The sequence below is a fragment of the Halomonas piscis genome, assembly GCF_031886125.1.
Lineage (GTDB): Bacteria > Pseudomonadota > Gammaproteobacteria > Pseudomonadales > Halomonadaceae > Vreelandella > Vreelandella piscis.
On sequence record NZ_CP119391.1, the window covers coordinates 287,457 to 740,368 of the forward strand.

The 452,912-nt window shown below is 63.6% G+C and carries 408 protein-coding genes, 10 tRNA genes, 3 rRNA genes, 9 pseudogenes, 1 CRISPR repeat array and 1 riboswitch (2 of these 432 cut by a window edge); of the genes and pseudogenes, 282 read left to right on the forward strand and 148 right to left on the reverse strand.

All coding sequences use genetic code 11. The features are described 5' to 3' along the window. On the forward strand, window positions 1-30 hold the end of the coding sequence (locus P1P91_RS01355) for an IS110 family RNA-guided transposase (RefSeq protein WP_311882018.1). 1,005 nt of this gene lie to the left of the window's left edge; 30 of the gene's 1,035 nt are visible here — the last part of the coding sequence; its start codon lies beyond the left edge, outside the window; it ends in the stop codon at window positions 28-30. A gap of 459 nt (window positions 31-489) precedes the next feature. Here the strand turns inward: P1P91_RS01355 and P1P91_RS01360 are convergent, their stop codons facing one another. From P1P91_RS01360 to P1P91_RS01370, 3 genes are all read right to left on the reverse strand, one after another. After that, window positions 490-846, reverse strand: coding sequence for a hypothetical protein (locus P1P91_RS01360; protein ID WP_311883992.1), 357 nt, complete (start codon window positions 844-846; stop codon window positions 490-492). Further along, on the reverse strand, window positions 846-1,118 hold the full coding sequence (locus P1P91_RS01365) for an HU family DNA-binding protein (RefSeq protein ID WP_311883993.1): 273 nt from the start codon (window positions 1,116-1,118) through the stop codon (window positions 846-848). The genes P1P91_RS01360 and P1P91_RS01365 overlap by 1 nt, the downstream gene beginning before the upstream one ends. Window positions 1,119-1,236: 118 nt before the next feature. After that, window positions 1,237-2,436: an NAD(P)/FAD-dependent oxidoreductase gene (locus P1P91_RS01370; protein WP_311883995.1), complete on the reverse strand. Its 1,200-nt coding sequence runs from the start codon at window positions 2,434-2,436 to the stop codon at window positions 1,237-1,239. Window positions 2,437-2,561: 125 nt separating this feature from the next. On the opposite strand from P1P91_RS01370, the gene P1P91_RS01375 reads away from it, so the two are divergent. The 5 genes and pseudogenes from P1P91_RS01375 to P1P91_RS01390 all read left to right on the forward strand — a co-directional run. Next, a complete protein-coding gene (locus tag P1P91_RS01375) occupies window positions 2,562-3,119 on the forward strand; it encodes a chorismate--pyruvate lyase family protein (RefSeq protein WP_311883997.1) in 558 nt (185 codons plus the stop codon). 67 nt (window positions 3,120-3,186) lie between these two features. After that, window positions 3,187-4,077 (forward strand): 4-hydroxybenzoate octaprenyltransferase, encoded by an 891-nt coding sequence (ubiA, locus tag P1P91_RS01380; protein WP_311883999.1) that lies wholly within the window; start codon window positions 3,187-3,189, stop codon window positions 4,075-4,077. A 32-nt stretch (window positions 4,078-4,109) separates the two neighbouring features. Further along, window positions 4,110-4,799 (forward strand): phosphate regulon transcriptional regulator PhoB, encoded by a 690-nt coding sequence (phoB, locus tag P1P91_RS01385; RefSeq protein WP_311884001.1) that lies wholly within the window; start codon window positions 4,110-4,112, stop codon window positions 4,797-4,799. 6 nt (window positions 4,800-4,805) lie between these two features. Further along, window positions 4,806-4,994, forward strand: a pseudogene (locus P1P91_RS15160) (phosphate regulon sensor protein PhoR); the annotation flags it as partial. Between the two features lie 48 nt (window positions 4,995-5,042). Beyond that, window positions 5,043-5,759 (forward strand): annotated as a pseudogene (locus P1P91_RS01390) (ATP-binding protein); the annotation flags it as partial. Here the strand turns inward: P1P91_RS01390 and cysZ are convergent. Next, complete coding sequence (gene cysZ / locus P1P91_RS01395) at window positions 5,745-6,470, reverse strand: sulfate transporter CysZ (protein WP_311884004.1); 726 nt, start codon at window positions 6,468-6,470, stop codon at window positions 5,745-5,747. The pseudogene P1P91_RS01390 and the gene cysZ overlap by 15 nt on opposite strands. Before the next feature lie 182 nt (window positions 6,471-6,652). Here cysZ and P1P91_RS01400 point away from each other — a divergent pair, with 182 nt between their 5' ends. Beyond that, complete coding sequence (locus P1P91_RS01400; RefSeq protein ID WP_311884006.1) at window positions 6,653-7,087, forward strand: acyl-CoA thioesterase; 435 nt, start codon at window positions 6,653-6,655, stop codon at window positions 7,085-7,087. Between the two features lie 15 nt (window positions 7,088-7,102). On the opposite strand, the gene P1P91_RS01405 is transcribed toward P1P91_RS01400, so the two are convergent. The 3 genes from P1P91_RS01405 to P1P91_RS01415 all read right to left on the reverse strand — a co-directional run bounded on the left by P1P91_RS01405 (window position 7,103) and on the right by P1P91_RS01415 (window position 11,850). Then, window positions 7,103-8,206 (reverse strand): TRAP transporter substrate-binding protein, encoded by a 1,104-nt coding sequence (locus P1P91_RS01405; protein WP_311885838.1) that lies wholly within the window; start codon window positions 8,204-8,206, stop codon window positions 7,103-7,105. Between the two features lie 174 nt (window positions 8,207-8,380). After that, complete coding sequence (uvrD, locus tag P1P91_RS01410) at window positions 8,381-10,591, reverse strand: DNA helicase II (protein ID WP_311884007.1); 2,211 nt, start codon at window positions 10,589-10,591, stop codon at window positions 8,381-8,383. Between the two features lie 371 nt (window positions 10,592-10,962). Continuing rightward, a complete protein-coding gene (locus P1P91_RS01415) occupies window positions 10,963-11,850 on the reverse strand; it encodes a LysR substrate-binding domain-containing protein (protein WP_311884009.1) in 888 nt (295 codons plus the stop codon). 110 nt (window positions 11,851-11,960) lie between these two features. Between P1P91_RS01415 and P1P91_RS01420 the strand changes: the two genes are divergently transcribed. Together P1P91_RS01420 and P1P91_RS01425 are read left to right on the forward strand one after the other, a co-directional pair. Then, on the forward strand, window positions 11,961-13,064 hold the full coding sequence (locus tag P1P91_RS01420) for a DMT family transporter (RefSeq protein WP_311884010.1): 1,104 nt from the start codon (window positions 11,961-11,963) through the stop codon (window positions 13,062-13,064). 180 nt (window positions 13,065-13,244) lie between these two features. Continuing rightward, entirely contained in the window at window positions 13,245-14,195 is a 951-nt protein-coding gene (locus P1P91_RS01425; RefSeq protein ID WP_311884011.1) for an IS481 family transposase, read from the forward strand. 25 nt (window positions 14,196-14,220) lie between these two features. Here the strand turns inward: P1P91_RS01425 and P1P91_RS01430 are convergent, their stop codons facing one another. The 3 genes from P1P91_RS01430 to hexR all read right to left on the reverse strand — a co-directional run bounded on the left by P1P91_RS01430 (window position 14,221) and on the right by hexR (window position 17,017). Continuing rightward, window positions 14,221-14,970 carry an IS5 family transposase gene (locus P1P91_RS01430; RefSeq protein WP_311881892.1) on the reverse strand — a complete coding sequence of 250 codons (750 nt, stop codon included), beginning with the start codon at window positions 14,968-14,970 and terminating at the stop codon, window positions 14,221-14,223. Window positions 14,971-15,061: 91 nt separating this feature from the next. Then, the gene (locus tag P1P91_RS01435; protein WP_311884012.1) at window positions 15,062-16,138 is read right to left on the reverse strand and encodes an NAD(P)H-dependent flavin oxidoreductase; all 1,077 of its coding nucleotides are present in this window, start codon (window positions 16,136-16,138) and stop codon (window positions 15,062-15,064) included. 15 nt (window positions 16,139-16,153) lie between these two features. Continuing rightward, window positions 16,154-17,017, reverse strand: coding sequence for a transcriptional regulator HexR (hexR, locus tag P1P91_RS01440; RefSeq protein WP_311884014.1), 864 nt, complete (start codon window positions 17,015-17,017; stop codon window positions 16,154-16,156). A gap of 244 nt (window positions 17,018-17,261) precedes the next feature. On the opposite strand from hexR, the gene P1P91_RS01445 reads away from it, so the two are divergent. Beyond that, window positions 17,262-17,483 carry a PA3496 family putative envelope integrity protein gene (locus P1P91_RS01445; RefSeq protein WP_311884015.1) on the forward strand — a complete coding sequence of 74 codons (222 nt, stop codon included), beginning with the start codon at window positions 17,262-17,264 and terminating at the stop codon, window positions 17,481-17,483. A 68-nt stretch (window positions 17,484-17,551) separates the two neighbouring features. Here the strand turns inward: P1P91_RS01445 and P1P91_RS01450 are convergent, their stop codons facing one another. Next, window positions 17,552-18,388 carry an AI-2E family transporter gene (locus tag P1P91_RS01450; RefSeq protein WP_311884016.1) on the reverse strand — a complete coding sequence of 279 codons (837 nt, stop codon included), beginning with the start codon at window positions 18,386-18,388 and terminating at the stop codon, window positions 17,552-17,554. Between P1P91_RS01450 and P1P91_RS01455 the strand changes: the two genes are divergently transcribed. From P1P91_RS01455 to P1P91_RS01500, 10 genes are all read left to right on the forward strand, one after another. Beyond that, entirely contained in the window at window positions 18,387-19,583 is a 1,197-nt protein-coding gene (locus P1P91_RS01455) for an IS4 family transposase (protein ID WP_311882096.1), read from the forward strand. The two genes, P1P91_RS01450 and P1P91_RS01455, sit on opposite strands and share 2 nt — an antisense overlap. Before the next feature lie 759 nt (window positions 19,584-20,342). Next, the gene (locus P1P91_RS01460; protein ID WP_311881913.1) at window positions 20,343-21,092 is read left to right on the forward strand and encodes an IS5 family transposase; all 750 of its coding nucleotides are present in this window, start codon (window positions 20,343-20,345) and stop codon (window positions 21,090-21,092) included. Next, the gene (locus P1P91_RS01465; protein ID WP_311884018.1) at window positions 21,065-21,838 is read left to right on the forward strand and encodes a hypothetical protein; all 774 of its coding nucleotides are present in this window, start codon (window positions 21,065-21,067) and stop codon (window positions 21,836-21,838) included. Before P1P91_RS01460 ends, P1P91_RS01465 begins: the two co-directional genes overlap by 28 nt. A gap of 83 nt (window positions 21,839-21,921) precedes the next feature. Then, window positions 21,922-23,670, forward strand: a complete 1,749-nt coding sequence (locus P1P91_RS01470; RefSeq protein ID WP_311884020.1) for a hypothetical protein — start codon at window positions 21,922-21,924, stop codon at window positions 23,668-23,670. A 148-nt stretch (window positions 23,671-23,818) separates the two neighbouring features. Continuing rightward, on the forward strand, window positions 23,819-25,078 hold the full coding sequence (locus P1P91_RS01475) for a tyrosine-type recombinase/integrase (RefSeq protein WP_311884021.1): 1,260 nt from the start codon (window positions 23,819-23,821) through the stop codon (window positions 25,076-25,078). Window positions 25,079-25,433: 355 nt separating this feature from the next. Further along, window positions 25,434-26,150: a hypothetical protein gene (locus tag P1P91_RS01480; RefSeq protein ID WP_311884023.1), complete on the forward strand. Its 717-nt coding sequence runs from the start codon at window positions 25,434-25,436 to the stop codon at window positions 26,148-26,150. Between the two features lie 234 nt (window positions 26,151-26,384). Beyond that, window positions 26,385-27,023: a hypothetical protein gene (locus tag P1P91_RS01485; RefSeq protein ID WP_311884024.1), complete on the forward strand. Its 639-nt coding sequence runs from the start codon at window positions 26,385-26,387 to the stop codon at window positions 27,021-27,023. A 236-nt stretch (window positions 27,024-27,259) separates the two neighbouring features. Further along, window positions 27,260-27,415: a hypothetical protein gene (locus P1P91_RS01490; RefSeq protein WP_232913374.1), complete on the forward strand. Its 156-nt coding sequence runs from the start codon at window positions 27,260-27,262 to the stop codon at window positions 27,413-27,415. Between the two features lie 591 nt (window positions 27,416-28,006). Next, window positions 28,007-28,195: a hypothetical protein gene (locus P1P91_RS01495; protein WP_311884025.1), complete on the forward strand. Its 189-nt coding sequence runs from the start codon at window positions 28,007-28,009 to the stop codon at window positions 28,193-28,195. An 81-nt stretch (window positions 28,196-28,276) separates the two neighbouring features. Then, window positions 28,277-29,026: an IS5 family transposase gene (locus P1P91_RS01500; protein ID WP_311882126.1), complete on the forward strand. Its 750-nt coding sequence runs from the start codon at window positions 28,277-28,279 to the stop codon at window positions 29,024-29,026. A gap of 553 nt (window positions 29,027-29,579) precedes the next feature. On the opposite strand, the gene cysI is transcribed toward P1P91_RS01500, so the two are convergent. Then, the gene (gene cysI, locus P1P91_RS01505) at window positions 29,580-31,286 is read right to left on the reverse strand and encodes an assimilatory sulfite reductase (NADPH) hemoprotein subunit (RefSeq protein ID WP_311884026.1); all 1,707 of its coding nucleotides are present in this window, start codon (window positions 31,284-31,286) and stop codon (window positions 29,580-29,582) included. Then, window positions 31,286-33,091 carry an assimilatory sulfite reductase (NADPH) flavoprotein subunit gene (locus P1P91_RS01510; protein ID WP_311884028.1) on the reverse strand — a complete coding sequence of 602 codons (1,806 nt, stop codon included), beginning with the start codon at window positions 33,089-33,091 and terminating at the stop codon, window positions 31,286-31,288. The genes cysI and P1P91_RS01510 overlap by 1 nt, the downstream gene beginning before the upstream one ends. A 326-nt stretch (window positions 33,092-33,417) precedes the next feature. On the opposite strand from P1P91_RS01510, the gene P1P91_RS01515 reads away from it, so the two are divergent. Next, window positions 33,418-34,662 (forward strand): NAD(P)/FAD-dependent oxidoreductase, encoded by a 1,245-nt coding sequence (locus P1P91_RS01515; protein ID WP_311884029.1) that lies wholly within the window; start codon window positions 33,418-33,420, stop codon window positions 34,660-34,662. Between the two features lie 110 nt (window positions 34,663-34,772). Here the strand turns inward: P1P91_RS01515 and P1P91_RS01520 are convergent, their stop codons facing one another. Next, on the reverse strand, window positions 34,773-36,116 hold the full coding sequence (locus tag P1P91_RS01520; RefSeq protein WP_311884030.1) for a sodium-dependent transporter: 1,344 nt from the start codon (window positions 36,114-36,116) through the stop codon (window positions 34,773-34,775). A gap of 60 nt (window positions 36,117-36,176) precedes the next feature. Between P1P91_RS01520 and P1P91_RS01525 the strand changes: the two genes are divergently transcribed. The 4 genes from P1P91_RS01525 (at window position 36,177) to aroQ (ending at window position 37,998) form a co-directional block, all read left to right on the forward strand. Next, a complete protein-coding gene (locus P1P91_RS01525) occupies window positions 36,177-36,653 on the forward strand; it encodes a hypothetical protein (protein ID WP_311884031.1) in 477 nt (158 codons plus the stop codon). A gap of 72 nt (window positions 36,654-36,725) precedes the next feature. Beyond that, window positions 36,726-37,115, forward strand: coding sequence for a fluoride efflux transporter FluC (locus P1P91_RS01530; protein ID WP_311884032.1), 390 nt, complete (start codon window positions 36,726-36,728; stop codon window positions 37,113-37,115). Then, a complete protein-coding gene (locus tag P1P91_RS01535) occupies window positions 37,112-37,507 on the forward strand; it encodes a fluoride efflux transporter FluC (protein ID WP_311884033.1) in 396 nt (131 codons plus the stop codon). Before P1P91_RS01530 ends, P1P91_RS01535 begins: the two co-directional genes overlap by 4 nt. Before the next feature lie 29 nt (window positions 37,508-37,536). Further along, window positions 37,537-37,998, forward strand: coding sequence for a type II 3-dehydroquinate dehydratase (gene aroQ, locus P1P91_RS01540; protein ID WP_311884034.1), 462 nt, complete (start codon window positions 37,537-37,539; stop codon window positions 37,996-37,998). Here the strand turns inward: aroQ and P1P91_RS01545 are convergent. The 5 genes from P1P91_RS01545 to hemC all read right to left on the reverse strand — a co-directional run bounded on the left by P1P91_RS01545 (window position 37,995) and on the right by hemC (window position 44,330). Next, window positions 37,995-39,893, reverse strand: coding sequence for an FUSC family protein (locus P1P91_RS01545; protein WP_311884036.1), 1,899 nt, complete (start codon window positions 39,891-39,893; stop codon window positions 37,995-37,997). The two genes, aroQ and P1P91_RS01545, sit on opposite strands and share 4 nt — an antisense overlap. A 115-nt stretch (window positions 39,894-40,008) precedes the next feature. Further along, window positions 40,009-41,286, reverse strand: a complete 1,278-nt coding sequence (locus P1P91_RS01550) for a heme biosynthesis HemY N-terminal domain-containing protein (RefSeq protein ID WP_311884038.1) — start codon at window positions 41,284-41,286, stop codon at window positions 40,009-40,011. Continuing rightward, on the reverse strand, window positions 41,283-42,596 hold the full coding sequence (locus P1P91_RS01555; protein ID WP_311884039.1) for a uroporphyrinogen-III C-methyltransferase: 1,314 nt from the start codon (window positions 42,594-42,596) through the stop codon (window positions 41,283-41,285). The genes P1P91_RS01550 and P1P91_RS01555 overlap by 4 nt, the downstream gene beginning before the upstream one ends. A 16-nt stretch (window positions 42,597-42,612) precedes the next feature. Further along, a complete protein-coding gene (locus P1P91_RS01560; RefSeq protein ID WP_311884040.1) occupies window positions 42,613-43,386 on the reverse strand; it encodes a uroporphyrinogen-III synthase in 774 nt (257 codons plus the stop codon). Window positions 43,387-43,388: 2 nt separating this feature from the next. Continuing rightward, window positions 43,389-44,330 carry a hydroxymethylbilane synthase gene (hemC, locus tag P1P91_RS01565; RefSeq protein WP_311884041.1) on the reverse strand — a complete coding sequence of 314 codons (942 nt, stop codon included), beginning with the start codon at window positions 44,328-44,330 and terminating at the stop codon, window positions 43,389-43,391. A gap of 261 nt (window positions 44,331-44,591) precedes the next feature. On the opposite strand from hemC, the gene argH reads away from it, so the two are divergent. The 7 genes from argH to P1P91_RS01600 all read left to right on the forward strand — a co-directional run bounded on the left by argH (window position 44,592) and on the right by P1P91_RS01600 (window position 50,747). After that, window positions 44,592-45,995: an argininosuccinate lyase gene (gene argH / locus P1P91_RS01570; RefSeq protein WP_311884043.1), complete on the forward strand. Its 1,404-nt coding sequence runs from the start codon at window positions 44,592-44,594 to the stop codon at window positions 45,993-45,995. Further along, entirely contained in the window at window positions 45,995-46,150 is a 156-nt protein-coding gene (lptM, locus tag P1P91_RS01575) for an LPS translocon maturation chaperone LptM (protein ID WP_311884044.1), read from the forward strand. Before argH ends, lptM begins: the two co-directional genes overlap by 1 nt. 37 nt (window positions 46,151-46,187) lie before the next feature. Continuing rightward, the gene (lysA, locus tag P1P91_RS01580) at window positions 46,188-47,465 is read left to right on the forward strand and encodes a diaminopimelate decarboxylase (RefSeq protein WP_311884046.1); all 1,278 of its coding nucleotides are present in this window, start codon (window positions 46,188-46,190) and stop codon (window positions 47,463-47,465) included. After that, window positions 47,465-48,310 carry a diaminopimelate epimerase gene (gene dapF, locus P1P91_RS01585; protein ID WP_311884048.1) on the forward strand — a complete coding sequence of 282 codons (846 nt, stop codon included), beginning with the start codon at window positions 47,465-47,467 and terminating at the stop codon, window positions 48,308-48,310. Before lysA ends, dapF begins: the two co-directional genes overlap by 1 nt. Window positions 48,311-48,388: 78 nt before the next feature. Beyond that, the gene (locus tag P1P91_RS01590; protein WP_311884050.1) at window positions 48,389-49,099 is read left to right on the forward strand and encodes a DUF484 family protein; all 711 of its coding nucleotides are present in this window, start codon (window positions 48,389-48,391) and stop codon (window positions 49,097-49,099) included. Next, window positions 49,092-49,994, forward strand: coding sequence for a tyrosine recombinase XerC (locus P1P91_RS01595; protein ID WP_311884052.1), 903 nt, complete (start codon window positions 49,092-49,094; stop codon window positions 49,992-49,994). The genes P1P91_RS01590 and P1P91_RS01595 overlap by 8 nt, the downstream gene beginning before the upstream one ends. Before the next feature lie 12 nt (window positions 49,995-50,006). Next, complete coding sequence (locus P1P91_RS01600) at window positions 50,007-50,747, forward strand: HAD family hydrolase (protein WP_311884054.1); 741 nt, start codon at window positions 50,007-50,009, stop codon at window positions 50,745-50,747. Window positions 50,748-50,812: 65 nt separating this feature from the next. Here P1P91_RS01600 and P1P91_RS01605 read toward each other — a convergent pair whose 3' ends face one another. After that, window positions 50,813-51,829 carry an IS30 family transposase gene (locus P1P91_RS01605; protein ID WP_311884056.1) on the reverse strand — a complete coding sequence of 339 codons (1,017 nt, stop codon included), beginning with the start codon at window positions 51,827-51,829 and terminating at the stop codon, window positions 50,813-50,815. Window positions 51,830-52,099: 270 nt separating this feature from the next. Here P1P91_RS01605 and P1P91_RS01610 point away from each other — a divergent pair, with 270 nt between their 5' ends. The 3 genes from P1P91_RS01610 to P1P91_RS01620 all read left to right on the forward strand — a co-directional run bounded on the left by P1P91_RS01610 (window position 52,100) and on the right by P1P91_RS01620 (window position 55,161). Next, window positions 52,100-52,843 (forward strand): response regulator transcription factor, encoded by a 744-nt coding sequence (locus P1P91_RS01610; protein WP_311884057.1) that lies wholly within the window; start codon window positions 52,100-52,102, stop codon window positions 52,841-52,843. Window positions 52,844-52,957: 114 nt separating this feature from the next. Beyond that, window positions 52,958-54,082 (forward strand): RNA-guided endonuclease InsQ/TnpB family protein, encoded by a 1,125-nt coding sequence (locus P1P91_RS01615; RefSeq protein ID WP_311884058.1) that lies wholly within the window; start codon window positions 52,958-52,960, stop codon window positions 54,080-54,082. Window positions 54,083-54,177: 95 nt separating this feature from the next. Continuing rightward, window positions 54,178-55,161, forward strand: coding sequence for an IS481 family transposase (locus P1P91_RS01620; protein ID WP_311885840.1), 984 nt, complete (start codon window positions 54,178-54,180; stop codon window positions 55,159-55,161). On the opposite strand, the pseudogene P1P91_RS15195 reads toward P1P91_RS01620, so the two are convergent. The 3 genes and pseudogenes from P1P91_RS15195 to P1P91_RS01630 all read right to left on the reverse strand — a co-directional run. After that, window positions 55,125-55,241: pseudogene (locus tag P1P91_RS15195) on the reverse strand (IS30 family transposase); the annotation flags it as partial. The gene P1P91_RS01620 and the pseudogene P1P91_RS15195 overlap by 37 nt on opposite strands. 9 nt (window positions 55,242-55,250) lie before the next feature. Further along, window positions 55,251-56,053, reverse strand: a protein-coding gene (locus P1P91_RS01625) for an IS5 family transposase (protein WP_311884060.1) whose coding sequence is annotated in 2 segments (ribosomal slippage) — window positions 55,251-55,723 and window positions 55,723-56,053 — 804 coding nt in all. Because the reading frame shifts where the segments join, the coding sequence is not laid out codon by codon here. Window positions 56,054-56,105: 52 nt separating this feature from the next. After that, a pseudogene (locus tag P1P91_RS01630) lies at window positions 56,106-56,447 on the reverse strand (transposase); the annotation flags it as partial. 411 nt (window positions 56,448-56,858) lie between these two features. On the opposite strand from P1P91_RS01630, the gene P1P91_RS01635 reads away from it, so the two are divergent. The 5 genes and pseudogenes from P1P91_RS01635 (at window position 56,859) to P1P91_RS01655 (ending at window position 71,829) form a co-directional block, all read left to right on the forward strand. Next, entirely contained in the window at window positions 56,859-59,372 is a 2,514-nt protein-coding gene (locus tag P1P91_RS01635) for an ATP-binding protein (RefSeq protein ID WP_311884064.1), read from the forward strand. Window positions 59,373-59,413: 41 nt separating this feature from the next. Further along, the gene (locus tag P1P91_RS01640; protein WP_311884065.1) at window positions 59,414-59,614 is read left to right on the forward strand and encodes a transposase; all 201 of its coding nucleotides are present in this window, start codon (window positions 59,414-59,416) and stop codon (window positions 59,612-59,614) included. Window positions 59,615-59,698: 84 nt separating this feature from the next. Continuing rightward, a pseudogene (locus P1P91_RS01645) lies at window positions 59,699-60,649 on the forward strand (IS481 family transposase). Between the two features lie 219 nt (window positions 60,650-60,868). Continuing rightward, on the forward strand, window positions 60,869-71,005 hold the full coding sequence (locus P1P91_RS01650; RefSeq protein ID WP_311884066.1) for a YadA-like family protein: 10,137 nt from the start codon (window positions 60,869-60,871) through the stop codon (window positions 71,003-71,005). Window positions 71,006-71,022: 17 nt separating this feature from the next. Next, complete coding sequence (locus P1P91_RS01655) at window positions 71,023-71,829, forward strand: OmpA family protein (RefSeq protein WP_311884067.1); 807 nt, start codon at window positions 71,023-71,025, stop codon at window positions 71,827-71,829. Window positions 71,830-71,937: 108 nt separating this feature from the next. Here P1P91_RS01655 and P1P91_RS01660 read toward each other — a convergent pair whose 3' ends face one another. Continuing rightward, window positions 71,938-72,345 carry an IS5 family transposase gene (locus tag P1P91_RS01660; RefSeq protein ID WP_311884069.1) on the reverse strand — a complete coding sequence of 136 codons (408 nt, stop codon included), beginning with the start codon at window positions 72,343-72,345 and terminating at the stop codon, window positions 71,938-71,940. Continuing rightward, window positions 72,321-72,500: a hypothetical protein gene (locus tag P1P91_RS01665; protein WP_311884071.1), complete on the reverse strand. Its 180-nt coding sequence runs from the start codon at window positions 72,498-72,500 to the stop codon at window positions 72,321-72,323. Before P1P91_RS01665 ends, P1P91_RS01660 begins: the two co-directional genes overlap by 25 nt. A 106-nt stretch (window positions 72,501-72,606) precedes the next feature. Here P1P91_RS01665 and P1P91_RS01670 point away from each other — a divergent pair, with 106 nt between their 5' ends. After that, entirely contained in the window at window positions 72,607-73,863 is a 1,257-nt protein-coding gene (locus P1P91_RS01670) for an ISL3 family transposase (protein ID WP_311881765.1), read from the forward strand. Between the two features lie 12 nt (window positions 73,864-73,875). On the opposite strand, the pseudogene P1P91_RS01675 reads toward P1P91_RS01670, so the two are convergent. The 4 genes and pseudogenes from P1P91_RS01675 to yihA form a co-directional block, all read right to left on the reverse strand. Beyond that, window positions 73,876-74,046 (reverse strand): annotated as a pseudogene (locus tag P1P91_RS01675) (transposase); the annotation flags it as partial. Window positions 74,047-74,134: 88 nt separating this feature from the next. Beyond that, a complete protein-coding gene (locus P1P91_RS01680; protein WP_311884073.1) occupies window positions 74,135-75,037 on the reverse strand; it encodes an SH3 domain-containing protein in 903 nt (300 codons plus the stop codon). Window positions 75,038-75,277: 240 nt separating this feature from the next. Then, on the reverse strand, window positions 75,278-76,696 hold the full coding sequence (nhaC, locus tag P1P91_RS01685; protein WP_311884075.1) for a Na+/H+ antiporter NhaC: 1,419 nt from the start codon (window positions 76,694-76,696) through the stop codon (window positions 75,278-75,280). A gap of 212 nt (window positions 76,697-76,908) precedes the next feature. Further along, complete coding sequence (gene yihA / locus P1P91_RS01690) at window positions 76,909-77,523, reverse strand: ribosome biogenesis GTP-binding protein YihA/YsxC (protein WP_311884077.1); 615 nt, start codon at window positions 77,521-77,523, stop codon at window positions 76,909-76,911. 313 nt (window positions 77,524-77,836) lie between these two features. Between yihA and P1P91_RS01695 the strand changes: the two genes are divergently transcribed. The 5 genes from P1P91_RS01695 (at window position 77,837) to P1P91_RS01715 (ending at window position 82,085) form a co-directional block, all read left to right on the forward strand. After that, window positions 77,837-78,469: a c-type cytochrome gene (locus P1P91_RS01695; protein WP_311885843.1), complete on the forward strand. Its 633-nt coding sequence runs from the start codon at window positions 77,837-77,839 to the stop codon at window positions 78,467-78,469. A 111-nt stretch (window positions 78,470-78,580) separates the two neighbouring features. Continuing rightward, window positions 78,581-79,213 (forward strand): thiol:disulfide interchange protein DsbA/DsbL, encoded by a 633-nt coding sequence (locus P1P91_RS01700; RefSeq protein ID WP_311884078.1) that lies wholly within the window; start codon window positions 78,581-78,583, stop codon window positions 79,211-79,213. 69 nt (window positions 79,214-79,282) lie between these two features. After that, complete coding sequence (locus P1P91_RS01705; protein ID WP_311884080.1) at window positions 79,283-80,095, forward strand: endonuclease/exonuclease/phosphatase family protein; 813 nt, start codon at window positions 79,283-79,285, stop codon at window positions 80,093-80,095. A 27-nt stretch (window positions 80,096-80,122) separates the two neighbouring features. Beyond that, window positions 80,123-80,686, forward strand: a complete 564-nt coding sequence (locus P1P91_RS01710; protein ID WP_376717175.1) for a TRAP transporter small permease subunit — start codon at window positions 80,123-80,125, stop codon at window positions 80,684-80,686. Next, window positions 80,679-82,085: a TRAP transporter large permease gene (locus P1P91_RS01715; RefSeq protein ID WP_311884083.1), complete on the forward strand. Its 1,407-nt coding sequence runs from the start codon at window positions 80,679-80,681 to the stop codon at window positions 82,083-82,085. Before P1P91_RS01710 ends, P1P91_RS01715 begins: the two co-directional genes overlap by 8 nt. A gap of 394 nt (window positions 82,086-82,479) precedes the next feature. On the opposite strand, the gene P1P91_RS01720 is transcribed toward P1P91_RS01715, so the two are convergent. Beyond that, window positions 82,480-83,514 carry an IS110 family RNA-guided transposase gene (locus P1P91_RS01720; RefSeq protein ID WP_311882018.1) on the reverse strand — a complete coding sequence of 345 codons (1,035 nt, stop codon included), beginning with the start codon at window positions 83,512-83,514 and terminating at the stop codon, window positions 82,480-82,482. 169 nt (window positions 83,515-83,683) lie between these two features. Between P1P91_RS01720 and thiD the strand changes: the two genes are divergently transcribed. Together thiD and dtd are read left to right on the forward strand one after the other, a co-directional pair. Continuing rightward, the gene (thiD, locus tag P1P91_RS01725; protein ID WP_311884085.1) at window positions 83,684-84,514 is read left to right on the forward strand and encodes a bifunctional hydroxymethylpyrimidine kinase/phosphomethylpyrimidine kinase; all 831 of its coding nucleotides are present in this window, start codon (window positions 83,684-83,686) and stop codon (window positions 84,512-84,514) included. Window positions 84,515-84,535: 21 nt separating this feature from the next. Then, a complete protein-coding gene (gene dtd / locus P1P91_RS01730; protein WP_311884088.1) occupies window positions 84,536-84,985 on the forward strand; it encodes a D-aminoacyl-tRNA deacylase in 450 nt (149 codons plus the stop codon). Between the two features lie 10 nt (window positions 84,986-84,995). Here the strand turns inward: dtd and P1P91_RS01735 are convergent, their stop codons facing one another. Then, the gene (locus tag P1P91_RS01735; protein ID WP_311884090.1) at window positions 84,996-86,960 is read right to left on the reverse strand and encodes an ABC-F family ATP-binding cassette domain-containing protein; all 1,965 of its coding nucleotides are present in this window, start codon (window positions 86,958-86,960) and stop codon (window positions 84,996-84,998) included. Between the two features lie 47 nt (window positions 86,961-87,007). Here P1P91_RS01735 and P1P91_RS01740 point away from each other — a divergent pair, with 47 nt between their 5' ends. The 3 genes from P1P91_RS01740 (at window position 87,008) to P1P91_RS01750 (ending at window position 89,682) form a co-directional block, all read left to right on the forward strand. Then, entirely contained in the window at window positions 87,008-87,517 is a 510-nt protein-coding gene (locus P1P91_RS01740; protein ID WP_311884092.1) for a TIGR02444 family protein, read from the forward strand. A gap of 228 nt (window positions 87,518-87,745) precedes the next feature. Further along, on the forward strand, window positions 87,746-88,327 hold the full coding sequence (locus P1P91_RS01745; protein ID WP_311884094.1) for a TRAP transporter small permease: 582 nt from the start codon (window positions 87,746-87,748) through the stop codon (window positions 88,325-88,327). A gap of 74 nt (window positions 88,328-88,401) precedes the next feature. Next, window positions 88,402-89,682, forward strand: a complete 1,281-nt coding sequence (locus P1P91_RS01750) for a TRAP transporter large permease (RefSeq protein ID WP_311884096.1) — start codon at window positions 88,402-88,404, stop codon at window positions 89,680-89,682. Window positions 89,683-89,795: 113 nt separating this feature from the next. Here the strand turns inward: P1P91_RS01750 and dctP are convergent, their stop codons facing one another. After that, window positions 89,796-90,866 carry a TRAP transporter substrate-binding protein DctP gene (dctP, locus tag P1P91_RS01755; RefSeq protein WP_311884098.1) on the reverse strand — a complete coding sequence of 357 codons (1,071 nt, stop codon included), beginning with the start codon at window positions 90,864-90,866 and terminating at the stop codon, window positions 89,796-89,798. A 189-nt stretch (window positions 90,867-91,055) separates the two neighbouring features. Here dctP and P1P91_RS01760 point away from each other — a divergent pair, with 189 nt between their 5' ends. Then, complete coding sequence (locus P1P91_RS01760) at window positions 91,056-91,733, forward strand: FKBP-type peptidyl-prolyl cis-trans isomerase (protein WP_311884099.1); 678 nt, start codon at window positions 91,056-91,058, stop codon at window positions 91,731-91,733. Window positions 91,734-91,736: 3 nt separating this feature from the next. Then, complete coding sequence (locus tag P1P91_RS01765; protein WP_311884101.1) at window positions 91,737-92,789, forward strand: PHB depolymerase family esterase; 1,053 nt, start codon at window positions 91,737-91,739, stop codon at window positions 92,787-92,789. Between the two features lie 4 nt (window positions 92,790-92,793). On the opposite strand, the gene P1P91_RS01770 is transcribed toward P1P91_RS01765, so the two are convergent. Then, window positions 92,794-93,321, reverse strand: a complete 528-nt coding sequence (locus P1P91_RS01770; RefSeq protein WP_311884102.1) for a hypothetical protein — start codon at window positions 93,319-93,321, stop codon at window positions 92,794-92,796. Window positions 93,322-93,487: 166 nt separating this feature from the next. On the opposite strand from P1P91_RS01770, the gene P1P91_RS01775 reads away from it, so the two are divergent. Further along, the gene (locus tag P1P91_RS01775) at window positions 93,488-94,402 is read left to right on the forward strand and encodes an AEC family transporter (protein ID WP_311884104.1); all 915 of its coding nucleotides are present in this window, start codon (window positions 93,488-93,490) and stop codon (window positions 94,400-94,402) included. Between the two features lie 230 nt (window positions 94,403-94,632). Here the strand turns inward: P1P91_RS01775 and trmB are convergent, their stop codons facing one another. Genes trmB through thiS form a run of 3 tightly spaced genes read right to left on the reverse strand, consistent with a single transcriptional unit; the run spans window position 94,633 to window position 96,424 of the window. Further along, window positions 94,633-95,382 carry a tRNA (guanosine(46)-N7)-methyltransferase TrmB gene (trmB, locus tag P1P91_RS01780; protein ID WP_311884106.1) on the reverse strand — a complete coding sequence of 250 codons (750 nt, stop codon included), beginning with the start codon at window positions 95,380-95,382 and terminating at the stop codon, window positions 94,633-94,635. A 17-nt stretch (window positions 95,383-95,399) separates the two neighbouring features. Next, a complete protein-coding gene (locus tag P1P91_RS01785; protein ID WP_311884108.1) occupies window positions 95,400-96,194 on the reverse strand; it encodes a thiazole synthase in 795 nt (264 codons plus the stop codon). A gap of 20 nt (window positions 96,195-96,214) precedes the next feature. Beyond that, the gene (gene thiS, locus P1P91_RS01790; protein ID WP_311884110.1) at window positions 96,215-96,424 is read right to left on the reverse strand and encodes a sulfur carrier protein ThiS; all 210 of its coding nucleotides are present in this window, start codon (window positions 96,422-96,424) and stop codon (window positions 96,215-96,217) included. Between the two features lie 163 nt (window positions 96,425-96,587). On the opposite strand from thiS, the gene P1P91_RS01795 reads away from it, so the two are divergent. Further along, window positions 96,588-97,013, forward strand: coding sequence for a DUF423 domain-containing protein (locus P1P91_RS01795; RefSeq protein WP_311884112.1), 426 nt, complete (start codon window positions 96,588-96,590; stop codon window positions 97,011-97,013). A gap of 61 nt (window positions 97,014-97,074) precedes the next feature. On the opposite strand, the gene P1P91_RS01800 is transcribed toward P1P91_RS01795, so the two are convergent. Beyond that, the gene (locus tag P1P91_RS01800) at window positions 97,075-99,270 is read right to left on the reverse strand and encodes a malate synthase G (protein WP_311884113.1); all 2,196 of its coding nucleotides are present in this window, start codon (window positions 99,268-99,270) and stop codon (window positions 97,075-97,077) included. 286 nt (window positions 99,271-99,556) lie between these two features. Between P1P91_RS01800 and P1P91_RS01805 the strand changes: the two genes are divergently transcribed. Beyond that, window positions 99,557-100,561, forward strand: coding sequence for an alpha/beta hydrolase (locus P1P91_RS01805; RefSeq protein ID WP_311884115.1), 1,005 nt, complete (start codon window positions 99,557-99,559; stop codon window positions 100,559-100,561). On the opposite strand, the gene guaD is transcribed toward P1P91_RS01805, so the two are convergent. Continuing rightward, complete coding sequence (guaD, locus tag P1P91_RS01810; protein ID WP_311884117.1) at window positions 100,558-101,880, reverse strand: guanine deaminase; 1,323 nt, start codon at window positions 101,878-101,880, stop codon at window positions 100,558-100,560. The two genes, P1P91_RS01805 and guaD, sit on opposite strands and share 4 nt — an antisense overlap. 455 nt (window positions 101,881-102,335) lie before the next feature. After that, a complete protein-coding gene (locus tag P1P91_RS01815; RefSeq protein WP_311882018.1) occupies window positions 102,336-103,370 on the reverse strand; it encodes an IS110 family RNA-guided transposase in 1,035 nt (344 codons plus the stop codon). Window positions 103,371-103,606: 236 nt separating this feature from the next. Here P1P91_RS01815 and P1P91_RS01820 point away from each other — a divergent pair, with 236 nt between their 5' ends. Continuing rightward, window positions 103,607-104,356 carry an IS5 family transposase gene (locus tag P1P91_RS01820; protein WP_311884118.1) on the forward strand — a complete coding sequence of 250 codons (750 nt, stop codon included), beginning with the start codon at window positions 103,607-103,609 and terminating at the stop codon, window positions 104,354-104,356. Here P1P91_RS01820 and xdhC read toward each other — a convergent pair. Genes xdhC through xdhA form a run of 3 tightly spaced genes read right to left on the reverse strand, consistent with a single transcriptional unit; the run spans window position 104,345 to window position 109,239 of the window. After that, a complete protein-coding gene (gene xdhC, locus P1P91_RS01825; RefSeq protein ID WP_311884120.1) occupies window positions 104,345-105,265 on the reverse strand; it encodes a xanthine dehydrogenase accessory protein XdhC in 921 nt (306 codons plus the stop codon). The two genes, P1P91_RS01820 and xdhC, sit on opposite strands and share 12 nt — an antisense overlap. After that, window positions 105,252-107,714, reverse strand: coding sequence for a xanthine dehydrogenase molybdopterin binding subunit (gene xdhB, locus P1P91_RS01830; protein ID WP_311884121.1), 2,463 nt, complete (start codon window positions 107,712-107,714; stop codon window positions 105,252-105,254). The genes xdhC and xdhB overlap by 14 nt, the downstream gene beginning before the upstream one ends. Continuing rightward, complete coding sequence (gene xdhA, locus P1P91_RS01835; protein WP_311884123.1) at window positions 107,698-109,239, reverse strand: xanthine dehydrogenase small subunit; 1,542 nt, start codon at window positions 109,237-109,239, stop codon at window positions 107,698-107,700. The genes xdhB and xdhA overlap by 17 nt, the downstream gene beginning before the upstream one ends. A 272-nt stretch (window positions 109,240-109,511) precedes the next feature. Here xdhA and P1P91_RS01840 point away from each other — a divergent pair, with 272 nt between their 5' ends. Beyond that, on the forward strand, window positions 109,512-110,201 hold the full coding sequence (locus tag P1P91_RS01840; protein ID WP_311884124.1) for a TetR/AcrR family transcriptional regulator: 690 nt from the start codon (window positions 109,512-109,514) through the stop codon (window positions 110,199-110,201). Window positions 110,202-110,213: 12 nt separating this feature from the next. Here P1P91_RS01840 and P1P91_RS01845 read toward each other — a convergent pair whose 3' ends face one another. From P1P91_RS01845 to P1P91_RS01855, 3 genes are all read right to left on the reverse strand, one after another. Continuing rightward, a complete protein-coding gene (locus tag P1P91_RS01845; RefSeq protein WP_311884125.1) occupies window positions 110,214-111,581 on the reverse strand; it encodes an NCS2 family permease in 1,368 nt (455 codons plus the stop codon). A gap of 213 nt (window positions 111,582-111,794) precedes the next feature. Next, the gene (locus tag P1P91_RS01850) at window positions 111,795-113,306 is read right to left on the reverse strand and encodes a YifB family Mg chelatase-like AAA ATPase (protein ID WP_311884126.1); all 1,512 of its coding nucleotides are present in this window, start codon (window positions 113,304-113,306) and stop codon (window positions 111,795-111,797) included. Between the two features lie 74 nt (window positions 113,307-113,380). Further along, window positions 113,381-113,722 carry an accessory factor UbiK family protein gene (locus tag P1P91_RS01855; protein ID WP_311884128.1) on the reverse strand — a complete coding sequence of 114 codons (342 nt, stop codon included), beginning with the start codon at window positions 113,720-113,722 and terminating at the stop codon, window positions 113,381-113,383. A 209-nt stretch (window positions 113,723-113,931) separates the two neighbouring features. On the opposite strand from P1P91_RS01855, the gene glnK reads away from it, so the two are divergent. The 3 genes from glnK (at window position 113,932) to P1P91_RS01870 (ending at window position 115,841) form a co-directional block, all read left to right on the forward strand. Then, entirely contained in the window at window positions 113,932-114,270 is a 339-nt protein-coding gene (glnK, locus tag P1P91_RS01860) for a P-II family nitrogen regulator (protein WP_311884130.1), read from the forward strand. Between the two features lie 107 nt (window positions 114,271-114,377). Next, the gene (locus P1P91_RS01865; protein ID WP_311884132.1) at window positions 114,378-114,806 is read left to right on the forward strand and encodes a host attachment protein; all 429 of its coding nucleotides are present in this window, start codon (window positions 114,378-114,380) and stop codon (window positions 114,804-114,806) included. Between the two features lie 258 nt (window positions 114,807-115,064). Continuing rightward, window positions 115,065-115,841 (forward strand): ferredoxin--NADP reductase, encoded by a 777-nt coding sequence (locus P1P91_RS01870; protein WP_311884134.1) that lies wholly within the window; start codon window positions 115,065-115,067, stop codon window positions 115,839-115,841. A 127-nt stretch (window positions 115,842-115,968) separates the two neighbouring features. Here the strand turns inward: P1P91_RS01870 and hemE are convergent, their stop codons facing one another. After that, window positions 115,969-117,081, reverse strand: a complete 1,113-nt coding sequence (hemE, locus tag P1P91_RS01875) for a uroporphyrinogen decarboxylase (protein WP_311884136.1) — start codon at window positions 117,079-117,081, stop codon at window positions 115,969-115,971. Window positions 117,082-117,347: 266 nt separating this feature from the next. Here hemE and ribA point away from each other — a divergent pair, with 266 nt between their 5' ends. Continuing rightward, window positions 117,348-117,983, forward strand: a complete 636-nt coding sequence (gene ribA, locus P1P91_RS01880) for a GTP cyclohydrolase II (protein WP_311884138.1) — start codon at window positions 117,348-117,350, stop codon at window positions 117,981-117,983. Between the two features lie 24 nt (window positions 117,984-118,007). Here ribA and djlA read toward each other — a convergent pair whose 3' ends face one another. From djlA to P1P91_RS01900, 4 genes are read right to left on the reverse strand one after another with little or no spacing between them, the layout of a single operon-like run. Then, window positions 118,008-118,769, reverse strand: a complete 762-nt coding sequence (gene djlA / locus P1P91_RS01885; protein ID WP_311884139.1) for a co-chaperone DjlA — start codon at window positions 118,767-118,769, stop codon at window positions 118,008-118,010. A 58-nt stretch (window positions 118,770-118,827) separates the two neighbouring features. After that, window positions 118,828-120,756: a 1-deoxy-D-xylulose-5-phosphate synthase gene (dxs, locus tag P1P91_RS01890; protein WP_311884140.1), complete on the reverse strand. Its 1,929-nt coding sequence runs from the start codon at window positions 120,754-120,756 to the stop codon at window positions 118,828-118,830. A gap of 3 nt (window positions 120,757-120,759) precedes the next feature. Next, on the reverse strand, window positions 120,760-121,653 hold the full coding sequence (locus tag P1P91_RS01895; RefSeq protein WP_311884141.1) for a farnesyl diphosphate synthase: 894 nt from the start codon (window positions 121,651-121,653) through the stop codon (window positions 120,760-120,762). Further along, the gene (locus tag P1P91_RS01900; RefSeq protein WP_311884142.1) at window positions 121,647-121,952 is read right to left on the reverse strand and encodes an exodeoxyribonuclease VII small subunit; all 306 of its coding nucleotides are present in this window, start codon (window positions 121,950-121,952) and stop codon (window positions 121,647-121,649) included. Before P1P91_RS01900 ends, P1P91_RS01895 begins: the two co-directional genes overlap by 7 nt. Before the next feature lie 264 nt (window positions 121,953-122,216). On the opposite strand from P1P91_RS01900, the gene serA reads away from it, so the two are divergent. From serA to P1P91_RS01915, 3 genes are all read left to right on the forward strand, one after another. Continuing rightward, window positions 122,217-123,452 (forward strand): phosphoglycerate dehydrogenase, encoded by a 1,236-nt coding sequence (gene serA, locus P1P91_RS01905; protein ID WP_311884143.1) that lies wholly within the window; start codon window positions 122,217-122,219, stop codon window positions 123,450-123,452. Window positions 123,453-123,559: 107 nt separating this feature from the next. After that, the gene (gene trhO, locus P1P91_RS01910; RefSeq protein WP_311884144.1) at window positions 123,560-124,603 is read left to right on the forward strand and encodes an oxygen-dependent tRNA uridine(34) hydroxylase TrhO; all 1,044 of its coding nucleotides are present in this window, start codon (window positions 123,560-123,562) and stop codon (window positions 124,601-124,603) included. A 166-nt stretch (window positions 124,604-124,769) separates the two neighbouring features. Then, complete coding sequence (locus P1P91_RS01915; protein WP_311884145.1) at window positions 124,770-125,591, forward strand: IclR family transcriptional regulator; 822 nt, start codon at window positions 124,770-124,772, stop codon at window positions 125,589-125,591. Window positions 125,592-125,625: 34 nt separating this feature from the next. On the opposite strand, the gene P1P91_RS01920 is transcribed toward P1P91_RS01915, so the two are convergent. Further along, window positions 125,626-126,999 (reverse strand): sigma-54 interaction domain-containing protein, encoded by a 1,374-nt coding sequence (locus tag P1P91_RS01920; RefSeq protein WP_311884146.1) that lies wholly within the window; start codon window positions 126,997-126,999, stop codon window positions 125,626-125,628. A 522-nt stretch (window positions 127,000-127,521) separates the two neighbouring features. Between P1P91_RS01920 and P1P91_RS01925 the strand changes: the two genes are divergently transcribed. The 8 genes from P1P91_RS01925 (at window position 127,522) to P1P91_RS01960 (ending at window position 135,855) form a co-directional block, all read left to right on the forward strand. Beyond that, complete coding sequence (locus P1P91_RS01925) at window positions 127,522-127,998, forward strand: hypothetical protein (protein WP_311884147.1); 477 nt, start codon at window positions 127,522-127,524, stop codon at window positions 127,996-127,998. 2 nt (window positions 127,999-128,000) lie between these two features. After that, the gene (locus tag P1P91_RS01930; RefSeq protein ID WP_311884148.1) at window positions 128,001-128,522 is read left to right on the forward strand and encodes a hypothetical protein; all 522 of its coding nucleotides are present in this window, start codon (window positions 128,001-128,003) and stop codon (window positions 128,520-128,522) included. A gap of 2 nt (window positions 128,523-128,524) precedes the next feature. Then, window positions 128,525-129,154, forward strand: a complete 630-nt coding sequence (locus P1P91_RS01935) for a hypothetical protein (protein ID WP_311884149.1) — start codon at window positions 128,525-128,527, stop codon at window positions 129,152-129,154. 53 nt (window positions 129,155-129,207) lie between these two features. Then, window positions 129,208-130,362 carry a hypothetical protein gene (locus tag P1P91_RS01940; protein WP_311884150.1) on the forward strand — a complete coding sequence of 385 codons (1,155 nt, stop codon included), beginning with the start codon at window positions 129,208-129,210 and terminating at the stop codon, window positions 130,360-130,362. A gap of 104 nt (window positions 130,363-130,466) precedes the next feature. Next, window positions 130,467-131,192 (forward strand): C39 family peptidase, encoded by a 726-nt coding sequence (locus P1P91_RS01945; RefSeq protein ID WP_311884151.1) that lies wholly within the window; start codon window positions 130,467-130,469, stop codon window positions 131,190-131,192. Between the two features lie 54 nt (window positions 131,193-131,246). Further along, complete coding sequence (locus tag P1P91_RS01950; RefSeq protein ID WP_311884153.1) at window positions 131,247-132,056, forward strand: hypothetical protein; 810 nt, start codon at window positions 131,247-131,249, stop codon at window positions 132,054-132,056. Between the two features lie 130 nt (window positions 132,057-132,186). Then, on the forward strand, window positions 132,187-133,263 hold the full coding sequence (locus tag P1P91_RS01955; protein WP_311884154.1) for a transporter: 1,077 nt from the start codon (window positions 132,187-132,189) through the stop codon (window positions 133,261-133,263). A 225-nt stretch (window positions 133,264-133,488) separates the two neighbouring features. After that, complete coding sequence (locus tag P1P91_RS01960) at window positions 133,489-135,855, forward strand: mechanosensitive ion channel domain-containing protein (protein ID WP_311884156.1); 2,367 nt, start codon at window positions 133,489-133,491, stop codon at window positions 135,853-135,855. A gap of 107 nt (window positions 135,856-135,962) precedes the next feature. Here P1P91_RS01960 and P1P91_RS01965 read toward each other — a convergent pair whose 3' ends face one another. Continuing rightward, entirely contained in the window at window positions 135,963-137,555 is a 1,593-nt protein-coding gene (locus P1P91_RS01965; protein WP_311884158.1) for a BCCT family transporter, read from the reverse strand. A 205-nt stretch (window positions 137,556-137,760) separates the two neighbouring features. Then, complete coding sequence (locus P1P91_RS01970) at window positions 137,761-139,425, reverse strand: BCCT family transporter (protein ID WP_311884159.1); 1,665 nt, start codon at window positions 139,423-139,425, stop codon at window positions 137,761-137,763. 203 nt (window positions 139,426-139,628) lie between these two features. On the opposite strand from P1P91_RS01970, the gene P1P91_RS01975 reads away from it, so the two are divergent. After that, on the forward strand, window positions 139,629-140,621 hold the full coding sequence (locus P1P91_RS01975) for an LLM class flavin-dependent oxidoreductase (RefSeq protein WP_311884161.1): 993 nt from the start codon (window positions 139,629-139,631) through the stop codon (window positions 140,619-140,621). 180 nt (window positions 140,622-140,801) lie between these two features. Next, on the forward strand, window positions 140,802-141,161 hold the full coding sequence (locus P1P91_RS01980; RefSeq protein WP_311884162.1) for a hypothetical protein: 360 nt from the start codon (window positions 140,802-140,804) through the stop codon (window positions 141,159-141,161). Window positions 141,162-141,257: 96 nt separating this feature from the next. Here the strand turns inward: P1P91_RS01980 and P1P91_RS01985 are convergent, their stop codons facing one another. Beyond that, window positions 141,258-142,349, reverse strand: a complete 1,092-nt coding sequence (locus P1P91_RS01985; protein ID WP_311882247.1) for an ISAs1 family transposase — start codon at window positions 142,347-142,349, stop codon at window positions 141,258-141,260. Between the two features lie 171 nt (window positions 142,350-142,520). On the opposite strand from P1P91_RS01985, the gene P1P91_RS01990 reads away from it, so the two are divergent. From P1P91_RS01990 to P1P91_RS02005, 4 genes are all read left to right on the forward strand, one after another. Then, window positions 142,521-142,853, forward strand: a complete 333-nt coding sequence (locus P1P91_RS01990; RefSeq protein ID WP_311884164.1) for a hypothetical protein — start codon at window positions 142,521-142,523, stop codon at window positions 142,851-142,853. A gap of 96 nt (window positions 142,854-142,949) precedes the next feature. Next, a complete protein-coding gene (locus P1P91_RS01995) occupies window positions 142,950-143,186 on the forward strand; it encodes a glycine zipper 2TM domain-containing protein (RefSeq protein WP_311884165.1) in 237 nt (78 codons plus the stop codon). A 40-nt stretch (window positions 143,187-143,226) separates the two neighbouring features. Continuing rightward, window positions 143,227-143,802 carry an undecaprenyl-diphosphatase gene (locus P1P91_RS02000; protein ID WP_311884167.1) on the forward strand — a complete coding sequence of 192 codons (576 nt, stop codon included), beginning with the start codon at window positions 143,227-143,229 and terminating at the stop codon, window positions 143,800-143,802. Between the two features lie 62 nt (window positions 143,803-143,864). Continuing rightward, window positions 143,865-144,616 (forward strand): IS5 family transposase gene (locus P1P91_RS02005; RefSeq protein ID WP_407650536.1). Its coding sequence is split into 2 segments (ribosomal slippage): window positions 143,865-144,180 and window positions 144,180-144,616, totalling 753 coding nucleotides; the frame shifts between segments, so codons are not numbered across the junction. A 79-nt stretch (window positions 144,617-144,695) separates the two neighbouring features. Here the strand turns inward: P1P91_RS02005 and P1P91_RS02010 are convergent. The 3 genes and pseudogenes from P1P91_RS02010 to P1P91_RS02020 form a co-directional block, all read right to left on the reverse strand. Further along, on the reverse strand, window positions 144,696-145,445 hold the full coding sequence (locus P1P91_RS02010) for an IS5 family transposase (protein ID WP_311881913.1): 750 nt from the start codon (window positions 145,443-145,445) through the stop codon (window positions 144,696-144,698). A gap of 159 nt (window positions 145,446-145,604) precedes the next feature. Then, a complete protein-coding gene (locus P1P91_RS02015) occupies window positions 145,605-146,108 on the reverse strand; it encodes a porin family protein (RefSeq protein ID WP_311884168.1) in 504 nt (167 codons plus the stop codon). 227 nt (window positions 146,109-146,335) lie between these two features. Further along, a pseudogene (locus P1P91_RS02020) lies at window positions 146,336-147,235 on the reverse strand (aldo/keto reductase). A 190-nt stretch (window positions 147,236-147,425) separates the two neighbouring features. Between P1P91_RS02020 and P1P91_RS02025 the strand changes: the two are divergent. The 5 genes from P1P91_RS02025 (at window position 147,426) to P1P91_RS02045 (ending at window position 152,451) form a co-directional block, all read left to right on the forward strand. Beyond that, window positions 147,426-147,767, forward strand: a complete 342-nt coding sequence (locus P1P91_RS02025; protein ID WP_311884169.1) for a zinc ribbon domain-containing protein YjdM — start codon at window positions 147,426-147,428, stop codon at window positions 147,765-147,767. Window positions 147,768-147,947: 180 nt separating this feature from the next. Beyond that, on the forward strand, window positions 147,948-149,009 hold the full coding sequence (locus tag P1P91_RS02030; protein ID WP_311884171.1) for an HlyD family secretion protein: 1,062 nt from the start codon (window positions 147,948-147,950) through the stop codon (window positions 149,007-149,009). After that, window positions 148,999-150,048, forward strand: a complete 1,050-nt coding sequence (locus P1P91_RS02035; protein ID WP_311884172.1) for a DUF2955 domain-containing protein — start codon at window positions 148,999-149,001, stop codon at window positions 150,046-150,048. The genes P1P91_RS02030 and P1P91_RS02035 overlap by 11 nt, the downstream gene beginning before the upstream one ends. A 524-nt stretch (window positions 150,049-150,572) precedes the next feature. Then, entirely contained in the window at window positions 150,573-152,285 is a 1,713-nt protein-coding gene (locus P1P91_RS02040; RefSeq protein WP_311884173.1) for a sodium:solute symporter family protein, read from the forward strand. A 37-nt stretch (window positions 152,286-152,322) separates the two neighbouring features. Continuing rightward, complete coding sequence (locus tag P1P91_RS02045; protein WP_311884174.1) at window positions 152,323-152,451, forward strand: putative transporter small subunit; 129 nt, start codon at window positions 152,323-152,325, stop codon at window positions 152,449-152,451. Between the two features lie 145 nt (window positions 152,452-152,596). Here the strand turns inward: P1P91_RS02045 and P1P91_RS02050 are convergent, their stop codons facing one another. Further along, complete coding sequence (locus P1P91_RS02050) at window positions 152,597-153,001, reverse strand: DUF488 domain-containing protein (protein WP_311884176.1); 405 nt, start codon at window positions 152,999-153,001, stop codon at window positions 152,597-152,599. Window positions 153,002-153,169: 168 nt separating this feature from the next. Here P1P91_RS02050 and P1P91_RS02055 point away from each other — a divergent pair, with 168 nt between their 5' ends. The 3 genes from P1P91_RS02055 (at window position 153,170) to P1P91_RS02065 (ending at window position 155,685) form a co-directional block, all read left to right on the forward strand. Continuing rightward, complete coding sequence (locus P1P91_RS02055; protein ID WP_311884177.1) at window positions 153,170-154,060, forward strand: sugar nucleotide-binding protein; 891 nt, start codon at window positions 153,170-153,172, stop codon at window positions 154,058-154,060. Next, window positions 154,057-154,791 carry a lysophospholipid acyltransferase family protein gene (locus tag P1P91_RS02060; protein ID WP_311884179.1) on the forward strand — a complete coding sequence of 245 codons (735 nt, stop codon included), beginning with the start codon at window positions 154,057-154,059 and terminating at the stop codon, window positions 154,789-154,791. Before P1P91_RS02055 ends, P1P91_RS02060 begins: the two co-directional genes overlap by 4 nt. 142 nt (window positions 154,792-154,933) lie before the next feature. Beyond that, a protein-coding gene (locus P1P91_RS02065) for an IS5 family transposase (RefSeq protein ID WP_407650536.1) occupies window positions 154,934-155,685 on the forward strand; the annotation gives its coding sequence in 2 pieces (ribosomal slippage) (window positions 154,934-155,249 and window positions 155,249-155,685; 753 coding nt in all). Between the two features lie 13 nt (window positions 155,686-155,698). Here the strand turns inward: P1P91_RS02065 and fabB are convergent. The 10 genes from fabB to P1P91_RS02115 form a co-directional block, all read right to left on the reverse strand. Continuing rightward, entirely contained in the window at window positions 155,699-156,916 is a 1,218-nt protein-coding gene (gene fabB / locus P1P91_RS02070) for a beta-ketoacyl-ACP synthase I (RefSeq protein ID WP_311884181.1), read from the reverse strand. 12 nt (window positions 156,917-156,928) lie between these two features. Beyond that, window positions 156,929-157,444 (reverse strand): 3-hydroxyacyl-[acyl-carrier-protein] dehydratase FabA, encoded by a 516-nt coding sequence (gene fabA, locus P1P91_RS02075; RefSeq protein WP_311884182.1) that lies wholly within the window; start codon window positions 157,442-157,444, stop codon window positions 156,929-156,931. Between the two features lie 158 nt (window positions 157,445-157,602). After that, complete coding sequence (locus P1P91_RS02080) at window positions 157,603-158,124, reverse strand: DUF2878 domain-containing protein (RefSeq protein WP_311884183.1); 522 nt, start codon at window positions 158,122-158,124, stop codon at window positions 157,603-157,605. After that, the gene (locus P1P91_RS02085; protein WP_311884184.1) at window positions 158,121-159,389 is read right to left on the reverse strand and encodes a cyclopropane-fatty-acyl-phospholipid synthase family protein; all 1,269 of its coding nucleotides are present in this window, start codon (window positions 159,387-159,389) and stop codon (window positions 158,121-158,123) included. The genes P1P91_RS02080 and P1P91_RS02085 overlap by 4 nt, the downstream gene beginning before the upstream one ends. Next, the gene (locus P1P91_RS02090) at window positions 159,386-160,210 is read right to left on the reverse strand and encodes a DUF1365 domain-containing protein (protein WP_311884186.1); all 825 of its coding nucleotides are present in this window, start codon (window positions 160,208-160,210) and stop codon (window positions 159,386-159,388) included. The genes P1P91_RS02085 and P1P91_RS02090 overlap by 4 nt, the downstream gene beginning before the upstream one ends. Then, complete coding sequence (locus P1P91_RS02095) at window positions 160,207-161,568, reverse strand: NAD(P)/FAD-dependent oxidoreductase (protein ID WP_311884187.1); 1,362 nt, start codon at window positions 161,566-161,568, stop codon at window positions 160,207-160,209. The genes P1P91_RS02090 and P1P91_RS02095 overlap by 4 nt, the downstream gene beginning before the upstream one ends. Then, window positions 161,565-162,356: an SDR family NAD(P)-dependent oxidoreductase gene (locus P1P91_RS02100; RefSeq protein ID WP_311884188.1), complete on the reverse strand. Its 792-nt coding sequence runs from the start codon at window positions 162,354-162,356 to the stop codon at window positions 161,565-161,567. The genes P1P91_RS02095 and P1P91_RS02100 overlap by 4 nt, the downstream gene beginning before the upstream one ends. Before the next feature lie 25 nt (window positions 162,357-162,381). Further along, window positions 162,382-162,816 (reverse strand): nuclear transport factor 2 family protein, encoded by a 435-nt coding sequence (locus P1P91_RS02105; RefSeq protein WP_311884190.1) that lies wholly within the window; start codon window positions 162,814-162,816, stop codon window positions 162,382-162,384. A gap of 164 nt (window positions 162,817-162,980) precedes the next feature. Further along, window positions 162,981-164,390, reverse strand: a complete 1,410-nt coding sequence (gene phrB, locus P1P91_RS02110; protein ID WP_311884192.1) for a deoxyribodipyrimidine photo-lyase — start codon at window positions 164,388-164,390, stop codon at window positions 162,981-162,983. Window positions 164,391-164,431: 41 nt separating this feature from the next. After that, on the reverse strand, window positions 164,432-165,328 hold the full coding sequence (locus P1P91_RS02115; protein ID WP_311884193.1) for a MerR family transcriptional regulator: 897 nt from the start codon (window positions 165,326-165,328) through the stop codon (window positions 164,432-164,434). Between the two features lie 408 nt (window positions 165,329-165,736). Between P1P91_RS02115 and P1P91_RS02120 the strand changes: the two genes are divergently transcribed. Continuing rightward, window positions 165,737-166,666: a TIGR01777 family oxidoreductase gene (locus tag P1P91_RS02120; protein WP_311884195.1), complete on the forward strand. Its 930-nt coding sequence runs from the start codon at window positions 165,737-165,739 to the stop codon at window positions 166,664-166,666. Here P1P91_RS02120 and rapA read toward each other — a convergent pair. The 3 genes from rapA to P1P91_RS02135 all read right to left on the reverse strand — a co-directional run bounded on the left by rapA (window position 166,663) and on the right by P1P91_RS02135 (window position 171,561). Continuing rightward, entirely contained in the window at window positions 166,663-169,620 is a 2,958-nt protein-coding gene (gene rapA, locus P1P91_RS02125) for an RNA polymerase-associated protein RapA (protein WP_311884196.1), read from the reverse strand. The two genes, P1P91_RS02120 and rapA, sit on opposite strands and share 4 nt — an antisense overlap. Window positions 169,621-169,757: 137 nt before the next feature. After that, complete coding sequence (locus P1P91_RS02130; RefSeq protein ID WP_311884197.1) at window positions 169,758-170,411, reverse strand: TlpA family protein disulfide reductase; 654 nt, start codon at window positions 170,409-170,411, stop codon at window positions 169,758-169,760. Between the two features lie 70 nt (window positions 170,412-170,481). Beyond that, window positions 170,482-171,561: an RRXRR domain-containing protein gene (locus P1P91_RS02135; protein ID WP_311884198.1), complete on the reverse strand. Its 1,080-nt coding sequence runs from the start codon at window positions 171,559-171,561 to the stop codon at window positions 170,482-170,484. A 71-nt stretch (window positions 171,562-171,632) separates the two neighbouring features. Here P1P91_RS02135 and P1P91_RS02140 point away from each other — a divergent pair, with 71 nt between their 5' ends. Beyond that, window positions 171,633-171,773 carry a hypothetical protein gene (locus tag P1P91_RS02140; RefSeq protein WP_311884200.1) on the forward strand — a complete coding sequence of 47 codons (141 nt, stop codon included), beginning with the start codon at window positions 171,633-171,635 and terminating at the stop codon, window positions 171,771-171,773. 153 nt (window positions 171,774-171,926) lie between these two features. Beyond that, window positions 171,927-172,169, forward strand: coding sequence for a hypothetical protein (locus tag P1P91_RS02145; protein WP_311884201.1), 243 nt, complete (start codon window positions 171,927-171,929; stop codon window positions 172,167-172,169). Window positions 172,170-172,258: 89 nt separating this feature from the next. Here P1P91_RS02145 and typA read toward each other — a convergent pair whose 3' ends face one another. After that, window positions 172,259-174,088 (reverse strand): translational GTPase TypA, encoded by a 1,830-nt coding sequence (typA, locus tag P1P91_RS02150; RefSeq protein ID WP_311884202.1) that lies wholly within the window; start codon window positions 174,086-174,088, stop codon window positions 172,259-172,261. 176 nt (window positions 174,089-174,264) lie between these two features. On the opposite strand from typA, the gene P1P91_RS02155 reads away from it, so the two are divergent. From P1P91_RS02155 to P1P91_RS02390, 48 genes are all read left to right on the forward strand, one after another. Beyond that, the gene (locus P1P91_RS02155; RefSeq protein ID WP_311884203.1) at window positions 174,265-175,248 is read left to right on the forward strand and encodes a biotin--[acetyl-CoA-carboxylase] ligase; all 984 of its coding nucleotides are present in this window, start codon (window positions 174,265-174,267) and stop codon (window positions 175,246-175,248) included. Next, a complete protein-coding gene (locus P1P91_RS02160; RefSeq protein ID WP_311884205.1) occupies window positions 175,245-176,084 on the forward strand; it encodes a type III pantothenate kinase in 840 nt (279 codons plus the stop codon). The genes P1P91_RS02155 and P1P91_RS02160 overlap by 4 nt, the downstream gene beginning before the upstream one ends. A gap of 110 nt (window positions 176,085-176,194) precedes the next feature. Further along, window positions 176,195-176,278, forward strand: a tRNA-Tyr gene (locus tag P1P91_RS02165). 118 nt (window positions 176,279-176,396) lie between these two features. After that, a tRNA-Gly gene (locus P1P91_RS02170) sits at window positions 176,397-176,470 on the forward strand. 15 nt (window positions 176,471-176,485) lie between these two features. Next, window positions 176,486-176,560 (forward strand) — tRNA-Thr (locus P1P91_RS02175). 158 nt (window positions 176,561-176,718) lie between these two features. Next, a tRNA-Trp gene (locus tag P1P91_RS02180) sits at window positions 176,719-176,794 on the forward strand. A 72-nt stretch (window positions 176,795-176,866) separates the two neighbouring features. Further along, entirely contained in the window at window positions 176,867-177,250 is a 384-nt protein-coding gene (secE, locus tag P1P91_RS02185; RefSeq protein WP_311884207.1) for a preprotein translocase subunit SecE, read from the forward strand. 8 nt (window positions 177,251-177,258) lie between these two features. Next, window positions 177,259-177,792 carry a transcription termination/antitermination protein NusG gene (gene nusG / locus P1P91_RS02190; RefSeq protein WP_311884208.1) on the forward strand — a complete coding sequence of 178 codons (534 nt, stop codon included), beginning with the start codon at window positions 177,259-177,261 and terminating at the stop codon, window positions 177,790-177,792. 149 nt (window positions 177,793-177,941) lie between these two features. Next, on the forward strand, window positions 177,942-178,373 hold the full coding sequence (rplK, locus tag P1P91_RS02195; protein WP_311884209.1) for a 50S ribosomal protein L11: 432 nt from the start codon (window positions 177,942-177,944) through the stop codon (window positions 178,371-178,373). Between the two features lie 2 nt (window positions 178,374-178,375). Further along, entirely contained in the window at window positions 178,376-179,068 is a 693-nt protein-coding gene (gene rplA, locus P1P91_RS02200; protein WP_311884210.1) for a 50S ribosomal protein L1, read from the forward strand. A 341-nt stretch (window positions 179,069-179,409) separates the two neighbouring features. Further along, entirely contained in the window at window positions 179,410-179,910 is a 501-nt protein-coding gene (rplJ, locus tag P1P91_RS02205; RefSeq protein WP_311884212.1) for a 50S ribosomal protein L10, read from the forward strand. A gap of 105 nt (window positions 179,911-180,015) precedes the next feature. After that, a complete protein-coding gene (rplL, locus tag P1P91_RS02210; RefSeq protein ID WP_311884214.1) occupies window positions 180,016-180,387 on the forward strand; it encodes a 50S ribosomal protein L7/L12 in 372 nt (123 codons plus the stop codon). A 333-nt stretch (window positions 180,388-180,720) separates the two neighbouring features. Continuing rightward, window positions 180,721-184,800, forward strand: coding sequence for a DNA-directed RNA polymerase subunit beta (rpoB, locus tag P1P91_RS02215; RefSeq protein WP_311884215.1), 4,080 nt, complete (start codon window positions 180,721-180,723; stop codon window positions 184,798-184,800). Between the two features lie 9 nt (window positions 184,801-184,809). Further along, window positions 184,810-189,024, forward strand: a complete 4,215-nt coding sequence (gene rpoC, locus P1P91_RS02220) for a DNA-directed RNA polymerase subunit beta' (RefSeq protein ID WP_311884216.1) — start codon at window positions 184,810-184,812, stop codon at window positions 189,022-189,024. Between the two features lie 157 nt (window positions 189,025-189,181). Beyond that, window positions 189,182-189,556 carry a 30S ribosomal protein S12 gene (gene rpsL, locus P1P91_RS02225; RefSeq protein WP_311884217.1) on the forward strand — a complete coding sequence of 125 codons (375 nt, stop codon included), beginning with the start codon at window positions 189,182-189,184 and terminating at the stop codon, window positions 189,554-189,556. Between the two features lie 161 nt (window positions 189,557-189,717). Continuing rightward, a complete protein-coding gene (gene rpsG / locus P1P91_RS02230) occupies window positions 189,718-190,188 on the forward strand; it encodes a 30S ribosomal protein S7 (RefSeq protein WP_311884218.1) in 471 nt (156 codons plus the stop codon). Window positions 190,189-190,324: 136 nt separating this feature from the next. After that, window positions 190,325-192,448: an elongation factor G gene (gene fusA / locus P1P91_RS02235; protein WP_311884219.1), complete on the forward strand. Its 2,124-nt coding sequence runs from the start codon at window positions 190,325-190,327 to the stop codon at window positions 192,446-192,448. Window positions 192,449-192,477: 29 nt separating this feature from the next. Continuing rightward, complete coding sequence (gene tuf, locus P1P91_RS02240; RefSeq protein ID WP_311884220.1) at window positions 192,478-193,671, forward strand: elongation factor Tu; 1,194 nt, start codon at window positions 192,478-192,480, stop codon at window positions 193,669-193,671. Between the two features lie 158 nt (window positions 193,672-193,829). Continuing rightward, complete coding sequence (rpsJ, locus tag P1P91_RS02245; protein WP_311884221.1) at window positions 193,830-194,141, forward strand: 30S ribosomal protein S10; 312 nt, start codon at window positions 193,830-193,832, stop codon at window positions 194,139-194,141. Between the two features lie 159 nt (window positions 194,142-194,300). Continuing rightward, window positions 194,301-194,939, forward strand: coding sequence for a 50S ribosomal protein L3 (gene rplC / locus P1P91_RS02250; protein WP_311884223.1), 639 nt, complete (start codon window positions 194,301-194,303; stop codon window positions 194,937-194,939). Window positions 194,940-194,953: 14 nt separating this feature from the next. Continuing rightward, window positions 194,954-195,559, forward strand: a complete 606-nt coding sequence (rplD, locus tag P1P91_RS02255) for a 50S ribosomal protein L4 (protein ID WP_311884225.1) — start codon at window positions 194,954-194,956, stop codon at window positions 195,557-195,559. Next, window positions 195,556-195,852, forward strand: a complete 297-nt coding sequence (gene rplW / locus P1P91_RS02260; RefSeq protein WP_311884226.1) for a 50S ribosomal protein L23 — start codon at window positions 195,556-195,558, stop codon at window positions 195,850-195,852. The genes rplD and rplW overlap by 4 nt, the downstream gene beginning before the upstream one ends. A gap of 17 nt (window positions 195,853-195,869) precedes the next feature. Next, the gene (gene rplB / locus P1P91_RS02265) at window positions 195,870-196,697 is read left to right on the forward strand and encodes a 50S ribosomal protein L2 (protein ID WP_311884227.1); all 828 of its coding nucleotides are present in this window, start codon (window positions 195,870-195,872) and stop codon (window positions 196,695-196,697) included. Window positions 196,698-196,719: 22 nt separating this feature from the next. After that, entirely contained in the window at window positions 196,720-196,995 is a 276-nt protein-coding gene (gene rpsS, locus P1P91_RS02270) for a 30S ribosomal protein S19 (RefSeq protein WP_311884229.1), read from the forward strand. 17 nt (window positions 196,996-197,012) lie between these two features. Continuing rightward, the gene (rplV, locus tag P1P91_RS02275; protein ID WP_311884231.1) at window positions 197,013-197,345 is read left to right on the forward strand and encodes a 50S ribosomal protein L22; all 333 of its coding nucleotides are present in this window, start codon (window positions 197,013-197,015) and stop codon (window positions 197,343-197,345) included. Window positions 197,346-197,356: 11 nt separating this feature from the next. Then, the gene (rpsC, locus tag P1P91_RS02280) at window positions 197,357-198,055 is read left to right on the forward strand and encodes a 30S ribosomal protein S3 (protein ID WP_311884233.1); all 699 of its coding nucleotides are present in this window, start codon (window positions 197,357-197,359) and stop codon (window positions 198,053-198,055) included. 15 nt (window positions 198,056-198,070) lie between these two features. Then, window positions 198,071-198,484, forward strand: a complete 414-nt coding sequence (gene rplP / locus P1P91_RS02285) for a 50S ribosomal protein L16 (RefSeq protein ID WP_311884235.1) — start codon at window positions 198,071-198,073, stop codon at window positions 198,482-198,484. Beyond that, window positions 198,484-198,675, forward strand: a complete 192-nt coding sequence (gene rpmC / locus P1P91_RS02290) for a 50S ribosomal protein L29 (protein ID WP_311884236.1) — start codon at window positions 198,484-198,486, stop codon at window positions 198,673-198,675. Before rplP ends, rpmC begins: the two co-directional genes overlap by 1 nt. A gap of 1 nt (window position 198,676) precedes the next feature. Then, complete coding sequence (rpsQ, locus tag P1P91_RS02295) at window positions 198,677-198,937, forward strand: 30S ribosomal protein S17 (protein ID WP_311884238.1); 261 nt, start codon at window positions 198,677-198,679, stop codon at window positions 198,935-198,937. A gap of 50 nt (window positions 198,938-198,987) precedes the next feature. Then, window positions 198,988-199,359: a 50S ribosomal protein L14 gene (rplN, locus tag P1P91_RS02300; protein ID WP_311884239.1), complete on the forward strand. Its 372-nt coding sequence runs from the start codon at window positions 198,988-198,990 to the stop codon at window positions 199,357-199,359. Between the two features lie 14 nt (window positions 199,360-199,373). Then, complete coding sequence (rplX, locus tag P1P91_RS02305; RefSeq protein WP_311884241.1) at window positions 199,374-199,688, forward strand: 50S ribosomal protein L24; 315 nt, start codon at window positions 199,374-199,376, stop codon at window positions 199,686-199,688. Window positions 199,689-199,703: 15 nt separating this feature from the next. Beyond that, window positions 199,704-200,243 (forward strand): 50S ribosomal protein L5, encoded by a 540-nt coding sequence (gene rplE / locus P1P91_RS02310; RefSeq protein WP_311884243.1) that lies wholly within the window; start codon window positions 199,704-199,706, stop codon window positions 200,241-200,243. Between the two features lie 10 nt (window positions 200,244-200,253). Further along, window positions 200,254-200,559 (forward strand): 30S ribosomal protein S14, encoded by a 306-nt coding sequence (rpsN, locus tag P1P91_RS02315; RefSeq protein WP_311884245.1) that lies wholly within the window; start codon window positions 200,254-200,256, stop codon window positions 200,557-200,559. A gap of 33 nt (window positions 200,560-200,592) precedes the next feature. Further along, the gene (rpsH, locus tag P1P91_RS02320; RefSeq protein WP_311884247.1) at window positions 200,593-200,985 is read left to right on the forward strand and encodes a 30S ribosomal protein S8; all 393 of its coding nucleotides are present in this window, start codon (window positions 200,593-200,595) and stop codon (window positions 200,983-200,985) included. Window positions 200,986-200,994: 9 nt separating this feature from the next. Then, entirely contained in the window at window positions 200,995-201,525 is a 531-nt protein-coding gene (gene rplF, locus P1P91_RS02325) for a 50S ribosomal protein L6 (protein WP_311884249.1), read from the forward strand. Window positions 201,526-201,534: 9 nt separating this feature from the next. Then, the gene (gene rplR / locus P1P91_RS02330; protein WP_311884251.1) at window positions 201,535-201,885 is read left to right on the forward strand and encodes a 50S ribosomal protein L18; all 351 of its coding nucleotides are present in this window, start codon (window positions 201,535-201,537) and stop codon (window positions 201,883-201,885) included. 11 nt (window positions 201,886-201,896) lie between these two features. After that, window positions 201,897-202,397 (forward strand): 30S ribosomal protein S5, encoded by a 501-nt coding sequence (gene rpsE / locus P1P91_RS02335; protein WP_311884252.1) that lies wholly within the window; start codon window positions 201,897-201,899, stop codon window positions 202,395-202,397. A 6-nt stretch (window positions 202,398-202,403) separates the two neighbouring features. Further along, window positions 202,404-202,586 carry a 50S ribosomal protein L30 gene (rpmD, locus tag P1P91_RS02340; protein ID WP_311884254.1) on the forward strand — a complete coding sequence of 61 codons (183 nt, stop codon included), beginning with the start codon at window positions 202,404-202,406 and terminating at the stop codon, window positions 202,584-202,586. A 3-nt stretch (window positions 202,587-202,589) separates the two neighbouring features. Continuing rightward, window positions 202,590-203,024, forward strand: coding sequence for a 50S ribosomal protein L15 (gene rplO / locus P1P91_RS02345; protein ID WP_311884255.1), 435 nt, complete (start codon window positions 202,590-202,592; stop codon window positions 203,022-203,024). Further along, window positions 203,025-204,356 (forward strand): preprotein translocase subunit SecY, encoded by a 1,332-nt coding sequence (secY, locus tag P1P91_RS02350; protein WP_311884256.1) that lies wholly within the window; start codon window positions 203,025-203,027, stop codon window positions 204,354-204,356. A 46-nt stretch (window positions 204,357-204,402) separates the two neighbouring features. Further along, the gene (gene rpmJ / locus P1P91_RS02355) at window positions 204,403-204,516 is read left to right on the forward strand and encodes a 50S ribosomal protein L36 (protein ID WP_008959154.1); all 114 of its coding nucleotides are present in this window, start codon (window positions 204,403-204,405) and stop codon (window positions 204,514-204,516) included. A 135-nt stretch (window positions 204,517-204,651) separates the two neighbouring features. Further along, window positions 204,652-205,008 carry a 30S ribosomal protein S13 gene (gene rpsM, locus P1P91_RS02360; RefSeq protein WP_311884261.1) on the forward strand — a complete coding sequence of 119 codons (357 nt, stop codon included), beginning with the start codon at window positions 204,652-204,654 and terminating at the stop codon, window positions 205,006-205,008. Window positions 205,009-205,047: 39 nt separating this feature from the next. Beyond that, entirely contained in the window at window positions 205,048-205,434 is a 387-nt protein-coding gene (gene rpsK, locus P1P91_RS02365) for a 30S ribosomal protein S11 (RefSeq protein WP_311884263.1), read from the forward strand. Window positions 205,435-205,446: 12 nt separating this feature from the next. Beyond that, window positions 205,447-206,067 carry a 30S ribosomal protein S4 gene (rpsD, locus tag P1P91_RS02370; protein ID WP_311884265.1) on the forward strand — a complete coding sequence of 207 codons (621 nt, stop codon included), beginning with the start codon at window positions 205,447-205,449 and terminating at the stop codon, window positions 206,065-206,067. A 106-nt stretch (window positions 206,068-206,173) separates the two neighbouring features. Beyond that, window positions 206,174-207,169 carry a DNA-directed RNA polymerase subunit alpha gene (locus P1P91_RS02375; RefSeq protein ID WP_311884267.1) on the forward strand — a complete coding sequence of 332 codons (996 nt, stop codon included), beginning with the start codon at window positions 206,174-206,176 and terminating at the stop codon, window positions 207,167-207,169. 39 nt (window positions 207,170-207,208) lie between these two features. Then, complete coding sequence (gene rplQ / locus P1P91_RS02380) at window positions 207,209-207,592, forward strand: 50S ribosomal protein L17 (RefSeq protein WP_311884269.1); 384 nt, start codon at window positions 207,209-207,211, stop codon at window positions 207,590-207,592. A 275-nt stretch (window positions 207,593-207,867) separates the two neighbouring features. After that, window positions 207,868-209,184, forward strand: a complete 1,317-nt coding sequence (locus P1P91_RS02385) for a D-alanyl-D-alanine carboxypeptidase (RefSeq protein WP_311884271.1) — start codon at window positions 207,868-207,870, stop codon at window positions 209,182-209,184. A 102-nt stretch (window positions 209,185-209,286) separates the two neighbouring features. Then, window positions 209,287-210,159, forward strand: coding sequence for a DMT family transporter (locus tag P1P91_RS02390; protein WP_311884273.1), 873 nt, complete (start codon window positions 209,287-209,289; stop codon window positions 210,157-210,159). Here the strand turns inward: P1P91_RS02390 and thiE are convergent. The 4 genes from thiE to P1P91_RS02410 all read right to left on the reverse strand — a co-directional run bounded on the left by thiE (window position 210,156) and on the right by P1P91_RS02410 (window position 212,381). Further along, window positions 210,156-210,812: a thiamine phosphate synthase gene (gene thiE, locus P1P91_RS02395; protein WP_311884275.1), complete on the reverse strand. Its 657-nt coding sequence runs from the start codon at window positions 210,810-210,812 to the stop codon at window positions 210,156-210,158. The two genes, P1P91_RS02390 and thiE, sit on opposite strands and share 4 nt — an antisense overlap. Continuing rightward, window positions 210,802-211,620, reverse strand: coding sequence for a hydroxyethylthiazole kinase (thiM, locus tag P1P91_RS02400; protein WP_311884276.1), 819 nt, complete (start codon window positions 211,618-211,620; stop codon window positions 210,802-210,804). The genes thiE and thiM overlap by 11 nt, the downstream gene beginning before the upstream one ends. A gap of 170 nt (window positions 211,621-211,790) precedes the next feature. Then, window positions 211,791-212,066: a hypothetical protein gene (locus P1P91_RS02405; RefSeq protein WP_311884278.1), complete on the reverse strand. Its 276-nt coding sequence runs from the start codon at window positions 212,064-212,066 to the stop codon at window positions 211,791-211,793. Window positions 212,067-212,123: 57 nt separating this feature from the next. After that, the gene (locus P1P91_RS02410; protein WP_311884279.1) at window positions 212,124-212,381 is read right to left on the reverse strand and encodes a hypothetical protein; all 258 of its coding nucleotides are present in this window, start codon (window positions 212,379-212,381) and stop codon (window positions 212,124-212,126) included. Between the two features lie 186 nt (window positions 212,382-212,567). Here P1P91_RS02410 and P1P91_RS02415 point away from each other — a divergent pair, with 186 nt between their 5' ends. Both P1P91_RS02415 and gloA read left to right on the forward strand, forming a co-directional pair. Then, on the forward strand, window positions 212,568-213,092 hold the full coding sequence (locus tag P1P91_RS02415; RefSeq protein ID WP_311884281.1) for a hypothetical protein: 525 nt from the start codon (window positions 212,568-212,570) through the stop codon (window positions 213,090-213,092). Window positions 213,093-213,144: 52 nt separating this feature from the next. Then, window positions 213,145-213,678: a lactoylglutathione lyase gene (gloA, locus tag P1P91_RS02420; protein WP_311884282.1), complete on the forward strand. Its 534-nt coding sequence runs from the start codon at window positions 213,145-213,147 to the stop codon at window positions 213,676-213,678. 23 nt (window positions 213,679-213,701) lie between these two features. Here the strand turns inward: gloA and P1P91_RS02425 are convergent, their stop codons facing one another. Genes P1P91_RS02425 through P1P91_RS02440 form a run of 4 tightly spaced genes read right to left on the reverse strand, consistent with a single transcriptional unit; the run spans window position 213,702 to window position 216,377 of the window. Continuing rightward, on the reverse strand, window positions 213,702-214,610 hold the full coding sequence (locus P1P91_RS02425; protein WP_311884283.1) for a metal ABC transporter solute-binding protein, Zn/Mn family: 909 nt from the start codon (window positions 214,608-214,610) through the stop codon (window positions 213,702-213,704). A 15-nt stretch (window positions 214,611-214,625) separates the two neighbouring features. Continuing rightward, complete coding sequence (locus P1P91_RS02430; RefSeq protein WP_311884285.1) at window positions 214,626-215,507, reverse strand: metal ABC transporter permease; 882 nt, start codon at window positions 215,505-215,507, stop codon at window positions 214,626-214,628. Next, window positions 215,500-216,210: a metal ABC transporter ATP-binding protein gene (locus tag P1P91_RS02435; RefSeq protein ID WP_311884287.1), complete on the reverse strand. Its 711-nt coding sequence runs from the start codon at window positions 216,208-216,210 to the stop codon at window positions 215,500-215,502. The genes P1P91_RS02430 and P1P91_RS02435 overlap by 8 nt, the downstream gene beginning before the upstream one ends. Beyond that, window positions 216,210-216,377, reverse strand: a complete 168-nt coding sequence (locus tag P1P91_RS02440; RefSeq protein ID WP_311884288.1) for a hypothetical protein — start codon at window positions 216,375-216,377, stop codon at window positions 216,210-216,212. Before P1P91_RS02440 ends, P1P91_RS02435 begins: the two co-directional genes overlap by 1 nt. 262 nt (window positions 216,378-216,639) lie before the next feature. On the opposite strand from P1P91_RS02440, the gene cas3 reads away from it, so the two are divergent. The 10 genes from cas3 (at window position 216,640) to P1P91_RS02490 (ending at window position 230,787) form a co-directional block, all read left to right on the forward strand. Further along, a complete protein-coding gene (gene cas3 / locus P1P91_RS02445; RefSeq protein ID WP_311884289.1) occupies window positions 216,640-219,240 on the forward strand; it encodes a CRISPR-associated helicase Cas3' in 2,601 nt (866 codons plus the stop codon). A 193-nt stretch (window positions 219,241-219,433) separates the two neighbouring features. Next, entirely contained in the window at window positions 219,434-221,128 is a 1,695-nt protein-coding gene (gene casA, locus P1P91_RS02450) for a type I-E CRISPR-associated protein Cse1/CasA (protein ID WP_311884290.1), read from the forward strand. After that, window positions 221,125-221,787 (forward strand): type I-E CRISPR-associated protein Cse2/CasB, encoded by a 663-nt coding sequence (gene casB / locus P1P91_RS02455; protein ID WP_311884291.1) that lies wholly within the window; start codon window positions 221,125-221,127, stop codon window positions 221,785-221,787. The genes casA and casB overlap by 4 nt, the downstream gene beginning before the upstream one ends. A gap of 57 nt (window positions 221,788-221,844) precedes the next feature. Continuing rightward, the gene (gene cas7e / locus P1P91_RS02460; protein WP_311884292.1) at window positions 221,845-222,933 is read left to right on the forward strand and encodes a type I-E CRISPR-associated protein Cas7/Cse4/CasC; all 1,089 of its coding nucleotides are present in this window, start codon (window positions 221,845-221,847) and stop codon (window positions 222,931-222,933) included. Between the two features lie 12 nt (window positions 222,934-222,945). After that, window positions 222,946-223,698: a type I-E CRISPR-associated protein Cas5/CasD gene (gene cas5e / locus P1P91_RS02465; RefSeq protein WP_311884293.1), complete on the forward strand. Its 753-nt coding sequence runs from the start codon at window positions 222,946-222,948 to the stop codon at window positions 223,696-223,698. Next, window positions 223,698-224,387, forward strand: coding sequence for a type I-E CRISPR-associated protein Cas6/Cse3/CasE (cas6e, locus tag P1P91_RS02470; protein ID WP_311884295.1), 690 nt, complete (start codon window positions 223,698-223,700; stop codon window positions 224,385-224,387). Before cas5e ends, cas6e begins: the two co-directional genes overlap by 1 nt. A gap of 15 nt (window positions 224,388-224,402) precedes the next feature. Further along, window positions 224,403-225,320, forward strand: a complete 918-nt coding sequence (gene cas1e / locus P1P91_RS02475) for a type I-E CRISPR-associated endonuclease Cas1e (RefSeq protein WP_311884296.1) — start codon at window positions 224,403-224,405, stop codon at window positions 225,318-225,320. A gap of 4 nt (window positions 225,321-225,324) precedes the next feature. Next, complete coding sequence (cas2e, locus tag P1P91_RS02480; RefSeq protein WP_311884297.1) at window positions 225,325-225,618, forward strand: type I-E CRISPR-associated endoribonuclease Cas2e; 294 nt, start codon at window positions 225,325-225,327, stop codon at window positions 225,616-225,618. A 110-nt stretch (window positions 225,619-225,728) separates the two neighbouring features. Then, window positions 225,729-228,381: direct repeats of the CRISPR family, unit length 29 nt; unit sequence CCGGTCCCCGCACCCGCGGGGCTGATCCG. Between the two features lie 377 nt (window positions 228,382-228,758). Continuing rightward, window positions 228,759-230,165 carry a glutamate--ammonia ligase gene (gene glnA / locus P1P91_RS02485; protein ID WP_311884298.1) on the forward strand — a complete coding sequence of 469 codons (1,407 nt, stop codon included), beginning with the start codon at window positions 228,759-228,761 and terminating at the stop codon, window positions 230,163-230,165. 109 nt (window positions 230,166-230,274) lie between these two features. Beyond that, window positions 230,275-230,787: a DUF4124 domain-containing protein gene (locus P1P91_RS02490; RefSeq protein ID WP_311884300.1), complete on the forward strand. Its 513-nt coding sequence runs from the start codon at window positions 230,275-230,277 to the stop codon at window positions 230,785-230,787. Here P1P91_RS02490 and P1P91_RS02495 read toward each other — a convergent pair. The 3 genes from P1P91_RS02495 to ugpB form a co-directional block, all read right to left on the reverse strand. Next, window positions 230,784-231,668 (reverse strand): ChaN family lipoprotein, encoded by an 885-nt coding sequence (locus P1P91_RS02495; protein ID WP_311884301.1) that lies wholly within the window; start codon window positions 231,666-231,668, stop codon window positions 230,784-230,786. The two genes, P1P91_RS02490 and P1P91_RS02495, sit on opposite strands and share 4 nt — an antisense overlap. A 32-nt stretch (window positions 231,669-231,700) precedes the next feature. Further along, on the reverse strand, window positions 231,701-232,228 hold the full coding sequence (locus tag P1P91_RS02500; RefSeq protein ID WP_311884302.1) for a YqiA/YcfP family alpha/beta fold hydrolase: 528 nt from the start codon (window positions 232,226-232,228) through the stop codon (window positions 231,701-231,703). Window positions 232,229-232,357: 129 nt separating this feature from the next. Further along, on the reverse strand, window positions 232,358-233,701 hold the full coding sequence (gene ugpB / locus P1P91_RS02505) for a sn-glycerol-3-phosphate ABC transporter substrate-binding protein UgpB (RefSeq protein WP_311884303.1): 1,344 nt from the start codon (window positions 233,699-233,701) through the stop codon (window positions 232,358-232,360). Window positions 233,702-233,886: 185 nt separating this feature from the next. Between ugpB and argE the strand changes: the two genes are divergently transcribed. The 5 genes from argE to P1P91_RS02530 all read left to right on the forward strand — a co-directional run bounded on the left by argE (window position 233,887) and on the right by P1P91_RS02530 (window position 238,166). Continuing rightward, window positions 233,887-235,074, forward strand: coding sequence for an acetylornithine deacetylase (gene argE / locus P1P91_RS02510; RefSeq protein ID WP_311884304.1), 1,188 nt, complete (start codon window positions 233,887-233,889; stop codon window positions 235,072-235,074). Continuing rightward, window positions 235,071-235,391, forward strand: coding sequence for a GIY-YIG nuclease family protein (locus P1P91_RS02515; protein ID WP_311884305.1), 321 nt, complete (start codon window positions 235,071-235,073; stop codon window positions 235,389-235,391). The genes argE and P1P91_RS02515 overlap by 4 nt, the downstream gene beginning before the upstream one ends. Window positions 235,392-235,461: 70 nt before the next feature. Then, complete coding sequence (locus P1P91_RS02520) at window positions 235,462-235,794, forward strand: hypothetical protein (protein WP_311884306.1); 333 nt, start codon at window positions 235,462-235,464, stop codon at window positions 235,792-235,794. A 63-nt stretch (window positions 235,795-235,857) separates the two neighbouring features. Then, window positions 235,858-237,138 carry a nicotinate phosphoribosyltransferase gene (gene pncB / locus P1P91_RS02525; protein ID WP_407650573.1) on the forward strand — a complete coding sequence of 427 codons (1,281 nt, stop codon included), beginning with the start codon at window positions 235,858-235,860 and terminating at the stop codon, window positions 237,136-237,138. A 41-nt stretch (window positions 237,139-237,179) separates the two neighbouring features. After that, window positions 237,180-238,166 (forward strand): diaminopimelate dehydrogenase, encoded by a 987-nt coding sequence (locus P1P91_RS02530; protein WP_311884308.1) that lies wholly within the window; start codon window positions 237,180-237,182, stop codon window positions 238,164-238,166. A 134-nt stretch (window positions 238,167-238,300) separates the two neighbouring features. On the opposite strand, the gene P1P91_RS02535 is transcribed toward P1P91_RS02530, so the two are convergent. Beyond that, a tRNA-Pro gene (locus tag P1P91_RS02535) sits at window positions 238,301-238,377 on the reverse strand. A gap of 93 nt (window positions 238,378-238,470) precedes the next feature. Next, window positions 238,471-239,469 carry an octaprenyl diphosphate synthase gene (gene ispB, locus P1P91_RS02540; protein ID WP_311884309.1) on the reverse strand — a complete coding sequence of 333 codons (999 nt, stop codon included), beginning with the start codon at window positions 239,467-239,469 and terminating at the stop codon, window positions 238,471-238,473. Between the two features lie 352 nt (window positions 239,470-239,821). Here ispB and rplU point away from each other — a divergent pair, with 352 nt between their 5' ends. The 4 genes from rplU to proB all read left to right on the forward strand — a co-directional run bounded on the left by rplU (window position 239,822) and on the right by proB (window position 242,995). Continuing rightward, the gene (gene rplU, locus P1P91_RS02545; protein WP_311884310.1) at window positions 239,822-240,133 is read left to right on the forward strand and encodes a 50S ribosomal protein L21; all 312 of its coding nucleotides are present in this window, start codon (window positions 239,822-239,824) and stop codon (window positions 240,131-240,133) included. A gap of 31 nt (window positions 240,134-240,164) precedes the next feature. Beyond that, window positions 240,165-240,422: a 50S ribosomal protein L27 gene (gene rpmA, locus P1P91_RS02550; protein WP_311884311.1), complete on the forward strand. Its 258-nt coding sequence runs from the start codon at window positions 240,165-240,167 to the stop codon at window positions 240,420-240,422. A gap of 188 nt (window positions 240,423-240,610) precedes the next feature. Beyond that, window positions 240,611-241,804, forward strand: coding sequence for an Obg family GTPase CgtA (gene cgtA, locus P1P91_RS02555; protein ID WP_311884312.1), 1,194 nt, complete (start codon window positions 240,611-240,613; stop codon window positions 241,802-241,804). Window positions 241,805-241,846: 42 nt separating this feature from the next. After that, a complete protein-coding gene (proB, locus tag P1P91_RS02560; RefSeq protein ID WP_311884313.1) occupies window positions 241,847-242,995 on the forward strand; it encodes a glutamate 5-kinase in 1,149 nt (382 codons plus the stop codon). A gap of 9 nt (window positions 242,996-243,004) precedes the next feature. Here the strand turns inward: proB and P1P91_RS02565 are convergent, their stop codons facing one another. Further along, a complete protein-coding gene (locus P1P91_RS02565; protein ID WP_311884314.1) occupies window positions 243,005-244,018 on the reverse strand; it encodes a DUF1853 family protein in 1,014 nt (337 codons plus the stop codon). A 75-nt stretch (window positions 244,019-244,093) separates the two neighbouring features. Between P1P91_RS02565 and P1P91_RS02570 the strand changes: the two genes are divergently transcribed. Further along, the gene (locus P1P91_RS02570; RefSeq protein WP_311884316.1) at window positions 244,094-246,061 is read left to right on the forward strand and encodes a metallophosphoesterase family protein; all 1,968 of its coding nucleotides are present in this window, start codon (window positions 244,094-244,096) and stop codon (window positions 246,059-246,061) included. A gap of 162 nt (window positions 246,062-246,223) precedes the next feature. Here the strand turns inward: P1P91_RS02570 and P1P91_RS02575 are convergent, their stop codons facing one another. Next, window positions 246,224-246,364 carry a hypothetical protein gene (locus tag P1P91_RS02575; RefSeq protein WP_311884200.1) on the reverse strand — a complete coding sequence of 47 codons (141 nt, stop codon included), beginning with the start codon at window positions 246,362-246,364 and terminating at the stop codon, window positions 246,224-246,226. Between the two features lie 71 nt (window positions 246,365-246,435). On the opposite strand from P1P91_RS02575, the gene iscB reads away from it, so the two are divergent. Both iscB and P1P91_RS02585 read left to right on the forward strand, forming a co-directional pair. Then, window positions 246,436-247,803 carry an RNA-guided endonuclease IscB gene (gene iscB / locus P1P91_RS02580; RefSeq protein WP_311884318.1) on the forward strand — a complete coding sequence of 456 codons (1,368 nt, stop codon included), beginning with the start codon at window positions 246,436-246,438 and terminating at the stop codon, window positions 247,801-247,803. Window positions 247,804-247,873: 70 nt separating this feature from the next. Continuing rightward, window positions 247,874-248,539 carry a glutathione S-transferase gene (locus P1P91_RS02585; RefSeq protein WP_311884319.1) on the forward strand — a complete coding sequence of 222 codons (666 nt, stop codon included), beginning with the start codon at window positions 247,874-247,876 and terminating at the stop codon, window positions 248,537-248,539. Between the two features lie 42 nt (window positions 248,540-248,581). On the opposite strand, the pseudogene P1P91_RS02590 reads toward P1P91_RS02585, so the two are convergent. Both P1P91_RS02590 and nhaD read right to left on the reverse strand, forming a co-directional pair. After that, window positions 248,582-248,767 (reverse strand): annotated as a pseudogene (locus P1P91_RS02590) (sodium:proton antiporter NhaD); the annotation flags it as partial. A 13-nt stretch (window positions 248,768-248,780) separates the two neighbouring features. Then, on the reverse strand, window positions 248,781-250,253 hold the full coding sequence (nhaD, locus tag P1P91_RS02595; RefSeq protein ID WP_311884320.1) for a sodium:proton antiporter NhaD: 1,473 nt from the start codon (window positions 250,251-250,253) through the stop codon (window positions 248,781-248,783). Between the two features lie 456 nt (window positions 250,254-250,709). On the opposite strand from nhaD, the gene rpsT reads away from it, so the two are divergent. The 15 genes from rpsT to P1P91_RS02670 all read left to right on the forward strand — a co-directional run bounded on the left by rpsT (window position 250,710) and on the right by P1P91_RS02670 (window position 266,593). Beyond that, the gene (gene rpsT / locus P1P91_RS02600; protein WP_311884321.1) at window positions 250,710-250,976 is read left to right on the forward strand and encodes a 30S ribosomal protein S20; all 267 of its coding nucleotides are present in this window, start codon (window positions 250,710-250,712) and stop codon (window positions 250,974-250,976) included. 103 nt (window positions 250,977-251,079) lie between these two features. Beyond that, window positions 251,080-252,660, forward strand: a complete 1,581-nt coding sequence (gene murJ / locus P1P91_RS02605) for a murein biosynthesis integral membrane protein MurJ (RefSeq protein WP_311884322.1) — start codon at window positions 251,080-251,082, stop codon at window positions 252,658-252,660. Between the two features lie 92 nt (window positions 252,661-252,752). Continuing rightward, on the forward strand, window positions 252,753-253,805 hold the full coding sequence (ribF, locus tag P1P91_RS02610; RefSeq protein WP_311884323.1) for a bifunctional riboflavin kinase/FAD synthetase: 1,053 nt from the start codon (window positions 252,753-252,755) through the stop codon (window positions 253,803-253,805). Window positions 253,806-253,812: 7 nt separating this feature from the next. Next, window positions 253,813-256,644: an isoleucine--tRNA ligase gene (gene ileS / locus P1P91_RS02615; RefSeq protein WP_311884324.1), complete on the forward strand. Its 2,832-nt coding sequence runs from the start codon at window positions 253,813-253,815 to the stop codon at window positions 256,642-256,644. Then, a complete protein-coding gene (gene lspA, locus P1P91_RS02620) occupies window positions 256,637-257,182 on the forward strand; it encodes a signal peptidase II (RefSeq protein ID WP_376717185.1) in 546 nt (181 codons plus the stop codon). Before ileS ends, lspA begins: the two co-directional genes overlap by 8 nt. After that, window positions 257,183-257,668 (forward strand): FKBP-type peptidyl-prolyl cis-trans isomerase, encoded by a 486-nt coding sequence (gene fkpB, locus P1P91_RS02625; RefSeq protein WP_311884325.1) that lies wholly within the window; start codon window positions 257,183-257,185, stop codon window positions 257,666-257,668. 104 nt (window positions 257,669-257,772) lie between these two features. Next, a complete protein-coding gene (gene ispH / locus P1P91_RS02630) occupies window positions 257,773-258,786 on the forward strand; it encodes a 4-hydroxy-3-methylbut-2-enyl diphosphate reductase (protein WP_311884326.1) in 1,014 nt (337 codons plus the stop codon). A gap of 74 nt (window positions 258,787-258,860) precedes the next feature. Next, window positions 258,861-259,295 carry a type IV pilin protein gene (locus P1P91_RS02635; RefSeq protein WP_311884328.1) on the forward strand — a complete coding sequence of 145 codons (435 nt, stop codon included), beginning with the start codon at window positions 258,861-258,863 and terminating at the stop codon, window positions 259,293-259,295. Further along, the gene (locus P1P91_RS02640; protein WP_311884330.1) at window positions 259,295-259,762 is read left to right on the forward strand and encodes a GspH/FimT family pseudopilin; all 468 of its coding nucleotides are present in this window, start codon (window positions 259,295-259,297) and stop codon (window positions 259,760-259,762) included. Before P1P91_RS02635 ends, P1P91_RS02640 begins: the two co-directional genes overlap by 1 nt. After that, complete coding sequence (locus P1P91_RS02645) at window positions 259,755-260,165, forward strand: prepilin-type N-terminal cleavage/methylation domain-containing protein (protein ID WP_311884332.1); 411 nt, start codon at window positions 259,755-259,757, stop codon at window positions 260,163-260,165. The genes P1P91_RS02640 and P1P91_RS02645 overlap by 8 nt, the downstream gene beginning before the upstream one ends. Window positions 260,166-260,173: 8 nt before the next feature. Further along, entirely contained in the window at window positions 260,174-260,698 is a 525-nt protein-coding gene (locus P1P91_RS02650; protein ID WP_311884334.1) for a PilW family protein, read from the forward strand. Window positions 260,699-260,744: 46 nt separating this feature from the next. After that, complete coding sequence (locus tag P1P91_RS02655) at window positions 260,745-262,280, forward strand: DUF7305 domain-containing protein (RefSeq protein WP_311884336.1); 1,536 nt, start codon at window positions 260,745-260,747, stop codon at window positions 262,278-262,280. 97 nt (window positions 262,281-262,377) lie between these two features. Next, on the forward strand, window positions 262,378-263,400 hold the full coding sequence (locus tag P1P91_RS02660; protein ID WP_311884338.1) for a tryptophan--tRNA ligase: 1,023 nt from the start codon (window positions 262,378-262,380) through the stop codon (window positions 263,398-263,400). Window positions 263,401-263,476: 76 nt separating this feature from the next. Then, complete coding sequence (locus P1P91_RS02665) at window positions 263,477-264,700, forward strand: YeeE/YedE family protein (RefSeq protein ID WP_311884340.1); 1,224 nt, start codon at window positions 263,477-263,479, stop codon at window positions 264,698-264,700. A gap of 216 nt (window positions 264,701-264,916) precedes the next feature. Beyond that, window positions 264,917-266,593 (forward strand): NAD-dependent malic enzyme, encoded by a 1,677-nt coding sequence (locus tag P1P91_RS02670; RefSeq protein ID WP_311884342.1) that lies wholly within the window; start codon window positions 264,917-264,919, stop codon window positions 266,591-266,593. 75 nt (window positions 266,594-266,668) lie between these two features. On the opposite strand, the gene acnA is transcribed toward P1P91_RS02670, so the two are convergent. Then, on the reverse strand, window positions 266,669-269,434 hold the full coding sequence (gene acnA, locus P1P91_RS02675; RefSeq protein WP_311884344.1) for an aconitate hydratase AcnA: 2,766 nt from the start codon (window positions 269,432-269,434) through the stop codon (window positions 266,669-266,671). A gap of 294 nt (window positions 269,435-269,728) precedes the next feature. On the opposite strand from acnA, the gene trxB reads away from it, so the two are divergent. Beyond that, on the forward strand, window positions 269,729-270,679 hold the full coding sequence (gene trxB, locus P1P91_RS02680; RefSeq protein ID WP_311884346.1) for a thioredoxin-disulfide reductase: 951 nt from the start codon (window positions 269,729-269,731) through the stop codon (window positions 270,677-270,679). 16 nt (window positions 270,680-270,695) lie between these two features. Here trxB and P1P91_RS02685 read toward each other — a convergent pair whose 3' ends face one another. Both P1P91_RS02685 and P1P91_RS02690 read right to left on the reverse strand, forming a co-directional pair. Then, window positions 270,696-271,217, reverse strand: coding sequence for a GspH/FimT family protein (locus tag P1P91_RS02685; RefSeq protein WP_311884348.1), 522 nt, complete (start codon window positions 271,215-271,217; stop codon window positions 270,696-270,698). Between the two features lie 241 nt (window positions 271,218-271,458). Then, entirely contained in the window at window positions 271,459-271,722 is a 264-nt protein-coding gene (locus P1P91_RS02690) for a PP0621 family protein (protein ID WP_311884350.1), read from the reverse strand. Between the two features lie 183 nt (window positions 271,723-271,905). Between P1P91_RS02690 and P1P91_RS02695 the strand changes: the two genes are divergently transcribed. Further along, window positions 271,906-273,540 (forward strand): NAD+ synthase, encoded by a 1,635-nt coding sequence (locus P1P91_RS02695; RefSeq protein WP_311884352.1) that lies wholly within the window; start codon window positions 271,906-271,908, stop codon window positions 273,538-273,540. Between the two features lie 96 nt (window positions 273,541-273,636). Here P1P91_RS02695 and P1P91_RS02700 read toward each other — a convergent pair whose 3' ends face one another. After that, window positions 273,637-274,440 (reverse strand): outer membrane protein assembly factor BamD, encoded by an 804-nt coding sequence (locus tag P1P91_RS02700; protein ID WP_311884353.1) that lies wholly within the window; start codon window positions 274,438-274,440, stop codon window positions 273,637-273,639. A 137-nt stretch (window positions 274,441-274,577) separates the two neighbouring features. On the opposite strand from P1P91_RS02700, the gene rluD reads away from it, so the two are divergent. From rluD to P1P91_RS02745, 9 genes are all read left to right on the forward strand, one after another. Then, window positions 274,578-275,537 carry a 23S rRNA pseudouridine(1911/1915/1917) synthase RluD gene (gene rluD, locus P1P91_RS02705; protein ID WP_311884355.1) on the forward strand — a complete coding sequence of 320 codons (960 nt, stop codon included), beginning with the start codon at window positions 274,578-274,580 and terminating at the stop codon, window positions 275,535-275,537. 16 nt (window positions 275,538-275,553) lie between these two features. Next, on the forward strand, window positions 275,554-276,327 hold the full coding sequence (gene pgeF / locus P1P91_RS02710) for a peptidoglycan editing factor PgeF (RefSeq protein ID WP_311884356.1): 774 nt from the start codon (window positions 275,554-275,556) through the stop codon (window positions 276,325-276,327). Between the two features lie 178 nt (window positions 276,328-276,505). Beyond that, window positions 276,506-279,103, forward strand: a complete 2,598-nt coding sequence (gene clpB, locus P1P91_RS02715; RefSeq protein WP_311884357.1) for an ATP-dependent chaperone ClpB — start codon at window positions 276,506-276,508, stop codon at window positions 279,101-279,103. Window positions 279,104-279,264: 161 nt separating this feature from the next. Beyond that, on the forward strand, window positions 279,265-280,308 hold the full coding sequence (locus tag P1P91_RS02720) for an IS110 family RNA-guided transposase (protein ID WP_311882070.1): 1,044 nt from the start codon (window positions 279,265-279,267) through the stop codon (window positions 280,306-280,308). Window positions 280,309-281,006: 698 nt separating this feature from the next. Next, the gene (locus P1P91_RS02725) at window positions 281,007-282,731 is read left to right on the forward strand and encodes an acetolactate synthase 3 large subunit (RefSeq protein WP_311884358.1); all 1,725 of its coding nucleotides are present in this window, start codon (window positions 281,007-281,009) and stop codon (window positions 282,729-282,731) included. Then, window positions 282,731-283,222, forward strand: coding sequence for an acetolactate synthase small subunit (ilvN, locus tag P1P91_RS02730; RefSeq protein ID WP_311884359.1), 492 nt, complete (start codon window positions 282,731-282,733; stop codon window positions 283,220-283,222). Before P1P91_RS02725 ends, ilvN begins: the two co-directional genes overlap by 1 nt. Window positions 283,223-283,547: 325 nt before the next feature. Beyond that, the gene (locus P1P91_RS02735; RefSeq protein ID WP_311885667.1) at window positions 283,548-284,270 is read left to right on the forward strand and encodes a metal ABC transporter ATP-binding protein; all 723 of its coding nucleotides are present in this window, start codon (window positions 283,548-283,550) and stop codon (window positions 284,268-284,270) included. Window positions 284,271-284,285: 15 nt separating this feature from the next. Beyond that, the gene (locus tag P1P91_RS02740) at window positions 284,286-285,206 is read left to right on the forward strand and encodes a metal ABC transporter permease (RefSeq protein ID WP_311884360.1); all 921 of its coding nucleotides are present in this window, start codon (window positions 284,286-284,288) and stop codon (window positions 285,204-285,206) included. Then, window positions 285,203-286,156, forward strand: a complete 954-nt coding sequence (locus P1P91_RS02745) for a metal ABC transporter solute-binding protein, Zn/Mn family (RefSeq protein ID WP_311884361.1) — start codon at window positions 285,203-285,205, stop codon at window positions 286,154-286,156. Before P1P91_RS02740 ends, P1P91_RS02745 begins: the two co-directional genes overlap by 4 nt. A gap of 190 nt (window positions 286,157-286,346) precedes the next feature. Here P1P91_RS02745 and recN read toward each other — a convergent pair whose 3' ends face one another. Then, the gene (recN, locus tag P1P91_RS02750) at window positions 286,347-288,020 is read right to left on the reverse strand and encodes a DNA repair protein RecN (RefSeq protein WP_311884362.1); all 1,674 of its coding nucleotides are present in this window, start codon (window positions 288,018-288,020) and stop codon (window positions 286,347-286,349) included. Window positions 288,021-288,230: 210 nt separating this feature from the next. Between recN and grpE the strand changes: the two genes are divergently transcribed. From grpE to P1P91_RS02770, 4 genes are all read left to right on the forward strand, one after another. Next, window positions 288,231-288,899 carry a nucleotide exchange factor GrpE gene (gene grpE / locus P1P91_RS02755; protein ID WP_311884363.1) on the forward strand — a complete coding sequence of 223 codons (669 nt, stop codon included), beginning with the start codon at window positions 288,231-288,233 and terminating at the stop codon, window positions 288,897-288,899. Between the two features lie 152 nt (window positions 288,900-289,051). Continuing rightward, window positions 289,052-290,983 (forward strand): molecular chaperone DnaK, encoded by a 1,932-nt coding sequence (gene dnaK / locus P1P91_RS02760; RefSeq protein ID WP_311884365.1) that lies wholly within the window; start codon window positions 289,052-289,054, stop codon window positions 290,981-290,983. Window positions 290,984-291,094: 111 nt separating this feature from the next. Continuing rightward, window positions 291,095-292,243, forward strand: a complete 1,149-nt coding sequence (dnaJ, locus tag P1P91_RS02765) for a molecular chaperone DnaJ (RefSeq protein ID WP_311884366.1) — start codon at window positions 291,095-291,097, stop codon at window positions 292,241-292,243. A gap of 58 nt (window positions 292,244-292,301) precedes the next feature. Further along, window positions 292,302-293,210, forward strand: a complete 909-nt coding sequence (locus tag P1P91_RS02770; protein WP_311884368.1) for a DMT family transporter — start codon at window positions 292,302-292,304, stop codon at window positions 293,208-293,210. Between the two features lie 472 nt (window positions 293,211-293,682). Here the strand turns inward: P1P91_RS02770 and P1P91_RS02775 are convergent, their stop codons facing one another. Beyond that, a complete protein-coding gene (locus tag P1P91_RS02775; RefSeq protein WP_311882018.1) occupies window positions 293,683-294,717 on the reverse strand; it encodes an IS110 family RNA-guided transposase in 1,035 nt (344 codons plus the stop codon). Window positions 294,718-294,905: 188 nt separating this feature from the next. On the opposite strand from P1P91_RS02775, the gene dapB reads away from it, so the two are divergent. After that, window positions 294,906-295,715, forward strand: a complete 810-nt coding sequence (gene dapB, locus P1P91_RS02780; RefSeq protein ID WP_311884370.1) for a 4-hydroxy-tetrahydrodipicolinate reductase — start codon at window positions 294,906-294,908, stop codon at window positions 295,713-295,715. Between the two features lie 149 nt (window positions 295,716-295,864). Here dapB and P1P91_RS02785 read toward each other — a convergent pair whose 3' ends face one another. After that, window positions 295,865-298,258 (reverse strand): DUF2357 domain-containing protein, encoded by a 2,394-nt coding sequence (locus P1P91_RS02785; RefSeq protein WP_311884371.1) that lies wholly within the window; start codon window positions 298,256-298,258, stop codon window positions 295,865-295,867. A 16-nt stretch (window positions 298,259-298,274) separates the two neighbouring features. Beyond that, entirely contained in the window at window positions 298,275-300,128 is a 1,854-nt protein-coding gene (locus P1P91_RS02790) for an MrcB family domain-containing protein (RefSeq protein ID WP_311884372.1), read from the reverse strand. 459 nt (window positions 300,129-300,587) lie between these two features. Here P1P91_RS02790 and carA point away from each other — a divergent pair, with 459 nt between their 5' ends. The 3 genes from carA to greA all read left to right on the forward strand — a co-directional run bounded on the left by carA (window position 300,588) and on the right by greA (window position 305,521). Next, on the forward strand, window positions 300,588-301,736 hold the full coding sequence (gene carA / locus P1P91_RS02795; protein WP_311885669.1) for a glutamine-hydrolyzing carbamoyl-phosphate synthase small subunit: 1,149 nt from the start codon (window positions 300,588-300,590) through the stop codon (window positions 301,734-301,736). Between the two features lie 81 nt (window positions 301,737-301,817). Next, window positions 301,818-305,048: a carbamoyl-phosphate synthase large subunit gene (gene carB, locus P1P91_RS02800; protein WP_311884373.1), complete on the forward strand. Its 3,231-nt coding sequence runs from the start codon at window positions 301,818-301,820 to the stop codon at window positions 305,046-305,048. Next, window positions 305,045-305,521 carry a transcription elongation factor GreA gene (gene greA, locus P1P91_RS02805; protein WP_311884375.1) on the forward strand — a complete coding sequence of 159 codons (477 nt, stop codon included), beginning with the start codon at window positions 305,045-305,047 and terminating at the stop codon, window positions 305,519-305,521. Before carB ends, greA begins: the two co-directional genes overlap by 4 nt. A 222-nt stretch (window positions 305,522-305,743) precedes the next feature. Here greA and yhbY read toward each other — a convergent pair whose 3' ends face one another. Continuing rightward, window positions 305,744-306,070 (reverse strand): ribosome assembly RNA-binding protein YhbY, encoded by a 327-nt coding sequence (gene yhbY / locus P1P91_RS02810; RefSeq protein ID WP_311884377.1) that lies wholly within the window; start codon window positions 306,068-306,070, stop codon window positions 305,744-305,746. 111 nt (window positions 306,071-306,181) lie between these two features. Between yhbY and rlmE the strand changes: the two genes are divergently transcribed. From rlmE to P1P91_RS02890, 16 genes are all read left to right on the forward strand, one after another. Further along, the gene (rlmE, locus tag P1P91_RS02815; protein WP_311884379.1) at window positions 306,182-306,829 is read left to right on the forward strand and encodes a 23S rRNA (uridine(2552)-2'-O)-methyltransferase RlmE; all 648 of its coding nucleotides are present in this window, start codon (window positions 306,182-306,184) and stop codon (window positions 306,827-306,829) included. Window positions 306,830-307,060: 231 nt separating this feature from the next. Beyond that, on the forward strand, window positions 307,061-309,055 hold the full coding sequence (gene ftsH, locus P1P91_RS02820) for an ATP-dependent zinc metalloprotease FtsH (protein ID WP_311884381.1): 1,995 nt from the start codon (window positions 307,061-307,063) through the stop codon (window positions 309,053-309,055). Window positions 309,056-309,169: 114 nt separating this feature from the next. Next, window positions 309,170-310,069: a dihydropteroate synthase gene (gene folP / locus P1P91_RS02825; RefSeq protein ID WP_311884383.1), complete on the forward strand. Its 900-nt coding sequence runs from the start codon at window positions 309,170-309,172 to the stop codon at window positions 310,067-310,069. After that, window positions 310,066-311,415, forward strand: a complete 1,350-nt coding sequence (gene glmM / locus P1P91_RS02830) for a phosphoglucosamine mutase (protein ID WP_311884386.1) — start codon at window positions 310,066-310,068, stop codon at window positions 311,413-311,415. The genes folP and glmM overlap by 4 nt, the downstream gene beginning before the upstream one ends. A 74-nt stretch (window positions 311,416-311,489) precedes the next feature. Then, the gene (gene tpiA, locus P1P91_RS02835; RefSeq protein WP_311884388.1) at window positions 311,490-312,239 is read left to right on the forward strand and encodes a triose-phosphate isomerase; all 750 of its coding nucleotides are present in this window, start codon (window positions 311,490-311,492) and stop codon (window positions 312,237-312,239) included. A 4-nt stretch (window positions 312,240-312,243) separates the two neighbouring features. Beyond that, a complete protein-coding gene (secG, locus tag P1P91_RS02840; protein ID WP_311884390.1) occupies window positions 312,244-312,618 on the forward strand; it encodes a preprotein translocase subunit SecG in 375 nt (124 codons plus the stop codon). A gap of 45 nt (window positions 312,619-312,663) precedes the next feature. Next, a tRNA-Leu gene (locus P1P91_RS02845) sits at window positions 312,664-312,750 on the forward strand. 148 nt (window positions 312,751-312,898) lie between these two features. Continuing rightward, window positions 312,899-312,975, forward strand: a tRNA-Met gene (locus tag P1P91_RS02850). A 276-nt stretch (window positions 312,976-313,251) separates the two neighbouring features. Then, the gene (gene rimP / locus P1P91_RS02855) at window positions 313,252-313,713 is read left to right on the forward strand and encodes a ribosome maturation factor RimP (RefSeq protein ID WP_311884392.1); all 462 of its coding nucleotides are present in this window, start codon (window positions 313,252-313,254) and stop codon (window positions 313,711-313,713) included. A 66-nt stretch (window positions 313,714-313,779) separates the two neighbouring features. Beyond that, complete coding sequence (nusA, locus tag P1P91_RS02860; RefSeq protein WP_311884393.1) at window positions 313,780-315,297, forward strand: transcription termination factor NusA; 1,518 nt, start codon at window positions 313,780-313,782, stop codon at window positions 315,295-315,297. A gap of 27 nt (window positions 315,298-315,324) precedes the next feature. Further along, entirely contained in the window at window positions 315,325-317,847 is a 2,523-nt protein-coding gene (infB, locus tag P1P91_RS02865) for a translation initiation factor IF-2 (protein WP_311884394.1), read from the forward strand. A gap of 18 nt (window positions 317,848-317,865) precedes the next feature. Then, on the forward strand, window positions 317,866-318,285 hold the full coding sequence (gene rbfA, locus P1P91_RS02870) for a 30S ribosome-binding factor RbfA (protein WP_311884396.1): 420 nt from the start codon (window positions 317,866-317,868) through the stop codon (window positions 318,283-318,285). Next, window positions 318,285-319,253 carry a tRNA pseudouridine(55) synthase TruB gene (gene truB, locus P1P91_RS02875; RefSeq protein ID WP_311884397.1) on the forward strand — a complete coding sequence of 323 codons (969 nt, stop codon included), beginning with the start codon at window positions 318,285-318,287 and terminating at the stop codon, window positions 319,251-319,253. Before rbfA ends, truB begins: the two co-directional genes overlap by 1 nt. 68 nt (window positions 319,254-319,321) lie before the next feature. Continuing rightward, the gene (rpsO, locus tag P1P91_RS02880; protein WP_311884398.1) at window positions 319,322-319,591 is read left to right on the forward strand and encodes a 30S ribosomal protein S15; all 270 of its coding nucleotides are present in this window, start codon (window positions 319,322-319,324) and stop codon (window positions 319,589-319,591) included. 231 nt (window positions 319,592-319,822) lie between these two features. Continuing rightward, entirely contained in the window at window positions 319,823-321,973 is a 2,151-nt protein-coding gene (gene pnp, locus P1P91_RS02885; protein WP_311884399.1) for a polyribonucleotide nucleotidyltransferase, read from the forward strand. A 135-nt stretch (window positions 321,974-322,108) separates the two neighbouring features. Further along, window positions 322,109-323,305, forward strand: a complete 1,197-nt coding sequence (locus P1P91_RS02890) for an MFS transporter (RefSeq protein ID WP_311884401.1) — start codon at window positions 322,109-322,111, stop codon at window positions 323,303-323,305. 6 nt (window positions 323,306-323,311) lie between these two features. On the opposite strand, the gene P1P91_RS02895 is transcribed toward P1P91_RS02890, so the two are convergent. From P1P91_RS02895 to P1P91_RS02915, 5 genes are all read right to left on the reverse strand, one after another. Continuing rightward, on the reverse strand, window positions 323,312-324,490 hold the full coding sequence (locus P1P91_RS02895; protein ID WP_311884402.1) for an acetyl-CoA C-acetyltransferase: 1,179 nt from the start codon (window positions 324,488-324,490) through the stop codon (window positions 323,312-323,314). Between the two features lie 176 nt (window positions 324,491-324,666). Continuing rightward, the gene (locus P1P91_RS02900) at window positions 324,667-325,974 is read right to left on the reverse strand and encodes a short-chain fatty acid transporter (protein WP_311884403.1); all 1,308 of its coding nucleotides are present in this window, start codon (window positions 325,972-325,974) and stop codon (window positions 324,667-324,669) included. A 147-nt stretch (window positions 325,975-326,121) separates the two neighbouring features. Further along, window positions 326,122-326,784 carry a CoA transferase subunit B gene (locus P1P91_RS02905; RefSeq protein WP_311884404.1) on the reverse strand — a complete coding sequence of 221 codons (663 nt, stop codon included), beginning with the start codon at window positions 326,782-326,784 and terminating at the stop codon, window positions 326,122-326,124. 40 nt (window positions 326,785-326,824) lie between these two features. Continuing rightward, window positions 326,825-327,576 (reverse strand): IS5 family transposase gene (locus P1P91_RS02910; RefSeq protein WP_407650535.1). Its coding sequence is split into 2 segments (ribosomal slippage): window positions 326,825-327,241 and window positions 327,244-327,576, totalling 750 coding nucleotides; the frame shifts between segments, so codons are not numbered across the junction. A gap of 86 nt (window positions 327,577-327,662) precedes the next feature. Next, a complete protein-coding gene (locus P1P91_RS02915) occupies window positions 327,663-328,361 on the reverse strand; it encodes a CoA transferase subunit A (protein ID WP_311884405.1) in 699 nt (232 codons plus the stop codon). Window positions 328,362-328,500: 139 nt separating this feature from the next. Here P1P91_RS02915 and P1P91_RS02920 point away from each other — a divergent pair, with 139 nt between their 5' ends. Next, window positions 328,501-329,385, forward strand: a complete 885-nt coding sequence (locus P1P91_RS02920) for a LysR family transcriptional regulator (RefSeq protein WP_311884407.1) — start codon at window positions 328,501-328,503, stop codon at window positions 329,383-329,385. Window positions 329,386-329,455: 70 nt separating this feature from the next. Here the strand turns inward: P1P91_RS02920 and panD are convergent, their stop codons facing one another. The 10 genes from panD to dksA form a co-directional block, all read right to left on the reverse strand. Continuing rightward, the gene (panD, locus tag P1P91_RS02925) at window positions 329,456-329,836 is read right to left on the reverse strand and encodes an aspartate 1-decarboxylase (protein ID WP_311884408.1); all 381 of its coding nucleotides are present in this window, start codon (window positions 329,834-329,836) and stop codon (window positions 329,456-329,458) included. A gap of 127 nt (window positions 329,837-329,963) precedes the next feature. Beyond that, window positions 329,964-330,815: a pantoate--beta-alanine ligase gene (gene panC, locus P1P91_RS02930; protein ID WP_311884409.1), complete on the reverse strand. Its 852-nt coding sequence runs from the start codon at window positions 330,813-330,815 to the stop codon at window positions 329,964-329,966. Between the two features lie 40 nt (window positions 330,816-330,855). After that, window positions 330,856-331,647 carry a 3-methyl-2-oxobutanoate hydroxymethyltransferase gene (gene panB / locus P1P91_RS02935; RefSeq protein WP_311884410.1) on the reverse strand — a complete coding sequence of 264 codons (792 nt, stop codon included), beginning with the start codon at window positions 331,645-331,647 and terminating at the stop codon, window positions 330,856-330,858. A gap of 168 nt (window positions 331,648-331,815) precedes the next feature. After that, the gene (gene folK, locus P1P91_RS02940; protein WP_376717195.1) at window positions 331,816-332,304 is read right to left on the reverse strand and encodes a 2-amino-4-hydroxy-6-hydroxymethyldihydropteridine diphosphokinase; all 489 of its coding nucleotides are present in this window, start codon (window positions 332,302-332,304) and stop codon (window positions 331,816-331,818) included. A gap of 6 nt (window positions 332,305-332,310) precedes the next feature. Continuing rightward, window positions 332,311-333,645: a polynucleotide adenylyltransferase PcnB gene (gene pcnB, locus P1P91_RS02945; protein WP_311884411.1), complete on the reverse strand. Its 1,335-nt coding sequence runs from the start codon at window positions 333,643-333,645 to the stop codon at window positions 332,311-332,313. Window positions 333,646-334,741: 1,096 nt separating this feature from the next. Continuing rightward, on the reverse strand, window positions 334,742-336,139 hold the full coding sequence (locus P1P91_RS02950; RefSeq protein WP_311884412.1) for a sigma-54-dependent transcriptional regulator: 1,398 nt from the start codon (window positions 336,137-336,139) through the stop codon (window positions 334,742-334,744). Continuing rightward, complete coding sequence (locus tag P1P91_RS02955) at window positions 336,117-339,053, reverse strand: ATP-binding protein (protein ID WP_311884413.1); 2,937 nt, start codon at window positions 339,051-339,053, stop codon at window positions 336,117-336,119. Before P1P91_RS02955 ends, P1P91_RS02950 begins: the two co-directional genes overlap by 23 nt. Beyond that, complete coding sequence (locus P1P91_RS02960; protein WP_311884414.1) at window positions 339,043-339,219, reverse strand: hypothetical protein; 177 nt, start codon at window positions 339,217-339,219, stop codon at window positions 339,043-339,045. Before P1P91_RS02960 ends, P1P91_RS02955 begins: the two co-directional genes overlap by 11 nt. Before the next feature lie 2 nt (window positions 339,220-339,221). Further along, window positions 339,222-340,154, reverse strand: coding sequence for a tRNA glutamyl-Q(34) synthetase GluQRS (gene gluQRS / locus P1P91_RS02965; protein WP_311884415.1), 933 nt, complete (start codon window positions 340,152-340,154; stop codon window positions 339,222-339,224). Between the two features lie 87 nt (window positions 340,155-340,241). Then, window positions 340,242-340,679 carry an RNA polymerase-binding protein DksA gene (gene dksA, locus P1P91_RS02970; protein WP_311884416.1) on the reverse strand — a complete coding sequence of 146 codons (438 nt, stop codon included), beginning with the start codon at window positions 340,677-340,679 and terminating at the stop codon, window positions 340,242-340,244. Between the two features lie 175 nt (window positions 340,680-340,854). On the opposite strand from dksA, the gene sfsA reads away from it, so the two are divergent. Next, a complete protein-coding gene (sfsA, locus tag P1P91_RS02975) occupies window positions 340,855-341,613 on the forward strand; it encodes a DNA/RNA nuclease SfsA (protein ID WP_311884417.1) in 759 nt (252 codons plus the stop codon). On the opposite strand, the gene P1P91_RS02980 is transcribed toward sfsA, so the two are convergent. From P1P91_RS02980 to P1P91_RS03005, 6 genes are read right to left on the reverse strand one after another with little or no spacing between them, the layout of a single operon-like run. Then, a complete protein-coding gene (locus P1P91_RS02980) occupies window positions 341,610-342,059 on the reverse strand; it encodes a DUF4426 domain-containing protein (protein WP_311884418.1) in 450 nt (149 codons plus the stop codon). The genes sfsA and P1P91_RS02980 overlap by 4 nt on opposite strands. A gap of 57 nt (window positions 342,060-342,116) precedes the next feature. Then, the gene (gene metW, locus P1P91_RS02985; RefSeq protein WP_311885671.1) at window positions 342,117-342,713 is read right to left on the reverse strand and encodes a methionine biosynthesis protein MetW; all 597 of its coding nucleotides are present in this window, start codon (window positions 342,711-342,713) and stop codon (window positions 342,117-342,119) included. Beyond that, window positions 342,713-343,912: a homoserine O-succinyltransferase MetX gene (gene metX / locus P1P91_RS02990; RefSeq protein WP_311884419.1), complete on the reverse strand. Its 1,200-nt coding sequence runs from the start codon at window positions 343,910-343,912 to the stop codon at window positions 342,713-342,715. The genes metW and metX overlap by 1 nt, the downstream gene beginning before the upstream one ends. Before the next feature lie 42 nt (window positions 343,913-343,954). After that, window positions 343,955-344,548: a YggT family protein gene (locus tag P1P91_RS02995; RefSeq protein ID WP_311884420.1), complete on the reverse strand. Its 594-nt coding sequence runs from the start codon at window positions 344,546-344,548 to the stop codon at window positions 343,955-343,957. A 60-nt stretch (window positions 344,549-344,608) separates the two neighbouring features. After that, on the reverse strand, window positions 344,609-345,436 hold the full coding sequence (gene proC / locus P1P91_RS03000; RefSeq protein WP_311884421.1) for a pyrroline-5-carboxylate reductase: 828 nt from the start codon (window positions 345,434-345,436) through the stop codon (window positions 344,609-344,611). 30 nt (window positions 345,437-345,466) lie between these two features. Next, the gene (locus P1P91_RS03005; protein WP_311884423.1) at window positions 345,467-346,159 is read right to left on the reverse strand and encodes a YggS family pyridoxal phosphate-dependent enzyme; all 693 of its coding nucleotides are present in this window, start codon (window positions 346,157-346,159) and stop codon (window positions 345,467-345,469) included. 30 nt (window positions 346,160-346,189) lie between these two features. Here P1P91_RS03005 and P1P91_RS03010 point away from each other — a divergent pair, with 30 nt between their 5' ends. Together P1P91_RS03010 and P1P91_RS03015 are read left to right on the forward strand one after the other, a co-directional pair. Then, on the forward strand, window positions 346,190-347,224 hold the full coding sequence (locus tag P1P91_RS03010) for a type IV pilus twitching motility protein PilT (protein ID WP_311884424.1): 1,035 nt from the start codon (window positions 346,190-346,192) through the stop codon (window positions 347,222-347,224). Window positions 347,225-347,295: 71 nt separating this feature from the next. Beyond that, a pseudogene (locus P1P91_RS03015) lies at window positions 347,296-348,466 on the forward strand (PilT/PilU family type 4a pilus ATPase). An 11-nt stretch (window positions 348,467-348,477) separates the two neighbouring features. On the opposite strand, the gene P1P91_RS03020 reads toward P1P91_RS03015, so the two are convergent. Continuing rightward, complete coding sequence (locus P1P91_RS03020; RefSeq protein ID WP_311884426.1) at window positions 348,478-349,602, reverse strand: anhydro-N-acetylmuramic acid kinase; 1,125 nt, start codon at window positions 349,600-349,602, stop codon at window positions 348,478-348,480. A gap of 135 nt (window positions 349,603-349,737) precedes the next feature. On the opposite strand from P1P91_RS03020, the gene tyrS reads away from it, so the two are divergent. The 4 genes from tyrS (at window position 349,738) to rrf (ending at window position 356,221) form a co-directional block, all read left to right on the forward strand. Continuing rightward, on the forward strand, window positions 349,738-350,937 hold the full coding sequence (gene tyrS, locus P1P91_RS03025; protein WP_311884428.1) for a tyrosine--tRNA ligase: 1,200 nt from the start codon (window positions 349,738-349,740) through the stop codon (window positions 350,935-350,937). 401 nt (window positions 350,938-351,338) lie between these two features. Continuing rightward, window positions 351,339-352,870, forward strand: a 16S ribosomal RNA gene (locus tag P1P91_RS03030). Between the two features lie 231 nt (window positions 352,871-353,101). Then, window positions 353,102-355,991 (forward strand): 23S ribosomal RNA (locus tag P1P91_RS03035). Window positions 355,992-356,105: 114 nt separating this feature from the next. Continuing rightward, a 5S ribosomal RNA gene (rrf, locus tag P1P91_RS03040) occupies window positions 356,106-356,221 on the forward strand. The 16S, 23S and 5S rRNA genes sit together here, the layout of an rRNA operon. Window positions 356,222-356,467: 246 nt before the next feature. Here the strand turns inward: rrf and hisC are convergent. Then, window positions 356,468-357,529, reverse strand: coding sequence for a histidinol-phosphate transaminase (hisC, locus tag P1P91_RS03045; protein ID WP_311884429.1), 1,062 nt, complete (start codon window positions 357,527-357,529; stop codon window positions 356,468-356,470). A gap of 154 nt (window positions 357,530-357,683) precedes the next feature. Here hisC and P1P91_RS03050 point away from each other — a divergent pair, with 154 nt between their 5' ends. The 4 genes from P1P91_RS03050 to mnmH all read left to right on the forward strand — a co-directional run bounded on the left by P1P91_RS03050 (window position 357,684) and on the right by mnmH (window position 361,875). After that, on the forward strand, window positions 357,684-358,133 hold the full coding sequence (locus tag P1P91_RS03050; RefSeq protein ID WP_311884431.1) for a copper resistance protein NlpE N-terminal domain-containing protein: 450 nt from the start codon (window positions 357,684-357,686) through the stop codon (window positions 358,131-358,133). 117 nt (window positions 358,134-358,250) lie between these two features. After that, window positions 358,251-359,630: a DNA repair protein RadA gene (gene radA, locus P1P91_RS03055; protein WP_311884433.1), complete on the forward strand. Its 1,380-nt coding sequence runs from the start codon at window positions 358,251-358,253 to the stop codon at window positions 359,628-359,630. A gap of 101 nt (window positions 359,631-359,731) precedes the next feature. Beyond that, complete coding sequence (gene selD / locus P1P91_RS03060; RefSeq protein ID WP_311884435.1) at window positions 359,732-360,769, forward strand: selenide, water dikinase SelD; 1,038 nt, start codon at window positions 359,732-359,734, stop codon at window positions 360,767-360,769. After that, window positions 360,766-361,875 (forward strand): tRNA 2-selenouridine(34) synthase MnmH, encoded by a 1,110-nt coding sequence (gene mnmH / locus P1P91_RS03065; protein ID WP_311884436.1) that lies wholly within the window; start codon window positions 360,766-360,768, stop codon window positions 361,873-361,875. The genes selD and mnmH overlap by 4 nt, the downstream gene beginning before the upstream one ends. On the opposite strand, the gene P1P91_RS03070 is transcribed toward mnmH, so the two are convergent. After that, the gene (locus tag P1P91_RS03070; protein WP_311884438.1) at window positions 361,872-362,561 is read right to left on the reverse strand and encodes a type 1 glutamine amidotransferase; all 690 of its coding nucleotides are present in this window, start codon (window positions 362,559-362,561) and stop codon (window positions 361,872-361,874) included. The two genes, mnmH and P1P91_RS03070, sit on opposite strands and share 4 nt — an antisense overlap. Before the next feature lie 138 nt (window positions 362,562-362,699). Here P1P91_RS03070 and P1P91_RS03075 point away from each other — a divergent pair, with 138 nt between their 5' ends. Continuing rightward, a complete protein-coding gene (locus P1P91_RS03075) occupies window positions 362,700-363,296 on the forward strand; it encodes a YjaG family protein (RefSeq protein WP_311884440.1) in 597 nt (198 codons plus the stop codon). Window positions 363,297-363,326: 30 nt separating this feature from the next. Here P1P91_RS03075 and P1P91_RS03080 read toward each other — a convergent pair whose 3' ends face one another. Genes P1P91_RS03080 through hisB form a run of 5 tightly spaced genes read right to left on the reverse strand, consistent with a single transcriptional unit; the run spans window position 363,327 to window position 366,675 of the window. After that, window positions 363,327-363,854: a hypothetical protein gene (locus P1P91_RS03080; protein ID WP_311884442.1), complete on the reverse strand. Its 528-nt coding sequence runs from the start codon at window positions 363,852-363,854 to the stop codon at window positions 363,327-363,329. A gap of 1 nt (window position 363,855) precedes the next feature. Beyond that, a complete protein-coding gene (hisF, locus tag P1P91_RS03085; RefSeq protein ID WP_311884443.1) occupies window positions 363,856-364,629 on the reverse strand; it encodes an imidazole glycerol phosphate synthase subunit HisF in 774 nt (257 codons plus the stop codon). Then, a complete protein-coding gene (hisA, locus tag P1P91_RS03090) occupies window positions 364,626-365,372 on the reverse strand; it encodes a 1-(5-phosphoribosyl)-5-[(5-phosphoribosylamino)methylideneamino]imidazole-4-carboxamide isomerase (protein WP_311884445.1) in 747 nt (248 codons plus the stop codon). The genes hisF and hisA overlap by 4 nt, the downstream gene beginning before the upstream one ends. A gap of 57 nt (window positions 365,373-365,429) precedes the next feature. Beyond that, window positions 365,430-366,071 carry an imidazole glycerol phosphate synthase subunit HisH gene (gene hisH, locus P1P91_RS03095; protein WP_311884446.1) on the reverse strand — a complete coding sequence of 214 codons (642 nt, stop codon included), beginning with the start codon at window positions 366,069-366,071 and terminating at the stop codon, window positions 365,430-365,432. 10 nt (window positions 366,072-366,081) lie between these two features. Beyond that, complete coding sequence (gene hisB / locus P1P91_RS03100) at window positions 366,082-366,675, reverse strand: imidazoleglycerol-phosphate dehydratase HisB (protein WP_311884448.1); 594 nt, start codon at window positions 366,673-366,675, stop codon at window positions 366,082-366,084. A gap of 206 nt (window positions 366,676-366,881) precedes the next feature. Here hisB and P1P91_RS03105 point away from each other — a divergent pair, with 206 nt between their 5' ends. From P1P91_RS03105 to P1P91_RS03160, 12 genes are all read left to right on the forward strand, one after another. Beyond that, complete coding sequence (locus P1P91_RS03105; protein ID WP_311884450.1) at window positions 366,882-367,328, forward strand: acetyl-CoA sensor PanZ family protein; 447 nt, start codon at window positions 366,882-366,884, stop codon at window positions 367,326-367,328. Further along, entirely contained in the window at window positions 367,325-369,631 is a 2,307-nt protein-coding gene (locus P1P91_RS03110) for an AsmA family protein (RefSeq protein WP_311884452.1), read from the forward strand. Before P1P91_RS03105 ends, P1P91_RS03110 begins: the two co-directional genes overlap by 4 nt. Before the next feature lie 6 nt (window positions 369,632-369,637). Beyond that, on the forward strand, window positions 369,638-370,771 hold the full coding sequence (gene mutY, locus P1P91_RS03115) for an A/G-specific adenine glycosylase (protein ID WP_376717192.1): 1,134 nt from the start codon (window positions 369,638-369,640) through the stop codon (window positions 370,769-370,771). A gap of 42 nt (window positions 370,772-370,813) precedes the next feature. After that, window positions 370,814-371,086, forward strand: a complete 273-nt coding sequence (locus P1P91_RS03120) for an oxidative damage protection protein (RefSeq protein ID WP_311884453.1) — start codon at window positions 370,814-370,816, stop codon at window positions 371,084-371,086. A gap of 128 nt (window positions 371,087-371,214) precedes the next feature. Further along, window positions 371,215-371,290, forward strand: a tRNA-Phe gene (locus tag P1P91_RS03125). 4 nt (window positions 371,291-371,294) lie between these two features. Then, window positions 371,295-371,369, forward strand: a tRNA-Gln gene (locus tag P1P91_RS03130). A 77-nt stretch (window positions 371,370-371,446) separates the two neighbouring features. Then, window positions 371,447-371,522: transfer RNA gene (locus tag P1P91_RS03135), tRNA-Thr, on the forward strand. A gap of 109 nt (window positions 371,523-371,631) precedes the next feature. Next, window positions 371,632-372,231 carry a DUF2726 domain-containing protein gene (locus tag P1P91_RS03140; protein ID WP_311884455.1) on the forward strand — a complete coding sequence of 200 codons (600 nt, stop codon included), beginning with the start codon at window positions 371,632-371,634 and terminating at the stop codon, window positions 372,229-372,231. A 145-nt stretch (window positions 372,232-372,376) separates the two neighbouring features. Then, window positions 372,377-373,885, forward strand: a complete 1,509-nt coding sequence (locus P1P91_RS03145) for a Na+/H+ antiporter NhaC family protein (RefSeq protein ID WP_311884457.1) — start codon at window positions 372,377-372,379, stop codon at window positions 373,883-373,885. Continuing rightward, the gene (locus P1P91_RS03150) at window positions 373,882-375,075 is read left to right on the forward strand and encodes a glycine C-acetyltransferase (RefSeq protein WP_311884458.1); all 1,194 of its coding nucleotides are present in this window, start codon (window positions 373,882-373,884) and stop codon (window positions 375,073-375,075) included. The genes P1P91_RS03145 and P1P91_RS03150 overlap by 4 nt, the downstream gene beginning before the upstream one ends. Then, window positions 375,072-376,097, forward strand: coding sequence for an L-threonine 3-dehydrogenase (gene tdh, locus P1P91_RS03155; protein ID WP_311884459.1), 1,026 nt, complete (start codon window positions 375,072-375,074; stop codon window positions 376,095-376,097). The genes P1P91_RS03150 and tdh overlap by 4 nt, the downstream gene beginning before the upstream one ends. Window positions 376,098-376,217: 120 nt before the next feature. Beyond that, window positions 376,218-377,282: an endonuclease/exonuclease/phosphatase family protein gene (locus tag P1P91_RS03160; RefSeq protein ID WP_311884460.1), complete on the forward strand. Its 1,065-nt coding sequence runs from the start codon at window positions 376,218-376,220 to the stop codon at window positions 377,280-377,282. Here the strand turns inward: P1P91_RS03160 and P1P91_RS03165 are convergent. Next, on the reverse strand, window positions 377,279-378,268 hold the full coding sequence (locus tag P1P91_RS03165) for a homoserine kinase (RefSeq protein WP_311884461.1): 990 nt from the start codon (window positions 378,266-378,268) through the stop codon (window positions 377,279-377,281). The two genes, P1P91_RS03160 and P1P91_RS03165, sit on opposite strands and share 4 nt — an antisense overlap. A gap of 212 nt (window positions 378,269-378,480) precedes the next feature. Here P1P91_RS03165 and polA point away from each other — a divergent pair, with 212 nt between their 5' ends. The 3 genes from polA (at window position 378,481) to P1P91_RS03180 (ending at window position 383,313) form a co-directional block, all read left to right on the forward strand. Then, window positions 378,481-381,258, forward strand: a complete 2,778-nt coding sequence (polA, locus tag P1P91_RS03170) for a DNA polymerase I (RefSeq protein WP_311884462.1) — start codon at window positions 378,481-378,483, stop codon at window positions 381,256-381,258. 129 nt (window positions 381,259-381,387) lie between these two features. Next, a complete protein-coding gene (locus P1P91_RS03175) occupies window positions 381,388-382,431 on the forward strand; it encodes an IS110 family RNA-guided transposase (protein ID WP_311884464.1) in 1,044 nt (347 codons plus the stop codon). Window positions 382,432-382,563: 132 nt separating this feature from the next. After that, the gene (locus P1P91_RS03180; RefSeq protein WP_311881913.1) at window positions 382,564-383,313 is read left to right on the forward strand and encodes an IS5 family transposase; all 750 of its coding nucleotides are present in this window, start codon (window positions 382,564-382,566) and stop codon (window positions 383,311-383,313) included. 294 nt (window positions 383,314-383,607) lie between these two features. On the opposite strand, the gene P1P91_RS03185 is transcribed toward P1P91_RS03180, so the two are convergent. Both P1P91_RS03185 and P1P91_RS03190 read right to left on the reverse strand, forming a co-directional pair. Then, window positions 383,608-384,105: a TspO/MBR family protein gene (locus P1P91_RS03185; RefSeq protein WP_311884466.1), complete on the reverse strand. Its 498-nt coding sequence runs from the start codon at window positions 384,103-384,105 to the stop codon at window positions 383,608-383,610. A 77-nt stretch (window positions 384,106-384,182) separates the two neighbouring features. Beyond that, a complete protein-coding gene (locus tag P1P91_RS03190; protein ID WP_311884467.1) occupies window positions 384,183-385,229 on the reverse strand; it encodes a DUF2235 domain-containing protein in 1,047 nt (348 codons plus the stop codon). A gap of 162 nt (window positions 385,230-385,391) precedes the next feature. On the opposite strand from P1P91_RS03190, the gene ggt reads away from it, so the two are divergent. The 3 genes from ggt to P1P91_RS03205 all read left to right on the forward strand — a co-directional run bounded on the left by ggt (window position 385,392) and on the right by P1P91_RS03205 (window position 390,360). Continuing rightward, window positions 385,392-387,083, forward strand: a complete 1,692-nt coding sequence (gene ggt / locus P1P91_RS03195) for a gamma-glutamyltransferase (RefSeq protein WP_311885675.1) — start codon at window positions 385,392-385,394, stop codon at window positions 387,081-387,083. A 277-nt stretch (window positions 387,084-387,360) separates the two neighbouring features. Further along, window positions 387,361-389,574, forward strand: a complete 2,214-nt coding sequence (locus P1P91_RS03200) for a TonB-dependent receptor (protein ID WP_311884469.1) — start codon at window positions 387,361-387,363, stop codon at window positions 389,572-389,574. 105 nt (window positions 389,575-389,679) lie between these two features. Then, complete coding sequence (locus P1P91_RS03205) at window positions 389,680-390,360, forward strand: Fe2+-dependent dioxygenase (protein WP_311884470.1); 681 nt, start codon at window positions 389,680-389,682, stop codon at window positions 390,358-390,360. A 62-nt stretch (window positions 390,361-390,422) separates the two neighbouring features. Here the strand turns inward: P1P91_RS03205 and tenA are convergent, their stop codons facing one another. The 3 genes from tenA to P1P91_RS03220 form a co-directional block, all read right to left on the reverse strand. Beyond that, window positions 390,423-391,091 (reverse strand): thiaminase II, encoded by a 669-nt coding sequence (tenA, locus tag P1P91_RS03210; RefSeq protein WP_311884472.1) that lies wholly within the window; start codon window positions 391,089-391,091, stop codon window positions 390,423-390,425. Between the two features lie 124 nt (window positions 391,092-391,215). Then, window positions 391,216-391,376, reverse strand: a riboswitch (TPP riboswitch). Window positions 391,377-391,623: 247 nt separating this feature from the next. Next, complete coding sequence (locus P1P91_RS03215) at window positions 391,624-392,616, reverse strand: glycine betaine ABC transporter substrate-binding protein (protein WP_311884473.1); 993 nt, start codon at window positions 392,614-392,616, stop codon at window positions 391,624-391,626. A 143-nt stretch (window positions 392,617-392,759) separates the two neighbouring features. Further along, window positions 392,760-393,785: a Fe(3+) ABC transporter substrate-binding protein gene (locus P1P91_RS03220; RefSeq protein WP_311884475.1), complete on the reverse strand. Its 1,026-nt coding sequence runs from the start codon at window positions 393,783-393,785 to the stop codon at window positions 392,760-392,762. A gap of 243 nt (window positions 393,786-394,028) precedes the next feature. Here P1P91_RS03220 and P1P91_RS03225 point away from each other — a divergent pair, with 243 nt between their 5' ends. Then, the gene (locus P1P91_RS03225) at window positions 394,029-395,165 is read left to right on the forward strand and encodes an ABC transporter ATP-binding protein (RefSeq protein WP_376717174.1); all 1,137 of its coding nucleotides are present in this window, start codon (window positions 394,029-394,031) and stop codon (window positions 395,163-395,165) included. On the opposite strand, the gene P1P91_RS03230 is transcribed toward P1P91_RS03225, so the two are convergent. Then, on the reverse strand, window positions 395,115-396,806 hold the full coding sequence (locus P1P91_RS03230; protein ID WP_311885678.1) for an ABC transporter permease: 1,692 nt from the start codon (window positions 396,804-396,806) through the stop codon (window positions 395,115-395,117). The two genes, P1P91_RS03225 and P1P91_RS03230, sit on opposite strands and share 51 nt — an antisense overlap. A 183-nt stretch (window positions 396,807-396,989) precedes the next feature. Here P1P91_RS03230 and P1P91_RS03235 point away from each other — a divergent pair, with 183 nt between their 5' ends. Further along, the gene (locus P1P91_RS03235; protein WP_311884477.1) at window positions 396,990-399,164 is read left to right on the forward strand and encodes a GNAT family N-acetyltransferase; all 2,175 of its coding nucleotides are present in this window, start codon (window positions 396,990-396,992) and stop codon (window positions 399,162-399,164) included. Between the two features lie 180 nt (window positions 399,165-399,344). Here P1P91_RS03235 and P1P91_RS03240 read toward each other — a convergent pair whose 3' ends face one another. Beyond that, window positions 399,345-402,203, reverse strand: coding sequence for an insulinase family protein (locus tag P1P91_RS03240; protein WP_311884481.1), 2,859 nt, complete (start codon window positions 402,201-402,203; stop codon window positions 399,345-399,347). A 14-nt stretch (window positions 402,204-402,217) separates the two neighbouring features. Next, entirely contained in the window at window positions 402,218-402,892 is a 675-nt protein-coding gene (locus tag P1P91_RS03245; RefSeq protein WP_311884483.1) for an SOS response-associated peptidase, read from the reverse strand. Between the two features lie 200 nt (window positions 402,893-403,092). On the opposite strand from P1P91_RS03245, the gene P1P91_RS03250 reads away from it, so the two are divergent. Both P1P91_RS03250 and P1P91_RS03255 read left to right on the forward strand, forming a co-directional pair. Further along, window positions 403,093-403,707: a TetR/AcrR family transcriptional regulator gene (locus P1P91_RS03250; protein ID WP_311884485.1), complete on the forward strand. Its 615-nt coding sequence runs from the start codon at window positions 403,093-403,095 to the stop codon at window positions 403,705-403,707. 26 nt (window positions 403,708-403,733) lie between these two features. Further along, window positions 403,734-404,387: a 1-acyl-sn-glycerol-3-phosphate acyltransferase gene (locus P1P91_RS03255; protein ID WP_376717475.1), complete on the forward strand. Its 654-nt coding sequence runs from the start codon at window positions 403,734-403,736 to the stop codon at window positions 404,385-404,387. Here the strand turns inward: P1P91_RS03255 and P1P91_RS03260 are convergent. Next, on the reverse strand, window positions 404,384-405,649 hold the full coding sequence (locus P1P91_RS03260; RefSeq protein ID WP_311884489.1) for an HlyC/CorC family transporter: 1,266 nt from the start codon (window positions 405,647-405,649) through the stop codon (window positions 404,384-404,386). The two genes, P1P91_RS03255 and P1P91_RS03260, sit on opposite strands and share 4 nt — an antisense overlap. 126 nt (window positions 405,650-405,775) lie before the next feature. After that, window positions 405,776-406,573, reverse strand: a complete 798-nt coding sequence (locus tag P1P91_RS03265) for a cytochrome C assembly family protein (RefSeq protein ID WP_311884490.1) — start codon at window positions 406,571-406,573, stop codon at window positions 405,776-405,778. 232 nt (window positions 406,574-406,805) lie between these two features. Between P1P91_RS03265 and ffh the strand changes: the two genes are divergently transcribed. From ffh to P1P91_RS03320, 11 genes are all read left to right on the forward strand, one after another. Further along, entirely contained in the window at window positions 406,806-408,272 is a 1,467-nt protein-coding gene (ffh, locus tag P1P91_RS03270; RefSeq protein WP_311884492.1) for a signal recognition particle protein, read from the forward strand. Between the two features lie 204 nt (window positions 408,273-408,476). After that, complete coding sequence (rpsP, locus tag P1P91_RS03275; RefSeq protein WP_311884493.1) at window positions 408,477-408,725, forward strand: 30S ribosomal protein S16; 249 nt, start codon at window positions 408,477-408,479, stop codon at window positions 408,723-408,725. Between the two features lie 30 nt (window positions 408,726-408,755). Further along, a complete protein-coding gene (gene rimM / locus P1P91_RS03280; protein WP_311884495.1) occupies window positions 408,756-409,325 on the forward strand; it encodes a ribosome maturation factor RimM in 570 nt (189 codons plus the stop codon). A gap of 26 nt (window positions 409,326-409,351) precedes the next feature. Continuing rightward, window positions 409,352-410,113 (forward strand): tRNA (guanosine(37)-N1)-methyltransferase TrmD, encoded by a 762-nt coding sequence (trmD, locus tag P1P91_RS03285; protein WP_311885679.1) that lies wholly within the window; start codon window positions 409,352-409,354, stop codon window positions 410,111-410,113. A 177-nt stretch (window positions 410,114-410,290) separates the two neighbouring features. After that, a complete protein-coding gene (gene rplS, locus P1P91_RS03290) occupies window positions 410,291-410,644 on the forward strand; it encodes a 50S ribosomal protein L19 (RefSeq protein WP_311884497.1) in 354 nt (117 codons plus the stop codon). Between the two features lie 115 nt (window positions 410,645-410,759). Further along, on the forward strand, window positions 410,760-411,641 hold the full coding sequence (xerD, locus tag P1P91_RS03295) for a site-specific tyrosine recombinase XerD (protein ID WP_311884499.1): 882 nt from the start codon (window positions 410,760-410,762) through the stop codon (window positions 411,639-411,641). A 6-nt stretch (window positions 411,642-411,647) separates the two neighbouring features. Then, window positions 411,648-412,406 carry a DsbC family protein gene (locus tag P1P91_RS03300; protein WP_311884501.1) on the forward strand — a complete coding sequence of 253 codons (759 nt, stop codon included), beginning with the start codon at window positions 411,648-411,650 and terminating at the stop codon, window positions 412,404-412,406. A gap of 82 nt (window positions 412,407-412,488) precedes the next feature. After that, window positions 412,489-413,805 (forward strand): homoserine dehydrogenase, encoded by a 1,317-nt coding sequence (locus P1P91_RS03305; protein WP_311884502.1) that lies wholly within the window; start codon window positions 412,489-412,491, stop codon window positions 413,803-413,805. Between the two features lie 4 nt (window positions 413,806-413,809). Beyond that, entirely contained in the window at window positions 413,810-415,198 is a 1,389-nt protein-coding gene (gene thrC, locus P1P91_RS03310; RefSeq protein WP_311884503.1) for a threonine synthase, read from the forward strand. Beyond that, a complete protein-coding gene (locus P1P91_RS03315; protein WP_311884505.1) occupies window positions 415,198-416,994 on the forward strand; it encodes a single-stranded-DNA-specific exonuclease RecJ in 1,797 nt (598 codons plus the stop codon). Before thrC ends, P1P91_RS03315 begins: the two co-directional genes overlap by 1 nt. Before the next feature lie 44 nt (window positions 416,995-417,038). Continuing rightward, entirely contained in the window at window positions 417,039-418,235 is a 1,197-nt protein-coding gene (locus P1P91_RS03320; RefSeq protein ID WP_311884507.1) for an MFS transporter, read from the forward strand. A 171-nt stretch (window positions 418,236-418,406) separates the two neighbouring features. Here the strand turns inward: P1P91_RS03320 and P1P91_RS03325 are convergent, their stop codons facing one another. Further along, on the reverse strand, window positions 418,407-419,156 hold the full coding sequence (locus P1P91_RS03325) for an IS5 family transposase (RefSeq protein WP_311881913.1): 750 nt from the start codon (window positions 419,154-419,156) through the stop codon (window positions 418,407-418,409). Between the two features lie 188 nt (window positions 419,157-419,344). Between P1P91_RS03325 and P1P91_RS03330 the strand changes: the two genes are divergently transcribed. Genes P1P91_RS03330 through torD form a run of 4 tightly spaced genes read left to right on the forward strand, consistent with a single transcriptional unit; the run spans window position 419,345 to window position 423,979 of the window. Further along, on the forward strand, window positions 419,345-419,524 hold the full coding sequence (locus P1P91_RS03330; protein ID WP_311884509.1) for a periplasmic nitrate reductase, NapE protein: 180 nt from the start codon (window positions 419,345-419,347) through the stop codon (window positions 419,522-419,524). A 28-nt stretch (window positions 419,525-419,552) separates the two neighbouring features. Then, the gene (gene torC / locus P1P91_RS03335) at window positions 419,553-420,785 is read left to right on the forward strand and encodes a pentaheme c-type cytochrome TorC (RefSeq protein WP_311884511.1); all 1,233 of its coding nucleotides are present in this window, start codon (window positions 419,553-419,555) and stop codon (window positions 420,783-420,785) included. A gap of 9 nt (window positions 420,786-420,794) precedes the next feature. Then, a complete protein-coding gene (gene torA / locus P1P91_RS03340) occupies window positions 420,795-423,305 on the forward strand; it encodes a trimethylamine-N-oxide reductase TorA (RefSeq protein ID WP_311884513.1) in 2,511 nt (836 codons plus the stop codon). Continuing rightward, the gene (torD, locus tag P1P91_RS03345) at window positions 423,302-423,979 is read left to right on the forward strand and encodes a molecular chaperone TorD (RefSeq protein ID WP_311884514.1); all 678 of its coding nucleotides are present in this window, start codon (window positions 423,302-423,304) and stop codon (window positions 423,977-423,979) included. Before torA ends, torD begins: the two co-directional genes overlap by 4 nt. 46 nt (window positions 423,980-424,025) lie before the next feature. Here the strand turns inward: torD and P1P91_RS03350 are convergent, their stop codons facing one another. Both P1P91_RS03350 and P1P91_RS03355 read right to left on the reverse strand, forming a co-directional pair. Continuing rightward, on the reverse strand, window positions 424,026-426,611 hold the full coding sequence (locus P1P91_RS03350) for a heavy metal translocating P-type ATPase (protein ID WP_311884515.1): 2,586 nt from the start codon (window positions 426,609-426,611) through the stop codon (window positions 424,026-424,028). Next, window positions 426,608-427,021 carry a MerR family transcriptional regulator gene (locus tag P1P91_RS03355; protein WP_311884517.1) on the reverse strand — a complete coding sequence of 138 codons (414 nt, stop codon included), beginning with the start codon at window positions 427,019-427,021 and terminating at the stop codon, window positions 426,608-426,610. The genes P1P91_RS03350 and P1P91_RS03355 overlap by 4 nt, the downstream gene beginning before the upstream one ends. Window positions 427,022-427,363: 342 nt before the next feature. Between P1P91_RS03355 and P1P91_RS03360 the strand changes: the two genes are divergently transcribed. From P1P91_RS03360 to P1P91_RS03405, 10 genes are all read left to right on the forward strand, one after another. Continuing rightward, entirely contained in the window at window positions 427,364-429,115 is a 1,752-nt protein-coding gene (locus P1P91_RS03360) for an NAD(P)-binding protein (RefSeq protein ID WP_311884519.1), read from the forward strand. Next, entirely contained in the window at window positions 429,116-430,318 is a 1,203-nt protein-coding gene (locus P1P91_RS03365) for a cytochrome c (RefSeq protein WP_311884521.1), read from the forward strand. It begins immediately after the preceding gene. Window positions 430,319-430,722: 404 nt separating this feature from the next. After that, window positions 430,723-432,033, forward strand: coding sequence for an OmpP1/FadL family transporter (locus P1P91_RS03370; RefSeq protein ID WP_311884523.1), 1,311 nt, complete (start codon window positions 430,723-430,725; stop codon window positions 432,031-432,033). A gap of 158 nt (window positions 432,034-432,191) precedes the next feature. Further along, a protein-coding gene (gene prfB / locus P1P91_RS03375; protein WP_376717159.1) for a peptide chain release factor 2 occupies window positions 432,192-433,290 on the forward strand; the annotation gives its coding sequence in 2 pieces (ribosomal slippage) (window positions 432,192-432,266 and window positions 432,268-433,290; 1,098 coding nt in all). Between the two features lie 63 nt (window positions 433,291-433,353). After that, the gene (gene lysS, locus P1P91_RS03380; protein ID WP_311884524.1) at window positions 433,354-434,865 is read left to right on the forward strand and encodes a lysine--tRNA ligase; all 1,512 of its coding nucleotides are present in this window, start codon (window positions 433,354-433,356) and stop codon (window positions 434,863-434,865) included. A 112-nt stretch (window positions 434,866-434,977) separates the two neighbouring features. Further along, entirely contained in the window at window positions 434,978-435,364 is a 387-nt protein-coding gene (locus P1P91_RS03385) for a hypothetical protein (protein ID WP_311884526.1), read from the forward strand. Window positions 435,365-435,458: 94 nt separating this feature from the next. Further along, complete coding sequence (locus tag P1P91_RS03390) at window positions 435,459-436,859, forward strand: MFS transporter (protein ID WP_311884528.1); 1,401 nt, start codon at window positions 435,459-435,461, stop codon at window positions 436,857-436,859. 76 nt (window positions 436,860-436,935) lie between these two features. Next, window positions 436,936-437,244, forward strand: coding sequence for a BolA family protein (locus tag P1P91_RS03395; protein ID WP_311884530.1), 309 nt, complete (start codon window positions 436,936-436,938; stop codon window positions 437,242-437,244). Next, the gene (locus tag P1P91_RS03400; RefSeq protein WP_311884532.1) at window positions 437,241-438,044 is read left to right on the forward strand and encodes a hypothetical protein; all 804 of its coding nucleotides are present in this window, start codon (window positions 437,241-437,243) and stop codon (window positions 438,042-438,044) included. The genes P1P91_RS03395 and P1P91_RS03400 overlap by 4 nt, the downstream gene beginning before the upstream one ends. Beyond that, the gene (locus tag P1P91_RS03405) at window positions 438,037-438,525 is read left to right on the forward strand and encodes a GNAT family N-acetyltransferase (RefSeq protein WP_311884534.1); all 489 of its coding nucleotides are present in this window, start codon (window positions 438,037-438,039) and stop codon (window positions 438,523-438,525) included. The genes P1P91_RS03400 and P1P91_RS03405 overlap by 8 nt, the downstream gene beginning before the upstream one ends. Before the next feature lie 11 nt (window positions 438,526-438,536). On the opposite strand, the gene zapB is transcribed toward P1P91_RS03405, so the two are convergent. Beyond that, a complete protein-coding gene (gene zapB / locus P1P91_RS03410) occupies window positions 438,537-438,722 on the reverse strand; it encodes a cell division protein ZapB (RefSeq protein ID WP_311884536.1) in 186 nt (61 codons plus the stop codon). Between the two features lie 266 nt (window positions 438,723-438,988). Here zapB and P1P91_RS03415 point away from each other — a divergent pair, with 266 nt between their 5' ends. After that, on the forward strand, window positions 438,989-440,185 hold the full coding sequence (locus P1P91_RS03415; protein WP_311882096.1) for an IS4 family transposase: 1,197 nt from the start codon (window positions 438,989-438,991) through the stop codon (window positions 440,183-440,185). 99 nt (window positions 440,186-440,284) lie between these two features. Here P1P91_RS03415 and rsmD read toward each other — a convergent pair whose 3' ends face one another. Then, window positions 440,285-440,917 (reverse strand): 16S rRNA (guanine(966)-N(2))-methyltransferase RsmD, encoded by a 633-nt coding sequence (gene rsmD / locus P1P91_RS03420; RefSeq protein ID WP_311884538.1) that lies wholly within the window; start codon window positions 440,915-440,917, stop codon window positions 440,285-440,287. A 137-nt stretch (window positions 440,918-441,054) separates the two neighbouring features. Between rsmD and ftsY the strand changes: the two genes are divergently transcribed. The 4 genes from ftsY to rpoH all read left to right on the forward strand — a co-directional run bounded on the left by ftsY (window position 441,055) and on the right by rpoH (window position 445,235). After that, window positions 441,055-442,404 carry a signal recognition particle-docking protein FtsY gene (gene ftsY, locus P1P91_RS03425; protein ID WP_311884539.1) on the forward strand — a complete coding sequence of 450 codons (1,350 nt, stop codon included), beginning with the start codon at window positions 441,055-441,057 and terminating at the stop codon, window positions 442,402-442,404. Beyond that, window positions 442,401-443,069, forward strand: coding sequence for a cell division ATP-binding protein FtsE (gene ftsE, locus P1P91_RS03430; protein ID WP_311884540.1), 669 nt, complete (start codon window positions 442,401-442,403; stop codon window positions 443,067-443,069). The genes ftsY and ftsE overlap by 4 nt, the downstream gene beginning before the upstream one ends. After that, window positions 443,066-444,115, forward strand: coding sequence for a permease-like cell division protein FtsX (gene ftsX, locus P1P91_RS03435; RefSeq protein WP_311884541.1), 1,050 nt, complete (start codon window positions 443,066-443,068; stop codon window positions 444,113-444,115). The genes ftsE and ftsX overlap by 4 nt, the downstream gene beginning before the upstream one ends. Window positions 444,116-444,362: 247 nt before the next feature. Continuing rightward, window positions 444,363-445,235: an RNA polymerase sigma factor RpoH gene (gene rpoH, locus P1P91_RS03440; RefSeq protein ID WP_311884542.1), complete on the forward strand. Its 873-nt coding sequence runs from the start codon at window positions 444,363-444,365 to the stop codon at window positions 445,233-445,235. Between the two features lie 154 nt (window positions 445,236-445,389). On the opposite strand, the gene slmA is transcribed toward rpoH, so the two are convergent. From slmA to coaBC, 5 genes are all read right to left on the reverse strand, one after another. Next, a complete protein-coding gene (slmA, locus tag P1P91_RS03445; RefSeq protein ID WP_311884544.1) occupies window positions 445,390-445,998 on the reverse strand; it encodes a nucleoid occlusion factor SlmA in 609 nt (202 codons plus the stop codon). A 20-nt stretch (window positions 445,999-446,018) separates the two neighbouring features. Next, window positions 446,019-446,918 (reverse strand): acetylglutamate kinase, encoded by a 900-nt coding sequence (gene argB / locus P1P91_RS03450; protein ID WP_311884545.1) that lies wholly within the window; start codon window positions 446,916-446,918, stop codon window positions 446,019-446,021. Window positions 446,919-446,946: 28 nt separating this feature from the next. After that, window positions 446,947-448,338, reverse strand: a complete 1,392-nt coding sequence (locus P1P91_RS03455) for a phosphomannomutase/phosphoglucomutase (protein WP_311884546.1) — start codon at window positions 448,336-448,338, stop codon at window positions 446,947-446,949. A 67-nt stretch (window positions 448,339-448,405) separates the two neighbouring features. Continuing rightward, window positions 448,406-448,870: a dUTP diphosphatase gene (gene dut / locus P1P91_RS03460; protein ID WP_311884547.1), complete on the reverse strand. Its 465-nt coding sequence runs from the start codon at window positions 448,868-448,870 to the stop codon at window positions 448,406-448,408. Then, window positions 448,867-450,147, reverse strand: a complete 1,281-nt coding sequence (coaBC, locus tag P1P91_RS03465; protein ID WP_311884548.1) for a bifunctional phosphopantothenoylcysteine decarboxylase/phosphopantothenate--cysteine ligase CoaBC — start codon at window positions 450,145-450,147, stop codon at window positions 448,867-448,869. Before coaBC ends, dut begins: the two co-directional genes overlap by 4 nt. 131 nt (window positions 450,148-450,278) lie before the next feature. Between coaBC and radC the strand changes: the two genes are divergently transcribed. The 5 genes from radC to P1P91_RS03490 all read left to right on the forward strand — a co-directional run. Further along, window positions 450,279-450,953 carry a RadC family protein gene (gene radC / locus P1P91_RS03470; protein ID WP_311884549.1) on the forward strand — a complete coding sequence of 225 codons (675 nt, stop codon included), beginning with the start codon at window positions 450,279-450,281 and terminating at the stop codon, window positions 450,951-450,953. 253 nt (window positions 450,954-451,206) lie between these two features. Beyond that, on the forward strand, window positions 451,207-451,443 hold the full coding sequence (rpmB, locus tag P1P91_RS03475) for a 50S ribosomal protein L28 (protein WP_311884550.1): 237 nt from the start codon (window positions 451,207-451,209) through the stop codon (window positions 451,441-451,443). A 67-nt stretch (window positions 451,444-451,510) separates the two neighbouring features. Continuing rightward, a complete protein-coding gene (rpmG, locus tag P1P91_RS03480) occupies window positions 451,511-451,666 on the forward strand; it encodes a 50S ribosomal protein L33 (RefSeq protein WP_189518268.1) in 156 nt (51 codons plus the stop codon). Between the two features lie 115 nt (window positions 451,667-451,781). Further along, window positions 451,782-452,603, forward strand: coding sequence for a bifunctional DNA-formamidopyrimidine glycosylase/DNA-(apurinic or apyrimidinic site) lyase (gene mutM, locus P1P91_RS03485; RefSeq protein ID WP_311884552.1), 822 nt, complete (start codon window positions 451,782-451,784; stop codon window positions 452,601-452,603). A 29-nt stretch (window positions 452,604-452,632) separates the two neighbouring features. Further along, a protein-coding gene (locus P1P91_RS03490) for a class I SAM-dependent rRNA methyltransferase (RefSeq protein WP_311884553.1) crosses the window boundary here: on the forward strand, window positions 452,633-452,912 show its beginning. The gene runs 911 nt beyond the window's last position; only the first 280 of its 1,191 coding nucleotides appear in the window; its start codon is at window positions 452,633-452,635; the stop codon falls past the right edge of the window.

A 452,912-nucleotide genomic window follows, 5' to 3' on the forward strand; every position in this document is an offset into this window, starting at 1 on the left:
CGGCGCTATCAGCCACAGGAGGCCGCTTGATGATACCGAACAAACAGGGAATATAGCTTAGCATGCGATAAGTTACCCAACCCCGAGGTTGCGCAGGCGAGATGCTTCGATGGCATAACGGGTCAGACCGGCTTTCTGTCACTCTGTAAAGTGCGCAGGCCCATCACGAGGCCGAGTGGGAGATCAGAGCAGAGAGCGCGTATTCCATCAGGGCCAGGCACGGCAAGTGCCATCAATAGGCCGGATATAAGCGTGCAGTCCTCACTCTTATGCGTTGTTGCTTCTGGCTTGCACAACAGGACGGGTCCATATAAGCGCAATTTATTGCGCGAATGCGGTGTCGTGGCAGTATCTTCGCGCAATAAATTGTGTTCCTCCCACCCCGCAAGGGGACTTCAGCGCCATCATTTTCACGTCAGCCCGCGAAAAAACGCGGCGCACCGGAGAACCGATGCGCCGCGTTTTTGTGCCCTGCCGGCCGGAAGGCGACTATAGGTGTTTGAGCAGCTTTTGCAGTCGCGTCATGTCGGCGGAGTCGCCCACCAGACGCACCTTGTTGTGCCGCATGCCGTCGAAAAACGCTCGGGACGTGGGCTTTCGCAGCACCTTGAGGGCGGTGTCGGCGTCGGCAAAGCGTAGTTCGAGGTCCAGATTGGTGGGCAGCCCCTTGCCGCTGTGGATCGCGGTCGGCGTCATGCGGTAGTGGCGGGCGATGGAAAGATCCTCGGTGGCAATGCCGAAATCCAGGCCGCGCATCTTTTCCAGCTGTTCGGCAAAGCGCGGCTTGCGATGCAGCGCGCGCTTGAGCAGCCAGCCCAGCAGCCACAGCGCAAGCCGGAGTTTCATCAGGAAACCGCGTCCTTGAGCGCTTTACCCGGCTTGAACGCCACGTTCTTGCTGGCCGGGATCTGAAGCGGCTCGCCGGTCTGCGGGTTCTTCCCCGTGCGCGCGGCACGCTCGCGAACGGTAAAGGTACCAAAGCCGATCAGCGCCACATCGTCGCCCTGGGCCACGCTGTGGGTGATCTCATCCAGAATCACGTTGAGTACCTGGCCGGCCTTGTCCTTGGACAGGTCGGCGCTTTCAGCGATGGCCGCAGCCAGTTCGGGTTTGCGCATACGATATCTCCCTTGTGGTGGATCAAGCGCGTTGTTTGTGATTATAACCGGAGCGTGGTGAGGGCTTGCCGCTAAGACAGGCAACGTCCCCAGAGCCGGCGCCCGCAGGCAGCAAACGTCAGCCTAGCAGCGCCGGTGCCGCTCTGGAAAGCTTCACTTTCCTTTTCACGCAGTCCCCTGTCAACGCAAACCCCAGCAAATGCCCGTTTTCATCCTCGGCCAGGGCGCTGATGTTGTGGCCGTCGGCCTCGATCTGCCAGTGTGCCGGCGGCGTCAGCGGCGGGTAGGCGACCACCGGCAGCAGCGGGGTCTTGACGACCACCGGCCAGGCGCCAAAGCGCACCGGGGTGGGCGTACCGGCGAGGGTTTTCGCCAGCGCCTTGGCGCTTGCCTGCAAAGGCTGTACGTACATGGCGCTGACGCCGTCGATGCAGGCTACGTCGCCCAGGGCGTAAACGCGCGGATGGGACGTCGCCAGGGTGCGATCCACGACAATGCCGTCCGCTACCACTTCGAGTCCGGCCGCCTCGGCAAGGGCCGTGCGCGGCGCCAGGCCGGTGGCAAGCAGGGCAACGTCGGCGCGCAGCGTCTCGCCGTCATCGAGTTTGATCGCCAGGTTATCTTCGGCGTCGAGGCCAAGATGCTCGGGCGTGCGCCCCAGGTGCAGCGCCATGCCCGCTGCGTCAAAGGCCTCGCCCAGGGCCCGGCCCGGGGCCTCGGGCAAGAGCCGGGGAAGCGGCGTGGCCTCCGGGGCCACCAGGCTGACCTGGTGGCCGCCGGCGTGGAGGTCGTTGGCAAACTCGCAGCCGACAAGCCCGGCGCCGATGATGGCCACCCGGGCGGGGGCGTCGCCGAGAGCCGCATGAAAGCGGCGGTAGTCGTCAAGGTCGTTGACGCTGAAACAGCGCGACGCGGCCTCGGCGGGCACCGAGAAAGGCAGGCGCGGCTCCGCCCCGGTGGCCAGAACCAGGGTCGTGAAGGTAAGCGTATGGGCACGCTTAGCGGTTTCACTGTCCGTGTCTTGCGGCCTTAGGGTAAGCGCGCCTGCGTCCGGATCGATGTCGGTAACGACGGTGTGCGTCCACAGCGTGGCGTCAAGCTCATCGGCAAGGGCGGCGGCTTTTTGCTGGGCCAGGCGATCCGGCGGCAGGCGTTTGGCAAAGCCGGTGGACAGCAGCGGCTTGCTGTAGGCGTCGCCGCTGTCCTGGCTGATCAGCGCCAGCGAGCGATGGTCGCCTGCCTGACGCAGCGCTCGGGCCAGGCCAACGCCGGCCATGCCGGTACCGATGATCACCAGCTCGGCGTGTTGAACAGGCATGGTTATCCCCTGAATCCGGAAAGTAAGTGGCACGCTCAAAACCGCCTGCACGGTAAAGGCGCTATCAGCGCACGGAAAAGCCCATGTTACACTAGCCGCCTTTGACTCTGGCGGGGAGCGGTGCGGTGATAGATAACGCCCGACGAGACAACCCGGCGTCCGGCCTGCCCGTGCGCTGGCGTCCGGTGGCGGCGGCGCGCCCGCGGATGTCGCCGCGCTGGTGGCGCTGGGTGGCCTCCACGGACTCGCTGACCGCGCGGCTGATCGCCGCCGGCGGCAAGCGGCAGTTCAGCGTGCGCCTGTTGCGCCAGGGCACCGGGTACCCGTTTGCCGACGAGGCCCGGGCGCTGGGCATGGCGCCGGGGCGGCTTGCCTGGCGGCGCGAAGTGGCGTTGTGCCTCGACGGCGTGCCCTGGGTGGTGGCGCGCTCCGTGGCGCCGCTTACCGCCCTTCGCGGCCAGCGGCTGTATGCGCTGGGCGAGCGCTCCCTGGGGAGCTGGCTGTTTGCCCAGCCGGGGCTGGTGCGCCGCCCGCTGGAAGTGACCCGGGCGCCGCCGCGGTTTTTTGCGGCGCCCAGCCTCTGGGGGCGGCGCTCGGTCTTTCGCCACCGCCGGCTGGCGCTTCTGGTGCAGGAGTATTTTTTGCCGGCCATGGCCGAGGCGCTGGCGCTGCCACCGACTTGACCCCCGGCTCACGTTTACCTGTAGCCGGCCTTGCTTGGGGTCGGCCCTGATCACGACGAGGTAGGGCATGAACCGTTCATTGCTGCGGCCCGCCGGCCTGGTGCGGATAGCGGATTTTCTTCACCTGACCCGGCTGGACCGCCCCATCGGCACCTGGCTTTTGATGTGGCCGACGCTGTGGGCGCTGTGGCTGGCCGCCGACGGCGTGCCCGGCCGCGGCGTGGTGCTTATTTTTGTCGCCGGAGTCTACGTGATGCGCGCCGCGGGCTGCGTGATCAACGATTACGCCGACCGCCACGTGGACGGCCACGTCAAGCGCACGACCCAGCGCCCGCTGGCCACCGGACGCATCAGCGAGGCCGAAGCCAAGGGCGTATTTGCCGGACTGGTATTCATCGCCTTCATCCTGGTGCTGATGACCAATCTGTTCACCGTTCTGCTCTCGCTTGGCGGGGTGGTGCTGGCGTTCATCTACCCGTTCATGAAGCGCTATACCCATCTGCCCCAGCTGTTCCTCGGCGCGGCCTTCTCCTGGGCGATTCCCATGGCCTACGGCGCGGTGCTGGGGCAGGTGCCGGTGGAAGCCTGGCTGCTGTTCATCGCCAACGTGGCCTGGACCATTGCCTACGATACCCAGTATGCCATGGTGGACCGCGACGACGATCTCAAGATCGGGGTGAAGTCCACCGCGGTGCTGTTTGGCCGCGCCGATCGGCTGATGATCGGGATTTTCCAGCTGGTGGCGCTGGGATTTCTGGGCTGGACCGGCTGGCGGCTGGCGGCGGGCGGTTTTTTCTGGCTGGGGCTTGCAGGTATGGCCGCCACCTTTGTCTACCAGCAGTGGCTGATTCGCGAGCGCGTTCGCGAACGCTGCTTTCAGGGCTTTCTCAATAACTTCTGGTCGGGGCTCATCGTGTTTGCCGGCATCGCCCTGGGCCTGTGGCCGGCGGCGGGATAACCGCTTTGGCACCGGCAGCTTGAGGGGGATGCATGACCGCCAAAACCGTGTTGCTGGTTGAAGACGAAGTCTCCATTCGCGAGATGCTCGCCGTGGCGCTGGAAATGGCCGACTACCGGGTGCTGGAAACCGGCAATGCCCAGGATGCCCACGCCATGATCCTCGACCAGCGCCCGGATCTGGTGCTGCTTGACTGGATGCTGCCCGGGGTCAGCGGTATCGAGCTGGCCCGGCGGCTGAAGCGCGATGCCGCTACGGCGGGGCTGCCGATCATCATGCTCACCGCCAACAGCGAAGAGGACAACAAGATCCAGGGGCTGGAGGCCGGCGCCGACGACTACATCACCAAGCCGTTTTCGCCTCGGGAGCTTCTGGCCCGGCTGCGGGCGGTGCTGCGCCGGGCCGCGCCGCCGGACAGAGAAAGCGTCATCGAAGTGGCGGGCCTGCGGCTTGATCCGGTGAGCCACCGGGTCAGCCTCCATGGCCAGCCGCTGGAGCTTGGTCCCACCGAGTATCGCCTGCTGCAGTTTTTCATGACCCACCAGGAACGCGTTCATACCCGCCGCCAGCTGCTGGGCGAAGTCTGGGGCGACAACGTTTACGTTGAGGAGCGTACCGTGGACGTTCATATTCGTCGGCTACGCAAGTCTCTGGGCCAGTCGCACAAGGCGCTGATCCAGACGGTGCGCGGCACCGGCTATCGCTTCTCTGCCCGGGAGTAGCTTTCCATGCGGCCGTGGCTTTACGAGTGCGTTTATCTCGCCGGAGTGGCCGCGCTGGGGGCAGGGCTTGGCAGCTGTTTCAGCCAGGCGACAGCGGGGCTGGCGCTGGGGCTGGGTGTCGTGCTGGGTACACACCTTTATTGGCTGGGCTATCTTTACCACTGGCTGACCCGCCGCGCCGACAGCCCCCGGGCGCCGGGGCTTTGGGGAGAGGTCTTTGCCCGGCTGCCGATCACCCGGGAGGAGAACCGGCTCAATCGTCTGGAGCAGATGCGCCGAGACTTTGTCGCCAACGTTTCCCACGAGCTGCGCACGCCGCTCACCGTGCTGGCAGGCTACCTGGAAACCTATGGCGACCTGGCCGAGGCGCTGCCGCCCAGGCTCGGGCGCGGCATCGAGCAGATGCAGGCCCAGACTTCGCGGATGCAGAACCTGGTCAACGACCTTTTGCTGCTCTCGCGGCTGGAAATTGATCAGGGCGGCGACGATCACGCCTGGCTGTGCCCGGCCAGGCTCCTGGAGCGCATCGCCGGGGAAACCCGAGCGCTTTCCGATGACCGCCAGACGATCACGGTAGAGGGGGCGGCGCCGGGCACGGAGCTTTGGGGCAGCGACGAGGAGCTGCACAGCGCGATTTCCAACCTGGCGTTCAACGCCGTGCGCTATACCCCCGCGGGTAGCCGTATTGTGCTGCGCTGGCGCCGCGAGGCCGGCGGCGGCATGATCGAGGTCGAGGACGACGGCGAAGGCATCGAACCGGTGCATGTTCCCCGCCTGACCGAGCGCTTCTATCGCGTGGATAAAAGCCGCAGCACGCAAAGCGGCGGCACCGGGCTCGGGCTTGCCATTGTCAAGCACGTGCTGCTGCGCCACGAAGCCCGCCTGGAGATCGAGTCCCGCCCGGGGGAGGGCGCGCTGTTTCGCTGCGCATTTCCCCCGGCTCGGCTAGGCGGCGGGTAGCGCCTGGCGATAGTGGGCGTCCCACATCAGCACCGCGCCGGCCACGGCGCCGGGGATCAAGAACAGGTTGGCCAGCGGTATCCAGGTGAGCAGCGTCACCGCGCCGCCGTAGCTCAGGCTTTGCCAGGGGCGCCGGGCGAGCCGGCGGCGCATGTCGGCAAAGCTGACCTTGTTGTTGTCCATGGGGTAGTCCAGATAGGCAATGGCCATCATCCAGGCGGAGAACAGGGCCCACAGGAACGGCGCCAGCAGGTTGACGGCGGGTATCCAGCTGATGACGAACAGTACCGCCGCCCGGGGCAGCATATAGCTCAGCTTGACAAGCTCGCGGCCCAGAGCATCCACGGCGGTTTTGGCCAGGCCGCGGTTGTCCAGCGGCTCGCGGCCGGTGGCGACGATTTCCACCTTTTCGGCCAGAAAGCCGTACAGCGGCGCGGCGATCAGCTGAGTCACCAGGGTAAAGGTGAAAAATACCACCACCAAAAGGCACAGCACGAACAGCGGCCAGATCAGCCACGACAGCCAGTCGAGCCAGCCCGGCACCAGGCTCATCCAGTAGTCGAGCCAGCCGCCGAAGCGCTGGATGACGATGCCCAGCAGGGTGACGTACACCGCCAGGTTGATGACAATGGGGGCGAAGACATAGCGTCGCAGCCCCGGGCGATAGACCCAGCGCGTTCCCCGGGCGATGGCTTCAACGGCGTTTAGCATGGCATGCCCCTGTATGGTGATGAACCTGGGAGGATGGAAAGCGCGTATTGCAGAGCCAATTCGGCCCGGGGTCAAGGGTTTCTGCTGCTCGTCTGGTTCAAACTGCCAGGCTGCTGTGGTTAACTGCAGCGCCCGGCCAGCGCGCCGGGCGGACAACAATAAGCGGTAGAAGTGACGGATACATGATACTGGACAGCAACGATGCGCCGCCCCCCGGTAGCGCAGATGACATTCCTGCCCCCGATGGCCAGCTGACGCTGAAGCTGCCGGCCACGCGCCAGGAAGCCAACCTTTACGGTGACATTCCCGGCGGCTGGCTGGTCAGCCGGATGGATCAGGCCGCGGAGCTAGCCGCCGGGCGCGAGGCCGGCGGGCGTACCGCTACGGTGGCCATCGAGGCCATGGACTTTTTGAGCCCGGTGCGGGCAGGCTCGGTGGTGAGCCTTTTCACCCGGGTGTGCGAGGTGGGCCACAGCTCGATCAAGATCGACGTCGAAGTCTGGGTGCGCGCGCCCCACGAAGGCTGCCACGAACGGCTCAAGGTCACCGAGGCGCGCTTTATCATGGTGGCGCTGGATGACAACGGCCGCATCCGTGCGGCGCATCGTCCGGGGTGACCCGGGCTTTCGAGGTTAGTCCTGGGTGACCGCGTCCCGGGTCTTCAAGTAGGCATACTCGCCGGTATCGGTCACCGGGCGTACGGTCTGCTGGAAGGCGCGGTAGGAGTCGTGGATCCTCTTCGACGCCGGATCGTCGGCCACCTGCTCTTCGATGACCGCGTTAGAGGCTTCGTAAAGCGCCTGGGTGACATCCTTGGGGAAGGTGCGCAGCTTGATGCCGTGCTCGTCCACCAGCGCCTTCAGCGCCTGGGCGTTGCGGAAGGTGAACTCGCTGATCATCGCCAGGTTGGCGGCCCGGGCGGCCTCTTCCACCACGGCTTTCAGGTCGTCGGGCAGGGCGTTCCAGGCGTCCAGATTGATGGTGCCCTCAAGCGCCGCGCTGGGCTCGTTCCAGGCGTTGGTGTAGTAGTAGTCGGCGACTTCGTGCAGGCCGAAGGCCAGGTCGTTGTAGGGGCTGACCCAGTCGGCGGCGTCCAGCGCGCCGGTCTGCATGGAGGTAAAAATCTCGCTGCCGGGCATGTTCACCGTGGTCACGCCGATGCGGTTCATGGCCTCGCCGGCAAGGCCCGGCAGGCGCAGCTTGAGGCCCTGCAGATCCTCCAGCGAGTTGATTTCCTTCTTGAACCAGCCGGCGGGCTGGGTGGTGGTGTTGCCCACGGCGAAGGGCTTGAGGTTGTGCTCGGCGTAAAGCTCGTCCCAGAGCGTCTGGCCGTCGCCGTAGTAGAGCCAGGCGTTGGTTTCCTGAGTGGTCATGCCGAAGGGCACGGCGGTGAAAAACTGCGCCGCCGGCACCTTGCCGCGCCAGTAGTACGACGCCGAGTGGCCCATTTGCGCCGTCCCCGAAGACACCGCGTCAAACACCTCCATGGCCGGCACCAGCTCGCCGGCGCCGTGGACGCGGATGCGCATGCGCCCCTGGGATAGCGTTTCCACGCGCCGGGCGAAGTCGTTGGCCCCGGTGCCCAGGGCGGGAAAGTTCTTCGGCCAAGAGGTCACCATGTCCCAGGAGACGGTCTCGTCGGCGCTGGCAGTGACGACAAAGGGCGCGGCGGTCGCGCCGGCGGCGCCCAGCCCGGCGGTGGTCAGGGTGTGCTTGAGAAAATGGCGGCGTGGCAGGGTCATGGTGAGGCTCCGGCGTTTATTAATGGAAATAGTAGCTTTGGGCTGCATAACACGCCGGCGGTAGGGTGACGAGGGGTTCTACGCCAGGGATGGCGTAGGTAGCGTCCAGGGATGGATTTACAGCGCCCCTCGTCACCCTACCTTCGGCTGTGTTTACGAAACGTCTGACTACGATAGCGGAATCAGCTTGGCAAAGCCCAGCACCAGCCATTTGGCGCCTTCATTTTCGAAGCTGACCTGCACCCGGGCCCGGGCGCCTTCGCCCTCGGCGTTGAGGATCACGCCCTCGCCGAATACCGGGTGCTCCACCGCCTGGCCAACGTGCAGGCTGGGCAGGTCGTCGTCGCCTTCCACGCTTTGCTGGGAAAGGCTGGACGACGCGCTGCCCCGGGCGGTAACCGGCCGCGAGACCTGGCCGCGCAGGCGCACTTCTTCCAGCAGCTCGGCGGGCAGCTCGCGCAGAAACCGCGACGGCCGGGGGAAGATTTCCTTGCCGTGGAGGCGCCGGGTTTCGGCGTGGGTCAGGTACAGCTTGTGCATCGCCCGGGTGACGCCGACGTAGGCCAGCCGGCGCTCTTCCTCAAGGCGGCCGGGCTCCTCCAGCGACATCTTGTGGGGGAACAGCCCTTCCTCGACGCCGGCGATGAATACCAGCGGAAACTCCAGCCCCTTGGCCGAGTGCAGGGTCATCAGCTGGACGCTGTCCTCGAACTCCTCGGCCTCGTGTTCGCCGGCGTTGAGCGCGGCCTCGGACAAAAACGCCTCCAGCGCCGTGAGGCCCTCGCCGGCTTCCGGGGCGTCGAAGACGTCGCCCTGGGTGAAGGCCCGGGCGGCGTTGACCAGCTCTTCGAGGTTTTCCACTCGGCCCTGGCCTTTCTCGCCGGGCTCGGCCCGGTGGTGCTCGATCAGGCCGGTGCGGGCGGTAACGTGCTCGATGATCTCGTGCAGGGCCAGGCCCGCGGCGTCGTTGTCCAGCTGCTCGATCAGATCGGCGAAGGCGCGCACGGCGTTGGCCGCGCGGCCCTTGAGGGTGCCGTCGCTTACGCTGTCGTGGAGCGCCTGCCACATGGTGACGCCCTGATCCCGAGCGCGAAAGCGCAAAACCTCCACCGTGCGCGTGCCGATGCCCCGGGTGGGCACGTTGATCACCCGCTCCATGGAGGCGTCATCGTCGCGGTTGAGCAGCAGACGCAGATAGGCCAGGGCGTTCTTGATTTCCAGGCGTTCGTAAAAGCGGTGGCCGCCGTAGATGCGGTAGGGGATGCCCTGGCGGATCAGCGTTTCTTCCAGCAGCCGGGACTGGGCGTTGGAGCGGTAGAGAATCGCCACGTCCCGGCGGTTGAGCCCGGCGGCGGTGCGCTCCTTGAGGGTATCGACGATAAACCGCGCCTCTTCCAGGTCGTTGAAGCCGGCATACACCGAGATCGGCTCGCCTTCGGCGCCGTCGGTCCACAGCTTTTTGCCCATGCGCTCGGCGTTGTGGCTGATCAGCGCGTTGGCGGCGTCGAGGATCGCGCTGGTGGAGCGGTAGTTCTGCTCCAGGCGCACGGTGTGCACCTGGGGGAACTCGTTCGCGAAGCGGCTGATGTTTTCCACCCTGGCGCCGCGCCAGCCGTAGATCGACTGGTCGTCGTCGCCCACCACGGTGGTGGGCGTTTGCTGGCCGGTGAGCAGTTTGAGCCAGGCGTACTGCAGGGTGTTGGTGTCCTGAAACTCGTCCACCAGCACATGGCCGAAGCGCTCCTGATAGTGGGCCAGCAGTGCGGGGTTGTCGCGCAGAAGCTCGAGGCTACGCAGCAGAAGCTCGCCGAAGTCCACCAGCCCCCCGCGCTCGCAGGTCAGCTGATAGAAGTGGTAGAGCTCGACCATCTGGCTCAGGTAGGCGTCGCCGGCGGTATTCACCTGGGACGGGCGCAGCCCTTCTTCCTTGCAGCCGCTGATAAAGCTCTGCACCTGGCGCGGCGGGTAGCGCTCGGCGTCGATGCTGTAGTCCTTGAGCAGGCGCTTGACCAGGCGCAGCTGATCGTCGGCGTCGATGATCTGGAAGTGCTGGGGCAGGCGCGCATCCTGCCAGTGGGTGCGCAACAGCCGGTGGGCGATGGAGTGAAAGGTGCCCACCCAGACGTGGCGCATGGAAATGTTCAGCAGCGCCTCCAGCCGGGTGCGCATCTCCCGGGCGGCCTTGTTGGTAAAGGTCACCGCCAGCAGCGCGTAGGGCGAAAGCCCTTCGGCCTGCATCAGCCAGGCAATGCGGTGCACCAGCACCCGGGTTTTGCCCGAGCCGGCACCGGCCAGCACCAGAAGGTTGCCCTGGGGCGCGCTCACCGCCTCGCGCTGGGCGGAGTTGAGCGAATCGAGAATCGCCGTCACGTCGTCCATAAAAGCCGCTGCCGGGGATTGGAAAGTGGGCGGCCAGTCTAGCACAGGGGGCGGGATGATGGCCGCGTAGCGGGCTTTTCAGGCCATCCCAATAACGGCCTCGAGGCAGTTGCTGGCGGTCCTGCGCCGTACCATCGTTCGAGCGCATACGCACTGCCCGGCTTTGGCCGCAGGTGGGGATGATACGAGGTGGCGTCAGTCTTGGACTTGGGCCACCTGGGTGGCAGCGACTGTCCTGATTCTGGTTAAAACATGGACAGTAACAACCATTCTGGGGCACGTCATTTCCGCTAGGGCTATTTTTCCGAAGTTCTTCTTATCGGTGCCTCCCGCGTTGTAGCAAACCGAGTCAACGTCAGCGCGAGACAGCGTCACTTTGTTCCCCCTTGCTTCTCCCGGATGTGAGCCTGCAGTTGGAGGGCCAGCTGCTGCGTTGCCTCGGTGGGTCGCCCAGGGCTGTGATGAAGGGAAATTTCCGCGAACGGAAGCTCCGGCAATCCCTCTTCGCGGCCCAGCCGACGTAGCCCTGTTCCCAGCATGGAGGGGGTGAGCACCGTCACGGCAAGCCCCGCCCGAACGGCGGCAGAGAGCCCCGACAGGCTGGGGCTAGCGTAGGCAATCCGCCAGGGCATCCCGGCCGCGTCCAGCGCGGCAATGGCACGATCACGAAAGATGCACACCCCCTGCCGGGAAACGGCGAGCGGCAAGGGGGAGCGGTAGTGTGTGTCGTGGCCGGTGGCTCCCGCCCACACCATGGGCTCGCGACACAGAACTTCGCCGCCCGGACTGTTGGGTTGGCGGGTGGTGATCGCCAGGTCGAGTGCCCCCGTCCTGACCTCCTGCACTAGTTCGACGCTCAGGTCGCAGTGGACTTCCAGCTCAACGCCGGGGAAGCGCGCCTCGAATGCCGACAGTGCCTCGGGCAGGTAGATGACGTAGTCGTCGGGAATGCCAAGGCGAACCACGCCGGCAAGCCGCTGCTCCTGCACATCCTGCCAAGCCAGGGCATTCTGGCGCAGCATCTGCCGCGCATGGATCAGCAGACGTTCGCCGGCCGGCGTGGGGACGGCCGCCTTTTGCCCTCGCTGTAGCAGCTGGCAGCCAAGGCCCGTTTCCAGACGACTCAAGTGAGCGCTGACGGTGGACTGCGCTAGATGAAGCTGCTCAGCCGCTACGGTAAAGCCACTCTTGTCCACCACGCTGACGAATGTCTTGAGCAGAACAAGATCCAGGGGCCTGTGGTCGCTGGGATTTGTCATCACGTTTTATGATGGCCTTATTATAAGACTTCGTTTCCATGATACCGATGGCGTTATGAAAATAAACGCCACAAAGGCATTCATGGACCATCGAAGAGGAGAAGGGAAACATGCGAAATTCACCGTCTATGGGGTTTTTCGCCGGGCTCGTGACGGTGGCACTCTGGGCGAGCCTGCCACTATTGCGCGGGCTGGTGCAGCTGCCACCTATGCTGACGGCCGCTGTTGCCATGCTGTCGGCCGCCGGCATGGCCCAGGGCCTGGAACGTTGGCGTGGGCCAGGGCCAGGGCAGAAGCCAGCACCGGTCGGCAGCGGGAAATTCTGGTTGATGGGCGTTGGCGGGCTCACTGGTGCGCTCTATTTCTATTTCCTGGCGCTGGGCGAGGGCGACCCCGCCAAGGTAACCCTGGTGACTTATACTTGGCCGGTGGGATTCATGATCGTTGCCGACCGGCTGGCGGGGCGCGGCTTGCGCATCGAGACGCTGCTGGGCGCGCTGGTGGCGTTTTCGGGGTTGGCGCCCCTGATCCTAATGGCCAGTGAAAGCGTCCCCACGCCGCCGCTCGCCTATGCGGCGGGGCTGGCGGCCGGGCTGTCGTGGATTGTCTTCTCCCTCTACCTGAAGGCGAATAATCAGTCACACTCGACCGACTACAAGCGCCTGTTCGGCGGTGTCGCCGTCATCGCGTTGTGCCTGCACCTGCTTTTTGAACCCACTGCCGGGAAGAGCACCGTCGGGGATTGGTTGACGGCCTCAGTGATCGGTGTGGGGCCGTATGGTGTGGCTTTCATGACGTGGGGCTTCGCGTTGAAACGCTGCTCGACGACCGTACTGGGTCTTATGACCTACCTGGTGCCAGTGCTCTCCTCGCTGTTCGTCGTCGTGCTGGGCTGGGCTCCGTTGAGCGCCCCGCTGATGGTGGCGGTGGTGGCCATCTTCATTAGCGGGGCGATTACCCAGACCTCTTTGCCACATCCGTTCTTCGCCCCTGAAAGGCGTAGGGTGGTAGGCTGCGCACCTTACGCTAATCGGGCGCGTGACGCTTTCCCGGCGATCCCCATGCCCGCCATGCCACCACTGGGCTTGTTAACGTGGTCTCGTCACCTTATAGCTGGCCGATCATGGGCGGCGGCCCGGAAGCGCTCACGCACCCGCGGGGGCGCAAGCACCCGGCACGCGTATGCTCGCCCTGGCCGAACGAGCAGCATGTAGCTACCTCTGACACTCCCCGCCCGCCGCGCCTGGCGCTTTGAGCGAGGGTTCTTGGGTCGCCCCGAGAACCTTCCTGCTTCGACACGCCTTCACTAGATGTGATCTCTCGGTAGGTTGTTCATCCGGAGCCAACCCGGAAGACTGGAGATGCAAACCAACCAATCTCTCCAAGAGGCCCGGATGAACACCCATAAGAATGCCCGACTCACTCCGCACGGTCGATCCCTGCTGGTCGCTCGCGTCATCGATGAAGGGTTGCGGCCCAGAGAGGTCGCGCAAGCCCAAGGCGTCAGTGTGAGAACGGTCTACAAATGGGTGCGTCGTTTCCGTGAGGAGGGACTCGAGGGTCTCCAGGACCGTCGGTCACGCCCTGCCCGAAGTCCCTTGGCGACCGACGCAACGACGGTGGAGCAGATCGTCGAGCGTCGTCAGCGACGCCAGACCTATTGCCAGATTGCCCAGGCGCTGGGGGTTGGCCAGAGCACGGTAGCGCGCATTCTCAAGCGCAAGGGGCTGAATCGCTTGGCGGCTCTGACACCGCCAAGGCCCAGCAATCGCTATGAGCACGACGCACCCGGGGATCTCCTGCATCTGGATATCAAGAAGCTCGGCTGCTTCGCGCGCCCGGGGCATCGGGTCACCGGCGATCGCCAACAGACCACGCGTGGCGCAGGGTGGGAGTATGTCCACATCGCCATCGACGATCACTCACGGGTGGCCTTCGGCACCCGCTACCCTGATGAAACCGGCTGGAGCGCCTGTTATGCGCTATTGGAGGCCATACGATATTATCGAGACTTGGGGACTCGCTTCACGCGGGTGCTCACCGACAATGGCGCCTGCTACCGGTCCCGGGCGTTTCACCGCCTGTGCCGGCGGATGGGGCTGAAGCACAAGCGCACTCGCCCCTATACGCCCCGCACCAATGGCAAGGCAGAACGGTTCATTCAAACCGCTCTGCGCGAGTGGGCCTATGCCCAGTCTTATGAGAGCTCGGAGGAGCGAGGCAAACACCTTTCCGCCTGGCTTCACCAGTACAACTGGCACCGGCCACATGCCAGCCTGAACTATCACCCTCCGGTTAGTCGGTTGGGGCTTTCCGTGAACAACCTGGTGAGTTTACACAACTAGATCACAGCTAGGGCGTGTTGACGTTTCACATGGGCAGCCATAAAAAGCCGCAGGCCAAGGCCACCATGCTTTCGTAGTTTCGCTTGAGCTTGTCGTAACGCGTTGCGATGGCGCGATACGGCTTCAATCGAGCAAAGGCATTCTCAACCAGATGCCGATAGCGATATAAGCCTCTGTCCAGATTGGCATTTCCTTTCTTTGAGTTGCGTTTGCGTGGAATGACGGCAGCCATGCCCTTGGCTTCGATCTGTTCACGGATACGCTCGCTGTCATAGCCCTTGTCAGCCACCAATGCATCACCCGCTGGCAAATCGTCAATCAATGCCCGGGCTTCCGTGCTGTCGTGCACCTCACCCCCGGTTATTCTGAAGGTTATCGGTAGCCCATAGGCATCTACGGTCAAGTGGATCTTGCTGGTATTGCCTGCACGACTTTTGCCAATGGCTTCTGCGTCTTCCGTGGCAGCTCCGGTGCTGTCCTGGTGGGCCTTGACGTAGGAGCCATCAATGAACAGCCACTCAACATCAGGCTCCTCCACCAGAGAGCTGAAAAGCCTCATCAGCTTTCCACTCGCTGACCAGGCGTTAAAACGCTTGTAGACCGTGTTCCAGGGGCCAAACGTCTCCGGTAGGTCCCGCCACGGGCAGCCGGTGCGCATCCGATAAAGGATGCCTTCTATCGTGGTACGCAAGTCGGCCTTGTCATAAATACCTTGTTGAAGCAGGATAGGTTTCAGCTTCGACCAGTGTTCATCCGTGAGCATTTGTCGGGGCATGGCAGGCTTGCAGTTTGTTGGTGTGGGAACCTTTATTCTGCGAGCTTGCCCCTATCCTGCCAATACCCCTGCCATGAAACGTCAACAGGCCCTAGCGCGCCAGAGACAAAAACCGGCAGCTCTGCACCAGGTTTTCGATTAGTTCCCCCGCCGGCATTTCGCGCGCCAGCGGGGCACCTTCTCCGGCCCAGTGGGCGGCGAATTCCGCGCTGTTGCCGGCCGTTGCGGCGGCGGCCAGCGCTTTTCCCGCCGCGTAGGCAATGGGGTAGTCGGGCAGTGCCGGGGCACCAAGCCGGTCAACGTCGGTGTGCATGCGGTTCACTATCCCCCGGGCGGGGCGGCCGGAGATGACGCTGGTGATTTGCGTATGGTGGCTGCGCTCGCTTTTCAGCGCCCGGCGGTGGGCCGTACCGGCGGCGGATTCCGGGCACAGAATAAAGGCTGTGCCCAGCTGAGCGCCGGCGGCGCCCAGATCGAATACCGCTTCGATGCCTCGGCCATCCATGATGCCGCCGGCCGCAATCACCGGCAGGCGGCTCGCGGCGCCGATCAGGCGGGTAAGCGCCAGGCTGCCCATTTGCCGATCGCCCTTTTCGGGCGCGAAGACGCCCCGGTGCCCTCCGGCTTCGGCTCCTTGGGCAACGATGGCATCCACGCCCGCGGCTTCCACGGTGAGCGCCTCTTCCGGCGTCGTGGCACAGCCAAAAGTCACGATACCCGCTTTCTGAAGCGCGCGAATCCACTCCGCAGGCGGCAAGCCGAAGTGGAAGCTGACGACCGCCGGCTTCTCTTCCAAAAGCATTTCCAGCGCCGGGCGGTTGTCGTTGAAGCTTGGGTAGGCGGCGGCCAGCCGGGGCGGGGCCTCGGCGTCGAACTCTTCGAAAAAGGGCGCCAGGTAGCGTAGCCAGCGCGCCTCACAGGCCGCATCGGCAGCCGCTTCGCGGTGGCAGAACACGTTGACGTTGAACGGCTTTTCCGTGAGCGCCCGGGTGGCGGCAATCATCTCCCGAGCTCGTTCAGCCGAGCTTGCCCCAATGCCGATGGAGCCCAGCGCCCCGGCGTTGGAGACGGCCGCGGCAAGCTCAGGCGTCGACACGCCGACCATCGGCGCCTGGACAATGGGGTAGCGGACGTGGGCGAGTCTCGTCAGCGAATTGGAAAAGCTCATGGTGCGTCCTCTGCTTTACGAGGGGGTGTCCTCTTCGGGGAAGCGCAGCGGCCCCAGGCTCTTTTTGACTTCCCTGAGCTGTTCGGCGAGCTTGGGGCCGCGGGTCTTGGCCACGCCTACGGCGAGCACGTCGACGAGCACCAGGTGCGCGATCCGCGAGCTCATGGGGGTGTAGATTTCGGTGTCTTCGAACACGTCGACGTAAAGCGCCAGGGTCACCTCCGCCGCCAGCGGCGAGCCGCTGGGGCACAGGCCGATGACGGTAGCGCCGGCTTCCCGGGCTAGGCGTACGCTTGCCACCAGCGCTCGGGTGCGCCCGGTCTGGGAGATGGCGACCACTACGTCGCCTTCCTTGAGCGTCACCGCCGACATGTTCTGCATGTGCGGGTCGGAGTAGGCGGAGGTGGAAATCTGCAGGCGGAAGAACTTGTGCTGGGCGTCCACGGCCACCGCGCCGGAGGCGCCAAAGCCGTAAAACTCCACCCGGTTGGCGCTGGCCAGGGCGTTGACTGCCTGCCCCAGCGCCTGGTTATCGATGCGGTCGCGTACCGAGAGCAGCGTGCCCACGGTGGAGTCGAAGATGCTGTGGGAAAACTCGGCCACGGAGTCGCTGTCGTTCATCGAAAACTGGGCGAACTGGCTGCCTGTGGCCAGCATCTGCGCCAGCCTGAGCTTGAAGTCCTGAAAGCCGGCGCAGCCCAGCGCCCGGCAGAAGCGCACCACGGTGGGCTCGCTGACCTTGGCTTCGGTAGCCAGGTCGACGATGCGCATGTGAATGACTTCCTCGGAGTTTCTCAGCACGAAGCGGGCCACTTTCTGCTCGGAGCGGCGCAGGTGCTCCATGCGGTGTCTCATTTCATCGAACAGGGCACGGCTCACAGCGGGCTCCCGGGTTGTGGCAGCGGCGAAGGCTGCGGTGGCACATAAGGCAGCGGTAAAGACCGCCGCCTGCGAGTGGCAGGTGCGTTCCGCGGCATTATCGCACGTTTGGCGCAGCCGGCGGGAAGGCGCTGCGGCTGGCGGTTCGCCACGAGCTTTATCATTTTGCCCGCTGGGCTATAGTAATAACGGACGCTGTGATAAAGGAAGCCGTCATAAAGGAAGTTTCGGGAGGAACGTCGCTATGCGTAACGTCGAACGTGTGACTTCGGTCAGGGCTCAGCTTCTCGATATTTTCATGGACATGGAGGTGGACGCCCACGAAACCCGTCGCCGCAACTCCGCCCGGCGCCACCTACGCGCTCGGCGCGGCATCGAGATGCACCAGGAGGTCCGCACCCTTGCCCGACAGATTGCCGATCTTGCCGACCCGCTGGGAGACAAGGCTGACACCGGCCTCCATTGAGCCCGTCACCCATTGCTCAACACGCAAAAACGCTTCGCCGGCTATTGGCCGGCGGGGCCCGGATTCGGTCAATCGGATGCCTGTTCCTCGGAATAGCTTTCTCGTTCTGCATGACGTTCGGCAAGAAAATTGCCGAGCGGCTCCATGGCGCTGATATGGTCGCAGAACGTCTTGACCGCGACGAGCAAGGGCACCGCGACGATCATGCCGACTGCCGACCATAGCCATGCCCAGAAAGAGATAGCCAAAAACACCACCACGGAATTCAGCCGCAGGCTGCGGCCAATGAAATACGGCGTCACGAACTGGCCTTCAAGCGTGGTCAGTGCTAGATAAGCTCCGCCCACGACCAACGGCATACCAAGCCAGGTAAACGAAACCAGCGCCACCGTCGCGGCGATGGCAACGCCTATGATGGCGCCAAGATACGGCACAAAATTGAACAAAAAAGCGATGATGCCAAAGATCAGCGGGCTGGGCATGCCGAGTGCCCACATGGCGAGGCCGACGGCAGTGCCAAGACCTGCATTAATAACCGTGATGGTGAGCAGGTAGCGTGACAGCTGCCGCTCGATCGCCTGAGCGATCTGCTTGGCACGGCGCTTGTCGCGCAGGTTGGGCAATGTATGCACAATTTTTTCGTAAAACATATCTCCCGAAGCAAGAAGAAAGATCAATAGCACCAGGGTGAAGATAACTTGCCCGAGATACACCGGGCCCAGGCTGACGAGGCGCTCGGTGATGCTAACGCCCTGGGTTTCGACTTTCTGGACGCCATCAGCGCTTGAATCCTGAGGAATCCCCATGAAATGGGTAATAAAATCAGCATGATAGGATTGAAAAAGCCTGCATGAGTCATGCATGTTGTGAGTTACGACACACAACAACATGCGAAGGAGACCCATGCAGGCCCCTCGATTCTTGCATAACTTGCTGACGTCTTCACTCTCCGTGATCCATGCCAAGCGGCTACAGACCGTCCTCGATACCGTTGGCGCTCTGCTGGGCGAGCGACGTCTGGGATTAACGGCCATTGGCCGTGCGTTGCCGAGCTCGACGGATGCCAAGCACGCCATCAAACGAGTCGATCGACTATTAGGCAACCCTCACCTTCATCAGGAACGACCGCTGTTCTATTGGCTCATGGCCTCGCTGCTGATCGGCCATACAACGCGCCCACTGATTCTGGTGGACTGGTCGCCGATTGATGACCGCGGCAGGCATTTCCTGCTGCGTGCGGCGGTGCCCTTCGCCGGGCGATCGCTGCCCATCTTCGAGAAGGTTCATCACAAGGAAGGATGCCCATACTGTGAAGCCTATCTGCTGGATGCGCTGGCAAGGATCCTGCCCGACAAGGCCACGCCGATCCTGGTGACCGATGCCGGCTTTCGTAACCCGTGGTTTCGGGCCGTTGAAGCGCGCGGCTGGTATATCGTTGGACGGGTCCGTCAGCCCGCCCGTTACCAGGCGTCAGGCGAAGCATGGCAACCCGTGAAGACCCTGTTTCAACACGCGACATCGGAACCGCAGGCGTGGGGCTCCGTCCGGATCGCCGAAAACCATCCGTTCCGCGCTCAGATGGTGCTCTATTATCGACCGCCACGGGGACGTAAGCATCGCAATAAACAAGGCCGGATCTCTCGGGACGGCGGCAGCCGGACGATCGCCCGGCGTCAGCAGGAGCCCTGGGTGCTGGTCAGCAATCTGCCGGACCGCTCAACGCTGGCGAATAAAGTGGTAACGATCTACCGACAGCGCATGCAGATTGAGGAAGGGTTCCGCGATGTCAAAAGTCCCTTGTTCGGGCTGGGCTTCGGCATGCATCAGTCTCGCCAGGGCAAGCGCATCGAGGTCCTGCTGCTGATCGCCATGTTGGCGAACGTGGCCATGATGGTGGCCGGCCTGGATGTCCGAGCCCGGGGGCAACAGCGGCGCTATCAGAGCAACAGTATCCGGCACCGGAGCGTGCTTTCCGTGTGGCGCCTGGGCTTGGAATGTCTTCGTCGTCATCAACCCGACGCCGTGCCTTGGCCTGCTTGGACAACCCTCCGAGCACGACTTCGCGAGGAAGTCAGGGAGCAGAGCCTATGCGGCGAGTAGCAACATATTCGTGGGGATTCGTCAGGATTTAACGGGGTGGAGAAATAAAATCCTTTTATTCCAATGTTTTTGTGGGAGTTACATTCAGGCAGAGGTGCATTGACTAGACTAGAGCAGGTAGGAAAACAGCCGCTTGCGCCATGCAGGTGAAGCATCTATTGTCCACAAGCTCAGGCCGGCGACGCCGGTGCCAGAAACGAACGCAACGAAGACAGAGAGCCCTAGCTCAGCGACGACTGCCGCCTATTGACTGAATATTCCTGGCCCTTGTTTGTGGCCCAATGAAGGCGAACTACCCTGATACTTTTACCGTCCAAGAGCACATTACTTAGGAGGCTTAATACTATGAAATTGACTACGAAACCATCAGTGACTCTGGCCCGTATCGCTTGGCCTGTGGGAGCCCTGAAAGGGGCATTACGTACCACAGTTCAAGGAGTTATTGCTCATGAATGCTTCACACCTATCTCACCACATGGCGGATCACGCTGAACCATCGCTAATCACCATCACTCGCACTAGTGATGGCCTACCCTTGGAGCAAGTGTATGGCGTTGAAGACCGTCATTCTTGCTGTCAGGACAACCCTACCCCTCAGGACCTCGGTGCTGAAGGTGCAGGTCATGAATCTGAACTGCCTTCGGATACTTTCTCCGGCAGTGACCTAGGGTCTGTTGACGTTTCATGGCAGGGGTATTGGCAGGATAGGGGCAAGCTCACAGAATAAAGGTTCCTAAGCCAACAAACTGCAAGCCTGCCATGCCCCGACAAATGCTCACGGATGAACACTGGCCGAAGCTGAAATCTATCCTGCTTCAACAAGGTATTTATGACAAGACCGATCTGCGTACCACGGTGGAAGGCATCCTTTATCGGATGCGAACCGGCTGCCCGTGGCGGGACCTACCGGAGGCGTTTGGCCCCTGGAACACGGTCTACAAGCGCTTCAACGCCTGGTCAGCGAGTGGAAAGCTGATGAGGATTTTCATCTCTCTGGTGGAAGATCCTGATGTCGAGTGGCTATTTATTGATGGTTCCTACGTCAAGGCTCACCAAGATAGCACTGGGGCTGCCACGGAAGATGCAGAAGCCATTGGCAAAAGTCGTGCAGGCAATACCAGCAAGATCCACTTGGCCGTGGATGCTTATGGGTTGCCGATCGCCTTCAGAATAACCGGGGGTGAAGTGCACGACAGCACGGAAGCCCAGGCATTGATTGACGGTTTGCCGGCAGGTGACGCGCTGGTGGCTGACAAAGGCTATGACAGTGAACGTATCCGTGAGCAGGTCGAAGCCAAAGGAATGGCTGCCGTCATTCCACGCAGGCGTAACTCGAAAAAAGGAAATGCCAATCTGGACAGAGGGTTATATCGCTACCGGCATCTGGTTGAGAATGCCTTTGCTCGATTGAAACCGTATCGCGCCATTGCGACGCGCTACGATAAGCTCAAACGAAATTACGAAAGCATGGTGGCCTTGGCATGCGGCTTTTTATGGCTACCAATGTGAAACGTCAACAGGCCCTAGAAAACCGTCTCGATGCAGTCCTGTCCCACAGCGGTCATGGACCAGACAACGTCGCCATCAAGACGGTGTTCAAGGCTGCCATCACGCAGATGATGGCGTTGAGCCACCGTGGTCAGCCAACCAAAGCACCCCTGCTGGGCCCACAGGGCTACCCGGTAGCAGCGCTATGCCGTGAGCTGGTGGAACCGGGGAACGAGACCCCCTTTCCGCTGCCTATCACGGGCCTGGAGAGCGTCAATGGCCTGGATAGCTTTCGGGACCTACACGCCTCTATTCGCAACGAAGACCTTGTTGTTGTTACCACGCCGCGCCAGGGAAGCATCGCCAAGGAGCTTGCCAGCATCCGCGCCAAGTTTGGGTGCTATGCGCCAATCATGGTCGTCAAACATCATGGTAGCAAGGTTGAACCAGCGCTTCAGTATGCTCCCGATGGCGCGAAAGGCATCAACGTCGTGTACCCCGATCTACCCCGCCTCATGGAAGAGGCCCGGGACCTCGCCAGCATGCTTCGTCCCGAGCTGATGTCGCTCATGCACCGTGTCAGCGAACGTTGGACAACGGAGCGGGTGAGCACTCGCAACGTTGACGCCCATGACGGGATTCGCTGGCTGTGGCTGGTCGCGGATGAGCTGGGCCTATCGTCGTCCCAGATGGATGACCTCAGCTGGACGATGCACATCAACTCCCGGTATTGCCGCCAATCCAGGGATCTTCTGGTCCGCATTTAACTTACAAGAACAACCTGTGAAGCAGGGGGCTGTCTGGCCCCCTGGTAGCCAACTACGTCTAGAAAAAAGAAACCGGTGGACAAATGGAAAGTAAAGATCGCACTCAAGACAACATTCAGACCAATAATTCCGCCCAGAAGCCGCTGAAGAAGGTTGGAAAGAAGAAAGTGAGTCAGGAGGACCAGCAACGCCTGGACAACATGCGTCGTCCCAGTAAGGCCAGCAAAGTATGCTCACCCAGGGCAGCGGATAAGAAGGCCGGGGAAGGTTACGTTGCACCTAAGCCAGCCCAGCAGCCCAGAAGGAAGGGTAGCTCTTCCGGTAAGAAGAAGGAGGAGGAGCTGACGAGTAGCGCCAAGGTGAAGATTCTCGTAGAAGAGTTTTATGATCTGGTGTACGACAACCGAACGGACCAGGCTCTGGTGCTTGAGAAGCAAGGTAACCGCATCGCCAGGCCTCTAGAAAGCAAGGAAGTCATTAGCCTTATGTTTATCGAGCTAATGGAGCAAGGGGAGGACATTCCATGGGATGTCGTCGAAAAATTTTGCAAGGTTATCGGTCAAAAAGTCAAGTACCTAGGAGAAGAGGTAAGATCGTATACGAATGTGGCCTATGGGGAAAATAATCGCAAGCGGATCATCGATCTTAGGCAAAGAAGTGGTGTGCTTGCGGTGCTAGAAGATGGCGAGGTAAAGATGGTAGAGGAAGGTGAGCCTACCATCATGCTTCGACTGCCTGCCATGGCGCCTTATCCTCTTCCGGCTACTACACCTGATCCCGATCTTGATGGGCTCAACCATCTCATCGAAATCATCAATACACCGGAAGAAGAGCAGTACCTCATCCTGTGCTGGATGGCGTATGTACTATCACACCCATTGGACCCTATGGTGTCTCAAGTATTTCTTGTCTTGCTTGGTGGTCAAGGTGCAGGCAAGAGCTCCTTCTCAAAATGGATCCTCCGACGCTTTGTCGACCCGAGCAAGATCAGTGTGTCTGAGCTGCCGAAGAATATGGATGATCTGGCGGTAGCTAGCAATTTCACGTATATGGTAATCCTCGATAACCTCCGGGATTTGCCTGTAAACAGCAGTGATCGACTTTGTCGGATGTCTACCGGGGGAGAGTCGCTAAAGCGACAGCTTTACTCCGATGGAAACGCTTTTGTGTCAAGTCTTCAGGCACCACTGGTGATTAACGGAATTGTCAATCCGGTGACGGAACCTGACCTCAGTAGTCGATGCCTGTTCGTGCACTTCCAAGCCTTAGGCGAGGGGGAGCGCATCACTGAGAAAGAGATGGTCAACCATCTTGAAGCCCATGAAGGTGAAATTTTTCGTGCGCTGCTGGAACTGGCTGCCCAGGCCCTGAATATCGTGGATGATGTAGTACCCAAACGGCCTCAAAGGATGCTGGATTTTTCCCGTTGGCTCGCCGCTTGCGAGCAGGTCATGGGCCTAGAAGTTGGCTACTTGGAAGATGCCTACGCCATTAATCAGGCACACGCCTACGAGTCGTCGATCGGTGAGAAGCCGCTGGCCAATGCCCTCTACAACTTCGCGTTGCTGTACTGTCTCGATGAGCCTTGGATGGGGACCTGTGGGGATCTGCTGCCGCTGCTGGAAGAGCTGGTTTCCGATCGGGACATCCGCGCGCACTTCAATGAGTTCCCGCATAACGCGGCATCTCTGGGACGTCGCTTCACCCAGCATGCCGCCTCACTGGATGCCCTTGGGGTCAAGCTGGAGCGTCTGCCCCGTAGCCGCAATCGCCAGGTCAAGATCTCGCTCAAGGCTGATTGCCCGCGTCTTGCCGAGCTAACGCAAGACTAACCCGCCTGGAGGGGCTGTGGATCATCCGCAGCCCCTTTTATCCCGTTGTCACCCTACCGATCGGCCTGGCCACTGCGTCGGGTCGTCGGGTGTCGACGGGTACCGCCGAGACTTTCTTTTATCGTGTCACCACCGGTCAGGAGGAGATATGCCTGTCGTTGACCTCACCGCCCATCTCGTCAAGCGCCTGCACTGTCCCGAAGACAAGCGTCGTATTGAATATTGCGACCGCCAGCACCCCGGGTTCTATGTGGAGGTCAGGCGCACCACCCCTGGCAAGGGGACCTACTATCTGCGTCACACCACCGACCAGAAGAAGAACCAGCACTTCAAACTGGGCACTACGACCGAGATTTCCCTGTCTCAAGCCCGGAAGAAGGCAAAGACCTTGCGTGCCGAGCTGGTCATGGAAAAAACGCCTCAGACGGTCCAAAAGTCGGCCAAGGCCGTGCCGACCCTCAAGGCCTTCGTCGAGGAGCAGTATCTGGACTACATCAAGACCCGCAAGCGGTCCTGGAAGACCGATTACACCCATCTACGCAGCAAGGTGATTCCCACCTTCGGTGGCAAGCGCCTGGATGAGGTTACCCATGCCGACGTGGCGCAGTTCCACAACCGGATGCGTAACGAGGGCAGGGCACCGGCTACCTGTGATCGTCAGTTGATGATCGTTCGGGCTCTATTCGCGGTAGCCATGGAATGGGAGCTGGTCGATAGCAATCCAGCCAAGTCAGTCAAGCTGTTCAAGGAGAACAACAACCGGGAACGCTATCTGGATGAGGCCGAGAGCAAGCGGCTACTGGACGTACTGCTGCACGATAGGAATCGTCCCGTCTGTTGTATCGTGATGTTCCTGCTCAGTACCGGGGCTCGGGTAGGGGAAGCCCTCAAGGCGAAGTGGTCAGATATCGACCTTACCAAGCAGACCTGGCGGATACCGGTCAGCAACGCCAAGAGCAAGAAGGAGCGGGTCGTGCCGCTGAATACCTCGGCGCTACAGGTCCTGGAGGAAGCCAAGCGGGAATGTGGTGGTCAGGAGTGGATCTTCGTCAGTCCCAAGACCCAGGCACCCTTCAAGTCGATTACGCTGGTCTGGCACCGGCTACGCGACAAGGCTGGGCTACCTGACTTCCGCCTGCATGATTGCCGGCATACCTACGCCTCCAAGTTGGTCGGGGCAGGGCGCTCCCTGTACGAGGTGCAGCAGATCCTTGGCCATAGCAATCCCAAGGTTACGGAACGCTACGCTCACCTGTCCCAGGACTCCCTACTGAGTGCGGCGTCGAGTGCCAACTGGACCTATGACAGCGATGATGACCACCATGAAAAGGAGGGCGACGACGACCGTGCCGACGTCACCGGGGAAGACAGCGCACCGATCACGACTCCCGTACGCCACACCAGCTGACCGAGCGAAGCTCAGAGGAGCTTTCAATGATGAGAAAATAGTGCATTTGGTTATAGATACTATTTTTGAGTCGTTGGAAATCCTATGACTGAGGGTAGGGAAGCGGAGTGGCGTCTCTGCCCCCTTTATGAAGAGGCGACCAGCCGGATGTATCAGGGCCCCGCTGTGTGCCCTATTTTGGGGCTCTTGTGGCCCTTTTTTTGATGTTGGGGCATGGCGCTGTCATCACTTAGTTGATATTTGGCGGGAGTCGATCAATATGGTATTGATGATCTTTGTTAAATATGATAATTAGTTTAACGTGTTGTAAATTTTTCTTTGTGAGTAGAGTGTTGTTTGCAAATTAAGGTGAGGTATGGATCAGGCTGATCAGTTTAAAAAATGGGCTCTGTCATTCTCAGGGTGTGATGGTGGCGATATTGGTAGTCAAGATAGTCCGTCTACTTGGGTGTCTGGAATTGAATGGGGAGGAGGGCATTCGTCTGAGTCATTGATAGGGCATATGTCAGATGTGGAGGCGGAGCCGCCCACTGGCTATGAAGGTTGGGAGCATAATCTGGCCTATATTTTCAATTGGCAAGTTATGAAGCTCCTTTCAGCAATTTCAGGGAGGAAGGTGGAAGAGTATAAAGATTATGCCGAGGAGGTCCAGCCATTTACGGAGGGTGGCTCAGGCTTTTTCAAAATGAACCTTTATCCAATAGCGTTTAAGGATACGAGTGAGCAGCGCTGGGAGCGCGATTTTTCTACTATCACTGGGTTTGATTCTAAGCAGGCTTATGTTGAGTGGTGTAGAAAGTATAGGCTGCCTATGATTCGCTCTTGGTCAGAAGCATACAAGCCAAAGCTCATCATTTGCCTGGGTAAGTCATATATTGAAGACTATGCTAAAGCATTTGCATGTGATGTTGATGCTTTCGATAAGTTGACAATTGATGATAGAGACCTGTCCTGGCAGATAAATAAATTTGGTTCGTTAGTGGCTGTGGTTCCGTTTATGGTAAATAGTAACGGCTTGGTGAAGAATGCGTCTATTCAGAAGTTTGGTGAAAAGATATCTGAGCTGACGTGAGCTGGCGGGGTATTGTTTTTCATTCCGTCTTTGGTGATGTCCTTGATCTCTTGTTTGCACCGGCAAGAGATCTTGGAGGAGGTGATGCATTTGTCATAGCCGGATATTTTATGACCCTGCCGCGGACTCTGTATTCCTAGATTTTTTTTGCGTTACATTTATACGGATTGGTATCAACTTTCAATGCTTTAGGTGTTATGTTATTGGTTTGCACTGGCTAAGCTTGAGGATATTATGAGTAATGTGGGTTCTGGATATTGTGTCAAGGAAGAGTTGATGCACTGGCAGCCACTCTGTGAAGAGTGGGTTCTGCTCAATGAAAGGTTTTCGAGGGTGCAGGAAGGAAAAGAAAAAGCTTACTCTTATCGAGAGGTGCCGAACGTCAGTATGTTGGCCTCAGCAGCTTGGCGATGTGGCAACGTAGCACTTCAAGAGTTTTTGATAAATAAAGAGGGTACGGATACAGGGAGAGGGCGTTGTGATCTGTGGATTAAATATCCGAGTGATGATCACGAAGAGTATATCGAGGCTAAGTTTCAGTGGCAGTCTATTAACCCTAATGCGCCTCTTTCTCGTTGTATGGCGACCATGAAAAAGGCGGTAGCTGATACGAAGAAGAGTGATGTATGCCCTTCTGAGGGAGGGTCTATAGCCTTGACTTTTCTATGCGTTTATACTGCGCGAAAATTTACTGAGAGAAGTGAAAAAGATATAGCGTATCTGGTTGATAGCTTTGTAGATGGGCAGGAGGATATCGGCTGGCATGCCCTTGCATGGACTTTCCCGAATGAGGATGTTGAATATTGGAAAAACTATGCTGAGGATGAAATTGATCTAGCGGTGGGTATTGTCATGATGGCTAGACGAGTGTGATGCGCTGCACTTCTTCCGCATATTCGACGCTTTAACGCTGGGGCTCACTGTCTTTGACCGTTAGTGGTGTTGGTTGGTTAAACGTCGCCGGATAATCCATGGGCCCCGCTGCGGCCCTATTTTTGGGGGCCTTGTGGTTTTTTTCGATCTTGGTGTACGGGCATACCGCTTTCAGGTTGATCCCCATCTGTTGGTACGGATATATTGAGCGTTCACTAATGTCAGGAGTGCTCATCATGGTCCGTAAGACTCGCAGCGACTGTCGTGTGGGAACCTTCGAGAAGACCCGGGGCCTGCCCGCTGGCACCGTGCGTAACCCGGATGGTCGTGATGCTCGGTCTGACAAGAAGATCGGTACCCTGCGTGATGACTACGCCAAGAAGAGGAAGTGAAGGGTCCCCGGGATACCTGACGACACCCGACGACCTGACGCTGGGGCTCTCGGTCCTCGACTGTCTCCCGAGGGTAGAGGGGAGGTAACGACGCTGTATCGGCTGATGGATTGGCGGTAGGGGGTCATGCCGGTCACCCAGAGTGAGCACTCGCTTCGGTCCTGCTTCGGTCAGTAAGCGGTCGATGGGATTGGCTCCCTTCTCCAGATTCCAGAGGGTAAGTCGGTGTGTGGCCGTTCACTTCGGTCATGCGTCGGTCAGCCCTCTCTGGTCCATTGGTGGTCGATTAAATCCTTTTAAATCATCCAGGTAATGAAGTTTTCTGAGGCTCTGCGAGGCTCATATACTGTCGGTTTTTTTCACGGCTTCCGGCGGTGTCGCAATGTGCGTTTTGTTGATTGTCGATCATGCGGCGCCCTTTGGATGGGTTTGTCATAAGCTTGCGTCTACTAGTTGTTGTACAGGATCAAGATCTGATAAAAACTTGGTGATTGCTGCTGTCCAGGTATTGGGTGCCGGCAGGCTGGCCTTGCTTTTTCGCTCCGGTGCAGCCACCTTGATGTGAAGTTCTCCCGCTTCCGGATGGCTCCCGTGATCGAATGGATCAGCGCCCAAAGCAGCTTTCTTCAGTTTCTCACCAGCCTTTTGACGCTTGCGGTCTGGGTATTTTACGCCCAGCTGTTGCTGGGGGGTTATCTACGGCAGCGTCGGCCCAAGGTCGTTCTTAATCAGGTGATGGAGCTATCAACCAAAGGGCGTTTTTTGATTAGGGCCTGTTGACGTTTCATGGCAGGGGTATTGGCAGGATAGGGGCAAGCTCGCAGAATAAAGGTTCCCACACCAACAAACTGCAAGCCTGCCATGCCCCGACAAATGCTCACGGATGAACACTGGTCGAAGCTGAAACCTATCCTGCTTCAACAAGGTATTTATGACAAGGCCGACTTGCGTACCACGATAGAAGGCATCCTTTATCGGATGCGCACCGGCTGCCCGTGGCGGGACCTACCGGAGACGTTTGGCCCCTGGAACACGGTCTACAAGCGTTTTAACGCCTGGTCAGCGAGTGGAAAGCTGATGAGGCTTTTCAGCTCTCTGGTGGAGGAGCCTGATGTTGAGTGGCTGTTCATTGATGGCTCCTACGTCAAGGCCCACCAGGACAGCACCGGAGCTGCCACGGAAGACGCAGAAGCCATTGGCAAAAGTCGTGCAGGCAATACCAGCAAGATCCACTTGACCGTAGATGCCTATGGGCTACCGATCACCTTCAGAATAACCGGGGGTGAGGTGCACGACAGCACGGAAGCCCGGGCATTGATTGACGATTTGCCAGCGGGTGATGCATTGGTGGCTGACAAGGGCTATGACAGCGAGCGTATCCGTGGACAGATCGAAGCCAAGGGCATGGCTGCCGTCATTCCACGCAAACGCAACTCAAAGAAAGGAAATGCCAATCTGGACAGAGGCTTATATCGCTATCGGCATCTGGTTGAGAATGCCTTTGCTCGATTGAAGCCGTATCGCGCCATCGCAACGCGTTACGACAAGCTCAAGCGAAACTACGAAAGCATGGTGGCCTTGGCCTGCGGCTTTTTATGGCTGCCCATGTGAAACGTCAACACGCCCTAGCAACATGAGCGCCGAGGGGATTCATATTGAATCGCTTTAGGTATGGCTGCATAGCCATGAGGGAGTCCGGCGATGCACGGTAACGGAAACAGAGCCTGACAGTGAAGGGCAGCTGTGCGATTCCATTCAGCGGGGGACTCTCCAGGGGCCTTTACCGCCGGATGGCTATATCGATGCGGGCGAAATCTCGACGCTGGTACGCCGAGCGCGTTCTTCTCCGTTTGACGATAACGTGGCGTCGCTCTGTGCCGCGGAAAATTGTGACTATACTGTCGAGCTGCTGGTACTGTATGTTTATAGCTCGGCGCCCAGCATCATGGGCGCCAAGCGGACCTTTACCTTTGATGACGATGGTAATGCCAGACCCTATCATGTCGAGACCGAGCAGCTGACGAGTAGGCGAGAGCGCAAAAAAATGGCCGATATTTATCGTAAATACTTATCTATTTAATGATATAACGTATCTAATGGCATACAAAAACGCCCCGTCGGCACCAAACCGGCGGGGCGTTTGCGTGGACGGGCAGGGGCGGCGCTACACCGCGTAGGCCCGGTGAAACACCTCGGGGCTGCGCTCGGCGTCGACGAGGCCCGAGCGAATCAAAAAGTCGCCGAAGCCCTCGCCGTTATTACGCTCGGCGGCGAAGCGTTCGAACAGGGGGTCGAGCAGTGAGAGGATAGTGGCCTCGTCGATGTTCTCGCGGTAGAGGCGGTTCATGCGCTCGCCGCGCTGGTCGCCGCCGAGGAAGAGATTGTACTTGCCCAGCGTTTTGCCGGTCAGGCCGATCTCGGCCAGGTACGGCCGGGCGCAGCCGTTGGGGCAGCCGGTGACGCGCACGTTGATCGGGGTGTTGGCAAGCCCGTGCCCGGCCATCAGCGTATCCAGCCTGTCGGTAAGCGACGGCAGGTAGCGCTCTGACTCGGCCATGGCCAGCGCGCAGGTGGGGAAGGCCACGCACGACATGGCGTTGCGCGCAAGCGGCGTGCTCCGGCTGCCGTCGTCGAGCCCGTAGTGGTCCACCAGCGTCTGGATCTCGGCCTTTTTCTCCGGAGAGACGTTGGCGATGATCAGGTTCTGGTTGCAGGTGACGCGGAACTCGCCGGTGTGCACCCGGGCAATCTCGCGCAGGGCGGTGCGCAGCCTTAGCGCGTCGGTATCCTGAACGCGGCCGCTGCGGATCGACAGCGTTAGGTGCTGGTTGCCGTTATCGCCCTCTACCCAGCCGAAGCGGTCGCCGTTGTGGGTGAACACGTAGTCGCGTACCGGCGCCATGGGCGCGCCGTGGTACTCGGCGAAGCGCTCGAGAAACCACTCCACGCCGTGGTCGGCGATGGTGTACTTGAAGCGCGCGTGGGTGCGCTCGGTGCGGCAGCCGTGGTCGCGCTGGATAGCGGCGATGGCCTCGCAGGCGTCCACCACCTGGTCGGCGGGCACAAAGCCTGCGACGTCGGCAAGCCTTGGGTGGGTCGCTTCGTTGCCGTAGGTCATGCCCATGCCGCCGCCCACGCCGACGTTGAAGCCAACCAGCTCGTCGTCTTCCACAATCGCAATCAGGGCGATGTCGTTGGACAGCACGTCGGCGTCGTTTTCCGGCGGCACCGCCAGCGCGATCTTGAACTTGCGCGGCAGGTAAAAGTGGCCGTAGAACGGCTCTTCTTCCTCGTCTTCGCCCCGAGCTTCCACGCGCTCGTCGCCCAGCCAGATCTCGGCGTAGGCGTTGGAGCGCCACTTCAGCCGCTTGCTGATGGCCACCGAGTAGCGGTGGATATCGGCGTGCACCCGGGACCGGTGGGGGTTGACGTTGGAGACCACGTTGCGATTGACGTCGCCGCAGGCGCCGCGGGTATCCAGCCCCAGGGCGTTGAGCGCCCGCATCAGCGGGCGCATCCGGTGCTTGTAGACGCCGTGAAACTGAAACGTCTGGCGCGTGGTCAGGCGCAGGGTGTGATTGGCGCAGTCGTCGGCGATCTGATCAAGCCCCAGCCACTGTTCGGGCGTCAGCACGCCGCCGGGCAGGCGCAGGCGCACCATGAACATGTGCAAGGGCTCCAGGCGCTGGCGGCGGCGCTCGTCGCGCCGGTCGCGGTCGTCCTGCTGGTAGGCGCCGTGGAACTTGGTCAGCTTGTTGTCGCTGTCGGCGATGGCGCCGGTGGCCTTGTCGTCGAGTCCCTTGGCAATGGTGCCGCGCAGGTAGTTGCTCTCGCGCTTGATGATTTCGGCTTCGGGTAACGTATGGCTCATTAGTAGATATCCCGCTGGTAGCGTTTCTGGCGGGTCAGCTCCCGCAGATAGTCGGTGGCGTCTTCGAGGTTCTTGCCGCTTTCCTGCATGACCACGTCAAGCAGCGCCTGGTGAACGTCCGGGGCCATGCGCTCGGCGTCGCCGCAGACGTAGAGGTAGGCGCCGCGCTCGAGCCAGCGCCAGACATCGTCGGCGTTTTCCCGCAGGCGCTGCTGTACGTAGACCTTCTCGCCCTGATCTCTCGAGAAGGCCACGTCGATGCGATCGACCAGGCCCTGGCGGCGCCAGGCCAGCCACTCGCTCTGGTAGAGAAAGTCGGTGTGGAAGTGGCGATCGCCGAACAAAAGCCAGTTGTTGCCTTCGGCCTCGCGCTCTTCGCGCTCCTGCATGAAGGCGCGAAACGGCGCGATGCCGGTGCCCGGGCCGATCATGATCACCGGCGCGGCGTCGTCCTCGGGCAGGCGGAAGTGCTTGTTGGCCTCGATATAGACCGGCACCGCGGTATCGTCGGTGAGGCGGTCGGCTAGCCAGGTGGAGGCCACGCCGCCGCGATCGCGGCCTTCGTTTTCGTAGCGCACGGCGGCCACGGTGAGATGAACCTCGTCATCCACGGCGGACTGGCTCGAGGCGATGGAATAAAGCCGCGGCGGCAGCTTGCGCAGGGTGTCCACCAGCGTCTGGGCGTCGACGCTATTCACCGGCGAGCCCTGAACAAGATCGAGCACGTCGCGGCCGTAGAGCCACTCGGTGAGCGCCTTGTTGTCGCCGAGTCGCTCGGCCAGAGTCTCGTCGCCGGAGAGCGCCGCCCACTTTTCCACCACCGGGCGGGTGAGAAGCGTCAGCTCGCGGTGGTGCTTGAGCGCCACGGCCAGAGTGGTGTCGACGTCGCCGGCGGTCACCGGCGCGTCCGGGTTGAGCGCCAGCGCCTCGATGATGGCGGCGACCAGCGCGGGGTCGTTCTGGGGGTAAATCCCCAGCGAATCCCCGGGCTGGTAGGCAAGCCCGGAATCTTCTAGCGCCAGCTCGATATGGCGGGTTTCCTTGCTCGAGCCGCGGCCGTTGAGGCCCTGGCTGTCGAGCACCTCGGCCATGAACGGGTAGCGACGGCTGTAGGTGGCGGTCTCCGCGGCCGGAGCGTTTTCTACGCGGCTGGTGGTGGGTATGCCCGAGGCGCCGGCTTCGTTTTGCAGCTGCTCCAGCAGCGCGGTAAACCAGGCGTCGGCATCGTCGTCGTAGTCCACGTCGCAGTCGGCGCGATCGACAACCGCGGTGGCGCCCAGCCGGGCAAAGGCGGCGTCAAAGTCCTTGCCGGTCTGGCAGAAGTGTTCGTAGCTGGTGTCGCCCAGCGAGAGCACGGCGTACTTTAGGTGCTTGAGCGACGGCGCCTTGCGGCCGTGAATGAACTCGTAGAGGTCCAGGGCGTTGTCGGGCGGGTCGCCCTCGCCGTGGGTCGAGGCGATAACGGCGACGAAGGACTCGCTTTTCAGCTGGCGCGGCTTGAAGTCGGCCATGTCCAGCACCCGGGCGTTGATGCCCAGGGCGTTGGCCTTCTCACCCAGGGTTTCGGCCAGGCCTTCGCCGTTGCCGGTCTGGGAGCCGTAGAGCACGGTCAGGGAAGGAAGCGACGCGTCAGCCTCGCCGGCGCCTGGGGACGCCGACGGCTGAGCGCCAGCGGTGGCTGCCTGATGGCCGGCAATAAAGCCCGCCAGCCAGTCGAACTGGTGCGGTGCCAGCGTCTCGATCAGACGGTTCAGGCCGTTGGCCTGTTCGGCTGACAGCGGGGAATTACTCGGGTCGATGTTCATAGGGCGTTTTCATGACATAGGGTCAGCAGGGGTAACGTTTTTTCTAAGCTACCACTGGCAGACGGCCAGGTTGGGAAAACATTGATATTGTTTTGTGATATTAATCGACACATTTTTTATATGATATTGTTATAAGATGTCAAGAAAATGCCCCGGAAAAGAAATAAACCCATGTTAAACAATGGACTACGACGCCATCAGGCGTCAGGTCAGGCCGCTTGTCGGGAAGGCATGTTATTGATGGGTATGCATATTCTTAATGGTTATTAATTTCCCCTGGCTTAGTGCTTTATCGTTTCCTTAGCGTTTTTGCCAAGGAGAGAGCCATGCCCACGGAATCCGAAACTCATCGTCATCAGGTCGTCATCATCGGCGGCGGCACCGCCGGCATCACCGTGGCGGCGTCGCTCAAGCGCCGCCGCCCGGGGCTGGACATCGCCATCGTCGAGCCGTCCGAGCGCCACTACTATCAGCCGGCATTTACCCTGGTGGGCGGCGGTGCCTACGCGCTGGACAAGACCCGCCGAGCCACCCGGGACGTGCTGCCCCGGGGTGTCACGCTGATCAAGGCGGCGGTCACGGCGTTCGACCCGGACAACAACCGGGTCGAGCTGGACAGCGGCGAGTCGCTGGGCTATGCCTCGCTGGTGGTGGCTCCCGGGATCAAGCTGGACTGGGGTCGAGTCGAGGGCCTGGAAGCGACGCTCGGAAAAAACGGCGTATGCAGCAACTACAGCCCCGAGACCGTGGAATACACCGCCCGGTGCCTGAACGAATTCACCGGCGGCAACGCCATCTTCACCCAGCCGGCACCGCCGCTGAAGTGCGCCGGCGCGCCGCAGAAGATCGCCTACCTCGCCGCCGACCACGTCAGGCGCAACGGGCTGGCCGACAAGACCACGCTCAAGTTCTACAGCGGCGGCGGGGCGCTGTTCAGCGTGCCGGACTTCGTGCCGCCCCTTGAGCGGGTAGCCCAGCGCCACGGCGTCGAGGTGATTCTCTCCCACGATCTGGTCGCCGTGGACGGCGAGAACAAGCTGGCCACCTTCGAGGCCAAGAGCGCCGAGGGCGAGGTCGTGCGCATCGAGCAGCCGTTTGATCTGCTCCACGTGACCCCGTACCAGTGCGCGCCGGACGTCGTGGCGCAGAGCCCGCTGGCGGACGCCGGCGGCTGGGTCGAGGTGGACAAGGCCACCACCCAGCACCTGCGCTACCCCAACGTGTTCTCGCTGGGGGACGCCAGCTCCCTGCCCACGTCCAAGACCGCCGCCGCCGTGCGCAAGCAGGCCCCGGTCACGGTGCAGAACCTGCTCGCCCAGCTGGACGACAAGGCGCCGACCGCCGAGTACGACGGCTACACTTCCTGCCCGCTGGTGACCGACTACGGCCGGGTGATGATCGCCGAGTTCATCTATGGCGGCGTGGTCGCGCCGACGCTGCCGCTCGACCCGTTCAAGGAGTCGCGCTTTTACTGGTGGGTGAAGAAGTCGTTCCTGCCGGCCTTCTACTGGCGCCGGATGCTCAAGGGCTGCGAGCGTGACATCGCCCACAAGCCGCGCAAGACGTCCTGAGGCGGCGGCCCGGCGCGCCGCCTGAACACGCCGCCATGAAAAAGCCCCGGCCAGCGCGCTGCGCTGACCGGGGCTTTGCCGTGATGTCACACGGGGCTTTGCCGGATGGCCTACATCAGTTCGGTGACAAACACCGTAATCACGCCCAGCGGCGCCACATACTTGACCAGAATGTTCCAGGCGCTGAAGTCATAGATATCGAATCCCAGCTCCTGGCGCACGGATTCCTTGTCCAGGCACCAGGCGGCAAACACGATCGACCCGAGGCCGGTGAGCGGCAGCAGGAGCTTCGCCGTTACCGTGTCGAGGAAGTAGAAGATATTGAGCCCCAAAAGGCTGACCTCTGACCAGACGTTGAACGACAGCAGGGCAGCAACGCCCAGCAGCCAGACGGCAACGCCGCCGATCAGCGTGGCCGTTACCCGGTTAAGCGGGGTGCGCTCTTCGAGCATCTCCACCGTGGGTTCGAGAAGCGAAATGGCCGAGGTCAGCGCGGCAAAGGTGAGCAGCAAAAAGAAGATCAGGCCGAGGATGGTGCCGCCGGCCATGTTGCCGAACGCCAGCGGCAGGGTGACAAAAATCAGCCCCGGCCCTTCGCCCGGGCTAAGCCCGTTGGCAAAGACAATGGGGAAGATCGCCAGGCCCGCGAGCAGCGCAATCACGGTATCGAGGATAATAACGGTGCGCGCGGTGCTGATCAGGTTGACGTCTTTGCCCAGGTAGGAGCCGTAGGCCATCATGATGCCCATGCCCAGCGACAGAGTGAAAAATGCCTGTCCCATGGCGGCAAGGACGACGCTGCCGCTAAGCGCGCCCCATTCAGGGCGAAACATGAACGCCACGGCTTCGCCGAAGTGGCCGGTGGTCATGCCGTAGCCGGCAAGGATCAGCATGAGAATCACCAGCGCCGGCATCATCGAGCGTACCGCGCTTTCAAGCCCTCGGGTCACGCCCCGGGCAACGATGACGACGACCAGCGCCATGAAGGCGGTGTGCCACAGCAGTAGCGTACCGGGGCTCGCCAGCATGCCGTTGAACAGCTCGCCGATGCTGTCCGAGTCGCCGCCGCTGAAGGTGCCGATAATCGAGCTCAGGGTATAGTTGAGCGACCAGCCGCCGATGACGCTATAAAACGACAGGATCAAAAAGGCGGCGAGCACGCCGCTGATGCCGATGCCCAGCCAGGCTTTGGGCTTGCCGTTCTGGCGCGCCTGATCGGCCATGGTGTCGATGGGGTTTTTCTGCCCGCGGCGGCCGATCAGCCATTCCGCGACCAGAATCGGCAGGCCGACCAGCGCCACGCAGGCCAGGTACACCAGCACGAAGGCCGCGCCGCCGTTTTCCCCGACCATGTAAGAGAAGCGCCAGATGTTCCCGAGGCCCACGGCCGATCCCGCAGCCGCAAGCACAAAGGTCATCCGCGATGACCACTGTGCGTGAGCAAGTTTTGCCATACATCACCTGTTATTCAGTGCGTTATAGTAATTGAGTGGGTGCCATGAAATGATGTCACTATGCATGCCGTCGCTTGCTGCCATGATGGCCGGATGAGCGTGCTCGGCGCATCGTTGTGGAATGCCGGGCACGCCAAGCGCGCCGGATATCCGGCGGTGCCACCATGCCAGCGTTTTTTTACCGAACGTCCGTGCAATTTATCCGATCAGCGCGGCTGGTGCCAGCCGAGCGCCGTAAAACGCGCGTTGAAACGTCGCCATGGCGGCTATGCACAAAGCGGGCAGAGGTTTTCCACGGAGTTATCCACAGGTTGCCTGACTTCGACAGCGCGCTCGATAACCGCTGAAAAGCCCGCTGTCAAGAAGGCAGTACGCCGCGCCCGGCAGGTGCACCTGCGTGGAAAGCCCGTGACATCGGCTTTTCCGCCGGGTTGTACAAACCCGATCGAGCGCTTTGCCGTCCTGGCAGAAAAGCCGCCACTCCGGCACCATCACGGGGCCTGGAAGCTTGTACACGAAGTTATCAACAAAAAATAATGGCTGTTTTTGTCTGTGGATAACCTGTCGGTCAAAGGCATTTCGAGGCCTTGAACGTCCCGAGGAGACGCTATGTCAAGCATCACGACGCTGACCGCGGTCATGGCCGGGGGCGCCCTTGGCGGCATGCTGCGGGCACTGGCCACCAGGGCCGGCGCCAGACTCTGGGGAAACGCTCTGCCCTGGGGGACGCTGGCCGCCAACTACGCCGCGGCGCTGGCGCTGGGCGCCTTTGCCGGCGCCGTGGCCAGGGGCGGGGAGTTGGGTCTTGCCTGGGCGTTTGCCGCCACCGGGGTGCTGGGCGGGCTGTCCACGGTATCGTCGTTGGCCCTGCAGACGCTCGGGCTGTGGCAGCAGCCGCGGCGGGGGGCGGCCATCGCGTACCTGGCGCTGAGCGTTATCGGCGGCGTGGCGCTGGCCGCGGTCGGCCATGCGCTGACGGCGGTGGGAGGTAGCGGATGACGGCACTGCGGTTTTATCTGGCCGTTGCCTGGGGCAGCGCCCTGGGTGCCGGGCTGCGCTACCTGTTGGCACTTGCGGCCGCCGCGCTGATGGGGCCGGCCTTTTGGGCAGGCACGCTGGGGGCTAACCTGGCGGGCTCCGGGCTGATTGCCTGGTACTCGACGCGGGCGGCACGCCACCCCTGCGGTCGCCTTGCCCGCTGGCACGGCTTCTGGACGGTGGGCGTGTGCGGCGGCTTTACCACCTTCTCTCTGTTCGGCGTGGAGGCGGTGATGCTCTGGCAGCGTCAGCAGCCGGCCCTGGCCGCGGGCTACGTGGCGGCGAGCCTCGTCGGCTGGCTGGCCGCCGCGCGCGTCGGACAGCGGCTTGCCGAGCGCCAGGACGGCGAATGACTTCATCGAACAACAGAGGAAACGAGCCTATGCCAAGCGCGGCGCAACCTTTGAAAGTGCTGGTGCTGCACGGCCCCAACCTGAATCTGCTGGGCACCCGGCAGCCGGAGATTTACGGCAGCGAGACCCTGAGTGATGTGAATCGAGCGCTCGAGCGACGGGCCGAGGCGGCCGGCGTGGCGCTTGTCTGCCGGCAGAGCAACCACGAAGGTGAGCTGATCGACGCTATCCAGGCGGCCCGCACCGACGGCACTGCCGCCATCATCATCAACCCGGCGGCCTATACCCATACGTCGGTGGCGATACTCGACGCGCTCAACGCCTTTGACGGCCGAGTGATCGAGGTGCATCTCTCCAACGTGCACCAGCGGGAGGCGTTCCGTCAGCATTCCTACGTCTCGCTGCGCGCCGACGGCGTGATTGCGGGGCTCGGTAGCCAGGGCTATCACGCCGCGCTTGAGGCCGTGGTAGCACAGCACGGCAGCGCCTAGCCCTGCGGGGCGACTGCCCGGCGGCGCAGGGTGGCGGTGTCGTCGAGGGCGTGGCGCAGCTGGGCCCCAAGGCCGGCCAGCGCGGAGCCCTCCTCGTGCGGCGGCAGCTGGGCAAGCGCCCGGGCCACGCCGTCCGGCGCTCGGCGAAGGTGGCGCAGTGCTTCCAGCAGCTGCCGGGCGGCGCGGTGCTCGGCCTCGGTTAGCGTCGCGGCTTGCAACAGCGTGCGCAGCCGGATCACGCCGTCGGCCAGGTTCAGGATACCCAGGGTGCCGGCATGGTCGGCGCTGTCGCTTTCCTGTGCTCGCCCCACGTGGATCATCAAACGTAGCAGGCGGCGATACATGCGCCCGTACCAGGCGTCGTCCGGCGGCGGACTGTCGTGTCGCCCGCACAGACGCTCGATATCGCGAAGCATCTGCCACGCAAGGTGGTCGGCACGGCGCCCGGGGTCCCGGGGCAGCAGCCGGTAGGCCAGCGCCACCAGGGCAATGCTGGCAATCAGCGAGCCGGCGTCCATAAGCACGTTTCCCCAGGCGGTGGGCGCCTGGAGAAACGGCTGGCTGGCGAGCATAAAGCACATGTTGCCGTCCAGCGCCGGCACTTGGGTGAGGCGGCTGGCTCTGGCCAGGCCGCCGAACAGCATGAAGGGGGCCAGCATCAGCAGAATATCCCCAAGCCCTTCGGCGTGGGGCATCAGCCACAGCCGGAACGCTGCCGCCAGGCTGACGCCGACGATGATGCCCTGGAGCATGCGCGGCGCGAGCACCTGGGGCATGTCCATGCTCGACAGCACCATGGTGAAGGTGCAAAGCCCCATGGCCGGCAGCCAGGCATTGCCCCACCCGGAATAGGCCACCAGCAGCCCGGCGAGCAGCGTGACCACGCCGCCGGCGGCGCCGGCAATCAGCGCCGAGGGCGTGTCCCGGCGCGTGGGCAGGGTAATGCGGGGCGAGCGGCGCGAAGCGTGCTTCTCGAGCCAGGCCGTGGCAGCGTTTTCGGCATCGGCCAGCTGAGCGAGAAGCCGCGCCAGCCGCGGCGAGAACGCCCGGGCCTGGTCGGCGGCATGTTCGAGCGCCGCGCTGGCGCCTTGATGCGGGGCGGGCCTGTCGAGGGCGTCGGCGGCGTTTTCCAGCGCGCCCTTGAGCGGCGCCGGCAGCGGCCGCCGGCCGGTGATCCTAGCCATGGCCAGCAGGCTTAGCGTAGCGGCAACGAAGGCGCCGCTGACCAGCGCCCCGGAGGACCCCCGCAGCGGCCCGGCGTGGCTGGGGGCCAGCTGCTGCTCCAGCCGGGTCAGGGAGAGCAGCAGCTCGTCATCGGCGGGCCGGGGGACGTCCCGGGCCAGCTGTCTGAGCGCCTCGCCGCCCAGGCTGCGGACCCGGTCGAGCAGCTCGCGCCGGGGCGGCGCAGGGAGCAGGACCATACCCATGGCCATCACGCAGATAACGCCGATCAGGGTGCAGACCACCCGCGCCATGGCAATGGCCGCGCTGCCGCTGCCGGCGGCCAGGCTTGGCAACAGCACCACGCTCGCCGTCAGCCCGGCCATCAGCGCGGCGTAGCCGAACGAGGCTCGGGTGAGGTGGGTGAAGGCCGCGCAGCCGCCGGCCCAGCCGGCGAGCAGAGCAAGTGCCAAGGGAACGGGCAGAGGGGCTGCCAGCAGCAAAAAGCCTACCGCGGCGCCGGCAAGCGTGCCCAGCAGGCGGTAAACGCCGCGCTCGAGCAGCAGCCCGCGGGAGGGCTGCGCCACGATCCACACCGCCATGGGCGCCCAGAAGGCGTTGGGCAGGTGAAAAAGCGAGGCAATGGCAAAGGAGGCCAGCGCCATGGCGGCGGTGCTGGCGCCGAAAACGGCGGCTTGGCGGGTCAGGCCGAGGGCCTGGGCGATACGAGTCATGGTGAGCACGGCGGTTGTCTGGCGTTGCAAGCGGTGAGCGGCGGGGCGGGCCGAACGTAAAAGGGCGCCCGCAGGCGCCCGTCAGAATAGGTCAAGGAAAGCCGGCGGGGCGGCATCAGGCGCTTTTCTTGCCGTTGTCCTTGCTCTTGGCCTTGTCGGCAAGGCTGTCGGTGCCCTGGGCGTCGCTCGGCTGGGGCAGCGACGGCAGCGACTTGGCCAGCATTTCCACGCTGTGGCGGTAGTAGAGCTGGCTTTTCTGGTGCTCGCCAAGGCTTGAGTAGAGCCGAGCAAGCTCGGCGCAGACCACGCCGCTGGGGCGCTGTCGCTGGCTGGCCTCGAAGTACTCCTGAGCCTTGCTCCAGGCGCCGGTGCGCAGCGACAGCCGCCCGCAGGCCAGCAGCAGCTCGGGGTCGTTGGGGCGCTCCTGGAGCCAGCCTTCGGCCTTGGCCAGCTGGCGGCGGGCGTCGACGTTCAAAAGCCCGTAGCGCTTCACCAGCCGCGCGTCCCAGTGGTGATCCAGGGAGTGGCTGAGCAGGCGCTCGGCGATGGTCTCCTCGCCGGCCTGGACCAGCGCCTCGGTGTAGAGCACCACCAGCTCGGTATTGGCGCGCAGATAGTCGGGCATGTCGGCCCAGAGGCTGCGCACGCGCTCGATGTCGCCGGGGTTTTTGGCCTCGAAGATGATCAGTTCGCGGTAGGCGCGGCTTTCCAGCTGCTCGCGCTCGGCGGCGGATATCAGCTTCTGCCGGGCCAGCCGCGGAATCAGTCGGCGCAGCCCTTCCCAGTCGTTGACGCTCAGGTGGACCTGCTTGAGCATCTTGAGCACCTGGGGGTGGTTAGTCAGCTTTTTATCCAGGCGGTTGAGGATCGCCAGCGCCTCTTCGGGCTGCTGGCGGTCGATCATTAGCTGGGCCTGCATCAGACCGATGGCGGCATCGGCGCCTTCGGTGGAAAGCTGGGCCTGGTTGAGGTGCTCCTGGGATTTCTCGTAGTGCCCCTGGTAGTGCGCGGCGAGCGCCGCCGACAGATAGTTGACCAGCGGCGTGCTGGAATCAGTCGCGGCGTGGGAGAGGGTCTTCTCGGCCTTTTTCCAGCGCCCTTCGGTGAGCGCCACCAGGCCGCGCACGGTGTGCTTCATGGCCCGGCGGTTGCGCGTCCGGCCGCTCCAGCGGCGAAAGCGGCCCACCGGGCGTAGCAGGCCGCCGACCAGGCGCAGCAGAAAGTGCAGCGCGACGAAGGCGGCAAACAGCAGCACCAGGCCGAACCAGAACGAGGTCTGCACCGAGGTGTCGCCGACGCGGATCAGCCAGTAGCCGGGCACCGACATCATCAGATGGCCGAACAGCGCGCCGACGGCAAGCCCGGCGACGATCAGCAGGATGAGCTTTCTCATTCTCCACCTCCACTGCTACGGCGCGTTTCAAAGCGTTTGTCGATGAACTCGGCAAGCGCCTGCTGAGAGCCGCTGATGTCGGGCAGGTCGGGCTTGATCTGCGCCTGCTTGAGCTCCTCCAGGCGGCTGATCACGCTTTGGGTATCGGCACGGTCGGTGTCGAAATAGGCGTTGAGCAGCTCCAGGGCATCGTCGATGCTGGTCTCATAGAGCGTCTTATCCTGCTTGAGCTGCGCCAGCTGGGCCTGCTCGAGAATCATCTGCAGGCTCTGGCGCAGGTAGGATTCCTGCTGGGGCGTGATCAGGGTTTCCAGCGCTTCGTCGTGGTTGCGGATGACCACCAGGTCCTTGAGCTCTTCGCCGAAGCGGGCGAGCTGGCGCTGGAAGGTGCCGGTAGGCGCCTCTTCCATGCCGGACTCGACTTTCTGCGCCTCGACGTCCTGATTCAGGTGCAGGGACTTGATGCGCTCCTGCTGGGCGTCAAGCGCCAGGTACAGCCCGGTGAGGTCGACTTCGGGCACGGCGTCAAGCGCGGCGAGGTCGCTGGCAATCTCGCGGCGAACCGACGTCAGCGCCGGGTTGTCGGCTTCTTTCAGGCGCTGATCGGCCGAGCGCAGCAGCGCGGCCGCGCCCTGGACATCGCCTTCCAGCTGCAGGCGCTGGTTGGCCAGGCGCAGCAGGTAGGCGGCCTCGGCGTGGAGCCAGTCGCGCTCGTCGGTGTCCTGCTCCTGGGAGAGCTGGGTGAGCACCTTGTCGAGGGTCTCGTCGACGCTCTGGCGGTAGTCGGAAAACTCGCTGCGCAGCGAGTCGAGCGTATCGTCGAGCGCCTGGTCGCGGTCCTCTTCGCCGCGCTCAAGGCGCGACTCCAGCTTGTCAACGCGCTGCTGCGAGGCGCTGTCGCCGGCCTGGCTCGCCAGCGTCTCCAGCCGCTGCTGCTGTTGTTCCAGCCGCTGCCAGCCCTGCCAGGCGAGCAGGACCAGCGCCAGGGCAACGATGACGGCCAGGGCAATGGCAAGCGTGGCCTTGCCGCCCCCGCCGCCGCCGGTCGGCGTTTTGCTCTGTGGCGCAGCCTTGCCCCCGCCTTCCGGTGGCTTGCCGCCGCTTGGGGAGGAAGGGTTTTTGCTGCCCGTGGTCTTGCTGCTGCCGGGGGACGGCTTGCTGCCGCCCTTGTTCTTGCCCTTGCCGGCGGACTTGGCGGCATCGCTGGATGCCTGGTTGGCGGAAGCGGCTTTCTGGGTAGCGGTGTCGTCGCGCCTGGCGTCCGTGGCTGCCTTGGGCGCGTCGCTTGACTCGTTGTCGTGTTGGTTCATGTGTGGCTAGCCCTATTTAGGATCCTTGATCGACATCGGCGCCCGGTCGGGAAACGCGCGCAAGCGCGGCGGTCAGTGCGGGCGGTGTGGCCCCCGAGGCCACCGTGGTGGCGGTAAAGCCCAGCGTCTCAGCCAGTGTAGCCAAACGCCGGCTGGAGACGATTAGCGGTTGGTGCAAGGCGCCCTGTGGGCACCATGTTGCCAGATGTTGGAGCATTTCGCCGCTGGTGACGATCAGTGCCCGGTAGTCGCCGGCTGCAAGCCGCTTTCGCGAGGCGGCCGGCGGCAGCACATAGTCGCGGCGGTAGATCTCGCTGCGAGTGACGCGAGCGCCACGCTCCATCAGCGTGTGGGTCATGAACAGGCGCCCGCCTTCGCCGGCCACCAGCAAAACCTTTTGCTCGTCAAGCCGGCGCAGCGAGGGCAGCGTCAACAGCGCCTCGCTGGTGTCTTCGCAGGCGTCCGGGGGCGGGGTGCGCACGCGCACGCCGAGCCGGGCATGGAGCGCCTCGGCGGTGGCCGTGCCCACGCTGTAGTAGTCGATGCCCACGGGCAGCTGAGGCCAGTAGCGATCCAGCGCGTCGGCCAGACAGTGGGCGGCGAAAGGGCTTACCACGATGATTTTGGCGTACTGGTCGATATCCAGCCAGATGCTGCGCTGGCTCGGCGTTTCGATAAGCGGCTCAAGCGCCATGATCGGCAGCATTTCCACCGCATGGCCGCTTTGACGCAGCGCCTCGGCAAGCGCTTCGCCGCGCTCGCCGGGACGAGTGACCAGTACCGGCTGCATGGTTACTGGCGGCCGTAGACGTCGGCGAGGATCTCGCCGGCGCCCTGCTCGAGCAGGTCTTCGGCGACGCGAATGCCCAGCGCCTCGGGTTCGTGCATGGAACCGCGGCTTTCGGCGCGCAGCACCTCGGTGCCTTCGGGATTGCCCACCAGGCCGCGCAGCCACAAGGTTTCGGCGTCCTTGTCGAGAATCGCATGGCCGCCGATGGGCACCTGGCAGCCGCCGTCCAGGCGGGTGTTCATGGCGCGCTCGGCGCGCACCCGAGTAGCGGTGTCGGCGTCGTCGAGCGGCGTCAGCAGGCTGATCATCTCCGGGTCGTGCAGGCGGCATTCAATGCCCAGCGCCCCCTGGCCGCAGGCGGGCAGGCAGATCTCCGGCGGCAGCGCCTGGGCAATGCGCGCCTCGAGCCCCAGCCGGATCAGGCCCGAAGTGGCCAGGATAATGGCGTCGAACTCGCCGTCGTCCAGCTTGCCCAGACGGGTCTGGACGTTGCCGCGCAGGTTGAGGATCTCCAGATCCGGGCGCGCTTCGCGCAGCTGCAGGCCGCGGCGCAGGCTGGCCGTGCCCACTTTGGCGCCTTCGGGCAGCTCGTCAACGCTTTGGTAGTGGTTGGAGACAAAGGCGTCGGTGGGATCGGAGCCGTCCAGGATCACCGAGAGCCCCAGGCCCTCGGGAAAGCTCATGGGCACGTCTTTCATCGAATGCACGGCGATGTCCGCACGGCCGTCGAGCATGGCTTCTTCCAGCTCCTTGACAAAAAGCCCCTTGCCGCCAATCTTGGCCAGCGGCGTATCGATGACCTTGTCGCCCTTGGTGGAGATGGCCACCAGCTCGACCTCCAGCTCCGGATACGTGGCGATCAGACGCTCGCGCACATGCTCGGCCTGCCACATGGCCAGTTGGCTTTTGCGCGTCGCGATACGCAGCTTGGTAATAGGTTGCACGTGATTCTCCCTTTGGCCGGCGAGCGGCCGCATAAACGATGATGAGGCGTATCATAAAGCACCTGAGCAGTTAGGAAAAATCGCGCCCTCGGGGCGTGCGCGAGGCCGCAATGACTCTGGTACACTTTCGGGCCATTGGTACACGCAAGTTTCAGACCGGCGCCCGTTACGCTTTCGACCGTGGGCCATGCCGACGGCCTCCTGAAGCGCTATCGGCGTTCGTTCGAGCGATTTCACCTGCCTAGCTAAGGGTCTTCTGTCATGAGTCAAGCCACCAACCAGTCCTGGGGCGGCCGCTTCAGCGAGCCCACTGACGCCTTTGTCGAACGCTTTACCGCCTCGGTCAGCTTTGACCAGCGCCTGGCCCGTCAGGACATCCAGGGCTCCATCGCCCACGCCACCATGCTGGCCCGGGTGGGCGTGCTCAGCGGTGACGAGCGCGACGCCATCATCACCGGGCTTGACGAGATCCGCGACGAAATCGAGCGCGGCGAGTTTGCGTGGTCGGTGCCCCTGGAAGACGTGCACATGAACATCGAGGCGCGGCTGACCGAAAAAATCGGCGTCACCGGCAAAAAGCTGCACACCGGGCGCTCGCGCAATGACCAGGTGGCCACCGACATCCGCCTTTTTCTGCGCGACGCCGCTGACGAGATAGCCGCCGAGCTGGTTCGCCTGCGCCAGGGCCTGGTCGAGCTTGCCGACCGCGAGGCCGACACCGTCATGCCGGGGTTTACTCACCTGCAGACCGCCCAGCCGGTCACGTTCGGCCACCATTTGCTGGCCTGGCAGGAAATGCTCGCTCGGGACCACGAGCGTCTGCTCGACTGCCGCCGGCGCATTAACGTGCTGCCGCTGGGCGCGGCGGCGCTTGCCGGTACCACCTATCCCGTCGATCGTCACCTGACCGCCGAGCTTTTGGGCTTTGATCGCCCGGCGGAAAACTCTTTGGATGCGGTGAGCGACCGCGACTTCGCCATCGAGTTCATCGGCTTTGCCAGCATGCTGCTGATGCACATGTCGCGCATGAGCGAGGAGCTGGTGCTGTGGAGCAGCGCGCAGTTCGACTTCATCGATCTGCCCGACCGCTTCTGCACCGGCTCGTCGATCATGCCGCAGAAGAAAAATCCCGACGTCCCCGAGCTGGTGCGCGGCAAGTCCGGCCGGGTCTACGGCCACCTGATGAGCCTGTTGACGCTGATGAAGTCCCAGCCGCTGGCCTACAACAAGGACAATCAGGAAGACAAGGAGCCGCTTTTCGACACCGTGACTACGGTGCTCGACTGCGTGAAAGCCTTCGCCGACATGGTGCCGGCCATCGAGCCGAAAAAGGCCCACATGTTCGAGGCCGCGCGCCAGGGCTTCTCTACCGCCACGGATCTCGCCGACTATCTGGTGCGCAAGGGCGTGGCCTTCCGCGACGCCCACGATATCGTCGGCCAGTCGGTGGCCTACGGGCTGCAGCAGGAAAAGGATCTGTCGGAAATGACGCTGGAGGAGCTCCGGCGCTTCTCCGGCGCCATCGGCGAAGACGTTTTCGAGGTGCTCACCCTGGAGGGCTCGGTGGCCGCGCGCAACCACATCGGCGGTACCGCGCCGGACCAGGTGCGCGCCGCCGCCAGCCGCGCCCGCGCGGCTCTGGCCGAGCTCGAGGACACCCCGTGATGGGCGGCTATAGAGGTGTTGCGGCCGCGCTGCTGGCCGCGCTGCTGCTGGCCGGCTGCGGCCAGAAAGGACCGCTTTACCCGCCGGAAGCGGAAAGCGCTGCCGGGTCGGCGGCAGCCGACGAACAGGCAGGCAGTCCCGAGCCGGACGAATAAAAGCCGGCCGGGCGCTGCCGGCAAGCAAGAGGAACCCATGGATTTTTTCAATTACAGAGACGGCGAGCTGTTGGCCGAAGACGTGCCGCTTGAGCGGATTGCCGCCGAGTACGGCACGCCCTGCTACGTCTACTCCCGGGCAACGCTTGAGCGCCACTACCGCGCCTATACCGAGGCCCTGGGCGAGCATCCGCACCTGATCTGCTATGCGGTCAAGGCCAACGCCAACCTGGCCGTGCTTAACGTGCTGGCCCGGCTCGGCGCGGGGTTCGATATCGTGTCGGTGGGCGAGCTCGAGCGCGTGCTCGCCGCCGGCGGTGATCCGCACAAGGTGGTGTTCTCCGGCGTGGCCAAGCAGGCTGAAGAGCTTAGGCGGGCGCTGGAAGTGGGCATCAAGTGCTTCAATGTCGAGTCGCGCCCGGAGCTTGAGCGGCTCAACGCCGTGGCCGGGGAGCTCGGGGTGACGGCGCCGGTCTCGCTCAGGGTCAACCCCGACGTGGACGCCGGCACCCATCCGTATATCTCCACCGGGCTCAAGGACAACAAGTTCGGCATCCCCGTGGACGAGGCGCTGGAGGTTTACACCCTGGCTTCGGGCCTGCCGCACCTCAATGTGGTGGGGCTTGACTGCCACATCGGCTCTCAGCTCACCGACACCGCGCCGTTCCTCGACGCGCTGGACCGGCTGCTGGTGCTGATGGGGCGGCTGCGCGAGCGCGGTATCGAGCTTGAGCATCTGGATCTCGGCGGCGGGCTGGGGGTGACCTACCGCGACGAAACGCCGCCGCACCCGTCCGACTATGTCCGGGCGCTGCTCGAGCGGCTGGCGGAGTGGCCGGGCGGGGAAGATCTCCCGCTGCTGTTTGAGCCGGGCCGCTCCATCGCCGCCAACGCCGGCGTGCTGCTCACCCGGGTGGCGTTTTTAAAGCCCGGCGAAAGCAAGAACTTCGCTATCGTCGACGCCGCCATGAACGACCTGATCCGCCCGGCGCTGTACGACGCCTGGCAGGCCATTGTGCCGGTGGATACCCGGCAAGAGCGTGAGGCGGCAGTGTACGACGTGGTCGGCCCGGTGTGCGAAACCGGCGACTTCCTCGGCAAGGACCGCGAGCTCGCCGTGGCCGCCGGCGACCTGCTGGCGGTGCGCTCCGCCGGGGCTTACGGCTTCGTCATGGCGTCGAACTACAACAGCCGGCCGCGCCCGGCCGAAGTCATGGCCGACGGCGAGCGCGCTCACCTGGTGCGCCGCCGGGAGCGGCTCGAGGATCTCTGGGCCGGCGAGACGCTTTTACCCGGTGACGAGGCGCCGCGCTGATGCTTTTGCATTTCACCAAGATGCACGGGCTGGGCAACGACTTCATGATGGTGGATCTGGTCACCCAGCGCGCCCGCCTTCAGGCCGGCCAGATACGCGCCCTGGCCGAGCGGCGCTTCGGCATCGGCTTTGACCAGCTGTTGACGGTCGAGCCGCCCCGTAATCCGGACATGGATTTCCGCTACCGCATCTACAACGCCGACGGTAGCGAAGTGGAAAGCTGCGGCAACGGCGCGCGCTGCTTTGCCCGCTTTGTGCGCGATCAGCGGCTGACCCACAAGCGCGAGATTCGCGTAGAAACCGCCGGCGGGCCGCTGACGCTGGTCGTCCAGCACGACGGCCAGGTGCGGGTGGACATGGGGCGGCCGCGCTTCACCCCCGCGGCGCTGCCTTTCGACGCCGAGGGCGACCGGCCGCTCCACGCTCTCAAGGTCGGCCCCGAGGGCAGCAGCGAAACGCTTGAGCTGGGCGTGGTGTCCGTGGGCAACCCCCACGCGGTGCTGCAGGTGGCAAAGGCGAAAAGCGCGCCGGTGGCAAGGCTTGGGCCGCTGATCGCCAACCATCCGCGCTTTGCCCGTCGGACCAACGTCGGGTTCATGGAGGTGGTGGCGCCCGAGAGGATTTGCCTGCGGGTGTTCGAGCGCGGCGTCGGCGAAACCCTGGCCTGCGGTACCGGCGCCTGCGCGGCGGTGGCCACGGGTATCCGCCAGGGGCTTTTGAAAAGCCCGGTCAGAGTCGCGCTGCCCGGCGGCGAGCTGACGGTGGAATGGCCCGACCCCGAGGCGCCGCTGACCATGGTGGGCCCGGCCGAGCGCGTGTTCGACGGTCGCGTGGCGCTGAGCTGACGGCCCTGAGGCCCGCGACAGCGCTTTCACGTTTCAGAAAAGGCCCCTTTAGGCAGGGGCTTTAAGGAGAGTATGGCGATGTCCGATGCCCCCGAACCCCGCAAAACGCTCGACCCCGATCAGGTGGCGTTCTGGCTGGCACGACATCCTGACTTTTTTGTCGGTCGCGAAGGGCTTTTGCAGCAGCTCAAGGTGCCGCATCCGCATATCGACGGCGCGGTCTCGCTGCTTGAGCGGCTGGTGCTGGACCTGCGCACCCGGGCCGAAAGCGCCGAAAGCCGGCTGGATCACCTGCTGGTCACGGCTCGCCATACCGACGCCCAGTATCGCCGGCTGCGGGACACCCTGCTGGCGCTGGTGGAAGCGCCGGACCGCGACGCGCTGGCCCAGGCGCTGGCGACGCAGATGAGCGAACGCTTTGCCACCCCGGCGGTGGCGCTGTGGTGCGCCCCCGAGCTCAGCCATCAGGAGGCCGCGCCGCCCCAGCCGCCGCGCCAGGTGCTCACCCACCACGCCGGCGCACGGCTGGCGGCGCTGCTGGACGGCCGCACCAGCCGCTGCGCCAAACTGGGCCTGAGCGACTGGAAGTGTCTTTTGCCCCACGCGCCGGTGCCCCAAAAGCCCGGCTCCTGCGCGGTGACGCGGCTCGCCGCCGGGGAGGCGCTGGGCTACATGGTGCTGGCCAGCCCCGATCCCGAGCAGTACCGGGCGAGCATGGATACCCAGTTCACCGAATACCTGGGCGACGTTGTCGCGCGCCTGCTGGTACGGCTGGCGCCCCATGAGTGACGTTGCTCTCGACCGGCAGATTAAGGCGTTTCTCGGCGCCATGGAGACGCACTCAAGCCCTGCCACCGTGGACGCCTACCGGCGCGACCTGGCCGCTTTTGCGGCTTTCGCCGCCCGCCGCGGCGTGGACGACGTCTGCCGCCTGGACACGCCGCTCGTCCGCGGATTTCTCGGGGCCGAGCGCAGCCGCGGCCTGGCACCGCGCAGCCTCGCCCGTCGCCGGGCGGCGCTGTCGCGGTTTGGCGAATACGCCGTTGCCGAAGGCCTGTTGCGCGATAACCCGGTAGCGCTTTTGCGCACGCCCAAACAGCCCGACCACCTGCCGCGGCCGGTGGACGTCGACGTGCTGTCCCGCTTTCTCGACACGCCCCACGACGGCACGTCCCTTGGGCGGCGCGACCAGGCCATGCTGGAGCTTTTTTATACCGCCGGCCTGCGCCTGGCCGAGCTTGCCGCGCTGAACCTAGCCGACCTGGCCGCTGGCCGGGTGCGGGTCACGGGCAAGGGCGGCAAACCTCGGCAGATGCCGGTAGGCCGGCGCGCCGCCGAGGCGCTGGCAAACTGGTACCCGGCGCGCGATGAGCTCGCCGGCGCAGGCGAACCGGCGCTGTTCGTCGGTCAGCGCGGCGCCCGCCTGGGTCACCGGGCGATTCAAAAACGCCTGGCGAAGCTGGCGCTGGCGCGCGGGCTGCCCGAGCACCTTCATCCGCACCGGCTGCGCCACTCCTTTGCCAGCCATTTGTTAGAATCCAGCCAGGATCTGCGCGCGGTGCAGGAGCTTCTGGGCCATGCCAATCTGTCCACCACCCAGGTCTATACCCGGCTGGACTGGCAGCATCTGGCGGAAAGCTACGACGCCGCCCACCCGCGCGCCAGGCGCCGCCACTCGGAGTAAGAGGCTGTTGCCATGCTGCACGCTATTACCTTTGATCTGGACGATACCCTCTGGGATAACGCCGGCGTGATGGAGCGCACCGAGCACGGCCATTACCGCTGGCTTCGCGAGGCCCTTGCCGCCTGGCGCGAAGCCCGTGGCGAGCCGCCGCTGGCGCCGGGCCTGCCCGGCTACGAAGACAGTCTGGCCGACTACGTCGCGCGCCGCCGGCGCCTGGCTCGGGAGGTGCCCGAGCGCCGGGGCGACTTTACCTGGCTGCGCCTGCGCGCGCTGGAAGAGCAGCTGGAAGCCGGTGGCCTGAACCGCAGCGCGGCGCTGATGTGGGCGGCGGCGGCGATGAACGAATTTCACCGTTTGCGCCTGAAAGTCACCCCGCACCCCGAAGCCGACGCCCTGCTGGAAACCCTGGGCCGGCGCTACCGGCTGGCGGCCATCACCAACGGCAATATTCGTCTGGCCCGCCAGCCGCTGGCGCACCACTTTCCCGTAGCCATCGCCGCCGGCGAGCTGTTCACGCCAAAACCCCACCCCCAGGCATTTCTCACCGCGCTTTCGCGCCTTGATGCCGCGCCCGAGCGCGCCCTGCACGTGGGCGACTCCTGGGAAGAGGACATCCTTCCCGCCCGGGAACTGGGCATGCACGCGGCCTGGGTCGCCGAACGTCACGATCGCCCGCTTCCTGCCGGGGTGGCGCGCATCGCCCATGTTAAGGAACTTCCCGAGCTGCTCCAGTGGCTGGAGAACAGGAGCTAAATTAAACGTCAGATCGCTGCTAGCGCAGTTACTGAGGGCGGATGCAGACTCTGAACGCAACACCTTCATTGGATGGTTGATGGACGCTCATGATGCTTCGCCATGAGCTCACTCATCACTTCAATCGGGCATTTGAAATCAAAACGTTTTCGCGGACGCATGTTCAGCTCGAAGGCAATGGCATCAAGCTCTTCCTGGCTGTATACCGACAGATCCGCTCCCTTCGGTAGGTACTGCCGGATCAAGCCATTGATATTTTCATTGGCTCCTCTCTGCCAGGGGCTATGCGGGTCGCAGAAGTAAATCGCGACGCCGGAGCGCTGCGTAATCTCGGCATGACGCACCATTTCACGGCCCTGGTCGTATGTCATCGTCTTGCGGGCCGCCAAAGGCATCTGGTTGAGTGCCGCACTGAAGCCTTCAACCGCCGACGTAGCCGATGCGTCACGCATTTTCGCCAGCAGTAGATAGCCGCTGCTCAGTTCAACCAACGTGCCAACGGCGGAGCCGTTGTTTTTGCCCTTGATCAGGTCACCTTCCCAGTGGCCGGGCATTTCACGCGTACCAACCTCGGGAGGACGCAGGTGAATACTGACCATGTCAGGGATCTGGCCCCGCCGATCCACTTCGCCACGGCGAGGCTTGCGCATGGATTTACCCTGCCGCAGGCAGTGGATCAGCTCTTTGCGAAGCTGGCCAACGGGCAAGGCATAGATGGCGTTGTAGATCGTTTCTCGGCAGACGTAAGCGTCGCGCAGGTCGGGGATGTCCATGGCCCTGAGCTTGCCGCTAATCTGTTCGGGTGACAACCGCCGACGTAACATATGGACGATCAGCTCAAAGCGCTCGGTACCGAGCACCAGCTTGCGCCCGGGACGACATGGCGCACGCCGCTTATGTCGCTGCTGCTGGGCACGCCGAGCGCAGTAAATATGGGACTCCGCTCGATTCCGGCGTACTTCACGAGAGATGGTAGAAGGAGCACGCTTCAGAATTCGGGCAATATGCCTCAGGCTCATGCCTTGGGCTCGACTCACCTGGATGATGGCGCGTTCTTCAATGCTGAGTTCGATGTATGACATGGGGCAACACCATAGCGGAATGGGCAGGTGTTGCACTCAGTTTCTGCGGCCAAGGTTGACGATAGTCAAACATTCACTATTTATGTTTTTTTGAGCAGCATCTTTTTCTTTTCTGAAAGGCAATTTTTTATTTTCTAAGGAAGTAAAACTTTTGCTTTGTGGAAAAATTGTGTAGAACAAGCTTGTCAGCATTAACTGACCCGAGATATGTATCGTAATTTGCTTAAGTAAATAGTAGCGGTGTGTCCTATGGCAGACAGGAAAAGCCTCTTGGTCGTTGAAGACAATGAAGCCGAGCGCATGCTCATCTCGACGTACCTGCGCCAGCAGGGATACCGACTTTACCAGGCCCTCGATGGATTGGACGGTATTAACAAGGCACGTTTGCTGGTGCCCGATTTGATCCTCATGGATACTGACATGCCAACCTGTAACGGTTATGAGGCATGCAAGGTCCTTACCCAGGATGCCGCGACCCGAGAAGTGCCCATCATTTTTCTGTCTGCGTATGCCGCACCGACTGATCGTGTGGAAGGTCTTCTGGCTGGCGCCGTAGATTACATTGCCAAGCCGTTTGATTTTGACGAGGTGCGGTTGCGTTTGTCGGTGCATCTAGGGCGCAGCTCCGAGGCTGTAGCATCTGCTGAGACGGCAGTAAATAAGTGTGGCGATAATCCTCAGGCCCCAACTTCAACGCAGAATCTCGATAGCGTACTGTTCTACAGTGCGCGTGTACATCTGCTCAGGATGTTAAATGGTGCGCCGGGCATCGATGAGCTGGCGCGTCGGGTGGGCACCAACAGCAAACGGCTGAACCTGGCTTTTCGCAACTACGCGGGTATGACGGTGTTCGAATACCTGCGCGAAGAGCGTATGCAAGAAGCGCAGCGGCTGTTGCGCCATACCGGTCAATCAGTCAGTGACATCGCGGCGCACGTTGGTTTCAGCAGCTGTGCCAACTTTTCCACAGCGTTTCGCCTGCGCTTTGGCTCCTCGCCTTCTGCATGCCGTTAAGTGGTCTTTACCAACCTGCGCGTAAAGCATCGCCCAATGCGGGCGGTGATATCAGCGCGCACCGCTATGCGGTGCCCGGTTGAAATCCTGAATATAGCCTGATATTTATACAGCATGACAAAACGCGCCTACAAAGAACGATTGTATCCCACGCCCAAGCAGGCGGTATTGCTGGCGCAATCGTTTGGCTGCGTGCGTTTTGTCTGGAACAACACCCTGGCATATCGCACCGAGGCCTACCAGGAGCGCGAAGAAACCCTCTCGCACTCGGCAGCGGAAAAGCGGCTGGTGGCCCTCAAGGCGGAATACCCATGGCTGAAGGACGTGTCCAGCGTCATCCTGCAACAGGCCCTGCGCGATCAAAAATCCGCCTTCGACAACTTCTTCAACCCAAAGCTGAAAGCGCGGTATCCGCGTTTCAAGGCCAAGGGCGGTCGGCAATCCATCCGGCTGACCAGGGCGGCCTTCCGCTATCGGGACGGCGAGATCACTATCGCCAAGACGAAGACGCCCTTGCCGATCCGCTGGAGCCGGCCTCTGCCCAGCGCCCCATCCAGCGTGACGATTTCGCGCGACCGGGCCGGACGCTATTTCATCAGTTGCCTGTGCGAATTCACGCCCGAGCCATTGCCGACCTCTCCCCGTGCCGTCGGCATCGATCTGGGGCTGACCGACCTGTTCATCACCAGCAACGGGCAGAAGGCCGGCAATCCGCGCCACCTCAAGCGGTATGCCGCCAGGCTGGCGTATCGGCAACGCCGGCTGGCGAAAAAGCAGAAAGGCTCGAACAACCGCCACAAAATGCGCCGGAAAGTGGCGCGTCTGCATGCCAAAATCGCGGACTGCCGCCGCGATGCGATCCACAAGGCCACCCGCACGCTGATCAACGAAAACCAAGTGATCTGTGTCGAGTCGCTGAACATCACCGGCATGGTCAAGAACCGTGCCCTGGCCAGAGCCATCAGCGATGCCGGGTGGGGCGAGTTCGTGCGCCAGCTTGCCTACAAAGCCGAATGGGCCGGCTGTCAACTGGTTCAGGTGAGCCAGTGGCTTCCCAGCAGCAAAATATGCCACGGCTGCGGCCATCGGGTCGAAAAGCTGTCGCTGTCGCAGCGCCACTGGCACTGTGACGGCTGTGGCCGGGCCATCGACCGCGACATCAACGCGGCGAACAATATCCGAACCGCCGGACTGGCGGGGTTAGCCTGTGGAGCGACCGGAGCGGGGGCCGTGGCCTAGCCACGGTCTAGTTGTGATCTCTCGGTAGGTTGTTCATCCGGAGCCAACCCGGAAGACTGGAGATGCAAACCAACCAATCTCTCCAGGAGGCCCGGATGAACACCCATAAGAATGCCCGACTCACTCCGCACGGTCGAGCCCTGCTGGTCGCTCGCGTCATCGATGAAGGGTTGCGGCCCAGAGAGGTCGCGCAAGCCCAGGGCGTCAGTGTGAGAACGGCCTACAAATGGGTGCGTCGTTTCCGTGAGGAGGGACTCGAGGGCCTCCAGGACCGTCGGTCACGCCCTGCCCGAAGTCCCTGGGCGACCGACGCAACGACGGTGGAGCAGATCGTCGAGCGTCGTCAGCGACGCCAGACCTATTGCCAGATTGCCCAGGCGCTGGGGGTTGGCCAGAGCACGGTAGCGCGCATTCTCAAGCGCAAGGGGCTGAATCGCTTGGCGGCTCTGACACCGCCAAGGCCCAGCAATCGCTATGAGCACGACGCACCCGGGGATCTCCTGCATCTGGATATCAAGAAGCTCGGCTGCTTCGCGCGCCCGGGGCATCGGGTCACCGGCGATCGCCAACAGACCACGCGTGGCGCAGGGTGGGAGTATGTCCACATCGCCATCGACGATCACTCACGGGTGGCCTTCGGCACCCGCTACCCTGATGAAACCGGCTGGAGCGCCTGTTATGCGCTATTGGAGGCCATACGATACTATCGAGACTTGGGGACTCGCTTCACGCGGGTGCTCACCGACAATGGCGCCTGCTACCGGTCCCGGGCGTTTCACCGCCTGTGCCGGCGGGTAGGGCTGAAGCACAAGCGCACTCGCCCCTATACGCCCCGCACCAATGGCAAGGCAGAACGGTTCATTCAAACCGCTCTGCGCGAGTGGGCCTATGCCCAGTCTTATGAGAGCTCGGAGGAGCGAGGCAAACACCTTTCCTCCTGGCTTCACCAGTACAACTGGCACCGGCCACATGCCAGCCTGAACTATCACCCTCCGGTTAGCCGGTTGGGGCTTTCCGTGAACAACCTGGTGGGTTTACACAGGTTGGGAATCTTGCCGAGTCCTGCGCTCTTGGCTTGATCCTGATGCTTGCTGCACCGTTTGGGCTGGCGGAGGTGCTTCCAGAGATCGCCACCGCAGGCCTTGTCATCCCAGATTAAGAGCTTATTTCAAAACGCTCTCATGAGCCGTTTGAAGCAGATCATCGAGCAGCCCAGCAGGGTAAACGCTTCATGGATATCGGCTCGGCGCTCGTAACGCGTGGCCAGACGCCTCATCTGCTCCACCCAGGCGAAGGTACGTTCCACCACCCAGCGGTGGCGTCCGAGCCTCTGGCCATCTTCGATGCCTCGGCGAGCTATTCGGGGCCGAATGTGTCGGGTGCGACAGGCTCGGCGGCAACGTCGAGCATCGTAGGCCTTGTCCGCATGCAGCTTGCGGGGACGTTGCCGTGGCCGGCCACGTCGTCCTGCCACGGGATGGACGGCATCCAGCAGATCTTCCAGGAGCACGCTATCGTGCGTATTCGCCCCCGTCAGTCGTACCGCCAGCGGTGTCCCGAACCGGTCGGTCAACAGGTGACGCTTGGTGCCCGGTCGGCCTCGGTCCGTCGGGTTCGGCCCCGTGGCAGCCCCCCTTTTTTGGCCTTTATGGAAGCACTGTCCATACAGGCTCGATCCCAATCCAGGCGGTCGGCGCCGCGCAGGTGCTCTAACAGCACCTGATGCAGCCTTTGCCAGACACCGGCCTCATGCCAGTCTCGGAGGCGACGCCAGCAGGTGACGCCGGAGCCGCACCCCATTTCCTGAGGCAGCATGTCCCATGAGATCCCGGCCTTCAGAACGAAGAGGATCCCGGTCAAGGCGGCACGGTTGGAGATGGGAGGTCGGCCACCACGCGGCTTTGGCTTCTCCGGTGGTAACAGCGGCTCCACGATCTCCCAAAGCTCGTCGGATACGATCTTCTTAGCCATACCAACAGGCTGGGGTTGTCACTGGCGTGAATCAAGGTTTTGAAAAGCGCTCTAAGGAATAGATCCACTGGTGACTGACGCCGCCGCCAGACAAGGGCCCCATGAAACCGCTGATCTGCTCTGGGCTCCACTCCTCTCGCAGCCGGTCGACGACAGCGGCAATCATGCTGGGCAAGCGCTTTGTCCTCTTCCAGGCAGTGCGTCGCCGATGATCACTGCAGGCCTGCGCCTGCTCAGGCTCGTAACCGCTGTCGGTAGCGTTGCGGCGCAGCTCCCGGCTGACCGTGCTGTTGTGGATGCCAAGCTCTCTGGCGATCTGACGTCGGCTCATGCCCAAGTCATGACGGGCATAGATCTGGTATCGTTGGGTCTGGGTCAGCTGTCGGTATCCCATGCTCTGCTTCACTTTGGTAGGTGAGCCGAGAAGGGTACCGGCGCTGCCCCTCCCGCCTCTACCTCGTGGTCCAAAGTGCTGCGGTTATTCTATGAATCCAGGACATCTAGTGAAGGCGTGTCGAAGCAGGAAGGTTCTCGGGGCGACCCAAGAACCCTCGCCCAAAGCGCCTGGGGCAGCGGACGGGGAGTGTCAGCTGAAGTGCTGCTTTTCACATGCTACTCAGGAGCTGCCTTGTTTTTCCGCGGCCGAGCCATAATGCGCTATTGCCTACTGGCACTAGCCGGATGCCTGCTGCTGGGGGCGGCTACACAGACGTTAGCGTCGCCGATTGATTTAACGGTGGTAGCCCACAATGAGGACTTGGTCGGGGAGATGGAAGTTCGCGGGGGTAGCTGGCAGGGTGATCTGATGCCTTGGCAGGTGCTGGCCGCGTCAGACTGGCAACAGGGAGAAGATGCCCAAAAGCTGCTGGTCAAGCCGCGCGAACGTTCTACTATTTGGCTGCGCGGAACGGTTACCAATACCAGCATTGAGCCGATAAGGCGTTGGCTGCAGCTATCGCCCTGGCGATTGGAGCAGGTCAACGCCTGGCTCCTGGCTCCTGATACCGGGCGCGTACTGGCCCAGGCGAAAACGGGGCTGAATGTTCCCGTGTCCGAACGCACGGTGGAGAGTAGTCGAACGCTGGTGCCGATCACACTGCCAGCCGGTGAGACTCGTCAGCTACTTATCAGGATAAGCAGCAATAGCCGGCCCTTTCTCACCGTGAAAAGCTGGAAACCAGTCGCTTTTACCAATACTCAGGCGAGTCGCTACCAGAGCCACTCGATTATACTCGCATCACTGCTGACGCTGTTCGTCGTCTTATTATTGCAGTGGGACTATCGCTACGCTTTGATCGGTGCCTGGATGCTGGCGACGTTTGTGCTGGAGGCAGAAAAAGAAGGCTATATCAGCTTTGTTCTTTTCAGCGGGCTTGCTGACTATGCCGGCAATATTCGCTTTACCGCATGGATTTTACATAAGGCACTTTTTTTAGTCGTCAGCGTTTATTTATTAAAGTTGCATCAGTGCCGTGTTTGGCGCTGGCTGCCTGCAGTCGTTCTGGTAACTGCCGGCGTGTTTTCCCTACTCACCTTTGTGCTCAACAGTGTAGATATACGCAATCTTGGTGTCGCGATTGATTTTGGTTTTTCGGCTATCTGGCTAATGCTGTTACCAGGCGCGCTTCAGAAAAGGAACCGATGGCAATGGGCGCTATTGGGGCTTGTGTCGTGTTATTGGCTAACCACAACGTATATGTTGCTGAGTTATACCTTCGCATTTCAATACACTGCAGCTTTCGCCTCGTCCAGGGTAATGATAGAAATTGCCGTGGTGCTTGGGCTGTTGGGTGTCTATGCTCGGCAAAAGCGCGATCGCAAACGCTATCTTGAGCTTCAGTTGCGCGAACAGGAAAAAGCGCAAAGGGTACGGCTGGAAGCAATGGTAGCGACTCGAACGCAGGAGCTGCGGCAGGCCGTGGAAGAGGCCGACCGTGCCAACGCGGCCAAGTCGAACTTTTTAGCGCGCATTACCCACGACCTGCGTTCGCCACTAACATCTATCCTCGGCTACAACCAGCTGCTGGCGGCCGAGGGTGGCCGCATCGGCGAGATCAGCCGCGTTGTTTACGCCAGCGCCGAGCACATGCTCAACCTGGTCAACCGTCTGATTGATTACGCCCGAGGAGGCAGTGAAGGGGTGGTGGAACTGGCCGATTTTTATCTGCCGGCGTTTCTCGAGAGCATTGGCCGAGAAGCGAGTATAAAGGCGCGAGAGAACGGCAATGCCTTTCAACTGATCAAGGCCACGGACCTGCCCACCATCGTGCGTAGCGACGCCACCTACCTGCGCCAGATACTTCTCAACCTGCTGGACAACGCCGCCAAGCACACCGAGCATGGCAATGTCGAGCTGAAGGTGGCTTGCCGACCCCGTAATGGGCAAGACGGCACGACTCTGGTGTTCGACGTCAGCGACGACGGCTACGGAATACCTCTAGAGCAGCAGAACCGGCTGTGGGAGCCGTTTTATCAGGGGTCGGGCCGGTGCGGCGGGTTGGGTCTGGGCCTTTCAATTGTCAAGCAGTTGACACAACAGCTGGGCGCCGAGCTGACGCTCGATAGCGAACCCGGGCGTGGCACGCGGATAGGCTTCGAGCTACCGGTGTCCGTGGATGGCACCGAACAGGCCGATGTCGCAATCATTCAGGAGTCGCAGCACGTACTGCCGTACTTTGACGCCACCGGATATACCGCTTGGGTGGTGGAAGATGCTGCTGCTATCCGCGACTTTCTGCACGCCGAGCTTGACGGGTTGGGTTTCACAGTGCGGCTGTTTGCCAACGCTGAAGCCTTTTTCGGCGCTGCGGATGCGGCCCTGGCAGCGCCGGACCTGGTGATTACCGACTACTACCTGACTGGTGCGAGTGGCGATGCTGTGCTGGCCGCCAGTCGACGCTGCTGGCCCGAGGTTGCAGTTATCCTGCTATCGGCAACCCAAAGAATGCACAAGCCGGCTTTGCAGCAAGGGGGGCAGGACTACACGGAACGCCTGACCAAGCCGGTGCATCTGGCATATCTGCGTCGCGCGATAGCGTCTGCTTGCGGGTGTGAGCTGAGCATGCCGGAGGCCCTCTCGCAGGAGGTAAGCCAGCCTGTGTCACCCGAGTCGGCCATTGCTGTACTCGATACCAAAGAGAAACAGCAGCTGGCGCACTTTCTGGCGCTGGGCGCCGTCACCGACATGGTCGAATGGACCCAGGAGCTGGCAACGCAGGATTCCGAACGGCGCGGCGCTGCCGCCACGCTGTCGTCGCTTGCGGAACAGGGCCGCTTCGATACGCTCGCCCGGCTGCTTGCCGACACCCAGGCCGGCTGAACCGACATCTCACTGTTAAGCGCCGTCGTTACCTGGTTCAGGTGAGCCAGTGGCTGCCCAGCAGCAAAACATGCCATGGCTGCGGCCATCGGGTCGAAAGGCTGCCGCTGTCGCAGCGCCACTGGCACTGTAAAGGCTGTGGCCAGGCCATCGACCGCGACATCAACGCGGCGAACAATATCCGAACCGCCGGACTGGCGGGGCTAGCCTGTGGAGCGACCGGAGCGGGGACCGTGGCCTAGCTGTGATCTCTCGGTAGGTTGTTCATCCGGAGCCAACCCGGAAGACTGGAGATGCAAACCAACCAATCTCTCCAGGAGGCCCGGATGAACACCCATAAGAATGCCCGACTCACTCCGCACGGTCGAGCCCTGCTGGTCGATCGCGTCATCGATGAAGGGTTGCGGCCCAGAGAGGTCGCGCAAGCCCAGGGAGTCAGTGTGAGAACGGCCTACAAATGGGTGCGTCGTTTCCGTGAGGAGGGACTCGAGGGTCTCCAGGACCGTCGGTCACGCCCTGTCCGAAGTCCCTGGGCGACCGACGCAACGACGGTGGAGCAGATCGTCGAGCGTCGTCAGCGACGCCAGACCTATTGCCAGATTGCCCAGGCGCTGGGGGTTGGCCAGAGCACGGTAGCGCGCATTCTCAAGCGCAAGGGGCTGAATCGCTTGGCGGCTCTGACACCGCCAAGGCCCAGCAATCGCTATGAGCACGACGCACCCGGCGATCTCCTGCATCTGGATATCAAGAAGCTCGGCTGCTTCGCGCGCCCGGGGCATCGGGTCACCGGCGATCGCCAACAGACTACGCGTGGCGCAGGGTGGGAGTATGTCCACATCGCCATCGACGATCACTCACGGGTGGGCTTTGGCACCCGCTACCCTGATGAAACCGGCTGGAGCGCCTGTTATGCGCTATTGGAGGCCATACGATATTATCGAGACTTGGGGACTCGCTTCACGCGGGTGCTCACCGACAATGGCGCCTGCTACCGGTCCCGGGCGTTTCACCGCCTGTGCCGGCGGGTGGGGCTGAAGCACAAGCGCACTCGCCCCTATACGCCCCGCACCAATGGCAAGGCAGAACGGTTCATTCAAACCGCCCTGCGCGAGTGGGCCTAGGCCCAGTCTTATGAAAGCTCGGAGGAGCGAGGCAAACACCTTTCCGCCTGGCTTCACCAGTACAACTGGCACCGGCCACATGCCAGCCTGAACTATCATCCTCCGGTTAGCCGGTTGGGGCTTTTCGTGAACAACCTGGTGGGTTTACACATCTAGTGAAGGCGTGTTGAAGCAGGAAGGTTCTCGGGGCGACCCAAGAATCCTCGCCCAAAGCGTCTGGCGCGGCGGGCGGGGAGTGTCAGCTGGTGGCGTTATCTTGCCTTCCTGCAATGTCTGACGCCCTTGTGCACAAAAGCTGCAATTTTTTCTTTGTTAGTTTCACTAGCAAATTATTAAAGCTTGTCTGGCTTGTCGTTTGCCACGAGGGAGCAGTTTATGAATCGTATTTTCCGCAAGGTCTGGAACCATAGTCTGGGACGTCTGGTTGTAGCTTCCGAGGCCGCACGTTCACGCGGGAAGGCCGGCGTGTCCAAGAAAGTCATGGGCACTCTGGCAGGCGGCGTCATTGCCCTGCCGCTGTCCACGCTGGCCGTTGGTGCGCTAACCCTGGAAGATGGGGCCTTGCTGGAAAATACTGACGGCAACCTGGACATCAGTGAAGAGCCGGCTTCCGGAAACGATCCCAAGAAAATCACGCTGGATCTGGCCCAAGCCATCGAGGTTGCCAATAAAATCACAGTCGACGGCAGCAACGACGTTAGGCTAGATAATAGCGGTCTGGCGCTGGCGGGTGGGCCCAGCGTCAAAAGCGGCGGCATCGACGCCGGCGGTGAAAAGATCACTAACGTCTCGGCGGGGACAAGCGATAGCGATGCGGTTAACGTTGGCCAGCTAAACGCGGTAAAAAGCACGGCCAACCAGGGCTGGAACGTCACCGATGGTACTAGCAGCAGCAACATCGGCCCGGATGGCAAGGTCACCTTTACCGGTGATAGCAACGTCACGGTCACCGAATCCGGCAGCGACGACGACGGTCAAATCTCGGTCGCGCTGAACGACGACCTGACGGCAGCCAGCCTTACGGCCGGCGATACCACAGTAGATAATAACGGCCTGTCGATTGACGGCGGGCCCAGCATCACCAGTGGCGGCATCGACGCCGGCGGTAGCAAGATCACCAACGTTGCCGACGGCACAAGTGCAGGTGATGCGATCAACAAGGGCCAGCTGGATGCGGTAAGCAGCACCGCCAACGCTGGTTTTAAGCTACAGGCCAACGGCAGCGACGAGTCCACGGTTAAACCAGACGATACCGTTAATCTCAAGAACAGCGACGGTAATATCGACGTTTCCAAGAGCTCGTCGGGAAACGACGTAACCTTCGATCTAGCGGATACGGTCTCCGTGGATAAGGTCGAGGCGGGCGCTAGTACGCTCGATACCGATGGACTGTCTATAATCGGCGGTCCGACGTTTACCAGCAGCGGCATCGATGCCGGCGGCCAGAAGATTACCGGCGTGTCTGATGGCGGTGTCAGCGCTGGCAGCCAGGATGCCATTACGGGCGGACAGCTTTTCGATCTCGAAGAGGAGCTGTTCACCGACGGCGATGGCATCAAGTACTTCCACGCCAATTCCACCAAGGATGATTCTCAAGCCAACGGCGGCGATTCGGTCGCCATCGGCCCGGAGTCCGTCGCAGAGGGTGATAGCAGCTTTGCTGCCGGGCTTGGTGCCGCGACTAGCAGTGCGGCAGACAACGGCATTGCCTTGGGTAACCAGGCCAGTGCCGAGGCGGGCAATAGCCTGGCAATGGGCAACCAGGCCAATGCGGTCCTGGCGTCGGGGACGGCCATAGGTAACCAGGCCCAGGCACGCGCGGACAGCTCGATCGCCATCGGCAAACAAACCCTGGCCCAGGGTGATAATGCCACCTCGATCGGCGCCACCGGCGATCCCATCACGTCTCTGGACCTGGCCGACGACGATACCAATCTGACGTCAATCAACGGCATACCGGTGACGGCAACAGGCTATCCGCTCAACGAAGACGGAACCTACAATCCGACCGGCTCCGCCGAGATTACCTCAATCGCCGGGGTGGCGGTCGATGAAGCCGGCGTCAATCAGTTTATTAGTGCGCTTATGTCTGGCGCTAACTTCGCCTCGGGGAAGAATAGCCTGTCGCTGGGCGTCGGCACCATCGCGACCGGCGACTCCGGCGTTGCCATCGGCGACAGAACCAGTGCCGCAGACGATGCGGTCGGCATCGGCCACGGCACGACCGCCGCCGGCAGCGCCGTGGGCATCGGCCCCGGCGCCACGGCGAGTGGCGCCAACAGCTTCGCCGGCGGCAAGAATGCCAAGGTAGTCGGCAAAGGCAGCAACGCCGTGGCCATCGGCAATAACAGCCAGGCGGGGCATGGGGGCAAAGACCACCCGAACACCAGCCAGACACTTGATCCTAGTGGCAAAAGTGCGGTTGCCGTCGGCGACGGTGCTCAGGCGCAGATGAATCACGACGTGGCCATGGGTGAGGGCGCCGGCTCGGGGTCATTCGGGCTTCCCTCTGCCGACATCAGCAACGTCTATATCGGGCGCAATGCCGGCGCCGGCGTGTTCGCCGGTGGTCGTAACGTGGCCATCGGTGCCGACGCGGGTAAGGACCGTGCCGATGACAGTGATGAAAACGTCGCCATCGGCAATAAGGCCGGTCTCGAGCGGGGCGGCAACTACAATATCGCCCTTGGCAAACAGGCGGGCGGCAGCAACGCGAAGGATGCAACTGGCTCTCTGACAACCGACGACACGATTTCCATCGGTCGAAAGGCCAATGCGTCCGATAGCGGGGCTCTGGCGCTGGGCGCGAGTGCGGTAGCGTCCGGTGAGAACAGCCTGGCACTGGGGCAAGAGAGCTCTACCAACGGTGCAAACTTCATTGCCCTCGGAAGTGGTTCGGTAGCCGACAAGAATGTCAACACGCCTTCAGCCGGCGCCTACCTGACCGGCGAAACGGCGAGCTCGATTCTGTCGATTGGCAGTGAAAATACCGGTACAACCCGCCGAGTCGTCAATGTGGCCGGCGGTGTGAAGGACACCGATGCCGTCAACGTGGGGCAGTTAAGCCAGCTGGGCGATGAGGTCCAGGGTGTTTTCGGCGACGACGTCACCGTTGACGCCGACGGCAGCCTGTCATTTAAACGGGGCGGCGAGACAACGCTGTCATCCTACCTCAATGAGAACGGCGCCCCGGGCGGTGGCAACCCTGGATCACCGGGTGCCAATGTCGTCAAGTATGACGGCAGCACCCAGGACGATATTACCCTAGCCGATACGCAGATCCACAAGGTGGCAGATGGCACCAGCCCCAAGGATGCCGTCAATGTCAGCCAGCTCGAGGAGGCCGGGACGCACTTCGTCAGCGTCAACACCCCAAAAGACGATACAAACTATGACAATGACGGCGCCAGCGGTGACGACGCGATCGCCATCGGCCCGACGGACGGGGCCAGCGGCGATTCGAGTTTGGTGATTGGACGCAATGCCAAAGCAGAGGGGCAGTATGGTCTGGCGCTTGGTGAGGGGGCCGATAGCAAGGGCGAAAGTGCGACTGCCATTGGCTTGAATGCATATGCTGATGCCGACCGGTCTATTGCCATTGGTGAAGACTCGAGAGTCGAGAATCAGGCGGGTAAGGCCGATGCGAATAGCGGCATCGGCGTTGGCTACAAGGCTCGGGTAACTCGCGAGCATGGCACGGCCATTGGCGAATCTGCGCTAAGCGAATCGGCTCAGGGACAGGCGTATGGCTATCAGGCTCACGTGCACCAGGAGTCAGAGAATAGCAACGCCATCGGCAACATCGCGGTGGTCAATGAAAACGCCGATGGCGCCAACGCCTTTGGTGATCATGCCACCGTAGAAGAGAGCGCGCATAACTCCACCGCGATCGGGAGCCGGGCCAACACCAATGCGACCAATGCCTATGCTTTGGGCACCCAGGCCCAATCCAGCGGCAATAGCGCCTACGCCCAGGGCAACGAGGCGCGCGCGTCCGCGATCAATGCCTTTGCGCTGGGCAGCAAGAAAGACTCAAATAGAACAGAAGCCTCTGCCAAACATGCCTACGCCGTCGGCAGCGGCGCGCAGTCCGAAGCCAGCAGAGCCTACGCCATTGGTGCCGATGCTCGGGCCAGCCAGGCGACAGCCGTCAGCGGCAAGGACGCCTTCGCTATCGGCACCGAAGCCCTCGTTAATGAGGACAGCGCCTACGCCTTGGGTAACAAGGCCAGCTCCATCGCCGAAAGCGGCTATGCCGTAGGTACCCAGGCCGAGTCTACCGCGGAGAGCGGCTATGCCATGGGCACGCAGGCGTCTTCCGAAAAGGCGGATTCCTTTGCCATTGGCTCCAATGCCAATACCGACGGCCTTAACGCCTACGCGCTGGGTAATACGGCCAAGGCAAGCGGTGACAACGCCTTCGCGGCCGGTACCGACAGCGTCTCCGGCGGCGAAAATGCCATCGCGTTTGGCAAGAACGCCGCAACCGATACAACCGGCAAGAACGCCATCGCCATCGGTACCGGGAGCACGGCCAGCAGCGAGAACGGCGTGGCGCTGGGTACTAACGCAACGGTTAGCGGCAAGGATTCGCTCAGTCTGGGCACCGGTAGTCTCGTCACAGGCGACAGTTCCGGCGCTTTCGGCGATCCCAACACGGTTAACGCAACCGGCGCCTACGCCTTCGGCAACGACAACACCATCGATACCGGTGCGAACAATAGCTTCGTACTGGGCAGCAATGTGACGCTGAATCAGGCCTATCAGGCCAACAGCGTGGTGCTCGGCAATAATTCCGATACGCATGAAGTTCACACGGGCACCAAGGCGACGGAATCGACCCTCAATGATGAGACCCGTGTTTACACAGGCCCGGCCTCAAAAGGCAACGGCTTCGTCAGCGTCGGCAGCGAAGGCGGCGAGCGCCAGATTCATAATGTGGCCGCCGGCGAAGTGAGCGAGACCAGCACCGACGCCATCAACGGCAGCCAGCTTTTTGCCACCAATCAGGCCGTGCAGCAGCCCATCACCTTCGAAGGCGACAATGGCGCCGGCAATGCCGTCGAGCGCACCCTGAATACCACGCTGAACATCCAGGGCGGTGCCAGTGGCAACCTGACCGACGACAATATCGGCGTCGAAGGCGACGGGACCGACACCCTAGAGCTCAAGCTGGCCGAAAACGTCGATCTGGGCACTAACGGCAGTGTTACCACTGGCAACAGCGAGCTGGATAACGGCGGGTTGAGCGTCGATGACGGCACCAACAGCACTGATTATGGCGCCGATGAAATCGCCATGAACGACGGTGCCGGTGCGACCACCAGGGTAAGCCCCGGCAAGGTCGAAGTCGCAGGTTCAGGCAATACGGTCACGCTGGATGGTGACGCCGGTACTATTGACGGCTTGACCAACAAGACGTTCGATGCGGGAAACATCACTTCCGGGCAAGCGGCTACCGAAGACCAGCTCAGCCAGGTCAATAGCGACTTGACCACGAGCGGCCTGGACTTCAAGGGCAACAGCAATCCCAACGGAGCGGTTCACAGGGACTTGGGCGAGACGCTGAACATCGAGGGCGGAGCCGCAACCGCCGGCGCGTACAGCGACGACAACGTCAAGACAGTCGCCGACAATGGCAGCGTCTCGATTCAGCTGGCCGAGAACCCCGAGTTCACTAGCGTCACCACCGGCAACAGCACGCTGGACAACGACGGCATGACCATCGCCGGCGGGCCGAGCGTGACCACCGGCGGTATCGATGCGGATGGCAAGAAGATCACCAACGTCGCCGACGGCGAGGTGAGCAGCACCAGCAGCGATGCGGTGAACGGCAGCCAGCTCAACGCCACCAACAACGTCGTTGCCAAGACCGGCAACAGTGCGGCCGATGTGATCGGCGGCAACGCCAGCTACGACGATGCGACCGGCGACCTGACCACCACCGACATTGGCGGCACCGGTCAAGATACCGTCCACGACGCGATTGCCGTCGCCGGTACCGGTTGGGAGCTGGAAGCAGCCGGTACCAACGGTACCGAGACCATCAACCCGGGCGATACTGCTACGTTCGATGCCGGCACCAATCTGGATGTCGAGCGCAACGGCAGCACCATCACCTACGCCACGCACTCCGAGGTCGAGTTCGACAAGGTGACCGCCGACGACGGCAGCGGCAACGTCACCGAGGTGACCGCGACCGGCACCAGCGTCACCGACGGCACCGACCGCACCGACTACGGTGCCGGCGGCATGGAGATTGCCGGCGGACCCAGCGTGACCACCGGCGGCATCGATGCGGGTGACAACAAGATCACCAACGTCGAGGCTGGCACGGATGACACCGACGCGGTCAACGTCAGCCAGCTGGAGCGTCAGGACAGCGACCTGACCACCAAGGGCCTGGACTTCGCCGGCAACGAAGGCGGCGATGTGCATCGCGACCTGGGCGAGACGCTGTCGATTACCGGCGGTGCCAACGCCACCGGCGGTTACAGCAGCGATAATCTCAAGACGGTCACCGACCCGACGTCCGGGGCCATCGAGCTGCAGCTGGCCGAGTCGCCGAAGTTCGGCGACGTGACCATCAACGAGAGCGACAGCGGTCGCATCGGCGGCGTCGCCGACGGCGAGAATGCCGACGATGCGGTCAATCTGGGTCAGCTGGAGGACGTGGACGCCACGGCCAACGAAGGCTGGAGCCTGACAGCTCAAGAAGCGAATGAGAGCAATGTCGGGCCAGGCGACAGCGTCGACCTGAGCAACACCGACGACAACATCGAGATCGCCAAGGCCGATACGGATAACGACGTCACCTTCGATCTGGCCGACGACCTCACAGCCGACAGCCTGAAGACCGGCGATACCACGGTTGATGGCAGCGGCGTAACGATTGCTGGTGGGCCGAGCATTACTGACAGCGGCATCGATGCCGGTGATCAGACCATCACCAATGTGGCTCCGGGGGTAGACGGGACCGACGCGGTCAACGTCAATCAGCTGGACGATGTCAGCGATGCGGCCAACGCCGGCTGGACCGTGGCCGATGCCGACGGCAACAGCCACAACATTGGGCCGAACGGCAAGGTGACCTTCGAGGGCGACAGCAACATCGGCGTGACCGAATCCGGCAGCGACGACGATGCCAAAATCCAGGTAGCGCTGAACGACGACATTGCCGTCGACAGCGTGACCACCGGCGACAGCGTGCTCGACACCAACGGGCTGACGGTGACCGATGGCACCACGACCACCACGGTCGGGGCGGACAACGTCACCAGCGGCAACGTCGTGGTGGATGGCAGCCAAGACGTGGTCAGTGGCCTGTCGAACACCACCTATGATCCCAATGTGGATTACAGCGCGAGCGATCAGGCGGCGAGCGAAGCGCAGCTGGGCGGTCTCGGTGATAGCCTGACCAGCGACGGCATGAACTTCGCCGGCGACAGCGGCACCGACGTGCACCGCGACCTGGGCGAGACTGTCAATATTCAGGGCGGCGAGACCGATGGCAGCCAGTTCACCGACGGCAACATCGGCGTGGTCGCCGACGGCAGCGATACCCTGAACCTGAAGCTGGCCCAGAACGTCGATCTCGGCGGCACCGGTAGCGTCACCACCGGTGACAGCACGCTGGACACCGACGGCCTGAGCGTCGACGACGGCAGCGGCAACGCCACCGAGGTGACCGCGGCCGGCACCAGCGTCACCGACGGCACCGACAGCACCGACTACGGCGCCGGCGGCATGGAGATTGCCGGCGGACCTAGCGTGAGCACCGGCGGCATCGATGCGGGTGATAACAAGATCACCAACGTCGAGGCCGGCACGGATGACACCGACGCGGTCAACGTCAGCCAGCTGGAGAGCCAGGACAGCGACCTGACCACCAAGGGGCTGGACTTCGCCGGCGACAGCGGCGCCGACGTGCATCGCGATCTGGGTGAAACCGTCAATATCCAGGGCGGCGAGACCGATGGCAGCCAGCTCACCGACGGCAACATCGGCGTGGTCGCCGACGGCAGCGATACCCTGAACCTGAAGCTGGCCCAGAACGTCGATCTCGGCGGCACCGGTAGCGTCACCACCGGTGACAGCACGCTGGACACCGACGGCCTGAGCGTCGACGACGGCAGCGGCAACGCCACCGAGGTGACCGCGGCCGGTACCAGCGTCACCGACGGCACCGACAGCACCGACTACGGCGCCGGCGGCATGGAGATTGCTGGCGGACCTAGCGTGAGCACCGGCGGCATCGATGCGGGTGATAACAAGATCACCAACGTCGAGGCCGGCACGGATGACACCGACGCGGTCAACGTCAGCCAGCTGGAGAGCCAGGACAGTGACCTGACCACCAAGGGGCTGGACTTCGCCGGCGACAGCGGCGCCGACGTGCATCGCGATCTGGGTGAAACCGTCAATATCCAGGGCGGCGAGACCGATGGCAGCCAGCTCACCGACGGCAACATCGGCGTGGTCGCCGACGGCAGCGATACCCTGAACCTGAAGCTGGCCCAGAACGTCGATCTCGGCGGTACCGGCAGCGTGACCACCGGCGACAGCACGCTGGACACCGATGGCCTGACGATTACCGGCGGTCCGAGCATAACCGCCAGCAGCGGTATCGACGCCAACAACCAGAAGATCGTTAACGTTGCCCCGGGCGAGATCGCGGGTAGCAGCACAGACGCCGTCAACGGCGGTCAGATCCAGGCCGCAGGCGACAGCCTAGCCGATAACGTGCTGGGCGGTGATGCCGACTACACCGGCAACGACTTCACCATAAGTGACGTGGGCGGTACCGGCGAGAGCACCATCGATGACGCCATCGAGTCGGCCAACACCGCGGCCAACGCCGGCTGGGACATCAGCGCCCAGGGCAACAACCCGACCAAAGTGGGCCCGGGCGACAGCGTCGACCTGAGCAATACCGACGGCAACATCGAGGTCAGCAAGACGACCAGTGACAACGACGTGACCTTCGATCTGGCCGACAACCTTACAGCTGACAGCGTGACCACCGGTGATAGCACGCTGAACAACGACGGCCTGACGATTATCGGCGGACCCAGCGTGACCACCGGCGGCATCGATGGCGGTGACAACAAGATTACCGGCGTTGCTGACGGCGATGTGAGCAGCGACAGCACTGACGCGGTGAACGGCAGTCAGCTGCATAAGATTGATCAGGTGGCTAACGCCGGTTGGGACGTGGCCGACACCAGTGGCAACAGCCACAATATCGGCCCGGGCGGCAAGGTGACCTTCGAGGGTGACAGCAACATCGGTGTCACCGAGTCCGGCAGCAACGATAATGCCAACGTCGAGATAGCGCTGAATGACTCCATCACCCTGGGTGAGGATGAGAATGCGGTTACCGTCGATGGTAAAAATGGAAAAGTCAGTGTGGGGGATACCACCATGGACGGCGATGGTCTGACAATTGCTGGCGGTCCGAGCGTAACGACCGGCGGTATTGATGCCGGCGGCATGCAGGTGACCAATGTGAGCAGTGGCCTGGGCGGCCAGTCGCTCGATCAGATCAGCGGTGATGACCTGATGAATGCCGCGAACGTGGGTGACCTTCAGAAAGTGGCCGGTGACATCGGCGACGATGTGGCGGCGGCCAAGACCGAGGTCACAGAGGGTAAGAATATCTCCATCACGAAGACAACTGGTGATGACGGCAACGACAGTTACGAGGTGGCTACGTCGGATGAAGTTGACTTCGACAAGATGGAGGTAGGCTCTGTCACTATCGACAAGGACAATGTCGATGGCGATGGCAACACTATTATTGCCGGTGTTGGCAAGGGTGAAGTCAGCGAAGACAGCACCGATGCGGTCAACGGTAGCCAGCTGCACGGCGTCAAGGAAGATATCGGAGATATCAATAGTTCACTGGATACCGGCATGGACTTCGCCGCTGACGAAGGCGACGCGGTCAACCGTAAGATGGGCGATACCGTGGCTATTACCGGTGATGACAACATCACTACGCGCACCAATGACGACGGTGTGGAAGTGGGGCTGAACCGAGATCTGGATGTCGACAGCGTCACCACGGGAAGAACAACCGTCAGTAACGAGGGCGTGACGATCGAGGACGGTCCGAGCATGACCGTTGACGGTATCGACGCCGGAGGCAAGCGCGTCACCAATGTTGCTTCCGGTGAAGCACCGACCGATGCAGTCAACGTCGGGCAGATGCAGGAGCTCAACAAACGCTTCCAGCAGCAGCTTGGCGGCCTCAGCCGGCGCGTGGAGGACGTTCATGACGAAGCCAATGCGGGTACTGCAAGTGCTCTGGCAGCGGCTTCTGTTCCGCAGGCCACGATACCCGGTAAAAGCATGGTTTCCGCCGGGGCAGGTACCTACAGCGGTGAATCGGCTGTTTCCGTCGGCGTGTCGCGCCAGTCGGATAACGGACGTTGGACAGTCAAGCTGAATGCCACCGGGGATACCCAGGATAACTTTGGTGCCGGTATTGGCGCCGGTTTCCACTGGTAACTACGAGGATGTTGATCATGAAGTATGGCCTTGGCCGTAGAGCAATGTGGACCCTGGGGATCGCTGGTTTTGTGATACTGAGTCTCCAGGGGTGCACGACGACAGCCGGGCAAGGCCCGGCTGTTGATAGCTATGAGGTGGCATTTCCCGATATTGACGACGCATGGCAAGAAAAGGGAACGTTCGTCAATATTGAAAACCTCAGCCAGATGCACGCGGGGCTTTCCAAGGAACAGGTCTATGACTTGCTGGGCCGGCCCCATTTCCAGGAGGGGTTATTTGGGGTGCATCAATGGGACTATATCTTCCATTTCCGCACCGGTGAGGCTGCGGACTATGTTACGTGCCAGTACCAGGTGCACTTTGACAGCAACATGCAAACGGAGAGCCTGCACTGGCGTAATAAGCAGTGTGCCGACTTCCTTACGGAAGAAGAGCCGGAAGAGCCGCAGCAGGTGACGCTGTCTGCCGATACGCTGTTCGATTTTGACAGTGCTGAACTGTCAGCCAATGGACAGCGGGTGGTTACCGATGCCGGACATCGCATTCAGCAAGAGACTGCCGCGGCAAACATCGTGGTCACTGGTTACACTGACCGCATTGGTCGTACCGACTATAACCAGCGTCTTTCCAGGCGGCGTGCCGACAGCGTGCGTGATGCGCTGGTTCGTACCGGTATCGACCCAAGGGCGATTCGTAGCCGTGGAGCGGGGGAGCGTAACCCGGTCGAGCGCTGCGAGGGCGAGCGCGTCACGCCGCAGCTGAAAGCTTGCCTGCGGCCCAATCGCCGTGTCGAAATCGAAGTGACGGGCATTAACGGCTAGGCTGATGCTTGGCGTTTTGCCTTGCTAGATGTACCGCTGTGCCCGGCAGAGCTACCGGACACAGCGTTTTTTTATCAAACATCGCGACGAACCTAGGGGCGTTAACAATTAGGCCAGCCATATGGCGGCTGACACGAGGCAGAGGAGTGACTGGTAGTTTCTTGCCAGTCGCTCATAGCGTGTAGATAACCGCCGGAACTTCTTGATTTTCTGAAAGAACCTCTCCACCAGATTGCGATCTTGGTAACAGTGCCAGTCTACTTCAATGCGCGCCAAACGATTCTTTTTCGGAGGAATCACCGGCTCGGCACCTGCGGCCTGAATCATGTCCCGCAGAGCAGTGGAGTCATACCCCTTGTCGCCCAGCACTGCTTGCGGGGAAAAACCTTCCAGTAGAGCGGGAGCAGCACCATACTCCGACGCCTGGCCCGGTGTGAGAACCAATCGTACTGGGTTACCTAACGCATCGACTGCGGCATGAATTTTGGTGCTCAATCCGCCTCGAGATTTGCCCATGGCTTCGACGTCTTGCGTGTTTTTTTTGACGCTCCATGCTGGTGCACCCTGACGATGCTACCGTCGATCATCAGCTGCTCTAGATCGGGATCGTCGGCTACTGTGTCAAAAATACGCTGCCAAACGCCCTTTCGTGACCAACGGTTATACCGCATGTAGACGGTGTGCCAGCGCCCAAAAGATGGCTCTTCGTCGTTGGGTGTGGAATTCGCCCCCTGAGCTGGGCCAGAATATGACCTCCACGACGACAGGAGGTATGACATGGACGGCACCCAGATTCTGACCCTCGGCCTGGGCTTGGAAGCGCCCTGGATTCTCAAGGACCAGCACCTGGACACCTCCGTATCGCCCCACCGTCTGGACCTCTACGTCGAGGCCGAGCGTGGCAGCCTCTACCCCTGCCCTGAGTGCGGCGAGGCCTGTCCGGCTCATGACTTCGCTGACAAGACGTGGCGGCACCTGAACTTCTTCCAGCATCACTGCTACTTGCATGCTCGCGTGCCGCGTACCAAGTGCCCGGAGCATGGCGTCAAGCGTATCGAGGTCCCTTGGGCGAGGCCGGGCAGCGACTTCACCCTGCTGTTCGAGCAGGCGGCCATGTCACTGGTCAAGGAGATGCCGGTGTTGGCCGTCTCCCGACAGCTGGAGATCTCCGACAAGCGGCTGTGGCGCATCGTGCATCACTACGTCGGTCGGATGCTGGGGCAGCTGGATCTGAGCAACGTGGCCACCGTTGGCGTGGACGAAACCGCGTCCCGGCGTGGCCAGCGCTATGTGACGGTGTTCCTTGATATGCAACGCAAGCAGGAACCGGTGATCTTCGCCGTCCCCGGCCACGGCAAGGACGCCATCAAGGCCTTTAGCGCCTTCCTGGCGGCCCATGGCGGCGATCCGGACAACGTGGTCGAGGTCGTCTGCGACATGTCACAAGCCTTCCTCAGCGGCGTGGCTGAGTACCTTCCCAAGGCCGAGGTCACGGTCGACTGGTTCCATATCGTGCAGACCTTCACCAAGCGGCTAGACGAGGTGCGCAAGAAGGAGCGCCGCGAGCAGGAACACCCCAAGTCGCTGCGCTGGGCCCTGCTGAAGAGCCTGGACAACGAGAACCTGACGCCCAAGCAGCTGGCGGCTCTCCAGGAGCTGGTGGCTGACCAGAGCGCCACGTCCGATGCCTGGGTGATCAAGGAGAAGCTGCGCTGGATCCAGAAGGCGCCGACGCCACGAGCGGCTCGATGGCGCATCACGCACTACCTCAGGGTCATGAAGGCGGCGGTCTCGGAGAAGCCATTGCTGAAGCCGATGGGAAAGGCCCTGGCGACGTTGGAGCGCCACGCCGATGCGGTGGTTAGGCGTTGGATTTCGGGACTGACGAACGCACGACTGGAAGGCATGAACGGTCTGTTTCAGGCGGCTCGGTCACGCGCACGGGGTTACCGGAACGAAGCCAACTTCATCGCCATGATCTACCTGATTGGCAGCCCGGTGGGGCGCCTGTTCGATCAGGCCAAATCCACATGAAACGACGAAGAACCCAAAAGATTCGGGAAGATCACGCCACGGGGCGCCGGTCCGAGCGATCCAGAGCACGGCTTCCACGAACAGGCGATTGTCCTTGGCAGTTACCCCACAGTCTGAGGCTTTGCCGGGGAGCAGGTGCTCGATTCGCTCCCACTGATCATCGCGTAACTTCAACCGACTCATGGCCCACCAAAATCTATGAATACTAAATCAGTTTAAACGAAACTAATGATTGTTAACACACCCTAGCACTTCTGCAGCGTCAGCGCAGCTATTCGAGCAGGCGAGAGGCAACCCAGCCGAGCTGCTGTAGTCCGGGAAGGTAGACTTGGCTCCAACCACTATTGCTGCCCAGGATGCGCAGCGTGTCGCCGCGGTGAGCTTTGGTGACAATGTCGTAGTCGGTGGAACTACCGGCGCGAATGTTGGCTGTCCCGACGCTAATCGTGGCAGTTTGCAAATGCTTTTGGCTTGAGGCGATATTCTTTGCCGCAACTTCGTTGCCTTGTGCGGCAGCCAGGGCGAACCAGAACGTGGCCCAAGCATGGTTTTGGTCAACGCCTTTACCCTGAGCGTACATCGCACCTAAGCTGTTCTGGGCATAAGCATCGCCACCTTCGGCAGCTTGGCGATACCATTTTACAGCCATAGCATTGTCCTGCTCGACGCCACGGCCGTCTTCGTAAAGTGAGCCAAGGTTGTTCTGTGCCGCCGTTATCCCCTGCTCGGCGGCCTTGCCGAGCCACTTGGCTGCCTGGGCATCGTCCTGCTCTACGCCGCGCCCTTCGAGGTACATCAGCCCCAGGCGAAACTGCGCCGCGGTTTCGCCCTGATTAGCGGCGCGCTTATACCAGCGTGCGGCGTCGTCGTCATCGTCATCTTGCAGATACTGGTTGGCCAGTTGCACTTGGGCTGCTGGATGTCCTGAATCAGCTGCTAAACGGTACCACTTGGTGGCTTTGTCGGCTTTTTGCGGTGTGCCGATGCCCTGCTGGTACATTGTTGCTAGTCGATACTGGGCATCGGGATTGCCGGTTTCAGCAGACTGACGAAACTCATATAGCGCGGAGGCGTAGTTCTTGGACTGAAGCTCTTGGGTACCCTGCTCATAGTTCGCAAGGGCAAATGATGCATGAAGACTCAAAAGGCCAAATGCGGCTAATTTCCAGTGCATGGCAAACTCTTGTTATCTGCGATAAAGCCCGGCCTGCTCAACAGGCCACCGAAGGGCCACTTGCCGCTGGCAGGCTGTCTGCTTAGCGGATTAGTAATCTTGCGCTATTATACGATAAAGTTTGCATTTCTAGGTCGTCGTGATGTTTTATGTACCGGAGAATATTGTGATGGCTCACGGCCGCCGCCTAAGCGGCGGGTAGGAAAGGATATGCACAAAGCAAGCCAGTATAGCGTCGGGCTACTCAGCATTTGGCTGCGGTGTTGTTGCTTCGGTGCGCCAGATAAAGGTGTTGGTATAACCGTAGAGAATCACGAGCCCGATGGCGGCGAAGTTGAGCCATAGGAACGGCAGATACTGCAGTACCGGTACCCCGAACATCGAAGCCATGAAGATGCCGTTATCCGACCAGGGCACCATGCCCGAGGTGAGCGTGCCGCCCACTTCGGTGTTGCGCGAGAGGATGCGCCGGTCGACCTTCAGGCGGTCGTAGTTCTTCTCCATGATCTTGGGCGTCAGGATGAGCGAGACATACATGGCGCAGCCGAAGACGTTGGAGAAAAAGCCGGTCAGCAGCGTGGCAACGGACAGCTGGCCGACGTTGTTGATAAAGCGGGTGAAGGAGTCGACCAGCACCTGCAGCACGCCGATGTGGTTGAGCAGCCCGCCAAAGCCCAGGCCCAGGATGATCACCATGACCGAGCCTGTCATGCTGGTAATGCCGCCCCGGTTGAGCAGGTCGTCCATGAACGCATTGCCCGAGTCGAGGTTGAACCCGCCGTAGGCGGTGCCCAGCGCCGTGATGAAGTCGGTTCCCTGGAAGAAGAAGGCCCAGATAATGCCCAGCAGCGAGCCGAAGGCGATCGTGGGCACCGGCGGCTTTTTCATCGCCAGCAGGCCGATCACGATGGCCGCCGGCAGCAGCATGACCCAGCTGACGCTGAAGGTATCACTGATGGCCGCCATGATGGATTCCACTCGGCTGAGATCGATGCTCTCCGAGGTGTAGTTGAGACCGACCAGGGTAAAGGCTGTGCCGCTGATCACCAGCGCCGGAACGCTGACGTACAGCAGCGACTTGATGTGCTCGACGATGTTGACCCGGGACATGGAGGCGGTGAGCACGGTGCTGTCGGAAAGCGGCGACAGCTTGTCGCCGAAGTAGGCCCCCGACAGAACGGCCCCCACCACCAGCGGCAGAGGAATGCCCAGGCCCTCGCCCACGCCGACCATGGCCATGCCGGCCGTGCCCGCAGTGCCCCAGGAGGTGCCCGTGGCAAGCGAGGTGATGGCGCAGAGGATGACCGTCGCCAGCAAGAATATGCTGGGGTGAATAAACTCGAGGCCGTAGTAGATAATGCTGGGAACCACGCCGCCGGCGATCCAGGTGCCGATCAGCGCGCCCACGGAAATCAGAATGAGCACGGCCTCAAGGCCGTTGAAAATGCCCTCTTTCAGCGCCTCCTGGAGATTGTCGTAGGTGTAGCCGAGCCTCAGGCCGAGCAGAATGGCCATGAACAGGGCTATGAAAAGCGCCAGCTGAATGCTCAGGCCGAAGATGCCGGTAAAGGAAAAGGCAATGGCCAGAAAGCAGACGAGCAGGACGCCCACTTCCAGAATATGGGGTTTGCGTACCGCGCTTTCTTGTTGTGTCGTCATACGGTGCTCCTTGGCCCCGCAGGGGGGAGGGTCCAGGGTGGATAGGCCGGGAGAAATCGGCCGCTGATAACAAGCGCTCTCGCCCGACGTTTACTTAGCTTGTCAGAATTGAACAGGTGCCCGGGTTCGTCAATACGGCGGAAGGGGTAGCCAGGGCAGTCGCCGCCGGATTATGGCCGGAGGCGCCGGGGCCGGCCGAAGAGGGGGGCGAGTTAAGCCAGCCAGCGGTCCAACCGCTCGGAGAGCGTGCCCAAACCGTCCTTTTTCAGCGCCGAAAACAGCTGCACCGTCACCAGGTCTTCCCATTCGACCAGCTGATGGCGGACTTTCTGCAGCGACGCGTTGGCGGGGCCCTTTTTCAGCTTGTCGGCCTTGGTCAAGAGGATGTGCACCGGCAGGTCGCGCTCGTCGGCAAAGCCCAGCAGCAGCTGATCGAATTCGGTCAGCGGGTGGCGGACGTCCATCATCAGCACCAGGCCGCGCAGGCTCTGGCGCTGATAGAGATAGTCGGACAGGTGCGCCTGCCATTCGCGCTTGACCGCGTCGGGCACTTTGGCATAGCCGTAGCCGGGCAGGTCAATTAGCCGCAGGGCCTCGTTGCCCATGAGGCTGAAGCTGTTGATCAGCTGGGTACGCCCCGGCGTGCGCGAGGTGCGCGCCAGCGCTTTTTGCCGGGTCAGGGCGTTGATGGCGCTGGATTTGCCGGCGTTGGAGCGTCCGGCAAAAGCCACCTCGGCGCCGCTGTCCGGCGGGCACTGGGCGAGGGTCGGGGCGCTCTTCATAAAGCGTGCGGTGGCGTAGTTCAGTGCCTGGGGGGATGCGGGCATGGCTTGGATCCTGGGTGCGGTGCCTGACAGGCGATTGGGACAAATGGCGGATTGATCGCCGCGGGCCTGACGGAGAGCGCATGATCTCCGGCAAGTTCCGGGGAAATAGCTGCCAAGACAGCGCGAACGTGCATTCCCGCAGCCTGGGGGATTCGTTATACTCGGTCGGGTTTATACCGGCGAACCGGGGCGCTAGTCTAGCATTGTGCGTTGACCCTCGGCGACAGGCTTCACGCCCGCTGACCCCGAAGCGCCCAGGGGCACATATTCGCTACCGATCAACGGGACTACTCAACGAGATAATGGAATGGCAATGAGAAAGTTACTGGCAAGCCTGGCAATTATCATGGGTGCCGCGGGCACCGCACACGCACAGTCGGAGGAGCTTTCCGCCAATGCCGACGCCGCGGCGGGTGAGGAAATGGCGCAGCCCTGCGCGGCCTGCCACGGGGATGAGGGCATCAGCCAGATGGGCACCTTCCCCAACCTCGCCGGCCAGCAGGCATCCTACACGGCCAAGCAGATCATGGAGATCCGCGACGGAACCCGTCCGGTGCCGCAAATGGCCGGCCAGGTCGACGACTTTTCTGACCAGGATGCCTGGGACGTTGCCGCCTATTATGCCGAGCTGGAGGCCAACAAGGGCCAGGCCGACGATGCCGACGAAGAAATGCTGGAGCGCGGTGAAACGCTTTACCGTGCCGGCGACCTGAGCCAGGGGATTCCGGCCTGCGCAGCCTGCCACACGCCCACCGGCGAGGGCATCGGCAGCGCCAAGTACCCGGCCCTTTCCGGCCAGCACCCGGAGTACGTGGTGTCGACCCTTGGTGACTTTGCCGCCGGCGAGCGTTCCAACGACCCCGGCGCGATCATGCGCGATATCGCCGACAATCTGCGCGAAAGCGACATGGAAGCCGTGGCCAACTATATCCTGGGACTGCATTAAGCCATCCCGGAAGTGGCGTCCCGGGGATTATCCGGGCCTGCCCGGGCGCGCCCCGAGAAGAGGAAGGGGCGCCGGGCAGGCCTTGAACGCTTTTTTATGGAGAATCGGCCCATGCTGAAAACTGCCATCGTGGCGCTTGCCGGGCTTGGCCTGTCGGCGGCCGTCAGCGCTCAGACCCTGACCGCAGGGGAAGACTACGAAACCTTGGAAACGCCGGTGGAAACCCGGGTGGACGACGGCCAGATAGAAGTGACCGAGGTATTCTGGTTCGGCTGCCCCCACTGCTACCGCCTGCAGCCCGCCGTCACCGAGTGGTATGACACTCTGCCCGACGACGTGGGCGTGGTGCACCAGCCGGCCACCATGGGCGGCGCCTGGAACGTCCACGCCAGGGCCTTTTACGCCGCCCAGGAGCTGGGCATCGAGGAAGACCTGCACAAGGACTTCTTCGACGCCATCCACAAGGATGGCCGCGAGCTCACCGACACCGACGAGCTGGCGGCGTTTTTCGCCGACTACGGCGTCAGCAAAGACGAGGCCCGCGAAGCGCTGGGTTCCTTCGGCGTGAAATCCCAGGTCAACAAGGCCCACGCGCGGCTGCGCAACATGCGCCTGAAGGGCGTGCCGGCGCTGATGGTCGACGGTCGCTACCTGGTGACGCCGCAAAGCGCGGGTAGCCTGGACAACATGCCCAAGATCGCCGATGCCCTGGTCGAGCGCGTGCGCGAAGACCGGACGGAGTAGGTTGGCCATGGGGTATAGCGCCGGCCGCCGGCGGGGCTTGTTCAGTGCCCCCGGCAGGGAGACGGATTCATGAGCCTGGCAGAGACAGATACCTCGTCGCTGCTGAGCAGCGGCCATCTGCGCATTCTGACGTTCAACCTTCAGGTGGGTATCCAGACCTCGGCGTATCACCACTATTTCACGCGCGGCTGGCAGCATCTTCTGCCGCACCCGCACCGCATCCGCCGGCTGGCATTGATGAGCCGGGTGCTGAGCCGCTACGACGTGGTGGGGCTGCAGGAGGTCGACGGCGGCAGCTTTCGCTCCAACAGCGTCAACCAGGTGGAATACCTCGCTGCTCAGGCGGGGTTTCCCCACCACTATCAGCAGCTCAACCGCAACCTGGGGCGCGTGGCGCAGCACAGCAACGGCCTGCTCTCGCGGCTGGCGCCGGACGCCGTGGACGAGCACCGCCTGCCGGGCATGCTGCCCGGGCGCGGGGCGATACACGCGCGCTTCGGCTCGGGGCCCGAGGCGCTGCATATCTTTGTCGCCCACCTGGCGCTCAGCCAGCGCGGGCGCCGCCGCCAGCTCGACTACCTGAGCGAGATCATCAGGCCGCTGCGCCACGTGGTGGTGATGGGGGACTTGAACACCACCCCCGACCGGATCCACGCCCACGAGCGCTTTCGCACCTCCCTGGACCTGCATCCGGTCAGGCCGCTTTTGAGCTACCCGGCCTGGCAGCCGCGCCGGGCGCTGGATCATATCCTGGTCTCCCGGAGCATGGGCGCGGCCGAGGTGCAGGTGCTGGACCACCTGTTTTCCGACCACCTGCCCATTGCCGTGGATTTGCCGCTGCCGCTTGGGTGCCTGGACACGATACGCAACGCCCAGGCCTAGGCTCCAACGACGACACAACGAGACGCCATCATGTCGACACCGACCCTGCCCCGCTGGCTTGGCACGCTGGATCGCGCCTCCCAGCGTCTGGGCCACGCGCTTTCCTGGCTGATGCTGGCCATGCTGCTGATCGAGTTCGCCGTGGTGGTACTGCGCTACGCGATGGGCATCAACAGCACCTTCATGCAGGAAATGGTGATGTACATGCACGCCACCCTGTTCATGCTCGCCGCCGGCTATACCCTGCGCGAGAACGGCCACGTGCGGGTCGATATTATCTATCGCCGGCTGTCGCCCCGGCGCCAGGCGCTGATCAACATGCTGGGCATCGTCTTTCTGCTGGCCCCGGTGATGCTCTTCATCATCGCCGCCAGCGCGGGCTACGTGGCCTCGTCGTGGAAGATTCTTGAAGGCTCGTCCAACTACGGCGGCATCCCCGGAGTGTTCGTGCTGAAAACGCTGATCCCGGTGTTTGCCGGGCTGATGCTGTTGCAGGGGGCCGTCGAGTTCGCGCGCAGCGCCTATATCGTGGCCGGGCCCATCGGCGCGGCGATGCCGGACAACACCCGGCGGGAGCCGCCCGATGCTTGAGTTCATGCCGCTGGTGCTGTTCGTGGCCGTCTGCGCGGTGCTGATGCTGGGCTTCCCCGTGGCGCTGTCGCTTGCCGGTACGGCCCTGGCCTTTGCCGGGCTGGGGCTGGGGCTTGAGTCGCTGGGCATCGATGCCCACTTCAACCCGGGGTATCTGTCGGCTTACCCCAACCGCCTCTACGGCATCATGACCAACACCACTTTGCTCGCGGTGCCGCTTTTTGTGCTGATGGGCGTGCTGCTGGAAAAGTCCCGGGTGGCGGAGACCCTGCTCGACGCCATGGCGCTTTTGTTCGGTACGCGCAGCGGAGGTTTAGGCATTGCGGTGACGCTGGTGGGCATGCTGATGGCGGCGTCCACCGGCATCGTCGGGGCGACCGTGGTGACCATGGGGCTGATGTCGCTGCCGACCATGCTCAAGCGCGGCTATTCGCCGTCCCTGGCCACTGGCACCATCTGCGCCACCGGCACCCTGGGCCAGATCATTCCGCCGTCCATCGCTCTGGTGCTGCTGGGCGACGTGCTGTCGTCGGCCTACCAGCAGGCGCAGCTGTCCATGGGGGTATTCAGCCCCAAGACGGTCTCGGTCGGCGATTTGTTCATGGGCGCACTGGTGCCGGGGCTGTTGCTGGTGGGGCTTTACATGCTCTACGTGGCGGTGACCGCCTGGCGCCGGCCGGACGCTGCGCCGCCGGTGCCCCGGGAAGCGCTGACCGAGGAACTTGGTCATCGCGGCGGGCTTGCCACGCTGCTGCTCAAGGGGCTGGTGCCGCCGATTGCGCTGATCGTGGTGGTGCTGGGCTCGATTCTCGCCGGCATCGCCACGCCCACCGAGGCCTCGGCGGTGGGCGCGTTCGGCGCGCTGGTGCTGGCGCTGGTCTACCGTCGACTGAGCCTGGTTACGCTGCGCGAGGTGCTGCGCGCCACTACCCGGGTGACCAGCATGGTGTTTCTCATCCTGATCGGAGCGGCGCTGTTTTCGCTGGTATTTCGCGCCTACGGCGGTGAGGAAATGGTCACCGGCCTGTTCGAACGGATGCCCGGCGGCGTGGTGGGTGCGACGCTGATCGTGATGCTGGTGATCTTTCTGCTGGGCTTTATTCTCGACTTTATCGAGATCACTTTCGTGGTGGTGCCCATTGTCGGGCCGATCCTTCTGGCCATGGGGCTCGATCCGGTGTGGCTGGGCATTATGATCGCGATCAATCTGCAGACGTCGTTTCTCACCCCGCCGTTCGGCTTTGCGCTGTTCTACCTGCGCGGGGTGGCGCCGGCCTCGGTGACCACCGCCTCGATCTACCGCGGGGTAGTGCCGTTTATCGCCATCCAGCTGGTGATGCTTTTGCTGCTGGCGCAGTTTCCGGCGCTGGCTACCTGGCTGCCGGCGCAGTTTGGTTAAGCCGCCCAACGGTGCTTTATGCCTTGGCATTGACGTCACTGACTGGGTGGGAGCGGACTTTAGTCCGCGAAGACGCTGCCTCCATACAGCATTCGCGCAATAAATTGCGCTTATATGGACCCGTCCTGTTGTGCAAGCCAGAAGCAACAACGCATAAGAGTGAGGACTGCACGCTTATATCCGGCCTATTGATGGCACTTGCCGTGCCTGGCCCTGATGGAATACGCGCTCTCTGCTCTGATCTCCCACTCGGCCTCGTGATGGGCCTGCGCACTTTACAGAGTGACAGAAAGCCGGTCTGACCCGTTATGCCATCGAAGCATCTCGCCTGCGCAACCTCGGGGTTGGGTAACTTATCGCATGCTAAGCTATATTCCCTGTTTGTTCGGTATCATCAAGCGGCCTCCTGTGGCTGATAGCGCCGTTCATGGGCCAATAGCGACCAGCAAATCCGCGCCATCTTGTTCGCCAGGGCCACAATGGCCTTGCGTTGCCCAAGACGCGCCGCTAACGAGCAGGCCCAACGGGACAGCCGGTCGGGATGTTCCTGACGTTGGAACTGGCGTAATGCCGCGCGGGCACCGTGCACCAACTGCTTTCGAACCTCGCCATTGCCGCGTTTGGTGATCCCCATCAACTGGTTGCGACCCCCGCTGGAATGCTGGCGTGGCACTAGCCCCAACGAGGCGCTGAACTGACGTCCGTTGGGGAATCGCGCCGGATCGCCCAGATGGCTGAACAACAGCGTCGCATTGATCGGGCCGATGCCGGGCAGACTCATCAGCCGCTGCATGTCATCTGATGCCCTGGCCAGACGCTGCAGACGCTTGTCATAGCGCGCGATCCGGGCATCGTTCTCGAGCCATTGATCGAGCAGGTCGTTCAGCAGGGTGTAGAGTTCTTCCCCCAGCCGCGCCCGTTGCTCGTCCAGCCGCTCACGAATAACGCCCTGGCGTATCACCGCGTGCCCCTGCGACACGATTAGACCAAACTCGCCCAGCAGGCCGCGCAGCTCGTTGCCGACGGCGGTGCGTTCGCGCACTAACCGACTGCGTACTCGGTGCACTGCTTGCAGGGACTGTTGTGCTTCCGTCTTGATCGTCACTCGAGGCGTGGCCGGGCGCGCCGCAGCCTCGGCGATAGCCGCGGCATCGCGCGCATCGTTCTTGTGGCCCAGCACGAAGGGCTTGACCGCCTGCGGTGGCAGTAGCTCGGCCTCATGGCCCAGCGTGCCAATGTCTCTCGCCCAGTAATGAGCGGAGCCGCACGCTTCCATGGCGACGTGGCAAGGCGGAATTTGGGCCAGCGTCAAGCGTAACTTCTCTCGCCGGACTTGCTTGCTGAATACTTTGTGACCGTGCGCATCCACGGCATGCAGTTGAAAAACGTGTTTCGCCAGGTCAATGCCTATAATGCTAATCTGTTTCATGGATGGATCCTCCTTCACCGATGCCGTCAGTGTTCTGTGCACTGCTGGCTAGATGTTATATCCAGCTTGGCACAGAAGGACGGGTCCATCCCATTTCCCACCTGCCGTTCTTGGTAAAAAGTGCGATACATCCTATTTCCCCTATTGCTGCTTGCTGACAGGGAGCGTTATGTCTACCGAATCTTCCATTCCTCGCGTATTGACCGTCGCTGGGTCCGACCCGTCCGGCGGCGCCGGCATCCAGGCCGACCTGAAGGCGTTTTCGGCGCTGGGCGGCTATGGCGCCAGCGTGATTACCGCTCTGACCGCGCAAAACACCCAGGGCGTGCGCGGCGTTGAGCCGGTATCGGCCGCCTTTATTGCCGAACAGCTGGACGCCGTGCTTGACGATATCGAGATCGACGCGGTGAAAATCGGCATGGTGGCAAGCCTTGAGGTGGCCGAGGTGATCGCCCGGGCGCTGGAAAAACGCCGCCCGCGCTGGATCGTGCTCGATCCGGTGATGGTGGCTAAAAGCGGCGACGTGCTGGTGGACGACGTCGGCATCCGTGCGGTACGCGACGTGCTGGTGCCGCTGGCCGACGTGATTACCCCCAATCTGCCCGAGGCCGCGGTGCTGCTGGACGCGCCAACGCCTGCCACCATGGCGGAAATGGAGGCGCTGGTGCCCGGGCTGACCCGGCTGGGGGCGCCCTACGCGCTGCTCAAGGGCGGGCATCTGGAGGGGGCGGAGTGCCCGGACCTGCTGGCGACCCCCGAGCGCCACGAGTGGCTTACCGCGCCGCGGATTGCCACGCACAACCTTCACGGCACCGGCTGCTCGCTGTCGTCGGCCATTGCCGCTTCCCTGGCCCAGCTGGGTGCCACAAGCGTTGATGCCGACGCCGTCAACGCTATCGCCGAGGCCAAGCGCTGGCTGCACACGGCGCTTGAGGCGAGCGACCGGCTGGACGTGGGCCAGGGCTGCGGCCCGGTGCATCATTTCCATGCCTGGTGGTAGATCGCGGCGAGGAGAGACGTCATGAAAGCACTGATTCAGCGCGTGCGCCGCGCAAGCGTCGAGATTGACGATAATGACGGCCGCCGCACGGCCGGGTCGATTGACTCGGGCCTTTTGGCGCTGATCGGCGTAGAGAAGGACGACGACGAAAAAAGCGCCGATCGCCTGCTGCACAAGCTTGTGCACTATCGCGTATTCGGCGACGCCGAGGGCAAAATGAACCTCAACGTCCAGCAGGCCGGTGGCGGTCTCTTGCTGGTGTCGCAGTTCACCCTGGCGGCGGATACCCGCAAGGGCCTGCGCCCGAGCTTCTCCAGCGCCGCGCCCCCCGCCGACGGCGAGCGGCTGTTTCACTATCTGGTAGAGCAGGCCCGCACCCATTCGCTGCCGGTGGCGACCGGCGAGTTCGGTGCCGACATGCAGGTGGCGCTGGTCAACGACGGGCCGGTGACGTTTTTGCTGGAAAGCTGAGCCGGCAGGCTCAGGCCTCGCCGGCTTCCAGCGCCTCTTCGGCGTCGAGCCAGTCCTGCTCGGCTGCGTTGAGCCGGGCCTGGGTCTCGGCCTGGGCGGCGAGGGTGCGGTCAAGCTCGGCCTTGCGCTCGGGGTCGGTGTAAAGCTCGGGATCGGCCAGGGTCGCTTCCAGCGCCGCGAGCGCCTGCTGCTCTTTTTCCATGGCTTTCTCTGCGCGATCGCGCTGCTTTTTCAGCGGGCGCAGCTTTTCCCGAGCCTCGGCGGCGGCCTTGCGCGCGGCCTTGCCGCCCTGGCCTTTGCCGCTGGCGGAGGAAGACGCGGGCGATGACGCTGCCGGGGCCTGGGGGGCGTTGTTGCCCGGGCTTTTGCGCTTGCTTTCCCGGCGCTGGGCGTCCAGGCGCTGCTTCAGCCAGGCGTGGTAGTCGTCAAGATCGCCGTCGAAGGGGTCGACCCGATGGTCGGCCACCACCCAGAACTCGTCCACGCTCGAGCGCAGCAGGTGGCGGTCGTGGGAGACGATGATCACCGTGCCGTCAAAACCGGCGATGGCCTGGGTCAGCGCCTCGCGCATTTCCAGATCCAGGTGGTTGGTGGGCTCGTCGAGCAGCAGCAGGTTGGGCTTTTGCCAGGCGATCAGCGCCAGCGCCAGCCGCGCCTTTTCGCCGCCGGAGAAGTTACCCACCGTGGCAAAGGCGTCGTCGCCCTGAAAGCCAAAGCCGCCGATGAAGTTGCGAATCGCCTGATCGCTTGCCGTGGGCGAGAGCCTTTGTACATGGGCAAAGGGCGTGGCACCGGTATCCAGGCCTTCCAGCTGATGCTGGGCAAAGTAGCCGATGGACAGGTGTTCGCCGGGAACGCGCTCGCCGCCGAGCAGGTCGAGTTCGCCGGTGAGCGATTTGATCAGGGTGGACTTGCCCGCGCCGTTGGGGCCCAGAAGGCCAATGCGGCTGCCGGGCAAGAGCGTCAGGTTGACGTTATCTAGCTGGGTGCGCTCGCCGTTCTCGGTGGCGTAGCCAAGCCTTGCCTGATCCAGCACCAAAAGCGGGTGGGAAGTCTTGTCGGCGGCGGGCAGCGAAAAGTGGAACGGCGAATCCACGTGGGCCACGGCGATTTCTTCCATGCGCTCGAGCATCTTCACCCGGCTCTGAGCCTGGCGGGCCTTGGTCGCCTTGGCCTTGAAGCGGGTGATGAAGCGCTCGATCTCTTCCCGTCGGGCCTGCTGCTTTTTCGCTTCGGCCTGCTGCAGGGCAAGCTTTTCCGCCCGGGTGTGCTCGAAGCGCGAGTAGTTGCCCCGGTAAAGCTCCAGGGTCTGATGGTGCATGTGGACGATGTGATCGCAGACGGCGTCGAGGAAGTCGCGGTCGTGGGAGATCAGCAGCAGGGTGCCGGGGTAGCGCTTGAGCCACTGCTCGAGCCACAAAAGGGCGTCCAGGTCCAGGTGGTTGGTGGGTTCGTCGAGCAGCAACAGGTCGGACGGCATGAAGAGCGTGCGGGCGAGACTGACGCGCATGCGCCAGCCGCCGGAAAAATCCGCCAGCGGGCGGTCCAGATCGGCCTGGACAAAGCCCAGCCCGACCAGCAGCTGGGCGGCACGGGCTTTTGCGGTATAGCCGTCCAGGGTGTCGATCAGCCCGTGGAGCTCGGCCTCGCGGTGGGCATCCCCGGCCCGCTGTGCGGCTTCAAGCTCGGCCTCGGCCTGGCGCAGGGCGTGATCACCGTCGAGGACGTAATCGTGAATCGAACGCTGGAGCGCCTGGATTTCCTGATCCATGTGGGCGATGCGCTGACCGCCGCTCATTTCGACGCTGCCCTGGTCGGCGCCGATCTCACCGAGCAGCAGTTTGAAAAGGCTTGTCTTGCCCGTGCCGTTGGCGCCGATGATGCCGGCCTTGACGCCGTCGTGCAGGGTCAGGTCGGCGTTTTGCAAGAGCGTTTGCGTGCCGCGTTGCAGGGCGACTTCGCGCAGTGCGATCATGCGTTCTCCCGAAAAAAATGGGCCTCGTCGATAAAGGAAACAGGCTGGTGCGCGATTCTACCCGATTGGCCGCCGTTGAGCAGAATCCGCTATGGGATTTTGCCCTGGATTTTTATGCCCGCCCCGGCGTCGCCGATAAGCTGTTGCGGCTGCAGGACGAAGCCGGTTTCGACGTCTGCGTGCTGCTGTGGCGCCTGTGGCTGGGTCATCTTGGTCTGGCGCCAACGCCCGGCGCCGAACAGGCGCTGGAGGACATATACGCCTGGCAGCGCGACTACACCCGGCCGCTTCGCCAAAGGCGGCGCTGGCTCAAGCCGGCGGCGGCCTGCGACTCCGCGCTGGCCCAGCTGCGCCAGACGATCAAGGACGCCGAGCTGCAGGCGGAAAAGGCTGCCCTGACGCAGCTGGAGGCGCTCTCCCGGCAGGCAGGCCGGGTGGTGGCGCTGCCTGCCGGGGAAAGGGTTTCTCTGGTCGGCGCGGCCGGCTTTCGGCCCACAGCGGAGCAGGAATCGGCGCTGGCCGCGCTGCGCGCCGAGCTTGTCGCCGGGTCGCGTTGAAGCGCCTTAGCGGGTACGCTAACGTTAAAAGTGCAGTATGATGAATTATCTGCGCCTGCTGCGTGCTCGGCAGTGCCGGCCTGGAGGCCCGGTAGCCGTAGACCGGCGAGAACTCACCATAAGGCAAGCGTCAAGCGCGCCTTCCCGTTGCCCGAGGGCAGCTGTATTCCGGGCACCGGCTTGATATCGCCGCCGCGCCCTGGCGGCTCGGCACAAGGAAGCACTCCTATGACTGACAAGCCTTTAACCAAGCAGCCGCAGAAAAACGGCCTGCTGCGTGCGCTCAGCGCCTTTGATACGGCCCTTGGCGCCATCGAGAAATGGATTCTCATCATCTGTATCCTCGGTATGGCACTGCTCATGAGCACTCACGTGGTCAGCAGCCTGCTGTTTAACCGGGGCATTCCCGGGACCTACGAGGTCACCGAAATGCTGATCGTGGTCATTACCTTTGTGGGGGTAAGCTATGCGGCGCGCCATGCCCGACACATCAGCATGTCCGCTATTTACGAACAGCTCGGCGGCCGGCTGCGCAAGGGGATGCTGATTACTCTGTGCGTGGGCAGCGCGGCGCTGATGTTCTATTTTGCTTACCTCTCCTTTGACTATGTCCAGACAATCTATAGCCGGGGTCGCACCAGCTCGTCGCTGCACATCCCGCTGTGGATGGTATACACGGCGCTACCGATCGGTTTTACCCTGGCCGGCGTGCAGTACGTGCTGACGGCCGTACGCAATATGATAAGCCGGGAGCTTTACCGCAACTTCCGGGAAAAAGAGGAGTTTTCCGACGTGCCTACGGAGGAGTGACGATGTCAACGCTTGCCGGGGTAACGTCTCCGGCCGTTTGATATCGAGCCAATAACAACACTGAGGATAAGCGCATGCTAGCCGGACTGGGTATTTTAATGCTGGTGCTGCTGCTGATGGGGCTCCCCATGATGGTGCCGCTGGCAGTAGGCACGTTTTACATGATGTTTGCCGACATGACCTTTTTCGGTCCGGATCAGGCGGTGAGCTGGATGATCAGCGGCGTAGGCAGCTGGGTGCTGGCCGCAGTCCCCATGTTCATCTTCGCCGCGGATATTCTGACCAAGGGGCATACGGCCAACCGCCTGCTTGACGTGGTGGATGCCTTCACCCGGCACATCCGCGGCGGCCTGCCGATTACCACGGCGGCCTCCTGTGCGCTGTTCGGGGCGGTGTCGGGCTCAACTCAGGCAACGGTAGTGGCCATGGGCGGGCCCATGCGCCCGCGGCTGCTGGCCAAGGGCTATGCCGACCACTTCGCCCTGGCGTTGATCATCAACGCCAGCGATATCGCGCTGCTCATCCCGCCGAGCATCGGCTTCATCATCTACGGCGTGGTGATGAAAGAATCCATTGGCGATCTGTTTCTCGCCGGTGTCCTCCCCGGGGTGATGATCCTGGTGATGTTTGCCATCTACTGCTATATCGATGCGCGCATCAAGGGCATTGAGCCCGAGCCGCGCGCTACCTGGCGTGAGCGTGCCGGGGCCGTGCGCAAGGTGATTTTGCCGATGGGGTTTCCGGTGCTGGTGGTTGGCGGTATCTACGGCGGCTTTTTCAGCGCGGTGGAGGCCTCGGCGGTGGCCGTGGCCTATGCGCTGATTCTGGAAGTGGTGATTTACCGCCAGGTTTCGATCCGCGACCTGGGGGGGCTGGCGCTGTCCACCGGCATGATTACCGCGGTGGTGTTCATTCTGGTGGCTATTGGCGCGGCGTTTTCGCAGACGCTGGGCACGGCCGGCGTGCCCGAGCAGGTGCTGGGGCCGCTGATCGACAGCATCGGCGACAGCCAGATACTGGCGCTGATGCTGATTGCCGCGGCGTTTTTTGTGGGCTGCATGTTCGTCGACCCGATCGTGGTCATCCTCATCCTGGTGCCGATCTTCAAGCCCTTGATCATGTCCACCGGGCTCGATCCGGTCCACGTCGGCGTCATCGTTACCCTGCAGGCGGCCATCGGCTCGGCCACGCCGCCTTTCGGCTGCGATATCTTTACCGCCATTGCCGTTTTCCGCCGGCCCTATATGGACGTGATCCGCGGCACGCCGCCGTTCATTGCCATCATGCTGCTGGCAACGGTGTTGCTTATCCTCTTTCCGCAGGTTTCGCTGCTGTTGCCTTCGCTTGGCAACTAGCAAGAGGCTTGCAACCCCTGGCGGGCTAAAAAAAGCCGGGTGGCCAATGCCACCCGGCTTTTTCATGGCCGGGAAATGCCCCCGGCGTTTACGGCCTCGGCCGTGCTATCGATTTACTGCTTGTCGGTGTCTTTCTGGCTGTCCTGGCTTTGATCGCTATCGCTGTCGTTTCCCTCAGCGGCCTTGACCTGGTCCAGCAGCGTGTTCAGGGCTTTTTCCCCGTTCTCGCCCACGTCATCGATGAAGGTCTGACGCACCGGCTTGGCCAGCTCGCGGAACTTGTCGCGCTCCTCGTCATCTAGCTCGATGATTTCGATATCGCTGTTTTCCTTGATGGTTTCCAGACGGCTTTCGTTGAGCTCGCTCTGGATATCGTGGCCCTTCTGCACCAGTTCATCGGTGGTTTCATCAATCATCTGGCGCTGCTCATCGCTGAGGTCGTCGTACCAGTCCGCGTTGGCAATCACGTTACCCACGAACTGGGACTGCTTGGCAAAGATCAGGTAGTCCTGAACTTCGTAGAAGCCCATTTCCTCGTGGGCAAAGACCGGCTGGATGTTGGCATCGGCCTGGCCCTGCTGCAGGGCACTGTAAAGTTCGCCGTAGGCAATGGTCAGCGGCGAGGCGCCGTATGCCCGGTAGGTTTCACGCAGCAGGCTGTTGTCCATGACGCGGATTTTTACCCCGTCCATGTCGGCCGGCGTGCGGATTTCCTGGTTGGCTGTCCACACCTGGTAGCCTTCCGGCAGAGCGGCAATGGGCACCAGGCCGCGATCGCGGTAGGCCTGCTGCCAGGCGTCGCTTTTCATGAACTCGTCAGAGTTGACGATCTTTGCCGTTTCCAGCTGGTCGGCCGGCATAATGAAGTTGAGGCTCATCAGCTGGCTTTCGGGGACGGTGCCGCCAAGAAAGCCGGAGCCAAAGGCAATGGGAATGGAACCACCCTGAATGGCGTCGTAAAGCGCAGAGTAGTTAGAGCCCCATTGGCCGTAGGGCAGAAGCTGAACGGTAATGTCACCGTCGGACTTTTCTTCGATGAGCTCTTTGAACGCTTCGGCGTAGCCGTGCTGCACGCTGCCTTCGATCTCCTCGAGGCCGAACCGCCAGGTTTCTGCGTTGGCCGTTGCGGCGGCGCTGAGAAGGCCGCATGCGGTAATGCCGACAACCAGTTTGTGCAGTTTCATTATGCTCTCCTTTTTTATAGTGTCCCCCTTAGAGAAGAGGAAACCTCGCGCTATGTCAAGGCTGAGGCCCCGGGCTTTCTTCGCTAAGTCGGGGACTTGGGTGCGCCGGGGCGTCGGCCCTGTTATGGTAGCGCGATGCGCGTATTTCCGCGTTGTCGATCACAGCGTTGCGATGAAAAGGAACCCTTGATGAAAACACTGCTGACCGCACTCCCGCTGGCTGCGCTGGTGGCAGCACCGCTGGCCCTTGCCGCGCCGGATACCGACGATGAGCGCCTGGCGTACAGCCTGGGTGTCACCCTGGGCGAAAGCATGCACGCCGATATCGAAAAGCTGGATATCGACACCTTTACCCGCGGCATGCGCGACGTGTTCGAGGAAAGCGAGCTGGCCATGAGCGAAGAGGATATGGCCGAAGCGCTGGCGACCTTCCAGCAAGACGCCATGGCAGAGCGCGAAGCGGAAGTCGCCGAGCTCGCCGAGGAAAATCTCAGGCAGGGCGAGACGTTTCTGGCAGACAACGCCGAGCGCGAGGCGGTGACCGTCACCGAGTCGGGCCTGCAGTACGAGGTGCTTGAGTCCGGCGACGGCGAGACGCCGGACGCCGACGATACCGTCAGGGTCGATTACGAAGGCAAGCTGCGCGACGGCACGGTATTCGACAGCTCCATCGAGCGCGGCGAGCCGGTCAGTTTCAAGGTCAACCAGGTGATCGAAGGCTGGCAGGAAGCGCTGCAGCTGATGAGCGAAGGCGACGTGTGGAAACTCTACATTCCCGCAGACCTTGCCTACGGCGAGCGCGGCCAGGGGCCCATCGGTCCCAATGAAGTGCTCACCTTCCGCGTAAATCTGCTGGACGTCGAGTAAGCCATGCTGACCCGGCTGCTGCTGGCGGCAGGCCTTGCCGTGCCGCTGGCCGGCGTGGCGGATGACGCCGAAGTGCCGCCTGATTCGCTTCCGGCGCTGGGCGTGGCGGCCGACCGGACGAGCGTGGTGGGGGTGTCGTCCGGGGGCTATATGGCGACCCAGCTGGCGGTTGCCTGGCCCGAGCGCTTTCACGGCCTGGGCGTGCTCGCCGCCGGCCCCTGGGGCTGCGCCCGGGGAAAGCTGAGCCGGGCGCTCAACCAGTGCATGATGACCCGGCGCGGCGAGCCTTCTCTGGCCGCGCTGGAAACCCGCCGCGCGGACTATCAGTCCCGCGGGCAGGTTGGCAAGGACGCCAATCTGGGCCGGCTGCGCGCCTTTGTCTGGCACGGCGAGCAGGATGGTGTGATCGACCCGGTGCTGGGTGATCTGCTCGGCGAGCAGCTGGCCGCCTGGCTTGACGACGAGCAGCAGCTCAAAATGGCCCGCGACGAGACAGCCGGCCACGGCTGGCCGGTGGCGGCCGATAGCGCCGATCAGGCCTCGGCCCTTGCTCCGTGCCGCAACGAGGGCGAAGAGGCGAATCTGCTCGCCTGCGGCGAGGACGTGGCCGGCGCCATGATGGACTGGCTGTACCCGGAGCGGGCTGCGCGCTCTGAGTTCTCGGCGGGCGAGCTGCGCCAGTTCGATCAAAGCGATTTCGACGCCCGGGGCCTGGCCGATAGCGGCTATGTCTACGTCCCCGACGCCTGCACCGGCGGCGGCTGCGGGGCAACGCTTGCCCTGCACGGCTGCCGCATGGGCGCCGAGGCGCTGGGCGACGCCTTTGCCCGAAAGAGCGGACTTAACGCCTGGGCCGATGCTCACGACGAGGTGGTGCTCTACCCCCAGGCCGAAAGCACGCTGGCCAACCCCCAGGGCTGCTGGGACTGGTGGGGCTTTGCCGAAAGCTCCTGGCAGCTACATCCGCTCCACGACACCCGGGACGGTACCCAGGCCGGCGCGCTGCTCGAGATGCTCGATCGTCTGCAGGGGACGTCCGACGCTGGCCAACCCTGACGTCTTAGCTGCGCGCTACGTCAAAGTCGAACCAGCTGCCGATGCGCCCGCTGGGCGTTTCCAGAATGATCCGGGCGCGCCAGGGCATGACGTCCTGGGTGCAGACGCCGAGCTGGCCCAGGCCGCTGAAGCGGTTCGGGCCGTCGGCCTCCAGCGAAAAGCGATTAAGCCCCATGTCCATATCTCGGCCGACAAAATCCACCGTGGCGCTGCGAGCGTTGATGCCCTGCACGGCGACTTCCAGGGGCAGCGGCTCGAGCGCTTCGATGCGCCCCTCGGTATCCACCTTGAGCGCGACGTTGCCCCGATCGCCAAGCGTCGCGGTACAGCCCTCCTGATGAAGGTTGCACTCCTGCTCCGGCGGATACCAGGTGACGTCGTCGCTCCCGCGTATCCAGTGGGAGAAGGCATACCAGCCAAACGCCGCCAGCGCGATGCCGGTTACCAGAATCAGCGTCGTCAGCACGGGAAAAGGGGGAGTGGCGGCGGAACCTGGCGTCTTTTTCGTGGCCGGGTCGGTGACAGAACTCATGAGGGTTTCAACATTGGCGGCTACCCCAATCTCGGGAAAGTAAAGTGGCGCCTGGGAGGCAGCATTCATTGCCACATAGTAGCAGCTATTATGCCGGTGCCCCTGTGCTGGGATGTCGCAGGGCGGCTGCCGTCGACAGGAGAGGTAAAGTGAGCGAGAGGTGCGGATGACGGGCATCATGGAGGCGCTGCTGCCGCTGTTTGCGCTGATCGGCCTGGGGGTAGTGCTGGGCAGGAGCCGTTTTCTGCCGGCCGACTTTTGGCCGCAGCTGGAGCGGCTGGTGTATTTCGTGTTGTTTCCCGCGATGCTGGTGGCAACGCTTGCCACGGCCGAGATCAGCCGGGTTCCCGTTGCCCGCCTGGCCGCCGTATTGCTGGGGACGATGGCGCTATTCGCCTGGGGGCTCTGGCGTCTGCGACACCGGCTGGGGCTCGATCCGGCGGCGTTTACCTCGGTGTTTCAAGGCGCGCTGCGCTTCAACAGCTACGTGGGCGTCGCCGGCGCGGCGGCGCTGCACGCGGGCCCGGGGGCGACAGTGGCGGCGGTAGCGCTGGCGCTGATGGTGCCGACGGTCAACGTGATCTGCGTGACGGGGTTTGTGGCGGCAGGCACGCTGGGGCCCGGCGGGGTCAAAAAAAGCGCGCTGGCGCTGCTGAAAAACCCGCTGATTATTGCCTGCCTGCTGGGCGTGGGGCTGAACCTTGCCGGGGTGGGGCTGCCCGGCTGGACCGCAGAGGCGGTGTCGCTCACGGGGCGCGCGGCGCTGCCCCTGGGCTTGCTGGCAGTGGGCGTAGCCTTGCGCCTGCCGGCGCTGCTGCGGCTGAACCTGGGCGTTCTGGCGGCGCTGGTCATCAAGCTGGTATTGATGCCGGGGCTCGCGCTGGCGCTTGCCTGGACGCTGCGGCTGGACCCTGTCAGCCGCGACGTGGCGCTGCTGTTTGCCGCGCTGCCCACGGCGACCTCGGCGTATATTCTGGCGCGCCAGCTGGGCGGCGATGCCGAGCTGATGGCGGCGATCATCACCGGGCAGACGCTGCTGGCGATGCTGACCCTGCCGCTATGGCTGCGGCTGGTGGCCTGACAGGCAGCAAACAAAAAATATTCGCATTTGTGTTGACGGGTCAGATGAGAATGATTATATTAAAGGCGTGGCGCTGGATGAGGCGCCGCAGCCACGGCAGCAACCGCCAGTTAACTGCCATGGTTTCTCCCTCTCATTGCTATTCAAGATTGCTAGTCACGGTCTTGCTGCCGCTCTTCGGAGCGGCTTTTTTTGTTGGCTGTGCTAAAGGTAGAACCCTTGACAGGGCGTTAGTCGACGCGGCGATAGATCAGATCCCAGACGCCGTGGCCGAGCTTTTCTCCGCGAGCCTCGAACTTGGTCAGCGGGCGAAAGGCCGGGCGCGGCACATAGGGCGCGGTAGACGCATCGGCGGTATTGGCAAAGCCCGGGGTTTGCCCCACGGTTTCCGCCATCCACTCGGCGTAGGGCTCCCAGTCCGTCGCCAGGTGGAAGTGCCCGCCAATCGCCAGCCGCGAGCGTATCAGCTCGACAAACGCCGGCTGCACGATACGCCTCTTATGGTGTTTCTTTTTCGGCCAGGGGTCGGGGAAGAATAGCTGCAGGGTATCGATGCTGCCGGGCGGCAGGCACTGCTCCAGCACGGCCAGGGCGTCTTCGCGGTACACCCGCAGGTTGGTCAGGCCGCGCTTGTCGGCTTCGTCGAGCAGCTTGCCCACGCCCGGGGCGTGCACCTCGATGCCGATGAAGTCGGTTTCGGGGTGGGTTTCGGCCTGTTCGATCAGCGAGCCGCCCATGCCGAAGCCGATTTCCACTACCCGGTGAGCGCGGCGGCCGAACAGGGTATCGAGATCCTGCAGGCCGTCGGCCACGTTGAGCCCCAGCCGCGGCCAGATATTCATCAGCCCCCGGGTCTGGGCCTGGGTGGTACGCCCGGCGCGGATCACGTAGCTCTTGATGCCGGGGCGGTGCAGCGGCGCCCCGGCGTTTTCCGTTCCGGCCGATTCGGGAGACTGGTGGGGGGAGCGTGCGTCTGTCATGGGGCGGCGGGTATCCATCAGCCGTTGATACGGCCGGCAAAGGGGGTGGAGGGATCGGCGCTTTGGCGGCGCGGCATGCGGCCGGAGAGAAAAGCGTTGCGGCCGGCCTGCACCGCCAGCTGCATGGCGTGTGCCATGCGCACCGGATCGTTGGCGTGGGCAATGGCGGAGTTGAGCAACACGCCGTCGCAGCCAAGCTCCATGGCCATGGTGGCGTCCGAGGCGGTGCCGATGCCGGCGTCCACCAGGACAGGGACGCGGCTGCGCTCGACGATCAGGCGCAGGTTGTGCGGATTCTGGATGCCGTGGCCGGAGCCGATCAGCGAGCCCAGCGGCATGATCGCCGCGCAGCCCATGGCCTCAAGCTCCTGGGCAACGATGGGATCGTCGCTGGTGTAGACCATGACGTCAAAGCCTTCGTCAAGCAGCGTCTGCGCTGCCTTGAGCGTTTCGGTGACGTTGGGATAGAGCGTGTCGTCGTCGCCCAGCACCTCGAGCTTGACAAGGCTGTGGCCGTCCAGCAGCTCCCGGGCGAGCCGGCAGGTACGCACGGCGTCTTTGGCGTTGTAGCAGCCGGCGGTATTGGGCAGCAGGGTGAAGCGCTCGGGGGGAATGACGTCGAGCAGACCGGTTTCGCTGGTATCTTGGCCCAGGTTGGTGCGGCGCACGGCAAAGGTGACGACCTCCGTGCCGCTCTGGGTAATGGCGGCGCGGGCTTCATCGTAGTCCTTGTAGCGGCCCGTTCCCACCAGCAGGCGAGAATGGAATTCGCGGCCGGCAACGGTCAGCGGGGCGTCGTGGAACGGTGTCATAGGCTTCCTTGGATAGCGTCCTAGCCGCCGCCAATCGCATGGACGATCTCGACCTTGTCGCCATCGGCCAGGGGCGTCTCGGCCAGCTGGCTGCGGGGGACGATTTCTTCGTTGATTTCAACGGCAATGCGTTGACCGCCAAGCCCCAGCTGCTCGATCAGCTCGGCAGCGCTGGTTCGGGAGGTCAGGGAATGGGATTCGCCGTTGAGCTGAATGGCATACTCTGTCATAGCCGTCATTTTCCTACCGCTTGGGTGGATGTCGCAAGCGCAGCGCGCGAAAATCGTGGATTCCTGCGCACGCTGCCTTCAGGTGGCGCTATTATAGCGTTTTCCCCCTCTTTCTTCAGCCGGCGCTACGCGGGTGGCCGGCCAGCCAGGGAGCGATTCGTTGATGAGGAAACAGCCGTCGACAGAGCCTTTTTATTCGGGGTCCGGGCGGGGCAACTATCGAGTGCTTGGCGTTGCGCTTGCGCTGTCCGGGGCCGTGGCGGTAGCGCTGGGCGCCTACGCCGCTCACGGCATGGCCGCTAGGGCCGACGAAGCAGCGATAGACGCGGTCAACGTCGGGGTGCGCTACCAGATGTGGCACACGCTGGCGCTGTTGGCGCTGCTGATCTGGCAGCGGCGCGAGCCGGCGGTCAAGCTGCGTCCGGTAATGGCGCTGTGGGTCCTGGGCATCGCGGCGTTTTCCGGCTCGCTTTACGCCATGGCGCTGGGCGGGTTCAATGTCGGGCTGGTGACGCCGCTGGGCGGCCTTTTGCTGATCGCCGGCTGGCTGACGCTGGGCGTTGTGGTTTTGCGTGCCGGGCACGGCTAGCGCGGCATAAAAAACCCCCTCGGGGCGGGCCCTGAGGGGGTTGGCGGCTGGCGTACGCAAGTTACTGCGTCTTGGCCTTTTCCGCTTTTTCCTTTTCTACCCGGCGCCACTCGTGGAGCAGCGGTTCGGTGTAGCCGGAGGGCTGGTTGAGCCCCTTGAAGATCAGATCGGACGCGGCCTTGAAGGCGGTGGAGTCGTCCAGGTGCGAGGTCATCGGCGTATAGTTGGGGTCGCCGGCGTTCTGCTCGTCGACCACTTTCGTCATGCGCTCGAGTGTCTCCCGGACCTGGGCTTCATTGGTGATGCCGTGGTGCAGCCAGTTGGCAATGTGCTGGCTGGAGATGCGCAGGGTGGCGCGGTCTTCCATCAGGCCGACGTTGTGGATGTCCGGCACCTTGGAAACGCCGACGCCGTGCTCGACCCAGCGCACCACATAGCCGAGGATGCCCTGGCAGTTGTTATCCAGCTCCTGCTGGATCTCGTCGGCGCCCCAGCTCGGGTCGGCTTCCACCGGCACGCTGAGCAGTTCGTCCAGCAGATCGGTTTCGCCCTGGGCTTCCAGCTCGCGCTGGATGGCTTCGACGGCTACCTGATGATAGTGCAGGGCGTGCAGCGTCGCGGCGGTGGGCGAGGGTACCCAGGCGGTGTTGGCGCCGGCCTTGGGGTGGCCGATTTTCTGCTCCAGCATGTCGTGCATCAGCTCGGGCATGGCCCACATGCCCTTGCCGATCTGGGCGCGGCCGCGCATGCCGCAGGCAAGGCCGGTCTGGACGTTGTTCTTCTCGTAGGCGTCGAGCCAGGCGGTGCCCTTCATTTCGCCCTTGCGCACCATCGGGCCGGCTTCCATGACGCTGTGCATTTCGTCGCCGGTGCGGTCGAGAAAGCCGGTGTTGATGAAAACCACCCGGGAGCTGGCGGCGCTGATGCAGGCCTTGAGATTGACGCTGGTACGGCGCTCTTCGTCCATGACCCCCATTTTCAGAGTGTCGCGCTCCAGGCCGAGGATATCCTCGACGCGGCCGAAGAGCTCGTCGGCAAAGGCGACTTCTTTCGGGCCGTGCATCTTGGGCTTGACGATGTACACCGAGCCGGTGCGCGAGTTGCGCGGCTGGCCGGCGGGCTTCTTCAGATCGTGGATGGCGATCAGCGAAGTCACCACGGCGTCGAGGATGCCTTCGGGCAGCTCGTTGCCGCTGTCGTCGAGAACGGCCGGCGTGGTCATCAAATGGCCGACGTTGCGGATGAACATCAGCGCGCGGCCCTGCAGCGTGACGCTATCGCCGTTGCTGCCTTGCCAGGTACGATCGCCGCGCAGCTCGCGAACGAAGTGCTTGCCGTCTTTCTCGATGTCCTCCTTGAGGTCACCCTTCATCAGGCCGAGCCAGTTGGCGTAGACGCCCACCTTGTCTTCGGCGTCGACCGCGGCGATGGAGTCCTCGCAGTCCATGATGGTGGAGGTGGCGGCTTCCACGACCACGTCCTTGATGCGCGCCGGGTCGGTCTTGCCGATGAAGTTGTCGCCGTCGATCTGCAGTTCGATGTGCAGACCGTGGTTGACCAGCAGGATCGAGGACGGGTCGGCGGCGTCGCCGTCGAAGCCGGCCAGCTTGTCGGCGTCCTTGAGCCCGGTTTCGCGGCCGCCGTCGAGAGTAACGACCAGCTTGCCGTCGTGGACGGCGTAGTTGACGGCATCCTTGTGCGAGCCGTCGGCCAGCGGGGTGGCCTGATCGAGTACGCCGCGGGCGTAGTCGATGACCTTGTCGGCGCGTTTGAAGTTGAACTCGCGGGTGATTTCGGCGCCGCCGTCTTCGGTGATGACGTCGGTGCCGTAGAGCGCGTCGTAGAGGCTGCCCCAGCGGGCGTTGGCGGCGTTCAGCGCGTAGCGGCCGTTGTTGACCGGTACCACCAGCTGCGGGCCGGCCTGGGAGGCAAGCTCGGGGTCGACGTTGGCGGTGGTGGTTTCGACGCGCTCGGGGATTTCGCTCAGATAGCCGATGTCGGTGAGAAAGCGGCGATAGGCCGGCATATCGGTGATCGGCCCGGGGTTGTCGCGGTGCCAGGCGTTGAGCTGTTCCTGCAGCGAGGTGCGCTCCTCAAGCAGCTGGCGGTTTTTCGGCGCCAGGTCGTGAAACAGCGCGTCGACGCCTTTCCAGAAGGCATCCTGGTCGACGCCTGTGCCCGGCAGCGCCTGCTCGTTGATAAAGCGATCAAGGTCAGCTGACACCTGTAGACGGTGACGCGTGATACGCTCGCTCATGGAAACTCTCCCTTAAGAGGGCCCGTGGCCAATCGTGGTACTCAGATGTTGGCCACGGCCATAGTGAATACAACTGCTACCTCATGCCGGTGACGTGCGTAGAAACGAACGCACGATTGCAGATGCCGACAGCTCAATTTGCGGAAAATAGTTCCATAAATGTGCAAGTCTGTAAATAGGACCAAAATGGCAGTGCCGCGATGTCCGACTAAATGATACCAAATTAGCGTATCTGTCGGCCGCTGAGACATTGGCACGGATTACCGGGTTGAACAGGAGGGGCTGGATGGACGAGTTTGGCCCGCTGCGGGAGGCGTTTTCCGCCACCGCCGGCAAAGGACTGGTACTGCTGCGCCCGGAGAGTGCCGAGGCAGAGGCCGTGGTGCCCTACCTCGAGCATTACGGCCTTGCGCCCTGCCGGCAAAAGGTGCGCCGGGTGCATGCAGGCATGGTCCCGGCGGGGGCGTTTTTACTGTGGTGCCAGGTGTGGGCGCCGCCGGCGCCGGTGGGCACGGTCTTTGTGGTACACGGCTATTTCGACCACCTGGGCCTTTACCGCCATCTGCTTTGGATGCTGCTGGCCCGGGGCTGGCAGGTGGTGCTGTGGGATCTCCCGGGGCACGGGCTGTCCAGCGGCGAGCGGGTGGCAATCGACGACTTTGCCACCTACGGCGAATGCCTGCACGCCGTGCAGAGCGCCGTGGCGGCTCAGGGCCTTGCCCCGGGCCCCTGGGTGGGTGTGGGGCAGAGTACCGGCGCGGCGATACTGGCTACCGACGCGCTGAGCCGCCAGGACGCCGCGCCCTGGGCGGGGCTTGCCATGCTGGCGCCGCTGGTGCGCCCCTGGGGCTGGCATCGGGCCAGCACGTTACACCGGCTGGCGGCCCCCTTTGTCAGCACCGTCTCCCGACGTTACTGGCCCAACTCCACAGATACCGCCTTTGTGGATTTCCTGCGCCAAAAGGACCCGCTCCAGCACTGGGAGCTGAGCCTTGTGTGGGTGAGCGCCATGCGCCGCTGGATGGCGCGGCTCCCGGCGTATCCGCCGTCAACGCTGCCGGTGCTGATGCTGCAGGGAGAGGAAGACCAGACCGTGGACTGGCGCTACAACCTGGCCGTGCTGGGGGAAAAGTTTCCCAGGGCCGAGGTCTATCAGCAGCCGGAGGCGCGCCATCATCTGGTCAATGAGGCGCCGCCGATCCGCGAGGCGCTGTTTGCCGAGCTGGGACGCTTTCTCGACCGCCTGGCGGCCCCGGCCGATGCGGCCGCCGGAGCCGCATGCGCTGACTAGTCCCGGGCGTGAACCCGTTTCCCGCCGGCCCAGGTGGCGTAGACGCTGCGGTCGTCGCCCAGCATCATCATCGCAAACAGGGTTTCGGCAAGCGTGTTGCAGCGGGCGGTGCGTCGGGCCAGCAGCGGCGTGGCCGCCGGGTCGAGCACCACGATATCGGCCTCGCCACCCTCGCGGATCTGGCCGATGTGGGAGTCCAGGTGCAGCGCCCGGGCGTTGCCCAGAGTCAAACGATAAAAGCCCTGCCAGGCGGTGAGCGGCTGGCCCAGGAGCTGTCCGACCTGGTAGGCGCCCTTGAGCGTGGCAAGGCCGGAAAGGTCGGTGCCGCCGCCCACGTCGCTGGCGAGGCTCGTGGCCATGCCAACCTCCTGGCAGGCCTGGCGGTCGAACAGGCCGCTGCCCAGAAACAGGTTCGACGTGGGGCAAAAGGCGATGTTCGCGCCGGCGTCGGCCAGTCGCTTTCGCATGCCCTGATCCAGATGAATGCCGTGGGCAAAGGTGCTGCGCGGCCCCACCAGCCCGTAGCGCTCGTAGACGCCGAGATAGTCGCGGTTGTCCGGGAACAGTTCGGACACCCAGGCGATTTCGCCTTCGTTTTCCGACAGGTGCGTCTGCAGGTGAATATCCGGAGCGTTGCGCAACACGGCACCGGTGGCCTCGAGCTGCTCGGGGGTGGACGTGGGGGCAAAGCGCGGCGTCAGGCTATAGCCCAGCCGGCCCTTGCCATGCCAGTCGGCGATCAGCCGCTCGCTGTCGGCAAGTCCGCCCCGGGTATCGTCGATGAGATCATCCGGGCCGTTGCGGTCCATCAGCACCTTGCCCGCGAGCATGCGCAGCCCCCGGCGGTTGGCGGCGGTGAAAAACGCCTCCACCGAGCCCGGGTGCGAGGTGCAAAACACCTGGGCGGTGGTGGTGCCCACTCGCAGGGTTTCATCGAGAAACGCCTCGGCCACGGCGTCGGCGTGGGCGCGGTCGGCAAAGCGGCACTCTTCGGGGAAGGTGTAGTCGTTGAGCCAGTCGAGCAGCTGGCGGCCGTAGGAGGCCATGATGTCGAGCTGGGAGTAGTGCACGTGGCTGTCGATGAAGCCCGGCATCATCAGCTTGCCCGAGTAGTCCACGGTCTCGATGCCGGCGGGCAGGTGCGGCGCCAGCTCGGCGTAGTCGCCCACGGCGTGGATATGGCCGTCGACGATCCACACGGCGCCGTCTTCCAGGTGACGCACGCTGCCCGGAGCGGGGGTGTCGCCGTCGCCGGGGTCGTCGGCAAAGCTCAAAAGCGGGCCGCGCAGTACCCGGGTGTCGGTGGTCAGATCGGTCATGTCAGGGTCTCCGTTGATGCCTGCGGTGGGGCATGCGCGTCTCAGGCGCGCTTCTTTTGCCGGGCACCATTGTCGTGAAAACTGGCACTATTTTTCGATAACCTGTGGCGGGAGCGGACTTTGGTCCGCGAAGGCGCTGCCTCAATACAGCATTCGCGCAATAAATTGCGCTTATATGGACCCGTCCTGTTGTGCAAGCCAGAAGCAACAACGCATAAGAGTGAGGACTGCACGCTTATATCCGGCCTATTGATGGCACTTGCCGTGCCTGGCCCTGATGGAATACGCGCTCTCTGCTCTGATCTCCCACTCGGCCTCGTGATGGGCCTGCGCACTTTACAGAGTGACAGAAAGCCGGTCTGACCCGTTATGCCATCGAAGCATCTCGCCTGCGCAACCTCGGGGTTGGGTAACTTATCGCATGCTAAGCTATATTCCCTGTTTGTTCGGTATCATCAAGCGGCCTCCTGTGGCTGATAGCGCCGTTCATGGGCCAATAGCGACCAGCAAATCCGCGCCATCTTGTTCGCCAGGGCCACAATGGCCTTGCGTTGCCCAAGACGCGCCGCTAACGAGCAGGCCCAACGGGACAGCCGGTCGGGATGTTCCTGACGTTGGAACTGGCGTAATGCCGCGCGGGCACCGTGCACCAACTGCTTTCGAACCTCGCCATTGCCGCGTTTGGTGATCCCCATCAACTGGTTGCGACCCCCGCTGGAATGCTGGCGTGGCACTAGCCCCAACGAGGCGCTGAACTGACGTCCGTTGGGGAATCGCGCCGGATCGCCCAGATGGCTGAACAACAGCGTCGCATTGATCGGGCCGATGCCGGGCAGACTCATCAGCCGCTGCATGTCATCTGATGCCCTGGCCAGACGCTGCAGACGCTTGTCATAGCGCGCGATCCGGGCATCGTTCTCGAGCCATTGATCGAGCAGGTCGTTCAGCAGGGTGTAGAGTTCTTCCCCCAGCCGCGCCCGTTGCTCGTCCAGCCGCTCACGAATAACGCCCTGGCGTATCACCGCGTGCCCCTGCGACACGATTAGACCAAACTCGCCCAGCAGGCCGCGCAGCTCGTTGCCGACGGCGGTGCGTTCGCGCACTAACCGACTGCGTACTCGGTGCACTGCTTGCAGGGACTGTTGTGCTTCCGTCTTGATCGTCACTCGAGGCGTGGCCGGGCGCGCCGCAGCCTCGGCGATAGCCGCGGCATCGCGCGCATCGTTCTTGTGGCCCAGCACGAAGGGCTTGACCGCCTGCGGTGGCAGTAGCTCGGCCTCATGGCCCAGCGTGCCAATGTCTCTCGCCCAGTAATGAGCGGAGCCGCACGCTTCCATGGCGACGTGGCAAGGCGGAATTTGGGCCAGCGTCAAGCGTAACTTCTCTCGCCGGACTTGCTTGCTGAATACTTTGTGACCGTGCGCATCCACGGCATGCAGTTGAAAAACGTGTTTCGCCAGGTCAATGCCTATAATGCTAATCTGTTTCATGGATGGATCCTCCTTCACCGATGCCGTCAGTGTTCTGTGCACTGCTGGCTAGATGTTATATCCAGCTTGGCACAGAAGGACGGGTCCATCCCATTTCCCACTCAAGCAGGTGTTTCAGCGCCCAGGTGATGTGTTGTCATGCTAGGGTCTGTTGACGTTTCATGGCAGGGGTATTGGCAGGATAGGGGCAAGCTCACAGAATAAAGGTTCCTAAGCCAACAAACTGCAAGCCTGCCATGCCCCGACAAATGCTCACGGATGAACACTGGCCGAAGCTGAAATCTATCCTGCTTCAACAAGGTATTTATGACAAGACCGATCTGCGTACCACGGTGGAAGGCATCCTTTATCGGATGCGAACCGGCTGCCCGTGGCGGGACCTACCGGAGGCGTTTGGCCCCTGGAACACGGTCTACAAGCGCTTCAACGCCTGGTCAGCGAGTGGAAAGCTGATGAGGCTTTTCAGCTCTCTGGTGGAAGATCCTGATGTCGAGTGGCTATTTATTGATGGTTCCTACGTCAAGGCTCACCAAGATAGCACTGGGGCTGCCACGGAAGATGCAGAAGCCATTGGCAAAAGTCGTGCAGGCAATACCAGCAAGATCCACTTGGCCGTGGATGCTTATGGGTTGCCGATCGCCTTCAGAATAACCGGGGGTGAAGTGCACGACAGCACGGAAGCCCAGGCATTGATTGACGGTTTGCCGGCAGGTGACGCGCTGGTGGCTGACAAAGGCTATGACAGTGAACGTATCCGTGAGCAGGTCGAAGCCAAAGGAATGGCTGCCGTCATTCCACGCAGGCGTAACTCGAAAAAAGGAAATGCCAATCTGGACAGAGGGTTATATCGCTACCGGCATCTGGTTGAGAATGCCTTTGCTCGATTGAAACCGTATCGCGCCATTGCGACGCGCTACGATAAGCTCAAACGAAATTACGAAAGCATGGTGGCCTTGGCATGCGGCTTTTTATGGCTACCAATGTGAAACGTCAACAGGCCCTAGCCTTTGCTGCGACTTTTTCTGGGGGCTTTTGGCTACCGGGTGAAACGCCGCGCGCAGGGTTTCCGGGGCCACGCCGCGCCGGTCTGCCGGCGTCTCGGCGGGCTTGAAGGTCAGAAGCTCGGCCATGACCGCAAGCGCAATTTCATACGGCCGCTTGCCGTGGGCGCCGGCCACGCCGATGGGGCAGCGCACGCCGGCAAGGGCCTCGTCGCCGTGGCCGGCATCGGCCAGCCGGCGGCGAAAGCTTGCCCACTTGGAGCGCGAGCCGATCAGTCCTATAGAGGCGCAGTCGCCCCGGCGCAGCAGGGCATCGACAATGGCGCGGTCTTCGCCGTGGTCCTGAGTCATCACCAGCGCGTGGCAGCCCGGCGGCAGCCCGGCAACGGCCTCGGCCACGTCGGGCTTGCCGTCGCTGCCGGGGACGATATGACGGCGCCGCTGGCGTTCATTGCCCGGGGTGTCGGGGAAGATGTCGGCCCGGCTGTCATGCCACAGCAGCTGCCAGGGCAGCGGTGCTATCAGGTCGGCCAGCTCGCGGCCGACGTTGCCCGCACCGAACAGCGCCACCTGCATCTCGGCGCCGGCAAAAAGCTCGAGCATGACGTGGACGTAGCCGCCGCAGCACTGGCCGCTGCGCCCGCCCAGCGGAAAGGCTTCCAGCCGGGTGCCGCTTTCGCCCGCGGCCAACGCTTCCCGGGCGGTTTCCATCACCTGCCACTCGAAGTGGCCGCCGCCCAGGGTATCGTGGACGGTGTCCGGCGTAATCACCATCTTGGTGCCCGGCTCCCGGGGGGTGGAGCCCGCCACCCCCACCACGCTTGCCAGCGCATGGGGGCGGGCTTCGCGCTGGAGGCGATCAAGGGCGCCGTGCCAGACGTCATGCGGGCTCATGGTTGGGCCTCGCGTTTTTGCTGTCGGCCTGCTGGCGCAGGGTTTCGGCCGCCATCAGCACGCGCTCGGGGGTGGCCGGGGTGTCCAGCACCGGGCAGAAGCGATAGTCCACCAGGCTTGCCAGGGCGTCGCGCAGCGCCGACCACACCGAGATACCCAGCACGAAGGGCGGCTCGCCCACGGCCTTGGAGCGATAGATGCTGGCCTGGGAGTTGGGGTGGCCTTCCATGAGCTTGACGTTGAACGTCTCCGGCGTGTCGCCAAAGGTCGGGATGTTGTAGGTGGAAGGCCCGACGGTGGTCAGCTGGCCCTTGTCGTTCCACTTGAGCTCTTCGCTGGTCATCCAGCCCATGGCCTGGATGAAGCCGCCCTCGACCTGGCCGATGTCGATGGCCGGGTTCAGCGAGTCGCCGACGTCGTGGAGGATGTCCACGCGGCTGACGCGGTATTCGCCGGAGAGCATGTCCACTTCCACCTCGGACACCGCGGCGCCGTGGGCGTAGTAGTAGAAGGGGCGACCCCGGCCGGTGGCGCGGTCGTAGTGGATCAGCGGCGTGGCGTAGAAACCTTTTTCCGACAGCGAAATGCGCCCGAAGTAGGCGGCCTGTACCAGCTCGCCCCAGCTGATGCGATGCTCGTCGGCGCCGATGCCGGCGATCAGTTCGCCGTGCTCCAGGCGCATGGTTTCGCGGTCGAGCCCGCCGGCGGCGTGGTCAAAGTGGGCGGAGGCAAAGTCGAACAGCCGCTCGCGCAGCTTGCTGGCAGCATCCCTGGCAGCCATGCCGTTCAGATCGGCGCCGCTCGAGGCCGCGGTGGGCGAGGTGTTGGGCACCTTGTCGGTGCGGGTAGCGGTAATGCGTACCTTGTCCAGGTCGAGCCCCAGCTCGCGCGCCACCACCTGGCAGATCTTGGTGTGCAGCCCCTGGCCCATCTCGGTGCCGCCGTGGTTGATCATCACGCTGCCGTCGGTGTAGACGTGCAGCAGCGCGCCCGCCTGGTTGAGGTGCTGGGCGGTGAACGAGATGCCGAACTTCACCGGCGTCAGCGCCAGGCCGCGCTTGACGATCGGACTTTGGGCGTTGAAGCGAGTGATCTCCCGGCGCCGATTCCAGTAGTCGCTGCTTTCCTCCAGCTGGCTGATGACGTCGTGCAAGAGCGGAATCTGCTCCACCCGCTGGCCGTAGTGGGTGACGTTGCGCGGGGTGCCGTCGGGGTCGGCGTCGCGGTAGAGGTTGCGCTTGCGCACGGTGAGCGGGTCTTCGCCGACGTAGCGGGCAATGTCGTCCATGGCGCGCTCGATGATCATCACGCCCTGGGGGCCGCCAAAACCGCGAAACGCGGTGTTGGAAGCGGTGTGGGTTTTGGCGCGCTTGCCGGTGACCCGGGCGTCGCCCAGCGAGTAGGCGTTGTCGGCGTGGAACATGGCGCGGTCCACTACGGCCTCGGACAGGTCCGGCGAGTAGCCGCAGTCGCCGACGATGTCGATATCGCCGCCGGTGAGGACGCCGCGCTCGTCAAAGCCGAGCCTGTAGGCGTTGTGGAAGGGATGGCGCTTGCCGGTGCCGCGGGTGTCGTCGGCTCGGGGCAGGCGCACCTTGGCCGCCCGTCCGGTGCGCCGGGCGATGATCGCGGCGATGCACGCCCAGGGCGAGGCCTGGGTTTCCTTGCCGCCGAAGCCGCCGCCCATGCGCCGGTTGGACACCGTCACCGCGTGGAAGGGAATGCCCAGCACCTCGGCCACGAGCTTTTGCGTCTCGCTGGGGTGCTGATTGGACGTATGCACGAGCACGCCTTCGTCTTCGGTGGGCTCGACCAGGCAGGCCTGGCCTTCCAGGTAGAAGTGCTCCTGGCCGCCGACGAACTGGGTGCCTTCGAGGACGTGGGGTGAGCCGTCGAGGGCAGCCTGCCAGTCGCCGCGCTCGTGAACGTGGGTGGGGCGCACCAGCTCTTCGCGCTCGGCGGCGGCCACCGGGTCCAGGTTTGCCGGCTGCTCGTCGATTTCCACGACCGCGGCCTTGACCGCCTGGCGGGCGATCTTGTAGCTCTCCGCGGCCACGGCAAAGAGGCTCTGACCGGCGTAGCTGATTTCGTCATGGGCAAAGATGGGGTCGCCGGGAAACACCGGGCCGATGTCGGTATGCCCGGGCACGTCGTCAAGGCTGATCACGTCCACGACGCCGGGAAATGCTCTCACCTTGTCAAGTTCCAGCCGCGTGAGGCGGCCGTGGGCCGCCGGCGACTGGCCGACCATGACGTGCAGAGTGCGCACCGGCGTGGTCAGGTCGTCGATGTAGGCAGCCCGGCCGGTAACGTGCTTCACCGCGCTTTCGTGGGGGCGGGCGCTGCCGGCGCCGCCCTGGCTGACCACGGCGTCGCGGGCGACGGGGGCATCGCCCTGGTTGCGATGCCGGGTATCGCGGGGAAGGTCGATATCAGTGAGCGTACGCATCGAGGGTCACCTTGGTCGCTGTGTTGTTGTTATGGCTGCTGTTAAGGCCATGGCTATCGTTGCTGGCGCTGCGGGATTCGGCGTCGATCATCAGGCGCAGCCGTTCCAGCAGGTTGCCGGCGGCAAGGGTGCGGTAGTCGGCGCTGCCGCGCATGTCCGACATGGGCGTCAGCTCCTTGGCCAGCGCCGCCCGGGCGTGGGCAAAGGCGGCGGCGTCCGGGCGGCTGCCTTCAAGGGCCGCCTCGGCGGTGGGCGCCCGGCGGGGAATGGCCGCCATGCCGCCAAAGGCGAGGCGGACATCGCGCATCGCGCCGTCTTCCAGGCGCCAGGAAAAGGCGCCCAGCACCGCGGAAATATCGTCTTCCCGGCGCTTGGACAGCTTCCACACCTTGAGCTGTTGCCCGGCCGCGGGGCGCGGGAGAAATACCGCGGCGATGAACTCGTCGGCGTCCATGGCGATTTTCTTGTAGTCGAGGAAGAAGTCCTCGAGCGGAAGCTCCCGGCTGCCCCGGGGGCCGTCCAGCCGCAGGCGGGCGTCCAGCGCCAGTAGCGTCGGCGGGGTATCGCCGATGGGCGAGGCGTTGGCAATGTTGCCGCCCAGGGTGGCGCGGTTGCGGATCTGGGAGCCTGCAAAGCGGTGCATCATGTGCTCGAATGCCGGATAGGGCTCTGCCAAAAGCGGCATTAGCCGCGTCAGCGTTACCGAAGCGCCGATCCACCAGCCGGTGTCAACTTCCTCGATCGCGGTGAGTTCGGCGACCCGGCGCACGTCGATGATGTCCGTGAAGTCCTTTACCTGCTGGGTAGTTTCCAGCCACAGGTCGGTGCCGCCGGCTACCAGGCGTGCCTCTGGGCGTTTAGCCTTGAGCTCGCGCAGAGAGGCGATATCACGAGGCATGGCGTAGCCCGGGGCCTTGCCGATGTCGGCATGACGGTTGTCGGTATGGCCTTCGTTGCTGCCCACGTCCTTGGCCAGCGCTGCCACGTTGGTGCCAAGCGAGGCGTCCGCCGCCCAGGCGGGCGTGGCTTTGGGGTGATCCTGCATGGTGAGGGCGGCATCGCGGATCGGGCGGTAGCCGGTGCAGCGGCAGAGGTTGCCGCCAAGCACCCCTTCCAGGCGCTGCTGGGTCAGCGGGGCCGGGTGCTTTTGCTGGTCTTCATACAGAGTGAAAAGCGACATGACAATGCCCGGGGTGCAAAAGCCGCACTGGCTGCCGTGGCACTCGACCATCGCCGCCTGGGCCGGATGCAGGCGCTCGTCGTCGGCCAGTCCTTCTACCGTGACCAGATGGCAGCCGCTTAGCTGGTGCGCCGGCGTGACGCAGGCGTTGGCGCTGTGGTAGCGGATCTCGCCGCCGGCGTCGGCTTCGCCGATGGCGACGGTGCAGGCGCCGCAGTCGCCGGTGGCGCAGCCTTCCTTGGTGCCGGTCTGGCCAAGCTGTTCGCGCAATAGCTCCAGAATGCTGGTGTCGGCGCTGACGCCTTCCAGGCGCTGGCGCTTGCCGTTGAGGTAAAAGTCAATCATGGTCGGCTCCGGTTGTCATTGTCGTGGCCCGGCTGTCGTTGTCGTGATGAAGTGGGCGGCTGGCCGCGCGTCGGGATGACTTTGATTCTTGACCACATGGTCAGCTTTATCAAGTCGTTTTGTTCTGCCACTTTTGTCTAATCGCCAACGGCTCAGCGCCGGCGGCGGCCCCGCCTCCGCCGCGGGGGAATTGCCTTGGCGGCGGCATTTCAGGCAAGATTCAGCTTTGCCTACGCGTGCCGCTGTGTGCGCTGACGAGAAAGCGAGGGCCCATGGCCAAGGCTGATTTCCCCCCTGAACAGGAGGCCGGCGCCATCCGCCGGCGCAACGAGCAGGCGATTTTGCAGGCCGCCGAGGGCGTTTTTTCACGCCACGGCTACCGCGGCGCCAGCCTGCAGGAAATCGCCCGGCAGGCCGGGCTGCCCAAGTCCAACGTGCTTTACTACATGGGCAGCAAGCGCAAGCTTTATGTGCGCCTGCTGGAGCGTATGATGACGCGCTGGAACGCGATTCTGGACAGCATCTCCCCGGAGGACGACCCGGTCGAGGTCATCTCGGCCTTCATCCGCGCCAAGATCCGGCTGTCCCAGAGCCATCCCGCAGGCTCGCGGCTGTTTGCCAGCGAAATCCTCGGCGGTGCGCCGTTCTTGCAGGACTATCTCCAGGGCGAGCTGCGCGAATGGGTGGAAAACCGCGCGGCGGTGCTTCGCCAGTGGGCCGATCGGGGCCTGATGGACCCGGTGGATCCGGTGTGGCTGATTTTCCTCATCTGGTCGTCAACCCAGCACTACGCCGACTTTGAGGCCCAGGTGCTGGGCATTACCGGCCGCGCGACGCTTGACGACGAGGATCTGGAAGACATCACGCAGTTTCTGATCCGGGTGGTCATCAAGGGATGTGGCATCAAGCGCCCGGCCGCCGTGGAGACGCCGCCCGAAGCTCTCCAGGCGGCAGATCGCTGACTTGCGCCTGGCTTACTGGGCGGTGAGCAGCATGACCAGGGACAGCGCCGCGGTAACCCACATGGCCGGCTTGATTTCTTCCAGGCGCCCGGTGAGCACCTTGATCAGCACAAAGCTGATGAAGCCGAAGGCGATCCCCAGCGTGATCGAATAGGTCAGCGGCATCAGGATGATGGCGAGAAACGCCGGGAAGGCCTGATCAAAGCGCTCCCATTCCACCTTGCTGATCGGCGCCATCATGAAAAGCCCCACCATGACCAGCGCCGGCGCGGTGGCGATGCCCGGCACCAGCGACAGCAGCGGTGAGAGAAACAGAAACGGCAGGAACAGAAACGCGATCACCAGCGCTACCAGCCCGGTACGGCCGCCCTGGGCCACCCCGGCGCCGGATTCCACGAACGTCTGGGCGGCGCTGGTGCCCAGCGGCGCGGCGATCATCGAGGAAAAGGCGTCCACCGTCATGGAGCGCTTGAGGTTGCGCGGGTTGCCGTCTTCGTCCTTGAGCTCGGGAGCGGCTTCCGACAGCGCCATGAAGCACGACATGGCGTCGAAGAAGTTGGTGAACAGCATGACAAAGATGAACGGCAGGTAGGCGACTTTCAGCGCCCCCAGAATATCCACTTTCATCACCGCGCTGAAGTCCGGCCAGGCGGCAAGACCCGTCCAGGCGACCAGCACCTCGTCGCCCCACAGCCGGCCCATGGGCGCGGCAACCAGGGTGGTCAGGGCAATGCCCATGACGAGCGCGCCGTTGAAGCGCAGGATGACGAAGACCGCGGTGGCAATCAGCCCCAGAAAAAACGTCGCCAGGTGGGCATCCATGTTGCCAAGCGTGACGATGGTAGCGTCGCTGCCGACGATAAAGCCGGCGTTTTGCAGCCCGACAAAGGTGATAAAAAGCCCGATGCCGCAGGTGATCGCATAGCGCAGCGACGACGGAATTGCTTCGATCACGGCCTTGCGCACGTTGAATAGCGCCAGCACCGCAAAGATCACCCCGGACCAGAACACGCAGCCAAGCGCCACCTCCCAGCTAAGACCCGCGCCCAGCACCAGAGTGTAGGTAAACAGCGCGTTCATGCCCATCCCGGGAGCGACCAGAATGGGGTTACGGGCGTAAAACGCCATCGCCAGGCTGCCCATGAAGCTGATGATTACCGTAGCCGACAAAGCGGCAGAAAAGGGAATACCCGCATCGTTGAGCACCGCGGGGTTGACCACGATGATGTACATCCCGGCCAGAAAGGTGGCCAGACCGGCAAGGATTTCGGTTTTGACGCTGGAGCCGCGTTTGGACACGTTGAAGAAACGGTCCAGGAATGACAGACGGTCGGGACTCGTGTTGAGCGCCTCGTTGGCGCGAGCGGTTGTCTCGTTCATACCCCTACCTGTTTGTTGTTGTGGCTTGAGCCGTTGTGGCTTGAGTCGTTGCAATGAGCGTTATTGCTGCCTGGGCCGAGATGGCTGGAGGTATCGTTATCGGATAGCGGCGAGGCTTTCGCCATTTCCTGACCTATTGGTCAAATAACGAGTCAAGCCTAGCCACCCGGGGTAAGCCGGTCAAGGCAGGGAAAAGCCGGACTGCTTACGACTTTAGCCACCCTTCAGCAGGCGATCGAGCTGGCGATAGCCGATGGCTTCAATGAAGTGCGCCTTAACGGGTTTGGGCGCGCCTTCCAGATCGGCAAGCGTCAATGCCACGCGCAGCACCCGGTGGTAGGCACGCGCCGAAAGGCGCAGTTTCTCCAGCACGCCGGCCAGCCAGGCGCGCTCCTCGGCGTCCAGCGCGCAGGCGAGTTCCAGCGCCTCGCCGGAAAGCCGACTATTGAGCGCCCCGCGCGCCTGCTGGCGTTGACGGGCGGCGAGCACGCGCTGGCGGACCTCGAAGGACGACTCGCCCCGGGTCTGGGCGGTGAGCTGTTCCGGCGGCAGCGCGGGCACTTCCACCTGCAGGTCGATGCGGTCCAAAAGCGGGCCGGAAAGCCGGGCCTGATAGCGCTGTATCTGGCTTTGGCTGCACTGGCAGCGGGTGCGCGGGTCGCCCAGGTGCCCGCAGGGGCAGGGATTCATGGCGGCGACCAGCTGGAAGCTGGCCGGATAGCGGCGCTCGTGGCTGGCCCGGGCCAGGTGGATTTCTCCGGTTTCCAGCGGCTGGCGAAGCACCTCCAGCACGTGGCGGGAGAACTCCGGCAGCTCGTCGAGAAAGAGGACGCCGTGGTGGGCAAGCGAAATTTCGCCGGGCCTGGGTTTGGAGCCGCCGCCCACCAGCGCGGCGGCGCTGGCGCTGTGATGGGGCTGGCGAAACGGCCGCTGGCCCCAGTGCTTTTCCAGCGGTAATCCGCAGACCGAGCGCACCGCGGCCACGGCCAGGGCGTCATCATCGGAAAGCGGCGGCAGAATACCCGGCAGGCGGCTGGCCAGCATTGTCTTGCCGGTACCGGGCGGGCCGGCAAACAATAAATTATGGCCGCCGGCCGCGGCGACTTCCAGCGCCCGCCGGGCCTGCTGCTGGCCGCGCACCTCGGCAAGGTCGGCCAGGGGCTCGGTGGCGACGGGCGGCGCCGATAGCCGGTGTGGAGCGATGCGCGCCTGGTCAAGCAGATGGGCGACGACTTCCCACAGCGAGTCCGCCGGCAGCACGGTCAAGTCCTGCCCGGCAAGGGCCGCTTCATCGGCGCATTCACGAGGAATGATCAGCCGCTTCCCGGCGGCCCGGGTGGCAAGGGCCAGGGGCAGCACGCCGGGCACGGCGCGCAGCGTGCCGTCCAGCGCCAGTTCGCCGGCGCACTCGATGCCTTCAAGGGACTCCACCGGCAGCTGCCCCGAGGCGGCAAGAATGCCCAGCGCAATGGGCAGATCAAAACGCCCGCCTTCCTTGGGCAAGTCCGCCGGGGCGAGGTTCAGGGTAATACGCCGGGTATTGGGAAAGTCAAAGCCGGCGTTGACCAGCGCGCTGCGCACCCGTTCGCGGCTTTCCTTGACCGCCGCCTCGGGCAGGCCCACCAGGGTAAGCCCCGGCAGGCCGTTGGCCAGGTGGACCTCCACCTGAACCGGCGGTGCTTCAAGCCCCAACCCCGCCCGGGTGGCAACAATCGCAAGCGTCATGGCGTTCCCTCGCTGGTGGCGGGTGTTGGCTAAAAGTGTTTTTCTGCGCTTGCCGCGACGCCAAGTAGCATGGGCTACGCCTGGCGATCGCTGCCTGCCGCCGGGCCGTCATCGGCTCGGGGAAAGGTGTCGGCTGGTTCCTGGCCTTGCCCGGAGCTCTCGGTCTGGGCGTCGGGATCGACGGCGGCTTCCAGCGCGGCGACCTGGCTTTCCAGCGCTTCTACCCGGGCGCGAGTGCGCTGAAGCACGTCCATCAGGATGTCGAAGTCCTCACGGGAGACCAGCTCCAGGCGATCGAACGCGCCGCGCACTGCCTGCTGTACGCCCTTGTGAATGTCCTCAGGCGCCTGGGAGGCGTTCTGCAGGCGGTCGCCGATTTGCTGGGCAAGCTGGCTGATGCGATCTTGAGCGGCCATGGCATTCTCCTTGTGTTCCAAAATAACGGTGCCCCTCCCCGCAGGATACGCAACCTGCCGCCAATACGCATGCAGAAAACCTCGGATACCTGCGGTAGCCACATTTTTTCTTCGCGGCCGATGGCAGTGTATGCTTAAACGTAATTTGCCGCCGGGGTAGCCCTGCCTCGTGCTTCCATATATCCAACGTTGCGTTGAAGGATACTGCCATGAAACTGATTTCTGCGATTATCAAGCCGTTCAAGCTTGATGACGTCCGCGAGTCGCTCTCCGACATCGGCGTGCAAGGCATTACCGTCACCGAGGTCAAGGGCTTCGGGCGTCAGAAAGGCCATACCGAGCTCTATCGCGGCGCGGAGTACGTGGTGGACTTTCTGCCCAAGGTGAAAGTGGAGGTGGCAGTGGATGACGATCTCACCGAGCAGGTCATCGAAGCCATTACCCAGGTGGCCAATACCGGCAAGATTGGCGACGGCAAGATTTTTGTCATGCCGCTGGAGCAGGTGATTCGTATCCGTACCGGTGAGACCGGCAAGGACGCAGTATAAGTGTCTTTGGCAAATATTGACCTGCTTCGGAGCGCTTGCCATGGTAAAGAAGTCGTACAAGCAGGTTCCGGGTCGAAGCCCGCCGTTGAACAGGAGGAAGTGCAACGATGACAACCTATATTGTGGTAGCCGACGCCGCGCGTGCGCGCATCTTCACCCGCGATGCGCTGAAGCTCGTTGAGCAGGAAAACCTGGTGAATGCCGAAGGACGGCTGCACGAGGGCGACTTGGTTACCGATAGTCCCGGCGCCTCGGTGCACGAGTCGTCGTCAAGCGCGGCGCGCTCGTCGGATGAAGGCTCGGCGCTGGAGAACGCCAGGGAAGTGTTTGCCAAGCAGGTTGCCGACCGCCTGTACTCGGCGCGTATCGATAACAGCATGGAAAAACTGGTGATCGTTGCCCCGGCCAAATTCCTGGGGCTGCTGCGCGAAAAGCTCGATGCCGCGACGCAAAAGCTGGTTATCCACACCTTGACCAAAAACTTCAGCAAGGCCGCCGTGGAAGATATTCAGGAGGCCGTGAGCGAGCTTCGTTAAATGCTTTTGTAAGATGGCACACTGGCCTTCAGTGATGGCTTAATCCTGTTGAGAGCAAGCAAGCTCAAGCGCCGCGCAGGTCCGACCGCGCGGCGCTTTTTCTTTGCTGCGGTTAGGCCGAGCAGCGCGCCTTTCAGCCTGCGCCTGCCTGTCGCATTCCGGCGGACGCGAAACGTTGCGCTCAGTGGTAAAGTAGGCCGCCAGAATGGCCGGCCTGGCGGTCGGCATCGTCATCGCTATTGTCAAAGAGGAGCCGCCATGAGCAAGTTCGCCAAGGCTGAAGTGCTGAGCGTTCATCACTGGAACGACACGCTGTTCAGCTTTCGCACCACCCGGGAGCCAAGCCTGCGTTTCAAGTCCGGTCAGTTTGTCATGATCGGGCTGGAGGTGGATGGCAAGCCGCTGGTGCGGGCCTATTCCATCGCCAGCCCGCACTATGAAGAGCACCTCGAATTTTTCAGCATCAAGGTGCAAAACGGTCCGCTGACCTCGCGCCTGCAGCACCTGGAAGTCGGCGACGAGATTCTGGTTGGCCGCAAGCCCACCGGCACCCTGGTCACCGACGACCTGCTGCCCGGGCGTAATCTCTACCTGCTCTCTACCGGTACCGGCCTGGCGCCTTACATGAGCCTGATTCAGGACCCGGACGTCTACGATCTGTACGACAAGATCGTGCTGGTGCACGGCGTGCGCTACGTTTCCGAGCTGGCCTACGCCGACTTCATCACCCAGGAGCTGCCCGAACACGAATACCTGGGGGAGGAAATCAGCGAAAAGCTGGTCTATTACCCCACCGTGACCCGGGAAGCCTTCCACACCCAGGGGCGGCTGACTGACCATATCAGAAGCGGCAAGCTCACCGCCGATGCCGGCCTGCCGCCACTCGATCCCAGCCAGGACCGCGCGATGATCTGCGGCAGCCCCGCCATGCTCGACGATACCAGCGCGTTGCTCGACGAGCTTGGCTTCAAGATTTCACCGCGCATGGGAGAACCCGGGGATTACGTCATCGAGCGGGCATTCGTGGAAAAGTAACGGCGCGGCAAAGTCGAGGCCGGAAAGAAAGTAGAGGGCGGAAAGCAAGCGGGAAAGAAAACGCCCCGCAGCCCCGCTAACGCGGAGCCTGCAGGGCGCTTGAGCAAAGCGGCGGAAAGCCTGCCGATCAGGCGTTCTGGTGGGCGGGAATGTCGCGATGATACTGCGGGCTCAGCTCGTGCAGCGAGTCGATGAACGCCGTGACGTGGTCCGGATCGGTGAACTGGCTGATGCCGTGGCCCAGGTTGAACACGTGGCCCGGTCCGTGGCCGTAGCTTTCCAGAATCCGCGCGACCTCGGCGCGAATGGCGCTGGGGCGGGCAAACAGCACGTTAGGGTCGAGGTTGCCCTGGAGCGCCACCCGGTGGCCCACGCGCTTGCGGGCGTCGGACAGCTCGGTGGACCAGTCCAGCCCCACGCCGTCGGCGCCGGCGGCGGAGATGTGCTCCAGCCACTGGCCGCCGTTCTTGGTGAACATGATCACCGGCACTCGGCGGCCGTCGTGCTCGCGGATCAGCCCGGAGATGATCTGCTCCATATAGCGTAGCGAGAACTCCAGGTAGGCCGGCGTGGAGAGCGCCCCGCCCCAGGTATCGAAAATCTGCACTGCCTGGGCCCCGGCGCGGATCTGGGCGTTGAGGTAGTCGGTCACCGCGTGGGCGAGCTTGTCGAGCAGCTGGTGCATGGCGTCCGGGGTGTCGTAGAGCATCGCCTTGACGTGGCGGAAGTCCTTGCTCGAGCTGCCTTCCACCATGTAGGTGGCCAGCGTCCAGGGGCTACCGGAAAAGCCGATCAGCGGCACCCGGCCGTTGAGCTCGCCGCGGATGGTGGACACCGCGCGCATGACGTAGTCCAGATCGCGCTCGGCGTCGGGAACCTTCAGCGCCTCGACCTCTTCGGGGGTGCGCACGGTCTTTTTGAACTTCGGCCCCTCGCCGGTCACGAAGTAAAGCCCCAGATCCATGGCATCGGGAATGGTGAGGATGTCCGAGAACAGGATCGCGGCATCCATCGGATAGCGTTCAAGAGGCTGCAGCGTTACTTCGCAGGCCAGGTCCTGATTGCGGCACAGGTCCATGAAGCTGCCCGCCTCGGCGCGCTTGGCGCGATACTCGGGCAGATAGCGGCCGGCCTGGCGCATCATCCATACCGGCGTGCGATCCACCGGCTGGCGCGCCAGCGCACGCAATAAACGATCGTTATGGAGCGGTGAAGCCTGAACGGCGGAAGCAGAAGTCATAGAATACAAGCTCTTGAAAAAATAGCCTGCCTGAGTGGCATGCCAAGGGTGTAAGATGGATTGTATGGCATGGAAGGTGTTTTGCTAAACTGGGGTGCCACCATCCGGCGCTCGTGTGGCCATGCGCCCTGTCGATGCCGTCCTGATTATACCCGTCCTGCGGCGCCGTTGCTGCCGCGGCAAGCGGCGGTGAAATACGCTGTCAAACCCGGCAAAGCTCACCTCGGCGCGCTTTCCGCCGGGATGTTCGACCATCGAGGTAACCTGTGACAATTCGCTTCATTGCCGCATCCCGGCTGCCCACCCCCTGGGCGACATTCACCATGCACGGTTTCGAGGATGAGGCCACGGGCAAAGATCACGTCGCGCTGACCCTGGGCGATGTGAGCAGCGACACGCCGGTACTCGGGCGGGTGCATTCGGAATGCCTGACCGGCGACGCGCTGTTTTCCATGCGCTGTGACTGCGGCTATCAGCTGCAGGAGGCGCTGAAGCGTATAGCCGGGGAAGGCCGCGGAGTGCTTCTCTACCTGCGCCAGGAAGGGCGCGGCATTGGCCTTCTGAACAAGATCCGTGCCTACCACCTTCAGGACGAAGGCGCCGATACCGTCGAGGCCAACGAGCGGCTGGGGTTCGGCGCCGACATGCGCCGTTACGACCTCTGCGTGCCGATGTTGGATCACCTGGGCGTGCAGGCGCTCAGGCTGATGACCAACAACCCGCGCAAGGTCGACGCGCTGACCCGGGACGGCGTCAACGTGACCGAGCGGGTGGCGCTGACCACGGGGCTCAATCCCCACAACGAAGGCTATCTCTCCACCAAGGCGGGCAAGCTTGGCCACATGATGGCGCTGGATGACTTCACGCCCGCCAGCGGCGTGGATATCGAGCGCAAGGGCTGATCCCGCGGCGCGCCGGGGTGCGGCTTAGCCGTTGCCTCGGGCTTTCTGTATCTGCTCGTAGGCGCTGCCGATCTCCGCGGTGCGCTCCTTGGCGACTTCGCGCATGCTCTCGGGCAGCCCCTTGGAGGCAAGCTTGTCGGGATGGTTTTCGCTCATCAGCTTGCGGTAGGCCTTTTTCACCTCGGCGTCGCTGGCGTCCTTGGAAACGCCAAGTACCTGGTAGGCATCCTCGAGCGAAGGTCCCTGGGGCGCCGCCGACTGGGCACCGCCGCGCAGCATGGCCTCTATCTGGGCAATTTCGGCCTCGGAACAGCCAAGCCCGCGCACCACGCGCATGATGACCTCGCGCTCGGCCGGGTGCAGCTCGCCGTCGGCGGCCACGGCGGTCAGCTGTACCTGCAAAAACAGCTGGCGCAGAGCCGGCTGACTGCCGGCCATCAGGCGCACCTTGGCCACTTCGGCGTCGAGGTCAAACGCTTCGCTCTTGCCCCGGTTGAAGTCGGCCCGGGCCTGGGCCCGCTGTTCTTCGCTCAGGCGCAGCTTGTCCCACAGCTGGCGCGAAGCCTCCAGTTCGTCTTCGGACACGCGGCCGTCGGCCTTGCACACGCAGCCCATTACCGCAAAGGTGGACGACAGGAACTGCTGCTGGGCTCCCAGCAGCTTGCCCACCATTTTTCGGCGCAGATACTTGACCAGCCAGTAGCCCAGCCCGCCGCCGATTAAAAGACCGAGCGGGCCGCCCAGCTGGTAGCCGATGAAGGCGCCGATCAGGGTAATTATCAACATGGCGTCTCTCTTGGGGTTGCGAAGTTAACGGATAGAGGAAAGCCGGGCCCCCGGGCGCTCATGCCCGCGCCGCCAGGCGCTGGCGAATAGCGTGTTCGATACCGGCGGCGTCGAGCCCGCAGTCGGCCAGAAGCTCCGCCGGCGTGCCGTGTTCCACAAAGGCGTCGGGCAGCCCCAGGTGCAATACCTCGGCGTCGATACGCTCGGCAGCCAGCAGCTCGCCGACCGCACTGCCCGCGCCGCCGGCCACCACGTTTTCCTCCAGCGTCACCAGCAGATCATGCTCGGCGGCGGCGTCAAGTACCGCGTGGCGGTCAAGGGGCTTCACCGAGCGCATGTTGACGTGGGTAGCGTCCAGCGTTTCGGCTACGTCGGCGGCCGCGCCGTTCATGCTGCCGAACGCCAGCAGGGCGATGCGCGGCCGCGCGTCGTCGCCGGCTTTACGGCGAACCTCTGCCTGACCGATGGCCATGGGCTCAAGATCTTCTGCCACGGCCACGCCGGGGCCGGTGCCGCGCGGGTAGCGCACCGCGGCCGGGCCGGGGTGATGATAGGCCGCGCTGAGCATGGCTCGGCATTCGGCTTCGTCCGCCGGGGCAAGGACAACCATCCCCGGCACGCAGCGCAAGAAGGACAGATCCATGCTGCCGTGATGAGTCGGGCCGTCTTCGCCCACCAGCCCGGCGCGGTCGATGGCGAAGGTCACGTCCAGCGCCTGTACCGACACGTCGTGAATCAGCTGGTCGTAGCCGCGCTGGAGAAAGGTGGAGTAGATGGCCACTACCGGTTTGGCCGCCTCGCAGGCCATGCCCGCGGCAAGCGTTATCGCATGCTGCTCGGCAATGGCCACGTCGAAATAGCGCTCGGGGTATTCCTTTGAAAAGCGCACCAGGTCCGAGCCTTCGCGCATGGCCGGTGTAATGCCGAGCAGGCGCGGATCGGCGGCCGCCATGTCGCACAGCCATTCGCCGAACACCGCGCAGTACTTGCGCTTGGCCGGTGCCGGCGGTGCAGGGCTGGCCTCGGCCCTGGCGGTGCTGCCGGGCTTTTCCAGCTTGGTGATGGCGTGATAGCCGATGGGGTCGGCCTCGGCGGGTAGAAAACCCTTGCCCTTGCAGGTCTTGATATGCAGGAACTGCGGGCCCTCAGCGCGGCTCAGGGTGTCAAGGGTCTGGATCAGGCCGTCCAGATCGTGGCCGTCCACCGGTCCTGTGTAGTTGAAGCCCATTTCTTCGAACAGCGTGGCCGGGCTGACCATGCCTTTCATGTGCTCTTCGGTGCGCCGGGCAATGTCCAGCGCGCCGGGCAGGTGCGAGAGTACCTTTTTGCTCTCTTCGCGCATCTTCAGAAAGGGCGCGCTGGAAAAGATCCGCGACAGGTACGTGGCCATCCCGCCGACGTTTTCCGAAATCGACATTGCGTTATCGTTGAGAATCACCAGCAGGTTGGCGTTGACGTGGCTGGCGTGGGCCAGCGCCTCGAACGCCATGCCCGCAGTCAGCGCGCCGTCGCCGATGATGGCGCAGACCCGGCGCGTATCGCCCCTGGCCCGGGCGGCCAGCGCCATGCCCAGCGCCGCGGAGATCGAGGTGCTGGAGTGGCCCACGCCGAAGGTGTCGTACTCGGACTCGGCTCGGCGGGGGAACGCGGCCAGGCCGCCGTGCTGGCGGATGCTCAGCATGGCCTCGCGTCGGCCGGTAAGCACCTTGTGCGGGTAGGCCTGGTGGCCGACGTCCCACACCAGCCGGTCGTGGGGCGTATGGTAAATGTGGTGTAGCGCCACGCTGAGCTCGACCACGCCCAGCCCCGCGCCGAAGTGGCCGCCGGAGACGCCTACGCTGTACAGCAGGTAGGCGCGCAGTTCATCAGCCAGCTGCGCAAGCTGATCGGCCGACATCGCGCGCAGGGCGGCGGGATGATCAAAGGTATCGAGCAACGGCGTAGCCGGGCGCTCACGGGGTATCTCGTCGAACAGCTTCATGGACATAGCTTAATGGTCGCGCTCGATGATGTAGTGGGCAAGGTCAGCGAGAGGCGCTGCAGGCTTGCCAAGGGGCGTCAGGGCAGCCACGGCGTCGTCGATCAGCGCCCGTGCCTTGTGTTGGGCGCCATCGAGTCCCAGCAGGCCGGGATAGGTGGGCTTGGCCCGGGCGGCATCGGCCCCGGCAGTCTTGCCCAGAACGGCGCTGTTACCGGTGACGTCGAGCACGTCGTCGTGTACCTGAAAGGCCAGACCGATGGCCCGAGCGTAGCGTCCAAGCGCTTCAAGGCGCGGGTCATCCTCGCAAACGGCCGTCAGTCCGCCCAGGCGCACCGAGGCTTCGATCAGCGCGCCGGTCTTGTGCGCGTGCATGGTTTCCAGCACGGCGGTATCAATGGACTGCCCCATGGCAGCCATATCCAGCGCCTGACCTGCCACCATGCCGTCGCGTCCGGCTGCGCTTGCCAGGATATGGATCAGCGCGCCCAGGCGCGGGTGGCCGTCAGCGGCGATGACCTCAAAGGCCAACGCCTGCAGCGCATCCCCGGCGAGAATGGCCGTGGCGTCGTCAAAGGCTCTGTGCACCGTGGGCTGGCCGCGGCGCAGATCGTCGTCGTCCATGGCCGGCAGATCGTCGTGAATCAGCGAATAGGCATGGATCAGCTCCACCGCAGCGGCCGGCGCATCCAGCGCCTGAGCGTCGGCGCCCAGCGCCTGACCGGCCAGGTAGACCAGCATTGGGCGCAGGCGTTTGCCGCCCATCAGCAGGCCGTGGCGCATCGCTGCCTCAAGCCGCGGCGAAGCGGCCGGGCGATTGTCAAACAGCGCGGTGAGCGTCGCATCCACGCGGGCGCTGCTGATATGACGATGCGCGTCGAGCGTCGTGGCGTGTACGGCTACCATGGCGGCGTCTCCTCACTGGGGGGTTCGTTATCCGCGTCGGCATCCGTTTCGGCGCCAGCATCCGACGGCTGGAACGGCGTAACGGAAAGTCCGCCGGCGTCGTTTTCGCTCAGCGCGCGCACCTTGAGCTCGGCGTCATCCAGACGCGTCTGGGCCCGACGCGCCAGGCCCACGCCCTGTTCAAACGCCGTGAGGGAGTCTTCGAGCGATAGCGTGCCGGACTCCAACCGTTCGACCAGCGCCTCGAGCTGCTCGATCGTAGTGGCAAAATCCTGCGTTGGCGATGGTGTATCACTCATGGGTGAAAGCCTGCTGAATCAACATGGAACAAAAACCGGAACCCGACGGCCAGGCCGGGAGTATACACCGACCACCCGGGGGCGCGTCTGCCCGCCCCGAATAATATGCGCGGGCTTCATGGGTCGGCCCCGGACTTTTCATCGGCCCGGGCCCCGCCCCTTCGGTGTGGCTGTGGTAATATGACGGCCCTTCACCCTGCACTGTCCCGTGCTTGTTCACGTATCGATACGCGGCGCGCGCCGTTCATAGAGGTTGATTCAGCCATGGCTAAAACATCCCTGGACAAGAGCAAAATCAAGATTCTGCTGCTTGAGGGAGTCCACCAGAGCGCGGTGGATAACTTCCATCACGCCGGTTATACCAATATCGAGCACCTGCCGACGTCCCTTGACGAAGAGACGCTGATCGAAAAGATCCGCGACGTGCATTTTATCGGTCTGCGGTCGCGCACGCAGCTCAACGAGCGAGTCTTTGCCGCGGCGAAAAAGCTCGTCGGCGTGGGCTGTTTTTGCATCGGCACCAACCAGGTGGATTTGGACGCCGCGCTCAAGCGCGGGATCGTGGTCTTCAACGCGCCGTATTCCAATACTCGTTCGGTGGCCGAGCTGGTGCTGGCCGAGGCGATCATGCTGCTGCGCGGCATCCCCGAAAAAACCGCCCGGGCTCACCAGGGCGGCTGGCTCAAGTCGGCGAAAAACTCTCACGAAGCCCGGGGCAAGACGCTGGGTATCGTCGGCTACGGCAGCATTGGCGCCCAGCTTTCCGTGCTCGCCGAGTCGCTGGGCTTGCACGTGCTGTATTACGACGTCATCGCCAAGCTGGGGATGGGCAATGCCACTCAGGTCGCAAGCCTTGAGGAGCTGCTCGGCCGCTCCGACGTGGTCAGCCTGCACGTGCCCGACGTTCCCTCCACCCGCTGGATGATCGGCAAGCGTGAAATTGACGCTCTCAAGCCCGGCGCCATTTTCATCAACGCCTCCCGGGGCAGCGTGGTCGAAATCGAGCCGCTGGCCGAAGCGCTCAAGGAGGGCCGCGTACACGGCGCCGCGGTGGACGTCTTTCCGGTGGAGCCCAAGAGCAACGACGACGAGTTCCAGAGCCCGCTGCGCGGCCTGGAAAACGTCATCCTCACCCCGCATATCGGCGGCTCTACCCTGGAAGCCCAGGAGAACATCGGCGTCGAGGTGTCCGAAAAGCTGATTACTTATTCGGATAACGGCACCACCGTGACCTCGGTCAACTTCCCCGAGGTGGCGCTGCCCGCCCACCCGGAAAAGCATCGCCTGCTGCATATTCACCACAACGTGCCCGGGGTGATGTCCGAGATCAACCGCGTGCTGTCGGAAAACGACATCAACATCTCCAGCCAGTACCTGCAGACCAACGAAGCCGTAGGCTACGTGGTCATGGACGTGGACAAGGCCTACAGCCAGCAGGCGCTGGAAGCGCTGCGCCAGGTCGAAAACACGCTGAAGGTTCGCGTGCTGTACTCGCCCTGACGCCGCGAGCGGTGGCGGCCACCATGGCCGCCTTGGCTTGACTCGGGTAAAATATGCGGGTTTTTCATCCAGGCCGCCCTTTACGCGGGCGAACTCCAGGAGATCCCATGAGCAATTCCCCCCAGGCCGCCGCGCCGGAGGCACAGGCCCCAATGGCGCAGACGGTCGTCGCCGCGCTATATAAGTTTGTTACTCTCGAGGACTATCAGGCCCTGCGCGAGCCCCTGCGCCAGACTATGCTGGACAACGCCGTGAAAGGCACGCTGCTGCTGGCGCGTGAAGGCATCAACGGCACCGTGGCCGGCCGCCGCGAGGGCATCGATGCGCTGCTTGCCTGGCTCACCGCCGACCCGCGCCTGGCGGATATCGACCACAAGGAATCGTACTGCGACGAGCCGCCGTTCTACCGCACCAAGGTTAAGCTCAAGAAAGAAATCGTCACCATGGGCGTTGGCGGCATCGACCCTAACGACACCGTGGGCACCTACGTCGAGCCCGAAGACTGGAACGACGTCATCAGCGACCCGGAAGTGCTGGTGATCGACACCCGCAACGACTACGAAGTGGAAATCGGCTCGTTCAAGGGCGCGGTAGACCCCAAAACCACCACCTTCCGCGAATTTCCCGACTACGTGCGCGAGCACTACGACCCCACCCGGCACAGGAAAGTCGCCATGTTTTGCACCGGCGGCATTCGCTGCGAAAAGGCGTCGAGCTTCATGCTCAAGGAGGGCTTTGACGAAGTGTTTCACCTCAAGGGCGGGGTGCTCAACTATCTGGAAAGGGTCCCCGAGGACGAGTCCCTGTGGCAGGGCGAGTGTTTCGTTTTCGATAACCGGGTGACCGTGCGACACGACCTGGCCGAGGGCGAGTTCGAGCAGTGCCATGCCTGCCGCCGGCCGGTTTCCGCCGAGGACATGCGCGATCCCGCCTATGAGCCGGGTATCAGCTGCCCGCACTGTATCGATTCGCTGCCGGAGAAAACCCGCGCCAGCGCTCGAGAGCGCCAGCGCCAGATCGAACTGGCCAAGTCCCGCGGCGAGCCTCATCCCATGGGGCGCAACCCGCGACAGAACCCGCGACAGAACAAGGGGCACAACGCAGCGCACCGCCGGGCGGACGAGGGCGACCCCGAGGCGAGCTCGGCCTGATAGCCTTGACGTACGGCGTCGACTTTTGTGGAAACTGTTTTCATGAAGGCGACAACGGCAGGCAAATCAGGTTACTCTGATGCTTTTGTCCCGCACCACTTTGATGCGGGGGCCTAGCCGCGCGTACGTTACGCCGGCTGTTGCGAGAGATTCAGGAGGAAGACGGGTGAGTGAGGTAAAGCGTCGATCTGCCGGCCGGCCGGCCGGCACGGGCAAGGCCAGCGGCGGCCATAGCCAGTCGCTGGTGCGCGGTCTCAAGCTGTTGGAGCATATTGCGTCCGTTCCCCAGGGGGTATCGCTGTCCGAGCTTGCCGATATGGCGGGGCTTGCGCCATCCACGACGCATCGTCTGCTGCAGGCGCTGCAAAGCCAGGGGTTTGTTTCCCCGGAAAACGAGCAGGGCCTGTGGCGCATCGACGTCAAGACGTTCCGCATCGGCAACAGCTTTCTGGAAGCGCGCGACTTTGTCGCTACCAGCCGCCCCTACCTGCGTCGCCTGACCAGTATCACCGGCGAGACGGCCAACCTGGGCATTCGCGACGGTGCGACAGCGGTATTTCTGGCCCAGCACGAGTCGCCTCAGATGATGCGCATGATCACCCGGCTGGGCTCGCGCGCGCCGCTGCACGCCTCGGGCGTGGGCAAGGCGCTGCTTGCCTGGACACCCGACGATGAACGTGGGCGGCTGCTCGAAGACCGCGAGCTTACCCGGGTGACCGACAACACCCTTTACACCACCGAGGCGCTGGAAGCGGAAATGGCGCGTATCCGCGCCCAGGGGTTTGCCTGCGACCGCGAAGAGCACGCTGTCGGACTGCACTGCGTGGCCGCCTGCGTACACGACGAGCGCGGCACGCCGCTGGCAGCAATTTCCGTGTCCGGGCCCATGGCGCGCATCCCCGAAGCCCGCCTGATGGAGCTTGGCGGGCTGGTTCAGGAAACGGCCGCCGACATTACCGCCCAGCTGGGTGGGGAGATACCCGGCTAGCCCGGAAAAGTGTCGGAAAAGATACTCTGGAGGCTCATGTTGCCGTTTCGTTTGTTGGTCGGTGCAGGCCATGTTTTTCTATCAGACGGTAGATCGTAACGCGCGAGACGCTAAGCTCCCGAGCTGTCGGATGGATCTTATAACGGTTGCGCTGCAGTGCCGAGATCAGCGCCTCACGCTCTGCCTGATTTCTGGCCTGACAAAGGGAATGGCTAATGGCTGGACGCTCACTGCATTTGAGCCCTAGATCTGCAGGTTGGATTAAACAGCTATCGGACATGACCATGGCTCGGCGAATACGGTTGAGCAGCTCTCTGATGTTACCCGGCCAGCGGTAGTCACGCATGGCTTGAAAGGCTTCACGGGAGAACCCCTTCAGCCGGCCGGGTTTTTCGCTGGAGAAACGCTCGAAGAAATAGCTTGCCAGGATTTCGATATCTTCCGGGTGTTCGCGCAAAGCCGGCACCGTGACCTGTAACACGTTTAGTCGATGGTAGAGATCTTCGCGGAATCGGCCTTCTTTAACGGCTTTCTCGAGATCAACATTAGTGGCAGCAAGAATGCGCACATCGACCGCTATTTCTTTCAACCCTCCTACCCGCTGGATTCGCTGAGTCTCTAGAAAACGTAGCAGATTAACTTGCTGATCCAGGGGCAGGTCTCCTATTTCGTCGAGAAACAGTGTGCCGCCATCAGCAGCTTCTATGCGGCCCACCTTGCGTTGAACTGCACCGGTAAAAGCGCCTTTTTCGTGGCCAAAGAGCTCCGACTGAATAAGCTGTTCCGGAAGCGCTCCGCAGTTAATAGCGTGAAATGTACGTGATGCACGCGATGACCTCTCATGGATGGCCAAAGCAGTCAGCTCTTTGCCTGTGCCCGACTCCCCGCTAATGAAAACCGGTGCATCTACCACAGCCACCTTGCGGATAGTTTGAAACAGTGTCCGCATGATCGGTGTGGTCCCCACCATCTCATACTCTCCGGTATCAGTGGACATAGCAGGCTCGCAGCGACGAGGCTGCTGTTTTTGCTGTTGCAGCTGCGCTAAGGCTGCCGAGCGCTGCATTAACCAGTCAAGCTGGTGACCCTCAACTGATGATTCCACAAAGCCGTGGCAGAGGGTGGTGATAAAACTGAGGTGGCGAGCGTCTTCAAGAGCATCATTAGGTAACACGGCAAGCCAAAGGCAATGATGTTGCAGCATCACGGCCTCTAGCTGGTCCAGCCGGGATGGCGTCATACCCTCGAGGAAAATCACTCCGACAGAGCACTTGCTAACCACCCGATAGCCATTATCAGCTAGCTGAAGTTGATTCATCTCCCACCCACGCAATTCGAGATCGGATATTAACCCTCTGTTTTTATTCACTGTTCCGGTAACGAACCAACAGCATCGGCTAATGCTCATATAATCTAACCTCGCTCTTGTTGTAGTCGTTATTCGTGTGGCGATTATTTTGTTTTTCCTATATTAGACAGGCTTTTGTAAGGATTGATGAGAATTTGCAAAGTATTAGATGAAGATGATCGTTAAGGCAAGCATTGCTATCCAATGAATATCCATGGGGAGGATTATGGTTGATTTTTTGCATCCATGAAACATATTTCGTTCAGTTTTATTTCGATATGTTGCTGTGCGTTCGAAGGTTTTATATAATTTTAATTTAGAGGTTGTTTTAAAAGTAGTTTCCTATAAATATGTGTAATTTAAATGGTACTTGCTTTGTTTTTATTTAAGCCCATGATTTTTTATATGTTTTTATTTTTTGAGTGATCCGGTACGTACACGATCGAGATTCTTGTCACTTTTATGTAGCAGTATATGGTTTTAGTCTTATGGCGGTGATAACAAAATCAAGGAGTTATGTAGTTGGCACGGTAGTTGCATTGTATTGGGTAAGAGCATGAATACGTTTGCGGAGACGCTGCCATGTACCCAACTCACAATACAGATCGCCATCAGGCAGCCTGCAATGCCGTGGAAGTGGCGGAGGTGGCAGGCAAGCGGCAGCAGCGGCTCTCCTGCTTCTCGGGAGGCACTCTGGCCGGGGCCTTTTTGGCGGCTTTTATGGGCGCGCTGGCGTTGACCGTGACATCCCCTGTAGCACAGGCAGACGAGACTGAAAGCTATCGAGCGGAAAATGCAGCCGGGCTGTTTGCCGAGCCGCTCTCTTCCAGGCAGGAAGACGTTGCTTCACAGCGCCTGAGCGATGCCATGCTCGAGCGGATCCGCGGTCGCTATGTTCAGGTCCGGACGCCGGACCATGACGCAGGCACTGAGATTAACAGCGTCATTCTCTGGGACGAGCGTCCGACGGGCGGTGGCGGTGCCGATACTCAGTCCTCTCTTAATAGCGGGACGGGTAACTGGCAAAGCAGCAGCGTAACCACAGGGCGGGAGCAATAGTCATGAAGTGTCTGAATATTAATCAAGTAGCAAGAGTGACTTTGTTGGCAGCCGCCATCGGTGGCCCGGGTGCCGTCGCTGCCGACTCCGCGTTGGAACATAAGCTCAAGCCCCGCGTGCGGCCTGGCGATATCGTTATCCAGCGTCAAGTGGAGGCAGCACCCATCAATCGTGTCGAGCGGCATGGAGGACCTATCACTTCTCGGGTCAACGTGAAGGAGACGGTTCAGCAGAAAATGAAAAGCAACGGTGTTAATGCCGTTTTGCTAACTGACGAGCGGGCTGCCGGTATTCGAGGAAGCGTGCAGAGCTCGCTGGGTTCTCTCAACCACACTTTGGATACGGATAACCAACGGGTGCACGGCAGAGCTATAGGCGGAGAGAGCCATCGCGCCGCCAGCAGTCTGGGGGGTGGCAGCGGTGGTAGTGGAGGCAGCGGTATTTCGGGTCAGGTGACGTCGGCCACGTCCAGAATGTCCGGAGCCATTGACCGGGCCCTCTCACCTTTTACAGGGAGGGACTGATCATGGCGAATACAAACACAGACGCCCTTAAGAAAAGCGTTACGGCAACAGCAGGCATTTTGTTGATAGCTGGCTTTATACAGACAGCTGCGGCGCAGGACCCGGCTATGCGCAATAGTACGGTGCTCAGCAGCCAGGCCCTGAGCGGGGTCAGCGGCGTCAGCACCACTAACATGGCGGCCGGCGACGGCAACCTGCAGAGCAACGCTGGCACGCTGGTAATCAGTAACATCGCCAGCTCGGCAAACAAGTTACAACAGCAGTCGAGGATCGAAGAGCGACTTATCGATCAACAAAACATAACGGAAATCAAGGGTGCCGCCTTTCAACAGTCAGAGGGTTGGCTGTCGATTAATCAGGCGGCTGGACAGGGCAATGCCCAGAGCAACTCTTTCGGGGTGGCGATGGGCATCTCGGCCAGCAATCTCAGCGATACCACGCTGCAGGGAGTGCAGGCCGACAGGCAAGGGCTGGCTGGTACCGATGAGCGTTCGCGACAGTCTTCAAGTCGGGTCGAAGTTGATTCGACAGCATTCGAAGGTGCCCGCGGCGTGATCCAGGTCAACCAGTCAGCCGGCACGGGGAACGCTACGAGCAACAGCTTTCGCATGAATATGGCGCTGAAGCCGTAGCGATATTCGCAAGGCAGTAAGAAGAACGATTCGGTTCATTCAGGAGAAAGATCATGAAAACTTTCCAAAAAGCTCCACTCGCACTGGCCGTTAGCGCACTGATGATGGCCCCCGTGGCCTTCGCAGAAGAAGGCGGTGATGGCTTCAGCGCTTCAAGCGACATCACATCCAACTTTATTAACAACATCGAGGTGGATCTGCGTCATAAGTCGCATACTCGAAAAGACTTCGATATCGACGTAAGCGTTAGCGATGAGGCCGAGCACTACTCTGGTGCCACCGTCGACAGCAAGCAGTTTATTGGCGGTAACGAGGTGGACAATACAGCCTCTGATAACGACGCTACGGTAGGCAGTAGTACTGGCCAAGGTGCTACGGGTAACGTGGGTATCAACGTGGCGGCCGGCGATAACAATGCGCAGGCTAATGACGCTGCACTGGCAACTTCCGACGCCATGGACGTGTTCGGGCAGTCAGCGGCTTACTCAGCGCAGCACGCTGCAGGCAATATCGCTAACAGTGCCGGTAGTCCTAACAATGCGACATTGGGCGGCGATTCGCTGAAAAATGCCAGCGGTAATATTGGAGTGAACGTAGCGGCTGGTTCCAGCAACGCCCAGCAGAACTCGCTGGCAGCTTCCAGTAATAATAATGCTGGCCATACCCGTGCCACCACTGGTGGCGTCCAGCAGACAACTGGCAACAGCACAACCAGCGGGCCTGTAACCGAGCTGGGCGAATCGGTCGCCGTAACCCTGGAAGGTTCGATGAATGGTGGTTACATCGGCGGGGGAGCTGGCGATTATGGCGGTACTTGGGAACAAACTAACGACGTTTACCCCGAGGTTTGGGGAACAGGCCAGGGCGTAGATACCAATCACAAGGAAGGTGGTGGTGCGGAATACCTGGGGCATATCGACTTCGATAATAAGAGCGATTCGGGTCAGGATGGACGCTTCAAAGGTGACCAGAGTGGCGATCTGGACTTCACGGAAGTCGGTACTATCGGCATGGCTGGCACTCTATCCGGCAGCGTGGCCACCACTACAATCGTCAGCATGGATAATTCGAACAACGCCACTATTGGCAGCAATGCCCTGCAGGGAGCCAGCGGTAACGTTGGCGTCAACGTGGCAGCGGGTACGAATAATCTGCAGCGCAACTCGCTGTCGATTGCCTCTTCCATGGGTGGTGGCAATGGCGAGTGATAGCTATTACCAACCAAGCATCTAATTGATGCAGCAATCACTCCCCGGCCTGCTTTTGCAGGCCGGGGCTTTGAACCTGATGTTTTCACTCCTGGAGGTTAGCCATGGAATCAGCAATCACTATAGCCCTTGGGCGTCGTATGCCATTGCTGATTCTCGGGCTTATCTTGACCGTTCTCTCCATTCCTTTTTCCCAGGCGGCCAGCGTGCGTCTGGGCAATGTGATGGCAGGAACGGTCATCAGCAAGGACGTACAGTCGATCCGCGAGCGTCGTTTTGAAAATCTGGTGGAGCAGCACACCGATTTTTCCTGCGGCGCAGCGTCGCTGGCTACCATTCTCAAATATGCCTACCAGCAGCCCGAAACCACTGAGCAGAATGTGCTTGCAGGTATGCTAGAGGTGTCGGACCCGGAAGTCGTGTTGGCAAAAGGTTTTTCATTGCTGGATCTGAAGAACTATGTACAGTCCCTGGGATATCGCGGTCGGGGATACGAGGTGGCGCCCGATACTTTGGACGCCGTGTCGATTCCGGTGATCGTGCTGCTTGATCTCGAGGGCTATAAGCACTTTGTGGTAGTAAAAAAAGCCAGCGGGGATCGAGTTTATATCGGTGACCCGGCACTGGGTAATCGGATTATGGAGCGTGATAAGTTCTTGGCTTCATGGAATGGCATTATCTTCGCTATCGTCGGCGAGGGGTTCGATCGGCAGACACCACTTCTTGATCCCCGTCAGCCGCTTACGGCGCACCGCATGCAGGATATTTTTGCGCCGGTACCCAAGCAGAAATTGCTTGATTTCGGTTTTCGACACGCGGATGTCTTTTAGCCTGGCCGGGGAGCTGGGGCTAAAAGGGTTCGCCAGTGCTCAGGGGACATCAATATGTTAAGGCTCAAGCGGAAACAAAACGGTAAGCAAAAGCACCGGAAGGCTCGTGGTGCAATGGCGCTAATGGTTGTTGCCACTGCTGGTTTGATGGCGGGCTCCGTTCAGGCAGAGGTGTCAGACTTCGCGAATTTCTCCGGGGAGCGCCAGCTCAGCGATGCCGAACTTGCACAGCTGCGCGGGCGTTTCGTCGACAAGGGGCAAGTCATGTTTTTCGGCGTGCAGATGTCCAGCGAATGGCATACCTCGGCGGGTGAGCGACTGCGCGCGGGAGGAACGTTGCGCGGCGATCTGAGCGGGGCGTCGCCGACGGTTAGCTTCGAGCCTCACCTGACCGTGGGTAATTCAACGAGCCTGCCGGGAACGTCTTCAGGCAACGGTGCCGTGGTGCGCGACGCCGGCACCGCTAACGCGCGCGGCGTGGTACAAAGCATTCAAGCTGGAGGTAGCTTCAACGCCGCGGCCAACGACCTGCAGATTGATATTCTCGAAGCCGCCGGGCGTGATGTGCCAGCAGATGGTACCGGCGCCAACAATATGCAGCGACGTTTACCGTCGGGGACACGTATGGCTGTCCGTAGCGGCGCCCGGGGAGTCGGCATCAACCTGCAGGTGCCGGGAATGGGCAGCGTGAGCCAGGCCATTGTGCCCAGCCGCGGGCTCAGGCAGTCGATCCAGCTCACCAGCGACGCTCAGCAGGTGCGCAATCTGACGCGGCTTCAGCTCTACATGGGCGATCGCGGCGCCAACGCCGGCATGCCGGGGCTGCGCAGCGCCGTTGAATCGGCGCGAGGCTTGCGCCGATGAAGGGATGTTAGTCCGTGCAAGACTGGTCTACACTGCGCGTAATCCGCCGTTACTTTCCTGCTACTGCCGCTAAAGTCAGGGCAATGGATAACTACGGCAACGACTAATAAAAAATACCGAGGAGAACCGTGTGGGTGATATAACAACGTTGACACGCAAGCGGGCATCAATTGCTTCTGTATTTTTTGTGCCGGTTGCGCTGGGAGCGGCAACGTTGGCGCAGGGACAGGTAAGCAGCGACGACGAGGTCGTCCGCGAAGCCAAGCCCAGCCGCAGTGTAGAGAACGTGCTGCGTGAGGAGCATGCGCTTTTCTCCGATCGCCTGACTCTTGAGCCTGGCATTAACTATTCCTATTCTGACCGTTCTCAGCTGGCGCTGCGGGGCTTTCTGGCGCTGGACGCCATCTTTCTCGGCGAGATTAACGTTGACAACGTCAAAAGCCACATCACTACCCTTGACCTCAGCACTCGCTATGGCCTGACTGACCGGCTGGAGTTGGGGCTTAATATACCAGTCGTTTACAGAAGCAGCACGTACCGCTCTACCGGGGTGGAGAGCGGGCCGGAGCTCAGTGAGCTAACCACCGATGATGGCGGACTGGGCGATATCAGCGCCTCGCTGTCCTACCGTCTGCTGCCTGAAACCCAGTCCCGCCCCGACGTGGTGATCAATCTGGGCGTTCGAGCGCCCACCGGTACTGATCCCTATGGTATAGCGACCAGGGAGGATCCTACCAACACCAACCTGGTCGTGCCCACTGAGCTGCCTACCGGCAACGGCGTTTGGGCGGTTACCACCGGTGCCTCATTGCTCAAGACTCTGGACCCGGCCATCGTCTTCACCAACCTGGGGTATACCTATAATATTGAGGAAAGTTTCGACGATATTTCGGCCTCGGAAGGCAAGCAGTCAGGCAAGGTCGATTTGGGCGATTCCATCCGCGCAGGTTTCGGCACTGCTTTCGCCCTTAACGAACGGCTGAGTCTGTCACTTTCTTATTCCCACGAATATATAAAGAAATCCAAGACTACCCGAGGCGGCGAGACCAACAAGGTGATCGGCAGTGACGCCAATGTGGGTGTGTTCAGCCTCGGCGGCACCTACGCGATGAGCGACAAAACTTCGATAGTCACCAGCCTGGGTATGGGGCTTACCGACGACGCCTCGGATATTAGCCTGACTTTCCGTATGCCATTCCAACCCTAGTTCCCTGCCTTTGTCTGCCCTGGGAGCCTGAAGGCGCAGTGAGCTGAAAGCTCGTGCGCCTCGGGCGTAATGCATATTGACCCGACAAAAGCTTGATTCTCCTTCAAAGACCAAAGATTATCGGCGCCAAGCTCGCCGCTATCAGCATTGAGCGATAGCGGCGACAGCGTATATTGGCTATGGCCAATAGCCAGAGTTTTTGATGCTAACCGAGGAGACAACGGTGTGACGCCATTACGACTGTTACCCAAGCTGGGGGCCTGGTTCAGCCTTTGGCTGCTGGCGATACTGCTGCTTGCCGCGCCGCTGACGGCCCAGGCACAGACAGCGCCGGACGCGGCCGCTGACGGCGGCGAGGCGAGCTATGCCACGCTTGCCAATCTGCTGGAGGACGATCAGTCGCGGGAGGAGCTGATCGAACTTTTGCGCCGGCAGGCCGGCGAGCTTTCCCAGAGCGAGCTGCAGCGCGAGCTTCCAAAGGACCTGCCGGAGAAGGCCGCCCAGGGCAGCGATATCGCCCCTGAAGAGGTGTCACTCCCGCGCCAGGTTGCGGAAGTCACCAGCCGCATCGTCAGCGATGTGGGAGAGCACTTCCAGCAGCTGGCCGTGCTCGGTCGTGGCCTGTTTAGCGGCGAAGGAACGGGGAGTTTCGATACCGCTGCCTTTGTCAGCGCGGCGATCAACCTGGGGCTGGTGATTGTTGCCACCTTTCTGCTGTTCATCGCCTGCCGCCGGCTGGCCAAGCCGCTTTTCACCCGCATCAGTAGCTGGTCGCGCCGGGGCGAGTATACGCCGGTGCTGCGGCTGGTGACTTGCGTGATCATTGCCGCGCTGATCGATGTGCTTATCGTGGCGCTGGCCTATGTCGGCGGCAACCTGATTGCGACTTTTGCGGTAGGCCAGACCGGCGATCTCTCTACCCGGGCGTCGCTGTTTTTGAACGCCTTTCTGGTGATCGAGCTGATCAAGGCCGGGGTGCGCATGCTGTTCTCGTCGCGCTATGAAGGTCTGCGCCTGCTGCCCATTGCGGCTTTTGAAGCCTCCTACTGGAACCGCTGGATCGCCCGGCTGGTGGGCATGGTGGGCTACGGGCTGATGGTGGCCGTACCTCTGGTCAACTATTACCTGGCCGCCACGCTGGGCGAGGCGCTGGGCACCCTGATCATGGTGGCGGCGTTTATCTATGCCGTGGCTGTGGTGCTGAAAAACCGCCTGCGCCTGCGTCAGAGCATCAGCGCCAGCGCGTCGCGGGCGACCCTGGCGCCCAGCCGCGTGGCGCTTCACCTGCTGGCGCGCACCTGGCACCTGCTGGCGCTGATTTATTTCACCGGCGTGTTTGTGATTACCCTGCTGCGTCCGGCCGAAGCGCTGCCGTTTGTGCTCTTTGCCACGCTGCAGACGCTGGGTGCCGTGGTGGCGGGACTTTTGCTTTCCTCGCTGTTGACCCAGACCATTGGCCGGCGCATTCATCTGTCGGCCGAGGTGAACCGCAAGCTGCCGATGCTGGAAAAGCGCCTCAACAGCTACGTGCCCACTGCGCTCAAGGTGCTGCGCGGCATCATTCTGGTGGTGGTCGTCATGGTGGTGCTGGATGCCTGGTACCTGTTTGACCTGGCCGCCTGGTATGCCTCCGAGCAGGGCATCGCTCTGGTGGGCAAGCTGATCCACGTGGCGATCATACTGGTGGTGGCGCTGGCGATATGGCTGGGGCTTGCCAGCTTCATCGAGCACAAGCTCAACCCCGATACCGGCAAAGGTGAGCCGACGGCTCGAGCCAGAACGCTTTTGAGCCTGTTTCGCAACGCGCTGATCATTACCATGATCACCATGACCGGCATGATCATTCTGGCCGAGATCGGTATCAACATCGGGCCGCTGATCGCCGGCGCCGGGGTGCTGGGGCTCGCCATCGGTTTTGGCGCGCAAAAGCTCGTCCAGGACGTGATCACCGGGGTGTTCATCCAGATTGAAAACGCCATGAACACCGGCGATGTGGTGGGCGCCGGCGGCGTTGTCGGCACGGCGGAGCGTTTCAGTATTCGTTCGGTGGGTATCCGCGATCTGTCAGGTACTTACCACATCGTGCCGTTTTCCAGCATCGATACGGTCTCCAACTACATGCGCGACTTCGCCTACCACGTCGAGGAGTACCGCATCGCCTACAAGGAGAGCATCGATCACGCCGTGGAGAAGCTTCAGCTGGCCTTCAGCGACCTGCAGGCAAGCGAGGAGCACGGGCCCAAGCTGCTTGAGGAGCTGACCGTGGCCGGCGTCACTTCGCTTGCCGACAGCTCGGTCAATATCCGCGTGATGATCATGACCACGCCGGGCGATCAGTGGGCCGTAGGGCGGGCTTACAACCGCCTGGTCAAGCTGCGCTTTGATGAAGCCGGTATCGAGATTCCGCAGCCGCACACCACGCTGTACTTCGGCGAACGCAAGGATGGCACCGCGCCGGCGGCCAATCTCCGCGTGGTCGAGTCCACCGCCGTGGAGCGCACCGGCCCCGAGCGCCGCGACGACCCGAGCCGCGGTATTCAGTCCGGCAAGGGCGCCGACTATCAGCGCCCTTCGGATGACGACGTGGAGTAGGCCGAGCGCCCCTCCCTGATCACAAGACAGGCAGAAACGCCAACGGGCCGCTAAAAAGCGGCCCGTTGGCGTTTATATCGACGCTATGATGCAGCGAGCGTTCGGGGTTAGTCGATGATGCCCTGCTCGCGCGCCATGGCGTAGGCCGACTTGGGGCCGTTCCACAGCGTCGGCAGCAGGATGAACGACACCGGCACGGCGGTGAGCACGATGAACTGCTGCAGCGCGTTGATCTGCCCGGCGCCCATTTCCAGCAGGATGCCTGCCATCAGCGCCATGGCAATACCCCAGAAGGCACGTACCTTGGGGCTCGGCTCGTCATGGCCGGCGCCGACCACGGCGATGGAGTAGCTCATGGAGTCACCGGTTGTCGCCACAAAGATGGTGGTCAGCACGAGAATCGCCAGCGCCATCCAGGTGCCGCCGGGCAGCGCCTGGGCCACGGTCAGCGTCGCTACGTCAAACTGATAGTTGCTCAGCGCTTCGGTCATGTCGATGACGCCGGTCAGCTGGTAGAACACGCCCGAGCCGCCCAGCAGGGTAAACCACACGGTGGTGGCAATGGGCGCGATCACCGCCACGGCGATGATCATCTCGCGGATGCTGCGGCCGCGGGAAATCCGCGCGACGAAAATCGCCATCAGCGGCGCGTAGCCGATGAACCAGGCGAAGAAGAACACCGTCCATCCCTGCATCCAGGCAGGCGACGCCGTCTCGGCGGTGACCGTGGCCATGGAGAAGAAATTGGTGATGTAGGAGCCTACGCCCGAGAGGTAAGAGTTGAAAAAGTAAAGCGTGGGGCCGAATAGCAGGATGACAGCGCCAATCGCCAGCGCCAGAAAAACGTTAAACCGGCTCAGAAACTGAATGCCGCGGTGAATCCCGGTCATTGCCGAGATCACGTAGATTAAGCCCAGCGCCACCAGCACGGCTACCTGTGTGGCGTAGCCGTCCGGCGCGCCGAACAGCTCGTGCAGGCCAAAGCTCACCTGAGTGGACAGAAAGCCGATGGGGCCTACCGTACCGGCCACCATGGAGATAACGCACAGGGCATCGATGACGCCGCCCAGCGGGCCACTCAGAAGGCGCTTGCCGAGTACCGGGTAGAGCAGCGTACGCGGCTGCAGCGGCTGGCCTTTCACATAGTGGGAGTGCGCCAGCACGATGGATGCCAGAGTGCCGAGCACCGCCCAGGCGAGAAAGCCCCAGTGGGTGAACGACTGCGCCAGCGCCCCGGCCACCGCATTCGGCGTACCCGGTTCGCTGTCCAGTACCGGCGGCGTGGTCAAAAAGTGAAACGCCGGCTCGCCCGCGGCAAAAAACACCCCGCCGCCGGCCAGCAGCGTACACAGGATGATCGATAGCCACTTGAAGGTGCTCATTTGCGGCGTGTCAAGGTTGCCGATTTTGGCCTTGGCGGCCGGGGTGACCGCCAGGCCAATGGCAATGAAGAAGGTCGCCAGCAGCAGGAACTGGAAGTATGAACCCAGCGTGATCGCCGTCCAGGCAAAGCCGGCGCTGACGCCGTTGGCGACCATGTCGAGATCGTAAAAAGACAGCAGCACGAAGGCGACGATAAAGCCGATGCTGAGAGTCAGCACCACCGGATCGCCCAGGGAGCGCACCCCCTTGGCAGGTTTCGTGGGGCGCGACGTGTGGGCAGACGTACTGTCCGCCGTGCTAGCAGCAGGATTAGGCATGCAGGTTACCACCGTTGAAGTTGGGAAGTGTGCGAATCGGGATGGGTTAGGGTAAAAGTGGAGTCAAACGAGAAAAAATGCCGGCTGATCAGGAAAATGGTTAAAAAAAAACGCCATTCAACGAATGGCGCAGATAAAAAGTGGAGCGAATGCTAGCACAGCTTCCGTAGCGGGTCGAATAAAGATGAAGTTGGCTTGCATGGGCCTAGTCGCGCCGCTGCCTGCCTCGAGGCTCGCTCATTAGCCCTTTGACCACGGCATAGCAGCAGGCCAGTAGCACCAGGGCAAACGGCAGCCCGGTGGAAATCACCATGGCCTGCAGCGCAGTCAGGCCGCCGCCGAGCAGTAGGGCAATGGCGATAGCGCCTTCAATGATGACCCAGAATACCCGCTGGGGCCGGGGTGCATCGACCTTGCCGCCGGCGGTGATGGCGTCGATCACCAGCGAGCCGGAGTCGGAGGTAGTGGTAAAAAAGACAATCACCAGCACGATGCCCAGAAGCGACGTAATCGAGGCCAGCGGCAGCTCGCTGAGCATGATAAATAGCTGAAGCTCTACTGCCGCCTCGCTCAGAGCATCAAACTGCTGGGTTACCAGTTGGTCGAGCGCGGTGTTGCCGAACGCGGTCATCCAGATGGCGGAGATGATCGAGGGCACCAGCAGCACTGCTATCAGGAACTCGCGTACGCTGCGTCCGCGACTGATACGCGCGACGAACATGCCCACCAGCGGCGCTACGCTGATCCACCAGGCCCAGTAGAATGCTGTCCAGCCCTGGCTGTAGTTAGCATCCGCGCGGCCGAACGGGGTGGAAAGCGCGGGCAGGTGGCGCGCATAAGTGCCGATATTGTCGAAAAAACCGGTGACGATGCCAAGCGTCGGCCCCACAATGACAACAAACAGCAGCAGCAGGAAAGCCAGCAGCATGTTGAACTGGGAGAGCCGCTGCACGCCCTTGTCCACCCCGGCGAGCACGGATAGCAGCGCCACCAGGGTAATACCCGAAATCAGCAGCACCATAGTGACGTTGCTATCGGGAATATCAAAAAGATAGCCGAGCCCGGCAGTAGCCTGGGAGGCCCCGATACCGAGCGACGTGGCCAGCCCGAAGAGGGTGGCGAACACGGCAAGGATATCCACTACGTGGCCTGGCCACCCCCATACGCGTTCGCCCATCAGCGGATAGAGCACCGAGCGCATGGTCAGCGGCAGCCCCTTGTTAAACGAGAAAAGTGCCAGTGCCAGGGCGCTGACCGCATAGATCGCCCAGGGGTGCAGCCCCCAGTGATAAATGGTGGCCGCCATGGCCAGCGAGGTGGCGGCGGTGGGATCGCCCTCGGCCCCGCCGAGCGGTGCCCAGTCGGTGCGCAGGCCGCTTTCGGCTACGCTGACGCCGCCAATGGAGGACGTAAAGTGGGTAACCGGCTCGGCCACGCCGTAAAAGATCAGCCCTATGCCCATGCCGGCAGCAAACAGCATCGAGGTCCAGCCGATAAAGCTGAAATCCGGACGAGCCTCGGGCCCGCCCAGTCGCACCCGGCCCAGCGGTGAGACAATCAGCCCCAGGCAGAGAATGACGAACACGTCGGCGCTGACCATGAAAAACCACGACAGGTTGCCGGTCAGCCAGCTGCGTAGCAGGGTAAAAAGCGGCTCGACTTCGTCCTGCAGGGCAAGGGTCAGGATGACGAAAAACAGCACGACCAGTGCCGAGATCGAAAACACCTTGCCATGCAGATCCACGTCTACCCCGAAGCGAGTGGTTTTGATGTTGTCCTGGCCGATTTGATAGTCGGTATCGATCAGCCGGGTCGGACCCTCGGGGGCGGGAACCCCCGCGGAGGAAGAAGCGTTATCCTGATGCGCCATAGATGCGTCCTGTTGCGAATATACAGCTAGCGTAGCCTATTCACGCCCTTGTGTTCTTTTATTGTGGGCTGGCGCTGGCGGAAAGCGCGTGACGGATGTTATACCGCCATTCCCTTATACTCCATCGATACAGGTCGAACCTCGGTCGAGGCGTGACTTTGACGAGATTGTCCTGAGCTAACTTCCTGAACAGTGAGGCCGATATGTCGTTACTTCGTGAGACGCCGCTGTCGATACTGGATCTGGCGCCCATCCGCCATGACGGCAGCGCCGGTGAAGCTTTTGACGACAGCGTGGCGCTGGCCCGAAAGGCCGATGCGCTGGGCTATAACCGCTACTGGCTGGCAGAGCACCACAACATCGACGGTATCGCCAGCGCGGCAACGTCGGTATTGATTGGCCACGTGGCCGGCCAGACGCAGCGTATTCGCGTGGGCAGCGGCGGCATCATGCTGCCCAACCACGCGCCGCTGGTGATTGCCGAACAGTTCGGCACCCTCGAAACCCTCTACCCCGGGCGGATCGACCTGGGCCTGGGGCGGGCTCCGGGCTCCGACGGCGCGACCATGCGTGCGCTGCGTCGGGACCCCTTCGCCGGGGTGGAGGATTTCCCCGAACGTCTCGAAGAGCTGCGCCGCTACCTGGGCACGCCGGGGCCGGAGCAGCGCATTCGTGCCGTGCCCGGCCAGGATACCCACGTGCCCCTCTGGCTGCTGGGTTCCAGCGGCTACAGCGCCCGGCTCGCCGGGCGATTGGGGCTGCCGTTTGCCTTTGCCGCGCAGTTTGCTCCCGGCTATCTGCTGGAAGCGCTGGCGCTATATCGTCGGGAGTTTCGCCCGTCGGAGGTGCTCGATGAGCCCTACGCCATGGTGGGCATGCCGGTCATCGTGGCCGAAAGCGACGCTTACGCCCACTACCTGAACACTACCGCCCAGCAGAAGTTTCTCAACCTGCACCGGGGGCGGAGTACCCGGACGCTGCCGCCGACGGAGTCGCTTGACTGGTCGCCCCGGGAGCAGGCCGCGGTAGCGCAGAATCTGGGCGCGGCGGTGGTCGGCGCTCCTGACGGCGTGCGCCAGGGGCTGGAGGAATTTCTTGAACAGACCGGCGCCAACGAGCTGATGGTGGTCACCGACGTTTATGCCCGAGAAGACCGCCTGCGCTCCGTCGAGCTTTTGGACGCGCTGCGGCGGTAACGACTCCTCACAGCGGATGATTTACACATTGTTTGGCCCTTTTGGCGCCGCCGGCGCGGAAACTCTGCGGCGCCGGCGCTGACTGATAGTTAACAGGTAACGAGAAGCGATGCGCTTCGCACCTGTAGCAGCAGTTGTTTTTTACTGGTGTGTCAGGCAAAGAGTAGAGGAGTAACACCCATGCGTTTATTTCCTTATGCCAAGAAGCAAAGCGTCCTTGCCATCCTGGCGGCGGGCGCGTTGAGCCTCGGTGGTATCGGGCTTGCCGGTGCAGATGAGCAAGCGGGATTTGATAGCGCCGACGATCAGGGCGCCATGGAGCAGCCGTCCGGCCAGGACGATCAGATCAGCAATTCCCGGCCCGAGCCGCCTGCCGATGCCGGGCAGGGCGCTCCGCCGGCCATGTCCGATGATGATGCCGGCGACCCCCAGGGCGATCAGGACGGCTTGCCGGGCAGCTACGACGAGCCGGATAGCGAGGCGGAAAGCGGCCAGCCCGGTGGCGCCGAACAAGGTGAAGGCGAAGAGGCAGCGTGGTAATGCGCAGCGCTTGATGGCTATCGACCATGGCTTGAAAAACGAGGGAGGCGGCACGCGGGCAGCGTGCCGCACTTTTTTTGGCTTCTCCGCCCAGGGCTATCGCAGTTGAGCGAACTGCCGGATAAGCGCCAATAGGTAGTCGTCGTTCCAGCCTGCTTGTTTCCGCTTGCCTTTCATTGAGCCCTTGGAAGGCTCCAGTTTGGCGACGTTAAGCGCCAGTCGACGTAGCAACGCCAGGTTTTCGGCACTGTGCCCACGCCGGCTCCGGTTCTGATCTTCCTGCATCGTGACGTCGAGCACCCAGTGAAGGTGATTCTCGATGCCCCAGTGCTGGCGTGTTACCTCAATGAGCTGATCTGGTGACAGCGCATCGCTCAGCAGGTAGTCGGCGGTCTCCTCTGTGGCCTGCTCAGCCAGCTCACGGCGGCGAGTGATGCGCCCCACGGCCTTCAGGCCTGGCCACTGATGGGCGCTCTGCAGCCAGTCAATATCGGTGATCACCGTCGCCTGGCGTGACTCGACACGGCCATGACCGCTGTCAACGTGGGGCTCACCGGCGCTTGCTGTCTCCATCATGAATTGAACGTCGTCGAGCAAAGCCCTCTGGTTGTCTTTGACCGCCAGGGCATAGTGCCCGCCTTCCTCCGTAATCTGCTGGGAAAGGGCCCGCTGGCAATGCATGGCGTCGGCCGTCACCGTCACGCCAGAGAGAGACAGAAGCTTGAGCAGCTCCGGTACCGCCGTGATCTCGTTGGATTTTTCATCGACGGCGCGCTGGCCCAACACCAGGCGCTGATCGGCGGCCCAGACGCTGACAAGGTGGAGCGGCGACTTCGCTGCCGCTCGATCGTAGGAGCGCCGGAGTGTCTTGCCATCCACCGCGACGACTCCTTCTACCTGTTCCGCGAAGCGTGACATGAAGGAGAGAAAATGGTCGTGAAAGGCCGCCGGATCCAGGTGGCGAAAGACCCGGCTGAACGTGTCATGGCTGGGGATACCATGGGGCAGCGACAGGAAACGGCGCAGGAACGCTTCCTTTGACTGCCCGAACAACGCCATATCTGAACAGTCCTCCGCCCCGCAGAGGACCGCACACAAGGCAATGAACAGGATCTCATCAAGCTCGTGACGGGCGTTGGTGCCCCTGGGATCGGGCAGATCAGAAAAGCAGCTGGTGACAGATGCCATATCACTCCTTGATGCCGGCACAGAAGGGATACTGGTCAGAGTGCCTATGACGTGGGCTGCGTGTCTATGGATGACTGCTTATCTAACTGCGATAGCCCTGCTTCTCCGCCGTAACGCGCAGATGAGATTCGCCAGGCGTGGTATCTTAAGCGCTTTTGCAAGGAGGTAGGCGTGCGTTTGATGGTGACGCTGCTGGCGCTGGCAGGGGTTGGCTACGCCGGGCTCTATATGTATTACGATGCCGGCCTGGCCCGGGCCACCGAGGCGCGGCTGAGCGAGCTGGGCCTTGACGCGGCGAGGGTAGAAAGCCTTGAGTTCAGCCCGCTCGCCCCGCTGCTGACCGAGGCCGAGGTCAGCGCCACCGTGACTTACAGCAGCTTCAAGGCCGACGTTACCTTGCACGTGGACGGCCATCCGCTGTTTACCGACGAGCTTTCGCTGGGGCTTGACGGCCTGAAGGGGCTGTCGCTGGAAATCGGCCCCGCCGGGGAAGGTCAGCGCTAGTAGCGGCGTATCTTCGTATTTTCTTCACAACTGCTTCCCGTGCCGGGGCAATGAGCGTGCTAAGATGAGGGTGAATTCACAAGAACGAGGTGTGCTATGCGCGCAACATCGGTTAATACGCTGAAAAAGACCGGCATGGTCACCGCTACGCTGGCGCTGACGCTGGGTCTTGCCGCCTGCTCCAACATGTCGGATCAGGACAGGAATACCGCCGTCGGTGCCGGCGCCGGTGCCGTGGGCGGTTCGGTACTGACCGGCGGCAGCACCGCGGGTACCGTGGGCGGTGCCGCGGTGGGCGGGGTTATCGGTCACGAAGTGGACGATGACGATTAAGGCATAAACGTCGGGCAAACGCTGAGCGCTGAACATATCGATGGAAAGTTTTAACGTATCAGCGTTTTTGCTGATCAACCGGTATGCCGGCCAACACGACCTGCTGGATATGTTTGCCATTGCCGCTGCCGAGGTAATGCCATACGTCTTCATGCTGGTACTGGCCACTCTGTGGTTCAGCCCCGAGCCGGCGCGTAAAAAAGCCAGCTTGAAAGCGGGCGGTGCCGTACTGCTGGGGCTTGGCGCCAGCTATGCGGTATCGCATTTTTATTTTCACCCGCGTCCTTTTGTCGGAAATCTGGGGCTGGGCCTGTTATCCCATGCTCCGGATGCCTCCTTCCCCTCGGATCATACGACGTTTCTGTTTGCGATTGCCTTTGTGCTGGCAATCGAGGTTCGCACCCGCACGATTGGCGCTGTGCTGCTCGGGCTTTCCGCCGTGGGGGGACTGGCCCGGGTGTTCGTCGGCGTACATTTTCCGCTGGATATTGCCGGTGCGGCGCTGTTCGGACTGGCGGCAGCAGCGTTAGTGCAGCTGTGTAACGATGGCTCAAGCCGGCCGGGCAGGATGCTGGATAGGCTGGCAAAAATTCGGCTTCCCGGCATGGAGCCCTAGGGTGTGTTAACAATCATTAGTTTCGTTTAAACTGATTTAGTATTCATAGATTTTGGTGGGCCATGAGTCGGTTGAAGTTACGCGATGATCAGTGGGAGCGAATCGAGCACCTGCTCCCCGGCAAAGCCTCAGACTGTGGGGTAACTGCCAAGGACAATCGCCTGTTCGTGGAAGCCGTGCTCTGGATCGCTCGGACCGGCGCCCCGTGGCGTGATCTTCCCGAATCTTTTGGGCGCTGGCACACCGTCTACATGCGGTATAACCGTTGGTCACGAAAGGGCGTTTGGCAGCGTATTTTTGACACAGTAGCCGACGATCCCGATCTAGAGCAGCTGATGATCGACGGTAGCATCGTCAGGGTGCACCAGCATGGAGCGTCAAAAAAAACACGCAAGACGTCGAAGCCATGGGCAAATCTCGAGGCGGATTGAGCACCAAAATTCATGCCGCAGTCGATGCGTTAGGTAACCCAGTACGATTGGTTCTCACACCGGGCCAGGCGTCGGAGTATGGTGCTGCTCCCGCTCTACTGGAAGGTTTTTCCCCGCAAGCGGTGCTGGGCGACAAGGGGTATGACTCCACTGCTCTGCGGGACATGATTCAGGCCGCAGGTGCCGAGCCGGTGATTCCTCCGAAAAAGAATCGTTTGGCGCGCATTGAAGTAGACTGGCACTGTTACCAAGATCGCAATCTGGTGGAGAGGTTCTTTCAGAAAATCAAGAAGTTCCGGCGGTTATCTACACGCTATGAGCGACTGGCAAGAAACTACCAGTCACTCCTCTGCCTCGTGTCAGCCGCCATATGGCTGGCCTAATTGTTAACGCCCCCTAGTTTCTCAGCCAGCCGTGAATCAGGTAGGGCTGAGCGCATCAGTTGTAGGGCCTGTTGACGTTTCACATTGGTAGCCATAAAAAGCCGCATGCCAAGGCCACCATGCTTTCGTAATTTCGTTTGAGCTTATCGTAGCGCGTCGCAATGGCGCGATACGGTTTCAATCGAGCAAAGGCATTCTCAACCAGATGCCGGTAGCGATATAACCCTCTGTCCAGATTGGCATTTCCTTTTTTCGAGTTACGCCTGCGTGGAATGACGGCAGCCATTCCTTTGGCTTCGACCTGCTCACGGATACGTTCACTGTCATAGCCTTTGTCAGCCACCAGCGCGTCACCTGCCGGCAAACCGTCAATCAATGCCTGGGCTTCCGTGCTGTCGTGCACTTCACCCCCGGTTATTCTGAAGGCGATCGGCAACCCATAAGCATCCACGGCCAAGTGGATCTTGCTGGTATTGCCTGCACGACTTTTGCCAATGGCTTCTGCATCTTCCGTGGCAGCCCCAGTGCTATCTTGGTGAGCCTTGACGTAGGAACCATCAATAAATAGCCACTCGACATCAGGATCTTCCACCAGAGAGATGAAAATCCTCATCAGCTTTCCACTCGCTGACCAGGCGTTGAAGCGCTTGTAGACCGTGTTCCAGGGGCCAAACGCCTCCGGTAGGTCCCGCCACGGGCAGCCGGTTCGCATCCGATAAAGGATGCCTTCCACCGTGGTACGCAGATCGGTCTTGTCATAAATACCTTGTTGAAGCAGGATAGATTTCAGCTTCGGCCAGTGTTCATCCGTGAGCATTTGTCGGGGCATGGCAGGCTTGCAGTTTGTTGGCTTAGGAACCTTTATTCTGTGAGCTTGCCCCTATCCTGCCAATACCCCTGCCATGAAACGTCAACAGACCCTAGAACATGAAAACGCCCCGCAAAAGCGGGGCGTTTTTGCAACGAGCGTGCCGGCGAGGCCGGGGCATTAAAAGCGGTAGCTGAGACCCACGCTGGCGGCATCAAAGGTGTAGTCGGACTTGTCCAGGTAGCGCATGTAGTCGGCACCCAGCGCCAGATTGGGCGCAATGTCCATCTCGGCGCCGGCGCCGTAGGAAACGTCGGAATCGCTGCCGCCGTAGTCAGCGTTTACCCGGCTGCCGCCTACCATGCCGTACAGGCGGGCCTGCGGCGTTACCGGCAGAATGCCCTTGGCGTAAATGCCTGCCAGGTAGTCAAGGTCGGCGTAGCCGTCGGAGCCGCCGGTGCCCAGCTGGCCTTCCAGAGCGAAGAATTCGTTGAATTTCATGCCGCCGTTGACCCGCAGGCCAACGTCGTTGCGGCTGCTGTGGTGATCCGGGTTGAGTTTCCAGAACATGGCATCGGCGCCAACGTAGGGCGTGGCCTGAGCCCGCTGCTGAGCCTGGGCGGTAGTGGCGAGGCCGGCAGCAAGGACGGCGGCGGTCAGGGTAGCAAGCGTCAGCTTTTTCATGGTGTCCTCCTTTCAGGAACACGGCGTTCGCAAAACGCGAAGCACAAAAGCAATGGCAGTGCAACTGGTTTGCGAACAGCGTTTTTTAACGTTCCTCAATTATCCGCCCGGCCAGCACAGAGTTCAAGCCGATAATGTGCAAAGTCGTGACAAGCCGGCATGCTGATGCCGGCGAAAAGGAGGCTGCGCTGCGTGAGGTCAGGCAGGAAGGCGACCGTATGCGCAGATTACACGATATCCAGCGGCTCCTTTTGCCCGGGCGGCGGAAACGCCGCGTCCAGACGGCGGCAGATATCGTTATCCAGCTCAACGCCAAGCGTCGCGGCGTTTTGCGCTACGTGTTTGGTCTGCGACGCCTTGGGAATGGCGATGATGTCGCGCCGGTCAGTATCGCCGGCGAAGTCCCGCGGGCGGATGGCCTAGGCCAGCAGCAGCTGAGCGGGGGTAATGTTCAGGTCAGCGGCGATGCTTTCCACCTCGGGGTTATCCAGCAGCCTGCGCCGCAGGCCACCGCCCTGAGCCAGGGGGCAGTAGCCCATGGCGGGCATGCCGTGATCGCGCATCCAGGGCAGCAGCGAGTGCTCGATGCCCCGGGAGCCCAGGTGGTAAAGCACCTGGTTGACCGCCCAGGCGTCGCCGCCGCTCAGGCTGTACAGGGTGGCGAGCTCATCCACGTCGAAGTTGGAAACGCCAAAGCGACGGATCTTGCCGTCGGCGCGCAGACGCTCGAAGGCCTCCAGGGTCTCGTCCAGCGGTATGCCGCCGGGCCAGTGCAGCAGGTAGAGGTCCAGATAGTCGGTATGCATTCGCTCGAGGCTGGCCTCGCAGGCGGCAATGGCGCTGTCGCGCCCGGCATTCCAGGGAAACGCCTTGGACACCAGAAAGGCGTCGTCGCGGCGGCCGGCAAGGGCTTCGCCAACGACTTCTTCGGCGCCGCCGTTGCCGTACATTTCGGCGGTATCGACAAGCGTCAGGCCCTGGTCCAGGCCGTACTGCAGGGCGCGGACCTCATCTTCGCGGGGGCTCAGGTTTTCGCCCATGAACCAGGTGCCCTGGCCGATAGCGGGCAGTGTCACGGCAGGTTCATGCCGGGTGGCGGCCAGCTGAACGTGCGGCAGTGATGACATAGCGACTCTCCTTTAGCTTGTGCGTCCAGGCCGGTACCCGCGTTGCCGCAGGCATGCCGGATAATGAAAAAGCTTTCCATATTACCCACCGGCGGTGCAAGGACCCGACCGCGCTCGCCTGACAGCGGTTTTTGCTAGACTGGCGGGCGTTGTATTCGCTCTTGTTTTATTGACCCTTTGAGGATACCCCATGAGTCAGCTACCTCCTTGCCCCCTGTGCGGCTCAGAGTACACCTATGAAGACCAGCAGCTGCTGATCTGCCCCGAGTGCGCCCACGAATGGGTGGTCGATGGCGCGGTGGAAGACGAGCCCGACGCCCCGCTAAAAAGTGACGCCTACGGCAATATGCTCCAGGACGGCGACAGCGTCACCGTGATCAAGGACTTGAAGATCAAGGGCTCGTCAACGGTGGTCAAGGTCGGCACCAAGGCCAAGAACATCCGCCTGGTGGAAGGCGACCACGACATCGATTGCAAGATCGACGGCATCGGGCCGATGAAGCTCAAGTCCGAGTTTGTGAAAAAGGTCTGACGGCACGCGCTTTGTTAGCGCGCTAATTCATGGTATGTTTAGCCGACTAAGCAGATTGTCCCCTATCTGTTGCCTGCCAGGGCAGCAGAGGTAATTGAGTAGCGGCCTTCGCTACATCGGCGAATCGAGTTGATTCGCCGATTTTTTTCGCTTTCCTTTCCGCCCGTCAGAGAGAGTTCCATGACCCCGGAGCAGCGTTTTGCCCGCTGGGTGCGCGCGGCGATCGCGCTGTTTATCGTGATGTTTGTGTATTTTGTGCTGGCCGATAGCTGGATGCCGGCGACGCCCCAGGCCCGAGCCCTGCGCGACGTGGTGCGCGTGGCGCCCCGGGTCAGCGGCCAGGTGGTCGAGGTGAACGTGAGCAACAACGCTCGGGTGCATCGCGGCGCGGTGCTGTTTCGCGTTGACCCGGCGCCTTACCGGCTGGCGGTGGAGAAGGCTCGGCTGGCGCTGGCCCAGACGCGGCGCGATAACGCCCGGCTGGAGGCCGACCTGGCCGAGGCCAGAGCCAGCCTGACTCGGCAGCTGACCCTTGCCGACGAGCTCGAGCAGGAGCGCGCCCGGGCCGCCAAGCTGGTCAAGCGCGGCAGCATGTCGCGCCAGCGGTTCGATACCGCAAGCGCCGATGCCCGGGCGGGCAGGGCCGCGGCCCAGGCTGCCGAGGCCAGGGTGAATGCGCTTAAGGTGCAGCGCGGCCAAAGCGGCGAGGACAACTTGCAGCGGCGCAAGGCGCGCAATGCCCTGGCCGCCGCTCGGCTTGATTTGCGGCGCACAGCGGTACGCGCCGAGCAGGACGGCCATGTCAGCAACCTGCAGTTGGACGTGGGCGACAGCGTCAGCGCCGGCAAGCCGGTGATGGCAAGCGTGGGCGACCGGCTGGATATCGTCGCCGACTTTCGCGAGAAAAGTCTGCGTCACGTGGCTGCCGGCGACCGCGCCTGGGTGGCCTTTGATGCCCGCCCGGGCAAGGCCTACGCAGCCCGGATCACGTCGCTGGACGCCGGCGTGCGCGACGGCCAGATACCGCCCGACGGTAACCTGGCGCATATCCCCACCACCGACCGCTGGGTGCGCGATGCTCAGCGTCTGCGCACCCACTTGCGCCTGGAGACTCCGCCCGAGACGCTGCCGCCCACCGGTGCCCGGGCCACGGTGCAGCTGGCGCCGTCGGAACACCCTGTGGCCCACGCGCTCGCCCGGGCCCAGGTGTGGCTGTTGAGCTTTTCGCACCATGTCTACTAAGGCGGCTGGCGCCGGGGATGACCCGGGCCAGGCGACGCTGGATGAAAACGATCTGCGCCAGTGCCTGCGCGTGGCTTGCGGGGCGGCGCTGGGTTTTGTGATAAGCCAGCTGATGGACTGGAACTACGGCGTCTTCTTTACCGTATTTCCCATGTTTCTGCTGGGCATACTGCCGGTGCTCAACGGCCACGTGGTACGCCAGTTTCTGGGCAACGCGGTGGTCAACTGCGTGGAGGTCAGCCTGGTGGTGGGGCTCACCCAGCATCTGCCGCCGGTGATGCTGGGCTTTGCCTTCGGGCTGTTTTATACGCGCTTTCGGCTCATGGCCCGGGGGCCGTTTTTCCTCTTCGGCGCCAACGGGGTGCTGACGCTGAGCATCCTTTTGCACTTTGCCAGCTATCCTGAAGTAGACCTTGCCGATCTTTTCACCAGCAACGTGGTGGCAAGCGTGCTGGCCGTGGCCATCGCCGGGCTGATGCACGTGCTCTTCCCCGACGTGGCGCCGCGCCGGCCGCCGCCCAAAAGCGCGAAAACGCCTGCGCGCATTCGTCACGAGACCCTGATCGGGACGGTGACCGTGACGCTTTCCTTTGTGGTGTTCCAGGTCTTTGATCTGCGCGACTCGCTGTCGGCACAGATGTCCACGGTGCTGATTCTGTTTGCGCTGGGCTACCCCGGCGCGAAACTCTCCGCGCGCAAGCGGGTGGTGGGCACGCTTCTGGGCTGCAATCTGGCAGTGTTTGTTCAGCTGCTGCTGTATACCCAGAGCCAGCACTTTTTGCTGGTGGTGCTGGTGTACTGGGCGGGGCTGATGCTGTTTGCCCGGGCGCACATTCTCGAACGCGCAGGGTCCGGCGTGGGCTTTGGCGGGCTGACCACGCTTGGCATTCTGTTTGGCCAGTATTTGTCGCCCCATCAGGATCTGGTTTATAGCGCGGCTTACCGCTTCACTTCGATGTGCGTCGCCATGGCGCTGACGGTGCTGGTCATGGCGCTGCTGGATCGCTTGCTCAACGCCTGGGCACCCACCCGGGCATAGCCGACCTGAAGCGCCCTGTGAGGTCCGCAAGCGAGGAGGCGCTAACCCCCTACGCACCGCCGGTTGGACTTTGCCCCCGGGGGGCTGTAGGGTAGCAACATCCTCGGCACCTGCTTTTCCACCGCCGAGGCCTTTCCTCGAACGCCGTGACGGCGCTGCCCACGCGCAGTATCGCCTTCGGCCGTTTCGATTTTATGTCGGCTAACGTCATCGATAATAGGAGAGGGCAGCCATGCCATCCCACTATTCCGACGCCGGCCGTTGCATGCCGCGCCGCCCGCCGCCCCCTCCCCTTTTGGGGTAGCGTCTGAACGGCCGTCACCTGCACGCCGTGCGCTCTTTGCTGCCAACGCCGCGCTTCCTGGCAAGCCGGTAACGCCCCGTGCGCTGCGCGCATGATCGGGGCCCTGGCCCACGCACGCCCCATGCCGACATCGTTCCTTTGCTGTACCGATATCTATCCGCTGTACCCGCAAGAAGATAGTGCCTGTGGGTACGTGTGTGCCACCAACGGGGAGTTGCCCTTGAATAGCGAATCGTTATATCAGTTTTCCATCTGGACCGTGATGTTGCTGCTGCTGGCGTTTTACGGCGGCACCTATCTGTTGACGTTAGGCATCCGCAAGAAAAACGAGGATGCCGACGCCTTCATGGTATCCAACCACCGCATCGGCTTTGGTATCGGTGCGGCCAGCATGACCGCCACCTGGATATGGGCGGCTTCGTTTTACGCCGCGGCCACCTCGGGCTATCAGTACGGCGTTTCCGGCCCCATTCACTACGGACTCTGGGGCGCACTGATGATCTTGTTCATTTATCCGTTCGGCAAGCGTTTTCGCCGGCTCGCCCCTAACGCGGCGACACTGGGCGAGCTCATTCACGCTCGCCACGGCAGCTCCAGCCAGCTGATTCTGGCGATTTCCAACATCATGGGCAGCATCATCAGCCTGATGGTCAACTTTACCGCCGCCGGTGCGCTGGTGTCGGTGCTGTCGCCGCTGTCGTTTCAGGCCGGGGTGATCATTGCCGGCGTCGGCGTGCTCTTGTATACCCTGTGGTCGGGCTTTCGCGCCTCGGTGATTACCGACTTTTCCCAGCTGGTGGCGCTGATGGCCATCGCCGTGGTGATCATCCCCGCGGTATTCTTTGCCATGGGCGGCCCCACCGAGCTGGTCGCCGGGCTTGACAACCTCACGCCCGAGCAGGCCAATTTCTTCTCCGGCGAGGCGGTTCTCGAGCAGGGCGCGCCGTTCTTCGTCGCCGTGCTGGCCTACGCCATCGGTAACCAGACCATTTCCCAGCGCCTGTTTGCGGTCAACGAAGACCACATCAAGCCGACTTTTCTCACCGCTACCGTGGGCTACGGCGCGATTGTCATCGGCCTTGGCATGATTGGCCTGATGGCGCTGACCATCGGCATCGAGCCGATGAATGGCGACATGAACAACCTCATTCCGCAGATGGTCTCGGGCTACCTGCCGCCGGTGTTCATCGCCCTGTTCTTCATCCTGGTGATCGGTTCGCTTTCGTCCACCGCGGACTCTGATCTCTCGGCGCTTTCCGCGATCATGATGGCCGACGTCTACGGCAAGAATATCGCCAAGGGCAATGCCGACCCCGACCGCATGCTGCTGGTGGGCCGCTTGACCATGATCGTAGCGACCGTCGCAGCGATTATCTTTGCCAGCTTCTCGCTGGATATTCTGGTGATGCTGGTATTCGTTGGCGCGCTCTGGGGGGCGATCGTCTTCCCGGTGATTGCCAGCTGCTTCTGGGACCGCGTGACCAACAAGGCGTTTACCACCTCGGTGATCGTCGCCATGGTCATGTTCTCGCTGGCACGCTTTGAAGTGCTGCCTCTGGCCAGTGGTTTCGGCCTGATGTTCGAGCTGCTGGCAAGCATCGGCGGCGGCATCATCATCGGCCTGATGGCCTTCGGCTTTCTCGGGCGCATCGCCGGCGCGATTGCCGGCGTGCTGGCGCTGATTGGCATGCTGGTATTTGCCACCGGCTTTTTGCGCGAATACACCGTGCTGCTGGCTTCGCTCACGGCCTACGGAACCAGCACGCTGGTATGCGTGGTCATGAGTCTCGCCAGCAAGGAAGCGCCTTTCGATTTTGACCTTATTCGCCGGCGCGTGGGCGACTACGACGACGCTGCCGAGACGGAGAGCCTGGATACCGGCAGGCCGGTCGAGCCGCCGAAAACCGCCGGCCAGCCCGTGGCTCAGTCCTGAGCCGCGCCGTACCGTAGACATGAAAGGAGACGTATTGATGACCGCATTAATGGGCTTTTACGTACTGATCTGGCCGGCGCTCACCCTTGGCGTGCTGATTCTGATCTGCCGCGCGGTGATCCGCGATCGCCGCCAGGCGCAGAAGGAACGCCGCGACATGGTGTAGCAACGGCGTTTGCTGCAAGAAACGGCGCATGAAAAAAAGCCCGGCCCGCCGCTCGCGCGGCGGCCGGGCTTTTGCGTTGCCGGTCAGCTTCATAGTAGAGCAGACCGACTTCATGCAGCCGGCCGTACGTGCAGCTCGGGTATCGTCAGGCGGTGTGGTGCTCGATGAACTGTTTCAGCGCCACGGCGTTGTTGTGCGATTCGTCCTTGGCCGCATAGACCAGCGTCAGGGTTTTTCCTTGGCAGGCATCGAGCAGATCCGTCAGCGCCTGGCAAGCCTCGTCGCTGTGCTCCAGCTCGTGAAAAAACTTCTGGTAGAATCCCGCCCACAGCGAAGGGTCGTGGCCGAACCACTGGCGCAGTTCCCTGGAGGGCGCCAGCGCCTTTTGCCAGTCGTCGAGCTTGAGCGCCTGCTTGCTGACGCCGCGCGGCCACATGCCGTCCACAAGGACGCGATAGCCGTCGTCGTCGGCGGGCGCCTCATAGGCGCGCTTGCAGCGAATTGCCCGGGGTGCCTGGGATGCGTCAAGGGATAATGCGGGTGTTGGCATGGCCGTCTCCTTCAGTTCAGAAGCCTTGACAGCATAACACCGCCGCGGGCGGTGTATATCGCTTTTGCCATCGATAGGGTTCCGGTAAAGTGGCACGCCTTGGGCGCCTGCTTTAGGGGACGGCGGGCGCCGGCCGGTAGCCCGAACGGAGAAACGGAGAGGCGTTCTGTGAAGCTTTTGATTGTGGATGCCGGGCACTGCTTGAGCCTGGCGCTGGCGCGCGAAGCGGGGCGGCGCTCCGACACCTGGCTGGTGATCGAAGCCGCCACTCGGATTACGCCCGAGCGGCTTGACGAGGTCGCGCCGGATGCGGTGATCGTGCCGCCGCTGTCAAGTCCGCTGAGCCTGGCGCCGGCAGAGGTAACGGCCCACGCCAACGCCGTGGAGGCCTGCCTGGACGCCTGCCTCTCCCGGGACGTGGCGCTGGTCTGGTGCGTATCCGACCAGCTTTACGAAGACGGCCATAACGAACCCATCGATGAGCACCTGGTCCCCGAGCCCCGGGATACCAGCCTGCGCCGGCTGGTGCAGACCGGCGACCGTATCCGTGCGGAGTACCATCGCCATCTGATTGTCCGGTTGGGACCGCTCTTTGCTCTGGAAGGCAGCCACGCCTGGCTGGGAGAGACCATCGACAGCCTGGTGGCCGGCGACAACGTGCGCGCCGCCGAGGACGTGATTTTCTGCCCTACCTCGGCGGACGCCGTCGCCCTGGCGCTGATCGGCATGCTGCAGCAGCTGGGCTGCGGGGTCAGTGCCTGGGGCGCCTACCATCTGGCCGGCATCGAGCCGGTGAGTGCATTCGGCTTTACCTCGGTGGTGCGTACCCAGCTGGCAACGCACCTGGACGGGCGCGGCGAAACGCTGACGCTGGGCGAGGTTCAGGCGCTTAACCACCATCACGACGCCAAGCTCTATCGCGTGCTCAACTGTCGCCGGGTGCTGAAGGTGTTCGGCGTACATCAGAAGCCCTGGCGGCTGGAAGTTGAGCGCATGCTGGAGGCCTGGTGCCTGACACGGGATAACCCCGCAGAAGGCGGCGAGGAGGGCGCTTCGTGATCAAGGTGCTGCGCAGCGGCATTTTCTATGTCGGCTACTTTTCCGCGATGCTGGTGTGCGGCGTGCTGCTGCTGCCGATAGCGCCGTTTCTGCCGCTGTCCGGGCGCTACCGGCTGCTCAACCTCTACAATCATTTCCTGATCCGCTGGTTTCGCCTGGCCTGCGGGGTGCGCTACGACATTCGCGGCCGCGAACACCTGCCCGAGGGCGCCTGCGTGATCCAGGCGAACCACCAGTCCGAGTGGGAAACGGTATTTCTCCAGGTGATGATGCCGCCGGTGTGCACCGTGCTCAAGCGCGAGCTTTTGAATATCCCCATCTTTGGCTGGGGGCTGCGGCTGCTGCACCCCATCAGCCTCGACCGCTCGAAGCCGTCCCGGGCGCTGAAGCAGGTGCTCACCCAGGGCGTGACGCGGCTGCAAAGTGGGCTGTCGGTGCTGATTTTTCCCGAGGGAACCCGGGTAGATCCCGGATCGCGACGGCGCTACAACAAAAGCGGCAGCGTGATCGCCTGTCGCGCCGGGGTGCCGGTGCTGCCGGTGGCGCACAACGCCGGCGAGCGCTGGCCCGGGCGCCACTGGGTCAAGCAGCCGGGGGTGCTGCGGGTGCGCATCGGCGCGCCCATCGAGACGGCGGGGAAGACCCCGGACGCGGTAATGGCCGAGGTGGAAGCCTGGATCGAAGGCCAGCTCGACGAGATTTCCGACGTGGCTCGCCCGGCGCGTGCGTAGCCGGCGCCGCTCAGGCATGAAAAAACGGCACCTCGAAAGGTGCCGTTTTTGTGGGTGGCGCGGTGTGCCGGGGGAGCTAGGGTGTGTTAACAATCATTAGTTTCGTTTAAACTGATTTAGTATTCATAGATTTTGGTGGGCCATGAGTCGGTTGAAGTTACGCGATGATCAGTGGGAGCGAATCGAGCACCTGCTCCCCGGCAAAGCCTCAGACTGTGGGGTAACTGCCAAGGACAATCGCCTGTTCGTGGAAGCCGTGCTCTGGATCGCTCGGACCGGCGCCCCGTGGCGTGATCTTCCCGAATCTTTTGGGCGCTGGCACACCGTCTACATGCGGTATAACCGTTGGTCACGAAAAGGCGTTTGGCAGCGTATTTTTGACACAGTAGCCGACGATCCCGATCTAGAGCAGCTGATGATCGACGGTAGCATCGTCAGGGTGCACCAGCATGGAGCGTCAAAAAAAACACGCAAGACGTCGAAGCCATGGGCAAATCTCGAGGCGGATTGAGCACCAAAATTCATGCCGCAGTCGATGCGTTAGGTAACCCAGTACGATTGGTTCTCACACCGGGCCAGGCGTCGGAGTATGGTGCTGCTCCCGCTCTACTGGAAGGTTTTTCCCCGCAAGCGGTGCTGGGCGACAAGGGGTATGACTCCACTGCTCTGCGGGACATGATTCAGGCCGCAGGTGCCGAGCCGGTGATTCCTCCGAAAAAGAATCGTTTGGCGCGCATTGAAGTAGACTGGCACTGTTACCAAGATCGCAATCTGGTGGAGAGGTTCTTTCAGAAAATCAAGAAGTTCCGGCGGTTATCTACACGCTATGAGCGACTGGCAAGAAACTACCAGTCACTCCTCTGCCTCGTGTCAGCCGCCATATGGCTGGCCTAATTGTTAACGCCCCCTAGTCCTGCATGCGCTCAAACACCAGGCAGGCGTTGGTGCCGCCAAAGCCGAAGCTGTTGGTGAGCACGCGCTCAAGCTTCACGCCGTCCCGGCGCTCGGTGACGATGTCGAAGCCCTCGGCCTGCTCGTCAAGGTCGTCGATGTTGGCCGAGGCAGCGACGAATTCGTGCTCCATCATCAGCAGCGAGTAGATAGCTTCCTGCACGCCGGTGGCGCCCAGGGAATGGCCGGTCAGCGACTTGGTCGAGCTCATCGCCGGGGTGGTGTCGCCAAACACCTCGCGCACGGCCTTCAGCTCGGACACGTCGCCCACCGGCGTGGAAGTACCGTGGGTGTTGATGTAGTCGATACCGCCGTTGACCGTGGCCAGCGCCTGGCGCATGCAGCGCGTGGCGCCCTCGCCGGAAGGGGCGACCATGTCGACGCCGTCCGAGGTGGCGCCGTAGCCCACCAGTTCGCCGTAGATTTTGGCGCCCCGGGCGTGGGCGTGCTCCAGCTCTTCGAGCACCAGCATGCCGCCGCCGCCGGCGATGACGAAGCCGTCCCGGGCCTTGTCGTAGGCGCGCGAGGCTTTTTCCGGGGCGTCGTTGTAGCGGGTGGAAAGCGCGCCCATGGCGTCGAACAGGCAGGATAGCGTCCAGTGCTCTTCCTCGCCGCCGCCGGCAAAGACCACGTCCTGTTTGCCCAGCTGGATCTGCTCCATGGCGTTGCCGATGCAGTGCGCCGAGGTCGCGCAGGCCGACGAAATCGAGTAGTTGACGCCCTTGATTTCAAACGGCGTCGCCAGACAGGCCGACACCGTGCTGCCCATGGTGCGAGTGACGCGGTAAGGGCCTACGCGCCGCAGGCCGCGCTCGCGCAGCACGTCGGCGGCTTCCACCTGGTTGGAGCTCGACGCTCCGCCGGAACCGGCGATCAGCCCGGTGCGCTCGCTGGATACCTGTTCGGGAGCGAGGCCCGAGTCCTCGATGGCCTGGGCCATGGAGACGTAGGCGTAGGCCGCCGCGTCGCCCATGAAGCGGCGCAGCTTGCGGTCAATAAGCGCTTCCAGGTCGATATCGACGCTGCCGGCGACATGGCTGCGGAAGCCCAGATCGGCGTAGTCCTGCTTGAAGTTGATGCCGCTGCGTCCGCTTTTCAGCGCGTCCAACACCTGTTGCTGATCGTTGCCCAGGCACGACACGATGCCCAGGCCGGTGACTACCACTCGTCGCATGGGAGCCTCCTGTTAAAAGTTCGCGGTGGAGGTGAATAGGCCAACGCGCAAGTCATTAGCCTGGTAAATATCGCGTCCGTCGACGGCCACGGTGCCGTCGGCCATGCCCAGAATCAGGCGCCGCGTAATCACACGCTTGATGTTGATGCGATAGGTGACCTTTTGCGCGTCGGGCAAAATCTGACCGGAGAATTTGACTTCGCCGCAGCCCAGTGCCCGCCCGCGACCGGGGTGGCCAAGCCAGCCAAGATAAAAGCCGACCAGCTGCCACATGGCGTCCAGCCCCAGGCAGCCGGGCATCACCGGGTCGCCGGGGAAGTGGCAGTCAAAAAACCACAGGTCGGGACTGATATCCAGCTCGGCAATCAGCTCGCCCTTGTCGTGTTCGCCGCCGATCTCGCTGATGTGCGTAATGCGGTTGAGCATGAGCATATTGGGCGCCGGGAGTTGGGCGTTGCCCGGGCCGAACAGCTCGCCGCGCGAGCAGGCAAGCAGTTCGTCGCGATCAAAAGAGTGTTGCTTGGTCACTGAATTGTTCCGAGTGTCGAAATGATCAAGGGCCGCGTGCGGCTACCCGTGCCGAGGCGAGGTACCGGGGAGCGACCCGCAAGGCCCGCCTAGTTTACTTCCCGAAACCGCTGAATGCACGCGCGTTGCTGTTCAAAGGCGTACACGAGGGGGCGGCTTCAGGGCCGCTGCCGCGCCAGCAGAGCGCAGACAAGCCCCCAGGCCAGCGCCTCGGCGGGCACAAGCCAGGGGGCCAGCGTTACCCGGGCCAGCACGCTGCCGCCGTAGTAGGAAAGGGCGGCGCCCGCGGCGCCGCAGCACGTGGCCAGCCATGGATATGGCCATAGCCAGCTCAGTGAATGGCGCACCAGGGTGGCAAACAGCGGCCACAGCATCCATAGCCACAGCGGCAGCGGCCAGGCGTCGGGCATCGTGCCGTGGGCTCCGGGGCGGTGAAAGGTAAAGCCGCCGGCAAGCGTCAGGCCGCCGTCAATGAAAAGTCCCGCCAGGGCAAAGCCGACCACCAGCCGCCACTCCCCGGGGCCGGCCGTTCGCCACAGGTGCCAGCCAATCAGCGCCGGGCCTGCCACCAGGGCGACGCTAGAGCCGCCCAGCACGCAGACCAGCCAGCCGGCCTCGAAAGCCATGGCGTTGACGATCAGCCGGCGCGCCCGGGGCGTGAACGGCAAGGGTAGCGTCACGGCGCGCCGACGAGCGGCGCCGGTCGCGCCCCGGGCCTTGTCAGCAGCAGCTGGCAGGTGCCGATGGTGCGCTCGAGAAAGCCACCCTCGCAGTAGCAGAGATAGTAGCGCCACATGCGAATAAAGCGCTCGTCGTAGCCCAGCCGGCGCACCTGATCGAGGCTCGCCTCGAAGCGGTGGCGCCATTCGCGCAGGGTGCGCGCGTAGTGCGGGCCGATTTCGTCGAGATCGAGCACGTTGAGCGAGGTTTTCCGCGCCAGACTCGACACGATCGCCTGGTGGGAGGGTAGAAACCCGCCGGGAAAAATATAGCGCTTGATGAAATCCATTTCGCGCTTGGCGGCGTCAAAGCGCTGATCGCGGATGGTAATCGCCTGCAGCATGGCCTGGCCGTCGGCGGCGAGCAGGGCGTCGACTTTGGCTAGGTAGGTATCCAGATACTGATGGCCCACGGCCTCGATCATCTCCACCGAGACGATCCGGTCGTAGGTGCCGGTGAGGTCCCGATAGTCTTCCTTGAGCAGCGTGATGCGCTCGCCCAGGCCCTCTTCCTCGATGCGCTTGGCAGTGTGGGCGTACTGCTCTCCGGAAATCGTGGTGGTTGTCACCCGGCAACCCCGGGTTTGGGCGGCGTGAATGGCAAGCCCGCCCCAGCCGGTGCCGATTTCCAACAGGTGATGCTCGGGCCCCACGCCGAGCTTGTCGAGCATCCGGTCGAGCTTGTGGGTCGAGGCCTCTTCCAGGCTGGCCGCCGGATGCGGAAACACCGCGCTTGAGTACATTCGGTGGCGGCGGTCGAGAAACAGCGCAAACAGGTCGTTGCCGATATCGTAGTGGGCGGCCGCGTTGCGCCGGGAGCCCCGGGCCGAGTTGCGCTGCAGCCCGTAGGCGGCGGTGAGCAGCCAGCGGGCGAGCCGGGCGCTGCCGTTTTCCACGCGCGCGTTGACCGCATCGAGGTTCAGCGCGAAAAGCCGCACCAGCGCCACCAGGTCGTCGGTGTCCCAGTCGCCGTCCATGTAGGCTTCGCCCGCGCCCACGGTGCCGCCCAGCGCCATGCGCTGCCAGGCGCGGGGGTGGCGGATGACCACCGTGGCCGCCAGCGAGCCGCCCTGGCCCAGCTGCCGGCGGTCGCCGCTCTCCACAAGCGTGATGGTGCCGCCGGTAAAACGATCAAGCTGGGCGAGCAGGCGCGGCCTGAGCCAGCGTGCAAGGCGTGGGCGCGGGGAAGCCTGGCAGGGGGCAGGACAGGAGTTGGCACTCGTCATGGCGGTGTCTCCCGGTGGCTGTCTGGATGGTCATAAACGGGCATTTTCTTGCGCCACAGCTTGAACGCCTGAAGGAAAATACCGGCGAGCGTCTTCAGGCTCATCCCCGGCTGGCGGGCCAGCGTAGCGACAAGCGCGTCCCGGGTGGCCGGCGTGCCGTCAAGCGTCAGGGTGGCGTCGAAGTGGCAGCGCTCGCCGCCGTTCTCGCCGTCGGCGGCGCGGTTTTCCATGTGCATCAGCAAACGCTCGCCCGGGGTGTTGAAGCGCCAGCGGTAGGTCATGGCCATGGGGTTGAACGGCGAGACGTGCATGGCCTTGGCAAAGTGCGCGGCGTGGCTGTGGCGGCTGCCGTCCACCTCGGCGACGTAGCAGACGCGCTCTCGCCAGGGCATGTTGGTCACCTCGCCAAGAATCGCTGCCGGCCGATCGTCGCGGTCGAAGGCGTAGTAGAAGGTAACGGGGTTGAACACCGTGCCCAGCACACGCAGCTGGGTCAGCATGCAGATGCGCCCGTCCGGGGCGTGGCCCAGCGTTGCGGTCAGGCGCCTTCGCACGGCGTCGGCAAGCGGCATATCCACAGGCCCCAGATAGTCTTCGCGGCGGAAGCGTGCCGGCGCCGGGCGCCGAGCGCTGAAGCCCGGCACGCCGTCGAAAAGTCCCGGGAGTTCGTCAAGGTCCAGCCACAGCATCCACACCCGGTAGCTGAACTCGTGCGCTTTGGGCACAAAGCGCCGGTGGCGCAGCGTGCCCCGATACACCCGCGAACGTACGGGCAAAGCCGACGGCGCAGCGATGTGGCTGCTTTCAGGGTGCCGGCTCATCCCATATCTCCCGGCCCGGCGTCGGGCAGCAAGTGATGGGCGGGTATCGCCGTGGGCGGCGCCGGCGGCGCGGCAGGCTCGTCGCAGCCGAGCTTTCGCGCCACGCGCAGCGCGCTCCACACGCCGTCCTCGTGAAAGCCGTTGCGCCAGTAGGCGCCGCAAAAATGGGTACGGCCGTGGCTGGTCCGGGCGCCACAGATCTCGTCGTGGCGGGCCTGGGCAGCCTGGCCGTCCAGGGTGAAGCGCGGATGGGCGTAGGTGAAGCGGCCAAGGACTGTGGTCGGGTCGATGCTTTGGCTGTCGTTGAGCGTGACGCAGAAGGTGGTGTCGGCGTGAAGGCGCTGGAGGATGTTCATGTTGTAGGTCACCGATACCGCATCGCCGGCGTCGCGCCGGTCCAGCCGATAGTTCCAGCTGGCCCAGGCCCGGCGGCGGCGGGGCAAAAGCCGGGTGTCGGTGTGCAGCACCACCTCGTTGTCCTGATAGGGCATGGCCCCGAGCACCTCGCGCTCGGCGGCGGTGGCATCGGCGCCGAGAATAGCGAGCGTCTGGTCGGCGTGGCACCCAAATACCACCCGGTCAAAACGCTCGCGCCCGCCGTGAGTCTCAAGCTCCACGCCGGTGGCGTCCCGGGTGACGGCGGCCACCGGTGCGTTAAGGCGGATGCGCTCGGCGTAGGGCGCGGTGAGCGCGGGAATATACGCCCGGGAGCCCCCCGCCACGGTGTACCACTGGGGCCGGTTGACGAGGTTCAACAGCCCGTGGTTGCGGAAAAAACGTACGAAAAACGCCAGCGGAAAGCCGCGCAGATCGTCAAGGCTTGCCGACCAGATGGCCGCGCCCATGGGCAGCAGGTAGCGGCGCTGAAACGCCTCGCCGTAGCCCTGGCGGTCCAGGTAGTCACCCAGCGTCATGCCATCCGCCAGCCGGCCGGCCTGAAGGTCCCGCGTCGCCCGGCGGTTGAAGCGCACGATGTCGGCCAAGAGCCGGTAGAAGCCCGGCGAGACCAGGTTGCGCCGCTGGGCAAACAGCGAGCCCGGGGTATGGCCGTTGTACTCGAAGTCGCGCTCGGTTTCGTGCACCGAAAAGCTCATCTCGGTGGGCTGGGTGGCCACGCCCAGCGTCTCCAGCAGACGGGTGAAGTGCGGGTAGGTCCAGTCGTTGAAGACGATAAAGCCGGTGTCCACGGCGTGGCGCTCGCCACCGGCGGTGACGTCTACCGTGGCGGTATGCCCGCCAAGGCGCGGGGCGGCTTCGAACAGCGTGACCTCGTGGCGGGCGGACAGGTAAAAGGCCTCCGCCATGCCGCTGATGCCGCCGCCGATCACGGCGATGCGCTGGCTGCCGGGAACGCTCATGCGGCGTCCTCTTGCTGGGGGTCGCGCACCAGGCGCCGGCCCACGGCAAAGCGCAGCGCCGGGGGCAGAATGCCCAGCAGCTTGACGATCAAGGTAAAGCGCTTGGGGAAGTGGATGTCCTTGCGGCCGTGATAAAGCCCCTTGAGGATGGCGTCCGCCGCCTGGTCGACGCTGACCTGCATGGGCATGGGGAAGTCGTTTTGCGCGGTGAGCGGAGTGTCGACAAAGCCCGGATGGATAACGCTGACGCCGATCGTCTCCGGGGAAAGGTCCAGCCGCAGGGCTTCCATGAAGTAGCTTACCGCCGCCTTGGATGCGCCGTAGGCCTCGGCCCGGGGCAGCGCCATATAGGCCGAGGCGCTCGAAGTCACCGCCAGCCGTGCGGGTCGGCCTTCGCGGCGCGCAGCGCGCAACAGCGGCAGTGCAGCCTCCACGCAGTACAGGGTGCCGTTAAGATTGGGGGTAAGCACCCGCTCGACCAGCGCCACGTCGAACGCCCGGACGTCAAGATACTCGCAGGTGCCGGCGTTGAACAGCGCCAGGTCGAGTCCGCCCAGTTCGGCTTCGATACGTTTCCCGGCGGCCTGGACGGCGTCGCGGTCGCTGATGTCCAGCGGCAGAACAGCAGCGTTGTCAAAGCCCTTGCACAGGGCAGCCAGTTTGTCCTGGCGGCGGGCGCTGAGCACCACGCGATGGCCTTCCGCCATCAGCCGCTGGGCCAGCGCCTTGCCGATGCCCGACGTCGCGCCGGTCAGCCAGATGCGTTGGGGAGTGTTCCAGGTGCCCATGTGTCGCTCCTTTGCTGTTTGTCGGCTAGCGGCTCGCCCGACGCTTGAGCCAGCGAACGGCGCGGCCCAGTAGCGGTACGTGCTCGTACAGCATGGCGCCGGCGTCGAAGTAGTCACGGTGGCGCCTGACCCGGCCGTCCTCGGCAAACTCGAGCCGGGTACAGCCCTCGACGCTGATTCTGTGTCCGCCGTTAAGCCGCGGGTGGGCAAAGTGCATGGTCCAGGTCACAAAGGCCGTGTCGCCGTCCTGCTGGGTATCGTGATAGTCAAAGCGGCAGTCGCGAACGTTTTCGTACATGCCGGCAAAGTAGGCCTCAAGCGCCTGGATGCCCTCGATGCGATGCAGCGGATCGGTGAACACCACGTCTTGAGTATATACATCGTACAGGCTTTTTGTACAATCTTTGTCAAGATTATTGAAGAAGGCGCAGAACGCCTCCAGCGTCGCGTCGTGGGGCATGGATGTCTCCGTATGGACAAGGCAGGCGTGTTGAGATAAGGCGTCATCGCGCGGAGCGAAGCGACGCGGCGATCTCCTTGTGTGCCGCATGCATAGCGCTGAGATTGCTTCGCTGCGCTCGCAATGATCCGGATACCCACAGGCCGCAGGCCTGCCCGCGTGGGTCAGCCCAGCGCCTTGAAGGCGGCAAGCGCTCGCTGGCGGGCGGCTTTGTGCTCGACGATGGGCCTGGGATAGCCGAGCCTGCCGCGCTCGGCAGCGGGCGGGTTGTGGCGCGCCCGGGGGGGAAGCGGGGCTAGCTCGGGGACCCAGTGGGCGATGAACTCGGCGTCCGGGTCGAAGCGGGTGGACTGGGTGGTGGGGTTGAAGAGGCGAAAGTAGGGCACGGCGTCGGTGCCGGTGGAGGCCGCCCACTGCCAGCCGCCGTTGTTGGCGGCGAACTCGCCGTCGACCAGGTGGCGCAGAAAGAACGCCTCGCCGCGTCGCCAGTCGATGAGCAGATGCTTGGCCAGAAACATCGCCGTGACCATGCGCAGGCGGTTGTGCATCCAGCCGGTAGCAACCAGCTGGCGCATGCCGGCGTCCACCAGCGGGTAGCCGGTACGGCCTTCGCACCAGGCGGCGAAGCCTTCATCGTCGTCGCGCCACTCAAGGGCCAGAGTGCCTTGTTTGAACGGCTGATAGCGGCACACCCGGGGAAAGCCCGCCGCCACGTGCTGATAGAACTCGCGCCAGACCAGCTCGTTGACCCAGGCGGCAAGCCCGGCGTCGCCTTCGTTGAGCTGGCCGTCGTTTTCCGCCATGACGGCGTTCAGGCACTGGCGGTACGAGATCATCCCCAGCGCCAGATAGGGCGAGAGTTCGCTGGTGCCGTGCACGCCGGGAAAATCCCGCTGCTCAAGGTAGTGCCGGCTGCGATAGCGCAGAAAGTGGCCCAGGCGGTCGGCGGCGGCTTCCCCGGCGGGCCACTGGTGGCCGACAATGGCCTCGTCGGCCAGCGCGGCGTCCAGCGCCGGCAGCGGCTCGCTGGGGATGCCGGGCAGCGTCTGGGCGGGCGGTGCGTCGGCAAGTGCCAGGCGCTCGGCGGTGATATGGCGGTGCCATGCCTTGGCAAAGGGGGTGAAGACGCCGTAGTAGTCGCCCTTGCCGGTAAGCAGCTCACCCGGGGCAAAGGCCACGGCGTCGTGGTGGCCGTGGGAGCCAAGCCCCGCGGCGCTGAAGGCGGCCTGGACGGCGGCATCCCGGCGACGCTCGTTGAGCGGGTACTCGCGGTTGAAATGCAGCGTCTCGGCGTGGTGCTCACGGGCAAGCGCAAGCAGCGTCCGCGGGGCAGCGTCAAAATCGGCTATGCCGCGCTGGAGCAGAGGGATATTCAGTTCGCCGAGCGCCTCGGCGAGTGCGGCCACGCCGCGTCGCCAGAAATCGATCTTGTTGGCGCCGTGGCCGTGGGCCTGCCACTGGGCCGGGCTGTGCAGAAACACGGCAAGCACCGGCCCTCTGGCCGCCGCGGCGGCCAGGGCGCGGTTGTCGTTGAGGCGTAAATCGCTGCGGAACCAAACCAGCTGCAGAGCCATGTCAACCTCCGGGGGATTATGTGAGCGCAGAGCTGACGGGTTTATAACACCCCGGATTCGCGCAGCAGCGGGCGCAGCTTTGCCACGGCTCGGGGCAGGTCGTCCCCCAGCTGGTGGATACGCTCGTCATGGGGTTCCTCGGGAGCCGGCCCGCACAGGCCCACCGGCACGTTCGGCGAGGCGCTATCCGGCAGCGTCAGGGCAGCGGCGGGGAGGCGGCCGCCGGCAAACAGCACCATGGAGGCGTGCAGCCGCGATACCGCGCGGGGCAGGGCGTCCAGCGGCAGCCCCTGGTCGAACAGCTGCACGCGATAGCCCTGTTCGCTGGCCAGCAGCGCGGCCAGCAGCACCCACAGCGGCCCGGGCTCACCCGGGCGCGGCGTGAGCAGCACCAGCGGCCCCCGGGTGGCCTGGTTGGCGTAGTGCAGGCGGATGCCGACCTGGCTGCGCAGCAGGGCTTCGAACGCGCGGCGGGCGGCGGCGTCCGGCGCCTCCTGCCAGCGCGCCTCGAGCGCGTTGATCACCGGCTGCCAGAGCTCGCTGATCGCGGTGCCCAGCGGGTAGAGCGCCAGGCTCTGGTGGTAGAGGATCTCCAGCCGCTGGGTGTTCAGCGCCTCGACCAGAGTGATCAGCTGCCGGCGCTGGCTGTCCCAGTCGTCGCTGGTGGGGGCGGGCGTTTCCACGGCTTCCGGCTGGTTGATCAGATCGGCCACTTGGCTGACCGGCACGCCGCGATTGAGCCACTGCAGAATGCGCTCGATGCGGGTGATATCGTCCTGGGCGTAGAGGCGGTGACCCTTGGGCGTGCGCTGGGGCCGGATCAGGCCGTAGCGGCGCTCCCAGGCGCGCAGGGTGACCGAGTTCACCCCCGTCAGCCGAGAGACCTCCCGGATGGGGTACAGCGGAGTATCGGGTGGATGGGTCGCCTGATTGCTCATGGCCGCCTGTGCCTCTTGGATGCCTGGGTGATGGTGCTGCCGGCGTCTGCCGCGGCACGCGCCGTTTCTTCGGCGTGTCTTATACACGCTGTCGTTGTACAACTTTTGGGCCCCGAGCACAACCCGCAGGGGGTTGCCTGAGCGCGGCCGAGGCCGGCGTTGTTCGGACATTGTACCTCTAGCAGCCGAGCTTTGCTGTCCCGCCGTGTATAACTTCTCGGCGCCTGGCGGCGCGCGTTCTCATCCGCGCCGTGCGCGGCGGAAAAGAATAAAAAGCATGGACAGGTTAGCTATACTGTACATATTTAGTACAGTTGAAGGGGAGGCAAGCCAGGGCTATCGCAGCTGGAGAAACGGGCCCTTGGCGACGGTATCGAGCGATTTGTCGACTATAAAAAGGAGCCTGTCATGCGTGTATTGATAACGGGCGGTAGCGGTTTTGTCGGTCGGCGGCTGTGCGAAAGCCTGGCGCGCCAGGGATACGAGCTGCAGGTGGTATCGCGCTCGCCGGAAAAGGCCCGAGCGGTGCTTCCCGAGGGCTGCGACGTGCGCGAGAAGGCAACGGCCTTTGCCGACGCACCGCCGGAGGCGCTGGTCAACCTGGCGGGGGAATCCATTGCCGCCAAGCGCTGGAGCGAGGCGCAGAAGCGCGAGATGGTCGATTCGCGCCTGCGCGCCACCGGCGATCTTCTGGCGCTGTGCGAGGCCCTGCGTGAGGCCGGCGAGGCGCTGCCCCGGGTGCTGGTGTCGGGCTCGGCCATGGGCTATTACGGTGCCCAGAAACAAAGCGGCGAGGGCGATACCGCGGTGACCGAAGAAACGCCGCCCAACGACGAGTTTGCCCACCGGCTGTGCGCACGCTGGGAGGCCGCCGCCGGCGATATCGAGGCGCTCGGGGTGCGCACGGCGATCGTGCGTATCGGGCTGGTGCTGGGTGAAGGCGGCGGCACCCTGGAGAAAATGCTGCCGCCGTTCAAGTTCGGGCTGGGCGGGCGCTTCGGCAGCGGCCGGCAGTTCATGCCCTGGATCCACCGCGACGATCTGGTCGAGGCCATTATCTTTCTGCTCGAGCATGACTCGGCCAGCGGCGCGTATAACGCCAGCGCTCCGCATCCGGTGACCAACGCCGAGTTTGCCCGGACGCTGGCGGGCACTCTCAACCGCCCGGCGGTGCTGCCGGTGCCGGCCTTTGTCCTCAAGGCAGGGCTTGGCGAGATGTCGCGGCTTTTGCTCACCGGGGCGGACATGCGCCCGGAGCGTCTGCAGCAGGCGGGCTTTACCTTCCGCTATAAAACGCTGGATCGGGCGCTGGAGGCGATTCTCGCTCCCGAGCGTTAGCCCTCGGCATCCACGGTGATGATCACCCGCACGGCGTCCAGGCGCAGGCGGGTGGCTTCGATGGCCTCGCTCAGCGCGGCGCGCTCGGCGGCCAGGGCGTCAAGCTCGGCGTCGCGCACGGCGGGGTTGTGCTCCGCGAGCGCCCGGAGGCGAGCGAGTTCGCCGCCCAGCTGTTCGCGCATGCGGGTCTCGGCGGCCTCCACAATGGTGGGAAGCTCGCGTTCGGCTTCGCTTTCGCCCTGTGTCAGCAGGCCGCGCAGCTTGTCGTGGTGGTTCTTGATCAAATCCCGGGCCAGCGCCTTGTTGACCTTCTGCAGGTTTTTACCCAGGCCGGTAAAGGAGATCTTGTCGGTAAGATTGGCGCCGGATTCGTCGAGCAGCACTCGCACCGCCGTGGGCGGCAGAAAACGATTCAGATGGAGGTGCCCGGGCGCCGGGCAGTGGGTGCGAAACACCAGCTCGGCCATCAGCCGCCCGCCGGGGATGGCGGCGTGGCCGAGCAGCGCCAGGGCGGTGTTGCCCATGGTGCCGTCGACGATGCGGCCCATCATCTCGCGCAGCAGCGGGTGCTCCCAGGAAAGCTGCTGGACGTCGTCCCGGGCAAGCGCCAGGTCGCGCCGGTAGGTGGCGGTAAAGCCGTCCTCGCCCTTGGCCAGCCCCGGCAGACCGTCGAGCATCTGGGGGCCGGGCTTGAGGTGCATCAGGCCGCTGCCCAGGTCCTTGCTGTCGACGCCGAAGATATCCAGCGCGCGGTCCACGTAGCGCGGCAGGGCGCGGTCGTCGTCGAGCTCGCGTACGGCCTCGATGATGCGCTCGGCGCGCTCCGGGCGGCAGGCGTTGAGCTCCAGCAGGCGGTTGCGCCCGGCGTCGCGCTCGGCCAGTTTGGCGGTGAACATGGCCCGGGTGTCACCGATGATGTCGTCGAGGGCCTCGTCGTCCAGCAGGGCATCGGCCAGCGTATCGCCGAAGGTCTCGAACAGCTCGCTGCCCACGCCGTGAGGGGCGCTGAAGGCGTCCATGCCCTCGTCGTACCAGCGCATCAGCCGCGCGCCGGGGCTGTCCTCGAACAGCGGCACGTGAAGCTCGATGGCGTGGCGCTGGCCGATACGGTCGAGCCGGCCGATGCGCTGCTCCAGCTGATCCGGGTGCTGGGGCATGTCGAACATCACCAGGTGGCGGCAGAACTGGAAGTTGCGCCCTTCGGAGCCGATTTCCGAGCACACCAGCACCTGGCAGCCGTCTTCCTCGTCGGCGAAGGCCGCCGCGGCGCGGTCGCGTTCGAGCAGCGAAAGGTCCTCGTGAAATACCGGGGCGTGGTAGCCGCCCAGCACGCGCAGCGCTTCGGCCAGGCCCTCGGCGGTTTCCCGGTGATGGGCGATGACCAGCACTTTCTCGCCGGCAAAGCCGTCTTCGCCGTCGTCGCTCAGACGCTCCAAAAGCCAGCTGACCCGCGGGTCGATGTGCCACCAGTCCTCGGCGTTGAGCGGGTCGCTTTCGAGCGCCCGATACATGGCGTCGGGGTAGATCAGCACGTCCGGGTGATCAAGCCCGGTTTCGATCAGCAGCTCGTCGAGGTAGTCCTCGTCCCGGGCGAGGCGGCGCAGCACCCGGCGGTAGGCCGACGGCAGCGCCAGGGTGGCGGTGTGCAGGCGGCGCTCGGGAAAGCCGCCGACGTGGCGCCGGCTGTTGCGAAACATCACCCGGCCGGTGCCGTGGCGGTCCAACAGCGCCTCGCGCAGCCGCGCCCGGGCGCTGTCCTGCTGCTCGGCGCCGGCTTCGGGGTTGGCAAGCACGGCCAGCAGCGCACGGCTTTCGTGATCGTCGATCACCACTTCGACTCGCGCTTTGGCGTCGTCGCTTTCGGCGACGCTGTCCAGCGCGTCGATGGCGGCGGCCACCTCGGCGTAGTGGCGTTCCTCTTCCCGGAAGCGCTCCAGGTCGTGATAGCGCTCGGGGTCGAGCAGACGCAGCCGGGCAAAGTGGCTGGCAACCCCCATCTGCTCCGGCGTGGCGGTGAGCAGCAAAAGCGCGTCGATGTCGGCAGCGAGCGACTCCACGCACTGATAGCCCGGGCCGCTGGCCTCCTCGCTCCAGTCCAGGTGGTGGGCCTCGTCGACGATCAGCAGATCAAAACGCGCGGCAAGCGCCTGGCGCTGGCGCGCCGGGTTGGCGAACAGCCAGTCCTGGCTGGCGAGAATGAGCTGGCCGCTGTCGAAAGGGTTGCCCTCGCCCATGCCTTCTTCCAGGGCGCTGCTCTGGCTTTCGTCGAGCAGGGTGACGTCGAGGGCAAAGCGGCGCAGAAGCTCCACCAGCCACTGGTGGGTCAGGCTGTCGGGCACCAGGATCAGCGCGCGTTCGGCGCGGCCGGTGAGCAGCAGGCGGTGCAGGATCAGCCCCGCTTCGATGGTCTTGCCCAGCCCCACCTCGTCGGCCAGCAGCACCCGCGGGGCGTGGCGGCGGGCGACTTCGTCGGCGATGTAAAGCTGGTGGGGGATGAGATCGATGCGCGGGCCGGCAAAGCCCAGCGCCGGGTGCTTTTCGGTGCGCTGATAGTGGTGCAGGGTGCGAAAGCGCAGGTCGAACCAGTCGTTGCGGTCCACTTGGCCGGTGAGCACCCGGTCCCGGGCCTGATCGAACCGCATGGCATCGGCGAGCTTGGTTTCGGGCAGTTCGCAGGGCTCGCCGTTGGCGTCTGTGCCCTGATAGATGATCAGCCCCTGGCGTTCGCGGCTGGCGTCCACGGTCATCTGCCAGCCGTCGGCGGCGGTGATGCGATCGCCGGCGCCGAAGGCAACCCGGGTCAGCGGTGCCTGGCGGGTATTGTAGGTGCGGGTTTCCTGGCTTTCGCTGAACAGGATGGTCACGCTTCGGGCGTCGCAGTTGAGTACGGTGCCAAGCCCGAGCTCGGCTTCGCCGTCGCTGATCCAGCGCTGGCCGGGGGAGAAATCGCTCATGGTGCCTCGGAGGATGCGGTCAATCGGGACAAACGCCGTCGGTGGGGAAGGCGCCGGCGTCTCAAGGGCGAGGGATTCTAACGCAAAGCGCAGACGGGATTAAGATGCCGTGCGGCTTGCGCCCTGGGGCGTATCGGTCAGCGGCCGAGCCAGGCGGCCAGAGTGGCCCGGTCGAGCTCGCCGAGGTGGCGTTTGACCACCTCGCCGCGGGCGTCGAGCAGCAGAGTCAGCGGCAGCCGCGTGGCGCCAACGGCGGCCATCAGCCGCTGCTGGGGGTCGCGCAGGGCGATAGCGAAGGCAAGCGCCGGAGAGCCAGGTTCCGGGTTGTCCAGATAGCGCACGGCGGGAAGCAGGTCTTCTCCCTGGTTGACGCTGGCTACGCGCACGTCGCCATGCCCGCTGAGCTCGGCCAGCCGCGCCATGTCCCGGCGGCAGGGCGGACAGTCAGTGGCCCAGAGGTGGACGAGGATCGGCGTGTTGCGCTTGTGGCCGGCGATCCGAGGCAGTTCGGCAAGCGCTACGGCGTTGCCGTCGAGGTCTTCCAGGGTGATATCGGGTAGCCTCGCCGGGCCGGAAAGGGTGGCGGGCAGCAGCAGGGGGGCAAGCGTCAGGCCCAGCCCGCCGGCGCTCAGTATCAGCAGTGCCGCGCGCAAAGGCCCCTGCCACCGACCGTTACTCGTCGCGTGTCTCAGCGCATAGCCCAGCCCGCCTGCCAGCAGCGCCAGGGCGGCAGCAAGCGCGTAGAGGCGCGGCAACGGCATCAGCAGTGGTCCCAGGGCAGCGGCGTTCATCAGATTTTGCGCGGGATACCCGGTACTTTCAGTGCCGGGAGGGATAGCGCGTCGCCCACAGGGCGACCTGTTACGCCACCGTCTGCCCCGCTCCTCCCTTTGGTTGAATGGATGAGGTGAGGCGGTAGCCGTAGCCATCACCGCGTTGGATCAGCAAGCAGTGCTTGTGCGAGATGCCTTGCACCGCCCCCTGCTCGGTCTGAATGTTGAAGCGGCCGGTTTTACGCACAGCGACACGGCCCGTATGGATGCCGGCCTTCTTGCCGGTGGGCACGATGGCTTTCACCATGTCGCCGGTCTGAAAACCGTGTACCTGCTTCTGCCGCATCAGATAGCCACGCGGGAAACCGTGCCGGGTCAATCGGGTGCGTTGATAGCTGCCGCGTCCGGTGGCCTTGATCGTCAGCGTCGGCACCTGCCAATGGTGCAGGGCGTCCATTGGGCCGACGCAGGCGGCGTCGAGGGCATGGGTCTTGGGAATGCCGAGGCGCTGGCGGTTGTACTTGGTGCGCCCGCCGCTACCTGCTGTCACCGGCAGACCGGTGGCCTTGAGAGCACCGAACAGCACCCAACGGGTCGCGTTGACGGCGCTGGCATCCCGCAACGGGCGCTTGAGCTCACGTTGCACGCGCTCCTGTCGAGCATCCGCCGACAGGTTGTTAGCCTTGAGTCGCTTCTTGAGCCCCTTGTCGGTGGTGAAGAAAGTGTCCAGCGTGCCGTTGCCCTTGCCCTGGTTGCAGGCGTGGCAGGCCAGCGTCAGGTTACTGACGCGGTGCGAGCCACCGTGAGCACGAGGTACCACATTGTTGAAGCGTGGCGCCCGGTAGCGCAGGTTCTGACGGCGACGAAAGGCTCGGCGCTGCTCCAGCGCCTTGCGAATCTGAAAGCCACGATGGACAAGCTCGATCAGGCACAGCAGGTGACGATCCTCGGCATCCTCGCGCACTAACGCCAGCCCGGTGGTCTTGCTGCCGGGGTCGATGCCGAGTCGCAGCGGCTGGGTGTCACCCTCCACCCGATCCTTGAGCCGGATCGTGAACGGATAGCGCTTATGCACCACAGCGCGACCGCGTTCCCGCAACAACCGGGCGCGCTTCTCGCTGCACGGCATCAGGGGCCGTTTCTGTTTGTCCAATACGAAAACCGCCATGCGATTTTCTCCTGTGTTAATGCCCTTACGGGCCTGGTGTCGCGGATCGTTCGATCCGTCTCCCCTCGGGCATGTCGATAACCGGCTCCTGCCTGACGGCAGCGATCAAGACCTTCGGCGTTTTACCTTGCGCCAGCATGATCCTGACCTTCCAGAGCCCGCCGCTGAGGAAGCACGGCGGGGTGGGTCTTGGCGACCTGTTACCAACGTAGCGGGTTGACTACCGCTTTCCCTGGTCAGCCGGGCTTGCTTTCACAAGCCTCTCCCTTCGGGGAGAGGTAGCTGACGCGTACTGTCCGTAAAGCGCCCGGCAAGCGGTACAATGGACCGACCATACCATGGGATAGCGACAATCGGAGGCGCTAATGGCTCGGCCAACCTACGACCCCTTGCGGGCGCTGGCGATCGGCACCCAGGCGGCGGGGCTCATCGCCATCATCATGCTGGAGACCGTGCTGGGCGACGGTGCCCGGCCGTGGCAGGGAGTGACGCTTTTGCTGATGCTGGCCGCCGCGCTGAGTATTGCCGCGGTGCGGCTTTACCGGCACAAGCGCGCGCTGCGCGAGCGGGACCGTCGCCGGGCGCTTATGGAGGAGGAAGAGCCCTAGCCGCTCGGTGCCGGTGCCCGGGTAAAAAAAAGCCCGCCGAAAAGGCGGGCCGGTTCATGCACAGCGGGCGGCTCGCGCAGCGCGGTGCCCTACTTGCCCTTGTTGGCGCGCTTGCGCTCGTTCTCGGTGAGGTGTTTCTTGCGCAGACGCAGGTGGTTGGGGGTGATCTCCACCAGCTCGTCGTCGTCGAGGAACTCGATGGCCTGCTCCAGGGTGAAGCGCACCGGCGGCACCAGATCAAGGCTTTCGTCGGCGCCGGAGGAGCGCATGTTGTCGAGCTTCTTGGCCTTGGTGGGGTTGACGGTCATGTCGTCGGCGCGGTTGTTGATGCCGACCAGCATGCCTTCGTAAACCTCGGTGCCGTGCTCGACGATGAGCTTGCCGCGGTCCTGCAGGGCATAGAGCGCGTAGGCCAGCGCCTTGCCGGTGGTCATGGAGACCAGCACGCCGTTGCGCCGCTCGATGGCGGCGTCGGGGCGCAGCGGGCCATAGTGGTCAAAGCGGCTGGTGAGGATGCCGGTGCCCGACGTCAGCGTCATGAACTGGCCACGAAAGCCGATGAGCCCACGGGCGGGGATAATGAAATCCACCCGCACGCGGCCCTTGCCGTCGGGGTGCATGTTGGTCATCTCGCCCTTGCGATAGCCAAGCTCCTCCATGATGGCGCCCTGGTGCTGCTCTTCGCAGTCGATGATGACTTCCTCGTAGGGCTCCTGCTGCTCGCCGTCGATCTCGCGGATGATGACTTCGGGGCGGCCCACGGCGATCTCGAAGCCTTCCCGACGCATGGCTTCGAGCAGCACCGAGAGGTGCAGTTCGCCGCGGCCGGAGACAGTGAACTTCTCCGGGGTCTCGCCTTCTTCCACGCGCAGCGCCACGTTGTGGATCAGCTCCTGCTCCAGGCGGTCCTTGATGTTGCGGCTGGTGATGTACTTGCCGTCCTTGCCGGCAAACGGCGAATCGTTGACCTGAAAGGTCATCGACACCGTGGGTTCGTCAACGGTCAGCGCGGGCAGCGCCTCGGCGGAGGCCGGGTCGCACAGGGTATCGGAGATGGCGAGGTTGTCGATGCCGGTGATGCAGATGATGTCGCCGGCGGTGGCCTCGTCGGTCTGCACCCGCTCAAGGCCCATGTGGGTCATGACCTGGCCGATCTTGCCCCGGCGCTCCTGGCCTTCCTTGCTGATCACGGTGATCTGCTGGTTGGGCTTGACGCTGCCGCGCACGATGCGGCCAAGGCCGATGACGCCGACGTAGCTCGAGTAGTCCAGCGCCGAGATCTGCATCTGGAAGGGGCCGTCAACTTCCACCTTGGGCGGCTCGACGATATCCACGATGGCATGGAACATCGGCGTCATGTCGTCGGTCAGCTCTTCCGGCTCCGGGCCGGCGACGCCGTCTAGCGCCGAGCAGTAGATAATGGGGAAGTCGAGCTGCTCTTCGCTGGCGCCGAGGTTGTCGAACAGATCGAATATCTGGTCGATGACCCAGTCCGGGCGCGCCCCGGGGCGGTCGATCTTGTTGACGACCACAATGGGCTTGAGCCCCTGGTCAAACGCCTTCTGGGTGACAAAGCGGGTCTGCGGCATGGGGCCGTCCACGGCGTCCACCAGCAGCAGTACCGAATCCACCATGGACATGACGCGCTCGACCTCGCCGCCGAAGTCGGCGTGGCCGGGAGTGTCGACGATGTTGATGTGGTAGTCGGTGCCGTCTTCACTCTGCCACTGGATGGCGGTGTTCTTGGCCAGAATGGTGATGCCGCGCTCTTTTTCCTGGTCGCTGGAGTCCATCACCCGATCCTGGCCTGCGGCCTTGCGGTCCAGCGTGCCGGACTGGCTCAGGAGCTTGTCGACCAGGGTAGTCTTGCCGTGGTCGACATGGGCGATGATGGCGATGTTGCGAAGATTCTCGATCACGAAGCGATCCTGCTTGAAAATATAGGCCCGGCATTATAGGGGCTGGGGGCGCACGGCGGCCAGCGTTGTATTTGCCGGTGCCGGTGCCGGTGGCACGCGCACGGGGCCGGCGCTAAGCTTTTCGCCGCTGCGCGGCATCCGGTAAGATAGCCGTTTTCCCGGGGCAGGGCAGGGTCATGACCATCGGCAATCTGATGCGTTTGTTGAGCGACGGCGAGATACATTCCGGCGAGCAGCTGGGTGAGGCGCTGGGGATTTCCCGGGCGGCCGTGTGGAAACAGCTGAAAAAGCTTGAGACTGCCGGCGTCGAGGTGAGCGCGGTCAAGGGGCGCGGGTATCAGCTGGCGCAGCCGCTGACGCCGCTGGACGGCGCGCGGATCGTTTCGCACCTGCCGGCCGAGGCCCGGCGCCGGCTGGCTCGGCTGCTGGTGGAGGACACGCTGCCGTCGAGCAACGACTATCTCCGTCAGCGCTTTTCCCAAGGGGCCGGCCACGGTGAGGTCTGCCTGGTGGAGCAGCAGTCCGCCGGCCGCGGCCGGCGCGGACGCGCCTGGCTGACCCCCTGGGGGCAGAGCCTGATGCTATCGATAGGCTGGCGCTTTGACAGCGGCGTGGCGGCGCTGGAGGGGCTCAGCCTGGCAATCGGCGTCGTCGTCTCCCGAGTGCTCGAGCGTTACGGCGCCCGGCCTCAGCTCAAGTGGCCCAACGATATCTTGCTGGCGACGCCCGAGGGCGCCCTGGCCAAGCTGGCCGGCATCCTGGTGGAGGTGACCGGCGACGCTGCCGGCCCCTGCGAGGTGGTGCTCGGCGTCGGCATGAACCTTTTCCTGCCCGAGTCCGCGCGTGACGCCATCGGCCAGCCGGTGGCGGTGCTTGCCGACGCCTGCCCCGGGGTCGATCGCAACGCTTTGGCCGCTGAGGTGGTGGCGGGGCTGCTGGAGATGCTGGATACCTTCGAGACAGAAGGCTTTGCCGCCTGGCAGGCGGAATGGAACCGGCGCCATGCCTATGCCGGCCACTCCGTCGACGTGCTGGTGGGCAACGACCAAAGCATCGCGGTGGCCGGCGAGGTCGACAGCAACGGCAACCTCTGGGTAAGCGAGAACGGCACGGAGCGACCTCTGGCCGGCGGGGAAATCAGCGTGCGCGGGCGGCCATGATTCTCGATCTGGATATCGGCAACACGCTGTCCAAGTGGCGGCTGAAGGATACCGAAAGTAGCGAGATCCGCTCTCGCGGGGCGGTGTGGACCCGGGAAGAGTGGCGCCCGGGGGCGGACATCCCTGATCTCGACGTGGTGGAAGCGGTCCGCATCTCAAGCGTCGCCCGACGGGAGGTGCTGAACGACACCGTGGCGCTGCTGCGTACCCGGGTGCCCCGCGTTTATGTCGGGTGCTCCACTCGGGAGGCGCTGGGGGTAACCAACGGCTACGACGAGCCCTGGCGGCTGGGCGTGGATCGCTGGCTCGGCGCGCTTGCCGGCTACCAGCTGGCCGGCGGCTGCTGCGCGGTGGACTGCGGCAGCGCCATTACCGTGGACTTTGTGCTGCCCGGCGGCGCCCACGCCGGCGGCTATATCGTGCCCGGGCTGCGGCTGATGAAGGAGAGCCTGAGGCTTGGTACCCGCAACGTCGCCATTGACCCCGAGGGTGAAGAGGACACCCTGCTGACCCCGGGGCGCACCACCGTGGATGCGGTCAATCACGGTATTTATGTGGCGGCCATCAGCGCCGTGCAGCGTATTTACAGCGAAGTGTGCGACCAGCACGGCGTGGCGCTGCCGATGCTTCTCACCGGCGGCGATGCCCGGGTGGTGTCGCGCGGGGTGGCCGTGCCCCATGCGGTATGGCCGGACATGGTCTACGGCGGACTCGAGGCCTGCTTTCCGCTGACGCTGGCCGAGCGTGCCGGGCGGATGTCCGGGGCGCCTGACGTGCCGGCAAGTCCGGCGCTGGAAAAAATCCGCGCGGGCCTTGCATTCTCGATGCTGCTTTGACAGAATGCAGCGCGTTCCGGGGCAGAAGGGTGTCGCCGAGCGGTGCTGCCGACGAGCAGCAATCCGGCTTGACACGGCTCTGGAAGGCGGTAGAATGCGCCGCCAGTGATGGAGGGATACCCAAGTGGCCAAAGGGAGCAGACTGTAAATCTGCCGCGAAAGCTTCGAAGGTTCGAATCCTTCTCCCTCCACCAGCTTTACAGGACTGGCAGCCACAAGTTGCCAAGCGGGCAGCGGCAAGGCGCCGTGAAGGACAGCGGCGAAGCGACACGCAGCTCGGTGCGGGCCAAGGTTGATGCAGGCCCGGTTGATGCGGGCATAGTTCAATGGTAGAACCTCAGCCTTCCAAGCTGATGATGCGGGTTCGATCCCCGCTGCCCGCTCCAGTTCATGTAACGTTTGCTCATGTAGCTCAGGGGTAGAGCACACCCTTGGTAAGGGTGAGGTCGACGGTTCAATTCCGTCCATGAGCTCCACATTGCGAGAAGGCGAGCCAGGCTCGCTTTTTTTGTCTCCATCGTCGAGAAGTGCTTGGCGATGCGAGGGTGCAAAGGTTGTCAGGCGGAAAATTATTCGCTAACATGACGGCCGCTGTTGCATGGCATCGCAATGATCGCCGCAGCAGTGACGATACAGGCCAGTGGCTCAATTGGCAGAGCAGCGGTCTCCAAAACCGCAGGTTGGGGGTTCGAGTCCCTCCTGGCCTGCCAGCTTTCCCCAAGTTGGCGTGCCTTTCCCGAATTCCTTTATCGTTTGCCGCACTCCCGAGGAGTCTCGTTTTTATGAAGCCTAATTCTGTAAAACATGGCGCCGAGGCGAAGTCATCGCGTCATGACGGGCTCAAATGGGCGGCGGTAGTCGCGCTGTTGGCAGTGGCGGTAGTGGCCAACACCTATTTTGCCGGTATCGGTCTTTTGTATCGCGTGCTGGGCGTCGTGGCCCTGTGCCTGCTTGCCGGCGCCGTTGCGCTGACCACGACCAAGGGGCGTAGCCTTGTCACTCTGGCGCGCGAGTCCAAGAAAGAAATACAGCGCGTTGTCTGGCCCACCCGGCCGGAAACCGTGCAGACAACCGCAATCGTGCTGGTCGCCGTCATGGTGGTTGGCCTGTTGCTGTGGTTAATTGACACGCTTCTCAGCTGGGCGATGTCCGGCGTGATCGGTTAGGAGTCTTCATGTCCAAGCGTTGGTACGTCGTTCACGCATATTCCGGTTTTGAAAAGCATGTCCTGCGCTCGCTTGCCGAGCGCGTGAAGCTGTATCAGGTCGAGGATCTTTTTGGCGAGATCCTCGTGCCCACCGAAGAAGTCGTCGAAATGCGTGACGGCAAGCGCCGCAAGAGCGAGCGCAAGTTCTATCCCGGCTACGTGCTGGTCGAGATGGAAATGACCGACGAGACCTGGCATCTGGTCAACGAAACGCCCCGGGTCATGGGCTTTATCGGCGGCACCAAGGAGAAGCCCGCGCCGATCACCAACGCCGAGGCGGAAGCTATTCTGCGCCGGGTGAAAGACGGCACCGACAAGCCGCGGCCCAAGACCATGTTCGAGCCGGGCCAGTCCGTGCGCGTGATCGACGGTCCCTTCGCCGACTTCAACGGCGTGGTCGAAGAGGTCAACTACGAAAAGAGCCGCCTGCAGGTGAGCGTGCTGATATTTGGCCGGGCGACGCCCGTCGAGCTGGAGTTTGCCCAGGTCGAAAAAGAGTAGTCGCAGCGTCCTGTTTTGCAGGAAACTGTTTTTAAAGCGCTGCATGTTTAGCGCTGCATGTTTAGACAGTTTTGTTGTGCAGGTCGCGGTGTTCGCGGCCTGTTGTCACCGGGGAGCCGCAAGGCGCTATCACCCATCTGGAGTAAAGCATGGCCAAGAAAGTACAGGCTTATATCAAACTGCAGGTCGCTGCAGGCAAAGCCAACCCGAGTCCGCCGGTTGGCCCCGCGCTGGGTCAGCACGGCGTCAATATCATGGAGTTCTGCAAGGCGTTCAACGCCGAGACCCAGGATATCGAGCCCGGTCTGCCCACGCCCGTGGTCATTACCGTGTACTCCGACCGCAGCTTCACGTTCGTCACCAAGACGCCGCCGGCTGCCGTGCTGCTGAAGAAAGCGGCAGGCGTGCAGACAGGCTCCGGCGAGCCGAACAAGGCCAAGGTCGGCAGCGTGACCCGCGAACAGCTCGAAGAGATTGCCCAGAGCAAGGAGCCGGATCTGACGGCTGCCGATCTCGACGCCGCCGTGCGTACCATCGCCGGTAGTGCCCGCAGCATGGGCCTCAACGTGGAGGGTCTGTAACCATGGCGAAGCTAAGCAAGCGCGCGCAGCAGATTCGCGAAAAAGTCGATTCCAGCAAGGCCTATTCCGTTGACGAGGCAGTGGCGCTGCTCGCCGAGCTGTCCACCGTCAATTTCAAGGAGTCCGTGGACGTTGCCGTGAACCTCGGCGTTGACCCGCGCAAATCCGATCAGGTCGTGCGCGGCGCCACCGTCATGCCCAACGGCACCGGCAAGGACGTGCGCGTTGCCGTCTTTACCCAGGGCGCCAACGAGCAGGCGGCGAAGGACGCCGGTGCCGACATCGTCGGCATGGACGACCTGGCAGCCCAGGTCAAGGACGGCCAGCTCGACTTTGACGTGGTGATCGCCTCGCCGGACGCCATGCGCGTTGTCGGCCAGCTGGGTCAGATTCTTGGCCCGCGCGGCCTGATGCCCAACCCCAAGGTCGGCACGGTTACCCCGGACGTGGCCACGGCGGTCAAGAACGCCAAGGCCGGCCAGGTACGCTTTCGTACCGACAAGAACGGCATCATTCACACCACCCTTGGCAAGGTCGACTTTGACGCCGACGCGATCAGGGGCAACCTTGATGCCCTGATCTCGGATCTGAAAAAGCTCAAGCCGAGCACGTCCAAGGGTATCTATTTCAAGAAGATGACGCTGTCCACGACCATGGGCCCGGGTCTGACCGTCGACCACACGGCGCTGGTCTAAGCGCCCGCCAGGCGCTGCCGTGAAGGCAGCGCTGTCGCGGACATCGTTGTAGCAGTCAAAGCCGTCACAGGCTTCAAGCAAGACTTTGCGGTCTCCGTGCCAGGCGCGGTGCACCGTCAAAGACCGCAGGTGCCGCTGCCTGCTCAGGCAGGGGAGCGGCTTAATGGACAAAGCCTGCGTAGATGGTGTTGCCGCCAGTCAGTAAGACGTCAAGCGATTGTGGGAAAGCCCCGGCATCGCGTTGCGCTTTCTGGTGAGCACCATCCCAAGGCTCTCCGCCCGCGGGCGGGGAGAGATGGTAACTCGGAAGCGGAAGCTTCCGGCACGAAGGAGTGATCACTGTGCCACTAGCACTTGAAGGCAAGAAAGCGATTGTTGCCGAAGTCAGTGAAGCGGCCAAGGACGCACTCTCCGTCGTTGTTGCCGATTCTCGCGGCGTGTCGGTCGACAAGATGACCGACCTGCGCAAGCAGGCTCGCGAGAATGGCGTGCAGATCCGTGTTGTGCGCAACACCCTGGCACGCCGCGCCCTGACAGGCACTCAGTGGGAGTGTCTGAACGAGACTTTTGTCGGCCCGACCCTGCTGGCGTTTTCCAACGAACACCCCGGCGCCGCCGCGCGTCTGTTCAAGGAATTCACCAAGACGGCCCCGAGCTTCGAAGTCAAGGCGCTGGCCTACGAAGGCGAGTTCATCCCGGCCGCCGACATTGACCGTCTGGCAAGTCTACCGACCCACGACGAGGCTATTGCCAAGCTGATGTCGGTGATGAAGGAAGCCTCCGCCGGCAAACTGGTTCGTACTCTGGATGCCCTGCGCACCCAGAAAGAAGAGGCGGCGTAAGCTCTCTTCTGCCGCGCTACCGGGGTATGTTCCGGGCGGCACGAACCCGGCAAAACTTTTGGGTTTCGCCCTTGCGAGACTCCCGCAACGTTTAGGAATGAAACAATGGCACTGAGCAAAGACGATATCATCAACGCCGTCGCCGACATGTCCGTCATGGAAGTCGCCGAGCTGATCGAAGCAATGGAAGAGAAGTTTGGCGTAACGGCGGCGGCTGCCGTCGTCGCCGGACCTGGCGGCGGTGAAGCCGAAGCCGAGGAAGAGCAGACCGAGTTCGACCTGGTGCTGACCGGCGCCGGCGACAAGAAGGTCAACGTGATCAAGGCCGTTCGCGAGATCACAGGCCTCGGCCTGAAGGAAGCCAAGGGTGCCGTTGACGGCGCACCGGCGACCCTCAAGGAAGGCATGTCCAAGGAAGACGCAGAAGAAGCGAAGACCAAGCTGGAAGACGCTGGCGCCTCCGTCGAGCTCAAGTGATCTTGATGCCGGCGGCTTTGCGCGCTGCGTAAGCTTCCGCGGCTGGCGGCGGGATACTCCCGCTGCCGGCCTTTTTCTGTTGCTGAGATGCTGCCATAATAGGACGTTTCGCCGCTGATTGGCCTGTAGCCGGCACTGAGCTCGGGTCTGTGCCTGCAGCATGGAACGTCATCCACGGCAGGAAAACAGCAGCAGATGCGTTGAGAAACGCAACGACATAGAGATTTTTGACGGCGAGCTACCCGTAAAGGAGCTTGCTGTCTGCGTCTGAAACGCCCGCGGGGCAGATGACCACGCATCGGCCACCCATGGTGAACAAGCTGGGGAATACAGATGGCTTACTCATACACTGAGAAAAAACGCATCCGCAAGGATTTCGGCAAACTGCCCCAAGTGATGGATGTGCCCTACTTGCTGGCCATCCAGCTGGATTCCTACTACGACTTTCTCCAGCAGGATCGTTCGCCCGACGAGCGTTTCGAAGTCGGACTGCACGCGGCCTTCAAGTCCGTGTTTCCGATCGAGAGCCTCTCCGGTAACGCGGCGCTTGAGTACGTCAGCTACCGTTTCGGCACGCCGGCGTTCGATGTCAAGGAGTGTCAGCTGCGCGGCGTGACCTATTCCGCCCCGCTGCGCGTGAAGGTTCGCTTGATCATCTATGATCGCGACTCTTCGAACAAGGCAATCAAGGATATCAAGGAGCAGGAAGTCTACATGGGGGAAATCCCCCTGATGACCGAGAACGGTACCTTCGTGATCAACGGTACCGAGCGCGTCATCGTCTCCCAGCTCCACCGCTCCCCGGGCGTGTTCTTCGACCATGACAAGGGCAAGAGCCACTCCTCGGGCAAGCTTTTGTATTCCGCTCGGGTGATTCCGTACCGCGGCTCCTGGCTCGACTTCGAGTTCGACCCCAAGGACAACGTCTTTGTGCGCATTGATCGTCGCCGCAAGCTGCCGGCGTCGGTACTGCTGCGTGCGCTGGGGATGAGCACCGAGGAAATTCTCGACGAGTTCTTTGACACCAGCGTGTTCCATGTCGAGAAACACGGCTTCTCCGTGGAGCTGGTGCCCGCTCGCCTGCGCGGCGAGACCGCCACCTTCGATATCAAGGACGGCGAGGGCAACGTCATCGTCGAAGAAGGGCGCCGGGTGACTCAGAAGCACATCCGCCAGCTGGAAAAGGCAGGGATGGAGCGTCTGGAAGTGCCCATGGAGTACCTGTTCGGCAAGGTGCTGGCCAAGGATCAGATCGACGCCAACACCGGCGAGCTGATCTGCCCGTGCAACACCGAAATCACCCCGGAGCTGCTTGAGCAGATCGGCCAGGGCGGCATTACCCGGATCGAGACGCTTTACACCAACGATCTCGACTGCGGCTCGTTCATCTCCGACACCCTGAAGCTGGACACTACCGGCTCGCGCCTCGAGGCGCTGGTGGAAATCTATCGCATGATGCGTCCCGGCGAGCCGCCCACCAAGGAAGCCGCCGAGACGCTGTTCCACAACCTGTTCTTTTCCGAGGACCGCTACGACCTCTCGGGCGTCGGCCGCATGAAGTTCAACCGTCGCCTGCGCCGGGAGTCCGATACCGGCTCCGGCGTGCTCGACCGCGACGACATTCTGGGCGTACTGCGCGAGCTGATCAGCATCCGTAACGGCTTCGGCGACGTTGACGACATCGATCACCTGGGCAACCGCCGCATCCGCTGCGTCGGCGAAATGGCCGAAAACCAGTTCCGCGTGGGCCTGGTGCGCGTCGAGCGCGCGGTGCGCGAGCGCCTGTCCATGGCCGAAAGCGAAGGCCTGATGCCCCAGGATCTGATCAACGCCAAGCCGGTAGCGGCGGCGGTGAAGGAGTTCTTCGGCTCCAGCCAGCTGTCCCAGTTCATGGACCAGAACAACCCGCTGTCCGAGGTGACCCACAAGCGCCGGGTCTCGGCGCTTGGGCCGGGCGGTCTGACCCGGGAGCGCGCGGGCTTCGAGGTGCGCGACGTCCACGCCACGCACTACGGTCGCCTGTGCCCGATCGAGACGCCGGAAGGCCCCAACATCGGGCTGATCAACTCGCTGGCCACCTACAGCCACACCAACAACTACGGTTTCCTCGAGACGCCGTACCGCAAGGTCGTGGACTGCCAGGTCACCGACGAGGTGGTGCATCTCTCCGCCATCGAGGAAGGCGACTACGTGATCGCCCAGGCATCGGCCGCAGTGGACGAAAAAGGTCGGCTGAATGACGATCTGGTCCAGGCGCGCCACAAGGGCGAGACCACCTTCATGCGCCCCGAGCAGATCACGCTGATGGACGTCTCGCCGCGCCAGGTGGTGTCGGTAGCCGCCGCGCTGATCCCGTTCCTCGAGCACGACGACGCCAACCGCGCCCTGATGGGGGCCAACATGCAGCGCCAGGCGGTGCCGACCCTGCGCGCCGACAAGCCGCTGGTGGGCACCGGCATGGAGCGCTTCGTCGCCCGTGACTCCGGCGTCTGCGAAGTGGCGCGCCGCGGCGGCATCATCGACTCCGTCGACGCCCGCCGGGTGGTGGTACGGGTCAACGAGGACGAGATCATCGGCGGCGAAGCCGGCGTGGATATCTACAACCTGACCAAGTACGTGCGCTCGAACCAGAATACCTGCATGAACCAGCGCCCCATCGTGCAAACCGGCGACCGCGTCGCCGTGGGCGATATTCTGGCCGACGGCCCCTCCGTGGACATGGGCGATCTGGCGCTGGGCCAGAACATGCGCATGGCGTTCATGCCGTGGAACGGCTACAACTTCGAGGACTCCATCCTCATTTCCGAGCGGGTGGCCCAGGAAGATCGCTTTACCACCATCCACATCCAGGAGCTGACCTGCGTGTCGCGGGACACCAAGCTGGGGCCGGAGGAGATTACCGCGGATATCCCCAACGTCGGCGAGTCGGCGCTGTCCAAGCTGGACGAGGCCGGGGTGGTCTACATCGGTGCCGAAGTCGATCCGGGCGATATCCTCGTGGGCAAGGTCACGCCCAAGGGCGAGACCCAGCTGACGCCGGAAGAAAAGCTGCTGCGCGCCATCTTCGGCGAGAAAGCGTCCGATGTGAAAGATACCTCGCTGCGCGCGCCCACGGGCATGAACGGTACGGTCATCGACGTTCAGGTTTTCACGCGGGACGGCGTGGAGAAGGACTCCCGGGCGCTCTCCATCGAGGAAACGCAGCTGGACGAAGTCCGCCGCGATCTCCAGGAAACCTACCGCATCGCCGAGGAGGCCACTTACGAGCGCCTCAAGCGCACGCTGAGCGGACAAACCGTCAACGGCGGTCCGAAGCTCAAGAAGGGCGACGTGCTGGATGACGCCTACCTGGACGCGCTGCCGCGTCAGGACTGGTTCAAGCTGCGCATGCAGGACGAGGCCCACAACGAGCTTCTGGCCCAGGCCGACGAGCAGCTCGAGAATCGGCGCAAGGAAATGGACGAGCGCTTTGAAGACAAGAAGCGCAAGCTCACCCAGGGCGACGACCTGGCGCCGGGCGTGCTCAAGATCGTCAAGATCTACATGGCGGTGAAGCGTCGCATTCAGCCGGGCGACAAGATGGCCGGCCGTCACGGCAACAAGGGCGTGATTTCCGAAATCATGCCGGTGGAAGACATGCCGTTCGACGAGCAGGGCGAGCCGGTGGACGTGGTGTTGAACCCGCTGGGCGTGCCGTCGCGGATGAACGTGGGGCAGATCCTGGAAACCCACCTGGGCATGGCCGCGCGCGGACTCGGGATCAAGGTCGACCACATGCTGCGCGACGCCCGAGAGACCCAGGTGGCGGAAATCCGCGACTTTCTGGGTCAGGTGTACAACACCGAGTCCACCCTGAAGGTTGAGGATCTGTCCCAGCTGACCGACGATGAGGTCATTGCGCTGGCGAAAAACCTCAAGGACGGCGTCCCCATGGCCACGGCGGTATTCGACGGCGCCGAGGAGCCCGAGATCAAGCACCTGCTGCGTCTGGCGGACGTGCCGGACTCCGGCCAGCTGACGCTTTACGACGGGCGGACCGGCGAGGCCTTCGATCGCCCGGTGACCGTAGGCTACATGTACGTGCTGAAGCTCAACCACCTGGTTGATGACAAGATGCACGCGCGCTCCACCGGTTCCTATTCGCTGGTGACCCAGCAGCCGCTGGGCGGCAAGGCGCAGTTCGGTGGCCAGCGCTTCGGCGAGATGGAAGTGTGGGCGCTTGAGGCCTACGGCGCGGCCTACACGCTGCAGGAGATGCTCACCGTCAAGTCGGATGACGTCGAAGGGCGCACCAAGATGTACAAGAATATCGTTGACGGCGACCACACCATGCAGGCAGGCATGCCGGAATCCTTCAACGTGCTGGTGAAGGAAATCCGCTCGCTGGGCATCGATATCGAGTTAGAGAGCTAGGAGCCCCCAATGAAAGATTTGGTGAAAGTCCTCAAATCGCAATTACAGTCCGAAGAGTTCGACGCGATCAAGATTACCCTGGCGTCGCCGGACATGATTCGCTCCTGGTCCTTCGGTGAGGTGAAAAAGCCCGAGACCATCAACTACCGCACCTTCAAGCCGGAGCGGGATGGTCTGTTCTGCGCCAAGATTTTTGGCCCGGTGAAGGATTACGAGTGCCTGTGCGGCAAGTACAAGCGCATGAAGCACCGCGGTATCATCTGCGAAAAGTGCGGCGTGGAAGTGACCAAGGCCGCCGTGCGCCGGGAGCGCATGGGCCACATCGAGCTGGCCTCGCCGGTGGCGCACATCTGGTTTCTGAAATCGCTGCCGTCGCGCATCGGCATGTTCCTCGACATGACCCTGCGCGACATCGAGCGGGTGCTGTACTTCGAGTCGTTCGTGGTCATCGATCCGGGCATGACCACGCTGGAGCGCGGCCAGCTGCTCAACGACGAGCAGTACTTCGAGGCGCTCGAGGAGTTCGGTGACGACTTCGATGCCCGCATGGGCGCCGAGGCCGTCCAGGAGCTGCTCAAGGACATCGACCTGGAAGAGGAGATCAACCAGCTGCGCGAAGAGATTCCGCAGACCAACTCCGAAACCAAGATCAAGAAGCTGTCCAAGCGCCTGAAGCTGCTGGAGGCTTTCCACCATTCCGGCAATGCGCCGGAATGGATGGTCATGGGGGCGCTGCCGGTGCTGCCGCCGGACCTGCGTCCGCTGGTACCGCTGGACGGCGGCCGCTTTGCCACCTCGGATCTCAACGATCTGTATCGCCGGGTGATCAACCGCAACAACCGCCTCAAGCGCCTGCTGGATCTCAGCGCGCCGGACATCATCGTGCGCAACGAGAAGCGCATGCTCCAGGAAGCGGTAGATGCGCTCTTGGACAACGGCCGTCGCGGCCGGGCGATCACCGGCTCCAACAAGCGTCCGCTGAAGTCGCTCGCCGACATGATCAAGGGCAAGCAGGGCCGCTTCCGGCAGAACCTGCTGGGCAAGCGCGTGGACTATTCCGGCCGCTCGGTCATCACCGTGGGCCCGACCCTGCGCCTGCACCAGTGCGGCCTGCCCAAGAAGATGGCGCTGGAGCTGTTCAAGCCGTTCATCTATTCCAAGCTGCAGTCGCTGGGCTACGCCTCCACGATCAAGGCGGCCAAGAAGATGGTCGAGCGCGAGACCGCCGAGGTGTGGGACATCCTCGCCGACGTCATCCGCGAGCATCCGGTGCTGCTCAACCGCGCACCGACGCTGCACCGCCTGGGCATCCAGGGGTTCGAGCCGCTGCTCATCGAAGGCAAGGCCATCCAGCTACACCCGCTGGTGTGCGCCGCCTACAACGCCGACTTTGACGGCGACCAGATGGCCGTGCACGTGCCGCTGACGCTGGAAGCCCAGCTTGAGGCCCGGGCCATGATGATGGCCACCAACAACGTGCTCTCGCCGGCCAACGGCGAGCCGATCATTGTGCCGTCCCAGGACGTGGTGCTGGGGCTTTACTACATGACCCGCGAGAAGATCAACGCCAAGGGCGAAGGCATGATCTTCACCGACCTCAACGAGGTGGAGCGGGCCTTCGGCACTCAGTCGGTATCGCTTCACGCGCGCATCAAGGTGCGCCTGGACGAGGTCGACGTCGACGAAGAGACCGGCGAGAAAACCACCCACCGGCGGATCGAGGACACCACCGTGGGCCGGGCGCTGCTGTTCCGCATCCTGCCCGAAGGCGTGCCCTTCGAGCTGATCGATCAGCCGATGAAGAAAAAGGCCATCTCGACACTGATCAACGAAGTGTACCGCCGTGCGGGCCTCAAGCCCACGGTGATCTTTGCCGACCAGCTAATGTACACCGGCTTTCGCATGGCGACCTGGTCCGGCGCCTCGATTGGGGTCAACGACTTCGTAATCCCCGCGGCCAAGGCGGAAATCGTTGCCGACGCCGAAGGCGAGGTCAAGGAGATCGAGGATCAGTTCTCCTCGGGCCTGGTCACCGCCGGCGAGAAGTACAACAAGGTCATCGATATCTGGGCCCGGGCCAACGACCAGGTGGCCAAGGCGATGATGACCGGTATCTCGAAAGAGAACGTTATTGACCGTGAGGGTAACGAGGTCGAGCAGGACTCGTTCAACAGCGTGTTCATCATGGCCGACTCCGGCGCCCGGGGCAGCGCGGCCCAGATCCGCCAGCTGGCGGGCATGCGCGGCCTCATGGCCAAGCCCGACGGCTCGATCATCGAAACGCCGATCATCGCCAACTTCCGTGAAGGCCTGAACGTACTGCAGTACTTCATTTCCACCCACGGCGCGCGGAAAGGGCTTGCCGACACTGCGCTCAAGACCGCCAACTCGGGCTATCTGACCCGTCGTCTGGTGGACGTGGCTCAGGATCTGGTGGTTACCGAAGCCGACTGCGACACCGAAAACGGCATGACCCTGCACCCCATCATCGAAGGGGGCGATATCATCGTGCCGCTGTCCCAGCGCGTGCTGGGCCGCGTGGTCGCGCAAGACGTGATCGATCCGCGCACCGAGGAAGTGCTGATCCCGCGCAACACCCTGCTGGACGAAGCCTGGTGCGCGGCGCTGGAGACCATGGGCGTGGACGAGATCATCGTCCGCTCGACCATCACCTGCGACACTAACCACGGCGTGTGCTCGGCGTGCTACGGCCGCGACCTTGCCCGGGGCCATCAGGTCAACGTCGGCGAATCGGTGGGCGTCATCGCTGCCCAGTCCATCGGCGAGCCGGGTACCCAGCTGACCATGCGGACCTTCCACATCGGCGGCGCGGCCTCGAGGGCCTCGGCCATCGATAGCGTCCAGGTCAAGCACGGCGGCAGCGTGCGGCTGCACAACATCAAGCACGTGGAGCGCGCCGACGGCAAGCTGGTGGTGGTCTCGCGCTCCAGCGCCCTGGCCGTCGCCGACGATCACGGCCGCGAGCGCGAGTACTACAAGCTGCCTTACGGCGCCGTACTCGACGTGCGCGACGGCGACGAAGTCGACGCCGGCGCCACCGTGGCCAAGTGGGATCCGCACACCCACCCCATCGTCGCCGAAATGGAAGGCCAGGCGCAGTTCGTCGACCTCGACGAAGGCGTCACCATGCACCGCACGGTGGACGAGATGACCGGGCTGTCTTCCATCGAGGTGATCGAGTCGGCGTCGCGGCCCCTGTCCGGCCGCGACAAGCGGCCGATGATCATGCTCAAGGACGAAGCCGGCGAGTACGTGGCAATTTCCGGCTCGAACACGCCGGTACAGTATCCGCTGCCGGGCAAGTCGGTGATCTCCGTGGACGACGGCGCGCACATCGGCGTGGGCGAAGTCGTTGCCCGCATTCCGGTCGAGGCGTCGGGCAACAAGGACATCACCGGCGGTCTGCCCCGGGTGGCCGATCTGTTCGAGGCGCGCAAACCCAAGGAATCGGCGATTCTCGCCGAGATCACCGGCATGGTCAGCTTCGGCCGGGAAACCAAGGGCAAGCGCCGCCTGACCATCACTCCGGAAGACGGCGATCCGTTCGAGATGCTGATTCCCAAGTGGCGCCAGATCGCGGTGTTCGAGGGCGAAACCGTGCAGAAGGGCGAGGTGATTTCCGACGGCCCCAGCAACCCCCACGACATTCTGCGGCTGCTGGGCGTGGCGGCGCTGGCCAAGTACATCACCGCCGAGGTGCAGGACGTCTACCGCCTGCAGGGCGTGGGCATCAACGACAAGCACATCGAGGTGATCGTGCGCCAGATGCTGCGCAAGGTGGAAATCACCGACGCCGGCGATTCGGACTTTATCACCGGCGACCAGGCCGAGCTGGTGCGCGTGCTCGAACAGAACGCACGCCTTGAGCAGGATGGCAAGTTCCCGGCCAAGTACCAGCGTCTGCTGCTGGGTATCACCAAGGCCAGCCTTGCCACCGAGTCGTTCATCTCGGCGGCGTCGTTCCAGGAAACGACCCGCGTGCTGACCGAAGCGGCGGTGACCGGCAAGCGCGACTACCTGCGCGGCCTGAAGGAAAACGTGGTGGTGGGTCGCTTGATTCCGGCCGGTACCGGGCTGACGCACCACGCCGAGCGCCGTCGCCAGCGCGACAGCGACGAGCGGCTGCTCAAGCCGTCGGCAACGGATGTCGAGCAGGAGCTCGGCGCCCAGCTGACCGCGCTGGATGACGACGAGGACCTCTAAGCAAGACGCCGTGCCGGCGCGGCGCCGTGGGGCAAAGCCCCGCAGCGCTTGACGCCGTGCCGGCCCGGCCATTAGAATGCGCCACCTTTAACAGTGGGGCGGGTATGCCCGAATCCGCTGTTGAAAACCAGGCAACCATTGGAGTCAGCTACTTACTATGGCAACGATCAATCAGCTAGTGCGCAAGCCGCGCAAGCGCCCCGTCACCAAGAATGACGTGCCGGCGCTGCAAGGCTGCCCGCAAAAGCGGGGCGTATGCACCCGCGTTTACACCACCACCCCGAAAAAGCCCAACTCGGCCCTGCGCAAGGTGTGCCGTGTGCGCCTGACCAACGGCTATGAAGTGGCTTCCTACATCGGCGGTGAGGGACACAACCTCCAGGAACACTCCGTGGTTCTGATCCGCGGCGGTCGTGTCAAGGACTTGCCGGGTGTGCGCTATCACACCGTACGCGGCGCGCTTGATACCTCCGGCGTGCAGAACCGCCGTCAGGGCCGTTCCAAGTACGGCACCAAGCGCCCGAAGGCCTAAGCGCTTCGCGTTTGAACGCCGGGCAGCGGCTTGACGCTGCCGCACAGAGATATTGAAGAACCTATGTTCAAAAACGGTCTGATAAGAGTAAGGTCGGGCGGTGCCGGCAGTCAGGTGCGAGTCCCGAGTTTACCTGAAGGATCCTTGATAGAGGGCTTATCATGCCTAGAAGGAAGATTGTAGCGAAGCGCGAGATCCTGCCGGATCCGAAGTTCAAGAGCGAACGTCTGGCAAAGTTCATGAACCACCTGATGATCAGCGGCAAGAAGTCCGTAGCTGAGCGTATCGTCTATGGTGCGTTGGACAAGGTTGCCGATCGTAACAAGGAAGAGCCGCTGGAGACCTTCGAAAAGGCGCTGGAAGCCATCCAGCCCATGGTCGAGGTCAAGTCGCGCCGCGTTGGCGGTGCGACCTATCAGGTGCCGGTAGAGGTTCGCCCTTCACGCCGTAGCGCGCTGGCCATGCGCTGGCTGGCCGACGCGGCGCGTCGTCGCGGTGAGAAAACCATGGTTCAGCGTCTCGCCGGCGAGATTCTGGACGCCTCCGAAGGCAAGGGCTCCGCTGTGAAGAAGCGGGAGGACGTACATCGCATGGCAGAAGCCAACAAGGCTTTCTCTCACTTCCGCTTCTGATAGCGGCGCTAAGCGACCCCTGCCGGTTTCGCGTTTTGAGGGCCTGCGCCGCTGCTGTTTTCGGCAGCGGCGACAAGTGCCCCTAGGCGTCGCTAGCTGGACCCATGAGCACTGCCAACAAACGGGAGTTACCACCGTGGCACGCAAGACTCCACTAAATCGCTACCGCAACCTGGGTATCGTCGCCCACGTCGATGCCGGTAAAACCACCACCACCGAACGCGTGCTGTTTTACACCGGCATCAACCACAAGCTGGGTGAAACGCACGAAGGCGCATCGACCACCGACTGGATGTCCCAGGAGCAGGAGCGGGGTATCACCATCACCTCCGCTGCCGTGACGACATTCTGGCGCGGCATGAGCCACCAGTTCGATGAGCACCGCATCAACATCATCGACACTCCGGGGCACGTGGACTTCACCATCGAAGTCGAGCGTTCTCTGCGCGTGCTGGACTGCGCGGTCGTCGTCCTGTGCGGCAGCTCCGGCGTTCAGCCCCAGACCGAAACCGTCTGGCGCCAAGCCGACAAGTACGAAGTGCCGCGCCTGGTGTTCGTCAACAAGATGGACCGCACCGGCGCCGACTTCTTCAACGTGGTCGACCAGCTGGGCGACCGCCTGGGCGCCCACGCCGTGCCGATCCAGATCAACTGGGGCATCGAAGAGAACTTCAAGGGCGTCATCGACCTGATCGAGATGAAGGCCATTCTCTGGAGCCAGGACAATTTCGGCGCCTCCTACGAGCTGCTGGACATTCCCGCCGAGCTCCAGGAGACCGCCGAAAAGTACCGCGAGCAGATGGTCGAAGCCGCTGCCGAAGCCTCTGAAGAGCTGATGGACAAGTACCTTGAAGAGGGCGAGCTGTCCAACGCCGAAATCAAGGCCGGTCTGCGTCGTCGTACCCTCGACAACGAGATTGTGCTGGTGACCTGCGGCTCGGCGTTCAAGAACAAGGGCGTTCAGGCCGTGCTCGACGCGGTTGTCGACTACCTGCCGTCGCCCACCGAGGTCAAGGCCATCGAAGGCGAGCTCGACGACAAGGACGGCACCATCGAAACGCGCGAAGCCGACGACAAGGCTCCGTTCTCGGCGCTGGCGTTCAAGATTGCCACCGACCCCTTCGTGGGAACGCTGACGTTCATTCGTGTCTACTCCGGCGTGCTCAACTCCGGCGACAGCGTGTTCAACTCCGTGCGCGACAAGAAGGAGCGCATCGGTCGTCTGGTGCAGATGCACGCCAACTCCCGCGAGGAGATCAAGGAGATCCGCGCCGGTGACATCGCCGCCTGTATCGGCCTGAAGGACGTTACCACCGGTGACACGCTGTGCGATGCCAACCACAAGATCATCCTTGAGCGCATGGAGTTCCCCGACCCGGTGATTTCGGTCGCCGTGGAGCCCAAGTCCAAGGCCGACCAGGAAAAAATGAGCACGGCGCTGGGCAAGCTGGCTCAGGAAGACCCGTCCTTCCAGGTCAAGACCGACGAAGAGACCGCTCAGACCATCATTTCAGGGATGGGCGAGCTGCACCTGGATATCATCGTTGACCGCCTGCGTCGCGAGTTCAAGGTCGATGCCAATATCGGCAAGCCCCAGGTGGCCTACCGCGAAACCATTCGCGGCAGCGTTGAACAGGAAGGCAAGTTCATCCGCCAGTCCGGCGGCCGCGGCCAGTACGGCCACGTGCTCATGCGCATCGAGCCTCTCACCAGCGAAGAGAAGGGCGAGGGCGACGATGAAATCTTCTTCAAGTTCAACTCCGAAATCGTTGGCGGCGTGGTTCCCAAGGAATACGTGCCTGCCGTCGAGAAAGGGGCCTATGAGCAGCTGCAGAACGGCGTTATCGCGGGCTACCCGATGATTGACGTCAAGGTCACGCTGTTTGATGGTTCCTACCATGACGTGGACTCCAACGAGACCGCGTTCAAGATTGCCTCTTCCATGGCAATCAAAGAAGGTGCCAGAAAGGCCAAGGCCGTGCTGCTGGAACCGGTGATGAAGGTCGAGGTCGTGACCCCCGAGGAATTCATGGGTGACGTCATGGGCGACCTGAACCGTCGTCGCGGTCTGGTGCAGGGCATGGATGACACATCCGCTGGTAAAGTCATCCGCGCCACGGTGCCGCTGGGCGAGATGTTCGGTTACGCAACCGACCTGCGCTCTCAAACCCAGGGCCGTGCAAGCTACTCCATGGAGTTTGCGCAGTACGACGAGGCGCCCTCCAGCATCGTAGAAGCCGTCATCAACCAAAACGGTTAACCGTTAGCTAACGTAAAGAGGTTATAGCAGTGGCTAAGGAAAAATTCGAACGTTCCAAAGCGCACATCAACGTCGGTACCATCGGTCACGTCGACCACGGTAAAACCACGCTGACAGCCGCTCTGACTCGCGTTTCCGCCGAAGTGTTCGGCGGCGACTGGAGCGAGTTCGCGGCCATCGACAACGCGCCCGAAGAGCGCGAGCGCGGCATCACCATCGCCACGTCTCACGTCGAGTATCAGTCGGAAGAAAAGCACTACGCGCACGTTGACTGCCCGGGGCACGCCGACTACGTCAAGAACATGATCACCGGTGCGGCCCAGATGGACGGCGCGATCCTGGTCTGCTCCGCCGCTGACGGTCCGATGCCGCAGACCCGCGAGCACATCCTGCTGTCTCGCCAGGTCGGCGTTCCGTACATCGTCGTGTTTCTCAACAAGGCCGACATGGTCGACGACGAAGAGCTCCTCGAGCTTGTCGAAATGGAAGTGCGCGAGCTGCTCAACGAGTACGACTTCCCGGGCGACGACACGCCGATCATTACCGGCTCTGCGCTGATGGCGCTGGAAGGCAAGGACGACAACGGCATGGGTACCACCGCCGTTGCCAACCTGATCAAGGCCATGGACGAGTACATTCCGGAGCCGGAGCGTGCCATCGACCAGCCGTTCCTGATGCCGATCGAGGACGTGTTCTCCATCTCCGGCCGCGGTACCGTGGTAACAGGCCGCGTCGAGCGTGGCGTCGTCAAGGCCGGCGAAGACGTGGAAATCGTGGGTATCCGCGAGACCGCCAAGACCACCGTTACCGGCGTGGAAATGTTCCGCAAGCTGCTCGACGAAGGGCGTGCCGGCGAGAACATCGGTGCGCTGCTGCGCGGCACCAAGCGTGACGACGTCGAGCGTGGCCAGGTACTGGCCAAGACCGGCACCATCACGCCGCACACCGAGTTCGAAGCCGAGGTCTACGTGCTGTCCAAGGAAGAAGGCGGTCGCCATACCCCGTTCTTCAAGGGCTATCGTCCGCAGTTCTACTTCCGTACCACCGACATCACCGGTACCTGTGAACTGCCGGAAGGCGTGGAAATGGTCATGCCGGGCGACAACGTCAAGATGACGGTCAGCCTGATCGCACCGGTTGCCATGGACGACGGTCTGCGCTTTGCGATCCGCGAAGGCGGCCGCACCGTCGGTGCCGGCGTCGTCGCCAAGATCCTCAAGTAAGCACCCCTGTTATCGGGGTCAAGGGGGCTCGTCGAGCCCCCTTTCTTCGCACTGGCGAGAAGTGTTTGACACCTCCCGTCTGCGTGCCTATAATGCGCATCCTTTGAATGCGTGGGTAGACGGCTCGCGCCGTCGACATCCATTGGAGTTTAGGGCAAATGCAGAACCAGAAGATTCGCATTCGGTTGAAAGCGTTCGACCATCGCCTGATTGACCAGTCCACCGCGGAAATCGTTGATACCGCCAAGCGTACTGGTGCCCAGGTTCGCGGGCCTATCCCGCTGCCGACCAATCGCGAGCGCTATACCGTGCTGACCTCGCCGCACGTCAACAAGGACGCGCGCGACCAGCTCGAGATCCGTACGCACAAGCGCGTGCTCGACATTGTCGAGCCGACTGAAAAAACAGTTGATGCGTTGATGAAGCTCGACCTCGCCGCCGGCGTCGACGTGCAGATCAAGCTCGACTAATCACACTAGACACTTGCGGCCCAGCGTTCGCCCGGTACTTTTTTTGTGGGGTGATCAGCAGCCGCCGCGCCGTGAGGCGCCATACAATGTGCTAGTGGAATGCTCTGGAAAGGGCAGCCATAGCGGGTGATAGCCCCGTACACTATAGGAGAACTGAGAATGACTATCGGTTTGGTCGGTAAGAAGGCCGGGATGACCCGTGTCTTCACCGAAGACGGCGCCTCAGTGCCCGTAACCGTTATTGAGGTTGAGCCTAATCGCGTCACGCGCGTCAAGTCCGTCGAGTCCGACGGCTACGCCGCGATTCAGGTTACAACCGGCTCCCGCAAAGCCAAGCACCTCAGCCGCGCGCAAGCTGGTCAGTTTGCCAAGGCAGGTGTCGAGGCTGGCCGTTCGCTGATGGAGTTTCGCCTGGCAGAAGGCGAGGAAGCTCCGGAAGTCGGCGGCGAACTCACCGTATCCCTCTTCGAAGCTGGTCAGATGATCGACGTGACCGGCACCTCCAAGGGTAAAGGATTCCAGGGCGGCGTTAAGCGCTGGAACTTCAACACCCAGGACTCTACCCACGGCAACTCGCTGGCTCACCGCGCGCCGGGTTCCATCGGCATGTGCCAGACGCCGGGTCGCGTATTCAAGGGCAAAAAGATGGCCGGTCAGATGGGTAACGCCCGCTGCACCGTGCAGAGCCTTGAGCTTGTCCGTGTCGATGCCGAGCGCAATCTGCTGCTAATCAAGGGCGCCGTTCCGGGAGCAACCGGCAGCGACGTGATCGTACGCAGTGCCGTGAAAGCTGGCTGAAGAGGATAATACCCATGAATCTGAATCTTGCTGCAGGCGCGGGTACTGTCGAAGTCGCCGACGCCACCTTTGGCAAAGAATTCAACGAGGCGCTGGTTCATCAGGTTGTCACGGCGTATCTCGCCAGCGGCCGCCAGGGAACCCGTGCGCAGAAGAACCGCTCTGACGTGCGCGGCGGCGGCAAGAAGCCGTGGCGTCAGAAGGGCACCGGCCGTGCTCGTGCGGGCACCATTCGCTCGCCGATCTGGCGCAGCGGCGGCGTGACCTTTGCAGCGCGTCCCCAGGACCACTCGCAGAAGGTCAACCGCAAGATGTACCGCGCGGCGATGCGTTCGATTCTGTCCGAGCTTGTGCGCCAGGAGCGCCTGGTCGTCGTGGAAGAGTTCGCCGTGGATGCGCCGAAGACCAAACAGGTCGCTGCCAAGCTCAAGGAGCTTGAGCTCGACAAGACGCTGATCGTCACCGAAGAGGTGGATGAGAAGCTCTATCTGGCCGCGCGCAACCTGCCTCACGTTGACGTGGTGGACGTTACCGCCGCTGACCCGGTGAGCCTGGTTGCCTTCGACAAGGTGCTGGTCACCGTCTCCGCCCTGCGTAAATTCGAGGAGAAGCTGGCATGAACCAGGAACGCGTATTCAAGGTTCTGCTCGGGCCGCACGTGACCGAAAAGGCCGCGATGGCAGCAGAGCGCAATCAGTACGTTTTCAAGGTGGCAAACGACGCCACCAAGCCTGAAATCAAGAAGGCCGTCGAGGCGCTGTTCGAAAAGAAGGTGGACGGTGTTCAGGTGCTGAACGTCAAGGGCAAGACCAAGCGTACGGCACACGGCATGGGTCTGCGTAAAGGGTACCGCAAGGCGTATGTAACCCTGGCCGCGGGCGAAACGCTCGAAGACTTCGCTGGCGCCGAATAAGGGCAGGAGTACGGACAATGGCAATCGTCAAGACCAAACCCACATCCTCCGGTCGTCGCCACGTCATCAAGGTCGTGAGCGCCGAGCTTTACAAGGGCCGCGCCTATGCGCCGCTTTTGGAAAAGCAGTCCAAGACCGGCGGTCGTAACAACAACGGGCGTATCACCAGTCGTCATATCGGCGGTGGTCACCGTCATCACTATCGGCTGATCGACTTCAAGCGCACCAAGGATGGCGTTCCCGCCACCGTCGAGCGCATCGAGTACGATCCGAACCGTAGTGCCCACATTGCGCTGTTGAAGTATGCCGACGGTGAGCGTCGCTACATCCTGGCACCCCGCGGCGTCAAGGTCGGCGACGTGCTGGAATCCGGTGTCAACGCGCCCATTCGCAAGGGCAACGCCCTGCCGCTGCGCAACATCCCGCTGGGCTCCGCCGTTCACGGCGTCGAGCTCAAGCCGGGCAAGGGCGCGCAGATGGTGCGCAGCGCCGGCACCAGCGCCCAGCTGGTCGCCCGCGAAGGCAACTACGTCACCCTGCGCCTGCGCTCCGGCGAAACGCGCAAGGTGCTGGCCGAGTGCCGGGCCACCCTGGGTCAGGTGGGCAACTCCGAGCACAGCCTGCGTCAACTTGGCAAGGCCGGTGCGAAGCGCTGGAGAGGCAAGCGTTCGGCTGTTCGCGGTGTCGCCATGAACCCGATCGACCACCCGCACGGCGGTGGTGAGGGTCGCTCAAGCGGCGGTCGTCACCCGGTCACTCCGTGGGGCGTGCCGACCAAGGGCTACAAGACCCGCAAGAACAAGCGCACCGACGCACTCATCGTTCGTCGCCGCAAGGCCAAGTAACAGACATTAAGGGGTAACGGCTGTGCCACGTTCACTGAAGAAAGGTCCCTTCGTTGACCTTCATCTTTTGAAGAAGGTCGAGACTGCAGCGGAAAAGAACGACCGTAAACCGATCAAGACCTGGTCGCGTCGTTCCATGGTTCTGCCCAACATGGTAGGCCTGACCATTGCAGTTCATAACGGTCGCCAACACGTCCCGGTGCACGTTTCCGAGGAAATGGTCGGCCATAAACTGGGCGAATTTGCTGCCACCCGTCTTTATCGCGGGCACGTGGCGGACAAGAAAGCCAAACGGTAAGCCAGAGAGGATTAGAGATGGAAGTCACAGCTAAGCTGCGTGGCGCTCGGTTATCCGCCCAGAAGGCCCGTTTGGTGGCTGACCAGGTGCGGAACAAGCCGGTCGACGAGGCGCTCGACCTGCTGGCCTTCTCGCCGAAGAAGGCAGCCACGCTGGTCCAGAAGGTGCTGCAGTCCGCCATTGCAAACGCGGAAGAAAACAACGGCATGGATATCGACGAGCTGCGTGTCTCGACCATCTGCGTCGATGAGGGCATGACGCTCAAGCGTATCAAGCCGCGTGCCAAGGGCCGCGCGGACCGTATCTTGAAGCGCACCTGCCACATCACCGTCAAGGTAGCCGAGAAGTAGGAGTCGACCAGATGGGTCAGAAAGTCAATCCAATAGGTATGCGGCTGGGCATCGTCAAGGACCATGCGTCCGTCTGGTATGCCGAGCGCGGCGCCTATGCCGACAAGCTCAACAACGATCTCGAAGTGCGTCGTTTCCTGGACGAGCGTTTGAAAAACGCCTCCGTGAGCAACGTGACTATCGAGCGTCCGGCAAACAACGCCCGCATCACCATTCATACTGCCCGCCCGGGCATCGTGATCGGCAAGAAGGGCGAGGACGTTGATCGTCTGCGCCGGGAGCTTGCCGAGATGATGGGCGTGCCGGTTCATGTGAACATCGAAGAGGTTCGCAAGCCGGAGCTGGACGCCAAGCTGGTCGCGGCCAACGTCGCCGGTCAGCTCGAGCGCCGGGTCATGTTCCGTCGCGCCATGAAGCGCGCGGTGCAAAACTCCATGCGCCTGGGCGCCGGCGGCATCCGCATCCAGCTGTCGGGTCGTCTGGGCGGTGCCGAAATCGCCCGGACCGAATGGTACCGCGAAGGTCGCGTACCGCTGCACACGCTGCGCGCGGACATCGACTTCGCCACTTACGAAGCTCATACCACCTACGGCATCATCGGTGTCAAAGTGTGGATCTTCAAGGGCGAGATCCTCGGCGGTATCGAGGAAGTGCGTGCCAAGGCCAAGCAGTCGGCCGGCAATGCGCCCAAGAAGAAAGGTTCCAGGTAAGGGGAGAGCGAATCGATGTTACAACCCAAGCGTTTAAAATTCCGCAAGGTGCAGAAAGGCCGTAACCGTGGTCTCGCGCATCGCGGAAGCCGGATCAGCTTCGGGGAATACGGTTTGAAGTCCACCGGTCGTGGCCGCGTCACCGCGCGCCAGATCGAGGCCGGCCGTCGTGCGATCACGCGCCACGTCAAGCGTGGCGGCAAGATCTGGATCCGCGTCTTCCCCGACAAGCCGATTTCCAAAAAGCCGCTCGAAGTTCGTATGGGCAAGGGTAAGGGCTCTGTCGAGTACTGGGTTGCCCAGATCCAGCCGGGTCGGGTGCTCTACGAGATTGAAGGCGTGTCCGAAGAGCTTGCGCGCGAAGCGTTTGAGCTTGCCGCCCAGAAAATGCCCGTATCCACCACCTTTGCGAAACGGACGGTGATGTGATGAAAGTCCAGGAAATCCGTGAAAAATCCGTCGGAGAACTCAAGGACCAGCTTCTTGAGCTCCTCCGCGAGCAGTTCAACCTGCGCATGCAGAAGGCCACCGGCCAGCTGAGCCAGACTCATCTGCTCAAGCAGGTCCGTCGGGACATTGCCCGCGTGAAGACTGTGCTCAACGAGAAGGCAGGTGACTGAGATGGCCGAAGAAAAGAAAACCCGCACGCTCACCGGCACGGTCGTGAGCGACAAGATGGACAAGTCCATCGTGGTGATGATCGAGCGCCGTGAGCGTCACCCGATCTACGAAAAATACGTCAAGCGCTCCACTAAACTGCACGCCCACGACGAAACCAACCAGGCCAGGGCCGGTGATACGGTATCCATCAGGGAATGCCGTCCGCTGTCCAGGAAAAAGTCCTGGGCGCTGATCGAAGTGGTCGAGCAGGCCAAGGGCTAGTTCCTGCGGCTGTTCAATCAGTGCAGTCAGATTAGGTTTGGAGAAAACCGATGATTCAGACTCAGACAATGCTGAATGTCGCTGACAACAGCGGAGCGCGCCGGGTGCAGTGCATCAAGGTGCTGGGCGGTTCGCATCGCCGCTACGCCCGCGTCGGTGACATTATCAAGATCTCAGTACGAGAAGCGATTCCGCGCGGCAAGGTCAAGAAAGGCCAAGTCATGAAGGCAGTCGTTGTGCGTACCAAAAGCGGCATCCGTCGTCCCGACGGTTCGCTGATCCGTTTCGATGGAAATGCGGCGGTTCTGTTGCAAAACACCAACGAACAGCCGGTCGGCACGCGTATTTTCGGGCCGGTCACTCGTGAGCTGCGTAATGAAAAGTTCATGAAGATCATTTCCTTGGCGCCTGAAGTGCTGTAAGGAGCGAGGCGGATATGCAAAAGATCAAACGTGACGATGAAGTCATCGTCCTCGCCGGAAAGGACAAGGGCAAGCGCGGCACCGTCAAGCGGGTAATGGAAAACCGTTTCGTGGTGTCCGGTGTGAACATGATCAAGCGTCACACCAGGCCAAATCCCATGGCGGGCAATCAGGGCGGTATCGTCGAGCGCGAGGCTCCGATTCACGCGTCCAACGTAGCCATCTTCAATTCGGAGACCGGTAAGGCGGATCGTGTCGGCTTCCAAGTAAAGGAAGACGGTACCAAGGTACGTATCTACAAGTCGACGCAAGCGCAGATCGACGCCTAACGTGTCGGGGTAAAAATGGCGAACTTGAAAGAACGTTATCAAAACGAGGTGGTGGGCCAGCTCCAGGAGGAGTTCAGCTACGCCAACGTAATGCAGGTGCCCCAGATCACAAAGGTGACTCTGAACATGGGCATCGGCGACGCGGTCAGCGACAAGAAACTGATCGACAATGCCATCAGCGATCTGGAAAAGCTTTCCGGACAAAAGCCGCTGATCACCAAGGCGCGCAAGTCCGTTGCAGGCTTCAAGGTGCGCGAAGGCTGGCCGATCGGTATCAAGGTCACGCTGCGTGCCGAGCGCATGTGGGACTTTCTGGACCGTCTGGTGAACATCGCGATCCCGCGTGTGCGTGACTTCCGTGGTCTCAACCCGAAGTCGTTCGACGGTCGTGGCAACTACTCCATGGGGGTGAGTGAACAGATCATCTTCCCGGAAATCGAGTATGATAAAATCGATCGCATCCGGGGGATGGACGTCACCATCACCACTACTGCCAATACCGACGAGGAAGGCCGGGCGCTGCTGCGCGCGATGCGCTTCCCGTTCAAGAGATAAGGTTGAGAACATGGCAAAGAAAAGCATGGTAGAGCGTGAGAAGAAGCGCGCCAGGCTGGTCGAGAAGTACGCGGCCAGGCGTGCCGAGCTCAAGGCAATTACCGTTGATGTAAACGCTTCTGACGAAGAGCGCTTCGAGGCGCAGCTCAAGCTGCAGCAGCTGCCGCGGGACTCGAGCCCGGTACGCCAGCGCAACCGCTGCCGCGTCACCGGACGTCCGCACGGGGTTTACAACAAGTTCGGCCTCGGCCGCAACAAGCTGCGTGAAGCCGCCATGAGTGGCTACGTCCCGGGACTCAAGAAGTCCAGCTGGTAAGGGCCACGTAGAATCATCAGGAGCGCACATTAAATGAGCATGCAAGACACTCTGGCGGATATGTTCACCCGTATCCGCAATGCGCAGATGGCCACCCTGGAGACGGTAAAGCTGCCGTCCTCCAGGCTCAAAGTGGAAGTGGCCCGCGTGCTGAAAGAAGAGGGCTACATCGCCGATTACGCGGTGGCTGGCGACAGCAAGCCCGAGCTGACCCTTTCCCTCAAGTACTTTGAGGGCAAGCCGGTTATCGACCACATCCAGCGGGCTTCCAAGCCGTCCCTGCGTAGCTACAAGGGCAAGGACAACATGCCCAAGGTGGCCGACGGTCTGGGTATCGCGATCGTCACTACCTCAAGCGGGGTGATGACCGATCGCGCCGCGCGCCAGGCGGGTGTCGGTGGTGAAGTCATCTGCACCGTATTCTAGGAGGCTGGAATGTCCCGCATAGCGAAATATCCGGTTACACTGCCCGCCGGCGTCGAGGTCAACATTGACGCCGACCAGCTGACCGCCAAGGGCGGCCAGGGCACGCTGTCCATGGTGGTTCATCCCGACGTGGTGATCCATCAGGAAGAGGGCAAGCTGACTTTCGCCCCGAGCGAGTCGGCCAAGAGCTGGGCGATGGCCGGCACCACCCGTGCACTGGTACAGAACCTGGTCACGGGCGTAACCGAGGGCTTTACCAAGACCCTCGAAATTGTTGGCGTCGGTTACCGTGCGCAAGTCAAGGGCCAGACGCTCAATCTTTCACTGGGCTTCTCGCACCCGGTCGACTACGAACTGCCTGAGGGTGTGACGGCGGAAACGCCCAAGAACACCGTGATCGTGCTGAAAAGCGCGGACAAGCAGAAGCTCGGCCATGCCGCTGCGGAGATCCGCGCCTTCCGTCCGCCGGAGCCGTACAAGGGCAAGGGTGTCCGGTACGCCGACGAGCAGGTGCGTCGCAAAGAAGCCAAGAAGAAGTAAGGCAGGGTTATGAACGCGAAGAAAGAATCCCGTCTCCGTCGTGCCCGCCGCGCTCGTGCCAAGATCCGCGAGCTAGGCGCGTTCCGCCTGTGCGTCAACCGTACGCCTCGCCACATCTACGCGCAGGTTATCTCGCCGGACGGTGGCAAGGTGCTGGCCAGCGCATCGACGCTGGACAAGGCGCTGCGCGAGGGGGCGACCGGCAACGTCGAGGCCGCCACGAAAGTCGGCGCCCTGATTGCCGAGCGCTCAAAGGAAGCAGGCATCACCCAGGTAGCCTTCGATCGTGCCGGTTTCAAGTTTCACGGCCGCGTCAAGGCTTTGGCCGACGCCGCTCGTGAAGGCGGCCTGGAATTCTAAAGGGTTTTACGATGGCGAAGAACGAACAGCAAAACGGTGATCTGCAGGAAAAGCTCGTGCAGGTCAACCGTGTCGCCAAGGTGGTCAAGGGGGGCCGTGTGTTCGGCTTTACCGCCCTGACCGTCGTCGGCGACGGCAACGGCCGTATCGGTTTTGGTCGCGGCAAGGCGCGCGAAGTGCCGGTGGCGATTCAGAAAGCGATGGACCAGGCGCGTCGCAACATGGTCAGGGTCCGGCTCGCTGGCCAGACGCTGCAGTATCCGGTGAAAGCCCGTCACGGCGCTTCCAAGGTATACATGCAGCCGGCCACCGAAGGTACCGGCATCATCGCCGGCGGCGCGATGCGCTCCGTGCTTGAGCTTGCCGGCGTCCACGACGTCCTGGCCAAGTGCTACGGCTCCACCAATCCGATCAACGTAGTGCGGGCAACGGTCAACGGCCTGGCGTCCATGCACTCGCCGGAAGACGTGGCGGCCAAGCGCGGCCTGCCAGTCGAAGCGATCACGGGGTAATTCAACATGGCAGCTTTGATCAAGGTTACCCAGGTCCGTAGCACCATCGGCGTTTTGACCAAGCACAAGGCCACGATCAACGGCCTGGGTTTGCGCCGCATCGGTCATACGGTTGAGCTGGAAGACACCCCCGCCGTTCGCGGCATGATCCGCAAGGTCAACTACCTTGTGCGTGTAGAGGGAGAGTAATCCATGAAACTTAACAGCCTGAGCCCCGCAGCGGGCTCCAAGCACGCCGACAAGCGCGTGGGGCGTGGTATCGGCTCCGGTCTGGGTAAAACCGGCGGCCGCGGCCACAAGGGCCTCAAGTCGCGCAGCGGCGGCAGCGTAATGCCGGGCTTCGAGGGCGGTCAGATGCCCTTGCAGCGCCGCCTGCCGAAATTCGGCTTTACCTCGGCCAAGTCGCTCTCCTTTGAAGAAGTGCGCCTGACCGAGCTTGCCCGGGTCGCCGGTGACGAGGTCACCCTGGAGACCCTGAAGCAGGCCAACGTGCTGAAGAATGCCACGCGCTACGCGAAAATCATTCTTTCCGGCGAACTGAACAAGGCGGTTACCGTCCGCGGGATCAAGGTCACCAAGGGTGCCCGGGCCGCGATCGAAGCCGCCGGCGGCAAGGTAGAGGACTAAATGGCCAAGTCAGGAAACATGCCGGCGATGGGTAGCGGACTGAGTGAACTCTGGGCGCGCTTGCGCTTCGTGCTTCTCGCCATCGTGGTGTACCGTATCGGTGCCCATATCCCCATCCCCGGTATCAATCCTGACCAGCTTGCTGCCTTGTTCAAGGAGCAGCAGGGCACCATTCTCGGCATGTTCAACATGTTTTCGGGGGGTGCGCTGGAGCGCATGAGTGTTCTCGCCCTGGGCATCATGCCCTATATTTCGGCGTCGATCATCATGCAGCTGATGACAGCGGTTTCGCCTCACCTCGAGCAGCTCAAGAAGGAAGGTGAAGCCGGCCGCCGCAAGATCAGCCAGTACACCCGTTACGGTACGGTGATACTGGCCTTTATTCAGGCCATCGGCATGTCGGTGGGCCTGGCGAGCCAAGGCATTGCCTATAGCGCTGATATCAGCTTCTATTTCACTGCGGTTATCACCTTTGTGGCCGGCGCGACGTTCATGATGTGGCTGGGCGAGCAGATCACCGAAAAGGGTATCGGCAACGGCATTTCGCTGCTGATTTTCTCGGGGATCGTCGCCGGGCTGCCAAGCGCCGTGGGACAGGCGTTCGAGCTTGCCCGCAACGAGGGGGCATGGAACGTGCTGCCGCTGTTGGCGCTGTCGGCGCTGGGCGTTGCCACCGTGGCGTTTGTGGTCTTCATCGAGCGCGGCCAGCGCCGCCTCAAGGTGAACTATCCGCGTCGCCAGGTCGGCAACAAGATGTATGCAGGCCAGAGCAGCTATCTGCCGCTGAAGGTGAACATGGCCGGCGTTATCCCGGCGATCTTTGCCTCCAGCATCCTGCTTTTCCCCGCGTCCATCGGCCAGTGGGTGGGTGCCGGCGAGGGCATGGAATGGCTGCAGCGCGCGTCCCAGGCCCTGGGGCCGGGCCAGCCGCTTTACATCTTGCTTTTTGGCCTCGCGGTGGTATTCTTCTGCTTCTTTTACACAGCGCTGGTCTTCAACCCGAAGGATGTGGCTGACAACCTCAAAAAGTCAGGCGCTTTCCTGCCGGGCATTCGCCCCGGCGAGCAGACGGCTCGCTATATCGACAAGGTCATGACGCGTCTGACCCTGTTCGGTGCTTTATATATTACCGCAGTTTCCCTGATGCCCCAGTTCCTCATCGTGGCGTGGAACGTGCCGTTCTTCTTTGGCGGTACCTCGCTTCTGATCGTGGTCGTGGTGATCATGGACTTCATGGCCCAGGTGCAGTCGCATCTCATGTCGCATCAATATGACTCGGTGATGAAGAAGTCCAACCTGAAAGGCTACGGCAGCGGCGGCATCATGCGCTAAGGCGCGTCGCAGCCGTTTTGGACGCAGCCGCATTGGAGAAAGAACGATGAAAGTTCGAGCTTCCGTAAAAAAGATGTGCCGTAATTGCAAGATCATTCGTCGCAACGGCGCCGTGCGCGTCATTTGCAGCGAACCGCGGCACAAGCAGCGCCAGGGGTAACCCCCAAGCTGCATTCAAGCGGGTGCCGGCATACCCCTATACGCGAGCCATTGCATGGCCGCGTTCAAAGGGGTATGCTGTTGCGCCTTTTAACGATGAACAACGAGCAAGCCGCTCACATTTCGGAGTAAGCTGATGGCCCGTATTGCAGGCGTCAATATCCCGGACAACAAGCATGCGGCGATCTCGCTGACCTATATCTTCGGGATCGGCCGGACTCGCGCGCAGGACATCTGTACCGCCGCGGGTATCGCGCCGACTGCCAAGATCCAGGAGCTGTCTTCTGAAGAAGTCGACACCCTGCGGTCCGAAGTTGGCAAGTACACCGTAGAAGGCGACCTTCGCCGTGACGTTACGCTTAACATCAAGCGTCTCATGGATCTGGGTTGCTACCGTGGTCTGCGTCATCGTCGCAGTCTTCCGCTGCGTGGTCAGCGGACCAAGACTAACGCGCGTACCCGCAAGGGCCCGCGTAAGCCGATCCGCAAATAACACGCACGTTCTGGCGTAAAGACAGGAAGAAACATCAACATGGCTAACCCGCGTACTAACCGCAAGAAGGTTAAAAAGCAGGTAGTGGACGCCGTTGCGCATATCCACGCCTCTTTTAACAACACGATCGTGACGATCACAGACCGCCAGGGCAACGCCCTTTCCTGGGCGACCGCCGGTGGTTCGGGTTTTCGTGGTTCTCGCAAGAGCACCCCGTTCGCTGCTCAAGTAGCAAGTGAACGTGCAGCAAACGCTGCAGCCGAGTATGGTGTGAAAAACGTCGACGTGCTGGTCAAGGGCCCAGGACCCGGCCGTGAATCCGCCGTGCGCGCACTGAACGCCGCTGGTTTCCGTGTGCAAAGCATCACCGACGCGACGCCCATCCCCCACAATGGCTGCCGTCCGCCGAAGAAACGCCGCGTTTAAGGAGACAGATTCATGGCTCGTTATACTGGACCCAAATGTAAACTGTCTCGTCGTGAGGGTACCGACCTCTTCCTCAAGAGTGGCGTCACCCCCTTCGAGAAGAAGTGTAAATCCGAGCAAATTCCGGGTATGCACGGCCAGCGCCGTCAGCGTCTTTCCGACTACGGCTTGCAGCTTCGCGAGAAGCAGAAAGTACGTCGCATGTACGGCGTACTCGAAAATCAGTTCCGCAACTACTACAAGCACGCGGCTCGCCTCAAGGGCGCGACCGGCGAGGTGCTGTTGCAGCTGCTGGAAACCCGACTGGACAACGTCGTCTACCGCATGGGCTTTGGCGCCACGCGCGCGGAAGCGCGCCAGCTGGTGAGCCACAAGGCGATCGCCGTGAACGGCAAGACCGTCAACATTGCCTCCTATCAGGTGAAGGCCGGCGACGTGGTTTCCGTTCGCGAAAAGGCGAAGAACCAGGCTCGCATCCAGAACGCGCTGGCCATTTCGGCCAACCGCGGCGATGTGGAGTGGATCGAAACCGACGCCAAGAAGATGGAAGGCACTTTCAAGGCTCTGCCTGAACGCGGTGACCTGTCTGCCGACATCAACGAAAACCTGATCGTCGAGCTGTACTCGAAGTAAGCGCGGTGCCCCATTGCACGCGCTCGTTGCCCGGGCCGGCGCCTTGCGCGCGCTGCTCGGGCGGTCGAGTACCACCTAACCGTTTGGCAGCCTGAAAGGTGTTCTTATGCAGCGTTCAGTGACAGAGTTTCTCCGTCCCCGCGATATCAAGGTCGAAGAAATCAACGCACATCACGCCAAGATCGTGCTCGAGCCGTTTGAGCGCGGGTTTGGCCACACCCTGGGGAACGCGCTGCGCCGCATTCTGCTCTCGTCCATGCCCGGCGCCGCCGTGGTAGAGGCCGAGATCAAGGGCGTCGAGCACGAGTACAGCGCGCTGGAAGGGGTGCAGGAAGATGTCATCGAGATCCTCCTGAATCTGAAAGATGTCGCGATCAAGATGCACAGCCGGGAAGAGGCGGTGCTCTCGCTGAACAAGCAGGGCCCGGCCGTCGTCACCGCTGGCGACATTGCGCTTGATCACAGCGTCGACATCGTCAACCCGGATCACGTCATCGCCCACGTCAACGAAGGGGCGGAGCTGGACATTCAGCTCAAGGTGGCGCTGGGACGTGGCTACGAGCCGGCCGACGTGCGCGACTCCGACGAAGAGACCCGCGCCATTGGCCGCCTGCAGCTGGATGCCACTTTCAGCCCGGTGCGCCGGGTTTCCTACGCGGTCGAGGCAGCCCGTGTCGAGCAGCGTACCGACCTCGACAAGCTGATCATCGACCTGGAAACCGACGGCACCCTGGATCCGGAAGAGGCTATCCGCCGCAGCGCGACCATCCTGCAGGAGCAGCTGGCCGCCTTCGTCGATCTGGAAGCCGACAAAGAGCAGGAAGTCGAGGAAGAAGAGGATCAGGTGGATCCGACTCTTCTGCGCCCCGTAGACGATCTTGAGCTGACCGTCCGCAGCGCCAACTGCTTGAAAGCCGAAAACATCTACTACATCGGTGACCTGATTCAGCGCACCGAAGTGGAGCTGTTGAAAACACCCAACCTCGGCAAAAAGTCCTTGAACGAAATCAAGGATGTTCTAGCAGCGCGCGGCTTGTCGCTGGGCATGCGGCTGGAAAACTGGCCGCCCGCTAGCCTGAAGGACGACAAGACCTCCGCGTGAGCGTCGCCTCAAGTCCCAGTTTGGTAAGGAATCACAACCATGCGTCATCGTAAGAGTGGTCGTCATTTGAACCGCACCAGCTCGCACCGCAAGGCCATGTTCAAGAACATGTCGGCCTCGCTGGTCGAGCACGAAATCATCAAGACAACCCTGCCCAAGGCCAAGGAGCTGCGTCGCGTCATCGAGCCGCTGATCACTCTGGCCAAGCAGGACAGCGTCGCCAACCGCCGTCTGGCGTTTGCCCGCACTCGGTCGAAAGACACCGTGGGCAAACTGTTTGGCGAGCTGGGCCCGCGCTACGCCGAGCGTCCGGGCGGCTATGTCCGTATCCTCAAGTGCGGCTACCGCCCCGGCGACAACGCGCCCATGGCGTACGTCGAGCTGGTCGATCGCCCCGCCGTAGAGGCCGCCGCAGACGAATAACGTGCGGCGCTTGCCCTGCCGCAAGCGCAAACCGGCCGGACTTTCCCCTGTCAATTGCGCAGGGTGGATTGTCCGGCCGGTTTTTTTGCGTTTAGATACAGTAATTGCCCGGTTATTGCACCGTTGATACGGCGGCTTGTCATTGACGCCGGCCTGCTTTTGTATCAACACCGTCTGCGCCAACGTTGGAGGGAACTTCCATGCCATACGCGCCGCTTTTTGCTTCGTCTGCCCGCTGCTGCCGACCCGGACGCAGGGCTTTGGCTTTCGTGGTGATGTTCGCGGCGCTGCTTGCCGCCACGCTGGTGACCGAGGCAAGGGCGGAGAACCCGCGCTATGCCGGCATCGTGGTCGATATGGACAACGGCGAGGTGCTGTATGCGGAAAACGCCGACGCCCGCCGCTATCCCGCTTCGCTGGCCAAGATGATGACCCTTTATTTGACGTTCGAAGCGCTGGTGAACAACGACCTGGCCCTGGATCAGCCGCTGCCGGTGTCCGGGACAGCCGCCGCCATGCCGGCGTCCAAACTGTGGCTGGCCAAGGGCAGCACCATCACCGTGGACAAGGCCATCCGCGCGCTGACGGTAAAATCCGCCAACGACGTGGCGGTGGTGCTGGCCGAGGCGCTGGGCGGCAGCGAAGCCGCCTTTGCCCGGCAGATGACGCAAAAGGCCCGTGAGCTGGGCATGCACGACACCACCTTCCGCAACGCCTCGGGCCTGCCCGACGATCAGCAGGCGACTACCGCCCGGGATCTGCTTACCCTGGCGGTCCACGTCATGCAGGACTTCCCCCAGTACTACCATTATTTCGGCCTGCAGACCTTTGCCTACCGCGGCAAGACCCACACCAGCCACAACCGGCTGGTGAAAAACTACCCGGGTGCCGACGGCCTCAAGACCGGCTTTATTCGCGCCTCGGGCTTCAACGTCGCGACCACCGCCGTGCACGACGGCCGGCGCATGGTCGGCATCGTCATGGGCGGCTTCAGCTCCCAGTCCCGGGATGCTCACATGACGGATCTGCTCGACCGCAGCTTTGCCCGGTCGACGCTGCGCGACCGCGGCACCTGGCTTGCCGATACGCGCTTTTCCCGGGAGTTCATGGCCTTTGGCGGGCTGATCTCCCCCGACGAGCCGACCCCGACCAACCCGAGGACGCAGCGGCCGATGCTCGCCGCCGTGGATACGGTAGAGGCCAGGGCGCCGGCCGCCGCGCCCCGCGCAGAAGAGAGCCGGCCCGCGTTTGAGTCCGAGCCCGCGCCGGCCGCCGAGCCGGCGGCTGACAGAGAGGACCCGCTCGAGCCGTTGATGGCCGACGCCACCCCCGCCGTGGGCGACGCTGCCGGTGGCTGGGGCATCCAGGTGGGCGCGTTCAGCGAACAGGCCAATGCCCGCCGGCTGGCCAACCAGGCCGCCAACCAGCTTTCCGGCGGCGTCAGCGGCGAGGTTTCGATCGGCGCGCTCGACGGTCCCGAGCAGGTGTTTCGCGCGCGGCTGGTCGCGCTGGGCAAATCCCAGGCGCGTCAGGCCTGCCAGCGGCTGAAGGCCAGCGGCATGGACTGCATGGTGGTCAACGCCAGCCTGTAACGGCGCAGAATGGGTCAGCGGCGGCAGCCTTGTTCGACGGCATGGTTCAGCGACAGGGCTCGGCAGCGTTAAGCGGCACGGTTCAACGGAAAGGAGGGCGTTATGTCACCCTCGCTCAGAGGCATCGGCTATATGTGTACCGGCGTGTTGTTTCTGGCGCTGGGCGATGCCGTCTCCAAATGGCTGGGCGAGGTGCATTCGCCGCTGGAGATTGTCTTCTTCCGTAACGTGGTCGCCGTGCCGCTGATTGCCATGCTGGCGTATTTTGGCGGCGGGCTGCGTACCCTGGGTACGCGGCGGCCCGGCGTGCACCTGCTGCGCGGGCTGATCTATACCGGCACCATGGGCTTTTTCGTGCTGGGGCTGACGCTTCTGCCGCTGGCCGAGGCCACGGCCATTGCTTTTGTGGCGCCGCTGTTTGTCACCCTTTTGTCGGTGCCGCTTCTGGGCGAGCGGATTGCGCCGCCGGTGATGGCCGCCTCGCTGGTAGGCTTTGTGGGGGTGCTCATCGTGGTGCGCCCGGGGGGCGATGCGTTCAACGCCGGCGCGCTTTCCATGGTGGCCGCGGCGGTTTGCTATGCGCTGACCATGATCACCGCCCGCCGCTACGGCGGGCGGGAGCACTTCTGGGCGCTGGTGTTTTACATTGCGCTGGTCCCGGCGCTGCTTACCGCGGCCACGCTGCCCTGGGTCTGGGTCACGCCCCACCCCTGGCACTGGCTTGGCTTTCTGGCCTCCGGGGTATTCGGCGTGGGGGCCGCGGGCTTCATCACGCTGGCGTTTCGCTATGCGCCGGCGGCCATTGCCGCGCCGTTCGACTACACCGCGCTGCTCTGGGCGGTGCTGCTGGGCTGGTGGTTCTGGGGGGAGCTGCCGGATGTCTGGGTGCTGGTCGGCAGCGTACTGATCATCTCAAGCGGCCTGGCCATTGCCTACCACGACCGCCGCACCAGCCTGAGCCGTCGCCCCACCTAGGGCGCTTTCGGCGCCGCCTGCCACCTTTGGGCAAGGGCCTGGGCTGCCTCCCGGGGCGAGGGCTGGCCGCAAATGGCCGAGACCACCGCCATGCCCCGGGCGCCGCTCTGCTTGACTGCCTCGGCGTGTTCCGCCTTGACCCCGCCAATGGCAACCCCGGGCATGGGGCAGGCCTCGACCAGCGCCGCCAGGCCCTCAAAGCCGATGGGCGCCGAGTGGTCGGCCTTGCTCTGCGTGGCAAACACCGGGCCAAAGCCGACGTAGTCGAGCAGCTCAAGCGGCGCTTTTGTCAGCTGTTCGGCGTTGTGGATCGAAAGCCCGATGATGGCCTCTTCGCCCATGGCCTCTCGGGCATCGCGCACGGCGGTGTCGCTCTGGCCCACGTGCAGGCCGTCAGCGCCGCTTTCCAGGGCGACGTTAAGGCGATCATTGATGATCAGCGGCACGTACCGGCCGGTCAGCTCGGCGTGGTCGTCCAGCGCGTCTTTCAGGCGCCGGGCCAGCTCGATCATGGCCTCGTCGGAGGCGAGCTTGTCGCGCAGCTGGACGATAGTCGCCCCGCCGGCCACGGCCTCTTCCACGGTGTGTTCCACGCCGGCCTCGCTGCACAGGTCAGTATCGGTGACCAAATAAACGGACAAGTCAAATTCCATCGCGATTCTCCAGCGAAAGGTGGTGGTCAAGGTCGTCCGGGGTCAGCTGGTAAAGCGCATCCAGAAACGCCGGGGTAAAGCTGCCGGGCCCCGAGGCCTTGGCAGCGGCGCGCTCCCCGGCTACGGCGAAGCAGCCAAAGGCCGCGCTGGCGGCGGCGAAACGGCTGTCGGGCGTGGCGTCGGCCACGCCCAGAAACGCCGCCACCGTAGCGGAAAGCCCGCAGCCAAGCGTGGTAATGCGCGGCATCAGCGCGTGCCCGCCGTAGACGCGGGCGAGGCGTTCGCCGTCGGTGATCAGATCCACCTCGCCGCTGACGCCGACCAGGCAGCCCTGGCGGCGGGCCAGCTCGACGGCGGCATCGCGCGCCTCGGCGGTGCTGGCGGTGCTGTCGGCGCCGCGCCCGGGGGTGGCCATGCCGTTCAGGCATAAAATTTCCGAGGCGTTGCCGCGAATCAGCGCGGGCGAGCGCTCCATCAGCTCGGCGCACAGGCGCTGGCGGTAGGCGGTGGCGCCCACGGCCACCGGGTCGAGTACCCAGGGCGTGGCGCTGTCGCAGGCGACGCGGGTGGTCGCGAGCATGCCGTCGGCGAAATCCGGGCTGACCGTGCCGATGTTGATCGACAGCGCATCGGCCAGGGCGGTGAACTCCCCGGCTTCTTCCCGGGCGTGGAGCATCGCCGGGGAGGCGCCCACGGCGAGCAAAATATTGGCGCTCGAGTTCATCGCCACAAAGTTGGTAATGCAGTGCACCAGCGGCGTGTGCGCCTGCAGGGCCTGCAGGTAGCCGCCGGGGGCGGGTAACGTCATCTGGCTCTCCCGTGGGGTGGCTGTCAGGGAAGGATACCTGAAGGGCGCGACAGTCATCGACAAAAAAGCATGCCGCGAGGGCCGCGGCATGCTTTTGTCAGGCTTGTTTTTTCAGGGCAAAAACGCCTTCCGGCGATGCGCTGGCGACCCCGGGGAGGCAGCTATCCTGCTCAGGTTTTCTTGTCGCCCGCCAGGTTCAGGCGCAGTGCAATCGCCGTGGTCTGGGAGAGATTGGCCACTTCCAGCGCGTGCATCGTCATTTCGGTTTCCAGATGCTGGAAGGCGGCCGGATCCTCCTGGCGCAGTTTTTGCAGCGTGTTCTCGGTATGCTCTTTCTCGCCCAGATGATCCTTTGCGGCCTTGCGCAGCGCAGTACCTTGCTCCCCGGCTGCCAGCTCATGGAAAGCATCGTCTTCCAGGCCGTTGTTCAGGATGGTGATTTCCATGCCTTGTCTCCTTGGTTGTCGATACGGTTGCTGCGTAAACGGGCGGTCAATGCCCGATCAGGACTCTGGCTCCACCTGGGCCTTGTAGTGCGCGGGCACGCTACCCACTTGCGGCTGATAGCCCGGGTCATGCACCACCAGGCGTATGTCGCTTTCATCGCTGAGGCGATGGATGAGTACGTCGCCCTTGACGATTTCCTCGATGGCTTCGACGACGACGCTTGACCCTTCCACAGTGCCTTGCACCGGGCCGAGCACCTCGCCGGACTGCTTTTCAACCAGCAGAGTATCGTTGTGCTGAGTATCGGTTGGCATCCTCTTCCTCCTGTTATTGGCACGATAAAGCAGAGCATCCTGAGCCGGGGGCGTCAACCTGCCTTGTTCGCATTGCATCATTTTTCGCTTTTGCGATCGAGAGGGGAAGTGGCCGGTCGGCAAACCCTTCTTTTTTGGCTATGTTAGGGCTACATCAGCGCAAACTACATGATTGGAGGTGGCCGTATGGCAAATCAAGACGCAGTGCTGGGCGAGGAGTATCCTCACAAGGTAACGGCGGAATACGACAACCAGTCAGAGGCCGACCGGGCGGTCAAGGCGCTGGCGGATCAGGCCGGGGTACCGCCCGCCCAGGTCAGGCTCGTCAAGCCCCACGGCAGCGACGAGATGGCGCGCCAGGTGGAGCCGGAGTCGCGAGGCGTAAGGCAGTCGCTGATCAAGTCGCACGTGAGGCTCGGGCTGGCGGGGCTGATCCTGGGGGTGGCGCTTGCCGGGGTGCTGGTTGTCTTCGGGCCGACGGCCACCCAGTCAAGCCCGCTGATGACGTTTATTGCCCTGGGGTTCTTGTGTACGGTGCTGGCGCTGCTGCTGGCCGGGGCGATTTCGATGCGCCCGGACCATGACCGCGTGCTGAACAGGACGCGGGCGGCGACGGAGGCCGGCCAGTGGACGGTAGTGGTGCACTGCGCCGACGCCGAGCAGAGAGAGCGGGTAAAGGACACCATCGGCCATAGCGCGCAAACGCTTTAGACGCCGCCTCTCAACCAGCCTGTTTTTTCGATGACGCTAAAGGAGAAAACGCATGTCGTTTCACGGTGAGTCGCAGCCGGGCGCAGTCCCCACGCCGCCCGAGACGGAAGGATTCCGCTTCAACCACAGCATGCTGCGCGTCAAGGATCCCGAGCGCGCGCTGGCGTTTTATTCCGGCGTGCTGGGCATGCAGGTGATGCGCCGGCTGGATTTCGCAGAGATGAATTTCTCGCTGTATTTCCTCGCCCACGTGGACGACGCGAGCCGCGTGCCCGAAGACGTGGAGGCGCGCACCGCCTGGACCTTCAGCCAGACCGGTATCCTTGAGCTGACCCACAACTGGGGTACCGAAAACGAGGAAGACTTTGCCTACCACGACGGCAACGCCGAACCCCAGGGTTTCGGCCACATCTGCATCAGCGTGCCCAACCTCGAGGCCGCCCAGGCGTGGTTCGACGCCCACGACGTCACCTTCGTCAAGCGCGCCGACCAGGGCAAGATGAAGGACGTTGTCTTCATCAAGGACCCCGATGGCTACTGGATCGAAATCGTCCAGGCCGACCGCATGGCCGCCAAGGGCGACTAACCCCGCGGTCGGCTGCTCGAGGCTCAGTTCGCCAGCGCCCGGTGCAGCACCCGGGCGTTGTGGCGCATCATGCCAATATAGCTTGCCGCCTCGCCTTCGCTTGCCAGGGCATCGGCGTACAGCGTGCCGGCGATGGGAAGGCCGCTTTCTTCGGCGAGCTGGTCAATGGTATTGGGGCTGGTCATGTTCTCGTAGAACAGCGCGCGCACGTTTTGCGTCTCGATCACCTCGATCAGTTCCGCCATGCGCGCGGCGCTGGGGGCGGCGCTGGTGGCAAGCCCCTGCGGCGCCAGAAAGCGCAGCCCGTAGCCCTGCGCAAAATAGCCAAAGGAGGCGTGGCCGGTGATCACCGCGGTATCGTCGGCGATGGCTTCAAGCCTCTGGCGTATGTCGGCGTCGGCTTCGTCCAGCCGCGCCAGGTAGTCGTCGGCGTTGGCGCGGTAGGCGGCGGCGTTATCGCCGTCGGCCTTCACCAGGGCATCGCGGATATTGGCCACGTAGGTTTTTGCCCGCTCCATGTCCTGCCAGGCGTGGGGGTCGGCGCCGCCGTGGTCATGGCCGGCGTGCTTCAGCGGCTCGATACCCTCGGTAGCGACGACTTTCCTGCCCTGATAGTCGCTGGTTTTCAGCAGCCGCTCCATCCAGCCCTCAAAGTTCAGCCCGTTGAACACGACCAGATCCGCCCGGGAAAGCGTGCGCACATCGCCGGGGCTCGGCGAGTAGCTGTGAGCGTCGCTGTCCGTGCCGATCAGCGACGTTACCTCTACGTGCTCGCCGCCCACCTGCCTGGCCATGTCGGCAAGGATGGAAAAGCTCGCCACGACCCTCACCTCCGCGGCCGCCGCGGCAGGCGGGAGAAGGGCAAGCGTAGCGAATAGCGTGGCCGATAGCGCCAGCGCAAGGGCGTGGCGAAAAGCAGACGTCAAACGCATGGGGGCTTCCTCCCGTCAGTCCCGCGCGAGCGGCTCGGCCCGGCGACGAAAGCGCGCCGCCAGGCTGTGGTAGCGGCCAAACAGCGCCGAGAAAAAATACCCCGCCCCGGCCAGCAGGATAATGCTCGGCCCGGACGGCAGATCCAAATGGTAGGAGAGCAAAAGCCCCCCGGTGCTGGCCATCATCGCCAGCACCACGGCGATGCCCATCAGCCCCTCCAGCCGCTGGCTCCAGAAGCGTGCCGACGTGGCCGGGAGCATCATCAGGCCCACCGCCATCAGCGTGCCGAGCGTCTGAAAGCCCGCCGTGAGATTGAGCACCAAAAGGCCCAGGAACACGCTGTGCACCCAGCCGCTGCGCCGGCTCTGGCCGCGCAGAAACAGCGGATCCAGGCACTCCACCACCAACGCGCGGAAGATCACCGAAAGCGTTAGCACAATGGCGCTGCTGATCGCCGCGATCAGCAAAAGCGCGGTGGAGTTGATCGCCAGTACCGAGCCGAACAGCACGTGAGTCAGGTCCACGCTGCTGCCGCCGAGCGAAATCAGCATGACCCCGGCGGCCAGCGAAATAATGAAGAAGCTGGCCATGGCCGCGTCTTCGCGCTGGCCGCCCATTCGCGATACGGCCCCGGCCAAAAGTGCCATGGCCAGGCCGAACAATACCCCGCCCAGGCTCATCATCGGCAGCGAAAAGCCGGCCAGCAAAAAGCCCAGCGCCACCCCGGGCAGAATCGCATGGGCCATGGCGTCGCCGATCAAACTCATGCCGCGCAGCACCAGAAACACCCCCAGCGGCGGAGCGGCCAGCGACAGCGCCAGCCCGCCGACCACCGCCCGGCGCATGAAGCCATAGTCGAACGGCGCCACCAGCCAGGCGTGCAGTAGATCAATCATGGGACACCCCCGCGCTGAGGTGGGCGGAGGCGGTGGGCGCGGCAATGGCGTCAGGCGACAACCACTCGCCGCCGCCGTCGCGCAGCAGCAGCACGCTATCGGCCAGGCGCTTCAGGTGCTCCATGTCGTGAAGCACCACGATCACCGTGGCGCCGTCATCGGCCATCCGGCGCACAATGGGAATCAGAATATCCACCGTCTCGCCGTCGACGTTGGCGAACGGCTCGTCGAGCAGCAAAAGCTTGGCCTCCTGCATCAGCGTCCGGCCGATCAGCGCGCGCTGGCGCTGGCCGCCGGAAAGCTCCCCCAGCGGCCGGTGCGCCACGCCGGAAATCCCCAGCCGCGCCATGATCTCCCGGCCCCGGCGGTAGTGCGCCGCGCAGTAGCCCTTAAGCGCCCCGTGGCTGGGCCAGGTGCCGGTCATCACCAGCTCCTCCACGCTCATGGGAAACGACAGATCCAGCGCCAGCTGCTGGGGCAGCCAGGCCCGCCGCGCCCTGGGCACCGTGCAATGCACCTTGCCCGCAAAGGGTCGCAGCTCGCCCATCAGCGCCTTGATCAGAGTGCTTTTGCCTGCCCCGTTGGCGCCGATCAGCGCCGTCACCGCGCCGTCGGCGATGACGCCGCTGACCCCCTCCAGCACGCTGCGCTGCCCCTGGGCCAGATGCAGGTTGTCCAGCCGAAGCGCCGATTCTTGCGCCATTACAGCCACCCCGTCGCCCAGGCCACCAGCGCCCACAGCGCCAAAAGCGGCAGAGCGCACAGCAAAAGCCGCCGCCCCGCCGACAGCGACATCAGGGAAAAGTGGCAAGGCCCCTCGCGGTTATGCCGGTGGGTGTGCTGTTGAGGGCTTGAGCGGTGCGCAGGCATGGCGCCTCCCGACTGTGGCGCATGAAAACGGCGTGAAAAAGGAGAAGTGTTATAACATAACAAAACGCAGCGAGGGAATTGTCCAGCGGCTTTTCTCTCGCCCCGCAGCCGTACCCACGGCGAAAGCATGATACGCATCAATGGTCGGGGATGAAGGGAAGTGCTTAGATGGAGGGAACTACGCGACAGCAGGGATGCATCAATGCCGTATTTTTTATATTGGGGTAAAGCTGCCTCTGACGATGGTAAAGCCGAGTGCCATTTGCTGCCTTATCACAGCCTGGACGTCGCCGCCGTAGGCTGGTGTTTGCTGGCACCGGACACAGAGCTAACTCGGCAGCTGGCGGCTCGGCTGGGGCTTGAGCCAGAAGCGTTGCGCCAACTGCTGGTTTTCTGGCTCGGGGTTCATGATCTGGGCAAGTTCTCTCGGGCGTTTCAGGGGCTTTTTCAGCCATCGCGTACTGGACTGGTGCCGATAGTGAACGCACCCGCCTACACCGAACGGCATGACTGTTTGGGGGCTGTGCTTTGGCAGGAAAACTGGATCGAATGGCTCAGGGACGGCACCTTGCAATGGCCATCCGGCCGGTTGGGGCGTGAACAACGCCATCAGCTCAGCGAGACACTGAGTATTTTATCCACGCCTTTCTTCGGCCATCACGGCAAGCCGGTAGAAAGCGGCCAGTGCCGAGGCGAGCAGTTTTTCATCAGTGATGACGTAGTCGATGATACCGAGGCCGCTCGGCAGTTTATTGCCGACTGGGCAGATATTGTCTCGCCGGTTTGGGCCGTGGATAAGCTGACGTCTCCCGAATGGCGGGGCGCGCTACAAGCGTTAAGCTGGACCGTTGCCGGCTGGGCCACGCTCAGCGACTGGCTGGGCTCCAGCCGCGAGTATTTCCCGTATTGCCAGAAGCGCGTGCCGCTAGCGGAGTATTGGCCACTGGCGCTATCCCGCGCCAGGGCCGTGCTTGAAGGAACAGGCTTTGCATCACGGCCCCAGGCACTACCGTACCGGGGCATGGATAGCTGGTTTGGCGGTGCCACTATAACGCCAACTCCTTTGCAAAAAGCGGCAGAAGAGCTGGTGCTTTCCGACGGTCCCCAGCTGTGCATTCTTGAAGACGTGACTGGGGCAGGCAAGACTGAAGCTGCCGGTATTCTCACTCAGCGGCTGTTAGTCGCCGGGCACGGTGACGGCCTGTATTTTGCGTTACCCACCATGGCGACATCCAACGCCATGTATTCCCGAATGGGCAAGCTGCATCGCCACTTTTTTACCGCGGATTCTTCGCCCTCGCTGGTGCTGTCCCACGGTGCTCGGGATCTCAACGATGAATTCATGGGCTCGCTGGAAGGTGCCCAGCCCGAAGACGGCGAATACGCCGCCAACGACATGACCGCTTCCAGCCGGTGTAACCGCTGGCTTGCCGACTCGCGTAAAAAAGCGCTGCTGGCGGATGTGGGCGTGGGAACGATCGACCAGGTGCTGATGGCGCTGCTGCCTTTCAGGCATCAGTCGCTCCGACTTTACGGACTGGCGCGCAAGGTGCTGGTGGTCGATGAGGTACATGCGTACGACCATTACATGCAGGGACTGCTGGGGCAGCTATTGACCCACCACGCCCGTCAGGGCGGTAGCGCCATTTTGCTGACGGCCACTCTGCCATTGCGCATGCGTGATGAGCTGCTGAAAGCTTGGCAAGAAGGCCTGAACGCCGAGCCACAAGGCTCGCGCAAGCAAGAATTCCCGCTATTGACTCATGCCGGTATTCACGGCGTTACCGAAACGCCGCTGGCCACGCGGCCGGAAGTCGTTCGCTCCGTGAATATCGGCTGGCTAACCGATGAAGAACAGTGCGTGGACTCAGTGCTGGCAGCGGTCGAGAGAGGAGAGTGCGTCGCCTGGGTGCGTAACACGGTCGATGATGCCATTCGGGCTTTTGAGGCTATCGAAAAACGCCACCCGGATGCTGCTCGTTGCCTGCTGTTTCACAGCCGGTTTGCCATGTGCGACCGCCAGCGTATTGAGGCTGATGTCATCCAGCGCCTGGGCAAGCACTCCACGCCGGATACTCGCCGCGGCCAGGTGCTCATCAGTACCCAGGTATTTCAGGAATCCCTGGATTGCGACGTGGATCTGATGATCAGCGATATCGCGCCGATTGACCTGCTGATTCAGCGCGCCGGTCGTTTGCAGCGCCATGCGCGTGGCCCACGTAGAAAGCCGCTATTGCAGGTTCTGGCACCTGAATGGACCGAAGTACCGGATGCCGAATGGCTACAGCGGGTGCTACCGGGGACTCAGGCGGTATATCGCGATACGTCGCTCATCTGGCTGACCCAGCGCGTGTTGCGTGAGACCGGCGTGTTGCGGATGCCGAATGACGCGCGCCATTTGCTGGAAAGCGTTTATGGAGCCGTTATTGATTTGGTGCCCGATGCGCTGCAGGACGCGCGCTTTGAGCAAAAGGGCATGCAGAAAATGGCGGCTTCCATGGCCAACTTCAACGCGCTCAGGCTTGAAGACGGCTATGTCAGCGGCCATCAGTGGCAGGAAGAGCAGGAAATCGGCACGCGCCTGATTGACGAGCCGACGGTCAACGTCGCGCTGCTGACGCGCACTGCGGAAGACGGACTGCAACTTTGGGCTGGCGGCGAGCGCCACGCAGCTATGCTGAGCCAGGCCAAGCTGCGCCAGAGTCAGGCGGAAAAGTTAGCCATGCCTCCAGCGCGCTATCAGCCGCAGTGGGAAGCATTACAGGAGCAACACAAGGCGCTGCACTACACGCGCCCCTGGCTGGTTGAAGCGGATGAAAGCTGTACTTACGACCAGAAATGGGGGTTGCGCCTGGGAGTCTAGGCGACTGATTCAGCAGGGAAAGCCCCGCTGGCGCGGGGAGCGGATACAAGAACTGTTCTGAACAGGTCCAACGCCGCGGCTGCGGCGAACCGCGGCAGATTATCCCCTCAGTTGACAGCCAGCGCAAAATCCGAGCATACTCGCTACATAAATAAAAAGATCTGTTATGAACCTTAATAAAAAAGGTGTGACTATGAACCTGCTTAACGGTGCGCGCTGGCTGCCTTGCCTGATGCGCGATGGCTCGGTGGAGTACCGGCCGCCAGCGGATATGGCCCATCCGGACGTGATTAACCTGGCTTGCCCTCGGGCAGATTTTCAGGCGGGGGCCTATCAGTTCCTGCTGGGCCTTTTGCAAACAGCGCTGCCGCTTGCCGATCACGGCGAGTGGCTGGACTACCTGATTGAGCCGCCCAGACCAGACACGCTACAGAAAGCGTTTGCGCCGCTGGAAAGCGCCTTTGAGCTGGACGGTGACGGCCCGCGCTTTATGCAGGATCTGGACCCGCTGGATGACGTCAAGGACACCTCCGTCAGTGCCCTGCTGATTGACTCTCCCGGTGCAAGCACCATTACGAAAAATATAGACTTGTTCGTCAAGCGAGGGCGCGTGGATGCGATGTGCGAGGCCTGCGCGGCGCTGGCGCTGTTTACCATGCAGGTGAACGCCCCGGCCGGTGGGGCCGGCATTCGAGTAGGGTTAAGGGGCGGCGGGCCGCTGACCACGCTGGTGATGCCGGAGTCCGCCGATGCAACCTTGTGGCAGCGCCTGTGGCTCAACGTGCTTCCCTCGAGCAGGCTGGTCCAGCAAGGGCAGCGCTGGACCGAGCCGCGTTCTGACGATCCCGACCTATTTTTCTGGATAGCCGATACCCGCATCAGCGATAAAAAGGGCACCGAAGTATTGCCCGAACATGTGCATCCCTTGCATGCCTACTGGTCAGTGCCTCGTCGTTTTCGGCTGCTGATTGAGCCGGATAAATGTTCGTGTGACCTGTGCGGGCGCGAAACCGATCGGATAGTGCGGCAGGTGCGCGGTAAAAAGCAGGGTGCCAATTACGATGGCCCTTGGCAGCACCCGCTGACGCCGTACCGGCGTGACCCCAAAAAGCCGGCAGAGCTTCCCCTGTCACAAAAAGGCCAGCCAAGCGGGCTGGGCTACCGCCACTGGCCGGGCCTTGTGCTGAATGATCCTGAAGGCAGCGGCACAATGCCCGCTGCCGTAGTGCTGGACTACATCAACCACAAACAAAAGCTGGTCGACGAAGAGCGCCGCTGGGGCGAAGACGTACAGGCGCTGCTAAAGCAGATGCGTCTATGGATCTCCGGTTATGACCTGGATAAGGGAAAGACGCGCGGCTGGTACAGCGTGGAGATGCCGCTGGTGGAGCTGCCTGAATCGAGCCAGGACATCCTGCGGGAATGGGTTCAGCAGTTGACCGGGCTTGCCCAGCAGGTGGCCAGCGCCACACGCAATCAGATCAAGGCTGCGTGGTTCAAGCGTCTTGCCGATGCCAAGGGCGACATGAGTCAGGTCGACAAGCAGTTTTTCTCGGCCACCCACGATGCCTTTTTCCATACGGTGTCACGCCTGACTGCCATCTTGCAGGAAAAAGCAGAGACGACTGTCATGCCGGCGGACATTGCCCAGAGTTGGTATTTGGTGCTGCGCCGCGAAGCGCTCGCGCTATTTGACGATCAGGCGCTGAGCGGTGCCCAGGAAAACATGAACTGGCAGCGTGCGACGGATGCCCGCCGCCAGCTGCAAGGCTTTTTAAGTGGGAGAAGCAAAGGCAGCAAGGCCGTCAAGGATTTCATCAGCCAGCACGGTTTTGCGCCAACGGCCCAAACAGAGAAGTCACCGTTAACCCAAGGAGGTGCGGCATGAGTGAAGCATCCGAAGCCGATAGCTCACAGGAATGGCTTGTTGTCGATGATCAGGAGCTCAAGTCGCTGGCGGCACTGTCGCTTGATGAAGCCGTTGCCGTGCGCCGCTGGTGGCAGCGGCTTGCGCTTTCACCGGTGGAGCTTAAACAGCTGACGCCCCAGCCAGGATTACCCCGAGGCGTGCGAGCCGCCCTGCGCCGCTGCGATACGCCCGATGCCGCGCTGCTGACTCAGGCCTTTCGCGAGCTGTGGCACCTACTGCCAGAGGCCACGGTTGAGTCGCCCTTTATTGAGGCTCAGCTGGAAAAATGGAGCTGTATCGCGCTGGTGCTAGCCGAGCTGCGCAACGAAACGCCGGGTAAAGCTCTGGCCGCGCGACTTGGGCAACAAGCATCTACCGGCAAGCCCATCATGAGCGAGCTGCGCTTCCAGCAAATCCTCACCTGCCGCACGCCGGAAGAGCTGGTGCAGCGGCTAAGGCGCGCGCTGGCGCTGGCCGGACGCAGCGAGATGAGCGCCGTTCGGCTGGCCGACGTTGTTGCTTTGTGGTGGCGGGAGTATAGCGGCGAGATTTCGGCGCGGCCGACTCATCGCTTCGGCTTCATGCTGGCCAACGACTATTTCGGCGCTGCGGCGAGCTATCGCCATGAAGACACGTAATCCGCTGCCGCGGTGAAGCACCATGACGTTATTTTTTTATTTTACAGGAAGGGAATCATGAGCCACTTCATCCAACTCCACCTGCTGACCTCCTACCCGCCGGCCAACCTGAACCGGGACGATCTGGGCCGCCCTAAAACCGCGCTGATGGGCGGAGCCAAGCGGCTACGGGTGTCTTCGCAGAGCCTCAAGCGCACCTGGCGCACCTCTAATCTGTTCGAAGAGGCGCTGGCCGGCCATGTGGGTACCCGTACCAAGCGGCTAGGCAAGGAAGTTTACGATCAGCTGACCAAGCAGGGCGTCAAGGAAAAAACCGCTATCGCCAGCGCAGAAAAAATTGCCGGCGTATTCGGCAAGCTGCGCAAGGTAGGCAAGGGCGAAGCCCACGAGTTTGAAATCGAGCAGCTGGTACACGTCGGGCCGGAAGAGCGGGAAGCGGTCAATCAGCTAATTACCACCCTGGCGGCTGAAAATCGTGAGCCGGAAGACAGCGAGCTCAAGCTTTTGCGCCACAGGCCCGCCGCGGCAGACGTAGCGCTGTTTGGCCGCATGCTGGCCGCCGTGCCCGAATACAACGTGGATGCCGCGTGCCAAGTAGCTCATGCGATTACCGTGCATGCCGCCGAGGTGGAAGATGACTACTTCACCGCCGTGGATGACTTGAACATGGGCGACGAAGACCGCGGCGCGGCCCACATCGGCGAAGCTGGCTTCGGTGCCGGGCTGTTTTATACCTATCTCTGCATTGATCGCCGCCAGCTGGTCGAAAACCTGAACAATAACCAAGAGCTGGCTGACAAGGCGATTGCCGCTCTGGTCGAAGCAGCGGTGAAAACCTCACCCAAGGGCAAGCAGAACAGCTTTGGCTCGCGGGCGCATGCGAGCTACGTGCTGGCCGAGAAGGGTAATCAGCAGCCGCGCTCGCTTTCCATGGCGTATCTGCGCCCGGTCAACGGGCAGGATCAGTCCCTGGATGCCATCCAGCGGCTTGAGGTCCAGGCCCAGGCGTTTGATAACGCTTACGGTGACGGCGCTGACAGCCGGTTTGTTGTGTCCGCCGAGCCTGCCTATAGCGCTCCGCAACTGTCCGGTGACGTAACGCAGGGAAGCCTCGATGAGCTGCTCGCTTTTCTGCGTGACCAGTAACGCGAGGCTGATATGACGGACTATCTGGTATTTCGGCTATACGCCCCCCTGGCAAGCTGGGGGGAGGCCGCCGTGGGAGAGACCCGACCCACGGCCTCCTATCCGGGCAAAAGCGCACTGCTGGGGCTGGTGGGCGCGGCGCTGGGCATTCGCCGTGATGACGATGCCGGGCAAAAAGCCCTGCGCGAAGGCCTGGCATTCGGGGTAAAGCAGCGCTCTTCGGGCACGTTGATGCGTGACTACCACACGGTGCAGGTGCCGCCGGCAAAAGCGAAGGTGCGCTACAGCACCCGCAAGGACGAGTTGAGCATCCCGAAGGGGGATCTCAACACGATTCTTTCGGCGCGGGATTACCGTTGCGACGGGCTCTGGAACGTCGCGTGCTGGCTCAAGCCCGGTGCAGCCTGGACACTGGCGGAGCTTCGCCAGGCGCTGGAAAGGCCGTATTTTTGTCTCTATCTCGGGCGCAAGGCTTGCCCGCCGGCAGTGCCGCTGTCGCCGATAGTTGTTGCCTGTGAAACGCTGAAAGATGCGCTGGACAGCGAGTTTCCCCCGCTGAACGGCCGCAGCGACGCCGGTGAAAAAGCGTTACGGCCCTCGAAGCGTGCCCTGTACGCTTGGGAAGGAGAGATCCATCGCCTTGACGGTAGCGCCGAGGGCGTAGAGCACAACGATATTTGGGACATGCCGCTTAACCGCCGCCGCTGGCAGTTTGGCCCCAGGCTCGAGTATCGGCGAGTCATGCAAGACAAGGAGGGCCGCTAATGTATCTTTCGCGCGTCAAGGTCGATTTGAACGCTCTCTCCCGCACTATGCTGTTCAATGTCATGGCCGGGGAGGCTTATAGCGCTCACCAGCTTTTGTGGCAGCTGTTTCCCGAGCATGTTGGAGAACGCCCGTTTCTGTTTCGTCAGGAAATGGACGAAACCGAGCATGAGGCGATACCCAAGGGACTGCCGCTTTTTTATGTACTGTCATCGAGGGAGCCGGTGCCGGTTGAAGGGTTGTTAAGCGTAGACAGCAAGCCGTTTGCTCCCGCATTGCAGCCGGGTGACCGGCTAGCGTTTCGGCTGCGTGCCAATCCGACAATCGCCAAGGCGGAAAAAGGCAAGCGTGGGCATCGAGCCGATGTCTTGATGGCCGCCAAAAAGCCGTTTTCACGCGAACAGCGCAAAAGCGTGGAATGCCGGCAAGCCATGGACGATGCGGCCCGTGCCTGGCTCACGCAGCGTGCCGAAAGTGCCGGCTTTACCCTGCCCGTGGAGCCCGAGCTGGGAGCCTATCGTCAGCATGTGCTGAACAAGGGCAGCGGCCAGCGCGTGCAGTTTTCAACGGTAGACTATGAAGGCCTGCTGGAGGTGCAGGATCCTGTCGTTTTCAAGCATACGCTGGCCAACGGGCTGGGCCGGGCCAAGGCGTTTGGTTGCGGGCTTTTCTTACTTCGTCGCCCTTAGCCAGGGGAGGGCAGTATGGGCTTTATACCGCTTAAGCCCATTCCTGAAAAAGATCGCATGTCGATGATTTTTATCGGGATGGGGCAGATTGACGTACGCGACGGCGCCTTTGTCGTGATTGACGAAGTCAACGGCGAGCGTATGCACATTCCGGTGGGTTCGGTGGCCTGTTTGCTGCTGGAGCCGGGAACGCGCATTTCTCACGCCGCTGTCAAACTGGCGGCAACGGTTGGCACGCTATTAATTTGGGTCGGTGACGCAGGTGTGCGCCTCTATAGCACCGGTCAGCCAGGAGGCGCACGGTCAGACAAGTTGTTATATCAGGCCAAGCTGGCGCTGGATGATTCACTGCGACTGAAAGTTGTACGCAAAATGTTCGAGCTGCGCTTTGGCGAAGAGCCGCCGTCCCGACGCAGCGTTGAGCAGCTACGCGGCCTGGAAGGTGCACGAGTACGCAAAACCTACCAGTTGCTGGCCAGACAGTACGGCGTCAAATGGAATGGGCGTCGCTATAACCCGACGGAATGGGGCGCATCCGACGTGCCCAACCAGTGCCTGTCGGCGGCGACTGCCTGCCTCTACGGCATTACTGAAGCGGCAATTCTGGCCGCCGGCTATGCGCCAGCCATGGGCTTTTTGCATACCGGCAAGCCGCTCAGCTTTGTCTACGATATTGCCGATATCGTGAAGTTTGAAACCGTAGTGCCGGCGGCGTTTCGCGTAGCCGCGCGCAACCCGCCCATGCCGGAGCGCGAGGTGCGCATTGCCTGCCGCGATGCGTTCAAGCAGGCGCGCTTACTTCAGCGTTTGATTCCGATGATCGAAGACGTTTTGAGTGCCGGCGATATCGAACCGCCGCCGCCCCCGCCTGAAGCCGTACCACCTGCCATTCCCGAGCCGCCTTCCATAGGCGATGCCGGCCATCGGAGCTGATGCTATGGCCATGCTGGTTGTTGTAACCGAAGCTGTACCTCCCCGCATGCGCGGCCGCTTGGCCATTTGGCTTTTGGAAGTGCGAGCCGGTGTCTACGTGGGCGATGTCAGCAAGAGAATTCGAGAAATGATATGGGAGCAAGTGCAGGCACTCGCCGAAGACGGCAACGTGGTGATGGCCTGGGCCAGCTCCCACGAATCAGGCTTCGAGTTTCAGACGTACGGCCGTAATAGGCGCCAACCCATTGATTATGATGGGTTAAGGCTGGTGCGCTTTCTCCCCGAGGAGCATAACTAGCTGTTTTAAATGGATCTTTAATAATTCAGCTTCTTGAAAAAGAGGGCAAAATAGCCGGTGGAATTTCCTTCGGTTGTTTTTCCCTTGCAAAACAAATGTCTATAATTAGTCCGGTCCCCGCACCCGCGGGGCTGATCCGATGCTGGCCGACATTGAGCGTAAGCACGGTCACCGGTCCCCGCACCCGCGGGGCTGATCCGGTGTGGTGCTGGTGTTTGCGGCGGCGGGCACCCCGGTCCCCGCACCCGCGGGGCTGATCCGATAGAAATAGGCGTTTGCAGGCTGACCAGTTCCCGGTCCCCGCACCCGCGGGGCTGATCCGGCGGGAAACACCACGCTCTGCCCCAACACCTCCCGGTCCCCGCACCCGCGGGGCTGATCCGCTGGATGGTGTCGGTGAAAACAGAATCACGGTCCGGTCCCCGCACCCGCGGGGCTGATCCGGGCGCGGTGATCGTGCCAGAGCGCGACTATGCCCGGTCCCCGCACCCGCGGGGCTGATCCGGCGCTTTGCTCGTCGTTTGTACGATTTCTCGCCCGGTCCCCGCACCCGCGGGGCTGATCCGAACGCGGCATGCTCGATCTCGGCGCGGGCCTGCCGGTCCCCGCACCCGCGGGGCTGATCCGAGATCCAGCGCCTTGGTCGCCGCCGTGAAAGCCCGGTCCCCGCACCCGCGGGGCTGATCCGATCATTTCCTCAAACACAAACGGGTTGATGTTCCGGTCCCCGCACCCGCGGGGCTGATCCGATCTACCAGGGCAAGGTGCGCCCGGTGGTTGACCGGTCCCCGCACCCGCGGGGCTGATCCGTACGAGACCGCCAAGCTGGACGAGGAGTAACCCCGGTCCCCGCACCCGCGGGGCTGATCCGAGAGGGTCCACAGGGAGAGGCCGGTTCTATGGCCGGTCCCCGCACCCGCGGGGCTGATCCGATCACCGGTCAGGTCACGTTCATGGGCACCGACCGGTCCCCGCACCCGCGGGGCTGATCCGCGCGCCATTGGCCACCGCAGCATCAATAAACGCCGGTCCCCGCACCCGCGGGGCTGATCCGTCGCTACCATGCTCGATGCGCGACACCCTGCACCGGTCCCCGCACCCGCGGGGCTGATCCGCAGGAGCCCATCCATACCAGCACCGGCCTGACCCGGTCCCCGCACCCGCGGGGCTGATCCAGGTATCCCCCGTGTGACCACCATTGGCGGTACCCGGTCCCCGCACCCGCGGGGCTGATCCGAGAGGGTCCACAGGGAGAGGCCGGTTCTATGGCCGGTCCCCGCACCCGCGGGGCTGATCCGATCACCGGTCAGGTCACGTTCATGGGCACCGACCGGTCCCCGCACCCGCGGGGCTGATCCGCGCGCCATTGGCCACCGCAGCATCAATAAACGCCGGTCCCCGCACCCGCGGGGCTGATCCGTCGCTACCATGCTCGATGCGCGACACCCTGCACCGGTCCCCGCACCCGCGGGGCTGATCCGCAGGAGCCCATCCATACCAGCACCGGCCTGACCCGGTCCCCGCACCCGCGGGGCTGATCCGGGGTAGGCTCAGGCTGGCCTATAGCTGAAACCCCGGTCCCCGCACCCGCGGGGCTGATCCGGGGTAGGCTCAGGCTGGCCTATAGCTGAAACCCCGGTCCCCGCACCCGCGGGGCTGATCCGGCTTAACCGTCACGCTGAACGGGCTCCCAGCCCCGGTCCCCGCACCCGCGGGGCTGATCCGTTGACTCAGGCCGTCAAGGTGGGCTCGGCAACCCGGTCCCCGCACCCGCGGGGCTGATCCGTAGGTCTGGGAAGCGAAGTCGAGGAGCATGGACCGGTCCCCGCACCCGCGGGGCTGATCCGATCGCCCGCATGGAGGCCACCCAATGAGCATCCCGGTCCCCGCACCCGCGGGGCTGATCCGCATGATTCCATTGTGGAGACGGGCGCTGCTGCCCGGTCCCCGCACCCGCGGGGCTGATCCGCACCGGCTCGACCATAGGCGGGCTGGCCGGCACCGGTCCCCGCACCCGCGGGGCTGATCCGCGCCAGCCCTTGCCGTCCAGCGTCACCACGTCCCGGTCCCCGCACCCGCGGGGCTGATCCGCAGTGAGGTGAGGAGCGGGTCGGGGCGGGCGTTCCGGTCCCCGCACCCGCGGGGCTGATCCGCGAAGAGTGCTCAGTCGTGCCGATAAATAGCGCCGGTCCCCGCACCCGCGGGGCTGATCCGGCTGACACGGTAGAGAGCGAGACCGAGTATCACCGGTCCCCGCACCCGCGGGGCTGATCCGATGACGCCCCCGCTTGGGCGGCGGGGGATTACCCGGTCCCCGCACCCGCGGGGCTGATCCGCGACGCACCTGGTCGGAATGCGTGAGGCGTTCCCGGTCCCCGCACCCGCGGGGCTGATCCGCTGCTCGATCATGCTGCTGTCTCCTTTGCTGTCCGGTCCCCGCACCCGCGGGGCTGATCCGGGATTTTCCGTCAGCAAGTCGTTAACGGTGCTCCGGTCCCCGCACCCGCGGGGCTGATCCGTGATCGTCTCCGAGCACGCGGAGACTCGCCGCCCGGTCCCCGCACCCGCGGGGCTGATCCGCTATATTGCGCCGTGCTGGCGCGGGGACTGAACCGGTCCCCGCACCCGCGGGGCTGATCCGTGGCCGCTGCTTTTGCTGCCCATAAATATGCGCCGGTCCCCGCACCCGCGGGGCTGATCCGCTATATTGCGCCGTGCTGGCGCGGGGACTGAACCGGTCCCCGCACCCGCGGGGCTGATCCGCGCAGGAAACCGCTACAATCGGCTATACGGGCCTGGTCCCCGCACTCGTGGGGATGGACCGTTGTACGACAGCGGCGGCGCGGTATGCTTGTCTCGATCCTCGCGCTTGCGGGGGTAGCCCGTTTCTATCCACACGGCCAGGGCGGGTCGCGAAGAAGATCCCTGCATTTGCGGGGTAACAGTTAGTTAGTGCGATTTTGTTGCGTTAGCTCCCACGTGCAATTTTTTTGAGCACCTGAAACAATGTCTGCGTTTTTGCCGCCTGAACATGTATGGGGCGCTCGGTGGCGGTGTGCTGCAAAATAGTCATCGTCTGCCCGTGGCACCGCGCCCGGCGGCTCTTTTTCAAGCTAAGTGATGCTTATCCGGAGACAATAATGTCAGCCAAGACGCTCGCCCTGATCGAAGAGCACGATGTGATATGGATCGATCTGCGCTTTACCGACACCCTCGGCAAGGAGCAGCATGTGACCATTCCGGCGCGTGACGTGGACGAAGATTTTTTTGAAGACGGCCAGATGTTCGACGGCTCATCGATGGCCGGCTGGAAGGGCATCAACGAGTCCGACATGGTGCTGCGCCCGGAAGACGGCACGGCCTACCTGGACCCGTTCACCGAAGATACCACCCTGGTGCTGCGCTGCGACATTATCGAGCCGGCCACCATGCAGGGGTACGACCGCGACCCGCGCTCCATCGCCAAGCGCGCCGAGGCATACCTTCAGTCCACCGGCCTTGGCGATACGGCGTTTTTCGGCCCGGAGCCGGAGTTTTTCATCTTTGACGAGGTGCACTGGAAAACCGACATCCAGGGCTCAATGTACAAGATCACCTCGGAAGAGGCGGCATGGTCGGCCGATCACGCGATCGAAGGCGGTAACCTGGGCCATCGTCCGCGGGTGAAGGGCGGCTACTTTCCCGTACCGCCGGTGGACAGCTTCCACGATATCCGCGGCGCCATGTGCAACACTCTGGAGTCCATCGGCCAGGGCGTGGAAGTTCACCACCACGAGGTGGGCACTGCCGGGCAGAACGAGATCGGCGTCAAGTTCAACACCCTGGTGAAGAAGGCCGACGAAGTTCAGGAACTGAAGTATGTGATCCACAACGTGGCCCACGCCTACGGCCGGACCGCCACCTTCATGCCCAAGCCGCTGGTGGGCGATAACGGCTCGGGCATGCACGTGCACCAGTCGTTCTGGAAAGATGGCGACAACCAGTTTGCCGGGGACGAGTACGCCGGGCTTTCGGAGATGGCGCTTTATTATATCGGCGGCATCATCAAGCACGCCCGGGCGCTGAACGCTTTCACCAACGCGGCGACCAACTCCTACAAGCGGCTGGTGCCGGGCTTTGAGGCGCCGGTGATGCTGGCCTACAGCGCGCGCAATCGTTCGGCCTCGATCCGCATCCCCTACACCGCCAACCCCAAGGGCAAGCGGGTGGAGCTGCGCTTCCCCGACCCCACGGCCAACCCCTACCTGTGCTTTGCAGCGATGCTGATGGCGGGGATCGACGGCATCAAGAACCAGATCCACCCCGGCGATGCCATGGACAAGAACCTCTACGACCTGCCGCCGGAAGAAGGCAAGCAGGTGCCCACCGTGGCCACCAGCCTGGAGCAGGCGCTGGAAGCGCTGGATGAAGACCGGGCTTTTCTGACCGAGGGCGGGGTGTTTAGCGACGGCATGATCGATGCCTATATCGCTCTCAAGAGTGAGGATGTGGACTACCTGCGCATGACTACCCATCCCGTGGAGTTCGAGCTGTACTATAGCTGTTAAGTGATTGACTGCAGCTGTTAAGGTTTGCCGACCGTCGGCTGATGACGCGCCTGCCCGCTGGGCAGGCGCTTTTGTTTGAGGTGAGACAATCATTTGAGGTAGGGACGCAATGAGGCAGCAGCGAGTCGGGTGGCTTGTGGGCATGCTGATGGCGGCGCTTGCCTGGGGGCCGCTTCAGGCGCAAACGGTGTACCGAGTGGTGGACGAGGCGGGCAACGTGACGTTCACCGACGACGCCGACAGCGGCGGCCGCGAGGTAACGCTCAAGCCGCTGCAGGGCGTCAGCGCCTCGACGCCGGAAAAGCCCTCGGCCGAGCCATCGCCGGGCGCACCGTTCATGCCTTACGACCGCTTTGTGATCGCTCGGCCGGCCAGCACGGCGACCCTGCCCGCCGCGCCGTTTCCGGTAGAGGTGGAGGTGCGCCCGGCGCTGCGCGACGACCACCGGGTCCGCCTGCTGGTGGACGGCAGCCTGAGCCAGTCGGCGCTGCGCAGCGACGCGTTCTGGGTGCCGCGGCTGGCACCCGGCGAACACCGCCTGCAGGCCGAGCTGCTGGATGCCCGGCAGCGCGTTCGCCACCGCACGCCGGAGCTCGAGGTGCGCGTGGCGCCGGGCGGCTAGCCGGTATCCAGCCGCTCCATGAAGCCGGCCTTCGGCGCGGGAGAGGCTTCGAGCATATAGAGCGCATCGGCAAGCCCGGGGGTCTGCGGCCGGCAGCTATCGGCGGGTACCGGCAGCAGCGTCATCTGGTGATGCACGCCGCGTTTGTCGAGCTGGTGGGCCACGCCGTCGCGGTGCTGCATGTGCCCTCTGCCCATGATGCCCACGGCCAGCTTGCCACCGGCGCTGGCCCGGGCAAGGGCGTCAGCCATGGCGGTATCCCAGGCAAGCTGGGCGCGCAGAAAGGTGGTAAACGGCCGCTCCAGCGGGTGGGCGTCGTAAACCGCGCGCAGGCGCTGGCGATAGGCCGGGCTGGGGGCCGCCGGCGGGGCAATGCCGTGGCGCTCGGCAGGAGGCACGGCGTCAAAGCCTTCGTCAGCGAGCCGGCGGCGAAGCTCGGGGGCAATATTCAGCGCCACCAGCGGAATGCGGTTCATCCGCGCGAAGTGGAAGATCGGCAGGTACATGGCCGCCTCAAAGCCCCAGGTCTCGTCCCAGCGGCTTTGGCGCAGCAGTTCGTCCTCGCTCAGCTCGCCGTTGACCCAGGCATCGAGCGCCGGCTGGGCGCGGCGGGGCAGCATCTCAAGCCCGATCACTATGTCGTCGCGGTGGGCGGCAAGCCCGGCCAGGGTATGGAGTTCGAAGCGATGATCGGCCATCTGGTCATGACGCTCGCCGATCAGCACCACGTCCTGGGCGGCGGCTCGGGCCATGACCCGGGAGGCCTCGGTGACGCTACCGTGCTGCCACCAGTCGCCCGGTGCCAGGCAGCCCTCGGCAAGGGCGGGTGGGGTAAGGGCCGCGAGCATGAGCCCCAGCGTGAAAAGGCGTAGTCGGCGCATGGCGCGTCCTTGGAATAAAAGGCGAAGCCGGGTCACTCGCAGCCGGCAAGCGCCTGGCAGTGATGCAGGAAGCGTTCGAAATCGTCGAGGATGATCGACAGGCTTGCGTGCAGGCGGTGGTCGTCGTCGAGCAGCCGCAGCGACAGGCGCTGCTCCCGGGCATAGTCGATCACCGGCCCGGGAGCCACGACGTCGTCCTGCCAGCCGTGGACAAGGTGGCAGACGCGGGCCTTGAGCACCGGTGAGGTTTCCGGGTAGGCGGCTATGCCCAGCGCCGGCGCCAGCAGGAAGCAGCCCAGCACGGCGTGTTCGGCCCCCAGCATGGCGCTGACCCAGCCGCCAAGGCTGGACCCGGCCATGACGCAGCGGGCGGGGTCGTCGCCGCGCTCGGCAAGGGTTTGGCGCAGGTGTTCCAGGCGATCGCGAGGATCGGGCTGCTGGCGGTAGTCCATGACCACCGTGTCGACGTTGTCGAGCCGCTCGGCAACGCCCTTGAGGGCCTGTACCTTGAGGGCGCCGGGCCCGCTTTCCAGGCCGTGGGAGAGATAAACGGTAATCATGGTCGCTCCGCAGTGAAACCCGATGAGCCGAGTGCCGGCGACAAAGCCGCCGGCGCGTTGTTCAGCCTTGCCCAAACCCTAGCGGGTTCGTCGAGAGCTGCCAAGCAGTCCGGGCAAGGCCCGGCAGGCCTAGGCGTTGTCGGCTTCGGCGTTGTCGGCTTCGAAGTCGCGCAACAGCTGGTTGCCGCGGCTCACGGCGTCATCCGTGGCTTCTTCGCCGTTCTTGTCGCCGTCCATGACGGCTTTCATTTCTTCGATGATGACCTGGCGGATCTCCATGAAGTTGCCAAGGCGTGTGCCCCTGGCGTTGTCCGTGGGCGGCTTTTGTGTCAGCTGCTCGAAGGCCACCGAGGCACCGGGGTTGGCCTTGTAGAACCCCTGCTCTTCGCCCTGTTTTCGGGCGGCCTGGGTAATGGGCAGGTAGCCGGTTTTCTGATGCCACTTGGCCTGCACGCCAGGCTTTGACAAATAGTCGAAAAAGGCCGCGACGGCGTCGTATTCCGCGTCGCTGTGGCCGCGCATGACCCACAGCGACGAGCCGCCGAGGATGGCGTTTTGCGGGGCGCCTTCCACGTCGTCGTAATAGGGTTGCCGGGCGTAGCCAACGTCAAAGCTGGCGTTGTTTGCCACGTCGGCCCGGGCCGCCGAGGAGCCAAGCAGCATGGCGCAGGCCTGGGCGTAAAACATCGGCTCGGCGTTGGAACCTTCATCGGCGCCGCTCCAGCGGAAGACGTCGCTACCCTGCCAGATGTGGAGATTGTCCCAGTGGCGCGCCACCGTCTCGTTGTTGAACTCAAGCTTGGCGTCCAGCCCGCCAAAGCCGTTTTGCTGCGTGGCCAGCGCCAGGTTGTGCACGGCGGAGAGGTTTTCCAGCAGGGTCCAGCTGGGTTTGGCGGCGGTAAAGCCGCATTCGGCGGCGCCCGAGTTGGTAATGGCCGTCGCGGCCTGGGCCACCCCGTACCAGGTGGTGGGCGGCTCGTCCGGATCGAGCTCCGCTTCTTTGAACACGTCGCGGTTGTAATACATGATCGGCGTGGAGACGTTCAGCGGGAACGACGGCATGCGCCCCTGGGCGTCGCGGTAATAGGCCACAATCGCCGGGAGGAAGGCCTCTGTATCGAGGGGCTCGCCGTGTTCCTCCATCAGCTCATGCAGCGGGTAAATGATGTTCTCGTCGTTTTGCATCATGGTGCCCGTGCCCGCATCGGGCACCTGAAGAATATGCGGCTGGCCGTCGCCACGAATGGCCTCAATGGCCTTGGTGACGGCCTTGTTGCCGGCGCCGCGAAAGCTGGTGATCACGCGGTAGTCTTCCTGGGAGCGGTTAAACTCCTGGGCCATTTCCTCAAGAATGGTGCCACGCTTGCCGTTCATGGCGTGCCACCACTGGATATCGGTCGCGGCCTGGGCCGGCAGGCTGACACAGGCGAAAACGAGCCCGGCGGTAGCGGCAGAAAGCAAGAAGCGGGGCATGGGTAATCCTGTTGGTTTGTGTCGATCGCAATGGGTGCCAAGGCGTGCCGAAGCAGTAATTCCTGAGTAGTGTAGGCGATATTGTGCCGGGTGCGAAAAGAAAGCAGCCGGTAGCGGCCGGCGTAGGCGCACCGAGGCGCGAATGGTAGGCTCTGGCGAAGACATTGGGCTAACCGGAGTGAGGCATGCAGCAGGCAGTGGCGTTGCTTGAGGACCTGGTGGCGTTCGATACCACGTCGCACCGTTCCAACCTGGCGCTGATCGAGTACGTCGAGGCGTACCTGGCGCGCTACGGCGTGTCCGCCGAGCGGGTGACGAGCCCCTGCGGGGAAAAGGCCAACCTCATGGCGCGCATCGGCCCCGACGCGCCGGGCGGGGTGATGCTGTCCGGCCATACCGACGTGGTGCCCGTCGCAGGCCAGCCGTGGTCGAGCGACCCTTTCACGCTGCGCGCAGGCGGCGGCGAGCGGCTTTACGGGCGCGGCACCTGCGATATGAAAGGCTTTATTGCCTGCGTGCTGTCCCGGGTGCCCGATTGGACAAGGGCCGAACTCGAGCGGCCGATTTATCTGGCGTTTTCCTACGATGAAGAAGTCGGCTGCGTGGGGGCGCCGGCGCTGATCGCAGGCTTCATGCAGCGCTACCCCCAGGCGTCAGGCGTTCACGTCATTGTCGGCGAGCCGACGGCCATGCGGCCGGTAGTGGCGCAGAAGGGCGCCACCAACCTGCGCACCACGGTCACCGGGCAGGAGGCGCACAGCAGCCAGGTGGATCAGGGCGTGTCGGCGGTTCACGTGGCCGCCCGGCTGGTGACCTTTATCGAGGACACCATGGCCGAGCTGGTGGCGGAAGGCCGGGTGGATGACGCCTTCAACGTGGCGCATTCCAGCCTGCACGTGGGCAGGATACAGGGCGGCACCGCGATCAACATTACCGCCCGGGAGTGCACCTTCGAGTGGGAGATTCGCCATTTGCCAAGCGATACCTTCGAGGCGCTTTACCAACGCTTCGAGGCGCGCTGCGAGGCGTTGATCCGCGAGACAGAAGCGGCCGGCAAGCCGCTGGCGATCGACACGAAGGCGCTCAACGTGACCGTGCCCGGGCTTGCCGACCGCGACAACCGCCGGGTGCTGGCGCTGGTCGAGGCTCACCTGCCCGAGGCCTGCGGGCGCCACGCCGTGGCTTACGCCACCGAGGCGGGACAGTTTCAGGAAGCGGGGCTCGAGACGCTGATTCTGGGCCCGGGCAGCATCGCCCAGGCCCACCAGCCCGATGAGTACGTCCAAAAGGAGCAGCTCGCCGCCTGCCTGGACTTTCTGGGGCGCATGGGCCGGGCGCTGGAACAGAAAGACGAAACCGGTGGCGAGACATGAGCCGGGGTGGCGTTCCCGCTGCGGCGACCTGGTATCTCTATCTGCTGGAGTGCCGGCGCGGCACCTACGTCGGCATTACCAACGATTTGTGCCGACGCTACCGCGCCCACTGCGCCGGCAAGGGTGCGCGCTATACCCGGGCCAATCCGCCGGTGGCGCTGCTGGGCGCCCAGCCCTTCGCCGGGCGCGCTGCGGCCAGCCGGGCCGAATACGCGCTCAAGCAGCAGAGCCCCGCCGCCAAGCGCCGCTGGGCGCAGCGCTGGCAGGCGCCGGCGCTGACGGCTACCGGCTGCGGAGTAGATGACAATAGCGCCTGAATCGGGCAGGCTAGGGTGCTTGCATGGCCTCATGTCCATGGCAGCGTTAATGGCAAAGGAGAGCAGGCAGGTGGCAGTTTACGGTGGGATACAGGCCCACGAGCTGGGCTATTGGCTGACCGCGTTGACCAACGCGGCCTACGACCCGCGCCGTCCGCTGGCCAACGTTCACGGCGGCTGTGCCCGGGCACGCACGGCGCGTCAGGACCTGCTGGATATTGCCGGCTGCTATCGCAGCAACCAGTACAGTGCCGAAGAGGCCGCGGCCGCGCTCTCCCGCTGGTGCTTGCACTATCTGGACAAGGCCGAGTGGTACCGTCTCACCGGCGAACGTCGCGACCCGTCCGCGGCCGATTCCGGCGACGCCTCCCCCGCGCCGCCCGGACGTCACCGTGCAGGCTAGCCACCGCGCTGCGCTACGCCATGTTTTAATCACACGCCATATTATGGTTACTGCACGTCTATCATGACGGCAGCGAGTCCGAGTAGCGGCACCGTCACCGGCATCGTTACCGTCAACTGTCACTATCAGGGAGTCTCTCGCATGGCGGCCACCTACCGCGCGCCGGAACAGGTCATTACTTCGCTTCTGGATACCGACTGGTACAAGCTCACCATGATGCAGGGGGTGCATCACAAATATGCCAACGCCAACGTCGTGTGGGAGTTTCGCTGCCGCAACGCCGAGGACTTGAGCCCCTACCTCAGCGAGATACGCGCCCAGGTGGAAAGCCTGCGCTCGCTGTCGCTGACGCCGGCCGAGTCCGACTATCTGGGCAGCTTTGTCTATATGTCGCCGGATTTCATCCGTTTTCTCGAGCTGTATCGCTTTTGCCCCGAGTACGTTTCCATCTACATGGAAGGCAGCGATCTGTGCATCATCATCGATGGTCCCTGGACGCACAGCATCCTGTTCGAGATCGTGATCCTGGCGATTATCAGCGAAGTGCGTAACCAGGTGCTCTATCCCCAGGCCTCCGTGGATCAGGCGGTAACCCGGCTGCGCGGCAAGTTTGCCGCTCTGCGCCGGGATTACACGCCGGCCCAGCTGGAAAACTTCCGCCTGGCGGACTTCGGCACTCGCCGGCGACTGTCCCAGCCGGTGCAGGAGGCCGTGGTCGAGGTGCTGGCCGAGGAGTTTCCCGGCCGGTTCGTGGGTACCAGCAATGTGGACCTCGCCCGGCGCTACGACCTTGCGCCCATGGGCACCATGGCCCACGAATGGGTCATGGCTCACCAGCAGCTGGGCAGCCGGCTGGTAGACAGCCAGCGCGCCGCCATGGAGTCCTGGGTGCAGGAGTATCGCGGGCATCTGGGCATTGCGCTGACCGACACCGTGACGCTGGATGCCTTCCTCGAGGATTTTGATCTCTACTTTGCCAAGCTGTTCGACGGCCTGCGCCACGACAGCGGTGACCCGTTCGAGTTTGCCGAGAAATGCATCCGCCACTACGAAGCGCTGGGAATCGACCCCAAAACCAAAACGCTGATTTTCAGCGACGGGCTGACGTTCGATAGCGCCATGGCGATCAAGGAAAAGCTGGAGGGGCGTATTTCTACCAGCTTCGGCATCGGCACCAATCTGACCTGCGATCTTCCCGGCGTTACGCCCATGAATATCGTCATCAAGATGGTCTCGTGCAACGGCCAGCCGGTGGCCAAGATCACCGACGAGCCGGGCAAGGCCGCCACTCATGATCCGGAATACGTTCACTACTTGAAAAGCGTGTTCAACGTAACGGAGTAGTTCCCGCTCCCCCATTCATCGACAAAAAGGCAAAGTGTTACATGGCCGATCATATTCGAGTCGCCATCGCCGGCTACGGCAACCTCGGGCGCGGCGTTGAAGCCGCTCTTGCGCAAAACCCCGACATGCGGCTGGTAGGCGTATTCAGCCGCCGGGACTCGGCAAGCGTTACGCCGCTGGACAGCCAGGTGCCGGTGTACCCCATGAGCGAGATAGAAACCTTCGCAGACGACATCGATGTCATGGTGCTTTGCGGCGGCTCCAAGACCGATCTGCCCGAGCAGGGGCCGTACCTGGCGCAGTTTTTCACCACCGTGGACAGCTTCGACACCCACGCCACGGTGAACGACTACCACGCCGCGCTGGATACGCCGGCCAGAAAGGCCGGCACCGTTGCCTTGATGTCAGTGGGCTGGGACCCGGGCCTGTTCTCGCTCAACCGCGCCTTCGGCGAAGCCGTGCTGGCCGAGGGCGAAACCTATTCCTTCTGGGGCAAGGGACTGAGCCAGGGGCATTCCCAGGCGGTGCGCAGCGTGGACGGCGTGAAAAAGGGCGTGCAGTACACCCTGCCTTCCGAAGACGCCATCGCTCGGGTGCGCCGCGGCGAGCAGCCCGAGCTCAGCACCCGGGAAAAGCACGTGCGCGAGTGCTACGTGGTGCTGGAAGACGGCGCCGACGCCGACACCGTGCGCGACACCATCGTCAATATGCCCCACTACTTCGCCGACTACGACACCGAAGTTCACTTCATCGACGACGAGACCTTCGCCCGGGATCACAGCGCCATGCCCCACGGCGGCTTTGTGATTCGCAGCGGCGTGACCGGCGACGGCAACAAGCAGTCGATCGAATATTCGCTTGCGCTTGGCAGCAACCCCGAGTTCACCGCCAGCGCGCTGGTGGCCTACGCCCGCGCGGCGTATCGCCTGGCCCAGCGCGGCGAGAGCGGCGCCCGCACGGTATTCGACGTGGCCCCGGGCCTGCTGTCGCCCAAAGACCCCGCCCAGCTGCGTAAAGAGCTGCTGTAGGAAAAATGGCCGCCAGCTAGCGAGCCGGCCGGCATCGTCAGGCGGTGCCGGCCGCAAGAGAACGGCGGATGCCGGGTGTAACAATCGGGCACAAAAAAAGGCCTACGCCGTGGCGTAAGCCCTTTTTCAATGTTTGGTCGGAATAGCAGGATTCGAACCTACGACCTCTGCCTCCCGAAGGCAGCGCTCTACCAAGCTGAGCTATATTCCGAGGCGTTGTCGGCCGTGGCCGTCAACTGGTGGCAGATCATACGCCGCCTGCGGCGGTGTTTCAAGCCTTTTTTGGCCGTGCGGCGCTGTGCGGTCAGGTCTGGCGTTCGATGGCGGCGCGGGCGAGCGTTTCCATGGTGTCGCGGAACTCGCTTTCCGGCAGGGCGGCCAGCTGGGCCAGGGCCTTTTCGGCCATCGTTTCGGCGCGCGCTCGGGTGTAGTCCAGCGCGCCGGTAGCGCGCACGATCTCGAGCACGGCGTCGAGCTGGTCGAGCCCGCCCTTGCGGATCGCCTGGCGGATCAGCTTGGCCTGCTCCGGAGTGCCCTTTTCCATGGCGCGCAACAGCGGCAGGGTAGGCTTGCCTTCGGCGAGATCGTCGCCGACGTTCTTGCCCATGGCGTCGGCGTCGCCCTGGTAGTCGAGCAGGTCGTCCACCAGCTGGAAGGCGAGCCCCAGGTAGCGACCGTAAAGCTTGAGCGCTTCCTCCTGCTCCGGGGTGGCGTCGGCGATGATGGCGCCGGTCTGCGAGGCGGCTTCGAACAGCTGGGCGGTCTTGCCCTGGATGGTGGCGAAGTAGTCGTCTTCGCTCACCGAGGGGTTGCCGATGTTGGTCAGCTGGCGAACTTCGCCCTCGGCGATGATGCAGGTGGCGGCGGAGAGAATTTCCATGATCCGCATGGAGCCCACGTCGACCATCATCTGGAACGAGCGCGAGTAGAGAAAGTCCCCCACCAGCACCGAAGGCGCGTTGCCCCAGGCGTCGTTGGCGGTCTGCTTGCCCCGGCGCAGGTGCGACTCGTCCACCACGTCGTCGTGCAGAAGCGTCGAGGTGTGCATGAACTCGATCAGCGTGGCGAGCGTCACGTGCTTGTCGCCGGCATAGCCCAGGGAGCGCGCGGCCAGCAGTACCAGCAGCGGGCGCAGGCGCTTGCCGCCGCTGTCGATGATGTAGCCGCTGATGGCCTCGACCAGCGGCACCCGGGAGCTCAGCTGCTGAACGATGGTGCGGTTGACCGCGGCAAAGTCATCGGCCACCGCGGCGTGCAGCGGCGATGAACTGGCAGGCGTGGAAGCTGGGGTGTCAGTGGTCATGGGGTCCATTCATCGCGGCAGAGGTGAAGGCGGGCGCGCGGCTCATGCAGGTGGCAGCATGAAGGTAATGAACGGCACACGCCGGGGGTCGATGCTTGATAACGATGCTTATGCTATGGGGGTGCCGGGTGGTCGTCAAGGTAACGGCCCGCCGCGGTTGATCTTGATCGGCGGTTGTGCGCCCGCGCGGGGGTCGCTATAATACGCGGCCGCTTGTCATGCTCCCTGTCAGATGGCTGCCAAAAGGGGCGCCACTCGCCGCAGGTCGATTGTGCGCGTATCGAACAAGAGCCAGGCGCGATGAGCGCGGCGGCGCCGGTCGTCGCCACTAGAATCCGTTCCGGAGAGAGACATGTACGCAGTAATCAAGAGCGGTGGCAAACAGTACCGCGTTCAGGAAGGCCAGACGCTCAAGCTCGAGAAGCTGGAAATTCCCACCGGCGAAACCATCGAATTTGACCAGGTGATGCTGGTGGCCGACGGTGATGACATCCAGGTTGGCGCGCCGCTGCTCAGCGGTGCCAAGGTGGCGGCGGAGATCGTCGATCACGGCCGCGGAGACAAGGTCAAGATCATCAAGTTTCGCCGCCGCAAGCACAGCATGACCCGCCAGGGCCATCGCCAGTGGTACACTGAAGTCAAGATCACCGGAATTACCGCGTAAGCGGTTGTTTCCCTGCTAGGAGGTATTAACCATGGCACACAAAAAAGCCGCCGGTTCCACGCGTAACGGTCGCGACAGTGAATCCAAGCGCCTTGGCGTGAAGCTCTTTGGTGGCCAGGCGGCAACGCCGGGCAACATCATCGTGCGCCAGCGCGGCACCAAGTTTCATGCCGGCACCGGCGTGGGCATCGGCAAGGATCACACCCTGTTCGCACTGAACGAAGGCGTGATCAAGTTCGAGACCAAGGGTCCGAAGAACCGCAAGTTCGTGAGCGTCGTGTCCGCGTAAGCAAAGCCGCTGCCACGAACGACGGCAAAGAACGACAGGCCCCGCCACGGCGGGGCTTTTTTGTCTGCGCTCCCCGGGTTGAGCCGGGCAGCGGTTGCAGCACAGCGCAGGTCGCAACAAAATGCACAGGGGTGCTCGAGGGCATCCAGCGATGTAAACGGCGGCGAGAGCGGCCAGGAGCAACAACCATGCAATTTCTCGACGAAGCCTCGGTGATTGTCGAGGCGGGAAATGGCGGCAACGGCTGTCTGAGCTTTCGCCGCGAAAAATACGTGCCCAAGGGCGGGCCGGACGGCGGCGACGGCGGTCACGGCGGCAGCGTCCATCTGATCGGCGACGACTCGCTGAATACCCTGATCGATTTCAAGTACCAGCGCTTTTACAAGGCGGAAAACGGCCGCCCCGGCCAGGGCCGTCAGATGAGCGGCCGCGCCGGCAACGACCTGCACGTCAAGGTGCCGGTGGGCACCACGGTGATCGACGAAGACACCCTGGAGGTGATCGCCGACGTCACCGAGGGCGGCCAGGTGGTGCTGGTGGCCGCAGGCGGCCGCCGGGGGCTGGGCAATATCCACTTCAAGTCGTCCACCAACCGCGCGCCGCGCCGGACCACGCCGGGTACCGACGGCGAGCGGCGCAACCTGCGCTTTGAAATGAAAGTGATGGCCGACGTGGGCCTTCTGGGCCTGCCCAACGCGGGCAAGTCCACGCTGATCCGCGCGGTGTCTGCAGCCAAGCCCAAGGTGGCCAACTATCCGTTCACGACGCTGGTGCCCAACCTCGGGGTGGTCAAGCTCGGCCCGCAGGAACACTTCGTCATGGCCGACATCCCCGGGCTGATCGAAGGCGCCTCGGAAGGGGCCGGGCTGGGGCTGCGCTTTCTCAAGCATCTCACGCGTACCCGCCTGCTGCTCCACGTGGTGGACGTCGCGCCCTTTGATGACACCGACCCGGTGGCGTCGGCCAAAGCCATCGCCCGGGAGCTTGCCGAGTTTTCTCCGGCGCTTGCCGAGCGTCCGCGCTGGCTGGTGCTCAACAAGTTCGACCTGCTGCCCGAGGACGAGCGCGAGGCCCGGGCTCGGGAAATCGTCGAGGCGCTCGGCTGGGAAGGACCGGTATATTCCCTCTCGGCCCTCAGCCAGGACGGAACCCTGCCGCTGGTTCAGGCGGTGTACCGCTGGCTCGAAGAGCAGCAGCGCCTGGAGCACGAGGACGAAGCCGCCTACGCCGAGGAGCAAGCCATGCGCCGGCGCATGGAGGAAGAAGCCGTGGCGCGCACCGAGGCTCGCCTGGGCCGCAAGCGCAAGCCCCGGGACGAAGACGGTGACGACGACGACTTTGACGACGATGACTACGACGTGGAAGTGGAATACGCGCCCTGACGCGGCGCTTTCAACGCCGGGTGAGCGGCAAGGAGCTATGCTGTGAGCAATGAGCAGGAGCCGGGGCGCGAGGCGCTATCCCGAGGGCACCGGGTGGTGGTGAAAATCGGCAGTTCGCTTCTGACCAATGACGGCCGCGGGCTGGATGAAGCCGCCATCGGCGGCTGGGTGGATCAGATTGCCACGCTGCATCGGCGCGGCGTGGAAGTGGTGCTGGTATCGTCCGGCGCGGTGGCGGCGGGCATGCTGCGGCTGGGCTGGCAGGCGCGCCCCAACGAAGTGCACGAGCTTCAAGCCGCCGCTGCCGTGGGGCAGAACGGGCTGACCCAGAGCTACGAACAGCACTTTGCCCGCCACGATATTCTCACCGCGCAGATCCTGCTTACCCACGACGACCTGTCCAACCGCAAGCGCTATCTGAACGCGCTGTCGGCCCTGCGCACCCTGGTGGCAATGCGCGTGGTGCCGGTGATCAACGAAAACGACACCGTGGTCACCGACGAAATCCGCTTTGGCGATAACGACACCCTGGGCGCGCTGGTGGCCAACCTGCTGGAAGCCGACGCGCTCTTGCTGCTCACCGATCAGGAGGGGCTGTTCGACGCCGACCCGCGGCATAATCCTGACGCTGCGCTGATTGCCGAAGGCCGCGCCGACGATCCGCGGCTGGCAGCGGTGGCCGGCGACGGCGGTGCGCTGGGGCGCGGCGGCATGAGCACCAAGGTGCGCGCGGCCAGGCTGGCCGCCCGCTCCGGCGCGGTGACGGTGATCGCCGGCGGCCGCCAGCCGAACGTGCTGACCCGGCTGATGGACGGCGAAACCCTGGGGACGCTGTTGCGCCCGGGGCAGGCGCCGCTGGCCGCGCGCAAGCGCTGGCTGGCCGGGCAGCTCCAGGTGCGCGGCACGCTGACGCTGGATGCCGGGGCGGTCAAGGTGCTGCTCGAGCGTGGGTCGAGCCTTCTGGCGGTGGGCGTGCGCCGGGTGCAGGGCTCCTTCCGCCGAGGCGACGTGGTGGCCTGCGTGGACGAGCAGGGCACGCTGGTCGCCAAGGGGCTTGCCAACTACGGCGCCGACGAGGCGCGCAAGCTCGCCGGCCAGCCCAGCCACCAGATCGAGGCGCTTTTGGGCTACGTCGAGGCGCGCTCGCTGATCCACCGGGATAACCTGGTGGTCATACGCCCGACGCAGTAGCTTTTCCGCTCAGCCGGCCGGCGGCAGCGGGATCTGCCGCGGCCAGTCGTCGGGGACGATGAATACCCGCCGGGTCTCGCCCCCGGGCGGCAGATAAAGCATCAGCTGCTGCGCCACCGGCGCTTTTTGCAGCCGGGCAAGCGCAGCGTCCGCGGCCTGGCGAAGCGGGACAAAGGAGGCAAACGGCGGCGGGGCCAGCCAGCAGGGCTTGGGCAGCCGGGTGCCCAGGGCAGAGGGCGGCAGAGTGGCGGCGAGCGCCGGCCAGTCCCGGGCGTAGCACCAGAGCCCGCGGTAGTGCTCGGGGGTGCTGCCGGCAGGCGCCGGCAGCGTCGCGTGAAAGGGGTAGAACAATACGCCCGGCATGGCGAACTGCGCGCCGGGCGGGGTCAAGGCTTCGCCGGCGTCTCTGGGGGCGAGCCAGTGGCGCAGCGCTCGGCGCGCCGCCGGGGTGGCGGAAAACGCCAGCTGCCGGCGCGCCATGTGGCTGCTCTTGAGCGCCAGGCTGTCAAAGCCCCCGGGGCCGATCCATCGGCTCTGGCCTGCTGCCGCGCCCGGGCCTTCGGGCAGCCCCAGGTAGAACTTGATCGCCACTTCCAGGTGGATCGGCGTCGGGTCCCGGCGGGTGCGATAGATCATGTCCATTTCGCCCAGGGTGTGGCGCCGCTCCGCCACCCGCACGCCGTGGGCCAGCAGCCGCGTCTGCGGCGCGTGGTCGAGCAGGTAATGCCAGAGCCTTTCGTGGTAGTGCCCCAGGCGCGCCAGGCGTAGCCGCGACCACTGCGCCTCGCCGGCCCGGGGCGTCTGCTGCGCCAGCCAGCCGCTTAGCGCCGCGGAGGTGGCAAGCCCCAGCGCGTCGCCGTCCGGCCGCCCGGGATAGCCGGCCAGAGTCACCAGGTCCGGCGCCCGGCACAGCCAGGCCAGGTCGCGCAGCGCCGGGGCGGCAAGCGTCTCGGCGACGCCTTCAAGGCAGGCCGGCGCCGAGAGCGGGGCGCTGTCTGAACCTGTTGCGCTTTCTCCTGTCAACTGGGCTCCTTTCTTTTTAACCTCAGCTTTTCAACGTCAGCTTGTTAATACGGCTTTCAACACCGGGGATGTGCCATGTCGTTTTCTCCAGCGGAAACTGCCCCGCCGCCGGGTGCGCCGGCCTTCGACCACGCCGACGAGAGCGCCTTGCCCGACGTGCTGGTCGGCCCGCTGCTGCGCCGGATATCCCCCCGCCGCTGGGTGATGTGGCTGGTCACCTGCCGGCCGCTTGATCTGATATTGACGCTCGCCCCGCGCGGTGGCAAATCTCGTCGTATTTCCCTGACGGACCAGCCGCGCCTGGCGATCGGCCGCCACGCCTTCCTATACCTGGTGGACGTCGCTCTGGACGAGCCGCTGCCCCGGGACACGCTGATCGACTATGACGTCGGCATCTGCCATGGCGACGGCAGCCAAAGCGGCATTGCCCAGTGGGCCCCCTGGCTTTGCCATGCCGGGGCGGCGATGCCAAGCGTGGTGATCGCCTCGAGCCACCGCCGGCTGATGCACGGCTCGTGCCGCAAGCCCCACCACCCGGTGGCCGATGGCCTGGTGCGCGGGGACGACTGGCTGGCCGACGACGTGGACGATCCGGCTCGGCGCCCGGCCTGGCTGTTGATGACCGGCGATCAGATCTACGCCGACGACGTCGCCGGACCCATGCTGTGCCACATTCACGCGCTGATTGCGCGGCTGGGCCTGTGGGACGAAACCCTGAGCGGCGCGACGCTGCCGGACAGCCCGGCGCTTTACGCCGCCGACAGCACCTACTACCACCGCGACCTTCTGCTGCCGGACGTGGAGAGCAGCGCGGCGCTGCGCAAGGGGTTTTTCGGCGGCGCCAGAAAGCCGGTGTTTACCACCGCCAACGCGCACAACCACCTGATGACGCTGGGCGAAATACTCGCCATGTACTGCCTGGCGTGGTCGCCGACGCCCTGGCAGCTGGCAGCGTGCGGGATGCCCGCGCTGGAGGAAGAGGACGCTGCGCGCTATCGCCGGGAGAGCGAGGCGGTCGACGGCTTTCGCGACGGCCTTGGCCAGTGCGCCCGGCTGATGGCCCACCTGCCGACGCTGATGATTTTCGACGACCACGACGTCACCGACGACTGGAACCTCCACGCCGACTGGGAGCACAACGCCTACGGCCATGCGTTTTCCCGGCGGATCATCGGCAACGCCCTGGTGGCCTATCTATTGTGCCAGGGCTGGGGCAACGACCCCGACGGCACGGCACCGCTGGTGAACCAGACCCGCGAGCTGCTGGGCAACGCCGCGGCGTCGGGCGGCTGGCTGGATCCCGGCCGCCAGGATGCGCTGATCGACGCGCTGCTGGCGTTCGAGGGCTACGCCTATCAGGTGGACGAGGCCACGCCGCCGCTGATCGTGCTGGACACCCGCACGCGGCGCTGGCGCAGCGAGCGCCACCCCAAGCGCCCCTCGGGGCTGATGGACTGGGAGGCGCTGACAGAGCTGCAGCAGATGCTGTTGGACGCCCCGGGGGCGGTGATCATCTCGCCGACGCCGATGTTCGGCGTCAAGCTGATCGAGACCGTGCAGCAGGTGTTCACCTGGCTTGGCAAGCCCCTGATGGTGGACGCCGAAAACTGGATGGCCCACCGCGGCGCGGCCAGCGTGCTGCTCAATATCTGGCGGCATTCGCGCACCCCGGGCAACTACGTGATCCTCTCCGGCGACGTCCACTATTCCTTCGCCTACGACATTGTGCTGCGCCACCGGCAGCGCTCGCCGCGGCTGTGGCAAATCACCTCCAGCGGCATCAAGAATACCTTCCCCGACACGCTGCTGGACGTGTTCGACCGGCTCAACCGCTGGCTGTATGCGCCCTGGTCGCCGCTGAATATCCTCACCAAGCGCCGCCGGCTGCGCATCTATCCCCGCGTTCCCGACCGCGGCAATGCCGGCGAGCGGCTGTGGAACGCAAGCGGCCTGGGGCTGGTCACGCTGGACGATCAGGGCCGCCCGGCGCGCATCACCCAGCTCGACACCCGCGGCGACGAAGTGCATTTTCCGCCGCCTTAGCGCCAGGGCTGCTACGCTTGGCGTACGGCACGTCTTTTGCCGGCCACCTCTTGCTTCCCGCTCTGCCCGCGACATCGGAGACCCGCCGTCAGCTACCTCTCCCTGAAGGGAGAGGCTTGTGAAAGCAAGCCCGGCTGACCAGGGAAAGCGGTAGTCAACCCGCTACGTTGGTAACAGGTCGCCAAGACCCACCCCGCCGTGCTTCCTCAGCGGCGGGCTCTGGAAGGTCAGGATCATGCTGGCGCAAGGTAAAACGCCGAAGGTCTTGATCGCTGCCGTCAGGCAGGAGCCGGTTATCGACATTCCCGAGGGGAGACGGATCGAACGATCCGCGACACCAGGCCCGTAAGGGCATTAACACAGGAGAAAATCGCATGGCGGTTTTCGTATTGGACAAACAGAAACGGCCCCTGATGCCGTGCAGCGAGAAGCGCGCCCGGTTGTTGCGGGAACGCGGTCGCGCTGTGGTGCATAAGCGCTATCCGTTCACGATCCGGCTCAAGGATCGGGTGGAGGGTGACACCCAGCCGCTGCGACTCGGCATCGACCCCGGCAGCAAGACCACCGGGCTGGCGTTAGTGCGCGAGGATGCCGAGGATCGTCACGTGCTGTGCCTGTTCGAGCTTGTCCATCGTGGCTTTCAGATTCGCAAGGCGCTGGAGCAGCGCCGAGCCTTTCGTCGCCGTCGTCGCCGTCAGAACCTGCGCTACCGGGCGCCACGCTTCAACAACCGCACCCGACCCAAGGGCTGGCTGGCTCCCAGCCTGCGGCACCGTGTCGATACCATCACGGCTTGGGTGAACCGGCTGACTCGTCTGGCGCCGGTCACTGCCATCAGTCAGGAGTTGGTGCGCTTCGATACGCAGAAGCTGGACAACCCGGAGATCAGCGGTGTCGAGTACCAGCAGGGCTCGCTGCTCGGCTACGAGGTGCGCGAATACCTGCTGGAAAAGTGGGGGCGCGAGTGCGCCTACTGTGGTGATACCGACACCCCACTGGACGTCGAGCATGTGGTACCTCGTGCTCACGGTGGCTCGCACCGCGTCAGTAACCTGACGCTGGCCTGCCACGCCTGCAACCAGGGCAAGGGCAACGGCACGCTGGACACTTTCTTCACCACCGACAAGGGGCTCAAGAAGCGACTCAAGGCTAACAACCTGTCGGCGGATGCTCGACAGGAGCGCGTGCAATGTGAGCTCAAGCGCCCGCTGCGGGATGCCAGCGCCGTCAACGCGACCCGTTGGGTGCTGTTCGGTGCTCTCAAGGCCACCGGTCTGCCGGTGACAGCAGGTAGCGGCGGGCGCACCAAGTACAACCGCCAGCGCCTCGGCATTCCCAAGACCCACGCCCTGGACGCCGCCTGCGTCGGCCCAATGGACGCCCTGCACCATTGGCAGGTGCCGACGCTGACGATCAAGGCCACCGGACGCGGCAGCTATCAACGCACCCGATTGACCCGGCACGGTTTCCCGCGTGGCTATCTGATGCGGCAGAAGCAGGTGCACGGTTTTCAGACCGGCGACATGGTGAAAGCCATCGTGCCCACCGGCAAGAAGGCCGGCATCCATACGGGCCGTGTCGCTGTGCGTAAAACCGGCCGCTTCAACATTCAGACCGAGCAGGGGGCAGTGCAAGGTATCTCGCACAAGCACTGCTTGCTGATCCAACGCGGTGATGGCTACGGCTACCGCCTCACCTCATCCATTCAACCAAAGGGAGGAGCGGGGCAGACGGTGGCGTAACAGGTCGCCCTGCGGGCGACGCGCTATCCCTTCCGGCACTGAAAGTACCGGGTATCCCGCGCAAAATCTGATGATTCGCCTTCACCATCTGGAAAAGTCCCGCTCTCACCGCATCCTCTGGCTGCTGGAAGCCCTTGAGCTCGACTACGAACTGGTGGAATATCCGCGTAGCGCCGACGGGCTGGCGCCGGAGTCGCTCAGGCGCGTGCATCCGCTGGGCGCCTCGCCGGTGATCACCGACGGCGAGCAGACCCTGGCCGAATCCGGCGCGATCATCGAGTCTCTGCTGGCGCGCTACGGTGAGGGCCGCTGCCAGCCCGCGGCGGACGACGCCGCCGGCTGGGTGAACTACCGCTACTGGCTGCACTACGCCGAGGGGTCGCTGATGCCGCTTCTGGTCATGCGGCTGGTTTTCGGCCAGCTGCCCGCGCAGTCGCCGTGGCCGGTTCGCCCCGTGGCCAAAGGCATCGACAAGGCCGTCAACCAGCGTTTTCTGGGACCCCGGCTCGAACGGCACCTGGCCCTGATCGAGGCGCACCTGGCCCGCCACGGCGAGTTTGCGCCGGGCTGGCCAAGCGGGGCGGATATCCAGATGAGCTTTCCGCTGCAAACGCTCGGTCTGACGCGTTCGCTGGACGGCTACCCGGCAATTACCGCCTTTCTTCAGCGAGTCGAGGAGGACGCGGCCTGGCAGCGCGTGGTCGAGCGTGCCGGGCCGGTTAGCCTGCCCGGCTGACGCCGGGCAGAGGAGGGTGGCGGGAAGCTTTCCGCCGCCGGGCTAGCCGGCGAAGCTGCCGGCGTTGATCCACAGGTGCAAGAGGATGCTGACGACATAGCCGAGGAAAATGGCCGGCATCCAGCGCAGGTGGCCCATGAAGGTGTAGGCGCCGCGCGCCTGCCCCATGACCGCCACGCCCGCCGCCGAGCCGATCGACAGAAGGCTGCCGCCGACGCCCGCGGTCATTTCCGCCGCCGGGCTAGCCGGCGAAGCTGCCGGCGTTGATCCACAGGTGCAAGAGGATGCTGACGACATAGCCGAGGAAAATGGCCGGCATCCAGCGCAGGTGGCCCATGAAGGTGTAGGCGCCGCGCGCCTGCCCCATGACCGCCACGCCCGCCGCCGAGCCGATCGACAGAAGGCTGCCGCCGACGCCCGCGGTCAGGGTGATCAGCAGCCAGTGACCCTGGGACATGTCCGGCTCCATGGTCAGCACCGCAAACATCACCGGGATGTTGTCCACCAGAGCGGAGAGCGCGCCCAGGGTGACGTTGGCCGAGGTGGCGTCCCAGCCGCCGTACAGAGCCTCGGAAAGCAGGCTCAGGTAGCCCATGAAGCCAAGCCCGCCGACGCACATCACTACGCCGTAGAAGAACAGCAGCGTATCCCATTCGCTGCGCGCCACCCGGCTGAAGATATCGAACGGCACTACGCTGCCCAGCTGGGCGAGCTTTTTCTGGTCGCCCCGGCGGCTGTAGCGTTCGCGCTTGCGCTCAAGCGAGCGCGGCAGGCTCTGGCGCAGGAAGTAGCCGAAAAACTGCAGGTAGCCAAGCCCGGTCATCATGCCCAGCACCGGCGGCAGCCCCAGCAGCATGTGGCAGGTAACGGCGGTGGCGATGGTCAGCAGGAACAGCAGCACGATGCGCCGGGCGCCGCGCTTGAGCCAGACGTCTTCCTGGATGCTCGACGGTTTGTCGCTTTTGATGAACAGGCTCATGATGATCGCGGGAATCAGGAAGTTGGCCAGCGCCGGGAAGAAGAGGGCAAAAAACGTATGGAACTCCACGATGCCCGCCTGCCACACCATCAGCGTGGTGATATCGCCGAACGGGCTGAAAGCGCCGCCGGCGTTGGCGGCCACCACCACGTTGATGCAGGCCAGGTTGATGAAGCGCTTGTCGCCTTCGGCCACCTTGGTGATGACGGCGCACATCAAAAGCGCCGTGGTCAGGTTGTCGGCTACCGGCGAGAGCACGAAGGCAAGCCCTCCGGTCAGCCAGAACAGCGAGCGATAGCTGAAGCCCTTGAGCAGCATCCACGAGCGCAGCTTGTCGAACACCCGGCGCTCTTCCATGGCGTTGATGTAGGTCATCGCCACCAGCAAAAACAGCATCAGCTCGGTAAATTCCAGCAGCGTGGTGCGAAACGCCTGCTCGGAGGCCGCGGACATGCCGTTATTGACGTACACCCAGCCGATCAGCGCCCAGATGATCCCCGCGGCCACCAGCACCGGCTTGGACTTGCGCATGTGTAACTTTTCTTCGGCGATGACCAGCATGTACGCCAGGACAAACACGGCGATGGCCAGCATGCCCACGCGGGTCTCGGTCAGGTCGAGCGCGCCGTTCATGGCGTGGCCGGGCAGGCTGACAAGAAGCAGGGGGATAGTCAGCAAAAAAAGCCAGCGGCGAAAAAATCGCGGCTGGCCGGATGCTGCGTATAGCTTGGGCATGATGACGGTTTCCTTAGGCGTGGTCGTCAAAGAGGAGGGGTGAATAAGTAAATCGGCATTTTACCAGTTCGCGGAGGGGCGCTATATAGAACAAAAGTGAGGCAGATCAGGGAAGCGTCAATTTTCCTGCCGTGCCAGTTTTTCCCGCCGAGCCCGTTCTTCCTGCTGAGAGGGATAGAAAAGCCCAGGCCGGGCGATGGAGGCTGGCGGCAATGAAGCTGAGGTTTTGTCGCGCATGCTAGCCAGCCTATAAAGCGCGTGATAGACTGCGCCATCCTCTCAGACATGCCCGTATCGACAGGTGGCCAAGCGGCCCTGTCGACCTTTTTGGCGAACGGCGGTCTGCAAGCCTCGCAGGCCGGCCGTGTCGCGGATGTCACGTCGCTACAAAGCGGCAACTATCGCGTTAAACCGTTGTCGTTGAACGGCAACCCTATTTCTCCAAGGAGATACCCAGTGGCGAACAGCAAGCAAGCCCGCAAGCGCGCCCTTCAGGCCGAGAAGCGTCGTGCCCTGAGATCCAGCCAGCGCACCATGGTCCGCACTTACGTCAAGCGCGTGCTCAAGGCCGTTGAAACCGGCGACCACGCCAGGTCCATGGAAGAGTTCCAGAAGGCGCAGCCGATCATCGACCGCATCGCCGACAAGGATGCGCTGTCCAAGAAAAAGGCCGCGCGCCTGAAAAGCCGCTTGAACAAGCGCGTCAAGGCACTGGCGGCGTAAGCCGGCAGACGCCTGAAAAAAACCGGCTGCGGCCGGTTTTTTTATGTCTGACCCGCCGGCGGATGCGTTCGGCGGGCGGCGCAATCGGCGTGGAACAAAAGCCATGAGCACGCAAACATCGGCAGACGACAAGACTTCACCGCCGGCGCGCAAGGGGCTGATGGGCTCGGGGCTGATGGTCAGCACCATGACCATGCTCTCCCGGGTCATGGGGCTTGTGCGCGACGTGGTCATCGCCACGCTGCTGGGCGCCGGCAGCGGGGCGGATGCGTTTTTTGTCGCCTTCAAGATCCCCAACTTTCTGCGCCGGCTGTTCGCCGAAGGGGCGTTCAACCAGGCGTTTGTGCCGGTGCTGTCGGAATACTCCGCCCGGCGCGCCCGAGAGGAGGTGCGCGAGCTTTTGAACGCGACCGCCGGCAGCCTGGGGGCGGCGCTTGCGCTGCTCACCGCGGTCGCCGTCCTTGCCGCGCCCTGGCTTGCCTGGCTGTTTGCCCCGGGCTTTGGCCGCGACCCGGAAAAGCTGGCGCTGACGGTGGACATGCTGCGGCTGACGTTTCCCTATCTGCTGCTGATTTCGCTGACGGCGTTTGCCGGCAGCGTGCTCAACACCTGGGGGCGCTTTGCGGTGCCGGCGTTCACCCCGGTGCTGCTCAACCTCTCGCTGATCGGCGCGGCGCTGTTCTTGACCCCGCTGATGGAGGTGCCGGCCATGGCGCTGGCCTGGGGGGTGCTCATTGCCGGGGCCGTGCAGCTGACCTTTCAGGTGCCGTTTCTAGCGCGGCTGGGACTTTTGCCGGCCCCCTGGCCGAACTTTGCCCACGACGGCGTCAAGCGCATCCTGAAGCTGATGGCGCCGGCGCTTTTTGGCGTCTCGGTCGCCCAGATCAACCTGCTGCTGGATACGGTGCTCGCCTCCCTGTTGGCGGGGGGCAGCGTGTCCTGGCTTTATTATTCCGACCGCCTGGTGGAGCTGCCGCTGGGCGTGTTCGGCGTGGCCATCGGCACGGTGATTCTGCCGGCGCTCTCCCGCCGCCATGCCGAGCAGTCAACGGCGCATTTTTCCGCCATGCTCGACTGGGCCGTGCGCATGGTGCTGCTGCTGGGGCTGCCGGCGGCGCTGGCGCTTGCCGTGCTTGCCGAGCCCTTGTTGATTACGCTGTTCCACTATGGCGCCATGACCGAGCAGGACATTCACATGGCGGCCATGAGTCTGCGAGCCTATGCGCTGGGGCTGCCGGCGTTCATGCTGATCAAGGTGCTGGCGCCGGGTTTTTTTGCCCGGCAGGATACCAAGACGCCGGTCAAGGTGGGCATGGTCGCCATGGTGGCCAATATGGGCTTCAACCTGGCGTTGATCTGGCCGCTGGCCCACGCCGGGCTGGCGCTGGCCACGTCGCTGTCCGCGTTTCTGAACGCCGGGCTGCTGGCCTTTTTGCTGCGCCGTCAGAACGTGCTGGTGCTCCAGCCCGGCTGGGGGCGCTTTGCCGCTCAGCTGCTTGGCGGATGCGCGCTGATGGTGGCGGTGCTCGGGCTGCTGGTGCCCGGCGTGGCGGCCTGGTTTGACGCCGAGCTTGGCTGGCGAGCGGCCTGGGTGGCGCTGCTGGTGGCAGCCGGGGCCGGCGCCTACTTTGCCTGGCTGGGGCTTTTGGGGCTGCGGCCCGGGCATCTGCGCATGGGCGGCTAGCCGCGGGGCCTACAAGGCGGCGCGCGGTGCGTTATAATCTCCGATTTGGGCGCCGGAAAGCGTATTCGGCAACGATCAAGGGCTTGAGTGGTATGCGCGTCATACGAGGTTTGCACAATTTACAGGCGTCCCACCGGGGTTGCGTGGCAACCATCGGCAACTTCGACGGCGTGCACCGCGGCCATCAGGCCATTTTGCAGCAGTGCCGCGAGCACGCCGCGCGCCTGGGCGTGCCCCTGGCCGTGGTGGTGTTCGAGCCCCAGCCGCGCGAGTACTTTGCCGGAGACCAGGCGCCGCCGCGGCTGACCCGGCTGCGCGAAAAGGTGCGCCTGCTGCGCCGCCACGGCGTCGACCAGGTGCTCTGCCTGCCGTTCAACGAGGCGCTGCGCAGCCTCACCGGGCGCGAGTTCATCGACCGGGTGCTGCTCGCCGGCCTCGGCGTGCGCCACCTGGTCGTGGGCGACGACTTTCGCTTTGGCTGCGACCGCCAGGGCGACTTCGCCCTGCTGGAAACCGTGGGCCAGGCGTGCGGCTTTGGCGTCGAGCATACTCGCAGCTTCGAAATAGAGAACGAGCGCGTCTCCAGCACCCGGGTGCGCACCCTGCTTGCCAGCGGCAACTTCTGCGCCGCCGCTCGGCTGCTGGGTCGGCCCTATACCCTGGACGGGCGAATCGTGCGCGACCAGCAGCTGGGCCGCACCATCGGCGCGCCCACGGCCAATCTTCCGCTGCTGCCGCGCCCGCTTGCGCTGCGCGGCGTGTTTGCCGTGGTGGCCGAGCGGGAAAACGGCGAGCGCTACCGGGGCGTGGCCAACGTCGGCTTTCGCCCCACGGTGGGCAGCACCCGGCCGATGCTTGAAGTCCATCTGTTTGACTTCAGCGACGATCTCTACGGCCAGCGGATGACGGTTTACCCCTGTGCGCGGCTGCGCGGCGAGGTCAAGTTCAACGACTTTGCCGCGCTCAAGGAGCAGATCGCTCGGGATCAGGTGAGCGCCCGGCGCTACCTTGCCGCTGCCGCCATCGATGACGACAGCGCGCTACCCCTGGCCTCGGCCCCGCTCGGCGGCGAAGCGGCCGGCTCCCACTCTCCCCCTTTTGATTCTTCCTCGGCGGGTAGTGCCGCCGACGCTAACGACGGCTGACCGGACTATGGATTACAAGCACACGCTAAACCTGCCTGAAACCGATTTTCCCATGCGCGGCATGCTGCCCAAGCGCGAGCCGGGGCGCGTGTCGCAGTGGCAGGACCTGGGCATTTACCAGCGCCTGCGCCAGGCGCGCGCGGGCAAGCCGCTGTTCGTGCTCCACGACGGCCCTCCCTACGCCAACGGCAGCATTCATATCGGTCACGCCGTCAACAAGATCCTCAAGGACATCGTCGTCAAGTCCAAGAACCTCGCCGGCTTCGACGCCCCCTACGTGCCGGGCTGGGACTGCCACGGCCTGCCCATCGAGCACAAGGTGGAAACCACCCACGGCAAGCATCTGGAACCGGCTCACGCCCGGGAGCTGTGCCGGGAGTACGCCAGCGCCCAGATCGAGACCCAGCTGACGGACTTTGTCCGCCTGGGCGTCGTCGGCGACTGGGACAACCCCTACCGCTCCATGGACTACGCCAACGAAGCCGGCGAGATCCGCGCGCTGGGCGCCATGGTCGAGGCCGGCTACGTGTTCAAGGGGCTCAAGCCGGTGAACTGGTGCTTCGACTGCGGCTCGGCGCTGGCCGAAGCCGAGGTCGAGTACGCCGACAAGCAGTCCGACGCCATCGACGTGGCCTTTCCCGTCGAGGACGACGCCGGGCTCGCCGCCGCCTTCGGCCTGAGCGAGCTTGGCAAGCCCGCGGCCGTGGCCATCTGGACCACCACGCCCTGGACCATTCCCGCCAACCAGGCGCTCAACGTCCACCCGGACTTCACCTACGCCCTGGTGGACGTGGGCGAACGCCTGCTGATGGTCGCCGAAGAGCTGGTGGAAAGCTGCCTCGAGCGCTTTGGCCTGGAGGGCAAGGCCATCGCCACCGCCCGGGGCGCCTCGCTTGAGCGGATCCGCTTTCGCCACCCGCTCTACGCGCGGTCATCGCCTCTGTATCTTGCCGACTACGTCGAGTGCGAAGAAGGCAGCACCGGCATCGTGCACTCCTCGCCGGCCTACGGGGTGGACGACTTCAACACCTGCCGGGACTACGGCATGGACTTCGACGACATGCTCAACCCGGTGCAGGGCAACGGCGTCTACGCCGACGATCTCGAGTTTTTCGGCGGCGAGATGATCTGGAAGGCCAACCCCCACATCGTCGACAAGCTGCGCGAAAAAGGCGCGCTGCTGGCCCACATCCCCATCACCCACAGCTACATGCACTGCTGGCGGCACAAGACGCCGGTGATCTACCGCGCCACCGCCCAGTGGTTTGTGGGCATGGACCTTGCCGGCCGTGACGGCAAGACCCTGCGCGAGAGGGCGCTCGAAGGCGTCGACGCCACGCGGTTCACCCCAAGCTGGGGCCAGGCGCGGCTGCACGCCATGATCGCCAACCGCCCGGACTGGTGCATCTCCCGCCAGCGCAACTGGGGCGTGCCGCTGCCGCTGTTTTTGCACCGCCAGACCGGCGAGCTGCACCCGCGCACCGTGGCGCTCATCGAAGAGGCCGCCAAGCGAGTGGAGCAGGGCGGCATCGACGCCTGGTTCAACCTCGAGCCTGCCGAGCTTCTGGGCGTTGAAGCCGACGACTACGAGAAGGTCACCGACACTCTCGACGTCTGGTTCGACTCCGGCACCACCCACCGCCACGTGATGCGCGGCTCGCACCCCCACGGGCACGAGACCGGCCCCCGGGCGGATCTTTACCTGGAAGGCTCGGACCAGCACCGCGGCTGGTTTCACTCCTCGCTTCTGACCGGCTGCGCCATCGACGGCCAGCCGCCGTACCGCGAGCTTCTGACCCACGGCTTCACCGTGGACGCCAAGGGCCGCAAGATGTCCAAGTCCACCGGCAACGTGGTGGCCCCCCAGCAGGTCATGGACAAGCTGGGGGCGGACATTCTGCGCCTCTGGGTGGCCTCCACCGACTATTCCGGCGAAATGGCCGTGTCGGACGAAATCCTCAAGCGCACCGCCGACGTCTACCGCCGCATCCGCAACACCTCGCGCTTTCTGCTCGCCAACCTCACCGGGTTCGAGCCCGCCGCAGACGCCGTGCCCTTTGCTGACATGCTGGCGCTGGACCGCTGGGTGGTGGACCGCGCGGCGCAGCTGCAGGCGCGCATCGAGACGGCCTACGAGGAGTACCGTTTCCTCGACGTCTACCAGCAGGTGCACAACTTCTGCGCCGGCGAGCTGGGCGGTTTCTATCTCGACGTGATCAAGGATCGCCAGTACACCACCCAGGCGGACTCGCTCGCCCGGCGCAGCGCCCAGACGGCGCTTTACCGCGTGGTCGAGGCGCTGTGCCGCTGGGTCGCGCCGATCCTTTCGTTCACCGCCGAGGAAATCCATGAGCACATCCCCGGCGAGCGCGGCGACAGCGTGCTGCTGGAAGAGTACTATGCCGGCCTTTCCACGCTCGACGCCGACTCCGAGATGGGCCGGGCTTTCTGGGCCGAGCTCCTCGACGTCAAGAACGCGGTGAACAAGTGCCTGGAAGACGCGCGCAACGCCAAGATCATCAAGGGCAGCCTGGCCGCCGAGGTCACGCTCTACGTGGACGACGCGCTCCACGCCACCCTGGCTCGGCTGGGCGACGAGCTGCGCTTTGTCATGCTCACCAGCGAAGTGCATTTGCGCCCCCTGGCAAAGGCCGAGCAGGCCGAGGCCACCGACATGGACGGCCTGAAAGTCGCGGTCAGCGCCAGCCCTCACGCCAAGTGCGAGCGCTGCTGGCACCACCGCCCAGACGTGGGCAGCCACCCCGGGCACACCGACCTCTGCGGGCGCTGCATCGCCAACCTGCCCGAGGGCGAAGGTGAGATTCGCCGCTATGCCTGAGGCCCACCGCAACCACGCTCAGGCAGCGCCCATGGGCCGCGCCATGCACAGACCCCTGCGCTGGCTGTGGCTGGCGCTGGCCGTGGTGGTGCTGGACCTGGCCACCAAGTATGCCGCCAGCCACCTGCTGGGCTACGCCGAGCCGGTGAAGGTGCTGCCGTTTTTCAACCTGACGCTGGTGCACAACACCGGGGCGGCGTTCAGCTTTCTGGCAAGCCACCCGGGCTGGCAGCGCTGGCTGTTCGCCGCCATCGCCGTGGCCGCCTGTATCGGGCTCGGCGTGTGGCTTGCGCGCCTGAAGGCCGACGAGAAACGCCTGGCCTGCGCGCTTGCGCTGATCATCGGCGGGGCGCTGGGCAACCTTTTTGACCGGGTGGTGCACGGCTACGTGGTGGACTTTCTCTCCTTCCACGCCGCCGGCTGGTACTATCCGGCGTTTAACGTCGCCGATATCGCCATTACGCTGGGGGCCATCGGCCTGATCTGGGAGTCGATCCTGGGCGATCGCCGACGCCGCATCCAACAAGCGAGGCACTAAATGAGTGACGACCGTAACCGGGCGGGCCACGACCCTGCCAGCCACGCCTATACCGTTGGCGAGGGCATGGAAGTAACCCTGCACTTCACGCTCAAGCTGGAAGACGAAACCGTGGTGGATTCCACCCGGGACAAGGACCCGGCCACCTTCGAGTTCGGCGACGGCAATCTGCCGCCGGGGTTCGAGCACCCGCTCAAGGGCCTGGAAGCGGGGGCGCGCGAGCGTTTCACCATTCCTCCCGAGCACGCCTTCGGCCAGCACAACGAGCAGAACATCCAGTTTCTCAAGCGCGACGACTTCGGCGACCAGGAGCCCGAAGAGGGGCTGATGTTTTCCTTTGCCGACAAGGCGGGAACCGAGCTGCCCGGCGTGGTCAAAGAGGTAGAGGGCGACCGCGTGGAGGTCGACTTCAACCACCCGCTGGCCGGGCGCACCTTGACCTTCGAGGTGGAAGTCATCAACGTAAGGCCTGCAACGACCCATTGAGCCTCTCAAGGAGGCGCTCGGTTTGACCCCCGAAGCGGCGCTAATGCGCCGACGGCGTTATTGATACAGTTTTTTTACCGATGAGTTTTCATCAAGGCGAGACCATGCAAACTGATTCCGTGCAGAGTCATCCGGTACAGACCGGCGCGGCAGAGGCGCAGCCGGTGGCCATCAAGCTGGCCAATCCGCGCGGCTTTTGTGCCGGCGTGGATCGGGCCATCGACATCGTCAATCGGGCGCTGGACGTGTTCGGCCCGCCCATCTACGTGCGCCACGAGGTAGTGCACAACCGCTTCGTGGTGGAAACCCTGCGCGAGCGCGGCGCGGTGTTCGTCGAGGAGCTCGACGAGGTGCCCGACGACGTCATCGTCATCTTCTCCGCTCACGGCGTTTCCCGCGCCGTGCAGCAGGACGCCGAGCGCCGGGGGCTCAAGGTCTTCGACGCCACCTGCCCGCTGGTGACCAAGGTGCACATGGAAGTGCTGCGCTACGCCAAGCGCGGCCGCGAGTGCGTGCTCATCGGGCACCACGGCCACCCCGAGGTGGAAGGCACCATGGGGCGCTACGATACCTCCCACGGCGGGCAGATCTACCTGGTGGAAAACGAGGAAGACGTGGCAAGCCTCAAGGTGAAGAACCCCGAACACCTGGCGTTTGTGACCCAAACCACGCTGTCCATGGACGATACCGCCCGGGTGATCGATGCCCTGCGCGAGCGCTTCCCCGACATTCAGGGCCCGCGCAAGAACGACATCTGCTACGCCACCCAGAACCGTCAGGACGCGGTGCGCGACCTGGCCGCCGAAAGCGGCCTGGTGCTGGTGGTGGGTAGCCCCAACAGCTCCAACTCCAACCGCCTGCGCGAGCTTTCCGAGCGCATGGGCACGCCGGCCCACTTGATCGACAACGCCGCGCAGATCGACCCCGACTGGCTCGGCGGCATCGAACGGATCGGCGTGACCGCCGGCGCCAGCGCCCCGGAAGTGCTGGTCAAGGGCGTGATCGAGCGTCTGCAGGAGCTCGGCGCCAGCCTGCCCGAGGAGCTCGCCGGCCGCGAGGAGGACATCACCTTCTCCATGCCCCGGGAGCTGCGCGAAGAGGTCATTGCCAAGGGCTGAAGCCGGGCAGATGCAATGCGCCGCGGCTTGGGACATACTGACAGCGTATAAGCCGACCGCAGGGAGCCGTTATCGTGCTTTATCGCTCCGCTTTTTCCCGCGCTGGCCGTCCGGATGACGGCCAGCGCGGCTTCACTCTGATCGAAGCGCTGGTGGCGCTGGCCATCGTCGGCATTCTGGCGGCGATCGCCTATCCCTCCTATACCTCCTACATTGAGCGCAGCCAGCGTGCTGAGGCCCAAACGGTGATGATGGATATCGCTCGTCGGCTGGAGCGCTGCTATACCGACAGTTACAGCTATCAAAACTGCGACTCGGCCACAAAAAAGGCCAATGAAGCGACAAGCGCGCTATACACCAAGTTTGAAACGTCACCCACAGCCAGTGAGTACAGGATTATCGCCACAGGCGGCACCCGCGCCAAAGACGGCTGTGCAATCCTGAAGCTTGAAAGCAGCGGCAAACGTCTTCCGGATGATGATCCCGAGCGTGATACAGAGTGCTGGTAATGCGGCGAGCGCGCGGCTTTACCCTGATCGAGCTTTTGGTCGCCCTGGCCGTGGCGATACTGCTGATCACGGTGGCGGTGCCCGGCTTTACCGGCCTGCTCGCCCGCCAGCAGGTCGCGGCCGACGTAAACCAGATAGCATCGGCGTTTCAGCTCGCCCGCAGCGAGGCGATCAAGCAGCGTCGCGAAGTGCAGGTAAGCGTGGAAGTGCAGCCGAATGAGCGCGGCTGGACGATAGAGGTTCGGGAAGGCGACACGCTGGTCAGGCGCGTGACGGGGGGCGGCAAGAACGTTAGTTTTACCCCTGATGAGGTGGAGGTAACGTATGGCCCCCTGGGAATGGCGGAAGGCAAAGGCTGTCCGTGCGAGCTGGCTATTGAGCCTGTCGGTAGCGGGGCAGGAGAGCCACGCATCATCAAGATCAGCAAGGCCGGCGGGTTGACAATAGAGGACGACAAAGATGCCTAGGCAGGGTGGCTTTACATTGATCGAAGCGCTGGTGGCGCTGGCCATTCTCGCCTTCGGGCTGATGGGAGCTGCCGCCCTGCAGCTGAAGGCCCTGCACAGCGCCACCCGCAGCTACCAGCACTCGGTAGCCACCCTGGCCGCGGTGGATGCCCAGGAACGGCTGTGGGAAGGGCTCAGAAGCGCTGACGGCTGTACGGCCGACAAGCTGGGCTTCTCCGGCGTAAAAACGGATTGGAAAACGCGCTGGGAACGCGATACGCCGGCCAATCCCCTGCGCAACGCCAATTTGAATATCGCCTCAAATAGTTGCACCTACACGATTACCGTGACGCTGGACAACACCGAAGACGACGATGGCTACGGCAGCGTGACCTATACTGTGCGCCTGCCGAGCAAAACGTGAGGTGCCAGATGCCCATATCCCGCCAGGCCGGTTTTACTCTCATCGAGCTGATGGTCGCCCTGCTGATCGGCAGCCTGATCGTGCTGGGCGCGGGGGCGCTGTTCCTTATCACCCTGCAAACCTTCAACAAGGTAGATGAGCTGAGCCGCAAGCAGGAAGCGGTGATTTTTGCTGCCCATACGTTGAGTGCGAGGATACGGCAGAATAAAGAAGGTGGAGATTCGCGCTATGAGTTGAAGTGCGAGATTGGGTCGGAAGGTCAGTGCAAATGTACATTGAGCGATGAAGCCAGAAAAGGCCAGCCGCTGATCACGTTCGATCGCCCGCTGGAAAGCATCGAACCCTCGGAGGAAGACTGCGCGGTGGAGAATCCTGCCTGGTCGCAGAACGTCGTTGAAATTCCCCTACCGCTGGAAAAAAACGGTGAGTCGATCACGTTCCATGTTACCAAGCGAGAGTGGGTATTGACGGAGTATCTCTCCGGCGCTGGCGAAAATCCCGATACTTCTGACGACGACGACGACGACGATTGATCGGATGAATATGGAATAGCCAAGGTGCTATAAGGGCGGGTAGGCAATGCATAAGCAAAAAGGTGCGGCGCTGGTGGTGGTGCTGGCGCTGCTGGCCGGCGCAATGATCGTCGGTGTTTCCGGGATGCAGGGATCGTTGATCAACGAACGCCTGGCGGGTAATTATCGTGCTTCCGTCTTGGCACAGATGGCCGCAGAGTCGGGAGCAGCAAAAGCATATTTTGCCGACATGAAAAAAGCTCCACGGGTTGGGCCGTGTGAAAAATTTCGAGAAAAAGTGATTGATAAAAAAGCCCGAAGTTCTAGCGACTATTTTTCTCTTCCTAAGAAAAACAAAATATCTTTAGGTTATTATGCTTTTAATTGCGTGGATAATGAAAAAGAAAGGAAGGTTGTTGTTGGTCAGGTAAAATCCCAGAGTATGGATAAAAATAACATTAACGAATATGTGGCCTCTTTTGCTTACACGGTTAGGGTGCCGTCTGATGATAATGCCGATATTACTGTGGTAAGCGGCGAAGAGGGTGTCGAGCTGGAAGGTAGTGCGAAAGTTGTAGGTAACATAAAAACTTTGGGTGAGGTGGAGCTTGATGGTAACTCCAGCGTAGAGGGCAATGTGGAGTCTGGTGACGAAGACGGTGTCGAGCTTGAGGGTAGCTCCAGCATTAGCGGTAATGTGAAAACCCCAGGCAATGTTGAAATTAGCGGCGGTTCAAAAGTGGGTGGTGAGATTGAAGCGGGTGGCGATATTGAGGTGCCCGACCGGTGGAATGATGACGATATAAATAAAAAAGAAGGCGACGGCAATATTGACTATGATGGTTTCATTTCTTCATCTGGACTTCCCGATGTCAGAAGCCTATATAAACTGGTTGACAAGCATACAAGGAAATTAAAGAGCCCAATTTATGGGTATGATGAAATAGAGGTGGGGGATTATCCGCGCGTTGATGGCTACTTTGAAGACGAAGGGCTCAAGGTTTTTAATAAAAAAAGTAGTAAAAAAGAACTGTTAGTGGAGGGCGATAAACTAGATGTGTCTTATATTCCTTGCCTAGATGGGGAGGCCACGGTGGTGCGTATCGAAGATTTTGATCAATATAACGGGATTCTTGAGGTTAAAACCAATACCGTGCTTGTAGTCGACGATGATTTCACCTTGGGCGATGGTGGCGGAAAAAGCCTTGTGTTTTCTGGCGAGGAGGCCGCTTTAACGGTATTTGTGACCGGTGAGGTAGAGCTGCATAGCGCGTTGGATATGCGCGGCGACAGTGTCATTAATGAAAACGGTCAGCCCCGCTTGGTAATTTACGCCTTGGGTGATGAAGATGACGATGATGGCGGAGATGTTGAGATTAGCGGTAGTGCGCACGTCGTGGCTAAGATCTATGCACCACAATCTAAGATAGAAATTGAGGGTTCAAGCACTCTGACGGGGGCCATTTGGGGCAACGAAGTGGAGCTCAGTGGCTCTTCAAGCTTCACCGCAGCGGGGTCTTTGACGAGCTGCACTGGCGGCTCAGCATCAGCGGGCGGCGGTACAAGTGGTGGCGGGACAGGCGAAGGTTTTTGGTGGCATTAGACTCAGCTGATGAGTCGTAGTGCAGGCCGTGCGCTTATAGCGGCGTGGCCAACTGTGTGATAATAGCCGCCTGACCTTGCTGAAGAAGTGCGTAACCATGACCGATTCACCCAAAACCCGCGTGCTGACCGGCATTACCACCACCGGCACGCCCCATCTTGGCAACTACGTGGGCGCCATCAAGCCCGCGATTGAGGCAAGCCAGAATCCCGACGTGCAGACGTTCTACTTTCTGGCCGACTACCACGCCCTGATCAAATGCCAGGACCCCAGGCGCGTGCAGCAGTCGCGGTTGGAAATCGCCGCCACCTGGCTGGCCCTGGGGCTGGATACCGACAACGCCGTCTTTTATCGCCAGTCCGACATCCGCGAAATCCCCGAGCTCACCTGGATGCTCTCCTGCGTTTCGGCCAAGGGGCTGATGAACCGCGCCCACGCCTACAAGGCGGCGGTAGCCGAGAACCAGGAGGCCGGCAGCCAGGACGCCGACAAGGGCATCACCATGGGCCTTTTTGGCTACCCGGTGCTGATGGCGGCGGACATCCTGATGTTTAACGCCAACCGCGTGCCGGTGGGCCGCGATCAGATCCAGCACATCGAGATGGCACGGGATATCGCCGGGCGCTTCAACCACCTTTACAAGGGCGAGTATTTTGCCCTGCCCGAGGCGGCGGTGGACGAAAGCGTCGAGGTGCTGGGCGGGCTCGACGGACGCAAGATGTCCAAAAGCTATAACAACACCATTCCGCTGTTCGTCTCCGAGAAGAAGCTGCAGAAGCTGGTGCGCAAGATCAAGACCAACTCCCTCGAGCCCGGCGAACCCAAGGACCCCGCCAGCTGCACGCTGTTCCAGATCTACGCGGCCTTTGCCACGGCGGAGGAAGCCGCCGCCATGCGCAAGCGCTACGCCGAAGGCATCGGCTGGGGCGACGCCAAGAACGCGGTGTTCGAGCACCTCAACGCTCACCTGAGCGGCCCCCGGGAGCGCTATAATGCGCTGATGGAAGACCCCGGCCACATCGAGGCGGTGCTCGAGCAGGGCGCCGAGCGCGCCCGGGAAGAGGCCGCCGTGACCATGGACAGGCTGCGCCACGCCGTGGGGCTTGGCCGCTTTATCTGACGCTTGCTCGATTCATCACTGCTCAGTCAATCACTGTTCCATCCACAATGGTGCAGTCAATAACGGGACGAACGCGATGAGTGACGCTTTTGAGGGCGAAGCGCCGCCGCCGGTAGCGCGCTACCGCATTGCCGGGCTGGCAACGGCCGCGGTGATGCTGGGCAGCGTGCTGCTCGGCGCGCTGTTTGCCGCCAATATCGGTCTTTTGCTGATTGTCGGCGGGCTCTTTGGCGCGGTGCTCTACCACGCCGCCTTCGGCTTTACCTCGGCCTGGCGGGTGCTGATCACCCGGCGCCGGGGGCGCGGGCTGCGCGCACAAATGCTGATGCTGGCCGTCGCCGTGGTGCTGTTTTTCCCCGCGCTGGGGGCGGGCAGCCTGAACGGCATGGCGGTGGAGGGCTTTGTGGCCCCGCTGGGTATCTCGGTGCTGGTGGGCGCCTTTCTGTTCGGTCTGGGGATGCAGCTGGGCGGCGGCTGCGCCTCGGGCACGCTGTTCACCGCCGGCGGTGGCAACGCCCGCATGCTGATCACGTTGGTGTTTTTCATCGTCGGCTCGGTGATCGGCACCGCGCACTTTAGCTTCTGGACGGAGCTGCCGGCGCTGCCGCCGGTGTCGCTTGTCAACGTCGGCGGCGCCTACGGCGGCATGGCGATCAGCCTTTTGCTGTTCGCCGCCATTGCCGCGGTCACGGTGGTGCTCGAAAAGCGCCGCTACGGCGAGCTGGAACGCGCCGCCCCGGCGCCGCGCCGCGGGTTTGGCCGGCTGCTGGCCGGCCCCTGGCCTTTGCTCGCGGGGGCGGTAGCGCTGGCGCTGTTGAACTTTGCCACCCTCGCCCTTGCCGGGCGGCCCTGGGGCATTACCTCGGCGTTGGCGCTGTGGGGGGCCAAGGGCTTTTCGCTGCTGGGGGGCGACGTTACCCAGTGGGGCTACTGGCAGTCGCCGGGCAACGCCGCTGCCCTGGAGGCAAGCGTCTGGGGCGATATCACCACGGTGATGAACGTCGGCATCATGCTCGGCGCGCTGGCGGCGGCGAACCTTGCCGGGCGCTTTGCGCCCAACTTTCGCATTCCGCTGCGCTCGTTGGCGGCGGCGGTGATCGGCGGCCTGCTGCTGGGTTACGGCGCGCGGCTGGCCTTTGGCTGCAACATCGGCGCCTATTTCAGCGGCATTGCCTCGGGCAGCCTGCACGGCTGGCTGTGGCTGTTAGCCGCCTTTGCCGGCAATATGCTGGGGGTTAGGCTGCGCCCGCTGTTCTTCACCGGCGAGGCGGCACGGCGACCCGTGGCCAAGACGTCTTAGCCTGGCACCATAGGCTATGCCAACTGAGGATGACGCCGGTTTTTGCGTCGCCGGCGTGTTACATTGAACAAGACTGTTTTCAAAAACGTTTTCCACAATCGGTTTCACAGCCGGTATTCAAGACTGGTGGGCCGCTCCGGCCAGGGGCGTGGCAACGCGCCCTGGCCGCCACTGCCGGCCGCAACGGTTAGTCGATTCATCTGGTAGAGAGTAGCCATGACCACGAGCAAGCGCCCATTATATATCCCCTACGCCGGCCCCGCCCTGCTGGAAATGCCGCTGCTGAACAAGGGCAGTGCGTTTACCGGGGAAGAACGCGTGGCCTTTAACCTCATCGGGCTTCTGCCCCAGGACCGGGAGACCATCGAGGATCAGGTGGAACGCGCCTATCGCCAGTATCAGCAGTGCAACAGCGATCTGGAGCGTCACATCTATCTGCGCGCCATCCAGGACGACAACGAGACGCTGTATTTCCGCCTGGTCTCGGAGCATCTGGAAGAAATGCTGCCGATCATCTACACCCCCACGGTGGGCAAGGCGTGCCAGGAGTTTTCCAACATCTACCGCAACCACCGGGGGCTGTTCATCAACTACCCCGACCGCGACTACATGGACGACATCCTGCGCAGCGCGACCAAGGAAAAGATCAAGGTCATCGTGGTGACCGACGGCGAGCGTATCCTGGGGCTTGGCGACCAGGGCATCGGCGGCATGGGCATTCCCATCGGCAAGCTGGCCCTTTATACCGCCTGCGGCGGCATCAGCCCGGCCTATACAATGCCGATCACCCTGGACGTGGGCACCAACAACCAGGCGCTGCTCGACGACCCCATGTACATGGGCTGGCGCCACAAGCGCGTGAGCCAGGAAGAGTACGACGCCTTCATGGACCAGTTCGTCGCCGCGGTGAAGCGTCGCTGGCCCAACGCCCTGGTCCAGTTCGAGGACTTCGCCCAGGCCAATGCCGTGCCGCTTCTGGAGCGCTACCGCGACGAGCTGTGCTGCTTCAACGACGACGTTCAGGGCACCGCCTCGGTCGTGGTCGGCACGCTGATGGCCGCCTGTCAGGCGCGCCAGCAGACGCTTGCCGACCAGCGCATCGTGTTTGTCGGCGGCGGCTCCGCCGGCTGCGGCATCGCCGAGCAGGTCATCGTCGCCATGCAGGCCCAGGGGATGAGCGAAGAAAAGGCCCGGGAGCGGGTCTACATGGTCGACCGCGACGGTCTGATGACCACCGACCAGGACTGGCACCGGGACTTCCAGCGCCGGCTGGCCCACGACCCCTCGGTAGCCGCCGAATGGCAGGGCCAGGGGCTCGACGAAACCGTCGCCCAGGTCAAGCCGACCGTACTGATCGGCGTCTGCGGGCAGAAGGGCATCTTCACCGAGCGTGTGGTGCGCACCATGCACGAACACTGCGAAAACCCGGTGATCTTTCCGCTGTCCAACCCCACCTCCCAGGCGGAAGCAGTGCCCGAAGACCTTCTGGAGTGGACCAACGGCGCCGCCCTGGTGGCGACCGGCAGCCCCTTCGAGCCGGTGGTGCACAACGGCCGCAGCATTCCCATTGCCCAGTGCAACAACGCCTATATTTTCCCCGGCATCGGCCTTGGCGTGGTCTCGGCCAACGCCTCCAAGGTCACCGACGAGATGCTGATGAGCGCCTCAAGGGCGCTGGCCCGGGAAGCGCCGCTGGTCAAGGAGGGCAAGGGCGCGCTGCTGCCGGCGCTGTCGCGCATCCGCGAGATCAGCATGGCGATCGCCTTCGAGGTCGCCGCCCAGGCCCAGCACGACGGCGTGGCGCTGAAAACCGACGGCAACCGGCTGCGCGAGGCCATTGCGCGCAACTGCTGGGAACCCGAGTACCGCACGTACCGGCGTAGCGCCATCTAGGCGCTTTGCCGCTCAAGGACAAAAAAAGCCCCGCAGGCCAGGCCTGCGGGGCTTTTGCGTGACGGCGTTGGCGGTTTAGGCCGCGCCGATCATCTTGCGCAGCACGTAGTGCAGGATGCCGCCGTGGCGGTAGTAGGCCAGCTCGTTGTCGGTGTCGATGCGGCACTTGGCGTCGAGCTTGTGCTCCTTGCCGTCAGCGGTCTTGATGGTGACCTTGACGTCGCCGCCCGGGGTCAGCTCGGAGAGCCCCTCAATGGAGACCTCTTCGTCGCCGGTCAGGCCCAGCGCCTTGCGGTCCTGCCCCTCGGGGAACTGCAGCGGTACCACGCCCATGCCGATCAGGTTGGAGCGGTGGATGCGCTCGTAGGACTCGGCGATCACGGCGCGCACGCCCAACAGGCGCGTGCCCTTGGCCGCCCAGTCCCGGGAAGAGCCGGTGCCGTACTCCTTGCCGGCGATGACCACCAGCGGCGTGCCTTCCTCCTGGTACTTCATGGCGGCGTCGTAAATCGCCATCTGCTCGCCGGTGGGCACGTGGCGGGTCTCGCCGCCGACCACGCCGTCGAGCATTTCGTTTTGAATGCGCACGTTGGCGAAGGTGCCGCGCATCATCACTTCGTGGTTGCCGCGCCGGGAGCCGTAGGAGTTGAAGTCCACCGGCTTGATGCCGTGATCCTGCAGGTAGCGTCCGGCAGGGCTGTCGGGCTTGATGGCGCCGGCCGGCGAGATGTGGTCGGTGGTGACCGAGTCGCCGAGCATCGCCAGCACCCGGGCGTTTTTCACGTCTTCGATGGCCTCGGGCTCGCGCTTCATGCCGTCAAAGAAGGGCGGATGCTGGATGTAGGTGGAGTCGGGCCATTCGTAGACCTGGCTCTGGGGCACGTCGATGGCCTTCCAGGTCTCGTCGCCTTCGAACACCGCCGAGTATTCCTTGTGGAACATCTCGGTGTTGACCTGCTCTACGGCCCTGGCGATCTCGGCCTGGCTGGGCCAGATGTCCTTGAGATACACCGGGTTGCCGTCGCTGTCCTTGCCCAGCGGCTCTTCGCTCAGGTCGACCTGGACGTTGCCGGCCAGCGCGTAGGCAACGACCAGGGGCGGCGAGGCCAGCCAGTTGGTCTTGACCTGGGGATGGATGCGGCCTTCGAAGTTGCGGTTGCCCGAAAGCACCGAGGCGACGGTCAGGTCGCCGTCGTTGACGGCCTTTTCGATCTCGTCGGGCAGCGGGCCGGAGTTGCCGATACAGGTGGTGCAGCCGTAGCCCACCAGGTTGAAGCCCAGGGCGTCCAGGTCGTCGTTGAGCCCGGCGGCGGCGAGATAGTCGGTGACCACCTTGGAGCCGGGCGCCAGCGAGGTCTTCACCCACGGCTGTGTGGCCAGGCCCTTCTCCCGCGCGTTGCGCGCCAGCAGCCCGGCGGCCATCATCACGCTGGGGTTGGAGGTGTTGGTGCACGAGGTGATGGCGGCGATGACCACAGCGCCCGGGTTGAGCTTGAACTCCTGGCCGCGGTAGTTCACCGGCTGGCTTTCGGGCTCTTCGTAGCTGCGCTCCACGCCCACGGCGGTCTGGCCGCCTTCGGAAAACAGGCGTCCTTTCTCTTCGGACCCGTTGCGCTGGACGCCGGGCTTGGTTTCTCTGGTTTTCCTTTCCTCTTCGAGGATCCGCTCGAAGGTTTTCTTCATGTCGCCAAGCGCCACGCGGTCCTGGGGACGCTTGGGGCCGGCGAGGCTGGCCTCCACGTCGCCCATGTCCAGCGCCAGGGTGTCGCTGAAGATCGGCTCCGCGCCGGGCTCGCGCCACAGCCCCTGCTCCTTGGCGTAGGCCTCGACCAGCTCGATCTGCTCGTCGTCGCGGCCGGTCAGGCGCAGGTAGCGCAGGGTTTCTTCGTCCACCGGGAAGAAGCCGCAGGTGGCGCCAAACTCCGGCGACATGTTGGCGATGGTGGCGCGGTCGGCCAGGGGCAGATCTTTCAGGCCGTCGCCGTAGAACTCGACGAACTTGCCCACCACGCCCTTGTCGCGCAGCATCTGGGTCACGGTCAGCACCAGGTCCGTGGCGGTGATGCCTTCGCGCAGCTTGCCGTCGAGCTTGAAGCCGACGACTTCGGGAATCAGCATGGATACCGGCTGGCCGAGCATCGCGGCTTCGGCCTCAATACCGCCCACGCCCCAGCCGAGAATGCCCAGGCCGTTGATCATGGTGGTGTGGGAGTCGGTGCCCACCAGGGTGTCGGGGAAGGCATAAGTCTTGCCGTCGACCTCCTTGGACCAGACGGTCTTGCCCAGGTATTCCAGATTGACCTGGTGGCAGATACCGGTGCCCGGCGGCACGACGCGGAAGTTGTCAAAGGCGTGCTGGCCCCAGCGCAGAAACTCGTAGCGCTCGCGGTTGCGCTTCATTTCGATTTCCACGTTGTCGGTAAAGGCCTGGGGGTTGCCGAACTCGTCCACCATCACCGAGTGGTCGATGACCAGATCCACCGGCGAGAGCGGGTTGATACGTGCCGGGTCGTCGCCGAGCGCCTGTACTGCGTTGCGCATGGAGGCCAGGTCGACCACGCCGGGCACGCCGGTGAAGTCCTGCATCAGCACCCGGGCAGGGCGGTAGCCGATCTCGCGGCTGGACTTGCCTTCTTTCTGCCAGTCGACCAGTGCCTGAAGGTCGTCGGCCTCGACGCTTTCGTCGTCGGCGAAGCGCAGCTGGTTTTCGAGTAGAATCTTGAGCGTCTTGGGCAGGCGGTCGATGTTGCCCAGCGCCTCAGCTGCCTTGGGAAGGCTGTAGTAATGATACGTCTGGCTGCCGACATCGAGTGTCTGGCGCGTATCGGGTATCTTGCTCATGCCTTTCTCCTCTGCTGACTAGACCACGGATAGCCCGGCGCGACGGCCGTTGTTCTTCTTTAGCGGCTTTCCTTTAGTATGGCTCATCCTAGCCATAGTAGATGGGTGCTGACGAGGCCGGTTTCAAGGATCTACGCCCAATGGCTAAGGTCCGGCCGGCCCTGGCCTTGCGTATCTGCCGCGCCGGGCGCACCCTGCACGGGCCCGGCGCACAGCGCGCGGGCCGGCTCATGCCACCGCTTGGCTCATGGCTTTGTTGGACTCATTACCCTGTTGACGAAGAAAGGTGTTTTCATGGAAACGCGGCACGAACGTTTGATCATTCTCGGCTCCGGCCCGGCCGGCTATACGGCGGCGGTGTACGCGGCGCGTGCCAACCTGGAGCCGCTGCTGATTACCGGCATGCAGGCCGGCGGGCAGCTGACGACCACCACCGACGTGGACAACTGGCCGGGGGACGCCGAGGGCGTGCAGGGCCCGGCGCTGATGGAGCGCATGAAGGTCCACGCCGAGCGTTTCGATACCGAGGTGCTGTTTGACCACATCAACGAGGTGAGCCTGGGCAAGCGTCCCTTCACCCTCACCGGCGACAACGGCGTTTACACCTGCGATGCGCTGATCATCGCCACCGGCGCCAGCGCCCGCTATCTGGGCCTGCCCTCGGAGCAGCAGTTCATGGGCCAGGGGGTCTCGGCCTGTGCCACCTGCGACGGGTTTTTCTATCGCAACAAGGAAGTCATCGTGGTGGGCGGCGGCAACACCGCCGTGGAAGAGGCGCTGTACCTGACCAACATTGCCTCGAAGGTCACCCTGGTGCACCGCCGTGACTCCCTGCGGGCGGAAAAAATTCTCCAGGACAAGCTGTTCGAGAAAGCCGCCGAAGGCAAGGTGGTGCTGGAGTGGAACTACGTCCTGGACGAGGTGCTGGGCGACAGCACCGGCGTTACCGGCGCGCGGCTCAAGTCCACCCGGGACGACAGCACCAAGGAGCTGGTCGTCCCGGGCGTGTTCATCGCCATCGGCCATAGCCCCAACACCGACATGTTCGCAGGCCAGCTGGCCATGAACGACGGCTATATCGAGGTAACCTCGGGGCTTAACGGCAACGCCACCGCCACCAGCGTGCCCGGGGTGTTCGCCTCGGGCGACGTCATGGATCACGTCTATCGCCAGGCCGTCACCTCCGCCGGCAGCGGCTGCATGGCGGCACTCGACGCCGAGCGCTATCTGGAAGGCCTGGCCTGAGCCACTGCCTGCCCGCTCAGGAGGCGGCGCAGCCATCGGGGGTATGAGTCACTCGGATGCGCCCCAGCTGGCTGAGCACCAGGGTGTTATTGCCGCCGGAGGTCACGTTGCCCGCCGGGCACACGGTAAAGGTGCCGTTGTGCCCGCTGCTGTGGCCCAGCGGACTGAAGCGCACGCGCCGCCAGCCGCGGTTGTAGGTAATGCGGGCATCGCTATCCGGCAGCGCGCGCACGATGCGCTCCGCGGGCAGCGGCGCGCGGGTGTCGCCGGTGACGACCAGCAGGGTGCGGCTCCAGTCGAGGCCGCAGGCGTTGGCGCTGCCGGCCCGGGGGCAGACGAAGACGCGCTCGCTGCGGGTGATGGCCGTATGTCGGGCCAGGGTCAGCGCGCTTTGCAGCTGGCTTAGCGCCGCCCGCTGGGCGCTGCGCTCCGTCAGGCCGCGCATGTGCGGATAGCCCACGCTTGCCAGCAGCGCGACCAGCGCGAGCGCCACCAGCAGTTCGAGTAGTGTTGTGCCCCGCTGCGCGCTCGCTGCCATGGCGCGTCTCCTCTATGGCTACGGTGCCTGTGTCCACGATGCCTGTGTTCACGATGGCAGGGTTCCCGACGCCGGGCGCTTTGCCGCCGGCGCGTGCCGAACGTGGGACTATGGCCATCAAGCTAGAAGCGTGAAGACGGGCGGGCGTAAGACAAAGCGGACAGGGGCGGTAGGATATTGCCAGGTGCCCGCAGGCGGCGGAGGCGGGTCGGGAGGTTCAGGACGGAAGCGCAGCGGCGGTTCAGGAGGTCTTGTCCTGCTCGGCGAGGAAACGATCGCGGTGGGCGGGGCAGCAGAACCATTCGGCGCGTTCGCGCAGGGCTTCACTTTCCGGCACGTGGACGTCGCACCAGCGGCAGCGCACCATCTGCCCGCCTTCGTGGCGACGCTCGCGCTCAAGGCGCGCCTCGCGTTCGAGCTTCCATTCGCGGTAGATGCCGTAAAGCTTCAGGCCGGCGAAAAATATGACGCCAAAAAGAATCAGCCGAATGATCAAGAGGTTCATCCTTAGTGTCTCCCGAGAATCGTGCGCGGCTGGCCTTTGCCAGCCGGCAGTGCTTGCGGGACAATGCCACAAGACGCCGTATAAAAACAGCGGTATACACCTGAGCCGGGGCCGCATTCGGCGCTGTTTGCGCTCGGCTTTCCGGTTCACACGACTTCGGATTTTCAAGAGATGTCAACGCCCATGCAAGATTTGACGCTGGTGATGGCGCAGTTCGACCCCCTGGTGGGAGATATTCCGGGTAACGCCGCCCGGGCCGTCGAGGCCGTGCGCGAGGCGCGCATCGAGCACGGGGCGGATATCGTCGTTTTCCCCGAGCTGTTTCTGTCCGGCTATCCGCCCGAGGATCTGCTGCTGCGCCCCTCGCTGGAGGCCCGCCTGCGCGAGGCTCGGGCCGTCATGGCGGAGAAGGTGTCCCCGGACGTCATGGTGATCATGGGCTATCCCGGCGTGCGCGAAGGCAAGCGCTACAACCTGGCCGGCGTGCTTTACAACGGCCAGTGGGAAGCCGAGTACGCCAAGCAGGTACTGCCCAACTACCAGGTGTTCGACGAGCAGCGCTACTTCACGCCCGGGGAGACACCCCTGGTTTACGAGCACCGGGGCGTGTCGCTTGGTCTTTTAATCGGGGAGGATGTGTGGGACGAAGCGCCGCTGGAGGCCGCGCGTGACGCCGGCGCCGAGGTGATCGTCACCCTCAACGCCTCGCCCTACCATCGGCAAAAGCCCGCCGAGCGCCTGCGCCTGATGGAGGCCCGCGCCGCCCGGGCGCAGTGCCCGCTGGTGTACGTCAACGCCATTGGCGGCCAGGACGAGCTGGTGTTCGACGGCGGCTCCTGCTGCCTGAACGGCGAAGGCGAGCTTGCCGTGCTGGCGCCGTACTGGCAGCCGGGGCTGATGCCGGTGGCGCTGCGCCAGCAAAGCGCCAGCCGCTGGACGGTGATGTCCGGCGAGATCGAGCCCGACGTCGAGCCTGAAGAGAGCCTTTACTGCGCGCTGGTGACCGGGCTTCGCGACTACGTCAACAAAAGCGGGTTTGACGGCGTGGTGCTGGGGCTTTCCGGCGGCATCGACTCGGCGCTTTCATTGACCATCGCCGTGGATGCGCTGGGACCCCAGCGGGTGCAGGCGGTGATGATGCCGTATCGCTACACCGCCGAGATCTCCCGGGAGGACGCCGCCCGGCAGGCCGAAATGCTCGGCGTGCACTACGACGTCATGCCCATCGAGCCCATGGTGGAAGCCTTCATGACCTCGCTTGCCGAGGTGTTCGAGGGCACCGAGCGCGACACCACCGAAGAAAACCTGCAGGCGCGCTGCCGCGGGGTGCTGCTGATGGCCATGTCCAACAAGAAAGGGCTGATGGTGCTGGCAAGCGGCAACAAGAGCGAAATCGCCGTGGGCTATACCACGCTTTACGGCGACATGGTGGGCGGCTACAACGCCATCAAGGATGTCTACAAGACCTGGGTTTACCGCCTGGCGCGCTGGCGCAACACCCAGTCCCCGGCGATTCCCGAACGGGTCATCGAGCGCCCGCCGTCGGCGGAGCTGGCGCCGGATCAGCAGGACAGCGACTCGCTGCCCGACTACGACGTCCTCGACGCCATTCTCGAGCGCTATATCGAGGGCGACATGAGCGCCGAGGCGATTATCGCTCTGGGCTTTGAGCGCGACGACGTCTATCAGGTGGTCAAGCTGGTGGACCGCTGCGAGTACAAGCGCCGCCAGGCGCCGGTGGGCGTACGCGTGACGCCCCGGGGCTTCGGCCGCGACCGGCGCTACCCGCTGGTCAACGGCTGGCAGCCCGGCGACTGAAGAAGCCCGCCTTTCAGCAAGTGGCGGGCTAGGTGGTGGGAGCTGAATTTATTCGGCGAAGGTTTCGCCACAGGGCCCGCCAGGCCCCCACAGGCATTAATGCCTGGGCTTGAACGCGCCGTTTTTCAGCTGGTCGTGATCCGGCGCGTTCTCCTTGAGCACCTGGAGCACTTCACGGGCACGGTCGTTCATGCCCAGCCCCTGGTAGCCTTCCACCATGGTGGCCAGGGCATCGGGGCCGGCGCTGGATTCGGGGTAGTTTTCCAGCACCCAGCGGCCGCGCTTCACCGCCGCGACAAAGGCGCCCCGGCGCAGGTAGTAATCGGCGACGTGCAGCTCGTGGCGGGCCAGCAGGTCGCGCAGGTAGACCACGCGCTGGCGGGCATCCGGGGCGTAGTCGCTTTGCGGATAGCGGGTGAGCAGGTCGCGAAAGTCGTTGTAGGCGTCCCGGGTGGCGCCGAGGTCCCGCTTGGATATGTCGATCACGCGCATCCGCTCGAGGCTGAAGCGCCCGGCCTGCCAGGCGGCCAGGCCGCGCAGGTAGTAGGCGTAGTCGGCCTGGGGGTGGTCAGGGTGCAGGCGCACGAAGCGGCTCGCCGCGGCGCGCGCTTCTTCCCATTTGCCGCTTTCGTAGTAGGCGTAGATCAGCTCCAGCTGGGCCTGCTCGGCGTGCTTGCCAAACGGGTAGCGCGAATCCAGCGCTTCCAGCCGCTCGATGGCGGTGGTGTAGAGGCTGCGGTCGAGTGCGTCCCGGGCGAGCTCGTAGAGTTCGCGCTCACCGGTGTTGGCGTATTTTCCCTCGTCAGCGAAGGGGTCGGTATCGTTACTGGCACAGCCGGCGAGTAGCGTAAGGCTGAGCGCGACGGCGCCAAGCCGGGTCGCTGCGGAAAAAGCGCGCATGAAGTTCCTCGTGACAATCAAGCCGTGATCGCCGAAATGCGGCGATGGCCGTGGTAGAATGGACGCAGTTGATACACTATAAAACACCTCGAGGCAAAACGCAGGCATCGCCGACGTGCTCGGGGCAAGGAATCCTTATGACCCGCACCGTTGACGCCACCGCGCGCGTGCCGACCGGCCTGGCCGGTGCCCGGCTGGACCAGGCGGCGGCCGAGCTGTTCAGCGACTATTCCCGCGAGCGCCTGAAAGCCTGGATCAACCGCGGCGAGCTGACCGTGGACGGCGCCCGGGCCAGGCCCAAGAATCGCCTGGTGGGCGACGAAACCCTGGCGCTTTTTGCCACCCTGGAAGAGGAGCAGCGCTTCGTCGCCCAGGACATTCCGCTGGACCTGGTGTTCGAAGACGACCACCTGCTGGTCGTCAACAAGCCCGCGGGGATGGTGGTCCATCCCGCCGCCGGCAACCCCGACGGCACGCTGCTCAACGCGCTCTTGCATCACCACCCGCCGATTGCCGACGTGCCCCGGGCGGGGATCGTCCACCGCCTGGACAAGGACACGTCGGGGCTGTTGATGGTGGCCAAGACGCTGGCCGCGCAAACCGCGCTGGTCGAACAGCTCCAGGCGCGCACGGTATCTCGCCAGTACGATGCCGTGGTGATCGGCACGCCGGTGGCCGGCGGCACCGTGGATGCGCCCATCGGCCGCCACCCCAGGGACCGCAAACGCCAGGCGGTGAACGCCTCGGGCAAGCCGGCGGTCACGCACTTTCGCGTGGTCGAGCGCTTTCGCGCCCACACCCACGTGCGCTGCCGGCTGGAAACCGGGCGGACCCACCAGATCCGCGTGCATCTGGCCCACGCCCGCTACCCGCTGATCGGTGACGCGCTGTACGGCGGCCGGCCCAAGCTGCCCCCGGGCGCGGCGGAGCCGCTCAAGGAGATCCTGCGCGAGTTTCCCCGCCAGGCGCTACACGCCCGCCGGCTGGGGTTTGTGCACCCCGAAAGCGGCCAGGAAGTCTCCTTCCGCGCGCCGCTGCCGGATGAGCTGCTGATGCTCCTCGACTACCTGCGCGAAGACCACGAGACCATGCGATGAGCCGGGAGAGCACGAGATGAGCGACGCGCCGGATCTGACTCCGACCTTGATCACCCCCGACTGGCCGGCTCCGGCCAACGTCCATGCCTTTGCTACCACCCGGGAGACCGGCCCCAGCCAGGGCGCCTTTGCCGCCTTCAACGTCGCGACCCACGTCGGCGACAACGCCGATCACGTTGCCCTGTGCCGGCGTCTGCTGGCCAGGCAAACCGGCGACGAACGGCCGTTTCTGTGGCTCAACCAGACCCACGGCGCCCGGGTGCAGCAGCACTATCCCCGGCGCACCGCGCTGCAAAGCGAGATCCCCGAGGCCGACGCCGCCGTGGCCGACAGCGCCGACTACGCCTGCGTGGTGCTCACCGCCGACTGCCTGCCGGTGTTTTTCTGCAACCGCACCGGCACCCGGGTGGCCGTGGCCCATGCCGGCTGGCGCGGGCTTGCCGGCGGCGTGCTGGAAGCCACGGTGGCGGCGCTCAACACCCCGACAGAAGAAATCATCGCCTGGCTGGGGCCGGCGATTTCCAACGCCCAGTTCGAGGTCGGACCCGAAGTCTTCGACGCCTTCGTCGCCGTGCACCCCGAGGCCGAAGACGCCTTCGACCTGAGCCCCTACCGGCTGGGCCACTACATGGCCGACCTTTACCGGCTGGCCCGGCTGCGCCTCGAGCGACTGGGCATCGATGAGGTCAGCGGCGGGCACTTCTGCACCGCCAGCGAGTCGCGTTTTTACTCCTACCGCCGCGACAACGGCCAGACCGGGCGGATGGCAAGCGTCATCTGGCTGGACTGACGAGCGCCCGACGCCTTCCACTTGAAACGCGTCCCCCCCGGCGCCATCTCTCTAGGCAAACGACACCGCCGGACGGCGTTCCGCCCGGCGGCCTGATGATCAAGAGGATGGCCGGCGCGCCGAGTGCCGAGTACCAAGTACGCTTGGCCGCCTTGCCATGCCGGGAGGAATACCGTTCATGCGATTCGACAAGTTTACTGCCAGACTGCAAAACGCCATTGCCGATGCCCAGTCGCTGGCCGTGGGGCAGGGCCATAACCAGATAGCGCCGGCGCACCTGCTGATGACGCTGGTGGACAGCGCCGATACCGGGATGAAGTCGCTGGTGGAAAAGGCCGGCGGCAACGCTTCCACCCTGCGCGACACCCTGAGCCGCCAGGTGGATGACCTGCCCCGGGTCAGCCAGTTCGACGGCGACGTGCAGCCGTCCAAGGAGCTGATCAAGCTTTTCAACCTCACCGACCGCGAGGCCCAGAAGCGCGGCGATCAGTTCATCGCCTCGGAGCTGGTGCTGCTGGCCGCTCTGGAGAGCGGTGGCGACGCGGCGCGCGCGCTCAAGCAGGCGGGCATCGGACGCCGGGCGCTGGAAACCGCCATCGACGACGTGCGCGGCGGCGAAAACGTCACCGACCCCAACGCCGAGGAGTCCCGGGAGGCGCTGGAAAAGTACACCCAGGACCTGACCCAGCGGGCCCTGGACGGCAAGCTCGATCCGGTGATCGGCCGGGACGACGAGATCCGCCGCACCATTCAGGTGCTCCAGCGGCGCACCAAGAACAACCCGGTGCTCATCGGCGACCCCGGCGTGGGCAAGACTGCCATCGTCGAGGGATTGGCCAGCCGCATTGTCAACGGCGAAGTGCCCGAAGGGCTCAAGGACAAGCGCGTGCTGGCGCTGGACCTGGGGGCGCTGCTGGCCGGGGCCAAGTTCCGCGGCGAGTTCGAGGAGCGGCTGAAGGCCGTGCTCAAGGAGCTGTCCGAGGAAGAGGGTCGCATCATCCTCTTTATCGACGAGCTGCACACCATGGTCGGGGCGGGCAAGGCCGAAGGTTCGATGGATGCCGGCAACATGCTCAAGCCCGCCCTGGCTCGGGGCGAGCTGCACTGCGTGGGCGCCACCACCCTGGACGAGTATCGCCAGAACATCGAAAAGGACGCCGCGCTCGAGCGCCGTTTCCAGAAGGTGCTGGTGGACGAGCCGGACGAAGAGGATACCGTGGCGATTCTGCGCGGGCTCAAGGAGCGCTACGAAGTCCACCACGGAGTGGATATCACCGACTCGGCGATCATCGCCGCGGCCAAGCTTTCCACCCGCTACATCACCGATCGCAAGCTGCCCGACAAGGCCATCGACCTGGTGGACGAGGCCGCGTCGCGCATTCGCATGGAGCTGGACTCCATGCCCGAGGAGATGGATCGGCTCGACCGCCGGCTGATCCAGCTCAAGATGGAGCGCGAGGCGCTGAAGAAGGAAACCGACGCCGCCTCGCAAAAGCGCCTGGAAGCACTGGAAGAAGAGATCCACGAGCTTGAGCGCGAGTACGCCGACCTCGACGAAATCTGGAAGGCGGAAAAGGCCAGCATCCAGGGTGCGGCGCAGTTCAAGGCCGAGCTGGAACAGGCCCGGCTGGACCTGGAGCAGGCCCGGCGCCAGGGCGATTTGGGGCGGATGTCGGAAATCCAGTACGGCACCATTCCCGAGCTCGAGCGCAAGGTGGCCGAAAGCAGCGAAAGCGAAGAGGCCGATACCGCTACCCATCAGCTCTTGCGCTCCAACGTCACCGAGGAAGAAATCGCCGAGGTGGTATCGCGCTGGACGGGCATTCCCGTGGCCAAGATGCTCGAGGGCGAGCGCGAAAAGCTGTTGCGCATGGAAGACGCCCTGCACGAGCGGGTGATCGGCCAGGCCGAGGCGGTGCAGGCGGTGTCCAACGCCGTGCGCCGCTCCCGGGCCGGGCTTGCCGACCCGCACCGGCCCAACGGCTCGTTTCTCTTCCTTGGCCCCACCGGGGTGGGCAAGACCGAGCTGTGCAAGGCGCTTGCCACCTTCCTCTTCGATACCGAAGAGGCCATGGTGCGGGTGGACATGTCCGAGTTCATGGAAAAGCACTCCGTGGCCCGGCTGATCGGCGCGCCCCCGGGCTACGTGGGCTACGAGGAGGGCGGCTACCTCACCGAGGCCGTGCGCCGCAAGCCCTATTCGGTGCTGCTCCTCGACGAGGTGGAGAAGGCCCACGCGGACGTGTTCAACATTCTGCTCCAGGTGCTGGAAGACGGCCGACTCACCGACGGCCAGGGCCGCACGGTGGACTTTCGCAACACCGTGATCGTGATGACCTCGAACCTGGGCTCGGACATTATCCAGCGCATGGGCGGCGACCAGAGCGATACGGAAAGCGGCGATTACGAGACCATGCGCAGCGCAGTCATGGAGGTCGTGGGCAGCCATTTCCGCCCGGAGCTTGTCAACCGCATCGACGAAGTGGTGGTCTTCCACGCCCTGGGTCAGGAGCAGATCCAGGCCATTGCCGGCATTCAGCTGGAGCGTTTGCGCGAGCGTCTGGCCGAGCACGACCTGAGCCTCGACGTCAGCGATGACGCCATGGCCCAGCTGGCGGTGGCCGGGTTTGACCCGGTGTTCGGCGCCCGGCCGCTCAAGCGGGCGATCCAGAGCCGGATCGAAAACCCCCTGGCCCAGGATCTGCTGGCGGGCAGGTTTGCCCCCGGCAGCGTGATCCGCGTCTCGGCAGAGGACGGGCAGCTCACGTTTGAGTAAATCCGCTATGGATACGAGCGAAGCGAAGTGATCTCCTTGCCGGTGGTATGGGCACGACACCCCGAGATTGCTTCGCGACGCTCAATGAAAGGGACTCCTCCCCACTCCGATGCCTCATCGGGCAGAATGGCGTTGAGACCACCAAAAGAGGGGGAAGAGTCATGAACCAGCATACGGCGATTGGCATTGATTTGGCAAAGCAGGCGTTTCAGGTGTGCATCGTGAATACCCGTCAACAACGCGTTCGTACCAACAAAGTGCTGAAGCGCGCGGAGCTGCTGGATTACCTGCGGCGTCAGCCAAGCTGTCGCGTCTTCATGGAGGCCTGCGGCGGCTCGCATCACTGGTCGCGGCAGTTCCAGGCCATGGGGCATGAGGTACGGCTTATTGCACCGCAGTTTGTCACCCCGTTTCGCAAGGGGCATAAGACCGATGCCAACGATGCGCTGGCGATCGTGGAGGCCGGGTTGCGACCCCACATGCGTTTTGTGCCTCAGAAAAACCTGGAGCAGCAGGACCTGCAGAGCCTGCATCGCATCCGAGATCGTTACATCAAACAGCGCACCCAGCTGATCAACCAGGTACATGGCCTGCTGCAGGAATACGGCATTGTCTCCGGGCGCGGTCAGGCGGCCCTGAAGCGGACCCTGTGGCGTGTGCTGGAGGACGCGGAGAACGAACTGACGTTCACGATACGCGAGCTGCTGGCCGACCAAATGGCCGAGCTGGACCATCAAAATGAGCGCATTCACCGCCTGGACAAGCAAATGGAGCAGCTGAGCCGCGCCATTCCGGCGTGTCAGCGGCTGCAGGCCGTGGAAGGCGTCGGCCCCGTCGTTGCCACCCAGCTCTACAGCGCCCTGGGTAACGGCAAGGCGTTCAGCAAAGGACGACAGGCGTCGGCCTACCTGGGCCTGACACCGCGCCAGTTCAGCAGCGGCGGCAAGGTGGCCATGACGGGGATAGGCCGAACCGGCCAGCTCTCCCTCAAGGCCGCGCTGATCCGCGGGGCGCATTCGGTAATCCAGCGGCTGGGCGACAAGCAGGACAGCAAAAGCCACTGGCTGAGAGCGCTGGTCGACCGCGTGGGCAAGAACAAGGCGGCCGTTGCCCTGGCCAACAAAACCGTGCGAGTGGCCTGGGCGCTGCTGCACGGCAACACGACGTACCGGGCGGATTATGTAGACACCGAATTCCAGTGCTGATGGCCGGTTGGCCACCAGTACAGGGGATGCTGGCACGCTAGTGCCATCACCTTGTTGCCGAGCCACGAGGGATGAAAAACAGGTCAGACCGACCTTCTCAAAACCTGATCATTGCGATGGCTGAAAGGCCTAATGCTCGTTGAGGAGAGAAGGTGCGCGACGTTCATCAGGGTCAGGGGATAGCGACCCCGTATAAAGACCGACTATACGCACGCATCGGCTGTGTTTTTCAGGCTTTCGAGGCTTGCAACCGGGGAGGAGTCCCTATACGCAATGACGCCGCGATAAAGTGTGTGGCAGGAGCCTGAGAAAAGCCCCGAGGCCTATGGCAACGGGGCTTTTTTTCGCCGCTTTCCCGCCGTGGCGGGCCCCGGCGGTTGACAAGCCAGAGCGCTAATGGAATCTTGAGGGTTCCTGATTTGCGGGCGCGGAACCCACGGGCAACCCCCTATCCCCGCGCGAAGGGTAGGCGTCAAGAAGCCTCTACCCGCCGAAGGACTTCCGGGCTTGGGCTGACCGCCCGACCTGGCCAATGCCCCGACGCGGTAAACCGCCGTGAGAGAGTGCAGGCCCTAACCGGGCCACATGCCAGGGTTTGGCATCAGGTGCCGGTGCAACCGGCAGCGGCATACCGCCGCACTCGACATGGTGGGCAACTGCCCGCCGATGGCACTCGAGACCTTCAGGGGAGAAACACTGTGGAACTGCTTTCCGGCGCAGACATGATCGCCCGCTTCTTGCAAGATGAGGGCGTTGAATACATTTACGGCTACCCCGGCGGAGCGGCGCTGCATATCTATGACGCGCTTTTCCGTCAGGAGGAAGTGAAGCACATTCTGGTGCGTCACGAGCAGGCGGCCACCCACGCCGCCGACGGCTATGCCCGGGCATCGGGTCAGCCCGGCACGGTGCTGGTCACCTCCGGCCCCGGCGCTACCAACGCCGTCACCGGCATTGCCACCGCCTACATGGACTCGATTCCCATGGTGGTGCTGTGCGGCCAGGTGGCGAGCCACCTGATCGGCGATGACGCCTTTCAGGAAACCGACATCGTCGGCGTGACCCGGCCGATCGTCAAGCACAGCTTTGCGATCCGCCATCCGTCCGAGATTCCCGAGGTGCTGAAGAAGGCCTACTACCTCGCCTCGACCGGCCGTCCGGGGCCGGTGGTCGTGGATATTCCCAAGGACATGACCGCGCCTACCGAGCGCTACGAGTACGCCTATCCCAGGAAGGTCAGGATGCGCTCGTACAATCCGGTCACCCGGGGCCACACCGGCCAGATCAAAAAGGCCGTGGAGCTGATGCTCAAGGCCCGCCGTCCGGTGTTCTACACCGGTGGCGGCGTGGTCCTGGGCAACGCCGGCGACGGCCTGACCAACCTGGTACAGAAGCTTGGCTACCCGATCACCACCACGCTGATGGGCATGGGCGCCTATCCTCAGAGCGACAGCCAGTGCCTGGGCTGGCTGGGCATGCACGGCTCCTACGAGTCCAACATGGCCATGCACCATGCCGACGTGGTGATTGCCATTGGCGCGCGCTTTGACGATCGGGTGACCAACAACGTCTCCAAGTTCTGCCCCACGGCCAAGATCATCCATGTGGACGTGGACCCGAGCTCGATCTCCAAGACGGTGCACGCCGACGTGCCCATCGTCGGGCCGGCTTCCAGCGTGATCAACGAGATGATCAGCCTCACCCAAAGCAAGGAAATCGCCAACCCCGACGCCCTTGCCGACTGGTGGGAGCAGATCGAGAGCTGGCGCGCCGAACGCGCGGGCAAGCTCTACGAGCCTTCCCGGGAGGGCGAGATCCTGAAGCCTCAGGAGGTCATCGAAGCCGTCTGCGAAAAGACACGCGGCGAGGCGTTTGTCACCACCGACGTTGGCCAGCACCAGATGTTTGCCGCCCAGTACTACCAGTTCGACAAGCCGCGGCGCTTCGTCACCTCCGGCGGGCTTGGCACCATGGGCTTCGGCTTTCCCGCGGCCATGGGCATCAAGCTGAACTATCCCGAAGACGACGTGGTGTGCATTACCGGCGAGGGCAGCTTCCAGATGATGATGCAGGAGCTGTCCACCTGTAAGCAGTACGGCATCGGGGTCAAGATCATCAACCTGAACAACGCCTCGCTGGGCATGGTGCGCCAGTGGCAGGACTTGAACTACAAGTCCCGCCACGCGCACTCCTACGTGGAATCGATGCCCGACTTTCATCTGCTGACCCAGGCCTACGGCTTCACCGCCATCACGGTGAACACCCTGGACGAGCTGGGGCCGGCCCTTGAGCGGGTGTTTGAAGACAAGCACGAGCTGGTGTTCCTGGATGTCAAAGTCGACCCCTTCGAGCACGTCTATCCGATGCAGGTGCCGTTAGGCTCCATGCGTGACATGCTGCTGTCCAAAACGGAGCGTACCTGATGCGTCATATCATCTCGATTCTGATGGAAAACGAACCGGGTGCCCTGTCGCGTGTGGTCGGTCTGTTTTCGCAGCGTAACTTCAACATCGAAACGCTCAACGTCGCGCCCACCGATGACGAGTCGCTGTCGCGGCTGACGGTAACCACCGTCGGCGACGACCGCGTGGTCGAGCAGATCACCAAGCAGCTGAACAAGCTCATCGACGTGGTCAAACTGGTGGATCTGACCGAGGGCAACCACATCGAGCGCGAGCTGATGCTGGTCAAGGTCAAGGCGCTGGGCGCCGCGCGCGACGAGGTCAAGCGCACCGCGGACATCTTCCGCGCCCAGATCGTCGACGTGACGCCGAGTCTCTACACCGTGCAGATCACCGGCGATGCCAGCAAGCTCGATGCCTTCCTCCAGGCCATGGCGCCGGTGGGCATTCTGGAAGTGGCGCGCACCGGCGTCTCCGGCATCGCCCGAGGGGAAAAGGTGCTGACGCTGTAGCAAGCGTCTTAATCCCGGTAAACCCGAAAGGCCGCTTTTAGCGGCCTTTTTTATTGACCGCAAAGGTTTGTCCCAAGCAGCTGTGCGGCAGGCGGGCGACCCGGTCGCGCGACGCCCGCTTCCTGTCTTGCCGGCTGCCATTCCGCGGTTGACGAATACTTGTCTTCGAGCATAAAATTTAGCCTTAGCTAACTAACTTGAACTATGCTGCCTGCTCGCTATTGCCGTGCGTGCCCGTGTACAAAGCGGTCCAAAGATCGTTCGACGCCTGGCGATAGCAACGTCTTGTCCGGCTATAGAGGGCTGGAGCTGGAAGGTTCGACAGATGATATCCATACAAGACCTCACGGTCTCATACGGTAATTACAAAGCTCTGGATGGCATAACGCTGAGTACCGGCAGGGGCCGGCTGGTCGGCGTCATTGGCCCCAACGGGTCCGGCAAGTCCACCTTCATCAAGGCCCTTATGGGGCTTATCCCGCGTGACCATGGCCATATCCGCATACTTGACCGGCCGCTGAAGAAGGTCAGGCACCGGGTTGCCTATGTGCCCCAGCACACGGGCGTCGACTGGGACTTTCCCATCAACGTGGTCAATACCGTCCTGCTCGGCACCTATCCCAGGCTGGGCTACTTTCGCTGGCCCGGCCGCAAGCAGAAGGCGCTGGCAGCCGCCTGCCTGGAAGAGGTGGGGCTGCAGCCTTACGCAAAACGGCAGATCGGCGCCCTGTCCGGTGGGCAGCAGCAGCGGGTCTTTCTGGCTCGGGCGCTAGCCCAGGAGGCCGACCTGTTTTTGCTCGACGAGCCGTTTGTCGGCATCGACGTCGATAGCGAGGCCACCATCATCAAGGTGCTGAAAAGACTCCGCGATGAGGGCAAGACGGTGCTGATTGTGCATCACGATCTGTCTCGGGCAGCCGAGTATTTTGACGATTTGATTCTGCTCAACAAAAAGCTGCTCGCCTACGGCACGGCCGCAGACGTTATCGAGCCGGACCAGCTCTTCCAGGCTTACGAAAGCCAGATCCCCTTCCTGAACGCCAGCTGATACAGGAGCGCCCGCATGACCGTTGTGGAATTCATCAACGACATCGTCCAATACGATTTCGTGCGCAAGGGCCTGTTCGCTTCGATCATGGTCGGGGTGATCTGTGGCGTGCTCGGCTGCTTCATCGTACTCCGGGGGTTGGCGCTCATGGGTGATGCCGTATCGCACGCCATCGTCCCCGGCGTGGCCGTTTCTTTCATCCTGTCGATCAACATCTTCTATGGCGCCGTGGCCGCCGGCGTTCTGGCGGCCCTGGGGATCGGCTACGTCAAGCAACACAGCCGCATCAAGATGGATTCCTCCATCGGCATCGTGTTTACCGCCTTTCTGGCGCTCGGGGTTCTTCTTGTCCGCCATGCCAAAAGCGGCATCAAACTCGACAACCTCATGTTCGGCAGCCTCACCTCCGTGCAGAGCAGCGACATGTGGCTGACGCTGGTCATCGGCGCGGTGGTGCTGCTGACTCTGCTGCTGTTCTACAAGGAGCTGGTGGTATCGACCTTCGATCCCGTCATGGCGGCGGCCTACGGCCTGCCCACCGGGCTTATTCATTATGCCCTCATGGTGCTGCTGACCCTGGTGACCGTGGCCTCGATGCAGACAGTGGGCGTCATTCTGGTGGTCTCGCTGCTGATCATGCCGGCATCAACGGCCTATCTTCTGACCAATCGGCTCAGCATCATGATGCTGTTATCAGCGTTGTTCGGCGTCATGTCCACCCTGGTCGGCCTGTATTACAGCTTCTCCTACGATCTTCAGTCCGGTGCCGTCATCGTGCTTGCCGCCTTCGCCATCTTTGCGCTTGTCTTTTTCCTGGCGCCCGGCCGAGGCGTGCTGTGGCTGGCGATCGGCAAGCTGATGCGCTTGCCGCGGCGGCGAGCATCGAAACGCGATGTCCTCACCCAACTCACCCACAAGGGAGATCCGTCACCGTGAATGTCCACCTACCCATGCGTTACCTCCGCCTGAGCCTGATGGGGCTCACGCTCATCGCCTCCGCAGGCCACGCCGCGGCCAACGAGGGCAAGGTTCAGGCTGTCGGAAGCTTCACCATCGTCTCCGATATCGTGGAGCAGGTCGGGGGAGATCGCGTGGATGTCTACAACATCATCAAGTCCGGTAACGATCCGCACGAATGGGACCCTTCGCCCAGGGATACCAAGAAGACGGCCGATGCCGATGCCGTCTTCTATTTTGGCTGGAACCTGGAAGGTATCGAGGGCGATAGCGCTCGGTATAACTGGGTCAGGAAACTGCTGAGATCGGTCGACAAGGATCCGGACGCCGTTTTCACCCTCTCGGACGGGATCGAGCAAAAAAAGATCGGGATAGTCGAGAAGAACAAGGGCAAGGTCAACCCGCACGCCTTCACCAGCCCCAGAGCCGGCCTCATCATGACGAGGAATGCCCGCGACGCCCTGATCCAGGTCGACCCGGAGCATGCGGAAGACTACAAGGCGAATGCCGCCGCCTTGTCGGACGAGCTGAAATCGCTTGATCAGGCCTACCAGAGAGAGCTTCAGGCGCTGCCCGAAGAAAACCGTGTTCTGTTCACCGGCGAGAGAGCTTTCCAGTATCTGGCCGAGGACTATGGTCTGGAGGAAGGCTTCATCTGGGAGATCGACGGCAGCGACGAGGGCACGCCTGCCCAGATCAAGCGGGCCATCAGGTTCGTCAAAGAACATAATCCGCCGTCCCTGTTCTATGAATACAACGATGACGAGCGGCCGATGAACACGGTTGCCGATGCCACCGGCGTCGAGGTTTCGGGCACGTTGATTTCCGATGATATCGGCGAAGCCGATAGCTATGTGGACTATCTGAAACACAACCTGGAAACCATCGTCGACGGCCTGTCTTCCTCTGGGAGCTCCTCCGTCGAATAACGGCCGCAGCGACAGATGTCGCTTTGGTCGCGCTCGTTTGGCCCGAACAGACTCGTTGCCGTTTGTGGCCATCCTACCCCTCTTCACTCCGGCCCGGCAGGCCCTGGCGGCCTGCTTCGCCCGGCGTAGCCGGCCTCCTGCAAAACCCTTGTGAGTCCACCAGTGTGAGTCAACCAGCGGTGGCGCGCTTTCAATGCGCCGGGCGCTGGCTTGAGTGGAGCATCTCCCGGGCGTGGGCGAGGGTCTGGTCGGAAAGGTTGACCCCGCCGAGCATGCGCGCCAGCTCGCTGACTCGGCCGCCTTCGTCGAGCAGCGCCATTTCGGTACGGGTGGTGTTGCGCCGGGCGCGCTTTTCGATGTGCAGGTGGGCGTGGGCCTGGGCGGCGACCTGGGGCAGGTGAGTGACGGTCATCACCTGGCCGCTGTCCCCCAGCCGGCGCAGCAGCTTGCCGACGATTTCCGCCGTGGCGCCGGATACGCCGACGTCCACCTCGTCAAAGATCAGGCTGGGAATGGTGGAGTGGCTGGCGGCAACCACCTGGATGGCCAGGCTGATGCGCGACAGCTCGCCGCCCGAGGCCACCTTGGCCAGCGGGCGGGCCGGCTGGCCGGGATTGGCGCTGATATGGAACTGCACCCGCTCGAGCCCTTCGGCGGCAGGTCTCTCTCGGGGCTGCAGGACCACGTCGAAATGCGCCTTGTCCATGGCCAGAAACGCCAGCTGCTGCTGGACTTCGTCGGCAAAGGCGGTAGCGGCACGGCGTCGCGCCTCGCCCAGGGCCTTGGCCAGCTGCCGGTAGCGCTCGCCGCGCGCGTTGACCGCCTCGCTCAGAGTGTCCAGATCGTTATCGCCGGCGTCGAGCCGGTCAAGCTCCGCGCGCAGCTCGGCGTGGAGGCCGGGCAGCTCCTCCGGTGCCACCTGGTGCTTGCGGGCGACGCGGTGGGCATCGCTCAGGCGGCCTTCCACGAAGCCGAGCCGCTCGGGGTCAAGCTCGGTGCTGGCGGCCAGGTGGTTGAGCTCGCTGGCGGCTTCTTCCAGCTGAATGCGGGCGTCATCGAGAATGGTCAGGGTGTTGGCCAGCGCGCCGCGGTCGCTGCCCGGCAGATCGCCTAGCCGGCTTTGCGCCTGCTGCAGCAGCGCAAGGGCTCCGCCGTTATCGCTTTCGCAGCAGTCGGCGGCAAACTGCGTGTCGCGCAGAATCTCTTCGGCGTGAGCCAGCGTCTGCTGTTCTTCCTCCAGGCTCGGCAGCTCTTCCTCGGCCAGCGCCAGCTGGTCGAGCTCTTCGACCTGGTAGCGCAGCAGCTGGCGCCGCGCTTCCACTTCGTCTCCCTGATCGCGGAGCCTTTTCAGCCGCCGGCGGGCCTCCTGCCAGTCATGAAAGGCCGCGGCCAGCTCGCCGGCGTCGTCGCCCAGGCCGGCGTAGTTGTCGAGCAGCGCCAGGTGGCTGTCTTCGCGCAGCAGCGCCTGGTGGGCGTGCTGGCCGTGGATCTGGATCAGCCGCTCACCCAGCGCTTTCAGATCGCTGATGGCAGCGGGCTGGCCGTTGATCCACGCCTTGCTGCGCCCGGCAGCGCTCACCACCCGGCGCAGCAAGCACTCATCGCAGGGCAGCTCGCGCTCGGCAAGCCAGGCCCGGGCCGCGGGCAGACGGCTGATGTCGAAGCGGGCGGAGAGGTCGGCACGCTCGCAGCCGTGGCGCACGCTGGCGCTATCGGCGCGGCTCCCCAGGCACAGGCCCAGGGCGCCCAGGAGAATGGATTTGCCCGCCCCGGTTTCTCCGGTGATAGCGGTCATGCCGCCCTGGATGTCGAGCTCCAGACGGTCAACGATGGCGAAATCCTGGATGGCGAGCTGAGTGAGCATGGGACCTCCGGGGGCTGATGGGGTGGTTGCCAGCGCGGGAGATAGCAAAGGTGGATGAACGTTCAGCATTTGGGTTTTTATACAGTAGTTGCACTTGGCTCGCAATACCAGGCGACACGGCACTTGAGATGGCGCACATGATCCCCATATACCGCACAGACCCAAGACGTGAATGGGCTGAATCACAGCCACTATCCTCAGGAGACACCGATGGCTAAAGATCCCCAGACCCCGCTCGACGACGAGCTCGCCCGCCACGACCAGGACGACGCCCAGACACCCGAAGGCGAAGCCGAGGCCCGCGAGGCGGCCGAGAAGGCCGAGCAGCAGCCCGCCGAAGCGGAGCTGGACAGCGTGATCGACGACGAGGGCGACACCGTCAGCACCGAGGCGGAAAGCGACAACCCCGAAGCGGAAATGCTCGCGGCCAGGGTGGAAGAGCTCGAGCAGGAGCTGGCCGATACCAAGGACCAGTCGCTGCGCACCGCGGCCGAGGCGCAGAACGTGCGTCGCCGGGCCGAGCAGGACGCCGAGAAGGCGCGCAAGTTTGCTCTGGAAAAGTTCGTCAAGGAGCTTTTGCCGGTCATCGACAGCCTGGAGAAAGCCCTGGACGCCATGGGTGAAGACGCCACCGAAGCCCACCGCGAAGGCGTTTCCATGACGCTCAAGATGCAGCTGGACGTGCTGGGCAAGTTCGGCGTCGAGCCGGTGGACCCTCACGGCGAGCCGTTTGATCCCCAGCTCCACGAGGCCATGACCATGGTGCCCAATCCGGAGATGGAGCCCAATACGGTGATGGAAGTCATCCAGAAAGGCTATCTGCTCAACGGCCGCCTGGTGCGCCCGGCAATGGTCGTGGTGAGCAAAAAAGCCGAGTGATACGGCTAAAACAGCCCTTGAAATGCTGCCGGCGACCCCCAGATAACACAGCAGCCCGGCGGTAATCGCCAACGCAGAGTTTGGCTGACGCCATTTTTTGTCACGACGCCGCCCACCGCGACGGCGCGTCATCAACAAATTCGAGGTTTCTTATGGGACGCATAATCGGGATTGACCTGGGTACTACCAACTCCTGCCTGTCGGTACTCGACGGCGACAGCCCCAAGGTCATCGAAAACGCTGAAGGCGGCCGCACCACGCCGTCGGTAGTCGCCTACGCTGAAGACGGCGAGATTCTTGTGGGTCAGGCGGCCAAGCGCCAGGCCGTGACCAACCCGGAAAACACCATCTACGCCATCAAGCGTCTGATCGGTCGTCAATATGACGACAAGGTCGTCCAGAAAGACATCAAGATGGTGCCCTACAAGATTGCCAAGGCCGACAACGGCGACGCCTGGGTAGAAGTGAAGGGCAACAAGATGGCGCCGCCCCAGGTCAGCGCGGAAATTCTCAAGAAGATGAAGACCACCGCTGAGGACTATCTGGGCGAAGACGTGACCGAAGCGGTGATCACCGTGCCGGCCTACTTCAACGACAGCCAGCGCCAGGCGACCAAGGACGCCGGCCGCATCGCCGGGCTTGAGGTCAAGCGCATCATCAACGAGCCCACGGCGGCGGCGCTGGCCTACGGCATGGACAAGTCCCGCGGCGACCGCACCATTGCGGTTTACGACCTGGGCGGCGGCACCTTCGACATCTCCATCATCGAGGTGGCTGACGTCGACGGCGAAACCCAGTTCGAGGTGCTGGCCACCAACGGCGACACCTTCCTCGGCGGCGAGGACTTTGACCTGGCGCTGATCAACTACCTGGTCGACCAGTTCAAGTCCGACAGCGGCATGGATCTCTCCGGCGACAACCTGGCCATGCAGCGCCTCAAGGAAGCCGCCGAGAAGGCCAAGATCGAGCTGTCCAGCGCCCAGCAGACCGACGTCAACCTGCCCTACATCACCGCGGACAACACCGGTCCCAAGCACCTCAACGTCAAGGTGACCCGGGCCAAGATGGAAGCGCTGGTGGAAGACCTGGTGGCGCGCTCGCTGGAGCCGTGCAAGACCTCGCTCAAGGATGCCGGCCTGTCCGCGTCCGAGGTCGACGACGTCATTCTCGTGGGCGGCCAGACCCGCATGCCCAAGGTGCAGGAAAAAGTGGCCGAGTTCTTCGGCAAGGACGCCCGCAAGGACGTCAACCCGGACGAAGCCGTGGCCATGGGGGCTGCCATCCAGGGCGGCGTGCTGGGCGGCGACGTCAAGGACGTGCTGCTGCTCGACGTCACGCCGCTGACCCTGGGTATCGAAACCATGGGTGGCGTGATGACGCCGCTGATCGAGAAGAACACCACCATCCCGACGAAGAAGACCCAGACCTTCTCCACCGCGGATGACAACCAGACCGCCGTGACCATCCACGCGGTGCAGGGCGAGCGCAAGCAGGTGTCGCAGAACAAGTCGCTGGGCCGCTTCGACCTGGCCGACATTCCGCCGGCGCCCCGCGGCGTGCCGCAGATCGAAGTCGCCTTCGATCTCGACGCCAACGGCATCCTCAACGTCTCGGCCAAGGACAAGGCCACCGGCAAGGAACAGTCCATCGTCATCAAGGCCTCCAGCGGTCTGACCGACGAAGAGATCGAGCAGATGGTCCAGGACGCCGAGGCCAACGCCGACGAGGACAAGAAGTTCGAAGAGCTGGTGACCCTGCGCAACCAGGCCGACGGCATGATCCACGCCACGCGCAAGACGCTGGAAGAAGCCGGCGACAAGGCCACCGACGACGAGAAGCAGAACATCGAAACGGCGATCAACGAGCTTGAAGAGGCTGTCAAGGGCGACGACGCCGAGGACATCCAGAAGAAGCTCGACGCGCTGACCGAAGCTTCCGGCGGCCTGGCCCAGAAGATGTACGCCGAGCAGGAAGGCCAGCAGGCCGGCGGCGAAGGTGGCGAAGGCGACGCCAACGCCAAGCAGGAAGACGACGTGGTTGACGCCGAGTACGAAGAAGTCAACGACGATCAGAAAAAGCAGTAATGCGCTTTCTGTAAAGGCAGGCGGCGACGCGGGGGGCAACTCCCGCGTTGCTGTTTGCGCAGGCCGTATTCAGCTAACCAGTGCTCAAGCTAACCAGGAGGCGTGGGACGCATGTCCAAACGCGATTATTATGAAGTCCTGGGGGTCGATAAAGGGGCCGATCAGAAAGAGATCAAAAAGGCCTACCGCCGCCTGGCGCAGAAGTATCACCCCGACCGTAACCCGGACGATGACACCGCCGCCGAGAAGTTTCGCGAGGTGTCCGAAGCCTACGAGGTGCTGTCCGACAGCGAAAAGCGCGGCGCCTATGACCAGTTCGGCCACGCCGGCGTGGACGGCCAGGGCGGCGGTTTTGGCGGCGGCGGCTTTGGCGGCGGAGCCGGCGATTTCAGCGACATCTTCGGCGATGTCTTCGGCGACATCTTTGGCGGCGGCGGCCGGCGGCGCGGCCCCAACGCGCCGGCCCGCGGCTCCGATCTGCGCTATAACCTGGAGCTCGACCTCGAGCAGGCCGTGGCCGGCACCAGCGTGGATATCCGCGTGCCGCGCCACATCAACTGCGATCGCTGCGACGGCGACGGCGCCGAGCCGGGCTCCACCAAGGAGACCTGCCCGACCTGTCACGGCATGGGCCAGGTGCGCATGCAGCAGGGCTTCTTTGCCGTGCAGCAGACCTGCCCGACGTGCCACGGCGGCGGCGAGCACATCAAGGTGCCGTGCCACAAGTGTAACGGCGAAGGCCGCGTTCGCGAGACCCGCACGCTGTCGGTGAAGATTCCTGCCGGCGTGGATACCGGCGATCGCATCCGCCTCAACGCCGAAGGCGAAGCCGGCATCAACGGCGGCCCGCCGGGGGATCTGTACGTCCAGGTGGCGATCAAGCCGCACCCCATCTTCGAGCGCGACGGGCGCCACCTGCAGTGCGAAGTGCCGATCAACTTTGTTGACGCCGCACTGGGCGGCGAGCTGGAAGTGCCCACGCTCGAGGGCCGGGTGAAGCTCAAGATTCCGCCCGAGACCCAGACCGGCAAGCTGTTCCGCATGCGCGGCAAGGGCATCAAGCCGGTGCGCGGCGGCGCCCAGGGCGACCTGTTGTGCCGGGTGGTCGTGGAGACCCCGGTCAACCTCAACGAGGAACAGAAAGACCTGCTGGGCAAGCTTCAGGAAAGCCTCAACAGCAGCAACAGCCGCCACCACTCGCCGAAGAAGACCAACTTCTTCGACGGCGTGAAAAAGTTCTTCGAAGACATGAAGCCCTGAAGGTAGCCTGACATGCTACCCTCGCTTGAATGCCGGCACCGGACGTGCCGGCATTTTTTTGCTGACTTTTAGCCGGGAGCTGGTGATGCGCGAACACGCGGGCATGCTGCTGTGGGCCTTTCTGGTCGGGCTTTCTTTTCCGGTGGTGGGCTGGCTGGAGGCGCTGCCCCCGCTCACGCTCACCGCGCTGCGCTTTGCCATTGCCTGCGCCGGACTCTGGTGGCTGGCTCGGCGCTCGGCGGGTTTCTGGCCGGCGTGGCGTACGCTGCCGATCTACGGGGTCATGGGCCTTTGCCTGGCGGGGTTTTTCAGCGCCATGTTCTGGGCGGCCCACCATGCCACGGCGATCTCCATGGCCACGCTCTACGTCACCGTGCCGCTTCTGGCCTACGCCATGGGGCTTGTGCTCGGCGTGGAGCGTCGGGCCTGGCGCATGCCCGCCGTGTTGCTGCTGGGCGCCTGCGGAGCGCTGCTGCTGGCGCTGGCCGAAGCGGTCGTGAAGGGTGGCTCGTTCCGGTTTGGCCGGGGCGAAGCGGTGTTCTTTTTGGGCTGCGTGGCCTCGGCGCTCTACCCGGTCATCAGCAAATGGGGCCTGGCGCGGAAGAAACTCTCGACTTCGGCAGCGGTGCGTACCTTCTGGAGTCTGGCCATGGGCGGCGTACTGATCGGCGCGCTGGGCCTGGCCGTCGAGCCGGTGGGTAAGCTTGCGGCGATGAGCGGCAAGGATGCGCTGGTGCTGGTGTATCTGGGGCTGGGCTCCAGCGCGCTGACGTTCTGGCTGATGCAGCATGCCACCGCCGCGCTGACGCCGGGCGCGGTAACGGCCTACGGCTACCTGGTGCCCTTTGTCTCCATGCTGCTGCTGTTTGCCCAGGCGCCGGGCACGATCAGCTGGATATGGCTACCCGGCAGCCTGTTGGTAGTGCTGACCATTGCGCTGCTCGCCAGCGGCCGCGCCGGGCGCTGAGCAGCTTTTGCTATACTTGGTGCCTTGGCTTACCCGCTTTTATGAGATATCTCAAGCGGTGTAAAAAAGGCGCGACCCTGGCACCGCGGGATGCCTTATAGGGTGGGAGCACCGCAGAACCCCGATATAAACGCAATTCATTGCGCGAATGCGGTGTTGGGGCAGCATCTTCGCGGACTGAAGTCCGCTTATATGGACCCGTCCTGTTGTGCAAGCCAGAAGCAACAACGCATAAGAGTGAGGACTGCACGCTTATATCCGGCCTATTGATGGCACTTGCCGTGCCTGGCCCTGATGGAATACGCGCTCTCTGCTCTGATCTCCCACTCGGCCTCGTGATGGGCCTGCGCACTTTACAGAGTGACAGAAAGCCGGTCTGACCCGTTATGCCATCGAAGCATCTCGCCTGCGCAACCTCGGGGTTGGGTAACTTATCGCATGCTAAGCTATATTCCCTGTTTGTTCGGTATCATCAAGCGGCCTCCTGTGGCTGATAGCGCCGTTCATGGGCCAATAGCGACCAGCAAATCCGCGCCATCTTGTTCGCCAGGGCCACAATGGCCTTGCGTTGCCCAAGACGCGCCGCTAACGAGCAGGCCCAACGGGACAGCCGGTCGGGATGTTCCTGACGTTGGAACTGGCGTAATGCCGCGCGGGCACCGTGCACCAACTGCTTTCGAACCTCGCCATTGCCGCGTTTGGTGATCCCCATCAACTGGTTGCGACCCCCGCTGGAATGCTGGCGTGGCACTAGCCCCAACGAGGCGCTGAACTGACGTCCGTTGGGGAATCGCGCCGGATCGCCCAGATGGCTGAACAACAGCGTCGCATTGATCGGGCCGATGCCGGGCAGACTCATCAGCCGCTGCATGTCATCTGATGCCCTGGCCAGACGCTGCAGACGCTTGTCATAGCGCGCGATCCGGGCATCGTTCTCGAGCCATTGATCGAGCAGGTCGTTCAGCAGGGTGTAGAGTTCTTCCCCCAGCCGTGCCCGTTGCTCGTCCAGCCGCTCACGAATAACGCCCTGGCGTATCACCGCGTGCCCCTGCGACACGATTAGACCAAACTCGCCCAGCAGGCCGCGCAGCTCGTTGCCGACGGCGGTGCGTTCGCGCACTAACCGACTGCGTACTCGGTGCACTGCTTGCAGGGACTGTTGTGCTTCCGTCTTGATCGTCACTCGAGGCGTGGCCGGGCGCGCCGCGGCCTCGGCGATAGCCGCGGCATCGCGCGCATCGTTCTTGTGGCCCAGCACGAAGGGCTTGACCGCCTGCGGTGGCAGTAGCTCGGCCTCATGGCCCAGCGTGCCAATGTCTCTCGCCCAGTAATGAGCGGAGCCGCACGCTTCCATGGCGACGTGGCAAGGCGGAATTTGGGCCAGCGTCAAGCGTAACTTCTCTCGCCGGACTTGCTTGCTGAATACTTTGTGACCGTGCGCATCCACGGCATGCAGTTGAAAAACGTGTTTCGCCAGGTCAATGCCTATAATGCTAATCTGTTTCATGGATGGATCCTCCTTCACCGATGCCGTCAGTGTTCTGTGCACTGCTGGCTAGATGTTATATCCAGCTTGGCACAGAAGGACGGGTCCATCCCATTTCCCACAACCGATTATCGCCAGGGCGAGCCAACTTTTCCGATAAAGTGTGAAGTCCCTTTTTAGCTTACTTTTTTACTTTTGCAGGAGCTTACATGACCCGTATAGCCATTGTCGGCGTCGCCGGCCGCATGGGCCGCACTCTGGTCAACGCCGCGGAGCAGGACGCCGACGCCACCCTGGCGGCCGGCATCGTTCCCCCCGGCAGCTCCCTTGCCGGCGCGGATATCGGCGAGCTTGCCGGGCTGGGCAGCAAAGGCGTCACCGCGGTAGACAGCCTGGCCGCCTGCGCCGACGACTTCGACGTGCTGATCGACTTCACCACGCCCGAGGTCACGCTCGAGAATCTGGCTTTTTGCGCCGAGCACGGCAAGAGCATCGTCATCGGCACCACCGGCCTGAGCGATGACGAAATCGCCACCCTCGACGGCTATCGCGAGCGTGTACCCATGGTGTTTGCGCCCAACATGAGCGTGGGCGTGAACCTGACGCTCAAGCTTTTGGAAACCGCCGCCCGCGCGCTGGGCGACGAAGGCTACGACATCGAGGTGATCGAGTCCCACCACCGCCACAAGGTCGATGCCCCCTCCGGCACCGCGCTGAAGATGGGCGAAACCATGGCCGGGGCTCTGGGCCGAGACCTGAAAGAGCACGGCGTGTTCGAGCGCGTCGGCCAGTGCGGCCCGCGCAGCGACAAGGAAATCGGCTTTGCTACCGTGCGCGCCGGCGACATCGTCGGTGAACACACGGTGATGTTCGCCACCGAAGGCGAGCGCATCGAAATCACCCACAAGGCCTCCAGCCGCATGACCTTCGCCAAGGGCGCGGTGCGCGCCGCCCGCTGGCTCACCGGCAAGCCCAGCGGCCGCTACGGCATGGACGACGTGCTCGACCTGAACGAATAACCCTCGGCGCTGGTATATCCATGGCCCGCACGCCCCGACGCCACGCGCCGGGGCGTTTCGGATAAGCGCGGACAAACCGGCAAGTAGGAGGCCGATTTATCGGGCGACCCGCCGCACAGCGGCGGCGTTATCTGGGAAACCGTCTTTCGTCACGACTGAGCGGCTAAAGCGTCTGGGTAAACGCGTTCCACCTCGCGAAACGTGTCGGCTTTTTCTAGTCGCGATAGCGTGGTGAGCCGCATGGAATTTTGAATAGGGCGGTGGGGCACCTTCTTAATAGGGTGCTGTAACGTGAGCGGTTTGCCCAGCTTGAATAGATAGTACGGTTCGGAGGAGGCTTTAGCTTTTCCCGCTTGTTCTACCGTGAGCTGGTCGCGGGGTACCAGCGTGACTTTTTTAACTGGCCAGAGCTTGTCCAGCTGTTTAGTGGTAGTGTCTTTATCAGAGGTAGTTGCGAGTGCTAAAAAGCGGATCTCTTCGACTACGTGCTGGCGGTATTTGCCTTGGAAAGTGCTTTGCGGCGTGTGATACCATTTTGCCGTACCGTGGGTAAACGCCTTGAGATAGTCTGGCGGTCTACTTTTAGCGCCTGCTACAGCTATGGTCATGATCAAATCTGAATAGCGCGTCTGCTCCATGCCGTAGTGTGGAATGCGCGCGGCTTCTTGTACGAGCAGGTCCTCCCGTGTCATTGGCTGCTCAGCGGTTCCGATCTGCTGGCGTAGAAATTGAGTCAGCCACAGGCAACCTTTGCGGCTATTTAAAGACGGTAGGAGTGCAAAGGCGCCAATGCCAACCTCGCTGAGGGCATAAGCGTAGGGGTTTTGTTCGCTGTATTGATCAAAGTTGCCGGGGTACAGGGCGAAAGCGCCGCATACGGGCCGGCTTTTACTCTGCGCATACGCATTATTTTGACAAGAAAAGCTAATAAGGGCATCGCGATAGCGATGCATCTGGTTAATCGCATCGTCGGGTACGTAATCGGTCGCGTCGACGTCTGCAGTTTCAAAGGTGCTTTTCTCATTTTTGATACGGTATTTGGCGTCAAACACCCACAAAAAGCGTGGCTTTGCCGGCTCGGGAAACGTAATTTCGAGCACGATATCGGGTTTTTGGGCGATAAGATAGGTGCGCGGATTGGTGCCCTCTTGTTGAAATAGCGGCTCGTGGGCTAGTCGGGCAATGGCACCATCCTCGCGGTCGAAAATAAATGCGCCGGCAAAACCATCCTTAAATTGGTACTCATGGGTGCTGCTGGTAAATAATCGAGCTGATGAGCGATGGCGCTCTATAAAACCCAACTCATCAGCCAAAATTTGGCGCAGCGTGAGAAAACACCAAATTTCATAAATTTCGGCGATAGATTTCATCGACACACCGGTCATACCGTCGAAGACGTCTAAGTAACGCTTTAGCTGCTGCCATATGCGGTAAACGGTGCTGTATCCCGGTTTTTGCTGCAGTACAAGTGATGCGTTTTCGGGAAGGCGCGCGGCTTCTACCTCTTTGAGAAAGCTTTGCCTCAGCATCTTATGTAGCGGCTGCTGCCATTGATGAAGTTCATCGAGAAAGCTGGCGGAAATGCGCTGATTATCGGGCGCATTATTATGTTTCTTAAGGCGCCGCTCAAAATCGTATAGCCGCTGTTGGCTAAGTAGCACAATGGAGCGGATAAAACGGTTTTCTGGCGTATTCACACTAAGCCGGCGACTTTCAACGCGGTAGCGTTTATCGATACGGCCGCTGGCTAAATCTTCGCGTGCTCGCTCGGCCAGCTTTTGGGGCAGTCGACCTTTAATACGGTCTGCACGCTGCCAAGTGGAATAGGACTGTAGCCGGCGGTGGGGCGCACGAGCGATAACTTTTAATCCCTGCTCAAACTGTTCGCGTAGCTGCGCGAAATTGGCCAGCCACAGCAAAGGAAAGTTAACGTTCTGACGGCTTTGCACAGCGCCTTGTTGGGTTTTTTCCACTAAACTAAAGCGCCACAGCGGAAAAGTAGCATCAATGGCTGAATACATGACGGCCAAGTCGCTGTGCAGATCCATCTTGGTGGGCAGTACCTCAAAAGAAAAGCTCTGACTATGCGTCGTGCCATTGACTGGCATATATGATAACGGTAATTTAAGCCAGCCTAAATGATTGCCGGTGTAGATGCTGCCCGAGAGCATGGCCGGTATCGGGCCGCGCTTTGCGGTAAAGCGAAAGCCGTTGTTGACCGACGCTAAGCGGTGACACAGCCACGCATCTTGTATTTCGTTAAAGAATATCCATTCAAAGTGATACTGCAGGTTCTCAAAGAACAGCGGTGCACCCAGCGGAAGTTCATTGGCCTGGCCAAGGCAATCAGGCCGGGGCAAGCCCATAATGGACGCTTCCTCCAGTAGCAGCGCGGGAGAGAGCCGCATGGCAGGTGTTGGTGCTTTGTTGTCGGCCGCGCGCTGACTTAAAGTTTTGGCGTAGGTCTGCTGGCGCGAGGCTATATCTTTGCACCAAACGGAAAAGACAAAGTCTTTAGTTTGCAGCCGTAATAGCTCCTGCATGTTATCTCCGCGTGCCTTAAGGCCAGAAGCTGGTAAAGCCGGCATCGTTTAGTCGCTGCTGCATCCATTCCAGCTTCTGCTGGCTGCGGCAAGCAGTCAGTGCGCCGCTGCGATAAAAATCCGGGCGTGTGCTGTTAACACCATCGGCAGTCCAAATATCCACAAGCTGTGTTGCTACGGCGCTGTATAAATTGCTGAGAAGCGAGTCGTTGTCAAACGTTTGTCGCAGCTTTTCGGCATCGCCGTCGATGCGCGGCAGCATTTTCTGCATTAGCACATCGTCCCAGACAGCCTGTAGCGTCACCGTATCTTGGGGCTGCTGACAGGCTACGGCGAGCAAAAGCTCGTTCAGCGTACGGTAGGCAAGCTCAAAAGGTGTGCCGATGAGAGGCGCATTGATGGCTTTAAGAAACTCGATGGTCATCTTGCCGTCAGGATCAGCGGCGCCAAAATAGTCGACGTTTCGGGCGTCAGAGAGGTTAGGGTAGCTCAGCACTTCATGGGTAAAGCCACCCTGAAAGAAGCGGTCGAGATCGTTGGGAAAGAACTCGCCAAAATCCAGCGTCAGCGCCCGATCAATCACTTTGCGCGAGAAGCCGTGGGTGGTTTCATCCATATTGACCGTGCCGGCAACAAGTAGGTTGAGCGGTATGCTGATGCCATCGTCGAGAAAATGCTCCCACAGGTCATTATATTTCTCAGCAGCAAGGCCAAGGTTCTCGCGCAGCTGCTCGGGGGCATCTAGCTCTTGCAGATGGCTGCTTTTTAGCAGCGCATCGCAGGAGTAAACAAAGCTATCACCGTCCCATTGCCAGCGGCGGGTTTCGATGACCGATAAATAGTCGGCGAAATACTGCTCTACCGGGGCCAAGTTCATTTCATCCAGGCACAGCCAGTAAGGCGCAGCTGCATCGAGCGCGGGGCGTTGGCCGGTGGCAACAGGGCGGCCGTTGATGCTTTCAATCTTAATGCCCTGGTCTACCAGCGCCTTCCAGGCGGTGACGATAAAGCGCAGCGTATCGGTGGCTACGTAATGAGCCGCACCGCTAAGACGCGTGGTATAGCCCAGCAGGTCGCTGGGTTCGTGCCAGTCTGGCCGTACGGAAACAAGGCAGTAGTTGTCCATCGAGGGGCCGCCGGTGGCCATGGCCTGCTCACGCACAAAGCGTGATTTTCCGGTGCCGGAAATGCCTGCAAGAAGCACAAATGGCTTGGGCAGCGGTATGCAGCTTGGAGAGGGGGGAGGTGGTGCGTTAGCCGCTGTTGGTTTCATCGCTGTTTGCGTTTCCTTAAGGTAGATAGGCGCTATTTGACGATAAAACGTCAGCATTTCTTGCAGATCTTTTTCTAATGTGGCGTCATCGGGAAGGTTGTCGGCCGCGTAGTACCTGGCAAAGATATTAAACTTTTCGTATGACTTGCCTAGGTTAGTATTAGTGTTGAGCGTGATGTTTCGCCTGCCCCAGTGGTATAGCTCTGGCAGAGTATTGAATATGCTTTCTTTGACTCTTTCGGCTTGAGCCTCTGCAGGCTTCTTACCCAGCTTTTGCGTCGGGGCAGTGGTCCCTTGAATGAGCGATAAAAAAACGCCGGCGCCGTCGGCCTGAAACAGATATACAGGATAGATGCCGTCCTGGGTGGTTTTGGTGATAGCCGGATTCAGGATCGATAGCCAAGCCACATCCGCCCAGTTGCCTGCGCCAACGCTTGGGACGGTTAAATAGCTGCCGTCAAAATCCTTAACGATGCGCTCGATCTCTTGCTTAAACTCTTGCCTAAAAAACGTGGCGATGGGGTGTTGGGTAAACCGCTGCGTTTTAGCGGCTGGCCAGTCTGATAGAATCTTAGCTAGCGTATTTCGTAGGCTCATTTTTTCCTCAATCTCACGCCTTCCCGGTTTGGAGTCGGTCGAGCCGGCTTTAGCTGCATTATCACTGATGTAATCGACTCTGCATACCGACGGGGTACGTCTATCCCCCTAGCCATCTTGCTTTTAATCCTGTAACATCCCTAAGATTTTGGTCGAGTGGTTCATATGCCTGATAAAGGCCGACGCGAGGCGCCTGCGAGAGAAGGCGGGGTAGCGGCGGCGGTCTTCGAGCCGCGCTTGTTGCGCAGGCCGGCCTGGCGGTGAGAGCGGCGCCGCCGCGCCCGGGCCGTTTTGGCGAAGAACAGCAAGCGGGATGAAACCGGTTTATTTCCAATCGGCTTCGTCCCGCTTTTTTACGACCTGACGTTTGCATGCAAACGCCGCACTAAGACGGATGCCGCTGTCGTGACAGGGGTGTTTTCACCAGCCTTGGGAGGACGTGTCTTGAATAACCCCGCATTGAATGAACCCGCGATTCTGGCGCTTGAGGACGGCACCGTGTTCCGCGGCGTGGCCATTGGCGCCGAGGGGCAAACCAGCGGCGAGGTGGTCTTCAATACGGCCATGACCGGCTATCAGGAAATCCTCACCGACCCTTCCTATACCCGCCAGATCGTTACTCTGACCTATCCTCATGTGGGCAACACCGGCGTCAACAGCGACGACGTGGAATCCGGCGCCATTGCCGCGGCCGGCCTGATCATCCGCGATCTGCCGCTGGTGGCGAGCAACTTTCGCTGTGAGCAAAGCCTTGCCGACTATCTGAAAAGTCAGAACGTGCTGGGCATCGCCGAGATAGATACCCGCCGGCTGACGCGCCTTTTGCGCGACAAGGGCGCTCAGAACGGCGCCATTCTTGCCGGCAAGGAAGCCGAGGGCGACGATGCAACAAAGCGCGCTATTGCCGCGGCCAGGGCCTTTCCCGGCCTGGCGGGGATGGACCTGGCCAAGGTGGCGAGCTGCCGGTCGCCCTACGAATGGAGCGAGGGCGAGTGGGTGTCGCCGGGTAAAGGCTATCAGGCCGGCGAGAGCATTGAGCGGCCGTATCACGTGGTGGCCTACGACTACGGCGTCAAGCGCAACATTCTGCGCATGCTGGTATCGCGCGGTTGCCGAGTGACCGTGGTGCCGGCGCAGACGCCGGCCGCCGAGGCGCTGGCGTACAAGCCCGACGGTATCTTTTTGTCCAACGGCCCGGGCGACCCCGAGCCCTGCGACTACGCCATTGAGGCGCTCAGGGAGCTGCTGGAAACCCGCATTCCGCTGTTCGGCATCTGCCTGGGCCACCAGCTGCTGGCGCTGGCCAGCGGCGCGCGCTCGGTGAAGATGAACCACGGCCATCACGGCGCCAATCATCCGGTGCAGGACCTGGCAACCGGGCAGGTGATGATCACCAGCCAGAACCATGGCTTCGCCTCGGACGAAGCCGCCTTGCCGGCTACCTTGCGCCCCACCCATCGGTCGCTGTTTGACGGCACGCTGCAGGGCGTCGAGCGCACCGACTGCCCGGCGTTCAGCTTTCAGGGGCACCCGGAAGCGAGCCCGGGTCCGTGCGACGTGGCGCCGCTGTTCGATCGCTTCATCGCCATGATGCAGGCGCGCCGCTAGGGCCCGCGGCGCCGTGAGCGGCGCCGCCGTTGTTTACGCCGTTATCTTGTTGCTCACCGTCACTTTTCTGCGGGAACCGTTATGCCTAAGCGTACCGACATCCAAAGTATCTTGATTATTGGCGCTGGCCCGATCGTCATCGGCCAGGCCTGCGAATTCGACTACTCCGGCGCCCAGGCGTGCAAGGCGCTGCGCGAAGAGGGCTATCGCGTCATTCTGGTCAACTCCAACCCGGCCACCATCATGACCGACCCGGTCATGGCCGACGCCACCTACATCGAGCCGATTACCTGGCAGGCGGTGGAGAAGATCATCGAGGCCGAGCGCCCGGATGCCATCCTGCCCACCATGGGTGGCCAGACCGCGCTCAACTGCGCGCTGGAGCTGGACAGGCAGGGCGTGCTGGGCAAGCACGGCGTAGAGATGATCGGCGCCAACGCCGAGGCCATCAACAAGGCCGAAGACCGGGATCTGTTCGACAAGGCGATGAAGAACATCGGTCTGGAGTGCCCCCGGGCCAAGGTGGCGCACACCATGGACGAGGCCTGGGAGATTCAGGCGGAGCTGGGCTTTCCGACGATTGTTCGCCCCTCCTACACCATGGGCGGCTCCGGCGGCGGCGTGGCCTACAACAAGGAAGAATTCAAGGAGATCTGCACCCGCGGGTTCGACCTCTCCACCAACCACGAGCTGTTGATCGACGAGTCGCTTTTGGGCTGGAAAGAGTACGAGATGGAAGTGGTGCGCGATCACCGCGACAACTGCATCATCGTCTGCTCTATCGAAAACTTCGATCCCATGGGCGTGCATACCGGCGACGCCATCACCGTGGCGCCGGCGCAGACCCTGACCGACAAGGAATACCAGGCCATGCGCAACGCCAGCCTTTCGGTGCTGCGCGAGATCGGCGTGGAAACCGGCGGCTCCAACGTGCAGTTCGGCGTGGACCCGGACACCGGCCGGGTGGTGGTCATCGAGATGAATCCGCGGGTGTCGCGCTCCTCGGCGCTGGCCTCCAAGGCGACGGGGTTTCCGATCGCCAAGATCGCCGCCAAGCTGGCCGTGGGCTACACCCTGGACGAGCTTTCAAACGACATTACCGGCGGGCGCACCCCGGCGTCGTTCGAGCCGTCCATCGACTACGTGGTCACCAAGATTCCGCGGTTCACCTTCGAAAAATTCCCCCAGGCCAACGATCGTCTGACCACCCAGATGAAGTCGGTGGGCGAGGTGATGGCCATCGGCCGCACCTTCCAGGAGTCGCTGCAGAAGGCGTTGCGGGGGCTCGAGACCGGCGTCGACGGCCTGGACCCTGTGATCACGAACTTCACCGACGAGGCCAGGGCCCGGATCAAGGGCGAGCTGCAGGCGCCCGGCGCCGACCGCATCTTCTACGTGGCCGACGCCCTGCGCGCCGGCATGAGCGTGGACAGGCTGTACGAGCTGACCAAAATCGATCCCTGGTACCTGGTGCAGCTGGAGGAGCTGATCGCTATCGAAACGGCGCTGGCCAGGCGTTCGCTATCCGAGCTCTCCGCCGATGAGCTTTTCCGTCTCAAGCGCAAGGGCTTTGCCGACGCCCGGCTGGCCAAGCTGCTGGGCGTGTCGGAAAAGGAGTTCCGCAAGACCCGGCAGAAGGCCGGGATTCGCCCGGTGTACAAGCGGGTGGATACCTGCGCGGCCGAGTTTGCCTCGGACACCGCCTACATGTACTCCACCTACGAGGAGGAGTGCGAGGCCGAGGTATCCGACAGGCCCAAGATCATGGTGCTGGGCGGCGGGCCCAACCGCATCGGCCAGGGCATCGAGTTCGACTACTGCTGCGTGCACGCGGCGTTCGCCATGCATGACGACGGCTATGAAACCGTCATGGTCAACTGCAACCCCGAGACTGTCTCCACCGACTACGACACCTCCGACCGGCTGTACTTCGAGCCGGTGACGCTGGAGGACGTGCTGGAAATCGCCGACAAGGAGCAGCCCGAGGGCGTGATCGTGCAGTTCGGCGGTCAGACGCCGCTCAAGCTGGCCCGCGAGCTGGAGGCCGCCGGGGTGCCCATCATCGGCACCACGCCGGACGCCATCGACCGCGCCGAGGACCGCGAGCGCTTCCAGCAGATGATCGACAAGCTGGGCCTCAAGCAGCCGCCCAACGCTACCGCGCGCACCTTCGAGGAGGCGTTTGCCAAGGCCGAGGCGATCGGCTACCCGCTGGTGGTGCGCCCCAGCTACGTGCTCGGCGGGCGCGCCATGGAAATCGTCTACGACGCCTCGGAGCTTGAGAGCTACATGACCCACGCGGTCAAGGTCTCCAACGACTCCCCGGTGCTGCTGGACCACTTCTTGAACGCTGCCATCGAAATCGACATCGACGCGGTGTCCGACGGCAGGCAGGTGGTGATCGGCGGCATCATGCAGCACATCGAGCAGGCCGGGGTGCACTCCGGCGACTCGGCGTGCTCGCTGCCGCCGTACTCGCTGCCCGCTGAGGTGCAAGACCGGATGCGCGATCAGATCAAGCGCATGGCCGTGGAGCTGGGCGTGAATGGCCTGATGAACGTGCAGCTGGCCTGGCAGGACGACGAGATCTACGTCATCGAGGTCAACCCCCGGGCCTCGCGCACGGTGCCCTTTGTCTCCAAGTGCATCGGCACCTCGCTTGCCCAGGTGGCCGCGCGCTGCATGGCGGGCACCTCGCTTGCCGAGCAGGGCCTGGAGCGTGAAATCGTGCCGCCTTTCTACAGCGTCAAGGAAGCGGTCTTCCCGTTCAACAAGTTCCCCGGGGTCGACCCGATCCTGACGCCGGAAATGAAGTCCACCGGCGAGGTGATGGGCTCGGGCGACACCTTCGCCGAGGCCTTCTACAAGGCCCAGCTGGGCGCCGGCGAGGCCATTCCCCCCGTTGATGGACCACGCAAGGCGTTTCTCTCCGTGCGCGACCCGGACAAGGAAGGGATTATCGAGGTGGGCCGTTCTCTGCTAACATTGGGCTTCACGCTATGCGCCACGCGAGGCACGGCGGCCGCACTGGAAGCCGCCGGGCTCGACGTCGAGCGCGTCAATAAAGTCTACGAAGGACGTCCGCATATCGTCGATCTGCTCAAGAACGACGACATTGCCTATATCGTGAATACCACCGAAGGTCGTCAGGCGATTCTCGACTCTTCGGTCATCCGCCGCACCGCTCTTGCCCGCAAGGTGGCCTATGCAACCACCTTGGCGGGCGCTAATGCTGTATGCATGGCGTTGGCGTATGGTCGGGAGATTACGGTACGGCGCCTTCAGGAATTGCACGCAGGAGCCAGTCAATGAACAAGGTCCCGATGACGGTTGCGGGAGAGAAACAGCTTCGCCAGGAGCTCGAAGAACTGAAGAGCGAAGCCCGCCCTCGGGTGATTGCGGCCATCGCCGATGCGCGCGAGCACGGCGATCTGAAGGAAAACGCCGAATACCACGCGGCGCGCGAAGAGCAGGGCTTTATCGAAGGTCGCGTCCAGGAGATCGAGGGCAAGCTATCCAGTGCCCAGGTGATCGACGTGACCCGCCTGCCGAAGACGGGCAAGGTGATTTTTGGCGTCACCGTTGAGCTCTTGCGCGTGGAAGACGACGAGACGTTTACCTACCGCATCGTCGGCGAGGACGAGGCGGACATCAAGGAAAGCCTGATTTCCGTGACCTCGCCCATTGCCCGGGCGCTGATCGGCAAGGAAGAGGGCGACGTGGTGGTCGTGAAAACCCCCGGCGGCGACGTCGAATACGAGATCGAAAGCGTCGAGCACCTGTAGGCTATGGCTGCGGCGTTGGCCGCAGTCGCCTTTCTATCTCTATGCGTCGTCGCGAACGAGGCGTGGCGATCTCCTTGCTGTGGGGGCAGCCCACTCCTGAGATTGTTTCACTGCGTTCGCAATGACGCGGGGTGGGGCGCAATGCCTCGGTCCGGCCCCGGCCTGGCCACAAAAAACGCCCCTTCAGGGGCGTTTTTGCGTTAACTGCATGGCACTCGGTCATCAGCGACGGCCGTGGTGCTGTTCGAAGCGCACGATATTCGACAGTTTGGGATTGGCCTGGGGATTGTGGCGGTAAAGTAGCGCCGTCTTGCCGATGCTCTGTACCAGCTCGGCGCGGCCGCCTGCAGTGAGCTCCTCAATCATCAGCGCGCGATCCTCGCGGTCGGGCAGAGCGAGCTTTACCTTGATCAGCTCGTGGTCGCGCAGGGCGCGGTCGAGCTCGGCGAGGAGGTTCTCCGAAATGCCGTTTTCCGACACGGTAACCACCGGGTTTAAATAATGACCGATGCTACGCAGTGCTTTCTTTTGTGCCTGTGACAAGCTCATGGTATCTTGCGGTATCCCAAGTTTGCGCTTAACGCTCCATCTTACGGCGAAACGCCGCCGGGTGAAAGCGTTCGCTTTTTCACGTTCTCTTTCAAGCGCCAGATTCCCTTCATGCAGTCAAAGCCCAAAGGCCGCAAGCGCCAGGCCAGCAAGTCCAGCGGCAGCTGGATGCAGGAACACTTCGACGATCCTTACGTCAAGCAGAGCTGGGCTGACGGCTATCGCAGCCGGGCCAGCTACAAGCTGCTGGCGCTGGACGAAAAGGACCGGCTTTTCCGTCCCGGCATGACGGTGGTGGACCTGGGGGCCGCCCCCGGCGGCTGGAGCCAGGTGGCCGCCGAGAAGGTCGGCCCGGAGGGCAAGGTCATCGCCTCGGACATTCTTCCCATGGATGCGCTGGCCGATGTGGACTTCGTCCAGGGTGACTTTACCGAGGATCAGGTGCTCGATGCGTTGCTGGAACGCCTTGGCGGCCAAACCGCAGACCTTGTGATGTCCGACATGGCCCCCAATATGAGTGGTATGGCGGGTATCGACCAGCCCCGGGCCATGTATCTGGTAGAGCTGGCGCTGGACCTTGCCCAGCAGACGCTGGCGCCCGGCGGTCGTTTTGTGGCCAAGGTGTTTCAGGGCGAAGGCTTTGATGACTATCTCAAGGCCCTGCGCGAGCACTTTACCCGGGTGGTGACGCGCAAGCCGGAGGCCTCGCGCGCGCGCTCTCGGGAAGTCTATCTGCTGGCCAGCGGTTTTCGCGGATAGGGCTTCATGGATAGGGCTTTGTTGATAAGGCTTTGCGGATAGAGCAAGCCAATGAGGACAGGCGTGAGGGTAAATAGTAAGGATTTATCAGGGTAATTGCCGGACACGCCGCGGCAAGGTATGTCACAGTAGGCAGCAGACCGCCTATGGAAAATGAATGAACGCATGCTGCACAGACGATGTCTCAACTAGCAGCGTTAACTGACGGATTCTTGTAATGAGGGTAGCCCCTTGAACGATATGGCAAAGAACCTGGTTCTGTGGTTGGTCATCGCGGCCGTTCTGCTGACCGTGTTCAATAATTTCAGTACGGAAAGCTCGCCTCAGTCCACGAACTATTCGCAGTTTGTGGAGCAGGTGCAAAATCAACAGATACGCAGCGTCACCATCGATGGCTATACCATCGAGGGGGAGCGCACGGACGGCACTCGGTTCCAGACCGTGCGCCCGGCGGCCGAAGATCCCAAGCTGATGGATGACTTGCTGGCCAACGACGTCACCGTGGTGGGCAAGGAGCCCGAGCAGCAGAGCATCTGGTCGCGGCTTTTGATCGCCAGCTTCCCGATTCTGCTGATACTGGCCATCTTCATGTTCTTCATGCGCCAGATGCAGGGCGGCGGTGGCGGCAGCAAAGGCGGTCCCATGAGCTTTGGCAAGTCCAAGGCCAAGCTTCTGTCCAACGACCAGATCAAGACCACCTTTGCCGACGTCGCCGGCTGCGACGAGGCCAAGGAAGAGGTCGAGGAGCTGGTGGACTTCCTGCGCGACCCGAGCAAGTTCGAGCGCCTGGGCGGCACCATCCCCCGTGGCGTGCTGATGGTGGGGCCGCCGGGTACGGGTAAAACCCTGCTGGCCAAGTCCATCGCCGGCGAGGCCAAGGTGCCGTTCTTCTCGATTTCCGGCTCCGACTTCGTCGAGATGTTTGTCGGCGTGGGCGCATCCCGCGTGCGCGACATGTTCGAGCAGGCCAAAAAGCAGGCGCCGTGCATTATCTTTATCGACGAGATCGACGCCGTGGGCCGTTCGCGCGGTGCCGGAATGGGCGGCGGCAACGACGAGCGCGAGCAGACGCTCAACCAGCTGCTGGTGGAAATGGACGGTTTCGAGGCCAACGAAGGCGTCATCGTCATTGCCGCTACCAACCGCCCCGACGTGCTCGACCCGGCGCTGCTGCGCCCGGGCCGCTTTGACCGTCAGGTCACCGTGCCGCTGCCCGATATCCGCGGCCGCGAACATATTCTCGGCGTCCATCTGCGCAAGGTGCCGCTGGCCGAGGACGTCAAGGCGTCGCTGATCGCTCGCGGTACGCCGGGCTTCTCCGGGGCCGATCTGGCCAACCTGGTCAACGAAGCCGCGCTCTTTGCCGCCCGCGGCGACAAGCGCCTGGTGAGCATGGACGAGCTCGAGGAGGCCAAGGACAAGATCATGATGGGCTCCGAGCGCAAGTCCATGGTCATGACCGACAAGGAAAAGCTCAATACGGCCTACCACGAGTCCGGCCACGCCATCATCGGCCTGGTCATGCCCGAGCACGATCCGGTGTACAAGGTCACCATCATTCCCCGCGGTCGGGCGCTGGGCGTGACCATGTTCCTGCCGGAGGAGGATCGCTACAGCTTCTCGCGCCAGCAGATCATCAGCCAGATCTGCTCGCTGTTCGGCGGCCGTATCGCCGAGGAAATGACCCTGGGGCCCAACGGCGTGACCACCGGCGCGTCCAACGACATCAAGCGCGCCACCGAGCTTGCCCACAACATGGTGGCCAAGTGGGGGCTGTCCGAGGAAATGGGTCCGATCATGTACGATGAGGACGAGTCCCATCAGTTCATGGGCGGCGGCCAAAGCAGCGGCATGCTCAAGTCCGGCGAAACCACCACGCGGCTGGACAAGGAAGTGCGCAAGATCATCGACGGCTGCTACCAGCAGGCCTACCAGATACTGGAAGACAACCGCGACAAGCTGGATGCCATGGCCGAGGCGCTGATGAAGTACGAGACCATCGACTCCCATCAGCTCAAGGACATCATGGACGGCCGCGACCCGCGCCCGCCCGAGGGCTGGCACGACGACGATGCGTCCGGCGGCGGCTCCCCGGTGGATAACCGCACGCCCGCGGCGGGAGCGGCCGGGGAAGCGCCCGAGGGCACCGACGATAACGGCGACGGGGATGACGACAGCCGCCGGCGCCGCCCGTCCGATCCCCTGGGAGGCCCGGCAGGTTCGTAATCCTGATCGACATCGGATTTCGCGACAGAGGCGCCTCACTGTGAGGCGCCTTTTTTGCTATTCTGCCGCGCATCATTTCGTTTCAACCACTATCTCTGCTAGCTGAGTCTTTCCATGCAACCACCCTTTGCCGTGCCGCCCGGCGATGCTGCTCCGATTGTTTGCGGACCCCACCGGCTCGACCTTTCCATCCCCCGCGTGATGGGCGTGCTCAACGTCACGCCGGATTCCTTCTCCGACGGCGGCCGCTACACCGCACGGGACGCAGCGCTGCGCCAGGGCGAGCGCATGCTGGCCGAGGGTGCCACGATCATCGACGTGGGCGGCGAATCTACTCGCCCCGGGGCAAGGCCGGTAACGGCCCAGCAGGAGCTGGATCGGGTGGCGCCGGTGATCGAGGCGCTGGCGCGTGAACTGGGGGCGCTGGTCTCGGTGGATACCAGCAGTGCCGCGGTGATGCGCGAGGCGAGCGCGCTGGGTGCCGGCATGCTCAACGACGTGCGCTCCCTCGAGCGCGAAGGAGCGCTCGAGGCCGCCGCCCGGAGTCGCCTGGCGGTCTGCTTGATGCACCGCCAGGGCGAGCCGCAGACCATGCAGGACGCGCCGCATTACGATCAGCCCATCGAGCAGGCCGTCGGCGATTTCTTGCTCGATCGTATCGCCGCCTGCGAAGGCGCGGGGATGGAGCGCGAGCGGCTGCTGCTGGATCCCGGCTTCGGCTTCGGCAAGACGGTCGAGCATAACCTGCGCCTGCTCAACCGCCTGCAGGCGCTTGACGACCTGGAGCTGCCGCTGCTGGTGGGAATGTCGCGCAAGAGCATGATCGGCAAGGTGCTCGATCGCCCGGTCGATGGGCGGCTGGCCGGCGGGCTGGCGCTGGCGGCGCTTGCCGTTGAGCGCGGGGCGAGGATTTTGCGGGTGCACGACGTGGCCGAAGCGGTGGATGCGGTCAGCATGGCCTGGGCCGTGATCAATGAAAGCAGCGGCGATAACATTCGGGAGACAAGCTCATGACACGGCGCTATTTTGGCACCGACGGTATCCGCGGCACGGTGGGGCGCGCCCCCATTACCGCCGATTTCATGCTCAAGCTGGGCTGGGCTGCGGGGCAGGTGCTGCACCGTGACGATGGCCGCACCCGCGTGCTGATCGGCAAGGACACGCGGATTTCCGGCTATATGTTCGAATCGGCGCTGGAGGCAGGGTTTTCCGCTGCCGGCGTCGATGTCGCGCTGTTGGGTCCCATGCCGACGCCGGGCATTGCCTATCTGACGCGCACCTTTCGCGCCGACGCGGGCGTGGTGATTTCCGCCTCGCACAATCCCTTCGACGACAACGGCATCAAGTTTTTTGACGCCGACGGCACCAAGCTGCCCGACGCCGTCGAGACGCGCATCGAAAACATGCTGGAGCAGCCGCTGACCACCGCCGACGCTGCCGAGCTTGGCAAGGCCATGCGCGTTCACGACGCGCCGGGGCGCTACATCGAGTTTTGCAAGTCGACGCTGCCCGAGCGGCTCAGCCTGCACGGGCTGCGCATCGTGCTCGACTGCGCCCACGGCGCCACCTACCATATCGCGCCCAACGTGTTTCGCGAGCTGGGGGCCGAGGTCAGCGTGATCGGCGCCGATCCCGACGGCATGAACATCAATCGCGACGTTGGCTCGACGCATCCGGCCTCGCTGCGCGCGGCGGTGATTCACCGCGGGGCGGACATGGGTATCGCCTTTGACGGCGACGGCGACCGTCTGCTGCTGGTAGATCACGACGGCCACGAGGTTGACGGCGACGATATCCTTTATCTCATCGCCCGGGATCGCCAGCAGCGCGGTCTGCTCAACGGCGGTGTGGTCGGCACGCTGATGAGCAACTTCGGCCTGGCCATGGGACTGGAAAAGCTCGGTATTCCCTTCGAGCGGGCCAAGGTTGGCGACCGCTTTGTCATGGAGCGCATGGCGGCCAACGGCTGGACGCTGGGCGGCGAGCCCTCCGGCCATGTGGTGTGCGCTCACACCCAGACCACGGGCGACGGCATTGTGTCGGCGCTGCAGGTGGTCGCCATCATGATTCGCGACAGGGCAACGCTGCCCGAGCTCTTGAGCACGCTGGAGAAGGTGCCCCAGGCGCTGGTCAACGTGCGCCTGCCGGCCGGCACCGATGCCCGGGCAGTGCTGGAAAAGCCCGAGCTGGCCCAGGCAGTGGTCGATACGGAAAGCCGGCTGGGGGAAGAAGGGCGGGTGCTGCTGCGCCCGTCGGGTACCGAGCCGCTGATCCGGGTCATGGTAGAAGGCCGCGCCTATCTCGACGTGGACAGCCTGGCTGGCGAGCTTGCCGAGAAAGTGCAGGCGCTTCTGGCCTGATGCCCCGGCGGCCGGCGGTTGTCTTGCCCCGGCCGCTCCTATACCATTTTGCGCAATCTTGAAAAGGAGCTTGGATGCGTACGCCCCTCATCGCCGGTAACTGGAAGATGAACGGCTCCGTCGAGCGGATCCGTGCGTTTGGCGACGCCTTTGCCGGTGACTGCCTGCCCGCAGCGCTGGACGTCGCGGTGATCCCCCCCTTCCCCTATCTGCAGGCCGCGCAGCAGTCTTTCGACGGCACGCCGCTTAAGCTGGGCGCCCAGACGCTGAATCCCGAACCTGCCGGCGCCCATACCGGCGAGGTCAACGCTGCCATGCTGGCGGAATTCGGCGTTACCTGCGTGCTGGTGGGGCACTCCGAGCGCCGTCAGCACTACGGCGAAACCGATGCCGACGTCAGCCGCCGGGCAGAGGCAGCGCTGGCTGGCGGGCTGACGCCGGTGCTGTGCGTCGGGGAAACCCTGGCGCAGCGCGAGGCCGGGGCAACCCGAGACGTGGTGCTGGGGCAGGTGGCCGCCGTGATGGAGCCGTTGGGAGCGTCGCTTGCCCGGCACCTGGTGATTGCCTACGAGCCGGTGTGGGCGATCGGGACCGGGCTTACCGCTACGCCGGAAGAGGCTCAGGCCACCATGGGCGACATACGCGCCTGGCTTGCCGGGCGGGATGCCGAGCTCGCGCAGTCGCTGCGGCTGCTTTACGGCGGCAGCATGAAGGCGGACAACGCGGCGGCGCTTTTGGCCCAGCCGGATATCGATGGCGGTCTGGTGGGCGGTGCCTCGCTCCAGATCGATGAATTTTACGCTATATGCCAATCAGCAGGATAATTCCATGCAAGCTGCAATACTCATGATTCACGTAGTGGTGGCGATCGCTCTGGTCGTTCTGATCCTGATTCAGCAGGGCAAGGGCGCCGAGGCCGGCGCTTCCTTCGGCGGCGGCGCCTCGCAAACGGTATTCGGCGCCCAGGGCAGCGGCAACTTTTTGGCGCGCTTCACCGGCGTGCTGGCGGCCTGTTTCTTTGTCACCTCGCTGACGCTTGCCTACTTTGCCAGCCAGGCGGGGGATGCCCCGGAGTCGGGCATTCCCGATGCCAAGCTCGTCGAGCAGCAAAACGCGGCAAGCGACGACTCGACAAAATCCCTTGACGGGGCTGAAGAAGACGTGGATAATGCTGCGCCAGTGCTAGAGGAGAGCGGCGAGTAGCCCTTGCGGCCAGCTCGTTAGCGGCTCTTTTCGGCCTGCCCCGTTGCCGAAGTGGTGGAATTGGTAGACACGCTATCTTGAGGGGGTAGTGACCTAACGGTCGTGCGGGTTCAAGTCCCGCCTTCGGCACCATTGACGAGCCAGAAAGGCCTTGGCCTTCAGCCGGCATCAATGGCAAACAGCAAGGCAGCACTCGAGGTAGGGCACGTACGCGTGCGGGACAAGGAAAGCCGCTTGACGCAGCATAGGCAAGCACTTAACATTGTCTCGATCAGATTGATGCGGGGTGGAGCAGCCTGGTAGCTCGTCGGGCTCATAACCCGAAGGTCATCGGTTCAAATCCGATCCCCGCTACCATTTTCAAGCGTGACGCGTTTCAAAATGGTACGACAGGTTTTCTTGCAAAAAGCCCCTTCCTGTGAAGGGGCTTTTTGTTAGTCGCTCTTTTATTGGGCGCCGGTCGTTGCAGCAGCGGTGGTAGCTGCCAAGCCGGCGCGCTGATGAAGGGATGTCTCACTAGCGGATGCCTGCCGGATATCGGAGGCATGTTGCCGGTCAACGCCCATCAGCCACCTCGCTTTTTCCGTGACTCCTGGCCAGGTGCCTGATGCAACGGCTATAGGAGCTTTGTCTGTGGCTACAAAACACGCCGCGCTTCACGCGCTGATTGAACCGGTGGTTGCCGCCATGGGCTTTGAGCTATGGGGCATCGACTATCTTTCCCAGGGTAAGCACTCGCGTCTGCTCATCTATATCGACAGCGAAGACGGCGTCAGCGTCGATGACTGCGCCGATATCAGCCGTCAGGTCAGCGCCGTGCTGGACGTGGAAGATCCCATCGCCGAGGCGTATCGCCTGGAGGTTTCCTCGCCGGGCATGGACCGTCCGCTCTATACCCTTGATCATTTTCGCCGTTTTCAGGGTCACCAGGCAGCGCTCAAGCTGCGCTCGGCGTTTGACGGCCGACGCAAGTTCCGCGGCCTGCTCGCCGGTATCGAGGGCGATGAAGTGCTCTTGCAGATGGACGGTGAGGAGTACTGTTTTCCCATCGACAGCATTGATAAGGCGAACATCGTACCCCAGTTCGACAAGTAACCGGGCAACGCAACCGGCGCTGGGCCGGCTCGAGCATATAAGGACAGGTTTTGGCGAGGCAAACGCATGAGTAAAGAAATCTTGATGGTCGTTGACGCGATCTCGAACGAAAAGGGCGTCCCCCGGGACGTGATTTTCGAGGCGGTCGAGGCGGCGTTGGCCAGCGCCTCGCGCAAGCGCTTTGAGCGCGAAGAAGCCAGCGTGCGGGTGCGTATCGACCGTCGTACCGGCGAGTACGAGACGTTCCGCATCTGGAAGGTGGTCGAGGACGACGAGTTCGAGACCCCCGACTACGAAATCAAGCAGAGCGTGGCCGAGCAGCGCACGCCGCCGCTGGCGCTGGGCGACGAGATCGAGCAGCCGATCGAAAACGCCGAATTCGGCCGCATTGCCGCCCAGACCGCCAAGCAGGTGATCGTGCAAAAGGTGCGCGAAGCCGAGCGAGCCGAGGTGGTACGCCAGTATACCGATCGCGAAGGCGAGCTGGTGGCGGGCATCGTCAAACGCACCACCCGGGACGGGCTGGTGATTGATCTTGGCGACAACGCCGAGGCCTTTCTGCCGCGCAGCGAGATGATCCACGGCGAGCGCTACCGCATGAACGAACGGGTGCGGGCGCTGCTGGTCAGGGTGGATCCGGAAGCCAAGGGGGCCCAGCTCCAGCTGTCGCGCACCTGCCCGGAGCTGATCATCGAGCTTTTCAAGATCGAGGTGCCGGAAATCGCCGAGCAGCTGATCGATATCAAGGGCGCGGCGCGGGACCCCGGCTCCCGGGCCAAGATTGCGGTGAAGAGCAACGACCGTCGCATCGACCCGGTGGGCGCCTGCGTGGGCATGCGCGGCTCGCGCGTCCAGGCGGTGTCCAGCGAGCTTGAGAACGAGCGCGTGGATATCGTGCTGTGGGACGACAACCCTGCCCAGCTGGTGATCAACGCCATGGCGCCGGCCGATGTCGCCTCCATTCTGGTTGACGAGGATGCCGTGTCCATGGACGTTGCCGTTGCCGAGGACAACCTCGCCCAGGCCATCGGGCGCAGCGGTCAGAACGTGCGGCTGGCGTCCGAGCTGACCGGCTGGCACATCAACGTCATGACTGAGGAAGAAGCCGACTCCAAGCACGAGCAGGAAATCGACACCCTGATCGATTCGTTCATCCAGCATCTGGACGTGGACGACGACGTGGCGCGCCTGCTGGTAGACGAGGGATTTACCACGCTCGAAGAGGTTGCCTACGTGCCCCTTGAGGAAATGCTGGAAATCGAGGAATTCGACGAAGAGCTCGTCAACGCGCTACGCGCGCGAGCAAAGGACGAACTGCTGACGCTGGCGATTGCCTCGGAAGAGGCGCTGGACGGCGCCCAGCCGGCCGACGACCTGCTCGGCATGGAAGGAATGGAGCGGCATCTGGCCTTTACTCTGGCCAGCCGCGGTATTGTCAGCATGGAAGACCTTGCCGAGCAGTCTGTCGACGATCTGGTCGATATCGAAGAGTTGGATGAAGCGCGCGCAGCGGCATTGATCATGACTGCCCGTGCGCCCTGGTTCGAAGACGGCGACAGCGAAGCGGATTCGAACACACAGTAAACAGGTCACGGGCTGAGGAGGGTCATTATGTCAGACATGACAGTAAAAGATTTTGCAGCAAAGGTGGGCCGCGATACGTCCCGCCTGCTCGAACAGATGAAAAACGCCGGGCTTTCGCACACCTCGGAAAACGACGTGGTGTCTGAAGCGGACAAGCAGACGCTGCTCAATTCGCTGAAAAAGAACCACGGCGGCAGCGGCGATGCCAACAAGAATCGCATCACCCTGACGCGCAAGACCCGCAGTCGTATCAAGACCGGCGAGCGCGGCAAGACCATCGATGTCCAGGTGCGCAAGAAGCGGACCTACGTCAAGCGCGCCGAGGCCGAAAAGCCCAAGGCACCGGAGCCCGAGCATACCGGTCCGCGCCAGCTGGTGGGCGACATGGCCGAAGCCGAGGCGGAGCGCAAGGCGCGCGAAGCCGAAGAGCAGAAGGCGGCTGACGCCCAGCGCGCCGCCGATGAGGCCGAGCGCAAGCTTGCCGAAGAAAAGGCCAAGAGCGCTGAAACACCCACCGAGCTCGAGATTCCGGTACCCGACTTCGACGGCGGCAGCGCTTCGGGCGAGGACGGCCCCCCGGCGCCGCCCAAGGAAGGCCGCAGCGATCGTCGCTCGGCACCGGCAAAAAAGGCGGCCAAGAAAAAGGGTCGTCGCGACGCGCAGGACTCCCGCAGCGATCGCGAAGAGCGGCGCCGCGGCGGCAAGAAGGCCAAGCGCGCCGAGCGCCGTGGCGGCAGCCGGCGCGGCGGCGGTCAGAGCGGCGGCAAACACGGTTTCCAGAAGCCGACCCAGCCGATCGTGCGCGAAGTGTCCATTCCCGAGTCGATCAGCGTGGCCGAGCTTGCCGACAAGATGTCGATCAAGGCCAACGAAGTCATCAAGGCCATGTTCACCATGGGTGCGGCGGTCACCATCAACCAGACCATCGACCAGGACACGGCGGTGATCGTGGTCGAGGAAATGGGCCACAAGCCCAAGCTGGTGAAGGACGATGCCCTGGAAGAAGAAGTGCTGGAGAGTATTTCCTACGAGGGCGAAGAAATTATCCGGGCGCCGGTGGTGACCGTGATGGGCCACGTCGACCACGGCAAGACCTCGCTTTTGGACTATATCCGCAAGGCCAAGGTGGCCACCGGCGAAGCCGGCGGGATTACCCAGCACATCGGCGCCTATCACGTGGAAGGCAACCACGGCGGCGCGACCTTCCTGGATACGCCCGGCCACGCGGCGTTTACCGCCATGCGGGCCCGCGGCGCCAAGGCCACCGACGTGGTGATTCTGGTGGTGGCCGCCGACGACGGCGTGATGCCCCAGACCATCGAGGCCATCGAGCACTCCAAGGCGGCCGAAGTTCCCATGGTCGTCGCGGTCAACAAGATCGACAAGCCGGCGGCCGACCCGGACCGGGTGAAAAACGAGCTGTCCCAGCACGGCGTTATCTCCGAAGCGTGGGGCGGCGATACCCAGTTTGTCCACGTGTCGGCGAAAAGCGGGGAAGGCATCGACGAGCTGATCGAAGCCGTACAGCTGGTCTCCGAGGTGCTCGAGCTCAAGGCCGTTCCCGAAGCACCCGGCAAGGGCGTGGTGGTCGAGTCGCGCCTGGACAAGGGCCGCGGACCGGTGGCCACGGTGCTGGTACAGAACGGGACGCTGAAAAAGGGCGACATCGTGCTTGCCGGCCTGCACTACGGCCGCGTGCGCGCGCTGACCAACGAGCTTGCCAGGCAGGTCGACGAGGTTGGCCCGGCCATGCCCGTGGAAATCCAGGGGCTTGACGGCACACCCGAAGCCGGCGACGACTTCATGGTGGTGGACGACGACAAGAAGGCCCGCGAAGTGGCCAACTTCCGTCAGGGCAAGTACCGCGAAGTACGCCTGGCGCGCCAGCAGAAAGCCAAGCTGGAAAACATGTTCAGCCAGATGGAGAAAGACGAGGCGGCCAAGGTCAACGTGGTGCTCAAGGCCGACGTCCAGGGGTCGCTGGAAGCGATCAGGAGCGCGCTGGAAGAGCTCTCCACCGACGAGGTCGAGGTGGCCGTGGTGTCCTCCGGGGTAGGCGGCATCACCGGTACCGACGCCAACCTGGCGCTGGCCAGTGAGGCGCTGGTGATCGGCTTTAACGTCCGTGCCGACGTCGCCGCTCGTGAGATCATCGAGCGCGAAGGGCTGGAGCTGCGCTACTACAGCGTCATCTATAACCTGATCGACGAGGTCAAGCAGGCCATGAGCGGCAAGCTCGCGCCGGACTGGAAGGAAGAAATCGTCGGCGTGGCCGAGGTTCGCGACGTCTTCCGCGCCCCCAAGATCGGCGCCGTTGCCGGCTGCATGGTGGTGGAAGGCAGCGTCCATCGGCACAAGAAGATCCGCGTGCTGCGCGACAACGTGGTCATCTTCGAGGGCGAGCTCGAGTCGCTGCGCCGCTTCAAGGATGACGTCAACGAGGTTCGCAACGGCATGGAGTGCGGTATCGGCGTGAAGAACTACAACGACGTCCAGGTCGGCGACAAGATCGAGGTCTTCGACCAGGTCAAGGTCGAACGCACGCTCTAGAGCGCCTCAGGAGGCAGCATGCAGGAATTCAAGCGCACCGACCGGGTCGCCGACCAGCTGCAGAAGGAGCTGGCAGTGCTCATCCAGCGCGAGGTCAAAGATCCTCGCCTGGGCATGGTCACGCTGAGCAGTGTCAGCGTCAGCCGAGATCTGGGCTACGCCGACGTCTATTTCACCCTGCTTGGCGAGCAGGACCCGGCACGGGTGAAGGAAAACCTGCAGGCGCTCAGGCGTGCGGGCGGCTTTTTGCGCAGCCAGGTGGCCCGTCGGGTCAAGCTGCGCCACGTGCCCGAGCTGCGTTTTCACTACGATGAAAGCGTGGTCCGCGGCCAGCAGCTGTCGTCGCTGATTGACGAGGCGGTACAAACCGACCGCGAGCGCCACGCCGGTCAGGAGAGCGATGACGGCGACGAAAGCGGCGGCGGAGAACGCCGCTGATGGCGCGCCGTCGTCGCGGACTGCCGGTCAACGGCGTGCTGCTGCTGGACAAGCCCGCGGGCCTGTCCAGCAACCATGCCCTGCAGCGCGTGCGCCGGCTTTACCAGGCGCAAAAGGCCGGCCATACCGGTACCCTGGATCCCATGGCGACCGGCCTGCTGCCAATCTGCCTGGGAGAGGCAACCAAGTTCTCCTCTTGGCTGCTGGATGCCGACAAGGCCTACCGCACTCGGGTGGAGCTTGGCGTCATCACCGACACCGGCGACGCCGAAGGCAACGTCGTGGAGCGCCGCGAGGTGCCCGCGCTCGACGAAGCCTCGATCGAGGCGGTGCTCGAGCGTTTTCGCGGCGAGATCGACCAGGTGCCGCCGATGTACTCGGCGCTCAAGCACCAGGGGCGCAAGCTTTACGAGCTGGCCCGGGAAGGCAAGCACGTGGAGCGTGCAGCCCGGCGCATAAGCGTGTATGATGCCCGCCTCACGGCGTTGGATACCGCTTCGGACAATGATACCGTTTCGGGCAACGACGCCTTTGAACTGGAAATCCGCTGCAGCAAGGGCACCTATATACGTACCCTGGCAGAGGATATCGGCCTCGCACTCGGCTGCGGCGCCCACATCAGCGCGCTCAGGCGCCTTGCCACCGGCGCTTTCGACGCCGGCGGCATGTGGACGCTCGAGGCGCTTGAGCAGCTGGCGGACCAGCCCGCGCGGGAAGCCGTGCTGATGGCGCCGGACGTGCTCGTAACACACCTGCCGGCGCTTGCGCTGGATGACGCCGCCCACGGGCGGCTGATTCACGGCCAGCAGGCCTCGTTGGAAAGCGATCTGACCGAGGCGGCCACGGCAAGGCTTTACCACCAGCAGGCCTTTGTCGGCCTGGGGCGCGTGGTCCGGCAGGCAGACGGCGTTGCCACGGTGGCGCCAAAACGGCTGACAAGCCACCCCGCTGCAGTGCCGGGTAGCTGAACCGAGACTGCAAATATGCGTGGTCTCATCCCTTACATTTTCAGGCATATTGCTTACTGGAGAGACAGATGGCATTAACCGCTGAACAGAAAGCCGAAATCGTCAACGAATACGGCCGCGGCGAAAACGACACCGGATCCCCCGAGGTTCAGGTGGCCCTGCTGAGCGCCAACATCAACGGCCTGCAGGATCATTTCAAGAGCCACAGCCAGGATCACCACTCTCGTCGTGGCCTGATCCGCATGGTCAACCAGCGTCGCAAGCTGCTGGACTACCTGCACCGCAAGGACTACGAGCGCTATCGCTCCATCATCCAGCGTCTGGGCCTGCGCCGCTAAACAGAGCATCGCCGTGGAAAGAGAAACGCTGCGTCGTTTGCTGGCGCAGATATCTCTTTTCCCGGGCCGTCTCCAAACGGGTAGCCCCTGGCGGGGCTGCCCGTTTTGTTTTTCTGCTTTTAAAGAGCGCCTCTGGTGGCCGCTGTGCAGCCCAGCGCCTAGAATGGCCGGGAGACTGAAAAGATGCCACGTATCGACAAGTAGATTTCAATGCGAAAGGAAGAAGCTGCCGTGAATCCGGTTACAAAGACGTTCCAGTACGGTGATAGCACCGTTACGCTCGAAACCGGGCGTATTGCCCGCCAGGCGTCCGGCGCCGTCATGGTGACCATGGACAACACCGTGGTGCTTTGCACCGTGGTGGCCAAGAAAGAGGCCAATCCCGCCCAGCCGTTTTTTCCGCTGTCGGTGCACTACCAGGAAAAAACCTACGCGGTGGGCAAGATCCCCGGCGGCTTCTTCAAGCGCGAAGGGCGTCCCACCGAGAAGGAAACCCTGACCTCGCGGCTGATCGATCGGCCCATCCGCCCGCTGTTTCCCAAGAGCTTCATGAACGAGGTTCAGGTGGTGTGCACGGTGCTCTCCGCCGACCGCAATCAGGATCCGGATATCGCCGCCATGCTGGGGACTTCGGCAGCGCTGGGGATTTCCGGGGTGCCGTTCAACGGGCCCATCGGCGCGGCGCGGGTGGCCTTTAACGAAGAGCAGGGCTATTTCCTCAACCCCAGCGTCGAGGCGCTCGCCACCTCCGAGCTGAACATGGTGGTCGCGGGCACGCAAAACGCCGTGCTGATGGTCGAGTCAGAGGCCCAGGAGCTGCTCGAGGACGAAATGCTCGGGGCGGTGCTCTACGGCCACCAGGAAATGCAAACCGCCATCAGCGCGATTGACGCGCTGGTGGCCGAGGCCGGCAAGCCGCGCTGGGACTGGCAGCCGGTGCCGGGTAACCGCACCCTGGCCGCCAAGCTTGCCGAAGACTTCCGGGACAAGATCGGCGATGCCTATCGCATTACCGACAAGATGGCGCGCCAGGACGCGCTTTCTGCGCTGAAGGACGAGGCTCTCGAGGCGCTGGGCGAGGGCGACGCCGGGCCGGGAGACGGCCGCTTCCCCGAAGGCGAGGTCAAGGGCGCCTTTGCCGCGCTGGAAAAGCGCGTGGTGCGCGCCCGGATAGTGGGCGGTGAGCCGCGCATCGACGGGCGCGACAACCAGACGGTGCGCCCCATCGCCATTGACGTTGGCGCGCTGCCCAAGACCCACGGCTCGGCGATCTTCACTCGGGGAGAAACCCAGGCCATCGCCGTGGCGACGCTGGGTACCCTGCGCGACTCCCAGCTGGTGGAGTCGCTGGAGGGCGAGCGCAAGGATCGTTTTCTGCTGCACTACAACTTCCCGCCGTACTGCGTGGGCGAAGCCGGCTTCATCGGCGGGCCCAAGCGCCGCGAGATCGGGCACGGGCGTTTGGCACGGCGTGGCGTGCAGGCGATGCTGCCGGACGAAGATGCCTTTCCTTACACTATCCGCGTGGTGTCGGAAATCACCGAGTCCAACGGATCGAGCTCCATGGCTTCGGTGTGCGGCACCTCGCTTGCGCTGATGGATGCCGGCGTGCCGCTCAAGGCACCGGTCGCGGGCATTGCCATGGGGCTGGTCAAGGACGGCGACAGCTACGCCGTGCTCACCGACATCCTCGGTGACGAAGATCACCTGGGCGATATGGACTTCAAGGTCGCCGGTTCCGAAGAAGGCGTGACGGCCCTGCAGATGGACATCAAGATCGAGGGCATCAACGAGGAGATCATGGAGACTGCGCTGCAGCAGGCGCACCGGGCGCGCCTGGACATTCTCGGGCAGATGAACGCCGTGATAAACGCCAGCCGCGAGGAGGTCTCCGACAACGCGCCGTCCATGCTGACGCTGCAGATCGACGCCAAAAAGATCCGCGACGTGATCGGCAAGGGCGGGGCGACGATCCGCAAGATCACGGAAGACACCGGCGCCTCGGTCGATCTCGACGACGACGGCACCGTACGCATCTACGCCGAGGACAAGAAGGCCGCCAGGGCCGCTGCGGATACCGTGCTTGAAATTACCGCCGTGCCGGAGATCGGCAAGCTGTACCGCGGCAAGGTAGTGCGCATTGCCGACTTTGGCGCCTTCGTCAACATCATGCCGGGGACCGACGGCCTGGTGCATATCTCCCAGATCGTGCCCGAGCGGGTGGAAAACGTCCGCGACTACCTCAATGAAAACGACGAAGCCGTGGTCAAGGTGCTGGACGTGGACAACCGCAACCGGGTGAAGCTCTCGATCAAGGAAATCACCGAGGAAGACAAGGCGGCGTTTGCCGCCGCTGAGGCCGAGGCCAGCACCGACGGCTAAGGATCGCCGGCGCTTCGCTTGCCGCCCCTGTAGCGCCGCGCTGCAGGGGCGGCGGTGTTTCGGGCGGGGCAAAAGGGCCAACGCCGCGTAGCGCAAAAGCCATGCGACAGGGAAACAGACGGGAAAAGACGCGCCATGACAGAGTCCTCCGCCGACATGAACACAGCAGTCAGCCCCTGGTGGGGCGTGGCAGCCGTGATGGTCGGAATCTTCTTGCTGGTCACCGCCGAGCAGCTGCCCATCGGGCTTTTGTCCCAGGTGGCCGAGGCCCTGGACGTCACCCCGGGGACGGCGGGGCTGATGGTCACCGTGCCCGGGGTGATTGCGGCATTTTCCGCGCCGCTATTGCCGGTGGCCGTGGGCGAGCTGGACCGTCGCGTCATGCTCACCCTGATGATGCTGCTGATGGTGGCGGCAAGCGTGCTGTCGGCGCTCGCCGGCAGCTTCTGGCTGCTGCTCGGGGCGCGTGCGCTGGTCGGCATGAGTATCGGCGGCTTCTGGGCCATTGCCGGCGGCCTGGCGCCCAGGCTGGTGGCGGCCGACAAGGTACCCCGGGCGATGACGGTCATCTTTGGCGGCATTGCCGCCGCTTCGGTGCTGGGCGTGCCGCTGGGCACGCTGCTGGGCGAGTGGACCCATTGGCGGGTCGCGTTTGCGGCGCTGGGCGGACTCAGCCTGGCAACCGCCGCCGCGCTTTGGCGCTGGCTGCCCGATCTGCCGCCCCGGGAGCCGGTACGCCTGGCGACCCTGGGCGAGCAGCTGGCCACCCGGGGCGTGCGGGTGGCGGTGATGACCACGGGGCTGTTGGTGATCGGCCAGTTTGCCGCCTATACCTTTATCAGTCCGGTGCTGCAGCAGATCAGCGGCGTCGAGCGCGCCCACGTGGGCAGTCTGCTGCTTTTGTACGGTACCGCGGGGATTCTGGGCAACGTGGCGGCGGGGCTGTTTGCCGGGCGCCATCCCTACACCGCGGTATTGCTGATCCCGTGCGTGCTGGTGGCGGTGGTGGGCGGTTTCCCCTTGGTCGGCACGATGCCGGCCACGGGCATCGCCCTGCTGTTGGTATGGGGCGCGGTGTTTGGCAGCGTGGCGGTCAGCCTGCAGACCTGGCTCTTGCGCACCGCCCCCAACACCGAGGCGGCCAACGCCCTGATGGCCTTCGTGTTCAACTTTTCCATCGGCACCGGGGCGCTGTTCGGCGGTCGGCTGGTGGACGGCGTGGGGCTTGCCGGCACCCTTTGGGCGGCCACGGCGCTGTTCGTGGCCAGCGCCTTACTGGTGATTTCGACGCCTTCCAGACTGCTGGACAAGGCGCCTTCGGCGGCCGGCTAGCGCGGCTCAGTCGCGCTCCACGGCAAGCGCCACGCCCTGGCCGCCGCCGATGCACAGAGTAGCAAGACCCTTATGCGCGTCCCGGGCAATCATTTCGTGGATCAGGGTGACCAGTATCCGGCAGCCCGAAGCGCCGATGGGGTGGCCCAGAGCAATGGCGCCGCCGTTGACGTTGATGCGGTCGGTATCCCAGCCGAGCTCCTGGTTGACCGCCAGCGCCTGGGCGGCAAAGGCCTCGTTGGCTTCGATCAGATCGAGCTCGTTGATTTGCCAGCCGGCTTTGTCCAGGCAGCGCCGGGTAGCCGGCGCCGGGCCGATGCCCATGATTGCCGGATCTACCGCGGCGTTGGCGTAGCCGGCGATGCGGGCCAGCGGTGTCAAGCCCAGCGCCTCGGCCTTGGCGGCCGAACACAGCATGACCACGGCCGCGCCGTCGTTGATGCCCGAGGCGTTACCCGCGGTCACCCGGCCATCGGGCTTGAACGCCGGGCGCAGGCCGGCCAGTTTCTCGGTGGTCAGCGTGCGGGGGCCTTCGTCGGTGTCAAAATGGGTGACGTGGCCCTTGCGGCCGGGCACGGAAATGGGCGTGATCTGGCCGGCAAAGCGGCCGTTTTCGATGGCTTCGATAGCTTTCTGCTGGGAGGCGGCGGCAAAGGCGTCCATGGCCTCGCGGCTGATGCCGTACTGTTCGGCCAGGTTCTCGGCGGTGATGCCCATGTGGTAGTCGTTGAACGCGTCCCACAGACCGTCGTGGATCATCGAATCCACCGCGGTCCAGCTGCCCATGCGCTGGCCGTGGCGCGAGTGGGGCAGCAGGTGCGGCGCGGCGGACATGGTTTCCTGGCCGCCGGCAAGCACCACCTCGGCGTCGCCGCAGCGAATGGCCTGGGTGGCCAGATGCAGCGCCTTGAGGCCCGAGCCGCAGACCTTGTTGATGGTCATCGCCGGCACGCCCTCGGGCAGACCGCCGCCGATGGCTGCCTGGCGCGCCGGGTTCTGCCCGCTGCCGGCGGTGAGGACCTGGCCGAGGAGCACTTCGTCGACTTCCGCCGGGGTCACGCCGGTGGTGTGCATCACGTCCTTTATGACCTGAGCGCCCAGCTCGCTGGCGGGCATATCCGCCAGCGAACCGCCGAACGTGCCGATGGCACTGCGCTTGGCGGCGACTATCACTACGTCTTGCATGCAAACCTCCAGAATGTGAATTCGGCATGGTGGGCCACCTGGTTCTTCCGGCCAATCAGGTGGCGTTTATGTCTCGTTTGCCCGTCGCCTGCGGCAGGCTAATTGGCCTGTCTCAGGGGGTAGCGCTTCCAGCGAGACCAATTATCCGGCGTTTCATGGTGAGAAGAAAGTCAAGACTAAAAGAACGTCAGACCCAGGCTGATAATGCCTCCCGTAATGAATAACAGCACCAGACAATACCCCATAATGTCCTTGGCCTTCAGTCCGGCAATGGCCAGCACTGGCAGTGCCCAGAATGGCTGTAACAGGTTGGTCCAGGCATCGCCCCATGCCACGGCCATAGCCACGCGAGGGATGTCAGCGCCCAGTTCCTGAGCGGCTGGAATCATCACAGAGGCCTGCACGGCCCACTGACCGCCGCCAGAGGGCACGAAAAGGTTGACCAAGCCTGCGCTGATGAAGCTCCAGAACGGCAGCGAGGAGCCGCTGGCGATGGAGGCAAAGCCACTGGAGATGGTGGCTGCCAAGCCTGATTGGACCATAACCGCCATAATGCCGGCGTAAAACGGAAACTGAATGGCAATCCCGGCACCGCCTTTTATGGCCTCATTAAGACTATCCAGCAGCCGATGCGGCGTTTGGTGCAATACAATAGCCAGAAATAGAAACATGAAGTTGACGATATTCAGATTCAGCCCGCCGCCCTTGACAAAATATTGAAAAAGAAAGGCAAGCCCTGAAAAGCCCACGAGCCAGGCGAGAGTACGGCTGTTTTCAAGACGTTCGGCCGGCCGTGTGATGACGGGATCAGCTTCCTGTTTTTCCTCAATTAATTGAGGATCAACAAAGATGCTTTCTGCTTTCGGCGGTAACATCAGACGGTTGATCAGCGGAACCATGAGGAAGAGGAGAGCCACAATTGCCAGATTGAAGAAGGCAAATATGGTTTGTTCGGTGCCGATAACTCCGATCATCTCCTGGGTAAAGTGCCCTTCAGTGGCAATCGTCAGAGGAATTGAGCCTGCCAGGCCGGCGTGCCAGACAACAAAACCTGAGTAGGCGCTGGCAACTAGAAGCGGGTAGTGCACCTGGATACGACGTGCCAGTGCCTTTGCAAAAAGAGCGCCAACGACCAGCCCGAACCCCCAGTTGATCCAGCTTGCCGTTAGCGCCACGAAGGTGACCAGGATAATGGCTTGGCCGGAAGAGTGGGCAAGCGAGGCGAGCCTGTCCAGAATGCCCTTGACCAGCGGCGTGTTGGCAAGCATGAATCCGGTGACCAGCACCAGCAGCATCTGCATGGAAAAAGTGAGCAGATCCCAAAACCCTTCGCCCCACATAGCGACCACAGAAGCTGGCGATTGCCCTTCGACCACCATTGCCGCGATAAAGGCCACCAGGGTGAGTAGCAATACAAAAATGTAAGGGTCCGGCAGGTAACGCTCGACAAGCCGAACAAAGGGCTTGGAGACATGATTCAGCATGAGTCACTCCAGGTTGTTATGGTTGTGGAGCAAGGGGGTATCAAGGCCAGGGCCGAGTCCAGCCACGGCTCTCCTTAGAGAGGCTTATATTTTATTCATCCATGCCCTGGATGGCGGCTGGCTGGGCAGGCCTTGATTCGGCAATTGTCAGGCGGAAATAGCCATTTCCGGCACGCTGTCGGGAATCAGGAGCTTGCCTTCTGTTTTTTCGATAATCTCTTCAACGCTGACGCCCGGTGCGCGCTCTTTGAGAACAAAAGCCCCGTTCTCGATTTCCAGATACGCAAGGTCCGTCAACACTCGCTTGATGCAGCCGGCGCCGGTGAGGGGCAGGGTGCATTTCGAGAGCAGTTTCGAGTCCCCCTTTTTGGACGCATGCGTCATGGTGACGATGATGTTTTCGGCGCCGGCCACCAGGTCCATGGCACCGCCCATGCCCTTGACCAGCTTCCCCGGTATCATCCAGGAGGCAATATTGCCGTTAATATCGACTTCAAACGCGCCAAGGACGGTAAGGTCGACATGCCCACCCCGGATCATGGCGAATGAGTCAGCCGAATCGATAATCGACCCGCCCGTACGCACCGTGACCGTTTCCTTGCCGGCGTTGATCATGTCAGGGTCGAGCTCGTCCTCGGTGGGGTAGCGCCCCATACCCAGAACGCCGTTTTCCGACTGGAGCATGACTTCGACGTCGTCGGGGACGTGGTTGGCAACCAGGGTGGGGATGCCGATCCCCAGGTTGACGTAGAAACCGTCTTCCAGTTCGTGGGCGACGCGCTGTGCCATTTGTTCGCGAGTAAGCGCCATTTTATCCAATCCTCTTTTTATACGTAGGGGGCGTTAACAATTAGGCCAGCCATATGGCGGCTGACACGAGGCAGAGGAGTGACTGGTAGTTTCTTGCCAGTCGCTCATAGCGTGTAGATAACCGCCGGAACTTCTTGATTTTCTGAAAGAACCTCTCCACCAGATTGCGATCTTGGTAACAGTGCCAGTCTACTTCAATGCGCGCCAAACGATTCTTTTTCGGAGGAATCACCGGCTCGGCACCTGCGGCCTGAATCATGTCCCGCAGAGCAGTGGAGTCATACCCCTTGTCGCCCAGCACCGCTTGCGGGGAAAAACCTTCCAGTAGAGCGGGAGCAGCACCATACTCCGACGCCTGGCCCGGTGTGAGAACCAATCGTACTGGGTTACCTAACGCATCGACTGCGGCATGAATTTTGGTGCTCAATCCGCCTCGAGATTTGCCCATGGCTTCGACGTCTTGCGTGTTTTTTTTGACGCTCCATGCTGGTGCACCCTGACGATGCTACCGTCGATCATCAGCTGCTCTAGATCGGGATCGTCGGCTACTGTGTCAAAAATACGCTGCCAAACGCCCTTTCGTGACCAACGGTTATACCGCATGTAGACGGTGTGCCAGCGCCCAAAAGATTCGGGAAGATCACGCCACGGGGCGCCGGTCCGAGCGATCCAGAGCACGGCTTCCACGAACAGGCGATTGTCCTTGGCAGTTACCCCACAGTCTGAGGCTTTGCCGGGGAGCAGGTGCTCGATTCGCTCCCACTGATCATCGCGTAACTTCAACCGACTCATGGCCCACCAAAATCTATGAATACTAAATCAGTTTAAACGAAACTAATGATTGTTAACACACCCTAGTTTCAGCCATCGATTTTCTGTTATGCACTGACCGTGCGTTTTTCGATCCGCTTTTCGAAAGCACCCTGGATCAGGCGGTCCACATAGATACCTGGCGTCTGAATCTCATCGGGATCAAGCATGCCCGGCTCAACAATTTCCTCGACTTCGACCACGGTAATTTTTCCGGCCATCGCCACCAGCGGGTTGAAATTCCGCGCCGTCTTGCGATAGATCACGTTGCCGTAGGTATCGGCCTTCCAGCCCTTGACGATGGCGAAGTCCCCGATGATGGCTTCTTCGAGAACATAGTGGCGGTCGCCAAAGATGCGGACTTCCTTGCCTTCGGCAACGGGGGTGCCATAGCCGGTAGCGGTGTAAAAAGCGGGGATGCCGGCGCCGCCGGCGCGCATGCGCTCTGCCAGGTTGCCCTGAGGGGTGAGTTCGACTTCCAGGTCCCCCTCCAGCATCTGTTTTTCAAACAGGGCGTTTTCGCCGACGTAGGAAGCCAGTATCTTGCGGATCTGGCGATCTTCCAGTAGCAGCCCCAGGCCGAAGCCGTCCACGCCGCAATTATTGGACACCGCCGTCAGGTTGCGGACGCCGCGACTCTTGACCTCTGCAATCAGGTTTTCCGGAATACCGCAAAGTCCGAAACCACCGGCCAGGAGCGTCATGCCATCTTCAAGCCCGGCCAGCGCTTCGGGGTAACTGTTTACGCGTTTATCGAATCCGGCCATGGAGTCGCCTCCTCATGTCGCTAGTTTCTTGTGGGGTTGGTCATCCGATTCTCATGCGGCTCCATTTATTTGTTAAGTTTGTTTTTACGATTGATTAATCTATTGCCTAAATAAATAATATCAAGAAGTGGAGGGCGAGATGACCGTGAAGCAGATCCGAGCATTTCTGGCGGTGGCTCAAACGCTGAGCTTTGTGCAGGCCTGTGAGCGGCTGCATCTGTCGCAGCCGGCGCTGAGCCTGGCAATAAAATCGCTGGAGGAAAAGCTGGGAGGGCCGTTATTCAGCCGAACGACGCGAAGCGTTCGGCTGACTCCGGAAGGTGAAGCGCTGCTCCCGCTAGCGCGCCGCTTGATCGCTGATTGGGACAATGCGCAGAATGAACTGCAGCAGCGTTTCCGTCTGGATCGCGGGCGGGTGACGGTGGCAGCGATACCGTCATTTGCCGGCAATGTGCTGCCGTCCATTCTCAAGGCATTTCGCACAAATCACCCGGGTATCAGCGTCAAGATCCAGGATGTGATCAACGAGCAGGTCACTGACATGGTTCAGGTGGGAGAGGTGGAGTTGGGGCTGGCGTTTGAGCCTCATGCGGTCTCAGGCCTTCATTTTACCCCCCTCTATACCGATCGCTTTATGGCGGTTGTCCCCGGTGATTCGCCTTTGGCGACGGCTCGCCATGTGCGCTGGGAGCAGCTGCTGGAAGAGCCATTCATCGCCCTTCAGCGCCCGTCAGCCGTGCGCTATATGCTTGAGGATGCCCTGATGGCTCTCAACCGGCCTCTGCCCGTCGAGCTGGAAAGCCATCAGCTGACAACCGTGGCGCGTATGGTTGCCAGCGGGTTGGGAGTCAGCGTTGTTCCATCGTTCTGCATGACTCAGATGGAAGCCCTGGGAGGGCGTTGCCTACCGCTACGTGATCCCGCGGTCGAGCGTCCGATCGGCGTACTTCAACAGCCCGGCCATGAGCTATCAGTGGCTGCGCGAGCGCTTTTTGAGACGCTGCGTGAAGAACGCTGGTTTTAAGCTCCGGGCTCGGGTGGCGAAATACGCCCGGTTTCGCACGGGCCGTTTCAAGCTTCGGCTTGCACCCGCATTAGCTCAGCTGCACGGGGATAGCGTTGCTGGTGTGGCTGACTTCGTTGCCCTCGGTCAGATAGACCAGAGCCGGCCGGTGCGCGTCCAGCTCGCTTTCCTCGTAGTGGGCGTAGCTGCAGATGATGACACGGTGTCCGGGACTACCGTGGTGAGCCGCGGCGCCGTTGATGGAAATCATCTTCGAGCCCGCTTCGCCGCGAATGGCGTAGGTGGTGAAGCGCGCGCCGGTGGCCACGTTGTAGATCTGCACCTGTTCATTTTCGCGGATCCCCGCCATGTCCAGGAGCTCGCCGTCGATGGCGCAGGAGCCTTCATAATGGAGTACGGCGTGGGTAACGCGGGCCATGTGCAGTTTGGCCTTGAGCATGACAGTGTGCATGGCAATATCCTTTGAAGCGGGGCAAGGCCCCGGGGCGAAAAGCCTTCTAGAGTAAGCAAAAAGCCAGTGTAAACAATGGCTGCGTCGGCAGAAAAGCCGACGAGTCGCGCCAGGGGGAAGGCGCGGTCTAGGAAGCCGGGAGCTCCAGGCTGAGGTTGTCGATCAGGCGGGCCGCACCCAGATGGGCGGCGGCCAGCAGTACTGCCTGGCGAGTGCGCGCCGTCACCGGATTCAGCTGGCGGTCGCGCAGCGCCAGGTAATCCGGCGTAAAGCCGGCTTCCTGCAGCGCCTGATGGCCGTGGACCAGCACGGTATCCTGATCTTCGCCGGCGGCGAGCCGGTCGCGCATGGCGCACAGGGTGTGGTAAAGCGCCGGCGCTTTGGCGCGCTCGGCATCGCTCAGATAGCCGTTGCGCGAAGACAGCGCCAGGCCGTCGTCGGCGCGCACGATGGGCACGCCGTCAATTTCCACGGGCAGATGCAGGTCGGCCACCATCTGGCGGATCACCGCCAACTGCTGATAGTCCTTCTCGCCGAAGCAGGCAAGCCCGGGAGCGACCAGGTTGAGCAGCATGGCCACTACCGTTGCCACGCCGTCGAAGTGGCCGGGGCGCGAGTCGCCGCAAAGGCCTTCGCTGACGCCGGGCACGTGAATTCGGGTGGCATTTTCCAGCCCTTGAGGGTAGAGCGTCGCGGTGTCGGGGGCAAACAGCACGTCGCAGTCCGCCTTTTCCAGCGCTGCCTGATCGTCGGCAAAGGTGCGCGGGTAGGCGTCAAGGTCTTCGCCGGGGCCGAACTGCAGCGGATTGACGAACAGGCTGGCGACGACCACGTCGGCACGCCGGCGCGCGTGGTGAAAAAGCGCCAGATGGCCGGCGTGCAGATTGCCCATGGTCGGCACCAGGGCAATACGTTGACCGCGCCGGCGCGGCTCGGCCAAGGCGTCGTTAAGGGCCTCGGCGGTTTGCAGGGTATGCATAGTCAAAACCGTGTGCGAGAAGGCAGGGCTCAGCCCGGCCTCAAAAACTATGGGCGTCGGTGGGGAAGGTGCGCTGTTTGACTTCGTCGTGATAGCGGGCAAAGGCGTCCTGAATGCTCGAGGCTTCGGCCATGTAGTTTTTCACAAAGCGTGGCGTGTGCCCGGTGCTGATGCCCAGAACGTCGTGCATGACCAGTATCTGGCCGTCGGTATCCGGCCCCGCGCCGATGCCGATGACCGGGACGTCCAGCGCCTCGGTAACGGCGCGGCCGAGGGTCGCGGGCACGCACTCCAGCAGGATGATCGAGGCGCCGGCATCCACCAGGGTGCGGGCGTCTTCGATAATGCGCTCGGCATGGGCGGCCTCCCGGCCCTGCACCCTGTAGCCGCCCAGCTGGTGGACGGTCTGCGGCGTCAACCCCAGGTGGGCGCAGACCGGTATGCCGCGGCGACTCATTTCGCGCACGCCGTCGGCCATCCACGCCTCGCCCTCTACCTTGACCATTTCCGCGCCGGCGCGCATCAGCGCGGCGGCGTCTTCCAGGGTGCGCTCCACCGTGGCGTTGCTCATGAACGGCAGGTCGGCCATCAGCAGGCTGGCCCCTTTACCGGCGGCGGCGGCCCGGGTGTGGTAGCAGATGTCGGCAAGTGTTACCGGCAGGGTGCTTGCGTGCCCCTGCAGCACCATGCCCAGCGAGTCGCCCACCAGCAGAACTTCAATGCCGGCCTGGTTTGCCGCATGGGCGAAAGAGGCGTCGTAGGCGGTCAGGCAGCTGAACGTTTCGCCGCTGCGTTTGTGCGCGCGCAGGGTGTTCAGGGTGACGGTTTTCATGGCGAGCTCTCGATGATTGGTGAAGCCGGATAGCCGGCGCCCGTAGCGGTATTAAAAGGGCTTGAACGCATGGAATACGGGCGCTAATTGTTACCCATGTACGCTACCGGTGTCGAGAGGTGTGGCGAACGGTAGCAAAAACCGGGAAGCAGTCACCGTGGCCGCGGGTCAACTCAGCGGCGTGACGTCGTCATCGAGACCGTCCAGCCAGCGGCCGAGCGGCTGGCCGTGAAGCGTCAGGTGCGGATCGATCTCCCGCAGCGGACGCAGCACGAAGGCGCGCCGGTGCATCTCGGGGTGCGGTACCTTGAGCCGCGGACGGACAACGGTGGTGGCGTCGAAGAGGAGGATGTCGAGATCCAGGGTGCGTGGCCCCCAGCGGCGCTCGCGTCGGCGGCGGTGGCGCTGCTCCAGCGCCTGGAGCTGGTCGAGCAGGGCCAGCGGCGAAAGCGCTGTTTCCAGGGCGGCGACGGCATTGACGAAATCGGGCTGGTCCTGAGGGCCCACCGGGCGGCTGGCATAGAGCCGGGAGGCGGCGGTCACGCGGCACAGCGGCAGCGTGTCGAGCTCGTCAAGGGCAGTGGCCACCTGGCGGCGGGGGGTTGCCAGGTTGCTCCCCAGGCCGATGTAGGCAAGCGAGGTGCGCAGGCCGGGCAATGTCGTCTACTCCGTCTTTTTGCGAGGTTTGCGGCGACGCTTGCGGCGTTTGCCCTGGCTTGCCGGGTCGCTGCCGACCTTGCTCAGCAAGCGGCGCTGCTCGTGCTCGTCACCCTGCTGGAAGGCCGTCCACCACTCGCCCAGCCCGCTGGGGATTTCGCCGGCCTGCTCGCGCAGCAGCAGCAAATCGTAGGCGGCGCGGAAGCGCGGGTGCTCGCGGGTCTGGAAGGCGCGTTTGCCCTGGCGCCTGGTCAGGCGCTCCTGGAGATCCCAGATATCGCGCATGGGCATGCCGAAACGCTTGGGAATCGAGACGTGCTGCAGCTGGCGCGAAACGACCTGCTGAGCGGCGGTGTGCGTGGCCGGAACGCCGGGCATACCTTCCTGTTCCAGGGCCGCTTTGCGCTGAACCACCGCCGGCCAGAGAAACGCCGCCAGCAGAAAGGCCGGCGTGACCGGGCGACCTTCGGCCATGCGGCGATCGGTATTGGCAAGCGCCGCTTCGATCAGCTCTTCGGCCCAGTCGACGTCGGCCATGGCCTCTTCGGCTTCGGGGAACAGCATGCCGAACAGATCGTAGTGGCTGAGCAGGCGGAACGTCATCAGCCCGTGGCCGGCCATGAACAGCTTGAGCACTTCGTCGAACAGCCGCGCCGGCGGAATTTGCAGCAGCAGCGGCGCCAGCTCATAAATCGGCGTTTCGCTGGCTTCGTCCAGCAGAAAGTCCAGCTTGGCGGCAAAGCGCACCGCGCGCAGCATGCGCACCGGGTCTTCGCGGTAGCGGGTTTCCGGGTCGCCGATCAGGCGCAGCGTACGCGTTTCGATATCGTGCACGCCGTCGGCAAAGTCGTGCAGGCTGAAATCGGCAATGCTGTAGTACAGGGCGTTGACGGTAAAATCGCGCCGCAGCGCGTCCTCTTCGATGCTGCCCCAGACGTTGTCGCGCAGCAGCAGTCCGGCATCGGACTGGCGGGCAATATGGTCGGCGTGTTCGTCCTGGGGCTGACCGCGAAAGGTGGTGACCTCGATGATTTCGCGACCGAAACGCACGTGCACGATGCGAAAGCGCCGCCCGATCAGCCGCGAGTTGCGGAAAAGATCGCGCACCTGCTCCGGCGTGGCGCTGGTGGCCACGTCGAAGTCCTTGGGCATCTTGCCCAGCATGGCATCGCGAATGCAGCCGCCGACGAGGTACGCTTCAAAGCCTGCACCGTCGAGTCGGTAGAGAACTTTCAGCGCGGCGTCGCTGATGTGCTGGCGCGAGATGGGGTGCTCTGCGCGCGGAATGATACGGGGGGCCGGCAGGCTGGGCTTGCCGTCTTCATCGTGGCGGGATTTCAAATGGTCTCCGGGAATTAAAATAGCGTAATACGTTCTTGAAACAGGGAGCTGGCAACGTTCTGGCAGCGCGACCCTTGGGCACGACCGCCTGGCAGTCGCCTCGTGCATGGGCGGCGGTTTCGTCTCGCAGAGTACAAGACATGGCCTAACAAACGCTTGAGTGTAGCCGACGCTCGGGGTCTTGCAAAGCATTGGCGCCCACGCCCAGGGCCAGTGCCGTTAGCTCAAGCACCTTTGTGGCACCGTCAACAGCTCTGCAAGGGGCAATAAAAAAGGGGAACCCGGTGGGCTCCCCTTGGAGATGGATGCGTTGGCGTCCTTGCCGTTATTTTTTTCGGCGGTTTTTCTTCGTATTGGCGCATCGCCCTGAATACGCACCGCAGTCGGCAGGCGTGAGGGTCACGGTATATCCCGACCGCCTCGTATTCAATGCAATAATCCAATCGCGAATGTCGTCTCCCGGCTGTTGTTATTGTTGCCGGGGCCACGCTGATGGCCGCTGTCTTTCTTGTTGTTGTTGGCTGCTTTGTTGTGTTTTTGCCGCTGGCCGTCGCGTGCTTCGCGTCCTCCTACCGGGCGCTTGCATAGCGGCACCTGTTGTTATTGTTGGCGGTGCCGAAGGCAAGGCGAGAAAGTCCCCGTTGTTGTTGTTGTGCGGGTCCCTCTCTTTATTTTTGCTTTTTGCGTGTTCTGCCGTGTTGTTGTTGTTCAGGGCAGAAGCGAAGGCGGCGATCGCATTGTTGTTGTTGGCGCTGCGGTTAAGCGCTTGGTCGCCTGGCCCAGTGTGTTGGTTTATTTTTCTTACCCTATACGTTGCATGTCGCGTGCCAGTTTTTGTCATCTCTATATTTATCAAATACTTACGCGATAATTAAGAGAAAAAGGAACAAGCGCTACCGCCGTGTGTTACCGCCTTGAAAGGGGGCGCACGAGGCTTCTGTGTGCTGGGGTAACAGTAGGGCCGGGGGCGCCGGTGCGAGAACAGGGAGAAGGTTGCCGGCCAATGGGACATTCGTCGAAGGCGGCGGGCCTCGCCGGTATAAAGCGGGAGGGTCAAGCGCTCGAATGTCCAGGCTGAGGCCGTCAGGAAGCGAGTCTAGGAGGAGCGACGAGCATTTTTCTTGCGCGGTATGCCCAGCCGCTGGCGGCGCTCCCAGAGATTCTTGCGGCTGATGCCGAGCTTTTGGGCCAGCTCGGTTTCGCTCATGTGGTCCTGGTGCTCGAGCACGAAGTGTTGAAAATAGTCTTCCAGCGATACGCCTTCGGCGGTGCCGCCGGGAGGGGGCTCGGCCGGCGCCTCGTCGGCTGGCGCTTGTGGCGGCGTGACCGATGCGGGCTGAGGGCGTGTGGCGGCGGGCGCCAGCCCCAGGTCGTCGGGGTGGATCAGGTGGCCTTCGGCAAGGATGACGCCGCGCTCCAGGGCGTTTTCCAGCTCGCGCACGTTACCCGGCCAGGGGTAGTCGCGCAGGTCCTGGCGCGCCGCCCGGGACAGGCGCAGGCCTTCGCGGCCGTGACGCTTGAGCGCCTTGTCGAGCAGGATATCGGCGATCGCCAGGACGTCGTCGTCGCGCTCGCGCAGGGGCGGAAGATCGATCTGCATGACGTTGAGCCGGTAGTAAAGGTCCAGGCGAAACTCGCCGCTTTTGGACAGCGCCGCCAGGTCGCGGTGGGTGGCGGCGATCAGGCGCACGTCGACGTGGCGGGTTTCCACCGAGCCGATCTTGCGGATTTCGCCTTCCTGCAGCACGCGCAGCAGCCGTGCCTGGGCGTCCAGCGGCAGCTCGCCGATTTCATCCAGAAACAGAGTGCCGCCGTCGGCGGCTTCGACCAGGCCGGTGCGCGAGGCGCTGGCGCCGGTAAAGGCCCCCTTTTCGTGGCCGAACAGCTCGGATTCGATCAGCGTTTCGGGGATCGCGGCGCAGTTGACCGACACCAGCGAGGCCGCGGCGCGCTTGCTCTGCTGGTGCAAGGCGCGGGCCACCAGCTCCTTGCCGGTGCCTGACTCGCCCAGAATCAGCACGGTGACGTCGGCCGGGGCGGTCTTGCGAATGCGGGTATAGACCTGCTGCATGGCGTCGCAGTCGCCGATCATGATCTGCTGGTCGCCGCCTTCGTCGGTGATTTCCGGCGGCTCGCCCTGGCGCATGGCCTGCTGGTGGAGGATGCGCGAAACGGTCTCCACCAGTTCGCCGTGGTCGAACGGCTTGGCGATGTAGTCCACCGCGCCCTGCTTGAGCGAGTCGATGGCCGAGCGCATGCTGGCGTAGCTGGTCATGATCAGCACCGGCACCGGCGCGGCGCGCTCGATCAGCACCGTGCCTTCTTCCCCCGGCAGGCGCAGATCGGCGATCACCAGGTCGAAGCGCTGCGGGTCCAGGCGGTCGGCTTCTTCGGCGCTTTCCGCTTCGCTGACGGCGTAGCCGTGGCGTTCCAGCAGACGCTTGAGCGCGCTGCGAATGATTGCTTCATCTTCAACAATCAGAATCTGTTGCATGGGGCGGCGGCTCGTCCTGTTGATAAAGCGGTAGCCATAGGGTGATGGCGGTGCCGCGGGATTGGCCGGGGGGCGGCGAGGCAACCTCAATGTTGCCCTGGTGCTCGCTTGCGATCTGATAGGCGAGCGAAAGCCCGAGCCCGGTACCTTCGCCGGCAGGTTTGGTGGTGGTGAACGGCTCGAACAGGCGGTGGCGTACGGCGTCGGAGATGCCGTGGCCGTTGTCGGTGGCGCACCACCAGGCGTAGCCGTCTTGGTTTCCGGCGCTGACGGTGACCGTGCCGTCCGGGGCGCAGGCGTCCCGGGCGTTGCCAAGGATGTTGAGCATGACCTGAATCAGCCGCTGGGCATCGCCGCGCACGATAATGTCTGCCGGGCAGTCGCTGTGGAAGCGGACGGCTTCGTCGGTACGCGCCAAGTGTAACAAATGCAGGGCTTCTTCGCTGATGCGGGCAAGCTCGACCGGGGAGCGTGGCAGGGCTACCGATTGACGGCCGCCGTGGGCAAACTCCACCAGCGAGTTGACGATGCGGGTGATGCGTTCGGTCTGGGTCTGAATGTGCTCGGCGGTTTCCAGCATGACCGGGTCGTCGGTGTCGTAGCGCAGGTTTTGCGCAAGCGACGAGATGGCGGTGACCGGATTGCCGATTTCGTGGGCGACGCCGGCGGCCAGCTGACCAATGGAGGCAAGCCTGGCGGCGTGGACCAGCTCGTCCTCGAGCCATTTCATTTCGGTGTGGTCTTCAATCAGCACCACGCTGCCGCCGTGGCTGTCGTCGCCGTCCAGGGTGGCCTTGTTCAGGGTGAGAAAATAGTCGCGCTCGTGAAGGCGCACGGCCTGCTGGTAAAGCGTGACGCTCGAACTCTCCAGAGCGTTTTGCATCAGCGTCGGCCAGGGCTCGGGCAGGCTGTCGCGGTGAGCGCCGATGACGCTTTCGCCGCTGATGCCGGAAAGCTTGGCGAGCGCTCGGTTCCACATGACGATCTCGTCATCGTTGCCGAACAGGCAAAGCCCCACGGGCAGGTTGGTCAGCGTCTGGCGGTGGTGGCGGCGCAGGCCGTCCAGCTCTCGGGCAAGCCCGGTCAGCCGCGACCGATAGGCTTCAAGCCGGCTTTCGACGAAGTGAATGTCGTCGGTAACCGGAGCGTCGTCGTGGCGATAGGGCAGGTAGCGGTCGACAATATCCCGGGCCACCGACGGCCCCATCAGCCCCGAGAGGTTGGCCTGAATGCGATCGCGCAGGCGGCGCAGGGCGTAGGGGCGGTATTCCTCAGAGGTGAGATTGAGGGCTGACAGCGCGCGGCTGACTTCGCGGTCGGCGGCTTCGTCGCCCAGCGCTTCCGCCAGCTGGGCGGTAAAGTCGGCCACCGTGGCGGCCTGGAGCGGCAGGCGCTTGGAACGGATGACGGCGTCTACCGAGCAGGCTTCGGCCGCTGCGCTTTCGCCTTCGGAGGTGCGGCTGAATAGCGAAACGACGATCAGCGCAAGGATATTGGCGGCAAGTGACATCAGTGTCACCTGATACCACACCGGCTCGCCGGGCAGCGGCGACCACAGCGCCGGCAGCGGCACAAAAAGCGGCAGCCAAAGCCCCCAGAGCCAGATGACGCTGCCGACGGCCAGGCCGGTGACCAGCCCTTTGCGGTTGGCGCCGGGCCAGTACAAAAGGGCCAGCATGCCGGGCAGGCACTGCACCATGCCGGCAAAGGCAGCGAGCCCCAGCGTAATGAGGTCGTGGCGGCCGACGCCAGCGTGAAACAGCCAGCCGCCGACCACTACCGCGACGACCAGCCCGCGGCGTAGCCAGCGCAGCCAGCCGTAAAGATCCGCTCGGGCCTCGGGCGGGCGGGCCACCAGTACGATGTGATTGAGAATCATCCCCGACAGCGCCAGCGCAATCATGATCATGGTGCCGCTGGCCGCGGCCAGCCCGGCAATGAAGGCCAGCGCGCCGACGCCGGGGTATTCGCTCACTAGATAGACGGCATAGGCGGTAGCGCTGATGGGCGTGCCGGCCGTCTGCTGCGCCGCCCACCAGATCAGCGGCACGGGCAGCGCCGTCAGCAAAAGGTAAAGCGGCAGCGTCCAGCTGGCCTGCAGCAGCGTATGGCGCGACAGGCTTTCGGCGAAGGTGACGTGAAACATGTGCGGCATCATGAAGGCGGCGGTAAAGAACAGCAGCAGCAGCGTGCGCCAGTGAGCCGGATCGAGGGTGGGCGTTTGCGCGACCAGCGCCTGGCCCTCACCGCTGGCAAGCCACTGCTGCAGCTGGTGGGGACCGTCGAAAACACCCCACAGCGCTATCGCTCCCAGCGCCAGCATTGCTCCGAGCTTGACCAGCGACTCGAAGGCAATCGTGGCCAGCAGGGTATTGTGGCGCGTGAGAAGATGGCTCGAGCGGGCGCCGAACAGCACCGCAAACGCGGCCGTCACCAGACAAAACAGCAGCGCCACCGAGCTGCCTGCTTTGCTCCCGGTCATGGCGTTGACAGCCTCGCTCAGGGCCTTGACCTGAATGCCCAGCAGCGGCATCACGGCAAAGGTGCTGATCAGGGTCACCAGAGTGCCCGCCCAGCGGGTGCGGAAACGAAAGGCGAACAGGTCGGCAAGCGAGGCCAGCTGATAGGTGCGGGTAATGCGCTGGATGGGTACCAGCAGTACCGGGGCGAGCAGGAAAGCACCGGCCGCGCCCAGGTAATAGGCCAGATAGCCAAATCCGGCGCCGGCGGCGAACTCGACGCTGCCGTAGACCGCCCAGGCGCTGGTGTAAACGCCGAGCGCAAGCGTATACACCGCCGGGTGGCGGGTCAGCCGGGAGGAAATCCAGCCGCGCTCCACCGCGACGGCGCAGCCAAACAGCAGGGCGAGATAGCCAAGTCCCAGCAGAGTGATTGTCGCCAACTCACCGCTCATCGAGTTTCCTTTTCTGTTCCAGCCACACGGTCAGGGCAATCAGTCCGCCCCAGATCAGAAAGGGTCGGTACCAGACAACGTCGGGGTCGCCCCAGCCGCTCATCAACAGCGGCGAGAGCAGATAGCCCCCGAATACCAGAAACAGCATGATGCGATAGACGTACACGGCTAGCTCTCCTTCGGCATGGCTTGCGGGGCCGGGCGCGTGGATGTGTGGGCCAGCCTCGACGGCGCCCAGTGTGCTGTGGCCCAGGCCAGCTGCTCGGCCACCGGCGCCTGTGCCAGCGCAGCCGGTGGCGCCTGATTCAGCGCTTCCAGAGCGGCTAGAAGCTGCCGGCGAATGCCGTCCGGGCGGGTGGCAAGCGCCGGCGCCAGGTTCTGCTTGGAAAGCTTTTGACCGTTGGGCGCCACCACCAGCGGCAGGTGTAAGTAGCGCGGGTGCGGGTAGCCAAGCGCCCGCTGGAGCTGGCGCTGCCAGGGAGTGTTGTCCAAAAGATCCATGCCGCGCACCACGTCGGTCATGCCCTGGTCGGCGTCGTCGACAACTACGGCGAGCTGATAGGCAAAAAGCGCGTCCTTGCGCTTGAGCACCACGTCGCCAAGGGTGGCCGGATCAAAGGTCTGCGGGCCCAGCAGCCGATCGTCGAAGCGTGCCGGGTGCTCGCCCAGGTCGCTTCTCAGCCGCCAGGCCACCGGGGCGTCCGGGCGGCAAACGCCGCGGCGACACCAGCCGGGGTAAACGGCGTAGTCGCGCCACTGCTTGCGCGAACAGCTGCACGGGTAAGCCAGCCCCGCCCCTGCCAGCCGTTCAAGCGCGGCCTGGTAGGCGTCGTGGCGGGTATGCTGCCACCGCACCTCGCCGTCCCACTCAAGGCCGAAGGCATCGAGCTGGGCAAGGATGGTATCGGCGGCCCCGGCCGGGCAGCGGGGCGGGTCGATGTCCTCTATGCGTACTTGCCATTCGCCGCCGGCCGCCCGGGCGTCCAGGTAGCTGCCCAGCGCCGCGACCAGCGAGCCAAAGTGCAGCGGGCCCGACGGCGTGGGCGCAAAGCGGCCGCGGTAGCCGGCGTCTGGGCCAGGGGGTGGGGGAAACGTTGTCATGGCGGCCATGATAACAGCGCCGCTGCCTGGGTGAGGGAGAGAAACGCCGGCGGGCACCCGCGGATGCCCGCCCTTGAGCGTGGCGTGTTAGCTGCCGAGTTGCTTTTCCTTGAGCTCGTCCAGGGTCTTGCAGTCCACGCACAGCGTGGCGGTGGGCCGCGCCTCGAGGCGGCGAATACCGATTTCGATGCCGCAGGCTTCGCAGAAGCCGTAGTCGTCATCGTCGATTTTCTCGATGGTTTCATTGATCTTTTTGAGCAGCTTGCGCTCGCGATCCCGGGTGCGAAGCTCCAGGTTGAAGCCCTCTTCCTGGGTGGCCCGGTCGGCCGGATCGGCGTAGTTGTTGGCCTCTTCCTGGAGGTGGCGAACGGTACGGTCCACCTCTTCCATGAGCTCCTGTTTCCAGTCCTGCAGGAGCTGGCGGAAGTGCGCCAGCTGCTGCTCGTTCATGTATTCTTCCCCCGCCGCCGGTTCGTACGGGGTGAAAGTCCTGGAAGCTTCCGTATTGTTGTCCGCTACTGGCATGGAGTGCCCCTTACGTAAATGACTGCTGAACGACCATTAGGCTATCCAATGATGTCGCGCCAAAGGCATGCTTGTTTAGCGCAAAATCCGGGGGAATGCAAGCATGATGCCGGCAGGAAACCGTGGCAGGATAGCGCGCCTGGGCGTTTGAGCCCGATACGTAAAGGAGAACAGCATGACAACCCCCTTGCCCGGGAAGCCCGGCGAGTGGCGCTATCCGGCGCTGATGGCCGGCACGCTGATACGCCGCTACAAGCGTTTTCTGGCGGATGTGCGGCTGGATGACGGCCGGGAGGTGGTCGCTCACTGCCCCAACACCGGAGCGATGACCGCGGTCAACAAGCCCGGCTGCCGGGTGTGGCTTGAGCCAAACGATAACCCCAGGCGCAAGCTGGCCTGGACCTGGGAGCTCATTGAGCTGCCCGCTGAAGGCGAGGGCGTGGCCACGGCTTCGGTGAACACCGGCCGCGCCAACCGTATTGCCGAACAGGCTCTCGGCAGCGGCTTGATCGAGCCGCTTGCCGGCTATGCCCGCTTGAAGCGGGAAGCCAAAGTGGACGATGCGCGGCTGGACTTTCTGCTCGACGACCCGGCGCTGGGGCGGGCCTACGTCGAAGTCAAACAGGTGACGCTGAAGGAAGCCGACGGCCTGGGGTATTTTCCCGATGCGGTGAGCGCGCGCGGCACCCGGCACCTGCGTACTCTGGCCCGCCTGGCACGGGAAGGACAGCGGGCGGTGCTGCTGTTTTGCGTGGCGCACGAGGGCATTGCCAGCGTCGGCGCGGCGGCGCACATCGACCCTGCCTACGCCGAAGCGCTGGCGGCGGCCGCTGCCAGCGGCGTGGAGGTGCTGGCCTACGGCGTGCGCTTCAGCCGAGCAGAGGGCGTGCCGGTGGCCGTGGCGCTCGAGCGGCGTCTGGACGTGCGGCTCTAGCGCTCGATGAAGAAGCGCTGAATGAAGCTCACCGTCTCGGGCTCGGCGTTGCGGTCGGCGCGAACCTTGAGAGAAAAATGCATCGGGGCGTCGTGCTCCAGGCGGAAGGTCGCCAGCTGGTAGACCGCGCCGTCGTCACGTACGGTGCGAAAGTCCAGGGTGTCGGGCGCCTCTTCCAGCAGGCCTACCTGGCCCTTGACCTGGGCGTTGACCGGCCGGATGGCGCCGTCATCGCGGTATTCGCGAACGCTGACGTTGACCAGGCCCAGCCCGGCACTGCGCTGTATACCGTAGTCCTGCGCGACCTCCGGGGTTAGAAAGCGAGTGTCAACCGCGCTGTAGTGAATGACGTAGTTGCCGGCGCGCTGCTGCTCGCCGTAGACGCCAAGAGCGACCAGGCACAGGGCCAGGCATGCCGTGATGCGGATCAGCCAGCGTTTCGCCATGACAGCGTTCCTCCTCGGTAATGCAACGTTCGGGACTCTTGTCTTCGCTGCTGGGCCCTATGACTGCCGGCGGACGCGAAAAATCGCGATTTCGCCGAACAGGTTGGGCCACCAGCGAGATGTCCAGTGGCCCCGATGGTTGCCTACGCCCACCGCGCGGTCAACGATGACCAGTCCCTGATCGCGGCACAGGTGCTCAAAGTCGTTGAAGGTCGAGAGGTGGATGTTGGGCGTGTCGTACCAGGCATAGGGCAGCGACTTGGATACCGGCATGTACCCGCGTAGCCCCAGGTGCACGCGGTGGCGCCAGTAGGCAAAGTTGGGAAAGGTGATGATGCCCTCGTCGGCCACGCGGAGCATTTCGTGAAGCATCAGGTCCGGGCGGCGCAGGGCCTGAAGCGCCTGGGTCATGATCACCTGATCGTAGCTCTGGTCGTGGAAGCTTGCCAGGCCGTCGTCGAGGTTGTGCTCGATGACGCTCACCCCCCGGGCCACGCAGCCGGTGATGCCGTCGCTGTCGATCTCCAGGCCGTAGCCGGTTACCCCCTTGTGCCGGGCGAGCGCCTCCAGCAGCACGCCGTCGCCGCAGGCCAGGTCGAGTACGTGGGCGTTGGGGGCTATCCAGTCATAAATGATGGTGAGATCGGCGCGCATCATGGCCGGGGCTCCTCTGACGTATCCTCGGGGCCCGACGCCGGCGCTACCCGCTGCAGGAAAGCGCTGAAAATCGCCCGGTAGCGCGGCTCGGGCAGCAAAAAGGCGTCGTGGCCGTAGGGCGAGACGATGTTGGCGTAGCTGACTCGCTTGCCGGCGTGGATCAGGGCGTCGACCAGCTCCCGGGAACGCGCCGGGGGGAAGCGCCAGTCCGAGGAAAAGCTCAGTATCAGAAACGGACACTGCGCCGGGGACAGCGCTCGGGCCAAATCGCCGTCGTGGCTGGCAGCCGGGTCGAAGTAGTCCAGCGCCTTGGTCATCAGCAGGTAGGTGTTGGCGTCAAAGGTGGTAGAGAAGGTGTCGCCCTGATAGCGCAGATAGGATTCCACCTGGAACTCCACGTCGAAGCCGAAGTGCAGGTCATTGCTGCGCAGGTCGCGGCCGAACTTGGAGCCCATGGCGTCTTCCGACAGATAGGTGATGTGGCCCACCATGCGCGCCAGCTTCAGCCCGCGCTTGGGCACCGCGTCGTGCTCGGCGTACCGGCCGGCGTGAAAGTCGGGGTCCGAGCGGATGGCCTGGCGCGCGACTTCGTTGAAGGCGATATTCTGGGCCGAAAGCCTGGGCGTGGCGGCAATCACCGCCGCGCTGGCAATGCGCTCGGGATAGTCGATGCTCCACTGCATCACCTGCATGCCGCCGAGGCTGCCGCCAATCACGGCGGCAAAGCGTTCGATTCCCAGCCGGTCGGCCAGCCGCGCCTGGCTGTGCACCCAGTCGCTGACCGTGACCACGGGGAAGTCGGGCCCCCAGAGACGGCCCGTTTCCGGGTTGTGGCTCAGCGGACCGGTGCTGCCGTGGCAGCCGCCGAGGTTGTTGACCGACACTACGAAAAAGCGGTTGGTGTCCACCGGCTTGCCCGGGCCGATGTAGGCGTCCCACCAGCCGGGCTTGCGATCGTCCGAATGGTGATAGCCTGCCGCATGATGGTGGCCGGACAGCGCGTGGCAGACCAGCACGGCGTTGCTGCGCTCGGCGTTGAGCCTGCCGTAGGTTTCATACACCAGATCGTAGGCGGGCAGGGTTTTGCCGCAGGCAAGTTCGAGCGGCGCAGCGAAGTGGGCGACCTCGGGGGTAACCAGCCCCACCGAGTCCGGCGGCAGCTGGCGCTCCGGGTCGGCTGAACGTGAATCAGGCATGAAAGATCGTCGTGTCAGGTAAAGAAATCGTGGCTCGGAACGTCATAACCCTACCAGCCTACCGGAAATGCCGGCGGCGCGCGTCAGCGCACCCACGACCAGCCCATCCAGCAGGTTGATGCCGATGAAGACCACAATCGGCGAAAGATCGATCATCCCCAGCGGCGGAATGACGCGACGCACCGGCGCCATGATCGGCTCGACCAGCTGCATGACCAGAAGTGCCCCGGGGTGGCTGGCGTTGGGGGCCACCCAGCTGAGGATGATCATCACGATGAGCGCAAAAAAGTAGATCTTGAGGATGGCGCCGAGAATCGCTGCCACTCCGGCAATCAGCACGCCGCCCAAGGGCGGGATACCGATACCGATGATCATGAAGATGGCGATGATGCCAAGCACCTTGAGCACAAAGCCCGCCGCCAGGGTGGCCAGGTCGAAGCGCCCGGCCACGGGGCCAAGAAACTGTTGAAACGGCTGTACCACTGGCTGGGTAATCTTGACCACCGACTGGCTCATGGGGTTGTAGTAATCGGCTCCCGATGCCTGCAGCAAAAAGCGCAGCATGAGAATGAACAGGTAAATGCCGATGAGCGTGTTGATCAGCATTAGCCCGGCGTTGCCGAGTTGGGTGCCCATGGTGAAATCTCCGTGGTGGTAGCGGGTGCAAGTAGGTTGTCGGGTGTATCGGCACGGCGGTCAGCGTTCGCCGCTCAGCTCGGCGGCCATCTGCCGGGCACGCTCGGCGCAGGCCTGTATGGCGTCATCCATGGCCCGGCGCAGGTTGGCGTCTTCGAGCGTGGCGATGGCGCGCTCGGTGGTGCCCCCCGGCGACATCACGTTCTGCTTGAGCGTGGCCGGGTCGTGCTCGCTCTGCCCGGCCATGGTGGCAGCGCCCAGCGCCGTTTGTATGGCCAGCCGGCGGGCGGTGTCGGCGGGCAGGCCGAGCCGAACGCCGGCGTCTTCCATGGCTTCAAACATCAGGAAAAAGTAGGCCGGTGCGCTGCCGGACACCGCGGTGACGGCGTCGAGCAGCGACTCGTCGTCGACCCACTCGACCAGGCCCACGGCCTGCATCAGCCGGGTAGCGGTGTCGCGCTGGGCGTTACTGACGCGATCGTTGGCGTAAAGGCCGCTGGCTCCCTGGCCGACCAGCGAGGGGGTATTGGGCATGCAGCGCACCAGGGCATTGCCGCCGCCGAGCCAGCCGTCGATGGTCGTGGCATCAAGCCCCGCGGCAATGGAAATGATCAGCGGGCGCGCCTGCTGCACGCTCTCGGCAAGCCCCTGGCATACCTCGCGCATGAGCTGGGGCTTGACCGCCAGCACCAGCACGTCGGCCGTAGCCGCGGCGGCGGCGTTGTCGGCAGTGGTGCGAATGCCCAGGCGTGCGCCGATGTCGGCCAGCTGATCCCGGTCGGGCGCCGTGGCGGTAATAGAGTCTGCGGCGGTACCGCTCTGGGTCAGTCCGCCGATGATGGCGCTGGCCATGTTGCCCGCGCCGATGAATGTTATTTGGGTGTCCATGGGGTTATCCTGATGTCATTATCCGAAGCGTTAGCGGGAGCCAAAAACGGCAGTGCCGAGCCTCACCAGCGTCGCGCCTTCCGCGACGGCGGCCTCAAGGTCGCCGCTCATGCCCATGGAAAGCGTATCCAGGGGCGCATCGAGGGTTCGCTTGAGGTCATCCAGGCAGGTGCGCAGCTCGGCCAGCGGCCGGCGCTGGGCGTCGAACGTCTCGGCCGGCGCGGGAATGGCCATCAGGCCGCGAAGCGACAGGCCGGGAAGCGCCGCCACGGCCCGGGCAAGCTCGCCGAGCGCCTCGGGCATGACGCCGGACTTGGAGGCCTCGCGGCTGATGTTGACCTGCAGGCAGATATTGAGCGGCGGCAGAGCGTCCGGGCGCTGTTCGCTGAGGCGGCGGGCGACCTTGAGGCGATCCACGCTGTGCACCCAGGCGAAGCGCTCGGCGACGGCGCGAGTCTTGTTCGACTGCAGCGGGCCGACGAAATGCCAGACGATGTCGTCCAGATCGTCAAGCTCGGCCTGCTTGTCCAGGGCTTCCTGCAGATAGCTTTCGCCAAAATGGCGCTGATCGAGGCGGTGGGCATGGCGGATCGCCGCTGCCGGCTGTGTCTTGCTCACCGCCAGCATGCGGGCATCGCCCGCCGGCCGGCCGGCGCTTTCAAGGGCGCGGGCCAGGCGCTGGCGCACGCGGGCAAGAGAGTCGGAAAGGGCGTCGTTTGTCATGCTCAACACATTACCGTAGCTGGGGAAAAAATGGATATTACTGAACTGCTGGCATTTGCGGCAAAGCAGAACGCCTCTGACCTGCATCTGTCGGCCGGCTTGCCGCCCATGATACGCGTTGATGGCGACATGCGAAGGCTGGATGTGCCGGAAATGGATAATACCGCCGTGCGCCGGCTGATCTACGACGTCATGAATGATGACCAGCGCCGGGACTACGAGGAGCACCTGGAGGCGGACTTCTCGTTCGAGCTGCCGGGCGTCGCGCGCTTTCGCGTGAACGCTTTCAACCAGGCGCGCGGGGCGGGCGCGGTCTTTCGTACCATCCCAAGCGAAGTGCTGTCCATGGAAGATCTGGGCATGGGGGAGGTGTTCGAGCGGCTCGCCATGCTGCCGCGGGGGCTGGTGCTGGTCACCGGCCCTACCGGGTCGGGCAAGAGCACAACGCTTGCGGCCATGGTTGATTACGTCAATCGCCATCGCCACGAGCATATTCTGACCATTGAAGACCCGGTGGAATTTGTCCACGAGAGCAAGCGCTGCCTTGTCAACCAGCGCGAAGTGCACCGCGATACCCGCAGCTTTGCCGATGCCCTGCGCAGCGCTCTGCGCGAAGGCCCCGACGTGATTCTCGTGGGCGAGCTGCGCGACCTGGAAACCATTCGCCTGGCGCTGACCGCGGCCGAGACCGGCCATCTGGTGTTTGGCACGCTGCATACGACCTCGGCGGCCAAGACCGTTGACCGTATCATCGACGTCTTCCCCGGGGCGGAGAAAGGCATGGTGCGCTCGATGCTCTCCGAATCGCTGCAGGCGGTGATTTCCCAGACGCTGCTCAAGCGCGAGGGCGGCGGGCGCGTGGCCGCCCACGAAATCCTCGTGGCCACGCCGGCGGTGCGCAACCTCATCCGCGAAGACAAGATTGCCCAGATTCACTCGGCGATGCAGACCGGCGGGAGCCTGGGCATGCAGACGCTTGACGCGGCTTTGATCAAGCTGGTGCGACAAGGCGTTATCGGCCGCGAGCAGGCGCAGTCCCAGGCCAAGGCACCGCTGGCGCTGTAAGGCGTCGGGCAGGGGCAGCTGCCAGGGAAGGCGCACGGAGTCTTGCGCAAGCAGCAAGAAAAGGAGGGCATATGGAAAGCACCGCCGACGCGTCAGCGGAGCAGCTGGTTCACACTTTGCTGACGACCATGATCGAGCGCCAGGCATCGGACCTGCTGATTTCCGTTGGCGTGCCGCCCACGCTGAAAATGCCGACGGGGCTGGAGCCCGTCACCGCGCAGCCGCTGGATGTCCAGCAGGTTACCGATCTTGTCATGCACGTTTTGCCTGCGGGGCTGCACGATGAGTTTGAGCAGACCCGGGAGGTCAACTTTGCGCTGAGCCTGAGCGGCACCGGGCGTTTTCGGGTGAATGCCTTCCAGCAGCGTCACCAGGTAGCGATGGTGGTGCGTCGCATTGCGCTGGAAGTCCCCCCGGCTTTCGACGTTGGGGGTGCCCGGCTCGCTTGCCGGCCTGGCGCAAAAAAGGCGCGGTCTGGTACTGGTGGTGGGCGGCACCGGCACGGGCAAGTCGACGACGCTGGCGGCCATGATTCAGGAACGCAACGAAACCGTCGGCGGGCATATTATCAGCATCGAGGACCCGATCGAGTACATACACCCGCACAAGCGCGGTATCGTCAATCAGCGCGAAGTGGGCATCGATACCGAGTCGTTTGAGGCAGCGCTGAAAAACACCCTGCGCCAGGCGCCGGACGTGATCCTGATCGGCGAGATCCGTACTCGGGAAACCATGGAGCACGCGCTGACCTTTGCCGAGACGGGTCACCTGTGCCTGGCCACGCTGCACGCCAACAACGCCAATCAGGCGCTGGATCGTATCCTGCACTTTTTTCCCTACGAGCAGCACGAGCAGATCCTCACGGATTTGTCGCTCAATCTGCACGCGATTGTGGCTCAGCAGCTGTTGCCCACCCCGGACGAAGCGCGCTGTGCGGCCGTTGAAATCATGCTGCGCTCGCCGCGCATTGCCGATCTGATCCGCAAGGGACGCATCGGCGACATCAAGGAAGCCATGGCCCGCTCGCGCGATGGCGGCATGCAAACCTTCGACCAGGCGCTTTGTGACCTGGTGCAGGCAGGCAAAGTCAGCGAGAGCGTAGCGCTGGCCCACGCCGACTCGGCCAACAACCTGCGCCTGATGCTGAAGTTCGGCGCCGAGCTTGATGCCGTACAAAAAGGCGCGACGCTGGAGAGCCGGGTGCCCAGAGGGCTATCCCTGCGCGATGCCGACGACTTTTAGGGAGCCGCCAGTCAGGGGGCATAAACGCCGCCGAGTACCCGCTCGCCTGCTGCGCCGGTGACGCTTGGCAGGTTGCCGGGAAGACGGTTCAGACGGCGGTAAGCCAGCCAGGCGAAGGCGCCGGCCTCGATCCAGTCGGCGGGCCAGCCCCAGTCATCCGCCGAGCGCAGGGTGGCGCGCGGCAGGTGAGCGGCCAGCCGGCGGCATAGGTCGGCGTTGTGCGCCCCGCCGCCGCCGATAATCAGCGTAAGTGGCCGGCTGCCCAGCAGCTGGCCAATGCCCTGGGCGACGCTTGCGGCGGTGAGCTCGGCAAGCGTGGCCTGCACGTCCGCCGGGCTCTCCCCGCCGCTCAGGTGAGACTCCAGCCATCCTGGATGAAACAGCTCGCGCCCGGTGCTGCGCGGCGGCGGCTGATGGAAAAACGGCTCCGCCAGCAGGCGCTCGAGCAATGTCGGGTCGACGCTTCCCGAGGCGGCCCAGGCACCGTCTTCATCAAAGCGGCCGTGCCCGTGGCGCTGGCACCAGGCATCCAGCAGCACGTTGGCCGGGCCGGTATCAAACCCCAGCGGCGCGCCGCCGTCCTGGGGCAGCCAGGTAATATTGGCGAAGCCGCCCAGGTTCAGCACCATCCTTTCTTCCCCGGAGTCATGAAACAGTGCCCGATGGAACGCCGGTGCCAGCGGCGCGGCCTGCCCGCCGGCCGCCAGGTCGCGACGGCGAAAGTCTGCCACCACCCGGCAGCCGGTCAGCTCGGCCAGCAGGCTGGGGTTATCCAGCTGCAGCGTATAGGGCGGCCCGCCGCCATGGCCGTCCGGGGCGTGCTCGACGGTTTGGCCATGGCTGCCAACGGCCGTCACGGCGTCGGCGGCAATGCCGTAGTGCCCAAGCAGCGCCGTTACGGCGCGGGCCTGCAGGTGGCAGAATGCATGCTCTGCGGCGGCCAGCTCGGCAAAGCTGACCGAGTCGGCGTGGCACAGTGCCAGCAGCTGGCCGCGAAGCGTTTCGGGCATGGGATCGGCGTGGGTGGCGAGCAGGCGCGGCGGCGCGTCCGGCGCCAGGGCCACTAGCGCGGCGTCGACGCCGTCCAGACTGGTGCCGGACATCAGGCCAATGTAGAGGGCTGGGTCATTTTCCATAAGGCGGTCCATTTCTCCCGGGCGAAAGCTCAACCACAAAGGCTGGGTATGATAACATCGTGCGCCGTTTATCATCGTCGCCCGCTATCCGGCGGCCTGAACAGTCAGTGGAGAAAAGTCAGTGGAGAAAAAGAGATGAGTGAGGTGGATCAGGCTTTGGCGCTGCTGGCGCGTGGCGCCAATGAAATCCTGCTGGAAGACGAGCTCAGAGAGAAGCTTGCCTCCGGCCGCACGCTGCGCATCAAGGCGGGATTTGATCCCACCGCGCCGGATCTGCACCTGGGCCATAGCGTTCTGCTGACCAAAATGCGCCAATTTCAGGATCTCGGGCACACGGTGATTTTTCTGATCGGGGACTTTACCGGCCGCATCGGCGACCCGTCGGGCAAGAACGTTACCCGCAAGCCGCTGAGCGAAGAGGAGGTCAAGCGCAACGCCGAGACCTACAAGGCGCAGGTGTTCAAGATTCTGGATCCGGCCAAGACCGAGATACGCTTCAACGCCGAGTGGTTTAGCGATCTCAGCGCCGCCAAGATGATCGAGCTTGCCGCCCAGAGCACCGTGGCGCGGATGCTTGAGCGCGACGACTTCGAAAAGCGCTATCGGGCCAACCAGGCCATTGCCATCCATGAGTTTTTGTATCCCCTGGTGCAGGGTTACGACTCCGTGGCGCTGGAAGCCGACATCGAGCTTGGCGGCACCGACCAGAAGTTCAACCTGCTGATGGGGCGCGAGATTCAGAAGCATTACGGCCAGGAATCGCAGGTCGTCATGACCATGCCGCTGCTTGAGGGCCTGGACGGCGTGCAGAAGATGTCCAAGTCGCTGGGTAACTACGTCGGCGTAAACGAGGCGCCCGGCACCATGTTCAACAAGCTGGTTTCCATGCCCGACAGCCTGATGTGGCGCTACTATGATCTGCTTTCACTCAAGTCCAACGAAGCCATCGATGCGCTGAAGCAGCAGGTCGACGAGGGTGCCAACCCCCGGGATATCAAGATGGAGCTGGCCCGAGAGCTGATCACCCGCTACCACGGCGAAGAGGCCGCCGCCACGGCGCACAGGTCGGCAGGCAACCAGCTGGCCGACGGTGAGCTGCCGGACGACCTGCCCGAGGTTGAGGTTAACTTCGAGGGAAGCGCGGAAGCGCCTTTGGCCTCTGTTCTCAATCGCGCCGAGCTGACCCAAAACAGCGCCCAGGCCAAGGACATGCTGAAAAACGGCAGCGTCAAGGTAGATGGCGAAACCGCCGCCAGGGACGCCATGTTGCCTACCGGCCAGGCCTATGTGATCCAGGCCGGTAAAAAGCGCTATGCGCGGGTCATGCTCAAGTAGGCGTGTCCGCCTATATGGCTCATCGCAAAAGGGCCCGGAAAAAAACCCGCCGGGTCCTTGCCAAGCAGCTTTTAAGATCCTATAGTACGCATCCGCTGCCAACGACGCCAAGCCGTCACCGGCGGCGAATGGCCCCAAAAGGCCGGTGGTTTCAGCGAGTTACGCGATTCGAAACAATCGCCGTTGACAGCCGCTCAAAGGCGTGTAGAATACGCCCTCCTCGCAGCAAAACGCGAGACGCTCTTTAACAAGTTGATCAGGTAATTCATGTGGGCGCTTGCCTGGGTGGGTGACAAATCACCTATCGTCAAGGCAAGCGACTCGTCAGAGACCTTCGGGTCTCGTTTGAGACGTTTGATACCTTGAGCCAAGTTTGGTCCGCTTAACGGACTATATGATTGAAACCGAAGAGTTTGATCATGGCTCAGATTGAACGCTGGCGGCAGGCTTAACACATGCAAGTCGAGCGGAAACGACAGGAGCTTGCTCCTGGGCGTCGAGCGGCGGACGGGTGAGTAACGCATAGGAATCTGCCCGGTGGTGGGGGATAACCCGGGGAAACTCGGGCTAATACCGCATACGTCCTACGGGAGAAAGGGGGCTCAGGCTCCCGCCATCGGATGAGCCTATGTCGGATTAGCCAGCTGGTGGGGTAACGGCTCACCAGGGCGACGATCCGTAGCTGGTTTGAGAGGATGATCAGCCACACCGGGACTGAGACACGGCCCGGACTCCTACGGGAGGCAGCAGTGGGGAATATTGGACAATGGGCGAAAGCCTGATCCAGCCATGCCGCGTGTGTGAAGAAGGCCCTCGGGTTGTAAAGCACTTTCAGTGAGGAAGAAGGCCTGGCGGCTAATACCCGCCAGGAACGACATCACTCACAGAAGAAGCACCGGCTAACTCCGTGCCAGCAGCCGCGGTAATACGGAGGGTGCAAGCGTTAATCGGAATTACTGGGCGTAAAGCGCGCGTAGGCGGCGCGATCAGCCGGTTGTGAAAGCCCCGGGCTCAACCTGGGAATGGCATCCGGAACTGTCGCGCTAGAGTGCAGGAGAGGAAGGTGGAATTCCCGGTGTAGCGGTGAAATGCGTAGATATCGGGAGGAATACCAGTGGCGAAGGCGGCCTTCTGGACTGACACTGACGCTGAGGAGCGAAAGCATGGGTAGCAAACAGGATTAGATACCCTGGTAGTCCATGCCGTAAACGATGTCGACCAGCCGTTGGGGTCCTTGAGACCCTTGTGGCGAAGTTAACGCGATAAGTCGACCGCCTGGGGAGTACGGCCGCAAGGTTAAAACTCAAATGAATTGACGGGGGCCCGCACAAGCGGTGGAGCATGTGGTTTAATTCGATGCAACGCGAAGAACCTTACCTACCCTTGACATCCTGCGAACCCGAGAGAGATCTCGGGGTGCCTTCGGGAACGCAGTGACAGGTGCTGCATGGCTGTCGTCAGCTCGTGTTGTGAAATGTTGGGTTAAGTCCCGTAACGAGCGAAACCCTCGTCCCTCTTTGCCAGCGATTCGGTCGGGAACTCCAGGGAGACTGCCGGTGACAAACCGGAGGAAGGTGGGGACGACGTCAAGTCATCATGGCCCTCACGGGTAGGGCTACACACGTGCTACAATGGCCGGCACAAAGGGCGGCGAGCTCGCGAGAGTCAGCGAATCCCGTAAAGCCGGTCTCAGTCCGGATCGGAGTCTGCAACTCGACTCCGTGAAGTCGGAATCGCTAGTAATCGTGCATCAGAATGGCACGGTGAATACGTTCCCGGGCCTTGTACACACCGCCCGTCACACCATGGAAGTGGACTGCACCAGAAGTGGTTAGCCTAACTTCGGAAGGCGATCACCACGGTGTGGTTCATGACTGGGGTGAAGTCGTAACAAGGTAGCCGTAGGGGAACCTGCGGCTGGATCACCTCCTTAACCGATGCGTCATCCGCCCGGCAAGTGCCCACAATGAATTGCCTGATCGCTGTGCCCCTGAGCAGTCATAAGCCCCGTGAACCGTCACGACGCTTATGACTGCTTTCAGGCAGTGCTCTTTAACAAGATATATCATGCTGACAAAACGATCTTCGCAAGAAGATCATGTGATACGTCTCAAGCGTATCCGGCAATCGTTGTCATTGCGACACCGACCCCTTGGGGTTATAGGGTCAAGCAATGAAGCGCACACGGTGGATGCCTTGGCAGCCAGAGGCGACGAAAGACGTGGCAGCCTGCGATAAGCGTCGGCGAGGTGGCAAACAACCTTTGACCCGGCGATCTCTGAATGGGGAAACCCACTCACCACAAGGTGAGTATCGTCTCCTGAATCCATAGGGAGACGAGGCGAACCGGGGGAACTGAAACATCTCAGTACCCCGAGGAACAGACATCAACCGAGATTCCCCCAGTAGCGGCGAGCGAACGGGGACCAGCCCTTAAGCGCGTGAACGACTAGACGAAGGCCCTGGGAAGGGCCGCCATAGTGGGTGACAGCCCCGTAGTCGAAAGTCCGATCGCGTGAAATCGAGTAGGTCGGGGCACGTGTAACCCTGACTGAAGACGGGGGGACCATCCTCCAAGGCTAAATACTCCTGGCTGACCGATAGTGAACCAGTACCGTGAGGGAAAGGCGAAAAGAACCCCAGTGAGGGGAGTGAAACAGATCCTGAAACCGTGTGCGTACAAGCAGTGGGAGCCGACTCGTTCGGTGACCGCGTACCTTTTGTATAATGGGTCAGCGACTTATTTTCCGTAGCGAGCTTAACCGATTAGGGGAGGCGTAGCGAAAGCGAGTCTTAACCGGGCGACAAGTTGCGGGGAATAGACCCGAAACCGGGCGATCTACCCATGGCCAGAGTGAAGGTTGAGTAACATCAACTGGAGGCTCGAACCCACGTATGTTGAAAAATGCGGGGATGAGCTGTGGGTCGGAGTGAAAGGCTAATCAAGCCCGGAGATAGCTGGTTCTCCTCGAAAGCTATTTAGGTAGCGCCTCACGTATCGCCACCGGGGGTAGAGCACTGTTTCGGCTAGGGGGTCATCCCGACTTACCAACCCGAGGCAAACTCCGAATACCGGTGAGTGCCAGCGTGGGAGACACACAGTGGGTGCTAACGTCCATTGTGGAAAGGGCAACAACCCAGACCGTCAGCTAAGGTCCCCAAATCCTGATTGAGTGGGAAACGATGTGGGAAGGTTTAGACAGCCAGGAGGTTGGCTTAGAAGCAGCCATCCTTGAAAGAAAGCGTAATAGCTCACTGGTCGAATCGGCCTGCGCGGAAGATGTAACGGGGCTAAATCAGGTACCGAAGCTACGGACGTATCCTTCGGGAGACGTGGTAGAGGAGCGTCGTGTAAGCCGATGAAGGTGAGTCGAAAGGCTTGCTGGAGGTATCACGAGTGCGAATGCTGACATGAGTAACGATAAAGGGCGTGAAAAACGCCCTCGCCGGAAGACCAAGGGTTTCTGTTCGACGCTAATCGGAGCAGAGTGAGTCGGCCCCTAAGGCGAGGCCGAAAGGCGTAGTCGATGGGAAACGGGTCAATATTCCCGTACCTCACAGTATTGCGACGGGGGGACGAAGAAGGCTAGGTGAGCCGGGCGACGGTCGTCCCGGTGAAAGTCCGTAGGCCGAACCATCAGGGAAATCCGGTGGTTCAAGGCCGAGAGACGAGACGAACAGCCCACGGGCTGGAAGTCATCGATGCCACGCTTCCAGGAAAAGCCTCTAAGCCTCAGATACGGTGGGACCGTACCCCAAACCAACACAGGTGGTCAGGGTGAGAATCCCCAGGCGCTTGAGAAAACTCGGGTGAAGGAACTAGGCAAAATGGTGCCGTAACTTCGGGAGAAGGCACGCCGCCGGTACGTGAAGTCCCTCGCGGACGGAGCGGAAGGCGGTCGAAGATACCAGGTGGCTACAACTGTTTACTAAAAACACAGCACTCTGCCAACGCGCAAGCGGACGTATAGGGTGTGACGCCTGCCCGGTGCCGGAAGGTTAAGTGATGGCGTTAGCTCCGGCGAAGCGCTTGATCGAAGCCCCGGTAAACGGCGGCCGTAACTATAACGGTCCTAAGGTAGCGAAATTCCTTGTCGGGTAAGTTCCGACCTGCACGAATGGCGTAATGATGGCCACGCTGTCTCCACCCGAGACTCAGTGAAATTGAAATCGCCGTGAAGATGCGGTGTACCCGCGGCCAGACGGAAAGACCCCGTGAACCTTTACTATAGCTTCACACTGGACGCCGATGTTGCTTGTGTAGGATAGCTGGGAGGCCTGGAACCCCGGTCGCCAGACCGGGGGGAGCCACCCTTGAAATACCAGCCTGGCATCATTGGCGTTCTCACTCCGATCCGTGATCCGGATCGAGGACCGTGTGTGGTGGGTAGTTTGACTGGGGCGGTCTCCTCCCAAAGTGTAACGGAGGAGCACGAAGGTACCCTCAGCACGGTTGGACATCGTGCAGTGAGTGCAAGAGCACAAGGGTGCTTGACTGCGAGACAGACACGTCGAGCAGGTGCGAAAGCAGGTTCTAGTGATCCGGTGGTTCTGTATGGAAGGGCCATCGCTCAACGGATAAAAGGTACTCCGGGGATAACAGGCTGATACCGCCCAAGAGTTCACATCGACGGCGGTGTTTGGCACCTCGATGTCGGCTCATCACATCCTGGGGCTGAAGTCGGTCCCAAGGGTATGGCTGTTCGCCATTTAAAGTGGTACGCGAGCTGGGTTTAGAACGTCGTGAGACAGTTCGGTCCCTATCTGCCGTGGGCGTCGGATGTTTGAGAAGGGCTGCTCCTAGTACGAGAGGACCGGAGTGGACGCACCTCTGGTGTTCCGGTTGTCACGCCAGTGGCACTGCCGGGTAGCTAAGTGCGGACGGGATAACCGCTGAAAGCATCTAAGCGGGAAGCCCCCTTCAAGATGAGACATCCCCGAGGCCGTGAGCCTCCTGAAGGGCCCAGCAAGACGAGCTGGTTGATAGGCCGGGTGTGGAAGCGCTGCAAGGCGTTGAGCTAACCGGTACTAATGCGCCCGTGAGGCTTGACCCTATAACGCCCAAGGGGTCGGGTCGCAGACAACGAGCCGGATACGCAAGACGAGACGATCACACAGTTTTTATCCCTGGCTGAATAACTCAGCAGCATGATATATCACCGGTTACGCCTGACGGCCATAGCGAGCGGGAACCACCTGATCCCATGCCGAACTCAGCAGTGAAACCGCTCAGCGCCGATGGTAGTGTGGGGCCTCCCCATGCGAGAGTAGGTCATCGTCAGGCACTTAACACAGAGAACCCGGCCCTGCGCCGGGTTTTTTGTGTGCGCGGAATTTGAAGACATTAACAGGCGCTCCCACCACGTAGAAAGAACGTGCCGGCCCACCGCCACTGCGTCATGGCGAGCGCAGCGACGCCATCTCGGGGTTGCTGGCGACGGCAAGGCAAGGAGATCACTTCGCTTGCGCTCGTGATGACACGATAGCGGGCGCAGTGGCGAATCCAGCGCCGCCAAGTGCCTGGGGCTGTTTAACCGCAGAGCACTTCCAGGGTTTCAATCAGGGTATCCATCTCGTCATCGGTGCCGATGGAAATACGCAGGAAGTTGCTGAGGCCGGCCTTGTCGAAGTGGCGTACCAGGATGCCGCGCTTGCGCAGGCCGGCAAATAGCTGGCCGCCATCCAGCGTTGCGTGTTTGGCAAAGAGAAAATTGGCTTCGGAAGGGAGCACATGAAAGCCCAGCGCTTCCAGCCGTGTGCGGGTGCGTTCGCGAGTGGCAATAACGCTGTCGCGGCAGGCGTGAAAATGCTCGGTATCCTCCAGCGCGGCAATGCCGGCACGTTCGGCCAGGCGGTCTACCGGGTAAGAGTTGAAGGAATCCTTGATATGTTCCAACCCTTCTATCAGCTCCGGCGAGCCTATGGCATAGCCGAGACGAATCCCTGCGAGGCTGCGAGATTTGGAGAAAGTGCCGATAACCAGCAGGTTGGGATAGCGCTCCGTCAGCGGGGCGGCACTTTCCGCGCCAAAGTCAACGTAGGCTTCATCCACCAGCACGACGCGGTCGGTGACGCGTCTGAGAAGCGTCTCCAGTGCGGCGAGCGTGTGTGCATGGCCGGTGGGAGCGTTGGGGTTGGCAAAGACGATACCGCTTCTGTCGCCAGCGCTTGCCAGCGCATCCAGGTCAACCTCCCACTGGGCATTCAGCGGATGTTGACGTAGCTCGATATCGTAAAGCCGGGCATAGACCGGGTAGAAGCTGTAGGTGATGTCGGGCACGTCCAGCGGCGCGCCGTGACGGAAAAATGCCTGAAAGGCGAAGGCGAGGATTTCATCCGAGCCGTTGCCCACGAAAACGCTGTCGTCAGGCACTTCGTACGTTTTGGCCAGTGCCTGACACAGCGCGGTGGAAGCCGGGTCGGGGTAGAGGCGCAAATGGCTGGTGGCATAGTCGCGGAGCACTTTACCGACCCCCGGCGCGGGGGCGTAAGGGTTTTCGTTGGTATTCAGCTTGATGACCTGGTCGGCGGGCTGCTCGCCGGGAACGTAAGGAGTCAGCTCACGTACGCCGGGGCTCCAGAATTGGCTCATGGCAATAACCTGAATCGATGGGCACAGTGGCAATCATGGTCGCTTGGGAGGAAAAAAAGCGCAAGTAACCCGCAGGGTGGGGTGTGCGTGGTAGTGTGGAGCGGTTATGCTGTTCCCACTTTACTTGACTGTTTAACGCATGAGGAGATCAACGATGCAACTACGAAGTGTGCTGATCGGCTCGGCCATGCTGTCGTTGCTGGCAGGCTGTGCCGGCGGCCCGACAGAAACGGCCAGTAAAGAGTCCGTGGAACCAACTGCAGTCAGCTATCAGGGAACGCTGCCGTGCCGTAACTGTGACGGTATCGGTCTTGACGTGGAAATGATGGGTGAAGAAGCGGACGCCGTTCAGGATCGTACCTTTACGCTCACCGCCTCCTACATGAACCATCCGCAAACGCCGCCGGACGAAGACTACGCCGGCAACTGGGAAGTTCTGACCGGCACGCCCTCCGATCCGGATGCCAAGGTATACGAGTTGACGCCGGACGGCGAAGGCCAGACGTACTATTTTCTCCGCCTGGACGAGCGCACGCTTGAGCTGATCGATCCCGAGCGCCGCCGCTTTGAAAACGGTGAAATGCTGCGCCTCAAGCGTCAGTAACCATTGTTTTAAAGCCCCCAGGGCAAGATACAAAGGCGGCCATGGGCCGCCTTTGCTGTTTTACGGCAGGTAAAATGGCTCGTTGACCTTCATGCTCATTGTTGCAGGAGCACGTTTGTGGCCAAAGCCAAAAGCGCTTTTGTATGCACCGAGTGCGGTGCCGAATATCACAAGTGGCAGGGGCAGTGTTCCAGCTGCAGGGAGTGGAACACGCTGAGCGAGGTGCGCCTGGCAGCGCCGCGGCCGGGCGCAGCGGCGACGGGTGCCTCATCCGGACGCAGCGGCTACAGCGGCGCGTTGACTCGTGAGGTGGTGGATCTGGGCCAGGTGGACCTCAGCGAAGTGCCCCGCATGGGCTCCACCTTTGGCGAGTTCGACCGGGTGCTGGGCGGTGGCCTGGTGCCCGGCTCGGCCGTGCTGCTGGGCGGCCACCCCGGTGCGGGCAAGTCGACGCTTCTGCTGCAAACCGCCTGCAAGTTGGCTCAGAACCAGGCGGTTATCTATGTCACCGGGGAGGAGTCGCTGTCCCAGGTGGCCATGCGCGCCCATCGGCTGCAGCTCCCGACCCAGGGACTCAAGATGCTCGCCGAAACCAGCGTCGAGACCATTCTGGCGGTGGCCGAACGCGAAAAGCCCGAAGTGCTGGTGATCGACTCCATCCAGACCATGCATCTGGAAGACATTGCTTCGGCCCCCGGCGGCGTGGCCCAGGTGCGCGAGTCTGCCGCCGCGCTGACCCGCTTTGCCAAGCAGAGCAATACGGTGCTGCTGCTGGTGGGGCATGTCACCAAGGACGGCAGCCTTGCCGGGCCCAAGGTGCTCGAGCACATGATCGACGCTTCGCTGCTGCTGGAAGGCGGTTCGGACTCGCGCTTTCGCACCCTGCGCGGGCAGAAAAACCGCTTTGGCGCAGTCAACGAGCTGGGCGTTTTTGCCATGCTCGAGCAAGGACTGAAAGAGGTGAAGAATCCCAGCGCGATCTTCCTTTCGCGCAACGAAGAGCAGGCTCCAGGCAGCCTGGTCATGGTGGTGTGGGAAGGCACTCGTCCCATTCTGGTGGAAGTGCAAGCGCTGGTGGATGAGTCCGCGCTGGGCAATCCGCGCCGGGTGGCGGTGGGACTGGATCACAACCGCCTGGCCATGCTGCTGGCCGTGCTCAACCGTCATGGCGGGCTTTTTACCGGCGATCAGGACGTCTTTCTCAACGTGGTGGGCGGCGTCAAGGTGCTGGAAACCAGCGCCGATCTGGCGGTGCTCCTTGCGGTGGTGTCGAGCCTGCAAAACCGCGCCTTGCCGCGCGAGCTGGTGGTGTTTGGCGAAGTGGGGCTGTCCGGTGAAATCCGCCCGGTGCCAAGCGGTCAGGAGCGTATCGCCGAGGCCGCCAAGCACGGCTTTACCCGGGCCATTGTGCCCCGGGCCAACGCGCCCAAAACGTCGCCCAAGGGCATGACGGTGACCCCGGTGGACAAGCTCAGCGACGCCCTCGACGCCCTCTAGCTGACAGGGGCGCCAGACGTCGGGCCCTCAGCTGTCATAGGTGGTGGGCGCTCGGTTGCGTTAGAATGGGCGCCCATCGTTTTGGCCAAGGAGTTACCTCAATGAGCGCCATTCGCCTGACCCAGTACAGCCACGGTGCCGGATGCGGCTGTAAAATTGCGCCCGACGTGCTCGACGGCATTCTCGCCAAGGCCGGCCCGCCGGCCAGCAGCGAGCGTCTGGTGGTGGGTAACCAGGGTCGCGAAGACGCCTGCGTCTATGACCTGGGCGACGGTCGCGGGATGATTGCCACCACCGACTTTTTCATGCCGATTGTCGACGACCCGTACGATTTCGGCCGTATCGCGGCGACCAACGCCATTAGCGACGTTTACGCCATGGGCGGCGACCCGGTCATGGCGCTGGGGATTCTCGGCTGGCCGCTGGACAAGCTCAGCGTCGATATCGCCGGCGACGTCATGGCCGGCGCCCAGGCCGTGTGCCGCGACCACGGTCTGGCTTTGGCCGGCGGGCACTCCATTGACGCTCCGGAGCCGATTTTTGGCCTGGCGGTGAACGGCCTCATCGAACTTGAGCGCCTGAAGCTCAACAGCGCGGCCAAACCCGGCGATCTGCTGTTTTTGACCAAGCCGCTGGGCGTGGGAATGCTTACCACGGCGGAAAAGCGCGGCCTGCTGGCAGCCGAGCATCAGGGGCTCGCGCGGGAAACCATGCTGGTTTCCAACCGCATCGGCGTCGAGCTTGCCGAGCTGTCCGGCGTACACGCCATGACCGACGTCACCGGCTTTGGCCTGGCTGGGCACCTGAGCGAAGTCTGCGCAGCCAGCGGCATGGCCGCATCGTTGGACTTCAGCCGCCTGCCACGTCTGGAAGCCGCGGAAGGCTACCGCCAGCGCGGAGCGGTGCCCGGCGGCACGGTGCGCAACCGCGAAGCGCTGGGGACAGCGCTGCCGGCGATGAGCGATGTCCACTGGCAATGGCTGTGCGACCCGCAAACGTCCGGCGGGCTGCTGCTGGCCGTCGCCCCGGAAAGCGCCGACGCGGTTCAGCACATCGGCCGCGAGCACGGCATCGAGCTCGCCGCGTTCGGCACGCTCAAGCCGGCTGAGAGTGAGGCGCTTATCGAGGTGGCCGGGTGAGCGGGGCGAGTATACCGGCCGATATTGATCTGGTGCGTCAGGCGTATCCGCTGATCGACGTGCGCGCCCCGGTGGAGTTTGCCCAGGGGGCGCTGCCGGGCGCGGTCAACCTGCCGCTGTTGAACGATGACGAGCGCCACCAGGTGGGCCTGGCCTATAAAAAACGCGGTCAGGCGGCCGCCATCAAGCTGGGCGAAAAGCTGGTCAGCGGCGAGGTCAAGGCGGGGCGGCTGGCGGCCTGGCGATCCTACCTGGGCCGGCACCCGGATGCGCTGATCTACTGCTTTCGCGGCGGGCTGCGCTCGCAAATCGTCCAGCAGTGGCTGGCGGAGGCCGGCAGCGCGCCGCCGCGGATTGAAGGCGGCTGGAAAGCCATGCGCCAGCGGCTCTGCGGCCGTGTTGATGCGGCAGTAAGCCAGCCCATGCTGGTTGTCAGCGGGCTCACCGGCTGCGCCAAGACAGCGCTGATCAACCGGCTGGAGAGCGGCGTGGACCTTGAAGGCTTCGCCAACCACAAGGGGTCGGCGTTTGGGCGGATGCCCGAACCGCCGCCGCCCCAGGTCGACTTTGAGCATGCTCTGGCCCGGCGCTTGATGTCGCTTTCCGGCCCGCTGACGCTGGAAGACGAGTCGCGCCAGGTGGGCAGCGTCAATATCCCGCTGACGTTTTGGCAGGGCATGGAGAAGGCGCCGCGTATCCGTGTGGAAATGCCTCTGGACTGGCGGCTTGAGCAGCTGCAAAAAGACTACATTATCGATCTTGAGCGCGCCCACTGCGCTCGCTTCGGCGAAGAAGAGGGCTGGCAGCGCATGCGCCAGCAGCTGGGCAATGCCCTGCTGCGGCTGAAAAAGCGCCTGGGCAGCGCAAGGCTTGCCCGGCTGCAGCGGCTGCAGGAGCTGGCGTTTGCCGCCCACGAAAGCGGCGATCGCCAGGCCCACGAAGCCTGGCTTGCCCCGCTGTTGACCGAATACTACGACCCCATGTACCGCTATCACCTCAAGCGCCACCAAGAGGCAGGCCTGCGCGAGCTGCACGTGGGCGACTGGGAGAGCTGTTTGGGCGCCGCCCGGGAGTGGCAGGCGGAGCACATGCCGGCCAGCGGCTAAGACGCTGGCGCCGTGCTCAGCCACTCGCTCAGCACCCGGTCGAGCAGCGGCGCGAGCCGATTGAAAGGCTCGGCGTCGGCGAGAATCTCCGCTGTCGGCTGCACAAAGTCGTCGCGGCCGGCGGGCGGCGCCTGGTGTTCCAGCAGGGCCGAGGCGCTTTCCGGGGTAGCGTGCAGCTGGCATAGCAGGCCGATGACGCGCTTGTCGTCCCAGGCAAAACCCTGCAGCGGCGCGGCCTCGCTTGCGCCCAGCGGCGTCGCGTTATCCGGCAGGCTGAAGACAGCGCGGTGCCACAGAAAGGCGTGAAACCGATCGGGCAGGTCAAGCGGTGAGCGCTCATCCAGAGTCACCGGGTGAAAGCCGGCCTCGGGGAAGGTGCCCGGGGCAATCGTTGCCCCCAGCGCGTCGGCAATCAGGTGCGCGCCGAGGCCAAACCCCAAAAGTGGCTTGTGGCCGTCCAGGTAGCGCTCGATCAGCTTTTGTTCTTCCCGCTGCCAAGCCGGCGGCTGATCCAGCAGAGCTTCATCGCCGTCGAGGACGATCAGCGCATCGCTGTCCCCCGGGCGCGGGGCCAGCTCGCCTTCGTCAAGGTGAAACACGGTATAGCTGTGCCCCATGCTTGAAAACCAGTCGGCGAGCCGCGCAGGGCCGTGGTGGGGGCTGTGCTGTAGCAGATGAACGTGCATGGTATTCTCCTCGCCCGATAGCGGCTTTTTGGCCAGCGGTTATTGACACAAAATCTTGATCAGCCTTTCCTGAACAAGTGCCTTACCGGCAAGCGCGATCCTGACTCCCCGGCGGGAAGTACATACCGGAACTCTAACATGGCGTCACAAAATATGGGCTTTTTCCAGCGACTTCAGCAGCTTGGGCTCTCCGCTCAGCAGGCCTTCATGGCCGCCCTGGCCGAGCGCCAGCTGCCCAACTATGCGCTTTATGCGCAAACCACCGGCCACGGCGATACGCATACGCTGCGCACCGTGCTGGATCTGGCGTGGGAAAAGCTCGCCGTGCCCAGCGCGAGCATCGACTTTGATCGCCAGGCAGAAAAGCTGGCCGAGTGCGAGCCCCCGGCCGAGGATGACAGCTTCGGCGCCCGGCGGGCGCTGGACGCCGTCGTGTCGATTGCGGCGCTGCTGGATACGTGGCGTGGCGAGGCCCCCGAGGCGGTGCTCGACGTCAGCCGTACGTCGCGTGCCGGCGTGCGTGCCTTTATCGAGCTCACCGAGGGCGAAGACGACGCCGAAAAACTGGCGCTGCTGGTGCGTGACCATCCGCTCACCGACGACGAAAACGGTTTTCAGGACGCGGTGCTCGAGGCCGTCTCGCAGCCGCTTTCCAGAGACCGACTGAAGGCGGTGCGCCGGCTGGGCAAAAACGAGGGCGTGAGCAACCTGGGACTTTCGCTGGACTCGGAATAAGCCGCCGGATGCTGCCGGCGGCCCTGGGCATCAGATACGAATGCCGGCGTTGACCATGACGCCGGCGTTGCCGAATAGCAGCAGGTCGGTTTCGACCTTGCCCCAGCGCACGCCGACAGCCGGCAGGATAGCCGGGGCAACGCCGTAGTGGTTGAACGGGATCTTGTGCTTTTTGCTGCCCTTGTAGCCGCGCAGCGCGCCGGCGGTGAGCTTGGCGCGAAACTCCAGGTTCGGCGCCGGCTGCCAGAAGGGAAGCTCGCGGCCGGCGTAGAAGTACCAGATGGGCTGGTCGAAGGAGTTTTTCAGCCAGGCCGTGCCCGCCAGCCAGCGATCGGGGTTGTGCAGCTCGATGCCGATCAGGTTCTGATCTTCGTTGTACCCTGAGCTGCCGGAAAAATGCTGGGTTACCAGGCTGGTTTGGACAAAGGTGTGGTCGTGGTGCCAGAAATCGCTGCCCGCTGCGCTCAGGGGGAGGGTAGCCCCCGCCAGCAGAGCGATGAGCCAGCGGCGCGCCCTTGAGGTGCGCGCCGCCGCCATGCGGAAAATCAACGTTGCCATCTTATAGCCGCATCTTGATGCCGCGCTCGGTCATGTAGCGCTTGGCCTCGGGAATGGTGTATTCGCCGAAGTGGAAGATACTGGCGGCAAGCACCGCGTCGGCGCCGCCCTTGAGTACGCCGTCCACCAGGTGATCTAGGTTGCCCACCCCGCCCGAGGCGATCACCGGCACGCCCACCGCCTCGGCAACGGCGTGAGTCAGTTCCAGATCAAAGCCGGACTTGGTGCCGTCCCGGTCCATGCTGGTCAGCAGCAGCTCGCCGGCGCCGTAGTCGACCATTTTCCTTGCCCACTCCACCGCATCGAGACCGGTTCGTTTGCGCCCGCCGTGGGTGAAGATTTCCCAGCGCGGCGTTTCGCCTTCCCGGGACACCTGCTTGGCGTCGAGGGCCACAACAATGCACTGGCTGCCAAAGCGCTCGGCGGCTTCGCGGACAAACTCCGGATGGGTGATCGCTGCGGTGTTGATCGCCACCTTGTCCGCCCCGGCGTTGAGCATGGTGCGGATGTCCTCGCAGCGGCGGATGCCGCCGCCCACGGTCAGCGGAATGAACACCTCGCCGGCAATGCGTTCGACCATGTCCACGGTGGTGTCACGACCGTCGCTGCTGGCGGTGATGTCGAGAAAGGTGATCTCGTCGGCGCCCTGCTGATTATAGCGCTGTGCGATTTCCACCGGATCCCCGGCGTCGCGGATGCCGATGAAGTTGACGCCCTTGACCACGCGGCCGGCGTCGACGTCCAGACAAGGGATAATGCGTTTGGCAAGGCTCATGATTTTTCTCCGCTAAGACGATCGCTAAGCCGCTGGGCCTCGGCAACGTCCAAGCTGCCCTCGTAAATCGCGCGGCCGGTAATCGCGCCCAGTATGCCGCTGTCAGCCACTTTGCACAGCGCTTCGATATCGCCAAGGTGGGTTACCCCGCCCGAGGCAATCACCGGCAGGCCGCCGTCGCGGGCAAGCGCGGCGGTGGCCTCGACGTTGACGCCCTGCATCATGCCGTCCCGGGCGATGTCGGTATAGACGATGGACGATACGCCGTCGTCGGCAAAGCGCTTGGCAAGCTCGGTGGCTTTTACCGTCGAGACTTCGGCCCAGCCGTCGGTCGCGACAAAGCCGTCTCGAGCATCGAGCCCGACGATCACCCGGCCGGGAAAGGCGCGGCACATCTCGCCGACAAACGCCGGCTGTTTCACCGCCTGGGTGCCGATGATGACGTAGGACACGCCGGCGTTGAGATAGTGCTCGATGGTCTCGGCGTTGCGGATGCCGCCGCCGATCTGGATGGGCAGGTCCGGGTAGGCCCGGGCAATGGCGGTGACCGCCTCGCCGTTGACCGGCTGGCCGGCAAAGGCGCCGTTCAGATCGACCAGGTGCAGACGGCGGGCGCCGGCCTCGACCCAGCGCGCGGCCATGGCCACGGGGTCGTCGCCGTAGGACGTGGCCTCGTCCATGCGGCCCTGCTTGAGGCGCACGCACTGGCCGTCTTTCAGATCGATGGCGGGGATGACTAGCATGATGTTTAACCTTACCTGAGGCGCGGTGTTCAGGATGATGAGTTCGCCGAAGCGAGCTTATGGGGACCAGGTAACAAAGTTTTCCAGCAGCTTGAGCCCGGCGCGTGAGCTTTTTTCCGGATGGAACTGTACGGCAAAGGTGGAGCCGTGTCCCATGGCCACGTGGGCGCTGATGTGGCCGTACTGGATGGTGCCGAACACGTCGGCCTCGTCGGCGGCTTTGGCGTAGTAGCCGTGGACGAAGTAGAAGTGCTCGTGGCTGTCGATGCCTTCCCACAGCGGATGCTCGCGGCGCTGGTCGACCAGATTCCAGCCCATGTGCGGCACCTTCATGCGCGCACCGTTGTGGTCGCGCATGGCGTCGGGGAAGCGCTTGACCTCACCCCTGAACGCGCCCAGGCAGCTAACGCCGCCGCTTTCCTCGCTGTGTTCCAAAAGCATCTGCTGGCCCACGCAAATGCCCAAAAGCGGCTTTGTCTGACGCTGGATCACGTCTTCGACCAGGCCGCGCAGCTCGCTACGCTCAAGCTCGCCCATGCAGTCGCGAATCGCCCCCTGGCCGGGCAGCACCAGCCGGGTCGCGCCGAGGATGCAGCGCGAGTCCCGGGTAATGATCACGTTTTCATGGGTGACGTGCTCAAGCGCCTTGGCCACGGAGTGCAGGTTGCCCATTCCATAGTCGATCACCGCAATGGTCATGGAGTGCTCCTTATAAGGTGCCTTTGGTCGACGGCATCTGGCCGGCCATGCGCGGGTCTTCGGCCATGGCCATGCGCAGCGCCCGGCCAAACGCCTTGAAGATCGTTTCGGCCTGGTGATGGACGTTGAACCCCTTGAGGTTGTCGATGTGCAGCGTTACCGCGGCGTGGTTGACAAAGCCCTGGAAAAACTCCCAAAAAAGCTGGGTATCCAGCGCGCCGACGGTGTCCCGAGTGAACTCGACGTCCATGAACAGCCCGGCGCGTCCGGAAAAATCGATCACCACCCGGGAAAGAGCTTCGTCCAGGGGCACATAGGCGTGACCGTAGCGGTAAATGCCGCGCTTGTCGCCAATGGCTCTGGCAAAAGCCTGGCCCAGGGTAATGCCCACGTCTTCTACCGTGTGGTGGTCATCAATATGCGTATCCCCGGTAGCCTTGATGTCCAGGTCGATCAGCCCGTGCCGGGCAATCTGGTCGAGCATGTGATCCAGAAACGGCACGCCGGTTGCGCCGTCGAGCCGGCCGGTACCGTCAAGGTTGACGCTGATCTTGACCTGCGTTTCCTGGGTGTCACGGCTGACCGTGGCAATACGCGATGACATCTTGTTTCTCCTGCGCTGTGGCGCACTTGAGGGGAACGCCGGTGGCGACGCACAGTGTGTCTGATGCGCCCCGCGAAGACGCAGACCACCGGATGAGCAGGGCAAGCCTGCGGCCAAACCGTCATTATAGTGAATCGGCCCGGCAATCGGCTACAATGCGCGCACAAGGTAGACCCGCCCGTCCGGGCCAAGAGGATCCCTGAACCATGCCGGTGACACTGCAGCACGTAGACCAGACCCGCTGGACCCAAGACCCCCAGGCTCGCCACGACCTGATACGCATTTATCGGGACGCCGACCCGGCGTGCCTGGCGCCGGAGGCGGCCGAGGCCTTCGTCGCCGAGCATCTGCGCGCCGGCAACGGCTTTGCCTGTGCGCTGTTCAACGCCCGGCTGCTGGGCGCCGTGGCGGTCACGTCGACCGCTGACGGAACCTGGCAGCTAAGCCACCTCTGCGTGCGCGCGGAAACTCGCGGGCGCGGGGTCGCCACCCGGCTGCTGGCGCTGGTGGCCGCCGACGCCAGGACCCGCGCACACCGCCGCCTTGGCGTGGCGTCGCCGACGTCGGCGGAAGGCGCGCTTTATGCCCGGCTGGGGCATGAGGTCGACGGCGACGGTCGCGTGCTGACGGGCACGCCGGAGGAAGCGCCATGAGGCAGCTTTTGCGCATCCTCCTCGCCGCCGTCGGCATTCTCGGGGTGCTCGCCGTGGCCGCGGTGGTCTATGTTACCACTTTCATGGACCCGGAGGACTTCAAGCCGCGCCTGACCGCGGTGATGGAAGAACATACCGGCCTGGATATCGAGCTTGACGGCGCGCTTTCCTGGTCCTTTTATCCGCGCATCGGCGTCAGCGTGGAGAAGGCACGCGCCTGGCTTGCCGAGCAGGAGGAGGAAGCGACGCCCTTTGCCGCCGTGGAGCGCGCCGAGGTCAGCGTGGCGCTGGCCCCTCTACTGCGCGGGGAAATCGCCGTGGACGGCCTGACCCTTGACGGCATGAACCTGAACCTGCGCCGCAACGCGCAGGGTGAAGGCAACTGGGAGGCGCTGCTGGAGCGCATGGCCGCGCGCGGGGAGAAAGCCGAAACCGTGCTGGCCCCGGCAAGCGCCGGCCCCAACGCCGATGCCGGCAACCTCGACGTGGCGCTGAGCATCGCCAGCGTCAAGGTCCAGAACGCCGAACTGCGCTTCCGCGATGCCCAGAGCCATACCCTATGGCACGCCGAAAACCTCAACGTGACCGGCAGCAACGTCAATCCGCAGCGCTTCTTTCCGCTCAAGGCCATGCTGACCCTCAGCCGCTACGATAGCCTCGAGCCCCAGGCGCTGACGCGTCCGCCGGTAGTCAGCAGCGAGATCAATCTGGACACGCGGCTCAGGCTGGCGCTGGCCGAGCACGGGTTCGTACTGGAAACCCCCGATCTGGAAACGCGCACTCGGCTGGCGCCCGACGTCGAGCCCCAGGCGCTGCGTCTGAGCGCGTCCCGCATCGAAGCGGGACTGGACGACCGGCAGCTGGCCGTCACCGACGGCGTGCTGAAAACCACCTTGCACCATCCCGATACCTGGGAGGGCGGTTTGGCGCTGGCGCTCAAGTTTGCCCTGAAGGGCGATTGGGGCGAGCAGGTCGCCAGGGTTAACGACATGCAGCTGGAAGGCCCCGACGGCCTGCGCGCCCGGGGTCGGCTGACGCTGGAAAACTGGCGAGATGACCTGCGCTACGCCGGGCAGGTGACGCTGGCGCCGCTATCGCTGCGCCCCTGGCTCGAGCGGCTGGGAGTAGGCCTCGATACGCGCAACCCCGGCGCGCTTTCCGACGTGGCGCTGACCAGCCAGATAAAAGGCGACGCCGAGCGTATTCGCCTGGCTCCGCTGTCGCTGGTGCTCGACGACACTACCCTGACCGGCGAGCTTGCTGCCGGGATCGACGGCACCGCGCTGGATTTCGATCTGGAAGGCGACACTCTGAACGTCGACCGCTATCTGCCTGCGCCCGCCGCTGACGCCGCCAAGCAGGCCGGTATCGGGCTTTGGCGCCGCGCAGCGGCAGAAGAAGAGGCGCCGGCGCTGGTAGACCAGCCGCTTCTGGCCAGGCTTGAGCTGGACGGCGCGCTGGCGCTGGGGTCGCTGACCCTCGGCGGACTCAAGTTCGATTCTCCCGAGCTTGCGCTCGAGGGTCGCGACGGCACCCAGCGGCTCGAGGCCTTCGAGGCCGGCTTTTACGGCGGCAAGCTCAGCGCCAGCGGCAGCCTCGATGCCGGGCAAACGCCCCTGGCGTGGGCGCTGGCGCCCCGCGCCAGCGGGGTGAAAATGGCGCCGCTGCTGGAGGCGCTTGGCGAGCGCGACGCTTCGCTTAGCGGCCGGCTCGAGGCCAGCGGCGAGTTCACTACCAAGGGCAACACCCGCGAAGACCTGGTGCGCCGGCTAAACGGCAGCGCCAAAGCGAAGCTTGACGACGGCGCCATTGCCGGCGTCAATATATCCCGGCAGGTGTGCGAAGCCGTTGCCGCGCTGGAAGACCGCGATACGACCCGCGAGTGGCGCGACGACACCCGCTTCGAGCACGTGGATGCCACTTTCACCGTGCGCGACGGCGTCGTTGAGAGCGACGATGTGCGGGTGACGCTTCCCGGCCTCAACGTCCAGGGGGAAGGCGAGTACGACCTGGGCCACCGCCAGTTTGATGCGCTGGCCAGCGTGCGGCTGGACAACACCGCCGACGCCGCCTGCCGGGTCAATCCTCGGCTTGCCAGGCTGGCGCTGCCGGTGCGCTGCGAAGGCAGCATCAGCGCGGAGCCGGGAGAGTGGTGCCGCGTTGACCGCGACGCGCTGAAAACCAACGTGTCGCGGCTGGTCGGCGACCAGGTCGGCAGCCGCATTGAGGAAAAACTCGACGAGAAGCTCGGTGACGGAGCTGCCCGGGAGCTGCGCGACGGCCTGAAACGTTTGTTCGATTGAGGTTGCATGTCATTGTCCAAGCACCACCAGAGCCAGTCCGCCATGCCCGAGCCGGTGCTTGAGCCGGCGCGCTTTCAGCGGCGCCTGCTCGACTGGTACGACCGCCACGGGCGTCACGATCTGCCCTGGCAGGCACCGCGCACGCCCTACCGGGTGTGGGTGTCGGAAATCATGCTGCAGCAAACCCAGGTAGCTACCGTTATCGGCTACTTCGAACGCTTCATGCAGCGCTTCCCCACCCTTGGCGACCTGGCCGCCGCCGAGCAGGACGAGGTGCTGCACCTGTGGACGGGGCTTGGCTACTACGCTCGGGCGCGCAACCTGCACAAGGCGGCCCGGGCGGTGGTGGAGGATTATGGCGGCGAGCTGCCGACCTCAAGCGTGGATGAGCTTACCGCACTGCCGGGCATCGGCCGCTCCACCGCCGGGGCGATCATCGCCCAGAGCACCGGTGCACGGGCGGTGATGCTCGACGGTAACGTCAAGCGCACGCTTACCCGCCTGCACGCGGTAGAAGGCTGGCCCGGCAGGCCGAAGGTGGAGCGCGGCCTCTGGGCATTGGCAGAGCATTACACCCCCGAGGCGCGGCTTGCCGACTACACCCAGGCGATGATGGATCTGGGCGCGACGCTGTGTAAGCGCGGCACCCCGGACTGCGCGATCTGCCCGTTCAGCGACGTCTGCGTGGCCCACGCCCGGGGCGAAGAGCGCCGCTATCCCGAGTCCCGGCCCAAAAAGGCCGTGCCCACCCGGCAAACGCTGATGCTGATGCTGCATGACGGCCGGGGGCGCGTATGGCTCGAGCAGCGCCCGCCCGCCGGGCTCTGGGGCGGGCTCTGGTGCCTGCCGCAGTTCGATACCCACGACCAGCTTCACGACTGGCTGGCCACCCACGCCAAAGCCCCCGAGCGCGAGCCGTCGCGGCCGACGTTTACCCACGTGTTCAGTCACTTTCGCCTGGAGATCACCCCCCAGCCGGTGCGCTGCGATGAGCTTGACGCCGTGCGCGAAGGCGGGCGCTGGTACGACGTCAACAACCCGCCGGCGCTGGGGCTTGCCGCGCCGGTCAAGCGCCTGCTCACCGAGTTTGCCGTGGAGCTGGCGCCGTTTCGCCTGGATAATGCGCCGGGCCATGCGTAGCCTGTTAAGCCAACCATCCCGCGTTGCTGTAAGGAGTCATCCATGAGTCAGACCGTCTTTTGCCGCAAGTATCAGCAGGATATGGAGGCGCTGCCGTTTCCGCCGCTGCCGGGACAGAAGGGGCAGGAGATTCAGGCCAGCGTGTCCAAGCAGGCATGGGAAGAGTGGCAGGCGCTGCAGACCCGTCTGATCAACGAAAAGCACCTCAATATGCTCGACCCCGAGTCCCGGGCCTATCTGATGGAACAGATGGAGCGCTTTCTGGATAACCGCGAAACCGACCAGGCCGAGGGCTATGTTCCGCCCGAGGCCTGAGCGCTTGCCGAGAGGCGGCACGGCGCGTAGAACATAAGCCGCGGAAAGGAAAGGTAGAAACGAAAGAAAGTTTTACAAAGCGGTTGACGGAGGGCGCCGCTTTTAGTTTAATACGCACCGTTGGCGGCGGCCGGATAGCTCAGTTGGTAGAGCAGTGGATTGAAAATCCTCGTGTCGGCGGTTCGATTCCGTCTCCGGCCACCAAAGTTGGGGTATCGCCAAGTGGTAAGGCACCGGTTTTTGGTATCGGCATGCGCAGGTTCGAATCCTGCTACCCCAGCCATTCGCCAACACGATTTCTTGTTGAATGTGCCCAAGGCTTCAAGCCTCTGGCATGTTCGTTTCTCAAGAAAGCGCCGTGCCGACATAGCTCAGTTGGTAGAGCAACTGACTTGTAATCAGTAGGTCCCGGGTTCGACTCCTGGTGTCGGCACCACTACAGAATCCTTTGTAGTCAGTGCGTTAGAGAACATGAAAAAGCCGCCTTCAAGGCGGCTTTTTTGTGTCTGCTATTTAACCTGCCGTTGTCGACGCGGAGTCGCCGCATGAACCTGCCTTTTGCGATACCCGAGGAGCTCCTAGCGTATCTGAATCATCCGCTGGCATGGGGCCTTGGCGCGGTGCTGGCCCTGATGTTGCTGATTGCGCTGATCAAGCGACTTACCCCCAAGCGGCGGGCTCGCTATCGGGCGCACGAGTTCCTTTTCACCCAGGCCGAGTGGCGCTTTGCCGAAGCGCTGCAAAAAGCCATCGGCAATGACTGGCTGCTGATGGGCAAGGTGCGGATAGCGGATTTGCTCGCCGTGGAGCGCGACCCAAGGCTTCCCCGGGGGGAATGGCTGCGGGCGTTTTCGCGCATCAGCCAAAAGCACATCGACTACGTGCTGGTCGACCCGGATAGCGGGCGGGTAGCGTGCTGTATCGAGCTGGACGACGCCTCGCACCAGCGTCGGGACCGACAGGGGCGGGATCACTTCGTCAACGCGGCCTTTGCCCAGGCCGGGGTACCGCTGCTGCGCATTCCCACCGCCCGGCGCTACGAGGCGCAGGCGCTTCGCGAGCATATCCGGGCGGTGATTCGCGAGCGCCCGGCAAGGCCCGGAAAGCGCGGCCGCAGGCAGGCGCCAAGGAGGCGTTCGGCATAGCAGCCGGCGGCGTCTCTACGCCTATAGTGCAAGACGTTAGCGCTTTTACGGGCCCCTTGTTTCTTCTACCTTGACGGTTGAGAACGTACAAGATGATGCCGGTCGTCGCATTGGCACGGTCCCCTGTCGAACAAGGAGAAATGGAATGGCAGAGCCAACCACGTCGTCCGGGCAGACGCATCCGCCGCCCGTCGCTTCCCTGTCGTTTCGCTTTGGCGCGCTCGGCGCCGCCGTGCCGCTGGCGTTTTTCGTCGTCTGGGCGATCACCATCAGCGTGCTCGGGCTGTCGTCGGAAATCGCTCTGGTCATGGGCGCGCTGTTCGGTATCGTGCTGGGGCTTTTCTGCTGTGCCAGCCGCTGGTCCGACTATGCCAACGGCCTGTTTGAAGGCATGACCCAGCCGGTGGGCGTGGTGGCCATCGTGGCCTGGTTCTTTGCCGGCATGTTCGCCCAGGTGCTGCAGGTGGGCGGTCTGGTGGAGGGGCTGGTGTGGCTCGGCGGCGTGTCCAACGTCACCGGCGGGCTCTTTGTGGCCATGACCTTCGTGCTGGCGGGAATCTTTTCCACCGCCGTAGGCACCGGCTACGGCACCACGGTGGCCTTTTGCACCCTGATGTATCCGGCCGGGGTGGCCGTGGGCAGCGACCCCACCATGCTGTTCGCGGCGATTCTCTCCGGGGCGATCTTCGGCGACAACCTGGCCCCGGTCTCGGACACTACCATCGTCTCGGCTACCACCCAGGGCGCTGACGTGCCCGGCGTGGTGCGCAGCCGCTTCAAGTATTCCATTGCCGCGGCGATCCCCACCGTGATCCTGTTTGCCGTGTTCGGCGGCGGGGGGGACGCAAGCTTCGCCGACCCGGCGGCCCTCGAGGAGATGATGGCCTCCACCGAGCCCATGGGGCTTTTGATGCTCGCGCCGTTTGCGCTGGTGCTGATTCTGGCGCTGTCCGGCCAGCACCTGCTGACCTCCTTGACCTGGGGCATTATCGCCTCGGTTCCGGTGATCCTGGTCGCCGGCACCGGCGCGCTTGCCGACATCATCGGCTTTGACTCCGAGGCCGACACCGTGATGACCGGGGCGCTGGTGCAGGGGGTCAAGGGCTACGTCAACATGGCGATTCTGATTCTGCTGATCGTCGCCTCGGCCTACCTGCTCAAGCTGGGCGGGACCATGGAAGCGATCACCGGCAAGCTGACGGCCTGGATCAGGGACTCCGTACGCCGAGCCGAGCTTGCCATCTGGGGCATCGTGGCGCTGTTGAACACCGCCATTACCATCAACACCGCCGCGGAAATCGCCGCCGCGCCCTTCGTCCGCGAGCTGGGCGAGCGCTACCGCCTCCACCGCTACCGCCGGGCCAACATGCTCGACGCCATGACCTCGGCGCTGGGCTATATTTTCCCCTGGGGCGCGCCGGTGCTGCTCGGCTGGTCGACCATCAAGCTGATGCAGGACACCTACGAATGGCTGCCGAGCGTGGCCCCCACCCAGGTGTTTCCGTTCGTCTTTCAGGGCTGGCTGCTGGTCGCGATCATGCTGGCGGCGGCGCTGACCGGCTGGGGGCGGCGCTATGAAGGCGAAGGCGGCGAGGAATTGAGAGAGCCGCCGGAAAAGACGGCACGCACCGCAGCCAACGGAGAAAGCACATGACCCGGGCGTTTCAGCAAGAGCTTGAAAGCCGGCTTGACGAGCTCCACGACGAGGGCCTTTACAAGCACGAGCGCGAACTGATGTCGCCCCAGCGGGCGCAGGTCAAGGTCGCCCGGGGCGAGGTGATCAACTTCTGTGCCAACAACTACCTGGGCCTGGCGGACGACCCGACGCTGATCAAGGCCGCCGAGCGCGGCCTGCACGAGCAGGGCTTCGGCATGGCCTCGGTGCGCTTTATCTGCGGCACCCACGCCGAGCACCGCCGGCTGGAAAGGCGCCTGGCCGAGTTTCTCGGCATGGACGACGCAATTCTGTATTCCTCCTGCTTTGACGCCAACGGCGGGCTGTTCGAGACGCTGCTCGGCCCCGAGGACGCGGTGGTTTCCGACGCGCTGAACCACGCCTCAATCATCGACGGCATCCGCCTGTGCAAGGCGGCCCGCTACCGCTACGCCAACAACGACATGGCCGAGTTGGAAGCCCGCCTGCAAGAGGCCGACGCGGCCGGGGCCCGCTTCAAGCTCATCGCCACCGACGGCGTATTTTCCATGGACGGCGTGGTGGCCAACCTCACCGCCATCTGCGATCTTGCGGAAAAGTACGACGCCATGGTGATGATCGACGACTGCCACGCCACCGGCTTTCTGGGCGAGGGCGGCCGCGGCACCCACGAATACCACGGCGTGATGGAGCGGGTGGATATTGTGACCACCACGCTGGGCAAGGCGCTGGGCGGCGCCTCCGGCGGGGTCACCGCCGCTCGGGGCGCCATTGCCGAGTGGCTGCGCCAGCGCTCGAGGCCGTACCTGTTCTCCAACGCCCTGGCGCCGCCCATTGTCGCGGCGAGCCTTGAGGTGCTCGACATGGTCGAGCAGGGCGGCGAGCTGCGCCGCCGGCTGTGGGACAACGTCGCCCGCTTCCGCCAGGGGCTCGAGCGTGCCGGCTTTACCCTGGCCGGGGCGGACCATCCGATCATCCCGGTGATGCTGGGCGACGCCCGGCTGGCCTCGACCTTTGCCGAGCGTTTGCTGAGCGAGGGCATCTACGTCATCGGTTTTTCCTACCCGGTAGTGCCCCGGGGGCAGGCGCGCATTCGCACCCAGATGTCTGCGGCGCACACCCCGGAGCAGATCGATGCGGCCCTTGAAGCCTTTACCCGTATCGGCCGTGAGCTGGAGGTCATTGCATGAAAGCCCTCGCTAAAAAGCACGCTGAGCCCGGCATCTGGATGATCGATGCCCCCGTGCCCGAGCCCGGCCATAACGACGTGCTGATCAAAATCCGCCGCACCTCGATCTGCGGCACCGACCTGCACATCTACCACTGGGACGAGTGGGCGCAGAAAACCGTGCCGGTGCCGATGATCACCGGTCACGAATACAGCGGCGAGATCGTCGCCCTGGGCGAAGGCGTGGACGGCTTTGCCGTGGGCGACCGCGTTTCCGGCGAAGGCCACGTGACCTGCGGCTACTGCCGCAACTGCCGCGCCGGGCTTCGCCACCTGTGCCGCAACAGCATCGGCGTGGGCGTCAACCGCCAGGGCGCCTTTGCCGAGTACATGACGCTGCCCGCGTACAACCTGTTCAAGCTGCCCGACGACGTTGCCTTTGATCTGGCGGCGATTTTCGATCCCTTCGGCAACGCCGTGCACACAGCACTTGCGTTTGACCTGGTGGGCGAGGACGTACTGGTCACCGGCGCCGGTCCCATCGGCATCATGGCCGCCGCCGTGGCCCGCCACGTGGGGGCGCGCCACGTGGTGATCACCGACGTCAACGACGAGCGCCTGGCCCTTGCCCGGCGCATGGGCGTGACCCGGGCGGTCAACGTCTCCCGGGAGTCCCTGACCGACGTCATGGCCGAACTTGCCATGACCGAAGGCTTTGACGTGGCGCTGGAAATGTCCGGCGTGGCCTCGGCCATCGACCAGCTGCTCGACGCCATCAACCACGGCGGCAAGATCGCCATGCTGGGGATCCCCCCGGGCGAAATGCCCATCGACTGGAGCCGGGTGATCTTCAAGGGGCTGACCATTCGCGGCATCTATGGCCGGGAAATGTTCGAAACCTGGTACAAGATGGCAAGCCTCATCCAATCCGGGCTGGACCTGGAGCCGATCATCACCCACCGCTTTGCCATCGACGACTTCGAGCAGGCATTTGCCCTGGTGGGAGAGGGCAGCTCCGGCAAGGTAGTGATGAGCTGGGACTAGGCGCGCCTCGTCAAGCGCAAAAGTGAGCGGAGGCCGCCGGCGAATTTTGCGCCGGGGCCGTTTATTGGGCATGCTGAACGTCTGTTATCGCGCCGCTATTCACCCCGCCGGATGCCGCCCATGCTGACCCTTGTTCTCACCGTTGCCACCGCCATCCTGCTGGCTGCCTCTACCCTGGGACGCGTTCCCATCCACCAGTGGTGGGCCCGGGCCTGCGAGTTCCCCCGGCTGCAGATCGCAAGCCTTGCCGCACTTTGCCTGGTGCTCTCGGCCTTTGCTGATGCCGACGCGCGCCTCTGGCTGATGCTTGCCAACGCGCTGGTGGTCGCAGCGCAGCTGTACCGTATTCTGCCCTATACCCGGCTTACGCCGATTACCGTCAACCCTACCGACCCCGATGGCGACGAGTCGCGCTGCGTCACTCTGCTGGTGGCCAACGTGCTCACGCCCAACCGCCAGGCATCGAAGCTTATCGAGCAGATTCATGAGCACAAGCCCGACGTGGTGCTGACGCTGGAAAGCGACGACTGGTGGCAGGAGCAGCTTGACCCGGCGCTGGACGAAGGCTGGCCGCACAGCGTGAAAATCCCGCTGGACAACCTCTACGGCATGCACCTGTATTCCCGCCTGCCGCTGCCGGAGGCCGAGGTCAAATGGCTGATTCAGGACGATATTCCGTCCATACATAGCTGGCTTGAGCTGCCCGACGGCGAGCGTATCCGGTTTTATGCCCTGCACCCGCGCCCGCCGGCTCCCAGCGAAAGCGAAACCTCGCTATGGCGCGACGGTGAGCTTCTGCTGGTGGGGCAGATGATCCACCGCGACCCCAAGCCGACGCTTGCCGCCGGCGACCTCAACGACGTGGCCTGGTCGCGCTCCACGCGCATGTTTTGCCGGGTCAGCCACATGATGGACCCCCGCCGGGGACGGGGCATGTTCAGCACCTTTCACGCCCAATATCCGTTTCTGCGCTGGCCGCTGGATCACATCTTCGTCAGCGAGCACTTTACCCTCACCCACATGCGCCGGCTCAAATCCATCGGCTCGGATCACTTCCCCATCATGGCGACGCTCTGCCTGCAGCTGTCGCGCAAGGATGAGCACGACGCCCCCGAGGCCGACGGCGACGACCGCGAAGACGCCGCCGAGACCATCAGGGAAGCCCGGGAGGAAAGCCAGGACTAGCGCGCCGTTTTCGACTGACCTGCTGTGCTGGCCGGAGCCTCGGGCAGCGGCAGGGTGCCGTACATCTGGCGCGCCTTGAAGATGGTGCGAAACTGCGTGGGATCGTGGGGCGTGAGGTCGTGCGCCGGCGGATTGACGTACACCACCAAAAGCCGCGAGAGCCAGTAGCGCAGCGCGGTCATGCTCAGCATGGTCGGCCACAGCGCGCGCTCGTCGGCGGTCAGCGCCCGGCGTGCCTGGTAGGCGTTGATGATAACGTCGTGGCGCGCCTGATCCAGGCGGCCGTCTTCAGCGGTGGCCCAGTCGTTGATCACAATGGCAAGATCAAACAGCAGATCGCCGGTGCAGCCGTTGTAAAAATCGATGATGCCGCCGAGCCTGTCGCCCTCGAACAGGGTGTTATCGCGGAACAGATCGCCGTGCAGCGCGCCCTGGGGCAGCTCGCCCCGGGCGGCAAATTCGCCCTCGAAGTCGTCCACGGCGTTTTTCATCAGCGTCTGATCTTCCTGGCGCAGAAATCCCAGCACCTTGTGGTGCATGGCCGTAAGCCAGCTCAAGTCCCGCGGGTTGGGGCGGTGCCCGGAAAAATGCCGGGAGAGCTGATGCATCCGGCCAAGGGTGTCGCCGATGACCCGGCACTGCTCAAGGCTGGGGTTTTCCGGGTGGCGGCCGGGCAAACGCGGAAACAGCAGCGCCGGCTTGTCGGCCAGGCGCTTGAGCGCCACGCCGTCGCGGTCGTGAACTGGGCCGGGAATCGGCAGGCGATAGGCGTCGAGATAGTCAAGCAGGTCAACAAAAAACGGCAGCTCTTCCTGCTCGCCCTGTTCAAAGAGGGTAAGCACCAGTTCGCAGCGGTCGGTGGTAACAAAAAACGTGGAATTTTCCGTGCCGCCGGCAACGCCCTGCAGCGACACAAAGCGGCCCACGTCAAAAGGCTCCAGGAACGTAGCGACCTGCGCGTCGCCAAGCGGAGTGAATACAGCCATGAGAATCTCGCTCGGGTTGCCAAGCCTCGTATTGTAGCGGCTTGACGTCCGACTTGGCAGCGTTGCAGCGGCAGAGCTCCCTCATGCCTTGGTCCATACCCGCTGGGTAAAGCCCCGGCGCTCGCCGGAACAGCGGCACTGCGCGTATTATGGCCGACATTGTTGTGTCGCCCCCATTTTCTGACATCTTTTTTCGGCAACGGATACTGGCTATGGCTCGTGCACCCATCGTTTTAGTTGACGGCTCTTCCTACCTTTACCGGGCGTTTCACGCGCTGCCGGCGCTGACCACCTCTACCGGGGCGCCTACCGGCGCGGTCAAGGGCGTGCTCAATATGCTCAAGCGCCTGATCAAGGACTATCCCGAAAGCCCCATGGCGGTGGTGTTCGACGCCCCGGGCAAAACCTTTCGCGACGAGCTTTACGAGGAGTACAAGGCCAACCGCCCGCCGATGCCCGACGACCTGAGAAGCCAGATCGAGCCGCTTTACCAGTGCGTCAGAGCGCTGGGGCTGCCGCTTTTGTGCATCGAGGGCGTCGAGGCCGACGACGTCATCGGCACCCTTGCCCGCCACGCCACCGAGGCCGGGCGCGACGCAGTGGTCTCCACCGGCGACAAGGACATGGCCCAGCTGGTCAACGGCCATATTACGCTGGTCAACACCATGAAGGGCGAAACCCTGGACGTCGCCGGCGTCGAGGACAAGTTCGGCCTGCCGCCGGAGCGGATCGTCGATTTTCTCGCGCTGATGGGCGACAAGGTCGATAACATTCCCGGCGTGCCCGGCGTCGGCGAGAAAACCGCGCTGGGACTCTTGCAGGGCATGAACGGCGGCCTGGACACTGTGTACGGCGATCTGGAGCGCGTGACGACGCTCGGCTTTCGCGGCGCCAAGAGCCTGCCCAAAAAGCTCGAAGCGCACCGCGATCAGGCGTTTTTGTCGTATGACCTTGCCACCATCAAGACCGACTGCGAGCTGCCCGCCGGCCTCGACGACCTGGAGATTGCCCACCCGGACCGGGAGGCGCTGGTGGCGCTCTACCGCGAGCTCGAGTTCAAGCGCGAGCTTGCCGAGCTTTTGGAAGGCCGGGACGAAGGCGTGGACGACGTGAAGGGCGGCACCTCGGCACCGGAAAGCGCCGCCGAAGGCGATGGCGATACTGGCGAGTCGTCTTCCCGCCAGCGAGAAGATGCGGTTATCACCATCCAGAAGGAGCTCGACGCCTGGCTTGCCCGGCTACAAAAGGCCGAGCGCTTCTGCTTTGACCTGGAAACCACCAGCCTCAACTACATGGAGGCGGAGATCGTCGGCGTAGGGCTTGCGCTCGAGGCCGGCGAGGCGGCCTACATTCCGCTGGCCCACGACTATCTCGACGCCCCGGAGCAGCTCGACCGCCGGGCGGTGCTCGAGGCGCTCACTCCGCTCTGGGAGAGCGCCGACAAGACCAAGCTCGGCCAGAACCTCAAGTACGATATCTCGGTGCTGGCAAGCTACGGCATCAGCGTCGCGCCGCCGCTTGCCGACACCATGCTCGCCTCCTACGTGCTCAACTCCACCGCCACCCGCCACGACATGGACTCGCTGGCGCTCAAATACCTGGGCGAAACCACCACCGCCTTTGCCGACGTGGCGGGCAAGGGCGCCAGGCAGCTCACCTTCAACCAGGTGGCGCTGGAGCAGGCCGTGCCCTATGCCTGCGAAGACGTGGACATCACATTGCGGCTGTTCGACGAGCTGATGCCCCGGGTCAAGGGCGAAGGCCGGCTGGAAGAGGTGCTGGAAACCCTTGAGCTGCCGCTGATCCCGGTGCTCTCGCGCATGGAACGCGCCGGCGTGGCGCTGGACGTCGAGCGCCTGCACGCCCAGAGCAAGGAACTCGAGGCGCGCATTCACGAGCTGGAACAAAAGGCCTTTGATCTGGCCGGGCGCGAGTTCAACCTGAGCTCGCCCAAGCAGCTCGGCGAGATTCTGTTCGACGAGCAGAAAATCCCTGTGCTCAAGAAAACCCCCAAGGGCGCACCGTCCACCGCCGAAGCGGTGCTTGAGGAGCTGGCGCTGGATTACCCATTGCCCAAGGTCATCATCGAACACCGCGGGCTTTCCAAGCTCAAGTCCACCTACACCGACAAGCTGCCGAGGCTGGTCAACCCTGTCACCGAGCGGGTGCACACCAGCTACCACCAGGCGGTGACAGCCACCGGGCGGCTGTCGTCGTCGGACCCCAATCTGCAGAACATTCCCATCCGCACCGAGGAAGGGCGCAAGATCCGCCAGGCGTTCACCGCTCGGCCGGGCTACCGCGTGGTCGCCGCCGACTACTCCCAGATCGAGCTGCGCATCATGGCGCACCTGTCCGAAGACGAGGGGCTGCTCAAGGCCTTCGCCGAGGGCAAGGACATCCACGCCGCCACCGCCGCCGAGGTGTTCGGCACCGAGCTTGGCAAGGTCACAGGCGACCAGCGGCGCAGCGCCAAGGCCATCAACTTCGGGCTGATCTACGGCATGAGCGCCTGGGGTCTTTCCCGCCAGCTGCACATCGAGCGCAACCAGGCGCAGATCTACATCGACCGCTACTTTGACCGCTACCCCGGCGTGGGCCGCTACATGGAGCGTATCCGCGCCCAGGCCGCCGAAGACGGCTTTGTCGAAACCGTTGCCGGCCGGAGGCTCTACCTGCCCGAGATCACCGCCCAGAATCGCAACCGCCGCCAGGCCGCCGAGCGCACCGCGATCAACGCGCCCATGCAGGGCACCGCGGCGGACATCATCAAACGCGCGATGATCGACGTCGACGCCTGGCTGCAGGAAGGCGAGTTTGACGCCCTGATGGTGATGCAGGTCCACGACGAACTCGTCTTCGAAGTCGCCGAAAGCCAGATAGACGCCTTCAAGAAAGAAGTTGCCAAACGCATGGAAAACGCCGCCAGCTTAAGCGTCGCGCTAACCGTAGAAGCGCAAAGCGGCACCCACTGGGACGAAGCGCATTAAGCAGGAGGAAGTGAAGGCCGGCTTTAAACCCGAGATTGCTTCGCTGCGCTCAATGAAAGGGACTCCTCCCCACTCCGATGCCTCATCGGGCAGAATGGCGTTGAGACCACCAAAAGAGGGGGAAGAGTCATGAACCAGCATACGGCGATTGGCATTGATTTGGCAAAGCAGGCGTTTCAGGTGTGCATCGTGAATACCCGTCAACAACGCGTTCGTACCAACAAAGTGCTGAAGCGCGCGGAGCTGCTGGATTACCTGCGGCGTCAGCCAAGCTGTCGCGTCTTCATGGAGGCCTGCGGCGGCTCGCATCACTGGTCGCGGCAGTTCCAGGCCATGGGGCATGAGGTACGGCTTATTGCACCGCAGTTTGTCACCCCGTTTCGCAAGGGGCATAAGACCGATGCCAACGATGCGCTGGCGATCGTGGAGGCCGGGTTGCGACCCCACATGCGTTTTGTGCCTCAGAAAAAACTGGAGCAGCAGGACCTGCAGAGCCTGCATCGCATCCGAGATCGTTACATCAAACAGCGCACCCAGCTGATCAACCAGGTACATGGCCTGCTGCAGGAATACGGCATTGTCTCCGGGCGCGGTCAGGCGGCCCTGAAGCGGACCCTGTGGCGTGTGCTGGAGGACGCGGAGAACGAACTGACGTTCACGATACGCGAGCTGCTGGCCGACCAAATGGCCGAGCTGGACCATCAAAATGAGCGCATTCACCGCCTGGACAAGCAAATGGAGCAGCTGAGCCGCGCCATTCCGGCGTGTCAGCGGCTGCAGGCCGTGGAAGGCGTCGGCCCCGTCGTTGCCACCCAGCTCTACAGCGCCCTGGGTAACGGCAAGGCGTTCAGCAAAGGACGACAGGCGTCGGCCTACCTGGGCCTGACACCGCGCCAGTTCAGCAGCGGCGGCAAGGTGGCCATGACGGGGATAGGCCGAACCGGCCAGCTCTCCCTCAAGGCCGCGCTGATCCGCGGGGCGCATTCGGTAATCCAGCGGCTGGGCGACAAGCAGGACAGCAAAAGCCACTGGCTGAGAGCGCTGGTCGACCGCGTGGGCAAGAACAAGGCGGCCGTTGCCCTGGCCAACAAAACCGTGCGAGTGGCCTGGGCGCTGCTGCACGGCAACACGACGTACCGGGCGGATTATGTAGACACCGAATTCCAGTGCTGATGGCCGGTTGGCCACCAGTACAGGGGATGCTGGCACGCTAGGGTCTGTTGACGTTTCATGGCAGGGGTATTGGCAGGATAGGGGCAAGCTCACAGAATAAAGGTTCCTAAGCCAACAAACTGCAAGCCTGCCATGCCCCGACAAATGCTCACGGATGAACACTGGCCGAAGCTGAAATCTATCCTGCTTCAACAAGGTATTTATGACAAGACCGATCTGCGTACCACGGTGGAAGGCATCCTTTATCGGATGCGAACCGGCTGCCCGTGGCGGGACCTACCGGAGGCGTTTGGCCCCTGGAACACGGTCTACAAGCGCTTCAACGCCTGGTCAGCGAGTGGAAAGCTGATGAGGATTTTCATCTCTCTGGTGGAAGATCCTGATGTCGAGTGGCTATTTATTGATGGTTCCTACGTCAAGGCTCACCAAGATAGCACTGGGGCTGCCACGGAAGATGCAGAAGCCATTGGCAAAAGTCGTGCAGGCAATACCAGCAAGATCCACTTGGCCGTGGATGCTTATGGGTTGCCGATCGCCTTCAGAATAACCGGGGGTGAAGTGCACGACAGCACGGAAGCCCAGGCATTGATTGACGGTTTGCCGGCAGGTGACGCGCTGGTGGCTGACAAAGGCTATGACAGTGAACGTATCCGTGAGCAGGTCGAAGCCAAAGGAATGGCTGCCGTCATTCCACGCAGGCGTAACTCGAAAAAAGGAAATGCCAATCTGGACAGAGGGTTATATCGCTACCGGCATCTGGTTGAGAATGCCTTTGCTCGATTGAAACCGTATCGCGCCATTGCGACGCGCTACGATAAGCTCAAACGAAATTACGAAAGCATGGTGGCCTTGGCATGCGGCTTTTTATGGCTACCAATGTGAAACGTCAACAGGCCCTAGTGCCATCACCTTGTTGCCGAGCCACGAGGGATGAAAAACAGGTCAGACCGACCTTCTCAAAACCTGATCATTGCGATGGCTGAAAGGCCTAATGCTCGTTGAGGAGAGAAGGTGCGCGACGTTCATCAGGGTCAGGGGATAGCGACCCCGTATAAAGACCGACTATACGCACGCATCGGCTGTGTTTTTCAGGCTTTCGAGGCTTGCAACCGGGGAGGAGTCCCTATACGCAATGACACGGGGGCAGACTGCGGGGCACCGGTTGCAGGCGCTTCGCTACCCCAGCACCTGCGGGTTCAGCTGCCATACCGAATAGTTGAGCGCCGCGGCAAAGCCGATCCACAACAGATAAGGGACGAGAAGAGCACCGGCCAGCCGCTGCGTCCGCCAGAAGGTGGCGGTTGTCGCCGCCACCAGCACTATCAACAGCAGAATGTTGAAGAACCCCAGCGCGCCCTGGTGCCAGACAAAGAACACCCAGCTCCACAGCGCGTTCACCCCCAGCTGCACCAGAAACAGCGCAAGCGCCCGCCGCTGGCGCGTAAACCCGCCCCGTCGCCACACCAGCCAGGCGGCAACGCCCATCAGCGCGTAAAGCGTCGTCCACACCGGCCCAAACACCGAGGCGGGCGGCGCCCAGTCAGGCTGTGCAAGCTGGTTATAGAACGCGCTGGCCTGTATCGAGGCAATCGCCCCCACGGCAGACGCTGCGAAGCTTATTGCCAGCCAGCCCAGCAGGCCGAAGGCTTGTTGCGGTTTTGAGAATGATGGCATGGGGGGTTTCCGGCTGTTGGTTGAGCCCGTGATTCTTTCACGGGGGTAGCTGCCGATAAAATCTTGCTGCCCCCAGCCTACTCCGGCGGCCCTTTGCCCGCATCCTCCAGCGTCCGCGGCCGGTAGTCGTATCCTTCATCGTTCCAGCGCTGCCATACGCTTGGGTCTACGGTAACGTTGATCGCCGGTTTGCCTTCCAGCCCTTGGGCAAAGGGTCGGTAGTGGCGGCCGTCTCCCGAGTGGCGAATGCGGTTCCAGCGAGCATAAAGCCCACACATAAACGGGCTGAAAGAGTCCGTCGGCGCCGTTTGCCAGGCGTCTGTGGCGGCGGTGAAGGCATCCAGCGCCAGCCCCGCCGCGGCGGCCTTTTCGCTCATCCACTGGAGTGAGATATCCGCCAGGGGGTCGTCGCCGTAGCCGCCGCCGACGTTGGCGTGGGCGCCGATAAACCAGCGCTGCTCCACGTCGCGGTTGTCCGCCTTTTGCTTGCCGTCCCGGCTGACCCACAGGGGCACCTCGTAGGCGGCGCGGTGCTCGTCCAGCGCCACCGCGTGGTAGGCGTAATCCACGGTGCTGGAAAGCTCGGTATCGTGCCACGAATACTTGCCGTGCTCGGACAGGTTGGTGCCCGGCACGCCCAGCGCACCGACGGTATCCCACACGCCGATGAAGTGAATTCGCGGCGTGTGGCCGTAGTAGTGCTTGAACGTATGGCACGACTCGTCGTCAGGATTCAGCTTCCCGTCCCGGTAGAGTGCCTCGGCTTCGTCCAGCAGACCGGGCGTGACAATGCGTAAAAGCCCGCATTTGCGGATTAGCCCGGCCAGGCTTCTGGCCGTATAGGCTCCGCGGCTGAAGCCGAATAGCCAGATGTCATCGCCGTCGGTATAGCGCTTGGCGAGCCACTCGTAGCCTTCCCGCAGGTTGTCGCTCAGGCCGTAGCCGGTGATGCCGCCCAAATAATGCCCGGGCCACCCGGTTCCCACGCCCGGGTCGTAGAAAAATCGCTGTCTGACATTACCGTCGTACTCGTGGAGGCGCTGGGCCAGGCGGAAGACGTTGGTGCGGTCCTGCGGGTCGTTCCAGGTACCGTCGAACAGAAGAATCAGTTTTTGTTTTGTCATGATCGCTCCTGGGGGGAAGGGGCGATGGCAGCAAGCGTCGCGGTCCTCTACCATCAAACATTCATTCAAGATAGTAAGGATATGCCCGTGGATCGACTTTATACCGCGGCTGTCGCCGCTGCGCCGCGTCGCGCGTTTCCGCTCAGGGGGCTGGCCGCCGGCGTGCTGGCCGGCACGCTGCTGCTGTCGCCGTTGGCCATGGCCCAGGAGGCCATACTGGAAGGCGAGCGCTTTCACCCACAAGAAAGCACCCAGGGCATGGTGGCCACCAGCCATACCCTGGCGTCCGAGGTGTCCCGGGACGTGCTGGCGAACGGCGGCAACGCCGTGGACGCCGCGGTCACCGCGGGCTTTGCCCTGGCCGTGACCCAGCCGCGCTCGGGCAACATCGGCGGCGGCGGCTTCATGCTGATTTCCGATGAAGACAGCGGCGAGGTCATCGCCATCGACTACCGCGAAACCGCTCCCGCCGCGGCCACCGAGACCATGTTCCAGGACGAAGAGGGCGACGCCGTGACCGAGCGCTCGCGCTACACCCACCTGGCCTCCGGCGTGCCGGGTACCGTGGCCGGCCTGGCGCTGGCGCTGGAAGAATACGGCACTCTGAGCCTGGAAGAGGCGCTGGCCCCGGCCATTCGCCTGGCCGAGGACGGCTTTGCCGTGCCCCCGCGCTTCGTCAAGGGCCTGGAAGATACCCGGGAGCGCTTCGAGCCCTGGGAGGCCAGCATGGCGAAGTTTTTCAAGGAGGACGGCTCGTCCTATCGGGCCGGCGAGATCTTCCGTCAGCCCGACCTGGCCGCCACGCTCAAGCGCATCGCCGACAACGGCGCGAGCGAGTTCTACGAAGGGGAAACCGCGCGCTTGCTGGTCGACGAAATGGACAGGCACGGCGGGCTGATGACCCTGGACGACCTCGCCGGCTACGAGCCGGTGATCCGCGAGCCCAGCCACGGCACCTACCGCGGCCACGACGTCTACGCCATGAGCCCGCCCTCGTCCGGCGGCGCGCACATCGTGCAGATGCTCAACGTGCTCGAGGGCTATTCCATCGGCGAGATGGGCTTTGGCGCGGCGGACACCATGCACGTCATGGCCGAGGCGATGAAGCGCGCCTACGCCGACCGCGCCGAGTACCTGGGCGACACCGACTTCGTCGACGTGCCGCTGGACGGCATCACCTCCACCGACTATGCCGACGAGCTGCGCGAGCAGATCGACATGGACAAGGCCACCCCCAGCGACGAGATCAGCGCCGGCGACCCCGCCGCCTACGAGTCCAACGAGACCACGCACTTCTCGGTGGTGGACGGCGACGGCCTGGCGGTCTCCAACACCTACACTATCAACTTCAGCTACGGCTCGGGCATCGTGGCGGAAGGCGCGGGCTTTCTGCTCAACAACGAGATGGACGACTTTTCCGCCAAGCCCGGGGTGCCCAACGCCTACGGCCTGATCGGCGGCGAGGCCAACAAGGTGGAGCCAGGCAAGCGCATGCTGTCGTCGATGACGCCGACCATCGTCAAAAAGGACGGCAGCAACTTCCTCGTCACCGGCAGCCCCGGCGGCTCGCGCATCATCACTACCACGCTTCAGGTGCTGATGAACGTCATCGACCACGACATGAACGTTCAGTCGGCGGTCAGCGCACCGCGCATGCACCACCAGTGGCTGCCCGACGAGGTCCGCGTGGAAGCCGGCTTCAGCCCGGACACGCTCGAGCTGCTGGAGCAGCGCGGCCACACCGTCAGCCAAAAGTCGGCCATGGGCGCGGCCCAGTCCATCGTCATTGAGGACGGCGTTTTCTACGGCGGCGCCGACCCGCGGCGCTCCACGTCCTCGGCGATCGGCCTCTAACCCGGCCGTTACGCCGTCGTCGGCCAGCCGGCCGCGCCTGAGGCTTGAACCCCGGCGGGTTATTTTCGCTCGGGGCCAAAGCCTGGCGCGGCCGGTTTTTTTGTGCGTACGCCATTCAGCCGGCGGGGCAGGGCGGCCGCTATCCCGGGCGATTAATAGCGGCACCATCGGGAACGATTCACATTTACCTTGACTGGCAACGGAATGCACTTGAGAATGAGTCGCTTTAAACGCCCCCTGACTCATTTCACAAGAACCATTCATAAGGATCTGACAAGTGAATTCTGGTATTACCGCGACCCGCCGCTCGCCCTATCGCACCTTTGCCACCGCGGCAAGCTTCGCCGTGGCCTCTACCGCTCTGCCGGCCATGGCGCAAACGCCCGAGGCCACCGAGCTCGACGCCGTCACCGTGGTGGGCGAGAAGAACACCGGCAACAAGGCGGAATATTCCGCCTCGGACAAGTTCGTCAAGCCGCTGCTGGATACCCCGCAAACCGTCACCGCGGTACCGGAAAAGGTCATCGAGGAGCAAAAGGCGCTGAGCCTGCGCCAGGTGCTGTCCAACGTCTCGGGCATTACCTTTGACGCCGGCGAAGGCGGCGGCGGCTCCGGCGACAAGATCAATATTCGCGGCTTCAGCGCCAATGCCAACATGAAGGTGGACGGCCTGCGCGACAGCAGCCAGAACAACCGCACCGACATGTTCAACGTCGAGCGGGTGGAAGTGATCAAGGGCCCAAGCTCGGTCTTTGGCGGCGCGGGCACCACCGGCGGGGTGGTCAACATGATCAGCAAGACCCCGCAGCAGCGCGACTTTGTCGACGCCAGCGCGGGGATCGGCACGGACAACCGTCACCGCGCTACCCTGGACGCCAACCAGACCCTGGAGGGGCTGGGCACCGACAGCGCCTTCCGCCTGAACCTGATGGCGCACGAAAACGACAAGCCCGGCCGCGACGAAGTCGAGCAGGAGCGTTTCGGCATCGCGCCGTCGCTGACCGTGGGGCTGAACGACACCACCCGCGCGACGCTTTCCTACAAGCACCAGGAAGACGACAACCTGCTGGACTACGGCCTGCCCGCCCGGGACGGCGAGGTGCTGCCGGGGGTGGATCACGAAGCCTACTACGGCTGGAGCAATCTCGACGACGAAGACATCGTAAGCGATACGGCCACGCTCAAGCTGGAGCATGACTTTACCGCCGATACCCGGCTGGAAAACAAGACCCGCTATACCCACCTGGACCGCGATACCACTATCTCTGCGCCGCACACGGACATGGAAGGGCTGGCGCCCGGGCGCTACAAGCCCGCCGGCCCCCAGGCCTACCGCCGCGATGTGACCACCGAGATGTGGATCAACCAGACCCAGCTGAGCACGAGCTTTGCCACCGGCAACCTTGAGCACGAGCTGCTGGTGGGCGCCGAGTTCTCCCGGGAGACCTACGACCGTACCGCCTCCAACCTGGGGCTGGGCTCGGACGCTCATCCGTACCCCGACAACGGCTACGACATCGGCAACCCGCCCGGGCGCTGGGACGGCGGCACCACCTACACGCACCGCGGCGCCACCGAGGCGACGCTGAACAACCAGGCGGTGTATGCGTTTGACACCATCAGCTTCACCCCGCAATGGGATCTGAGCCTGGGCCTGCGCCATGACTGGATCGACGGGGAAACCATCGACAAGGACGACAACGAGCGCACCAGCACCCGGGACAGCGAGTTCAGCGGCCGCGCCGGGCTGGTCTACAAGCCGGCGGAAAACGGCCGGGTGTATCTGGCCTACGGCACTTCGTTCAGTCCCTCGGCGGAAAACCTCGCCACCTCGGGTGGCCTGCCCCGGGGCGACGGCGGCGAAAACCTCTCCCCGGAGAAGAGCAAGACCTGGGAGCTCGGCACCAAGTGGGAGCTGATGAACGGCCGGCTGGGGCTGAACGGCGCGCTGTTCCGCGTGGACAAGGACGACGTGCGCGAGCGCGACGCCAGCGGCGATCTTTATCTCGCCGGCAAGCAGCGCGTACAGGGCGTGGAGCTGGGCATGACCGGCGAGCTGACCGACGCCTGGGACGTGTACGCCAACTACACTTACCTGGACAGCGAAACCCGCGAGTCCATCGCCGGCGCCCAGACCAACGGCCGCGATCCGGAAGGGCACTCGCTTGGCAATACCCCGGAGCACAGCCTGAGCCTGTGGTCCACCTACGACATCACTAACGACGTGCAGGTGGGCTACGGCGCCCAGTACGTGGACGAGCGCCACGTGGCCTCGGACGTGGCCGCCAAGGTGGACGACTACTGGCTGCACAACGCCATGGTGGCCTACCGCGTCAACGACCGGCTCAGCGCCCAGCTCAACGTCAACAACCTCTTTGACAAGGAATACGTTGAGGGCGTGCGCGGCCGCCCGGGGACCGATTCCCGGGGCTCCGCGGTGGAAATCGGCGACGGTCGCTCGGGCGTGCTGACGCTGGACTATCGGTTTTAATAACCGGTTTCAATAACCGGTTTTTGCGCAACGCAATCCGCCCGGCCCGGCTGCCTGTATAAGGCGCCGGGTCGGTGCTTATCCGCTTATCAAGGAGATACCGCCATGATGCTTCACGTGCCCGAGGTGTTCGACAAGGCCCAGGTGGCCGAATGCCGCGAGCTTTTGCGCCAGGCGCAGTGGCAGGACGGCAAGGCCACCGCCGGCTTTCAGTCGGCCATGGCCAAGGACAACATGCAGCTGCCCGAAGACTCCGACGTGGCCCGCCACCTAAGCCAGGTCGTCACCCAGGCAGTGCAGCGCCACCCGCTGTTTATCGCCGGGGCCCTGCCCGAGCGCATTTTTCCGCCGCTGTTCAACTGCTACCAGGGCGGGCAGTCCTTCGGCCTGCACGTGGACAACGCCATGCGCCTGGACCCTGGCCGGGGGGAGTATCTGCGCACGGACCTCTCGGCGACGCTGTTCTTCAGCGAGCCGGACACCTACGAAGGCGGCGAGCTGATCGTCGAAGACACCTACGGTGCCCACAGCGTCAAGCTGCCTGCGGGGGATTTGATTCTCTACCCGGCATCCAGCCTCCACCGGGTCACGCCGGTCACCAAAGGCGCGCGCCTGGGGTCGTTTTTCTGGATTCAGAGCATGGTTCGCGACGAAGGCCAGCGCAGCCTGTTGTTCGACTTGGACACCTCTATCCAGCAGATCCATCAAAACCTCGGCGCCGACCACGCCGCCAGCGTCCAGCTCACCGGCGTCTATCACAACCTGCTGCGCCGCTGGGGGATGTGAGGCGTTGCGCGAACTCGGATCTCGATGAAACGCCGCGTTGGCGGCCCGGCCTTTCCATGCGATTAGTCGGCTCGGTCGAGCCCCATCTGCCAAAAGTCGATTTCCAGCCGTGTAGCGTCGCGGAAGGTAGTGGTTAGCTGGGCGAAACGCTCGGGCGTCACGTCAGCCAAGCGGGTATCGAGCCAGGCAATTTCGTCGCGCATGGCCTCCTGGAAGGCGTCGCTTTCATACATTTTCAGCCACTTTTCGTAGGGGTTGGCGTCGCCGCGTACGGTGAAGGGCTGCCTGGCCTGCCACTGGGAAATCTCGCCGTAGCCCACCAGGCAAGGGGCGAGGGCCACGTGCATGTCGAGCAGGTCGCCGCGGTTGCCGGTATCCAGCACGTAGCGGGTGTAGGCCATGGTGGCGCGAGCTTCGGGCAGTGCGGCCAGGTCAGATTCTGAGATACCCCATTCGCGGCAATAGTCGATGTGAAGCTCGAGCTCGACGTCGATGATGGTTTTGAGGCCTTCCAGGCTGTGGCGCAGCTCAGCCATGTCGCGGCTTTTGTAGACGGCCAGCGCATAGGCGCGCCCGAAGTGCATCAGAAACAGATAGTCCTGCTTGAGGTAGTGGCGAAAAGCCTCTTCTTCCAGCGTGCCGGCGGCCAGCTGGCGCACGAAGTCGTGCTCGATATAGGCGCGCCATTCGTCAGCGCAGGCTGCGGTTAGGTCGGTAAAGCGATAGCTCATGATATCTCCGGTGTTGGACAAGTCAGCCAGGTCAGGCTAAACCCGTCAGTAAATCCGGAGTGCGCGAAGGCGAGGAGCGGAGGATAAAGGGGAAGGCGCGGGGGGTAGCGATACGCCATGCCCGCCGAGCCTGCCGCCTGATTCCCTACGCCGGTATAGGTGTGGCCTTGCCGCACTTCACCCGGATCAGGTTCTACGGGACCGGCGCTAGGAATTCGGTTATCGTCGCGCTACCCCGAATCTGCGCCATCTCAGCCGGTTTCACCGGCACCCCGTCAAGCGAATTGGCAGTCTAGCAGCTGAGGTTTTTGAGTGACAATCGGCGCTGGCGCAGGCCGCTTTACAGGTTTTCGTGGGAGGCCGGTTTACCGGGCGAAACCGGCGCGTAGCGCCGGCCCGTGGCGTTGCGTCACTGCCTGTAATCAAATTTTTCTGAGTCGTGGCCAAAACGGTGCAGGCCGGCACCCAACGCAAAACGGCTGCCCAGGGGCAGCCGTTTGCTTATGGCTCGTACGCTCTGTAGCCAGTCGCCTCAGGCGTCGGGGAGGTCGAGCTTTTCCTTCACCACGGGCCAGGCGGGTTCGCCGCTGCGGGTGGTGACGCCGTCAAGAAACGCCTTTACCTTGGCCGGGTGGTCTTTCAGCCAGCTCATGGCGACTTCTTCAACCGGGCGGTCTTCATAGCTCAGGCCGCTGATCATTTCACTCTGCTCTTCGGCGGTGAAGATCAGCTGGTCCAGCAGCCGCGTGGCGTTGGGGTGGCTGTCGGCGAACTGCTGAGAGGCCAGGGTGCGCACGTCGCTGCGGCCGCCGTCCGGGCCCCAGGCGTCTTCCGGGTCGTCGAGGAACTCAATGTCGTACTCGATGGTGGCCCAGTGCGGCGTCCAGGCGTAGAAGACGATCCACTCGTTGCGGTCCATGGTCGACTTGGCCTGGCTGAACATGCCCGAGGTCGAGGTTTCCGAAAGATTCCACTCGTCCAGGCAGTAGGTGCCGTTTTCCTGCATCTCGGCAAGCAGGTCGCTGGTGCCGGAGCCGACTTCAATGGAGTAGATGGTGCCGCCGGCCTTTTCCTGCAGCTCCTTGCTGCAAAGGTCCTCGCCCGAGGTATAGCCTTCTGCGTGGACATAGTCGGGCACCACAAAGCCAAGCCGGGCGCCGTCGACGTTGGTGCCCAGGTCAGCCAGCGAGTCCTTGCCGCTGGTGGCGGTGTCGTACATGCCCTGCTGGGCGGGCAGCCAGGCAGCCAGATAGGCATCGAGTTCGTTTTCGCCCAGCGCCTGGTAGGCGATGGTGGCGCCCAGCTCTTTTTGCCGCGGTTTGTAGCCCAGGGCTTCAAACAGCGTGGCGGCAAGCTCGGACTTGGCGGTAACGCCGGGCCAGGGCGGCACGGCAAAGCGCACGGCGGCGGGTTCTTCGGCGGCGCTGGCAACAAGCGGCGCGGTAAGCAGAGCGGTGCCGAGGGCGCCCGCGGCCAGGCTGGCGTGGAGGGTAAAGCGGCGAGACAGGCGTAAGCACGATTTCATCCGGGCTCCTTATGGTTGCTGCGACAGGCATGACTCTAGACCGGCCGATGCAGAACTGCAACGCAAAACGGCCCGCCGTGAAAGGCGGGCCGTTCGGAGGGAGCGCGGGTGCTCAGGCCCGGAGCGGGCAAGCGCAGCGCGGCTTAGCGCCAGCCGACGCGGTCAAAGATGCGCACGGCTTCGGGGTTGTTTTCGCCCAGCACGCTGACGTTGACGTCGTCTTTCTTGAAGGCGCCCCAGGATTCCAGCACCGGGTCCTTGTGGATGCCGTCAACCACCGGGAACTCGTTGTTGCCGGAGGCAAAGATTTCCTGGGCGGTATCGGAGGCGAGGAACTCGAGGAAGCGCACGGCGTTTTCGCGGTTCGGCGCGTCCTTGACCACGCCGGCACCGCCGACGTTAACGTGGGTGCCGCGGCCGTCCTGGTTGGGGAAGATGATGCCGACCTTGCGTGCGGCTTCGCGCTCGGCGTCGTCGTCAGACTTGAGCAGGCGCACGTAGTAGTAGTGGTTGGCCACGGCCAGATCGCACTCGCCGCTGGCCACGCCGAGGATCTGGTCGGTATCGCCGCCTTCCGGGTCGCGCGCCATGTTGTCGACGATGCCCTGGGCCCATTCTTCGGCCTCTTCTTCGCCGTGTTCGGCGATCATCGAGGCGAGCAGCGACTGGTTGTAGATGTTGTTCGACGAGCGAATGCAGATATCGCCTTCGAACCGGTCGTCGGCCAGGTCTTCGTAGCTTTGGATGTCGCTTGGGTCGACCGCTTCGCGGTTGTAGAGGATCGCCCGGGCGCGCTGGCTAAAGCCGAACCACAGGCCGTCCGGATGGCTCATGGACTCCGGCACGCGCTCGTCGAGCACGTCGGATTCGACGCTCTGGAAGATGCCTTCGTCCTCGGCGCGCCACAGGCGGCCGGCGTCAACGGTGATCATGACGTCGGCGGGGCTGGCCACACCTTCGCGCTGGATACGTTCGATGAGCTGGTCGGAGTCGCCTTCCAGCACGTTGACGTCAATGCCGGTTTCGTCGGTGAACGCTTCGTAAAGCGTGTCGTCGGAGTCGTAGTGGCGAGCCGAGTAGACGTTGATCTCGTCAGCCAGCGCCGAAGTGGCAAAGGCGCTGCCCGCGACGACGGCAGCCATGGAAGCGGCAAGGCGCGTGGGTTTCATCGTCGAACATCCTTATTGGTTGAATGATAATAAATTGCATTATGTTTCGCGGCCATTTAACCGGTTTGAAAAGTCGACGTCAAGCATCCGCAGTCGCGCCGTGGCCGGTGCGGCAAATCGCAACATGCGCTTGGCCGCACAACGGATGCATTGCGCGGCAGGACAAAATAGAATGCGAATAGCTTTCAGTTATTTCAGCAGCGGTGCGCACGCTCGCTGCTCCAACAACGGCGGAATACGATAATGGCTACCATGACTGCGCCGACCACCACCATGAACACTGCGGAAGCCGTCGCCCCGGTCGCGGCGCTTTCGCTCAGCGACGTGCACCACCGCTTTGACCGCCACCCGGTGGTCAAGGGCGTAGAGCTCAGCGTGGCGCCCGGCGAGGTCGTCTGTCTGCTGGGGCCTTCGGGCTGCGGCAAGACCACGCTTCTGCGCATCGCCGCGGGCCTTGAGGTGCTGCAGGAAGGGCGCGTGGGCCTGGAAGGCGAGACCGTGGCGGCGCCGGGCCGGCGCCACGTGCCGCCGGAAAAGCGCAGCGTCGGCCTGGCGTTCCAGGACTCGGCGCTGTTTCCGCATCTGTCGGTGCTGGAAAACGTCAAGTTCGGCCTCAAGTCGCTGCCCTCGGGCAAGCGTCGGGAGCGGGCCCTTGAGCGTCTGGAGCAGCTGGGCATGGCGGAGTACGCCGATACCTACCCGCACATGCTGTCCGGCGGCCAGCAGCAGCGCGTGGCGCTGGCCCGGGCGCTGGCGCCGGAACCGCGGCTGATGCTCCTCGACGAGCCGTTTTCCAGCCTGGACGCGCGCCTGCGCGACCAGATCCGCGACGATACCCTGCACGTGCTGAAAAACGTCGGCGCGGCCACGCTGCTGGTCACCCACGACCCCGAAGAAGCGATGTTCATGGCCGACCGCATTGCCCTGATGCGCGACGGCGTCATCGTCCAGACCGGCACCCCCAGAGAGCTTTACTGCGCACCCTGCGATCCGTTCGTGGTGACGTTTTTCGGCGAGGTCAACGAGCTTTACGGCGTGGTGGAAGACGGCAAGGTCAGCACGCCGGTGGGCACCGTGGAAGCCGGCTGGCTGTCCGAAGGCAGCGAGGCGGTAGTGATGGTGCGCCCGGAGGCGCTGCGCGTCAGCGAGCGCGACGAGTGCGGCCGCGCCCACGTCCACAGCCACGTGGTCATGGCCAAGCTGTTGGGCCGCTCGAGCCTGCTCCACCTCTGCGCTCACGGCCCGGACGACGCAGAAGCCCACCTCCACGCCCGGGTGCCCGGGGTGTTTCTGCCCGCGGAAGGGCAGCCGGTGGACATTCATCTGGATCTATCCCAGGTCTTCGTCTTTGCCGCCTCCGGTACCGCTGCCGGGGCGTGAACGGCGCATCGCCAGGCTCAAGAAGATCACCGGAATAATGCCCACCGCGACGATGGCAAGCGAGGCCGTGGAGGCCTCGGCCAGGCGCTCGTCCGAAGCCAGGCTGTGGGCCCGCACCGCCAGGGTATCGAAGTTGAACGGGCGCAGGATGATGGTGGCGGGCAGCTCCTTCATGGCGTCGACGAACACCAGAATGCCCGCCGCCAGCAGGCTCGAGCGCATCATCGGGGTGTGAATGCGCCTGAGCGTGCCGCCGGCAGTTTGCCCCAGGGTGCGCGCGGCGGCGTCCATGCTCGGGGTCACCTTGCCAAGGCTCGCCTCCACGGCGTTGAACGACACGGCGAGAAAGCGCGTGACGTAGGCGTAGATGAGAATAAACGCCGAGCCGCTGAAGATCAGCCCGACGATGGTGCCGTAGTGCTCGTTGAGCCAGACGTTGATGGCGTTGTCCAGCCAGGCAAACGGAATCAGAATGCCCACGGCCACCACCGAGCCGGGAATGGCGTAGCCCATGGCCGCCACCCGGGAGCTGACCCGGGCGAAGGGCGTGTTGTGAATGCGCACCCCGTAGCTGAGCAGCAGCGCCATGCCCACGGCGAGAATCGCCGCGCCCACGGAAAGCCCGAGGCTGTTGGCGGCAAAGCCGATGAAGCGCGCGCCGAACAGCGAATCTCCCTGCTCGATGGCCAGGTTGAGCAGAATGCCGCTGGGCAGCACAAAGCCCACCAGCACCGGCAGCAGGCAGGCCAAAAGCGCCGCGCCGGCGCGCCAGCCGCCGAGGCGATATTCGGGCAGCTGCTGGTAGCGGTTGGTGGTGTGAAAGTAGCGCTTCTTGCCCCGGGAGTAGCGCTCCAGCAGCACCAGCGCGATAACAAACGCCAGCAGGCAGGCGGCCAGCTGCGCCGCCGCCACCGGCTCGCCGAGGCCAAACCAGGTGCGGTAAATGCCGGTAGTGAAGGTATCCACGCCGAAAAACTGCACCGCGCCGAACTCGTTCAGCGTCTCCATCAGCACCAGCGAGACGCCGCCCACCAGCGCCGGGCGCGACAGCGGCACGGCCACGCTGGCGAACATGTGCCAGGGGCCGCGGCCCAGAGTGCGGCCGACGTCCAGCACGCACACCGACTGCTCGAGAAACGACGCCCGGGCGAGCAGGTAAACGTAGGGATAGAGCACCAGGGTAATCAGCGTGGCCGCGCCGCCCAGCGAGCGCACGTTGGGGAAGTAGTAGTCGCCGTATTCCCAGCCGGTGATCTCGCGCAGCAGGCTTTGCAGCGGCCCCGCCACCTGAAGAAAATCGGTATAGGCGTAGGCGATGACGTAGGTAGGCACCGCCAGCGGCAGCAAAAGCGCCCACTCGAAGATGCGCTTGCCGGGAAAGCGGCACATCACCACCAGCCAGGCGGTGCCGGTACCGATCACCAGGGTGCCCACGCCCACAAACAGCACCATCCAGAAGGTGTTGGTCAGGTAGCGCGGCAGCACCGTGGACGCCAGGTGCTGCCAGACGTCGCCGGAAGGGAAAAACACGTGGCTGAACACCACGATCACCGGCAGGGCTACCACCAGCGCAATGGCAAAGAGGATAGCTGCCCAGGGGCTGAACCGCGGCCTGGCGCCGGCGCGTAGCCGGTGGGCCATGGCGGGCAGCCCGCGACTGGCGGAATGAGACAAGACAAACCCTCCTTTGCGCCCGGATAAGAGACGCTGTCTGGCGACAATGCGATAAACTCTCGGTGGCAAATAGTATCATTCGCAGGTAGCCGGCTGCAGCACCGCCGCACAGAAGGAGGTGGCGCAGACGCCGCCGCGACAGGAGACCCCATGCATGATTTCACGCCGCCGGCCGACGAGCGTCGCGGCCTGGCCGCCGTGCTGGCCCACGCCGCAAGGCTCGCGCGTCGCCGTGCCCGTCGGCTCGTCTGGATTGACGGCGATGCGGCGATCGGTCGCCGCCGGGCGCGGGCCGTCTGGCAGGCGCGCGACTGGCGCGCGCCGCTGTGGGTAGGGGAGACGGCCGACGATGAAGCCGGAGCGCCCCCGGCGCTGCCGGCGAGCAAGGCCCGCACCCGGCTGGGCCAGGAGCACGGACTGATCGTGGTGGACGCCGCCGCGGGTCTGGATCCGGACGCTCTCGGCGCGCTGGGCGGCACGCTGACCGCCGGCGGGCTGCTGCTGCTGATTACCCCGGCAGGGTGGGGCAGCGCGCCTGACGCCGACTACCGCCGCATCGCCGACTACCCTTGCGCCTGGGCTGAACTCAGCGCGCACTATCTGGCAAGGCTGGCCCATTTGCTTGCGCACGACGGCGGCGCGATCCGCTGGTCGGCCGAAGCCGCCGCGCCCGAGCTGCCGCGCTTTTCCGCTTCGCCCGAGCCCGCAGCGCCGCCCGAAGACAGCGCCTGTTTGACCGCCGACCAGGCCCGGGCGGTGGCCAGGCTCACCCGGCTGAAGCGTCGCCGGCCGCTGGTGATCACCGCCGACCGGGGCCGGGGCAAGAGCGCCGCGCTGGGTATCGCCTGCGCCCGGCTGCTGGCTCGGGGCGTGGCGCGTATTACCGTGACCGCACCGCGGCCCGGCGCCGCGGCGGCGCTGTTTGCCCACGCCGAAGCGGAAGCGGGAGTGAGCGCTGAAGCCTCCCGGCGGCGGGTAGAGATAAACGGCGGCGTGCTCGAGTTTATCGCCCCGGACGCGCTGAGCGCGGCGGTTGAGGCGGGCACCCTGGGGGGCGACGGCAGCTATTTGATGGTGGACGAGGCCGCGGCGATTCCGCCGGCGCTGCTGGGGCAGTGGCTGGCCGCCTTTCCGCGCGTTGCCTTTGCCACCACGGTGCACGGCTACGAAGGCTCCGGGCGCGGCTTCGCTCTGCGCTTTCGCGCGCGGCTGGATGAGCAAACGCCGGGCTGGCAGGGGCTTGCGCTGGAGACGCCCGTCCGCTTTGCCGAAGGCGATCCGCTGGAGACCACGCTCAATCGTCTGCTGCTGTTAAGGGCCGCACCGCCGGCGCCGGCGCCGGCGTACGGCGGCGATGACGCCGTGCGCTGGCTTGAGCGCAGAGCGCTGGCCCGACACGAGCCGGCGCTGGAGGCTCTTTTCGGCCTGCTGGTGCAGTCCCACTACCGCACCACGCCGGACGACGTGCGCCAGCTCCTCGACGGCCCGGGCACCCGCATCGGCGTGCTGGGCGCGGCGCGCGCGCCCGAAGGCGTGGCGGTCATGCGCGCCGAAGGCGGCTTTGACGCCGCGCTTGCCGAGCGGGTGGCTCGGGGCGAACGCCGCCCCCAGGGCCACCTGCTGGCGCAGTCGCTGGCCGCCCACGCCGGCAGCCGCGAGGCGTTAACCGCGCGCTGGCAGCGGGTCACGCGGATCGCCGTGCATCCGGAAAGGCGCCGCCAGGGCAGCGGGCAGGCGCTGCTGGCCGCGGCGGAGCAGGCGGCTCGGCAGAGCGGGGCGGACCTGCTGGGCGCCACCTTCGGCGCCGAGGCCGGGCTTCTGGATTTCTGGCTCGCTGCGGGCTTTTCACCGGTGCGGGTGGGCGTCACCCGAGACACCGCCACCGGCGAATACCCGCTGATGGTGGCGCGCGCGCTGACGCCCCGCGGCGAAGCGGTGCTTGACGAGTTAGCCCGGCGGCTCGGCGCCTCGCTCGCAGGGCTTTTGGCCTTTGAGCTCTCCGGCCTCCCCGCCGACGTGCTGGTACGCCTGCTGGCAAGCCTTCCGCCGGCGACGCTGGGAGACGCGCAGCGACAGGACATTGACGACGTGGCCAACGCGCAGCGCGACCCGCGGCTGGCCCGGCCGGCGCTCAAGGCGCTGGCCCGGGCCGCCGCCTGCCGGCCGCTGGATGATGCTACCCAGGGCGTTTGCGCTGACCTTGCCGGCTGGGCCTATCAGAACCGCAGGCTTGCTGACAGCCACAAGCGCCACGTCAGCGCCATACGCCGCGCGGCGGCGGTGCTGGCTGAGCTTGATGCTGAGCTTGAAAAAGGTGAGCCGTAAGAGGCCGGCTTTGCCGGGCGGCTGAATCCCCACTGAACCCGGCAGTCCTTCGGCCTGCGTCGCGCGGCGCAGCCGCCCTCCTACAGGTTGCATAAGCAGGGGGTTGTGGGAGGCCGGCTTTGCCGGGCGATGCAGGCCACAGGCCTGCCAGAAATTGCCGGTTACGTTCCGCGCGGGCGGTTAGTCAGCGTCGTCAAACGCCGCCAGCCCGTCGCGGTATTCGCCTACGTCGCTTGGTTCGTCGCCCGGATCAAAGCGGATGTCCAGGCGGTGCTTTTGCAGTCTGGCCCACAGCTCGCGCAGCTCCTCGACGCTGACGTTGAGCGCCTCCTCGGCGCGGCGCTCGCGGCGGTCAAAGCGCACCTCGTCAAGCGCGGTGGCCTGCCAGTGGCGGTCGGCCAGCTGGCCAAGGCCGGTGGCGCGCTCGCTGAGTTTGCTGTGTACCGCCTGGCGGTAGGGGGCCAGGGCTTCGTCGTCCAGGGCCTTCAGACGTTCGTCCACGTCGGCCATGAAGGCGCTCATGCGCTCGGCAACGGTGGCGCTGTCGCTACCCGGAGACTGCACCACCAGGGCCAGGCCCGGGGCATCCAGCAGCGGGTAGTAGCCGGCGTTGACGATGTAGCCCAGCTGCTCCTGGGTGCGCAGCTGCTGATAAAACGGCGTCTGCAGCCACTGGGCCAGCACGCTGACGGCCGCCTGCTGGCGCGGCGTGGCAGCGTCGCCCTGGAGATAGCGCAGTACCAGCGACTCGTCCCGGGTGCTGTGGGGGCGAAGCACGCCCTTGTCGGCGCTGACGGCCAGCGGCTCGAGGGCGGGAATCTTTTCGCGGGCCAGGCGCGGAGCCAGCTGCTGTTTGATGCTTGCGGCCTGTTTTTGCGCCCGGTCGGCGTCGAGGTTGCCCACCGCCATGGCGTCAACGTAGAGCTCGTCAAGAAAGCGCCGGCGAAAATCTTCCAGGTGGTGGTGCTCAAGGCGCTGGCTGGCGGCAAGCAGCTCACCCGGGGACCACTGCGGCGCCAGCAGCGCCTGGTTCAGTGTGCGCCGCGCCTGGCCGAACAGCGCCGAGTCCGGGGCGTTGCGCCACTGGCGCTCGAGCCGATGCTTGACGCGCTCGAAGCTGCCCGGGGTAATGTCGCCGCGCTGTATCTGCTCGATGACCCGGGTGATCAGCGGCGCCTGACCGTCGCGCCAGCCGGAAAAGGCGAGCGTCATGCCTCTGGCGTGGGCATAGGCGTTGAACGACTGCCCGGCGAGCCGCGCGGGGTAGAGCGTCTCGTTCAGGCTGTCGTTGAGCCAGCCGGCGAGCAGGCGGTCGAGCACGGCCTCCTCGGCGGAGCGGCGCACGCCGGGGTGCTGCAGGCTGACGCGCCATTCCACCTTGGGCGTGTCGAAGCGCTCCACGGCCATGTGCCAGGCGGTGAAGTGCGGGGTTTTCTCGATTACGGACGGGGTTTCGTCCTGGCCGCTCTGCAGCGTCAGATCCTCGGCGATAAAAGGGTTGGGCTCGGGCAGCGCCAGCCCCTGCAGGGCGGTGCCGCCTTCGGCGGCCGGGGTCTTCTGCCACTGGGTATCGAACCAGGGCGATGTGCGTTCGCCTTCGACCTCGGGGCCGGAGTAGATGCGAATCATGTTGTCCGGCCTGAGCGCGTCGAGGTAGGTGCGGGTACGCTCGGCGTCAAAGCCGTCCATGCGATAGGGGGCGTACTGCACGTCCCTGATCGGATAGCGCGACAGGCGCATGGCAAGCTCGGTGGCTTCGTGCTGGGGCGCGCCGTGCTGCTGGAAGCGGAACGACTGCTGCTCGAGGGCCGCCTGTTCGGCGTAGCGCCATTCTTCCAGCCCGTCGGCGGCGACGTTGTCGACTGCGCTAAAGAGCGTGGCCTGAACGTCGTCCAGCCGCTCGGCGCCGTCGGGGGTCAGGCTGACGCTGACGGTGAACAGCGCGTCCTTGCCGTCGCCGCGGCTCACGCCGGCAGACAGGCCGTCGGCAAGCCCGGCATCGCGGAGGACGGCCAGCACGCTGCCTTCGCCCTCATCGCCCAGCAGGTGGGCCAGCAGCTGAGCGGGCTTGCGGGCGTATTCCTCCAACGGGTCAGGGATCGGAAAAAGAAAGCGCAGCTGGCGGTTGTCGGTCAGCGTCTGGCGTTCCAGGTAGACGGGCAGCGAGCCCTTGTCGACCAGCGGCGCCTCGATGGTCGGGCGCTCGAGCTCATGGTCGGCAATGGCGGCAAAGCGGTCGGTGACCATCTGCTCCAGCGTATCCAGCGGCTGAGGCGCTACCACTGCCAGGTGCATCACGTTGGCGTCGTAGTAGCCGCGATAGAAGTCGATGACACGTTCGCGAAGCGACGGCTCGTCTGCCGGCCGGTCGGCCAGGGTTTCGACGCTGCCCACGGAGAATTGAGTGCCGGGGTGATCGGGGTTGAGCACCTGGTTGAGCACGTCGTTTTCCCGCCGGCTTTCGTTGCGCCGGCGCGCCTGGTATTCGGAGTCCACCACGCTGCGCTCGCTCGAGAGCTTGTCGGCGTTGAACAGCGGCGAGAGAAAAAAGGCGCTGAAGCGATCCAGCGCCCCGGGCAGCGCCGAGGGTTCAACGTCAAAGAAGTAGTTGGTGTCCTGGGACGCGGTAAAGGCGTTGTGCGAGCCGGCGTGCCGAGTGATATAGGTCTGGTAGGCCTCGGGCTCGGGGTAGGGCTCGGTGCCCAGAAACAGCATGTGCTCGAGCAGGTGGGCAAGGCCCTGGAGATCCTCGGGGTCCTGGGCGCTGCCCACGCTGACGTTCATCGAGGCGGCGGCCGTGTCGGCCTCGGGGGCGCTGACCAGCAGCGCTGTCAGGCCGTTTTCCAGCGTCAGTACGCGGTAGTCGCGGCTGTCAAAGGGGCTGGTGATCGGCGTCTGGACATCGGCAACGTCCGCCGACGAAGCGCCGGCCTGGGCCGACAGCCCGGCCGCGCCGACCGCAAGCACAGCGCTCAGCGCCAGCGGGGCGCGGTACGCTGACGAGCGCGTGAACGAGAAGGGAAGAAAGCGTGACAGCATCGTGTCTCCTGTAATCAGGGTTGCCAGGTCAGCATCGGGCCGACGGGGTGGGCGCAGCTCGGAGACTGGTTGGCGGGGTTGTTGACCTGCCTTGATACCGGAAAAGCGCCCAATAGTTCCAGCGGTGCCGGGGTCAGCAAGGCCTGGACCTGCTCAAGGGGCGTATCCGGGTTCAGCCAGCGTTCGACATCGGCCGGGGCGATCACCGCCGGCAGACGCTCGCTCAGCGGCGCAAGCCAGGCGCTGGCGGGCACGGTGATCAGCGCCGCGGAGTCGTTGAACGCGGTGAGCGTGGTGTGGTAGCGACACCAGAGACCGGCGAGCAGCAGCGGCGCGCGGCTGGCCTGGGTGACCAGGTACGGCTGCTTGCCCCGGGGCTTGCGCTGCCAGACGTAAACGCCGCCGGCGGGAATCAGGCAGCGCCGAGCGCGAAAGGCCTCGCGGAACATGGCGCGGGTTTCCAGCGACTCGGCCCGGGCGCAGTGGGGCGCGTGGTCGAGCACTTCGAGCCAGGGAGGCGTCAGCCCCCAGAACAGCGGCGCCAGGCGGTATCCGCCCTGCTCCTGACGCACGGCCGACACGGCTCGGCGCGGGGCCAGATTGGGCGAGGTGACCTGGGTGTCCGCGGCGGTCAGGCCGGGCAGCAGCCGTGGCAGATCCAGCGGCGGAACATAAAGACGTCCGGTCATGTGCGCCTCAGCGGTAGTGGATGGCGCCGGTGCCGTGAAAGCACGCGGTTACGCGGGGAAAGCGGCTCGAAAACGCTGTTCGATCTGGGGTATCCTAAGGCCTCGCTCGTCCGTGTCAAAGCACGTGCGCCGGACGCGGAGGCGACAGGTCGATTTCGCCATTGTCGCCAACGCCCTCACGCCAACTCGAAGAGATTGCCATGGCCCGTCCAAGACAGCATGCGCCCGATACCCTCCATGCGCAGGTGATGGCGGTCTGCGATCGCTGGCTCACGACCCGGCCGGTGCACGACCTGTCGCTGCGTGCCATTGCCCGGGAGGTAGGCTGCGCGCCGAGCACGCTGCTCAAGCTTTACGGCAGCTTTCACAACCTCTTGCAGTACGTCAACGTCGAAACTCTGGCGCGGCTGCAATATATCATCAGCAACCTGAAAACCGACGCGCCGGAGCCCTGGCTGCGCTCGCTGGCCCATGCCTACTGGCAGTTTTCGGCCCAGGACTGCTATCGCTGGCAGCTGCTGTTTGACTATCCGCTGGCCGACGGCGGCGAGCTCGATCAGCGCCAGAGCGGGCTGATCGAAGCGCTGTTCGTGGAAGTCGAGACCTGCCTGCGCAACTTCCAGCCGGCGCTCGGGGAGCTCGAGGCGCGCCAGCTGGGCCGCATGCTGTGGGGCAGCGTTCACGGCCTGGTACAGCTGGGGCTGAACGAGCGGCTGGGCTACTGGCAGGGCGAGCAGCTCAAGATCGACGAGCTGCTCGACCAGCTGCTGACCACGGTGCTGGCCGGGCTGCGCGAACGGGGGCCGGCCGAGTGACGTCCAGGCCGCGAACACAGCGCCTGGTGGTGCGTCGGCTTATCCGCTACGTGATTCTGGCGCTGGTGCGGCTTTGCTATCGGCTGAGGGTGCGCGGGCGCAGACACGTGCCGCGCCACGGGGCAGCGCTTCTGGTGTGCAACCACGTAAGCTATATGGACGCGCTGGTGCTGGGGGGCGCCTGTTCGCGGCCGCTGCGCTTTGTCATGGATCGGCCGATTTACGACTCGCCCTGGCTCAAGTGGCTGTTTTTGCTGGTCGGAGCGATTCCCATCGAATCCGAGCGGCGCGACCCCGGGGCCCTGCGCCGAGCGCTGGACGACATCAGCAAGGCGCTCGCCAACGGCGAAGTGGTCATGGTGTTTCCCGAGGGGCGCTTGACCACCAACGGCGAGGTGCAGCGGTTTCGCCGCGGGCTGGAGACGATTCTTGAGCGCAATACGGTGCCGGTGATACCGGCGGGCCTGGCCGGGCTCTGGGGCTCCTGGACCTCGCACTGCGGCGGCCCGGCACTGAGCAAGCCGCCGGGGCGCTTTCGTGCCCGGGTCAGCCTGCATTTCGGCGAGCCGGTGGACCCCCGGGCGGTGCAGAACGAGGCGCTGTGCCGCTATTTCGAAGCTCGGGTACGGGTGCTCAAGGCCGGTGCCGACGAGGAGATTTGCCGCGGGGAGGCCGACTAGCGCCGCGCCGGCTGCCAGCAGCGCGCCGCGGTGATCAGGTTGCCGCGGATGTCGATGATTTCCAGCCGGACGTCGCCGATCTGCAGGCTGGCCGGCCCCTGGGGAAACGATTCCAGGTGCTCGAGTATCAGCCCGTTGAGCGTCTTGGGGCCGCTGGTGGGAAGCTCCCAGCCCAGCGCCTTGTTGATCTCGCGGATGTTGGCCGTGCCTTCGATGATGTGGCTGCCGTCGTCCTGGGGGTAGATCTCCCGGGCCTCCGACACGTCGGTGGTGAACTCCCCCACAATCTCTTCGAGAATATCCTCAAGCGTGACCAGCCCTTTCACGTCGCCGTACTCGTCCACCACGATGCCGATGCGGCGCTTTTGCTGCTGGAAGTTGAGCATCTGGGTATGCAGCGGCGTGGACTCGGGGATGAAGTAGGGCTCGCGAGCCTCCTGGACAATGGCCGCCTTGGTTACCTCGGCGCGCGACAGAAAGCGCGCGGCGTTGCGCAGGTGCAGCATGCCGACGATGTTGTTGATGTCGCCCTTGTAGACCGGCAGGCGGGTGTGCTGGCTGGTGCGAATCTGGGTCAGAATGGCTTCGAGGCTGTGATCGAGATCGATGCCGATGACTTCATGGCGGGGCACCATGATGTCGTTCACGGTGACGTTTTCCAGATCGAGAATCGATAGCAGCATGGCCTGGTGGCGGTAGGGGATCAGCGTGCCGGCTTCGTGAACCACGGTGCGCAGTTCCTCCTGGGTGAGGCTGTCGCTGCTGCCGTCCACGCGCTTGACGCCGACCAGCCGCAGCAGGCCGTTGGAGATCATGTTGACCAGCCATACCAGCGGGTAGAGCAGCTTGAGCAGCGGCTCCAGCACATAGGAGGCCGGGTAGGCAATGCGTTCGGGGCGGATGGCGGCGTAGGTCTTGGGCGTGACTTCGGAAAAAATCAGGATGGCAATGGTCAGAAGCGCGGTGGCAATGGCCGGGCCCGAGACCTCGCCGAAAAAATGAATGGCGATGATGGTGGCGATGGAGGCCGCCAGGTTATTGATGAAGTTGTTGCCGATCAGGATCATGCCGATCAGCCGGTCCGGACGCGAAAGCAGTCTAACCACGCGACGGGCGCGACTGTCGCCGGCGCTGGCGTGATGGCTCAGGCGATAGCGGTTGATCGACATCATGCCGGTTTCCGAACTGGAGAAAAACGCCGATAGCAGGATCAGCAGCGCCAGCAGGCCGAACAGTAACCCCAGAGGGAAGTCGTCGCTCAAGTTGAAGGTTCCTCTGTCGCCGTTTCAGGGTCGCGTTGCAAACGCGATTGTTAAAAGCCGGGTTGCGGGGTGTCAAGACGGCAGCGGCGCCGCTGCCCGACGGGTCGGAAAGCGGAAATCGGCGGCTCAGGGGGTGAGCAGGATTTCCAGCACGAACTTGCTGCCGAAGTAGGCGAGCAGCAAGAAACCGCAGCCCCAGAGCGTCCACTTCACCGCGCGCATGCCCCGCCAGCCAAAGCGGTAGCGGCCGGTGAGCAGCACGGCCAGCACTCCCCAGGCCACAAAGGAGAGCACGGTCTTGTGCACCAGGTGCTGGGCAAACATGTTGTCGATGAAGATCAGTCCGCTGACGATGGCGATGCTGAGCAGCACCATGCCGGCCCAGATCAGCTCAAAAAGCACCCGCTCCATGGTGGTCAGCGGCGGCAGGGACTGGACGATGCCGCGGATGTGATGGTGGCGCAGCGCCTGGTTCTGAAGCCCCACCAGCACGGCCTGGGCGGCGGCAATGGCGAGGATGGCAAAAGCCAGGGTCGAGGTGACGATATGCAGCAGTATGCCCGGCGTAATGCTGCCCTGGATACCGTGGCTGGGCGTGCCCGTGGCCAGCACCAGCGCCAGCCCTGCCAGCGGGAACAGCGCGATGCCGGCGTTGAGCACCGGCTTGAACAGGCTGGCCACCAGCACCACGTTGGCGGCCACCGCCATGAACAGCGCCACGCTGGTGGTAAAGCCGGGCAGAAGGCCCGGCGTGCGGCCCAGCAGTTCGATGATCGCGGGAATGTGCAAAAGCAGCGCCACCACGGCCAGCAGGCGGACAATACCCTGGCGCGGGGGCACCCGGCGCAAAAGCGTCATGCCCTGCCAGATAGCGGCAGCGAGATAGAGAACAAGAGCAATCGTGGCGAAAGGCAGCGCCTGCATGATGCCATCCGTGCGCCCGACGGCGCTGTGTAGTGAGAGCGAAAGGATGACCGCTGCGCTGCGCGGCGATTAAGAAAGGCCGCCAGCTTGCGGTAACTGATCGCCTACTATAACGAATCCCTGCCGTTTCGCACAGCGGTGGCGGATGGAGACTCGCGCCGCCAGCGCGTATAATGGCCGCCATCTTGTCCAGGGCGCTTGCGTCTGGTGACCAAAAGGGGGACTAACGCCCATGTTTGAGAATCTTAGCGACCGTCTATCGCAGACGCTGAAGTCAATCAAGGGTCAGGCTCGCCTGACCGACGACAACATCAAGGATACCCTGCGCGAGGTGCGCCGCGCGCTGCTGGAGGCCGACGTTGCCCTGCCCGTGGTCAAGGCCTTTGTCGACCGCGTGCGCGAGCGGGCGGTGGGCCAGGAAGTGTCGAAAAGCCTGTCGCCGGGCCAGCAGTTCGTCAAGATCGTCCAGCAGGAGCTGGAAGCGATCATGGGCGAGGCCAACGAGAGCCTGGTGCTCAAGGGGCAGCCGGCTTCGGTACTGATGGCGGGCCTTCAGGGCGCGGGTAAAACCACCTCGGTGGCCAAGCTGGGCCGCTTTCTGCGCGAGCGCGAAAAGAAAAAGGTGCTGGTGGTGTCCGCCGACGTCTATCGCCCGGCGGCCATTGACCAGCTGGAGACGCTGGCGAAGGAAGTCGAGGTGGATTTCTTCCCTTCGAACTCCGGGCAGAAGCCGGTGGATATCGTCAAGGCGGCGATGCACCACGCCAGGATCCAGTTCCACGACGTCGTGCTGATCGACACCGCCGGCCGGCTGGCCGTCGATGAGGCGATGATGGAGGAGATCCGGGGGCTCCACCAGGCAGTGACGCCGGACGAAACCCTCTTCGTGGTCGACGCCATGACCGGCCAGGACGCGGTGAATACCGCCAAGGCCTTCCACGAAGCGCTGCCGCTTTCCGGCGTGGTGCTGACCAAGGCCGACGGCGATGCCCGGGGGGGTGCAGCGCTGTCGGTGCGCCACGTGACCGGCAAGCCGATCAAGTTCATGGGTATGGGCGAGAAAGTCGACGCCCTGGAGCCGTTCCACCCCGACCGGGTGGCCTCGCGAATCCTGGGCATGGGCGACATGCTCTCGCTGATCGAGGAAGCCGAGCGCACCGTCGACAAGGACAAAGCCGACAAACTCGCCAAGAAGGTCAAGAAGGGCAGCGGCTTTGATCTTGAGGATTTCCGCGAACAGCTCCAGCAGCTCAAGAAAATGGGCGGCATGGGCGGCTTGATGAGCAAGCTGCCGGGTATGGGGCAGATGGCCGAAATGGCCCAGGGCCCGGGGCCGGAAAAGGAGCTTGGCAAGCTTGAGTCGTTGATCAACTCGATGACGCCCAAAGAGCGCCACAAGCCCGAGATCATCAACGGCTCGCGCAAGCGGCGCATCGCCGCCGGCGCCGGGCTGCAGGTGCCGGACCTCAACCGCCTGCTCAAGCAGCACAAGCAGATGCAGAAAATGATGAAAAAGGCCGGCAAGAAAGGCGGCATGCAGAAAATGATGCGCGGCATGGGCGGCCCCGGTGGTATGGGCGGCCCCGGTGGTATGGGCGGCCCCGGTGGTATGGGCGGTCCCGGTGGTATGGGCGGTCCTGGCGGTATGGGCGGTCCTGGCGGTATGGGCGGCGGCCCGGGCGGCTTGCCACGGCGCTGACGCTACCGGCTTTTCGCCGCGCAGGCTTTCCAAAACCCGCGCGGTTACGTAGAATGCGGCCTCTTCATGCGTGGGTGATGCGCTCTGGCGCCGCCCGTGAAGCCGTTAACAAGCACTTATATCCCGACAGAGCGCGCGGTATTCCGTTCGGGCAGGGCCCGCGGCAGGGCGCTTTTGTCATCTCAACCGAAGGATATTGTTCGTATGGTTACCATTCGTTTGGCACGCAGCGGCGCCAAAAAGCGTCCTTTTTATCATCTTTCCGTGACCGATTCGCGTCGTTCGCGCGACGGCCGTTTCATCGAGCGCGTGGGCTTTTTCAACCCCGTTGCCCGCGGCGAAGAAGAGCGTCTGCGCATCGATCTGGACCGCATCTCCTACTGGCAGGGCCACGGCGCGCAGCTGTCCGATCGCGTTGCCGAGCTGGTCAAGGAAGCCGGCAAGCAGGCTTAAGGGCGGCCGTGCTGTTAGACGAGGTGTTTGATGTCTGATCCCGCGCGCTCTACATCTCCGGCCGACGCACATCGCCTGGCGCCGGAGGACTGCGTGGTGCTGGGCCAGCTGACAAGCCCCCACGGTATCCAGGGGTGGCTCAAGGTATACGCCTACACCAGCCCTGCTGACAGCATTTTTGACTATCCCGAATGGTGGGTGCGAAAGGGCGATCGCCTTTCACGCTACCGCGTCGTTCAGGGGCGCCGGCAGGGCAAGGGGCTGGTCGTCCAGCTTGACGGCGTGGCCGACCGCAGCGCCGCAGAGGCGCTGGTGAAAGCGGACATCCTCATGCCCAAGGACGAACTGCCCGAGCTTGCCGACGACGAATACTATTGGCACGAGCTTGAGGGCCTGGCGGTCTTCACCCGTGCCGGCGAACGGCTGGGGCGGGTCGCAGGCCTGTTCGAGACCGGCGCCAACGATGTCATGATGGTGCGCGGCGACCGCGAGGCCATCGACCGGCGCGAACGCCTGCTGCCGTATCTGCCCGGTGACGTCATCATCGAGGTGGATCTCGACGCGGGCCAAATGCGCGTCGACTGGGACCCGGACTTTTGACCGTGACGGACGCCGCATCGCCAGGCCTGTGGGTCGGCGTAGTGTCGCTGTTCCCCGAGATGTTCGGTGCTCTGACCGGGCACGGCGTGACCGGCCGAGCGATAGACAGGGGGCGGCTGGCGCTCGAGTACTGGAACCCTCGGGACTACGCCACCGACCGCCACCGCAGCGTCGATGACCGCCCCTACGGCGGCGGTCCGGGAATGCTGATGAAGGTCGACACCCTGCGCGGCGCCATTGCCGACGCCCGGGCCCGCGCCGAAGAGGCCACCGGCCTCGCGCCGACGGTGATCTACCTCTCGCCCCAGGGCAGGAAGCTCGACCAGCAGGGCGTGCAGACGCTGGCCGCCCAAGGCCCGCTGGTGGTGGTGGCCGGGCGCTACGAAGGCATTGACGAACGCGTGGTCGAGCGTGACATCGATGAGGAATGGTCGATCGGCGACTATGTGCTGAGCGGCGGCGAGCTGCCGGCCATGGTGCTGATTGACGCGGCGGCAAGGCTGATTCCCGGGGTGCTCGGGCATCAGGACTCCGCCGTCGAGGATTCATTCAACCAGGGGCTTTTGGACTGCCCGCACTACACGCGCCCGGAAGTGATCGACGGCGCGCACGTGCCCGAGGTGCTGCTGAGCGGTGACCACGAAGCCATCAGGCGCTGGCGGCTGAAACAGTCGCTCGGGCGTACCTGGCTGCGCCGGCCGGAGCTGATCGACCGGCAAACCCTGGAAAAAACGCAGCGCCGGCTGCTGGATGAATTCATCGAAGAGAACGCGTTGCCCCCCCGCTAGCGGGTTGGCCAGGCGGCCAGCCGGAGGGGCAGGGCGGCGGTGCAGGGCGAAGGCCGGTAGCCACGCACCTGCGTCACCCATGACGACTCCCGCGCACTCGCACCGAGCGCCGGGATCACGGTTTGCCCACCCATATTCGTATGCGGCAGACCACCACGACATATCAGGAGCAAGACGATGAGCAAGAACAAGGTGATCCAGGCGCTTGAAGCCGAGCAGACGGAAAAGGAAATGCCGGCCTTTGCCCCGGGGGATACCATCTCCGTGCAGGTCAAGGTAAAGGAAGGCAGCCGCGAGCGTTTGCAGGCGTTTGAAGGCGTAGTGATCGGCAAGCGCAACCGCGGCCTGAACTCCGCCTTCACCGTGCGCAAGGTATCCCACGGCGTGGGCGTCGAGCGTACCTTCCAGACCTACAGCCCGCTGGTGGACTCCATCCACGTCAAGCGTCGCGGTGACGTACGTCAGGCCAAGCTTTACTACCTCCGCGAGCGCAGCGGCAAGTCCGCGCGCATCAAGGAAAAGCTGGCGTAAGCCCGCCTTTCGTCCAGCCTTCGGGCTGCTTGAGAACCCCGTCACCGCTTTGCGGGGCGGGGTTTTGCTTGTCTGCCCGTCTGCGGCATGATCCCCGAGCAAAAGGCCGGTACCCATGGACCTGATCGATGCCTTCCTGGATGCCCAGTGGCTGGAGCGCGGCGCCAGCGAGCATACCCTGGCCGCCTACCGGCGCGACCTGACGGCGTGGTGCCGGGTGCTGGAGGACGCCGGAGAGTCCCTGAGAGCACCGCCGCCGGAGAGGCTGGTGGCCTGGTTCGAGGCGCGCCGGGCCGAGGGCTATCGGCTGCGCAGCAACGCCCGCCTGCTGTCGAGCCTGAGAAGCTTTTATCGCTGGGCGCGGTTGACCGGCCAGGTCTCCAGCGATCCGCTGGCGGGGATCCGACTGCCGCCGGTGCGGCCGGCTTTGCCCCACGTGCTCGATGAAGACGAGGTCGAGCGGCTCATGGCGGCCCCGGACACCGGCGCGCCGCTGGGGCTGCGCGATCGCACCATGCTCGAGTTGCTCTATGCCTGTGGCCTGCGCGTCTCCGAGCTTGTAGGCTTGAGCGTTGACGCCGTGAACCTGCGCCAGGGGGTGGTGCGGGTGCGCGGCAAGGGCGACAAGGATCGGCTGGTGCCGCTGGGGGCGGAAGCCGCGCACTGGCTCGAGCGCTACATCGACGCCGCGCGGCCGGCACTGATGCAGGACGTAACGCGCCCGGCGCTTTTTCCCGGGCGCGGCGACAAGGCCATGACGCGCCAGACGTTCTGGCATCGCATCAAGGCTCATGCGTTTGCCGCCGGCATTGCCACGCCGCTGTCGCCGCACACCCTGCGCCACGCCTTTGCCACGCACTTATTGAATCATGGCGCTAATTTGCGTGTCGTACAGCTGCTGCTGGGGCATAGCGACTTGTCCACCACGCAGATTTACACGCACGTTGCCCAAGCGCGCCTTGAGCAGCTGCACGCTGAACATCATCCACGAGGTTGAACGACAATGGGTCGACATTTGCTTTTACGCCTGGCGGTTGCCGGCGCGCTGCTCCCCGGGCTGGCAGCAGCTGCCCCCGCGCCCGATACGCTGACCGACTCGCTGCGCATCAACGGCCAGAAAGTGCCGGTGGAAAGCGTAAGCGACACGCCGCTGGACGGCATTTACCACGTTGAGCTGAAGGGCGGCGAGTCGTTTTACGCCAACGCCGACGGCAGCTATTTCGTGGTGGGTGACCTGTATCACAACGAGGGCGACAAGCTCACCAACCTAAGCGAGCAGGAAAAGAACCAGGAGCGCGCCGAGGCGCTGGCGGACGTGCCGGACAGCGAGCGCGCGATCTATCGCGGCGTGGGTGAGCCGCGCGCCACCATCACGGTGTTTACCGACACCAGCTGTCCGTACTGCACCCGGCTGCACGAAAGCATCCCCGAGCTCAACGAGCGCGGCATCGAGGTCAACTACCTGGCCTTTCCGCGCGGCGGCATGCAGAGTCCGGCGGCCCGGGTCATGCAGCAGGCCTGGTGCAGCGACAACGTCAGCGAGGCGCTCAGCCGGGCGTTTGATGACGAAACGCTCAGCGCCGGTGCCGGCTGCGACAACCCGGTGGCCGAGCAGCACCGGCTGGGCCTGGAGCTCGGCGTGAAGGGCACCCCGGCGATCGTTCTGCCCGACGGCACCATGGTGCCGGGCTTTGTGCCCCCCGAGCGGCTGGCCGCCATGCTGGGGCTGGACAACCAGCCCGGCGCTGAGCGCCAGCGCTAAATGAACGCAATCTGACACTATGCTGACTGCACCGGTCGATGGCTGATCCGATACCGGTGCGCAACAAAAAAGGGGATTTATTGTGAAACCGGTGAGAGTAGGTATTTGTGGTCTGGGCACCGTCGGCGGCGGCACCTTCAACGTATTGACGCGCAACGCCGAAGACATCGCGCGCCGGGCGGGCCGCCCGATCGTGGTTGAGCAGGTAGGGCATCGCAGTATCCACCCGGACTGCGATATCACCGGTATCAAGGCCACCGGCGACGTCTTTGAAGTCGCCGCCAACCCCGATATCGACGTCATTGTCGAGCTCATCGGCGGCTACGATATCGCCCGGGAGCTGGTGCTCACCGCCATCGACAACGGCAAGCACGTGGTCACCGCCAACAAGGCGCTGATTGCCGTGCACGGCAACGAAATTTTCCAGGCGGCCCACGACAAGGGCGTGATCGTCGCCTTCGAAGCGGCCGTTGCCGGCGGCATTCCGGTGATCAAGTCGCTGCGCGAGGGCCTGGGGGCCAACCGCATCGAATGGGTGGCCGGCATCATCAACGGCACCGGCAACTACATTCTCACCCACATGCGCGACGAAGGCCGTGCCTTTGAGGACGTGCTCGCCGAGGCCCAGGCGCTGGGCTACGCCGAAGCCGATCCCACTTTCGACGTCGAAGGCATCGATGCCGCGCACAAGCTGACCATCATGGCGTCCATCGCCTACGGCGTGCCGCTGCAGTTCGACAAGGCCTACACCGAGGGAATCGGCCGGATTACCGCCGAGGACGTCGAGCAGGCCGACAATCTAGGCTACATGATCAAGCATCTGGGAATCGCCAAGCGCACCGACAACGGCCTGGAGCTTCGCGTCCACCCCACCCTCGTGCCCAAGGAGCGGCTGCTGGCCAACGTCAGCGGGGTGAAAAACGCCATTGCGGTGATGGGCGACGCCGTGGGCCCCACGCTTTACTACGGTGCCGGCGCCGGCTCCGAGCCCACGGCGTCGGCGGTGATTGCGGATATTCTCGACGTCGCCCGGGATATCAACACCGAGCACCCGTACCGCGTGCCTTATCTGGCCTTCAGCGGCGTCACCGAGGACATGGACGCCCCGGCGATCATGCCCATGGAAGACATCACCACGGCCTACTACCTGCGCCTGCTGGCGGTGGACCGCCCCGGCGTGCTGGCCCGGGTGGCCACGATCCTTGCCGAGCACGGCATCTCCATCGAGGCGCTGATCCAGAAGGAAATCACCGAAGGCGAGCTGGTCCCCATCATCATGATGACCCACCGTACCAGGGAGCGTGAGATGAACGACGCCATCCGCGAGATCGAGTCCATGGCCGATATTGCCGGCTCGGTGACCCGTATCCGGGTGGAGAGCCTGGACGAGGGAGAGTAACGCCATGCGCTATATCAGCACCCGGGGCGAGGCCCCGGCGCTCTCCTTCGAGGAGGTCGTGCTCACCGGCATGGCCAGCGACGGCGGTCTCTACGTTCCCGAAACGCTGCCGTCGTTCACCCGCGACGCCCTGGCCGACATGGCCGGGCTGTCCTACGCCGACATCGCCTTTCGCGTGATCAAGCCCTTCGTCGGCGGCGAAATCGATGACACCACCCTGCATCAGCTGATAGTGGAGGCCTACTCGACCTTCAGCCACGACGCGGTGGTGCCGCTCAGGCAGCTGGATGCCAACCACTTTTTGCTCGAGCAGTTCCACGGTCCCACCCTGGCGTTCAAGGACGTGGCGCTGCAGCTTCTCGGCCGCATTCTTGATCACTTTCTCAAAAAGCGCGGCGAGCGCGCGGTGATCATGGGGGCAACGTCGGGGGATACCGGTTCGGCGGCGATCGAGGGCTGTCGCCACTGCGACAACCTGGATATCTTCATCCTGCACCCGCACAACCGGGTGTCCGAGGTGCAGCGCCGCCAGATGACCACGGTGCTCGCGGACAACGTCTTCAACGTGGCCATCGAGGGCAACTTCGACGACGCCCAGGCCATGGTCAAGGCCAGCTTCGCCGATCAGGCCTTTCTCGACGGCACCCGGCTGGTGGCGGTGAACTCGATCAACTGGGCGCGGATCATGGCGCAGATGGTCTACTACGTCGCCGCCGGCGTGGCCCTGGGCGCGCCCCACCGCGAGGTGAGCTTCTGCGTGCCCTCGGCCAACTTCGGCAACGTCTTTGCCGGCTACATGGCCTACAAGATGGGGCTGCCGGTGAAGCAGTTCATCGTTGCGACCAACGCCAACGATATTCTGCACCGTACGCTTGCCGACAACGACTTCTCCAGGCGCGAGCTTGAGGCAACGCTGGCGCCTTCCATGGATATCGTGGTGTCGTCCAACTTTGAGCGCCTGCTGTTCGACGCCTATGACCGCGACGGTGCCGCCGTGGCGGCGCTTTTGGAGCGCTTCCAGCACGAGCCCGCCGCTTTGGCCGAGGCGCCGCTGGCCAAGCTGCGCGAGAAGTTCTCAAGCCACAGCGTGGATGACGCCACCATCCTCGAGGTCATCCGCGAAGCCCATCGGCGCACCGGCGAGCTGCTCGACCCGCACACCGCCACCGGCTACCGCGCCGCCGAGCGCGCTCGGGCGAACGCCGCCACGCCGATGATCACTCTTGCCACCGCGCACCCGGCCAAGTTTGCCGACGCCGTGATCGAGGCCGGCTTCCCCGGCGTTGAGCTGCCGCCGCACATGGAAGGCCTGCTCGAGCGCGAGGAGCGCTTTGCGGTGCTGCCCGCCGAGCTTGACGCCGTGCAGCGGTTCGTCGCGGAGAACCGCCGCTGATGAGCGTACTGGCGGAACTGCCGCGAGGCATGACCCGGCCGCGCCTGGAGCCGCGGCCCCGGGATCCGGACGTCTACGCCCGGGCCCGGGCCGAAGGGCTCACGGCGCTTCAGGCGTGGCTTCTGGCCTCGCGCCTGCCGGGCTACGCCGAGCCGCTTGCGCCTCTGGTCACGCCGGGGCTGCGTCACCTGGCGCACCCGGAGAAACTCGCCGACGGCCGCCGAGCCGCCGAGCGCATCGCCCAGGCGGTGACGGAGGGCGAGCACATCGGTATTCTCACCGATTACGACGTCGACGGCATTACCTCCCACGTGGTGATCCGGCGCACCCTGGTGGAGCTTTTTGGCGTGGCCGACGCGAAACTCCACAGCCTGATCGGCCACCGCATCCATGACGGCTACGGCATCAGCCTGCCGCTGGTGGAGCGCACCCTGGGGCTGGCACCGCGGCCGACGCTGGTCATCACCGCCGACTGCGGCAGCTCCGACGAGCCGCGCATTGCGCGCCTGGCCGAAGAGGGCATCGACGTGGTGGTCAGCGATCACCACGCCCTGCCGGCAGAGGGGCCGCCGGCCTCGGCCTATGCCTGCGTGAATCCCACTCGGCATGACTGCGCCTACCCGGATGCCACCATTGCCGGCTGCATGGTCGCCTGGCTGGTGATGTCGCTTGCGCGAAGCGTGCTCATCGAATGGGGCGCGCTGCCCGGCGCTACGCCCAAGCTCTCGCCGTGGCTGTCGTACGTGGCGCTGGGCACCGTGGCCGACTGCGTGTCGCTGGGGGCAAGCCCGGCCAACCGGGCTGTGGTCACTCAGGGCCTCAAGCTCATCAACCGCATGGAAGCGCCTTGCTGGCGAGCCATGGCCGAACGCCTGGGGCCGGACAGCGTGCCGTTCGACGCCGAAACCCTGGCGTTTCAGATGGGGCCCAGGATCAACGCCCGCTCGCGCCTTGACGACCCCTACGCGGCGCTGCATTTCATGCTCGCCGAAAGCGACGCCGTGGCGGCGAAGCAGCTTGGCATCCTTGAGGACGACAACCAGTCGCGCAAGGCCATCGAGGCGGAGATGGCGGCCGAAGCCAGGGCGCTTGCCGCCGAGTCGCTCGTCGCCGATGAGAAAGCCATCGTGGTGTTTGTCGAAGACGGCCACCCGGGGGTGCAGGGCATCGTCGGCTCCCGGCTGGTGCAGGCCTACGGCCGCCCGGCGCTGGTGCTCACCCGGGCTTCTGCTCCCGGAATGCTCACCGGCTCCGGACGCTCCATCGACGGGCTGCACCTGCGCGACGCGCTACAGCGCACCTTTGAGCTGGCCCCCGAAGCGCTGCCGCGCTTTGGCGGGCACAGCGGCGCTGCCGGCATCGGCCTGCCCGAAGAACGCCTGGGCGAGTTCAAGGCGGCGTTCTTGCGCGCGGTAGAGGAGCAGCTGGGCGATGCGCCGCTTTATCCGCGGCTGTGGACCGACGGCGAGCTCGAGGCAGACCAGATGGATCTTGCCACCCTGGACGAGCTGGAGACGCTCGGCCCCTACGGCCGCGAGTTCGATCCGCCGCTGTTCGAGGGCGAATTTATCGTCGAGTCCCTGCGCCCGGTCGGCGCCGACGGCAGCCATCTGATGATGGAACTATCCACCGGCGCCGCGACGCTCAAGGCCATCTGGTTTCGCGCGCTGACCCCCGGTGAGCTTCCCGCCTTCGGCATGGGTGACACCCTGCACTGCGCCTACAAGCTCAACCGCAACCGCTTTCGCGGCCGCGAAAGCCTGCAGCTGATGGTGGAGCACGCCGAGCCGCGGTAGCGCCCGGCGCTGTCTCCTGTCTTGCCCTGACCAAGGATTGGCTTATGCCTGCACCGTCGACTTCGCAAACGGCGTCGCCGCTGGCCTTTCTCGGCCCGGCGTTTGCCTTTCTCGCGGTGATGCTGGGGACCACATTGCCCACGCCGCTGTACCCGCTCTATCAGGCCGAATACGGCTTTTCCCAGCTGGTGATCACGGTCATTTTTGCCGTCTACGCCATCGGCGTGATCGGCGCGCTGGTGGTGACCGGGCGCTGGTCGGATCAGCTGGGGCGGCGCCCCATGCTGTTTGTCGGCATGCTGGCCGCCGCGCTTAGCGATGTGGTCTTTCTCGCCGGCGACAGCCTGGGAACGCTGCTGGTGGGCCGGGTGATTTCGGGCATTTCCGCGGGAATATTTACCGGCACCGCGACGGTAGCGGTGATCGAGCTGGCCTCGGAGGCCTGGAAACCTCGCGCCACCCTGGCCGCTACCGCGGTGAACATGGGCGGCCTGGGGCTTGGCCCGCTGGTGGCGGGCATTTTGGTCACCTGGCTGCCGGCGCCGCTTGCGCTGTCCTACGCGCTGCATCTGGGGCTGCTGGCCATCGGCATGCTGCTGGTCTGGCGTGCGCCGGAAACCGTGGCCCGCCAAGCGGCTCCGGACCTGCGCGTGCAGCGCCTGAGTATTCCGCCCGGGGTGCGCCGGGTGTTTGTGCCCGCCGCGCTGGTGGGGTTTGCCGGCTTTGCGGTGCTGGGCTTTTTCAACTCCATGGCGCCGGCGTTCATGCAGCAGGTGCTGGGCGAACAAAACCTGGCGCTGATCGGCCTGGTGGTGTGCCTGGTGTTTATCGCCTCGACGGCGGGGCAGTCGCTGCAGGGGCGGATAGCGCCCCAGTGGCGGCTGCCGCTGGGGTGTTTGACGCTGCTGGTCGGAGCGCTGCTGATCGGCGCGGGGCTTTTTGCCGCCAGCATGGCGACGTTTTGCGGCGGTGCGGTGCTGGCCGGGTCCGGCCAGGGCATCGGCTTTCGCGCCGGCATGGGCGCCATTGCGGCGGCTTCGCCGGCGGATCAGCGCGGCGCGGTAACGTCGGCCTTCTTCATCGTCGCCTACGTGGCGCTATCGATTCCGGTAGTGGGTATCGGCCTTGCCACCAGCCGTTTGGGGCTGGTGGCCACCGGCACCGGCTTTGCCGGGCTGGCCGCTCTTCTGTGCGCCTTGGCGCTTTGGCTGGTGCTGCGTATTCCGCGCGCCTCGGCGTAAGGGGCCAGCGTTTTGTGCCTGCACTGTACCGGCCTTCGGGCCGGTATTTTTATGCCTGATCCAGGCGTATAGGCGGGTTTGGCGGGACAGGCCGGAAGAGGTATCCGAAGTACTTTTTATTCCGCGATGAAAGGCTGACATAATAAAAGTTTATTAGGGCCTGTTGACGTTTCACATTGGTAGCCATAAAAAGCCGCATGCCAAGGCCACCATGCTTTCGTAATTTCGTTTGAGCTTATCGTAGCGCGTCGCAATGGCGCGATACGGTTTCAATCGAGCAAAGGCATTCTCAACCAGATGCCGGTAGCGATATAACCCTCTGTCCAGATTGGCATTTCCTTTTTTCGAGTTACGCCTGCGTGGAATGACGGCAGCCATTCCTTTGGCTTCGACCTGCTCGCGGATACGTTCACTGTCATAGCCTTTGTCAGCCACCAGCGCGTCACCTGCCGGCAAACCGTCAATCAATGCCTGGGCTTCCGTGCTGTCGTGCACTTCACCCCCGGTTATTCTGAAGGCGATCGGCAACCCATAAGCATCCACGGCCAAGTGGATCTTGCTGGTATTGCCTGCACGACTTTTGCCAATGGCTTCTGCATCTTCCGTGGCAGCCCCAGTGCTATCTTGGTGAGCCTTGACGTAGGAACCATCAATAAATAGCCACTCGACATCAGGATCTTCCACCAGAGAGATGAAAATCCTCATCAGCTTTCCACTCGCTGACCAGGCGTTGAAGCGCTTGTAGACCGTGTTCCAGGGGCCAAACGCCTCCGGTAGGTCCCGCCACGGGCAGCCGGTTCGCATCCGATAAAGGATGCCTTCCACCGTGGTACGCAGATCGGTCTTGTCATAAATACCTTGTTGAAGCAGGATAGATTTCAGCTTCGGCCAGTGTTCATCCGTGAGCATTTGTCGGGGCATGGCAGGCTTGCAGTTTGTTGGCTTAGGAACCTTTATTCTGTGAGCTTGCCCCTATCCTGCCAATACCCCTGCCATGAAACGTCAACAGACCCTAAAACACTCAGCTTTTCTCGGAGCGCCGGCAGTGAGGTGTCGGGGCCGGGTTATGACGTCATCGAAAACATCGCTACCAACCGCCGGAGGGCAGCATGGCCAAATCCGATAGCCGGGCAGAGGCCGGCAGCAGCAAGCGTCGTGAGTGGGCGGCGCTGCTGTTTATTGTCGCTATTGTCGTTCCCCTGCTGAGCATCGCCGTGGTCGGCGGCTACGGCTTTGTCGTGTGGATGCTGCAGGTCTTCGTGCTGGGTCCGCCCGGGCACGGCGGCTGACATCATTCATACTTGAGGGGGAGACACCATGAAGTTCATTGCCACGCTGTGGAATACGTTGAAGCGACCGCCGGTACATATCAGCCTCGGGGTCATTATTCTGGTCAGCTTTATTGCCGGGGTGATTTTCTGGGGCGGCTTCAACACCGCCATGGAAGTGACGAATACCGAGAAGTTTTGCGTCAGCTGTCACGAGATGGAAGACAACGTCTACCAGGAGCTGCAGGAAACCATTCACTGGTCCAACCGTACCGGCGTACGGGCGATCTGTTCGGATTGCCACGTGCCCCACGACTGGACGGCAAAAATCGCGCGCAAGATGCAGGCGAGCAAGGAAGTCTGGGGTGCGATATTCGGCACCATCGACACGCCGGAAAAATTCGAGGAAAAGCGTCTGGAGCTGGCACAGCACGAGTGGGCACGCTTCAAGGCCAACGGCTCCAAGGAATGTCGCAGCTGCCACGACTACGACAGCATGGACTGGGAGCGCATGTCCGACGAGGCGCGGCGCTTCATGAAACCTGCCGCCGAGCGTGATCAGAGCTGCCTGGACTGCCACAAGGGCATCGCCCACCATCTGCCCGAAGACATGAACAAGGGCGGCAACCCCATGCTTGCCAAGCTGGTAAACAACGCCGTCTCCGTGGATTCGGGAAGCGACGAGGCTTACTACAGCGCCGAGTCCGTGGACCTGTACCGCGACGCCGAGCTTGACGAGCTGGCCGGCCAGCTGACCATTGCCTCGGAAGTGACCGTGGAGGAGACCCGGGGCGACAGCGTCAGGCTGAATATCCCCGGCTGGCGCAAGGAGAAGGGCTTTGGCCGGGTGCTGTATGAAGACTTTGGCCAGAATATCGAAAGCGCGATTCTTGACAGAGACGTTGCCCAGGATGACGCCCTGATCGACACCGGCGAGCAAAAGGTCGATGAGCTGACCGGCCTGCCCTGGGCCCGGGTGAACGTCGAGCTGTGGGCGAAGAAGGGCGCCTACGTCGACAGGCGCGACGCGCTTTGGGACACCGCCAGCCAGATCTACCACGACGGCTGCAGCGTGTGCCATACCGAGCCCGACCCCGGACACTTTGATGCCAACACCTGGCCGGCGATGTTCTCCGGCATGGTGGGCTTTACCAATATGGACGGGCCGACACAGTCGCTTGTGCTCAAGTACCTGCAGAAGCACTCCTCGGACTATGTTCAGGACGCACAAGCCGTTGATGCGGAAAACACCACCGGCGTCACAGACGTAGCCGGGGAATAAGGAGGCCGTATGTTGATTAGTCGCCGTCATTTTCTCAAAGGCACCCTAAGCGGCACGGCGGCCGGCGCGGCCGCCGCCCTGGTGGGCCCGGGGCTTTTGACCCGCACCGCCGAAGCCGAGGTGACCGCAGAGGGCGTATGGAAAACCGCCGGCTCCCACTGGGGGGCGATGAATGCCCTGGTCAAGGGCGGCCGTGTGGCCGAGATCAAGCCGTTTGACGTGGACCGCTATCCCACCGAGATGCTCAAGGGCATCAAGGGGCTGATCTACAACCCCTCGCGCATCCGCTACCCCATGGTGCGCCTGGAGTGGCTGAAAAACCGCCACAAGGGCGATCGCACCACCCGGGGCGACAACCGCTTTGTGCGCCTGACCTGGGACGCCGCGCTGGATCTGTTCCACGAAGAGCTCGAACGCGTCCAGCGCGAGCACGGTCCGTCCGGCCTCTATGCCGGGGCCACCGGCTGGCGCCAGACCGGCCAGGTGCACAGCTGCGGTAACCACATGCAGCGCGCGGTGGGCATGCACGGCAACTTCGTCAAGAAGGTGGGGGACTACTCCACCGGCGCGGGCCAGGTGATCCTGCCCTACGTGCTGGGGTCCACCGAAGTCTACAGCCAGGGCACCTCCTGGCCGCTGATCCTCGAGAACAGCAAGACCGTGGTGCTGTGGGGCAACGATCTGTACAAGAATCTGCAGGTGGGCTGGAACTGCGAAACCCACGAGTCCTACGCCTATCTGGAAAAGCTCAAGGAAAAGATCGAGGACGGCAGCATCCGCGTGATCAGCGTGGACCCGGTGCGCACCAAGACACAGAACTACCTTGGCTGCGAGCAGCGCTACGTCAATCCCATGACCGACGTGGCCTTCATGCTGGGCATTGCCCATACGCTGTACAACGAAGACCTCCACGACCCTGACTTCATCAAGGCTTATGCGCTGGGATTTGACGACTTCATCGACTATGTCCAGGGCGAAGGCGACGACGGCGAAGAGAAAACGCCCGAATGGGCGGCGGATATCTGCGGCGTCGAGGCCGACGAGATTCGAGAGTTTGCCCGCCTGCTGGCAGGCGATCGCACCCAGCTTTTATTTGGCTGGGCGATCCAGCGTCAGCAGCACGGCGAGCAGCCCTACTGGATGGGAGCCGTCATTGCCTCCATGCTGGGCCAGATCGGCCTCCCCGGCGGCGGCATCAGCTACGGCCACCACTACAGCTCCATCGGCGTGCCGTCGTCCGGCGCCAGCGCGCCGGGCGCCTACCCGCGCAACGTCGATGCCGGCAAAAAGCCCGAGCACGACAACGACGACTTCAAGGGCGCAAGCTCGACCATCCCCGTGGCGCGCTGGATCGACGCCATCCTCAATCCCGGCGAAACCATCCAGTACAACGGCAGCGAAGTCACCTTCCCGGACATCCGCATGTGCGTGTTCAGCGGCTGTAACCCCTGGCACCATCACCAGGATCACAACCGCATGAAAAAGGCGTTCCACAACCTCGAGTCGGTGGTCACCATCGACTACTCGTGGAACGCTACCTGCCGGTTCTCCGATTTGGTGCTGCCGGCCTGCACCCAGTTTGAGCGCAACGACCTCGATATCTACGGCACCTACTCCAACCGTGGGCTGGTGGCCATGCACAAGCTGGTGGATCCGGTGTTTCATTCGCGCAGCGACTTCGACATCTTCACCGACCTTTGCCGGCGTTTCGGCCGCGACGAGGAGTATCGCCGCGGGCTCGACGAAATGGGCTGGGTAGAAAAGCTCTACAACGAGTGCCGCGAAGCCAACAAGGACTTCAAGCCGGCCACCGGCGGCCACGATACCGACCCCGGCATGCCAAGCTTCAAGTCGTTCTGGGAGGCGGGCTACGTGGACTTCGGCCGCGGGGAAAACTGGGTGCGCCACGCTGACTTCCGCAAGGCGCCGGAAGTCAGCGCGCTGGGGACGCCGTCAGGGTTTATCGAGATTTCCAGCCGCAAGATCGGCCGCTTCGACTACGACGACTGCCGTTCGCACCCGACCTGGATGGAGAAGGCCGAGCGCTCCCACGGTGGCCCCAACTCCGAGCGCTTCCCGCTGTGGCTGCAGTCGGTCCACCCGGACAAGCGCCTGCACTCGCAGATGTGCGAGTCCGAAGAGTGGCGCGCCACCTACACCGTGCAGGGCCGCGAGCCCCTCTACATCGGCCCGGACGACGCCGAAAAGCGCGGCATCAAAGACGGCGACCTGGTGCGTGTGTTCAACGACCGCGGCCAGCTGCTGGCCGGTGCCGTGGTGTCGGACAACTTCCCCGAGGGCGTGGTACGCCTGCAGGAGGGCGCCTGGTATGGCCCGGTGGGGCCGGAAATCGGCGCGCTGGATACCTACGGCGACCCCAATACGCTGACCCTGGACGTGGGCACGTCAAAGCTTGCTCAGGCACCCAGTGCCAACACCTGCGTGGTGGAGATCGAGCGCTTTGACGGCGAAGCGCCGGCGGTGACCTCCTTTGGCGGCCCCGAAGAGGTGGCCTTATGAGCCGAGGCGCTGCGGCCGAAAACGCCGGCGAGCCGGTAGTGGGGCAGGACGACGCCGTGCTGTGCCGCTGGCTTGCCACGCTGCTGAGTGCCGAGCTTGATGAAGACACCCTGGCAAGCTACCGCCGGGGCGACGCCGGGCCGCTGTTTGACCTTTTGCGCGAGCGCGGCCTGAGCGAAGCTAGCTCCCGGGTGGAAAAGGCGCTCAAGGGACTGGTGCTGCTGCCCGAGCCCCGGCTTGAGCTGGCAGCGGATTTTGCCGAGCTGTTTCTGGTGGACGGACGCAGCGCTGCGCCGCCCTACGCTTCGCTCTATACCGAGCCGGCGGCGCGCCTTCATGGCGAAGCGGCGGCGCGCATGGAGGCGCGGCTGGCGGCGGCGGGCTTTGCGGTGAAAGACGGCGTCGGCGAGCCGGCGGATCACCTGGCGGTGATGCTCGACTATCTGGCAAGCGCTCTGGAATCCGCCTCGCCCGCTGCCGACAGCAAAATAGGCAGCATGGCAGGCAGCAAAGAGGGCGGGGAAACACCCGGGGCCTTCATCCGCGCCGAGCTTTCCCCCTGGCTGCCGGCACTGGCCCGGCGCTGCGAACGGGTAAGCACGGCGAGCGATTTTTATCCCGCCGTGGTTGCCCTGGCCTCGGCCTACGTCGACTGGCTCAGCCAGAACCAGTAGACGATAAAGCCGATCAGGCCAAGGCCTGCAAGGTTCACGATGATGCTCATGCAGCCTCCTTCTGTTCCCGGGGCTCGGTGCTGCCGTCGGCAGCGCTTTCGGTCGCGACGTTTTCCTCGCCGCGCGGGGTAAACAGCCGCAGGCGGTTGGCGTTGCTCACTACGGTGATCGACGACAGCGACATGGCGGCCCCTGCGATCATCGGCGAGAGCAGCATGCCGGTCAGCGGGTAAAACACCCCAGCAGCGATGGGGATGCACAGGGCGTTGTAGCCAAAAGCCCCGGCCAGGTTCTGCTTGATGTTGGCAAGCGTGGCCTGGCTGAGCTCGATGGCAGTGGCGACGCCGTGCAGCGAGCCGCGCATCAGCGTCATGCCCGCGCTTTCAATGGCCACGTCGGTGCCCTGGCCGATGGCAAAGCCGACGTCGGCCCGGGCCAGCGCCGGGGCGTCGTTGATGCCGTCGCCGACCATGCCGACGACGTGGCCTTCCTCTTGCAGCCGCTCGATTTCTGCGTGCTTGTCCTCGGGCTTGAGCCCGGCGCGGCAGTCCTCGATCCCCACCTCATCGCCCACGGCCCGGGCGGTGTGGCGGTTGTCCCCGGTGAGCATGATGACGTGCAGGCCGTCTGCCTGGAGCCTGGCTATGGCGCTTTTGGCGTCTTCCCGCACCGGGTCGCTGACGCCGAACAGCGCGGCGAGCCGGCCGCCCACGGCAAGATAGACGATGGTGCGCGCCTTGTCCTCGAGCGCCCGGGCGCTGTCGCTGCCGGCGGAAAGATCGATGCCGGCCTCTTTCAGCAGCTGAGCGTTGCCCAGCAGCAGCTTGCCGGCGTCGCTCTGGGCCTTGACGCCGCCGCCGGTGACGCTGTCAAAGTCGCGGATGTCGGCGGCGTCAACGCCTTTTTCCTCCTCGCAGTAGCCAAGCAGGGCGGTGGCCAGCGGGTGCTCGGAGCCGCGCTCCAGGGCGGCCACGTAGCTCAGCGCGTCGTGCTCGCGGCCGGCGAGCACTTTTGCCTCGGTGACGCGGGGATTGCCTTCGGTCAGGGTGCCGGTCTTGTCCACCACCAGCGCGGTGAGCTTGCTCGCGGTTTGCAGCGCCTCGCCGTTTCTCACCAGCACGCCGTGCTCGGCGGCCTTGCCCACGCCGATCATGGTGGAAATCGGCGTGGCCAGGCCCAGCGCGCAGGGGCAGGCGATGATCAGTACCGACGTCGCCGCCACCAGCATGTGGATCACCCGCTCGTCCGTGCCGAAATTGAACCAGGCCAGGGCGGTAAGCACGGCGATGATCATCACCGAGGGCACAAACACGCTGGAGACCTTGTCGGCCAGGTCGCCGATGGGCGGGCGCGAGCCCTGGGCGCTGGCTACCTGCCGGGTAATCTGCCCAAGGCGGGTGTTGTTGCCCACCCGGGTGGCGCGGTAAACAAGCCCGCCCTTGCCGTTGACCGTGCCGGCGCTGACCTCGCTGCCTTCGTGCTTGGCCACCGGAACCGGCTCGCCGGTGAGCATGGATTCGTCGATGTGGCTCTGGCCTTCGGTCACGTCGCCGTCCACCGGCAGGCGTTCGCCCGGGCGCACGCGGATGTGATCGCCTTCCCGGACGGCGTCGATATCGATTTCCTGCTCCTCGCCGTCGCGGATCACCCGGGCGGTGCGGGTTTGCAGGTCGAGAAGGCGCTTGAGCGCGTCGCTGGTGCGTCCCCGAGCCTTGAGCTCCATGGCGTTGCCCAGAAGGATCAGCCCGATGACCATGGCCGAGGCTTCAAAATAAATCCCCCGAGCGGCTTCGGGCAGCCAGGGTCCCAGCAGCACCACGACCATGGAATAAAGCCAGGCGGTACCGGTACCCATGGCCACCAGGGTATCCATGTTGGCCTGGTGGTGTTTGGCGTTTTTCCACGCGCCGGTGAAAAAGTGCCGGCCGGGAAAGGCCATGATGGCCAGGGTCAGCGCGCCGATCACCAGCCAGTAAAGCCTTCCTGTGCCGACGGGGTCGGGGTGATAGACAAACATGCTGGCCATGAGCGGCACGGCCAGCGCCAGGGAGGCAATGCTGCCCCTGAGGCGCTTTTTGTAGTCCCGGGCTTCCTGCTGCGCCCGGGTCATTTCGGCGTCGCGCACGTCCACGATCGGCTCGGCGTCGTAGCCGACGCCCTGGACGGCATCGATCAGCGCGTTTTCCTCGGCGTTACCCGTCACCTCGGCGGTATGGGTGCCGAAGTTGACCGCGGCGGAGGTCACGCCCGAGGTGCGCTCAAGCGCCTGCTGCACGGTTTTCACGCAGCTGGCGCAAGTCATGCCGCTCACCGCCAGGCGGGTCGTCTCGCCGCCGGCGGGCCTTTCGCGGCTGTCGGCTGTTCCAGCGGCGTCAGCGTCCGACGATTCGGCGCTGTCTGCGCCGTCGCCGGCCGTGGGGGCGTCGGGATCGCCGGGCGGGAAGCCGGCGTCCGCCAGCGTGCGGTCGAGGGCATCACCGTCGAGGGCGGCGGTCACCTCCAGGCGTTTTTCGGCCGGAGTGCCCACCACGTCGGCGTTGTCATCGTGGGCCTGAATGGCCTCACGCATGCGTTTGACGCAGCCCTGGCAGTTCATGCCGGGCACGTAGCGCGTCAGTGTTTGCGACTTCATGGCGTCTCCTCGGGAAAGCTTTCGATCAGGCGGCATACGCTGTGCCCGTCCGGGGTGCCGTCGGGCATGTCCTGCCAGCTGGCCAGGGCCGCCTCCATGCGCGTGGCCAGGGCCTCGAGCTCGGCGATGCGAGCGCGTATGCGCGGCAGCCGCGAGGCCAGCAGGTCGCGCACCAGCGGGCAGGGCGAGTCGCCCTGGTCGGCGTGGGCGAGTATGTCGCGGATTTCCGCGACGCTGAAGCCCAGCATGCGCGCCCGCTGGATGAATCCCAGGCGCTCAAGGTCGTGATCGTTGAACAGCTGGTAGCCGTTATCCGGATGGCGCTCGGGCGACAGCAGTCCTTCGCGCACGTAGTGGCGCACAGTTTCGGCGGTAACGCCCGCCCGGCGGGCAAGTTCGCTGACTTTCACTGGCGATCCTCCTGGCGGCCTCGGGCTGAGTGTGCCCGTAGTATAAAACCCTTGTGTTACACAAAGGTCAAAGGGCGTCGGGGAAGATATGCCGTGGCCATCGATGGCTTCAGGACTTTAGCTTATGACAATAAGGCGAATAATCTTTATTATTGGCGCTTTCTTGGTGAAAACACCGGGCCAAAAGCGGTTCTAACCACTTGAACAGGGGACTTCATGGCGATTACGCGCAGGGATTTTCTCAATGGTGTTGCGATCACTATTGCCGCAGGGGCAACGCCACTAAGCCTGCTAAAAGCCAGTCCGTCGTCAGAGCATCGCTATCCGCCTCTGCGTACGGGCATGCGGGGCAACCATCCCGGCTCTTTCGAGGCGGCACACAAGATGGCCCGCGAAGGCCACCGTTTCGCTCTGGGCGGCCTGGCGGTTAAGGAGACCTACGATCTTGTCGTGGTGGGCGCGGGCATCAGCGGTCTGGCGGCCGCCTGGGTCTACCGGAAGCGCCACCCCGACGCCAGCATTCTGATTCTGGATAACCATGATGACTTTGGCGGTCACGCCAAGCGCAACGAGTTCGAGGTGGATGACCAAACCTTGCTCAGCTACGGCGGCAGCGAGTCGTTTCAGTCGCCGGATTCGCTTTTCAGCGATCAGGTCAACGAGCTGCTGGGAGCACTTGGCGTGGAGCACGAGCGCTTTCGTGCCTACTTCGACCGGGACTATTACTACCGGCAGGGCATGAGCCGCGGCGTGTTCTTCGACAAGGCGCACTTTGGTGTCGATAAGGTGGTCGGCGGCAACCCCGAAATGGGCGTCGCCGATGATTTGCGCCCGGAGCTGCTCAACGGCCGTTCGCTTGAGGCCTATATTCGCGACTTTCCCTTGCCGGAGGAAGCCACGGAAGAGCTGCTTGAGCTGCATCTGGACCCGCCGGATTACTTACCGCAGATGTCGATGGATGAGAAAGTCGACTACCTGTCCGGCATCAGCTATTACGATTTCCTGAAAAATACGGTCGGCCTGAGCGACGAGGCGCTGCTGTATTTCCGCTCTACCAGCAATGAGTTCTACGGCTACGGCATCGATGCCATTGCGGCCATCGACGCCTACGAGGTGCGCTATCCCGGCTTCTCGGCCATGGACTTGCCCGAGCCCGGTGAGGCCGTGAAAGCCGAGCTGGACGATCCTTACATCTACCATTTTCCCGACGGTAACGCTTCCGTGGCCCGGCTGCTGGTGCGGGACATGATCCCCGGGGTGGCGCCCGGCAGCACCATGGAAGACGTGGTGATGGCCGACTTTGACTACGGCAAGCTGGACCGGCCCGGTAACGGAGTGCGCCTGCGCCTGAACAGCACCGTGGTACGGGTGGACAACCCCGAAGGGCCGGTGGATGTGGGCTATCTCAACGACGGCGAGCTAAGGCGTGTTCAGGGCAGGCAGTGCATCATGGCCTGCTACAACATGATGATCCCCGCCATGGTGCCGTCGCTGCCGGCGCGGCAAAAAGAGGCGCTGCATCGCAACGTCAAGGCGCCGCTGGTGTATACCAAGGTGGTGTTGAAGAACTGGCAGGCGTTCAAGCGGCTGGGCGTGCACTCCATGTACGCCCCGACGGCCCCTTACAGCCTGGTCAAGCTGGACTATCCGGTCAGCATGGGGGGCTACGAGCATGCTTCCGGCCCGGACGATCCGATTGTGGTGCATATGGTCCAGGTGCCCACGGCGGCCAATACCGGTCTGCCCGTGCGCCAGCAGCTGCGCATGGGCAGGGCCGAGCTTCTGGGGCGCTCGTTTGCCGACATGGAAGCCGAGATTCGTCAGCAGCTGGCAGCCATCCTGGCCATAACGGATGCCGAGCTTGATGGGCTAATCAGTGCAATCACCGTTAACCGCTGGTCTCACGGCTACAGCTACGAAGAAACCAGCCTGTTCGATACCACCCCCGAAGCGGAACGCACCATCGAGCTGGCGCGCCAGCGCCATGGCCGCATTGCCATTGCCAACTCGGATGCCGGCTGGAGTCCCTATATGCACGCTGCTATTGACCAGGCGTTTCGCGCCGTTGACGAACTGACCGGGGAAGAGGGCTGAATGATGATCAAACCTGCCACAGTCATGATCGCCGTCGCCTTGAGCGCGCACGCCTGGGCGGCTGACGACGCCCGGGTTGAGCAGGGCGAGTACCTGGCCAAGGCAAGCGACTGCGCCGCCTGCCACACGGCACCCGGCGGTGAGCCCTTTGCCGGCGGCCTGGCCATGCCCACCCCGGTGGGCGACATCTATACCACCAACATTACTCCCGACGCTGATACCGGCATCGGCGACTATACGCTCGAGCAGTTTGCCGCGGCGCTGCGCCAGGGACAGTCGCCCCACGGGCCCCTGTATCCGGCCATGCCCTACACCAGCTATACCAGGATGTCGGATGGCGATATGGAAGCGCTTTATGCCTACTTCATGAACGGAGTGGAGCCGGTCAGCCAGGAAAACCGGCCGGCCGATATTACCTGGCCTTTGAGCATGCGCTGGCCGCTGCACCTCTGGAAAGCCGCCTATCTGGACGAAGGCGAGTTCCAGCCCGATGCGTCGCGCTCGGAGGAATGGAACCGCGGTGCTTATCTGGTCCAGGGGCCCGGCCACTGCGGCTCCTGCCACACGCCTCGGGGCATCGGTTTTCAGCAAAAGGGCATGGACGAAAGCGATGAGGCCTTTTTTGCCGGCGCGGAGCTGGACGGCTGGTGGGCGACTAGCCTGCGCGGCGACTGGCAGACCGGAATCGGCGCGTTATCGGTTGAAGACATAGCCGAGCTGCTAAAAACCGGCATGGGCGGGCAGGTCTCGGTGTCGGGCAGCATGTCCGAGGTGGTGCGACATAGCACCCGGCATTTGACCGATGCGGATCGCCGAGCCATTGCGGTTTACCTGAAGTCGCTGGCGCCGGACAGGGAAAGTCTCGCCACTAGCGTTGAGCAGCCGACTCAAAACGGCGCCGAGCTGTATAACGAATACTGCTCTACCTGCCACGGCGATGACGGCTCGGGCTACCCGGACGTCACGCCGGCGCTCGCCGGCAATGCCACCGTCAACGCTGACAACCCAAGCTCGCTGGCGCGAATCATTCTTGAGGGCACGGAAACGCCGGTGGCAGGGCCCGGGCAGACCCAGCGCCTGATGCCGGGCTATGGCTGGCAGCTCAGCGATGAGCAGATTGCCGAACTCATCACCTTCATGCGCAGCCGCTGGGGCAACGAGGCGGAGCCGGTAACGCCCGACCTTGTCGGTGAGCGTCGCTAGGTGCGCCTTTGGCGGGCGCTAACGGAAAAAGCCCGCCAACGAGCTGGCCTGGCAACAACGGATCGGCATAATACGACCAATGGATGAGCCGGAAACCTCCCCAAAATGAGCGTTTTCCCTTGAACCCCGGTGTCGGGTGCGAGAAAAAGAGGCTACGTTAAACGTACGTATGAGCCGGGTTCTTTTCCGGCCCGGTGCACGCAGCGCCGGCCTTTATCGCTTAACGGCCAGCGCGCCTCACCTGCGGCAGAGTCGTAGGTTTCTCGGGGAACAAGGGAACGGCCATGAATAACAATGCCAATAAAACAAATATTATTAAAATAAATGCTAACCACATCAATGCCCGTAACAGCGTTATCGCTGGCGCCGTCAGAAACACCGCAGCGCTTACGCTGACGGCCGCCGTGGCCGCCGCGGCGCTGACGGCCGGGCAGGCCCAGGCCGGCGGGTTTCAGCTCAACGAGCAGAGCGTGAGCGGCCAGGGCTACGGCCACGCCGGGCGCAGCTCCAACGTCCACGATGCCACCATCGTGTTCGGCAACCCGGCGGGGATGTCGTTTCTCGACCGCGCCCAGGTGTCCGTTGGTGGCACCTATCTGAAGGCGAAAACCGACATCAGCAACGCCCGGGCGTCGCAAACCAGCCCCGCATTTTTGCCGGCCACCGGCGGCGCGACCGATACGCTGCCGGTCACCGGTTCCAACGAGGGCGACATGGTGCCGGGCACCTTTGTGCCCTTTGCCTTCTATGCCCATCCGGTCAACGACAGGCTGGCCTTCGGCTTTGGCGTCTACGCGCCGTTCGGCTCCAAGACCGATTACGAAGGCGGCTTTCAGGGGCGCAACCAGGGCGATTACACCTCGGTCAAGGTCAAAAGCGCCCAGCCGACGGTGTCCTACCGCTTCAACGACCAGTGGTCGGTGGGCGCCGGCGTCACCTATAACCGCGTGGACGGCGAGCTGCGTCGCCAGGTGCCGGTGGTAACGCCGCTGGGCGCTGCCGAGGTGGACTCCCGGGTGGAAGGCGACGACGAGGCCTGGGGCTATAACCTCGGGGTGATTTACCAGCCGGTACCCGAAACCACCCTGGGGCTGACCTATCGCTCCAAGGTGGATTATACCCTGGAGGGGGATTTCACCGCCTCGTCGCCGGCGCTCGATCAGCTGGGTCTTGGCACCGTGACCGACGACGCCACCCTTGACCTGACCACGCCGGAAACCGTCAACTTTTCCGTGACCCAGCAGATGAGCGAAAAGCTCAAGCTGATGTTCGGCGCTTCCTGGACGCGCTGGAGCCAGTTCGAGCGGATCCTGGTCGAGGGCGCCAACCGTGGCGAGGTGACTAACGAGACGCAGAACTACTCCAACGCCTGGGCGTTTGCCACCGGCGGTGAGTATCAGCTGACCCCGGCGCTGGCCCTGCGTGCCGGCTTGACGCTGGACGCCACGCCGACAAGCGACGAGCATCGCAGCGTGCGCATTCCCTCGGACGACCGGCGAATTTTTTCGCTGGGCGCGGGCTGGACGCCGCTGGACGATCTGACCGTCGACCTGGCGTATTCCTACCTCACCGAGCGGCGCACCGAAATCAGCCAGGCCAAGACCGACAGCTTCACCGTGGCCGGACAGTCAACACCTCCGGTGACGTCAAACTACAGCGCCGACTACAAAAACGAAGCCCACGGCTTTGGCGCTCAGCTGACCTACCGCTTCTAGGCGCTACGCTGCCGTCTGCGGCACCATAAAACCCGGCTTCGGCCGGGTTTTTGCCGGCCGCGCGGTTTTATACGGATAAGGCAGGCGATGGATGCGGGGCGCGCCCGGTTTCGCTACAATGGTGCTTTTGCCAACGCCACACTATTTGGGGCACATCCATGCTGGAAACCAACCCGATCCATCAGCAAATCAAGGATCTGTCGGAGCGGACAGAGATTCTTAGGGGGTATCTTTGACTATGCCGAACGCAAGGAACGACTAGAAGAAGTGACCCGCGAGCTTGAGGATCCCGACGTCTGGAGCAATCCGGAAAACGCCCAGAAGCTGGGCAAGGAGCGCGCCTCGCTGGATACCATCGTCACCACCATCGATACGCTCGAGCAGGGCCTTGGCGACAGCGAAGACCTGCTTGAACTTGCCGAGACGGAAGACGATCAGGACACGGTGGACGAGGTCTGCAAGGAGCTCGACACCATGCAGGCGCGCCTGGAGAAGCTCGAGTTCCGGCGGATGTTTTCCGGCGAAATGGACGAAAACAACGCCTATCTGGATATCCAGTCCGGCTCCGGCGGTACCGAGGCCCAGGACTGGGCCAACATGCTTTTGCGCATGTATCTGCGCTGGGCCGAGCATCACGGCTTCAAGACCGATCTGCTCGAGGTGTCGGCAGGCGACGTAGCGGGCATCAAGTCGGCGACGATTCACGTCCAGGGCGACTACGCCTTCGGCTGGCTGCGCTCGGAAACCGGCGTGCATCGCCTGGTGCGCAAGAGCCCGTTCGATTCCGGCGGCCGGCGGCACACGTCGTTTACCTCGGTGTTCGTGTCTCCGGAAGTGGACGACAGCTTCGAGGTGAACATCAACCCTGCCGATCTGCGCACCGATACCTACCGTTCCAGCGGCGCCGGCGGCCAGCACGTCAACACCACCGACTCCGCCGTGCGTATCACCCACGAGCCCACGGGCATCGTGGTGGCCTGCCAAAGCCAGCGCAGCCAGCACGCCAACCGCGACTTTGCCATGAAGCAGCTTCGGGCCCGGCTCTGGGAGCACGAAATGGCCAAGCGCAACGAGGCCAAGCAGGCGGCGGAGGACGCCAAGTCGGATATCGGCTGGGGCAGCCAGATTCGCTCCTACGTGCTGGACGACCAGCGCATCAAGGATTTGCGCACCGGCGTGCAGTCGAGCAGCTGCGACAAGGTGCTCGACGGCGATCTGGATCCGTTCATCGTCGCCAGCCTCAAGCAGGGCCTGTAGCGTTTTTCAGCTCCACCGACTTTCCCACCGACTTTCCAAGGTTCATATTGCAAGGGTGCCCGAATGGCCAACCAGGACGCGTCTTTTGACAACGAAAATCACCTGATCGCCGAGCGCCGCGCCAAGCTGGCCGAGCGCCGCGAGCAGGCCGAAGCCCGGGGGGTTAGCGTGTTTCCCAACGACTTTCGCCGGGACAGCTTGAGCGCCGAGCTTGACGAGGCGCTGAGCGACAGGGACAAGGCCGAGCTCGAGGCGCTGGACCGCCAGGCGGCGGTGGCCGGGCGCATCATGCGCAAGCGCGGTCCCTTTATCGTGATTCAGGACGCGGCCGGGCAGACCCAGCTCTACGTGGACAAGAAAGGCCTGCCGGAAGACGTGCTCGACGACATCAAGAGCTGGGACATCGGCGATATCGTTGCCGGGCGCGGACCGGTGCACAAGTCGGGCAAGGGCGACCTTTACGTCAAGATGCGTGAGGCCAGGCTTCTGACCAAGAGTCTGCGCCCGCTGCCGGACAAGTTCCACGGCCTGACCGACCAGGAAGCCCGCTATCGCCAGCGCTATGTGGATTTGATCATGAATCCTGACTCGCGCCGGGTGTTCGAGACCCGGGCGGCGATCATCAGCGCCATGCGGCGGTTTTTCGAGGATCGCGGCTTCATGGAAGTCGAAACCCCGATGCTCCAGCAGATTCCCGGCGGCGCCACGGCGCGGCCGTTCATGACCCACCACAATGCGCTGGATATCGACATGTACCTGCGCGTGGCGCCCGAGCTCTACCTCAAGCGGCTGGTGGTGGGCGGCTTTGAAAAAGTCTTTGAAATCAACCGCAACTTCCGTAACGAGGGGCTTTCCACCCGGCACAATCCCGAGTTTACCATGGTCGAGTTCTACTGGGCCTACGCCGACTATCACGACCTTCTTGACCTGACCGAGGCCATGCTGCGCAGCACGGCACAGAAGGTGCTGGGCACCACCACGGTGACCTACCAGGGCGAGACGTACGACTTTGGCAAGCCGTTTGATCGCCTCACCCTGCGCGACGCCATTCTCCGCCACGGCGACGGCATCTTTGCGGCCGACCTGGATTCCCGCGAGGCGGCCCGGGCGCTGGCCGGCAAGCTGGGCATTCCGGCAAAAGACAGCTGGGGGCTTGGCAAGCTGCAGACGGAAATCTTCGAGGAAGTGGCCGAGCCCCGGCTCGACCAGCCCACCTTCATCATCGAATACCCGGCCGAGGTCAGCCCGCTGGCCCGGCGCAACGACGCCAACCCCTTTGTTACCGACCGTTTCGAGTTCTTTGTCGGCGGCCGCGAGATTGCCAACGGCTTCTCCGAGCTCAACGACGCCGAAGACCAGGCCGAGCGCTTCAAAGAGCAGGTGGCGGAGAAGGACGCCGGCGATCTGGAGGCCATGTACTACGACGCCGACTACGTGCGCGCGCTGGAGTACGGCCTGCCGCCCACGGCGGGCGAAGGTATCGGCATCGATCGGCTGGTGATGCTGTTTACCGACAGCCCCTCCATTCGCGACGTGCTGCTGTTCCCGGCCATGCGCCCCGAGGCAGACGCCTAACCTGTGGGACGGGTAGGGCAAGCATTGGCAAGTCGGAGCACAAATGCTCATAATGGCCTCGTTTGACTGCCAGTGATCGTTCCGTGAGGCATCGTTGTCTGAGGAGACTCCCATGAAGCTGCTTAACCGCTCCGCCCTGAGCGTTCGGCCGACCCAGGAATTCGTGGACTGGATCAACGGGCTCGAGCCCACCATGGGAGATGACGACCTGACGCTTGACGACGTGGATCGTGAAAGCACCGTCTACCTGATCCCCGAAATGGACACGCCCGAAGCGCTGCATGCCTATATTCGCGAGCGCTACGTGGAGATTTTTGAAATCGAGCTGCGTGCCTGGGAAGAGGACGAGCGCCAGTGGCCCGAGTCCCTTGACTGGGCGCTGTTCGAGGACTTTCTGCGCATCGAGCACAGCTTCCTGGCAGTGGACCTCGACGACGAGACGGCGCTGGAAATCTCCGAGGTGGACGATTCGCTGCTGCTCGACAACGATCCCGACTAGCGGCCCGTAGACCAGCTGCCTCTGACGGGGCAGCGCCAGCGCAGGCAACAAAACCGGCTGCGGCCGGTTTTGTTGTGTTCCCCAAGGACGTTCCATGTGGCTGTTTGAAACGCGCGAAGACGACGACGGCCTGCCCGGGCCGGAGCGCCTGCTTGCCGTACTGGCGCTGGTCAGCGGTACGCTGATGTCGGTGGTGGATACCACCATGATCAATCTCGCGCTGCCCTCTATTGCCGCCGACCTTGAGGTGGCGTCCGCCGACGTGGTGTGGGTGACCACGATTTTCCAGGTGGTCAGCGCAGCCTTTCTCCTGGTATTCGCGGGCTTGAGCGAGCTTGTAACTCGCCGGCGGATTTATCTTTTCGGGCTTTCCACCTTTGTGCTCGCCGCGCTCGGCTCGGCGCTGTCGCGCCAGCTGGAACTTTTGCTGGTGTTTCGCGCGCTGCAGGGGCTGGGCGCGGCGGCAACGCTGTCCATCGGCGCCTCGCTCTATCGGCTGATTTTTCCGTCGAGGCTGCTGGGCAGCGCCCTGGGCCTCTCCGCGCTGGTGGTGGGCGGGGGCTACGCCGCCGGCCCCACGCTTAGCGGGGTGATGCTGTCGTTTACTCACTGGCCCTGGCTCTTTGCCCTCAACGTGCCGCTGGGGGTTGTGTCTCTGCTGTTGGCCTATCGCGCGCTGCCCAGAGAGGCACCGCGTCAGGGCAGCTTTGATGTTCCCGGCGCACTGCTGTCCATGCTCACGCTCGCCGGGCTGTTTCTGACCATGGACGCCATCGGTCATCGCGCGCCGCTGTGGCAGTGGGCCGGTCTTGGCGCCGTCGCGCTGGCGGGCGGCACCGCGTTCATCCGCCGCCAGCGCCGGGCAGCGTATCCGCTGCTGCCGCTTTATCTGTTCGGCGAAAGGCGCTTTACCCTGGCGGTGTCGGCCTCGGGGCTGGCGTTTATCGGCCAGGGGCTGGCGTTTGTCGCGCTGTCGTTTCTCTACCAGGAAAAAATGGGGCTGAGCCCGCTGCTTACCGCCTGGCTGTTTACCCCCTGGCCGCTTGCGCTGATGGTGGTGGGGCCGCTGGCCGGGCGCCTGGCCGACCGCGTTAACCCCAGCGTTCTCTCGACTACCGGGTTGGCGTTGGTGATAGCGGGCTTTGTGGCGCTGGCCCTGGTAGACAAGAACACCGGCATTGTCGGCAGCCTCTGGCGGGTAGCGCTGTGCGGCCTCGGGTTCGGCCTCTTTCAGCCGCCCAACAACCGCGAGATGATGGCCAGCCTTCCCGCCGCGCGCAGCGCCAACGTGTCCGGCGTGATGAGCACCACGCGTACCGTGGGCCAGTCGCTCGGGGTGGCGCTGGTGGGCGCGGTACTGGCGCTGGGGCTTGCCGTGCAGGTAACGCTGTGGCTGGGGGCGGTGAGCGCGCTGCTCTCGCTTGTTGTCAGCGCCGCGCGCATTCCGCTGGCGCGGCGCGCCATGCAGGCGCGCGCATCGTCGACCGTCGCATAAGCGCGTACAATTGGCGCTGTTGCTTCCGGCGGCGTCGTTGCGGCCGGACGTTGTCGAGTCAGCCAAGGAGGTCACTGTGACACTGCAGGAACAGATCGGGCAGAAGCTCAAGGCGCTTTCACCCACGGTGCTCGAGGTGGAGAACGAAAGCCACCGGCACAGCGTGCCGCCCAACTCCGAAACCCACTTCAAGGTGACGCTGGTAAGCCGCGAGTTTGACGGCCTGATGCCGGTCAAGCGCCACCAGCAGGTATACAAGCTGCTGGCCGACGAGATGTCGGGGCCGGTGCACGCGCTGGCGCTGCACCTTTATACTCCGGAGGAGTGGGAGGCCCGAGGCGGCGAGCGCCCGGACTCCCCCGACTGTCGCGGCGGCGGCAAGTGAATCCGGAAGTCGTTCGCCGGCAGTATCTGGACGCCATGGGCATTACCGCCTTTGCGTCCCGCTACCGGCTGCCCAATGCCTTGGTCACCCAGGCCTGCGAGTGGGACGAGGCGCCGCCTAGGCCCGAGTCGCCGGGCAAGCGCCTGCACGCCCTGCTTGACGACGCCCAGCAGGCCGAGGCCAGCCGCCGCGCCGCAGCGCCTGCGCCCGCGGCCAACCCCGCCTCGCTCAAGGCGCTGCTGAATGAGGAGCGCCCGGCTCAGCCGAAGGCGCCGGCAGAAACCCCGTCGAAGGCGCCGGCGTCTCCCCCCACGCCGCTGCGCTTTACGCTTTCCTGCGTGTGCCTGGGCGGGCGCTGGCTAAGCCTGCACGAAGGCGAGCCGGGAGACGCCGCGCGCAGGCTCTTGAGCAATATCTGCCGTGCGGTGGGAATCGACGCCGCCAGCCTGTCGGCCTGGCATACGCTGAGCTGGCCGCCGCTTGTCGGCGGCCCCGCGCCAGAGGCGCCGCTTGAAGAGGCCAGGGAAGGGGTAAACGCCTTCATTGACGGCGCGGCAAGCCGCAACGGCTGGAAGCCGAGCCGAGCGCTGTGGTGGAGCGGCGACGACGCTTCGCCGCTTGCCCGGGTGCTGGCCCCGGAAGAAGCGCGCGGCCGAACCGTTTCGCAGGCCCTGTCGCTGCCGCTGTGGCAGGGGCCGGCGCTTGACACGCTGCTCGCAGACGGCGCGGCCAAGCGCGACTTGTGGCCGTCGCTGGCGGCGCTGAGCGCCCGGTGGCGCGAGGAGCAGGGCGGTGGATAACGGAGCTCGGTGGCGGGTCGAGACGCTCGGCGCCCGCCAGGCCGGCAGCGTCATGTCCGGGGGCAGCATTGCCGGCAGCGGCGCCGTGGCTGCTGCCCTGTGTAAGGCCATGGAAACGAAAGACGGCCGGGTGCTGGGCGTCATGGCCGCCGGCGCTTGCGGGCGTTCGCCGGCGCTGGCCGGCTATCTCTGGCTGGCGCGCTTGACGTATGACGCCGAAATACAGGCGCTGGGCGTTAAACCCGATTATCGCGGCCGGGGCGTCGGAGATGCGCTGGTGCGCGCCGCCTGCGAGGCGGCCGAGCGCTGGCAAAGCGAGCGCCTGCTGCTGGAAGTGCGCGCCGGCAACGCCGCTGCGATTGCGCTGTACAAGCGCCAGGGTTTTGGCGTGGACGGGCGGCGTCGGGGCTATTATCCGCCCCTCGCCGCCGGCAGCGGGCGGGAAGACGCGCTGCTGATGTCGCGCGCCGTCGGCACGTGACAGGCGCGCCGTCAGCTGCTGCTGGAATCGTCGAATTTTTGCAGCAGGCCGTTGAGCCGGCGCTCCCACTCTTCGCGCTCCTGCTTGAGCGTCTGGTTTTCTTCGCGCAGCTCGTCGTTTTCCAGCTTGGAAAGTTCGAGCGCCTCCACCGTGGCGGTGACTTTTTGCTCGAGCTGATTGAACAGTTCCTGGCTCATGGATCTCTCCGACAATAAACAAGTAGACAGGGCTGGCCTGGGCCAGCGCCTGAGCGTAACGCCCGGGCGGCGCGGCGGCAAGCGACCTGGCAGGGCAATCGCAGCTGTCCATGTCCGGAGGAGCCGGGAACAAGGTCGAAGAGGGGATCTACGCCTGAGGAATCCCCATGAAATGGGTAATAAAATCAGCATGATAGGATTGAAAAAGCCTGCATGAGTCATGCATGTTGTGAGTTACGACACACAACAACATGCGAAGGAGACCCATGCAGGCCCCTCGATTCTTGCATAACTTGCTGACGTCTTCACTCTCCGTGATCCATGCCAAGCGGCTACAGACCGTCCTCGATACCGTTGGCGCTCTGCTGGGCGAGCGACGTCTGGGATTAACGGCCATTGGCCGTGCGTTGCCGAGCTCGACGGATGCCAAGCACGCCATCAAACGAGTCGATCGACTATTAGGCAACCCTCACCTTCATCAGGAACGACCGCTGTTCTATTGGCTCATGGCCTCGCTGCTGATCGGCCATACAACGCGCCCACTGATTCTGGTGGACTGGTCGCCGATTGATGACCGCGGCAGGCATTTCCTGCTGCGTGCGGCGGTGCCCTTCGCCGGGCGATCGCTGCCCATCTTCGAGAAGGTTCATCACAAGGAAGGATGCCCATACTGTGAAGCCTATCTGCTGGATGCGCTGGCAAGGATCCTGCCCGACAAGGCCACGCCGATCCTGGTGACCGATGCCGGCTTTCGTAACCCGTGGTTTCGGGCCGTTGAAGCGCGCGGCTGGTATATCGTTGGACGGGTCCGTCAGCCCGCCCGTTACCAGGCGTCAGGCGAAGCATGGCAACCCGTGAAGACCCTGTTTCAACACGCGACATCGGAACCGCAGGCGTGGGGCTCCGTCCGGATCGCCGAAAACCATCCGTTCCGCGCTCAGATGGTGCTCTATTATCGACCGCCACGGGGACGTAAGCATCGCAATAAACAAGGCCGGATCTCTCGGGACGGCGGCAGCCGGACGATCGCCCGGCGTCAGCAGGAGCCCTGGGTGCTGGTCAGCAATCTGCCGGACCGCTCAACGCTGGCGAATAAAGTGGTAACGATCTACCGACAGCGCATGCAGATTGAGGAAGGGTTCCGCGATGTCAAAAGTCCCTTGTTCGGGCTGGGCTTCGGCATGCATCAGTCTCGCCAGGGCAAGCGCATCGAGGTCCTGCTGCTGATCGCCATGTTGGCGAACGTGGCCATGATGGTGGCCGGCCTGGATGTCCGAGCCCGGGGGCAACAGCGGCGCTATCAGAGCAACAGTATCCGGCACCGGAGCGTGCTTTCCGTGTGGCGCCTGGGCTTGGAATGTCTTCGTCGTCATCAACCCGACGCCGTGCCTTGGCCTGCTTGGACAACCCTCCGAGCACGACTTCGCGAGGAAGTCAGGGAGCAGAGCCTATGCGGCGAGTAGCAACATATTCGTGGGGATTCGTCAGGATCTACGCCATGGATGGCGTAGGCTGGTGTCCAGGGATGGATTCATAGCGCCCCTCGCAGACCTGTCGATGGCTCAAACCGGCTGGCCGGGGCCAAGGCGCTGATATAGCCGCGCGGCGGTATCGCCGGCGTCGGCCTGGCGGTGCAGCAGCCAGCTACCGGGCACTGCCGGCATCAGGGTGGCTTCCGCCTCCAGGTAAATCCGCGCGCCGGCTGCCAGCCAGCCGCCGCGCTCGAGGTCGGCGCAGCAGGCGCTGACCCAGCCCTGGTGAAAGGGCGGGTCGAGCAGCACCAGGTCAAACGGTTCGCCGGCGTTGCCGGCTTCGAGAAACGCCCGGGCGTCGGTGCTCAGCACCCGGCCGCCGTCGGCCTTGAGGGTGGCCAGGTTGCGCTCCAGCTGGGTCGCGGCGCGGCTGTCCTGCTCGATAAAGGTTACCTGCGCGGCCCCGCGCGAGAGCGCCTCGATACCTAGCGCCCCGGTGCCGGCAAAGGCGTCCAGCACGCGCTCGCCGTCAAGCCTCTGGCCCAGCCAGTTGAACAGGGTTTCGCGTACGCGGTCCGGCGTGGGGCGCAGCCCCGGGCGGTCGGGTACGGGGAGCTGGCGGCGACGAAACTCGCCGCCGATGACCCGCAGCTTGCCGCCCTGGGGAGCGGCGGCGTGTCTGGCGTTCGGACGGCCCGGACGGGAAGAGCGTTTTCGTTTCATGGGCGGGGATTGTAGCGCCCCGCGAGTCCAAAGTCTTGATGGGCGGTGGTAGGATGGAGGCCAATCTGGCCGCCCGGCCGTCGCCGGCGATCGCTTGTCACCTCCTTTTCATATGCTCTGTGCGGAAGTTAGTGCCCATGTTTGGTTTTTTAAAGCGCAAGAAGAAAGACGATAACCGCGAAACGTTGCCCGAAGACGACAGCGCGCTTGACCGGCAGCCGGCGGCGGATGAGGCCGATGATACCTCCGTCAGCGATGAGCCGGCAGCGGACGAGACGGCAGAGGAAAGCGTCGCCGCGCCCGCGCCGCCCGCCGATGAGGGAGGCGTCCGCCGGGAAAGCGATGCTGGCGACCTCGACGCGCCGCCGCCTGCTCCCGAGGCCGAGGCCAAACCGGACCCCGTGGCCGAGCCGGCCGACGATGCGCCAGCCGCGCCAGCGCCGGACCCTGTTACCGAACCCGAACCCGAACCCGAACCCGAACCCGAACCCGAACCCGAACCCGAACCCGAACCGGCGCCGCAGCCGGCCGCCCGACCGGAGAAAAGGGGCTGGCTTTCGCGGATCAAGGCAGGGCTTGGCAAGACTCGAGCCAACTTCACCGACGGCGTGGCCGATCTCTTTCTGGGCAAAAAACAGATCGACGACGAGCTGCTGGAGGATCTGGAAACCCAGCTGCTCATGGCCGACGTGGGGATCGAGGCCACCACCACGATTATCGAGCGGCTGGAAGCGCGGGTGTCGCGCAAGGAAATCAGCGATCCCCAGGCGCTGTACCGGGGTCTGCAGGAAGAGCTGACCGCCATGCTGGAGCCGGTCACCACGCCGCTGAGCCTGGAAAAATCCGGCGACGGTCCCTTTGTGATTCTTGTGGTCGGGGTCAACGGCGTGGGCAAGACCACCACCATCGGCAAGCTCACCCAGCGCTTTCAGCGCGAGGGCAAGAGCGTGATGCTCGCCGCCGGGGATACCTTCCGCGCCGCCGCGGTAGAGCAGCTTCAGGTGTGGGGCGAGCGCAACGGTGTTCCGGTCATCGCCCAGCACACCGGGGCCGACAGCGCCTCGGTGGTCTACGACGCCGTCGCCGCGGCCAGATCTCGCGGGGTGGACGTCGTCCTTGCCGATACCGCCGGACGCCTGCACAACAAGAGTCACCTCATGGAGGAGCTGAAAAAAGTTCATCGCGTGGTGCAGAAGCTGGACGCCGCCGCTCCCCACGAAGTGATGCTGGTGCTGGATGCCGGCACCGGCCAGAACGCCATCAGCCAGGCCAACACCTTCAACGAGGCGGTGCCGGTGAGCGGCATTACGCTGACCAAGCTCGACGGCACCGCCAAGGGCGGGGTGATTTTCGCTCTGGCCAACCAGCTGGAAACGCCCATCCGCTTTATCGGCGTGGGCGAAACCCTGGACGACCTGCGCCCCTTTGTGGCCCGGGATTTTGTCAGCGCGCTGTTTGATCGTCCGGACGATGACGCCCGCGGATGATCGCCTTCGAGAACGTGGGCAAGCGCTACGGTGGGCGTTTCGAGGCGCTGTCTCACCTGAGCTTTCACGTCAGGCGGGGCGAAATGGTGTTTCTCACCGGCCACTCCGGCGCCGGCAAAAGCTCGCTACTGCGTCTGATCATGCGCCTGGAGTGCCCCAGCCGAGGGCGCGTGGTGGTGGCCGGCCACGATATCGCCGGGCTGCACGCAAGCCAGGTGCCGTTCTATCGTCGCCAGATCGGCGTGGTATTCCAGGATCATCAGCTGCTTTTCGATCGCTCCATTTTTCATAACGTGGCGCTGCCGCTGGAAATTCAGGGCGCTCCGCCCCGTGAGTCGGCGCGCCGGGTGCGGGCGGCGCTGGACAAGGTTGGCCTTCTGCACCGCGAGCGGGCGATCCCCATCGAGCTTTCCGGCGGCGAGCAGCAGCGGGTGGGCATTGCCCGGGCGGTGGTCAACAAGCCGGCGCTGCTGCTCGCCGACGAGCCCACCGGCAACCTCGACCCGCAGCTGTCGGCGGATATCATGGCGCTGTTTGAAGACTTTAACCGCATCGGCACCACGGTGATGGTTGCCAGCCACGACCTGGCGCTGATTACCCGGCTGCGCCATCGCATGCTGCGCCTCGCCGACGGGCGCCTGGTGGCCGACGAGGGGGCACGATGAGCACACCGCGCAAACCGGGCGCGACGTCCCGCCGCCAGGCCGCCACGCCGCGCCGTGGCGCCCAGCCCAGAGCGTCTTCCGCCGCGGACGCTCCGCCCCGGGCGAGCGGCTCGGCGGGGCCGAGGGTGTCCAACCGCTTTCGCGCCTGGGGCCGGCACCACCGCGCCATGGCGCTGGACAGCTGCCGGCGGCTGGTACGCCACCCCGTGGGCAGCCTTTTGACCATGCTGGCCATTGCCATCGCGCTGGTGCTGCCCGCCGCGCTGTGGCTGACGCTTTCCGGGGCACGCCTGCTTGATGCCGAGGTGGACGACGGCGCCACGCTGACCGTCTATCTCGAGCCTCGCGTGGCCGCCGAGGAAGCCGGGCGCGTCGAGCAGGCGGTAACCGCCGATGCCGCCGTGCAGCAAACCCGGCTGATCAGCGCCGAGCAGGGCATGGCCGACTTTCAGCAGTCGCTGGGGCTTGACGATGCCCTTGACGGCCTCGAGGACAACCCGCTGCCGGCAAGCATTGTAGTCACGCCCAGGGGTACGTCTCCGGGTACTATGGAGGCGCTTGCCGGCCGGCTGGGGGAGCTGGCAGGCGTCGACGAGGTGCGTCTGGACCTGGCCTGGGTCGAGCGGCTGCGCTATCTGGCCGAGCTTGGCCGGCGCGTCACGCTGGCGCTGGGCGTGCTGTTTGGCCTGGGCGTGCTGCTGGTGGTGGGGAACACCATCCGCCTGGCGGTGGAAAGCCGGCGCCGGGAGATCGAAGTCGTTACGCTGATCGGCGCCACCCACGCCTTTGTGCGCCGGCCGTTTCTCTACAGCGGCGCCTGGTATGGCCTGGGCGGCGGGGCGCTGGCGCTGGGGCTTCTGACGCTCGGCGGACGCTGGCTGGCGCTGCCGGTGCAGGCGCTGGCGGCAAGCTACGGCGCTACGTTCGCACTGCCGACCCTGGGCGTTGCGGGGTCTACAATCCTTCTGTTCTGTAGTACAATACTTGGTTGGCTAGGTGCCTGGGTGGCGGTGAGTCGGCACCTGGCAAGCATCCGGCCGCAGTGACGGCGGTTTGAGCGCAAAACCTTCTGTAATGCCTCTAGATTTCTCGAAAAGTCGCTAAAAGCGTCCATAATCATCGAAAATATTGGTTTTTAGCGCGCTTGCGTCAAGAGCAAAACGGAACTTTTCACCCGCGTCGGGGTCTACTATATTCAGCGGCATCCAGTTAAAGCCGCCAAGTTTTATATCGCATCAGGGTTCATATAGTCAGCGTTACGTATATTGGGGTTATCAGGGAGACCATCTGCACATGAGCAACAGTCTTCTACCGGTGGGTCAGCTTTCTCCGGGCAATGATCTAGGCGGTTATATCAACGCGGTCGGCAGCATTCCGGTGCTGAGCGCCGAGGAAGAGCGCGCGCTTGCCTGGCGCCTCTACGACGACAGCGATCTGGAAGCGGCGCGCCGCCTGGTGCTTTCGCACCTGCGGTTCGTGGTGCATATCGCGCGCAGCTATTCCGGCTACGGTCTGGCTCAGGCGGACCTGATCCAGGAAGGCAACGTCGGCCTGATGAAGGCCGTCAAGCGCTTTGATCCCAACCAGGGGGTGCGGCTGGTGTCCTTTGCCGTGCACTGGATCAAGGCGGAAATCCACGAGTTCGTGCTGCGCAACTGGCGCATTGTCAAGATCGCGACGACCAAGGCCCAGCGCAAGCTGTTCTTCAACCTGCGCAGCGCGAAAAAGCGTCTGGCCTGGCTCAATAACGACGAAGTCAGCGCGATTGCCAAGGACCTCGACGTCAAGCCCGAGGTGGTGCGCGACATGGAAGGGCGGCTTTCTTCGTTCGACGCCGGCTTTGATGCTTCGCCGGGCGAGGATGAAGACAGCGCCAGCGCGTACCGGGCGCCGGTCAACTTCCTCAACGACGAAGCCGCCGACCCGGCTACCCAGCTGGAAGACAGCGACTACGAGCAGGACGCCTCGCATCGGCTGCAGTCGGCCCTGCGCGGGCTGGACGCGCGCTCTCGGGACATTCTCCAGCGCCGCTGGCTGGCCGAGCACAAGTCCACGCTGCACGAGCTGGCCGACGTTTACGGGGTCTCCGCCGAGCGCATTCGCCAGCTGGAAAAAAACGCCATGAAAAAGCTGCGTGACAAAATGGGCGATACGATCTTTGCCTGAAACCCGGCAAATGCTCCCTGACTGCCCAAACAGGCACGCCGCCCGTTGCGGTAGCGGATGCAGCCCGCGAAGGCGCTGCCAAGAGCCTGAAAAACGGCGCCCGAACGGGCGCCGTTTTTGCGTTAGGGGGCAGGCCTGGCCAGGGGCGGAAGCTCTAGGCGCTGCGCGTCACTGGCTGGGTGAGCCTTGCCGAGAGCAGCGTCCACTGGTCGTCCCAGTAGGCGGTGGGCAGGTGCTTGAAATCGCTGCGTACGTACTGGGAAATCCGCCCTTCGGCGTGGGCCATGAGCAGGTTGGCCGCCGCCGCGGCGGGGATGCCGGGGCGGCGGCCCTCGCTAAGCTCGGCCTCGCGCAGCACCTGCTTGAGCGCAAGCTCGAGGCGTTCGAACAGCTGGTGGATGCGCAGGCGCAGCCGGGCGGTTTCACCGGTCAGCGCATCGCCTCCCATGACCCGGGCAAGCCCGGGGTTCTTTTCCGCAAAGCCCAGCAGCAGCGAGACAATGGCGCCGCAGCGGCCCTCGGCGTCGGGCACCTCGGCGCTGATCCGGGTGACCCGGGTAAAAAGGCTCTGCTCGATAAAGTCGATCAGGCCTTCGTACATGCGCGCCTTGCTGGGGAAGTGGCGATACAGCGCGGCTTCCGATACGCCCACCTGCCGGGCCAGCGCTGCAATGGTGATGCGCTGGCCGCGGTCGTCTTCGAGCATCTGGGCGAGCGCCTGAAGGATTTGTTCGTGGCGATTTGGCCTGGGTTTCCCGCTCATGCTCATGCCCTCTCCGGCTTTTAATCGGTATCGGTGATCAGCGTCCCCACCCCGGCATTGGTGAAGATTTCCAGCAGTACCGCATGGGGCACGCGGCCGTCGATGATGTGCGCGCTTTGCACGCCGCCCTTGACCGCGTTCAGCGCGCAGCGAATCTTGGGCAGCATGCCGCCGTGGATGGTGCCGTCGGCAATCAGCGCGTCCACCTGCTCTGTGGAAAGGCCGGTCATCACTTCGCCATCGGCGTTCAGCAGTCCCGCGACGTTGGTCAGCAGCATCAGCTTTTCGGCGGCCAGCGCCTCGGCCACCTTGCCGGCCACCAGGTCGGCGTTGATGTTGTAGCTCTTGCCGCTGTCGTCAACGCCGATAGGGGCGATGACCGGGATGAAGTCCCGGGCGGCAAGCATTTCGATCAGGTCGGTGGAGATCGACGCCACCTCGCCGACGTGGCCGATGTCGATGATTTCCGAGGTCTTGTGTTCGGGCTCCCTGGCTCTGACCTGGAGCTGGCTGGCGCGGATCTGGGCGCCGTCCTTGCCGGTCAAGCCGATGGCCTTGCCGCCGCACTGGTTGATCAGGTTGACGATGCTCTTGTTGACCAGCCCGCCGAGTACCATCTCGACCACGTCCATGGTTTCATCGTCGGTGACGCGCATGCCGTTGATAAAGCGCGACTCGATGTTGAGCTTGCCCAAAAGCTCGCCGATCTGCGGCCCGCCGCCGTGAACCACTACCGGATTGATGCCGACTTCCTTCATCAGCACGATATTGCGGGCGAAGGAGTCGATCAGATGGTCTTCGGTCATGGCGTTGCCGCCGTACTTGACGACCACGGTCTTGCCGGAAAACTGCTGGATATAGGGAAGCGCCTCGGATAGCACTTCGACGACGACCTGGGGATCGTGGCTGGCTGCGTTCATCTGTGTTCTCTTGCTGGGGGTGACGGTGCTAGCGGCTGGCGGGCAGGACGAGCGTTGAGTCGAGCGCCCGCAGCGCGGCTTCGAACTGCCCCTGGATGCGCTCAAGGGCCGCCTCGGTCTGGCCCTCGAAGCGCAGTACCAGCACCGGCGTGGTGTTCGAGGCGCGGCACAGCCCCCAGCCGTCCGGGTAGTCTACGCGAATGCCGTCGAGGGTGGTCTTGATACCTTCGCCGAAGTCGCCCTCCCGGGCAAGCTTGTCGACCAGGGCGAACTTGGTGTCGTCGGTGACCTCGATGTTGATTTCCGGGGTGCCCACGTCCAGCGGAAAGCCGGCAAAAAAGGTGTCGGCATCGGCCTCCTGGCCGGCGAGTATTTCCGCCAGTCGGGCGGCGGCGTAGAGGCCGTCGTCAAAGCCGTACCAGCGCTCCTGGAAAAACACGTGGCCGCTCATTTCGCCGGCGAGCGCCGCCCCGGTTTCCTTCATCCGCGCCTTGATCAGCGAGTGCCCGGTGCGCCACATTTCCGGCTCGCCGCCGGCGCGCTCGATAACGCCGGTGAGGTTGCCGGTGCACTTGACGTCAAAGATGACTTTGGCGCCGGGGTTGCGCTCGAGCATGTCGGCGGCAAAGGCCATGAGCAGGTGGTCGGGGTAGATCAGCTGGCCGCTCGGAGTGACGACGCCCAGGCGGTCGCCGTCGCCGTCAAAGGCAAGCCCGATGTCGGCGCCGGTCTCTTTTACCTTGGCGATCAGGTCCTTGAGATTTTCCGGCTTGCCCGGGTCCGGGTGGTGGTGGGGAAAGGTGCCGTCGATGTCGTCGAACAGCGGCACGGTGTCCACCCCCACCCGTCGCATCAGCTCGGGGCCGAGTTCGCCGGCCACGCCGTTGCCGCAGTCCACCACGGCCTTGAGCGGGCGCTTGACGTCGATATCGTCGACGATGCGGGAAAGGTAGGCCTCGCGCAGGTCGTCTTCGCTCACTCGGCCTTCGCCGTGGGCAAGATCGCCGTCGACAAGGCGCCGGTATAGCGCGGTGATGGCTTCGCCGGAGAGGGTTTCGCCGCCGAGCACGATCTTGAAGCCGTTGTAGTTCGACGGATTGTGGCTGCCGGTGACCATGACCCCGGAGGCGGTGCCGTCGAGCACGTGGGTAGCAAAGTAGAGCACCGGGGTGGGCACCATGCCGATATCCACTACGTCCTGCCCGGCGGCGGTCAGCCCGCGAATCAGCGCGGCCTGCATGCGCTCCCCGGAGAGGCGGCCGTCCCGGGCGACGACCACGGTGGTCTCGCCTCGGGCGCCGGCTTCGCTGCCGATGGCGTGGCCGATCAGCGCCACCCCCTCATCGGTCAGGGTATCGTCGACGATGCCGCGGATATCGTAGGCGCGAAAAATGGAAGCGTTCAGGGTGGGGTGGGTCATGGTCGTCTCTGGTGGAAAACGGGGTGTAAAGGCGTCAGAGGCTAAACAGCACGGCGGCGCTCGGGGACTAGCGTGCGCCGGTGCTGCCAAAGCCGCCGGCGCCGCGTTCGCTGGGAGTAAAGTCGTCCACGACGTCGAGCTCGGCCTGGACCACGGGGACGATCACGTACTGGGCCAGGCGCTCGAACGGCTCGACGATAAAAGCGCGCTGACCGCGGTTCCACACCGAGATCATCAGCTCGCCCTGGTAGTCGGCGTCGATCAGCCCCACCAGGTTGCCAAGCACAATGCCGTGCTTGTGGCCAAGCCCCGAGCGGGGCAGGATCATGCCGGTAAGCCCCGGGTCGCGAAGGTGAATGGCAAGGCCGGTATGAACCAGCTCGCAGTCGCCGGGCTTGAGGGTCAGCGGGGCGTCCAGCAGGGCGCGCAGGTCCATGCCGGCCGAGCCTGCGGTGGCGTAGGCGGGCATGTAGTCGCGCAGGCGCTCGTCGAGCAGCCGGCATTCCAGGCGCGGGCGAGGGGCAGTGGTCATGAAGTCTCCCGGGTCTCTGGCCGGCCGGGGAGCAGCGCAAGGGCACGCTGAATCACGACCCGGGCCAGCTGGGTCTTGGGTTGGGGCGGTTGATGGTCAGAGGCGCTTCCCGAAGGCGTGCGCCATAAAAGCCAGGCGGCGTTGTCATCGCTGCCAAAGCCCAGCCCCTCGGCGGAGACGTCGTTGGCCACGATCATGTCCAGCGCCTTGCGCGCGAGCTTGTCTTCGGCGTAGCGCCTGACCTCCCGAGTCTCGGCGGCAAAGCCGGTCACTACCGAGGGGCGCCGCGCGGGCGTAAGCCCCGCAACGTCGGCGATGATATCGGGATTCTTAACCAGTGAGAGCGTCAGAGGGGCGCCGCCTGCGGTTTTCTTGAGCTTGTGCTCGGCGGCCTCGGCGGCGCGGTAGTCGGATACCGCCGCGCAGCCGATGAAGACGTCGGCCTCGGGGGCCAGCCGCAGGGCTTCCCGGTGCATGTCGGCGGCGGAGACGACGTCGATGCGTTGGGCCCCCGGCGGCGTGGCAAGCGCCACCGGACCGCTGACCAGCGTCACCCTGGCACCCTGGTCAAGCGCGGCGGCGGCCAGCGCAAAGCCCATTTTTCCCGAGCTGTGGTTGGACAGGTAGCGCACCGGGTCGATGGCTTCCCGGGTAGGGCCGGCGGTAATGACGACATGCCTGGCGCTGCCGGGGCGCACGGTAGCGTCCTGGGTCTGCAGGGGCGATGCCAGACGGTCTTCCACGGCGGCAACGATGGCTTCGGGCTCGCTCATGCGCCCAAGGCCAGTGTCGCCGCAGGCCTGGTCGCCGGCGTCGGGGCCTATTTGCAGCCAGCCGTCCGCGGCAAGCGTGGCGGCGTTGCGCCGGGTAGCGGGGCTTCGCCACATGGCCTGGTTCATCGCCGGGGCGATCAGCCGGGGGGCATCGCTTGCCAGGCACAGGGTGGTGAGCAGGTCGTCGGCGAAGCCCTGGGCGAGCCGCGCCATCAGATCGGCGGTAGCGGGCGCAATCAGCAGGACGTCGGCCCAGCGGGCAAGCTCGATATGGCCCATGCCGGCCTCGGCGTCGGGGTCGAGCAGAGAGGTGCGCACCGCCTCGCCGGATAGCGCCTGCAGCGTCAGCGGCGTGATGAACGCCTCGGCGCCGGCGGTCAGGACCACGCGCACCTCGGCGCCGGCCTGTTTGAGCAGGCGCGTGATCAGCGCGCTTTTATAGGCGGCAACGCCGGCGCTGACGCCCAGCAGCACCCGCTTGCCCGACAGGGTCAAAGCAGCCATGGCAGGAGTACACCTTTGTCTTTCGAGGGGGCTACCATACCATTTGCGTCGCCGCTTTGGCATGCTGAGCGCAAGGGCGACGCGGGGCATTCCCGGGGCGCTGCCAGGGAGAAAAAGGCGGGGGAGAGGGCATGGGGATCAATCACTGGCCGGAAGGCGAGCGGCCGCGGGAAAAACTGTTGAACCTGGGCGCCGAAGCGCTCTCGGACGCCGAGCTGCTGGCGATCTTCTTGCGGGTGGGCGTGCCCGGGCGTTCGGCGGTGGACCTGGCCCGGGACCTGCTGTCCGGGTTTGGCGGACTGCGGCCGCTGCTCGAGGCCGACCAGCAGGCGTTTTGTGCGGTCAAGGGCCTGGGCAGTGCCACCTACGCCCAGCTGCAGGCGACGCTCGAGCTGTCGCGCCGCCACCTGGCAAGCCAGCTGGCCCGGGGCAACGCGCTGACGTCGCCGGCGCTGGTGCGCCATTATTTGACTTCGCAGCTGCGCCATCTGGGTCATGAAGAGTTTGCCGCGCTGTTTCTCGACACTCAGCACCGCATTATCCGCTACGAGTCGCTGTTTCGCGGCACCCTGGACAGCGCCTCGGTGTATCCGCGCGAGGTGGCCAGGCGAGCGCTGGAGCTTGGCGCCGGGGCGCTGATACTCGCGCACAACCACCCCTCGGGAGTGGCCGAGCCAAGCGACGCCGACCGGCGCATTACCCGGCGGCTGAAGGACGCGCTGGAGCTTCTGGACATCCGCGTGCTCGACCATTTTGTGGTAGGCGACGGCGAGGTGGTATCGTTTGCCGAGCGCGGCTGGATGTAGCATCAGGCTCGCGACCGCCGCCGGGAAAGCGCGGTTTTCCTTGCCGGGGCCGGCTATCTCTGGTATAAAGTGCCCCCTTTGTACTTAGGCTAAATGTACTTAGGCTGAACAGCGCCTAGGTTAAACAGAACTTGGGTTGAATAGCGGGCCTGGGAAAGTCGAGGCGATCAAGCGCCGGCTGCCGCCCTGCTCCGGTCTGCCCGACGTTTTTGAAAACGGTTTTGCACCACTCGCCAAGCGGTTGGAGACTCTCATGTCCAATATTTGTCAAGTTACCGGCAAGCGCCCGGTATACGGTAACAACGTTTCTCACTCCCAGCGCAGGACGCGCCGTCGCTTCGCGCCCAACCTGCATACGCACCGCTTCTGGGTCGAGTCGGAAAATCGCTTCGTCAAGCTGCGCGTTTCCTCCAAGGGCATGCGCATCATCGACAAGAAGGGTATCGACAGCGTACTTGCCGACCTGCGCAAGCGTGGCGAATCGTTCTGATACGCCTGTAATCCGGGGGGTCGGCCCTTTCCGGCCAGACGTGTTGAATTTTTGGGAGAGTTGCACCATGCGCGACAAGATCAAGCTGGTATCCAGCGCCGGTACCGGCCATTTCTACACCACCGACAAGAACAAGCGGAACACCCCCGACAAGTTCGAGTTCAAGAAGTACGATCCGGTGGTACGCAAGCACGTGATCTATCGGGAAGCCAAGATCAAGTAAGCGTTTTTGATCGGCTTTCTCCGCAGGCGAAGGCCTGTGACAAAACCCGGCTTCGCGCCGGGTTTTTGTATGCCTGCCGCCTTGCCATCCATCACCGTCGTGTCGGCCTGACGCCATGCCCGAGCTGCCCGAAGTGGAAACCACCCGCCGCGGTATTACCCCCTTTATCGCGGATCAGGAAATCACCGAGGTGCGCCTGCGCCATACGCGCCTGCGCGTGCCGGTGCCCGCGGATTTGCCCGACCGGCTGACAGGGGCCCGCCTGGGCACGCCGCGACGGCGAGCCAAGTATCTGCTGCTGCCGCTGGAGAATGCCCCGGGCACGCTGCTGTGGCATCTGGGGATGTCGGGGAGTTTGCGCATTGCCCGGGTGGGCGAGGCGCCGAAAAAGCACGACCACATCGATCTGGTGCTGGAAAGCGGCCGAGTGCTGCGCTATCACGATCCGCGCCGCTTCGGCTTTGTCGACTGGCTGCAGGCCGACGCGGCCCGCGACTCGCGCCTTTCGCACCTGGGCCCGGAGCCGCTCTCGGACGCTTTTACCGGCGAGCGGCTTTATCGGCTTTCCCGGGGCAGGCGCATGGCGGTCAAGCCGTTTTTGATGGACAACCGCGTGGTGGTGGGCGTGGGCAATATCTACGCCGCCGAGGCGCTGTTCATCGCCGGGATCGACCCGCGCCGGGCCGCCTCGCGCATTGCCCGGGTGCGCTTTGATCGCCTGGCGGCCGCCGCCCGGGAGGTGCTGGCCGCGGCCATTACCCAGGGCGGTACCACCCTGCGCGATTTCGTCAGCGGCCAGGGCGAGCCGGGCTACTTTGCCCAGCGGCTCAACGTCTACGGCCGCGAGGGCAAGCCCTGCCGGCGCTGCGGCGCCCTGCTCAAACGCGTGGCGTTGGGCCAGCGGGCAAGCGTCTACTGCCCCGTCTGCCAGCGCTAGGCTCGATCACCTCAGTTCGGGAGACATCCGTGAGCCAACCTCTGCGACTCAAGAAAAACGCCGACCGCCGCCTGAAGGCGGGGCACCTGTGGATCTATTCCAACGAAGTGGACACCCGGGAGACGCCGCTCAAGGCCTTTCAGGCCGGCGAGCTGGCCCGAGTCGAGGCGTCCAACGGCCGCGCCCTGGGCGTTGGGTACGTCAACCCCGGCTCGCTGATCTGTGCCCGGGTAATGTCCCGGGATCCGGCGATGAAAGTGGACCGCTCGCTGTTTGTCCACCGTTTCAAGCAGGCGCTTTCGCTGCGCG

Excerpts from the sequence above, each read along its gene's own strand:
- P1P91_RS02670 (WP_311884342.1), top strand. The coding sequence starts at position 264,917 with ATGACCACGAGCAAGCGCCCATTATATATCCCCTACGCCGGCCCCGCC.
- folP (WP_311884383.1), top strand. The coding sequence starts at position 309,170 with ATGCAACCACCCTTTGCCGTGCCGCCCGGCGATGCTGCTCCGATTGTT.
- hemE (WP_311884136.1), bottom strand. The coding sequence starts at position 117,081 with ATGACTTCTGCTTCCGCCGTTCAGGCTTCACCGCTCCATAACGATCGT.
- cas2e (WP_311884297.1), top strand. The coding sequence starts at position 225,325 with ATGGCCATGCTGGTTGTTGTAACCGAAGCTGTACCTCCCCGCATGCGC.
- P1P91_RS02905 (WP_311884404.1), bottom strand. The coding sequence starts at position 326,784 with ATGGCGCTTACTCGCGAACAAATGGCACAGCGCGTCGCCCACGAACTG.
- P1P91_RS03120 (WP_311884453.1), top strand. The coding sequence starts at position 370,814 with ATGAGTCAGACCGTCTTTTGCCGCAAGTATCAGCAGGATATGGAGGCG.
- ftsE (WP_311884540.1), top strand. The coding sequence starts at position 442,401 with ATGATCGCCTTCGAGAACGTGGGCAAGCGCTACGGTGGGCGTTTCGAG.
- djlA (WP_311884139.1), bottom strand. The coding sequence starts at position 118,769 with ATGTTGATAATTACCCTGATCGGCGCCTTCATCGGCTACCAGCTGGGC.
- tyrS (WP_311884428.1), top strand. The coding sequence starts at position 349,738 with ATGAGTGAGGTGGATCAGGCTTTGGCGCTGCTGGCGCGTGGCGCCAAT.
- P1P91_RS02415 (WP_311884281.1), top strand. The coding sequence starts at position 212,568 with ATGGCAAATCAAGACGCAGTGCTGGGCGAGGAGTATCCTCACAAGGTA.
- dapB (WP_311884370.1), top strand. The coding sequence starts at position 294,906 with ATGACCCGTATAGCCATTGTCGGCGTCGCCGGCCGCATGGGCCGCACT.
- P1P91_RS01870 (WP_311884134.1), top strand. The coding sequence starts at position 115,065 with ATGAGCAAGTTCGCCAAGGCTGAAGTGCTGAGCGTTCATCACTGGAAC.
- argB (WP_311884545.1), bottom strand. The coding sequence starts at position 446,918 with ATGAACGCAGCCAGCCACGATCCCCAGGTCGTCGTCGAAGTGCTATCC.
- P1P91_RS01600 (WP_311884054.1), top strand. The coding sequence starts at position 50,007 with ATGCTGCACGCTATTACCTTTGATCTGGACGATACCCTCTGGGATAAC.
- P1P91_RS02575 (WP_311884200.1), bottom strand. The coding sequence starts at position 246,364 with ATGTCGATAACCGGCTCCTGCCTGACGGCAGCGATCAAGACCTTCGGC.
- rpmD (WP_311884254.1), top strand. The coding sequence starts at position 202,404 with ATGGCAGCTTTGATCAAGGTTACCCAGGTCCGTAGCACCATCGGCGTT.
- cas1e (WP_311884296.1), top strand. The coding sequence starts at position 224,403 with ATGGGCTTTATACCGCTTAAGCCCATTCCTGAAAAAGATCGCATGTCG.
- dctP (WP_311884098.1), bottom strand. The coding sequence starts at position 90,866 with ATGAAACTGCACAAACTGGTTGTCGGCATTACCGCATGCGGCCTTCTC.
- lysA (WP_311884046.1), top strand. The coding sequence starts at position 46,188 with ATGGATTTTTTCAATTACAGAGACGGCGAGCTGTTGGCCGAAGACGTG.
- secY (WP_311884256.1), top strand. The coding sequence starts at position 203,025 with ATGGCCAAGTCAGGAAACATGCCGGCGATGGGTAGCGGACTGAGTGAA.
- P1P91_RS01750 (WP_311884096.1), top strand. The coding sequence starts at position 88,402 with ATGCTAGCCGGACTGGGTATTTTAATGCTGGTGCTGCTGCTGATGGGG.
- hisH (WP_311884446.1), bottom strand. The coding sequence starts at position 366,071 with ATGACCATTGCGGTGATCGACTATGGAATGGGCAACCTGCACTCCGTG.
- P1P91_RS03390 (WP_311884528.1), top strand. The coding sequence starts at position 435,459 with ATGTGGCTGTTTGAAACGCGCGAAGACGACGACGGCCTGCCCGGGCCG.
- P1P91_RS03455 (WP_311884546.1), bottom strand. The coding sequence starts at position 448,338 with ATGACCCACCCCACCCTGAACGCTTCCATTTTTCGCGCCTACGATATC.
- fabB (WP_311884181.1), bottom strand. The coding sequence starts at position 156,916 with ATGCGACGAGTGGTAGTCACCGGCCTGGGCATCGTGTCGTGCCTGGGC.
- P1P91_RS01715 (WP_311884083.1), top strand. The coding sequence starts at position 80,679 with ATGCTTGAGTTCATGCCGCTGGTGCTGTTCGTGGCCGTCTGCGCGGTG.
- P1P91_RS03365 (WP_311884521.1), top strand. The coding sequence starts at position 429,116 with ATGATGATCAAACCTGCCACAGTCATGATCGCCGTCGCCTTGAGCGCG.
- rbfA (WP_311884396.1), top strand. The coding sequence starts at position 317,866 with ATGCAGGAATTCAAGCGCACCGACCGGGTCGCCGACCAGCTGCAGAAG.
- P1P91_RS01595 (WP_311884052.1), top strand. The coding sequence starts at position 49,092 with ATGAGTGACGTTGCTCTCGACCGGCAGATTAAGGCGTTTCTCGGCGCC.
- P1P91_RS03185 (WP_311884466.1), bottom strand. The coding sequence starts at position 384,105 with ATGCCATCATTCTCAAAACCGCAACAAGCCTTCGGCCTGCTGGGCTGG.
- P1P91_RS03240 (WP_311884481.1), bottom strand. The coding sequence starts at position 402,203 with ATGCTGTCACGCTTTCTTCCCTTCTCGTTCACGCGCTCGTCAGCGTAC.
- P1P91_RS01475 (WP_311884021.1), top strand. The coding sequence starts at position 23,819 with ATGCCTGTCGTTGACCTCACCGCCCATCTCGTCAAGCGCCTGCACTGT.
- rpmC (WP_311884236.1), top strand. The coding sequence starts at position 198,484 with ATGAAAGTCCAGGAAATCCGTGAAAAATCCGTCGGAGAACTCAAGGAC.
- P1P91_RS02735 (WP_311885667.1), top strand. The coding sequence starts at position 283,548 with ATGATATCCATACAAGACCTCACGGTCTCATACGGTAATTACAAAGCT.
- nusA (WP_311884393.1), top strand. The coding sequence starts at position 313,780 with ATGAGTAAAGAAATCTTGATGGTCGTTGACGCGATCTCGAACGAAAAG.
- yihA (WP_311884077.1), bottom strand. The coding sequence starts at position 77,523 with ATGCCCGCATCCCCCCAGGCACTGAACTACGCCACCGCACGCTTTATG.
- rplE (WP_311884243.1), top strand. The coding sequence starts at position 199,704 with ATGGCGAACTTGAAAGAACGTTATCAAAACGAGGTGGTGGGCCAGCTC.
- P1P91_RS01500 (WP_311882126.1), top strand. The coding sequence starts at position 28,277 with ATGCCCCGACAAATGCTCACGGATGAACACTGGTCGAAGCTGAAACCT.
- P1P91_RS02375 (WP_311884267.1), top strand. The coding sequence starts at position 206,174 with ATGCAGCGTTCAGTGACAGAGTTTCTCCGTCCCCGCGATATCAAGGTC.
- lptM (WP_311884044.1), top strand. The coding sequence starts at position 45,995 with ATGGGCGGCTATAGAGGTGTTGCGGCCGCGCTGCTGGCCGCGCTGCTG.
- P1P91_RS02025 (WP_311884169.1), top strand. The coding sequence starts at position 147,426 with ATGAGTCAGCTACCTCCTTGCCCCCTGTGCGGCTCAGAGTACACCTAT.
- P1P91_RS01925 (WP_311884147.1), top strand. The coding sequence starts at position 127,522 with ATGTACCCAACTCACAATACAGATCGCCATCAGGCAGCCTGCAATGCC.
- rpsD (WP_311884265.1), top strand. The coding sequence starts at position 205,447 with ATGGCTCGTTATACTGGACCCAAATGTAAACTGTCTCGTCGTGAGGGT.
- nusG (WP_311884208.1), top strand. The coding sequence starts at position 177,259 with ATGTCCAAGCGTTGGTACGTCGTTCACGCATATTCCGGTTTTGAAAAG.
- P1P91_RS01555 (WP_311884039.1), bottom strand. The coding sequence starts at position 42,596 with ATGAACCAACACGACAACGAGTCAAGCGACGCGCCCAAGGCAGCCACG.
- P1P91_RS01895 (WP_311884141.1), bottom strand. The coding sequence starts at position 121,653 with ATGGTAGCCGTACACGCCACGACGCTCGACGCGCATCGTCATATCAGC.
- P1P91_RS01695 (WP_311885843.1), top strand. The coding sequence starts at position 77,837 with ATGAGAAAGTTACTGGCAAGCCTGGCAATTATCATGGGTGCCGCGGGC.
- P1P91_RS01425 (WP_311884011.1), top strand. The coding sequence starts at position 13,245 with ATGAACACCCATAAGAATGCCCGACTCACTCCGCACGGTCGATCCCTG.
- rplV (WP_311884231.1), top strand. The coding sequence starts at position 197,013 with ATGGAAGTCACAGCTAAGCTGCGTGGCGCTCGGTTATCCGCCCAGAAG.
- rpsJ (WP_311884221.1), top strand. The coding sequence starts at position 193,830 with ATGCAGAACCAGAAGATTCGCATTCGGTTGAAAGCGTTCGACCATCGC.
- hisC (WP_311884429.1), bottom strand. The coding sequence starts at position 357,529 with ATGAGCCAATTCTGGAGCCCCGGCGTACGTGAGCTGACTCCTTACGTT.
- P1P91_RS02740 (WP_311884360.1), top strand. The coding sequence starts at position 284,286 with ATGACCGTTGTGGAATTCATCAACGACATCGTCCAATACGATTTCGTG.
- P1P91_RS01510 (WP_311884028.1), bottom strand. The coding sequence starts at position 33,091 with ATGAACATCGACCCGAGTAATTCCCCGCTGTCAGCCGAACAGGCCAAC.
- P1P91_RS01445 (WP_311884015.1), top strand. The coding sequence starts at position 17,262 with ATGCGTAACGTCGAACGTGTGACTTCGGTCAGGGCTCAGCTTCTCGAT.
- rplB (WP_311884227.1), top strand. The coding sequence starts at position 195,870 with ATGGCAATCGTCAAGACCAAACCCACATCCTCCGGTCGTCGCCACGTC.
- sfsA (WP_311884417.1), top strand. The coding sequence starts at position 340,855 with ATGACAACCCCCTTGCCCGGGAAGCCCGGCGAGTGGCGCTATCCGGCG.
- tpiA (WP_311884388.1), top strand. The coding sequence starts at position 311,490 with ATGCGTACGCCCCTCATCGCCGGTAACTGGAAGATGAACGGCTCCGTC.
- P1P91_RS02405 (WP_311884278.1), bottom strand. The coding sequence starts at position 212,066 with ATGGAAATCACCATCCTGAACAACGGCCTGGAAGACGATGCTTTCCAT.
- P1P91_RS03230 (WP_311885678.1), bottom strand. The coding sequence starts at position 396,806 with ATGGCCCACCGGCTACGCGCCGGCGCCAGGCCGCGGTTCAGCCCCTGG.
- P1P91_RS03145 (WP_311884457.1), top strand. The coding sequence starts at position 372,377 with ATGGCAGAGCCAACCACGTCGTCCGGGCAGACGCATCCGCCGCCCGTC.
- P1P91_RS03415 (WP_311882096.1), top strand. The coding sequence starts at position 438,989 with ATGCAGGCCCCTCGATTCTTGCATAACTTGCTGACGTCTTCACTCTCC.
- P1P91_RS02030 (WP_311884171.1), top strand. The coding sequence starts at position 147,948 with ATGACCCCGGAGCAGCGTTTTGCCCGCTGGGTGCGCGCGGCGATCGCG.
- P1P91_RS01655 (WP_311884067.1), top strand. The coding sequence starts at position 71,023 with ATGAAGTATGGCCTTGGCCGTAGAGCAATGTGGACCCTGGGGATCGCT.
- metX (WP_311884419.1), bottom strand. The coding sequence starts at position 343,912 with ATGCCTGATTCACGTTCAGCCGACCCGGAGCGCCAGCTGCCGCCGGAC.
- thiD (WP_311884085.1), top strand. The coding sequence starts at position 83,684 with ATGTCTACCGAATCTTCCATTCCTCGCGTATTGACCGTCGCTGGGTCC.
- torC (WP_311884511.1), top strand. The coding sequence starts at position 419,553 with ATGAAGTTCATTGCCACGCTGTGGAATACGTTGAAGCGACCGCCGGTA.
- serA (WP_311884143.1), top strand. The coding sequence starts at position 122,217 with ATGGCTAAAACATCCCTGGACAAGAGCAAAATCAAGATTCTGCTGCTT.
- P1P91_RS02720 (WP_311882070.1), top strand. The coding sequence starts at position 279,265 with ATGAACCAGCATACGGCGATTGGCATTGATTTGGCAAAGCAGGCGTTT.
- P1P91_RS02000 (WP_311884167.1), top strand. The coding sequence starts at position 143,227 with ATGGAAAGTTTTAACGTATCAGCGTTTTTGCTGATCAACCGGTATGCC.
- P1P91_RS02660 (WP_311884338.1), top strand. The coding sequence starts at position 262,378 with ATGACCGATTCACCCAAAACCCGCGTGCTGACCGGCATTACCACCACC.
- rplD (WP_311884225.1), top strand. The coding sequence starts at position 194,954 with ATGAATCTGAATCTTGCTGCAGGCGCGGGTACTGTCGAAGTCGCCGAC.
- P1P91_RS03325 (WP_311881913.1), bottom strand. The coding sequence starts at position 419,156 with ATGCCCCGACAAATGCTCACGGATGAACACTGGCCGAAGCTGAAATCT.
- P1P91_RS01920 (WP_311884146.1), bottom strand. The coding sequence starts at position 126,999 with ATGAGCATTAGCCGATGCTGTTGGTTCGTTACCGGAACAGTGAATAAA.
- gloA (WP_311884282.1), top strand. The coding sequence starts at position 213,145 with ATGTCGTTTCACGGTGAGTCGCAGCCGGGCGCAGTCCCCACGCCGCCC.
- P1P91_RS03190 (WP_311884467.1), bottom strand. The coding sequence starts at position 385,229 with ATGACAAAACAAAAACTGATTCTTCTGTTCGACGGTACCTGGAACGAC.
- truB (WP_311884397.1), top strand. The coding sequence starts at position 318,285 with ATGGCGCGCCGTCGTCGCGGACTGCCGGTCAACGGCGTGCTGCTGCTG.
- P1P91_RS02490 (WP_311884300.1), top strand. The coding sequence starts at position 230,275 with ATGAGGCAGCAGCGAGTCGGGTGGCTTGTGGGCATGCTGATGGCGGCG.
- rlmE (WP_311884379.1), top strand. The coding sequence starts at position 306,182 with ATGCAGTCAAAGCCCAAAGGCCGCAAGCGCCAGGCCAGCAAGTCCAGC.
- P1P91_RS01480 (WP_311884023.1), top strand. The coding sequence starts at position 25,434 with ATGGATCAGGCTGATCAGTTTAAAAAATGGGCTCTGTCATTCTCAGGG.
- P1P91_RS01590 (WP_311884050.1), top strand. The coding sequence starts at position 48,389 with ATGTCCGATGCCCCCGAACCCCGCAAAACGCTCGACCCCGATCAGGTG.
- P1P91_RS01765 (WP_311884101.1), top strand. The coding sequence starts at position 91,737 with ATGCTGACCCGGCTGCTGCTGGCGGCAGGCCTTGCCGTGCCGCTGGCC.
- cysI (WP_311884026.1), bottom strand. The coding sequence starts at position 31,286 with ATGAGCCATACGTTACCCGAAGCCGAAATCATCAAGCGCGAGAGCAAC.
- rplF (WP_311884249.1), top strand. The coding sequence starts at position 200,995 with ATGTCCCGCATAGCGAAATATCCGGTTACACTGCCCGCCGGCGTCGAG.
- panD (WP_311884408.1), bottom strand. The coding sequence starts at position 329,836 with ATGCACACTGTCATGCTCAAGGCCAAACTGCACATGGCCCGCGTTACC.
- coaBC (WP_311884548.1), bottom strand. The coding sequence starts at position 450,147 with ATGGCTGCTTTGACCCTGTCGGGCAAGCGGGTGCTGCTGGGCGTCAGC.
- rpsG (WP_311884218.1), top strand. The coding sequence starts at position 189,718 with ATGCCTAGAAGGAAGATTGTAGCGAAGCGCGAGATCCTGCCGGATCCG.
- P1P91_RS02915 (WP_311884405.1), bottom strand. The coding sequence starts at position 328,361 with ATGGCCGGATTCGATAAACGCGTAAACAGTTACCCCGAAGCGCTGGCC.
- ffh (WP_311884492.1), top strand. The coding sequence starts at position 406,806 with ATGTTTGAGAATCTTAGCGACCGTCTATCGCAGACGCTGAAGTCAATC.
- glmM (WP_311884386.1), top strand. The coding sequence starts at position 310,066 with ATGACACGGCGCTATTTTGGCACCGACGGTATCCGCGGCACGGTGGGG.
- dxs (WP_311884140.1), bottom strand. The coding sequence starts at position 120,756 with ATGTCCATGAAGCTGTTCGACGAGATACCCCGTGAGCGCCCGGCTACG.
- rpsE (WP_311884252.1), top strand. The coding sequence starts at position 201,897 with ATGGCGAAGAACGAACAGCAAAACGGTGATCTGCAGGAAAAGCTCGTG.
- rpmJ (WP_008959154.1), top strand. The coding sequence starts at position 204,403 with ATGAAAGTTCGAGCTTCCGTAAAAAAGATGTGCCGTAATTGCAAGATC.
- P1P91_RS02035 (WP_311884172.1), top strand. The coding sequence starts at position 148,999 with ATGTCTACTAAGGCGGCTGGCGCCGGGGATGACCCGGGCCAGGCGACG.
- trhO (WP_311884144.1), top strand. The coding sequence starts at position 123,560 with ATGAGCAATTCCCCCCAGGCCGCCGCGCCGGAGGCACAGGCCCCAATG.
- iscB (WP_311884318.1), top strand. The coding sequence starts at position 246,436 with ATGGCGGTTTTCGTATTGGACAAACAGAAACGGCCCCTGATGCCGTGC.
- P1P91_RS02665 (WP_311884340.1), top strand. The coding sequence starts at position 263,477 with ATGAGTGACGCTTTTGAGGGCGAAGCGCCGCCGCCGGTAGCGCGCTAC.
- P1P91_RS01360 (WP_311883992.1), bottom strand. The coding sequence starts at position 846 with ATGAAACTCCGGCTTGCGCTGTGGCTGCTGGGCTGGCTGCTCAAGCGC.
- P1P91_RS03180 (WP_311881913.1), top strand. The coding sequence starts at position 382,564 with ATGCCCCGACAAATGCTCACGGATGAACACTGGCCGAAGCTGAAATCT.
- P1P91_RS02160 (WP_311884205.1), top strand. The coding sequence starts at position 175,245 with ATGATTCTCGATCTGGATATCGGCAACACGCTGTCCAAGTGGCGGCTG.
- P1P91_RS01820 (WP_311884118.1), top strand. The coding sequence starts at position 103,607 with ATGCCCCGACAAATGCTCACGGATGAACACTGGCCGAAGCTGAAATCT.
- P1P91_RS02140 (WP_311884200.1), top strand. The coding sequence starts at position 171,633 with ATGTCGATAACCGGCTCCTGCCTGACGGCAGCGATCAAGACCTTCGGC.
- P1P91_RS01795 (WP_311884112.1), top strand. The coding sequence starts at position 96,588 with ATGAGGAAACAGCCGTCGACAGAGCCTTTTTATTCGGGGTCCGGGCGG.
- P1P91_RS03165 (WP_311884461.1), bottom strand. The coding sequence starts at position 378,268 with ATGGCTGTATTCACTCCGCTTGGCGACGCGCAGGTCGCTACGTTCCTG.
- rpsK (WP_311884263.1), top strand. The coding sequence starts at position 205,048 with ATGGCTAACCCGCGTACTAACCGCAAGAAGGTTAAAAAGCAGGTAGTG.
- murJ (WP_311884322.1), top strand. The coding sequence starts at position 251,080 with ATGAGCACGCAAACATCGGCAGACGACAAGACTTCACCGCCGGCGCGC.
- P1P91_RS02640 (WP_311884330.1), top strand. The coding sequence starts at position 259,295 with ATGCGGCGAGCGCGCGGCTTTACCCTGATCGAGCTTTTGGTCGCCCTG.
- tdh (WP_311884459.1), top strand. The coding sequence starts at position 375,072 with ATGAAAGCCCTCGCTAAAAAGCACGCTGAGCCCGGCATCTGGATGATC.
- P1P91_RS01670 (WP_311881765.1), top strand. The coding sequence starts at position 72,607 with ATGGACGGCACCCAGATTCTGACCCTCGGCCTGGGCTTGGAAGCGCCC.
- thiS (WP_311884110.1), bottom strand. The coding sequence starts at position 96,424 with ATGACAGAGTATGCCATTCAGCTCAACGGCGAATCCCATTCCCTGACC.
- casB (WP_311884291.1), top strand. The coding sequence starts at position 221,125 with ATGAGTGAAGCATCCGAAGCCGATAGCTCACAGGAATGGCTTGTTGTC.
- P1P91_RS02690 (WP_311884350.1), bottom strand. The coding sequence starts at position 271,722 with ATGAACCTCTTGATCATTCGGCTGATTCTTTTTGGCGTCATATTTTTC.
- P1P91_RS01930 (WP_311884148.1), top strand. The coding sequence starts at position 128,001 with ATGAAGTGTCTGAATATTAATCAAGTAGCAAGAGTGACTTTGTTGGCA.
- ilvN (WP_311884359.1), top strand. The coding sequence starts at position 282,731 with ATGCGTCATATCATCTCGATTCTGATGGAAAACGAACCGGGTGCCCTG.
- P1P91_RS02570 (WP_311884316.1), top strand. The coding sequence starts at position 244,094 with ATGTCGTTTTCTCCAGCGGAAACTGCCCCGCCGCCGGGTGCGCCGGCC.
- P1P91_RS02785 (WP_311884371.1), bottom strand. The coding sequence starts at position 298,258 with ATGCAGGAGCTATTACGGCTGCAAACTAAAGACTTTGTCTTTTCCGTT.
- P1P91_RS01855 (WP_311884128.1), bottom strand. The coding sequence starts at position 113,722 with ATGGCCGCTCAAGATCGCATCAGCCAGCTTGCCCAGCAAATCGGCGAC.
- rpmB (WP_311884550.1), top strand. The coding sequence starts at position 451,207 with ATGTCCAATATTTGTCAAGTTACCGGCAAGCGCCCGGTATACGGTAAC.
- rpsO (WP_311884398.1), top strand. The coding sequence starts at position 319,322 with ATGGCATTAACCGCTGAACAGAAAGCCGAAATCGTCAACGAATACGGC.
- P1P91_RS01605 (WP_311884056.1), bottom strand. The coding sequence starts at position 51,829 with ATGTCATACATCGAACTCAGCATTGAAGAACGCGCCATCATCCAGGTG.
- cas7e (WP_311884292.1), top strand. The coding sequence starts at position 221,845 with ATGAGCCACTTCATCCAACTCCACCTGCTGACCTCCTACCCGCCGGCC.
- dapF (WP_311884048.1), top strand. The coding sequence starts at position 47,465 with ATGCTTTTGCATTTCACCAAGATGCACGGGCTGGGCAACGACTTCATG.
- P1P91_RS02050 (WP_311884176.1), bottom strand. The coding sequence starts at position 153,001 with ATGCCAACACCCGCATTATCCCTTGACGCATCCCAGGCACCCCGGGCA.
- rpoB (WP_311884215.1), top strand. The coding sequence starts at position 180,721 with ATGGCTTACTCATACACTGAGAAAAAACGCATCCGCAAGGATTTCGGC.
- P1P91_RS03020 (WP_311884426.1), bottom strand. The coding sequence starts at position 349,602 with ATGGAAAATGACCCAGCCCTCTACATTGGCCTGATGTCCGGCACCAGT.
- P1P91_RS01635 (WP_311884064.1), top strand. The coding sequence starts at position 56,859 with ATGCCTTGGCAGGTGCTGGCCGCGTCAGACTGGCAACAGGGAGAAGAT.
- rpmA (WP_311884311.1), top strand. The coding sequence starts at position 240,165 with ATGGCACACAAAAAAGCCGCCGGTTCCACGCGTAACGGTCGCGACAGT.
- P1P91_RS01970 (WP_311884159.1), bottom strand. The coding sequence starts at position 139,425 with ATGGCGCATCAGGATAACGCTTCTTCCTCCGCGGGGGTTCCCGCCCCC.
- ftsY (WP_311884539.1), top strand. The coding sequence starts at position 441,055 with ATGTTTGGTTTTTTAAAGCGCAAGAAGAAAGACGATAACCGCGAAACG.
- P1P91_RS01430 (WP_311881892.1), bottom strand. The coding sequence starts at position 14,970 with ATGCCCCGACAAATGCTCACGGATGAACACTGGTCGAAGCTGAAACCT.
- P1P91_RS03330 (WP_311884509.1), top strand. The coding sequence starts at position 419,345 with ATGGCCAAATCCGATAGCCGGGCAGAGGCCGGCAGCAGCAAGCGTCGT.
- P1P91_RS03235 (WP_311884477.1), top strand. The coding sequence starts at position 396,990 with ATGCATGATTTCACGCCGCCGGCCGACGAGCGTCGCGGCCTGGCCGCC.
- acnA (WP_311884344.1), bottom strand. The coding sequence starts at position 269,434 with ATGAGCAAGATACCCGATACGCGCCAGACACTCGATGTCGGCAGCCAG.
- rpoH (WP_311884542.1), top strand. The coding sequence starts at position 444,363 with ATGAGCAACAGTCTTCTACCGGTGGGTCAGCTTTCTCCGGGCAATGAT.
- P1P91_RS03105 (WP_311884450.1), top strand. The coding sequence starts at position 366,882 with ATGCCGGTGACACTGCAGCACGTAGACCAGACCCGCTGGACCCAAGAC.
- P1P91_RS02095 (WP_311884187.1), bottom strand. The coding sequence starts at position 161,568 with ATGAGCGTTCCCGGCAGCCAGCGCATCGCCGTGATCGGCGGCGGCATC.
- P1P91_RS02695 (WP_311884352.1), top strand. The coding sequence starts at position 271,906 with ATGCAAGATTTGACGCTGGTGATGGCGCAGTTCGACCCCCTGGTGGGA.
- phoB (WP_311884001.1), top strand. The coding sequence starts at position 4,110 with ATGACCGCCAAAACCGTGTTGCTGGTTGAAGACGAAGTCTCCATTCGC.
- P1P91_RS02515 (WP_311884305.1), top strand. The coding sequence starts at position 235,071 with ATGAGCCGGGGTGGCGTTCCCGCTGCGGCGACCTGGTATCTCTATCTG.
- ubiA (WP_311883999.1), top strand. The coding sequence starts at position 3,187 with ATGAACCGTTCATTGCTGCGGCCCGCCGGCCTGGTGCGGATAGCGGAT.
- P1P91_RS01940 (WP_311884150.1), top strand. The coding sequence starts at position 129,208 with ATGAAAACTTTCCAAAAAGCTCCACTCGCACTGGCCGTTAGCGCACTG.
- P1P91_RS02700 (WP_311884353.1), bottom strand. The coding sequence starts at position 274,440 with ATGCGCGCTTTTTCCGCAGCGACCCGGCTTGGCGCCGTCGCGCTCAGC.
- greA (WP_311884375.1), top strand. The coding sequence starts at position 305,045 with ATGAACAAGGTCCCGATGACGGTTGCGGGAGAGAAACAGCTTCGCCAG.
- P1P91_RS01370 (WP_311883995.1), bottom strand. The coding sequence starts at position 2,436 with ATGCCTGTTCAACACGCCGAGCTGGTGATCATCGGTACCGGCATGGCC.
- P1P91_RS01865 (WP_311884132.1), top strand. The coding sequence starts at position 114,378 with ATGACAACCTATATTGTGGTAGCCGACGCCGCGCGTGCGCGCATCTTC.
- rpsL (WP_311884217.1), top strand. The coding sequence starts at position 189,182 with ATGGCAACGATCAATCAGCTAGTGCGCAAGCCGCGCAAGCGCCCCGTC.
- P1P91_RS02435 (WP_311884287.1), bottom strand. The coding sequence starts at position 216,210 with ATGGCGCAAGAATCGGCGCTTCGGCTGGACAACCTGCATCTGGCCCAG.
- P1P91_RS03150 (WP_311884458.1), top strand. The coding sequence starts at position 373,882 with ATGACCCGGGCGTTTCAGCAAGAGCTTGAAAGCCGGCTTGACGAGCTC.
- pncB (WP_407650573.1), top strand. The coding sequence starts at position 235,858 with ATGACGGCAGCGAGTCCGAGTAGCGGCACCGTCACCGGCATCGTTACC.
- P1P91_RS01455 (WP_311882096.1), top strand. The coding sequence starts at position 18,387 with ATGCAGGCCCCTCGATTCTTGCATAACTTGCTGACGTCTTCACTCTCC.
- P1P91_RS02430 (WP_311884285.1), bottom strand. The coding sequence starts at position 215,507 with ATGATTGATCTACTGCACGCCTGGCTGGTGGCGCCGTTCGACTATGGC.
- P1P91_RS01400 (WP_311884006.1), top strand. The coding sequence starts at position 6,653 with ATGATACTGGACAGCAACGATGCGCCGCCCCCCGGTAGCGCAGATGAC.
- thiE (WP_311884275.1), bottom strand. The coding sequence starts at position 210,812 with ATGGAATTTGACTTGTCCGTTTATTTGGTCACCGATACTGACCTGTGC.
- P1P91_RS01950 (WP_311884153.1), top strand. The coding sequence starts at position 131,247 with ATGTTAAGGCTCAAGCGGAAACAAAACGGTAAGCAAAAGCACCGGAAG.
- P1P91_RS02655 (WP_311884336.1), top strand. The coding sequence starts at position 260,745 with ATGCATAAGCAAAAAGGTGCGGCGCTGGTGGTGGTGCTGGCGCTGCTG.
- P1P91_RS01420 (WP_311884010.1), top strand. The coding sequence starts at position 11,961 with ATGCGAAATTCACCGTCTATGGGGTTTTTCGCCGGGCTCGTGACGGTG.
- P1P91_RS01490 (WP_232913374.1), top strand. The coding sequence starts at position 27,260 with ATGGTCCGTAAGACTCGCAGCGACTGTCGTGTGGGAACCTTCGAGAAG.
- slmA (WP_311884544.1), bottom strand. The coding sequence starts at position 445,998 with ATGAGCGGGAAACCCAGGCCAAATCGCCACGAACAAATCCTTCAGGCG.
- phrB (WP_311884192.1), bottom strand. The coding sequence starts at position 164,390 with ATGGCTCTGCAGCTGGTTTGGTTCCGCAGCGATTTACGCCTCAACGAC.
- P1P91_RS02425 (WP_311884283.1), bottom strand. The coding sequence starts at position 214,610 with ATGCGTTTGACGTCTGCTTTTCGCCACGCCCTTGCGCTGGCGCTATCG.
- proC (WP_311884421.1), bottom strand. The coding sequence starts at position 345,436 with ATGGACACCCAAATAACATTCATCGGCGCGGGCAACATGGCCAGCGCC.
- recN (WP_311884362.1), bottom strand. The coding sequence starts at position 288,020 with ATGCTCACTCAGCTCGCCATCCAGGATTTCGCCATCGTTGACCGTCTG.
- P1P91_RS01975 (WP_311884161.1), top strand. The coding sequence starts at position 139,629 with ATGTCGTTACTTCGTGAGACGCCGCTGTCGATACTGGATCTGGCGCCC.
- P1P91_RS01485 (WP_311884024.1), top strand. The coding sequence starts at position 26,385 with ATGAGTAATGTGGGTTCTGGATATTGTGTCAAGGAAGAGTTGATGCAC.
- argH (WP_311884043.1), top strand. The coding sequence starts at position 44,592 with ATGAGTCAAGCCACCAACCAGTCCTGGGGCGGCCGCTTCAGCGAGCCC.
- P1P91_RS01845 (WP_311884125.1), bottom strand. The coding sequence starts at position 111,581 with ATGAACGAGACAACCGCTCGCGCCAACGAGGCGCTCAACACGAGTCCC.
- P1P91_RS02155 (WP_311884203.1), top strand. The coding sequence starts at position 174,265 with ATGACCATCGGCAATCTGATGCGTTTGTTGAGCGACGGCGAGATACAT.
- radC (WP_311884549.1), top strand. The coding sequence starts at position 450,279 with ATGGGGATCAATCACTGGCCGGAAGGCGAGCGGCCGCGGGAAAAACTG.
- P1P91_RS01515 (WP_311884029.1), top strand. The coding sequence starts at position 33,418 with ATGCCCACGGAATCCGAAACTCATCGTCATCAGGTCGTCATCATCGGC.
- P1P91_RS02685 (WP_311884348.1), bottom strand. The coding sequence starts at position 271,217 with ATGGCAGCGAGCGCGCAGCGGGGCACAACACTACTCGAACTGCTGGTG.
- P1P91_RS02495 (WP_311884301.1), bottom strand. The coding sequence starts at position 231,668 with ATGCGCCGACTACGCCTTTTCACGCTGGGGCTCATGCTCGCGGCCCTT.
- P1P91_RS01365 (WP_311883993.1), bottom strand. The coding sequence starts at position 1,118 with ATGCGCAAACCCGAACTGGCTGCGGCCATCGCTGAAAGCGCCGACCTG.
- P1P91_RS01785 (WP_311884108.1), bottom strand. The coding sequence starts at position 96,194 with ATGACACCGTTCCACGACGCCCCGCTGACCGTTGCCGGCCGCGAATTC.
- P1P91_RS01620 (WP_311885840.1), top strand. The coding sequence starts at position 54,178 with ATGAACACCCATAAGAATGCCCGACTCACTCCGCACGGTCGAGCCCTG.
- rplP (WP_311884235.1), top strand. The coding sequence starts at position 198,071 with ATGTTACAACCCAAGCGTTTAAAATTCCGCAAGGTGCAGAAAGGCCGT.
- P1P91_RS02645 (WP_311884332.1), top strand. The coding sequence starts at position 259,755 with ATGCCTAGGCAGGGTGGCTTTACATTGATCGAAGCGCTGGTGGCGCTG.
- lspA (WP_376717185.1), top strand. The coding sequence starts at position 256,637 with ATGCCTGAGGCCCACCGCAACCACGCTCAGGCAGCGCCCATGGGCCGC.
- dnaJ (WP_311884366.1), top strand. The coding sequence starts at position 291,095 with ATGTCCAAACGCGATTATTATGAAGTCCTGGGGGTCGATAAAGGGGCC.
- rplX (WP_311884241.1), top strand. The coding sequence starts at position 199,374 with ATGCAAAAGATCAAACGTGACGATGAAGTCATCGTCCTCGCCGGAAAG.
- P1P91_RS01935 (WP_311884149.1), top strand. The coding sequence starts at position 128,525 with ATGGCGAATACAAACACAGACGCCCTTAAGAAAAGCGTTACGGCAACA.
- P1P91_RS03140 (WP_311884455.1), top strand. The coding sequence starts at position 371,632 with ATGAACCTGCCTTTTGCGATACCCGAGGAGCTCCTAGCGTATCTGAAT.
- P1P91_RS01680 (WP_311884073.1), bottom strand. The coding sequence starts at position 75,037 with ATGCACTGGAAATTAGCCGCATTTGGCCTTTTGAGTCTTCATGCATCA.
- P1P91_RS02530 (WP_311884308.1), top strand. The coding sequence starts at position 237,180 with ATGGCCGATCATATTCGAGTCGCCATCGCCGGCTACGGCAACCTCGGG.
- rluD (WP_311884355.1), top strand. The coding sequence starts at position 274,578 with ATGACCCGCACCGTTGACGCCACCGCGCGCGTGCCGACCGGCCTGGCC.
- P1P91_RS02775 (WP_311882018.1), bottom strand. The coding sequence starts at position 294,717 with ATGAAACAGATTAGCATTATAGGCATTGACCTGGCGAAACACGTTTTT.
- P1P91_RS03385 (WP_311884526.1), top strand. The coding sequence starts at position 434,978 with ATGAAGCTGCTTAACCGCTCCGCCCTGAGCGTTCGGCCGACCCAGGAA.
- P1P91_RS01415 (WP_311884009.1), bottom strand. The coding sequence starts at position 11,850 with ATGACAAATCCCAGCGACCACAGGCCCCTGGATCTTGTTCTGCTCAAG.
- P1P91_RS02650 (WP_311884334.1), top strand. The coding sequence starts at position 260,174 with ATGCCCATATCCCGCCAGGCCGGTTTTACTCTCATCGAGCTGATGGTC.
- P1P91_RS01805 (WP_311884115.1), top strand. The coding sequence starts at position 99,557 with ATGGACGAGTTTGGCCCGCTGCGGGAGGCGTTTTCCGCCACCGCCGGC.
- P1P91_RS03070 (WP_311884438.1), bottom strand. The coding sequence starts at position 362,561 with ATGCACGTTCATCTGCTACAGCACAGCCCCCACCACGGCCCTGCGCGG.
- nhaD (WP_311884320.1), bottom strand. The coding sequence starts at position 250,253 with ATGCCCAAGCTATACGCAGCATCCGGCCAGCCGCGATTTTTTCGCCGC.
- hisF (WP_311884443.1), bottom strand. The coding sequence starts at position 364,629 with ATGAGCCTTGCCAAACGCATTATCCCTTGTCTGGACGTCGACGCCGGC.
- P1P91_RS02920 (WP_311884407.1), top strand. The coding sequence starts at position 328,501 with ATGACCGTGAAGCAGATCCGAGCATTTCTGGCGGTGGCTCAAACGCTG.
- P1P91_RS01450 (WP_311884016.1), bottom strand. The coding sequence starts at position 18,388 with ATGGGTCTCCTTCGCATGTTGTTGTGTGTCGTAACTCACAACATGCAT.
- cgtA (WP_311884312.1), top strand. The coding sequence starts at position 240,611 with ATGCAATTTCTCGACGAAGCCTCGGTGATTGTCGAGGCGGGAAATGGC.
- hisB (WP_311884448.1), bottom strand. The coding sequence starts at position 366,675 with ATGTCATCGCGTATTGCCACGGTCAGCCGTGACACCCAGGAAACGCAG.
- dtd (WP_311884088.1), top strand. The coding sequence starts at position 84,536 with ATGAAAGCACTGATTCAGCGCGTGCGCCGCGCAAGCGTCGAGATTGAC.
- polA (WP_311884462.1), top strand. The coding sequence starts at position 378,481 with ATGGCTCGTGCACCCATCGTTTTAGTTGACGGCTCTTCCTACCTTTAC.
- rapA (WP_311884196.1), bottom strand. The coding sequence starts at position 169,620 with ATGAGCGATTTCTCCCCCGGCCAGCGCTGGATCAGCGACGGCGAAGCC.
- P1P91_RS01720 (WP_311882018.1), bottom strand. The coding sequence starts at position 83,514 with ATGAAACAGATTAGCATTATAGGCATTGACCTGGCGAAACACGTTTTT.
- P1P91_RS03005 (WP_311884423.1), bottom strand. The coding sequence starts at position 346,159 with ATGACAAACGACGCCCTTTCCGACTCTCTTGCCCGCGTGCGCCAGCGC.
- P1P91_RS03315 (WP_311884505.1), top strand. The coding sequence starts at position 415,198 with ATGAGCGTACTGGCGGAACTGCCGCGAGGCATGACCCGGCCGCGCCTG.
- P1P91_RS01470 (WP_311884020.1), top strand. The coding sequence starts at position 21,922 with ATGGAAAGTAAAGATCGCACTCAAGACAACATTCAGACCAATAATTCC.
- P1P91_RS01760 (WP_311884099.1), top strand. The coding sequence starts at position 91,056 with ATGAAAACACTGCTGACCGCACTCCCGCTGGCTGCGCTGGTGGCAGCA.
- P1P91_RS01815 (WP_311882018.1), bottom strand. The coding sequence starts at position 103,370 with ATGAAACAGATTAGCATTATAGGCATTGACCTGGCGAAACACGTTTTT.
- P1P91_RS03160 (WP_311884460.1), top strand. The coding sequence starts at position 376,218 with ATGCTGACCCTTGTTCTCACCGTTGCCACCGCCATCCTGCTGGCTGCC.
- P1P91_RS02890 (WP_311884401.1), top strand. The coding sequence starts at position 322,109 with ATGACAGAGTCCTCCGCCGACATGAACACAGCAGTCAGCCCCTGGTGG.
- hisA (WP_311884445.1), bottom strand. The coding sequence starts at position 365,372 with ATGCTAGTCATCCCCGCCATCGATCTGAAAGACGGCCAGTGCGTGCGC.
- mutM (WP_311884552.1), top strand. The coding sequence starts at position 451,782 with ATGCCCGAGCTGCCCGAAGTGGAAACCACCCGCCGCGGTATTACCCCC.
- P1P91_RS03300 (WP_311884501.1), top strand. The coding sequence starts at position 411,648 with ATGGGTCGACATTTGCTTTTACGCCTGGCGGTTGCCGGCGCGCTGCTC.
- P1P91_RS02385 (WP_311884271.1), top strand. The coding sequence starts at position 207,868 with ATGTTCGCGGCGCTGCTTGCCGCCACGCTGGTGACCGAGGCAAGGGCG.
- rplR (WP_311884251.1), top strand. The coding sequence starts at position 201,535 with ATGAACGCGAAGAAAGAATCCCGTCTCCGTCGTGCCCGCCGCGCTCGT.
- P1P91_RS03205 (WP_311884470.1), top strand. The coding sequence starts at position 389,680 with ATGATGCTTCACGTGCCCGAGGTGTTCGACAAGGCCCAGGTGGCCGAA.
- P1P91_RS03075 (WP_311884440.1), top strand. The coding sequence starts at position 362,700 with ATGGCGTCACAAAATATGGGCTTTTTCCAGCGACTTCAGCAGCTTGGG.
- P1P91_RS01965 (WP_311884158.1), bottom strand. The coding sequence starts at position 137,555 with ATGCCTAATCCTGCTGCTAGCACGGCGGACAGTACGTCTGCCCACACG.
- rpsH (WP_311884247.1), top strand. The coding sequence starts at position 200,593 with ATGAGCATGCAAGACACTCTGGCGGATATGTTCACCCGTATCCGCAAT.
- P1P91_RS01735 (WP_311884090.1), bottom strand. The coding sequence starts at position 86,960 with ATGATCGCACTGCGCGAAGTCGCCCTGCAACGCGGCACGCAAACGCTC.
- glnA (WP_311884298.1), top strand. The coding sequence starts at position 228,759 with ATGTCAGCCAAGACGCTCGCCCTGATCGAAGAGCACGATGTGATATGG.
- rplU (WP_311884310.1), top strand. The coding sequence starts at position 239,822 with ATGTACGCAGTAATCAAGAGCGGTGGCAAACAGTACCGCGTTCAGGAA.
- xerD (WP_311884499.1), top strand. The coding sequence starts at position 410,760 with ATGGACCTGATCGATGCCTTCCTGGATGCCCAGTGGCTGGAGCGCGGC.
- P1P91_RS01800 (WP_311884113.1), bottom strand. The coding sequence starts at position 99,270 with ATGAGCGAGCGTATCACGCGTCACCGTCTACAGGTGTCAGCTGACCTT.
- panB (WP_311884410.1), bottom strand. The coding sequence starts at position 331,647 with ATGAAAACCGTCACCCTGAACACCCTGCGCGCGCACAAACGCAGCGGC.
- P1P91_RS01995 (WP_311884165.1), top strand. The coding sequence starts at position 142,950 with ATGCGCGCAACATCGGTTAATACGCTGAAAAAGACCGGCATGGTCACC.
- mutY (WP_376717192.1), top strand. The coding sequence starts at position 369,638 with ATGTCATTGTCCAAGCACCACCAGAGCCAGTCCGCCATGCCCGAGCCG.
- P1P91_RS01945 (WP_311884151.1), top strand. The coding sequence starts at position 130,467 with ATGGAATCAGCAATCACTATAGCCCTTGGGCGTCGTATGCCATTGCTG.
- infB (WP_311884394.1), top strand. The coding sequence starts at position 315,325 with ATGTCAGACATGACAGTAAAAGATTTTGCAGCAAAGGTGGGCCGCGAT.
- P1P91_RS03360 (WP_311884519.1), top strand. The coding sequence starts at position 427,364 with ATGCGGGGCAACCATCCCGGCTCTTTCGAGGCGGCACACAAGATGGCC.
- P1P91_RS01465 (WP_311884018.1), top strand. The coding sequence starts at position 21,065 with ATGCGGCTTTTTATGGCTACCAATGTGAAACGTCAACAGGCCCTAGAA.
- P1P91_RS02015 (WP_311884168.1), bottom strand. The coding sequence starts at position 146,108 with ATGAAAAAGCTGACGCTTGCTACCCTGACCGCCGCCGTCCTTGCTGCC.
- P1P91_RS01615 (WP_311884058.1), top strand. The coding sequence starts at position 52,958 with ATGACAAAACGCGCCTACAAAGAACGATTGTATCCCACGCCCAAGCAG.
- secG (WP_311884390.1), top strand. The coding sequence starts at position 312,244 with ATGCAAGCTGCAATACTCATGATTCACGTAGTGGTGGCGATCGCTCTG.
- xdhC (WP_311884120.1), bottom strand. The coding sequence starts at position 105,265 with ATGAGCCCGCATGACGTCTGGCACGGCGCCCTTGATCGCCTCCAGCGC.
- P1P91_RS01460 (WP_311881913.1), top strand. The coding sequence starts at position 20,343 with ATGCCCCGACAAATGCTCACGGATGAACACTGGCCGAAGCTGAAATCT.
- ispH (WP_311884326.1), top strand. The coding sequence starts at position 257,773 with ATGCAAACTGATTCCGTGCAGAGTCATCCGGTACAGACCGGCGCGGCA.
- dnaK (WP_311884365.1), top strand. The coding sequence starts at position 289,052 with ATGGGACGCATAATCGGGATTGACCTGGGTACTACCAACTCCTGCCTG.
- rplO (WP_311884255.1), top strand. The coding sequence starts at position 202,590 with ATGAAACTTAACAGCCTGAGCCCCGCAGCGGGCTCCAAGCACGCCGAC.
- P1P91_RS01530 (WP_311884032.1), top strand. The coding sequence starts at position 36,726 with ATGTCAAGCATCACGACGCTGACCGCGGTCATGGCCGGGGGCGCCCTT.
- dksA (WP_311884416.1), bottom strand. The coding sequence starts at position 340,679 with ATGCCAGTAGCGGACAACAATACGGAAGCTTCCAGGACTTTCACCCCG.
- P1P91_RS02950 (WP_311884412.1), bottom strand. The coding sequence starts at position 336,139 with ATGCAACAGATTCTGATTGTTGAAGATGAAGCAATCATTCGCAGCGCG.
- secE (WP_311884207.1), top strand. The coding sequence starts at position 176,867 with ATGAAGCCTAATTCTGTAAAACATGGCGCCGAGGCGAAGTCATCGCGT.
- P1P91_RS01700 (WP_311884078.1), top strand. The coding sequence starts at position 78,581 with ATGCTGAAAACTGCCATCGTGGCGCTTGCCGGGCTTGGCCTGTCGGCG.
- metW (WP_311885671.1), bottom strand. The coding sequence starts at position 342,713 with ATGCGCGCCGATCTCACCATCATTTATGACTGGATAGCCCCCAACGCC.
- P1P91_RS02900 (WP_311884403.1), bottom strand. The coding sequence starts at position 325,974 with ATGCTGAATCATGTCTCCAAGCCCTTTGTTCGGCTTGTCGAGCGTTAC.
- rplQ (WP_311884269.1), top strand. The coding sequence starts at position 207,209 with ATGCGTCATCGTAAGAGTGGTCGTCATTTGAACCGCACCAGCTCGCAC.
- rplL (WP_311884214.1), top strand. The coding sequence starts at position 180,016 with ATGGCACTGAGCAAAGACGATATCATCAACGCCGTCGCCGACATGTCC.
- ugpB (WP_311884303.1), bottom strand. The coding sequence starts at position 233,701 with ATGCCCCGCTTCTTGCTTTCTGCCGCTACCGCCGGGCTCGTTTTCGCC.
- rplA (WP_311884210.1), top strand. The coding sequence starts at position 178,376 with ATGGCGAAGCTAAGCAAGCGCGCGCAGCAGATTCGCGAAAAAGTCGAT.
- P1P91_RS02995 (WP_311884420.1), bottom strand. The coding sequence starts at position 344,548 with ATGGGCACCCAACTCGGCAACGCCGGGCTAATGCTGATCAACACGCTC.
- P1P91_RS01770 (WP_311884102.1), bottom strand. The coding sequence starts at position 93,321 with ATGAGTTCTGTCACCGACCCGGCCACGAAAAAGACGCCAGGTTCCGCC.
- argE (WP_311884304.1), top strand. The coding sequence starts at position 233,887 with ATGCAGCAGGCAGTGGCGTTGCTTGAGGACCTGGTGGCGTTCGATACC.
- P1P91_RS03250 (WP_311884485.1), top strand. The coding sequence starts at position 403,093 with ATGGCCCGTCCAAGACAGCATGCGCCCGATACCCTCCATGCGCAGGTG.
- P1P91_RS02440 (WP_311884288.1), bottom strand. The coding sequence starts at position 216,377 with ATGCCTGCGCACCGCTCAAGCCCTCAACAGCACACCCACCGGCATAAC.
- ftsX (WP_311884541.1), top strand. The coding sequence starts at position 443,066 with ATGAGCACACCGCGCAAACCGGGCGCGACGTCCCGCCGCCAGGCCGCC.
- rplN (WP_311884239.1), top strand. The coding sequence starts at position 198,988 with ATGATTCAGACTCAGACAATGCTGAATGTCGCTGACAACAGCGGAGCG.
- glnK (WP_311884130.1), top strand. The coding sequence starts at position 113,932 with ATGAAACTGATTTCTGCGATTATCAAGCCGTTCAAGCTTGATGACGTC.
- P1P91_RS01435 (WP_311884012.1), bottom strand. The coding sequence starts at position 16,138 with ATGAGCTTTTCCAATTCGCTGACGAGACTCGCCCACGTCCGCTACCCC.
- P1P91_RS03225 (WP_376717174.1), top strand. The coding sequence starts at position 394,029 with ATGGCTACCATGACTGCGCCGACCACCACCATGAACACTGCGGAAGCC.
- P1P91_RS01535 (WP_311884033.1), top strand. The coding sequence starts at position 37,112 with ATGACGGCACTGCGGTTTTATCTGGCCGTTGCCTGGGGCAGCGCCCTG.
- cas6e (WP_311884295.1), top strand. The coding sequence starts at position 223,698 with ATGTATCTTTCGCGCGTCAAGGTCGATTTGAACGCTCTCTCCCGCACT.
- panC (WP_311884409.1), bottom strand. The coding sequence starts at position 330,815 with ATGCATACCCTGCAAACCGCCGAGGCCCTTAACGACGCCTTGGCCGAG.
- trmB (WP_311884106.1), bottom strand. The coding sequence starts at position 95,382 with ATGACAGACGCACGCTCCCCCCACCAGTCTCCCGAATCGGCCGGAACG.
- P1P91_RS01560 (WP_311884040.1), bottom strand. The coding sequence starts at position 43,386 with ATGCAGCCGGTACTGGTCACTCGTCCCGGCGAGCGCGGCGAAGCGCTT.
- gluQRS (WP_311884415.1), bottom strand. The coding sequence starts at position 340,154 with ATGACAACGTTTCCCCCACCCCCTGGCCCAGACGCCGGCTACCGCGGC.
- selD (WP_311884435.1), top strand. The coding sequence starts at position 359,732 with ATGAGCGCCATTCGCCTGACCCAGTACAGCCACGGTGCCGGATGCGGC.
- rimM (WP_311884495.1), top strand. The coding sequence starts at position 408,756 with ATGTCTGATCCCGCGCGCTCTACATCTCCGGCCGACGCACATCGCCTG.
- yhbY (WP_311884377.1), bottom strand. The coding sequence starts at position 306,070 with ATGAGCTTGTCACAGGCACAAAAGAAAGCACTGCGTAGCATCGGTCAT.
- guaD (WP_311884117.1), bottom strand. The coding sequence starts at position 101,880 with ATGACCGATCTGACCACCGACACCCGGGTACTGCGCGGCCCGCTTTTG.
- P1P91_RS01840 (WP_311884124.1), top strand. The coding sequence starts at position 109,512 with ATGGCCAAGGCTGATTTCCCCCCTGAACAGGAGGCCGGCGCCATCCGC.
- P1P91_RS02105 (WP_311884190.1), bottom strand. The coding sequence starts at position 162,816 with ATGCCCCACGACGCGACGCTGGAGGCGTTCTGCGCCTTCTTCAATAAT.
- casA (WP_311884290.1), top strand. The coding sequence starts at position 219,434 with ATGAACCTGCTTAACGGTGCGCGCTGGCTGCCTTGCCTGATGCGCGAT.
- cysZ (WP_311884004.1), bottom strand. The coding sequence starts at position 6,470 with ATGCTAAACGCCGTTGAAGCCATCGCCCGGGGAACGCGCTGGGTCTAT.
- aroQ (WP_311884034.1), top strand. The coding sequence starts at position 37,537 with ATGCCAAGCGCGGCGCAACCTTTGAAAGTGCTGGTGCTGCACGGCCCC.
- P1P91_RS02500 (WP_311884302.1), bottom strand. The coding sequence starts at position 232,228 with ATGATTACCGTTTATCTCTCCCACGGCCTGGAAAGCGGGCCCGGCGCC.
- rpsN (WP_311884245.1), top strand. The coding sequence starts at position 200,254 with ATGGCAAAGAAAAGCATGGTAGAGCGTGAGAAGAAGCGCGCCAGGCTG.
- xdhB (WP_311884121.1), bottom strand. The coding sequence starts at position 107,714 with ATGCGTACGCTCACTGATATCGACCTTCCCCGCGATACCCGGCATCGC.
- P1P91_RS01545 (WP_311884036.1), bottom strand. The coding sequence starts at position 39,893 with ATGACTCGTATCGCCCAGGCCCTCGGCCTGACCCGCCAAGCCGCCGTT.
- P1P91_RS01985 (WP_311882247.1), bottom strand. The coding sequence starts at position 142,349 with ATGGCATCTGTCACCAGCTGCTTTTCTGATCTGCCCGATCCCAGGGGC.
- P1P91_RS01980 (WP_311884162.1), top strand. The coding sequence starts at position 140,802 with ATGCGTTTATTTCCTTATGCCAAGAAGCAAAGCGTCCTTGCCATCCTG.
- rplS (WP_311884497.1), top strand. The coding sequence starts at position 410,291 with ATGAGCAAGAACAAGGTGATCCAGGCGCTTGAAGCCGAGCAGACGGAA.
- uvrD (WP_311884007.1), bottom strand. The coding sequence starts at position 10,591 with ATGGACGACGTGACGGCGATTCTCGATTCGCTCAACTCCGCCCAGCGC.
- rpoC (WP_311884216.1), top strand. The coding sequence starts at position 184,810 with ATGAAAGATTTGGTGAAAGTCCTCAAATCGCAATTACAGTCCGAAGAG.
- dut (WP_311884547.1), bottom strand. The coding sequence starts at position 448,870 with ATGACCACTGCCCCTCGCCCGCGCCTGGAATGCCGGCTGCTCGACGAG.
- trxB (WP_311884346.1), top strand. The coding sequence starts at position 269,729 with ATGGAAACGCGGCACGAACGTTTGATCATTCTCGGCTCCGGCCCGGCC.
- P1P91_RS03265 (WP_311884490.1), bottom strand. The coding sequence starts at position 406,573 with ATGCAGGCGCTGCCTTTCGCCACGATTGCTCTTGTTCTCTATCTCGCT.
- rpsM (WP_311884261.1), top strand. The coding sequence starts at position 204,652 with ATGGCCCGTATTGCAGGCGTCAATATCCCGGACAACAAGCATGCGGCG.
- P1P91_RS01520 (WP_311884030.1), bottom strand. The coding sequence starts at position 36,116 with ATGGCAAAACTTGCTCACGCACAGTGGTCATCGCGGATGACCTTTGTG.
- P1P91_RS02135 (WP_311884198.1), bottom strand. The coding sequence starts at position 171,561 with ATGGCGGTTTTCGTATTGGACAAACAGAAACGGCCCCTGATGCCGTGC.
- ribF (WP_311884323.1), top strand. The coding sequence starts at position 252,753 with ATGCGCGTCATACGAGGTTTGCACAATTTACAGGCGTCCCACCGGGGT.
- nhaC (WP_311884075.1), bottom strand. The coding sequence starts at position 76,696 with ATGACGACACAACAAGAAAGCGCGGTACGCAAACCCCATATTCTGGAA.
- zapB (WP_311884536.1), bottom strand. The coding sequence starts at position 438,722 with ATGAGCCAGGAACTGTTCAATCAGCTCGAGCAAAAAGTCACCGCCACG.
- P1P91_RS02895 (WP_311884402.1), bottom strand. The coding sequence starts at position 324,490 with ATGCAAGACGTAGTGATAGTCGCCGCCAAGCGCAGTGCCATCGGCACG.
- P1P91_RS03050 (WP_311884431.1), top strand. The coding sequence starts at position 357,684 with ATGCAACTACGAAGTGTGCTGATCGGCTCGGCCATGCTGTCGTTGCTG.
- P1P91_RS02045 (WP_311884174.1), top strand. The coding sequence starts at position 152,323 with ATGACCGCATTAATGGGCTTTTACGTACTGATCTGGCCGGCGCTCACC.
- P1P91_RS02115 (WP_311884193.1), bottom strand. The coding sequence starts at position 165,328 with ATGAGCAATCAGGCGACCCATCCACCCGATACTCCGCTGTACCCCATC.
- torA (WP_311884513.1), top strand. The coding sequence starts at position 420,795 with ATGTTGATTAGTCGCCGTCATTTTCTCAAAGGCACCCTAAGCGGCACG.
- P1P91_RS01525 (WP_311884031.1), top strand. The coding sequence starts at position 36,177 with ATGCATGCCGTCGCTTGCTGCCATGATGGCCGGATGAGCGTGCTCGGC.
- P1P91_RS03080 (WP_311884442.1), bottom strand. The coding sequence starts at position 363,854 with ATGGCAACGTTGATTTTCCGCATGGCGGCGGCGCGCACCTCAAGGGCG.
- tenA (WP_311884472.1), bottom strand. The coding sequence starts at position 391,091 with ATGAGCTATCGCTTTACCGACCTAACCGCAGCCTGCGCTGACGAATGG.
- P1P91_RS02130 (WP_311884197.1), bottom strand. The coding sequence starts at position 170,411 with ATGAACGCCGCTGCCCTGGGACCACTGCTGATGCCGTTGCCGCGCCTC.
- lysS (WP_311884524.1), top strand. The coding sequence starts at position 433,354 with ATGGCCAACCAGGACGCGTCTTTTGACAACGAAAATCACCTGATCGCC.
- P1P91_RS02585 (WP_311884319.1), top strand. The coding sequence starts at position 247,874 with ATGATTCGCCTTCACCATCTGGAAAAGTCCCGCTCTCACCGCATCCTC.
- P1P91_RS02120 (WP_311884195.1), top strand. The coding sequence starts at position 165,737 with ATGCGTGTATTGATAACGGGCGGTAGCGGTTTTGTCGGTCGGCGGCTG.
- P1P91_RS02100 (WP_311884188.1), bottom strand. The coding sequence starts at position 162,356 with ATGGGCACCTGGAACACTCCCCAACGCATCTGGCTGACCGGCGCGACG.
- torD (WP_311884514.1), top strand. The coding sequence starts at position 423,302 with ATGAGCCGAGGCGCTGCGGCCGAAAACGCCGGCGAGCCGGTAGTGGGG.
- cas5e (WP_311884293.1), top strand. The coding sequence starts at position 222,946 with ATGACGGACTATCTGGTATTTCGGCTATACGCCCCCCTGGCAAGCTGG.
- P1P91_RS03110 (WP_311884452.1), top strand. The coding sequence starts at position 367,325 with ATGAGGCAGCTTTTGCGCATCCTCCTCGCCGCCGTCGGCATTCTCGGG.
- ispB (WP_311884309.1), bottom strand. The coding sequence starts at position 239,469 with ATGACCACTGACACCCCAGCTTCCACGCCTGCCAGTTCATCGCCGCTG.
- pgeF (WP_311884356.1), top strand. The coding sequence starts at position 275,554 with ATGAGCGACGCGCCGGATCTGACTCCGACCTTGATCACCCCCGACTGG.
- P1P91_RS01705 (WP_311884080.1), top strand. The coding sequence starts at position 79,283 with ATGAGCCTGGCAGAGACAGATACCTCGTCGCTGCTGAGCAGCGGCCAT.
- P1P91_RS01850 (WP_311884126.1), bottom strand. The coding sequence starts at position 113,306 with ATGACGCTTGCGATTGTTGCCACCCGGGCGGGGTTGGGGCTTGAAGCA.
- P1P91_RS02090 (WP_311884186.1), bottom strand. The coding sequence starts at position 160,210 with ATGAGCCGGCACCCTGAAAGCAGCCACATCGCTGCGCCGTCGGCTTTG.
- P1P91_RS02145 (WP_311884201.1), top strand. The coding sequence starts at position 171,927 with ATGGCTCGGCCAACCTACGACCCCTTGCGGGCGCTGGCGATCGGCACC.
- P1P91_RS03320 (WP_311884507.1), top strand. The coding sequence starts at position 417,039 with ATGCCTGCACCGTCGACTTCGCAAACGGCGTCGCCGCTGGCCTTTCTC.
- rpsC (WP_311884233.1), top strand. The coding sequence starts at position 197,357 with ATGGGTCAGAAAGTCAATCCAATAGGTATGCGGCTGGGCATCGTCAAG.
- P1P91_RS02955 (WP_311884413.1), bottom strand. The coding sequence starts at position 339,053 with ATGAGCGGTGAGTTGGCGACAATCACTCTGCTGGGACTTGGCTATCTC.
- ileS (WP_311884324.1), top strand. The coding sequence starts at position 253,813 with ATGGATTACAAGCACACGCTAAACCTGCCTGAAACCGATTTTCCCATG.
- P1P91_RS03215 (WP_311884473.1), bottom strand. The coding sequence starts at position 392,616 with ATGAAATCGTGCTTACGCCTGTCTCGCCGCTTTACCCTCCACGCCAGC.
- thiM (WP_311884276.1), bottom strand. The coding sequence starts at position 211,620 with ATGACGTTACCCGCCCCCGGCGGCTACCTGCAGGCCCTGCAGGCGCAC.
- P1P91_RS01665 (WP_311884071.1), bottom strand. The coding sequence starts at position 72,500 with ATGCGGTATAACCGTTGGTCACGAAAGGGCGTTTGGCAGCGTATTTTT.
- P1P91_RS03350 (WP_311884515.1), bottom strand. The coding sequence starts at position 426,611 with ATGAAGTCGCAAACACTGACGCGCTACGTGCCCGGCATGAACTGCCAG.
- P1P91_RS01650 (WP_311884066.1), top strand. The coding sequence starts at position 60,869 with ATGAATCGTATTTTCCGCAAGGTCTGGAACCATAGTCTGGGACGTCTG.
- P1P91_RS02085 (WP_311884184.1), bottom strand. The coding sequence starts at position 159,389 with ATGACGAGTGCCAACTCCTGTCCTGCCCCCTGCCAGGCTTCCCCGCGC.
- P1P91_RS02390 (WP_311884273.1), top strand. The coding sequence starts at position 209,287 with ATGTCACCCTCGCTCAGAGGCATCGGCTATATGTGTACCGGCGTGTTG.
- P1P91_RS03220 (WP_311884475.1), bottom strand. The coding sequence starts at position 393,785 with ATGAAACCCACGCGCCTTGCCGCTTCCATGGCTGCCGTCGTCGCGGGC.
- P1P91_RS02010 (WP_311881913.1), bottom strand. The coding sequence starts at position 145,445 with ATGCCCCGACAAATGCTCACGGATGAACACTGGCCGAAGCTGAAATCT.
- clpB (WP_311884357.1), top strand. The coding sequence starts at position 276,506 with ATGCGATTCGACAAGTTTACTGCCAGACTGCAAAACGCCATTGCCGAT.
- P1P91_RS01745 (WP_311884094.1), top strand. The coding sequence starts at position 87,746 with ATGACTGACAAGCCTTTAACCAAGCAGCCGCAGAAAAACGGCCTGCTG.
- rplK (WP_311884209.1), top strand. The coding sequence starts at position 177,942 with ATGGCCAAGAAAGTACAGGCTTATATCAAACTGCAGGTCGCTGCAGGC.
- rplW (WP_311884226.1), top strand. The coding sequence starts at position 195,556 with ATGAACCAGGAACGCGTATTCAAGGTTCTGCTCGGGCCGCACGTGACC.
- P1P91_RS02410 (WP_311884279.1), bottom strand. The coding sequence starts at position 212,381 with ATGCCAACCGATACTCAGCACAACGATACTCTGCTGGTTGAAAAGCAG.
- grpE (WP_311884363.1), top strand. The coding sequence starts at position 288,231 with ATGGCTAAAGATCCCCAGACCCCGCTCGACGACGAGCTCGCCCGCCAC.
- carB (WP_311884373.1), top strand. The coding sequence starts at position 301,818 with ATGCCTAAGCGTACCGACATCCAAAGTATCTTGATTATTGGCGCTGGC.
- P1P91_RS03175 (WP_311884464.1), top strand. The coding sequence starts at position 381,388 with ATGAACCAGCATACGGCGATTGGCATTGATTTGGCAAAGCAGGCGTTT.
- P1P91_RS01660 (WP_311884069.1), bottom strand. The coding sequence starts at position 72,345 with ATGGGCAAATCTCGAGGCGGATTGAGCACCAAAATTCATGCCGCAGTC.
- P1P91_RS02790 (WP_311884372.1), bottom strand. The coding sequence starts at position 300,128 with ATGAGCCTACGAAATACGCTAGCTAAGATTCTATCAGACTGGCCAGCC.
- P1P91_RS03245 (WP_311884483.1), bottom strand. The coding sequence starts at position 402,892 with ATGACCGGACGTCTTTATGTTCCGCCGCTGGATCTGCCACGGCTGCTG.
- xdhA (WP_311884123.1), bottom strand. The coding sequence starts at position 109,239 with ATGATTGACTTTTACCTCAACGGCAAGCGCCAGCGCCTGGAAGGCGTC.
- P1P91_RS01775 (WP_311884104.1), top strand. The coding sequence starts at position 93,488 with ATGACGGGCATCATGGAGGCGCTGCTGCCGCTGTTTGCGCTGATCGGC.
- rpmG (WP_189518268.1), top strand. The coding sequence starts at position 451,511 with ATGCGCGACAAGATCAAGCTGGTATCCAGCGCCGGTACCGGCCATTTC.
- P1P91_RS03010 (WP_311884424.1), top strand. The coding sequence starts at position 346,190 with ATGGATATTACTGAACTGCTGGCATTTGCGGCAAAGCAGAACGCCTCT.
- fkpB (WP_311884325.1), top strand. The coding sequence starts at position 257,183 with ATGAGTGACGACCGTAACCGGGCGGGCCACGACCCTGCCAGCCACGCC.
- rpsP (WP_311884493.1), top strand. The coding sequence starts at position 408,477 with ATGGTTACCATTCGTTTGGCACGCAGCGGCGCCAAAAAGCGTCCTTTT.
- thrC (WP_311884503.1), top strand. The coding sequence starts at position 413,810 with ATGCGCTATATCAGCACCCGGGGCGAGGCCCCGGCGCTCTCCTTCGAG.
- P1P91_RS01900 (WP_311884142.1), bottom strand. The coding sequence starts at position 121,952 with ATGAGTGATACACCATCGCCAACGCAGGATTTTGCCACTACGATCGAG.
- P1P91_RS01550 (WP_311884038.1), bottom strand. The coding sequence starts at position 41,286 with ATGAGAAAGCTCATCCTGCTGATCGTCGCCGGGCTTGCCGTCGGCGCG.
- P1P91_RS02980 (WP_311884418.1), bottom strand. The coding sequence starts at position 342,059 with ATGGCGAAACGCTGGCTGATCCGCATCACGGCATGCCTGGCCCTGTGC.
- rplC (WP_311884223.1), top strand. The coding sequence starts at position 194,301 with ATGACTATCGGTTTGGTCGGTAAGAAGGCCGGGATGACCCGTGTCTTC.
- rsmD (WP_311884538.1), bottom strand. The coding sequence starts at position 440,917 with ATGAAACGAAAACGCTCTTCCCGTCCGGGCCGTCCGAACGCCAGACAC.
- rpsQ (WP_311884238.1), top strand. The coding sequence starts at position 198,677 with ATGGCCGAAGAAAAGAAAACCCGCACGCTCACCGGCACGGTCGTGAGC.